410 protein-coding genes, 12 tRNA genes, 1 other RNA gene, 2 pseudogenes and 4 riboswitches (1 of these 429 cut by a window edge) are annotated in these 456,220 nt (G+C 62.8%); of the genes and pseudogenes, 218 read left to right on the top strand and 207 right to left on the bottom strand.

Annotated features, from left to right (window positions below):
- The 4 genes in view from mltB to KAK11_RS06555 are tightly spaced (at most 52 nt apart) and all read right to left on the bottom strand, a layout consistent with a single transcriptional unit that may run on beyond the window.
- Window positions 1–398 carry the beginning of a lytic murein transglycosylase B gene (mltB, locus tag KAK11_RS06570; protein WP_246498492.1) on the bottom strand. 670 nt of this gene lie to the left of the window's left edge, so only the first 398 of its 1,068 coding nucleotides appear in the window; its start codon is at window positions 396–398; the stop codon falls past the left edge of the window.
- Between the two features lie 52 nt (window positions 399–450).
- Window positions 451–2,493 (bottom strand): transglutaminase TgpA family protein, encoded by a 2,043-nt coding sequence (locus KAK11_RS06565; protein WP_210807451.1) that lies wholly within the window; start codon window positions 2,491–2,493, stop codon window positions 451–453.
- A complete protein-coding gene (locus KAK11_RS06560; protein WP_210807449.1) occupies window positions 2,490–3,449 on the bottom strand; it encodes a DUF58 domain-containing protein in 960 nt (319 codons plus the stop codon). Before KAK11_RS06560 ends, KAK11_RS06565 begins: the two co-directional genes overlap by 4 nt.
- On the bottom strand, window positions 3,449–4,375 hold the full coding sequence (locus KAK11_RS06555) for an AAA family ATPase (RefSeq protein WP_210807965.1): 927 nt from the start codon (window positions 4,373–4,375) through the stop codon (window positions 3,449–3,451). Before KAK11_RS06555 ends, KAK11_RS06560 begins: the two co-directional genes overlap by 1 nt.
- A gap of 63 nt (window positions 4,376–4,438) precedes the next feature.
- Here KAK11_RS06555 and KAK11_RS06550 point away from each other — a divergent pair, with 63 nt between their 5' ends.
- Together KAK11_RS06550 and KAK11_RS06545 are read left to right on the top strand one after the other, a co-directional pair.
- Window positions 4,439–5,374, top strand: a complete 936-nt coding sequence (locus KAK11_RS06550) for a histone deacetylase family protein (RefSeq protein ID WP_210807447.1) — start codon at window positions 4,439–4,441, stop codon at window positions 5,372–5,374.
- A 2-nt stretch (window positions 5,375–5,376) separates the two neighbouring features.
- Window positions 5,377–6,639, top strand: a complete 1,263-nt coding sequence (locus tag KAK11_RS06545) for a mechanosensitive ion channel family protein (RefSeq protein ID WP_210807445.1) — start codon at window positions 5,377–5,379, stop codon at window positions 6,637–6,639.
- A gap of 62 nt (window positions 6,640–6,701) precedes the next feature.
- Here KAK11_RS06545 and KAK11_RS06540 read toward each other — a convergent pair whose 3' ends face one another.
- Complete coding sequence (locus tag KAK11_RS06540) at window positions 6,702–8,225, bottom strand: fumarate hydratase (protein ID WP_210807442.1); 1,524 nt, start codon at window positions 8,223–8,225, stop codon at window positions 6,702–6,704.
- 72 nt (window positions 8,226–8,297) lie between these two features.
- Complete coding sequence (locus tag KAK11_RS06535; RefSeq protein WP_210807440.1) at window positions 8,298–8,906, bottom strand: YqhA family protein; 609 nt, start codon at window positions 8,904–8,906, stop codon at window positions 8,298–8,300.
- A 165-nt stretch (window positions 8,907–9,071) separates the two neighbouring features.
- On the opposite strand from KAK11_RS06535, the gene acs reads away from it, so the two are divergent.
- Entirely contained in the window at window positions 9,072–11,039 is a 1,968-nt protein-coding gene (acs, locus tag KAK11_RS06530) for an acetate--CoA ligase (RefSeq protein ID WP_210807438.1), read from the top strand.
- A 91-nt stretch (window positions 11,040–11,130) separates the two neighbouring features.
- Here the strand turns inward: acs and KAK11_RS06525 are convergent, their stop codons facing one another.
- A complete protein-coding gene (locus KAK11_RS06525) occupies window positions 11,131–11,427 on the bottom strand; it encodes a c-type cytochrome (RefSeq protein WP_210807436.1) in 297 nt (98 codons plus the stop codon).
- 117 nt (window positions 11,428–11,544) lie between these two features.
- Here KAK11_RS06525 and KAK11_RS06520 point away from each other — a divergent pair, with 117 nt between their 5' ends.
- On the top strand, window positions 11,545–11,823 hold the full coding sequence (locus tag KAK11_RS06520) for a TIGR04438 family Trp-rich protein (protein WP_210807434.1): 279 nt from the start codon (window positions 11,545–11,547) through the stop codon (window positions 11,821–11,823).
- A gap of 94 nt (window positions 11,824–11,917) precedes the next feature.
- On the opposite strand, the gene ilvD is transcribed toward KAK11_RS06520, so the two are convergent.
- Window positions 11,918–13,774, bottom strand: a complete 1,857-nt coding sequence (ilvD, locus tag KAK11_RS06515) for a dihydroxy-acid dehydratase (RefSeq protein WP_210807432.1) — start codon at window positions 13,772–13,774, stop codon at window positions 11,918–11,920.
- Window positions 13,775–13,887: 113 nt separating this feature from the next.
- Here ilvD and lgt point away from each other — a divergent pair, with 113 nt between their 5' ends.
- The 4 genes from lgt (at window position 13,888) to asd (ending at window position 16,469) form a co-directional block, all read left to right on the top strand.
- Window positions 13,888–14,706, top strand: coding sequence for a prolipoprotein diacylglyceryl transferase (gene lgt, locus KAK11_RS06510; protein WP_210807430.1), 819 nt, complete (start codon window positions 13,888–13,890; stop codon window positions 14,704–14,706).
- Entirely contained in the window at window positions 14,703–15,413 is a 711-nt protein-coding gene (gene dnaQ, locus KAK11_RS06505; protein ID WP_210807428.1) for a DNA polymerase III subunit epsilon, read from the top strand. The genes lgt and dnaQ overlap by 4 nt, the downstream gene beginning before the upstream one ends.
- Before the next feature lie 37 nt (window positions 15,414–15,450).
- Window positions 15,451–15,525, top strand: a tRNA-Val gene (locus KAK11_RS06500).
- 95 nt (window positions 15,526–15,620) lie between these two features.
- A complete protein-coding gene (asd, locus tag KAK11_RS06495; RefSeq protein WP_210807426.1) occupies window positions 15,621–16,469 on the top strand; it encodes an archaetidylserine decarboxylase in 849 nt (282 codons plus the stop codon).
- A gap of 137 nt (window positions 16,470–16,606) precedes the next feature.
- On the opposite strand, the gene KAK11_RS06490 is transcribed toward asd, so the two are convergent.
- The 4 genes from KAK11_RS06490 to KAK11_RS06475 form a co-directional block, all read right to left on the bottom strand.
- The gene (locus tag KAK11_RS06490) at window positions 16,607–17,374 is read right to left on the bottom strand and encodes a head GIN domain-containing protein (RefSeq protein WP_210807424.1); all 768 of its coding nucleotides are present in this window, start codon (window positions 17,372–17,374) and stop codon (window positions 16,607–16,609) included.
- 110 nt (window positions 17,375–17,484) lie between these two features.
- Window positions 17,485–18,249 (bottom strand): arginyltransferase, encoded by a 765-nt coding sequence (locus tag KAK11_RS06485; RefSeq protein WP_210807422.1) that lies wholly within the window; start codon window positions 18,247–18,249, stop codon window positions 17,485–17,487.
- 30 nt (window positions 18,250–18,279) lie between these two features.
- On the bottom strand, window positions 18,280–19,014 hold the full coding sequence (gene aat / locus KAK11_RS06480) for a leucyl/phenylalanyl-tRNA--protein transferase (protein ID WP_210807420.1): 735 nt from the start codon (window positions 19,012–19,014) through the stop codon (window positions 18,280–18,282).
- A 64-nt stretch (window positions 19,015–19,078) separates the two neighbouring features.
- Window positions 19,079–21,571, bottom strand: a complete 2,493-nt coding sequence (locus KAK11_RS06475; RefSeq protein WP_210807418.1) for a sodium-translocating pyrophosphatase — start codon at window positions 21,569–21,571, stop codon at window positions 19,079–19,081.
- 224 nt (window positions 21,572–21,795) lie between these two features.
- On the opposite strand from KAK11_RS06475, the gene ppa reads away from it, so the two are divergent.
- Window positions 21,796–22,332, top strand: coding sequence for an inorganic diphosphatase (gene ppa, locus KAK11_RS06470; RefSeq protein ID WP_210807416.1), 537 nt, complete (start codon window positions 21,796–21,798; stop codon window positions 22,330–22,332).
- 164 nt (window positions 22,333–22,496) lie between these two features.
- The gene (locus KAK11_RS06465) at window positions 22,497–25,226 is read left to right on the top strand and encodes a M16 family metallopeptidase (protein WP_210807414.1); all 2,730 of its coding nucleotides are present in this window, start codon (window positions 22,497–22,499) and stop codon (window positions 25,224–25,226) included.
- A gap of 37 nt (window positions 25,227–25,263) precedes the next feature.
- Here KAK11_RS06465 and KAK11_RS06460 read toward each other — a convergent pair whose 3' ends face one another.
- Window positions 25,264–26,448 carry a GNAT family N-acetyltransferase gene (locus KAK11_RS06460; RefSeq protein WP_210807412.1) on the bottom strand — a complete coding sequence of 395 codons (1,185 nt, stop codon included), beginning with the start codon at window positions 26,446–26,448 and terminating at the stop codon, window positions 25,264–25,266.
- Here KAK11_RS06460 and KAK11_RS06455 point away from each other — a divergent pair.
- Both KAK11_RS06455 and KAK11_RS06450 read left to right on the top strand, forming a co-directional pair.
- The gene (locus KAK11_RS06455) at window positions 26,447–28,156 is read left to right on the top strand and encodes an NAD+ synthase (protein ID WP_210807410.1); all 1,710 of its coding nucleotides are present in this window, start codon (window positions 26,447–26,449) and stop codon (window positions 28,154–28,156) included. The genes KAK11_RS06460 and KAK11_RS06455 overlap by 2 nt on opposite strands.
- 51 nt (window positions 28,157–28,207) lie before the next feature.
- A complete protein-coding gene (locus KAK11_RS06450; protein ID WP_210807408.1) occupies window positions 28,208–28,546 on the top strand; it encodes a P-II family nitrogen regulator in 339 nt (112 codons plus the stop codon).
- 64 nt (window positions 28,547–28,610) lie between these two features.
- Here KAK11_RS06450 and KAK11_RS06445 read toward each other — a convergent pair whose 3' ends face one another.
- Genes KAK11_RS06445 through KAK11_RS06420 form a run of 6 tightly spaced genes read right to left on the bottom strand, consistent with a single transcriptional unit; the run spans window position 28,611 to window position 32,021 of the window.
- Window positions 28,611–29,189 carry an LOG family protein gene (locus tag KAK11_RS06445; RefSeq protein WP_310737757.1) on the bottom strand — a complete coding sequence of 193 codons (579 nt, stop codon included), beginning with the start codon at window positions 29,187–29,189 and terminating at the stop codon, window positions 28,611–28,613.
- Between the two features lie 8 nt (window positions 29,190–29,197).
- On the bottom strand, window positions 29,198–29,578 hold the full coding sequence (locus tag KAK11_RS06440; protein WP_210807404.1) for a diacylglycerol kinase: 381 nt from the start codon (window positions 29,576–29,578) through the stop codon (window positions 29,198–29,200).
- A 32-nt stretch (window positions 29,579–29,610) separates the two neighbouring features.
- Window positions 29,611–30,171, bottom strand: a complete 561-nt coding sequence (locus KAK11_RS06435; RefSeq protein WP_210807402.1) for an RDD family protein — start codon at window positions 30,169–30,171, stop codon at window positions 29,611–29,613.
- Window positions 30,168–30,992 (bottom strand): DUF3106 domain-containing protein, encoded by an 825-nt coding sequence (locus tag KAK11_RS06430; protein ID WP_210807400.1) that lies wholly within the window; start codon window positions 30,990–30,992, stop codon window positions 30,168–30,170. The genes KAK11_RS06435 and KAK11_RS06430 overlap by 4 nt, the downstream gene beginning before the upstream one ends.
- The gene (locus KAK11_RS06425; RefSeq protein WP_310737756.1) at window positions 30,964–31,461 is read right to left on the bottom strand and encodes a DUF3619 family protein; all 498 of its coding nucleotides are present in this window, start codon (window positions 31,459–31,461) and stop codon (window positions 30,964–30,966) included. The genes KAK11_RS06430 and KAK11_RS06425 overlap by 29 nt, the downstream gene beginning before the upstream one ends.
- Window positions 31,458–32,021: an RNA polymerase sigma factor gene (locus KAK11_RS06420; protein ID WP_210807398.1), complete on the bottom strand. Its 564-nt coding sequence runs from the start codon at window positions 32,019–32,021 to the stop codon at window positions 31,458–31,460. The genes KAK11_RS06425 and KAK11_RS06420 overlap by 4 nt, the downstream gene beginning before the upstream one ends.
- 234 nt (window positions 32,022–32,255) lie before the next feature.
- Here KAK11_RS06420 and KAK11_RS06415 point away from each other — a divergent pair, with 234 nt between their 5' ends.
- The 5 genes from KAK11_RS06415 to KAK11_RS06395 all read left to right on the top strand — a co-directional run bounded on the left by KAK11_RS06415 (window position 32,256) and on the right by KAK11_RS06395 (window position 38,495).
- Window positions 32,256–34,043 (top strand): acetolactate synthase 3 catalytic subunit, encoded by a 1,788-nt coding sequence (locus KAK11_RS06415; RefSeq protein ID WP_210807396.1) that lies wholly within the window; start codon window positions 32,256–32,258, stop codon window positions 34,041–34,043.
- 167 nt (window positions 34,044–34,210) lie between these two features.
- Window positions 34,211–34,702 carry an acetolactate synthase small subunit gene (ilvN, locus tag KAK11_RS06410; protein WP_210807394.1) on the top strand — a complete coding sequence of 164 codons (492 nt, stop codon included), beginning with the start codon at window positions 34,211–34,213 and terminating at the stop codon, window positions 34,700–34,702.
- A gap of 62 nt (window positions 34,703–34,764) precedes the next feature.
- A complete protein-coding gene (ilvC, locus tag KAK11_RS06405; protein ID WP_210807392.1) occupies window positions 34,765–35,781 on the top strand; it encodes a ketol-acid reductoisomerase in 1,017 nt (338 codons plus the stop codon).
- A gap of 127 nt (window positions 35,782–35,908) precedes the next feature.
- Window positions 35,909–36,739 carry a CDP-diacylglycerol--serine O-phosphatidyltransferase gene (gene pssA, locus KAK11_RS06400; protein WP_210807390.1) on the top strand — a complete coding sequence of 277 codons (831 nt, stop codon included), beginning with the start codon at window positions 35,909–35,911 and terminating at the stop codon, window positions 36,737–36,739.
- A 214-nt stretch (window positions 36,740–36,953) separates the two neighbouring features.
- Window positions 36,954–38,495, top strand: a complete 1,542-nt coding sequence (locus tag KAK11_RS06395) for a 2-isopropylmalate synthase (RefSeq protein WP_210807388.1) — start codon at window positions 36,954–36,956, stop codon at window positions 38,493–38,495.
- A gap of 181 nt (window positions 38,496–38,676) precedes the next feature.
- Here KAK11_RS06395 and KAK11_RS22165 read toward each other — a convergent pair whose 3' ends face one another.
- Complete coding sequence (locus KAK11_RS22165) at window positions 38,677–38,970, bottom strand: hypothetical protein (RefSeq protein WP_310737765.1); 294 nt, start codon at window positions 38,968–38,970, stop codon at window positions 38,677–38,679.
- On the opposite strand from KAK11_RS22165, the gene pbpG reads away from it, so the two are divergent.
- Window positions 38,894–39,871 (top strand): D-alanyl-D-alanine endopeptidase, encoded by a 978-nt coding sequence (gene pbpG, locus KAK11_RS06390; RefSeq protein WP_310737755.1) that lies wholly within the window; start codon window positions 38,894–38,896, stop codon window positions 39,869–39,871. The two genes, KAK11_RS22165 and pbpG, sit on opposite strands and share 77 nt — an antisense overlap.
- Before the next feature lie 68 nt (window positions 39,872–39,939).
- Here the strand turns inward: pbpG and KAK11_RS06385 are convergent, their stop codons facing one another.
- The 4 genes from KAK11_RS06385 to hpnC all read right to left on the bottom strand — a co-directional run bounded on the left by KAK11_RS06385 (window position 39,940) and on the right by hpnC (window position 43,759).
- The gene (locus tag KAK11_RS06385; protein WP_210807384.1) at window positions 39,940–40,707 is read right to left on the bottom strand and encodes an IclR family transcriptional regulator; all 768 of its coding nucleotides are present in this window, start codon (window positions 40,705–40,707) and stop codon (window positions 39,940–39,942) included.
- 75 nt (window positions 40,708–40,782) lie between these two features.
- Window positions 40,783–42,075 (bottom strand): hydroxysqualene dehydroxylase HpnE, encoded by a 1,293-nt coding sequence (hpnE, locus tag KAK11_RS06380; RefSeq protein WP_210807382.1) that lies wholly within the window; start codon window positions 42,073–42,075, stop codon window positions 40,783–40,785.
- Window positions 42,075–42,923 carry a presqualene diphosphate synthase HpnD gene (hpnD, locus tag KAK11_RS06375; protein WP_210807380.1) on the bottom strand — a complete coding sequence of 283 codons (849 nt, stop codon included), beginning with the start codon at window positions 42,921–42,923 and terminating at the stop codon, window positions 42,075–42,077. Before hpnD ends, hpnE begins: the two co-directional genes overlap by 1 nt.
- Window positions 42,920–43,759 carry a squalene synthase HpnC gene (hpnC, locus tag KAK11_RS06370; RefSeq protein ID WP_210807378.1) on the bottom strand — a complete coding sequence of 280 codons (840 nt, stop codon included), beginning with the start codon at window positions 43,757–43,759 and terminating at the stop codon, window positions 42,920–42,922. Before hpnC ends, hpnD begins: the two co-directional genes overlap by 4 nt.
- A gap of 159 nt (window positions 43,760–43,918) precedes the next feature.
- Between hpnC and KAK11_RS06365 the strand changes: the two genes are divergently transcribed.
- The 11 genes from KAK11_RS06365 to KAK11_RS06315 all read left to right on the top strand — a co-directional run bounded on the left by KAK11_RS06365 (window position 43,919) and on the right by KAK11_RS06315 (window position 55,109).
- Window positions 43,919–45,028 carry an efflux RND transporter periplasmic adaptor subunit gene (locus KAK11_RS06365; protein WP_310737754.1) on the top strand — a complete coding sequence of 370 codons (1,110 nt, stop codon included), beginning with the start codon at window positions 43,919–43,921 and terminating at the stop codon, window positions 45,026–45,028.
- 22 nt (window positions 45,029–45,050) lie between these two features.
- The gene (locus KAK11_RS06360; RefSeq protein WP_210807377.1) at window positions 45,051–48,164 is read left to right on the top strand and encodes an efflux RND transporter permease subunit; all 3,114 of its coding nucleotides are present in this window, start codon (window positions 45,051–45,053) and stop codon (window positions 48,162–48,164) included.
- 191 nt (window positions 48,165–48,355) lie between these two features.
- A tRNA-Leu gene (locus tag KAK11_RS06355) sits at window positions 48,356–48,442 on the top strand.
- Between the two features lie 41 nt (window positions 48,443–48,483).
- On the top strand, window positions 48,484–49,791 hold the full coding sequence (gene tig / locus KAK11_RS06350) for a trigger factor (protein ID WP_210807375.1): 1,308 nt from the start codon (window positions 48,484–48,486) through the stop codon (window positions 49,789–49,791).
- Between the two features lie 172 nt (window positions 49,792–49,963).
- Complete coding sequence (gene clpP, locus KAK11_RS06345; RefSeq protein ID WP_210807373.1) at window positions 49,964–50,572, top strand: ATP-dependent Clp endopeptidase proteolytic subunit ClpP; 609 nt, start codon at window positions 49,964–49,966, stop codon at window positions 50,570–50,572.
- Between the two features lie 132 nt (window positions 50,573–50,704).
- A complete protein-coding gene (gene clpX / locus KAK11_RS06340) occupies window positions 50,705–51,973 on the top strand; it encodes an ATP-dependent Clp protease ATP-binding subunit ClpX (RefSeq protein WP_210807370.1) in 1,269 nt (422 codons plus the stop codon).
- Window positions 51,974–52,070: 97 nt separating this feature from the next.
- The gene (gene lon, locus KAK11_RS06335; RefSeq protein ID WP_210807368.1) at window positions 52,071–54,494 is read left to right on the top strand and encodes an endopeptidase La; all 2,424 of its coding nucleotides are present in this window, start codon (window positions 52,071–52,073) and stop codon (window positions 54,492–54,494) included.
- Window positions 54,495–54,610: 116 nt separating this feature from the next.
- A tRNA-Gly gene (locus tag KAK11_RS06330) sits at window positions 54,611–54,686 on the top strand.
- 67 nt (window positions 54,687–54,753) lie between these two features.
- Window positions 54,754–54,827: transfer RNA gene (locus tag KAK11_RS06325), tRNA-Cys, on the top strand.
- 5 nt (window positions 54,828–54,832) lie between these two features.
- A tRNA-Gly gene (locus tag KAK11_RS06320) sits at window positions 54,833–54,908 on the top strand.
- A gap of 112 nt (window positions 54,909–55,020) precedes the next feature.
- A tRNA-Leu gene (locus KAK11_RS06315) sits at window positions 55,021–55,109 on the top strand.
- A gap of 36 nt (window positions 55,110–55,145) precedes the next feature.
- On the opposite strand, the gene murI is transcribed toward KAK11_RS06315, so the two are convergent.
- Entirely contained in the window at window positions 55,146–55,973 is an 828-nt protein-coding gene (gene murI, locus KAK11_RS06310; RefSeq protein WP_210807366.1) for a glutamate racemase, read from the bottom strand.
- Between the two features lie 246 nt (window positions 55,974–56,219).
- Here murI and KAK11_RS06305 point away from each other — a divergent pair, with 246 nt between their 5' ends.
- The 4 genes from KAK11_RS06305 to KAK11_RS06290 all read left to right on the top strand — a co-directional run bounded on the left by KAK11_RS06305 (window position 56,220) and on the right by KAK11_RS06290 (window position 60,840).
- On the top strand, window positions 56,220–56,969 hold the full coding sequence (locus KAK11_RS06305; protein ID WP_210807364.1) for an electron transfer flavoprotein subunit beta/FixA family protein: 750 nt from the start codon (window positions 56,220–56,222) through the stop codon (window positions 56,967–56,969).
- A 2-nt stretch (window positions 56,970–56,971) separates the two neighbouring features.
- Window positions 56,972–57,901 (top strand): electron transfer flavoprotein subunit alpha/FixB family protein, encoded by a 930-nt coding sequence (locus KAK11_RS06300; RefSeq protein WP_210807362.1) that lies wholly within the window; start codon window positions 56,972–56,974, stop codon window positions 57,899–57,901.
- A gap of 198 nt (window positions 57,902–58,099) precedes the next feature.
- Window positions 58,100–59,890: an acyl-CoA dehydrogenase gene (locus KAK11_RS06295; protein ID WP_210807360.1), complete on the top strand. Its 1,791-nt coding sequence runs from the start codon at window positions 58,100–58,102 to the stop codon at window positions 59,888–59,890.
- Window positions 59,890–60,840, top strand: a complete 951-nt coding sequence (locus tag KAK11_RS06290) for an NAD(P)H-dependent flavin oxidoreductase (protein ID WP_210807358.1) — start codon at window positions 59,890–59,892, stop codon at window positions 60,838–60,840. The genes KAK11_RS06295 and KAK11_RS06290 overlap by 1 nt, the downstream gene beginning before the upstream one ends.
- A gap of 6 nt (window positions 60,841–60,846) precedes the next feature.
- Here the strand turns inward: KAK11_RS06290 and KAK11_RS06285 are convergent, their stop codons facing one another.
- Window positions 60,847–61,209, bottom strand: a complete 363-nt coding sequence (locus KAK11_RS06285) for a hypothetical protein (RefSeq protein ID WP_210807356.1) — start codon at window positions 61,207–61,209, stop codon at window positions 60,847–60,849.
- Between the two features lie 258 nt (window positions 61,210–61,467).
- Here KAK11_RS06285 and KAK11_RS06280 point away from each other — a divergent pair, with 258 nt between their 5' ends.
- The 4 genes from KAK11_RS06280 (at window position 61,468) to zapE (ending at window position 68,364) form a co-directional block, all read left to right on the top strand.
- Window positions 61,468–64,323 carry a 2-oxoglutarate dehydrogenase E1 component gene (locus tag KAK11_RS06280; protein WP_210807354.1) on the top strand — a complete coding sequence of 952 codons (2,856 nt, stop codon included), beginning with the start codon at window positions 61,468–61,470 and terminating at the stop codon, window positions 64,321–64,323.
- Window positions 64,324–64,433: 110 nt separating this feature from the next.
- Window positions 64,434–65,690, top strand: coding sequence for a 2-oxoglutarate dehydrogenase complex dihydrolipoyllysine-residue succinyltransferase (gene odhB / locus KAK11_RS06275; RefSeq protein WP_210807352.1), 1,257 nt, complete (start codon window positions 64,434–64,436; stop codon window positions 65,688–65,690).
- Between the two features lie 60 nt (window positions 65,691–65,750).
- Entirely contained in the window at window positions 65,751–67,178 is a 1,428-nt protein-coding gene (gene lpdA, locus KAK11_RS06270) for a dihydrolipoyl dehydrogenase (RefSeq protein WP_210807350.1), read from the top strand.
- 85 nt (window positions 67,179–67,263) lie between these two features.
- Window positions 67,264–68,364 (top strand): cell division protein ZapE, encoded by a 1,101-nt coding sequence (gene zapE, locus KAK11_RS06265; RefSeq protein ID WP_210807348.1) that lies wholly within the window; start codon window positions 67,264–67,266, stop codon window positions 68,362–68,364.
- Between the two features lie 40 nt (window positions 68,365–68,404).
- On the opposite strand, the gene KAK11_RS06260 is transcribed toward zapE, so the two are convergent.
- Window positions 68,405–69,181: a PP2C family protein-serine/threonine phosphatase gene (locus tag KAK11_RS06260; RefSeq protein ID WP_210807346.1), complete on the bottom strand. Its 777-nt coding sequence runs from the start codon at window positions 69,179–69,181 to the stop codon at window positions 68,405–68,407.
- A gap of 44 nt (window positions 69,182–69,225) precedes the next feature.
- Here KAK11_RS06260 and KAK11_RS06255 point away from each other — a divergent pair, with 44 nt between their 5' ends.
- Both KAK11_RS06255 and yoaA read left to right on the top strand, forming a co-directional pair.
- The gene (locus KAK11_RS06255) at window positions 69,226–69,429 is read left to right on the top strand and encodes a YdcH family protein (protein WP_210807344.1); all 204 of its coding nucleotides are present in this window, start codon (window positions 69,226–69,228) and stop codon (window positions 69,427–69,429) included.
- The gene (gene yoaA / locus KAK11_RS06250; RefSeq protein ID WP_210807342.1) at window positions 69,429–71,408 is read left to right on the top strand and encodes a DNA repair helicase YoaA; all 1,980 of its coding nucleotides are present in this window, start codon (window positions 69,429–69,431) and stop codon (window positions 71,406–71,408) included. The genes KAK11_RS06255 and yoaA overlap by 1 nt, the downstream gene beginning before the upstream one ends.
- Before the next feature lie 63 nt (window positions 71,409–71,471).
- Here yoaA and KAK11_RS06245 read toward each other — a convergent pair whose 3' ends face one another.
- Window positions 71,472–72,281 carry an outer membrane protein assembly factor BamD gene (locus tag KAK11_RS06245; protein WP_210807340.1) on the bottom strand — a complete coding sequence of 270 codons (810 nt, stop codon included), beginning with the start codon at window positions 72,279–72,281 and terminating at the stop codon, window positions 71,472–71,474.
- 68 nt (window positions 72,282–72,349) lie between these two features.
- Between KAK11_RS06245 and KAK11_RS06240 the strand changes: the two genes are divergently transcribed.
- From KAK11_RS06240 to KAK11_RS06145, 20 genes are all read left to right on the top strand, one after another.
- Entirely contained in the window at window positions 72,350–73,318 is a 969-nt protein-coding gene (locus KAK11_RS06240) for an RluA family pseudouridine synthase (protein WP_210807338.1), read from the top strand.
- A 292-nt stretch (window positions 73,319–73,610) separates the two neighbouring features.
- Window positions 73,611–74,414, top strand: coding sequence for an SMC-Scp complex subunit ScpB (gene scpB / locus KAK11_RS06235; RefSeq protein ID WP_210807336.1), 804 nt, complete (start codon window positions 73,611–73,613; stop codon window positions 74,412–74,414).
- Entirely contained in the window at window positions 74,404–76,455 is a 2,052-nt protein-coding gene (locus KAK11_RS06230; protein WP_210807334.1) for a pseudouridine synthase, read from the top strand. Before scpB ends, KAK11_RS06230 begins: the two co-directional genes overlap by 11 nt.
- 149 nt (window positions 76,456–76,604) lie before the next feature.
- A complete protein-coding gene (gene ndk, locus KAK11_RS06225; protein ID WP_210807332.1) occupies window positions 76,605–77,030 on the top strand; it encodes a nucleoside-diphosphate kinase in 426 nt (141 codons plus the stop codon).
- A 36-nt stretch (window positions 77,031–77,066) separates the two neighbouring features.
- Complete coding sequence (gene rlmN, locus KAK11_RS06220) at window positions 77,067–78,221, top strand: dual-specificity RNA methyltransferase RlmN (protein ID WP_210807959.1); 1,155 nt, start codon at window positions 77,067–77,069, stop codon at window positions 78,219–78,221.
- A 26-nt stretch (window positions 78,222–78,247) separates the two neighbouring features.
- Window positions 78,248–79,087, top strand: coding sequence for a type IV pilus biogenesis/stability protein PilW (gene pilW / locus KAK11_RS06215; protein ID WP_210807330.1), 840 nt, complete (start codon window positions 78,248–78,250; stop codon window positions 79,085–79,087).
- Window positions 79,080–80,018, top strand: a complete 939-nt coding sequence (locus KAK11_RS06210; RefSeq protein WP_210807328.1) for a helix-turn-helix domain-containing protein — start codon at window positions 79,080–79,082, stop codon at window positions 80,016–80,018. Before pilW ends, KAK11_RS06210 begins: the two co-directional genes overlap by 8 nt.
- A gap of 8 nt (window positions 80,019–80,026) precedes the next feature.
- Window positions 80,027–81,307 carry a flavodoxin-dependent (E)-4-hydroxy-3-methylbut-2-enyl-diphosphate synthase gene (ispG, locus tag KAK11_RS06205; protein ID WP_210807325.1) on the top strand — a complete coding sequence of 427 codons (1,281 nt, stop codon included), beginning with the start codon at window positions 80,027–80,029 and terminating at the stop codon, window positions 81,305–81,307.
- Between the two features lie 49 nt (window positions 81,308–81,356).
- A complete protein-coding gene (gene hisS / locus KAK11_RS06200; RefSeq protein WP_210807323.1) occupies window positions 81,357–82,676 on the top strand; it encodes a histidine--tRNA ligase in 1,320 nt (439 codons plus the stop codon).
- A gap of 72 nt (window positions 82,677–82,748) precedes the next feature.
- Window positions 82,749–83,414, top strand: coding sequence for a YfgM family protein (locus KAK11_RS06195; RefSeq protein WP_210807321.1), 666 nt, complete (start codon window positions 82,749–82,751; stop codon window positions 83,412–83,414).
- Complete coding sequence (bamB, locus tag KAK11_RS06190; RefSeq protein ID WP_210807319.1) at window positions 83,411–84,535, top strand: outer membrane protein assembly factor BamB; 1,125 nt, start codon at window positions 83,411–83,413, stop codon at window positions 84,533–84,535. Before KAK11_RS06195 ends, bamB begins: the two co-directional genes overlap by 4 nt.
- Before the next feature lie 19 nt (window positions 84,536–84,554).
- Complete coding sequence (der, locus tag KAK11_RS06185; protein ID WP_210807317.1) at window positions 84,555–85,886, top strand: ribosome biogenesis GTPase Der; 1,332 nt, start codon at window positions 84,555–84,557, stop codon at window positions 85,884–85,886.
- A gap of 87 nt (window positions 85,887–85,973) precedes the next feature.
- Window positions 85,974–86,216, top strand: a complete 243-nt coding sequence (hfq, locus tag KAK11_RS06180; protein ID WP_210807314.1) for an RNA chaperone Hfq — start codon at window positions 85,974–85,976, stop codon at window positions 86,214–86,216.
- A 64-nt stretch (window positions 86,217–86,280) separates the two neighbouring features.
- Window positions 86,281–87,495, top strand: a complete 1,215-nt coding sequence (gene hflX, locus KAK11_RS06175) for a GTPase HflX (RefSeq protein ID WP_210807957.1) — start codon at window positions 86,281–86,283, stop codon at window positions 87,493–87,495.
- 136 nt (window positions 87,496–87,631) lie between these two features.
- Complete coding sequence (hflK, locus tag KAK11_RS06170) at window positions 87,632–88,837, top strand: FtsH protease activity modulator HflK (RefSeq protein ID WP_210807313.1); 1,206 nt, start codon at window positions 87,632–87,634, stop codon at window positions 88,835–88,837.
- Window positions 88,838–88,864: 27 nt separating this feature from the next.
- Complete coding sequence (gene hflC / locus KAK11_RS06165) at window positions 88,865–89,767, top strand: protease modulator HflC (RefSeq protein ID WP_210807311.1); 903 nt, start codon at window positions 88,865–88,867, stop codon at window positions 89,765–89,767.
- Window positions 89,768–89,795: 28 nt separating this feature from the next.
- Complete coding sequence (locus tag KAK11_RS06160; RefSeq protein WP_375140666.1) at window positions 89,796–89,984, top strand: DUF2065 domain-containing protein; 189 nt, start codon at window positions 89,796–89,798, stop codon at window positions 89,982–89,984.
- Between the two features lie 94 nt (window positions 89,985–90,078).
- Window positions 90,079–91,242 (top strand): ATP phosphoribosyltransferase regulatory subunit, encoded by a 1,164-nt coding sequence (locus KAK11_RS06155; RefSeq protein ID WP_210807307.1) that lies wholly within the window; start codon window positions 90,079–90,081, stop codon window positions 91,240–91,242.
- A gap of 51 nt (window positions 91,243–91,293) precedes the next feature.
- A complete protein-coding gene (locus tag KAK11_RS06150; RefSeq protein WP_210807305.1) occupies window positions 91,294–92,694 on the top strand; it encodes an adenylosuccinate synthase in 1,401 nt (466 codons plus the stop codon).
- A 51-nt stretch (window positions 92,695–92,745) separates the two neighbouring features.
- Window positions 92,746–93,267, top strand: a complete 522-nt coding sequence (locus tag KAK11_RS06145; protein WP_210807303.1) for a phosphoribosyltransferase — start codon at window positions 92,746–92,748, stop codon at window positions 93,265–93,267.
- 221 nt (window positions 93,268–93,488) lie between these two features.
- Here KAK11_RS06145 and KAK11_RS06140 read toward each other — a convergent pair.
- Window positions 93,489–93,573, bottom strand: a tRNA-Leu gene (locus KAK11_RS06140).
- 106 nt (window positions 93,574–93,679) lie between these two features.
- Between KAK11_RS06140 and rnr the strand changes: the two genes are divergently transcribed.
- Window positions 93,680–95,929 (top strand): ribonuclease R, encoded by a 2,250-nt coding sequence (rnr, locus tag KAK11_RS06135; RefSeq protein ID WP_210807955.1) that lies wholly within the window; start codon window positions 93,680–93,682, stop codon window positions 95,927–95,929.
- Here the strand turns inward: rnr and KAK11_RS06130 are convergent.
- Both KAK11_RS06130 and KAK11_RS06125 read right to left on the bottom strand, forming a co-directional pair.
- Window positions 95,912–97,510, bottom strand: coding sequence for an NAD(P)H-hydrate dehydratase (locus KAK11_RS06130; protein WP_210807301.1), 1,599 nt, complete (start codon window positions 97,508–97,510; stop codon window positions 95,912–95,914). The genes rnr and KAK11_RS06130 overlap by 18 nt on opposite strands.
- 63 nt (window positions 97,511–97,573) lie before the next feature.
- Window positions 97,574–98,884 (bottom strand): FAD-dependent oxidoreductase, encoded by a 1,311-nt coding sequence (locus KAK11_RS06125; RefSeq protein WP_210807299.1) that lies wholly within the window; start codon window positions 98,882–98,884, stop codon window positions 97,574–97,576.
- Between the two features lie 530 nt (window positions 98,885–99,414).
- On the opposite strand from KAK11_RS06125, the gene rpsB reads away from it, so the two are divergent.
- The 16 genes from rpsB (at window position 99,415) to KAK11_RS06045 (ending at window position 114,533) form a co-directional block, all read left to right on the top strand.
- Complete coding sequence (gene rpsB, locus KAK11_RS06120) at window positions 99,415–100,161, top strand: 30S ribosomal protein S2 (protein WP_210807298.1); 747 nt, start codon at window positions 99,415–99,417, stop codon at window positions 100,159–100,161.
- A 131-nt stretch (window positions 100,162–100,292) separates the two neighbouring features.
- Window positions 100,293–101,189: a translation elongation factor Ts gene (tsf, locus tag KAK11_RS06115; protein WP_210807296.1), complete on the top strand. Its 897-nt coding sequence runs from the start codon at window positions 100,293–100,295 to the stop codon at window positions 101,187–101,189.
- Between the two features lie 93 nt (window positions 101,190–101,282).
- Complete coding sequence (pyrH, locus tag KAK11_RS06110) at window positions 101,283–101,993, top strand: UMP kinase (RefSeq protein ID WP_210807294.1); 711 nt, start codon at window positions 101,283–101,285, stop codon at window positions 101,991–101,993.
- Window positions 101,994–102,004: 11 nt separating this feature from the next.
- Window positions 102,005–102,568 carry a ribosome recycling factor gene (gene frr, locus KAK11_RS06105; RefSeq protein WP_210807292.1) on the top strand — a complete coding sequence of 188 codons (564 nt, stop codon included), beginning with the start codon at window positions 102,005–102,007 and terminating at the stop codon, window positions 102,566–102,568.
- A gap of 8 nt (window positions 102,569–102,576) precedes the next feature.
- Window positions 102,577–103,341: a polyprenyl diphosphate synthase gene (gene uppS, locus KAK11_RS06100; protein WP_210807290.1), complete on the top strand. Its 765-nt coding sequence runs from the start codon at window positions 102,577–102,579 to the stop codon at window positions 103,339–103,341.
- A gap of 14 nt (window positions 103,342–103,355) precedes the next feature.
- Window positions 103,356–104,204, top strand: a complete 849-nt coding sequence (locus KAK11_RS06095) for a phosphatidate cytidylyltransferase (protein WP_210807288.1) — start codon at window positions 103,356–103,358, stop codon at window positions 104,202–104,204.
- A 7-nt stretch (window positions 104,205–104,211) separates the two neighbouring features.
- Window positions 104,212–105,405, top strand: a complete 1,194-nt coding sequence (gene ispC / locus KAK11_RS06090) for a 1-deoxy-D-xylulose-5-phosphate reductoisomerase (RefSeq protein ID WP_210807286.1) — start codon at window positions 104,212–104,214, stop codon at window positions 105,403–105,405.
- A gap of 20 nt (window positions 105,406–105,425) precedes the next feature.
- A complete protein-coding gene (gene rseP, locus KAK11_RS06085; RefSeq protein WP_210807284.1) occupies window positions 105,426–106,808 on the top strand; it encodes an RIP metalloprotease RseP in 1,383 nt (460 codons plus the stop codon).
- A 13-nt stretch (window positions 106,809–106,821) separates the two neighbouring features.
- Entirely contained in the window at window positions 106,822–109,167 is a 2,346-nt protein-coding gene (gene bamA / locus KAK11_RS06080) for an outer membrane protein assembly factor BamA (protein ID WP_210807282.1), read from the top strand.
- A gap of 2 nt (window positions 109,168–109,169) precedes the next feature.
- Window positions 109,170–109,685, top strand: a complete 516-nt coding sequence (locus tag KAK11_RS06075) for an OmpH/Skp family outer membrane protein (protein WP_210807280.1) — start codon at window positions 109,170–109,172, stop codon at window positions 109,683–109,685.
- Between the two features lie 32 nt (window positions 109,686–109,717).
- The gene (lpxD, locus tag KAK11_RS06070; protein WP_210807952.1) at window positions 109,718–110,746 is read left to right on the top strand and encodes a UDP-3-O-(3-hydroxymyristoyl)glucosamine N-acyltransferase; all 1,029 of its coding nucleotides are present in this window, start codon (window positions 109,718–109,720) and stop codon (window positions 110,744–110,746) included.
- A gap of 2 nt (window positions 110,747–110,748) precedes the next feature.
- On the top strand, window positions 110,749–111,186 hold the full coding sequence (gene fabZ / locus KAK11_RS06065; RefSeq protein ID WP_210807953.1) for a 3-hydroxyacyl-ACP dehydratase FabZ: 438 nt from the start codon (window positions 110,749–110,751) through the stop codon (window positions 111,184–111,186).
- 22 nt (window positions 111,187–111,208) lie between these two features.
- Window positions 111,209–111,997, top strand: a complete 789-nt coding sequence (gene lpxA, locus KAK11_RS06060; RefSeq protein WP_210807278.1) for an acyl-ACP--UDP-N-acetylglucosamine O-acyltransferase — start codon at window positions 111,209–111,211, stop codon at window positions 111,995–111,997.
- A 7-nt stretch (window positions 111,998–112,004) separates the two neighbouring features.
- Window positions 112,005–113,153, top strand: coding sequence for a lipid-A-disaccharide synthase (lpxB, locus tag KAK11_RS06055; RefSeq protein WP_210807276.1), 1,149 nt, complete (start codon window positions 112,005–112,007; stop codon window positions 113,151–113,153).
- Window positions 113,122–113,760 (top strand): ribonuclease HII, encoded by a 639-nt coding sequence (gene rnhB / locus KAK11_RS06050; protein WP_210807273.1) that lies wholly within the window; start codon window positions 113,122–113,124, stop codon window positions 113,758–113,760. The genes lpxB and rnhB overlap by 32 nt, the downstream gene beginning before the upstream one ends.
- Window positions 113,757–114,533, top strand: coding sequence for a TrmH family RNA methyltransferase (locus KAK11_RS06045; RefSeq protein WP_210807267.1), 777 nt, complete (start codon window positions 113,757–113,759; stop codon window positions 114,531–114,533). Before rnhB ends, KAK11_RS06045 begins: the two co-directional genes overlap by 4 nt.
- Window positions 114,534–114,579: 46 nt before the next feature.
- On the opposite strand, the gene KAK11_RS06040 is transcribed toward KAK11_RS06045, so the two are convergent.
- Together KAK11_RS06040 and KAK11_RS06035 are read right to left on the bottom strand one after the other, a co-directional pair.
- On the bottom strand, window positions 114,580–116,463 hold the full coding sequence (locus KAK11_RS06040; protein ID WP_246498634.1) for a B12-binding domain-containing radical SAM protein: 1,884 nt from the start codon (window positions 116,461–116,463) through the stop codon (window positions 114,580–114,582).
- Window positions 116,464–116,593: 130 nt separating this feature from the next.
- On the bottom strand, window positions 116,594–117,580 hold the full coding sequence (locus KAK11_RS06035; RefSeq protein ID WP_210807265.1) for a Bug family tripartite tricarboxylate transporter substrate binding protein: 987 nt from the start codon (window positions 117,578–117,580) through the stop codon (window positions 116,594–116,596).
- A 165-nt stretch (window positions 117,581–117,745) separates the two neighbouring features.
- Here KAK11_RS06035 and KAK11_RS06030 point away from each other — a divergent pair, with 165 nt between their 5' ends.
- The 4 genes from KAK11_RS06030 to KAK11_RS06015 all read left to right on the top strand — a co-directional run bounded on the left by KAK11_RS06030 (window position 117,746) and on the right by KAK11_RS06015 (window position 122,004).
- Window positions 117,746–118,159: an MbcA/ParS/Xre antitoxin family protein gene (locus KAK11_RS06030; protein WP_210807263.1), complete on the top strand. Its 414-nt coding sequence runs from the start codon at window positions 117,746–117,748 to the stop codon at window positions 118,157–118,159.
- Window positions 118,156–118,860, top strand: a complete 705-nt coding sequence (locus KAK11_RS06025; protein ID WP_246498490.1) for an RES family NAD+ phosphorylase — start codon at window positions 118,156–118,158, stop codon at window positions 118,858–118,860. The genes KAK11_RS06030 and KAK11_RS06025 overlap by 4 nt, the downstream gene beginning before the upstream one ends.
- A gap of 54 nt (window positions 118,861–118,914) precedes the next feature.
- Window positions 118,915–121,161: a helicase-related protein gene (locus tag KAK11_RS06020; RefSeq protein ID WP_210807261.1), complete on the top strand. Its 2,247-nt coding sequence runs from the start codon at window positions 118,915–118,917 to the stop codon at window positions 121,159–121,161.
- A gap of 267 nt (window positions 121,162–121,428) precedes the next feature.
- Window positions 121,429–122,004 carry a TMEM165/GDT1 family protein gene (locus KAK11_RS06015; protein ID WP_210807259.1) on the top strand — a complete coding sequence of 192 codons (576 nt, stop codon included), beginning with the start codon at window positions 121,429–121,431 and terminating at the stop codon, window positions 122,002–122,004.
- A gap of 4 nt (window positions 122,005–122,008) precedes the next feature.
- Here the strand turns inward: KAK11_RS06015 and KAK11_RS06010 are convergent, their stop codons facing one another.
- On the bottom strand, window positions 122,009–122,584 hold the full coding sequence (locus tag KAK11_RS06010) for a DUF2242 domain-containing protein (protein ID WP_210807257.1): 576 nt from the start codon (window positions 122,582–122,584) through the stop codon (window positions 122,009–122,011).
- Window positions 122,585–122,880: 296 nt separating this feature from the next.
- Between KAK11_RS06010 and KAK11_RS06005 the strand changes: the two genes are divergently transcribed.
- Complete coding sequence (locus tag KAK11_RS06005) at window positions 122,881–123,231, top strand: META domain-containing protein (RefSeq protein ID WP_246498488.1); 351 nt, start codon at window positions 122,881–122,883, stop codon at window positions 123,229–123,231.
- 93 nt (window positions 123,232–123,324) lie between these two features.
- Here the strand turns inward: KAK11_RS06005 and KAK11_RS06000 are convergent, their stop codons facing one another.
- Complete coding sequence (locus KAK11_RS06000; RefSeq protein WP_210807253.1) at window positions 123,325–124,509, bottom strand: S1C family serine protease; 1,185 nt, start codon at window positions 124,507–124,509, stop codon at window positions 123,325–123,327.
- Window positions 124,510–124,607: 98 nt separating this feature from the next.
- The gene (locus KAK11_RS05995; protein ID WP_210807251.1) at window positions 124,608–125,132 is read right to left on the bottom strand and encodes an Lrp/AsnC family transcriptional regulator; all 525 of its coding nucleotides are present in this window, start codon (window positions 125,130–125,132) and stop codon (window positions 124,608–124,610) included.
- An 86-nt stretch (window positions 125,133–125,218) separates the two neighbouring features.
- On the opposite strand from KAK11_RS05995, the gene KAK11_RS05990 reads away from it, so the two are divergent.
- Window positions 125,219–128,845, top strand: coding sequence for an indolepyruvate ferredoxin oxidoreductase family protein (locus KAK11_RS05990; protein WP_210807249.1), 3,627 nt, complete (start codon window positions 125,219–125,221; stop codon window positions 128,843–128,845).
- Here KAK11_RS05990 and KAK11_RS05985 read toward each other — a convergent pair.
- Window positions 128,814–129,518: a 3'-5' exonuclease gene (locus KAK11_RS05985; protein WP_210807247.1), complete on the bottom strand. Its 705-nt coding sequence runs from the start codon at window positions 129,516–129,518 to the stop codon at window positions 128,814–128,816. The two genes, KAK11_RS05990 and KAK11_RS05985, sit on opposite strands and share 32 nt — an antisense overlap.
- A 70-nt stretch (window positions 129,519–129,588) precedes the next feature.
- Between KAK11_RS05985 and KAK11_RS05980 the strand changes: the two genes are divergently transcribed.
- Window positions 129,589–130,386, top strand: a complete 798-nt coding sequence (locus KAK11_RS05980; RefSeq protein WP_210807245.1) for a CsgG/HfaB family protein — start codon at window positions 129,589–129,591, stop codon at window positions 130,384–130,386.
- Between the two features lie 3 nt (window positions 130,387–130,389).
- Here the strand turns inward: KAK11_RS05980 and arsC are convergent, their stop codons facing one another.
- On the bottom strand, window positions 130,390–130,740 hold the full coding sequence (arsC, locus tag KAK11_RS05975; protein WP_210807243.1) for an arsenate reductase (glutaredoxin): 351 nt from the start codon (window positions 130,738–130,740) through the stop codon (window positions 130,390–130,392).
- Window positions 130,741–130,799: 59 nt separating this feature from the next.
- On the opposite strand from arsC, the gene KAK11_RS05970 reads away from it, so the two are divergent.
- The 8 genes from KAK11_RS05970 (at window position 130,800) to KAK11_RS05935 (ending at window position 139,861) form a co-directional block, all read left to right on the top strand.
- On the top strand, window positions 130,800–131,573 hold the full coding sequence (locus KAK11_RS05970) for a sulfite exporter TauE/SafE family protein (protein ID WP_210807233.1): 774 nt from the start codon (window positions 130,800–130,802) through the stop codon (window positions 131,571–131,573).
- Complete coding sequence (locus KAK11_RS05965) at window positions 131,570–132,544, top strand: 2-dehydropantoate 2-reductase (protein ID WP_210807231.1); 975 nt, start codon at window positions 131,570–131,572, stop codon at window positions 132,542–132,544. Before KAK11_RS05970 ends, KAK11_RS05965 begins: the two co-directional genes overlap by 4 nt.
- A 105-nt stretch (window positions 132,545–132,649) precedes the next feature.
- Window positions 132,650–132,890, top strand: a riboswitch (cobalamin riboswitch).
- Window positions 132,891–132,971: 81 nt separating this feature from the next.
- Window positions 132,972–134,900 (top strand): TonB-dependent receptor plug domain-containing protein, encoded by a 1,929-nt coding sequence (locus KAK11_RS05960; protein WP_210807229.1) that lies wholly within the window; start codon window positions 132,972–132,974, stop codon window positions 134,898–134,900.
- Window positions 134,901–135,013: 113 nt separating this feature from the next.
- Window positions 135,014–136,024 carry a FecCD family ABC transporter permease gene (locus KAK11_RS05955; RefSeq protein WP_210807227.1) on the top strand — a complete coding sequence of 337 codons (1,011 nt, stop codon included), beginning with the start codon at window positions 135,014–135,016 and terminating at the stop codon, window positions 136,022–136,024.
- 26 nt (window positions 136,025–136,050) lie between these two features.
- Window positions 136,051–136,824, top strand: a complete 774-nt coding sequence (locus tag KAK11_RS05950; protein ID WP_375140672.1) for an ABC transporter ATP-binding protein — start codon at window positions 136,051–136,053, stop codon at window positions 136,822–136,824.
- Window positions 136,825–136,831: 7 nt separating this feature from the next.
- Entirely contained in the window at window positions 136,832–137,440 is a 609-nt protein-coding gene (gene cobO, locus KAK11_RS05945; RefSeq protein WP_210807223.1) for a cob(I)yrinic acid a,c-diamide adenosyltransferase, read from the top strand.
- Between the two features lies 1 nt (window position 137,441).
- Complete coding sequence (locus KAK11_RS05940; RefSeq protein WP_210807221.1) at window positions 137,442–138,356, top strand: cobalamin-binding protein; 915 nt, start codon at window positions 137,442–137,444, stop codon at window positions 138,354–138,356.
- The gene (locus KAK11_RS05935; RefSeq protein WP_246498486.1) at window positions 138,353–139,861 is read left to right on the top strand and encodes a cobyric acid synthase; all 1,509 of its coding nucleotides are present in this window, start codon (window positions 138,353–138,355) and stop codon (window positions 139,859–139,861) included. Before KAK11_RS05940 ends, KAK11_RS05935 begins: the two co-directional genes overlap by 4 nt.
- A 3-nt stretch (window positions 139,862–139,864) precedes the next feature.
- On the opposite strand, the pseudogene KAK11_RS05930 reads toward KAK11_RS05935, so the two are convergent.
- A pseudogene (locus KAK11_RS05930) lies at window positions 139,865–140,029 on the bottom strand (GNAT family N-acetyltransferase); the annotation flags it as partial.
- Window positions 140,030–140,273: 244 nt separating this feature from the next.
- On the opposite strand from KAK11_RS05930, the gene KAK11_RS05925 reads away from it, so the two are divergent.
- Together KAK11_RS05925 and KAK11_RS22280 are read left to right on the top strand one after the other, a co-directional pair.
- Window positions 140,274–141,860, top strand: a complete 1,587-nt coding sequence (locus tag KAK11_RS05925; RefSeq protein WP_210807219.1) for an Lcl C-terminal domain-containing protein — start codon at window positions 140,274–140,276, stop codon at window positions 141,858–141,860.
- A gap of 81 nt (window positions 141,861–141,941) precedes the next feature.
- A complete protein-coding gene (locus KAK11_RS22280) occupies window positions 141,942–142,427 on the top strand; it encodes an Lcl C-terminal domain-containing protein (RefSeq protein WP_210807217.1) in 486 nt (161 codons plus the stop codon).
- A gap of 51 nt (window positions 142,428–142,478) precedes the next feature.
- Here the strand turns inward: KAK11_RS22280 and KAK11_RS05915 are convergent, their stop codons facing one another.
- From KAK11_RS05915 to KAK11_RS05885, 7 genes are all read right to left on the bottom strand, one after another.
- Window positions 142,479–143,870 carry an L-serine ammonia-lyase gene (locus tag KAK11_RS05915; RefSeq protein WP_210807215.1) on the bottom strand — a complete coding sequence of 464 codons (1,392 nt, stop codon included), beginning with the start codon at window positions 143,868–143,870 and terminating at the stop codon, window positions 142,479–142,481.
- Window positions 143,871–143,907: 37 nt separating this feature from the next.
- Window positions 143,908–145,182 (bottom strand): D-amino acid dehydrogenase, encoded by a 1,275-nt coding sequence (locus KAK11_RS05910; protein ID WP_210807213.1) that lies wholly within the window; start codon window positions 145,180–145,182, stop codon window positions 143,908–143,910.
- A gap of 161 nt (window positions 145,183–145,343) precedes the next feature.
- Window positions 145,344–145,438: riboswitch (glycine riboswitch) on the bottom strand.
- Between the two features lie 8 nt (window positions 145,439–145,446).
- Entirely contained in the window at window positions 145,447–148,344 is a 2,898-nt protein-coding gene (gene gcvP / locus KAK11_RS05905) for an aminomethyl-transferring glycine dehydrogenase (RefSeq protein WP_210807211.1), read from the bottom strand.
- A 40-nt stretch (window positions 148,345–148,384) separates the two neighbouring features.
- Entirely contained in the window at window positions 148,385–148,759 is a 375-nt protein-coding gene (gcvH, locus tag KAK11_RS05900) for a glycine cleavage system protein GcvH (RefSeq protein WP_210807209.1), read from the bottom strand.
- Window positions 148,760–148,968: 209 nt separating this feature from the next.
- Window positions 148,969–150,120 (bottom strand): glycine cleavage system aminomethyltransferase GcvT, encoded by a 1,152-nt coding sequence (gcvT, locus tag KAK11_RS05895; protein ID WP_210807206.1) that lies wholly within the window; start codon window positions 150,118–150,120, stop codon window positions 148,969–148,971.
- A 44-nt stretch (window positions 150,121–150,164) separates the two neighbouring features.
- Window positions 150,165–150,287: riboswitch (glycine riboswitch) on the bottom strand.
- 19 nt (window positions 150,288–150,306) lie between these two features.
- Window positions 150,307–150,404, bottom strand: a riboswitch (glycine riboswitch).
- Window positions 150,405–150,438: 34 nt separating this feature from the next.
- On the bottom strand, window positions 150,439–151,473 hold the full coding sequence (locus tag KAK11_RS05890; protein ID WP_210807204.1) for a M48 family metallopeptidase: 1,035 nt from the start codon (window positions 151,471–151,473) through the stop codon (window positions 150,439–150,441).
- A complete protein-coding gene (locus KAK11_RS05885; RefSeq protein WP_210807202.1) occupies window positions 151,473–152,714 on the bottom strand; it encodes a YjgN family protein in 1,242 nt (413 codons plus the stop codon). The genes KAK11_RS05890 and KAK11_RS05885 overlap by 1 nt, the downstream gene beginning before the upstream one ends.
- A gap of 142 nt (window positions 152,715–152,856) precedes the next feature.
- Here KAK11_RS05885 and KAK11_RS05880 point away from each other — a divergent pair, with 142 nt between their 5' ends.
- Window positions 152,857–153,639 (top strand): enoyl-CoA hydratase, encoded by a 783-nt coding sequence (locus tag KAK11_RS05880; RefSeq protein WP_210807200.1) that lies wholly within the window; start codon window positions 152,857–152,859, stop codon window positions 153,637–153,639.
- Between the two features lie 73 nt (window positions 153,640–153,712).
- Here the strand turns inward: KAK11_RS05880 and ffs are convergent.
- Window positions 153,713–153,809, bottom strand: an RNA gene (gene ffs, locus KAK11_RS05875) — signal recognition particle sRNA small type.
- A gap of 53 nt (window positions 153,810–153,862) precedes the next feature.
- Window positions 153,863–154,990: an AIR synthase-related protein gene (locus KAK11_RS05870; protein WP_210807198.1), complete on the bottom strand. Its 1,128-nt coding sequence runs from the start codon at window positions 154,988–154,990 to the stop codon at window positions 153,863–153,865.
- Window positions 154,991–155,056: 66 nt separating this feature from the next.
- On the opposite strand from KAK11_RS05870, the gene dnaX reads away from it, so the two are divergent.
- From dnaX to recR, 3 genes are all read left to right on the top strand, one after another.
- Window positions 155,057–157,096 (top strand): DNA polymerase III subunit gamma/tau, encoded by a 2,040-nt coding sequence (dnaX, locus tag KAK11_RS05865; RefSeq protein WP_210807196.1) that lies wholly within the window; start codon window positions 155,057–155,059, stop codon window positions 157,094–157,096.
- 71 nt (window positions 157,097–157,167) lie between these two features.
- Entirely contained in the window at window positions 157,168–157,494 is a 327-nt protein-coding gene (locus KAK11_RS05860) for a YbaB/EbfC family nucleoid-associated protein (RefSeq protein ID WP_210807194.1), read from the top strand.
- Between the two features lie 7 nt (window positions 157,495–157,501).
- Window positions 157,502–158,089, top strand: coding sequence for a recombination mediator RecR (recR, locus tag KAK11_RS05855; protein ID WP_210807192.1), 588 nt, complete (start codon window positions 157,502–157,504; stop codon window positions 158,087–158,089).
- Here recR and KAK11_RS05850 read toward each other — a convergent pair whose 3' ends face one another.
- Entirely contained in the window at window positions 158,090–159,796 is a 1,707-nt protein-coding gene (locus tag KAK11_RS05850) for a transglycosylase SLT domain-containing protein (protein ID WP_210807190.1), read from the bottom strand.
- Window positions 159,793–160,563: a hydroxyacylglutathione hydrolase gene (gloB, locus tag KAK11_RS05845; protein WP_210807188.1), complete on the bottom strand. Its 771-nt coding sequence runs from the start codon at window positions 160,561–160,563 to the stop codon at window positions 159,793–159,795. Before gloB ends, KAK11_RS05850 begins: the two co-directional genes overlap by 4 nt.
- Here gloB and KAK11_RS05840 point away from each other — a divergent pair.
- Genes KAK11_RS05840 through KAK11_RS05825 form a run of 4 tightly spaced genes read left to right on the top strand, consistent with a single transcriptional unit; the run spans window position 160,562 to window position 166,226 of the window.
- Entirely contained in the window at window positions 160,562–161,389 is an 828-nt protein-coding gene (locus KAK11_RS05840) for a class I SAM-dependent methyltransferase (RefSeq protein WP_210807186.1), read from the top strand. The two genes, gloB and KAK11_RS05840, sit on opposite strands and share 2 nt — an antisense overlap.
- Before the next feature lie 40 nt (window positions 161,390–161,429).
- Window positions 161,430–161,867, top strand: coding sequence for a ribonuclease HI (rnhA, locus tag KAK11_RS05835; protein WP_210807184.1), 438 nt, complete (start codon window positions 161,430–161,432; stop codon window positions 161,865–161,867).
- 53 nt (window positions 161,868–161,920) lie between these two features.
- Window positions 161,921–163,144, top strand: a complete 1,224-nt coding sequence (locus KAK11_RS05830) for an efflux RND transporter periplasmic adaptor subunit (RefSeq protein ID WP_310737752.1) — start codon at window positions 161,921–161,923, stop codon at window positions 163,142–163,144.
- Window positions 163,145–163,151: 7 nt separating this feature from the next.
- Window positions 163,152–166,226, top strand: a complete 3,075-nt coding sequence (locus tag KAK11_RS05825; protein ID WP_210807181.1) for an efflux RND transporter permease subunit — start codon at window positions 163,152–163,154, stop codon at window positions 166,224–166,226.
- Between the two features lie 28 nt (window positions 166,227–166,254).
- Here the strand turns inward: KAK11_RS05825 and moaA are convergent, their stop codons facing one another.
- The 5 genes from moaA to KAK11_RS05800 all read right to left on the bottom strand — a co-directional run bounded on the left by moaA (window position 166,255) and on the right by KAK11_RS05800 (window position 171,094).
- Complete coding sequence (moaA, locus tag KAK11_RS05820; RefSeq protein ID WP_210807179.1) at window positions 166,255–167,379, bottom strand: GTP 3',8-cyclase MoaA; 1,125 nt, start codon at window positions 167,377–167,379, stop codon at window positions 166,255–166,257.
- A 51-nt stretch (window positions 167,380–167,430) separates the two neighbouring features.
- Entirely contained in the window at window positions 167,431–168,030 is a 600-nt protein-coding gene (locus KAK11_RS05815) for a C40 family peptidase (RefSeq protein WP_310737751.1), read from the bottom strand.
- A 231-nt stretch (window positions 168,031–168,261) separates the two neighbouring features.
- Window positions 168,262–169,935 (bottom strand): PhoH family protein, encoded by a 1,674-nt coding sequence (locus tag KAK11_RS05810; protein ID WP_210807175.1) that lies wholly within the window; start codon window positions 169,933–169,935, stop codon window positions 168,262–168,264.
- A 186-nt stretch (window positions 169,936–170,121) separates the two neighbouring features.
- Complete coding sequence (locus tag KAK11_RS05805; RefSeq protein ID WP_210807173.1) at window positions 170,122–170,598, bottom strand: peroxiredoxin; 477 nt, start codon at window positions 170,596–170,598, stop codon at window positions 170,122–170,124.
- Window positions 170,599–170,719: 121 nt separating this feature from the next.
- Window positions 170,720–171,094 (bottom strand): Mth938-like domain-containing protein, encoded by a 375-nt coding sequence (locus KAK11_RS05800; protein ID WP_210807171.1) that lies wholly within the window; start codon window positions 171,092–171,094, stop codon window positions 170,720–170,722.
- Window positions 171,095–171,194: 100 nt separating this feature from the next.
- Between KAK11_RS05800 and KAK11_RS05795 the strand changes: the two genes are divergently transcribed.
- The 12 genes from KAK11_RS05795 to KAK11_RS05740 all read left to right on the top strand — a co-directional run bounded on the left by KAK11_RS05795 (window position 171,195) and on the right by KAK11_RS05740 (window position 184,310).
- Window positions 171,195–172,424 carry a pyridoxal phosphate-dependent aminotransferase gene (locus tag KAK11_RS05795; RefSeq protein ID WP_210807169.1) on the top strand — a complete coding sequence of 410 codons (1,230 nt, stop codon included), beginning with the start codon at window positions 171,195–171,197 and terminating at the stop codon, window positions 172,422–172,424.
- A gap of 58 nt (window positions 172,425–172,482) precedes the next feature.
- A complete protein-coding gene (locus KAK11_RS05790) occupies window positions 172,483–173,793 on the top strand; it encodes a homoserine dehydrogenase (protein WP_210807167.1) in 1,311 nt (436 codons plus the stop codon).
- A gap of 17 nt (window positions 173,794–173,810) precedes the next feature.
- Entirely contained in the window at window positions 173,811–175,223 is a 1,413-nt protein-coding gene (gene thrC, locus KAK11_RS05785) for a threonine synthase (RefSeq protein ID WP_210807165.1), read from the top strand.
- Between the two features lie 9 nt (window positions 175,224–175,232).
- Window positions 175,233–176,477 carry a molybdopterin molybdotransferase MoeA gene (locus tag KAK11_RS05780; protein WP_210807163.1) on the top strand — a complete coding sequence of 415 codons (1,245 nt, stop codon included), beginning with the start codon at window positions 175,233–175,235 and terminating at the stop codon, window positions 176,475–176,477.
- A 63-nt stretch (window positions 176,478–176,540) separates the two neighbouring features.
- Entirely contained in the window at window positions 176,541–176,930 is a 390-nt protein-coding gene (locus tag KAK11_RS05775; protein ID WP_210807161.1) for an MAPEG family protein, read from the top strand.
- Between the two features lie 10 nt (window positions 176,931–176,940).
- Entirely contained in the window at window positions 176,941–177,192 is a 252-nt protein-coding gene (locus KAK11_RS05770; RefSeq protein WP_210807159.1) for a MoaD/ThiS family protein, read from the top strand.
- Window positions 177,193–177,196: 4 nt separating this feature from the next.
- Window positions 177,197–177,679, top strand: a complete 483-nt coding sequence (locus tag KAK11_RS05765) for a molybdenum cofactor biosynthesis protein MoaE (protein WP_210807157.1) — start codon at window positions 177,197–177,199, stop codon at window positions 177,677–177,679.
- Window positions 177,666–178,055, top strand: coding sequence for a fluoride efflux transporter CrcB (crcB, locus tag KAK11_RS05760; protein ID WP_210807155.1), 390 nt, complete (start codon window positions 177,666–177,668; stop codon window positions 178,053–178,055). Before KAK11_RS05765 ends, crcB begins: the two co-directional genes overlap by 14 nt.
- A gap of 101 nt (window positions 178,056–178,156) precedes the next feature.
- On the top strand, window positions 178,157–178,639 hold the full coding sequence (locus KAK11_RS05755; protein ID WP_210807153.1) for a flavin reductase family protein: 483 nt from the start codon (window positions 178,157–178,159) through the stop codon (window positions 178,637–178,639).
- A gap of 144 nt (window positions 178,640–178,783) precedes the next feature.
- Complete coding sequence (gene clpB / locus KAK11_RS05750; protein WP_210807151.1) at window positions 178,784–181,384, top strand: ATP-dependent chaperone ClpB; 2,601 nt, start codon at window positions 178,784–178,786, stop codon at window positions 181,382–181,384.
- Between the two features lie 52 nt (window positions 181,385–181,436).
- A complete protein-coding gene (gene nadB, locus KAK11_RS05745) occupies window positions 181,437–183,143 on the top strand; it encodes an L-aspartate oxidase (RefSeq protein ID WP_210807149.1) in 1,707 nt (568 codons plus the stop codon).
- A 9-nt stretch (window positions 183,144–183,152) separates the two neighbouring features.
- Window positions 183,153–184,310 carry an HD-GYP domain-containing protein gene (locus tag KAK11_RS05740; RefSeq protein ID WP_210807147.1) on the top strand — a complete coding sequence of 386 codons (1,158 nt, stop codon included), beginning with the start codon at window positions 183,153–183,155 and terminating at the stop codon, window positions 184,308–184,310.
- Window positions 184,311–184,319: 9 nt separating this feature from the next.
- Here the strand turns inward: KAK11_RS05740 and KAK11_RS05735 are convergent, their stop codons facing one another.
- From KAK11_RS05735 to nadA, 3 genes are all read right to left on the bottom strand, one after another.
- Window positions 184,320–184,604, bottom strand: coding sequence for a late competence development ComFB family protein (locus tag KAK11_RS05735; protein WP_210807145.1), 285 nt, complete (start codon window positions 184,602–184,604; stop codon window positions 184,320–184,322).
- 138 nt (window positions 184,605–184,742) lie between these two features.
- Window positions 184,743–185,612 carry a carboxylating nicotinate-nucleotide diphosphorylase gene (gene nadC, locus KAK11_RS05730; RefSeq protein WP_210807143.1) on the bottom strand — a complete coding sequence of 290 codons (870 nt, stop codon included), beginning with the start codon at window positions 185,610–185,612 and terminating at the stop codon, window positions 184,743–184,745.
- Window positions 185,613–185,625: 13 nt separating this feature from the next.
- A complete protein-coding gene (nadA, locus tag KAK11_RS05725; protein WP_210807141.1) occupies window positions 185,626–186,741 on the bottom strand; it encodes a quinolinate synthase NadA in 1,116 nt (371 codons plus the stop codon).
- 86 nt (window positions 186,742–186,827) lie between these two features.
- On the opposite strand from nadA, the gene KAK11_RS05720 reads away from it, so the two are divergent.
- Complete coding sequence (locus tag KAK11_RS05720; RefSeq protein WP_210807139.1) at window positions 186,828–188,099, top strand: MFS transporter; 1,272 nt, start codon at window positions 186,828–186,830, stop codon at window positions 188,097–188,099.
- On the opposite strand, the gene yedA is transcribed toward KAK11_RS05720, so the two are convergent.
- Window positions 188,044–188,940 (bottom strand): drug/metabolite exporter YedA, encoded by an 897-nt coding sequence (gene yedA, locus KAK11_RS05715; RefSeq protein ID WP_210807137.1) that lies wholly within the window; start codon window positions 188,938–188,940, stop codon window positions 188,044–188,046. The two genes, KAK11_RS05720 and yedA, sit on opposite strands and share 56 nt — an antisense overlap.
- Window positions 188,941–189,130: 190 nt before the next feature.
- Between yedA and rraA the strand changes: the two genes are divergently transcribed.
- Both rraA and KAK11_RS05705 read left to right on the top strand, forming a co-directional pair.
- Window positions 189,131–189,625 carry a ribonuclease E activity regulator RraA gene (rraA, locus tag KAK11_RS05710; protein WP_210807135.1) on the top strand — a complete coding sequence of 165 codons (495 nt, stop codon included), beginning with the start codon at window positions 189,131–189,133 and terminating at the stop codon, window positions 189,623–189,625.
- Window positions 189,626–189,661: 36 nt separating this feature from the next.
- Window positions 189,662–189,738, top strand: a tRNA-Pro gene (locus tag KAK11_RS05705).
- A gap of 90 nt (window positions 189,739–189,828) precedes the next feature.
- Here the strand turns inward: KAK11_RS05705 and KAK11_RS05700 are convergent.
- Window positions 189,829–189,905 (bottom strand) — tRNA-Arg (locus KAK11_RS05700).
- Window positions 189,906–190,153: 248 nt separating this feature from the next.
- On the opposite strand from KAK11_RS05700, the gene KAK11_RS05695 reads away from it, so the two are divergent.
- Window positions 190,154–190,837, top strand: a complete 684-nt coding sequence (locus tag KAK11_RS05695; protein ID WP_210807133.1) for a hypothetical protein — start codon at window positions 190,154–190,156, stop codon at window positions 190,835–190,837.
- Here KAK11_RS05695 and KAK11_RS05690 read toward each other — a convergent pair.
- From KAK11_RS05690 to KAK11_RS05680, 3 genes are read right to left on the bottom strand one after another with little or no spacing between them, the layout of a single operon-like run.
- Window positions 190,825–192,042 (bottom strand): acyl-CoA dehydrogenase family protein, encoded by a 1,218-nt coding sequence (locus KAK11_RS05690; protein WP_210807131.1) that lies wholly within the window; start codon window positions 192,040–192,042, stop codon window positions 190,825–190,827. The two genes, KAK11_RS05695 and KAK11_RS05690, sit on opposite strands and share 13 nt — an antisense overlap.
- 34 nt (window positions 192,043–192,076) lie before the next feature.
- On the bottom strand, window positions 192,077–193,153 hold the full coding sequence (locus KAK11_RS05685; RefSeq protein WP_210807129.1) for a phosphotransferase family protein: 1,077 nt from the start codon (window positions 193,151–193,153) through the stop codon (window positions 192,077–192,079).
- Window positions 193,154–193,183: 30 nt separating this feature from the next.
- Complete coding sequence (locus KAK11_RS05680) at window positions 193,184–193,888, bottom strand: Crp/Fnr family transcriptional regulator (protein ID WP_210807127.1); 705 nt, start codon at window positions 193,886–193,888, stop codon at window positions 193,184–193,186.
- A gap of 249 nt (window positions 193,889–194,137) precedes the next feature.
- On the opposite strand from KAK11_RS05680, the gene KAK11_RS05675 reads away from it, so the two are divergent.
- Window positions 194,138–196,114: a type IV pilus assembly protein FimV gene (locus tag KAK11_RS05675; RefSeq protein ID WP_210807125.1), complete on the top strand. Its 1,977-nt coding sequence runs from the start codon at window positions 194,138–194,140 to the stop codon at window positions 196,112–196,114.
- Window positions 196,115–196,170: 56 nt separating this feature from the next.
- On the opposite strand, the gene KAK11_RS05670 is transcribed toward KAK11_RS05675, so the two are convergent.
- From KAK11_RS05670 to lptF, 5 genes are read right to left on the bottom strand one after another with little or no spacing between them, the layout of a single operon-like run.
- Window positions 196,171–197,331: a pyridoxal phosphate-dependent aminotransferase gene (locus KAK11_RS05670; RefSeq protein WP_210807123.1), complete on the bottom strand. Its 1,161-nt coding sequence runs from the start codon at window positions 197,329–197,331 to the stop codon at window positions 196,171–196,173.
- 29 nt (window positions 197,332–197,360) lie between these two features.
- A complete protein-coding gene (locus KAK11_RS05665; protein WP_210807121.1) occupies window positions 197,361–198,305 on the bottom strand; it encodes a CysB family HTH-type transcriptional regulator in 945 nt (314 codons plus the stop codon).
- Complete coding sequence (locus KAK11_RS05660; RefSeq protein WP_210807119.1) at window positions 198,302–198,691, bottom strand: sirohydrochlorin chelatase; 390 nt, start codon at window positions 198,689–198,691, stop codon at window positions 198,302–198,304. The genes KAK11_RS05665 and KAK11_RS05660 overlap by 4 nt, the downstream gene beginning before the upstream one ends.
- A gap of 7 nt (window positions 198,692–198,698) precedes the next feature.
- Complete coding sequence (gene lptG, locus KAK11_RS05655) at window positions 198,699–199,862, bottom strand: LPS export ABC transporter permease LptG (protein ID WP_210807117.1); 1,164 nt, start codon at window positions 199,860–199,862, stop codon at window positions 198,699–198,701.
- On the bottom strand, window positions 199,859–200,956 hold the full coding sequence (lptF, locus tag KAK11_RS05650) for an LPS export ABC transporter permease LptF (RefSeq protein ID WP_210807115.1): 1,098 nt from the start codon (window positions 200,954–200,956) through the stop codon (window positions 199,859–199,861). The genes lptG and lptF overlap by 4 nt, the downstream gene beginning before the upstream one ends.
- 30 nt (window positions 200,957–200,986) lie before the next feature.
- Between lptF and KAK11_RS05645 the strand changes: the two genes are divergently transcribed.
- The 3 genes from KAK11_RS05645 (at window position 200,987) to KAK11_RS05635 (ending at window position 204,310) form a co-directional block, all read left to right on the top strand.
- The gene (locus KAK11_RS05645; protein WP_210807113.1) at window positions 200,987–202,447 is read left to right on the top strand and encodes a leucyl aminopeptidase; all 1,461 of its coding nucleotides are present in this window, start codon (window positions 200,987–200,989) and stop codon (window positions 202,445–202,447) included.
- A gap of 15 nt (window positions 202,448–202,462) precedes the next feature.
- Window positions 202,463–202,888 (top strand): DNA polymerase III subunit chi, encoded by a 426-nt coding sequence (locus KAK11_RS05640; RefSeq protein WP_210807111.1) that lies wholly within the window; start codon window positions 202,463–202,465, stop codon window positions 202,886–202,888.
- Window positions 202,889–203,167: 279 nt separating this feature from the next.
- Window positions 203,168–204,310 carry a branched-chain amino acid ABC transporter substrate-binding protein gene (locus KAK11_RS05635; protein WP_210807109.1) on the top strand — a complete coding sequence of 381 codons (1,143 nt, stop codon included), beginning with the start codon at window positions 203,168–203,170 and terminating at the stop codon, window positions 204,308–204,310.
- Between the two features lie 132 nt (window positions 204,311–204,442).
- On the opposite strand, the gene adk is transcribed toward KAK11_RS05635, so the two are convergent.
- The 6 genes from adk to KAK11_RS05605 all read right to left on the bottom strand — a co-directional run bounded on the left by adk (window position 204,443) and on the right by KAK11_RS05605 (window position 208,340).
- On the bottom strand, window positions 204,443–205,096 hold the full coding sequence (adk, locus tag KAK11_RS05630) for an adenylate kinase (RefSeq protein ID WP_210807107.1): 654 nt from the start codon (window positions 205,094–205,096) through the stop codon (window positions 204,443–204,445).
- A gap of 139 nt (window positions 205,097–205,235) precedes the next feature.
- Window positions 205,236–205,997 (bottom strand): 3-deoxy-manno-octulosonate cytidylyltransferase, encoded by a 762-nt coding sequence (gene kdsB / locus KAK11_RS05625; protein ID WP_210807105.1) that lies wholly within the window; start codon window positions 205,995–205,997, stop codon window positions 205,236–205,238.
- Window positions 205,994–206,185 (bottom strand): Trm112 family protein, encoded by a 192-nt coding sequence (locus KAK11_RS05620; protein WP_210807942.1) that lies wholly within the window; start codon window positions 206,183–206,185, stop codon window positions 205,994–205,996. Before KAK11_RS05620 ends, kdsB begins: the two co-directional genes overlap by 4 nt.
- A 2-nt stretch (window positions 206,186–206,187) precedes the next feature.
- The gene (lpxK, locus tag KAK11_RS05615) at window positions 206,188–207,258 is read right to left on the bottom strand and encodes a tetraacyldisaccharide 4'-kinase (RefSeq protein ID WP_210807103.1); all 1,071 of its coding nucleotides are present in this window, start codon (window positions 207,256–207,258) and stop codon (window positions 206,188–206,190) included.
- Window positions 207,259–207,264: 6 nt separating this feature from the next.
- Window positions 207,265–207,693 (bottom strand): ExbD/TolR family protein, encoded by a 429-nt coding sequence (locus KAK11_RS05610; RefSeq protein ID WP_210807100.1) that lies wholly within the window; start codon window positions 207,691–207,693, stop codon window positions 207,265–207,267.
- Window positions 207,694–207,710: 17 nt separating this feature from the next.
- Window positions 207,711–208,340, bottom strand: a complete 630-nt coding sequence (locus KAK11_RS05605; RefSeq protein WP_210807099.1) for a MotA/TolQ/ExbB proton channel family protein — start codon at window positions 208,338–208,340, stop codon at window positions 207,711–207,713.
- Window positions 208,341–208,579: 239 nt separating this feature from the next.
- Between KAK11_RS05605 and xseA the strand changes: the two genes are divergently transcribed.
- The 4 genes from xseA (at window position 208,580) to KAK11_RS05585 (ending at window position 212,847) form a co-directional block, all read left to right on the top strand.
- Window positions 208,580–209,899 (top strand): exodeoxyribonuclease VII large subunit, encoded by a 1,320-nt coding sequence (gene xseA, locus KAK11_RS05600; RefSeq protein WP_210807940.1) that lies wholly within the window; start codon window positions 208,580–208,582, stop codon window positions 209,897–209,899.
- Between the two features lie 118 nt (window positions 209,900–210,017).
- Window positions 210,018–210,599 (top strand): superoxide dismutase, encoded by a 582-nt coding sequence (locus tag KAK11_RS05595; protein ID WP_210807097.1) that lies wholly within the window; start codon window positions 210,018–210,020, stop codon window positions 210,597–210,599.
- Between the two features lie 122 nt (window positions 210,600–210,721).
- Window positions 210,722–211,426 (top strand): response regulator, encoded by a 705-nt coding sequence (locus KAK11_RS05590; RefSeq protein WP_210807091.1) that lies wholly within the window; start codon window positions 210,722–210,724, stop codon window positions 211,424–211,426.
- Complete coding sequence (locus KAK11_RS05585; protein ID WP_210807089.1) at window positions 211,423–212,847, top strand: sensor histidine kinase; 1,425 nt, start codon at window positions 211,423–211,425, stop codon at window positions 212,845–212,847. The genes KAK11_RS05590 and KAK11_RS05585 overlap by 4 nt, the downstream gene beginning before the upstream one ends.
- A 16-nt stretch (window positions 212,848–212,863) precedes the next feature.
- On the opposite strand, the gene KAK11_RS05580 is transcribed toward KAK11_RS05585, so the two are convergent.
- Window positions 212,864–213,328 carry a DUF192 domain-containing protein gene (locus KAK11_RS05580; protein ID WP_210807938.1) on the bottom strand — a complete coding sequence of 155 codons (465 nt, stop codon included), beginning with the start codon at window positions 213,326–213,328 and terminating at the stop codon, window positions 212,864–212,866.
- A 67-nt stretch (window positions 213,329–213,395) separates the two neighbouring features.
- On the opposite strand from KAK11_RS05580, the gene KAK11_RS05575 reads away from it, so the two are divergent.
- From KAK11_RS05575 to KAK11_RS05540, 8 genes are all read left to right on the top strand, one after another.
- Entirely contained in the window at window positions 213,396–215,696 is a 2,301-nt protein-coding gene (locus tag KAK11_RS05575; RefSeq protein ID WP_210807087.1) for a heavy metal translocating P-type ATPase, read from the top strand.
- Window positions 215,696–215,860, top strand: a complete 165-nt coding sequence (ccoS, locus tag KAK11_RS05570; protein ID WP_210807085.1) for a cbb3-type cytochrome oxidase assembly protein CcoS — start codon at window positions 215,696–215,698, stop codon at window positions 215,858–215,860. The genes KAK11_RS05575 and ccoS overlap by 1 nt, the downstream gene beginning before the upstream one ends.
- 63 nt (window positions 215,861–215,923) lie before the next feature.
- On the top strand, window positions 215,924–217,366 hold the full coding sequence (ccoN, locus tag KAK11_RS05565) for a cytochrome-c oxidase, cbb3-type subunit I (protein ID WP_210807083.1): 1,443 nt from the start codon (window positions 215,924–215,926) through the stop codon (window positions 217,364–217,366).
- Window positions 217,367–217,388: 22 nt separating this feature from the next.
- Window positions 217,389–218,006 carry a cytochrome-c oxidase, cbb3-type subunit II gene (gene ccoO, locus KAK11_RS05560; RefSeq protein ID WP_210807081.1) on the top strand — a complete coding sequence of 206 codons (618 nt, stop codon included), beginning with the start codon at window positions 217,389–217,391 and terminating at the stop codon, window positions 218,004–218,006.
- 14 nt (window positions 218,007–218,020) lie between these two features.
- Window positions 218,021–218,197 (top strand): cbb3-type cytochrome oxidase subunit 3, encoded by a 177-nt coding sequence (locus KAK11_RS05555; protein WP_210807079.1) that lies wholly within the window; start codon window positions 218,021–218,023, stop codon window positions 218,195–218,197.
- 55 nt (window positions 218,198–218,252) lie between these two features.
- A complete protein-coding gene (ccoP, locus tag KAK11_RS05550) occupies window positions 218,253–219,167 on the top strand; it encodes a cytochrome-c oxidase, cbb3-type subunit III (RefSeq protein ID WP_210807077.1) in 915 nt (304 codons plus the stop codon).
- Window positions 219,168–219,182: 15 nt separating this feature from the next.
- Window positions 219,183–220,652 carry a cytochrome c oxidase accessory protein CcoG gene (ccoG, locus tag KAK11_RS05545; protein WP_210807075.1) on the top strand — a complete coding sequence of 490 codons (1,470 nt, stop codon included), beginning with the start codon at window positions 219,183–219,185 and terminating at the stop codon, window positions 220,650–220,652.
- 337 nt (window positions 220,653–220,989) lie between these two features.
- A complete protein-coding gene (locus KAK11_RS05540; protein ID WP_210807073.1) occupies window positions 220,990–221,280 on the top strand; it encodes a hypothetical protein in 291 nt (96 codons plus the stop codon).
- Window positions 221,281–221,330: 50 nt separating this feature from the next.
- Here KAK11_RS05540 and fnr read toward each other — a convergent pair whose 3' ends face one another.
- On the bottom strand, window positions 221,331–222,074 hold the full coding sequence (gene fnr, locus KAK11_RS05535; protein ID WP_210807071.1) for a fumarate/nitrate reduction transcriptional regulator Fnr: 744 nt from the start codon (window positions 222,072–222,074) through the stop codon (window positions 221,331–221,333).
- A gap of 159 nt (window positions 222,075–222,233) precedes the next feature.
- Here fnr and hemN point away from each other — a divergent pair, with 159 nt between their 5' ends.
- Together hemN and KAK11_RS05525 are read left to right on the top strand one after the other, a co-directional pair.
- The gene (hemN, locus tag KAK11_RS05530) at window positions 222,234–223,655 is read left to right on the top strand and encodes an oxygen-independent coproporphyrinogen III oxidase (protein WP_210807069.1); all 1,422 of its coding nucleotides are present in this window, start codon (window positions 222,234–222,236) and stop codon (window positions 223,653–223,655) included.
- A 2-nt stretch (window positions 223,656–223,657) separates the two neighbouring features.
- On the top strand, window positions 223,658–224,368 hold the full coding sequence (locus tag KAK11_RS05525) for a sulfite exporter TauE/SafE family protein (protein WP_210807067.1): 711 nt from the start codon (window positions 223,658–223,660) through the stop codon (window positions 224,366–224,368).
- A 181-nt stretch (window positions 224,369–224,549) separates the two neighbouring features.
- Here KAK11_RS05525 and KAK11_RS05520 read toward each other — a convergent pair whose 3' ends face one another.
- Complete coding sequence (locus KAK11_RS05520; protein WP_210807065.1) at window positions 224,550–224,810, bottom strand: cold-shock protein; 261 nt, start codon at window positions 224,808–224,810, stop codon at window positions 224,550–224,552.
- A gap of 217 nt (window positions 224,811–225,027) precedes the next feature.
- Between KAK11_RS05520 and clpS the strand changes: the two genes are divergently transcribed.
- Together clpS and clpA are read left to right on the top strand one after the other, a co-directional pair.
- Entirely contained in the window at window positions 225,028–225,384 is a 357-nt protein-coding gene (gene clpS, locus KAK11_RS05515; RefSeq protein ID WP_210807063.1) for an ATP-dependent Clp protease adapter ClpS, read from the top strand.
- Window positions 225,381–227,693: an ATP-dependent Clp protease ATP-binding subunit ClpA gene (gene clpA / locus KAK11_RS05510; RefSeq protein ID WP_210807061.1), complete on the top strand. Its 2,313-nt coding sequence runs from the start codon at window positions 225,381–225,383 to the stop codon at window positions 227,691–227,693. Before clpS ends, clpA begins: the two co-directional genes overlap by 4 nt.
- A 62-nt stretch (window positions 227,694–227,755) precedes the next feature.
- On the opposite strand, the gene KAK11_RS05505 is transcribed toward clpA, so the two are convergent.
- Genes KAK11_RS05505 through KAK11_RS05490 form a run of 4 tightly spaced genes read right to left on the bottom strand, consistent with a single transcriptional unit; the run spans window position 227,756 to window position 230,348 of the window.
- Window positions 227,756–228,532: a M90 family metallopeptidase gene (locus KAK11_RS05505; protein WP_210807059.1), complete on the bottom strand. Its 777-nt coding sequence runs from the start codon at window positions 228,530–228,532 to the stop codon at window positions 227,756–227,758.
- A complete protein-coding gene (locus KAK11_RS05500) occupies window positions 228,532–229,314 on the bottom strand; it encodes a UDP-2,3-diacylglucosamine diphosphatase (RefSeq protein ID WP_246498480.1) in 783 nt (260 codons plus the stop codon). Before KAK11_RS05500 ends, KAK11_RS05505 begins: the two co-directional genes overlap by 1 nt.
- Window positions 229,307–229,810, bottom strand: a complete 504-nt coding sequence (locus tag KAK11_RS05495; protein ID WP_210807057.1) for a peptidylprolyl isomerase — start codon at window positions 229,808–229,810, stop codon at window positions 229,307–229,309. Before KAK11_RS05495 ends, KAK11_RS05500 begins: the two co-directional genes overlap by 8 nt.
- Window positions 229,811–229,814: 4 nt before the next feature.
- On the bottom strand, window positions 229,815–230,348 hold the full coding sequence (locus KAK11_RS05490) for a peptidylprolyl isomerase (protein ID WP_210807934.1): 534 nt from the start codon (window positions 230,346–230,348) through the stop codon (window positions 229,815–229,817).
- Between the two features lie 225 nt (window positions 230,349–230,573).
- Here KAK11_RS05490 and cysS point away from each other — a divergent pair, with 225 nt between their 5' ends.
- The 7 genes from cysS (at window position 230,574) to aceA (ending at window position 238,797) form a co-directional block, all read left to right on the top strand.
- Window positions 230,574–231,947 carry a cysteine--tRNA ligase gene (cysS, locus tag KAK11_RS05485; RefSeq protein WP_210807055.1) on the top strand — a complete coding sequence of 458 codons (1,374 nt, stop codon included), beginning with the start codon at window positions 230,574–230,576 and terminating at the stop codon, window positions 231,945–231,947.
- A gap of 79 nt (window positions 231,948–232,026) precedes the next feature.
- Entirely contained in the window at window positions 232,027–232,617 is a 591-nt protein-coding gene (locus tag KAK11_RS05480) for a DNA-3-methyladenine glycosylase family protein (protein ID WP_210807932.1), read from the top strand.
- An 81-nt stretch (window positions 232,618–232,698) separates the two neighbouring features.
- Entirely contained in the window at window positions 232,699–233,670 is a 972-nt protein-coding gene (locus tag KAK11_RS05475; protein ID WP_210807053.1) for an acetyl-CoA carboxylase carboxyltransferase subunit alpha, read from the top strand.
- A 26-nt stretch (window positions 233,671–233,696) separates the two neighbouring features.
- Window positions 233,697–235,034 carry a tRNA lysidine(34) synthetase TilS gene (gene tilS, locus KAK11_RS05470; protein ID WP_210807050.1) on the top strand — a complete coding sequence of 446 codons (1,338 nt, stop codon included), beginning with the start codon at window positions 233,697–233,699 and terminating at the stop codon, window positions 235,032–235,034.
- 100 nt (window positions 235,035–235,134) lie between these two features.
- The gene (locus tag KAK11_RS05465) at window positions 235,135–236,424 is read left to right on the top strand and encodes an aspartate kinase (protein ID WP_210807048.1); all 1,290 of its coding nucleotides are present in this window, start codon (window positions 235,135–235,137) and stop codon (window positions 236,422–236,424) included.
- Window positions 236,425–236,450: 26 nt separating this feature from the next.
- Window positions 236,451–236,541: transfer RNA gene (locus KAK11_RS05460), tRNA-Ser, on the top strand.
- A gap of 957 nt (window positions 236,542–237,498) precedes the next feature.
- The gene (aceA, locus tag KAK11_RS05455; protein ID WP_210807046.1) at window positions 237,499–238,797 is read left to right on the top strand and encodes an isocitrate lyase; all 1,299 of its coding nucleotides are present in this window, start codon (window positions 237,499–237,501) and stop codon (window positions 238,795–238,797) included.
- A 149-nt stretch (window positions 238,798–238,946) separates the two neighbouring features.
- Here aceA and fabI read toward each other — a convergent pair whose 3' ends face one another.
- Window positions 238,947–239,732: an enoyl-ACP reductase FabI gene (gene fabI, locus KAK11_RS05450; protein ID WP_210807044.1), complete on the bottom strand. Its 786-nt coding sequence runs from the start codon at window positions 239,730–239,732 to the stop codon at window positions 238,947–238,949.
- A gap of 147 nt (window positions 239,733–239,879) precedes the next feature.
- Between fabI and rimP the strand changes: the two genes are divergently transcribed.
- The 10 genes from rimP (at window position 239,880) to dusA (ending at window position 252,330) form a co-directional block, all read left to right on the top strand.
- Window positions 239,880–240,434: a ribosome maturation factor RimP gene (rimP, locus tag KAK11_RS05445; protein ID WP_210807042.1), complete on the top strand. Its 555-nt coding sequence runs from the start codon at window positions 239,880–239,882 to the stop codon at window positions 240,432–240,434.
- Window positions 240,431–241,906 (top strand): transcription termination factor NusA, encoded by a 1,476-nt coding sequence (nusA, locus tag KAK11_RS05440; RefSeq protein WP_210807040.1) that lies wholly within the window; start codon window positions 240,431–240,433, stop codon window positions 241,904–241,906. Before rimP ends, nusA begins: the two co-directional genes overlap by 4 nt.
- Before the next feature lie 53 nt (window positions 241,907–241,959).
- Entirely contained in the window at window positions 241,960–244,875 is a 2,916-nt protein-coding gene (infB, locus tag KAK11_RS05435) for a translation initiation factor IF-2 (protein ID WP_210807038.1), read from the top strand.
- Between the two features lie 115 nt (window positions 244,876–244,990).
- The gene (gene rbfA / locus KAK11_RS05430; RefSeq protein ID WP_210807036.1) at window positions 244,991–245,353 is read left to right on the top strand and encodes a 30S ribosome-binding factor RbfA; all 363 of its coding nucleotides are present in this window, start codon (window positions 244,991–244,993) and stop codon (window positions 245,351–245,353) included.
- Window positions 245,354–245,427: 74 nt separating this feature from the next.
- Window positions 245,428–246,375 (top strand): tRNA pseudouridine(55) synthase TruB, encoded by a 948-nt coding sequence (gene truB / locus KAK11_RS05425; RefSeq protein WP_210807034.1) that lies wholly within the window; start codon window positions 245,428–245,430, stop codon window positions 246,373–246,375.
- Window positions 246,376–246,397: 22 nt separating this feature from the next.
- Window positions 246,398–248,227 (top strand): translational GTPase TypA, encoded by a 1,830-nt coding sequence (gene typA / locus KAK11_RS05420; protein ID WP_210807032.1) that lies wholly within the window; start codon window positions 246,398–246,400, stop codon window positions 248,225–248,227.
- Window positions 248,228–248,305: 78 nt separating this feature from the next.
- A complete protein-coding gene (locus KAK11_RS05415) occupies window positions 248,306–249,205 on the top strand; it encodes a DMT family transporter (RefSeq protein ID WP_310737748.1) in 900 nt (299 codons plus the stop codon).
- A 61-nt stretch (window positions 249,206–249,266) separates the two neighbouring features.
- Window positions 249,267–250,403 carry an enoyl-CoA hydratase/isomerase family protein gene (locus KAK11_RS05410; protein WP_210807030.1) on the top strand — a complete coding sequence of 379 codons (1,137 nt, stop codon included), beginning with the start codon at window positions 249,267–249,269 and terminating at the stop codon, window positions 250,401–250,403.
- An 81-nt stretch (window positions 250,404–250,484) separates the two neighbouring features.
- Window positions 250,485–251,339 (top strand): alpha/beta fold hydrolase, encoded by an 855-nt coding sequence (locus tag KAK11_RS05405; protein WP_210807028.1) that lies wholly within the window; start codon window positions 250,485–250,487, stop codon window positions 251,337–251,339.
- Window positions 251,340–251,346: 7 nt separating this feature from the next.
- Window positions 251,347–252,330, top strand: coding sequence for a tRNA dihydrouridine(20/20a) synthase DusA (gene dusA / locus KAK11_RS05400; RefSeq protein ID WP_310737747.1), 984 nt, complete (start codon window positions 251,347–251,349; stop codon window positions 252,328–252,330).
- Here the strand turns inward: dusA and ppsR are convergent.
- Window positions 252,324–253,148, bottom strand: coding sequence for a posphoenolpyruvate synthetase regulatory kinase/phosphorylase PpsR (gene ppsR / locus KAK11_RS05395; RefSeq protein ID WP_210807024.1), 825 nt, complete (start codon window positions 253,146–253,148; stop codon window positions 252,324–252,326). The two genes, dusA and ppsR, sit on opposite strands and share 7 nt — an antisense overlap.
- 226 nt (window positions 253,149–253,374) lie before the next feature.
- Here ppsR and ppsA point away from each other — a divergent pair, with 226 nt between their 5' ends.
- The 7 genes from ppsA (at window position 253,375) to KAK11_RS05360 (ending at window position 260,236) form a co-directional block, all read left to right on the top strand.
- On the top strand, window positions 253,375–255,774 hold the full coding sequence (gene ppsA / locus KAK11_RS05390) for a phosphoenolpyruvate synthase (RefSeq protein WP_210807022.1): 2,400 nt from the start codon (window positions 253,375–253,377) through the stop codon (window positions 255,772–255,774).
- 126 nt (window positions 255,775–255,900) lie between these two features.
- Window positions 255,901–256,269 carry a 30S ribosomal protein S6 gene (rpsF, locus tag KAK11_RS05385; RefSeq protein ID WP_210807019.1) on the top strand — a complete coding sequence of 123 codons (369 nt, stop codon included), beginning with the start codon at window positions 255,901–255,903 and terminating at the stop codon, window positions 256,267–256,269.
- Window positions 256,270–256,320: 51 nt separating this feature from the next.
- A complete protein-coding gene (priB, locus tag KAK11_RS05380) occupies window positions 256,321–256,602 on the top strand; it encodes a primosomal replication protein N (RefSeq protein ID WP_210807017.1) in 282 nt (93 codons plus the stop codon).
- Window positions 256,603–256,654: 52 nt separating this feature from the next.
- Window positions 256,655–256,939 (top strand): 30S ribosomal protein S18, encoded by a 285-nt coding sequence (rpsR, locus tag KAK11_RS05375; protein ID WP_210807015.1) that lies wholly within the window; start codon window positions 256,655–256,657, stop codon window positions 256,937–256,939.
- A gap of 13 nt (window positions 256,940–256,952) precedes the next feature.
- Entirely contained in the window at window positions 256,953–257,405 is a 453-nt protein-coding gene (gene rplI, locus KAK11_RS05370) for a 50S ribosomal protein L9 (RefSeq protein WP_210807013.1), read from the top strand.
- 175 nt (window positions 257,406–257,580) lie between these two features.
- A complete protein-coding gene (gene dnaB, locus KAK11_RS05365; protein ID WP_210807011.1) occupies window positions 257,581–258,999 on the top strand; it encodes a replicative DNA helicase in 1,419 nt (472 codons plus the stop codon).
- Window positions 259,000–259,135: 136 nt separating this feature from the next.
- A complete protein-coding gene (locus tag KAK11_RS05360; protein ID WP_210807928.1) occupies window positions 259,136–260,236 on the top strand; it encodes a PA0069 family radical SAM protein in 1,101 nt (366 codons plus the stop codon).
- 6 nt (window positions 260,237–260,242) lie between these two features.
- Here KAK11_RS05360 and KAK11_RS05355 read toward each other — a convergent pair whose 3' ends face one another.
- The 8 genes from KAK11_RS05355 to KAK11_RS05320 all read right to left on the bottom strand — a co-directional run bounded on the left by KAK11_RS05355 (window position 260,243) and on the right by KAK11_RS05320 (window position 269,247).
- Complete coding sequence (locus KAK11_RS05355; RefSeq protein WP_210807009.1) at window positions 260,243–260,854, bottom strand: sensor histidine kinase; 612 nt, start codon at window positions 260,852–260,854, stop codon at window positions 260,243–260,245.
- Window position 260,855: 1 nt separating this feature from the next.
- Window positions 260,856–262,496, bottom strand: coding sequence for a tetratricopeptide repeat protein (locus KAK11_RS05350; RefSeq protein ID WP_210807007.1), 1,641 nt, complete (start codon window positions 262,494–262,496; stop codon window positions 260,856–260,858).
- A gap of 213 nt (window positions 262,497–262,709) precedes the next feature.
- Complete coding sequence (gene dnaJ, locus KAK11_RS05345; RefSeq protein WP_210807005.1) at window positions 262,710–263,843, bottom strand: molecular chaperone DnaJ; 1,134 nt, start codon at window positions 263,841–263,843, stop codon at window positions 262,710–262,712.
- Window positions 263,844–263,995: 152 nt separating this feature from the next.
- The gene (dnaK, locus tag KAK11_RS05340) at window positions 263,996–265,933 is read right to left on the bottom strand and encodes a molecular chaperone DnaK (protein ID WP_210807003.1); all 1,938 of its coding nucleotides are present in this window, start codon (window positions 265,931–265,933) and stop codon (window positions 263,996–263,998) included.
- A gap of 99 nt (window positions 265,934–266,032) precedes the next feature.
- Window positions 266,033–266,578, bottom strand: coding sequence for a nucleotide exchange factor GrpE (gene grpE, locus KAK11_RS05335; protein ID WP_210807001.1), 546 nt, complete (start codon window positions 266,576–266,578; stop codon window positions 266,033–266,035).
- A gap of 117 nt (window positions 266,579–266,695) precedes the next feature.
- Window positions 266,696–267,118, bottom strand: a complete 423-nt coding sequence (locus KAK11_RS05330) for an Hsp15 family ribosome-associated heat shock protein (RefSeq protein WP_375140665.1) — start codon at window positions 267,116–267,118, stop codon at window positions 266,696–266,698.
- 15 nt (window positions 267,119–267,133) lie between these two features.
- Complete coding sequence (locus KAK11_RS05325; protein WP_210806999.1) at window positions 267,134–268,555, bottom strand: sensor histidine kinase; 1,422 nt, start codon at window positions 268,553–268,555, stop codon at window positions 267,134–267,136.
- A complete protein-coding gene (locus tag KAK11_RS05320) occupies window positions 268,552–269,247 on the bottom strand; it encodes a response regulator transcription factor (protein ID WP_210806997.1) in 696 nt (231 codons plus the stop codon). Before KAK11_RS05320 ends, KAK11_RS05325 begins: the two co-directional genes overlap by 4 nt.
- 130 nt (window positions 269,248–269,377) lie before the next feature.
- Here KAK11_RS05320 and KAK11_RS05315 point away from each other — a divergent pair, with 130 nt between their 5' ends.
- The 3 genes from KAK11_RS05315 (at window position 269,378) to KAK11_RS05305 (ending at window position 272,499) form a co-directional block, all read left to right on the top strand.
- Entirely contained in the window at window positions 269,378–270,337 is a 960-nt protein-coding gene (locus KAK11_RS05315) for a Bug family tripartite tricarboxylate transporter substrate binding protein (RefSeq protein WP_210806995.1), read from the top strand.
- A 134-nt stretch (window positions 270,338–270,471) separates the two neighbouring features.
- The gene (locus KAK11_RS05310) at window positions 270,472–271,002 is read left to right on the top strand and encodes a tripartite tricarboxylate transporter TctB family protein (protein WP_210806993.1); all 531 of its coding nucleotides are present in this window, start codon (window positions 270,472–270,474) and stop codon (window positions 271,000–271,002) included.
- Between the two features lie 18 nt (window positions 271,003–271,020).
- The gene (locus KAK11_RS05305) at window positions 271,021–272,499 is read left to right on the top strand and encodes a tripartite tricarboxylate transporter permease (RefSeq protein WP_210806991.1); all 1,479 of its coding nucleotides are present in this window, start codon (window positions 271,021–271,023) and stop codon (window positions 272,497–272,499) included.
- Between the two features lie 67 nt (window positions 272,500–272,566).
- Here the strand turns inward: KAK11_RS05305 and hemH are convergent, their stop codons facing one another.
- The 8 genes from hemH to argA form a co-directional block, all read right to left on the bottom strand.
- Complete coding sequence (gene hemH / locus KAK11_RS05300) at window positions 272,567–273,658, bottom strand: ferrochelatase (RefSeq protein ID WP_210806989.1); 1,092 nt, start codon at window positions 273,656–273,658, stop codon at window positions 272,567–272,569.
- A 34-nt stretch (window positions 273,659–273,692) separates the two neighbouring features.
- On the bottom strand, window positions 273,693–274,634 hold the full coding sequence (locus KAK11_RS05295; protein ID WP_210806987.1) for an adenylate/guanylate cyclase domain-containing protein: 942 nt from the start codon (window positions 274,632–274,634) through the stop codon (window positions 273,693–273,695).
- Window positions 274,635–274,711: 77 nt separating this feature from the next.
- A complete protein-coding gene (gene rpoD, locus KAK11_RS05290; protein ID WP_210806985.1) occupies window positions 274,712–276,937 on the bottom strand; it encodes an RNA polymerase sigma factor RpoD in 2,226 nt (741 codons plus the stop codon).
- 294 nt (window positions 276,938–277,231) lie between these two features.
- Complete coding sequence (dnaG, locus tag KAK11_RS05285; RefSeq protein WP_210806983.1) at window positions 277,232–279,115, bottom strand: DNA primase; 1,884 nt, start codon at window positions 279,113–279,115, stop codon at window positions 277,232–277,234.
- A 144-nt stretch (window positions 279,116–279,259) separates the two neighbouring features.
- Entirely contained in the window at window positions 279,260–279,565 is a 306-nt protein-coding gene (locus KAK11_RS05280) for an H-NS histone family protein (protein ID WP_210806981.1), read from the bottom strand.
- An 84-nt stretch (window positions 279,566–279,649) separates the two neighbouring features.
- Window positions 279,650–280,702 (bottom strand): extracellular solute-binding protein, encoded by a 1,053-nt coding sequence (locus tag KAK11_RS05275; RefSeq protein ID WP_210806979.1) that lies wholly within the window; start codon window positions 280,700–280,702, stop codon window positions 279,650–279,652.
- Between the two features lie 160 nt (window positions 280,703–280,862).
- A complete protein-coding gene (locus tag KAK11_RS05270; protein ID WP_210806977.1) occupies window positions 280,863–281,135 on the bottom strand; it encodes an oxidative damage protection protein in 273 nt (90 codons plus the stop codon).
- Window positions 281,136–281,179: 44 nt separating this feature from the next.
- Window positions 281,180–282,520 carry an amino-acid N-acetyltransferase gene (gene argA / locus KAK11_RS05265; protein WP_210806975.1) on the bottom strand — a complete coding sequence of 447 codons (1,341 nt, stop codon included), beginning with the start codon at window positions 282,518–282,520 and terminating at the stop codon, window positions 281,180–281,182.
- Between the two features lie 79 nt (window positions 282,521–282,599).
- On the opposite strand from argA, the gene hrpA reads away from it, so the two are divergent.
- On the top strand, window positions 282,600–286,622 hold the full coding sequence (gene hrpA, locus KAK11_RS05260; RefSeq protein ID WP_210806973.1) for an ATP-dependent RNA helicase HrpA: 4,023 nt from the start codon (window positions 282,600–282,602) through the stop codon (window positions 286,620–286,622).
- An 11-nt stretch (window positions 286,623–286,633) separates the two neighbouring features.
- Here hrpA and KAK11_RS05255 read toward each other — a convergent pair whose 3' ends face one another.
- The 3 genes from KAK11_RS05255 to mfd form a co-directional block, all read right to left on the bottom strand.
- Complete coding sequence (locus tag KAK11_RS05255; RefSeq protein WP_210806971.1) at window positions 286,634–287,515, bottom strand: hypothetical protein; 882 nt, start codon at window positions 287,513–287,515, stop codon at window positions 286,634–286,636.
- Window positions 287,516–287,724: 209 nt separating this feature from the next.
- Window positions 287,725–288,435, bottom strand: a complete 711-nt coding sequence (gene serB / locus KAK11_RS05250; RefSeq protein ID WP_210806969.1) for a phosphoserine phosphatase SerB — start codon at window positions 288,433–288,435, stop codon at window positions 287,725–287,727.
- 23 nt (window positions 288,436–288,458) lie between these two features.
- Window positions 288,459–291,932, bottom strand: coding sequence for a transcription-repair coupling factor (mfd, locus tag KAK11_RS05245; RefSeq protein WP_210806967.1), 3,474 nt, complete (start codon window positions 291,930–291,932; stop codon window positions 288,459–288,461).
- A gap of 86 nt (window positions 291,933–292,018) precedes the next feature.
- Here mfd and ispD point away from each other — a divergent pair, with 86 nt between their 5' ends.
- Together ispD and ispF are read left to right on the top strand one after the other, a co-directional pair.
- Window positions 292,019–293,113 (top strand): 2-C-methyl-D-erythritol 4-phosphate cytidylyltransferase, encoded by a 1,095-nt coding sequence (ispD, locus tag KAK11_RS05240; protein ID WP_210806965.1) that lies wholly within the window; start codon window positions 292,019–292,021, stop codon window positions 293,111–293,113.
- On the top strand, window positions 293,110–293,613 hold the full coding sequence (gene ispF / locus KAK11_RS05235) for a 2-C-methyl-D-erythritol 2,4-cyclodiphosphate synthase (protein ID WP_210806963.1): 504 nt from the start codon (window positions 293,110–293,112) through the stop codon (window positions 293,611–293,613). Before ispD ends, ispF begins: the two co-directional genes overlap by 4 nt.
- Here the strand turns inward: ispF and KAK11_RS05230 are convergent.
- The 3 genes from KAK11_RS05230 to ompR form a co-directional block, all read right to left on the bottom strand.
- On the bottom strand, window positions 293,607–294,332 hold the full coding sequence (locus KAK11_RS05230; protein WP_210806961.1) for a hypothetical protein: 726 nt from the start codon (window positions 294,330–294,332) through the stop codon (window positions 293,607–293,609). The two genes, ispF and KAK11_RS05230, sit on opposite strands and share 7 nt — an antisense overlap.
- Before the next feature lie 210 nt (window positions 294,333–294,542).
- Entirely contained in the window at window positions 294,543–295,916 is a 1,374-nt protein-coding gene (locus KAK11_RS05225; RefSeq protein WP_210807924.1) for a sensor histidine kinase family protein, read from the bottom strand.
- 41 nt (window positions 295,917–295,957) lie between these two features.
- Entirely contained in the window at window positions 295,958–296,692 is a 735-nt protein-coding gene (ompR, locus tag KAK11_RS05220) for an osmolarity response regulator transcription factor OmpR (protein ID WP_210806959.1), read from the bottom strand.
- Window positions 296,693–296,806: 114 nt separating this feature from the next.
- On the opposite strand from ompR, the pseudogene KAK11_RS05215 reads away from it, so the two are divergent.
- Window positions 296,807–297,583 (top strand): annotated as a pseudogene (locus KAK11_RS05215) (SIMPL domain-containing protein).
- A gap of 5 nt (window positions 297,584–297,588) precedes the next feature.
- Here the strand turns inward: KAK11_RS05215 and KAK11_RS05210 are convergent.
- Window positions 297,589–298,371, bottom strand: a complete 783-nt coding sequence (locus KAK11_RS05210; RefSeq protein ID WP_210806957.1) for a 3-hydroxybutyrate dehydrogenase — start codon at window positions 298,369–298,371, stop codon at window positions 297,589–297,591.
- Window positions 298,372–298,451: 80 nt separating this feature from the next.
- On the opposite strand from KAK11_RS05210, the gene KAK11_RS05205 reads away from it, so the two are divergent.
- From KAK11_RS05205 to KAK11_RS05185, 5 genes are all read left to right on the top strand, one after another.
- Entirely contained in the window at window positions 298,452–299,327 is an 876-nt protein-coding gene (locus KAK11_RS05205) for an alpha/beta fold hydrolase (RefSeq protein ID WP_210806955.1), read from the top strand.
- Between the two features lie 56 nt (window positions 299,328–299,383).
- Window positions 299,384–301,618 (top strand): RelA/SpoT family protein, encoded by a 2,235-nt coding sequence (locus KAK11_RS05200; protein WP_375140671.1) that lies wholly within the window; start codon window positions 299,384–299,386, stop codon window positions 301,616–301,618.
- A 132-nt stretch (window positions 301,619–301,750) separates the two neighbouring features.
- Entirely contained in the window at window positions 301,751–302,440 is a 690-nt protein-coding gene (locus KAK11_RS05195; protein ID WP_210806951.1) for a PEP-CTERM sorting domain-containing protein, read from the top strand.
- Between the two features lie 43 nt (window positions 302,441–302,483).
- Window positions 302,484–302,560, top strand: a tRNA-Val gene (locus tag KAK11_RS05190).
- Between the two features lie 152 nt (window positions 302,561–302,712).
- A complete protein-coding gene (locus KAK11_RS05185; protein ID WP_210806949.1) occupies window positions 302,713–303,093 on the top strand; it encodes a BLUF domain-containing protein in 381 nt (126 codons plus the stop codon).
- Here KAK11_RS05185 and KAK11_RS05180 read toward each other — a convergent pair.
- The 14 genes from KAK11_RS05180 to aptA form a co-directional block, all read right to left on the bottom strand.
- Complete coding sequence (locus KAK11_RS05180; RefSeq protein ID WP_210807922.1) at window positions 303,090–303,950, bottom strand: DMT family transporter; 861 nt, start codon at window positions 303,948–303,950, stop codon at window positions 303,090–303,092. The genes KAK11_RS05185 and KAK11_RS05180 overlap by 4 nt on opposite strands.
- 59 nt (window positions 303,951–304,009) lie before the next feature.
- Window positions 304,010–305,179 (bottom strand): ABC transporter substrate-binding protein, encoded by a 1,170-nt coding sequence (locus tag KAK11_RS05175; protein WP_210806947.1) that lies wholly within the window; start codon window positions 305,177–305,179, stop codon window positions 304,010–304,012.
- Window positions 305,163–306,542 (bottom strand): type III glutamate--ammonia ligase, encoded by a 1,380-nt coding sequence (gene glnT / locus KAK11_RS05170; protein WP_246498474.1) that lies wholly within the window; start codon window positions 306,540–306,542, stop codon window positions 305,163–305,165. The genes KAK11_RS05175 and glnT overlap by 17 nt, the downstream gene beginning before the upstream one ends.
- On the bottom strand, window positions 306,535–308,025 hold the full coding sequence (locus KAK11_RS05165; RefSeq protein WP_210806945.1) for an aldehyde dehydrogenase: 1,491 nt from the start codon (window positions 308,023–308,025) through the stop codon (window positions 306,535–306,537). The genes glnT and KAK11_RS05165 overlap by 8 nt, the downstream gene beginning before the upstream one ends.
- A gap of 87 nt (window positions 308,026–308,112) precedes the next feature.
- Entirely contained in the window at window positions 308,113–309,501 is a 1,389-nt protein-coding gene (locus KAK11_RS05160; protein WP_210806943.1) for a DUF3138 family protein, read from the bottom strand.
- Between the two features lie 47 nt (window positions 309,502–309,548).
- On the bottom strand, window positions 309,549–310,394 hold the full coding sequence (locus KAK11_RS05155) for an ABC transporter permease (protein ID WP_210806941.1): 846 nt from the start codon (window positions 310,392–310,394) through the stop codon (window positions 309,549–309,551).
- Window positions 310,394–311,329, bottom strand: coding sequence for an ABC transporter permease subunit (locus KAK11_RS05150; RefSeq protein ID WP_375140664.1), 936 nt, complete (start codon window positions 311,327–311,329; stop codon window positions 310,394–310,396). The genes KAK11_RS05155 and KAK11_RS05150 overlap by 1 nt, the downstream gene beginning before the upstream one ends.
- Window positions 311,330–311,339: 10 nt before the next feature.
- Entirely contained in the window at window positions 311,340–312,446 is a 1,107-nt protein-coding gene (locus KAK11_RS05145; protein ID WP_210806939.1) for an ABC transporter ATP-binding protein, read from the bottom strand.
- 10 nt (window positions 312,447–312,456) lie between these two features.
- Window positions 312,457–313,557 carry a polyamine ABC transporter substrate-binding protein gene (locus tag KAK11_RS05140; RefSeq protein WP_375140670.1) on the bottom strand — a complete coding sequence of 367 codons (1,101 nt, stop codon included), beginning with the start codon at window positions 313,555–313,557 and terminating at the stop codon, window positions 312,457–312,459.
- Window positions 313,558–313,722: 165 nt separating this feature from the next.
- Window positions 313,723–315,135, bottom strand: a complete 1,413-nt coding sequence (locus KAK11_RS05135) for an aspartate aminotransferase family protein (protein ID WP_210806937.1) — start codon at window positions 315,133–315,135, stop codon at window positions 313,723–313,725.
- A 42-nt stretch (window positions 315,136–315,177) separates the two neighbouring features.
- Window positions 315,178–316,545: a glutamine synthetase family protein gene (locus KAK11_RS05130; RefSeq protein ID WP_210806935.1), complete on the bottom strand. Its 1,368-nt coding sequence runs from the start codon at window positions 316,543–316,545 to the stop codon at window positions 315,178–315,180.
- Window positions 316,546–316,660: 115 nt separating this feature from the next.
- Window positions 316,661–317,428 (bottom strand): gamma-glutamyl-gamma-aminobutyrate hydrolase family protein, encoded by a 768-nt coding sequence (locus KAK11_RS05125; RefSeq protein ID WP_210806933.1) that lies wholly within the window; start codon window positions 317,426–317,428, stop codon window positions 316,661–316,663.
- 12 nt (window positions 317,429–317,440) lie between these two features.
- Window positions 317,441–318,736, bottom strand: a complete 1,296-nt coding sequence (locus KAK11_RS05120; protein WP_210806931.1) for an NAD(P)/FAD-dependent oxidoreductase — start codon at window positions 318,734–318,736, stop codon at window positions 317,441–317,443.
- Window positions 318,737–319,063: 327 nt separating this feature from the next.
- The gene (gene aptA, locus KAK11_RS05115; protein WP_210806929.1) at window positions 319,064–320,371 is read right to left on the bottom strand and encodes an omega-aminotransferase AptA; all 1,308 of its coding nucleotides are present in this window, start codon (window positions 320,369–320,371) and stop codon (window positions 319,064–319,066) included.
- A 169-nt stretch (window positions 320,372–320,540) separates the two neighbouring features.
- Here aptA and KAK11_RS05110 point away from each other — a divergent pair, with 169 nt between their 5' ends.
- Entirely contained in the window at window positions 320,541–321,020 is a 480-nt protein-coding gene (locus KAK11_RS05110) for an Lrp/AsnC family transcriptional regulator (RefSeq protein WP_210806927.1), read from the top strand.
- 18 nt (window positions 321,021–321,038) lie between these two features.
- Here KAK11_RS05110 and speB read toward each other — a convergent pair whose 3' ends face one another.
- Window positions 321,039–321,977: an agmatinase gene (speB, locus tag KAK11_RS05105; protein ID WP_210806925.1), complete on the bottom strand. Its 939-nt coding sequence runs from the start codon at window positions 321,975–321,977 to the stop codon at window positions 321,039–321,041.
- A gap of 493 nt (window positions 321,978–322,470) precedes the next feature.
- Between speB and KAK11_RS05100 the strand changes: the two genes are divergently transcribed.
- Window positions 322,471–322,704 carry a hypothetical protein gene (locus KAK11_RS05100; RefSeq protein WP_210806923.1) on the top strand — a complete coding sequence of 78 codons (234 nt, stop codon included), beginning with the start codon at window positions 322,471–322,473 and terminating at the stop codon, window positions 322,702–322,704.
- 25 nt (window positions 322,705–322,729) lie between these two features.
- Here the strand turns inward: KAK11_RS05100 and KAK11_RS05095 are convergent, their stop codons facing one another.
- From KAK11_RS05095 to mltG, 6 genes are read right to left on the bottom strand one after another with little or no spacing between them, the layout of a single operon-like run.
- On the bottom strand, window positions 322,730–323,386 hold the full coding sequence (locus KAK11_RS05095; protein ID WP_210806921.1) for an ankyrin repeat domain-containing protein: 657 nt from the start codon (window positions 323,384–323,386) through the stop codon (window positions 322,730–322,732).
- Complete coding sequence (locus KAK11_RS05090; protein ID WP_210806919.1) at window positions 323,383–324,186, bottom strand: TatD family hydrolase; 804 nt, start codon at window positions 324,184–324,186, stop codon at window positions 323,383–323,385. The genes KAK11_RS05095 and KAK11_RS05090 overlap by 4 nt, the downstream gene beginning before the upstream one ends.
- Window positions 324,187–324,188: 2 nt before the next feature.
- The gene (locus tag KAK11_RS05085) at window positions 324,189–324,575 is read right to left on the bottom strand and encodes a PilZ domain-containing protein (protein WP_210806917.1); all 387 of its coding nucleotides are present in this window, start codon (window positions 324,573–324,575) and stop codon (window positions 324,189–324,191) included.
- Window positions 324,572–325,633, bottom strand: coding sequence for a DNA polymerase III delta subunit-related protein (locus KAK11_RS05080; RefSeq protein ID WP_310737745.1), 1,062 nt, complete (start codon window positions 325,631–325,633; stop codon window positions 324,572–324,574). Before KAK11_RS05080 ends, KAK11_RS05085 begins: the two co-directional genes overlap by 4 nt.
- Window positions 325,630–326,259, bottom strand: a complete 630-nt coding sequence (gene tmk, locus KAK11_RS05075; protein WP_210806915.1) for a dTMP kinase — start codon at window positions 326,257–326,259, stop codon at window positions 325,630–325,632. The genes KAK11_RS05080 and tmk overlap by 4 nt, the downstream gene beginning before the upstream one ends.
- Window positions 326,259–327,254, bottom strand: a complete 996-nt coding sequence (mltG, locus tag KAK11_RS05070; protein WP_210806913.1) for an endolytic transglycosylase MltG — start codon at window positions 327,252–327,254, stop codon at window positions 326,259–326,261. The genes tmk and mltG overlap by 1 nt, the downstream gene beginning before the upstream one ends.
- 57 nt (window positions 327,255–327,311) lie before the next feature.
- Here mltG and ygfZ point away from each other — a divergent pair, with 57 nt between their 5' ends.
- Genes ygfZ through KAK11_RS05055 form a run of 3 tightly spaced genes read left to right on the top strand, consistent with a single transcriptional unit; the run spans window position 327,312 to window position 329,520 of the window.
- Window positions 327,312–328,241 carry a CAF17-like 4Fe-4S cluster assembly/insertion protein YgfZ gene (gene ygfZ / locus KAK11_RS05065; protein ID WP_210806911.1) on the top strand — a complete coding sequence of 310 codons (930 nt, stop codon included), beginning with the start codon at window positions 327,312–327,314 and terminating at the stop codon, window positions 328,239–328,241.
- A gap of 26 nt (window positions 328,242–328,267) precedes the next feature.
- Window positions 328,268–328,588, top strand: a complete 321-nt coding sequence (locus KAK11_RS05060; RefSeq protein WP_210806909.1) for a DUF4936 family protein — start codon at window positions 328,268–328,270, stop codon at window positions 328,586–328,588.
- Window positions 328,579–329,520, top strand: coding sequence for an NRDE family protein (locus tag KAK11_RS05055; RefSeq protein WP_210806907.1), 942 nt, complete (start codon window positions 328,579–328,581; stop codon window positions 329,518–329,520). Before KAK11_RS05060 ends, KAK11_RS05055 begins: the two co-directional genes overlap by 10 nt.
- A gap of 104 nt (window positions 329,521–329,624) precedes the next feature.
- Here KAK11_RS05055 and KAK11_RS05050 read toward each other — a convergent pair whose 3' ends face one another.
- Genes KAK11_RS05050 through KAK11_RS05040 form a run of 3 tightly spaced genes read right to left on the bottom strand, consistent with a single transcriptional unit; the run spans window position 329,625 to window position 333,697 of the window.
- Entirely contained in the window at window positions 329,625–330,494 is an 870-nt protein-coding gene (locus tag KAK11_RS05050; RefSeq protein ID WP_210806905.1) for a YbgC/FadM family acyl-CoA thioesterase, read from the bottom strand.
- Window positions 330,491–331,402 carry an alpha/beta hydrolase gene (locus KAK11_RS05045; RefSeq protein WP_210807912.1) on the bottom strand — a complete coding sequence of 304 codons (912 nt, stop codon included), beginning with the start codon at window positions 331,400–331,402 and terminating at the stop codon, window positions 330,491–330,493. Before KAK11_RS05045 ends, KAK11_RS05050 begins: the two co-directional genes overlap by 4 nt.
- 39 nt (window positions 331,403–331,441) lie before the next feature.
- Window positions 331,442–333,697: an arginine/lysine/ornithine decarboxylase gene (locus KAK11_RS05040; RefSeq protein WP_210806903.1), complete on the bottom strand. Its 2,256-nt coding sequence runs from the start codon at window positions 333,695–333,697 to the stop codon at window positions 331,442–331,444.
- A 175-nt stretch (window positions 333,698–333,872) separates the two neighbouring features.
- Between KAK11_RS05040 and KAK11_RS05035 the strand changes: the two genes are divergently transcribed.
- The 5 genes from KAK11_RS05035 (at window position 333,873) to KAK11_RS05015 (ending at window position 337,250) form a co-directional block, all read left to right on the top strand.
- A complete protein-coding gene (locus KAK11_RS05035) occupies window positions 333,873–334,316 on the top strand; it encodes an NfeD family protein (protein ID WP_210806901.1) in 444 nt (147 codons plus the stop codon).
- A gap of 33 nt (window positions 334,317–334,349) precedes the next feature.
- Window positions 334,350–335,273 (top strand): SPFH domain-containing protein, encoded by a 924-nt coding sequence (locus KAK11_RS05030; RefSeq protein WP_210806899.1) that lies wholly within the window; start codon window positions 334,350–334,352, stop codon window positions 335,271–335,273.
- Between the two features lie 44 nt (window positions 335,274–335,317).
- Window positions 335,318–335,407: transfer RNA gene (locus tag KAK11_RS05025), tRNA-Ser, on the top strand.
- A gap of 110 nt (window positions 335,408–335,517) precedes the next feature.
- Entirely contained in the window at window positions 335,518–336,276 is a 759-nt protein-coding gene (locus KAK11_RS05020) for a 3-hydroxyacyl-CoA dehydrogenase (RefSeq protein ID WP_210806897.1), read from the top strand.
- A 17-nt stretch (window positions 336,277–336,293) separates the two neighbouring features.
- A complete protein-coding gene (locus KAK11_RS05015; protein WP_210806895.1) occupies window positions 336,294–337,250 on the top strand; it encodes a class I SAM-dependent methyltransferase in 957 nt (318 codons plus the stop codon).
- Window positions 337,251–337,304: 54 nt separating this feature from the next.
- On the opposite strand, the gene KAK11_RS22160 is transcribed toward KAK11_RS05015, so the two are convergent.
- The 12 genes from KAK11_RS22160 to guaB all read right to left on the bottom strand — a co-directional run bounded on the left by KAK11_RS22160 (window position 337,305) and on the right by guaB (window position 355,515).
- On the bottom strand, window positions 337,305–338,600 hold the full coding sequence (locus tag KAK11_RS22160) for an aspartyl/asparaginyl beta-hydroxylase domain-containing protein (RefSeq protein WP_210806893.1): 1,296 nt from the start codon (window positions 338,598–338,600) through the stop codon (window positions 337,305–337,307).
- A gap of 93 nt (window positions 338,601–338,693) precedes the next feature.
- Window positions 338,694–341,195 carry a TonB-dependent receptor gene (locus tag KAK11_RS05005; RefSeq protein ID WP_210806891.1) on the bottom strand — a complete coding sequence of 834 codons (2,502 nt, stop codon included), beginning with the start codon at window positions 341,193–341,195 and terminating at the stop codon, window positions 338,694–338,696.
- Window positions 341,196–341,514: 319 nt separating this feature from the next.
- Window positions 341,515–343,353: an ABC transporter ATP-binding protein gene (locus KAK11_RS05000; protein ID WP_210806889.1), complete on the bottom strand. Its 1,839-nt coding sequence runs from the start codon at window positions 343,351–343,353 to the stop codon at window positions 341,515–341,517.
- A 49-nt stretch (window positions 343,354–343,402) separates the two neighbouring features.
- Window positions 343,403–344,851 (bottom strand): ABC transporter permease, encoded by a 1,449-nt coding sequence (locus KAK11_RS04995; protein WP_210806887.1) that lies wholly within the window; start codon window positions 344,849–344,851, stop codon window positions 343,403–343,405.
- A 34-nt stretch (window positions 344,852–344,885) separates the two neighbouring features.
- Window positions 344,886–345,869, bottom strand: coding sequence for an ABC transporter permease (locus tag KAK11_RS04990; protein ID WP_210806885.1), 984 nt, complete (start codon window positions 345,867–345,869; stop codon window positions 344,886–344,888).
- 18 nt (window positions 345,870–345,887) lie between these two features.
- Window positions 345,888–348,059, bottom strand: coding sequence for an ABC transporter substrate-binding protein (locus tag KAK11_RS04985; RefSeq protein ID WP_246498591.1), 2,172 nt, complete (start codon window positions 348,057–348,059; stop codon window positions 345,888–345,890).
- 341 nt (window positions 348,060–348,400) lie between these two features.
- The gene (locus KAK11_RS04980; protein ID WP_210806883.1) at window positions 348,401–349,297 is read right to left on the bottom strand and encodes an LD-carboxypeptidase; all 897 of its coding nucleotides are present in this window, start codon (window positions 349,295–349,297) and stop codon (window positions 348,401–348,403) included.
- Window positions 349,298–349,309: 12 nt separating this feature from the next.
- Window positions 349,310–349,945, bottom strand: a complete 636-nt coding sequence (tadA, locus tag KAK11_RS04975) for a tRNA adenosine(34) deaminase TadA (RefSeq protein ID WP_210806881.1) — start codon at window positions 349,943–349,945, stop codon at window positions 349,310–349,312.
- A complete protein-coding gene (locus KAK11_RS04970) occupies window positions 349,942–351,084 on the bottom strand; it encodes a J domain-containing protein (protein ID WP_210806879.1) in 1,143 nt (380 codons plus the stop codon). The genes tadA and KAK11_RS04970 overlap by 4 nt, the downstream gene beginning before the upstream one ends.
- A gap of 7 nt (window positions 351,085–351,091) precedes the next feature.
- Window positions 351,092–352,693, bottom strand: a complete 1,602-nt coding sequence (guaA, locus tag KAK11_RS04965) for a glutamine-hydrolyzing GMP synthase (protein ID WP_210806877.1) — start codon at window positions 352,691–352,693, stop codon at window positions 351,092–351,094.
- Between the two features lie 6 nt (window positions 352,694–352,699).
- On the bottom strand, window positions 352,700–353,971 hold the full coding sequence (locus KAK11_RS04960) for an MFS transporter (RefSeq protein WP_246498456.1): 1,272 nt from the start codon (window positions 353,969–353,971) through the stop codon (window positions 352,700–352,702).
- Between the two features lie 71 nt (window positions 353,972–354,042).
- Entirely contained in the window at window positions 354,043–355,515 is a 1,473-nt protein-coding gene (gene guaB / locus KAK11_RS04955) for an IMP dehydrogenase (protein WP_210806875.1), read from the bottom strand.
- A gap of 149 nt (window positions 355,516–355,664) precedes the next feature.
- Between guaB and KAK11_RS04950 the strand changes: the two genes are divergently transcribed.
- Window positions 355,665–356,171 (top strand): DUF4124 domain-containing protein, encoded by a 507-nt coding sequence (locus KAK11_RS04950; RefSeq protein ID WP_210806872.1) that lies wholly within the window; start codon window positions 355,665–355,667, stop codon window positions 356,169–356,171.
- Between the two features lie 4 nt (window positions 356,172–356,175).
- Here the strand turns inward: KAK11_RS04950 and KAK11_RS04945 are convergent, their stop codons facing one another.
- Both KAK11_RS04945 and KAK11_RS04940 read right to left on the bottom strand, forming a co-directional pair.
- Entirely contained in the window at window positions 356,176–356,484 is a 309-nt protein-coding gene (locus KAK11_RS04945) for an RnfH family protein (protein WP_210806870.1), read from the bottom strand.
- Complete coding sequence (locus KAK11_RS04940) at window positions 356,471–356,923, bottom strand: type II toxin-antitoxin system RatA family toxin (protein ID WP_210806868.1); 453 nt, start codon at window positions 356,921–356,923, stop codon at window positions 356,471–356,473. The genes KAK11_RS04945 and KAK11_RS04940 overlap by 14 nt, the downstream gene beginning before the upstream one ends.
- A gap of 42 nt (window positions 356,924–356,965) precedes the next feature.
- On the opposite strand from KAK11_RS04940, the gene smpB reads away from it, so the two are divergent.
- Complete coding sequence (smpB, locus tag KAK11_RS04935) at window positions 356,966–357,433, top strand: SsrA-binding protein SmpB (RefSeq protein ID WP_210806866.1); 468 nt, start codon at window positions 356,966–356,968, stop codon at window positions 357,431–357,433.
- Between the two features lie 3 nt (window positions 357,434–357,436).
- A complete protein-coding gene (gene pip, locus KAK11_RS04930) occupies window positions 357,437–358,408 on the top strand; it encodes a prolyl aminopeptidase (protein WP_210806864.1) in 972 nt (323 codons plus the stop codon).
- Between the two features lie 149 nt (window positions 358,409–358,557).
- On the opposite strand, the gene KAK11_RS04925 is transcribed toward pip, so the two are convergent.
- Window positions 358,558–359,760 (bottom strand): PLP-dependent transferase, encoded by a 1,203-nt coding sequence (locus KAK11_RS04925; RefSeq protein WP_210806863.1) that lies wholly within the window; start codon window positions 359,758–359,760, stop codon window positions 358,558–358,560.
- Between the two features lie 12 nt (window positions 359,761–359,772).
- Entirely contained in the window at window positions 359,773–361,158 is a 1,386-nt protein-coding gene (rimO, locus tag KAK11_RS04920) for a 30S ribosomal protein S12 methylthiotransferase RimO (RefSeq protein ID WP_210806861.1), read from the bottom strand.
- Window positions 361,159–361,170: 12 nt separating this feature from the next.
- Between rimO and KAK11_RS04915 the strand changes: the two genes are divergently transcribed.
- Window positions 361,171–362,790, top strand: coding sequence for a recombinase family protein (locus KAK11_RS04915; protein ID WP_210806859.1), 1,620 nt, complete (start codon window positions 361,171–361,173; stop codon window positions 362,788–362,790).
- Between the two features lie 268 nt (window positions 362,791–363,058).
- On the opposite strand, the gene KAK11_RS04910 is transcribed toward KAK11_RS04915, so the two are convergent.
- From KAK11_RS04910 to KAK11_RS04750, 33 genes are all read right to left on the bottom strand, one after another.
- A complete protein-coding gene (locus KAK11_RS04910) occupies window positions 363,059–363,352 on the bottom strand; it encodes a hypothetical protein (protein WP_210806857.1) in 294 nt (97 codons plus the stop codon).
- 99 nt (window positions 363,353–363,451) lie between these two features.
- The gene (locus KAK11_RS04905; protein ID WP_210806855.1) at window positions 363,452–363,796 is read right to left on the bottom strand and encodes a hypothetical protein; all 345 of its coding nucleotides are present in this window, start codon (window positions 363,794–363,796) and stop codon (window positions 363,452–363,454) included.
- Window positions 363,797–363,888: 92 nt separating this feature from the next.
- Complete coding sequence (locus tag KAK11_RS04900; protein ID WP_210806853.1) at window positions 363,889–364,677, bottom strand: DNA adenine methylase; 789 nt, start codon at window positions 364,675–364,677, stop codon at window positions 363,889–363,891.
- A 149-nt stretch (window positions 364,678–364,826) separates the two neighbouring features.
- Window positions 364,827–365,267, bottom strand: a complete 441-nt coding sequence (locus tag KAK11_RS04895; protein ID WP_210806851.1) for a lysozyme — start codon at window positions 365,265–365,267, stop codon at window positions 364,827–364,829.
- Complete coding sequence (locus tag KAK11_RS04890; RefSeq protein ID WP_210806840.1) at window positions 365,264–365,740, bottom strand: hypothetical protein; 477 nt, start codon at window positions 365,738–365,740, stop codon at window positions 365,264–365,266. The genes KAK11_RS04895 and KAK11_RS04890 overlap by 4 nt, the downstream gene beginning before the upstream one ends.
- A gap of 12 nt (window positions 365,741–365,752) precedes the next feature.
- Window positions 365,753–366,139: a hypothetical protein gene (locus KAK11_RS04885; RefSeq protein WP_210806838.1), complete on the bottom strand. Its 387-nt coding sequence runs from the start codon at window positions 366,137–366,139 to the stop codon at window positions 365,753–365,755.
- A gap of 72 nt (window positions 366,140–366,211) precedes the next feature.
- A complete protein-coding gene (locus tag KAK11_RS04880; RefSeq protein WP_210806836.1) occupies window positions 366,212–366,667 on the bottom strand; it encodes a phage tail assembly chaperone in 456 nt (151 codons plus the stop codon).
- On the bottom strand, window positions 366,664–371,127 hold the full coding sequence (locus KAK11_RS04875) for a phage tail protein (protein WP_210806835.1): 4,464 nt from the start codon (window positions 371,125–371,127) through the stop codon (window positions 366,664–366,666). Before KAK11_RS04875 ends, KAK11_RS04880 begins: the two co-directional genes overlap by 4 nt.
- Window positions 371,124–371,555, bottom strand: a complete 432-nt coding sequence (locus tag KAK11_RS04870; protein WP_210806833.1) for an NlpC/P60 family protein — start codon at window positions 371,553–371,555, stop codon at window positions 371,124–371,126. The genes KAK11_RS04875 and KAK11_RS04870 overlap by 4 nt, the downstream gene beginning before the upstream one ends.
- Window positions 371,552–372,409, bottom strand: a complete 858-nt coding sequence (locus tag KAK11_RS04865; RefSeq protein ID WP_210806831.1) for a phage/gene transfer agent baseplate hub protein — start codon at window positions 372,407–372,409, stop codon at window positions 371,552–371,554. The genes KAK11_RS04870 and KAK11_RS04865 overlap by 4 nt, the downstream gene beginning before the upstream one ends.
- Complete coding sequence (locus KAK11_RS04860; protein WP_210806829.1) at window positions 372,406–372,993, bottom strand: DUF2460 domain-containing protein; 588 nt, start codon at window positions 372,991–372,993, stop codon at window positions 372,406–372,408. The genes KAK11_RS04865 and KAK11_RS04860 overlap by 4 nt, the downstream gene beginning before the upstream one ends.
- Window positions 372,990–375,362: a phage tail tape measure protein gene (locus KAK11_RS04855; RefSeq protein WP_210806827.1), complete on the bottom strand. Its 2,373-nt coding sequence runs from the start codon at window positions 375,360–375,362 to the stop codon at window positions 372,990–372,992. The genes KAK11_RS04860 and KAK11_RS04855 overlap by 4 nt, the downstream gene beginning before the upstream one ends.
- Window positions 375,355–375,735 carry a hypothetical protein gene (locus tag KAK11_RS04850; RefSeq protein ID WP_210806825.1) on the bottom strand — a complete coding sequence of 127 codons (381 nt, stop codon included), beginning with the start codon at window positions 375,733–375,735 and terminating at the stop codon, window positions 375,355–375,357. The genes KAK11_RS04855 and KAK11_RS04850 overlap by 8 nt, the downstream gene beginning before the upstream one ends.
- Entirely contained in the window at window positions 375,666–375,983 is a 318-nt protein-coding gene (locus KAK11_RS04845; RefSeq protein WP_210806823.1) for a hypothetical protein, read from the bottom strand. The genes KAK11_RS04850 and KAK11_RS04845 overlap by 70 nt, the downstream gene beginning before the upstream one ends.
- A gap of 3 nt (window positions 375,984–375,986) precedes the next feature.
- Window positions 375,987–376,754: a hypothetical protein gene (locus KAK11_RS04840; protein ID WP_210806822.1), complete on the bottom strand. Its 768-nt coding sequence runs from the start codon at window positions 376,752–376,754 to the stop codon at window positions 375,987–375,989.
- 30 nt (window positions 376,755–376,784) lie between these two features.
- Window positions 376,785–377,207 (bottom strand): hypothetical protein, encoded by a 423-nt coding sequence (locus tag KAK11_RS04835; protein WP_210806820.1) that lies wholly within the window; start codon window positions 377,205–377,207, stop codon window positions 376,785–376,787.
- A gap of 3 nt (window positions 377,208–377,210) precedes the next feature.
- The gene (locus KAK11_RS04830) at window positions 377,211–377,396 is read right to left on the bottom strand and encodes a hypothetical protein (RefSeq protein ID WP_210806818.1); all 186 of its coding nucleotides are present in this window, start codon (window positions 377,394–377,396) and stop codon (window positions 377,211–377,213) included.
- 11 nt (window positions 377,397–377,407) lie between these two features.
- Window positions 377,408–377,695, bottom strand: a complete 288-nt coding sequence (locus KAK11_RS04825; RefSeq protein WP_210806816.1) for a head-tail joining protein — start codon at window positions 377,693–377,695, stop codon at window positions 377,408–377,410.
- A 5-nt stretch (window positions 377,696–377,700) separates the two neighbouring features.
- Window positions 377,701–378,057, bottom strand: coding sequence for a hypothetical protein (locus KAK11_RS04820; RefSeq protein WP_210806814.1), 357 nt, complete (start codon window positions 378,055–378,057; stop codon window positions 377,701–377,703).
- 69 nt (window positions 378,058–378,126) lie between these two features.
- The gene (locus tag KAK11_RS04815) at window positions 378,127–380,205 is read right to left on the bottom strand and encodes a phage major capsid protein (protein WP_210806812.1); all 2,079 of its coding nucleotides are present in this window, start codon (window positions 380,203–380,205) and stop codon (window positions 378,127–378,129) included.
- Between the two features lie 64 nt (window positions 380,206–380,269).
- Window positions 380,270–381,973 (bottom strand): SGNH/GDSL hydrolase family protein, encoded by a 1,704-nt coding sequence (locus KAK11_RS04810; protein ID WP_210806810.1) that lies wholly within the window; start codon window positions 381,971–381,973, stop codon window positions 380,270–380,272.
- Between the two features lie 15 nt (window positions 381,974–381,988).
- Window positions 381,989–383,131, bottom strand: coding sequence for a hypothetical protein (locus KAK11_RS04805; RefSeq protein ID WP_210806808.1), 1,143 nt, complete (start codon window positions 383,129–383,131; stop codon window positions 381,989–381,991).
- A 25-nt stretch (window positions 383,132–383,156) separates the two neighbouring features.
- Window positions 383,157–384,884 (bottom strand): phage portal protein, encoded by a 1,728-nt coding sequence (locus KAK11_RS04800; RefSeq protein WP_210806806.1) that lies wholly within the window; start codon window positions 384,882–384,884, stop codon window positions 383,157–383,159.
- On the bottom strand, window positions 384,884–385,468 hold the full coding sequence (locus KAK11_RS04795) for a hypothetical protein (RefSeq protein ID WP_210806804.1): 585 nt from the start codon (window positions 385,466–385,468) through the stop codon (window positions 384,884–384,886). The genes KAK11_RS04800 and KAK11_RS04795 overlap by 1 nt, the downstream gene beginning before the upstream one ends.
- A 6-nt stretch (window positions 385,469–385,474) precedes the next feature.
- The gene (locus tag KAK11_RS04790; protein ID WP_375140663.1) at window positions 385,475–387,544 is read right to left on the bottom strand and encodes a phage terminase large subunit family protein; all 2,070 of its coding nucleotides are present in this window, start codon (window positions 387,542–387,544) and stop codon (window positions 385,475–385,477) included.
- On the bottom strand, window positions 387,465–387,977 hold the full coding sequence (locus tag KAK11_RS04785) for a MarR family transcriptional regulator (protein ID WP_210806802.1): 513 nt from the start codon (window positions 387,975–387,977) through the stop codon (window positions 387,465–387,467). The genes KAK11_RS04790 and KAK11_RS04785 overlap by 80 nt, the downstream gene beginning before the upstream one ends.
- Window positions 387,978–388,181: 204 nt before the next feature.
- The gene (locus tag KAK11_RS04780; RefSeq protein WP_210806800.1) at window positions 388,182–388,784 is read right to left on the bottom strand and encodes a phage tail protein; all 603 of its coding nucleotides are present in this window, start codon (window positions 388,782–388,784) and stop codon (window positions 388,182–388,184) included.
- A gap of 117 nt (window positions 388,785–388,901) precedes the next feature.
- A complete protein-coding gene (locus tag KAK11_RS04775; RefSeq protein WP_210806798.1) occupies window positions 388,902–389,312 on the bottom strand; it encodes a hypothetical protein in 411 nt (136 codons plus the stop codon).
- Complete coding sequence (locus KAK11_RS04770; RefSeq protein ID WP_210806796.1) at window positions 389,299–389,607, bottom strand: hypothetical protein; 309 nt, start codon at window positions 389,605–389,607, stop codon at window positions 389,299–389,301. The genes KAK11_RS04775 and KAK11_RS04770 overlap by 14 nt, the downstream gene beginning before the upstream one ends.
- A gap of 277 nt (window positions 389,608–389,884) precedes the next feature.
- The gene (locus KAK11_RS22155; protein WP_210806794.1) at window positions 389,885–392,476 is read right to left on the bottom strand and encodes a VapE domain-containing protein; all 2,592 of its coding nucleotides are present in this window, start codon (window positions 392,474–392,476) and stop codon (window positions 389,885–389,887) included.
- A gap of 4 nt (window positions 392,477–392,480) precedes the next feature.
- Window positions 392,481–392,783, bottom strand: coding sequence for a hypothetical protein (locus KAK11_RS04760; RefSeq protein ID WP_210806792.1), 303 nt, complete (start codon window positions 392,781–392,783; stop codon window positions 392,481–392,483).
- On the bottom strand, window positions 392,783–393,148 hold the full coding sequence (locus KAK11_RS04755; protein ID WP_210806790.1) for an XRE family transcriptional regulator: 366 nt from the start codon (window positions 393,146–393,148) through the stop codon (window positions 392,783–392,785). The genes KAK11_RS04760 and KAK11_RS04755 overlap by 1 nt, the downstream gene beginning before the upstream one ends.
- An 82-nt stretch (window positions 393,149–393,230) precedes the next feature.
- On the bottom strand, window positions 393,231–393,515 hold the full coding sequence (locus tag KAK11_RS04750) for a transcriptional regulator (protein WP_210807903.1): 285 nt from the start codon (window positions 393,513–393,515) through the stop codon (window positions 393,231–393,233).
- Between the two features lie 74 nt (window positions 393,516–393,589).
- Between KAK11_RS04750 and KAK11_RS04745 the strand changes: the two genes are divergently transcribed.
- From KAK11_RS04745 to KAK11_RS04680, 14 genes are all read left to right on the top strand, one after another.
- Window positions 393,590–394,309 (top strand): hypothetical protein, encoded by a 720-nt coding sequence (locus tag KAK11_RS04745; RefSeq protein ID WP_210806788.1) that lies wholly within the window; start codon window positions 393,590–393,592, stop codon window positions 394,307–394,309.
- Between the two features lie 405 nt (window positions 394,310–394,714).
- Window positions 394,715–395,155 (top strand): hypothetical protein, encoded by a 441-nt coding sequence (locus KAK11_RS04740; protein ID WP_210806786.1) that lies wholly within the window; start codon window positions 394,715–394,717, stop codon window positions 395,153–395,155.
- 261 nt (window positions 395,156–395,416) lie between these two features.
- On the top strand, window positions 395,417–395,653 hold the full coding sequence (locus KAK11_RS04735; protein ID WP_210806784.1) for a hypothetical protein: 237 nt from the start codon (window positions 395,417–395,419) through the stop codon (window positions 395,651–395,653).
- Window positions 395,650–395,844: a hypothetical protein gene (locus KAK11_RS04730; RefSeq protein WP_210806782.1), complete on the top strand. Its 195-nt coding sequence runs from the start codon at window positions 395,650–395,652 to the stop codon at window positions 395,842–395,844. The genes KAK11_RS04735 and KAK11_RS04730 overlap by 4 nt, the downstream gene beginning before the upstream one ends.
- Window positions 395,841–396,227 carry a hypothetical protein gene (locus KAK11_RS04725; protein WP_210806780.1) on the top strand — a complete coding sequence of 129 codons (387 nt, stop codon included), beginning with the start codon at window positions 395,841–395,843 and terminating at the stop codon, window positions 396,225–396,227. The genes KAK11_RS04730 and KAK11_RS04725 overlap by 4 nt, the downstream gene beginning before the upstream one ends.
- Window positions 396,228–396,229: 2 nt before the next feature.
- Window positions 396,230–396,469: a hypothetical protein gene (locus KAK11_RS04720; protein ID WP_210806778.1), complete on the top strand. Its 240-nt coding sequence runs from the start codon at window positions 396,230–396,232 to the stop codon at window positions 396,467–396,469.
- Window positions 396,469–396,801: a hypothetical protein gene (locus KAK11_RS04715; RefSeq protein ID WP_210806776.1), complete on the top strand. Its 333-nt coding sequence runs from the start codon at window positions 396,469–396,471 to the stop codon at window positions 396,799–396,801. The genes KAK11_RS04720 and KAK11_RS04715 overlap by 1 nt, the downstream gene beginning before the upstream one ends.
- Window positions 396,801–397,160 (top strand): hypothetical protein, encoded by a 360-nt coding sequence (locus KAK11_RS04710; RefSeq protein ID WP_210806774.1) that lies wholly within the window; start codon window positions 396,801–396,803, stop codon window positions 397,158–397,160. Before KAK11_RS04715 ends, KAK11_RS04710 begins: the two co-directional genes overlap by 1 nt.
- Complete coding sequence (locus KAK11_RS04705; protein ID WP_210806772.1) at window positions 397,157–397,744, top strand: nucleoside/nucleotide kinase family protein; 588 nt, start codon at window positions 397,157–397,159, stop codon at window positions 397,742–397,744. The genes KAK11_RS04710 and KAK11_RS04705 overlap by 4 nt, the downstream gene beginning before the upstream one ends.
- Window positions 397,745–397,754: 10 nt before the next feature.
- Window positions 397,755–399,665, top strand: a complete 1,911-nt coding sequence (locus KAK11_RS04700) for a ParB/RepB/Spo0J family partition protein (protein WP_210806770.1) — start codon at window positions 397,755–397,757, stop codon at window positions 399,663–399,665.
- Between the two features lie 3 nt (window positions 399,666–399,668).
- Complete coding sequence (locus KAK11_RS04695) at window positions 399,669–400,202, top strand: hypothetical protein (protein ID WP_210806768.1); 534 nt, start codon at window positions 399,669–399,671, stop codon at window positions 400,200–400,202.
- Between the two features lie 499 nt (window positions 400,203–400,701).
- Complete coding sequence (locus tag KAK11_RS04690; RefSeq protein ID WP_210806766.1) at window positions 400,702–400,953, top strand: hypothetical protein; 252 nt, start codon at window positions 400,702–400,704, stop codon at window positions 400,951–400,953.
- A complete protein-coding gene (locus tag KAK11_RS04685; RefSeq protein ID WP_210806764.1) occupies window positions 400,950–401,177 on the top strand; it encodes a hypothetical protein in 228 nt (75 codons plus the stop codon). Before KAK11_RS04690 ends, KAK11_RS04685 begins: the two co-directional genes overlap by 4 nt.
- Before the next feature lie 40 nt (window positions 401,178–401,217).
- Window positions 401,218–401,445 (top strand): Acb2/Tad1 domain-containing protein, encoded by a 228-nt coding sequence (locus tag KAK11_RS04680; RefSeq protein ID WP_210806762.1) that lies wholly within the window; start codon window positions 401,218–401,220, stop codon window positions 401,443–401,445.
- Between the two features lie 226 nt (window positions 401,446–401,671).
- Here KAK11_RS04680 and phaR read toward each other — a convergent pair whose 3' ends face one another.
- Entirely contained in the window at window positions 401,672–402,259 is a 588-nt protein-coding gene (gene phaR, locus KAK11_RS04675; protein WP_210806760.1) for a polyhydroxyalkanoate synthesis repressor PhaR, read from the bottom strand.
- Window positions 402,260–402,368: 109 nt separating this feature from the next.
- Window positions 402,369–403,328: a ribosome biogenesis GTPase YlqF gene (gene ylqF, locus KAK11_RS04670; RefSeq protein WP_210806758.1), complete on the bottom strand. Its 960-nt coding sequence runs from the start codon at window positions 403,326–403,328 to the stop codon at window positions 402,369–402,371.
- A gap of 115 nt (window positions 403,329–403,443) precedes the next feature.
- On the opposite strand from ylqF, the gene gshA reads away from it, so the two are divergent.
- The gene (gshA, locus tag KAK11_RS04665; RefSeq protein ID WP_246498453.1) at window positions 403,444–404,985 is read left to right on the top strand and encodes a glutamate--cysteine ligase; all 1,542 of its coding nucleotides are present in this window, start codon (window positions 403,444–403,446) and stop codon (window positions 404,983–404,985) included.
- Between the two features lie 175 nt (window positions 404,986–405,160).
- A complete protein-coding gene (locus KAK11_RS04660; protein WP_210806754.1) occupies window positions 405,161–405,367 on the top strand; it encodes a DUF3563 family protein in 207 nt (68 codons plus the stop codon).
- Here the strand turns inward: KAK11_RS04660 and KAK11_RS04655 are convergent.
- From KAK11_RS04655 to KAK11_RS04585, 15 genes are all read right to left on the bottom strand, one after another.
- Complete coding sequence (locus KAK11_RS04655; protein ID WP_210806752.1) at window positions 405,356–407,854, bottom strand: putative bifunctional diguanylate cyclase/phosphodiesterase; 2,499 nt, start codon at window positions 407,852–407,854, stop codon at window positions 405,356–405,358. The genes KAK11_RS04660 and KAK11_RS04655 overlap by 12 nt on opposite strands.
- Window positions 407,855–407,939: 85 nt before the next feature.
- Window positions 407,940–408,689, bottom strand: a complete 750-nt coding sequence (locus KAK11_RS04650; RefSeq protein WP_210806750.1) for an ABC transporter ATP-binding protein — start codon at window positions 408,687–408,689, stop codon at window positions 407,940–407,942.
- 2 nt (window positions 408,690–408,691) lie between these two features.
- The gene (locus KAK11_RS04645; protein ID WP_210806748.1) at window positions 408,692–410,455 is read right to left on the bottom strand and encodes a branched-chain amino acid ABC transporter ATP-binding protein/permease; all 1,764 of its coding nucleotides are present in this window, start codon (window positions 410,453–410,455) and stop codon (window positions 408,692–408,694) included.
- Window positions 410,455–411,492 (bottom strand): branched-chain amino acid ABC transporter permease, encoded by a 1,038-nt coding sequence (locus KAK11_RS04640; RefSeq protein WP_210806746.1) that lies wholly within the window; start codon window positions 411,490–411,492, stop codon window positions 410,455–410,457. The genes KAK11_RS04645 and KAK11_RS04640 overlap by 1 nt, the downstream gene beginning before the upstream one ends.
- Before the next feature lie 35 nt (window positions 411,493–411,527).
- Window positions 411,528–413,570 (bottom strand): phenylacetic acid degradation bifunctional protein PaaZ, encoded by a 2,043-nt coding sequence (paaZ, locus tag KAK11_RS04635; RefSeq protein WP_210806744.1) that lies wholly within the window; start codon window positions 413,568–413,570, stop codon window positions 411,528–411,530.
- A gap of 39 nt (window positions 413,571–413,609) precedes the next feature.
- Window positions 413,610–414,824 carry a 3-oxoadipyl-CoA thiolase gene (gene pcaF / locus KAK11_RS04630; RefSeq protein ID WP_210806742.1) on the bottom strand — a complete coding sequence of 405 codons (1,215 nt, stop codon included), beginning with the start codon at window positions 414,822–414,824 and terminating at the stop codon, window positions 413,610–413,612.
- Window positions 414,825–414,963: 139 nt separating this feature from the next.
- The gene (gene paaE / locus KAK11_RS04625) at window positions 414,964–416,049 is read right to left on the bottom strand and encodes a 1,2-phenylacetyl-CoA epoxidase subunit PaaE (RefSeq protein ID WP_210806740.1); all 1,086 of its coding nucleotides are present in this window, start codon (window positions 416,047–416,049) and stop codon (window positions 414,964–414,966) included.
- Window positions 416,050–416,070: 21 nt separating this feature from the next.
- Window positions 416,071–416,610 carry a 1,2-phenylacetyl-CoA epoxidase subunit PaaD gene (gene paaD, locus KAK11_RS04620; RefSeq protein ID WP_210806738.1) on the bottom strand — a complete coding sequence of 180 codons (540 nt, stop codon included), beginning with the start codon at window positions 416,608–416,610 and terminating at the stop codon, window positions 416,071–416,073.
- Window positions 416,607–417,425: a 1,2-phenylacetyl-CoA epoxidase subunit PaaC gene (gene paaC / locus KAK11_RS04615; protein ID WP_210806736.1), complete on the bottom strand. Its 819-nt coding sequence runs from the start codon at window positions 417,423–417,425 to the stop codon at window positions 416,607–416,609. Before paaC ends, paaD begins: the two co-directional genes overlap by 4 nt.
- Before the next feature lie 11 nt (window positions 417,426–417,436).
- A complete protein-coding gene (paaB, locus tag KAK11_RS04610; protein WP_210806734.1) occupies window positions 417,437–417,733 on the bottom strand; it encodes a 1,2-phenylacetyl-CoA epoxidase subunit PaaB in 297 nt (98 codons plus the stop codon).
- A 29-nt stretch (window positions 417,734–417,762) separates the two neighbouring features.
- The gene (gene paaA / locus KAK11_RS04605; protein ID WP_210806732.1) at window positions 417,763–418,773 is read right to left on the bottom strand and encodes a 1,2-phenylacetyl-CoA epoxidase subunit PaaA; all 1,011 of its coding nucleotides are present in this window, start codon (window positions 418,771–418,773) and stop codon (window positions 417,763–417,765) included.
- Between the two features lie 226 nt (window positions 418,774–418,999).
- Window positions 419,000–421,924, bottom strand: a complete 2,925-nt coding sequence (locus tag KAK11_RS04600; protein WP_210806730.1) for a YncE family protein — start codon at window positions 421,922–421,924, stop codon at window positions 419,000–419,002.
- A gap of 30 nt (window positions 421,925–421,954) precedes the next feature.
- Window positions 421,955–422,563, bottom strand: a complete 609-nt coding sequence (locus KAK11_RS04595) for a hypothetical protein (protein ID WP_210806728.1) — start codon at window positions 422,561–422,563, stop codon at window positions 421,955–421,957.
- 193 nt (window positions 422,564–422,756) lie between these two features.
- On the bottom strand, window positions 422,757–425,213 hold the full coding sequence (locus tag KAK11_RS04590) for a methyl-accepting chemotaxis protein (protein ID WP_210806726.1): 2,457 nt from the start codon (window positions 425,211–425,213) through the stop codon (window positions 422,757–422,759).
- A gap of 59 nt (window positions 425,214–425,272) precedes the next feature.
- Window positions 425,273–427,216, bottom strand: coding sequence for a methyl-accepting chemotaxis protein (locus tag KAK11_RS04585; RefSeq protein ID WP_246498562.1), 1,944 nt, complete (start codon window positions 427,214–427,216; stop codon window positions 425,273–425,275).
- Between the two features lie 335 nt (window positions 427,217–427,551).
- Between KAK11_RS04585 and KAK11_RS04580 the strand changes: the two genes are divergently transcribed.
- From KAK11_RS04580 to KAK11_RS04530, 11 genes are all read left to right on the top strand, one after another.
- Entirely contained in the window at window positions 427,552–430,104 is a 2,553-nt protein-coding gene (locus tag KAK11_RS04580; RefSeq protein WP_210806722.1) for a methyl-accepting chemotaxis protein, read from the top strand.
- Between the two features lie 275 nt (window positions 430,105–430,379).
- Entirely contained in the window at window positions 430,380–431,513 is a 1,134-nt protein-coding gene (locus KAK11_RS04575) for a methyl-accepting chemotaxis protein (RefSeq protein WP_210806720.1), read from the top strand.
- A 128-nt stretch (window positions 431,514–431,641) separates the two neighbouring features.
- A complete protein-coding gene (locus KAK11_RS04570) occupies window positions 431,642–432,007 on the top strand; it encodes a response regulator (protein ID WP_210806718.1) in 366 nt (121 codons plus the stop codon).
- A gap of 18 nt (window positions 432,008–432,025) precedes the next feature.
- A complete protein-coding gene (locus KAK11_RS04565) occupies window positions 432,026–432,316 on the top strand; it encodes an STAS domain-containing protein (protein WP_210806716.1) in 291 nt (96 codons plus the stop codon).
- Window positions 432,313–434,562, top strand: a complete 2,250-nt coding sequence (locus KAK11_RS04560) for a chemotaxis protein CheA (RefSeq protein WP_246498451.1) — start codon at window positions 432,313–432,315, stop codon at window positions 434,560–434,562. The genes KAK11_RS04565 and KAK11_RS04560 overlap by 4 nt, the downstream gene beginning before the upstream one ends.
- 27 nt (window positions 434,563–434,589) lie before the next feature.
- Window positions 434,590–436,767 carry a methyl-accepting chemotaxis protein gene (locus KAK11_RS04555; RefSeq protein WP_210806713.1) on the top strand — a complete coding sequence of 726 codons (2,178 nt, stop codon included), beginning with the start codon at window positions 434,590–434,592 and terminating at the stop codon, window positions 436,765–436,767.
- A gap of 33 nt (window positions 436,768–436,800) precedes the next feature.
- Complete coding sequence (locus KAK11_RS04550; protein ID WP_210806711.1) at window positions 436,801–439,017, top strand: methyl-accepting chemotaxis protein; 2,217 nt, start codon at window positions 436,801–436,803, stop codon at window positions 439,015–439,017.
- A 16-nt stretch (window positions 439,018–439,033) separates the two neighbouring features.
- Complete coding sequence (locus KAK11_RS04545) at window positions 439,034–439,558, top strand: chemotaxis protein CheW (RefSeq protein WP_210806709.1); 525 nt, start codon at window positions 439,034–439,036, stop codon at window positions 439,556–439,558.
- An 18-nt stretch (window positions 439,559–439,576) separates the two neighbouring features.
- On the top strand, window positions 439,577–440,371 hold the full coding sequence (locus tag KAK11_RS04540; protein ID WP_210806707.1) for a CheR family methyltransferase: 795 nt from the start codon (window positions 439,577–439,579) through the stop codon (window positions 440,369–440,371).
- 19 nt (window positions 440,372–440,390) lie between these two features.
- On the top strand, window positions 440,391–440,873 hold the full coding sequence (locus tag KAK11_RS04535) for a chemotaxis protein CheD (protein ID WP_310737743.1): 483 nt from the start codon (window positions 440,391–440,393) through the stop codon (window positions 440,871–440,873).
- A 19-nt stretch (window positions 440,874–440,892) separates the two neighbouring features.
- Window positions 440,893–441,981, top strand: a complete 1,089-nt coding sequence (locus KAK11_RS04530) for a protein-glutamate methylesterase/protein-glutamine glutaminase (protein WP_246498449.1) — start codon at window positions 440,893–440,895, stop codon at window positions 441,979–441,981.
- Between the two features lie 30 nt (window positions 441,982–442,011).
- Here KAK11_RS04530 and aroC read toward each other — a convergent pair whose 3' ends face one another.
- Window positions 442,012–443,112, bottom strand: coding sequence for a chorismate synthase (gene aroC, locus KAK11_RS04525; protein ID WP_210806703.1), 1,101 nt, complete (start codon window positions 443,110–443,112; stop codon window positions 442,012–442,014).
- 198 nt (window positions 443,113–443,310) lie between these two features.
- Here aroC and KAK11_RS04520 point away from each other — a divergent pair, with 198 nt between their 5' ends.
- Entirely contained in the window at window positions 443,311–445,635 is a 2,325-nt protein-coding gene (locus KAK11_RS04520) for a putative bifunctional diguanylate cyclase/phosphodiesterase (protein WP_210806701.1), read from the top strand.
- Here KAK11_RS04520 and KAK11_RS04515 read toward each other — a convergent pair.
- Entirely contained in the window at window positions 445,602–446,075 is a 474-nt protein-coding gene (locus KAK11_RS04515) for a CBS domain-containing protein (RefSeq protein ID WP_210806699.1), read from the bottom strand. The two genes, KAK11_RS04520 and KAK11_RS04515, sit on opposite strands and share 34 nt — an antisense overlap.
- Before the next feature lie 92 nt (window positions 446,076–446,167).
- On the opposite strand from KAK11_RS04515, the gene KAK11_RS04510 reads away from it, so the two are divergent.
- Together KAK11_RS04510 and KAK11_RS04505 are read left to right on the top strand one after the other, a co-directional pair.
- Window positions 446,168–447,499 (top strand): O-acetylhomoserine aminocarboxypropyltransferase, encoded by a 1,332-nt coding sequence (locus KAK11_RS04510; RefSeq protein ID WP_210806697.1) that lies wholly within the window; start codon window positions 446,168–446,170, stop codon window positions 447,497–447,499.
- Window positions 447,496–448,296, top strand: coding sequence for an alpha/beta fold hydrolase (locus tag KAK11_RS04505; protein WP_210806695.1), 801 nt, complete (start codon window positions 447,496–447,498; stop codon window positions 448,294–448,296). The genes KAK11_RS04510 and KAK11_RS04505 overlap by 4 nt, the downstream gene beginning before the upstream one ends.
- Before the next feature lie 138 nt (window positions 448,297–448,434).
- On the opposite strand, the gene KAK11_RS04500 is transcribed toward KAK11_RS04505, so the two are convergent.
- From KAK11_RS04500 to KAK11_RS04485, 4 genes are read right to left on the bottom strand one after another with little or no spacing between them, the layout of a single operon-like run.
- Window positions 448,435–449,115 (bottom strand): phage tail protein, encoded by a 681-nt coding sequence (locus KAK11_RS04500; RefSeq protein ID WP_210806693.1) that lies wholly within the window; start codon window positions 449,113–449,115, stop codon window positions 448,435–448,437.
- Window positions 449,116–449,121: 6 nt separating this feature from the next.
- The gene (locus tag KAK11_RS04495; RefSeq protein WP_210806691.1) at window positions 449,122–449,685 is read right to left on the bottom strand and encodes a putative phage tail protein; all 564 of its coding nucleotides are present in this window, start codon (window positions 449,683–449,685) and stop codon (window positions 449,122–449,124) included.
- On the bottom strand, window positions 449,682–450,809 hold the full coding sequence (locus tag KAK11_RS04490) for a baseplate J/gp47 family protein (protein ID WP_210806689.1): 1,128 nt from the start codon (window positions 450,807–450,809) through the stop codon (window positions 449,682–449,684). Before KAK11_RS04490 ends, KAK11_RS04495 begins: the two co-directional genes overlap by 4 nt.
- Entirely contained in the window at window positions 450,806–451,378 is a 573-nt protein-coding gene (locus KAK11_RS04485) for a phage GP46 family protein (protein ID WP_210806687.1), read from the bottom strand. The genes KAK11_RS04490 and KAK11_RS04485 overlap by 4 nt, the downstream gene beginning before the upstream one ends.
- A 90-nt stretch (window positions 451,379–451,468) precedes the next feature.
- On the opposite strand from KAK11_RS04485, the gene KAK11_RS04480 reads away from it, so the two are divergent.
- The gene (locus KAK11_RS04480; protein ID WP_210806685.1) at window positions 451,469–452,206 is read left to right on the top strand and encodes a hypothetical protein; all 738 of its coding nucleotides are present in this window, start codon (window positions 451,469–451,471) and stop codon (window positions 452,204–452,206) included.
- 7 nt (window positions 452,207–452,213) lie between these two features.
- Here KAK11_RS04480 and KAK11_RS04475 read toward each other — a convergent pair whose 3' ends face one another.
- The 5 genes from KAK11_RS04475 to KAK11_RS04455 form a co-directional block, all read right to left on the bottom strand.
- Complete coding sequence (locus KAK11_RS04475) at window positions 452,214–452,756, bottom strand: phage baseplate assembly protein V (protein ID WP_210806683.1); 543 nt, start codon at window positions 452,754–452,756, stop codon at window positions 452,214–452,216.
- A complete protein-coding gene (locus KAK11_RS04470) occupies window positions 452,753–453,868 on the bottom strand; it encodes a phage baseplate assembly protein (protein WP_210806681.1) in 1,116 nt (371 codons plus the stop codon). Before KAK11_RS04470 ends, KAK11_RS04475 begins: the two co-directional genes overlap by 4 nt.
- 5 nt (window positions 453,869–453,873) lie before the next feature.
- Window positions 453,874–454,407 carry a Gp49 family protein gene (locus tag KAK11_RS04465; protein WP_210806679.1) on the bottom strand — a complete coding sequence of 178 codons (534 nt, stop codon included), beginning with the start codon at window positions 454,405–454,407 and terminating at the stop codon, window positions 453,874–453,876.
- A 26-nt stretch (window positions 454,408–454,433) separates the two neighbouring features.
- Entirely contained in the window at window positions 454,434–455,732 is a 1,299-nt protein-coding gene (locus KAK11_RS04460) for a DNA circularization protein (RefSeq protein ID WP_210806677.1), read from the bottom strand.
- On the bottom strand, window positions 455,732–456,220 hold a 489-nt coding region (locus tag KAK11_RS04455), incomplete at its 5' end, for a hypothetical protein (protein ID WP_375140662.1). The genes KAK11_RS04460 and KAK11_RS04455, both read right to left, overlap by 1 nt.

The following is a 456,220-nucleotide window of genomic DNA, read 5'->3' as shown; positions in this document are numbered from 1 at the left end:
ATGAAGGAGGCGGGCACGCCGTATCGGGCTTCGGCTTGGCGCAGGCTGTCTTCGTGCTGGGCCCACCAGCGCACGCCCTCGCGCACCCGCTGCGCGTCGACCATGCGAGCACGGTAGGCCTCCCAGTTCTTGGGCGCACCGGCGGGCGGGGGCATCACCAACTGGGCCACTCGGGGCAAATAGCGGGCCGCAGCCAGTTGCTTGACCGCCCAGTCCACGGGCAGTTGGTGGCGCTCCGTCACTTGCTGAGCAAACGCCACCACATCCTCGCGTTGGCCGTACTGGACCACGTCGGGCGCGTTGTCAGAGCGCGCGGCCGCCGCTGTTTTGCCCTTGCTGGGCGCGGCCGAGGCCGTCAGCGGGCCTGCCAATGCGGCGGTCAGGGTGAGCAGGGTCAAGACTGACCGGACGCAGAGCGATGGGAGTGAGGCGCAATCGGGCATGGCAGGATTATCTGGGCTGAGGCATTGCGCGCATGGCTTGCTTGAAGCCACGCCACCAGGCTGTGGTGTTGAGGCTGCGTTCATGGGCATTCTTGGGCGCATATCGCTGAGCGTGCAGGTCCAGCAAGGCTTGTATGGCGGCGTCGGCGGCGGCGCCACGTTGCTCGCGCAAGGCCACGGCCCAGGTGTGTGGGTCTTGTGCCGAAGTGGCCGGGACGCCCGCTGCTCTCAGTTCGGCCAATATCTTCTGAGTCAGTCGTTGCCAGGGCGCTTGGCGGCGGGATTCGCGCCACGCCCACAAGGCACCCAGCAGCCCGACCGTGGCGCCGATCAGGACGATCAAGCGCAGCAGAGAGACGGTGTCCACCTGACCCCAGCCCCATTGCTCTAACCATTGCTTTTGCTGGTCTCTGCCATAGCTCAGCACCCACACATTCCAGCGGTTGTCCAGGGTCTCGGCCCAGCGCTTAAGTGTCTGGCGCAAGCCGGGACTGACCGCATCAAAGGCCCCCAGCACCAGCCCCGGTGGCGCGCTCAGCGTTTGGCCCTGCAGCACACGCTCGGGGGCGACGGCTGCCGTGGGGTCCACCCGCAGCCAGCCGACCTCAGGCTGCCAGACTTCGGCCCAGGCGTGGGCATTGCTTTGGCGCACCACCTGCTGCCCGTCCTGCAGCAGCCTGTCCGCCCCTTGGTAGCCGGTGACGATGCGGGCGGGCACGCCCATGGCACGCATGATCACGACGAAGGAGGCCGCGTAATGCTCGCAAAAGCCAGCGCGGCGATCGAGCCAGAACTCATCCACCGCATCGCCTTTGTAGGTGCCGGGGTTCAAGGTGTAGATGAAGTTTTCTTGGCGAACATGCTGCAAAACGGCCTCCACCAACTGTGCCACGGCTGCCCCTTGCAGCGCAGGCTGGCTGCGCAGCTGCTGCGCCCAGGCGCGGCTGCGCGGGTGCTTGCCGGGCGGCAGGGCCGTCAGTCGGGCGCGGGCGTTGTCGCTCAGGCTGCGCACCGGATGCTGGGCCAAGGCCAGCCCGCTCAGACGCACGCGCTGCGTCAGCGGCGCGCTCAAGCTCCACTGCCCGGCGTTGTCTGGCCCCGCGGGCAAGGTGGCCAAAGGCGGGTTAGCCACGGGCTTGTCCACGGTGAACTCTGGCAGCGGCAGCCAGGAGATCTGCAGCGGCTCCAGCGTCATCTCGTAGCGCAAGGGCCGAGCCTCCAGCGCCTGCTCTGCCAGATCTGGCCGAGGCCGCCCTGGGCTGGCGCGCCAGCGCTCGCCGTCATAGTCGGTCAGCACCGGGCCCCGAAAGTACAGGCTGTTGGCCGGCTGTGGCGCGCCTGTAAACCGAATCCGCAGCGCGATGCTGTCATCCGTCGCCAGCTTGGCCACATCGCCCAGTTGCAATTGGTCGGACAGGCCGGTGCGGGCGCCATCAGAGGGCAATGCCCACAGCGGCCCCAGGCGCGGGAACAGCAGGAACAAGGCCACCATCACCGGCGCACCCCAGAGCGTGGCCTTGGCGGCCAAGCTGGCCGCTTGGCGGATGGGCGGCGTGCCGGCGGGCATGTGGGCCAAGGTCAGTGCTGTGAGCCAGCCCCAAACTGAGACTGTCATGCCCACGGCGGTGAGCAATGACTGCGAATTCAGGAAATTGGTCAGCACCAAGAAAAAGCCTAGGAAGAACACCACCAAGGCGTCACGGCGTGCCTTCAACTCCAGCGTTTTGGCGGCCATCAGCACCACCAGCAGGGTCACGCCGGCTTGTCGGCCCACCAAGGTGCGCTCGGACCAAAACGTCAAGGCCCCCGTCAGAAGCACCAAAGCGACCAGGCTCCAGCGGCCGGGCAGGGGGCGCTCGGTCCATGCCAAGCGCGCACGCCAAGCCAAGACGCCCAGGCTGACCAGCGAGACCCACAGGGGCAGCGTGGGCAGGTGGGGCGCCATGGTCCAGGCGATCAAGGCCAGCATGAACAGCGTGTCTCGCGCTTCTCGCGAGGGCGGTCGGGGCCAGCGCCAACGCAGGCCGGGCTTGGCGATACGCTCACTCATCGTGGCCGCCCCGCTTTGAACTGGGCCAAACGCTGCAGCGCCGCATGCTGGTGCGCCGTGCCTTGGGCCAGTGGCAACTCGTCAGCGCCCAAGCGCAAGCCCCATTGCAGGCCCTGGGCTTCAGCGGCCAACACCCAGGTGGCCAAGCGGCTGAGGCGCACCTCCGGGTCTGCTGCTTGGGTGTGGCTCCAGTCCAGCCACAGGCGCTGGGCCACGCGGCTGCTGCGGTCGCGGCTCACCAACTCGCCGGTGCGGGCCACCTTTTTCCAGGCCACTTGGCGCAGGGTATCGCCACGTTGCCAGGGGCGTATGCCTTCGACCTCGTCACGGCCCACCCGGCTTTGCGCCCCGTCGCCTTCTGGCGTGTCTGCCAGGCGCGGCAGAGGCGGCGGGGCCGCTTCCAGTGCTGGATAGATCCAGGCCTGGCCGGCCGGCCGCCAGAGGGACCAAGCTCTGAACAGGCCGAAGGGGAATCGGCATTCGACCTGCAGGGCGGGCAGGTCATGGTGGCCACGCTGGCGCGCCAGGGTGCTGAGCACCACGGCCGTGTCGCCCTCGGCCGCAATATCGACCCAGACCTTGGGCTCGCGGCCTTGCAGGCCAAAGCCCAAGCCAAAGCGCTGGCGGCCTGGGTTGTGAACGCTGATCTCCAAGCTCATGTCCTGGCCCACGTGGGTGGGCAAGGGCGGGCGCACCTGCAGGCTCAGACCGCGCAGGCTGGCATGGGTGATGTGCAGCGAGGCGGCCGCGCTGCCGGCCAGCAAAAACGTCAGCGCATAACCCAAGTTGAGCTGGTAGTTGATGGCGGCCACCAGCAGCAGCAGCAAGGTCAGCCCAAAAGCCCAGCCGGCGCGGGTGGGCAGGATGTAGACATTGCGCTGCGTCAGGGTGTGGACGGGCACCGGGCGCAGCCGCGCCAGCCACCAGTCGCGCCACCAAGCCTGGGGGCTGCGCATCAGGGCAGTCCCACGGCCTCAATCATGGCGCGCACCTGCTCGCGGCGCCCACGCCCTGCACCCGGCACGGGGTGCAAGCGGTGCACCAGGGCTTGGGGCAGCACCGATTGCAGGTCATGCGGGCTGATGTGGTCGCGCCCAGCCATCAAGGCGCGCGCCTTGCCCAGGCGCAGCACACCCAGCGCCGCCCGGGGCGACAAGCCTTCGGTGAACCACAGACCTGAGCGGGTCTCGGCGATCAAGGCTTGCAGATAGTCGATCAGCGCTTCCGAGGCATGGATGCCCCGCACCGCCTGCATCAGCGTCTTGAGCTCTTCGGGGCGAATCACAGGCCGTAGCTTGGCCAAGGTGTCTCGGCGGTCTTCCCCCTGCAGCAGCGCCCGCTCGGCCCTCTTGTCCGGGTAGCCCAGGCTGATGCACATGAGGAAGCGGTCCAGTTGGCTTTCTGGCAGCGGAAAGGTGCCCAACTGCTCGGTCGGGTTCTGGGTGGCGATGACGAAGAACGGCGAGGGCAGGGCGCGGGTGGCGCCGTCGGCGCTGACTTGCTGCTCCTCCATGGCTTCGAGCAGGGCGCTTTGGGTCTTGGGGCCGGCCCGGTTGATCTCGTCAGCGAGTAGCACTTGGGTGAACAAGGGCCCAGGATGGAATACAAAGGCCTCCTTAGCGCGCTCGAAGACGCTGACGCCAATCAGGTCACTGGGCAGCATGTCTGAGGTGAACTGCACGCGGGCAAACTGCAAGCCCAGCGATAAGGACAGGGCATGGGCAAGCGTGGTCTTACCGACACCGGGTATGTCCTCGATCAACAAGTGGCCACCAGCCAACAGACAGACCAAGCTGTCTTCCACCTGGGCGGCTTTGCCCACGATGATCGTGCTAATCTGATTCTTGAGGTCAGTCAAACGAGACTGAAGCTGAGCGTTCATCATTCAAGGACGATAACGCACTTCCAAAAGACACACAGGCCGGCGGACCCGGCCATTCTTGACATGACGACGGCATATTTCTCGCATCCTGACTGCCGCGCCCACGACATGGGCGCCGGACACCCCGAGTGCCCCCAACGCTTGGACGCCATCGAAGACCACCTTTTGGCCACTGGCCTGGACGTAGCGCTGACCCGCATGGACGCGCCGCTGGTGGCCCACAGCGACCTGATGCTGGCTCACACCGAGGGCTATCTGACCGAGTTGAACGAGTTCATGCAGCAGGCGGCCGAGACGGGAGAGCACCGCGCCCTGGACCCCGACACCACCGTCTGCCCGCACACCTGGCGTGCCGCCTTGCGTGCGGCAGGGGCCGCCGTAGCGGCCACCGACGCCGTGATTGACGGCCGGGCCGAGAACGCCTTTTGCGCCATCCGACCGCCCGGCCACCATGCCACACGTAACGAAACCATGGGGTTTTGCTTTTTCAACAATGTGGCGGTGGCCGCGCGGCATGCCTTGGATGTGCGGGGCCTGAGCCGCGTGGCCATCATCGACTTTGATGTGCACCACGGCAATGGCACCGAGGACATCGTGGCCGGCGATGAGCGCATCTTGATGGTCAGCTTTTTCCAAGACAAGCTCTACCCCTACAGTGGCGGCGTGCCCAAGGGCGAGAACATGCTGAACTTGCCCATCCCGCCCTACACGCGCGGGGCGGAGATTCGCGAGCTGATCGAGGCTAACTGGATGCCTCGCCTGAACGATTTCAAGCCGGAGATGATTTTCATCTCGGCCGGGTTTGATGCCCACCGCGAAGACGACTTGGGGCAGCTCGGGCTGGTGGAGGCCGACTACGAGTGGATCACCCGCCGCTTGGTGGACGTGGCGCGCACGCACAGCCAAAAGCGCATCGTGTCTTGCTTGGAGGGTGGCTATGCGCTGAGCGCACTGGGCCGCAGTGTGGCGGCGCACCTGCGTGCCCTGGCAGACGTTTGAGCATGGGTGAGCATTTCTTGCCAGGCGTGGACCTGGGTGCGGTGCTGGGCACTTTGCGCCAGCCGAGTGCGTGGATAGAGCTGGGCGTGGCCTTGAGCTGCCTGGGCCTGTCTTGGGTGGTGGTGCGGCTGATGCGGGGCGCTCAGGCGCCCGAGCGCTCGATCTGGTTTGGCCGCAAGATTGTGGATGGCGTGCTCTTTCCGGTGATGGCGCTGGTGTTGGCCTATGCGGCCAAGCGTTTGCTGATCGCCTTGGCCGTGCCGGTGGCGGTCTTCAAGATCGTGCTGCCGGTGCTGATCTCCTTTGCCATCATCCGGCTCTCGGTGCGGGTGCTGCATGCCGCCTTTCCAGAGTCGAAGTTGGTGAAAGTTGCCGAGCGCACCATCTCTTGGATCGCATGGCTGGCCATGGTGGCTTGGATCACCGGCATCTTGCCGTTGCTGCTGGAGGAGTTGGACCAGATCCACTGGAAGCTCGGTGGCAGCAATGTCTCCATGCGCACGCTGCTCGAAGGCGCGTTGTCGGCGGGCTTTGTCTTGGTGCTGGTGCTGTGGGTCTCCGCCGCGGTGGAAGACCGCTTGCTGCGCGGGGCCACCGGTGAGCAGCTCTCGCTGCGCAAAGTGGCCGCCAATGCGGTGCGCGCGGTGCTGGTGTTCTTGGGCTTGCTGCTGGCCTTGTCGGCCGTGGGCATCGATCTGACCGCGCTCTCCGTGCTGGGCGGTGCCATCGGTGTGGGCCTGGGCTTCGGGCTACAAAAGCTGGCGGCCAACTATGTGTCGGGCTTTGTGATCTTGGCCGAGCGCAGCTTGCGCATTGGTGACATGGTCAAGGTCGACAATTTTGAGGGCCGCATCACCGACATCGCCACCCGCTACACCGTGATTCGCGCCCTGAACGGCCGCGAGGCCATCGTGCCCAATGAGATGCTGATCACGCAGCGGGTCGAGAACTCCTCTTTGGCGGACCCTCGCGTGCTGGTCTCAACCCTGGTGCAGGTGGGCTATGGCACTGATCTGGACACCTGCATGCCCGCACTCATTGGGGTCGTGGCTAGCGTACCGCGGGTGATGAGTGAGCCCGGACCGGTGGTGCAGTTGTCCAACTTTGCGGCCGACGGCTTGGAGCTGACCATCAATTTCTGGATCTTGGACCCCGAGAACGGGCAGGGTGGCGTGCGCTCTGATGTGAACCTGGCGATCTGGAAGTACCTCAAGGCGCAAGGCATTGAAGTGCCATACCCACAGCGCGTGGTGCACCAAGCCTGAGGCTGCGGCGCAGATACAAAAATGCCCTGCAGTTGCAGGGCATTGTCTTGTCAGCGCAGGGCTTACGCCGTCACGACGGGGATCTTGCCGATCTTGGCTTGCCACTCCTTGGGGCCGGTGATGTGGGCGCTAGTGCCGCCGGCATCCACGGCCACGGTGACGGGCATGTCCACCACATCAAATTCGTAGATGGCCTCCATGCCCAGGTCCGCAAAGCCCACCACCTTGGCGGCCTTGATGGCCTTGGACACCAGGTAGGCGCTGCCACCCACCGCCATCAGGTAGGCGCTTTGGTTGTCCTTGATGGCGTCGATGGCGACCTGGCCACGCTCGGCCTTGCCCACCATCGCAATCAGGCCGGTTTTCTCCAGCATCATGCGGGTGAACTTGTCCATGCGGGTGGCGGTGGTGGGGCCCGCGGGGCCGACCACTTCCTCGCGCACCGGGTCCACGGGGCCGACGTAATAGATCACGCGGTTGGTAAAGTCCACCGGCAGGGTTTCGCCCTTGGCCAGCATGTCCTGAATGCGCTTGTGCGCGGCATCGCGGCCGGTCAGCATCTTGCCGTTGAGCAGCAGGGTATCGCCGGGCTTCCAACTGGCCACTTCGGCCTTGGTCAGGGCGTTCAGGTCCACGCGCTTGGACTTGTTGTAGTCCGGCGCCCAGTTCACATCGGGCCAGAGGTCCAGGCTGGGTGGGTCCATGAAGGCGGGGCCTGAGCCATCCAGCACAAAGTGGCCGTGGCGGGTGGCCGCGCAGTTGGGGATCATGGCGATGGGCTTGGAGGCCGCATGTGTGGGGAAGGTCTTGATCTTCACGTCCAGCACGGTGGTCAGGCCGCCCAAGCCTTGAGCACCAATGCCCAGGGCATTGACCTTTTCGTACAGCTCGATGCGCAGCTCTTCGAGCTTGTTCTGCGGGCCGCGGGCCAGCAGTTCATACATGTCAATGTCGTCCATCAAGGACTCTTTGGCCAGCAGGGCCGCCTTCTCGGCTGTACCGCCCACGCCAATGCCCAAGATGCCAGGCGGGCACCAGCCCGCACCCATGGTGGGCACGGTCTTCAGCACCCAGTCAACGATGTTGTCGCTGGGGTTGAGCATATAGACCTTGGATTTGTTCTCCGAGCCACCGCCCTTGGCCGCGACGATCACATCGACAGTGTTGCCGGGCACCACCTCCATGAACACCACGGCCGGGGTGTTGTCGCGGGTGTTCTTGCGCTCAAAGATGGGGTCAGAGAGCACCGAGGCGCGCAGCTTGTTGTCCGGGTTGTTATAGCCCTGACGCACGCCTTCGTTGACGGCGTCTTGGATGGAGCCTGTAAAGCCCTCCCACTTCACGTCCATGCCGATCTTCATGAAGACGTTGACGATGCCGGTGTCTTGGCAGATGGGGCGCTTGCCCTCTGCGCACATGCGGCTGTTGGTCAAGATTTGCGCAATGGCGTCTTTGGCGGCGGCACTTTCCTCGCGCTCATAAGCGCGGGCCAAGTGGGCGATGTAGTCGGCCGGGTGGTAGTAGCTGATGTACTGCAGGGCGGCGGCGACGGATTCGATCAGGTCGGCCTGGCGGATGATGGTCATGAATCGGGTCTCCGTGGAGGGGCTGGTTCGTGATCTTGGGCCAGCAGGCTTTCACCATGCTGGCGAAGACGTTCAATGCGAGTGCGCTTGTGGAGGGTGAAGCAGCCGGTCAGTGGCGGCAATGGCCAGCGCAGAGAGCAAGAAGACGACATGGATCACTGTCTGCGAAATCAGGACCCTGTCTTCGTAGGCGCCGGCATTGATGAAGGTCTTGAGCAAATGGATGGAGCTGATGCCAATGATGGCCGTGGCCAGCTTGACCTTCAACACCGAGGCGTTGACATGGTCCAGCCACTCGGGCTGGTCGGGATGTCCATCGAGGTTCATGCGCGACACAAAGGTCTCATAGCCACCCACGATCACCATGATCAGCAGGTTGGAAATCATCACCACATCGATCAAGCCCAGCACCACCAGCATGATGATGGTTTCGTTCAATCCGGACAGCACGGTACCGGCTTCGACTTTGTAGCCAATGCTGGTGACCAAGACCGAAAGCGCCTGCTTATCGCCAAATGCGGCCTCAATCAGGTGGGTGAGCTCCAGCCAAAAGTGGAAGACATATACGATCTGAGCAAGTATCAAGCCGATATACAGCGGCAATTGCAGCCAACGGCTCGCAAAAATGATCCTGGGCAGTGGCGGAAGTGGTTTGTGGGAGGTGGGGTGTTGTGGGTTCATATGAGTTTTTTGGGGCGCAGCGTCCGCAGCCATTTTAGGTGGCTTGCGGGGGATCAAGGCCGCCCGCCCAGGTGAGTAAGGCCTTCGTCAGACGCTGGCGACACATTAAGCACCGTACGCACCGCACGGGTGCCATGCATCAAACCAGCCTCCAGGAGACAACACATGAGCGACGATCTCAAGGTTTACAACCCCAATCCGGCAGCTGCGGCTGCGGCGCACATCAACGGCATGGCCGCCTACGAGGCCCTGTGCAAGGAAGCCGAAACGGACTATGAAGGGTTCTGGGGCCGTCTGGCCAAAGAATTGATCACCTGGAAGAAGCCTTTCACCAAGGTGCTCAACGAATCTGAAGCACCGTTTTTCAAGTGGTTTGAGGACGGCACGCTGAATGCCTCCTACAACTGCCTGGACCGCAATATCGAGCGCGGCTTGGGCGACAAGACCGCCATCATCTTTGAAGCCGACGGTGGCGAAGTCACCAAGGTCACCTACAAAGAACTGCTGGCCAAGACCTGCCAGATCGCCAATGGCCTGAAAGCCCAGGGCGTGAAGAAGGGTGACCGCGTGGTCATCTACATCGCCATGTCCATCGACGGCGTGGCCGCCATGCAGGCTTGCGCCCGTATCGGTGCGACCCACTCGGTGGTGTTCGGTGGCTTCTCCGCCCAGTCTCTGCGTGACCGCATTGAAGACACCGGCGCCAAGGCCATCATCACGGCCGACTGCCAAGTGCGCGGCGGCAAGCAATTGCCCCTGAAGGCCATCGTGGACGAAGCCCTGACCCTGGGCGGCTGCGACTCTATTCAAAAGGTGTTGGTGGTCAAGCGCGGCGACGTGGCTGTCACCATGAAGGACGGCCGCGATGTCTGGATGGCCGATGTGGTCAGCGGCCAGTCGACCGAGTGCGAGCCGGAGTGGGTGGAAGCCGAGCATCCGCTGTTCTTGCTCTACACCTCGGGCTCCACCGGCAAGCCCAAGGGCGTGCAGCACAGCACCGGCGGCTACTTGCTGCATGCAGCGCTGACCACCAAATGGACCTTCGATCTGAAGCAAGACGATGTGTTCTGGTGCACGGCCGACATCGGCTGGGTCACGGGCCACACCTACATCACCTATGGCCCGCTGGCCCTGGGTGGCACCGAGATCGTGTTTGAAGGCGTGCCCACCTACCCGGATGCTGGCCGCTTCTGGAAGATGATCCAAGACAATAAGGTCTCGATCTTCTACACCGCACCGACAGCGATCCGCTCCTTGATCAAGGCCGCTGAAGCCAACGATGCTGTGCATCCCAAGAGCTTCAACCTCAGCAGCCTGCGCATCTTGGGTTCGGTGGGCGAGCCCATCAACCCCGCTGCTTGGGAGTGGTACCACCAGCATGTGGGCGGCGGCCGCTGCCCCATCGTGGACACCTTCTGGCAGACCGAGACCGGCGGCCACATGATCACGCCGTTGCCCGGCGCCACGCCGCTGATCCCGGGCTCCTGCACGCTGCCCTTCCCGGGTATCCAGGCCGCCATCGTGGACGAAACCGGCAAGGACGTGCCTTGGGGTCAAGGTGGTATCTTGGTGGTCAAGCGTCCTTGGCCGTCCATGATCCGCACCATCTGGGGTGACCCAGAGCGCTTCAAGAAGTCCTACTACCCTGAAGACTTCAAGGGCAAGTACTACCTTGCTGGCGACGGCGCGATCCGTGACGAGAAGACCGGCTACTTCACCATCACCGGCCGTATTGACGACGTGCTGAACGTGTCGGGCCACCGCATGGGCACGATGGAAATCGAATCGGCTTTGGTGAGCTGCACCGAGCTGGTGGCAGAAGCCGCTGTGGTCGGCCGCCCAGACGACACCACCGGCGAGGCCATCTGCGCCTTCGTGGTGCTCAAGCGCAGCCGCCCCACCGGCGACGAAGCCAAGCAGATCGCCAAGATCTTGCGCGACCACGTGGGCAAGGAGATCGGCCCGATTGCCAAGCCCAAGGACATCCGCTTTGGTGACAACCTGCCCAAGACGCGCTCGGGCAAGATCATGCGCCGCCTGCTGCGCTCGATCGCCAAGGGTGAAGCGATCACCCAAGACACTTCGACCCTGGAAAACCCAGCCATCCTGGATCAATTGTCTGAAAACAATTGATTGAGGCAGCGCTGCAGCGCTGTGGCCCACCGTGAGGTGGGCCCATAAAAAAGCCCCGCGATTGCGGGGCTTTTTGCTGAGGGGCGTCAGATCACTTGACCGACAACACCCAAGTGGCCAATTGCTTGGCTTCGTCAGCAGTGACTTGGTTGGCGGGCATAGGGACTTGACCCCAAGCGCCCACGCCACCCTTTTGAATTTTTTCGGCCAGCATGGCCACGGCGTTCTTGTCCTTGGCGTACTTGGCAGCCACGTCCTTGTAGGCCGGGCCCACCAGCTTCTTGTCGACGGCATGGCAGGCCATGCAGTTCTTCTTGGCGGCCAGGTCGGCATTGGCAAACGCCGGAGAAACAGCGGTTACAACCAGCAAAGAGAGCAGTGCTTTCATCGGTATTTCTTCCTATAGGACGGGTTGGGGATGATTTACATTGGGACAACGGATTCTATTGAGTTCGGTTGACCCCTTGTTTGCGAATTGGCATTCATTGATCGGACATTTTTAGCCATGCTCTTCGTCGTTGCCGGTATCGCCTTTATCGCTATGCACTTCCTCGGTGTTGGCGCGCCAGCGCGCTGGAATTGGGAAGTGTTTGGTGACCTCTGGAAGTTCCTGAGCCCATTTTTGCTGGCGCTGGCGTGGTGGCACTGGAAGGACGCCACAGGGCGAACGGGCAAAGAGGAAATGGATCGAGATGCTGAGCGCAAGGCCGAACGGCATCGCAAGACCGTCGAGTCCTTGGGCTTGGGCAACCGGCGTGGTGATGCATCGACCAAGGACCGCTGAAGCATTCCGCAGCCATTGCGCTGGCCAGGGTCACAGCACATCAAAAAAAGGGAGCGTCTGCTCCCTTTTTTGCGTCGACAGGCGGCCGCGGTGCTCAGTCGAGCTGAGACAAATCTCGAACAGCGCCCTTGTCGGCGGACATGGCCAGCTTGGCATAGGCCTTGAGCGCGGCAGAGACTTTGCGCTGCCGTGGTTGCGCGGGCTTCCAGCCCTTGGCGTCTTGCTCGGCGCGGCGCTGTTGCAACTCTTCGTCGCTGAGCAGCACGTCAATGCGGCGCTGCGGGATGTCGATGCGAATGCGGTCGCCATTGCGCACCAAGCCAATGGCGCCACCGGCTGCGGCTTCGGGTGAGCAGTGGCCGATCGACAGGCCCGAGGTGCCGCCCGAGAAGCGTCCATCCGTCAATAAAGCGCAGGCTTTGCCCAGTCCCTTAGATTTAATGTAAGAGGTGGGGTAAAGCATTTCTTGCATGCCTGGACCGCCCTTGGGGCCTTCATAGCGCACTATGACCACATCACCGGCTTTCACCTGGTCGTTCAAGATGTTGGCAACGGCCTCGTCTTGAGATTCGGTCACATGGGCGGGGCCTTCAAACACCAGCAGGCTGTCATCGACGCCTGCGGTTTTGACCACACAGCCTTGCAAGGCGATGTTGCCGGTCAGCACCGCCAAGCCGCCTTCCTTGGAGAAGGCATTCTCGAAGGAGCGGATGCAGCCTTCTGCGCGGTCCAAGTCCAGGCTTGGCCAGCGTGAGGCTTGGCTGAAAGCCACTTGGGTGGGGATGCCAGCGGGGCCGGCCATGTAAAAGGTCTTGACCGCATCACTCGGCGCGCGAGCAACGTCCCACTGGTCCAGCGCGTCCTTCATGGTCTTGCTGTGGACGGTGGGCACATCGGTGTGCAGCTTGCCGGCTCGGTCGAGCTCACCGAGGATGGCCATGATGCCGCCGGCACGGTGCACGTCTTCAATGTGGTACTTGTTGGTGTTGGGGGCGACCTTACACAACTGCGGCACCACGCGCGAGAGTCGGTCAATGTCGGCCATGGTGAAGTCGATCTCGGCCTCTTGAGCAATGGCCAAGAGGTGCAAGATGGTGTTGGTGGAGCCGCCCATGGCGATGTCCAAGGTGATGGCGTTCTCAAAGGCCTTGAAGCCCATAGAGCGCGGCAGCACGCTGGCATCGTCCTGCTCGTAATAGCGCTGGCACAGCTCAACGGCCAGACGGCCGGCCTTCTTGAAGAGTTGCTCTCGGTCGGCGTGGGTGGCCACCACCGTGCCGTTGCCGGGCAGCGAAAGACCCAGAGCCTCTGTCAGGCAGTTCATGGAGTTGGCGGTGAACATGCCAGAGCAAGACCCGCAGGTGGGGCAAGCCGAGCGCTCGACCTCTGCCAAGTCGGCGTCACTGACCTTGCTGTCCGCCGCCATCACCATGGCGTCGATCAGGTCCAGCTTTTTGATCTCGATGGTCTGGGTCTGGGGGTTGGCCAGGCGCACCTTGCCCGCTTCCATGGGGCCGCCGGACACAAACACCGCAGGGATGTTCAAGCGCATGGCAGCCATCAACATGCCCGGGGTGATCTTGTCGCAATTGGAGATGCACACCAGCGCGTCGGCGCAGTGGGCATTGACCATGTACTCCACACTGTCCGCGATCAACTCGCGGCTGGGCAGTGAATACAACATGCCGTCGTGCCCCATGGCGATGCCATCGTCCACGGCAATGGTGTTGAACTCTTTGGCCACGCCGCCTGCGGCCTCAATCTCGCGGGCCACCAATTGGCCCAGGTCTTTGAGGTGCACATGGCCGGGCACGAACTGGGTAAAGGAATTGGCGATGGCGATGATGGGCTTGTCGAAGTCGCCATCCTTCATGCCGGTGGCGCGCCACAGAGAGCGGGCACCCGCCATATTGCGGCCAGCGGTGGAGGTTTTGGAGCGGTAGGCAGGCATGAGGCTTCCTGGGACTGAACAGTAGGACTGGGGTTTGTTGCCCTTGATTTTCGCCCATGCGTGATCGTTCTGCGAGGCAAAGGGACAACAGCCTGCGCTTATCATGCCGCCCCATGCTTATACACCCGCAATTCAACCCGGTCGCGCTGGATCTGACAGGCCTGGGCCTGCCGATCCAGGTGCACTGGTACGGCATCACCTATTTGGTCGCTTTTGGGCTGTTCCTGTGGCTCGCTAACCTGAGGGTGCGTCAGCCGTGGTATGCCAACGCGGGGTGGACGCGCCGCGATACCGAAGACCTGTTGTTCTTCGGTGTGATGGGCGTGGTGCTGGGGGGGCGGCTGGGCTATGTGCTGTTCTACAAGCCGGAGTACTACCTGCAACATCCACTGGAGGTGTTGGCGGTGTGGAAGGGCGGCATGGCGTTTCACGGTGGGCTGTTGGGCGTGGTGGTGGCCATGGCCTTGTTTGCCCACCTGCGCAAGCGCTCGTTTTGGCAAGTCACCGATTTGATCGCGCCGTGCGTCCCCACAGGTTTGGCAAGCGGCCGCGTTGGTAACTTCATCAATGGTGAGTTGTGGGGCCGGGCGGCGGACCCGTCCTTGCCTTGGGCCATGGTGTTTCCGCAAGCCCAAGATGGGGTGGCTAGGCACCCCTCGCAGGTCTACCAGTTCTTGCTGGAGGGCATGCTGTTGTTTGCGGTGCTGTGGTGGTTCGGCAAGAAGGAGAGGCCGCTCGGTCAAGTCTCGGCATTGTTCCTCTTGGGCTACGGGGCCACACGCTTTGTGGCCGAGTATTTCCGCGAGCCCGATGGCTTCTTGGGCCTGGGTGCCTTGGGCTTGAGCCGTGGCCAGTGGTTGTGTGTGCCGATGTTGGTGGCCGGGGCGGCCCTGTGGTGGTGGAGCGCGCGTCGCGCCAAGGTGCAGGCATGAGACAGATTTTTCTGGACACGGAGACGACAGGCCTGTCGCCCGAGAGTGGCGATAGGGTGATTGAGATCGGCTGCGTGGAGATGGTCAACCGCCGCTTGACCGGCCACAACCTGCACCTCTATCTGAACCCTGAGCGCAAGAACAGCGAAGACGCCGTGCGCATCCACGGCCTGACGGATGAGTTCTTGGCGGATAAGCCCGTCTTTGCGGCGGTGGCGGCCGAGTTCATGGCCTATATCGCAGGTGCCGATGTGGTGATCCACAACGCGGCCTTCGACGTGGGCTTCTTGAATGCGGAACTGCGCCGCGTTGGCGCCCCCCCCTTTGCGCAACAGGTGGCCAGCGTCACTGACAGCCTGCTGATGGCGCGCGAGATGTTCCCGGGCAAGGCGAACTCCTTGGACGCTTTGTGCAAGCGCCTGGAGGTGGATAACTCGAATCGTGCGTTGCACGGCGCCTTGCTGGACGCAGGCTTGCTGGCCGAGGTCTACATCCGCCTGACCCGGGGTCAAAAGACCTTGGTGATTGATGCCGGGGAGGAGTCGTCGGGTGGGCCGCAGCTCGAAGTCGCGGCCATCGACTTCAGTGCGTTCACCTTGCCGGTGCTGGATGCGAGCCCTGAAGAACAGGCTGCGCACGAGGCTGTTTTGAAGGATTTGGATAAATCGAGCGGCGGAAAGACACTGTGGCGAAATCTTGTGGCATAATCCAAGGCTTCCCGGAACGCAGCTTCCACTGAATACCGGGCGGTTAGCTCAGCGGTAGAGCACTGCCTTCACACGGCAGGGGTCGCAGGTTCGAACCCTGCACCGCCCACCAACACTAAAGCACCTCGCAGTTTCTGCCGGGTGCTTTTTTGTTGTCCCTGTCACGCGTCACTTGTCATTGCCTCTGAAGGCCTTTGAGGTTCAGTCATGAATGATCGTCTTGCCGTATTGCCTCAATACCTGCTGCCCAAGCAGGCGCTGACCGAATGGGCGGGCCGTTTTGCCTCGGTGCCAAGGGGGGCGTTGACCACCCGCGTGATTGAGCGCTTCATTCGCCGCTATGGCGTGAACATGGCCGAGGCCGCTCATCCCGAGCCCAGCCACTACAAGACCTTTAACGACTTCTTCACCCGCGAGTTGCGCACCGGGGCGCGCCCCTTGGCGCAGGCTGATTTGATTTGCCCGGTCGATGGGGCCATCAGCCAATTCGGTGCCGTGGTGGAGTCGCAGATTTTCCAGGCCAAAGGGCATCACTACAGTGCTGAAGCCTTGTTGGGAGGCGATGCGCAAGAGGCCGCCCGTTATGCGGACGGCCACTTTGCCACCATCTACCTGAGCCCCAAGGATTACCACCGCATTCACATGCCCTGCGACGGTGAACTGCGTCGCATGACCTATGTGCCGGGGGCGCTGTTTTCGGTGAACCCGACCACTGCCCGTGGTGTGCCAGGGCTGTTTGCACGCAACGAGCGGGTGGTCTGCTTGTTCGACGGACCGAAGGGGCCCTTCGTGCTGGTGTTGGTGGGCGCGACCATTGTGGGCAGCATGGCGACGGCCTGGCATGGCGTGGTCAACCCGCCGCGCTTGGGTGCCCTCAAGACCTGGGACTATGCGCCGGGTCAAGTGAGCTTGAAGCAGGGGGCGGAGATGGGGCGCTTCTTGTTGGGCTCGACCGTGGTCTTGTTGTTCCCGAAATCGGGCTTGGCCTTCAACACGGCTTGGGCGCCCACCGCGCCAGTGCGCATGGGCGAGGCCATGGGGCAGTTTCGCGGCTGACCGGCCTTGTGCCTGCTGCCTCATCTTGAGGCACTGCGTTCTTTCCCCTGTCATGACAAGCACTTGGCACATCGCCCAAGGGCTTGTCCACAGGCTTGTTCAGCGGCGGCGGGGACAAGCCCTTCCAGGTATGGCCATCACTTGAGGTGAATGTCGCCGCTGCCCACGATCTTGCGGCTGACTTTGGCGGGCTTGCCCCAAACCTGAACATCGCCAGAGCCCACGATGTTGACGTCAACAGACTCCGCCGCATGGACGCTCACGTCGCCGCTGCCCGCCAGGTTGACTCTGGCTTGGCGCGCTTGAAGCTTGCTCAACTCCACATCGCCTGAGCCCGCCACATGGGCATCGACTTGTTGGGCCGTACCGGTGGCATTGAGGTCTCCCGACCCCGCGAGGCTGGCCGTCAGACCACCGAGTTGGGCACCTTCAATGCGCATGTCACCGGAGCCAGAAACTGACGCACTGAAGCGATCCGCTTGCAGGCTGCGTATGTTCAGGTCGCCACTGCCACGCAACTCAGCGCCTTGAAGCTGCGCAAAGCTCACATGGACCACCATGGGCGATGTGGTGCGCCAACTGGCCTTGGGCTTGCTGCGCACCACCAGCGTGTCGCCGTCGACCACGGTTTCGATGTGGTCGACGAGGTTGTCGTCGGCCCGAACGCTCACCTGTGCCGCATTTGCTTGCTTGGCTTCAACGGTGAAAGAGCCCTCCAACCTCAGCTTGCTGAAGGCGCTGACACTGCGGTTCTGGTCGATGACCTTTCCTGAGCCCTTGATCAAGGTTCCACCGTTGTTGTACTCAATGGTCAGCGCATGTGCGGTCAGTGGCGGCAAAGCGGCGGCAGCGACAAGCGCCACAGCCAACAGCAGGGGCGACATGCGTGTTGATGAACGGGCCATGAGGGTCTCCTGAAAACAGTGATGAGATGCGGGCATCGTAGGCACCACTCACACGCATCGCAATGCAGAAGCGACGATCTGCATCCTGCCGCGACAAAGCGGCGCAAGAGTCAACCAGGCTGCAAGCGCTCGGCGTCGGTGTCGACCCAGCGGCCGTCGATCAGGCACTGATGCGGCTTGAAGCGGACCTTGTAGGCCATCTTGGGGCTGGGGGCGATCCAGTAGCCCAGGTAGACCTGCGGCAGCTTCATTTGGCGCGCCTGCTCGATCTGCCACAGCACGCCGTAAGTGCCCAAGCTGCCTGCGGCCTCGGGGTCATAGAAGGTGTAGACGGCTGAAAGGCCGTCGCTCAAGATGTCCACCACCGACACCATGCGCAGCACGCCTCGGCCGGTTTCTCCCTCCTTGAGCGGTTCACGAAACTCCACCAGGCGCGAGTTAACGCGGCTTTGCAGCAAGAACTGGGTGTACTGGTCGATGCTGTCCTGGTCCATGCCGCCGCCCGCGTGGCGGGCTGCTTGGTACTTCAGGTAGAGCTCGTAATGCTCTTGGTCGAATCCCAGACGTATGACCCGGGTCTTGAGGTGGGCATGTTGCACCCACGCCCGTCGCTGGGCCCGATTGGGTTTGAAGCGCTCGACGGGCAGGCGCATGGGGACGCAGGCGCGGCACTCGTCGCACAGAGGGCGGTAGGTGAACAATCCGCTGCGTCTGAACCCATTGGCCACCAGGGCAGAGTAGGCCTCCGCATGGATCAAATGCCCTGGTGTCGCCACTTGCGAGCGCGCCAAACGGCCCGCCAAGTAACTGCAGGGGTAGGGCGCCGTTGCATAGAACTGCAAGGTCGCGAAGGGCGCTTCTTTCGGATGGGTCACGGTGAGTGAAAAAGGCCGGCGGCCTGATCGTCACAAGCCCAAAGTCGTCCAGCAGTAAGGATCATAGGCCCAGGTTTGGGGCTGACGCACCCCCACAAGCGTGGACAAATGCCTCTCAAACTCAGCGCGTGGGATGGGCCTTGCCCCCATGGAGGCGAGATGCCCCGTGTTTTGCTGGCAGTCGATCAGAGGAATATTGCGCTGGCGGCAGAGTGCGACCAAGCCCGCCAGCGCGATCTTGGAGGCATCGGTACGATGCGCAAACATCGACTCTCCAAAGAACATTTGGCCCAGATTGAGGCCGTAGAGACCGCCGACCAATTCGCCGTTCACCCAAGTCTCCACGCTGTGCGCCACGCCATGCTGGTGCAGCTCGATATAGGCTTGCACCATCTCCGGCAAGATCCAAGTACCGTGCTGGCCATCTCTGGGCGTGGTGGCGCAGGCCTGTATGACCCGCTCAAAGGCGGTGTTGACGCGCACCTCGCAGCCTTGGGCGCGTAGGAACTTGGTCAAGGTCTTGCGCAGTGAGCGATGCAGCTTGAACTCGGCCACCGGCAAAACCATGCGAGGGTCTGGCGTCCACCACAGAATGGGCTGACCCTCGCTGTACCAAGGAAAGATGCCCTGGGTATAGGCCTTCACCAGCCGACCAACGCTGAGGTCGCCACCGGCGGCCAGCAACCCCGGCGCTTCGCTATCAGCACCCAAGGCCAATCGGGTGTCGGGAAAAGGACTGTGAGCTTCTAGCCAAGGGAGTTGCATGAGAGCGTGGCGCCAGAATGAAAAGGCCGACCCGAGGGTCGGCCCACGGTCGCGGAGGGCGAAGTCAGAGCAAGCGTACCTCAACGCGGCGAGCTTCGGCGTCGTTGCCTGCGTTGATCTGCTCGGGCTTCTTCATCTCGAAGCGATCCTCGGCAATGCCTGCGGCTTTCAGTGCGTCACGGACGGCCAAGGCGCGCTCTTTGGCCAACTCAGCGTTTTTGACCGGGTCTCCGGACGCATCATGAAAGCCGCTGATGCTGAGCTTGGCGGGGTTGATCTTGGCGGCCTCAGCGACTTTGCTGAGGGCGTCCTGTGCCCCCGCAGGCAGCGTGGCTGCACCGCTGGCGAAAAAGACCTTGGCTTCCGCGCTCGCGGCCTTGGGGTCGATGTTCACCTTGATCTGTATGCCGCCCTTGTCGCCACTCATCGCAGGAGCCTTGACCACCTCGGTCACCATCTCGGCCTTGCTGGCTGAGGCGGCGGGCGCATGCGTGGAGGCCACGGTCACGGGCAGCAGCGGCACGATCAGCAGGGCCACGATATTGATGATCTTGATCAGCGGGTTGACGGCCGGCCCAGCCGTGTCCTTGTAGGGGTCGCCCACCGTGTCGCCGGTGACTGCCGCCTTGTGGGTCTCACTGCCTTTGCCGCCGTGATGGCCGTCTTCAATGTACTTCTTGGCGTTATCCCAGGCGCCGCCACCCGTGCACATCGAGATCGCCACAAACAAGCCGGTGACGATGGTGCCCATGAGCAAGCCGCCGAGGGCTGCGGCACCCAGGGTCATGCCGACCACAATAGGCACCACCACGGGCAGCAAGGACGGCACCACCATTTCTTTGATGGCCGCAGTGGTCAACATGTCGACGGCCTTGCCATATTCAGGCTTGGCAGTGCCTTCCATGATCCCGGAGATCTCTTTGAACTGGCGGCGGACTTCCACCACCACCGAGCCCGCAGCGCGCCCGACCGCCTCCATGGCCATGGCACCGAACAGGTAGGGGATCAAGCCACCAATGAACAGGCCCACGATGACCTTGGGGTCGCTCAAGTCGAAGCTGACATGCATGCCTCGGCCTTCGAGTGAGTGGGTGTAGTCCGCAAACAGCACCAAGGCGGCCAACCCGGCTGAGCCAATCGCATACCCCTTGGTGACTGCCTTGGTGGTGTTGCCCACCGCATCCAGGGGGTCGGTGATGTCTCGCACGGACGCAGGCAACTCAGCCATCTCGGCAATGCCACCGGCGTTGTCGGTGATGGGGCCGTAGGCGTCCAGCGCCACCACGATGCCGGCCATGCTCAGCATGGAGGTGGCGGCGATGGCAATGCCGTACAGCCCTGCCAAACCATAGGAGGCCATGATGGCCATGCAGACAAAGATCACCGGCCAGGCCGTGGAGCGCATGGAGACGCCCAAGCCCGCAATGATGTTGGTGCCGTGGCCTGTGGTGGAAGCCTGCGCAATATGCTTGACGGGGCCGTACTGCGTGCCGGTGTAGTACTCGGTGATCCACACCAGGGCGGCCGTCAACACCAAGCCCACAGCGCAGGCGCCAAACAACTTCATGTGGGTGCCGCTGCCCAATGCGTCCGCCGGCATCACCGCTGCGGTCACGAAGTAGAAAGCGACCAGTGAAAGACCGCCTGCGACCGCCAAGCCCTTGTAGAGCGCCGGCATGACATTCTTCATGTCCGGCGTGGCCTTGACGACCGAGCAGCCAATGATGGAGGCGATGATGGACACCCCACCCAGCAGTAAGGGGTAAACCACCGCGGCCATGGGGGCTGACGCCACCATCAAGGCGCCCAAGGCCATGGTCGCAATCAAGGTCACGGCATAGGTCTCAAACAAGTCCGCCGCCATACCCGCGCAGTCACCGACGTTGTCGCCAACGTTGTCTGCAATCACGGCCGGGTTGCGGGGGTCGTCTTCAGGAATGCCAGCTTCCACCTTGCCAACCAGGTCGGCGCCCACATCCGCGCCCTTGGTGAAGATGCCACCGCCCAGCCGCGCAAAGATGGAGATGAGCGACGAGCCAAAGGCAAAGCCAAGCAAGGGTTTGAGGACGCTGGCCAGGGATTTGTCGGGGGTCAGGTTGCCATTGGAGGTGAGGAACAGAAAGAACAAGCCCACACCGAGCAGCCCCAATCCCACTACCAACATGCCGGTGATGGCGCCACCCTTGAAGGCGACATCCAGTGCGGGGCCGATGCCACGCGTGGCGGCTTGGGCGGTGCGGACATTGGCCCGGACCGACACATTCATGCCAATGAAGCCACAGGCCCCGGACAGCACTGCGCCCAGTGCAAAGCCGAAGGCGGTGGTGCCGCCGAGAAAAATGCCAATCGGGATCACCAACACGACGCCGACCAAGGCGATCGTCTTGTATTGCCGCGCCAGGTAGGCGGCGGCACCTTGCTGAATGGCTCCAGCAATCTCCTGCATTCGGGCATTGCCCGCATCTTGCCGCAGGATCCAACTGCGTTGAACAAATCCGTAAATGACGGCCAACAGGCCGCAAATCAGCGCTGCCCAGAGCGCTCCGTTCGTGGACATCAAGGTATCTCCTTCCGTTCGCACTATCGGTTTGTCATGCCTCGTTAACGGCAGGCCTTCGTAGGGTCAGTCGTTACGTGAACCCATCCTACGGGAGACTGGACGCGGGAGGCTTGGTGTTTTCCTGCGGATGTGGGCGCCAAGGTGCAGGTGTTCTGTCAGGGCAGGGCAAGGGCTTTACGTAGAATCCGGGTTTTCCCCTCAACCGACTCAACGAGATCCCCATGAGCCTGCAAAAAGTCCCCGCCGGTGCCAAGGCACCTGAGCAGTTCAACGTCATCATCGAAATCCCGATGAACGCCGATCCGATCAAGTACGAGGTGGACAAGGAAAGCGGCGCCCTGTTTGTGGATCGTTTCATGACCACAGCCATGCACTATCCCTGCAACTATGGCTACATCCCCGAGACGCTGTCGGACGACGGCGACCCCGTGGACGTGTTGGTGGTCACACCCTACGCATTGACCCCCGGTGTGGTGGTCACCTGCCGCCCCATCGGCGTGCTGAAGATGGAAGATGAAGCGGGCATGGACGCCAAGCTGCTGGCCGTGCCCATCACCAAGGTCTGCCCCATCTACTCGCACTGGGAAAAGCCTGAAGACATCAACCAGATGCGCCTGAAGGCTATCCAGCACTTCTTCGAGCACTACAAGGATCTGGAAGCCGGCAAGTGGGTCAAGGTCACAGGCTGGGAAGGCCCGGAGTCTGCCAAGAAGGAAATCGTTGACGGCCAAAAGAACTGGGCCGCGAAGCAAGCCTGACCGTCCCGGTCGTTTGGGTTATCGTTACGCGCACTGCAGCCCCACACAAGGTGGGATGCGGGCGCAGGCGGGCCCCAAGCACGTCCAGCGCCGCCCCTCGGGGCGGCGTTGTTGTTTCTGCGGGGCCTTGCGTGCGTCTTTTTCAAATCTGTGGAGAAGGAAACATGCGCCTCAAGGCCTCTTATGTGTTGATCAGCCTGGCCTTGCTCAGCCCGTCGCTGGTGCTGGCAGCCCCCGCGCCGGCCCCGCAAACGCTTGCTGCCGTTCGGTCGGTCGAAGGCATCACCGAATACCGCTTGCCCAACGGCTTGCAGGTTCTCTTGGTGCCGGATGACTCCAAACCCACCACCACGGTCAACCTGACCTACCGCGTCGGCTCCCGCCATGAGAACTATGGCGAGACCGGCATGGCGCACTTGCTGGAGCACTTGCTCTTCAAGGGCACGCCCAAGAACCCTCGGGTGTGGGGGGAGTTCACCCAGCGCGGCTTGCGAGCCAACGGCAGCACTTGGGTGGACAGAACCAATTACTTCGCCAGCTTCAATGCCAACGACGAAAACCTGCGTTGGTTCCTGAGCTGGCATGCGGATGCGATGGTGAACAGCTTCATTGCCAAGAAGGACCTCGACACCGAGATGACGGTGGTCCGCAATGAAATGGAGATGGGTGAAAACAGCCCGGATGGCGTGCTGTTCGAAAAGACCCTGGCCACCATGTACCAGTGGCACAACTACGGCAAAAGCACCATTGGCGCCCGTGCAGACGTGGAGAACGTGGACATCGCTAGGCTGCAGGCCTTTTACCGAACCTACTACCAGCCCGACAACGCGACGCTGATCGTCACCGGCAAGTTCGACCCTGCCAAGGTCATGGCCTGGATCAGGGCTGACTTTGGCCGCATCCCTGCCCCCAAGCGGGCCTTGCCGCGCCTCTACACCATGGAAGCCGTCCAGGACGGTGAGCGCAGTGTGACCCTGCGACGCCAAGGCGGGGTGCCCTTGTTGTTTGCGGCGTATCACATCCCGCCAGGTGCGCATCCTGATTTCGCCGCCATTGAAGTGCTGGGGCGTGCGCTGAGCGAAGCGCCAGCAGGCCGCCTTCACAAGCAATTGGTCGAGAAGAGCCAGGCCGCCTCGGTGTTCTCATTTGCCGCCGGTTTGGCAGACCCGGGGTTCATGATCTATGGCGCCCAATTGGCCCCTGGCCAATCTCCAGACGCGGCACGTGACAGCCTGCTGTCCACCTTGGAAGGCCTGGCTCAGCAGCCCCTCAGCGACGAGGAGGTTGAGCGTGCGAAGGCCCGATGGCTGAAGGATTGGGAGCTGCGCTTCTCCAACCCAGAAACCGTGGGGGTGGCCTTGTCGGAGGTGGTCGCCTTGGGCGATTGGCGTTTGTTCTTTTTGCAGCGTGATAGGGTCAAGGCTGTCACCACGGCCGACGTGAATCGCGTGGCCTTGGAGCGCCTGCTGCCGGCCAACCGCACCCTGGCCCAATACATCCCGACCGACAAGCCACAACGCGCGCCCAAGCCTGAGGCGGTGGATGTCGCTGCGCAGTTGAAAGACTTCAAGGGTGTGGCTCAGATTGCCAAGGCCGAAGTTTTTGAGGCCAGCCCGGCGAACATTGATGCCCGCACACGCCGCTTTGAACTCGCCCCTGGGCTCAAGGTGGCTTTGTTGCCCAAAGGTACGCGTGGCGATGTGGTGACCGCCAGCTTGACGCTGCGCCTGGGCGATGCGGACTCCCTCAAGGGGCAAGAGGCTGTGGCGGAAGTGCTGACCCAGATGCTGGACAAAGGCACGGCCAACCTGACACGCCAGCAGGTTCAAGACCGGCTGACAGCTTTGAAGGCAGAAGTGCAGTGGGGGGGCGGCGCGACCGAATGGGTGGCGCAGATCACCACGACACGGGAGCACCTGCCCGCGGTCATTGAACTGGTGGGCCAGATGGTGCGCCAGCCCTCTTTGCCGGCGGAGGCCTTGGACGAGATCCGTCGTCAAACCTTGTCGGCGATCGAAGCTCAGCGCAAAGAGCCCGAAGCCTTGGTGGCTGAGGCGCTGGGCCAGCACGGCAACACTTACCCGCGGGGTGACGTGCGTCACTTCCGCAATTTTGACCAGGCCACCGAAGACTTGAAGGCGGTGACCTTGGATCAACTGAAGGCCTTCCACCGCCAGTTCGCCGGGGCAGGGCGGGCGCAGTTTGCGGCCGTAGGGGCGATGGACGAGGCGGCGGTGCAAACGGCCTTGCGCAAAGCATTTGAAGGCTGGGGTGCGCCCACCGCCTACAAACGGGTCGAGCGCCCCCTGGTGGCGGTGGCGCCGCAGCGCTTCCAGATCGAGGCCCCGGACAAGCAAAACGCGACCTTGCTGGCCCAACTGGCCTTGCCCATCCGCGAGTTGGATGCCGACCATGCCGCGCTCTTGGTGGCCAACTTTGCCTTTGGCAGTGGCGGCAGCTCGCGCCTGTGGAAGCGCATTCGTGAGGCTGAGGGGCTGAGCTATGACGTGCGCAGTGGGATCCGCTGGGCCGCGCAAGATGCCAACAGCTTGTGGCAAGCCAGCGCGATTTTTGCGCCCCAGAACCGGGCCAAGGTCGAGGCTGCATTTGCCGAGGAATTGGCCCGTGCCAGCAAAGATGGCTTCACCACGGCCGAGGTCGAGGCTGCTCGCCAAGGCTTGCTGAACTATCGGCGCCTCTCACGCGCGCAAGACCCGGTCTTGGCGGGCACCTTGTCCAGCAATGAGTATTTGGGCCGAACCTTTGCGGCCAGCCAAACCCTGGAAGCTCAGATCGGCGCTGTCACGGCCGAGCAAGCCACAGCGGCTTGGCGCAAGTACATCAAGCCTCAAAGCTTGGTGTTGGCCGTGTCTGGCGATTTCAAGGGCAAGTGAGCGCGGAGAACGCAAAAGACCACGGGCTGAGGCTTGCTCAGTCCGTGCTGCTCCGCTTCAGGGGGCTGCGGTCGTTGAGCTCATCCAGGTAGTGGTCCATACCGCCACGCTCTCGCGCCAAAAAGTCCGCCACGGCTGACGCGAAAGCGGGGTGGGCCAACCAATGGGCTGAGCCCGTAGGGCTGGGCAACAGCCCGCGCGCGATCTTGTGCTCGCCTTGTGCACCGCCCTCAAAGCGCAGAAAGCCATTGGCGATGCACCAAGCCAAGGGCTGGTAGTAGCAGGCCTCAAAGTGCAGGCAACTGATGGCCTGGGTGCAGCCCCAATAGCGGCCCCAGGCCACGCGCTGCCGCCGATCAATTGCCAAGAGCGAGGTGGCGACGCGCTCACTGCCCAAGGTCGCCACAAACATCAGCCAATGCTCGGCTTGCGTGTCGGCCAGGGCCTGAAAGAAGGCTCGGGTCAGATAAGGCGAGCCGCCGTGCGCGGCATACGTGCGCTGATGGCATTCATAGAAAAAGTCCCAATCCGCTGCGCGGATCTCTCGACCTTCGCGAACCTCAAAGTGGACGCCGGCGTCACGGACTTTGCGGCGCTCTTGCTGAATCTTTTTGCGCTTGTCGCGTTGCAGGTCACTTAAGAACTCGTCAAAACTCAGCCAGGGTTGCTCGGGGCGGTTTTGCCAATGAAACTGCACACCGGTGCGCTCCATCCAACCTTGAGTGTGCAGGGCCTCGCGCTCAGCGTCCGTGGCAAACAAAAGGTGCACGGAGGACAACTCGGACTGTTGGGCCAGCGTGACCAGCGCTTGCCCCAAAACGGCTCGTGCCTCTGCGTCAGCCGCCAGCAGACGAGCGCCCGGGACGGGGGTGAACGGGCAGGCGACCAGCAGCTTGGGGTAGTACGCTAGGCCGTGGCGTTGATAGGCCTCGGCCCAAGCCCAGTCGAACACATATTCGCCCCAGGAATGGGCCTTCAAATAGGCCGGGGCGGCGGCGACGAGGCGCTGACCCTGGTGCACCGAGACGAACTGCGCCTGCCAGCCGGTGCGGGCCACCGCGCTGCCGGATTGCTCCAGGGCGAGCAAGTAGCGGTGCTGCATGAAGGGCGTCGGGTGGCTTTGCTGGGCGAGCAATTCGTCCCAGGCGTCGGCGGCCAGCCCGGCCGGGCTGTCATGCACCTCAATGTGATAATCACCCGCTCTCTTCAACGTGTCGGACATGTCAGCCCAGCCCCCATTTTTTGTTGCCCTGGCCCAAGTCAATGTGACCGTCGGCGACTTGCCCGGCAATGTGCGTTTGTTGGAAGAGGCAGCCCGCCAAGCCTATGCGCAAGGGGCTCGGTTGGTGGTCGCGCCTGAGCTGAGTCTGACGGGCTATCCGCCCGAGGACTTGCTGCTGCGACCCGCTTTCCTGGATGCGTGCGAAGCCGCCTTGCTGGGCCTGGCGCAGGCGCTCAAAGATCTCGATGGTTTGCATCTGGTCGTAGGACATCCGGCTCGCAGCCTGGGCCCAGATGTTAGGACGAAGTCGGTGGGCGCACCGAGGGGCTTCAATTCGGCCTCAGTGTTGGCGGGGGGGCTTGTTCTAGGGACCTATCACAAGCGTGAACTGCCCAACTACCAAGTGTTTGATGAGCGCCGCTACTTTGTGTCGGGCCGGGATGCGGGTGCCCAGGCGCTGGTGGTGACAGTGGCCGGTGCCAAAGTGGGCTTGCTGATTTGCGAAGACGCATGGTTTGATGAGCCCGCCGATGCTGCGGTGGCCGCGGGGGCAGAGATTCTGTGTGTGATCAACGCCTCGCCATTCCATCAAGACAAGCAGCAAGAGCGCGAGCAGCGCATGGCACAGACGGCCAAGCGTGTGGCGCGTCCGCTGCTCTATGCCCACATGGTGGGCGGGCAGGACGAGGTGGTGTTTGACGGGGCTTCGTTTGCCCTGGATGCGCAAGGGCAGGTGTGCGCGCGGGCGCCGAGCTTTGAGGCGGCACTGCTGCCGGTTCAGTTCACCTGGGCGGCGTCGGGCCTTTGGCAGCCCTCAGGCCCGGTGGCCGAGGTGCTGGGAGCTGAGGCCCAAATTTGGCAGGCCTTGGTGCTGGGGGTGCGCGACTACCTGGGCAAGAACGGCTTCCCTGGTGCCATCATCGGATTGTCCGGCGGGGTGGACTCCGCCTTGGTGCTGGCCATTGCGGTTGACGCCCTGGGCCCTGAGCGCGTGCGCTGCGTGATGATGCCTTCGGCCTATACCGCAGACATTTCCTGGATCGATTCGCGCGACATGGTGGCGCGCTTGGGGGTGCGCTACGACGAAGTGCCCATTTCCCCGATGGTGGCGGCCTTTGAGTCCGCTCTGGCGTCTGAGTTTGCCGGGTTGCCTGTCGACGCCACCGAAGAAAACATTCAGGCCCGTGTGCGGGGCACTTTGTTGATGGCGCTGTCGAACAAGTCGGGCCAGATTGTTTTGACCACCGGCAACAAGAGCGAGATGGCCACCGGCTACTGCACCTTGTACGGCGATATGGCCGGCGGTTTTGCCGTCATCAAGGACGTGGCCAAGACGATGGTGTATCGCCTCTGCGCCTGGAAGAACGCTCAAGCGACGCGGCGTGCCGATGGCAGTGTGGGCCCCGTGATCCCCGAGCGCATCCTGACCCGTGCACCGTCGGCGGAGTTGCGTCCGGACCAGAAGGACCAAGACAGCCTGCCGCCCTATGAGGTGCTGGATGCCATCTTGGAGCGCTACATGGAAGACAACCAAAGCGTTGCGGACATCATCGCCGCTGGGTTTGCGGCGGCGGATGTCGAGCGCGTCACGCGACTCATCAAGATCAACGAGTACAAGCGGCGTCAGGCGCCCATCGGGGTGCGCGTCACTCACCGCGGCTTTGGCCGCGATTGGCGCTACCCCATCACCTCGCGGTTCCGTGCTTAAATCGGGCATCCCTTCTGTTTACGCTTTCACTGTCCTTCCGGAGTTTCGTCAATGAAGCAGATCACCGCCATCATCAAACCCTTCAAGCTCGAAGAAGTGCGTGAGGCACTGGCCGATGTCGGCGTCTCGGGCCTGACTGTGACGGAGGTCAAAGGTTTTGGCCGTCAAAAAGGCCACACCGAGTTGTATCGGGGCGCGGAATACGTGGTGGACTTTCTGCCCAAGGTCAAGGTGGAAGTGGTCGTCAAGGACAGCGATGTGGATCGCTCCATTGAAGCCATTGTCAAAGCCGCCAAGACCGGCAAGATCGGTGACGGCAAGATCTTCGTGATGCCGGTGGAGCAAGTGGTTCGCATCCGCACTGGTGAGACCGACGAGTCGGCCGTCTGAAAACCTTCGCCGCCAGCACCAGCCCCTTGCGAGGGGCTTTTTTGCGCCTGTGCGCTTCAGGTCATCAGATCAGTTGGAAGCTGCCGGTGGAGGTGTGCATGGCGCCAGCCATGCGGTCCAGCAATGCATCGACGTCCCGCTCGACGCTCAGCATCGCGTGCTGGCTGGGGTCGGTGAAGCCCGCGGTTTCAGTCTGCGCCAGAAAGCTCAGCAAGCCATCGAAGAAGCCCTGAGCATTGAGCAAGCCGATGGGGTGCTGGTGATAGCCCAAATGGCGCCAGGTCCAGACCTCAAACAACTCTTCAAAAGTGCCGATGCCGCCGGGCAGGGCGACAAAGCCTTGCGAGAGTTCCGCCATGCGCTGTTTGCGCTGGTGCATGGTTTGCACCACCACCAGCTCACTCAAGCCTTGGTGGGCGACTTCCAGCGTGAGCAAACGTTCAGGAATGACGCCGACCACTTCCGCCCCGTTGGCGAGGGCTGCATCAGCCACCGCGCCCATCAGGCCGACATTGCCGCCGCCATACACCAGCCGCCAGCCGCGCGCGGCGATGGCTTCACCCATGAGGTGGGCCTGCTTGAGCCACTGCTCACCCACCCCAGGACGTGCGCCGCAATAGACGCACACCGAGGGGCGAGTCACGCTGCTGCTCACGCGCCGACCTTCATCCATAGGGCCGACAAGAACAGGCCCGCGCACAGCATGAGGGAGACGAAAACGGCGGCACTGGCAATGTCTTTGGCCCGGCCGGAAAGCTCATGGTGCTCGAAGCTGACGCGGTCGACCACGGCTTCAATGCCGCTGTTCAATAACTCGACGATCAAGACCAGGGCCACGCTGCTGATCAGCACGGCGCGTTGGGTCCAGTCTTGGCCCAACCACAGTGCCGCGGGAATCAAGACGATGGCGAGCCAAGTTTCTTGGCGGAAGGCGCTCTCGCCTTGGTAGGCCTTTTTCAGGCCCGACAAGGAGTAGCCGGTGGCACGAATGATGCGATCGAGGCCTGTACGGCCCTTGTGAGGATTGGTCATCGGGTGGCAAGTGCTGAAAAGGACGGCCAGGCTCAAGGCTTGCTGGGCCGCTGACGGGGCGGATGACGCCAAGTGACCAGGCGGGTGCCGCAAACCGCATCGTGCCAGAACTGACGTTGAGGGTGCAGGCGAGTCAGCAAGGCGTAGGTGACCACGCCGGCAAAGAGCGCACCGAAGAAGGCCGCACCACTGTGAAAGCCCAGGCTGCGCATGGAGACCAAGGCGGGCACAAACCACAACCAACTCAGCACGTAGCGCAGGCTGGCCCTCTGCCACGTCACAGCCCGGCCTTCCGTGTCCACCAAACGGATGTGCCAAGCCTTCATCGCTACCGTCTGCCCACCGTGGGTCCAGAACCATACAAAATAAAGGCCCAGCACCAAGAACAAGAAGACTTGGAACCCCAGTGCTCCCTGCAGGGCATGCTTCATCTGCGTGAGGCCTGCATAGATCAGCCCTGAGATCATGAGCACGCCAAACAACAAGACGCCTTCATACATGAAGGCCGAGAGACGACGACTCAAGGCGGGCGTATGCGCAGGACTACCGTCGGGGCCGGTCAGCCCGGCCACCGGATCTACAGGCGCGCTCACTGGGCTGAGGCGCCAGAGGCGGCGATAGCAGCGGTGGCCGTGGGCTGGATGGCCGCGCCTTGTGGGCCGCGTTGCGGCAACAAGGTCTTGCGGTCCACCATGCCAGGGTTGGCGGTGATCTTGGGCAAACCGGCTTGCTGGTGGGTGGGGCTGGCAGGGGGCTTGGTGATCAAGCTGGTGGTTGCGCCGGTGGAACTGCGGACCACGGTGGGCGCCACTGCCCGCGCAATGGGAGTGTTGGTGGGCGGTGCCACCACGACATTGGACTTCTGGACTTGAGCTGCCAGGGGCGCAGAGCGCACCGCTTGGTGGGGCGACTGGGCCTTTGCTTGCGTGGCGCCACTGGCCGCCGCAGCTGTGACGGCCGGCTTGGCGCGTGCCGCGAACTCAGCCTTTTTTTCGGGCGGAAGAGCCTGGTAGGCTTCCCACTGAGCTTGTCTTTGAGCCTCTGGCACTTGCTTGGTTTGCTGGAACACCAGACGCGCCTCGCTGCGCTGCTGCGGTGTCATCCGCGACCATTCACGCATGCGATCGCGCACGCGCTGCTGATTCTCTGGAGTCATCGAGGGAAATCGCGCCGCAATCTCCAGCCATTTCTGGCGTCTGTCGTCATTCATGCTGGCCCATTCGGGCCGCAAGGGCTGCAGAACTTGCTGCTGGCTGGGGGTCAGGCCGGCCCAATCGGGACTCGCTTGGGCCGTCAGTGGCGCTGCTGCCGCCGGCTGCGCCAAGGCGCCGCACAGCAGCAAACCTGCGCAAACGACCGCCCCACCGACGCTCTGGCGGCGAGCATTACTCAGTGACTTCGCTGATCTGAACATCTGAGGTCTCAACGGGCGGGGCCTTCAGGAATTCCAGGAATCCGGGGTCACGGTATGCATCTGGCGGCAGAGGGTCTGACAGCAAGGCACTGTCGACTTCGACTGCTGCTTGGATTTGGGCGGCTTCATGCCATTCATCGATGGCAAACATGCCAAGCAGCAACACCACCAAGGGCAGCACGAAACCCATACGTTGCAACCAACTGCTGCCAGTAGGCCCACCCCGTAGTGCCAAGCTGCCGCCCAGCGTCGAGATGCCTTGGGCGGCCTGTTCTTGCAGACGCCGAGCCCGGGCACGCGCGAGGGCTTGCTCGCGGGCAACACGCAGGCGCTCGTTGATCGCATGGTCGGTGCTGGCGCTGCGTTCGGTGAGCAGCGCTGCGATGCGAAGCCCGACTCTGGCCTCGACACCGTCGTGGCCGTCCAGTCTCGTGTGTCCTGACAGGGGAAGTGTTGGTTTGGTTTTCACAGCGTAATTCCCTTGGCTCGAAGTACTTTGGCCAGTGCTTGGACCGCCCGTGAGCAATGCGTCTTGACGCTGCCTTCGGAACAGCCCATCACCGTTGCAGTCTCCGCAACGTCCATTTCCTCCCAGTAACGCAGGAGGAAGGCTTCCCGTTGACGACCAGGCAAGCCTTGAACAGCCTCTTCGATTTTTAGCAATATTTGTTCCCGCCCGACCGTGTCAACTGCGCTTTCTGCGCCCAGCGTGCCCTCGGCGGCCAACATCTCCAGGAGATCAAAGTCGCCATCATCTCCGGCGCCTTCAAAATCGGACAGGTTTTGCATCACCGCATTGCGCACTTTTTGGCGCCTGAAGTGGTCCATCGTCGCATTCGACAGAATGCGCTGGAACACCAGAGGCAGCTCGGCGGCAGGGCGGTCGGCGTATTTTTCGGCCAGACGGATCATGGCATCCTGAACGATGTCCAGGGCTGCGTCCTCGTCACGCACGGCGAAAAACGTGCGCTTGAAAGCGCGCTTTTCGGTGCTCTTGAGGAAGTCCGTGAGTTCTTTGTCGGTGGCCAAGGCGAACAATTGCTCGGGTCAAGCCCGAAAAACCGGCGGATTATGTCACCCGAATTCGGGTAAGCACTGCAACAGTGCGATAATGCTGCTTCGCACAATTTGCGATCAGGGTCTCAATCCGTCCCGACCAAGGGACTAGGTAGTTGTTGACGCGCAGGTTCCGAGTCCGCCCCACAAGGGTGCGAGGAGGGGCACCGAAGGTTTTTCGTCAGAGAAATTCACAGAGGTTCGAAAATGGACATGTCTGCCGCGGATATGAAGCGTGCCGCTTCGGCACAGCCGCAAAATTCTTCCCCCGCCACCCCCGCTCAAGAGCCCAACGGCTCCCAAATCCTCGTTCGCTGCTTGCAAGCCGAAGGCGTCAAGTACATCTGGGGTTACCCAGGCGGATCGGTGCTCTACATCTACGACGCGCTGTACCAGCAAGAGTCGATTCAGCACGTATTGGTGCGCCATGAGCAGGCCGCGGTACATGCCGCTGACGGCTATGCGCGCGCGACGGGCGATGTTGGTGTTGCCTTGGTGACATCCGGTCCGGGTGTGACCAATGCTGTGACCGGCATTGCAACCGCCTACATGGATTCCATCCCGATGGTGATCATCACCGGGCAGGTTCCGACGCCGGCGATCGGCCTCGATGCTTTCCAAGAGTGCGACACGGTTGGCATCACGCGGCCCATCGTCAAACACAATTTCCTGGTCAAGGACGTTCGCGACCTGGCCATGACGCTCAAAAAGGCCTTCCACATTGCCCGCACGGGTCGCCCGGGCCCCGTGGTGGTGGACATTCCTAAGGATGTCTCGCTGAGCAAGACGCCTTTCCACTACCCAGAACAGGTGGAGATGCGCTCCTACAACCCCGTTAAGAAGGGGCATGGGGGCCAGATCCGCAAGGCCGTCCAATTGCTGCTGCAAGCGCGCCGCCCCTACATCTACACCGGTGGCGGTGTGATCTTGGGCAATGCCACGGCTGAGTTGCGCGAGCTGTGCGACTTGCTGGGCTACCCCGTCACCAACACGCTGATGGGCTTGGGCACAACACCCTCCAGCGACCCGAAGTTTTTGGGAATGTTGGGTATGCACGGCACCTACGAAGCCAATATGACCATGCAGCACTGCGATGTGCTCTTGGCCGTCGGCGCGCGTTTTGATGACCGTGTGATTGGCAACCCCAAGCACTTTGCGTCGGTGGAGCGCAAGATCGTCCATATCGACATCGACCCCTCGTCGATCTCCAAGCGCGTGAAGGTGGACATTCCCATCGTCGGCGACGTCAAGGACGTGCTGCAAGAACTGATCGCTCAGATCCGCGAAGCCCAAGCACGCCCCGACGCAGGGGTGCTGGCGCAGTGGTGGGGCCAGATCAACGAATGGCGTAAGCGCGAGTGCCTGGCTTACAAGCGCAGCCCTGACGTCATCAAGCCCCAGCAAGTCGTGGAAGCCCTGTGGGAGATGACGCGAGGCACCGACGCCTATGTCACCTCCGATGTCGGTCAACACCAGATGTGGGCGGCCCAGTATTACCGCTTTGAAGATCCGCGCCGCTGGATCAACTCCGGTGGCTTGGGCACCATGGGCGTGGGCTTGCCCTATGCCATGGGCATCAAACTGGCCAAGCCTGACGCAGATGTGTTCTGCATCACCGGTGAAGGCTCCATCCAGATGAACATCCAGGAGCTCTCGACCTGCCAGCAGTACAAAACGCCGGTCAAAGTGATTGCTCTGAACAATCGCTACTTGGGTATGGTGCGTCAGTGGCAGGAGTTGGATTACCAAGGCCGCTACTCGCACAGCTATATGGATGCGCTGCCCGACTTCGTCAAGCTGGCTGAGGCTTACGGCCACGTGGGCTTGAAGATCGAGAAGCCCTCAGAGATCGAGCCTGCACTGCGCGAAATGATCCGCCTGAAAGACCGCACCGTCTTCTTGGACGTGCGCACGGACCCGACCGAAAACGTCTGGCCCATGGTCAAGGCGGGTAAGGGCATCTCTGAGATGCTGTTGGGCTCTGAAGACCTCTGACGCCTGCAAGCGGCCGTGGGCATTCGAGCTTACCGGCTCGAAGGTCGTGCGGCAGCGGAGGGCGGCTGAACTTCAGACAAAGCGTTAGACATTCACTGAATCGGTGCGGTCAAAGCGCAGCAGTTACCGCTGCTGCGCTGAAGAGCCCCACCAGGAGTTGAAAACCCATGAAACACATCATTGCGGTGCTGCTCGAGAACGAGCCAGGTGCCCTGTCCCGCGTCGTGGCGCTGTTTTCTGCCCGCGGCTACAACATCGAAAGCCTGACGGTCGCCCCGACCGAAGATGCTTCGCTGTCGCGCATGACCATCGTCACCACCGGCTCGGACGAAGTGATCGAGCAGATCACCAAGCATCTGAACCGCTTGGTCGATGTGGTCAAAGTGGTCGACCTGACCGAAGGCCAGTTCACCGAGCGTGAACTCATGCTGATCAAGGTGCGTGCCGTCGGCAAGGAGCGCGAAGAGATGAAGCGCATGGCCGACATCTTCCGCGGTCGCATCATTGATGTGACCGAAAAGAGCTACACCATCGAACTGACCGGCGACGCTGGCAAGCTCGATGCCTTTATTGAAGGCATTGACCGCGCCGCCATCCTAGAAACCGTGCGCACCGGCTCCAGCGGGATCGGGCGCGGCGAGCGCATCTTGCGCGTCTGATTGCCGACTGGCGATCACCCTTTTTCCCATCCCGCCTGATTTCATTGCAAGAGAGAACCATCATGAAGGTTTATTACGACAAGGACGCCGACCTCTCCCTCATCAAGGGCAAGAACGTCGCCATCATTGGCTATGGCTCCCAAGGCCATGCACACGCTCAGAACTTGAACGACTCCGGCGTCAAGGTCACTGTGGCCCTGCGTAAGAGCGGTGCTTCGTGGGCCAAGGCCGAAGGCGCTGGCCTGAAGGTCGCCGAGATCGCTGATGCCGTGAAGGCTGCAGACGTGGTCATGATCTTGCTGCCGGACGAGCAGATTGCTGACGTCTACAAGAACGAGGTGGAGCCCAACATCAAGTCGGGTGCTTCCTTGGTCTTCGCCCATGGCTTCAATGTGCACTACGGCCAAGTCGTGCCCCGTGCAGACCTGGACGTCTGGATGGTCGCTCCCAAGGCGCCCGGCCACACTGTGCGCGGCACCTACCGCCAAGGTGGCGGCGTGCCCCACCTGATCGCCGTCTACCAAGACAAGTCTGGCAAGGCTCGTGACTTGGCGCTGTCCTACGCTGCCGCCAACGGTGGTGGCAAGGCTGGCATCATCGAGACCAACTTCCGCGAAGAGACTGAAACCGACTTGTTCGGCGAACAGGCTGTGCTGTGCGGTGGTACGGTCGAGCTGATCAAGGCGGGCTTCGAAACCTTGGTCGAGGCTGGTTATGCCCCCGAGATGGCCTACTTCGAGTGCCTGCATGAGCTGAAGCTCATCGTGGACTTGATCTATGAAGGCGGCATCGCCAACATGAACTACTCGATCTCTAACAACGCCGAGTATGGTGAGTACGTCACCGGCCCGCGCGTCGTCACCGCAGAGACCAAGAAGGCCATGCAGCAATGCCTGAAGGACATCCAGACGGGTGAGTACGCCAAGAGCTTCATCTTGGAGAACAAGGCCGGTGCGCCGACCCTGATCTCTCGTCGCCGTCTGACCGAAGAGCATCAGATTGAAGTCGTGGGCGAACAACTCCGCGCCATGATGCCTTGGATCAAGGCCAACAAGCTGGTCGATAAGTCCCGCAACTGATGTCGAGAGACTCAGCCTGGGCCCGTCTTCAGGCTGTTTCTTGCTGACCTCGAGGCCGCTCAAGAGCGGCCTTTTTCAATTTTGGGCTGAGGTATGCTCCACAGCTTGATCAACCCTGACATGGTTCATGAACAGTCCTGAACAAGTTCCTCAAGATGACGACGCTGAAGTGGTCGAGCCTGCTCGCCCACGTCGCAAAGGCATTTACGCCCTGCCGAATGCGGTGACTCTGGCCGCGCTGTTCGCGGGCTTTTATGCCATTGTGATGGCCATGAATGGCCGCTTCGAGCACGCTGCTGTGGCCGTGTTCTGTGCCATGGTGCTCGACAGCTTGGATGGGCGTGTGGCGCGCATGACCAATACGCAAAGTGCGTTTGGCGAGCAAATGGACAGCTTGTCGGACATGGTCAGCTTTGGTGCGGCCCCCGCCTTGATCGTTTATGAGTGGGCGCTGAAGGGGCAGGGCAAATGGGGGCTGATCCCCGCGTTTGTTTACTGCGCCTGCGCAGCCTTGCGCTTGGCGCGCTTCAACACCAACATCGGGGTGGTGGACAAGCGCTACTTTCAAGGCTTGCCCAGCCCTGCAGCCGCCGCCTTGGTGACGGGCTTCATTTGGGTCATGGACGACGCAGGCTTCAAGAACGTTTCCACCATGCCGGGCATGCCGTGGGTGGCAGCGGCCGTGGCGCTTTACGCTGGCCTGACCATGGTCACGAATGTGCCTTTTTACAGCTTCAAAGACGTTAGCTTCAAGAAGACGGTGCCCTTCATCGTCATCGTGGCGATTGCCTTGTTGATTGCACTGATCAACCTGCATGTACCCGGCATGTTGTTTGGGCTGTTCTGCGTCTATGGCGTCTCGGGGTATGTGGTGTATTTCATGCGCAAGGCCAAGGGCAAACCGGTGAGTGTCATCGCCACCTCCACGGATGAACCTGACGAGCGGGGGCTGCATTGAGGCGCTGCACTGAAACTTCGTGCTATATTCGAGCGATGAACTCGATCCAGATGGCCCGCTCTATTGCGCTATCGCTACCCCTAGCACGGCTGCGGGCACGTTGATCGATTTCGTCTGAACCTCACAGTTTTTCCGAATTCACGGCCCGCCAGCGCAACGCAGCGGGCCGTTTTCATTCGGGCTGCGTGCACATCGCCTAATCCTGGAGCTATCCATGAGTGACAAGCTGATCATTTTCGACACGACTTTGCGTGACGGCGAGCAATCGCCCGGCGCTTCCATGACCCGCGATGAAAAGCTGCGCATTGCCCGTCAACTGGAACGTCTGCGCGTGGACGTGATCGAAGCCGGCTTTGCAGCCTCTTCTAACGGGGATTTCGAGGCCGTCAAGACGATTGCCGATCACATCAAGGACTCCACCGTTTGCTCACTGGCGCGCGCCAATGACCGAGATATCTCCCGTGCCGCCGAGGCATTGGCTGGGGCCAACCGGGCTCGGATCCACACCTTCATCGCGACGAGCCCATTGCATATGGAGAAAAAGCTCCGCATGTCGCCAGACCAGGTGTTTGAGCAAGCCAAGCTGGCGGTGCGGTTTGCGCGCAATCTGTGCGGCGATATTGAGTTTTCGCCGGAGGATGGTTATCGCTCTGAGCCAGACTTTTTGTGCCGGGTCCTTGAGGCCGTGATTGCGGAAGGCGCTACCACCATCAATATCCCCGATACCGTGGGATACGCGATTCCTGAGTTGTACGGCGAGTTCATTCGCAATTTGCGTGAGCGCGTGCCCAATTCTGACAAGGCCATTTGGTCGGTTCATTGCCATAACGATTTGGGCATGGCTGTGGCGAATTCTTTGGCGGGTGTGAAGATTGGTGGCGCTCGCCAGATTGAATGCACCATTAACGGCCTGGGTGAGCGAGCCGGTAACTGCGCGCTGGAAGAAGTGGTGATGGCCATCCGTACCCGGCGGGATCATTTTGGCTTGGAGGTCGGTATTGACACCACCCAGATCATGCCGGCCTCACGCATGGTCAGTCAGACCACTGGCTTTGTGGTGCAGCCCAACAAGGCGGTCGTGGGCGCAAACGCCTTTGCGCACGCTTCGGGCATTCACCAGGACGGCGTCTTGAAGGCCCGCGACACCTACGAAATCATGCGAGCAGAAGATGTGGGCTGGGCAGCCAACAAGATCGTGCTGGGCAAGCTCTCTGGGCGCAATGCCTTCAAGCAGCGGCTGCAAGAGTTGGGCATTGAGTTGGAGTCTGAGGGCGAGATCAACGCGGCGTTCACCCGTTTCAAAGACCTCGCAGACCGCAAGAGCGAAATCTTTGATGAAGACATCATTGCGCTGGTCTCTGACGAGAGCGTGACCGCTGTCAAAGAACACTTCCGCTTGATCTCTTTGGCGCAACGCTCTGAAACCGGCGAGCGCCCACAAGCTTCTGTGACTCTGGCCATTGGTGACGCAGAGCATTCTGTGCACAGTGAGGGCAACGGCCCGGTCGATGCCAGCCTACGTGCCATTGAAAGCGTGGTTCAAAGTGGCGCTGAAATGCTGCTGTATTCGGTCAATGCCATCACGTCGGGCAGCACAGAATCACAGGGCGAGGTGACAGTGCGTCTTCAGCATGGCGGTCGTGTGGTCAACGGTGTCGGTGCCGACCCTGACATTGTGGTGGCCTCTGCGAAAGCCTATTTGTCGGCGCTGAATAAGTTGCACTCCAACACTGAGCGGGTCGCTGCACAGGGTTGAGTGCTTCTTATCCCTTGGCGACTCTTGTCGCCAAGGCTTGCGGCCTGCTCATCGAGCGTATTAGCACTTGAGGAAATTGACGCAAGTTTTTGATATTGCGTGTTTTTTTGGTTTCCAATAGACTCCACCCAACGCGCGCGACGCGCTCTGAGCGCCCCATAGCCATGCAGAAGTTCCTCTCTCACAGCATTGCAAGCTGCTTGCAGCCTCTTTTGGGGGCGGCTTGTGCTGTCGCGCTGACCCTGACCTTGGGCGTTTCCCCGGCAGAGGCCTCGACAAAGGGGAAGTCCTCGGCCAGTGCCAAGTCGGCCCCGTCAAAAGCTGCGGCAAACGCCAAGGCTTCCAAGTCGAGTAAATCCGCCAAGTCCGCCTCGGCCGGCAGCGGGTCTAAAGCTCGAGTGTCGTCAAGCCGCGCGGCTGCATCGCGCTCGGTGGTCTCCAGTCGCGGCAAGGGCAAGGCGGCAGTCGCAGCCAAGCGGTCAGTGGTGCGCTTGCCTGCTGAGCCGGCACGCCAGTCCTTTGGCCAGCTTTACGGCTTGCACGACACGCAGGATCCTTTGTCCTTGAAGTCCAGTGTGGCCTATGTGTTGGATCAAGACACCAATGAGGTCTTGATCAGCAAGAACTCGCAAGCAGTGCTCCCGATTGCCTCGATCACCAAGCTGATGACGGCGGTGGTGGTCAGTGAGTCTCAGCAGTCACTGCAAGAAGTACTGACCATTTCACAAGACGATGTCGACACCGAAAAGGGCAGTTCGTCCCGCTTGCAGGTTGGCAGTCAGCTGACCCGCGGCGAGATGCTCCACTTGGCGTTGATGTCATCCGAGAACCGGGCTGCGAATGCCTTGGGGCGCCACCATCCTGGCGGCCTGTCATCTTTCGTGGCGGCGATGAACAGCAAGGCGCGTCAATTGGGCATGCACGACACCCGCTATGTGGAGCCGACGGGCTTGTCCAGCCAGAATCAATCGAGCGCCCAAGATTTGGCCACCTTGGTGAAGGCCGCCTATAACTTTCCGCTGATCCGCGAGTTATCGACCTCGCCGGAATACCAAGTGAGCGTAGGCCAGCGCCAATTGAACTACCACACGACCAACCGCTTGGTGCTCAACCCCAACTGGGACATCGGATTGCAGAAGACGGGGTACATCAGTGAGGCCGGTCAATGCTTGGTGATGCAGGCGCAATTGGCCGGCAGAAAGCTGATCTTGGTGCTGCTTGATTCAGCGGGCAAGTATTCCCGGATTGGCGATGCCGAGCGGATTCGTCAGTGGCTGATGTCCTCGGATGTCGTCAGCATGGGGTCTTCGGGCCGTCGCCTGGGTGTGCTCAACACACCGGTTGGGGCCCCAGTGGTTCAAAGCGCAGTACGCTGACCTTCGCCGGATACCTTCCCCAGAAAAAAGCCAGATCAATGATCTGGCTTTTTTGTGCCCTGAGCGGCTTAGCCTCGAAAGCCCAAGGACTGAGAGATCTGACTGGCCGTGCCTTTGACTCGGTCCAGCCAGCTTTCTTCCAGTCTGTCAGCGGGCGCAGAGACTGAGAGACCGGCCACCAATTTGCCTTGGTCGTCAAAGATTCCGGCAGCCATGCAGCGGACGCCCAACTCCAACTCTTCATCGTCACGCGCGACAGCGTCGCGCCGCACGCGAGCCAACTCGCGCTCCAAGGCAGCCAGGTCGGTGAGGCTGTTTCGGGTGTGGCCAGCCAGCCCCGTGCGGGTGGCATAGGCCCGAACCCGCTGCGGGTCTTCGTGAGCCAAGAAGAGCTTGCCGACAGAGGTTAAATGCAAGGGCGCACGGCCACCCACAGCGCGCACCACCTGCATGCCGGAGCGCTCGCTGTAGGTCCGCTCGATGTACACAATTTCGTCGCCCTGCCGCACAGACAGATTGACGGGTTGGTGGGTGAGTTTGTGCAGCTCACGCATCGGGCCAATGGCGGCATCCCGGACATCCAGCCGCGCCTTGACCAAATTGCCCAACTCCAGCAAACGCATGCCCAAGCGGTACGCCCCCGCTTCGGGCCGGTCGACGAGGCGGCCGGCAGCCAGATCATTCAAGATGCGGTGGGCGGTAGAGGGATGTAGTCCCGTCTTTTCACTCAACTCTTTGAGCGGAACCGGGTCTTGATGCGTGGCCAGGACATCCAGCAGCGCAAAGGCTCTGGACAAGACTTGAATGCTGGGAGTCTGAGGGTCCTTTTTCGTCATGGGTCCATACCGCGTAGAAGGCCGCATTTTTGCATGGCGAAACGCATTTGCGCTATAGCAATTGGATCCTGGACCTCAAATCGCCCGATTCCTTTCAAAGCACGCTGCAGTGCTTCCTGCTCTCACCGCACCTTCCAGTGTGGCCGGATACGGCCCCTCGACGTAATCCCCTGCGGCGCGCAGTCCCGGTGCAATTTGCATCGCTGGCCGCTGCAGGCCTGGGCTGCAGACAAAGGTGGCGCGCTTGTCGGCACGGACCGCCACCACCTCGTAGTCGGAGGTCCGCTGGCCTGCACCCGGCATCATGGCCTGCAAGACCTGCTGGCGAACGGCCTGGCCGCAGGCCTCTAGGCCGTCGGCCAGGGCGGGGCCTGCCGCACTGACCACCAGGGTGAAGAGGTGAGCAGGCCCCCCCAATGCGCCCAAGTCAAAGCCAAACTGGGCGGGTGCCCCAGCTTGGCTTGGGAAGCTCAACATGGGGCAGGGCCACGCAGCCCCTTGAGCGCGTAGCCAGACCGTCACGATGGGTTCATGCTGCAGGCTGTCCGCAGACGCTGCCCAGGCGGGCGAAAGGTCTCCCACCAGCCTGGAGGCCTCGCGCGCAGGCGTCGCCAGGATGACTTGGTCAAACGACTGACCCTCTACCCGCCACCCGTCCAAGTCTTGCTTGAGCTGCCGCACCGTGTGGCCCGCATGAAGCTGAGCGCCATGGGCCTGCAGCCAGGCCCAGGCGCGCCCGGGCAGCAGGTCACTCAATGGTTGTCGAGGCAGCAGCAGGTCAGCAGAGCCCGTGGGGCCAAACAGGGCATCCCGCAGCACATTCAAAAAGACTTGACCGCTGGCCCGGGCGGCATCCGTGTTCAGCGCGGCGACACACAAGGGCTCAATCAGCGCTTGCATCAGGTCTGGCGGAGCCTCACGGCAAAGCTGGGCGACGCTCACCTCGCTGGCACAGCGAAAGCCGGAGAGGCGCCACCCCAGGGCCAGTCGCATCAGGCTCAAGCGGCTGCGCCAGGGCATGTCCGCCCATGCGATCACACCCCGCAAAAAAGCCAAGGTGGTCGGCCCGCTGGGCAGACAAAGCCCCTTGCCCGACGGGTCGATCAGGCGCAAGGGCATGCGATGCAGGGCGGCACTGGTGTCCACCCCCACGGTGTGCATCAGGGCCAGCGTCTGGCTGTAGGCGCCAATCAGAATGTGCTGGCCGTTGTCCAGCGGCAGATCGCCTTGGGGGAGGGTGCGGGCGCGCCCCCCTGGCCGGTGTGCGGCCTCAAAAACGGTGACACGGTGCCCGGCCTGAGTGGCGGAGACGGCGGCCGACAAGCCTGCCCAGCCCGCGCCCACCACGGCCACACGCAGCGGAGCCATCAGCGGCCGCGCCAATGCGTGCGCCAAGCGATCCACAGCTTGCGCAAGGGGGTCAGCGAGGTGCGCTGGTGCAGCACCTGAAAGCCTTGGCGCTCGATGTCGACCAGCAGGCTGCGGTAGATGTTGGCCATCATCAGCCCGGGCTTCTGGGCGTTGCGGTCTGCCTCGGGCAGCAGCGCGAACGCTTCGTCGTAGAGGCGATGCGCACGCTGGGCCTGAAAATTCATCAAGGCGAGGAAACGATCGCTGTAGCCCCAAGGCGCGCTGCGCTGCAGAATCTCGTGGGCCTTGACCTCAAACTGCTGTAACTCGCTGATGGGCAAATAAATGCGGCCCCGGCGCGCGTCGTCCCCCACATCGCGAATGATGTTGGTCAGTTGCATCGCCAATCCCAAGCGGTGCGCGTACTGGATGGTTTGCTCACTGGTGCGCCCGAAGATCGAGCAGGCCACCTCGCCCACCACGCCAGCCACCAAATGACAGTAGCGCTCCAAGCCCTCAAAGTCCAAGTACCGGGTTTGGTCCAGGTCCATTTGGCAGCCGTCAATGACGGCCATCAGGTGCTCCGGGCGGATGCCAAAGGCTGAACTGTGGGGCAGCAAGGCCTGCATCACCGGGTGGCTGGGCTGGCCCGCAAACGCGCTGGCCACTTCCTTGCGCCACCAGGCCAGCTTCACGGCCGCTACTTGAGGGTCACTGACCTCATCGACCACATCATCGACTTCTCGGCAAAACGCATAGAACGCGGTGATGGCGGCTCTGCGCTCGGTCGGCAAGAAAAGGAAGGCGTAGTAGAACGACGATCCACTGGCTGCAGCCTTTTGCTGCACGTACTCTTGCGGCGTCATTGGGCACGCATCCAAAGCGCGCGCCAGATGAGCACGGGGGCATCCCAGGCGGTCAGGCGCGGGCGGTGAGCAATGCAGTGGAAGTTCATGGCCTCGATTTTCTCAAGAATTCGTAAGCCCCCGAGCACGACCAGGCGCAGCTCCCACCCCGCACGACCAGGCAAGGTGTGGACCAGCGGCTGCCCTTGCAGCATCAGCGCCTTGGCCCACTGCACCAAATCGCGGGTCAGGGCTTGCGCCGCATCAGTGGCCACGCCGCTGGCGCACAGCGCGTTGAGGTCAGCCCGGCGCATCCCAAAGCGTTGCAAATCACTTTCCGCCACATAGTGGCGTCCACGCGGTAAGTCTCGGCTCAGGTCTTGCCAAAAGTTGATCAACTGCAGTGCACTACAGATGGCATCTGACTGCTGCAAGGCTTGGGCATGGCTGACACCGTAGAGATGCAGCAACAAGCGCCCCACAGGATTGGCCGAGCGGCTGCAATAGGCCAGCAGGGCGGCGCGGTCGGGGAAGGGGAGGTTGTAGGTATCTTGCTCGAACGCATCGAGCAGCGCCGCCAGCAGGTCCTGCGGCAATCCATGCTGGTGAATGGCCTCTCGCAAGGGGGCGAACACGGGCGCCCAGCGAGGGCTGACGGGTTGGCCGTCGTAAACGCAGCGCAAATCTCGCCGATAGGCCGCCAAGTCGGCGCGGCGAGATTCTGGGCTGGCCTCACCTTCGTCCGCGAGGTCGTCAGCCGTCCGCGCGAACCAATAAAGGGCCGTGATGGCAGGCCGCAGCGCAGGCGGGCAGAGCCAAGAGGCAACGGGAAAGTTTTCATAATGGTCGACGCTCACCGTGCCGATTGTCACAGCGTCCGGGACGCACCCCTGTTGGGCGTGTGGAATCGCAGACAGTGGCGTTGACCGTTGGGTTCAGGCCCACTATATTACTGACCAGTCAGTCATTAATTTAAAGTTGCTGAGCCCCGCAGCTCAGCAGAAAGAGGATTCACGGTGAAGATTCAGCACTTGGCAGGCCTTGTGGCCGTGCTCGCCTTGGGCCTGGTGGCCTGCTCGAAACCTGAGCCCGTGGTCGAGCCCATTCGGGCGGTCAGAACGACGGTGGTGGGGGGCGGAGACACACAGTCACGCCACGAGTTCGCCGCTGACATCCGCGCTCAGTCTGAGTCTCGTTTGAGTTTTCGGGTCGCAGGCAAGTTGCTCAGCCGCCCCGTGCAGTTGGGTGACAGCGTGCGGGCTGGGCAGGTGTTGGCCCAGTTGGACCCGCAGGACTTGAAGTTGGGCGCGGATGCGGCCAAAGCCGCCTTGACTGCGGCACAAACCCAATATGAACAGGCAGAAGCTGACGCACGCCGCTACCGCGAGCTGCGCGCACAAGGCTTTATTGGCGCGGCAGAGATGGACCGGCGCGAAGCAGCCGCCAAGTCGGCCAAAGCGCAATGGGACCAAGCGCGCGCGCAATCCAGTTTGCAGGGCAACCAAGCTCAATATGCCAGCCTCGTGGCCGACCGATCGGGCGTGGTGACGGCGGTGGATGCAGAACCCGGCCAGGTGCTGTCCGCCGGCACGCCAGTGGTTCGCGTGGCCTATGACGGGCCCAGGGACGCGGTGTTCGCGATCCCGGAGCATCAAGTCAATAGCTTGAAGGCCCTGCAAGGCAAGGCCGGCGCATTGACGGTGCAACTCTGGGGTGATGCAACCCCGCACAAGGCCACGCTGCGCGAGGTCTCTGCGGCGGCAGACGCGCAAACCCGCACCTTCCTCGCCAAGGCCGATGTCGGCGCCATGCCGGCCAAACTGGGGCAAACCGCCACCGTCACGGTGGCGCACAGCGCGCCCAGTGCCGCTCTGCGGCTGCCGCTGACGGCGGTGGCCCAAGCCAAGGGGCAGTCTGTGGTGTGGGTGCTGGACACCCCGGCGATGACCGTGAGGCAGCAACCCATCGTGGTGGCCACGGCTGATGGCAATGATGTGCTGGTGGCCTCGGGCTTGAAGGCCGGCGAGGTGGTGGTGACGGCGGGGGTTCATGTGCTGACGCCTGGCCAAAAGGTTCGCCTCTACAAAGACCCCGCTGCTGCTGCTGCATCCGCAGCGTCGCGTTGAGTCAGGCCGAAAGAGTTCACGCATGAGCCACAACCCTGACACAGGCGCGACGCGCTTCAATATTTCACGCTGGGCCCTGGAGCATGCTCCGCTGACGCGCTACCTGATGGTGGTGCTGATGATTTTGGGACTGGCGGCCTACTTCCAACTCGGTCAGGACGAGGACCCGCCGTTCACCTTCCGGGCGATGGTGGTGCAAGCGTTTTGGCCGGGTGCGACGGCACAGCAAATGGCCGAGCAAGTGACCGACAAGGTCGAGCGCACCTTGCAAGAGGTACCCAATGCCGACATTTTGCGCAGCTACACCAAGCCCGGTGAGTCGCTGACCATCATTCAGCTCAAGGACTCAGCTCCTGGCAAAGAGGTGAGCGAGGCTTGGTATCAAGCGCGCAAGCGTGTCAATGACATGCGCCACACCTTGCCGGCTGGGGTGATTGGCCCGGTCTTCAATGACGATTTCGGTGATGTCTATGGGTCCATCTACGCCTTGCGTGCCGATGGCTTTTCTCCCGAGGAACTCCGCGTCCATGCCGAGCGGGTCCGTTCCAGCTTGCTGAGGGTGACTGATGTTGCCAAGGTCGAGCTGTTTGGCGCCCAAGCCGAGAAGCTTTTCATCGAGATTTCTCAGAAGCGCCTGGCGCAGTTGGGCATAGACCTGAATCAGGTCATCGGCCAATTGGGTGCTCAAAACGCGGTGGAGGGGGCGGGTGTCTTGAATGCGGGCACCCAGAATCTTCAGGTTCGGGTGGGCGGCGCTTTGCAGAATGAGGACAGCCTGCGCCAACTGCCCATTCGGGTGGTGAACCCTGCCACCGGCCAAGCCACATCCCTGAAGCTGGGCGACATTGCTGAAATCAAGCGCGCCTATGTCGACCCGCCCAGCGTGATGGTGCGCCACCAAGGCGAGCAGGTCATTGCGCTGGGTGTCTCCATGGCCAAAGGCGGAGACATCATCCGCATGGGCAAGGCTTTGCAAGCCAAAACGGCAGAGATCAAAGCGCAATTGCCCGTGGGTATTGAGTTGAGCCAGATTCAAGACCAACCGCAGGCGGTCAGCCGCTCCGTCAATGAGTTTGTTGGCGTGTTGATCGAGGCCGTGGTGATTGTGTTGGCTGTCAGCTTTATCAGTCTCGGCTTGCACACCAAGCCGCTGCGCATCGACATTTGGCCCGGCATGGTGGTGGGCATCACCATTCCCTTGGTGCTGGCCATCACCTTTGTCACGATGTTCTATTGGGGCGTGGGCCTGCACAAGATTTCGCTGGGCTCGTTGATCATTGCCTTGGGCTTGTTGGTCGACGACGCCATCATTGCCGTAGAGATGATGGTGCGCAAAATGGAGGAGGGCTTTGATCGCAAGTCGGCCGCCACTTATGCGTATGAGGTCACCTCCATGCCTATGCTGACGGGCACGCTGATCACGGCGGCGGGCTTTTTGCCCATCGGCTTGGCCAAGTCCTCTGTGGGCGAATACACCTTTGCCATTTTTGCCGTGACCTCCGCTGCCTTGGTCATTTCATGGGTGGTGTCGGTGTACTTCGTCCCCTACCTCGGGGCTTGGCTGCTCAAGACCAAAAAGGCGCATGACGGCGAGGCGCATGAGCTGTTTGATACGCCGTTCTACAGCCGCTTCAGGGCGCTGGTGAACTGGTGCGTGGAGCACCGCTGGGCCACCATTGGCGCCACCTTGTTGGTCTTTGCGCTAGGCATCGTCGGCATGGGCAAGGTGCAGCAGCAGTTCTTCCCCGATTCGAGTCGTCCGGAGTTGCTGGTGGACTTGTGGTTGCCGGAAGGCTCCACCATTCAGGAGTCAGAGGCTCTGGCGCGGCGCTTTGAGCAGCGGGTGGCCAAAGAAGCGGGCATACAGAGCGTGACCGCCTGGGTGGGCAGCGGCGTGCCCCGCTTCTACCTGCCGCTGGACCAGGTTTTCCCGCAGGCCAACGTCAGCCAGTTCATCTTGCTGCCCACCAGCTTGGCCGAGCGCGAGGCCCTGCGCAAGCGCTTGCCCGAGGTCCTGGCCAGTGAGTTCCCCGAGGCGCGGGCGCGTCTGAAGCTCTTGCCTAACGGCCCTCCAGTGCCTTATCCGGTTCAGTTCCGTGTCGTGGGTCCGGACGTGCAATCGGTGCGGGAATGGGCCGACCAGGCCAAGGCCATTTTGCGCAACAACCCCAGCATGCGCGGTGTCAACGACAACTGGAACGAGTCGGTCAAGGTTTTGCGCCTGAACATCGACCAAGACAAGGCTCGCGCCTTGGGCGTGAGCAGCCAGAGCATTGCGCAGGCCTCGCGAGTCATGTTGTCCGGCAGTGTGATCGGGCAGTTCCGAGACGGCGACAAGCTGGTGGACATCGTGCTGCGCCAACCCAAAGAGGAGCGCGATGCCATCACCGACATTGCCAATGCCTACATTCCCACCACCAACGGCCGCTCGATCCCGTTGACCCAAATTGCCAAGATTGACTTCACCTGGGAGCCCGGTGTGCTGTGGCGCGAGGGGCGCAAGTATGCGGCCACGGTGCAGGGCGACGTCGTCGACGGCGTACAGGGCGCCACGGTGACGGCCCAAGTGTGGCCCGAACTTCAAAAGCTCAAGGCGCAAATGCCTGATGGCATGGACATCCAGATTGCCGGGGCTGTGGAAGAAAGCTCTAAGGGGCAAGGGTCCATTGCAGCGGGCGTGCCGGTCATGCTGTTCATCATGCTGACCTTGCTGATGCTGCAACTGCACAGCTTCTCACGCACGGTCTTGGTGATCTTGACGGCGCCCTTGGGCATCGCAGGGGTGGCAGGCGCCTTGCTGTTGCTGAATCGTCCGTTTGGCTTTGTCGCCTTGTTAGGCTTCATTGCTCTGGCTGGGATGATCATGCGCAACTCGGTCATCTTGATCGATCAGATTGAGCAGGGCAGGGCGCGCGGCGTGGCCACCTGGGACGCCATCGTCGAGGCCGCCGTACATCGATTCAGGCCGATCGTGCTGACGGCTGCCGCCGCGGTGCTCGCCATGATCCCGCTGTCGCGCAGCGTGTTTTGGGGGCCCATGGCGGTGGCCATCATGGGCGGCCTGATCGTGGCAACCGCCTTGACTTTGCTGGCGCTGCCCGCCATGTACGCGGCCTGGTTCAGGGTCAAGCGCTGAGATCTGAGCGCACATTCAAGGGGGCGGCGTGAAGAAAACGCCGCAAGCCCGATAGAATACGCGGTTTACCGGTTCGCCCGAAGGCGGCTGGCTGGGGCAAATCGGCCCGCCAGTTGCCCCGACCGACTGTTTCTGGGGTGCCGCACCGTCCGCTGAGCTTTGTGCAGAGCCAGCAGGAGGGGCGGCCTAATGCGCGGGTGGCGAAATTGGTAGACGCACCAGGTTTAGGTCCTGACGCCAGCAATGGTGTGGGGGTTCGAGTCCCCCCCCGCGCACCATCCCCTCTTATCTCCGCACACATCACAACAGAGTCCGCACCATGGCAGTGAACGTTGAAACTCTCGAAAAGCTGGAACGCCGCATCACCCTGACGCTGGCGGCCTCTGAGGTCAACTCCGAAGTTGAGTCCCGCCTCAAGAAGCTGGCCCGTACCGTCAAGGCTGACGGCTTCCGTCCGGGCAAAGTGCCGATGTCTGTCGTGGCCCAGCGCTACGGCTACTCGGTGCAGTACGAAGTGATGAACGACAAGCTCGGTCAAGCCTTCGCTGCAGCCGCCAATGAAGCCCAGCTGCGCGTGGCCGGGGTGCCCAATATCAACCAGAAGGACGAAGCGGCCGAAGGCACGATGGCCTTCGACGCGACTTTCGAGGTGTATCCCGAAGTCGCTCTGGGTGACCTGTCGACCGCTGAAGTCGAGCGTGTGACGGCTGAAGTTGACGACGCAGCCATCGACAAGACCGTTGAAATCCTGCGCAAGCAGCGCCGCACCTTTGCCCAGCGCCCCGCCGCTGAAGGCGCCCAAGCCGGTGATCGCGTGACCATCGACTTCGAAGGCAAGATCGACGGTGAGCCCTTCTCGGGTGGTAAGGCTGAAGCCTTCCAATTCCTGGTCGGTGAAGGCCAGATGCTGGAGCAGTTCGACCAAGCGGTGCGCGGCATGAAGGTGGGCGAGTCCAAGACCTTCCCGCTGAGCTTCCCCGCTGACTATCACGGTGCTGATGTGGCGGGTAAAGAAGCCGACTTCTTGGTCACCATGAAGAAGATCGAAGCCCAGAACCTGCCCGAAGTGAACGATGAGTTCGCCAAGTCCTTGGGCATTGCGGAGGGCTCGGTGTCGGGCCTGCGCGCGGACGTCAAGAAGAACCTGGAGCGCGAAGTGAAGTTCCGTGTTCAGGCGCGCAACAAGGCTGCCGTGATGGACGCCTTGGTCAAGGTGGCTGAGTTGGACTTGCCCAAGGCCTTGATCGCCTCGGAAACCGAGCGCTTGGTGGAAGGCGCCCGTGCTGACCTGAAGCAGCGCGGTGTGAAGGACGCAGAAAAGGCGCCGATCCCCGCAGAGATCTTCACGCCTCAAGCCGAGCGTCGCGTGCGCTTGGGCTTGGTCGTGGCTGAGTTGGTCAAGGTCAACAACCTGCAAGCCAAGCCAGAACAACTGCAAGCGCACATCGAAGAGATGGCGCAGAGCTACGAAAAGCCGGCTGACGTTGTGCGTTGGTACCTGTCGGACCGCAACCGCATGGCGGAGGTTGAGGCCGTGGTCATTGAGAACAACGTGGCTGAGTTCGTGTTGTCCAAGGCCAAGGTCACCGAAAAGGTGCTGCCTTTTGATGAATTGATGACTGCTTGATCAAGCGCGCGTCGGCTGAGGGGCACGCTGTGCTCCCCAGCGTTGAATGATCATCGCCCGACCGTCAGGTCGGGCGTTCTTTTTTGTGGATTCAAACTTGGTTTTGCAGCGACATAATGGTCGCGTGCCATCGCCTGACGATGGCTCTCAGCCCACATTGGGAAGGAACTTCATGAGCGCACTTGAAACGCAAGCTTTGGGCATGGTGCCCATGGTCATTGAACAGTCTGGCCGGGGTGAGCGGGCCTATGACATTTACTCGCGCCTGCTGCGCGAGCGCATCATTTTCTTGGTTGGCCCGGTCAATGACCAGAGCGCTAATCTGGTGGTGGCGCAGTTGTTGTTCTTGGAGAGCGAGAATCCCGACAAGGACATTTCGTTCTACATCAATTCGCCGGGCGGCAGTGTGAGCGCTGGGATGTCGATCTTCGACACCATGCAGTTCATCAAGCCGGATGTCTCGACCATGTGCATGGGCATGGCTGCCAGCATGGGGGCTTTCTTGCTGGCTGCGGGGGCCAAGGGCAAACGTTTCTCGCTGCCCAACTCCAAGATCATGATTCACCAGCCGTTGGGGGGCACGCAAGGCCAGGCCACGGACATTGAGATCCATGCCCGTGAGATCTTGAAGACTCGTGAGCAACTCAACCGCATCTTGGCTGAGCGCTCGGGCCAGCCCCTGGAAAAGATCCAAACCGACACCGAGCGCGACTACTACATGAGCGCCGAAGAGGCCAAGACCTACGGTTTGATCGACCAGGTTCTGGATAAGCGCGGCTGAGCTTGCGCCTGATGCGGGTTTGATGCGCCCAGCTTGGCCGCTAAAGGCCGGCTTTTCGGGGGGCAAAGACCCGCATCAATTGGTCTATCATTCATCCATCTTTCCTCCTGAACAGCCACGGCTCGCACATCCATGCCCGATAAGAAAGGCGCCTCTGGCGAAAAGGTCCTCCACTGCTCTTTTTGCGGAAAGAGCCAGCACGAGGTCAAGAAGCTCATCGCCGGGCCCTCGGTGTTCATCTGCGATGAATGCATAGAGCTCTGCAACGACATCATTCGGGATGAAGTTCCGGCAGAAGGCCCGGCTGGCAAGTCCAGCAAGTCTGATCTGCCCACGCCCACGGAAATCAAGGCCAGCCTGGACCAATACGTCATTGGCCAAGAGATGGCCAAGCGCATTCTGTCGGTCGCGGTCTACAACCACTACAAGCGCCTCAAGCACATGGGCGCCAGCAAAGACGAGATCGAGCTCTCCAAGAGCAATATCTTGCTGATCGGCCCGACGGGCTCGGGCAAGACGCTTTTGGCTCAGACCCTGGCGCGCTTGCTCAATGTGCCCTTTGTGATTGCCGACGCCACCACCCTGACCGAAGCCGGTTATGTGGGCGAGGACGTCGAAAACATCATCCAGAAGCTGCTGCAAAACTGCAACTACGATGTGGAACGCGCCCAGCGCGGCATCGTCTACATCGACGAAATCGACAAGATCACCCGCAAGTCTGAAAACCCGTCCATCACCCGAGACGTCTCGGGAGAAGGCGTGCAGCAAGCCCTGCTCAAGCTGGTGGAAGGCACGATGGCCAGCGTGCCCCCGCAAGGCGGGCGCAAGCACCCCAACCAAGACTTCCTGCAGATCGACACCACCAACATCTTGTTCATCTGCGGCGGCGCTTTTGACGGTCTGGAAAAGGTCATCCAGAACCGCACGGAAAAGTCTGGCATTGGTTTCGGTGCCACCGTGCACAGCAAGACCGAAAAGCGCGTCTCTGAAGTCTTCCGCAATGCGGAGCCCGAGGACTTGGTGCGCTTTGGCTTGATCCCGGAGTTGGTCGGCCGCTTGCCCGTCGTCGCGACACTGGGCGAGTTGACTGAGGAAGCTCTGGTGCAGATCTTGGTGGAGCCCAAGAACGCTTTGCTCAAGCAATATCAAAAGCTCTTCTCCATGGACGGGGTGGAACTGGAGATTCGCCCCTCGGCGCTGGCCGCCATTGCACGTCGGGCCTTGGCACGCAAGACCGGCGCGCGGGGGCTGCGGTCGATCATGGAAGGCGCCTTGATCGACACCATGTTTGATTTGCCCACGCTGGACGGTGTGGCCAAAGTGGTCGTCGATGAGCACATCATCGACGAAGGTGGTAAACCGCTGCTGGTCTACCACGAGCAATCCAAGGCGAGCGCCTGACCGCTGCCCAAACTCTGAAGTTGGTCAAAGTCATGCGGCCAACTCCTTGCAATTCGATGCTCGAGCCCCATGTGGGTTTGAGAAAGTGAGGCATTCCATGTCAGGACATCCCATCCTTCCCTCTGAACCCATCGCGCTGCCTTTGCTGCCTTTGCGCGACGTGGTGGTTTTCCCCCACATGGTCATTCCGCTGTTTGTGGGCCGTCCCAAGAGCATCAAAGCGCTTGAGGCAGCCATGGAAGCGGGCCGCCAAATCATGCTGGTGGCGCAAAAGGCTGCTGGCAAGGACGAGCCGCGCCCGGAAGACCTGTTCACCACCGGTTGCGTCTCCAGCATCTTGCAGATGCTCAAGCTGCCCGACGGTACCGTCAAGGTGCTGGTCGAAGGCGTGCAGCGCGCCAATGCGCAAAGCGTGACCGACGACGGCGAGCATTTCTCGTCCGTTGTTCTGCCGATTGCGCCTGCGGGTGAGCCCACCCCCGAGGTGGAGGCACTGCGCCGCGCGGTGACGCAGCAGTTTGACCAGTACGTCAAGCTCAACAAAAAGATCCCGCCGGAGATCTTGACCTCCATCGCTGGCATCGACGACCCGGGTCGTTTGGCCGACACCATCGCGGCGCATCTGCCCCTGAAGCTGGAGTCCAAGCAGGCTGTCCTGGACTTGGTGGATGTGGCGAAGCGGCTGGAGAAGCTGCTGGAGCAACTCGAACACGAAGTCGACATTCTCCAAGTCGAGAAGCGCATCCGTGGGCGTGTGAAGCGCCAGATGGAAAAGAGCCAGCGCGAGTACTACCTCAACGAGCAAGTCAAAGCCATCCAGAAGGAACTAGGCGATGGCGAAGAGGGCGCGGATCTCGAAGAGCTCGAAAAGAAGATCAAGGCTGCTCGCATGCCCAAAGAGGCACGCAAGAAGGCCGACGCTGAGCTGAAAAAGCTCAAGCTGATGTCGCCCATGTCGGCAGAGGCCACGGTGGTGCGCAACTACCTGGACACCCTCTTGAACCTGCCGTGGTCCAAGAAGTCCAAGATCAAGCACGACCTGGGCAATGCCGAGGATGTGCTGAACGAAGACCACTACGGCCTCGACAAGGTCAAAGAACGCATCCTCGAGTACCTCGCGGTGCAACAGCGCGTGGAGAAGGTCAAGGCGCCCATCTTGTGCTTGGTCGGCCCTCCTGGCGTGGGCAAGACCTCACTGGGCCAGTCCGTGGCACGTGCCACGGGCCGCAAGTTCGTTCGCATGGCTCTGGGTGGCGTGCGTGACGAAGCTGAGATCCGTGGCCATCGCCGCACCTACATCGGCTCCATGCCGGGCAAGGTGCTGCAAAGCTTGTCCAAGGTCGGTGTTCGCAACCCACTGTTCTTGCTCGACGAGATCGACAAGCTGGGCATGGACTTCCGGGGAGACCCGTCTTCGGCCTTGCTGGAGGTGCTGGACCCTGAGCAAAATCACACCTTTGGTGATCACTACGTGGAGGTCGATTTCGACCTCTCGGACGTGATGTTTGTCGCAACGTCTAACTCGATGAACATCCCGCCCGCCCTGCTGGACCGGATGGAAGTGATTCGTCTGTCGGGGTATACCGAAGACGAAAAGCTGCACATCGCGCAAAAGTATTTGTTGCCCAAGCAGGCGGCCAATAACGGCGTGAAGCCCGAAGAGATGGAAGTGGCGGAGTCCGCCATCCGCGGCATCATTCGCTACTACACCCGCGAGGCTGGCGTGCGCTCGCTGGAGCGCGAGGTCTCCAAGATCTGCCGCAAGGTGGTCAAGGGCATCCAGCTCAAGACCTACAGCGGCAAGGTGGTGGTGACGGACGAGAACCTGAACGACTTCCTGGGTGTGCGCAAGTACGACTTCGGCCGTGCCGAAAAAACCAACCAAGTCGGCCAGGTGGTGGGCTTGGCCTGGACGGAAGTGGGCGGCGATCTGCTGACCATTGAAGCCACCGCGATGCCGGGCAAGGGCAACATCATTCGCACCGGCTCGCTGGGCGATGTGATGAAGGAGTCGGTCGAGGCTGCCCGCACGGTGGTGCGCAGCCGCGCTCGCCGCTTGGGCATCAAGGACGAGCTCTTTGAGAAGCGCGACGTGCACATCCACGTGCCCGATGGCGCAACGCCCAAAGACGGCCCGAGTGCAGGTGCCGCCATGACCACGGCTTTTGTGTCGGCGCTCACGGGCATTCCGGTCAAGGCGCATGTGGCCATGACGGGCGAAATTACCTTGCGCGGCGAAGTCACGGCCATTGGCGGTTTGAAGGAAAAGCTTCTGGCGGCGGCCCGTGGCGGCATCAAGCTGGTGATGATTCCGGAAGACAACGTCAAGGACCTGCAAGACATCCCCGACAACGTCAAGAGCGAGTTGGAGATCGTGCCGGTGCGCTGGATCGACAAGGTCTTGGAAGTGGCGCTCGAAGCCATGCCTGTGGCCTTGCCTGACGAAGACCCGGCCGCCGTGAAGGCCGAGGCGCCGGCGGCGGCGCCTGTGGCGGGCACCACAGACGCGATCACGCACTGAGTGGGGTGCGCAAAAAATTCGGCGGTCTTGCGAGACCGCCGAATTTCTTCCTATAATGCAAAGCTTCACTGAACGCGGTGGCTCACCAAGCGTCACGCTCAAGTGTTCAGGGATACGCGGGAATAGCTCAGTTGGTAGAGCGCAACCTTGCCAAGGTTGAGGTCGCGAGTTCGAGCCTCGTTTCCCGCTCCAGGTTTGATTGTGGAAGCTTCTGCTTCCTTTTTTGTCGGTTCACCGGCAACGCTCTTTAGGTTTAGACGGCGCGATAGCAAAGCGGTTATGCCCCGGATTGCAAATCCGGTTAGTCCAGTTCGACTCTGGATCGCGCCTCCACCATTGCGGGAATAGCTCAGTTGGTAGAGCGCAACCTTGCCAAGGTTGAGGTCGCGAGTTCGAGCCTCGTTTCCCGCTCCAAACCCGAAAGGGGAAGCTTTACCAGCTTCCCCTTTTTCGTTAGCGCCGAGGATTGCCGTCTGCAGGCATTTCGATGGCGATAATGAGCGCAAGTCGCGATGAGTTCCATCCTGCCCGGATGGCGAAATAGGCAGACGCAGCAGACTTAAAATCTGCCGCCCATCACAGGGCGTACCGGTTCGATCCCGGTTCCGGGCACCACACCGACCCACATGCGGCCGGCTCACATTGCGCCCGCTAAATGCCGACGCGCTGAGCCTGCAGATCCCAGCCAAGGCGCTCGCGCGCGATTCTCTCCAGCACCTCTGTTTCTCCCGTCGACACCAAGGTGATGTGTCGGACCTGCGGTGCATCAGCATGCTGTAGACCTTGATCGGCCTGCGCTAACCCGTCATACAGGCGAGCAGCTTGTTGTGCGACGGCCTCTGCGGTGTCCAAGAGGGTCACACTCGGGCCGAGGCGCTCAGCAATGGCGTCGGCGACAAAAGGATAGTGTGTGCAGCCCAAGACCACCGTGTCGACGGCAGCTTTCTTCATCACGCTGCAATACTGATCCAAAAGGTCGGTCACAGCCGCCTGCTTGGCTTCGCCTTGCTCAATGGCCGCCGCCAGACCGGCACAAGCCACGGGCAGGACAAAGCAGTCGGTAGCGAAGCGTTGCACCAGTGATCGAAACCGCGGGCTTTGCAAGGTGCTGGTCGTGGCCATCACGCCGACGCGTTTGTTGAGGCTGCGCTGTGCGGCCGGTTTGACGCCGGGCTCAACGCCCACCAGCGGCAACTCGGGATGCTGTTGACGCATCGCCTCAATGGCCGCAGCAGTGGCGGTATTGCAAGCCACGACAATCAAGGCCGCGCCTTGCGAGAGCAAGTAGTTGGTGATGCGCAGCGAGCGGTCGACCACGTGCGAAACGTCCCGCTCTCCGTAGGGCGCATGGCCGCAGTCGGCCACATAGAGCAAGGGCGCCGTGGGGCACTTGGCCTGCAGGGCTCTGACCACCGACAGCCCGCCCACGCCGGAATCGAAAACGCCAATCAGTGGGGGGCTGTGCTCGGACTTGCTCATTGCGGCGGGCAGTCTACCTCCTGACCTTGCTGGGCTTGCGGGCTTGTGCAAACTGAGGCGCTGGCTCTAAAATAGCACGATCGTTCGATTTATCCTGCCGACACGGTGGCGCCACGCTAAATACGGGTCTTCCATGAGACCTCTCAAGCCACAGTGGCGCACCGCAGGGCGCTGGCTGCCACTAGAATCATCGGCAGTTTACGTAAACGTCAATTCAAACCACTGATCCGACAGGAGCAACGCGACATGAAGGTACTGGTAGCCGTCAAACGCGTCGTCGACTACAACGTGAAGGTTCGCGTGAAGTCTGACGGCACGGGGGTAGACATTGCCAACGTCAAGATGAGCATGAACCCCTTTGACGAAATTGCCGTCGAAGAAGCGGTTCGTCTCAAGGAAAAGGGCGCCGTCACCGAGGTGATCGCGGTTTCTTGCGGGGTCACGCAGTGCCAGGAAACCCTGCGCACAGCCATGGCCATCGGCGCCGACCGCGCCATCTTGGTCGAGACCGATGCTGAGTTGCAGCCGCTGGCCGTGGCCAAGCTGCTGAAGGCCTTGGTGGACAAGGAGCAGCCGGGCTTGGTGGTGCTGGGCAAGCAGGCCATTGATGATGACTGCAACCAGACGGGCCAAATGCTGGCAGCCTTGGCCGATTTGCCGCAAGCGACATTTGCGTCCAAGGTCGAGATCGTTGACGGCGGCGCCACGGTCACCCGTGAGGTGGACGGCGGCCTGGAAACCCTGAAGCTGAGCTTGCCGGCCGTGGTCACCACCGACCTGCGCCTCAATGAGCCGCGCTATGTGACGCTGCCCAACATCATGAAGGCCAAGAAGAAGCCGCTGGAAGTCATCAAGCCCGCTGATTTGGGCGTGGATGTGGCGCCCCGCATCAAGACCTTGAAGGTCAGCGAGCCGCCCAAGCGCGGCGCCGGCGTGAAGGTGGCCGACGTGGCCGCCCTGGTGTCCAAGCTCAAGAATGAAGCCAAGGTGATCTGACCATGACCATCCTCGTTATTGCTGAACACGACAACGCCAGCCTCAAGGGCGCGACCCTGAACACCGTCATGGCGGCCACCCAGTGTGGCGGCGATGTCCATGTACTGGTGGCTGGCCATAACGCCGGTGCGGCGGCGGCGGCCGCAGCCCAAGTGGCCGGCGTGGCCAAGGTGCTGCATGCGGATGCCGCGCATTTGGCGGACGGCTTGGCCGAGAACGTGGCCGCTCAAGTGCTGGCCATCGCTGCGTCTTACAGCCACATCTTGTTCCCCTCGACAGCCAGTGGCAAGAACGTGGCCCCCCGCGTGGCCGCCAAGCTGGACGTGGCTCAGATCAGCGACATCACCAAGGTGGTCAGCGCCGATACCTTTGAGCGCCCCATCTATGCGGGCAATGCCGTGGCGACGGTGCAGAGTGCCGATGCGGTCAAGGTCATCACGGTGCGTACCACCGGCTTTGATGCCGCAGGCCAGGGTGGCGCTGCCGCCGTCGAAACCGTGGCGGCTGTGGCTGCGCACGGCAAGGCCAGCTTTGTCGGCCGTGAAGTCACCAAGAGCGACCGCCCTGAGTTGACCGCCGCCAAGATCATTGTCTCGGGGGGGCGCGCCTTGGGCTCCAGCGAGAAGTTCAATGAAGTGCTGACGCCCCTGGCCGACAAGCTCGGTGCCGCCTTGGGTGCCAGCCGTGCGGCGGTGGATGCGGGCTATGCCCCCAACGACTGGCAGGTCGGCCAAACCGGCAAGATCGTGGCCCCCAGCCTCTACGTGGCTTGCGGCATCAGCGGTGCCATCCAGCACTTGGCCGGCATGAAGGACTCCAAGGTGATCGTGGCGATCAACAAGGACCCGGAAGCCCCGATCTTCAGCGTGGCGGATTACGGCCTGGAGGCCGACCTGTTCACCGCCGTGCCTGAACTCATCAGCCAGCTTTGATGCGCCTTTTGGGCTGGCTTGCTGCCGGCCCCTGAACTGACAAGGGCGCCTGAAGAGGGCGCCCTTTTTTTCTGATTTCGGACTGACGCAAAGCGGGCAGGGCTAGGCGCGAAGGCGCAGACAGTCCCCGGGTACGGCAAGCCGAAGTAACGACGCCATGCTTGTTTTGCGTCAGTCCATTGACTCTTGGAGATTCCCATGACCTACCGCGCCCCCGTCAAGGACATGCTGTTCGCGATGAAGGAATTGGCCAACATCGACGCTGTGGCTCAGTTGCCCGGCTTTGAAGATGCCGGCCTGGACACCGCTCAGGCGGTGCTTGAAGAATGCGCCAAGCTCAACGAAGACGTGGTGGCGCCGCTGAACTGGGAAGGCGACATCAACCCGTCCTTCTTCAAGGATGGCAAGGTCACTGCGACGCCGGGCTTCAAGGAGGCCTTTGACCAATACACCCAGGGGGGCTGGCAGGGCTTGCACCACCCGACCGACTTTGGTGGCCAAGGCCTGCCCAAGCTCATCCATGCGGCCTGCCAGGAGATGGTCAACGCGGCCAATATGAGCTTTGCACTGTGCCCGCTGCTGACCGATGGTGCGATCGAGGCCTTGCTGACGGCTGGCTCCGAAGAGCAAAAGGCTGCCTTCATCCCGAAGATGATCGACGGCACCTGGACCGGCACCATGAACCTGACCGAGCCCCAGGCCGGTTCCGACTTGGCGGCGGTGCGCACCCGCGCTGAACCCCAGCCCGATGGCACCTACAAGATCTTTGGCACCAAGATCTTCATCACCTGGGGTGAGCACGACATGGCCGAGAACCTCGTCCATCTGGTGCTGGCTCGCGTGGTGGGCGCACCCGAGGGCGTGAAGGGCATTTCGCTGTTCATCGTGCCCAAGTTCCTGGTCAATGCCGACGGCTCCTTGGGCGCGCGCAACGACGTGCATTGCGTCAGCATCGAGCACAAGATGGGCATCAAGGCCAGCCCCACTGCGGTGCTGCAGTACGGCGACAACGGCGGCGCCATCGGCTATTTGGTAGGCCAGGAGAACCGTGGCCTCGAATACATGTTCGTGATGATGAACGCCGCCCGCTATGGCGTCGGTATCCAAGGCTTGGCCATTGCCGACCGCGCTTACCAGCGCGCCGTGGCCTATGCGCGGGACCGCGTGCAGTCGCGCCCGGTCGACGGCTCGCTGCCGGCGGCCGCACCCATCATCCACCACCCTGACGTCCGTCGCATGCTGATGACCATGCGGGCCTTCACCGAAGGCTGCCGCGCCATGGCTTTGGTGGGCGGTGCGGCTTATGACGCCGCGCACCACCACCCGGACGCGGACGTGCGCAAGCAAAACCAGACCTTCTACGAGTTCCTGGTGCCGCTGATCAAGGGCTACAGCACCGAGATGAGCCTGGAGGTCACCTCGCTGGGGGTGCAGGTCCACGGTGGCATGGGCTTTATTGAAGAGACCGGTGCGGCGCAGCACTACCGTGACGCCAAGATTTTGACCATCTACGAGGGCACCACCGCCATTCAGGCCAATGACCTGATCGGCCGCAAAACGGCCCGTGACGGCGGGCAGGCGGCCAAAGCCATTGCTGGCCAGATCGAGGCCACCGAGCAGGCCTTGGCCGCCCGCAGCAGCGAGGCCGCGCAAGCCTTCGCAAAGCGGCTGGGTGCCGCCCGACGCGCCTTCATCGACGTGGTGGACTTTGTCGCCGGGCAGACCAAGGCCAGCCCCAACGCCGTGTTTGCGGGCAGCGTCAACTACCTGATGCTGGCGGGCAACCTGGTGGCGGGCTGGCAAATGGGCCGTGCGCTGCTGGTGGCTGAGGACCGCTTGGCTGAAGGTGAAGATGCCGCGTTCATGCAGGCCAAGATCACCACGGCGCGCTTCTATGGCGACCACATCTTGACCCGCGTGCCGGGCCTTCGCGACAGCATCGTCGAAGGCGCTGCGGGCGTGACCGACATGGCACTGGAGGCCTTCTGATGGCGCTGCCTACTGTCCTGGCAAATCTGCCGCTGCCCATCATTGGCTCGCCGCTGTTCATCATCTCCAACCCCAAGCTGGTGATTGCCCAGTGCAAGGCCGGGGTGGTGGGCTCCATGCCGGCGCTCAACGCGCGCCCGGCCTCACAGCTCGATGAATGGCTGGCTGAGATCACTGAAGCCTTGGCCGCCCACAATGCCGCCCACCCTGAGGCACCGGCTGCGCCTTTCGCGATCAACCAGATCGTGCACAAGAGCAATGACCGGCTGGAGCAGGACATGGCCTTGTGCGCCAAGTACAAGGTGCCGCTGGTCATCACCTCGCTGGGCGCACGCACCGATGTGAACGACGCGGTCCACGCCTGGGGCGGGGTGGTGATGCACGACATCATCAACAACGCCTTTGCCCACAAAGCCATTGAAAAGGGCGCCGATGGCCTCATCGCCGTGGCGGCGGGGGCCGGCGGGCATGCCGGCACCAAGAGCCCGTTTGCGTTGATTCAAGAGATTCGCCAATGGTTCGATGGCCCCTTGGCGCTGTCTGGCTCCATCGCCAGCGGCGGCGCCGTGTTGGCGGCGCAGGCCATGGGCGCAGACTTCGCCTACATCGGCTCGGCCTTCATTGCCACCGACGAAGCGCGGGCCGCCGAGGAGTACAAGCGCTGCATCGTGGAGAGCAACAGCGACGACATCGTCTACAGCAATCTCTTCACCGGTGTGCATGGCAATTACTTGAAGCCGTCCATCCGCGCGGCTGGGCTGGACCCGGACGCCTTGCCTGAGAGCGACCCTTCAAAGATGAACTTTGGCGGCGACGCCAAGAAGGCCTGGAAGGACATCTGGGGCTGTGGCCAAGGCATCGGTGCCATCCACAAGATTCAGCCTGCGGCTGACTTGGTGGCCCAACTCAAGCGCGAGTACCTGGCGGCGCGTGCGCGGCTGCTGGCTTGAGCCTCTTTAGCGCGGGGCTGGGCTGCCCACCAAAGTGGCGTCACAGCCCGACGCTGAGGAGATCCAGCGCCGCGCCCAGCGTGACACGCTGGCACGGGCCCAGAGGGGCAGCCAAGGCCATAGCCGCTGGGGCTGGCTCACCATGCCGCAGCGATAGAGGCTCAAGGCCGTGTCCCAGTGCAGGGCTCGGCAGCGGCCCTGGCGCCGCCCGCTGACCAAGATGCCCAAAGGGCAGGGCTCGGCCGCGCAACACACGCCGCAGCCATTACAGGGCTCACCCGGCGACGGCTGTGCGGGAGCCTCTTGCCGCAACAAGATGACACGGGCGGTAGGTGGGCGCGTGGCCTTGAGCGGTGGTTTCGAGCGCATGAACCCGGGATTTTTTGATCTGGCGCAGTTTTTTGTCAGGAAAGTAATAGGGTTCGGGGCCTGTAATACTGCTTACTAAAACGAGTTACAGCAGTGCTACAGTGCTGACTGTGACAAACAGGTCCTTCTGTGTCCCCTTGCTGGGTATTGAGACAAATCAGCAAGGCGGGTCGCGATCCGCCAACCGGTAGAGCCGGGCCGCGGAAGGTTGATCAACCCATCCACGCCCTGGAAACCGGGGTATAAGGTGAGCGAGAAATGATGCAGCAATACAGGTCGAACTCGTACCTGTTCGGAGGCAATGCGCCCTACGTCGAAGAGATGTACGAGGCCTACCTCGACAACCCGGGCTCCGTTCCCGACAACTGGCGCGCCTACTTTGACGCGCTTCAGAACGTTCCCGCGACCGATGGCACCGACAGCCGCGACGTGGCTCACGCCCCGGTGATCGAGTCCTTTGCGCAGCGCGCGAAGTCCAACGCCTTTGCCGTCAAAGCCAGCTCTGCCGATTTGGCCGTGGCTCGCAAGCAGGTGCATGTGCAGTCCCTGATTGCCGCTTACCGCTTCTTGGGCAACCGCTGGGCTGACCTCGACCCCCTCAAGCGCGCTGAGCGCCCCAAGATTCCTGAGCTCGATCCGGCGTTCTACGACCTGAGCGAGTCCGACATGGACATCTCCTTCTCGGCCGCCAACACCTATTTTGGTGGCGAGACCATGAGCTTGCGCCAGATCGTGCAGGCCCTGCGTGAAACCTATTGCGGCTCCATCGGCGCCGAGTTCATGCACGGCTCTGACCCGACCGAAAAGCGCTGGTGGCAAGAGCGCCTGGAGAGTGTTCGCTCCAAGCCCTCATTCAGTGCTGAAAAGCGCAAGCACATCCTCGACCGCCTGACCGCGGCCGAAGGCCTGGAGCGCTATCTGCACACCAAGTACGTGGGCCAGAAGCGCTTCTCCCTGGAAGGCGGCGAGAGCTTCATCGCCTCCATGGACGAGCTGATCCAGCGTGCAGGCGCTAATGGCGTGCAAGAAATCGTCATTGGCATGGCCCACCGTGGCCGCCTGAACGTGCTGGTCAACACCTTGGGCAAGATGCCGGCCGACCTGTTCGCCGAGTTCGAGCACAAGGGCGCCCATGACCTGCCCGCCGGTGACGTGAAGTACCACCAAGGCTTCTCCAGCGATGTGTCCACGGCAGGTGGCCCGGTGCACCTGAGCTTGGCCTTCAACCCCTCGCACCTGGAAATCGTCAACCCCGTGGTCGAAGGCAGCGTGCGCGCTCGCCAGGACCGCCGTGGCGACACCACTGGCGCCCAAGTGTTGCCGGTGCTGGTGCATGGTGACGCGGCCTTCGGCGGCCAAGGTGTGGTGCAAGAGACGCTGTGCATGGCGCAGACCCGCGGCTACCGCACGGGCGGCACGGTGCACATCGTCATTAACAACCAAATTGGTTTCACCACCAGCGACCCGCGCGATCTGCGCTCCACGCACTACTGCTCCGACGTCGTTAAGATGATCGAAGCCCCGGTGCTGCACGTCAACGGCGATGACGCTGAAGCCGTGGTCTGGGCCACCCAGTTGGCCATGGACTACCGCCAGCAGTTCAAGAAGGACGTGGTCGTTGACATCATTTGCTTCCGCAAACTGGGCCACAACGAGCAAGACACGCCCTCGCTGACCCAGCCGCTGATGTACAAGAAGATTGCCGCTCACCCCGGCACTCGCAAGGTGTACGCCGACAAGTTGGTCGCGCAAAACGCTTTGGCTGCGGACGAGCCCGACAACATGGTCAAGGCCTACCGCGCCGCCATGGACGAAGGCCGCCACACCGTGGACCCGGTGCTGACCAGCTTCAAGAGCAAGTACGCCACCGACTGGTCGCCCTACTTGGGCAAGAAGTGGACCGACAGCTGCGACACGGCGGTGCCGCTGGCCGAGTGGAAGCGCTTGGCTGAGCGTGTGACCACGCTGCCGGCCAACTTCACTGCGCACAACCTGGTGCAAAAGTTGATCGCTGACCGTGCGGCCATGGGCCGTGGCGAGATCAATGTGGACTGGGGCATGGGCGAGCACATGGCTTTTGCCTCCTTGGTGGCCTCGGGTTATGCCGTGCGCCTCTCGGGCGAAGACTGCGGCCGTGGCACCTTCACGCACCGCCACGCCGTCATCCATGACCAGAACCGCAGCAACTGGGATGAAGGCACTTACATCCCCCTGCAAAACGTGGCCGACAACCAGGCTCCGTTCGTGGTCATCGACTCGGTCCTGTCTGAAGAGGCGGTGCTGGGCTTCGAATACGGCTACGCCGCTGCTGAGCCCAACACGCTGACCATTTGGGAAGCCCAGTTCGGCGACTTTGCCAACGGCGCGCAGGTCGTGATCGACCAGTTCATCGCCTCGGGTGAAGTGAAGTGGGGCCGCTCCAACGGCCTGACCTTGATGCTGCCGCACGGCTATGAAGGCCAAGGCCCAGAGCACAGCTCGGCCCGCCTCGAGCGCTTCATGCAGCTGGCTGCTGACAACAATATGCAGATCGTGCAGCCGACCTCGGCCAGCCAGATCTTCCACGTGTTGCGTCGTCAGATGTTGCGCATGTTCCGCAAGCCCATGGTCATCATGACGCCCAAGAGCTTGTTGCGTGCCAAGGACGCGACGTCGCCGCTGAGCGATTTCACCAAGGGTGAGTTCAAGACCATCATCGGTGAGGTGGACGCCAGCATCCAGGCCGATAAGGTCAAGCGCGTGATCGTCTGCTCGGGCAAGGTCTATTACGACCTGGTCAAGAAGCGCGAAGAAAAGGGTGCCAGCGATGTCGCCATCGTGCGTGCAGAGCAGCTCTATCCCTTCCCGCACAAAGCCTTCGGCGCGGAGATGAAGAAGTACCCGAACGCGACCGATATCGTGTGGTGCCAGGATGAACCTCAGAACCAAGGTGCTTGGTTCTTCATCCAACACCAGATCCACGAGAACATGGTCGAAGGCCAAAAGCTGGGTTATGCCGGTCGTCCGGCCTCTGCCTCCCCGGCTTGCGGCTATGCCCACCTGCACCAAGAGCAGCAAAAGGCCTTGCTGGACCAGGCCTTCGCCAAGCTCAAGGGCTTCGTCCTCTCCAAGTAAGACCCAGGCGGGCGCCACTGGCGGCCGCCCTGTTGGGCACGGTGCTGTTGTGTTGAGCACCGCCCAGACAGGCGGCCCCAGGCGTCTCCTCACCGAATACGAGTCACATCATGGCAATTGTTGAAGTCAAAGTTCCCCAGCTCTCAGAGTCCGTGGCCGAAGCCACCTTGCTGCAGTGGAAGAAGAAGCCCGGCGACGCCGTGGCGGTCGATGAAATCCTCATCGAAGTGGAAACCGATAAGGTCGTCCTCGAAGTGCCCGCACCTGCGGCTGGCGTCTTGGTGGCCTTGGTCGTCGCCGACGGTGGCACCGTGGTGGCCGAGCAGTTGATCGCCCAAATCGACACCGAAGCCAAGGCTGGAGCAGCAGCCCCCGCCGCAGCTGCCGCGCCTGCTGCCGCCCCAGCCTCGGCCCCAGCAGCCTCCGCTGCTGCGGACAAGTCTGGCGTGGCCATGCCTGCTGCTGCCAAGCTGATGGCCGACAACGGCCTGGCCGCTGGCTCCGTGGCCGGCACGGGCAAAGATGGCCGTGTCACCAAGGGTGATGTCTTGGGCGCGGTGGCCGCTGGTGCCGCCAAGCCTGCTGCACCGGTCGCAGCCCCCGTGAACGCCGCGGTGGCCAAGCCTCTGCCGGCCGTGGCTGCACCTGCTGCGCAGAACCTGGGCGACCGCCCCGAGCAGCGCGTGCCGATGTCGCGCCTGCGCGCTCGCGTTGCGGAGCGTCTGGTGCAGTCGCAATCCACCAACGCCATCCTGACCACGTTCAACGAAGTGAACATGGCACCGGTGATGGAGATGCGCAAGAAGTTCCAGGACAAGTTCGAGAAGGAACACGGCGTCAAGCTGGGCTTCATGAGCTTCTTCGTCAAGGCCGCCGTGCATGCCTTGAAGAAGTACCCGGTGCTGAACGCCTCGGTCGATGGCAACGACATCGTCTACCACGGCTACTTCGACATCGGTATCGCCGTGGGTTCGCCCCGCGGCTTGGTGGTGCCCATCATCCGCAATGCGGACCAGCTCACCTTTGCAGAGATCGAAAAGAAGATCGCTGAATTTGGCCAGAAGGCCAAGGACGGCAAGCTGGGCATCGAAGAGCTGACCGGCGGTACCTTCTCCATCTCCAACGGTGGCACCTTCGGCTCCATGCTGTCGACCCCCATCATCAACCCGCCTCAGTCGGCCATCCTGGGCGTGCACGCCACCAAGGACCGTGCCGTCGTCGAGAACGGCCAAGTGGTGGTGCGCCCCATCAACTACCTGGCCATGTCTTATGACCACCGCATCATCGACGGTCGCGAAGCCGTGCTGGGCTTGGTGGCCATGAAGGAAGCGCTGGAAGACCCGGCCCGACTGTTGTTCGATATCTGATCGAACACTGCATCACAGCGCCCCTTCGGGGGCGCTTTGCCAAGACACACAGGATTCAATATGTCCAAGCAATTTGATGTCGTCGTCATCGGCGGCGGCCCCGGCGGCTACATCGCTGCCATTCGCGCAGCACAACTGGGCTTCAACACCGCCTGTATCGACGAGTGGAAGAACGCCGCCGGCGGCCCCGCCCCGGGCGGCACCTGCACCAATGTCGGCTGCATTCCCTCCAAGGCTTTGCTGCAGTCGTCCGAGCACTTTGAGCATGCCAACCACCACTTCGCAGACCACGGCATCTCGACCGGCAAGGTGAGCATGGATGTGGCCAAGATGGTGGCCCGCAAAGACAACGTCGTGAAGCAAAACAACGACGGCATCCTCTACCTGTTCAAGAAGAACAAGGTCAGCTTCTTCCACGGCCGTGGCTCTTTTGTCGCGGCCAAGGATGGCCTCTACGAGATCAAGGTCGCCGGCGCCGCTGAAGAAGTCATCAGCGCCAAGCACGTGATCGTCGCCACGGGCTCCAACGCGCGCCAACTGCCGGGTGCGGCCTTCGACGAAGAGAACATTCTCTCCAACGACGGCGCGCTGCGCATCGGTGCCGTGCCCAAGAAGTTGGGCGTGATCGGCTCCGGTGTGATCGGCCTGGAAATGGGCTCGGTCTGGCGCCGCCTGGGTGCTGAAGTGACGGTGCTCGAAGGCATGCCGGCCTTCCTCGCCGCTGTCGATGATGGCGTGGCCAAGGAAGCCCTCAAGCAGTTCACCAAGCAGGGCTTGAAGATCGAGCTGGGTGTGAAGATCGCTGAGGTCAAGTCTGGCAAGAAGGGTGTGACCGTGTCTTATGCCAACGCCAAGGGCGAAGCCCAGGAGCTGGCGGTGGACAAGCTGATCGTCTCGATTGGCCGCGTGCCCAACACCATTGGCCTGAACGTGGAAGCCGTGGGCCTGGCCCTGGACGAGCGCGGTGCCATTGTGGTGGACGGTGACTGCAAGACCAACCTGCCCAATGTCTGGGCGGTGGGTGATGTGGTGCGCGGCCCCATGCTGGCCCACAAGGCGGAAGAAGAAGGCGTGGCCGTGGCCGAGCGCATTGCGGGCCAACACGGGCATGTCAACTTCAACACCATTCCTTGGGTCATCTACACCAGCCCCGAGATCGCTTGGGTGGGCCGCACCGAGCAGCAGCTCAAGGCCGATGGCGTGGCCTACAAGGCCGGTCAATTCCCCTTCTTGGCCAATGGCCGGGCGCGGGCGCTGGGTGACACCACCGGCTTCGTCAAGATCTTGGCCGACGCCAAGAGCGACGAAATTCTGGGCGTGCACATCATCGGCCCCATGGCCTCCGAGCTGATCTCCGAAGCCGTGATGGCCATGGAGTTCAAGGCCTCGGCTGAAGACATCGCCCGTATCTGCCACGCGCACCCGTCGCTGTCGGAGTCGACCAAGGAAGCCGCTTTGGCCGTCGATAAGCGCACGCTGAACTTCTGATCGGCCTGCGTCGGACACCACAAGGGGCGGCTTTGGCTGCCCCTTCGTCGTTAAGGTCCATCACTTCCCAGTCGACAATCACCCCATGACCACCGTCACCGAGCTCTATCAGCAACTCCTTGATGAACGCGGCTACCGCAGTGACCCGGCGCAACTTCGTGCTGTAGCAGCGCTCCAGCGCTGCCAAGATGAGTGGGCCGCCTACAAGGCCCGGCGCGGCAATGCGATCACCAAAATGCTGGTGCGCCCGCCGATTCCGCGTGGCGTGTACATGTATGGTGGGGTAGGGCGGGGCAAGAGCTTTTTGATGGACGCGTTCTTTCAGGCGGTGCCCCTGACGCGCAAGACGCGGCTGCACTTTCATGAGTTCATGCGCGAGGTTCATCGCGAGCTGCAAGACCTCAAGGGCTTGCAGAACCCGCTGGATGAACTGGGCCAACGCATTGCCCGGCGCTTTCGCCTGATCTGCTTCGATGAGTTCCATGTGGCGGACGTGACCGACGCGATGATTCTTCATCGCTTGCTGGAGTCGCTGTTCAACCACCGCGTCTCCATCGTGACCACCTCCAACTTCCACCCCGATGGGCTCTACCCCAATGGGCTGCACCGCGACCGCATCCTGCCGGCTATTGAGCTGCTGAAGGACAAGCTTGAGGTCATCAATGTGGACAACGGCACCGACTATCGCCAGCGCACGCTGGAGCATGTCGAGCTGTATCACACACCCTTGGGGGACAAGGCAGACGCCGCCATGACGCAGGCCTTTGAAGAGCTGGCTGAAGCCAAAGAAGAGTCACCGCTGCTGCGCATTGAGCACCGCGAGCTGCGTGCCCGACGTCGCGCGGGCGGGGTGGTCTGGTTTGACTTTGACACCCTGTGCGGTGGCCCTCGCTCGCAAAATGACTATTTGGAGTTGGCCAGCCAGTTCCACACGCTGCTGCTGTCCAACGTCCCCATGATGCCAGTGCGCCTGGCCTCCGAGGCACGGCGCTTTACCTGGCTGGTGGATGTGCTCTACGACCGGCGCGTTAAGCTCATCATGTCGGCCGAGGTGCCACCAGAACAGCTCTACACCGAAGGGCCGATGTCGCATGAGTTCCCGCGTACGGTGTCGCGCTTGAATGAAATGCAGTCGGCGGAGTTTTTGGCGCTGGAGCGCCGCACCGTGGACACCAGCCTGACTTGAGCAGGGCTCTGGCCCGCGCAGCAGCTTTGGGCCCAGGCCCTCAGTGCCCCGGCGCCAGGGCTTCCACCCGCATGATGGCCATGCAGAGGTTGTCACCCGTGCCGCGTGCGCGCTGGCGGGCTTTGCTGATCAGCATCTCGCTGGCCTCGCGCGGGCTCAGGGCATTGGTGATGGCGCCCAGCTCTTTGGGGCTGAGGTAGTGCCACAGGCCGTCTGAGCAGGCCACCAGCGCGTCACCCACGGCCACATGTTCGATGGCCATGACTTCAACGGGCGGGTCTTGCTGCGTGCCCAAACAGCCCGTCAATAGATTGGACTGGGGGTGGGCGTTGGCTTGGGCTTCGGTGATCTTGCCTTCGTCGATCAGCCGCTGCACATAGGAATGATCGGTGGTGCGGCGCAGCATGTCAGCGCCACGGAAGTGGTAGACCCGTGAGTCCCCCGCATGCACGGTGTAGGCCGTGCGGTTGGGCAGGAGCATGAAAGCGGCAATGGTGCTGTGGGGCTCTTCGTCGGCGGTGATGGCGGTCAACTTGATCATCAAGTGCGCTTCCACCACCAATTGGCGCAGCATGGCCTCCGGGTTTTCGATGGACGGATTGAAACGGTCGAACACCTGTTTGGCCGTCATCACCACTTGGTCTGCCGCCGTTCTGCCGCCGCTCTTGCCGCCCATGCCGTCGGCCACCACGGCCAGCGCGCAGCCGGCAACCCGAGGGTGGGTGAAGATTTCCACCTGATCCTGCTGATACGCGCGGTCGCCCTTGTGCAGGCCTGTGGCGGCGGAAATTCGGAAACCATGGGGCGCGCTGTTCATGGTGCGCAATATAAACTGTCGCAGCCCTGCCCGCCGCCTTCTGCATGTCCAACAATTTACATTCTCCCCATCGACGATTGATCGAGTTGCGGATTGAACACGCTGATCTCGACAGCTTGATCGATCAAGCTGAACCCAAAGCGGCCCTGGACGAGCTGACTTTGCGCCGCCTCAAGAAGCGGCGCTTGGCCCTGAAAGACCAGATATCCCGGCTTGAGGCTTCTCTCGAGCCACCTGAGCCCGCCTGATGGGCAGCGCTTTGTCCGACGATTTGAGTGGCTTGGCCGAGGCGGTGGCGGCCGCGTTCTCCGCTTCCGGGCCGTTGGCGCGGGCGGACACGGGGTTTTCGGCCCGTTTGCCGCAATTGGAGATGGCCGAAGGCGTGTCCCAAGCCATTGAAGGCCGCAAGGCCCTGGTGGTCGAGGCCGGAACGGGCGTGGGTAAGACCTTTGCCTACTTGGTGCCTGTGCTGCTCTCTGGGCGGCGCGCTTTGGTCAGCACCGCCACCAAGAATCTGCAAGACCAGCTTTTCTTTCGGGATCTGCCGCGCCTGCGAGAGGCCTTGGCCTTGCCGGCCAGCATTGCCTTGCTCAAAGGGCGCGCCAGCTATTTGTGCCGCCACAGGCTGGGCCAAGCCAGGGAAGGGGCCCTGCTCAGCGACCGCATGGCAGTGCGGGCACTCGCCCGCATCGAGCAGTGGGGGCAGGCGACCAGCAGCGGGGACATGGGTGAGCTCGAAGGCCTGGATGAGCGCTCCGAGATCATCCCCTTGGTGACCTCCACCCGCGAAAACTGCCTGGGCAGCGAGTGCCCGGAGTATCACAACTGCCATGTGATGAAGGCCCGCCGCGAGGCCATGGCGGCGGACATCGTGGTGGTGAACCACCATCTGTTTTTTGCCGACCTGTCGCTCAAAGACAGTGGGGTGGCGGAACTGCTGCCTACCGTGGACATTGCGGTGTTTGACGAAGCCCACCAGATGGTCGAGGCTGGGGTTCAGTTCTTGGGCCAGAACTTGGGCACGGGGCAGGTCTTGGACTTCTCTCGGGACCTGCTCGCTGCCGGTCTGCAACATGCCCGCGGCATGGCGCCGTGGGCGGATTTGGCGGGCGCCTGCGACTTGGCCGCCCGCCAGTTGCGCCTCAGCGCCGCCGAAGGCGCCGGGGACGTGCGCGCCATCGTGAAGCGCCGCTGGGAAGAGGTGGTCGCCGATGGCGCGCTGCAAGCGCCTTTGGAGGAGTTGTCGGCGGCGCTCAAGCAAGTCGCCACCGTGCTGCAAGACCATTTGGGCGCAGCCCCCGACTTCACCCGCCTGCAGAGCCGCGCCATGGAGCTGGCTGCGCAAGCAGCGCGGTTCCAGATGCGCGCTGCGGATGACCGCGTCCGCTGGGTGGACCTGACACCCCACCAGGCGCGCCTGATCGAGTCGCCGTTGGACATCCGAGCCATGATGACGGAGCAGCGTGCCGCAGGCTCACGCGCCTGGGTGTTCACCTCGGCCACACTGGGCGATGACCCCGGCTTGAGCTGGTTTTGCGAAGCCGCGGGCCTGGAAGATGCCGACAAGCTGCGCCTGGGCAGCCCCTTTGACTACCCTGCGAATGCCAGGGTCTATGTGCCACCACGCTTTCCGGCGCCCAATGAGTCGGCTCATTTGGTGATGGTGGGTCGCGCGGCGGCACACTGTGCAGCGGCCTTGGGCGGCCGCACCTTTGTGCTGACCACCACGCTGCGCGCCTTGGGCATTGCCGCCGAGGCCATGAAGACCGAGTTGGCCAGCTTGGGGGTTGATCTGGAGCTATTGGTCCAAGGGCAAGCGCCCAAACGCACCTTGCTCTCGCGCTTTGCGCAGGGCCGCAGCGTGCTGCTGGGCTCGCACAGCTTCTGGGAAGGGATTGATGTGCCCGGCGATGCGCTGCAATGCGTCATCATCGACAAGCTGCCGTTTCCACCGCCCAACGATCCTTTGGTGGAAGCCAGGGTGCGGCACCTCAAAGCCCAAGGCCGGGATGCTTTCGCAGACTACTTTGTGGCCGAGGCCGCCATTGCCCTGAAGCAGGGGGCAGGGCGCTTGATTCGCACGGAATCCGACAAGGGCCTGCTGGTGATTTGCGACACTCGGCTGCTGCATGCACGCTATGGGGCTCGGCTGTTGCAAGCCTTGCCACCCATGGCGCCGTTGAAATCGGGCGAGCAGGCTTTGGCGTGGCTGCGTGAATTAGCGTAAGAACGCTGCCCCCAAGCAAAAGGGGGCATCAAGCCCCCGTCTTTGTCACAGCTCAGTGGCCGCTCACCACAGCTTCCACCAGGGCTTGCTGTCAGGTGATTTGCCTTCGGCCAGGAAGCCACTGTTGGGGAAATTCAGGCGCAGCAAGCGGTCGGCATCATCACGCAAGGGGGTGAGCCCCAGCTTGTCATAGGCCCGGATCATGATGAACAGAGCTTCTTCTGTGGCCGGAGTCTGCGGATAAGTGGTTAGCGCCTGCTGGGCCCGGTTGGCCGCGGCCACAAATGCGCCTTTGCGCAGGTAATAGCGGGCCACATGGACCTCGTACTCGGACAGCGCATTGACGATGAAGTCCATGCGGAGCTTGGCATCCGGTGTGTACTTGGACTCCGGAAATTGCTCAGCCAGTTGACGGAAGGACTGGTAGGCGTCTCGAGAGGCCTGTTGGTCGCGCTCAGAGAGTGTTTGACCGGACAAAAAGCCTAGGATCCCGAGGTTGTCATTGAAATTGACCAAGCCACGCAGATAAAGCGCATAGTCCAAGCCGGGGCTGGAGGGGTTGAGCTTGATGAAGCGATCGAGGGTCGAGAGCGCCTGCGCTTTCTCGCCAGCGCGCCAATAGACATAGGCCAAGTCGATTTGTGACTGTTGAGCCAACAGCGTGCCACCGGCCCGGCCTTCGACCCGCTCCAGCAACTTGGCGGCAGCATCCCAGGCGCCGGAAGCGATCTCATCCTTGGCGTCGGCATAGAGTTTCGCGGCCGAGCCTTGAATGTCACCGTCCTTGGGGCCACTGGCGCAAGCGCTCAGCACCAAGGCAAGCGCCACCACGGCAGAACGGGAGAACAGGCGAGAATGGGTCTTGTCGGTCATTGGACGGGCCGACGTTGGCAGATGACCACCAACGCTGCAGGCTGTACTGAAACTTGATGAATGATTATATGGGTGCCCCCCCAGGGCTTGTGAGCAGCTTTACCCCCGATGACACAGAAGGGCTCGACGCGCCTGAGCGCCGCATCCTATCGGTGGGGCTGGAGGAGCACGGCCTGCGCCTGGACAAGTTGCTGACTCAACTGGCGCCTGAGTTTTCCCGCAGTCATCTGCAGCATCTGATTCAAGCAGGTCATGTTCAGGTGAATGAGGTGGTGCAGCAGCAGACCTCGCGCAAGCTCAAAGCAGGCCAGCGGGTCCAGGTGGATCTGGTGCAGCCGGCTGAAAGCCAGGCCTTCACGCCGCAGGCCATGGACCTGAATGTCGTGTATGAAGATGAGCACCTTTTAGTGGTCAACAAGCCTGCGGGTTTGGTGGTTCACCCAGCGGCCGGCAACTGGTCGGGCACCTTGCTCAACGGTTTGTTGGCGCGAGACCCGGGGGCTGCGCGCCTGCCTCGGGCCGGCATCGTGCACCGACTGGACAAAGACACTTCGGGCCTGATGGTGGTGGCCCGCAGCTTGGAAGCCATGACCGCCCTGGTCCGTGCTTTGGCCGCGCGGGATGTTCACCGCCAATACATGGCTTTGGTGCAGGGGGATGTCGGTGCCCAGCCCTTTACGGTAGAGGCGCCCATCGGCCGTGACCCCCAGGTGCGCGTGCGGATGGCGGTGGTACCCAGCGGCAAAGAGGCCCGCACAGATGTACGCCCCCTGGCTTACCGCGACGGTGTTTCAGCGATCTGGTGCAAGTTGCACACAGGGCGCACGCATCAAATTCGGGTGCATTTGCAGCACCGAGGTCATCCTTTGGTGGCCGACGCGGTTTACGGCGGGCTCCCCGCGCTGGGGATGAGGCGCCAAGCGCTGCATGCGGCTGAGTTGGCCTTCGTTCACCCCTTGAGCGCTGAGTCACTCAGCTTCACCACCCCTGCACCTCAAGATTTAGCGCAGGCTTGGGCCAGTGTGGTGCCAGATTAACGAAATCAGTGCGGCGAGAGCCCGGGCTGTGGCTACAATAGCCGGGTACTTGATGGCGAATGGCAAGAGTCCATGCCCGACGGCCGCGCTGGTAACAGCGTTGCAACCTCCAAGAACCTGACGGGCTGCCGAATGCGGCGCCAAGAACGGTGTGATGGCAGGTCGGCCCCGAAGTGAAATGCCCCAGCGAGTTTTCTGGCGTCATGCAAAAGCCCTTGCGCTTTGCCCCAGAGCTTGAAGGCCTACCCCGAGTTGTTGCGGCCCCGTGGTGCCGCTCAGAGACACAGACCGGATGAATACACAGGATGCCAAGCGCGTTCTAGAGACGGCGCTCATCTGCGCCACACAGCCCATGCCGCTGCGCGAGCTGCGCGTGCTGTTCGCGGAGCAATTAGGCCCCGATACCTTGCGAACCCTGCTGGATGAATTGGCGCAGGAATGGGACGGTAAAGGCGTGGAATTGGTCAGCGTGGCCTCCGGCTGGCGCTTTCAAAGCCGCCCTGAAATGCGCGAATACCTGGACCGGCTGCACCCTGAAAAGCCGCCCAAGTATTCCCGTGCTGTGTTGGAAACTCTGGCCATCATTGCCTACCGTCAGCCCGTGACCCGGGGTGATATCGAAGATATCCGCGGTGTGGTGGTCTCCTCGCAAATCATCAAGCAACTCGAAGACCGCAACTGGATCGAGTGCATCGGGCACCGTGATGCGCCTGGGCGCCCTGGGCTCTACGCCACGACGCGCCAATTCCTCGATGACTTAGGCATTCCGAGCCTGGATCGTCTGCCCTTGCTGGACAGTGGCCCTTCCGCTGCCGTGTTGGCCAGTTTGGCCAGCGAGCAAGGCGAACTCTTGGAAGACCAGTCTGAGCTGGCGCTGGAAGCGCCATCGGCTGAAGCCCTGGACCCTGACTCAGTCGATGTTTCAGCACCGTCAGACCCGCCCGACGCCCCCCAAGAAGGCGCGGCGCAGCCAGCCCCAGAGGCTTTGGCCTCTGAGGAAGCCGTGGCCCAGACGCCCTCCGAATCCCACGAATCCCCCTCAGAGCCATCGAGCTCTGACGCTCCTCTTCCTCCTGAATCTCACCATGAACACTGATCTGCCCGACACCGACGCCTCCGCTGAGGACCACCGCCCGGCCGACACGGCCGTTTCTGGTGAGGCTGCGGCGGCGCCCAAGAAGCGGACCCGGACCCGTAAGCCAGCCCCAGAGGCCACCGAGGCGGTGGTGGACGCGGCTGCGGCATCCGAGCCCTCCGCGCCAGCCGATGAAGCGGCGGCCAAGCCAGCCCGGAAACCCAGGGTGCGCAAGCCCGTTGCCAAGGTTGCGGAAACTGAGGCCCCAGAGGGGGCCGATGCCCCCGCCGTGGTGGCCGCGCCTGAAGCAGGCCCCGTTGAAGTGCGCTCAGTGGCCTCTGAGGCCGAAGCGAGCGAGGGTGCTGCCCCTGCGCGCGCAGAGGGGGCTCGTGAAGAGCGCGCGCCCGTCGAGGGCGATGAAGAGCGCGGCGCCCGTAGCCGTAACCGTCGCCGTGGTCGTCGCGGCAGCGGTGGCCGGGGCCTCGAGGAAGGGCAGCGCGAGGCGCGCGAGGGTCAAGCCACAGCGTCGGCGCCCATGGCCGCTTTGCCGGTGGTCGACACCGGCGAGTTGTTCGCCAGCCTGTTGTCGGGTGAGTTTGACACCGAAGCGGAGCTGTCGGCCGAATTGAGTGAGCCCGCAGACGCGGCTGCACCCGGCGCATCAGCGGATGCTCCTGAGGCCGTGGCCGAAGAGGCGGCTGGCGACGATAAGCGCGTGCTGCTGCCCGACCCTGATGCACCCAAGCTGCACAAGGTGCTGGCTCAGTCCGGCATTGGGTCGCGCCGCGACATGGAACAAGCCATCCAAGACAACCGCGTCAAGGTCAATGGCGAAGTCGCCCACACTGGGATGCGCATCTCCTTTGGCGACCGTGTCACCTTGGATGACAAGCCCGTCAAAGTCCGCATCGCCCCCCCTCCAGCCCGCGTGATTGCGTATCACAAGCCTGTGGGTGAAGTGGTGACTTTGGATGACCCGCAGCAACGCCCGACCGTCTTCCGTAAGTTGCCGCGTTTGGCGCAAGGCAAATGGCAATCGGTGGGCCGCTTGGATATCAACACCGAAGGCTTGCTGCTCTTCACCACCTCGGGTGATCTGGCCAACCGCCTGATGCACCCGCGCTTTGGCGTGGAGCGCGAGTACGCTGTCCGCGTGCTGGGCACGTTGGAAAAAGAGGCCAAAGAAAAGCTGCTCAATGGCGTCAGCATTGAGGGCCAAGTCGCCAGCTTCAAGTCCATCGAAGATGGCGGTGGCGAAGGGGTGAACCGGTGGTACCGCGTCGTCATCACCGAAGGTCGCAACCGTGAAGTGCGCAAGCTCTTTGAGACGGTGGGCTTGGCGGTCAGCCGCCTCATCCGGGTGCGCTATGGCTGTGTGGTCTTGCCCCGTGGTCTCAAGCGCGGCGTGTGGGCTGATTTGAGCGAAAACGACGTCAAGGCACTCCGCACCATGACCGGCTCTGGCCAGCCACAGCCTCGCCATGACCGCGACGACAACCGCCGCGATCGGGGCGATCGAAATGACCGAGGCGATCGGGGTGCGCCGCGCCAAGAAGGCCGGCAAGACGCTAGGCAAGATGGCCGTCGCGAACCCCGCGACGGCGGTCGTCCTGATTCGCGTCAAGATCCACGCCGTGACGCCGGCAAACGTGGGCCGCGGCCGCCGCAAGGCCAAGGGGCGCCACGTTCCAATGACCGTGGCCCGAACCCTCAGCGCCGTCGCGGGGGGGGTGGGGACGAGCTGCCGCGCGACTTCCGTGAGCCTGGCGATCCTTCTCGCATCCCCAACCCGCTGCAGCAGACCTTTGACAAGCGTGCCATGCAGGGTCAACGCAGTGGCGGCCGCGATGTGGACTACGAGAACGGCCCCATCCCCAACCCGCTGCAGCAAACCTATGACAAGCGCTTTGTCCAGAGCCAGCGTCCGCAAGGCTCTCGGGGGGGCGGTAAGGGCGGCGGCGGCGCACCTCGCCAACCCGACCCGATGCAAACCTCGGTGGGCTACATCGGCGCAGATGCCTTTGTCCGCAAGATGCAGGGCCGGGGCGGACGCAGAAAGTAAGGCTGAAGTGGCCTCTAGAGCCACTTTGACCGCTGGTTATGCGGCTTAAATGCACACCGCATGGCTAAAATCAAGGGCTTTGTCCCTCTGCGCTGGGTGTTTCATGCCAGGCGCAGCGTGCTGAACTTCATTACCAACTGGATCACATCATGGCCATCGAACGTACCCTCTCCATCATCAAGCCCGATGCCGTCGCCAAGAACGTCATCGGCCAAATCTATGCTCGTTTTGAAGGCGCTGGCCTGAAGATCGCCGCTGCCAAGCTGGTGCACCTGTCGCGCGCTGAGGCTGAGCAGTTCTACGCTGTTCACAAGGCCCGTCCTTTCTTCAAGGACTTGGTGGACTTCATGGTCTCTGGCCCGGTCATGATCCAGTGCTTGGAAGGCGAAAACGCCATCGCCAAGAACCGCGAACTGATGGGTGCCACCGACCCGAAGAAGGCTGAGAAGGGCACCATCCGTGCGGACTTCGCTGACAGCATCGACGCCAACGCTGTGCACGGCTCTGACGCCGCTGAAACCGCTGCCGTTGAAATCGCCTTCTTCTTCCCGGGCATGAACGTCTACGCACGTTGATCACAGCCTAAGGTGGATCGCGTCGTGTCAGGCTCCGTGAGCAAAGTCAATCTGCTCAATTTCGATCTGGATGGCCTGACCGCGTATTGCGAGGGGCTGGGGGAGAAGCGTTTCCGCGCCACCCAGCTCTTCCGTTGGATCCACCAAAGAGGCGCCGCGGACTTCTCGGCGATGACTGATCTCGCCAAGTCCCTGCGCGACAAACTCACCGGGCTGGCCGAGATCCGGCCGCTGCCGGTGGTTTCTGAACATGTTTCTGCTGACGGCACCATCAAATGGTTGTTTGATGTGGGCGCCGGCAATGCGGTCGAGACGGTCTTCATCCCCGAAGACGACCGAGGGACCTTGTGTGTCTCCTCACAGGCTGGGTGTGCCGTCGGCTGCCGCTTCTGCTCGACCGGCCATCAAGGCTTTTCGCGCAACCTCACCACGGGTGAGATCCTCGCCCAGCTGTGGCAAGCTGAACACGTGTTGCGGCTGCGCCTGAAGACGCCGGCCGGAGAGCGTGTGATCACCAATGTGGTGATGATGGGCATGGGCGAGCCCCTGCAGAATTACGACGCCTTGGTGCCCGCTTTGCGCACCATGCTCGACGATCACGGTTACGGGCTCTCGCGCCGCCGAGTGACGGTGTCGACCTCCGGCGTGGTGCCCATGATGGACAGGCTACGCGTGGATTGCCCGGTGGCGCTGGCCGTGTCGCTGCATGCGCCGACGGACCCACTTCGCAACGAGCTGGTACCGCTGAATCGCAAGTACCCACTGGAAGAGTTGATGGCAGCGTGCCTGCGTTATTTGGACGCGGCGCCACGCGACTTCATCACCTTCGAGTACTGCATGCTCGACGGTGTCAATGACAGCCTTGTACAAGCTCGCGAGTTGCTGGCGCTGATTGATGGGCGCCGTGGGCCTCGCGTGCCTTGCAAGCTCAACCTGATTCCCTTCAATCCGTTCCCTGCGTCAGGCCTGACCTGCTCGCCCAAAGACAGCGTCACCGCCTTTGCCAAGGTCTTGCAAGATGCCGGTGTGGTGACCACCGTTCGCAAGACGCGCGGCGATGATATTGATGCCGCCTGTGGCCAGTTGGCCGGTGAGGTGCAGGACCGCACCCGCGCGGCAGAGCGCATGAAGCGCCTCCCTATTCCTGTGGTGGCTTTGGGCGCGGCAGTGCCCAGGCCTCACGAGCATTGACCCGCCCGCACTTGAAAGTGGATCGCATGACGACCTCTCGCTTCGCTGCTTCGGCTTTCTCGGTCTCCTTCACTCCATCCTTTTGGGGCAGGGCGCTGATGGCGCTGGGTTTGGCCGCCTTGCTGGCCGGCTGTGTGGGGGGCCCCACCCGCGAGCAACGCGAATCGCGAGCCAATGCCAGCCAGAACGAATTGGAGCGCCGCGCCCGTGTCCGCTTGGAGTTGGCTGCCGCCTACTTTGGCCGAGGCCAGAACGCGACGGCCTTGGACGAAGTCAAGCTGGCACTGACCACCGACCCGAATCTGGGCGAGGCCTATAACCTGCGCGGTCTGATCTACGCCAGCATGGATGAAGCGGCGCTGGCTGAGCAAAGTTTCAAACAGGCCTTGCAGTTGAACGCCCGCGACGCCGATGCCATGCACAACTTCGGCTGGTTTCTCTGCCAGCAGCGTCGATTTGCAGAGTCTGAGGTGCAGTTCAAGGCGGCGCTCGCACTACCCACTTATCGTGAGTCCCTTCGGACCATGATGGCCCAAGGCGTTTGCCAGGCTCGCGCCGGCCGGCTCGATTTGGCAGAGCGCACGCTGGGGCAGGCCTATGAATTGGACCCAGCCAATCCAGCGGTGGCCGTCAACCTCTCCGAAGTGCTCTACAAACGTGGGGACTACGAGCGCGCACGCTTCTACATTCGCCGTGTCAATGCTCAAGACAACCTAGCGAACGCTCAAACCCTGTGGCTGGCCTTGCGCATTGAGAACCGTCTGGGCCAGACCGCGCAGGTGCAGGCCTTGGGAGACCAAATTCGCCAGCGTTGGGCTGATTCTCCAGAAGCTAAGCTGCTCGCAAAGGGCCGTATCGATGAGTGAGCAAGCGCCACGGGACACCGAGCCCCAGACCTCTGCCGGCAGCATGATCCGGGCGGCTCGGCAGGCCCAGGGAATCCAGTTGGTCAGCCTCGCGGCCCAACTGAAGATTGCACCTCGTAAGTTAGAGGCTCTGGAGAATGACCAGCTGGAGGAGTTGCAAGGGCCGACCTTCGTGCGTGCGCTGGCCCAGGCCGCCTGCCGCGTGCTCAAAATGGACCCGGCCCCCGTGTTGGCGCGCCTGCCCCGTCATGAATCCAGCACCCTGGAACAGGTCTCCGGTGGCCTGAATGCGCCTTTCAAGGAGCGCGGGGGCAATCGCATTCTGGCGCAGTGGGTCTCGGACAATCGCTGGATCCTGCTCCTGGGTGCGGCATTGGTGCTGGGTGCCTTGGTGCTGTTTTGGGCGCCTCCCGGGTTTGGGCTCAACAGCTTGCGGGCCTCGGCCACTGCAGCCGTGGGCCAGGCGGCATCAGCAGGGCTGGCCACTGCCGAGCCTGCAGCTTCTGCGGTGAACGCGCCGGCTGCCGAGCCAACGCTTGCTGTGCCGCAGTCGGCCGTGGCGTCGGCGCCGGCAGCTTCTGCTGCGGTCCTGACGCCCTATGTTCCGCAGGCAGTCGCTTCTGGCATCACTTCGGCACCGCAAGCCCCTGGAGCAGCCTCAGGCCCAGTGCTGGCGTCGCTGCCCCAAGGCAGCAGTGTGACCATTCAGATCGCGGCCACTGAAGCGAGTTGGGTGGAGGTTCGGGATTCCCAAGGCAAAGTCGTGTTCTCTCGCCAACTGCAGGCCGGTGAAATCGCGGGGCTTGAAGGGGTTTTCCCCATGCGTGTCAAGATCGGCAACGCAGCGGGCACCACCTTGTCGGTGCGTGGCCAGGCCGTTGACCTCGGCCCCGTGACCCGTGACAACGTGGCCCGCCTCGAACTGAAGTGAATCGACCTATGACTGACGCCAGCTTTTTCACCGCCAACGACGAGCCGATCACGCCTGCAGCTCCAGCAGCGCGGCGCAGCCTGCAGGCTCAGGTGCGTTGGGGCAGCCGTTTGGTGACTGTGGGCGGCGATGCACCCGTTCGGGTGCAGTCCATGACCAACACCGACACCGTCGACGTCATTGAGACCGCCATCCAGGTCAAGGAGCTGGCGATTGCCGGCTCCGAGATGGTGCGCATCACCGTCAATACGCCCGAGGCTGCGGCCGCGGTGCCGCACATCCGTGATCAGCTCGACAAAATGGGCATTGACGTGCCGCTGGTGGGGGACTTCCACTACAACGGCCACCGATTGTTGACCGAGCATCCCGCCTGCGCTGAGGCGCTCTCCAAGTACCGCATCAACCCCGGCAATGTCGGTAAAGGCGATAAGGGCGACAAGCAGTTTGCTCAGATGATCGAAGCGGCTTGCCGATACGACAAAGCCGTGCGCATTGGCGTCAATTGGGGCAGCTTGGACCAAGAACTCTTGGCCGCGATGATGGACGCCAATTCGCGGCGCGCTGTGCCTTGGGATGCCAAGCCGGTCATGTACCAAGCGCTGATTGAATCTGCGCTGCAGTCAGCCGCAGATGCGCAGTCTTTGGGCCTGGCCGCGCAGCAGATCATCATCAGTTGCAAGGTCAGCGGTGTGCAGGACCTGATTTCGGTCTATCAGGGCTTGGCTGCGCGCTGCAACTACCCACTGCACCTGGGCCTGACCGAGGCTGGCATGGGCACCAAAGGCACGGTGGCCTCTGCCACGGCATTGGCGGTGTTGCTGCAACAAGGCATTGGCGACACCATCCGCGTCTCGCTCACGCCGCAGCCGGGTGAGGCCAGAACCCAAGAGGTCGTCGTGGCCCTGGAGATCCTGCAGTCCTTGGGGCTGCGCAGCTTCAATCCCAGTGTCACGGCTTGCCCGGGTTGCGGCAGAACCACCAGCACCACCTTCCAAGAGTTGGCCAAGCAAATTGACGACTTCTTGAGGGCACAGATGCCGGTGTGGCGGGGCAAGTACCCGGGCGTTGAGCAGATGAAAGTGGCCGTGATGGGCTGCATCGTCAACGGCCCCGGTGAGAGCAAGCACGCCGACATTGGCATCAGCCTGCCGGGCACCGGCGAAGCGCCCGCTGCCCCCGTCTTCATTGACGGTGCCAAGGCAGTCACGCTGCGCGGCGACAACATTGCCGCCGAGTTTCACGCCCTGGTTGAAACCTATATCGAAAAGCGCTACGGCGGCAATGCCTGAGCTTTGAATTTCGGCCCATCGACTGTCGATGGGTCCACCCAGCAGCACCATGACAGAGACAAAGAAACAAGCCCTTCAGGCTGTGAAGGGCATGAACGACATTCTTCCGCCCGAAGCCGCGCGCTGGGAGTGGCTGGAGGCCAAGATGCGCAGTGTTCTGCAACGCTACGGCTACCAGAACGTCCGCACGCCCATCGTGGAGCCGACAGCCTTGTTTGTGCGGGGTATTGGCGAGGTCACGGACATCGTCGAAAAGGAGATGTATGCCTTTGAGGACCGCGCCGACAAGCATGGCCAAGCCGAGCACTTGGCGCTGCGTCCGGAGATGACGGCTGGCGTGGTGCGCGCGATGATCGAGCACAGCTTTTTGCGCGACGGCGGGCGCCGCCTCTACTACTTTGGGCCGATGTTTCGTCGCGAGAAGCCGCAAAAAGGGCGCTACCGCCAGTTCCATCAAATGGGCATCGAGGCGCTCGGCTTTCAGGGCCCAGATGTCGACGCCGAAGTCATTCTGCTGGGCAGCCGCCTTCTGAAGGAGCTGGGTTTGGTGGCCGGCGAACATGTGCGCCTAGAGCTGAACTGCTTGGGTTCCCCGGCCGAGCGACAAGCGCACCGCGCAGCGTTGGTGGCCTACTTAGAGCAGCACAAAGACGTGCTGGACGAAGACAGCCAGCGCCGCATGTATACGAACCCCTTGCGTGTGTTGGACACCAAGAACCCGGCTCTGCAAGAGATGGCCAACGGCGCGCCTAAGCTGCTGGACTTTTTGGGGGAGGCCTCGCAGGCCCACTTCAACGGGGTGCGGGCGATCCTCGAAGCAGCGGGTGTGGCCTACACCATCAACCCGCGTTTGGTTCGGGGTTTGGACTATTACAACCTCACGGTGTTTGAGTGGGTCACGGAGCGGCTGGGGTCCCAAGGCACCGTGTGCGGTGGTGGCCGCTATGACGGACTGATTGAGCAACTGGGTGGCAAGCCCACCCCAGCCGTTGGCTTTGGAATGGGCATTGAGCGCATGTTGCTCTTGCTGGAGGAGGTCGGCGTGGCCCCAGCCGCGCCCGTGCCCGATGCCTATGCCGTCGTGCCCGATGCCTCGAGCCTGCCACGCGTGATGGCAGCCCTGGAACAACTGCGAGCTGCAGGGGTTTGCGTGCTGATGCATCCTGGCCAAAGCAGCATGAAGTCGCAGTTCAAAAAGGCTGATGCCAGCGGCGCGCGATATGCATTGGTATTTGGTGCGGACGAATTGGCGGCGGGGCAGGTGGCGGTCAAATCGCTGCGGGACGCTGCTGTCCCACAAACTTTACAGCCCTTAGACCAGGTCTCGGCATGGTCGGGTGCGCTGAAGCAGGCTGGCGGGGACGCATAATCCCGGCTTTGTCCCACACGCGCGTGTGGGGTCAGACATCAACCCACTCGCACAAACGCGAGCCCCGTACGCATGGCAACGAATCTCGATCTGCAGGAACAAGAACAGCTGGACGAACTCAAGGCGTTCTGGAACCAGTGGGGCAACCTCATCACCTGGACCTTGACCCTGGTGTTGGCCGGGTTTGCGGCCTGGAATGGCTGGAATTGGTGGCAAGGACAGCAAGGCGCCAAAGCGGCGCTGATGTTTGACGAGTTGGATCGCGCGGTTCAAGCCGGCGAGCCTGATAAGGCCGCCAAAGTGTTTGCCGACATGAAAGAGCGCTATGCCGGTGCGCTGGTGACCCAGCAAGCGGGCTTGCTGACGGCGCGCACACAGTTCGAAAAAGGTCAGGTCGATGCTGCTGTGACCTCTTTGAGCTGGGTGGCCGACAAGGGCAATGAGGAGCATGCCGCACTCGCCCGCCTGCACTTGGCCTCCGTCCATCTGGATAAAAAAGCCTATGACGAGGCCCTGAAGCAGTTGGATGGCGTCAAGTCCCCTGAATTCGAAGCCTTGAGCCAAGACCGTCGCGGCGATGTGCTCAAGGCCCAAGGCAAGACCGCAGAGGCCGTCACGGCCTGGCGCGCGGCCTGGGACAAACTGGATGAGACTGCGGAGTACCGCCGCATTGTGGAAGCCAAGTTGACCTCTGCCGGCGCTGCCCCTGCGGCGGCGGCTTCAGGAGCCAAACCATGACGATTGCACGACGGTCCGCTGTACTGCTGGGTGGGCTCGCGCTCGCTGTCTTGGCAGGGTGTGCTGGCAGCGACAAACCCAAGCCGACGCCGCTGGTGGAGTTGAGCCCCAAGATCGCGGGTCGCCAAGTGTGGTCCGCCAAGGTCAATGGGGTCGACTTCCCCCTGGGCATCAGCGTGCGTGCGGGCCGAGCCCACGTGGCCGGCAATGACGGCACGGTGATGGCCCTCGATGCTCAAACAGGCGCCCTGGTGTGGCAGGGTAATGCCGGCGCTCGCCTCTCGGCCGGTGTGGGCAGTGACGGTCGATTTGCCGCCGTCGTCACCCGCGACAACGAAGTCGTGGTGATGGAGGGGGGCAATGTGCTGTGGCGGGCCAGCGTGCCCGCACGCGTCGCCACCCCGCCCTTGGTGGCGGGCGAGCGCGTGTTTGTCGTGGGTGTGGACCGTGTGGTGCACGCCTTTGATGCCCTGGACGGTCGGCGCCTCTGGGTGCTGAAGCGCCCGGGCGACTCCCTGACCTTGTCGCAAGCCAGCGTGCTCACCGCCTACCGCGACACGTTGCTGGTAGGGCAGGGGCCGCGTCTGCTGGGTGTGGATCCGCTGAAGGGTTCAGTCCGCTGGGAGGTGGCCGTGACAACTCCTCGCGGTACCAACGAAGTGGAGCGTTTGGCCGATTTGGTCGGCCCGGCTGCAAGGGAGGGGAGCAATTTTTGCGTGCGTGCCTTCCAGGCGGCTGTCGGCTGTGTAGACGCCGAGCGCGGCGCTCTGCGCTGGAACCAAAACGGCGGTGGCATTGCGGCCGTGGCGGGCGACGCCGACTTCGTCTTCAGTGCCGATGGCAGCGACCGCATCACGGCCCGCAAGCGTTCGGGTGGGGAAGCCGCGTGGACGAATGAGGCCTTGCTGCATCGCGGCCTGTCTGCGCCCGCAGCCATGGGCAAGACTGTGGTCTTCGGGGATAGCGAGGGCTGGATGCATTTCTTGGCCCGCGATAGCGGCGAGATGGTGCTGCGCCTGCCCACCGACGGCTCACCCATTGTGGCCGCGCCGGCACTCTGGGATAACACGCTGATGGCCGTGACTCGCAACGGAGGCATTTACGCCTTCCGTCCGGAATGAATAACCTGGTTGATCTCGCTTGAAACCCGTCATCGCGCTGGTCGGACGCCCCAATGTGGGCAAGTCCACCCTTTTTAACCGTATGACCAAGAGCCGCGACGCCATCGTCGCGGACTATGCGGGTTTGACACGTGACCGTCACTATGGAGACGGCCGCTTGGGGCAGCGCGAGTTCATCGTGGTGGACACGGGTGGCTTTGAGCCGGACAGCACCACCGGCATCGTCAAGGAGATGGCCAAGCAGACCCGGCAAGCGGTGGCTGAGGCCGATGTAGTGATCTTTGTGACGGATGTCCGAACCGGCTTGTCGGGTCAAGATCAAGACATTGCGCGTTATCTGCGGCAGGCCAATAAGCGTGTGCTGCTGACCGTCAACAAGGCCGAAGGCATGGTGGACTCGCCTTTGCTGGCGGAGTTTCACGAGTTGGGTATGGGTGAGCCTCATCCCATCTCGGCCGCGCACGGGCAAGGCATTCGCAGCCTCCTGGAAGCGGCCCTGGCGGACTTCCCTGAAGACGACGAAGACGACGGCGGTGTGGACCCCGACGCACCCATCCGTTTGGCGGTCGCAGGCCGGCCCAATGTGGGCAAGTCCACCCTGATCAACACTTGGCTGGGTGAAGAGCGCTTGATCGCTTTTGACATGCCGGGCACCACGCGCGACGCGATCAAAGTGCCTTTGGAGCGCAATGGCCAACGCTTCGAGTTGATCGACACTGCGGGCTTGCGCCGCAAAGGCAAAGTCTTTGAGGCGATCGAGAAGTTCTCGGTCGTCAAGACACTTCAAGCCATTGCGGATGCCAATGTCGTGGTCTTGATGGTCGATGCCACCCAAGGTGTCAGTGACCAAGATGCTCACATTGCGGGCTATGTGCTCGACTCCGGCCGCGCCGTGGTGATTGCCATCAACAAGTGGGACGCCATCGACAGCTATCAGCGTCAGATGCTGGAGCGTTCCATCGAGCAGCGCTTGGCCTTCCTCAAGTTCGCGCCCATCGTGCATATCTCTGCGCTCAAACGCCAGGGTTTGGGGCCGCTGTGGCAAGCCATCATTGATGCCCATGCCTCGGCCAGCCGCAAAATGCCGACCCCGGTGTTGACTCGTCTGCTGCTGGAGGCCGTGCAACACTTGGCACCTAAGCGCTCAGGGGCCTTCCGGCCCAAAATGCGCTATGCCCACCAAGGGGGCATGAACCCGCCCATCATCGTCATCCACGGTAACTCGCTGGAGCACGTGGCGGACACCTACAAGCGCTACCTGGAAGGTCGCTTTCGCGAGCATTTCAAGCTGGTGGGCACGCCGTTACGCATCGAGTTCAAGAGCTCGCACAACCCATTTGTGGATGGTTGACCCTTTATCGATGACCTTGGTCGCTTGAAACCGAGCGGCCTGTGTTAACGTGAGATTTTCACACTCTCTTCCAACACGGAGCATATCGTGAGCAACAAAGGACAACTCCTGCAAGACCCGTTCCTCAACCTGCTGCGCAAGGAGCATGTCCCGGTGTCGATTTACCTCGTCAACGGCATCAAGCTTCAAGGGCACATCGAGTCTTTCGACCAATACGTCGTCCTGCTGCGCAACACCGTGACCCAAATGGTGTACAAGCACGCCATCTCTACCGTGGTGCCCGGCCGTGCCGTGAGCTTCCACACCGCTGAACCAGGCGACGCCCCCTGAGCGCCCCCCGCTCTCTCGTACGGACCGGGCTGAAGAGGCCTGCTGCATCTTGAGTGCCTCCTCCATGCAGGCCACGACGTCCGATGCCGACACCGCGAAAGCGGTGTTGGTCGGTGTCGATTTCGGCCCGGGTTCGTCTTTCGACCCCAGCCTTGATGAATTGGCCTTGTTGGCTGAGTCGGCAGGCGATGTGGCCGTCGCACGCATTACCGCTAAACGCAAGTCGCCCGATCCTGCGCTCTTTGTGGGCTCGGGCAAGGCAGACGAGATCAAGTTTTTGGTCCAGGCGCATGGCGCCCATGGTGTGATCTTCGATCAGGCCCTGAGCCCAGCGCAGCAGCGTAACTTGGAGCGCCACCTCGGCGTGCCCGTGGCGGACCGCACTGCATTGATCCTGGAGATCTTCGCGGCGCGGGCACAAAGCCATGAAGGTAAGCTGCAGGTCGAACTGGCGCGGCTCCAGTACCTTTCAACGCGTTTGGTCAGGCGCTGGAGCCACTTGGAGCGCCAGCGCGGTGGTGTGGGCCATCGTGGCGGCCCGGGCGAGGCTCAGATTGAGCTGGACCGGCGCATGATCGGCGACCGCATCAAGTCCGTCAAAGAGCGTCTGCACAAGGTCAAGCGGCAGCGCAACACCCAGCGACGTGCCCGCGAACGCAGTGGCACTTTCCGGGTGTCTATCGTCGGCTATACCAATGCCGGCAAATCCACCTTGTTCAACACCCTGGTCAAGGCCAAGGCTTATGCGGCTGACCAGCTTTTCGCGACCCTAGACACCACCACCCGTTCGCTTTATCTGGGCGAAGTGGGGCGTTCGGTGTCGCTGTCTGACACGGTCGGCTTCATTCGCGACTTGCCGCACAAGTTGGTTGAGGCCTTTCAAGCCACCTTGCAAGAGGCCTGTGATGCAGACTTACTCCTGCATGTCATGGACGCGTCGAGTCCCAACTTGCAAGAGCAGTGCGAGGAAGTCGATCGCGTGCTGGCTGAAATTGGTGCTCAAGATATTCCGCAACTCTGGGTTTGCAACAAGGTCGACCAACTCGATGAGACCCAGCGGCCTCGCCAAGCGGTGGACGAAGTAGACCGCGGTGCAGCGGGCCGGGTGACGCGGGTCTTTGTCAGCGCCCGTGATGGCCTCGGACTGGACGTTTTGCGTCAGCTGATTTCTGAGCATGTTGCGCGTTCGGCAGACTTGAATTCACAAGACACTGTCACCATCTTGCCTGATGGCAGCGCGGTAGAGTTTGACCCCTCGGCCCCTGCAGATCCGGCCTGATCAACCCTTTTTCAAAAGACCATCGGCATCACCTATGCGCGATTCCTCGACAACCACCCCCGGGACGGCACGCCTGCGTGCTTTGTCTCAAGCCTTGACCCGTGCTTTCCAGCGAGGCAGCCGTGCAGGGTGGCGGATGCTGAACAATGGCCGTCAAGACGGGCCTCCGGACTTGGATGAACTCTGGCGCGACTTCCGGCGCAAGCTCGGTGGCATCTTCGGTGGCGGCGGCGGTGGTGGCAGCCAACCTCCGGGTGGCGGCAGCCCCAATTTCGAGCCTGATATGAAGAGCGCAGGGGTCGGTGTCGGCCTCATCGCCGGTGTCGTGGCCCTGATCTGGGCCGGCAGTGGCGTGTTCATCGTGCAAGAAGGCGAGCAGTCGGTCATCACGACCTTTGGCAGTTACAGCCGCACGGTCGATGCGGGCTTGCAGTGGCGCTTGCCCTATCCCATTCAGCAGCACGAGACGGTCAAAGTCACCCAGTTGCGCTCGGTGGATGTGGGTCGGCAGTCCGTGGCGGCCTCGACGGGGCTGCGGGATTCGTCCATGCTGACCCAGGACGAGAACATCGTCGATATCCGCTTCACTGTCCAATACACCCTGAAGGACGCACGGGCCTTTTTGTTTGAAAACCGGGGCACCGACGACGCCGTGTCACAGGCCAGTGAGTCTGCGGTGCGTGAGATTGTGGGTCGCAGCAAAGTGGACTCCGTGCTCTACGAGCGCCGGGATGCCATTGCAGCTGACTTGGTCAAGTCGATCCAGGCGCAGCTCGACAAGCTGAATGCGGGTGTGACCATCAAGAACGTCAATCTGAAGAATGTGGAAGTGCCTGAGCAGGTTCAGGCGGCGTTTGACGATGCCTTCAAGGCCGGCGCTGATCGAGACCGCTACAAGAACGAAGGCCAGGCGTACGCCAGCGATGTGATACCTAAAGCGCAAGGTACAGCGGCACGCTTGGCCGAGGAGGCGCAGGGCTACAAGTCTCGCGTGGTGGCCCGTGCAGAGGGCGATGCGCAGCGCTTCTTGTCCGTGTATGCCGAATACCAAAAGGCGCCCGGTGTGATGCGCGACCGCCTCTACATCGACACCATGCGTGAGATCTACAACAACGTCACCAAGGTCATGGTGGACAGCCGCAGTGGTTCCAATCTCTTGTATCTGCCTCTGGACAAGATCATGCAGCAAGCCGGGCAGGGCAGCGTAGGCGGTGCCTCCGCTCCCACGGCGCCCACGGCACCTGTTGCCGCGCCAGCAGCCTCCGCAGAGCCCGCAGCGGCGGACCCGCGCGCCCGTGAAGGTCGCGAAGGCCTCCGCAGTCGCGACCGCGATAGCCGCTGATCCCCCCTGTTGCACACGAGTGACATCATGAATCGCATTGCAATGTTTGCCAGCGCGCTGTTGGCCCTGTTGATGTTGGCGGCTGCCACCCTGTTTGTGGTGGACCAGCGCCAGGTCGCGGTGGTGTATTCCCTGGGTGAAATCAAGGAAGTCATCACCGAGCCTGGCCTGAAGGTCAAGTTGCCTCCGCCCTTCCAAAACGTGGTGTTCCTGGATCGCCGCATCCAGACCCTGGACAGCCCTGAAACCCGTCCCATCTTCACCGCCGAGAAAAAGAGCTTGGTGATTGATTGGCTGGTGAAGTGGCGCATCAAAGAGCCACGTCAGTTCATCCGCAACAACGGTGCCGACATCCGCAATCTGGAGAACCGCCTGAGCCCGGTGGTGCAGGCGGCCTTCAACGAAGAAGTCACCAAGCGCACCGTGGGTGGCGTCTTGGCGACAGAGCGTGAAAAGGTCATGCAGGACGTCCAGGCCCGCCTCGCCGACGAAGCCAAGTCCTTCGGTATCGAGATTCTGGATGTCCGAATCAAGCGGGTCGACTTCGTGGCCAGCATCACCGAGTCTGTCTATCGCCGCATGGAGTCTGAGCGCAAGCAAGTGGCCAACGAGCTGCGCTCCAAAGGTCAAGCCGAGAGCGAAAAGATTCGCGCTGATGCAGACCGTCAGCGCGAAGTGATCGTGGCTGAAGCCTATCGCGATGCGCAAAAGGTCATGGGTGAGGGCGACGCGGAAGCCTCCGCCACTTATGCCGCCGCCTTTGGGCGTGACCCTCAGTTTGCGCAGTTCTACCGCAGCCTTGAGGCCTACCGTGCGACCTGGCGCAACAAGTCTGACGTGATGGTCGTGGAGCCCTCCAGCGACTTCTTCAAGGCCATGCGTGGTGCAGGTGGTGGTGGGGCGGCAGCCGCGCCAGCACCCAAGAAGTGACCCTGCGCCATAGCTCCAGGGGCGAGTGGTGAGTGAGACGCTCTGGAGCGCGCTGGCTCTTGTCTTGGTGTTCGAAGGCTTGATGCCCTTGTTGGCGCCTGGCGCATGGCGTGAAGCCTTTGAAAAGGCGCTGCGGCTGACCGACGGCCAGCTCCGTTTCTTCGGGCTGGCGTGTTTGCTGTTGGGCTTGAGCCTGCTGGCACTCTTGCAAAACTGACAAGGGGCTGGCAGCCTCAGTCCTTGCTGTGGCTTCGCCGCGGCACTCGCTCAGGGCACGAGTACAATGCCGGTTTTAACCCGGTCCAATTTTCATGTCCTCTGCTTGGCTGTTGCCGGAGTACATCGCCGATGTCTTGCCCTCTGAGGCGAGGCGAATCGAAGAGCTAAGGCGTCAATGGTTAGATCTGGCTCGAACCTATGGGTTTGAGTTGGTCATGCCTCCATTGCTGGAGCATCTGGAGTCCTTGCTCTCTGGCACAGGCCGGGAGTTGGATCTCAAGACCTTCAAGTTGGTGGATCAGCTGAGTGGCCGCACACTAGGCCTGCGCGCGGACACCACGCCGCAAGTGGCGCGCATCGATGCGCATTTGCTCAATCGCCAAGGAGTCACGCGGCTTTGCTACTGCGGCCCCGTTCTCCACACCAAGCCACAAGGCCCTCATGCGACGCGCGAGCCCCTTCAGTTTGGCGCCGAGATTTTTGGCCACGCGGGGCTTGAGGCAGACCTCGAAATTCAAGAGCTCGCCTTAGGTGGTCTGCAAGCTGCGGGCGCACAAGCGCTGACCATTGATCTGGGTGATGCCCGGATTGTGCGTGCCGTGTTGGCAGGCCTGCCACTTCCTGCAGAGGCTCTCACCGGTCTGGTATCAGCCTTGACCACCAAGGACCGGAGCTTGGTCAAAGAGCTCTCTGCGGCTTGCCCGCCCGGCACGCGTGACGCCTTGCTGGCCTTGTTGGACCTCTACGGCGGTGCCGAGGTGCTCGATGAGGCTGCACGGGTGCTGCCGGATCGACCGGCGCTGAAGGCGGCGCTGGCCGATTTGCGTTGGATCAGCGGCCATGTGGCGCAGGCCTACCCCGATGTGAGCCTCGGCTTCGATCTCTCCGACATGAGTGGCTATGCGTATTACAGCGGCGTACGCTTTGCGGTCTATGCGCAAGGGGCCGCCAATGCACTGGCGCGAGGTGGCCGCTATGACGAAGTCGGCGCCATTTTCGGTCGCAACCGCCCAGCGGTTGGCTTCAGCCTGGATCTGAAAAATCTGGTGGCCGCTGCTGCCGTGCCGCCCGCACGTGCGGCCATTACCGCACCCTGGGGCGAGGCCGCTGGCCTGCGCGCTGCCGTGCGCGAACTGCGTGCACGAGGCGAGACAGTGTTGTGCATCCTGCCGGGGCATGAGCACGAGGCCCAAGAATTCGACTGCGACCGCGAGTTGGTCGAGGTCAATGGTCAATGGTTGCTGCGTTCGCGCTAAGGCGAGCCGCCAGTTCTTCCGATAACTCTTTTCGTTCATCCCCTCCAAGCCATGCAACAAGGCCTTACTTCTGCTGCTCCTTCTACTCTGCGCGGCCGCAACGTCGTCGTCGTCGGCACCCAATGGGGTGACGAGGGCAAAGGCAAGTTGGTGGATTGGCTGACAGAGAGCGCCCAAGGCGTCGTCCGCTTCCAAGGCGGCCATAACGCGGGCCACACCCTGGTCATCAATGGCGTCAAGACGGCGCTGCATCTGATCCCCAGCGGCATCATGCGTCCCGGCGTCAAGTGCTACATCGGCAACGGCGTGGTCTTGTCGGCTGCCAAGTTGTTTGAGGAAATTGAAGGTCTCGAGAAAGCAGGTGTCGAGGTGCGTTCGCGCCTGCGCATCAGCGAAGCCTGTCCCTTGATCTTGCCCTTCCACGCGGCACTGGATGTGGCCCGCGAGGCAGCCCGTGAACAAGGTGGCACGGAGAAGATCGGCACCACCGGACGCGGCATTGGCCCGGCCTATGAAGACAAGATTGCACGTCGCGCTTTGCGCGTGCAAGACCTGCGCTACCCCGAACGCTTTGCCAACAAGCTCCGCGAACTGCTGGCTCTGCACAACCATGTGTTGACCAGCTTCCTGGGCTCGCGCAACTTCACCTTTGGCGATGCGCTCAAGCCCTACATCGTCAACGGCGAAGTCCAGTTCGACGCCGTCTACGACGAGGCCATGCGCCATGCCAAGCTACTGACACCCATGATGGCCGATGTCTCTTGCGAGCTGAATGAGGCGCACGCTGCAGGGGCCAACCTCTTGTTTGAAGGTGCTCAAGGCACCTTGCTGGATGTCGACCACGGCACCTACCCCTATGTGACCTCCAGCAATTGCGTGGCGGGCAATGCGGCCGCCGGTGCTGGCGTGGGCCCTGGCTTGTTGCACTATGTGCTGGGCATTACCAAAGCTTATTGCACCAGGGTGGGCGGCGGCCCATTCCCGACGGAGCTGGATTGGGAAGTGCCGGGTACCCCGGGCTACCACATGAGCACCGTCGGTGCTGAAAAGGGCGTGACCACCGGGCGCTCGCGCCGCTGCGGCTGGTTTGACGCAGCCCTGCTCAAGCGATCTGCCCAAGTCAATGGCTTGTCGGGCTTGTGCCTGACCAAGCTCGATGTGCTGGATGGCTTGAGCGAGTTGAAGCTCTGCGTGGGTTACACCCTGGATGGCGAAACCATCGACATTCTCCCCATGGGTGCTGACGAGATCTCGCGCTGTGTGCCTGTTTATGAAACCCTGCCAGGCTGGAGTGACAGCACCGTGGGCGTGACCCAGGTTGAGAAGCTGCCTGAAGCGGCTCGGCGCTATCTGAGCCGCATCGAGCAAGTCACGGGCGTGCCGATTCACGTGATTTCAACCAGCCCTGATCGCGATCACACCATCTTGTTGCATCATCCCTTCCAGGCCTGATCAACAAGCTTTTCCTCCTCATTTCATCCAACACCCACTGCTGGAGCCCCTATGCTCACTGACGACGGCAAGCATCTCTATGTCTCTTGGGACGAATACCACCTGTTGATCGAGCGCTTGGCGCTGAAGGTGCACGCCTCTGGCTGGGAGTTCGATCAGATTTTGTGCCTGGCCCGTGGTGGGATGCGCCCTGGAGATGTCTTGTCGCGTGTCTTTGACAAGCCGCTGGCCATCATGTCGACCAGCTCTTACAGGGCAGAGGCCGGTACCATTCAAGGTCGCTTGGACATGGCCAAGTACATCACCATGCCCAAGGGTGAGTTGGCGGGCCGCGTGCTGCTGGTGGACGACTTGGCCGATTCTGGCGTGACGCTCAAAGCGGTGGTGGAGCGCCTGCGTGGGGTGCCTTCAATCAGCGAGTTGCGTTCGGCCGTGATCTGGTCGAAGGCGGTATCCAGCTATACCCCGGACTACTACGTCGAAATGCTGGCCACCAGCCCTTGGATTCACCAGCCCTTTGAAGAGTATGACGACCTGCGTCCTGATGGCTTGGCCAAGAAGTTTGCTGTGTGAAACTCTTCGCGCTTGAGTGAGCCTACAAGACTTGAGCTTTATGTCGGCGCCTGCCGGTTTGGCCGTGTTTGCGGCGGGGCAGTGCATGGTGCCGAACGACAAAACGCCGTCACGAGACGGCGTTTTTTTTGGCGCGCTCAACCTGCTGGGCTACATGCCACGCAAAGAGACGGCGCAATGCAAAAGGGCCGACGTTTTCACGTCGGCCCTGTCACAATCTTTGGTGCCCAGGAGAGGACTCGAACCTCCACGGAGTTACCCGCTAGTACCTGAAACTAGTGCGTCTACCAATTCCGCCACCTGGGCTTTTTGTCTTGCAGCACATTTGTTTGATGTGCTGCTCAACGAAAGATAGGACTATATCATCAAAACAAAACACAGTGCAAGTGGGGCTGCAAAAAATTTGGCCTTGCTGAGCGAATTTGAAGGCGTGGTCATGGGCCACAGGGATGGCCACGGCTTCGTGAAGCGTGACGATGGTGAGCCAGACGTCTACGTGTCTCCAGACGAGATGCGCGCCGTGCTGCACAAAGATCTGGTGCGGGCTCGTATTGTTCGTTACGACCGCAAAGGCCGGCCCGAATGCCGCATCTTGGAGATCGTGGAGCGTCGCAAGACCCCCATCATTGGGCGATTGCTGCAAGAGAACGGGGTCTGGCTGGTGGCGCCTGAAGATCGACGTTACGGTCAAGACGTTCTCATTCCCAAGAATGCGATTGCCCAGGCACAAGCCGGGCAGGTGGTGGTGGTCGAGCTGACCGAGGCCCCGTCCATGCATTCTCAGCCCGTGGGTCGCGTCAAAGAAGTCTTGGGTGACATCGATGACCCGGGCATGGAGATCGAGATTGCGGTGCGTAAGTACGAGGTGCCGCACCTGTTTTCCAAGGAGACCCTGGCCCAAGCGGAGGCCCTGCCAGACCGAGTCCGTGCGGCGGATATGAAGCAGCGGGTGGACCTGCGCGATGTGCCGCTGGTGACCATCGATGGTGAGGACGCACGCGACTTTGACGACGCGGTCTATTGCGAACCCTACGCGGCCGGGCGTGGCCGCAATGCCGTCAAGGGCTGGCGCTTGCTGGTGGCGATTGCCGACGTGAGCCACTATGTCACCCCGGGCTCTGCCATTGACGATGACGCCGTTGAGCGCGCCACGTCGGTGTACTTTCCGCGCCGGGTCATTCCCATGCTGCCGGAAAAGCTTTCCAACGGCCTGTGTTCGCTCAACCCGGAGGTCGACCGCTTGACGCTGGTGTGCGACATGCTGGTGGATGAGACGGGGGAGGTCCAGGCCTATCAGTTCTATCCGGCGGTGATCTCCTCCCATGCTCGGCTGACCTACACCGAGGTCGCCGCCGCACTCGCTAACACGCGTGGGCCCGAGGCTGCCAAGCGCCAAGCCCTATTGCCGCATTTGCTGCATTTGCATGAGGTCTATCGGGCCTTGTTGAAGGCACGCGGGCGGCGCGGTGCGGTCGACTTCGATACTCCGGAGACCCAGATCATCTGTGATGACAACGGTCGCATTGAGCGCATCGTGCCGCGCCTGCGCAATGACGCTCATCGCCTGATCGAAGAGGCGATGTTGGCGGCCAACGTCTGTGCCGCAGAGTTCATCGCACAGGCTGAGCACCCGGGCCTCTATCGTGTTCACGAGGGGCCAACCCCCGAGAAGCGATTGACGCTGCAAAACTACCTCAAGGCCCTGGGGCTGGGCTTGAGTGTCAGCGACGATCCCAAGCCCGCGGAATTCCAGGCCATCGCGCAGGCGACCAAAGACAGGCCGGATCACCAACAAATCCACACCATGCTGCTGCGCTCCATGCAGCAGGCCATCTACACGCCGCTCAACAGCGGCCACTTTGGCTTGGCCTACTCGGCCTACACCCATTTCACCAGCCCCATTCGCCGCTACCCCGACCTCCTGGTCCACCGGGTCATCAAGGCCATCTTGCTGGGCAAACGCTATCGCTTGGAGTCTGGCGAGTTGGCCGCTGCGCCCAAAGGCAAAGCCCGCGCCGGTAAAGCGCAGGCCGCCGAGCTCAGCCATTGGGAGGCCGCTGGCTTGCAGTGCAGCACCCATGAGCGCCGCGCCGATGAGGCCTCACGAGATGTTGAGGCTTGGCTGAAGTGCCGCTACATGCGCGAGCGCTTGGGCGAGGAATTTGTCGGCACGGTCAGTGCGGTCACCAGCTTCGGCTTGTTCGTGACCCTCGAGAGCTTGTTCGTGGAGGGCTTGGTCCACATCACCGAGCTGGGCGGTGAGTACTACCGCTTTGATGAACTGCGGCAAGAGCTGCGCGGCGAACGCTCTGGCATGCGCTATGTCGTGGGCACCAAAGTGCGCGTTCAGGTCAGCCGGGTGGACTTGGACGGGCGCCGCATCGACTTCCGCTTGGTGCGGGAGGGCGAGGCCGAGCGTTTGCTCTCCAAGGGGCGCCCTGCTGCAGCAAGCGGCAAAAAGCCGAGCTCGGCGGTGGAATCACTGGCGGCGGTGGAGGACGCGGATCGAGCGATGAGGCGATCGACCAAAGCACTGGCCAAGGCTGGGCGCAGCAGCGGTAAACCCAGCGCCGCCAGCGCGTCGAGATCGTCATCACCGGCCAAGAAAGGTGGCCGCGATGCTAAAGGCGCGTCTAAGGCGGGTTCACGGGCGCGTCGCTGAGAGCGCGTCGACGGCCCGGGCCATTGCGTCGGGCAGTTGGCTCGCCAGCAAGGGCAGGGCAGATGAGCCGCGAGCGCTGGCTTCGTCGGCTAACTCTGCGGCACACCCATGCAGCCACACCACTGCAGCGGCCAAGTCGCTCAGATGTTCTGGCGCTGTGTCGGGCCGTTGAGACCACAGCCCGCCCAACCAGCCTGCGAGCACATCACCACTGCCGGGCGTGGACAGGCGCGCATTGCCACTGCAGTTGACCCAGGGCAGGTGGCCGACTTGCGCCACCACCGTGCCTGAGCCCTTGAGCACCACACAGGCCTGGGTTTGCGCTGCCAGGTGCTGGGCACTGTGCAGCCTTTGGTGCTGGATGTGTGCGGTGTCGCTGTGGGCCAATCGTGCGGCCTCCAAGGGGTGGGGCGTCAGGAGGGTGAGTTGTTGTCGCCCGGCGCGCTGCGACAGCGCCCGGCTCAAAGCGGGGTCAGCGCTGAGGGCGTTGAGTGCGTCGGCATCCAGCACCAAGCGCGGTGCACGCTGCAGCAACTCGGGGAGCACACGGGCCACCGCATTGCCGCCACCGCAACCGCACACCACGGTGGCGCGCTCCACAACGCCTGGGTTGAGCAGCTCGCTGATGCTCCGCCACATCAGCTCGGGGCGCGCGGCCCACTCGCGCTGGCCAGACAAGGGGGCCACCAACACGCGGCCGGCCCCGGCCTGAAGGGCTGCACTGGCCGCCAGCGTGGCCGCACCCTCCATGCCTGTGGCGCCACCCACCACCCAGACATCCCCAAAGCTGCCTTTGTGGCTTTGATGAGGGCGAGCAGCTTGAAGGCTGCGGGCGAGTGCGCGACTGGTCAGGCTGGCCGTGGCACCAGCGGCAGGCGGGAGCGGGTGGGCAGAAGTGGCTAGGCCATCGAACCAAATCTCTCCGCTGTGTTGCCGGCCGCTGTGGGTGAACAAGCCCGGCTTAAGGGTGAGCAGGCTCAGCGTGGCATGCGCCTCTATGGCTTGCGCACCGAGGAGCGTGCCGTGGTCACTGCACAGGCCGGTCGGCACATCGATGGCCAAGAGCAGGCCCTGCTTGCGCCACGCGTTGAGCGCAGCGATCCAGCCCCGCAGTCGCTCGTCAGGGGCCCGGTGGTGGCCCAAGCCCAGCAGCGCATCCACCACCACATCGGGTTTGACGTCCGTGGTATCGGGCCGGGGCAACAAGGCCACACCTTCCTGGATCTGAACGCCTGACTTGCAGGCCGATGCGAAAGCTGTCTGCGCATCAGGGGGCAGATCCTTGGCGTGGCCCCACAAAAAGGCGGTGACCTGACAGCCTGCCATGGCCCAATGGGCGGCGGCCGCCAGTCCGTCGCCGCCGTTGTGGCCCGGGCCGACGGCCACCCAGATGTGTCGAGCATGCGGCGCGAGGGCGCGCGTCCAGCGTGCCACAGCCAAACCGGCTCTCGCCATCAGGGTGTAGGGCGGGTGGGCTGCCAAGGCTTGAGCTTCCAGGGCACGCGAGGCGGCGGTGTCGTGCAGCCAAAGTGCCCCGGCAGGGGTCAGCTCCGAAAACGGCACCAGGCGCAGTGAGGGCATGAGGTGAGCGTTGACGCTGTCGATGAAAGTGCGGGTCTTCTGGGAGGGGGCCCCAGAACGCGGTCAGCGGAATCTATCCGTCGAGAACGCGGCGGCCTCCGGCCCCACACTGTGGCCCGAGATCTGGGCTGCCAGCATCTTGGCCCCGCCTAGGCCCAATGTCCAGCCCAAATTGCCGTGGCCCAGATTCAGCCAGATGCCCGGTTTGGCGCTGGGGCCAATCACCGGCAAGCTGTCCGGCAAGCAAGGTCTTGCGCCATGCCACTCTTGCGCCTTCGAGGTGCGAGCCACGCCTTCAAACCACAGGTCGAGCACGCGATAGAGGCGCTTGAGCTCGCGGGCCTCAGCGTGCTTGAGTTGGCCGCCGCGGCGCAGCCCGCCGCTGACGCGAATGCGATCGCCCAGACGGCTGATGGAGACCTGCTGGCCCAGGTCCACCAAAGCGGCGCGTGGGCCTGGGTCGGGCATGGCCTCGAACAGGGGCAGGGGGGCGGTCACGGAATGGCCATGAATGGGCAACAGGGGCAGATTCAGCCCCAGTGACTGCAACAGCTTGGGCGACCCCAGGCCGGTGCACAGCACCACCGCATCCGCTTTCAAGGTGTCGGTCGCCGCTTGGGAGGACTCTGCCGGCAATTCTTTGCCCAACTGCGGTGCTTGGCTTTCATCGCGCAGCAAGACGGTGAGCGGTGGGCCGCTTTGAACATCGACCACCGAATGCTCGAAGCGGAAGACGGCCCCCATGCGCTGAGCATCAGCCTTGAGCAAATGCGCCACCTGCCTGCTGTTGGCGACCGCATCGCCGGGCAAGTGCACGGCTGCTTGCAGCCCCGCCTTCGGGTTGAGGCCGGGCTCTATCTCTAGCGCTTCGTCCAGGGAGAGCCAGCGCGCCCCTTCGCCCGCTTCTGTCAGGCGGTCGCACACTGTTTTGGCGGTAGCGGCTTCGCGCTTGCTGCGCAGCAGCACCATGCAGCCTTGGCGCTGTTCGTGGCCAAGGTCCAGGCTCAGGCTCAAGCCCTGGAGCTCTTCCAGGGTTTGTAAAGCCAGCGCTCTGACATGCGGGCGTCGGGCCGATTCCAGGTGTGGCCTCTGGGCGAGCCAGGCTCGCCACCACCAGCCCATCATGCTGGGGTGGCGCAGGCTGCGGGCCAGGGTGTTGAGGGTCTGGCCTGCCCGGCTGCGTTGGGGCTCTAGCAAGGCGTCCGCGCCCCAGCCGGCGACCAATGCGGGTGAAAGCAGACCCGCATTCGCAAAGCTGCCCTCAGTGGCGACGCTGCCGCGGCGCTCGATCACGGTCACCTCATGCCCGGCGCGCGCCAGGGCATGCGCGCTCGCCACGCCGACAATACCGGCGCCAATCACTGCAATTCGCATGGCGTCAGTCTCTCAGAGGCTCTGCCGTCAAGCGCGCCAAAGGCGCCGCATTCGGGCGGTGAGGAGCCAGTGTGGCAACAAGGGGGGCGCTCAGGCAAGCAGCGACGGTTCGGAGGGGCACAGCGACACAAAGGCGCGCAGAGGCGCTTCACAAAAGGAGGGGGAGGGCGGCGTGGGCGTCGATCATAGGGGCTCGGGCGCCCATTTGCGGCAAGCCAGGGGGGGCTCTTTTGCTGAATTGTCGCCCCCGCGCCACCCTGCTGCCTTGCCTAGGCCGTCGAGGGGGCTCAAAGCAAGGGTGACTTACTGCTACAATCCGCAGGCTTTGCTGAATGAGCTTGACCTTTGTGAGGGTTAAGTGCTCGGCAAAGCAAACGGTGCAGCTTGGCGCTGGCGCTCTGGTGACAGAGCGAGTGCTTCAAGCGCATCCCACTCGCGAACCCGGCTCAAAAGGTGTTGTGTCGTGTGCTGGAACATCCAGCATGCACGCAATAAAGGCCGGCGTTCTAGACCTAACCTTCGGAGAAATTATGTCCGTTTCAATGCGTGAAATGCTGGAAGCCGGTGTCCACTTTGGCCACCAAACCCGCTTCTGGAACCCCAAGATGGCCCCGTACATCTACGGCCATCGCAACAAGATCCACATCATCAACTTGGAGAAGACTCTCCCCAAGTTTGAAGAAGCCCTGAAGTTCGTGCGCCAACTGTCGGCCAAGCGCGGCTCCATCCTGATGGTGGGCACCAAGCGTCAAGCTCGTGACTTCGTCGCCCTGGAAGCCCAGCGCGCTGGCATGCCTTATGTGGACCAGCGCTGGCTGGGCGGCATGCTGACCAACTTCAAGACGGTCAAGGGCTCCTTGAAGAAGCTCAAGGACATGCAAGCCCAGAAGGATGCCGGCGCTGAGCTGCGCATCAAGAAGGAAGCGCTGCTGTTCGATCGCGAGTTGGCCAAGCTGGAAAAAGACATCGGCGGCATCCAAGACATGGCTGCTCTGCCTGATGCGCTGTTCGTGATCGACGTCGGCTACCACAAGATCGCTGTGGCTGAAGCTCGCAAGCTGGGCATTCCCGTCATCGGCGTGGTCGACACCAACCACTCGCCCGAAGGCGTGGACTACATCATCCCTGGCAACGACGACTCGGCCAAGGCCGTTGCGCTGTACGCCAAGGCTGTCGCTGACGCCGTCCTCGAAGGCAAGGCTAACGCGACCACCGAGTTGGTCCAAGCTGTTGCCGCTGAAGGCGACGAGTTCGTTGAAGTCAACGAGCAAGCCTGAGCCTCGCGCGCTTGAGCGCCAGTGAACGAGGGGCTTTAAGGCCCCTTTTTCACAGCTTTGAGAAGTTCATTCATCAATCCGAGCTAGGCCGCCACAGTGTGGGGCAGGCTCGATAGAACCGGAGAATACACATGGCAGCGATTACCGCCAGCATGGTCGCAGAACTGCGCGCCAAGACCGACGCCCCGATGATGGAGTGCAAGAAAGCACTGACGGAAGCTGAGGGCGACATGGCCCGCGCTGAAGAAATCTTGCGCGTCAAGCTGGGCTCCAAGGCCGGCAAGGCTGCTTCGCGCGTGACGGCAGAAGGCGTGATCGCCGCTTCCGTGTCGGGCACCACCGGCGCCATGATCGAAGTCAACTGCGAAACCGACTTCGTCACCAAGAACGACTCCTTCCTGGCCTTCTCTAAGGCGCTGGCTGAATTGGTGGCTGCACACGGCCCGGCCGATGTGGCTGCGCTGTCGGCCCTGCCGTTGAGCCAAGACGGCTTCGGCCCCACCGTGGAAGACGTGCGCAAGGGCCTGATCGGCAAGATCGGCGAGAACATGTCCGTCCGTCGCTTCCAGCGTTGGACCAACGGCGGCAACTTGGCCAGCTATCTGCACGGCACCCGCATCGGCGTGGTGGTGGAATACACCGGCTCTGACGTGGCTGCCAAGGATGTGGCCATGCACGTGGCCGCGATGAAGCCTGTGTCGCTGTCGCAGTCTGACGTGCCGGCTGATCTGGTCGAGAAAGAGCGCAAGATTGCCGCTGAGAAGGCTGCTGAGTCCGGTAAGCCTGCCGACATCGTCGCCAAGATGGTCGACGGTGCCGTTCAGAAGTACCTGAAGGAAGTCTCTCTGTCCAACCAAGTGTTTGTGAAGGCCGCTGACGGCAAGCAAACCGTGGAGCAGATGCTCAAGGCTGCCAACACCACCGTCAAGGGTTTCACCCTGTACGTGGTGGGTGAAGGCATTGAGAAGAAGGTGGACGACTTCGCCGCTGAAGTGGCCGCTCAGGTCGCCGCTGCCAAGGGCCAATAAGCCCTCGCACTGTATGCGTTGGCACCTGCACACGGGGTGCCACGCGTACACTGCCATTGAACCGCCAGATCCCACTTCGCAAAGGTCCACCGCATGCCAGCGTACAAGCGCATCCTCCTGAAATTGTCCGGTGAAGCCCTGATGGGCGATGATGCCTACGGCATCAACCGAGCCACCATCGTCCGCATGGTGCGCGAAGTGCAGGAAGTGACTCAGCTGGGTTGTGAAGTGGCGGTGGTGATCGGTGGTGGCAACATTTTCCGTGGCGTGGCCGGTGGGTCGGTCGGCATGGACCGAGCCACAGCCGACTACATGGGCATGCTGGCCACGGTGATGAACTCCCTGGCCCTGGCAGACACCATGCGCCAAGAAGGCATGACGGCGCGCGTCATGTCGGCCATTGCCATTGACCAGGTGGTCGAGCCCTATGTGCGACCCAAGGCCTTGCAGTACCTCGAAGAGGGCAAGGTCGTGGTGTTTGCAGCCGGCACGGGCAACCCCTTCTTCACCACTGACACGGCGGCTGCGCTGCGCGGCGCTGAGATCGGTGCACAGGTGGTCTTGAAGGCCACCAAGGTGGACGGCGTCTACACGGCGGACCCCAAGAAGGACGCGGCCGCGACCCGCTACACCAACATCTCGTTTGATGAGGCCATTGCAAAGAACCTGCAGGTGCTGGATGCCACGGCCTTTGCCTTGTGCCGCGACCAAAAGTTGCCCATCAAGGTGTTCTCCATCTTCAAGCCCGGCGCGCTCAAGCGTGTGGTGATGGGCGAAGACGAAGGCACTTTGGTGCATGTCTGAGGAGCTGATGCATGACGACGATTGCTGACATCAAAAAGAACGCTGAAGCCAAGATGGCCAAGTCCATCGAAGCTTTCAAGAACGAGTTGCACAAGATCCGTACCGGCCGTGCCCACCCCGGCATCTTGGATCAAGTGCAGGTGGATTACTACGGCTCTTTGGTGCCCATCAGCCAAGTGGCTAACGTCAGCCTCATGGATGCGCGCACCATCAGTGTTCAGCCCTGGGAAAAGGGCATGGGCGCCAAGATTGAGAAGGCCATTCGCGAGTCCGACTTGGGCTTGAACCCCTCCGCCCAAGGTGACTTGCTGCGCGTGCCTATGCCCGCGCTGACCGAAGAGCGCCGCAAAGAGCTGACCAAAGTGGTCCGCAATGCGGGTGAAGACGCCAAAGTGGCCGTCCGCAACCTGCGCCGCGATGCCAACGAACAAGTCAAGAAGCTGGTCAAAGACAAGCTGGCCACGGAAGACGACGAGCGTCGCACCCATGACGACGTGCAAAAGCTGACCGATCGCGTGATCAGCGAGATCGACAGGCTGGTGGCAGGCAAGGAAGCCGAGATTCTGGCGGTCTGACGCCTGTGATGTCTTTCTTTTCTGGCAGCTCCACACCGGCTGCGCCCGCCTCTGCGGGCGCAGAGGTGCCGCGGCATGTGGCCATCGTGATGGACGGCAACGGCCGCTGGGCCCGCAAGCGCTTCATGCCGCGGGTCTTCGGTCACAAGGCCGGCATGGAAACGGTGATGAATGTCATCGCCGACTGCCAGCGCCGTGGCATCAGCTTCCTGACGCTCTACGCGTTTTCGTCTGAGAACTGGAAGCGCCCCGAAGAGGAAGTCTCGGGCCTGATGAACCTGGTGCTGGTGGGTGTCTCCAAGTACCTGATGCGCTTGGCCGAGCAAGGCGTGCGTATCAAGGTGATGGGTGAGCGCTCTGCGGTATCACCCAAGGTCCGCGAGGCCTGGAACGAGGCCGAGCGCGTCACGGCCAACAACACCGGCCTGACCTTGACGGTGGCCTTCAACTACGGTGGGCGCTGGGACGTGGTTCAGGCCTGCCGCCAAGCCATGGCTGATGGCTTGACGGCAGATCAGCTCACCGAAGAGGCGCTCTCTGCCCGCATGGCCCTGAGCCATGCCCCTGACCCCGATCTGTTCATCCGCACTGGCGGCGAGATTCGTATCAGCAACTTCTTGCTGTGGCAGATCGCTTACGCTGAGTTCCACTTCACAGATTGTCTCTGGCCCGATTTCGATGTGGCGGAGATGGACAAGGCCTTGGCGGCCTTTGCGCGCCGTGACCGGCGCTTTGGTGGCGTCAAAACCGAGGCTTCCGGGCCCGCGGTCTAACTTGGGTTCACCCCATGCTCTTGCCTAGAATTTTGACGGCGCTGGTGTTGCTGGCAGCGCTGCTGCCGGCGCTCATCACGGGCAATGCCATGCCCTTTTTGGCCATCACCTTGATCATGATTGCCGCCGCAGGCTGGGAGTGGGGGCGCCTGAACGGACTGACATTGGTGCCAGCCTTGGGCATTGGGGGTGTGGTCTTTTTGGCCTGCGTGATGCTGTGGGATACCGGGTGGGTCGGCCATGTGCCGGCTTGGCTCTGGTGGTTGACCACCGGCTGTTGGGTGCTCGGTGGGGCGCTGGCCCTCAAAGCGGGGCCGCAAGGCTGGCCGCGCCTGTCTCAGGCCTTGCGCCTGCTGTTGGGCACGTTCATTTTGGTGGTGGCTTGGCTGGCTTTGGCCAGTGCCAAGTTGCGCGGCCTCGATTTCATTTTGTCGGCGCTGTGCGTGGTCTGGATGGCGGATATCGCGGCTTACGCAGCCGGCCGCCTGTTTGGGCGCCGCAAGCTCGCGCCGGCAATCAGCCCTGGCAAGAGCTGGGAAGGTGTGATGGGTGGCGTGGCCGGTGTGTTGGTGCTGGCATGGGGCTGGCTCCATGTCGAGGCAGCCATTTTTGGCCAAACCACCAGCGTTTTTGCCGTGCTCTGGGGTCGCCTGGGTACAGTGGGCTTTTTGGTCTCCCTCATCTTCTTGTGCATGTTGAGTGTGATGGGAGACTTGGTGGAGTCCTTGGTCAAGCGCGCGGTGGGGGCCAAAGATTCCAGCGCCTTGTTGCCGGGGCACGGGGGTGTGCTGGATCGGGTGGACGCACTCTTGCCAGTTCTGCCTGCCGTGATGGCTTTGGCGTCTCTGGCCGCTGCTTCTTGAGGTGATGATGAGCCAACGGCAATCCCTGTGCATTTTGGGCTCAACAGGCTCGGTGGGCTCCAACACCCTAGACGTTGTTGCGCGTCACCCAGACCGCTACGAAGTCTTCGCCCTGACGGGGGCTCAGCGGGTGGATGAACTGGCTGCGCAATGCCTGCAGTGGCGCCCCCGTTTTGCCGCCATGGTGCAGCCGGATGCGGCGCTTGCCCTGGCGCAGCGCCTCAAGGCAGAAGGCTGCCCCACGGAGGTGTTGTCCGGCGCCCAGGCCTTGAATGATTTGGCGGCCCACCCGGAGGTGACCACTGTGATGGCGTCCATTGTGGGCGCCGCTGGTTTGGCCCCCTGCATCGCCGCGGCCCGGGCCGGCAAGCGCCTGCTGCTGGCCAACAAAGAAGCCTTGGTGGTGGGCGGTGCGCTGTTCATGCGGGCGGTCGAGGAAGGGGGCGCCACCTTGCTGCCCATCGACAGCGAGCACTCCGCCATCTTCCAGTGCCTGCCCGAAGATCGTCAGACTTGGCGGGCTCGCATCGACCACATTGTTCTCACTGCCTCGGGCGGCCCCTTCCGCCAACGTGATCCGGCCACCCTGGCGGACATCACACCCGAGCAGGCCTGTGCCCATCCCAACTGGGTGATGGGCCGCAAGATCTCGGTCGATTCCGCCACCATGATGAACAAGGCCTTGGAGGTCATTGAGGCGCGTTGGCTGTTTGGCCTCACGCCCGAGCAGATCAAGGTGGTGATTCATCCGCAGAGCATCATCCACTCCATGGTGGTCTGCAAAGACAACTCGGTGCTGGCGCAATTGGGCACGCCCGATATGCGCGTGCCCATTGCCTATGGCTTGTCCTTCCCGGAGCGCATCGAGTCTGGTGCCAGCGCTTTGGACTTCCTCAGCCTCAAGGCACTGACCTTTGAAGCGCCAGAGCGCTCGCGCTTCCCCGGCTTCTTTCTGGCCTGGGACGCGCTGCGTGGGCCTGAGGGCAGCACCACCGTCCTGAACGCCGCTAACGAAGAAGCGGTGGCCGCGTTCCTGGACCGCCAGATCCGTTTCGATGCCATTCACCGGGTCAATGCCGATGTGCTGGCCGCCGTGCTGCCCCAAGCCCAGGAGTCCCAAAGCATCGACGGTCTGCTGAGCCTAGATCAGCGTGCCCGTCAGGCGGCCAAGTCCTTGATGGCAACGCTGTCCAAACCCTGAGAGGCCGAAGTCTCTCCATCATGCTCAACAACTTTTTCTTCAGCACCTTCGGCTTCATCATCACGCTGGGCCTGCTGGTCATCGTGCATGAATGGGGCCACTACCAGGTGGCGCGCTGGTGTGGTGTGCGGGTGTTGCGCTTCTCGGTGGGCTTTGGCTCGGTGCTCTGGCGTCGGCAGCGCCACCCGGGCGCCACGGAGTTCACGCTGTCAGCACTCCCTTTGGGGGGCTATGTCCGCTTTCTAGACAGCCGGGAGGGCGTGGTCTTGCCCTCCGAGCGAGCCTTCACCTTCGATGCCAAGCCGTTGCGCCAGCGCGCGGCCATTGTGGCTGCGGGGCCGTTGCTGAACCTGCTCTTGGCCGTGTTGCTGTTCACGCTGGTGGCCTGGACCGGCAAGAAAGAGCCTGAAGCCGTGTTGGCCACACCGCCTGCGGCCAGCTTGGCGGCGCAGGCCGGGTTGAGGGCTGGAGACCGTGTGCTGGCCACGCGCAGCACCGAGGCGTCGGAGTGGCGTGATGTGATCAGCTTTGCGGATCTGTTCCAGTCTTTGGATCAAGCCGCCGGTCAAGGGCAGTCTTTACATCTCTTGGTGGGTAAAGAAGAGGGTCGCAAACGCCAAGAAGTGTTGCTGGAGTTGTCGCACTTGGGTGAAGGCGCACAGCTCGACCTGAAGACCATCACCCGTATAGGCTTGCGAGGCGGTTATGCCGAGCCTGTGATGGGCGAGGTCAAAGCCGGTGGTGCGGCCTCTGCGGCGGGTCTGCAGAAGGGCGATCGAGTGCTCTTGGTGGACGAGCAAGTGGTGCTGGATGCGGCCTGGCTGCGAGACCGCATTCGGGCTCATGTCGATGCGCCGGCCCCGATGCACTGGACCATTGAGCGTGCAGGTCAGCGCATGACACTGCAGGTGTCCCCCAAGGTCTCGACAGAGGGAGAGGCACGATTCGGCCGGGTCGAAGCGTTCATTGGCTCGCCCCCTCCGATGATCGAGGTGAGCTATGGCTTGATCGAGGGCTTGGAGCGCGGCGTCACGCGAACCATCGAGATGTCGACCTTCAGTCTGAAGATGCTGTGGCGCATGTTGACCGGTGAAGCATCGCTCAAGAACCTGAGCGGTCCGCTGTCCATTGCGGAAGGCGCGGGGCAATCGGTGCAGCGCGGGCTGTCAGATTACCTAGAGTTTCTGGCCCTTGTCAGTTTGAGTCTGGGTGTGTTGAACCTGCTGCCGCTGCCCATGCTCGATGGGGGGCACCTGATGTATTATCTTTTCGAAGGGCTGACCGGGCGACCGGTCTCCGATGTTTGGCTCAAGTGGCTGCAACGCGGTGGAGCGTTGGCCCTGTTGCTGATGATGACCATCGCCCTCTCCAACGACCTGGTGCGCCTTTTTGGCCTGCCCTGAACACACCCCTGTGATGCCCTCTTTCTTCAACCCGAATTCTTTGCGCCCCATTCCTGCCTTGGTGGCTTTGGTGTGCGCAGCCCAGGCCTTGCCTGCATTGGCTGCTGAGCCCTTTCAGATCCGGGATATCCGCATTGAAGGCCTGCAGCGCGGCGACCCTGGCAGCGTGTTTGGAGCCTTGCCCTTCCGCGTGGGCGATACCTACACCGACGACAAAGGGGCTGCTGCGCTGCGGGCCTTGTTTGCGACGGGCCTGTTCAAAGACGTTCGTCTGGACATCGATGACAAAGTCGTCGTCGTCGTCGTCGATGAGCGCTCCATCGTGGCGTCGGTCAACTTCGTCGGCTTGCGCGAGTTTGACAAAGACCAGTTGGTCAAAGCCCTGAAAGAAAATGGCGTGGGCGAAGGCCTGCCGTTTGACAAAGCGGTGGTGGACCGAGCTGAGCAAGAAATCAAGCGCCAATACCTCTCCAAGAGCTTGTATGGCGCGGAAGTCGTGACCACGGCCACACCGATCGAGCGTAACCGTGTCGACGTGACCTTCACCGTGGTCGAAGGCGATGTCGCCAAGATCAAGGAGATTCGAATCCTGGGGGCCAAGGCCTTTTCGGAGTCCACACTGCTGGGCGAATTGGACCTGACCGTCGGTGGGTGGCTGACTTGGTATACCAAGACTGATCGATACGCCCGCTCCAAGCTCAATGCTGACCTTGAAAAGCTGCGCTCCTACTATCTGAACCGCGGCTATTTGGAGTTTGATGTCAAGTCGACCCAGGTCACCATTTCGCCCGACAAGCAGGACATCAGCATCAACATCACCATCGATGAAGGCCAGCCTTACGTGGTGACTTCGGTGCGCCTGGAAGGGGACTATCTCGGGCGCGAGCAAGACTTCCGACAGCGCGTGCTGGTTCAGCCGGGTCAAGCCTATCGTGGTGACGACGTCACTGCCACACAACGGCAGTTCACGGACCATTACGGTACCTACGGCTATGCCTTTGCGCGGGTCGAGCCGCGTACCGAAATCGACCGCAAAACTGGCCAAGTCGCCGTTGTGCTGCAGGGTGTGCCGGGCCAGCGCGTCAACGTGCGGCGCATCAGCGTGGCGGGCAATACCGTGACGCGTGATGAAGTGATTCGCCGCGAGTTCCGCCAGTTGGAGTCTTCTTGGTATGACGGCGCCAAGATCAAGCTCTCGCGCGACCGTGTCGAGCGCCTGGGCTTTTTCAATGAGGTCACGGTCGACACCAACGAAGTCCCGGGCGCACCGGACCAAGTGGATCTGGCCTTCAACGTCACCGAGAAGGCCACTGGCAGCTTGTTGCTGGCCGCGGGCTACTCCCAAACCGACAAGCTGACCATCAGCGTCTCGGTCCAAAAAGAGAACATCTTTGGGTCGGGCAATCGTTTGGGGCTGGATGTCAACACGGGCAAGACCAGCCGCAATTTGGTGGTGAGCACCACCGATCCTTACTTCACCGATGACGGTGTCTCCCGCACGCTTGACCTCTACTACAAGACGTCTCGGCCCTTGAACAGTCTGGCTGAAGAGTTCCAGTTGGCCACTGCTGGCACGGCGATCCGTTTTGGTGTGCCGTTCACCGAGTACGACACGGTCTTCATGGGCATTGGCGCTGAGCAGAACATCATCGGCACGGCTTCGGGTCTGCCTCAGAGCTATGTCTTGCACCGCAACCAATACGGCAGCCATAGCCTGTCGATTCCCTTGACCGTCGGCTGGGCGCGTGACGAGCGAGACAATCCCATCACGCCAACGCGGGGCTCCTACAAGCGACTCAACTTGGACATGAGCTTGTTGGGTGATTTGCGCTATGCGCGCCTGAACGCACAGTACCAACAGTACATTGGCCTGCCCTGGAAGCTCACGTTGGGCCTCAACGGCGAAGTCGGTTTGGGTTACGGCATCATGGGTCGCAGTTACCCGACCTTCAAGAACTTCACCGGGGGCGGCTTGGGCTCCGTCCGTGTGTTCGAGCAAGGCTCCTTCGGCGGCGTGGACATCACGGGCGCCTATGACGGTGGCTCTCGCAAGCTGAATTTGAACGCCGAGCTTTACGTGCCTGTGCCCGGCAGCGGTAACGATAAGTCGCTACGCATTTTCGGCTTTGCCGATGCCGGCAACGTCTGGCGTACTCAAAACAATCTGGGTGCCCAAACTCTGAACAACGAAGAGCGCGGTCAAACCAATTCATTGAGTGATTTGCGCGCCTCAGCGGGTATTGGCTTGAGCTGGATCTCGCCCGTCGGGCCGCTCAAACTCAGCTACGGCACCCCATTGCGCTCGTTCAAGGGCGATAAAATTCAACGCTTCCAGTTTCAAATCGGATCGGCATTCTGACGATGAGCTCGCTTTTCAAAACTATCGCGCAGACCCTGGCCCTCACCGCGGCCCTGGGTGCCACTGGCACGGCGTCGGCGCAGGAACTGAAGATTGGCTATGTCAATGGCGAGCGCGTGCTGCGTGAAGCAGCACCTGCCAAGGCGGCTCAAGCCAAGCTCGAGGCCGAGTTCAAGAAGCGCGAAACCGAGCTGAACGACACCGGTAATCGCCTGCGTCAATCGATGGAGAAGCTTGAAAAAGAAGCGCCCACCATCTCCGAGGCCGAGCGGACTCGTCGCCAGCGTGAGTTGTCGGAACAGGAACGTGATTTCCAGCGCAAGCGCCGCGAACTGCTGGAAGACCTGAACCAGCGCAAGAGCGAAGAGTTGGCAGCCGTCAGCGAGCGCGCCAGCAAGGTCATCAAGCAGATTTTCGACCAAGAAAAATACGATCTCATCATCACCGAGGCCGCGTTCTTCAGCCCCCGCGTTGACATCACCAAGCGCGTGATCGACGCCCTGAACGCAGGCAAGTGAGCGGCCTCCCTCATGCTGCAGCCGGCGCGGCGGTGCACGCCTCTGTGGCCGATGTGGCTGCAGCTTTGGGCGGCGAGGTGCTGGGTGACCCCAGCTTGGGGCTGCATCGCATCGCGTCGTTGCACAGTGCTGACGCGCACAGCATCAGCTTTCTGGCGCAAAACAAGTTTTTGGCCCAGTTGCACGCCAGCCAGGCCGGTTGTGTCATCTTGCGGCCTGAGCATCGGGAACTGGCTCAGCAACGCGCTGCGGCCATCCTCACCCCCGATCCTTACCTCTACTACGCCCGATTGACGCAGTGGTGGGTGCAGCGCCAGCGCGCCCAGCAGCCTGCCGGCGTTCACCCTACGGCCCACATCGGGCAGGGCGTGCAGCTTCATCCGTCGGCCCGCATCGGTGCTTTTGTCGTCATTGAAGAGGGGGCCCACATCGGCGAAGGCGTCGTGATCGGCCCTCACACCGTGGTGGGTACCCGTGCTGTGCTGGGGGCGCACACCCGCCTCGCGGCGCGGGTCAGCTTCGGGGAGCACTGCCGTGTCGGCGCTCGCGGCATGATCCATAGCGGAGCCGTGATCGGTGCGGATGGTTTCGGCTTCGCACCCCAGGCCGGGGCTTGGACCCGCATTGAGCAATTGGGGGCCGTGCGTTTGGGCGACGATGTGGATATTGGCGCCAATACCTGCGTCGACCGAGGCGCCCTGGACGACACCGTCTTGGAAGATGGTGTCAAGCTCGACAACCTGATCCAAATCGCCCACAACGTCCATATTGGGGCCCACACCGCCATGGCTGGCTGTGTAGGGGTTGCGGGAAGTGCGCGAATTGGCAAACACTGCACCTTTGGCGGCGCAGCCATGATCTTGGGCCATCTCGAGATTGGCGACCATGTGCATATTTCGGCGGCCAGCGTGGTGATGAGTTCCATCATCAAGCCCGGGCAGTACAGCGGCGTCTTCCCAATCGACGACAATGGCGCTTGGGAGAAGAACGCGGCCACCTTGCGCCAATTGCACACGCTACGGGCTCGCCTGCGTGCTTTAGAGAAGAAATTCGCATCATGATCATGGATATCCACCAGATTCTCAAACGCCTTCCGCACCGTTACCCCATGCTCTTGGTGGACCGGGTGCGCGAGCTTGAAAAAAACGTTCGCATCCTGACGGTCAAGAACGTCACGATCAACGAGCCCTTCTTCAACGGCCATTTTCCGCATCGCCCTGTGATGCCGGGTGTGTTGATCCTCGAAGCCATGGCTCAGTCGGCGGCTTTGCTGTCCTTTGCTTCTGCTGAACTGGACCCGGGTGACGACACCGTGGTCTACTTTGCGGGCATCGACTCGGCGCGCTTCAAGCGACCTGTGGAGCCAGGTGATCAACTGCTGATCGAAGCCAGCATTGACCGCGTCAAAGGTGGCATCTACAAGTACAAGGCTCAAGCCACGGTGGACGGCGAGGTGGCGGCATCGGCTGAGCTGATGTGCACCATGCGCAAGATTGCCTGACCCACAGCCTTTGAGCCTGCCTATGGCCTTGATTCACCCAACGGCTGTTGTCGATGCCGCTGCTGAGCTGGACAGCTCGGTGCGTGTAGGCCCTTATGCCGTGATTGGCCCCCATGTGCGCATTGGTGCCGGCTCAGACATCGGCCCGCACTGTGTGGTCGGAGGCCGCACCACGATCGGCCAGCACAACCGCTTCTTCCAGTTCAGCTCGATTGGTGCGGTACCGCAAGACATGAGCTATGGTGGCGAGCCCACTGAGCTGGTGATTGGCGACCACAACACCGTCCGCGAGTTCTGCACTTTGAATTTGGGCACGCTCAAGGAAGAGGGCGTGACGCGCATTGGCTCACACAACTGGATCATGGCCTATGTCCATGTGGCCCATGATGTGCGCATCGGCGACCGCACGGTATTGGCCAATGGTGCAACCTTGGCCGGCCATGTGCATGTGGGTGATTGGGCCACTGTGGGCGGACTGACAGGCGTGCATCAGTTTGTGCACATCGGCGCTCACGCGATGATTGGTTTTCAGGGCCATGTCGCGCAAGATGTCCCGCCCTTCATGACGGTGGACGGCAACCCCTTGCAAGCCCGTGCCGTCAACATGACGGGCCTGAAGCGTCGCGGCTTCACCGATGAGCGTACCGCGGTCATTCGGCGCATGCACAAGCTGCTGTATCGCTCTTCTCTGCCGCTGGCCGAAGCCGTGGAGGCCATCGCTGCGCTCAAAGGCAGCGAGCCCAGCGCCGATGGCGACATTGCCGTGATGCTGGACTTTTTGGCCGGCGCCAAACGCGGCATCGTCCGCTGACTCGCCCATGACCCCCGCCCCACGTCTGGCGATGGTGGCCGGTGAGGCCTCTGGCGACCAATTGGCCAGCTTGCTGCTGGCAGGCTTGCACGAGCGCTGGCCCGGCACCCGGGCTGTGGGCATTGGCGGGCCGCAAATGTTGGCCCAAGGCTTTGAGGCTTGGTGGCCCAGCGACAAGCTCTCCGTCTTCGGCTTTGTCGACGCACTGCGCCATTACCGCGAGTTGGTCGGCATCCGCAACCAGTTGCGCGATAGGTTGCTGCAAGAGCGACCGGATGTCTTCATTGGCGTCGACGCGCCCGACTTCAACTTCGGCCTGGAGGCCCCCCTCAAGGCCGCCGGCATTCGCACGGTGCACTTTGTCTGCCCGTCCATCTGGGCTTGGCGCGGCGAACGCGTCAAGAAGCTGGCCGCCGCTGCGGATCATGTGCTGTGCCTCTACCCCTTTGAGCCAGCGCTCCTGGCCCAACACGGTGTGGCCGCTACTTTTGTGGGCCATCCGATGGCCGACAAAGTGCCGCTTGATGTGCCGCGGGCCGACGCCCGGCGGAGTTTGGCACTGGCCGAGGAAGACACCGTCGTCGCCTTGCTGCCGGGCAGCCGCCGCAGCGAGATCCGCCACATTGCACCCGCGCTGCTGCAGGCTGCGCTGCTGATGGCACAACGCCGCCCTGAATTACGTTTTGTGCTGCCCATCGCCCCAGGCTTGCGGACGATGGTGGAGCAAGCCGTGGTGGAGGCCGGGGCCAGCCACTTAAACCTGCAACTGGTGGACGGCCGCTCGCATGAAGTGCTGGCGGCTTGTGATGTGACGCTGATTGCCAGCGGCACCGCCACGCTGGAAGCCGCGCTGTACAAGCGGCCCATGGTCATCGTCTATCGCCTGGGGTGGCTGAACTGGCAGCTCATGCGGCGCATGGCCTACCAGCCCTGGTTTGGCCTGCCCAACATCTTGCTCAAAGACTTTGTCGTGCCCGAGTTCATTCAAGACGCTGCCGAGCCCCAGGCCATCGCGCAAGCGGGCTTGGCCTGGCTGGATGATGTGCCGCGGCAAGAGCGCTTGCAGCGACAATTCACGGATCTTCACCACAGTCTGCGGCAGGACACTTCCGCCCGCTCCAGCGATGCCCTCGCGACGCTCCTCCAAAAAGCCTGAGCAACTCACGTTGCACTTCTCCACTTCTGGCCTTCTGGCTGGCGTGGATGAGGCCGGCCGCGGCCCTCTGGCAGGCCCCGTGGTGGCTGCGGCCGTCATCCTGGACGACTTGCAGCCCATCAAGGGCCTCAAGGACTCCAAGGTGCTGACCGAGCGCAAGCGAGACGCCTTGTTTGACGAGATTCGCGGCAAAGCCCTGTGCTTTTGCATTGCTGAGGCCTCGGTGGAGGAGATCGACCGCCTCAACATCCTGCATGCCACGATGCTGGCGATGAAGCGCGCTGTCGAAGGACTGCGCTTGCTGCCTGCCAAAGTGCTGGTCGATGGCAACCGTCTGCCGGTGCTCAAGATTCCGGCCGAGGCCATCGTGAAGGGCGACGCCAAAGTGCAGGCCATCTCGGCCGCATCTATCTTGGCCAAGGTCCACCGTGACCGGCTGTGCCTGGACATGCACACCCAATGGCCGCACTACGGCTTTGCCACCCACAAGGGCTACCCCACGGCGCTTCACTTGCAGGCTTTGCGCGAACACGGCGCGTCGCCCGTGCACCGCCAGAGCTTTGGCCCGGTGCGCCAGGCCCTGAACCTCAAAGCGGCCGCGGCATGACGACGCATACCGAGCGCATCAGCTCCAAAGACAACCCCTTGCTGGTGCGCATTCGCAAGCTGGGGGCCGACTCCGCGGCCTATCGCAAGCAAGGGCAGGTCTGGTTGGAAGGTGACCATCTCATCAGTGCGGCGCTGCAGCGGGGCGTGGCACTGTCCGAGCTGGTGGTCGCCGAATCGGCCTGGGCTCAACGCGCGGATTGGCGCCGCTGGGCGGCTGACGTGCGGCGCGTTGTGGAAGTGCCTGATGCGCTGTTCGCGGGCTTGAGCACCTTGGACACCCCCGGCCGCATTGGCGCCCTGATGCCATTGCCGCCGACGCAGGCCTTGGCCCCGCAGGCCTTCACCGTGGTGCTGGATCGCCTGCAAGACGCCGGCAACGTCGGCAGCATTCTGCGCAGCGCCGCTGCCTTTGGTGTGCGCCAGGTGCTGGCCTTGAAGGGCACGGCGGCGCTGTGGTCGCCCAAAGTGGTGCGCGCCGGCATGGGGGCGCACTTTGCGATGCAGTTGATTGAAGGTCTCTCGGATGACGATCTGGCCACCCTTCAGGTCCCCTTGCTCGCCACCAGCTCGCACCAGGGCCTGGTGCTGGGCCAATCCCCGCTGCCCTGGCCTTGCGCTTGGGTGATGGGCCACGAAGGGCAGGGCGTCAGCGAGGCCCTGATGGCGCGCTGCAGCCACACGGTGCGCATTCCGCAGCCCGGTGGGGAAGAGTCGCTCAATGTGGCCGCAGCGGCGGCGATTTGCCTCTACAGCACCCAGGCGCCGGCCTGACCCTTTGACCGGTATCGCGGCGGCAAGGTGCTTGCCGTGCGCTTCTTCAATGCCGCCGCTCTCCAGCCTGCAACGCCTTGGCGATGCGATGCCGTGACACCGTGGGCTTGGGCACTTTGCCTTTGACTTGCTCAAACCAAGCCCGCACGTCTTCGTCCAGACCGATGCCGTGCATATAGTTGTAGAGCGCTTTCTTCAAGCCCTGGCCCAGTGCGTCGTGGTCGGTGCCGGTGGGGTCGATAAAGCCCACATCGTTCTTGGCAAAGGGAGATGGGGGCAGGGGCAGGAGTTCGACGCCGTAGTCTTGAGGGCGCAAGCCTACCGGCGAATGCACCGTGCAAGCAAAGCGGTGGAAGAAGCCGCTGTGGATGCAACCGTTCTCGAACAACTGCCGCACATACTCCAGCGCATCGACCGTGTCTTGCACGGTTTGGGTCGGGAAGCCATACATCAGGTAGGCATGCACCAAGATGCCGGCATCAGCCATGCCTTTGGTGACCCGCGCCACTTGCTCCACCGAGACGCCTTTCTTCATCAGTGCCAAGAGCCGGTCGGAGGCCACTTCTAAGCCGCCGCTCATCGCGATGCAGCCGCTCTCGGCCAGCAACTCGCTCAACTCGGGTGTAAAGGTCTTCTCGAAGCGGATATTGCCCCACCAAGAGATACGCAGGTCGCGCCGCAGCAGCTCCTGGGCCAAGGCCTTGAGGGATTTGGGCGGAGCCGCTTCATCCACAAAGTGAAAGCCGGTCTGGCCAGTTTCTTGGACGATGGCCTCGATGCGATCTGCCAGCACTTCGGCACTGGCTGCGTCGAAGCGCGAGATGTAGTCCAGACTCACGTCGCAAAAGCTGCATTTCTTCCAGTAGCAGCCGTGGGCCACGGTGAGCTTGTTCCAGCGTCCGTCACTCCAGAGCCGGTTCATGGGGTTGAGCATGTCCAGCAGCGAGAGATAACGGTTCAGCGGCAGGCCGTCCCAGGTGGGTGTGCCCACGTCGCTGAAAGCGATGTCGGCCTCGGGAAATTGGATCAGCTGCACCGCGCCGGCTTCGCGCACAAAGGTGCGCACCAGGCGCTCGCGAGAGCGCTTTCCTTGCAGGTGGGCAATCAGGGCCAACAGCGGGCGCTCGCCGGCGTCCAGCGTCACATAGTCCACAAAGTCGAACAGGCGTGCTTCGGTCAGCTCGCGCAGCTCGGTGTTCACAAAACCGCCGCCCAGTGCAATCGCCACGCCGGGGTGGTGGGCCTTGATGGTCTGTGCGATGCGCAGCGCCGCATAGAGCGCGCCAGGGAAAGGCACCGAGAGCAACACCAACTGTGGCTGATGCTTGGCCATCGTGTCCAGCGTGAGCCGGGCCAGGCTGCGGTCCAGCAGGTTGGGCTCGGCGGCCAGGGCGCGGGCGAGCGGCTCAAAAGTGGGTTGGCTGGTCGCCAGCTTCTCGGCATAGCGCACAAATTCAAAGCGTGCATCTACCGCGTCGCGCAGCACATCGGCCAGGTCATTCAGATAGAGCGTCGCCAAGTGGCGGGCGCGGTCCTGCAAGCCCAGCGCACCGAAAGCCCAGGCCAGCGGGTCGGCGCCGTCTTCGGCGAGATAGCCGTCTAGGCTGGCAAAACGTGCGCCTTCGGGCAGATAGCGCCGGGCATTGATGCGGTGGGCCAGCGTGGGGTCTGCGCCTTGCAAAAAGGCGATGGTGGGACCGATGGTGGCGCGGTAGTTGGAAAACTCCGCCAAGAACTGCTGCACCTGGGGGGTGTGCTTTTGAGGGGGCAACTGCTCGGCCGCGTCGCGCACCTGGTCCAAGCCTTCGGGGCTGAGCAAGGCCAGCACCAGGGCCAGCGCCAGGTCTTCTTGAACGGCGCTGATCCCTTGGCTGCGCAAAAAGCCGGTGAGGTAGGCGGTGGAGGGGTAAGGCGTGTTGAGCTGCGTCATCGGTGGGATGACAGACAACACTGTGAAGGCTGGGGTGTCTGTGGGCGGTGTGGCAACCACAGCAGGGGAGGGGGGCTTGAACGACTCGGGCATGGATGCGAGCGATTGTCCCATCCATGCCCTCAGCGGCTTACTGAGGGTTAAAGCCGCTGTTCTTGATGATGCGGGCCCACGCCGTGGTGTAGCCGCGTTCGCGTTGGCCCAATTGCTCGGGCGTCATGTGGCCGGGGGTCAGTCCCATGGCCAACATGCGGGCCCGCACCTCCCGCTTGTCCAGCACCTTGGCCATGGCGCTTGAGAAGCTATCAATGAAGGCGCGTGGTGTGCCGGTGGGGGCAAACACCCCGTAGTAGGGCACTTCTTCAAAGCCAGCGACGCCCAGCTCGGCGAAGGTGGGCACATCGGGCAGCACGCCTTGGCGGCTGGTGCCGGCTACGGCCACCACCTTGATTTTGCCGTTACGGTGGTTGTCGATGAAGTCGGGCACCGAGCCCACGCCGGCCGCAATCTGGTTACCCAGCATGTCGGCCATCATCGGGGCACTGCCGCGGTAGGGCACGGGCACCAGGTCCAGCGTGTTCTTTTGGCCCAAGACCTTGACCAAAAACTCCGGTGTGGAAGCCGGGGCCGGGATGCCCACCGCGCCCTTGCCTTGGCCCGCGCCGCGCAGCCAAGCCACATAGTCCTTGTAGTCCTTCACCGGCGTGCCGCCCGAGACGGCCAGGGCATTCACAAAACTGGCAAAGCCAGCCACCGGCACAAAGTCTTTTGCGGGCTCGTAGCCCGGTGTTTTGACCACCTGAGGCAGGATGGAGATGCTGTGGTCATGGGACAAAAACAGCGTCGTGCCATCAGGCGCTGCGGCCTTCAAGGCTTGCGCGGCCAACTGGCCACCCGCGCCGGCTTTGTTCTCCACGATGATGTTGGCCCCCAGTTCGTCCTTCAGGTGCTCGGCCAGCAAGCGGGCAATGGCATCGGTGCCGCCCCCAGCCGGGAAGCCCACCAAGAGCTTGATGGTCTTGCCGGACTGCGCCTGTGCGGCGCCCGCCAAGGTGGTGGCGGCCAAGGCCAGGCTGCCCAGCAGCAAACGACGGCGTGACGACTTCGTGGGGGACATCAAGAGCTCCTCATGCGTTTTGAAACATCGGTGCGAAGGATAGTGCCAATTCAGGGAGATGCGCACTCTTGGTGCATTTCTTCAATCGGTTTAATGGTGAACTAAAAGTTGAAAATAGTTCACTAGAGTACTAAACTGCGGTCAACCCCTTCACCGGCTACCGCCATGTCTACTTTGCTTGCTCACACCGCCCCTGTCGACGCTTTCGGCCGAGACACCGCCGCTCAAGCCTTGGCCGTGTTCTTTCGCATGGCGCAGGAGTGGGGCTTGCAGCCGGCCCAAGAGCAGGTCCTGCTGGGCGTGGGCCGCACCACCTTGTTTGCCTGGAAAGCGGGCAGGGTGCGCAGCGGGCTGGAGCCCGTGGTGCTGGAGCGTCTGAGTTACCTGTTCCGCATCTATGCCGCACTGGAGATCCTGCTGCCGGTGCCCGAACGCGCCAGGGCCTGGCTGCACAAGCCCAATGCCGCCCCTTTGTTCGGTGGACAGACCGCCCTGTCCAGGCTTTTGGGCGGTCAGGTGGGTGATCTGATGGTGGTGGCGCAATACCTGGACGCCCAGCGCGGTGGGGACTTCTCATGACGGTCTTGCCCGCCCAGCGTGCCCCGCGCGCCAAAGAGTTGGGTTGGAACCCCTGCTATCGGCTCATTCCCAGCCGCTTTCCGCCCACCAGCCTGTTTGATCGGGTGGCCCGGCCCCAAGAGTTGGACGCTGTCTTCGCCATCCAAGCCCTGACCAACCCGCGCCTGCGCGATGAGATCGGGCAAATCCATTTGGTGCCAGTGGCCGAGCGGGTCAGCGGCGATGGCTCCACCCCGGTGATGGCGGCGTTTTGCCACCTCAATCCGGAGGGGAGCCGCTTCTCGGACGGGACCTGGGGCGTTTACTACGGCGCGGAGAGCCTGGAGACGGCGGTGGCCGAAGTCAGCCACCACCGCAGCCGCTTTCTGGCCGCGACCCAAGAGCCTGCCCTGCAGGTCGACATGCGGGCCTATGGCGCACGCGTGGTGCAGCCCTTGCATGACCTGCGCGGCAAGGCTTGGCAATGCCTGCACCAGCCCGACGACTATGCCGCCCCCCAACAGTGGGCGCGCCGGCTTCGCGAGGCGCAGTCCTGGGGCGTGGCCTACCGCAGTGTGCGCCGCCCTGGCGGAGAGTGTGTGGCCGTGTTTCGGCCCCGTGCACTGGCCTTGCCCGTGGTGCAGTGCGCCCATGTGGCCTTGCACTGGGACGGCCAGCGCATGGCCAGTTGGTGCATCAAGTCGGACCCGCAAAGCCTCTGATCCGCTAAGCACCTATCATGACAAGGTTCAACTTGCCGCTTCTGCGGCCCATCCATGTCCGCTGAGTCCCCCCGCGCCGTTCGGCTGCCCAACGCGAGCCACCTGGCCCGTATCCCCGCTCACATCAGCCCCGAGGCGCTTGAGCGCATCCGCCAAGGCGCTTACAACCTGCCCCAGGTCGTCAAGCCCGCAGACCTGTTGCCCGATGACGCCGCCGAGGCTGAGCGCACGCTGGACGCGATGGGCTTGGTGCTGCTGCAAAAGGCCGTGGCCCACCAGCGCCCAAGCCGCTGGATCGCCCCCTCGCTGCTGGACGCGGCGCTGCGACACTTGGACGAGGTGGGCGTGGGCCGCGAAACCCGCGCCCTGATGCTCGAGCGCTCGGCCATCTTGGAGACCCAAGCCCTGAGCCGTCGTCTGGATGGCTGGGAGCGCCTCGTGCGCCAGCCTTTGCCGGTGCAGCATGCGGCCTGGACCCGCGTGGCCCATGCGCCGGCCGGGGCGGTCTCGGTGGCCTTTCGGGCCGCAGCGCTCGCGGACGCGGTGTGGACCTTTTTCCGCACCGGGGACCTGCGCGTCTTGCTGGCACAACTGGGCCCGGCACCCGACTACCCGGACGCAGCGGTGGTGGCCGCGCATGTGGATGCGCTAGTCGAGCGCGGTGCACAGCAAGACGCCAGCCAATTGCCCTCGCTTCTGGCCCGTTTGCAGGCCGAGTGCGCCCGACCCCAGGCGTTGGAAGGCCTGCTGGCCGCTTGCACCCGCGCGCAAGAGCGCTGGTCGCACCAGGTGGCCGAGCAGCACACGCTCAGCCGCCTGAACCAAGAGCTGGCGTTTCAGGGCTACCCGGACAGCTTTGAGCAAGCGCGCCGCCTGCAACGCAAAGTCACCTTGTTTGTCGGGCCGCCCAACAGCGGCAAGACCTATCACGCCTTTGAAAAGCTCGCAGGTGCCCTGGACGGCGCCTATTTGGCGCCGCTGCGCCTGCTGGCCTTGGAAGGGCGCGATCGTTTGGTGGCGCGCGGTGTACCGTGCTCGCTGCTGACCGGCGAAGAGCGTGTGCCCGTTGAAGGCGCGCGGGCCGTCTCCAGCACCATCGAGATGGTCAACACCCGCGACGTGATCGACGTGGCCGTCATCGACGAAGCGCAGATGATTTTTGACGCCTCGCGCGGCTGGGCCTGGACCCAAGCCATTGTGGGCGTGCCGGCGCGCGAGTTGATCATCATCTGTTCAGCCTATGCCGTGCCGGCCATCGAGAGCCTGTTGGGCCTGTGCGGTGAGGCGGTGCAAGTCCAGCACTTTGAGCGCAAGCAGCAAGTGCAATTGCTCAAGTCCCCTGTACCCATCGCAGCGCTGAAGAAGGGCGACGCGGTGGTGGCTTTCAGCCGGCGCGAAGTGCTGATGCTGCGCGACCAAATCGCCGCCAACGGCCACCCCGTCTCAGTGGTGTATGGCGCGCTGCCGCCTGAGGTGCGGCGCCGCGAGGCCGAGCGTTTTGCCAGCGGCGAATCGCACCTGTTGGTGGCCACCGATGCGATTGGCATGGGTTTGAACCTGCCGATCCGCCGCGTGCTGTTCTCCACGCTGACCAAGTTCGACGGCGTGGGCGACAGACCCCTGAATGAATCCGAGGTGCACCAGATCGCCGGCCGGGCCGGGCGCTTTGGTATCCATGAAGAAGGCTTTACCGGCGTGCTGCACGAGGCCGAGCCCACGGCGATGCGGGCCTTGAGAGACCTGCTGCCGCGCACGCCCCGCGCGCCGCGCAACTTCAAAGCCCCGGTGGCGCCCAACTGGTGGCATGTCAGCACCATCGCCAGCCGCTTGGGCAAGAACGGGCTGCATGAAGTGCTGACGGTGTTCATGGAGCAGTTGCGTTTGGATAACGCACACTTTCAGGTGGCTGAGCTGGAAGGCATGCTGGCTTTGGCCCAAGAGCTGGACACCCAAGCCGGTGGGCTAGAGCTGCGGCAGCGCTTCACCTATGCCCAGGCGCCGGTGGATACTCGCACCGACAACGCCGTTCAAACCTTTTTGGATTGGGCTTGGCAGCATGCCAAACATGGCAGCGTGGACGCGCCGCATTTCTTGGATGAGGTGGACGAACACAGCCGCCTCGACCGCATGGAGCAAAGCCTGCGGGCCTGCACGCTGTGGCTGTGGTTGGACCTGCGCTTCCCCGGCATTTATGGCCATCTGAACGAAGTGCTAGACCTGCGCAATCGTCTGAATGATGGCATTGAGCGCCACCTCAAAGGCAAGCGGCCGCTGTGGCAGGCGCGGGGCAGAAAGCGCTGAAGAGCCCGTGAGCTTGGGCCAGGGTAGAATCATCGCTTGTCTTTGGGGAGTAGCCGCCCTGGTCATGGCGCTGCAAGTGCATTGCGCGCATGTCAAACAGGGGCCCACGTCAACATACTTGAGCCAAGCCATCAGAGCGAAGTTCATGGCGTGAAGCTTGCAGCCATCCTGGCTGTACTGGCAAGACCTTTGACTGCAGCACACTCGGCCCGGCCGGAGAGTGCGCTGTGGTCATTGCGTTTGTCCGGCCCTTAGTGTTCTCACACCATGGAAGCATTCCTCTTCTCCACCGGTATCGTCGCCCTGGGCGAAATGGGTGACAAAACCCAGTTGCTGGCCCTGATGCTGGCTGCACGATTCCGCAAGCCTGCGCCCATCATCCTGGGCATTTTTGTCGCCACCGTGCTCAACCATGCCGCTGCGGGTGCGGTGGGCGGTTGGGTGGCGCAGGCCTTGGGGCCTAATGTGCTGCGCTGGGTCATCGGCCTGGGTTTCTTGGCCATGGCAGCCTGGATGCTGATCCCCGACAAACTCGACGAGGAAGAAACCAGCGGCACCCAGCGCTTCGGCGTCTTCGGCACCACCGTCGTAGCCTTCTTCCTGGCCGAGATGGGCGACAAAACCCAAATCGCCACCGTGGCCTTGGCTGCGCGCTACACGGGTGAGTTGGTGGCCGTGGTGATGGGCACCACCTTGGGCATGATGCTGGCCAATGTGCCTGCCGTGTTCTTGGGCGATGCCGTCGCGAAAAAGGTCTCCATGACCTTGGTGCACGCCATCGCTGCCGGCATTTTTGCGGTGCTGGGCATCCTCACCCTGCTGAACGTGGGGCGCCTGTTTTGATCGATCACTCGATCTGAGACTGCTCTCGCAGATAGCGCCCCATCAGCACAAAGAAGCGGTCATAAAAAGGGCCGGCCGGGATGGTCTCGCTGCCGACCTTGATGAGTGACTCTTCATTGGAGGACAGAGGGATGGACAGTGAACCGATGGCACTGACGCCCAGGCTGGCTGAGTTGGAACTCTTCTTGACCGTGTACCGGTCTTGAATGGCATTCACATAGGCCGTCGAGATCTGCCCAGCTCGGCCTTCGGGCAAGCACATCACGTTGAAGCTGATCTGCACGTGCACCGAGCCCTCAGGCTGAAAGTTCTTCGTGGCTTGCAGCGCGTCGGGCTTGGTCATGGCCAACACATAGCCTTGGCTGAGCAGCGCGCGGCGAGCGGCCTCGCAGGTGTTGGCCGCGGGGGCGTCAAACAGCCGAGAAAAGGTTTCGTCGGCTTGAAAGTTCTCGTTCTGATAGACCCGCGGTGGCTCCTTATGCGGCAGCGAGGGGCAGCCCCCGAGCAGCGCTGTGCCCAACAGCACCAGCGCGCAGCGAACGGCCCGAGGCAGCCCTGAAGAACGAGAAGTGGTCACCATGAAGTCAAAAGAGGCGTGATCCGTGCATTATCTACAGGTGAGGAGGGTTGGCGACACCTTGTCGCCTGTAGACCGCACGCGGTGGTGATACGTTGTGCATCGGTCACGAAAGGACAGATATGGACCGCTTGCAAGCTCACCGCGAACACCTTCAAGCCAGCCGCAAAAGGCTGTGGCATTTGGCCATTTGGCTCACTTTGGCGGGCACTGCAGCGCTTTGCATGGCGTCCCCTCAAGCGGCCCCGGGCTCTTCGGGTGTGACCGTTGCAGCGAGTGGCGCGAAGGAGCATCGCCCTTTGAGCGGCACCTACTGGAAGGTCATGGAGGTACGCGGCAGCAAAGTGCTGGTGTCGGATCGGAACCATGAGCCTCATCTGAACTTCGCCGCGAGCGAGAAGCAGGTCAGTGGGAGCGCCGGGTGTAACCGGCTGATGGGCAGCTTTGAGCACGCAGGCGCCTCGCTGAAGTTCGGGCCTCTGGCCAGCACGCGCATGGCCTGCTTGGACCCCGCCTTGGACAAGCAAGAGCAGCAAATCTTTACTCAACTTCAGCAGGTGAGGAGTCAGCATGTTGAGGGCGACGATTTGACCTTGTTGGATGCCAAGGGTGTGGTCGTGCTGAAGTTGAAGAGCGTGTTGCTGCGCTGAGAGGGGCACTCACCAGCGGCAGGAGCAAGCGCTGGTCGCCTGCGCTTCGCTGCGTATCACCATTCCAGCGTGGCAGCCCGCAAGGCGGTGTCTTCATCGGACCAAGTCGATCACCCGCACCTTGACCTTGCGTTCTCGCTCGCCTCGCCGCACGGTCAATTCAGCCTGGTTGTCGATGCCTGCTTTGTCCAGCTCCGCCACAAAGCCGGAAAGGCTGTCGACGGCGCGGCCATTGACCGCCACGATGATGTCGCCCAGCTCGCCGTTGCGGCGATTCAGGGGCACCAGGCCCGCGTCCGCTGCGGGTGAGCCGCGCTCCACCTCTGCCACCACAATGCCGCTCAGGCCAGCGCGAGCCACCAATTCAGGCCGCACCGGCGTGATGCCGATCCCCGGCAGGGGCGCGCGGCCCCGCGCAATCAGCGAGGGCACGATGCGGTTCACCAGGTCGGCCGGGATCGCAAAACCCACCCCGGCCGAACTACCTGAGTTGGAGCGAATGGCGGTGTTCACACCGACCAGCCGCCCCGCGCTGTCCAGCAGCGGCCCGCCCGAGTTGCCGGGGTTGATGGCTGCGTCGGTTTGGATCACACCCGAGACCTCGCGGTAGCGCGTGGTGGGCAGCTCTCGGTCCAGCGCACTCACAATGCCGTTGGTCAGCGTGCGTTGCAAGCCAAAAGGGTTGCCAATGGCATACACCGATTGGCCGATCCGCAGGTCTTTGCTTTGGCCCAAGGGCAGGGGGCGAATGTCTTTAGGGAAACGCGTCAACCGCACCACCGCCAAGTCGTACTCGGGTGAGCGGCCCACCAGCGTGGCCTCAATGGGCGCGCCGGCATCCAACTGCACAAACACCCGCCGCGCGCCATCCACCACATGGCTGTTGGTCACCACATGGCCCAGGTTGTCCCACACAAAGCCTGTGCCCGCCGACTGCTGCACCTCGGCCCGCATCCAGATGTCCGCCGTGACCACCTCGGTGGTGATGTAGGCCACCGAGGGCGAAGCCGTGGTGAACAAATCGACGACTTGCTGCTCGGCCGGCAGCAGCGGCCCGCGTGGCGTGACGCTGCGCGGCTGTCCGGCGGTGCCGTCGCGTGACAGCACGGGCCAGGCGAGCAGGCTGGCGGCGACGGTTGCAACGGCCAGCGTGCCCCCCCCCAGAACGCGCCAAGCACGCCCAGGCCTTCGCGGCAGAGCGCGGGGGTCTAAGCCCGCGCTGGTCGATGCGCTTGGGGGCAGTGAGCGAGCATCATCGGGCAGAGGTGTTGTGTCCATGGTCTAAGCGGTCAGACAGGGTGGCGGCGCCAGGGCATAGAGCTGGAAGTTGGGGTCAAGGGCGCAAACTTCAAGCAGTAGAACGCCGGGTCGGTGGGTCAACTCTTTCGCCGGCGTCCGCCTGGACTGGCACCTACCGGCCCCGTCACCGGGAGACGCACTTCCGACTTGATTTCCCGCAGCACGATGCTGCTGCGCACGTGGGTGACGCCAGGCAGCTTGAAGATGGTGTCGTGCAGCAGTTGTTCGTAGTGTTTGATGTCGCGCACCAGCACCGTCATGATGTAGTCGGCTTGGCCGGTGGTGGAGAGGCAGCGCACGATCTGCGGGCTGGCTGCCACGGCGTCTTCAAAGCGGCGCACCAGGGCTTCGGTGTGCTCGCTCAAGTTGGCCTCGACCACCACGGCCAGGTTGAGGCCCACCTTCTCGCGGTCCACCAAGGCGGTGTAGCCGGTGATGACGCCCGCAGCCTCCATGTCTTTGATGCGCTTCCAGCAGGGTGTGGCGGAGAGCCCCACGGCGTCGGAGATCTGCTGCACCGTTTGGCGGGAGTCGCGTTGCAGCTCAGCCAGAATTTTGAGGCTATAGCTGTCGAGAGTGAATTCAACTTCTGAATCGCTCATTTGGAGAACCATGTTCTTCAGAGTTGGGGTTTCACCAGTGTATTCAAGAATGAATTCCTCGGCGCATAGAACCACAATCCTGCGCCATGAGCAACACCACCTTGGCCGCTGCGCCCGCCACTCCCGCCGCCCCTGAGATCGTCCGCCCCGACTACCAACTCTCAGACAGCCTGTGGGCTGAGCGTGGCGCCATCTTCATGACGGGCACCCAGGCCTTGGTGCGCCTGTTGGTGATGCAGCGCCAGCGCGACGCCGCCCGGGGCTGGAACACGGCGGGCTTCATCAGCGGTTATCGGGGTTCACCCCTGGGCATGGTGGACCAGGCCATCTGGAAGGCTGGCAAGCGCTTTGAGGACGTGGGCCTGCGCTTCGTGCCCGCCATCAACGAAGAGCTGGGCGCGACCCAAGTGCTGGGCACGCAGCGGGTGGAGAGCGACCCCGAGCGCACCGTAGATGCCGTCTTTGGCATGTGGTACGGCAAAGGCCCGGGCGTGGACCGCGCGGGAGATGCCTTGAAGCATGGCAATGCCTATGGCTCCTCGCCCAAGGGCGGGGTGTTGGTGGTGGCGGGCGATGACCACGGCTGCGTGTCGTCCTCCATGCCGCACCAAAGCGACCAGGCCTTCATGGCTTGGAGCATGCCTGTGCTGCAGCCGGCTTGCGTGGCCGAGTACCTGGAGTTTGGGCTCTATGGCTACGAGCTCTCGCGCTACAGCGGGGCCTGGGTGGGCATGGCCGCGCTCTCCGAAGTGGTGGAGAGCGGCTCCACCGTGGACCTGGACGCGATCCAGGCCCGTATGGCCCACTGGGCTGATGCCGACACCGTGCGCGAGCGCACCGGCCACCACGCACCGGCCGATGGCCTGCATTACCGCTGGCCCGACTTTCCCTCGCTGAACATTGAGCGTCGCTTGGCCGACAAGCTGGCGGCCGTGGCCGCGTTTGCCAAAGTCAACAGCGTGGACCGCGAGGTCATCGCGAGCCCACAAGCCCAAGTCGGCATCATCACCTGCGGCAAGGCCCACTTCGATCTGATGGAGGTGCTGCGCCGTCTGGAGATCAGCCCCGAGATGCTGGCCGAAGCCGGCGTGCGCCTCTACAAAGTGGGCTTGGCCTATCCCTTGGAGACGACCCGCCTGCAAGCCTTTGTGCAGGGCTTGAGGGAGGTGCTGGTGATCGAAGAAAAGGGCGCGGTGGTCGAGACCCAACTGCGTGATCTGTTCTACAACGCGCCTGCTGCGCAGCGCCCGGTGATCGTCGGCAAGCGCGACGAAAGCGGTGTGCCTCTGATCTCGGCCTTGGGCGAGCTGCGCCCCTCGCGTCTGATCGAGATCGTGGCGCATTGGATTGAGCGTCACTTCCCGGGCAATGCCAGCTTGGGCAACCACCTGCAGCATGTGCGCGATTTCACCCCGCCCGAGCTGCTCTCCAATGCCGCGGACGCCGTCAAGCGCGTGCCTTACTTCTGCGCGGGCTGCCCGCACAACACCAGCACCAAGGTGCCCGAGGGCTCGTCGGCGCGTGCGGGCATCGGCTGCCACTTCATGGCCAATTGGATGGACCGCGACACGGCCGGGCTGATCCAGATGGGCGGGGAGGGCGTGGACTGGGTCTCGCACTCCATGTTCACCCGTGTGCCGCATGTCTTCCAAAACCTGGGCGACGGCACCTACTATCACTCCGGCTATTTGGCCATCCGCCAGGCGGTGGCGGCCAAGGCCACGTTGACCTACAAAATCTTGTTCAACGACGCAGTGGCCATGACGGGCGGCCAGCCGGTGGACGGCGTCATCAGCGTGGACGCCATCGCCCGCCAAGTCGAGAGTGAGGGCGTGAAGAAGGTGGTGGTGGTGTCGGACGACATCGCCAAGTACGACAGCCAGCGGGGGCGCTTCCCGGCGGACACAGAGTTCCATGACCGGGCCGAGCTGGACCGCCTGCAGCGCGAACTGCGCGAAGTGCCTGGCGTGACCGTACTGATCTACGAGCAAACCTGCGCGGCCGAGAAGCGCCGCCGGCGCAAGAAAAAGGAGATGGTCGACCCGCCCAAGCGCTTGTTCATCAACGACGCAGTCTGCGAAGGCTGCGGCGACTGCACCGTGCAAAGCAATTGCGTGGCCGTGCTGCCCCAAGAAACCGACATGGGCCGCAAGCGCAAGATCGACCAGACGGCGTGCAACAAAGATTACTCCTGCGCCAAGGGCTTTTGCCCCAGCTTTGTCGGTGTGACGGGCGGCACCTTGCGCCGCAAGGCGGGTGCGCTGGCGTCAGACAAAGCCGCCTTCTTGGCTCTGGTCGGCCAACTGCCCAAGCCCCGCACGCACACCTGGACGGGTCCCTACGATTTGTTGGTGACCGGCGTGGGCGGCACCGGCGTGGTGACGGTCGGGGCGGTCATCGCCATGGCCGCGCACTTAGAAGGCAAGTCGGCTTCGGTCCTCGACTTCATGGGCTTTGCGCAAAAGGGCGGCTCGGTGTTGTCGTTTGTGCGCTTGGCCGACCGGCCAGACCGCCTCAACCAAGTGCGCATCGACACCCAACAGGCCGATGCCATCTTGGCCTGCGACATCGTGGTGGGCGCATCGGCCGACGCACTGCAAACCGTGCGCCATGGCCGCACCCAGATCTTGGCCAATGTGCATGAGATCCCGGTGGCCGAGTCGCTGAAGAACCCCGACGCCAACCTGCGAGTGGCCCAGATGCTGGAGAAGATGCGCTTTGTGGCCGGGGCCGACCAGGTGAGCACCTTCGATGCCCAAACCCTGGCCGAAGAGTTTTTGGGCGACACCGTGACCGCCAATATCTTGGCCATGGGCTTGGCCTGGCAGCGCGGCTTGATTCCCTTGAGCCTGAATGCGCTGCAGCGGGCGATTGAGCTCAATGGCGTGGCCGTGGAGGCCAACAAGATGGCCTTTGCGCTGGGGCGGCTGGCCGCTGGCGACGGCCAGGCCTTGAATCAGCTGCGCGGCCATGCGACGGCGGCTCAGACCATCAACCTACAAAATGAGCCGCTGGAGGCATTGCTGGCCCGCGCCGAGGCGCACCTGAGCGCTTGGCAAGACGAGGCCTGGGCACAGCGCTTTGAGCGCAGCATCCAGGCCCTGGGCCAAGCCGAGCGCCAAGCGGTGCCGCAAGGCGATATGGCGCTGACGCGCGCCGCCGCCCAAAGCCTGCTCAAGCTGATGAGCTACAAGGACGAATACGAAGTCGCGCGGCTCTACACCGATGGCCAATTTGCCCGCGCACTGGCTGATCAGTTTGAAGGCGACCTGCGCTTGGAGTTCCACATGGCGCCGCCGCTGCTCTCTAAGCCTAAAGGCGGTGAGGCCCCACGCAAAGTGCGTCTCGGCCCTTGGCTGATGCCAGCTTTAAGCCTGCTGGCCAAGGCGCGCCGCCTGCGGGGCAGCATGTGGGACATCTTCGGCAAGACCGAAGAGCGGCGCATGGAGCGCAGCCTGATCACCGAGTTTGAGCAACGCTTGGTGGCCATGGCCCAAGACCTGACTGCGCAGAACCATGCGCTGGCCGTGCAAGTGGCGGCATTGCCTCAAAGCATGCGCGGCTTTGGCCATGTCAAGCTGGCCAATGTGGCGCTGGCGCGGGCGCGTGAGGCCGAGCTGCTGCACCGCTTCAACCCGCAGCGCTATCCGCGCCCGCAGGGGCCAGCCAAAGCGGGGCAGATCAAGGGCATTGAAGTGGTGGCTGCGAAATAAGGTCTGCAGCGGGCTCTAGCGCCAGCTTCGCCTGGCGCTTGGCCATGTGCTGCGCCACGCACTTCTCTAGGTGCGCCTTGTTGGCCTTTTGAAGCTCATTCAAAAGCGCATGGTCAGCCGCCAGGGGGCCCATGTGCTTGGCGAAGCGCTCAGTGATGTCGCGCTGTAGGCGGATCAGCAGTTGCGCCGTCACATCCGCATCCGACATGGCCCGGTGGGCCTGACCGTCGCGTTTCAGGCCGCACCACTCGCCCAAGGCGCTCAGTTTGTGGCTGGGAGCCTCGGGGTAGAGGCGGCGGCTCAGCAGCACGGTGCAGGCAAACTCATGGGCGGGGTCCGGCTCTAGCCCGGCGCGGGCACGCTCGGCCAGCCAAAAACCGCGGTCGAACGAGGCGTTGTGCGCCACTATCGGGATGCCGCGGGTGAAGCCGTCGAGCTCACGCATTACGTCCTCGGCCGGCGGGCCGGACTGCATCATGGCGTTGCTGATGCCGGTAAGCTGCTCGATGAAGGGCGGGATCCAGGCGTCCGTTTTCATCAGGCTCTGAAACCGGTCGACGATCTGGCCGTCGCGTACCAGCACGGCAGCAATCTCGGTGGCGCGGGCGCCCTGGGCGGGGCCCATGCCCGTGGTTTCAAAGTCAATGACGGCGATGGTGTCGGTGCGTGGCATCGCTGCATTTTCGCAGCGCCGCTGCCTGCTACAGTTTTGCGCAAGCCAAGCGCAACAACGGAAGGACGAGATGAGCGACAAAGCAGGCAAGCTGGGAGCCTGGATCAGCGTGTTGGGGCCGCTACTGCTGTTGGCTGCCTGCGGCAAAGGCGGGGTGGAGCTGGGCCAAGGCGGCTCGGTGGTGACGGGCTCGGGGGGCACGGCGGGCGCGCAAAACGCGGCCAAGGCCTTGCAGCGTTGCGAGTCGCCCGTGGCGGTGGTGGCGCTGGAGGAGAATCCCAGCGGCTATGTGGGCATCGGCCACAGTGGCCTGCCGGCGTCGCCGCTGCCCTTGGTGCGGGTGCTGATGCAGCAGAGCGGCTGCTTTCGCATCGTGGACCGCAATGCAGGCCTGAAGGCCACGGTGCGCGAGCAGGAGTTGAAAGACCGAGGCATCCTCAAGCCCGATGAAACCGTGCGCAAAGGCCTGGGCCTGATGGCCCAATACAGCGTGGTCCCAAGCCTGACCTTCTCTGAGCAAGATGCGGGGCGCCAGCTTGGCGGCATTTTGGCCAAGATTCCCGGCGTGGAAGGGTTGGCGGGTGCCGCCGAGCAGGTCAAGCTCAAAGAGGCTCAAGTGGTGCTCTTGCTCACGGATGTGGAATCCACCGAGCAGTTGGCGTCGGCCACGGGTTCAGCCCGCACCACCGACCTCGGCCTGGGCGGCTTGGCCGTCGGGGCGGGCGGGGGCTTGGGGGGATTGGGCTGGAGCAACACCAATGAGGGCAAAGTGATCGCCGCCGCATTCTTGGATGCGCATAACCAATTGGTGACCCAGTTGCGGACCTTGGCCGCCAAGCCCCTGCCGCCGCTGACACCTCTTCGCTGAGCCTCAGGGCAAGAGCTCGCGCACCAGCTCGGGCGGCCGGCACAGGCGAGTGCCCTTAGGCGTCACCACAATCGGGCGATTCAAGAGCACCGGGTGGGCATGAATGGCCGCGATCAGAGCGTCTTCGCTCAGGGTGGCGTCGCCCAGGTTCAGCTCGCTGTAGACGGCCTCTTTGCTGCGCATCAGCTCGCGCACGGGCAGGCCGCAGGCCTTCACCAGGGCCTTGAGCTCGTCCACCGACGGCGGGCTTTGCAGGTAATCAATGACTGTGGGGGTGAACCCAGCGTCTTGGATCAAGGCCAGCGCCCCGCGAGAGTTGCTGCAGCGCGCGTTGTGAAAGATGGTGATGTTCATGGGCGCCGATTTTCGCCCACGCACAGCGGCGAGAATGCACCCACCATGATGAGGACCACATGCTCGTTGACAGTTTGATCTTGGGCGCAGCGGCGCTGGGCGCTGGGGTGCTCAATGCCATGGCGGGCGGCGGCAGCTTTTTGACTTTTCCGGCGCTGGCCTTCACCGGAGTGCCGGTGATCGCCGCCAACGCCACCAGCGCGTTTGCAGTCAGCCCGGGCTACTTGGGCAGCGCCTTGGGTTTCAAGGCGGAGCTGGCAGCGCTGCCGCGTGCGCGCCTGCTGCAAGAAGGGCTGGTGTGTGCGGCGGGCGGCTTGGCCGGCGCAGCGCTGCTGCTGCTGACGCCGGCCAAGGTCTTCTCTGCCGTGGTGCCCTGGCTGTTGTTGTTCGCCACACTGCTGTTCGCGCTAGGCCCCAAGCTCTTGGCCCGGCGCCAGGCGCACTTGGCCGCCGCTCAAGCGCCAGCCTCTTCAGCGGGCTTGGCCCGCTGGCTGGGCCTGGGCGCTGTGGCGGTGTATGGCGGCTACTTCAACGGCGGGCTGGGTATCTTGCTGATGGCGCTCTACACGGTGACGGGGGAGCGCGACATCCACACCGCCAACGCCCTGAAGAACCTCAACTCCCTGGTGTTGTCGCTGCTGTCCGTGCTGGCCTTTGCCTGGGCGGGGGCCATTGCCTGGCCACAGGCCTTAGGCATGGCGGTGGTGGCGACTATCGGGGGCTATCTGGGCGCGCGCTGGGCCAAACGCATGGCGGTGGGGCAGGTGAGGGCGGTGGTCATTGCCACGGGCCTGATCATGTCCCTAGTGTTTTTCTGGAGGGCTTTTGCATGAAGATCTGCATTTATGGGGCCGGCGCCATCGGCGGGCTGATCGGCACGCGTTTGGCGGCCACGGGCCAGCACCAGCTCAGCGCAGTGGCGCGTGGGGCCACGTTGGCGGCCCTCCAGGAACACGGCTTTCGCGTGCAGTCGGCCAGCGGCTTGATCAGCGGGCCGGTGCAGGCCGCGCAAGACCCGGCGCAGTTGGGCCCGCAAGATGTGGTGGTGGTGGCGGTCAAAGGCGGCGCCTTGCCGGCCGTGGCCTTGAACATTGCGCCGCTCCTGGGGCCAGACACGCTGGTGCTGCCTGCCCTCAATGGCGTGCCTTGGTGGTTCGGTGAGAGCCTGCCCGCGCTGCGGGGCCTGGAGCTGCCCGCCATAGACCCCGGTGGCGCCCTGTCTGAAGCGATTGCCTTGAAGCATGTCCTGGGCTGCGTGGTGCACGCGTCAGCCTCTTGCCCAGAGCCAGGCTTGGTGCAGCACCGCTTGGGCCAAGGCTTGATCATTGGGGAGCCTTTGGGGGGCACTTCAGAGCGCTTGAGTGGCCTGGCCGCGGCGCTGCGCGGCGCGGGCTTTGAGGTGACGGAATCACCCCGCATCCAACAAGACGTTTGGTACAAGCTCTGGGGCAATATGACCATGAACCCGGTCTCGGCCCTGACAGGCACCACGACCGACCAGATCCTGGCCGACCCGCTGCTGCGCGAGTTTTGCAGCGCGGCCATGCGCGAAGCGGCCGCCATTGGCGAGCGCTTGGGCTGCCCCATTGCACAGTCGCCGGAAGATCGCCATGCCTTGACCCTGAAGCTGGGCGCGATCAAGACCTCCATGCTGCAAGACGTGGAGGCCGGACGCGGCATTGAGCTGGACGCCATCGTCACGGCCGTGCAGCAGCTAGGCCAAGTCTTGGGCGAACCCACGCCCTTCATCAATGCCTTGCTGGGCCTGACCCGCGTGTTTGCTCGGCAGCGCGGCTTGTACTGAAGTCTGAGGTCTTGGCATCACCTTGGCCTCGCTCACAGCGAGCGGCCATGCCCCGGTGCCCCTACCCTGAGGTGGCCAGCGTCAGCGCTTGGCAAGCCCCTGGGTGCTAACATTCACCTCGTTGGTGCCTGGCCTGCCCACTCGGGGCGGCTGGGGTAAACGGGAATCAGGAGGGTGCGTCTCACCGAGACAAACCTCACCTGAGCTGCCCCCGCAACGGTAAGCGGACGGAGCTGTTCTTTCAGCCCCCGCTCGTGCACACGGTCACTGCGCGCCTTTGGGCGGTGGGAAGACTGCACGGGTCGTCTCCGCCAGCCCGGATACCGGCCAACAGGGTGGCCCAGCTTGTTTGTTTGCATCAAGCCGGGCCGTTGACAGGCGCTTGCGGGGAAGCTTGCGCCTGGGTTTTGTCCTGTCTGGTTCTCCCATGTTGTCTTCTTCTTTGCGTCTGGCACGCCCGTCTATGGCTGCGCGCGTGGCCTTGCCCTGCGCACGAGTGTCTGCACTGTCTGTGTTGACCGTGGCCGCCCTGGCTGCTGCCACCACGGCCCAAGCCCAATCCAGCGCCAATCAACTCGACCAAGTGGTCGTCACCGCCACCCGCATGCCGCAGCGCTTGGGTGATGTGCTGGCCGATTTCACGGTCATCACGCGTGCCGAGATCGAGCGCCAAGCCTTTGGTGGCCTGGCCGACTTGCTGGTCAACGCCGGCTGCGTGGAGGTCTCGCGCACCGGCGGCCCCACCAGCACCACCTCGCTGTTTTTGCGCGGGGCGGACAACCGCCACACCGTGCTGTTGGTCGACGGCGTGCGCGTGGACAGCCAAGCCACGGGGGGCGCGGCTTGGAACACCATTCCCCTGGCACAGATTGAGCGCGTGGAAGTGCTCAAAGGCCCGGCCAGCGCGGTCTACGGCTCTGACGCCATTGGCGGCGTGATCCAAGTCTTTACCCGCCGCAGCGACGGTCCTTTGAGGGCTGATGTGGGCCTGGCCGCAGGCAGCCAAGGCACGGTCAAACTTGAGGCGGCCGTGCGCGGTGGCACCAAGACTTTTGACCATGCGGCCAGCCTCAGCGTGGAGCGCAGCAGTGGCTTCAATGCCACCAATGAGAAGAGCACCTTCTCGTATGTGCCGGACCGCGATGGCTACCGCCGCGCTAATGGCAGCCTGCGCTTGGGGGCGGAGGTCAGCAGCGGCCATCGCCTCTCCTTGGTGGCTTTGAAGAACCGCACTGATAGCCAGTACGACGGCTCGCGCAGCAAGCCCTTGGTCGACGACCATGCCATCACCAACACCACGGCAGCCCGCCTGGCCTGGGATGCGCAATGGAGCCGCGATCTGCGCACCGAGCTGAGCCTGGGTGAAGGCCGTGACGCCTACGAGACCACACCGTCGGTTTATCAAACTGAGACCCGCATTCGCAGCCTGGCCCTGAACGGCAGCTACCAACTGGGGGGCGGGCATCAGCTCAACGGCTTGGTGGAGCATCGTGAAAACCGGCTGGACAACGCCGGCCTGCGCGGCGGCCCCAGCAGCAGCGGCACTCAGACCGGTGTGGCTCTGGGCCACATCGCACGCTGGACACCTGCGCTGCAAACCCAGCTTCATGTGCGTGCCGATGACGACTCCGAGTTTGGTGTGGCCAACACCGGCACCGCCGCAGTCGGCTATGCAGTGAGCCCCAATCTGCGGCTGATGGGTTCGGTGGGCACGGCTTTTCGTGCACCCACCCTGTACCAACGCGGCTCGGTTTATGGGCCGGACCTGAGCAAGCCAGGAGTTGCCGCCCTGCAGCCCGAGCGTGGCCAAAACCTGGAGTTGGGCCTGCGCTTCAGCCAAGAGGCCTTGAGTGTGACGGCCACGGCCTATCGCAACCGCATCACCGAATTGATCGTGTTTGGTCAAGCCGGTGCCTGCAGCAGCGAATTCGGTTGCTATGAGAACGTAGCCCGCGCTCGCCTGCAAGGCCTGCATGTAGACGCCCAATACGGCTTGGGGGATTGGCAGTTGAGCGCCAGTGTCGACGCCCAGTCTCCCAAGGACGTGGACAGCGGCAAGTTGCTGGCTCGCCGCAGCAAGCTGTTTGGCACGCTGCGTGCCCAAACCAAGCTGGGCGCCTTCACCGTGGGGGGCGGCGTGCAGGCCTCGGGCCAGCGCTATGACAATGCCAGCAACACCACCCCGCTGGCCGGCTATGCCATCGTCAACCTGGATGCGCAATACGCGCTGCAGCGCGACCTGAAGCTGAGCCTCAACCTGGACAACGCCTTTAACCGCGTTTATCAGGTGGCCAATGGCTACAACACGGCACCGCGCTCGGTCATGTTAGGCCTGCGCTGGTCTCCTGCCCTGTGATTCCGTCCCCAAATCAACCGTGGCGTCGTTACGGCACCTTGTCGTGCCTCAGCACTGCCTGCGGCACCGCGCCTAGCCACAGCTGATTTGGAACCGGAATAGAGTCACCCTCCATGCACGCCAGCCCTCTGCGCCATGCCCTCACGCTGCTCAGCTTGAGCGGCGTGCTGCTGGCGGCTTTGTTGGTGTCGCTGGCCACGGGCAGTGTGGAGCTGCCCCTGGCGCACATCCCTGGCTGGCTTTTCAACCCGGACGGCAGCATGGAGGCCGATGTGCTGCACCGCCTGCGCCTGCCACGCGCCGGTGCGGCCATGGCCACCGGCGCCTTGCTGGCCTTGGCGGGGGCCTTGATGCAGGTCTTGCTGCGCAACCCACTGGCCGACCCTTATGTGCTGGGGCTTTCGGGCGGCGCAGCGCTGGGCGCCCTCAGCGCATTGGCCGTCGGAGCCAGCGTGCTCGTGGTGCACCTGGGCGCCTTTGCGGGGGCCTTGATCGTCATCGTCACGGTGTTTGGCCTGGCCCACCATGACCTGGGGCGGCTGGAGACCATCAGTAGCCAAGACCCGTCACCCCGCTTGCTGCTGACGGGGGTGATGATGTCCTCGCTGGCCATGGCAGGTGTCAGCCTGCTGCTGAGCTTGGCACCCAACGAGCGCCTGCGCGGCATGCTGTTTTGGATGATGGGTGACCTTTCAGGGGCCGATGTGCCAGGCTGGGTCCTTGCTGCACCACTTGCCTTGCTGTTGCTGCTGTGGCCCTTTGGGCGAGAGCTGAACCTCTTGCTGCGCGGCCCCGGCCCCGCCCAGATGCTGGGCGTTCCGGTGCGCCGCTTGCGCATCCTCATTTATGCCGTTGCCTCGGCCGCTGCGGCGTTGGCCGTGGCCACGGCTGGCAGCATCGGCTTTGTCGGCCTGGTGGTGCCCCATGCCCTGCGTTTGGTGCTGGGCAATGACCAGCGCTTGCTGCTGCCGGCCAGTGCCCTGGTGGGCGCCGCATTCTTGTTGGTGGCCGACACCTTGGCCCGCACGGTGGCGGCCCCGCTGCAGTTGCCGGTGGGCGTGATCACGGCGCTGGTCGGTGCACCGACCTTCATCGTGCTGCTGCGCAAAGGAGCCAGCCGATGAGCGCGCCGCTGCTGCGGGTAAGCAACCTGACGGTGGCGGTGCCCCCGGCGTCCAGGGCTACAGGCCTGCGCCCCCAACGCATGTTGGTGCAGGGCCTGAACCTGAGCGCTGAGCCGGGCCAGTTCTGGTGCTTGCTGGGCCCCAATGGCGCTGGCAAGACGCAGTTGCTGCACACCTTGGCCGGCGCCCGCCCGCCCACGGCCGGTGAGGTCCACCTGGGCGGCAAGCCCTTGGCAGACTGGCCCTTGGTCGAGCAAGCCTGCTGGCGGGGCCTCGTGCCCCAAGCTGTGCATGACGCCTTCAGCGCCTCGGTGCTGGAGGTGGTCTTGCAAGGGCGGCATCCGCATCTCTCGCGCTGGCAATGGGAAGGCGTCTCGGAGCACGCCATCGCCATGGCCGCGTTGGAGCGCGTGGGCCTGGGCGCCTTGGCCGAGCGCGATGTGACCACACTCTCCGGCGGTGAACGCCAGCGCGTGGCCCTGGCCACGGTGCTGACCCAAGACCCGCCCTTGCTGCTGCTGGACGAGCCGTTGGCCCATCTGGACTTGGCCCAGCAGCAGCGCATGCTGAGCTTGCTGTCCCAAGAGGTCACAGGGCGCCAACGCTGCGTTGTCATGTCGGTGCACGACCTGAGCCTAGCCCAGCGTGTCGCCACCCATGTATTGCTCATTCAAGGCAGCGGCCGAGTTCTGGCCGGGCCCGTGGCGGAGGTGATGACCGAACCCTTGCTGAGCGCTGCCTTTGGCCACCGTTTGACCCGCCTGGAGGCCCAAGGCCAAAGCTGGTGGTTACCGACCTAACTGAAACATGAGCCAAACCGAAGACGCCCAACGCCATCAAACCCTGATGGCCAAAACCAAAGCGGCGGTGGATGCCCGCATTGCGGCCGCGCAGACGGACTGCGGCGTGTTGCTGGTCATCACCGGCCCCGGCAAGGGCAAGAGCAGCTCTGGCTTTGGCATGGTGGCGCGGGCCTTGGGCCATGGCCTGAAGGTCGGCGTGGTGCAGTTCATCAAGGGATCGCGCGCCACGGGTGAAGAGAGCTTTTTCCGTCGCTTTCCGCAAGAGGTGAGTTATCACGTTTGTGGCGAGGGCTTTACCTGGGAAACCCAGAACCGCGAACGCGATGTTCAGAAGGCGCAAGAGGGCTGGGCCATTGCCCAGGGCTTGCTGCAGCGGGCTGATGTGGGCCTGGTGCTGCTGGATGAGCTGAACATCGTCCTCAACAAAGGCTACCTCGACACCGACGCCGTGCTGGCCGACTTGGCCGCGCGCCCGGCCATGCAGCATGTGGTCGTCACGGGCCGTGGGGCGCCCGACGCGCTGGTGGCCGCCGCCCACACGGTCAGCGAGGTGAGCGCGGTCAAACACGCTTTCAAACAAGGCATTCGGGCGCAGCCCGGCGTGGAGTTTTGAGATGGGCGTGAAGAAAGCTTTGCATTGGCTGCTGGGCGTGAGCGCGTGGGCCTTGGCTCAAGGGGTATTGGCGCAGGCGCCGGTGAGCACCACCGACGATGACGGCCGCATCGTCAGCCTGCCCCGGCCCGCCCAGCGCATCATCAGCTTTGCACCGCATGCCACGGAGCTGATCTTTGCGGCGGGCGGCGGCGCCCAACTGGTGGGCACCATGCGCTATAGCGACTACCCCGAGGCCGCCAAAGCTGTGCCCATCGTGGGCGACGCCCATGGGCTGGATTTGGAGCGCATTGCCAGCCTGCAGCCCGACCTGTTGGTCATCTGGCCTCACGGCAACTCGGCGGCGCAATTGGAACGTTTGCGCGCCTTGAAGCTGCCCATGTTCCACAGCGAGCCCCACAGCCTGGCGCAGATTGGCGACACCCTGCGCCGCCTGGGTGTGCTGATGGGCACCGCCAGCACCGCCACCAAGGCCGCGCAGGCCTATGAGGCCGAGCTGCTGGCTTTGCGCGCCCGCTACAGCCAGCGCCCGCCCGTGGCCGTGTTCTATCAAATCTGGCACCAGCCCTTGCTGACGGTGAATGACCAGCACGTGATCGGCGATGTGCTGCGCCTGTGCGGCGGCCGCAATGTGTTTGGCCAACAGCCCGTGCTGGTGCCGCAGGTGAGTGTGGAGGCCGTGCTGGCCGCCCTGCCGCAAGCCTTGGCCACCAGCACTGGCGAAGGCAAGCTGGACGAAGCGCTGGCCCCGTGGCGCCACTTCAAACACTTTGCGCCCCTGGCCAAGCAAGCCGTGATCGCGGTGCATGGCGACTACATCAGCCGCCACAGCCCGCGCATCCTGGTGGGCGCGCGGCGCATCTGTGAAGGCCTCGAGCTAGTTCGCCAAGGCCAGCCGGTGAAGCAAGCGCCATGACGAGCCGGGAACGCGCTCAGCGCCTGAAGGGCGCCTTGATGGTGCAAGGCTGTACCTCCGACGCCGGCAAAACCACCTTGGTTGCGGGCCTATGCCGGGTGCTGGCCCGCCAGGGCGTGCGGGTGGCGCCCTTCAAACCACAGAACATGGCGCTCAACAGCGCCGTCACCGCCGACGGCGGCGAGATCGGCCGCGCCCAAGCCCTGCAAGCCCAGGCCGCGCGCGTGGCCCCCACGGTGGACATGAACCCGGTGCTGATCAAGCCCAGCTCTGACACCGGGGCGCAAATCATCATTCACGGCCAGGCCCGCCATGAGATGGATGCGCGGGCTTATCACGAGTACAAGACGATTGCCTTCGAGGCTGTGCGAGAAAGCTGGCAACGCCTGCGCCGCGACTACGACGTGGTGCTGGTCGAAGGCGCGGGCAGCCCCGCTGAGGTGAACCTGCGCGACCGCGACATTGCCAATATGGGTTTTGCGCTGCCGCACCAAGTGCCGGTGCTGCTGGTGGCCGACATCGACCGCGGCGGGGTGTTTGCCCACCTCACCGGCACGCTCAACTGCCTGGCCCCAGAAGAGCAAGACCTGATCAAAGGCTTCGTCATCAACCGCTTTCGGGGCGATGTCTCACTGCTGATGCCCGGCGTGGATTGGCTGACCGAGCGCACCGGCAAGCCAACACTGGGCGTGCTGCGATATCTGATGGGCCTGCACTTGGATGCCGAAGATGCCATCGCCACCCAACGAACTGCCAGCGGCCAGGCCACGCACCTGCGCGTGGCCGTGCTGGTCTATCCCCGCATCAGCAACCACACCGACCTGGACGCGCTGCGCGCCAACCCGGCGCTGGCCGTGACCTGGGTCGGCCCCGGTCAGCCCATCCCGCCCTGCGACCTGCTGATCTTGCCGGGCAGCAAAAACGTGCAGGCCGACCTGCGCTGGCTGCGCGAGCAGGGCCACGAGGCGGCGATCCAGCGCCACTTGCGCTATGGCGGCAAGCTCTTAGGGGTGTGCGGCGGTTTCCAGATGCTGGGCCTAAGCCTCAGCGACCCCCACGGTTTGGAAGGCGGCGGCCACGCTGCGGGCCTGGGCCTGCTGGACATGCACACCACCTTGGCCGCTGAAAAGCAGCTCCGCCAAGTGCAGGGTCAACTCTGCGGTGTGTGGGCTGGCGAGGAGGCTCAACTCCAAGGTTATGAAATCCACCTCGGCGTCAGCGCCGGCCCCGCCTTGCAACAACCTTCAGCCGTGTTGCGTGACTCAGACGGCAGCCTGCGGCCCGACGGCGCTTGCTCAGCCGACGGCCAAGTTCTGGGCAGCTACGTTCACGGCCTGTTCGACGAGCCTGCTGCGCAAGCCGCACTGCTGCGCTGGGCCGGGTGGCAGGGGGCGCAAGCGGTGGATTTGAATGCGCTGCGCGAGGCGAGCTTGGAGCGGCTGGCGGATGAAGTGGAGGGGCAATTGGACCTGAAAGCGCTTGGCGCCTGGATTGAAGGCAACTGACAGTCAGCCCAGCTGAGCCACCGTCGCTAAAGGCAGGAACAGGCTCAGCGGCGAGTTGGGCAAGGCGATGAACCCGTGGTGCCAATAAAAGGCGGCTGCGGCATCGTCTTTGGCATCCACCAACAGGGCATAGGCGGCGATGTCGGATCGCAGGCATCGATGAAGGGCGCAATAGACGGAAGAACGGTACTCTGTTGGTGCGTGCGCGCAGCAATGATGCAGGCGCATCATGAGGCCATCCTTCGAGGCACGTCGCAAGAGTGTTTTTGCTGATGTTCGGCGGCGGGGACTTTGAATCCACAAATGATAGACTCGAATATATTTTGGTGTAAAGCTTGGTGTGGGAATGGTTTTTGACTAAGGCATCAAAGTGATGACTTAAGTGAAAAGTTATTAAAAAATTGGTGAATCGATGATCTGGGAAATCTGCTTTAAAGGCAATTTTGGTCTTGCCGTTGAAATTTCCGCCCGATGGCTTTTTGTAGGCCTTTTTATAGGTTTTTTGTCCGCTTGTGGGGGAGGAAGTGATATCGCGCCATCCACTCCAGTGGTTAATATTTCTGGTGTGAATTCTGACGTGGGTTGGATACCATCAGGCGGAGCCGTCAGCGATAGCGCCCCACAGTTGAGTGGAATACTTAGTTCAGAATTGAAGACTGGGGAGAGGCTGCAAATTTTCGATGGTGATATTCCACTTAGTCCTTTTGCTACGGTCGATGGCCTTCAATGGAAATTCATTCCATTCGTTCCACTGGCAGAGGGAGAGCATCGATTTAGCGCGGCAGTCGTTAATGATAAAGGCTTCGTGGGTGCGAGAGGGAATGTTTTTGTTATCAATGTAAACCTTCCGGATATAGTGCCGACGAGCGCAATACGCGCAGCGTCCACAGTTATTAGATACACGGATGTAAATTTGGCGGAAGGCGGGTTTGAAGTTATCCCTAAAGATGATAGTCGAGGGAGTTGTGAGCCACCATTGCGTGTTTTGCGCGATACTTTGGAGTTTCGCTGCACATTTTATATAATGGGTCGGCGTACTATTGAAATTCGTCAAGGTGGCGTATTGAAAGGTGCTGCTGAAATAACTATTGAAAGTAATGTCACCGAAGTCGTATGGTCATCGCCAACCACGGGTGGTTACGGTCAAAAATCAGTCCGAAACGGAGAGGCAGTTAGTCTTAAGGTCATTGGCTCAGGTTTGCTGTTGGATCCGCAATTAGATGTTGTAATTGAAAGCTGTAGTAATGTGGCTGAACAAGCTTCAGCATCGGACACGGAGCGCGTGTTTAGTTGCGAGGTCGAAGGAGTCGTCAGCAATGGTAATTTGGCAGCTGCGGTGATGAGCAGTCGCGATGGACAGGCTTTGATCCGTTGGCAAATGCCCGTAACCATTGATTTTCCGATTCCACCTCTTCTAACCGGTAAGCTGCCCCATACAGGAATAACTGGTGAGCAGTGCTTTAAGGCGGGTAGTGATGTGCTTGTCAGCTGTCGCAGTCCTGAGGCCATAGCTCTGTCGGGTGAGGGAAAACAAGACGGTATGCGTGGCGCAAATAATCCGTTGGGCTACAGCACTTTTGGCAGGTATGGAAAAGATGAGTGTGTTGTTGATAAAGTGACTGGTCTAATGTGGGAAGGTACTACAGGTAGTGGATTTAGATCAGTTGCCAACAGGTATAGTAATGTTGGGGATGGTCGCCTTGATGACGCAAGTAGTAAAGTTGCAGCAGTAAATGCCAGTGGATTGTGTGGATTTCATGACTGGCGTTTACCAACTATTGCGGAGCTTCATAATCTTGTTGACTTTAGCTTGGCTCAACCTGGTCCAGTTTTTAATCATGAGTGGTTTGGCCTTTCGCCGACAAGTTTTTGGGCTTCAACCGTTTTTGTTATGGATCTAGATATGGCTTGGACCTTGACCTATGAAGGTGTGCCGTATGCTAATCATCTAAAGAATGAAAAAATCGGTGCTGTTCGATTGGTTCGATCGGGTCAATAAAAAGAAGGAATTACTGGAGTAGCAAAGTGATGCTTTGCGAAGAATTTGAGATGATAATGATTATTTTGGATGATGTGAAGTATGAGTGATCTTTCAATTTGTCGAAGTGCACTGATTATATTTCTGCTGATTGGCAGTTGTGCGCACGCCAGTTGCCCGACCTGGCCAACAGAGCAACGATTTCAAGTAAATGGCGCAGAGGTTACGGATAAACAAACAGGACTAGTTTGGGCACGATGCAAAGTCGGGCATGAGTGGAATGGTCAGTCTTGCGTTGGTGGCGACCCAAAAATGACGCACGAAGAAGCACTTAAGTATGCTTCGGGTCTAAGCGGATGGCGCTTGCCGAATGTTAAGGAGCTGGCCAGTATTGCTGATCGTGGTTGTCCGGTTGAGGCGATTGATAAAGCTGCTTTTCCGGGCATTAGGGGTTATGAATTCTGGTCTTCTACGCCTAGCCTCGCTAGAAATGGGAGTGCATGGCGGGTCTCGTTTTGGTTTGGCGATGCTTCACCAGCTAACCGACGAGATCGCTATTACGTCCAATTGGTCCGCACCAATCCGTAACAGAATCACGGTGCTGCTAGGGCGAGGTGTGAACCCCAAAGGCGCCTGAGTTCAGCACTCCACAATATTCACCGCCAACCCCCCGCGCGCCGTTTCTTTGTACTTGGTCTTCATGTCCGCACCCGTGTCGCGCATGGTCTTGATGACTTTGTCGAGGCTGACGTGGTGGGTGCCGTCGCCGCGCAGGGCCATGCGGGCGGCGTTGATAGCTTTGACGGAGGCAATCGCATTGCGTTCGATGCAGGGAATCTGCACCAGGCCGCCGACGGGGTCGCAGGTCAGGCCCAGGTGGTGTTCCATGCCGATCTCGGCGGCATTTTCGACTTGCTCGGGCGTGCCGCCCAGCACGGCGGCCAGGGCACCGGCGGCCATGGAGCAGGCCACGCCCACTTCACCTTGGCAGCCGACTTCGGCGCCAGAGATGCTGGCGTTTTCTTTGTAGAGGATGCCAATGGCGGCGGCGGTGAGCAGGAAGTCCGCTACGCCTTGGTTGCTGGAACCAAAGACGAAGCGGCTGTAGTAATGCAGCACGGCGGGGATGATGCCTGCCGCGCCATTGGTGGGGGCGGTCACCACACGGCCACCGGCGGCGTTTTCTTCGTTCACGGCCAGGGCATAGAGGTTGACCCAGTCCATCACCTGCAGCGGGTCGCGCAGGGCTTGTTCGGGGTTGCTGGTGAGGCTGCGGTAGAGGCTGGGTGCGCGGCGCTTGACCTTGAAGCCGCCGGGCAGGATGCCTTCCGTCGCGCAGCCGCGGGTCACGCAGGCTTGCATCACCGTCCAGATGCGCATCAGGCCGGCGTCGATCTCTGCGTCGGTGCGCCAATGGCGCTCGTTAGCGCGCATCACCTGGGCGATGGACAGGCCTTCGCGCTGACACACTTGCAGCAGCTCATCGCCGCTTTTGAAGGGCAGGGGCAGCACGGTGGCGTCGGGGGCGATGACCTTTTGCTTGCTGCCATCGGCGGCCACTTCGTCGCTGACCACAAAGCCGCCGCCCACCGAGTAGTAGGTGCGGTTTTCCAGCTCGCTGCCTGCCGCGTCATAGGCCACCAGGCGCATGCCGTTGGCATGGAAGGGCAGGGTCTCGCGGCGCATGAAGAGCAGGTCTTCCGCCTCTTTGAAGGCCACGCGCTGGCTGCCCATCAGGGCCAGGTGGCCGCTGGATCGGATCTCTTCGAGCAGCGGCTCAATGCGCTCGACAGCCACTTGGTCGGGCTCCTCACCCAGCAGACCCAGCAGCACGGCCTTGTCGCTGCCGTGGCCTTTGCCGGTGGCGCCCAAAGAGCCATAGAGCCAGCAGCGCACACGGGCGACATTGCCGAGCTGCCCTGCGCTTTGCAGGCGCAGGCCAAACAGGCGGGCGGCGCGCATCGGGCCCACGGTGTGGGAGCTGGAAGGCCCGATGCCAATCTTGAACAAGTCAAAAACCGAAACCGCCATGTTTGTCTCTCCTGGATGTGTGGTGTGTGCGCGAGGTTCAGGCCAGCGCAGGCCGTGTGAGTGAGGGCCTGGCGTGCGCATCTTCCCACTGCGCCACATGCCCTGCCAACTGGTGGGCGGTGATGGCCGAGAGGGTCCAGCCCAAGTGGCCGTGGCCGGTGTTGTAGAACACATTGGGCATGCGGCCGGGGCCGACGCGGGGCAGCATGTCCGGCATCATGGGCCGCAGGCCGGCCCAGGGCTCCACGCGGCGGGTGCTGACGCCGGGGAAGCATTGGTTGACCCAGTCCACCAGGGGCTTGATGCGGTCGGCGCGGATGTCGCGGTTAAAGCCATTGAACTCTGCGGTGCCCGCCACGCGGAAGCGGTCAACGCCTAAGCGGCTGGTGACCAGCTTGGTCTCGTCGTCCAGCAGGCTGACTTGCGGTGCGGCCGCTTGGCTTTGCTCGTCACTCAACATCACGGTGATGGAGTAGCCCTTGACGGGGTAAACATTGAGGCGGTCGCCCAGTTGCGCCCCGATGGCGCGGCTGTGCACGCCGGCGCACACCACCACGGCGTCGCCGGTGACAACCTCGCCATTGGCCAAGGTCACGCGGGCGGTCTGGCCGTCGCTCGCCACGCGGCTCACCGCTTGGCCGGTGCGCAGGCTCACGCCATGCTTGGCGCAGGCGAGGCTCAGGCCATGGGTGTACTTGTGGATGTCACCGGTGCTGTCGCTCTCGGTGTAGAAGCCGCCGTAGTAATCACCGGCCAGCGTGGGCTCGATGGCACGCATTTCTTCAGGCGTCACGGCACGGCGGGGCAGGCCGCCTTCGGCCAGCAGCTTGCTGACGTTGGCCGCGTGCTCAAAACCCGCCTTGTCGCGGTAGATGTGCAAGATGCCTTGCTTCTTCAGGTCGAAGTCAATGCCTTCGGCCTCGGCCCAGCCGAACAGGTGCTCGCGCGCGGCGATGGCCAAGCGCGCGGTGGCGATGGTGTTCTCGCGGTACTTGGGAATGGCCGCTGCAAACTCAGCAAACCAAGAGAGCTTGTGCCAGCTGGGCTTGGGGTTGACCAGCAAGGGTGCGTCGGGCTTGAACATCCACTTCAAGCCCTTGAGCAAGGTGGACGGGTGGGTCCAGGTTTCGGCGTTGGAGGCCGAGAGCTGGCCGCCATTGGCATGGCTGGTTTCCATGCCGGCATAGCGGTGTTGTTCAATCAGGGTGACCTGATGGCCTTGGCGGGCCAAGGCATAGGCACTGGTGACGCCGGTGATGCCGCCACCGATAACGAGGATGTGGCGGGCAGAACGCGAAGCGATAGGGGACATGGTGTGCACCTCAAGAGCGTCAAACAAGAAGACCCACCATCACACCGTGTGATGGCGAGGCCCCCTCTGTTTGGACCCTGAGAGATTCACCCAAGCGTGGCGCTTCAGGCTTGCTCCTGCGGGGGGCCGGATGACGAGTTCCGGCCGCTCTTCAGAGTGCGGGTCACAGATCGGTCCTTTTGCCTGAGAGTTTCCGGGGCGGTTGCTCCTTCGGCGCCCACTCCTTTTCAGGGCGGGGCTCTCCCGATGTGCGACGACAGTGGATTATTCAGCAGCGGCCATAGGCACACAAGAGCAGAAGAGGTTGCGGTCGCCGTAAACGTTGTCCACACGCCCCACAGGGCTCCAGTACTTGGCTTGGCGCAGGCTGGCCACCGGGTAGGCGGCTTGCTCGCGGCTGTAAGCATGGGCCCAGTCAGCAGCCATCAGGCTGGCGGCGGTGTGGGGGGCGTTCTTCAGCGGGTTGTCTTCGCGCGGCCACTCACCGCGCTCGACCTTGGCGATCTCTTCGCGGATGGCGATCATGGCGTCGCAGAAGCGGTCCAGCTCGGCCTTGGGCTCGCTCTCGGTGGGCTCCACCATCAGCGTGCCGGCCACCGGGAAGCTCAGCGTGGGCGCATGGAAGCCATAGTCGATCAGGCGTTTGGCCACGTCTTCAGCGCCAATGCCGCTGCTGTCCTTCAGCGGGCGCAGGTCCAAGATGCACTCGTGTGCCACGCCACCGCCCTTGATGCCGCTGTGGCCGCCGCTGAAGTGGATGTCGTAATGGCCGCTGAGGCGGGCCGCCACATAGTTGGCGCTCAAGATCGCCACTTCGGTGGCGGCCTTCAGGCCTTCAGCACCCATCATGCGGATGTACATCCAGCTGATGGGCAGCACGGCGGCATTGCCGAGAGGCGCTGCACTCACCGCACCCACGCCGCCTTCACGCGGCTGGCCTGCGGCCACATGGCCGGGCAAGAAGGGCACCAAGTCTTGCACCACGCAGACGGGGCCCACACCGGGGCCGCCACCGCCGTGGGGGATGCAGAAGGTCTTGTGCAGGTTGAGGTGGCTCACATCGCCGCCAAACTCGCCAGGGGCGGCCAGGCCCACCAAGGCGTTCATATTGGCGCCGTCCACGTACACCCGGCCGCCAAAGCGGTGCACCATGGCGCACAGCTCTTTGACCCGCGGCTCAAACACGCCGTAGGTCGAGGGGTAGGTGATCATGATGGCGGCCAGCTTGTCGGCGTGCTGGGTGCACTTGGCTTCCAGGTCGTTCAGGTCCACGCTGCCATTGGCGTCGCACTTCACCACCACCACTTGCATGCCCACCATCTGAGCCGATGCCGGGTTGGTGCCGTGGGCGCTTTCGGGGATCAGGCAGACGGTGCGCTGGGCATCGCCGCGCGACAAATGCCAGCCGCGAATGGCCAGCAGGCCGGCATATTCACCTTGCGAGCCGGCATTGGGCTGCAGGCTGATGCCGGCATAGCCCGTGGCTTGGCACAGCCAGGCGGTGAGTTGCTCGTTGAGCAGGGCATAGCCCTTGAGCTGATCGGCTGGTGCAAAGGGGTGTACCGCCGCAAACTCCGGCCAGGTGATGGGGATCATCTCGCTGGTGGCGTTGAGCTTCATGGTGCAAGAGCCCAGCGGGATCATGCTGCGGTCCAGCGCCAAGTCTTTGTCAGAGAGGCTGCGGATGTAGCGCAGCATCTCGGTCTCAGAGTGGTGGCTGTTGAAGACCGGGTGCGTCAGGAAGGCGCTGCTGCGGCGCAGATGCGCGGGGATCAGGCTCTCGGTGTGTTGCTCAAACTCGGCCACGCGGGGCAGGGTGGCGCCGTCGGTGGCGAACCAGGCCCACAGGGCTTCCAGGTCGGCACGGGTGGTGGTTTCGTCCAGCGACACACTCAGGTGCGTGGCCGACAGACGTCGCAGGTTGGCCCCTGCAGCCAGCGCGCGGGCCAGCACACCGTCGGTGCGCTCGGCCGTCTCGACCGTCAGGGTGTCAAAGGCCACGGGTGTCACGACCTTCAGGCCCATCTGCTTGAAGCCTGCGGCCAAGATGGCGGTGTAGGCGGCTACGCGCTGGGCAATGCGGGTCAGGCCGGCCGGGCCATGGTAGACCGCGTACATGCTGGCCATCACGGCCAACAGCACCTGGGCGGTACAGATGTTGGAGGTAGCCTTCTCGCGGCGGATGTGCTGCTCGCGGGTTTGCAGAGCCAGGCGGTAGGCGGGGTTGCCATGGGCATCCACGCTCACGCCCACCAAGCGGCCGGGCAGCGAGCGCTTGTACTCATCGCGGCAGGCCATGTAGGCCGCATGCGGGCCACCGGCGCCCATGGGCACACCAAAGCGCTGGGTGTTGCCCAGCACGATGTCGGCGCCAAACTCACCCGGGGGCACCAGCAGGGTCAGGGCCAGCAAGTCGGCCGCGACGATGAAGGCGGCGCCCTTGGCATGCGCGGCTTCTACATGCTCCTTCAGGTCGTGCACCAAGCCGGTGGTGGAGGGGTACTGGCAGATGACGGCGAAGTAGTCGTTCTCGGCCATCAGTTGCGGCGCAAAGCCGACCTTGACCTCCAGGCCCAGCGGCTCGGCGCGGGTGCGGATGACCTCAATGGTCTGCGGGTGGCAGTCGCCCGCCACGATCAGGGTGTTGCTCTTGGACTTGACGCTGCGCTTGGCCAAGGTCATGGCCTCGGCGGCGGCCGTAGCTTCGTCCAGCATGCTGGCGTTGGCCATGGCCATGCCGGTCAAGTCGCAGATCATGGTCTGGAAGTTGACCAGGGCTTCCATGCGGCCCTGCGAGATCTCGGCTTGGTAGGGCGTGTAGGCCGTGTACCAAGCCGGGTTCTCCAGGATGTTGCGCAGGATGACGCCCGGCGTGTGCGTGCCGTAATAGCCCTGCCCAATGAAGCTCTTGAGCACTTTGTTCTGCGCGGCCACCGCCTTCAACTCGGCCAGCGCCTCGGCCTCGCCCACCGCAGCGGGCAGATCCATGGGTGCGGGGCGACGGATGGCTTCGGGGACGATGGTGCTGATCAGCGCCTCGCGCGAGGCTGCGCCGATGATGCTCAGCATCTGGGCTTCGTCATCAGCATAGGGGCCAATGTGGCGAGCCACGAATTCGTGGGCGGTCTCAAGCTGAGCCAAGGGCGACAGGGCAGTGGTCATGGCAGGGGCAGGGTCGATGACAGAAGCGATGAGGGGCGGATTACAGGGTCTTGAGCAGAGCGTCGTAGGCCGTGGCGTCCATCAGGCCGTCCAGCTCAGCAGGGCTGCTCAGCTTGACCTTGAAGAACCAGCCCGAGCCCAGCGGGTCGGTGTTGGCCAGGGCCGGGTCGTTGCGCAGGTCTTCATTGACCTCGACGACCTCGCCGGTCACCGGCATGTAGATGTCGGCAGCGGCCTTGACGGACTCGACCACGCCAGCGATCTCGCCCTTGTTGAAGGTCTTGCCGACTTCGGGCAGGTCCACAAACACCACATCACCCAGCGCGTCTTGCGCATGCACGGTGATGCCCACGACAGCAGCGTCGGCGTTGGCGGTGTTGATCCATTCGTGGTCGGCGGTGAACTTGACGGACATGGTGAGGCTCCGGGTGTGGGTGGAAAAAGTGAGGGCAATGCTAGATCAGGCGGGTTGCCACGGCCAGGCAAGCATGCCCGGCCGCTTCGCTAGGCGCGCGGATGTCCGCAGGGACATCCTCACGTCCGGGCTGTGCCACGGCCAGGCAAGCATGCCCGGCCGCTTCGCCAGGCGCGCGGATGTCCGCAGGGACATCCTCACGTCCGGGCTCAGCCACGGTAATAGCGGTTGGGGGTGAAGGGGGTGGCAGCCACGGTCATGGGCAGCTTCTTGCCGCGCACGTCGGCAAACACTTGGGTGCCGACGGCCGTGTGGCTGATGGGCAGGTAGGCCATCGCGACCGGGGTGTTGACCGTGGGGCCCAGCGTGCCGCTGGTGACCACGCCTAGCTCTTGGCCGTTGGCGTCCACAATCTTGGCGCCTTCGCGCACCGGGGCGCGCTCTGCGCCCACCAAGCCCACGCGTTTGCGGCTGGGGCCGGCGGCCAGTTGGGCGTCGATCACTGCGGCGCCGGGGTAGCCGCCCGCGCGGGCGCCACCGGCCCGGCGCACCTTCTGGATGGCCCAGGTCAGTGCGGCTTCCACCGGCGTGGTGGTGGTGGTGATGTCGTGGCCATAGAGGCACAGGCCCGCTTCCAGGCGCAGGGTGTCGCGGGCGCCCAGGCCTGCGGCTTTGACTTCGGGTTGGGCGAGCAGTTCACGGGCCAGCGCGATGGCTTGGCTCTCGTGAACGGAGATCTCGAAGCCGTCTTCGCCGGTGTAGCCCGAGCGGGTGATGAAGCAATCGGCACCGGCCACGGTGAAGCGGCCGCCGGTCATGAAGGTCAGGGCTTTGACGCCGGGGTTCAGGCGGGCCAGGGCGTCCACCGCCTTGGGGCCTTGCAGGGCCAGCAGGGCGCGCTCGGGCAAGGGGCGCACCACGCAGCGGCCGCCGATGTGGGCCTGCAGGTGGGCAATGTCTTGGGCTTTGCAGCCGGCGTTTACCACCACGAAGAGGTCACCAAAATCGCCCAGCGCGTCGGCGCCAGGGCGGGTGATCATCAGGTCGTCCAGCAGGCCGCCTTGTTCATTGGGGAAGAAGGCGTAACGCTGTTTGCCCGGGGCCAGGTCGATCACATCGACGGGCACCAGGGTTTCCAGGGCGGCGGCGGCATCGGCGCCGATCAGGCGCAACTGGCCCATGTGAGAGACGTCGAACAGCGCGGCCGACTCGCGGCATTGCTTGTGTTCGGCCATCAAGCCGCTGGGGTACTGCACGGGCATGGCATAGCCCGCGAAGGGCACCATGCGGGCGCCGAGTTCAAGGTGGAGGGCGTGCAGCGGGGTTTGCAGCAGCGCGTCAGCGGTGGGGGCAGCGGACATGTGGGACTCTCTCAAGGGGCATGACGAAACCGGTCTGGTACACGTTGGCCCCCCCTGTCCGCTTTACCTGAGAGATTGACAGCGCCGTGGATGACGGCCCCGCTTGCCCCTTCGGTGGACGCGATGCCCGGTGCTACCGGCTCGCGCCTCTCTCCAGTGAGGAACGGCTAGCCTGAGTTGGTGGCCAGCCGCTTGTCAGTCCTTTTGCCTGAGCGTTCGAGGTGTCCCTCTGCGCCTTCGGCGGCCCCAGTTGTTGACACGGGGCTCTCTCCTGACAAGCTGGCGATTGTATCGCTACAGCCTCAAGAGCGGCTCCCTCTACTTGGCGTTTTTGAAGAAATTCACGCGCTCTTCGTCGCTGGGGTGGCTGGACAAGGCGATGGGCAATTCAAGCCCCTCGCCGCCGGCTTGCTTCTTGCGCCAGGCCTCGATGCGCTCGAAAAACACCACCATGACTGAAGGAGAGATACCGGCCTTGCGCAGGATGTCCACCGACTCTTGGTCCGATTCGCGTTCGGCTTCGCGCGAATAAGCCTGCTCGGTCAGCACCGCAGGCACGGTGGCCAAGAGGCTGGAGACATCGCCCACCACCACGCTGATCAGCGAGGCCAACAAGCTGGTTTGCACCACCATGCGCAGGCCGTGGCGGTGGCGCACATGGCCGAGCTCATGGGCCAGCACGCCGGTGATGGCGTCGGGCTGGTCTTTGAGCAACTCGGCCAGTTCATCCGTCAGCACCATGTGCCCGCCGGGCAGGGCAAAGGCATTGGGCCCAAGGCCGGCTTTGTCGGCAGAGCGGAAGTGCAGCTCGTAGGCCGGGGCTTTGCCCTCGGGGTAAGCCGCCGCCACGGCCTTGGAAAAGCGCTGTCGAATGGCTTCTTGCTCGGCCGCAGGCAGGCTGCTGGGCTTGAGCATGGTGCGCTCAATGGACGACAAGGCGCTGGCCCCGAGATGGCGCTCGACACTCTCCGGCACCACCGCGACCACCGCTTGAGAGGCCCAAGGGATGCCCCAGACCCAGGTCGCCCCCACAAAGGCCAGGCAGGCCAAGCCTGCCAGCACGGCCGCCCGCCAGCTTTGCATCCACTTCACCACCCACGGCTCGCGGCGGCCACTGGCTTGCGCCCAGGCGTCCCACTCCGGGCCGTTCTCATGGCACAGCAAGCCACCACCCGGCAAGTAGCACAGCCGAGCGCCATAGCGTTGGCGCTCGGGCCAGCGCACCTGGGCGAGTGGGACACGGTGCTCTTGGCCTTCGCCTTCGATCACCAAGGTTTGGCCTTGCAGCTCGGCGGTGACCGGCCAAGCTTTGGGGCTCCGGCCGTCGTAGTAGGTGGTGTGGAGTCTTGGCATCAAAGGCCCATATCCATGCCGAAGAAGTCCCCGGCCGCGTCGCCCGAGGCGTCGTTCATGGCGCTGGCCTCGGCCACCCAGTCGTCCACCGAGCCGGTGACGGTGATGCTGACGGCTTCGAGCTTCAGGCGCGTCATCGCCACCACTGCAAAGGGGCGGTAGAGGCCCAGCGTGAGGGCCGTCAGGAACAGGTTCAAGGCCGTGCGCCCGGCCAGCGGCAGCAGGCGCAGGTCGCTGCCAAAGCGAATGTCGGCGCTCTGGGTATGGCCCCACACCAAGTTTTGCAGGCGCGATACCGCGTAAGGGCCGATCACAAAAAAGCTCGTCACATAAATGCCGATCACCAGCAAGCCCGTCATCGCCGCCAAAGCGGCCGACACCTTGCCCCCGCCTTCGCCACCAAAGAGGCCCGTGAGGGCAGCCATGCCCCCACCCACCAGAAGCACCACCGCGATCAGGCTGAAGGCGACCAAGCCCAGGAGCAGCGAAACGCCCAGCACCTTGAAGGCGAGCACATAGAACTGCCCCGTGCTTGCCGACAGTTGCGTGGTTTGGCCGGCATAGTGGTAGTGCTGATGCTGGTAGCGCTTGATGCGGGCCAGGGCCCACGGCAAGGCCAGCATGAACGCCAACATGCTCAGGCCCAACCAAAAGGACAGCCGCTCGCTCTGCGCCTCGGTCAAGGTGCTTTCCTCGCCGGGCGCACCGATGAACGAGCCCAAGCCCACCAGCACGACAGAGGGCAAAAAGGCCGGCAGCATGGCGCCATACGCCCCGCCCAATGTGCCTTTAAAGGCAAAGCGCACACCCCGCCAACTGGTGTTGGCCAGGCGGAACTGCATGGAGGCGCGCCACAGCGCAGGCCACACCAAGGCCAGCACCGCCACCGACACCAGTGCTGCCATGGGCGACACATTAGAGGCCACCGAGTAAACAATGGCCAAGGCCAGCATCATCAAATAGCCCCGAAACATCTTCCACGGGTCGCCATGAAAGCCCAAAGGCTGCCCGTCAATGACGGTGTTGGCCTGAAAGTAGGCCAAGCGGCGCGCCCGGGCAAAGGGCCAGTAAAGCGACGCCGTCACCACGATCAGCAACAGGTTGACGATCCAGATCCGGAAGTATTCGCTGCCGGAGCCTGTGAAGCGCACATCCAGGGCGCGCGGCTCACGGTCTTGGGCCAGTTGCGTGGGCGCGAAGGCCGTGTTGTCCCAGCCAAACTGGGGTTCTCTCTGCTGCATCACTGCTCCTCGGTCTTCGCGCTCCCCGCGCTCATATGGTTTGAATCAAGCGCTGTACCGCGCCCCAGGGATTCTAGGAGGCGTGACGGCTGCGCCTGCGTGGTGAAATCCAGTGATCCCTAAGACCCACAGTGGAGCACCGATGACAAGCACCGACACCGTATTGGTTCAGCGCAGCGACGACGACCGGGGCGTGGTGACCCTGACCCTGCAGCGACCCGAGGCCTTCAACTCGCTGAGTGAGGCCATGCTGGCCGAGCTCCAGGCGCACCTAGATGCGCTGAAGGCCGACACCCAGGTGCGCGTGGTGGTGCTGGCCGCCGCAGGCAAAGCCTTTTGTGCCGGCCACGACTTGCGCGAAATGCGCGCCGAGCCCAGCGCAGATTACTACCGCAGCCTGTTTGGCCAATGCGCCAAGGTGATGATGAGCATCCAGCGCCTGCCCGTGCCGGTGGTGGCCAAAGTGCAAGGCATTGCCACCGCAGCGGGCTGCCAACTGGTGGCTCAGTGCGACCTGGCCGTGGCGGCCGAGCACTGCCGCTTTGCCGTCAGCGGCGTCAACCTGGGCCTGTTCTGCTCCACCCCGGCCGTGGCGCTCTCGCGCAATATGGGCCGCAAACAAGCCTTCGAGATGCTGGTCACCGGCGACTTCATCTCAGCCGCCGAAGCCCAGCGCCGCGGCTTGGTCAACCGTGTGGTGCCCGCTGAAGAGCTGGACGCCGAAGTCGCCAAACTGGTGGACAGCATCGTCGCCAAACCGCGCGAGGCCGTGGCCCTGGGCAAAGCCTTGTTCTACCGCCAACTGGAAAGCGGCATGGATGCGGCCTATGTGGACGCTGGCCAAACTATGGCCTGCAACATGATGGAGCCTACCGCGCTGGAGGGGGTGCAGGCGTTTATTGAGAAGCGGAAGCCGAATTGGTGAGCGCCGGCGGCCCAAGGCGTCTTGGGTCTGTACCAACGAAAAAGCCAGTCACAGTGGACTGGCTTTTGACGAGGGTGACGAGCCTGATCTCGGCACTGGTTGCAACGGTTAGGGCTGCTTGGTTCCCCACCTGACCCGGTTGGCCGCGCTTCCATGCGAGGAGGCCCGTCAGGGCGGATTGTAGGTGACGGCCCGGGGTGCCCCAGGTCGCACCTACAAAAAATCAGCGCAGGGCGAGGTCGTCTTCGCCGAAGGTGACGTTGATCGGCTCAATGACGACTTGCTTGGGGCCTGCTTCCACGCGGCCGGCCACCCAGGCGGGCACACCGGCGTCGCGGGCAATCTGGGCGGTGCGCTCGGCGTCTTCGGCCTTCACAAACAGCGCAAAGCCTGCGCCCATGTTCAGGGTGGAATAGGCCTCGCGGTCGTCTTGTTGGGCGTGTTGCTGGATGAACTTCAGCACCGGCGTGACGGGCGGCACGGTGTGGATGCGGTAGGTCATCTTGCTGGGGTGGCGCAGCAGCTTGCGCCAGCCGTGGCCGGTGATGTTGGCGCTGTAGTGCACCGTCACACCGGCCTTGGCCAGGGCTTCTGTCACCGGGCTGTAGAGCACGGTGGGGGCCAACAGCGCTTCGCCATAGCTCAGGCCAGGCTCGACCTCGGTCAGATAGCCTTGGGGCAGGCGCTCGGTCAGCTTGCGGGCCAGGCTCAGGCCATTGGCATGGATGCCGCTGGAGGCCAAGAGCACGATGGCATCGCCCGGGGCCAGCTCGTCACCCACCGAGAGGCGGCTCTTGGGGCTGATGATGCCGGTGCAGGAGGCGGCCAAGTCAATGCGGCCACTCTCCACAATGCCCGCCAAGGCCGGGGTCTCGCCGCCGCCCCAGGCCACGCCGCAGACGTCGCAGGCTTTCTTCCAGCCCTCGACCAAGGCTTGGGCGCGTTGGGCGTCGCCAAACCAGTCGCTGCCGCCGGCGGCCCAATAGGCTTGCACCACCAAGGGCGTGGCGCCCACGGTGATCAGGTCGTTCACCGCCATGGCGATGGTGTCTTGGGCAATGCCGGCGTAGAAGCTTTTGCCGGTCAAGGCTTTCATCTCGTCGGCCACCAGGGTTTTGGTGCCCAGGCATTCGACGATGCTGGCCAAATAGAAGGGGCCGACGTCGACCACATAGGCCGACTCGCCGCGCGAGGCCTGCACTTCGGTGAAGCCGTGGGCGGCCACATTGACGGCGGTGGCGGCGGCGGCGCGCTGGGCGGCCACCTTGAGTGGGTCGATCAGGTCGTAATTGACACCGGCTTGCTCGTAGCTGAGCGTGGCGCCGGTACTGGGGGGGACGGATGCATTCATGGCGCGGGATTATCCGTCACCCGCAGCGGCAGGTTTGGTGATTTGCGGCCCGTAGAATGCGGCGCCATGAGTTACGTCGTTCTGGCGCGCAAATACCGGCCTCACAGCTTTGCCGACATGGTGGGGCAAGACCACGTCGTCAGGGCGCTGACCCACGCCTTGGAGCAGCAGCGCCTGCACCATGCCTACCTCTTTACTGGGACGCGAGGCATTGGCAAGACCACGGTGTCACGCATTCTGGCCAAGAGCCTGAACTGCACCGGGCCGGACGGGCAGGGCGGCATCACCGCCACGCCCTGCGGCGTGTGCACGGCCTGCCGCGAGATCGACGCCGACCGCTACATCGACTACACCGAGATGGATGCGGCCTCCAACCGCAGCATCGACGAGATTCGCGAGTTGATCGAGCGTGCGGCCTATAAGCCCTCGGTGGGCCGCTTCAAGGTCTTCATGATCGACGAGGCGCACCAGCTCACCAAGGACGCCTTCAATGCCTTGCTCAAGACGCTGGAAGAGCCGCCCGAGTACCTGAAGTTCGTGCTGGCCACCACCGACCCTGAAAAGATGCTGCCCACGGTGCTGAGCCGTTGCCTGCAGTTCAATTTGCGGCCCATGGCGCCGCAAACGGTGGTGGAGTATCTGGGCCGAGTGCTGACGGCCGAAGGCGTGCCGGCCGATGCCGGTGCTCTGCGCTTGCTGGGCCGCGCGGCGCGGGGCTCGATGCGCGATGCGCTGTCGCTGAGCGATCAAGCCATTGCCTATGGCGGCGGCAAGCTGGAAGAAGCTGGTGTGCGCGCCATGCTGGGCAGCGTAGATAGGCGCCACGCCGAGCGCTTGATCCAAGCGCTGGCGGAGCGCAACGGCCGTGGTGTGCTGGAGCAGTGCGATGCGCTACGGGGCCAAGGCTTGTCGGCCAGTGGCACGCTGGAAGAAATGGCGCGCTTGCTGCAGCAAATGGCGGTAGAGCAAATGGTGCCCGGTGCTTTGGACGCCACCGACCCCGACACCGAGGCCGCACGCCGCTTGGGCAGCGTGTTGGCGCCGGACGAAACCCAGTTGCTCTACAGCATTTGCCTGCAGGGCCGGGCCGAGCTGAGCTTGGCGCCGGATGAGTACGCAGGCTTGGTGATGGTGCTGCTGCGCTTCATGGCGTTTCCGCCGCAGGAGGGTGGCGCGTCTGGCCCTGGCCCGGCGGGGGTGGGTGGCGGCGCGGGTCATGGCTCAGCGGCTTCACCTGGCGCAGGGGTGGCATCGGCGGCGTCGTCCGCTGCGGTGGCGGCTGCGGTACCCGCGCGCCCCGCCATGGCGAGTCCTGTCACCGCCCCCGTGGCGGCTCCGGCGCCTCCCGCGCCAAGCCCAGCTCCGGTGGCCGGTCCAAGGCCTGCGGCGGCGGCGGTCGCGGCTGCCGTGCCTGTGCAAGCTGCACCGATGGCGCCGAGGGGGGCCGCACCTGTCGCCGCACCCGAGCCCCGCCCGAGTGGCGCCGATGAAGCGCCGCCTCCCTGGATGGACGATGTGCCGCCCTGGATGGACGAGGCGCCCTCGGAGGCTGAAGCAGCAAGCTCCGCCCGGCCCGCTGCGTCGATGGACAGGGATGAGCCCCCCATGTGGGATGAGCCCGAGCCCGCTGCGGCGCCTGCGCCCGAGGCTGCTGCCCCGGCCATGGTGATCCCGGTGGTCAAGCACACCGCTTTGGGTGAGCGCTGGGCGGCGGTGGTGGCCCAGATGACGGCCGCAGGCTTGATCGCGGCACTGGCGCGTGAGCTGGCCCAGCAAGCCGAGTTGGTGGCCGTAGAGCCTGCGGGCACTGAAGAAATTTGGCGCCTCAAGGTGGAGCGTGAATCCCTGCGCACGGCGCCCTTGCAAGACAAGCTCCAAGCGGCGCTGCGCAGCACGCTCAAAGCGGAAGGCGGCGCGCCGCTGGCCCGGCTGGAGCTGGTGGCCGGCGTGGCCGAAGACTCGCCCGCACGCCGCGAGGCCGAGCGCCAAGCCTTGCGGCAACAAGCGGCCGATGTCGCCATCCGCACCGACCCTTTGGTCTCGGGCGTGTTGGCACAGTTCAGCACGGCCCGCATTGTCAGTGGCTCGATCAGGCCACTTCACTGAACACCCGCGCGCCCGCCCGTCTTGAGGCGGCGGGCCGCATCTCCAATTCATTGCACTGAAAGGCACACATCATGATGAAGGGTCAATTGGCCGGTTTGATGAAGCAGGCGCAAGCCATGCAAGACAACCTGCGCAAGGCACAAGAAGAGCTGGCGACCGTGGAGGTCGAGGGCCAATCTGGCGCGGGCTTGGTCAAGGTCTTGATGACCTGCAAGAACGACGTGAAGCGCGTCACCATTGACCCGTCTTTGCTGGCCGATGACAAGGACATGCTGGAAGACTTGGTGGCTGCGGCCTTCAACGACGCGGTGCGCCGCGCTGAAGCCGTGAGCCAAGAGCGCATGGGCAAGCTGACGGCGGGCCTGCCGCTGCCCCCCGGCATGAAGATGCCGTTCTGAGCGAACGGTGAGCACAGGCTCTCTAGAGGCCCTGATCCAGGCTTTGCGGCGCTTGCCCGGCGTGGGCGTGAAGTCCGCCCAGCGCATGGCCTTTCATCTGCTGCAGCACGACCGTGCCGGTGCGCAAGAGCTGGCACGGGCCTTGGCGCACGCCACCGAAGCGGTGAAGCACTGCCGAAGCTGCCACACCTTCACCGAGCATGATCTCTGTGAAGTCTGCGCCGACCCGGCCCGCGATGCCTCGGTGCTGTGCGTGGTGGAGACGCCGGCCGACCAAGCTGCGCTGGAGCGCAGCGGCAGCTATCACGGCCTGTATTACGTGTTGATGGGCCGCATCAGCCCGCTGGACGGTGTGGGCGCCTCCGCCATTGGCGCCCGCGCCTTGTTGGAGCGCGCGGCCGATGGCGGCGTGCAAGAAGTGATCTTGGCCACCAGCTTTACCGCAGAAGGTGAGGCGACGGCCCATGTGCTGAGTGAAGGCCTGAAGTCGCTGGGCGTGCGCGTGACGCGCTTGGCCCGTGGCGTGCCTGCGGGCAGTGAGCTGGAGTATGTGGACCTCTCCACCATCGCGCATGCGATGGTGGATCGGCGCTGATCAGCGTTTGGTGGTGGTGTTGGGGCGGGCGGCCACGCGCACGGGCTTGGCGGCCTGGCGCGTCGGCGCTGCCTTGGCGGTCGCGCGGCCTGCAGGCTTGGCGGCCACAGCGCGGCCCGTTGATTTGGCCGCCACAGCGCGCCCGCGAGCCGGCGCTTGAGGCACGTACACGACGATGGTGCTGCCCGCCTTGAACTGCCCGCCAGGCGAGACCTTGTTCCATTGCGCCACTTGCGCCGGCGTAGTCTTGTAGCGCCGCGCAACCGAGGCCACAGACTCCCCCTTCTTGCCCGCGCGCAAGGTGACTTTGCGCAGGGGCGGCAGGTCGGGAGCCAGGGCAATGGTGGCGTTGTCGGCCAGGTGCTCGGAGACATCAGCCGTCTTGTGGCTGCTGCGCGGCACCAGCAAGGTGGAGCCTGAACGCACCAGCATCTTGGGCGGAATGCGGTTGATCTCGCGCAACTCGCTCTCGCTCATGCCGACCTGCTTGGCGGCGTCTGCCGTGCGCATGGTGCGAGGGGCAACCCAGGCCGTCCAGGTGGCCAATTGGCCGCGATGCGCGCGCAAGTTGCTCACGAAGCGGCTGGCGTTGTCGTAGGGCAGCAGCACCTGCTCGGTCCCGGCGGCCAGGATCACTGGCTTGTTCATCTGCGGATTGAGTTGCTTGAACTCCTCAAGGGACACCCCCGCCAGTTTGGCGGCGAGGTCCACGTCGATGTCCCGCTCGATCGGCACGCTCAAGAAGTAGGGGTGATTTTGCAGTTCGGGCAGGCGCAGACCAAAGGCTTCCGGGCGCGCCACGATGTTCTTCACGGCCTGCAGCTTGGGCACATAGTTGCGGGTTTCATCGGGCATGCTCAGGCTGGCGTAGTCCGTGGGCAGGCCGGCCTTTTGGTTCTTGGAGATGGCGCGCAGCACATTGCCTTGACCCCAGTTGTAGGCGGCCAAAGCCAGTTGCCAGTCACCATTAAAGAGCTTGTTGAGCCGGTCCAGGTAGTCCAGCGCGGCGCGGGTAGAGGCCAACACGTCTCGCCGGTCATCCCGGAAGATGTTCTGCTTCAGGGCATAGTCTTTACCGGTGGAAGGGATGAACTGCCACATGCCTGAGGCTTTGGCGGTGGACATGGCTTGTGGGTTGAAGGCGCTCTCGATGAAGGGCAGGAGGGCCAACTCTGACGGCATGTTGCGCTTGTTGATCTCTTCCATCACATGAAAGAGATAACGGCCGCCACGGTCCGTCATGCGACGCACATAGTCCGGTTTGCCGGCATAGAACTGCTCGTGGCGGCGCACCAAGTCGCCCTCCAGATCTGGCATCGCAAAGCCTGCGCGCACGCGGCCCCACAGGTCTGCATGAGCGTCGGCGTCCTGCAGGTTGATGGGTTTGTCGGGGTTCAGAGGATCAATGGGCTTGGCCTCGATCACCTCGGTCGCAGGGGCGACGGGCGCGGCCTGAACGGGGGCACTCAGCGGCACGCTGGCCACTGGCGGCTCGGGCGGCGGGAGTTGCGCATCCAGCAGCATGTTGGCGCCAGGTGCCTTGGCAACGACCCGCGGGTTGTCGGCCACGGCGGACGACATCTTGGGCGCCCCGAAAGGGTTGCTGGGCAGCGAGGAGCACGCACCGAGCAGCGCGCTGGTGGCCAGCGTGAGGACGGACAGGGTGAGGCGTTGGGCGCTGCTGGGGCGGTGGAGGTGAGAGCTCATCGAAAATTGTTTTTCCAGAGTCGCAGCGCGGCAAAGACATCGACCTCAGCGGCACTGCCGGCACCTTGAGAGAGGGCCGCATGCCGCGGGCCGGGGAGGGCGCAGCGCAAAAAGGGGTTGATCAGCCGCTCAAGGCCGATGGAAGACGGTAGGGTGAATTCGCCACGCTCGCGCACGGCCGTGCAATGGTCAACGTAACGCAGCAGGTCTTGGTTGTCAGGCTCGACAGCCACGGCAAATCGCAGATTGGACAAAGTGTACTCATGGGCGCAGCAGACCCGCGTCTCCGCAGGTAAAGCCGCCAATGCCATCAGCGATTGGTGCATTTGTGCCGCGGTGCCTTCAAACAAACGCCCGCAGCCGCCCGAGAACAGGGTGTCTCCGCAGAACAGCAGCGGCGCTTGCCCCGCAGGCTGGCCCCAAAACGCGATGTGGCCGGCGGTGTGGCCGGGAACACCCAGCACCTCGAAGCGCAGGCCGCGCCACTCCAGCGATTGCCCGGCCGACAGGGGGGTGAAGGGCTGCGGAATGGACTCACGAGCCGGCCCCCAAACAGGGCCTTGCAGCACGCTGCGCAGGGCTTCTATACCCCCAGTGTGATCGCCATGATGATGGGTCACTAGAATGCCACTCAGCACCAGTTGCCACTCGGTGAGTGCGGCGAGCACAGGCGCCGAATCCCCCGGATCAACCACCAAGGCTTGAGAGCCATCGTGCAGCATCCAGATGAGGTTGTCCGAGAAGGCGGGCAGTGCGACCAGATTCATGACGCGAGAAGACTCGATTATAGAGTTGGGCCAATGGCTCACCACGCCCGCCGGGCAGTACTTGCTGCGGTGGGAGCAAGACCGTCTGGACCATGCGGTGGCCGACATATTTGGCTTCCATGCCTTGCAGGTTGGCCTGCCTGAAATGGACGGTTTGCGGGCCAACCGCATGCCGCACCGCTGGGTGGCCACCGACGAATTGGTCGTGCCCGAGTTGCTGCCCGTGCCTGAGCCGTCGGACAGCCTGATCAGCACGCAAGCGCTGCCTATGCTGTCCACCTTGCATTGTGACCCGGAGGCGCTGCCCTTTCCCGAGCAGTCGCTGGATTTGGTGCTGCTGCCGCACACGCTGGAGCGCGCGGTCGACCCCCACTTGGCGTTGGCCGAAGTGGCCCGCGTGCTCAGGCCCGAAGGCCGGGTCGTGATCGTGGGGCTCAATCCCACCAGTGCCTGGGCCCTGCGTCAGCGAGCAGGTCGCATGCGGCAGGGCATGGGTTTGAAACGATCCCCGCTGTTTTTGCCGCCCGAAGGCGAGTTCATTGGATACTGGCGAGCCCGCGATTGGCTGCGCCTGCTCGGCTTTGAGATCGAGCACGGGCAATTTGGTTGCTGGCGTCTGCCCGTACAGTCGCCCACTTGGCTGCAGCGCTTGGCCTGGATGGACCGCTTGGGCGAGCATTGGTGGCCGGTGCTGGGCGCCAGCTACATCATGGTGGCGGTCAAGCGAGTCCCCGGCATGCGCTTGGTGGGCTTGAAGCGGCGTGCGCTCAAGGGTCAGCGCGCAGCAGCACCCGCCGTGGCAGGGCGGCGGGCGTTGAAAGAATGAAGCAGCGGCCTCATGGGCTGCACACAGCAGAAGAGCAACGATGAGTGATGTGACGATCTACACCGATGGTGCCTGCAAGGGCAACCCTGGCCCCGGCGGCTGGGGCGCTTGGCTCAGCTCAGGCGGGCACGAGAAAGAGCTGTGGGGGGGCGAGCGTCAGACCACCAACAACCGCATGGAGCTGACCGCCGTGATCGAATCATTGGCATCGCTGAAGCGGCGCTGCACGGTGGCGATCTACACCGACAGCGAGTACGTGCGCAACGGCATCACCACCTGGATCCACAACTGGAAGAAGCGCGGCTGGCGCACGGCGGACAACAAGCCCGTCAAGAACGCCGAGCTGTGGCAACGGCTGGACGAACTGGCGGCGCAGCACACCGTGGCTTGGCATTGGGTCAAGGGCCATGCGGGTGACCCGGGCAATGAGCGCGCGGATGCGCTGGCGAATCGCGGCGTGGCTGAAGTGCAGCGCTGAGAACGCACTCAACATCTTCACTGTCAACATCAGACGAAAGAAGCAGGTCTGTCGTGAGCACATGGCACAAGGTTATCGCAGTGGTGGGTTTGGTCAGCGTGGCCGCTGGCGGCTGGTGGATGTCCCAGCGCATGGGGTCATCGGGGGCGCCCGCAACTGCCTCTGCTGCAGCCAGCGGCCCTGCCAAGCCCGGTGCGGGCGGTCCTGGGCGCGGCCCAGGCGGGCCGGCTGCCGTCGAAGTGGCTAAGGTGGAGATCGCCCCCTTGGAGGATGCCGTCACCGCGGTGGGCACCTTGCGTGCGGTGCGCAGCGTGATGCTGCGCTCTGAGGTCGCCGGCCGCGTCAAAGCCCTGGGTTTTGTGCCGGGCCAAGCCGTGAAGGCCGGCCAGGTGATGGTGCAACTGGACGACGCCCTGCAGCAGGCGCAGTGGCAGCAGGCTGAGGCGCAAGCCCAGATTGCCCGCACCAATTTGCAACGCAGCCGCGAGCTGCTGGCGCAAAACTTTGTCAGCCAAAGTGCGGTCGATCAAAACGCCGCCGCGCTGCAAGTGGCCCAAGCTCAAGTGGCGGTGGCGCGCGCCCAAGTCGACCGAATGCGGGTGGTTGCGCCCTTTAGCGGTGTGGCTGGCCTGAGCAATCTGGGCGTGGGCGACCACATCAAGGACGGCGTGGACCTGCTCAATGTGGACGACACCAGCCAAGTGTGGGCGGATTTCCGCGTGCCTGAGGCCATCAGCCATCGCCTGAAGATCGGCCTGCCGGTGGAGTTGAGTCTTGATGGTTTGGCTGGCCAAAGCTGGACGGCGCAGTTGCAGGCCATTGACTCTCAGGTGGACACCGCCGCTCGCTCGGTGCAGGTGCGGGCCAAGCTGGACAACCCCAAAGGCTTGTTCAAAGGTGGCATGTTTGCTCGCGTCAAGCTGGTGCTGGACAAACGCAGCCAAGTGCTGCTGGTGCCTGAGGAGGCCTTGGTGCCGGTGGGCGGCAAGCAAGTGATCTTCAAGCTGGTGCAAGAAGGCGAGCAAGCCCAAGCGCAGCGCATGGAGGCCAAGGTGGGTGCGCGCATTCCTGGCAAGGTGGAAATCTTGGAGGGCTTGAGCGCTGGTGACCAAGTCATCACGGCCGGCCAAGCGCGCTTGCAGCGGGGCGACAAACAGCCGGTGCGGGTGGTGGACTTGGCCAAACTGGGGCGTGGCCCTCAGTCAGGCAAACCGGCAGCCGCTGCGGCCTCGGGTGCCTCGGCGGCTGCGGCACGAGCCTCTGGTGCATCACGCTGAGCGCGCCATGAAGCTCTCTGACGTTTCCATTCGCCGTCCGGTCTTCGCGACCGTGATGTCCCTGCTGCTGGTGCTGGTGGGCCTGGTGTCCTACGACAAGCTGCCCTTGCGCGAGTACCCGCGCATCGACGAGCCGGTGGTGACCGTCTCCACACGCTTGGTGGGTGCCTCCAGCGAGGTGATTGAGTCCCAGGTGACCAAGCCCTTGGAAGACTCCATCGCAGGCATCGACGGGGTCGACATCCTGACCTCGATCTCCCGCTCTGAGCAAAGCCAGATCACGGTGCGCTTCAAGCTGAACAAGGACCCGGACGACGGTGCCGCCGAGGTGCGCGACCGCGTGGCGCGGGCGCGCGGCAAGCTGCCCTCCACGGTGCTGGAGCCGGTGATTGCCAAGGTCGAGGCCGATGCCCAGCCGACCTTGTGGCTGGCCTTCACCAGCGAGACTTTGTCGGCGCTGGAGGTGACGGATTTGGTCAACCGGGTGGTTCGGCCACGGCTGCAAACCGTGCCGGGTGTGGCCGATGTGCAGATCAACGGCGACCGCCAGTTTGCGATGCGGGTCTGGCTGGATGCAGACCGCCTGGCAGCGCACGGTTTGACGGTGCAAGAGGTGGAGGATGCGCTGCGGCGCCAGAACCTGGAAGTGCCCGCCGGGCGCATCGAGAGCCAGTTGCGTGAGTTCAGTGTGACGGCGCGCACCGACCTCAACACTGTGCAGCAGTTCAAGCGCGTGGTGCTGAAGTCGCAAAACAATTTCTCCGTGCACCTGGAAGATGTGGCGCGCATCGAAGAAGCAGCGGTCAGCGAACGTTCGCGCGTGCGCTTGAACGGCGTGTCTTCAGTGGGCTTGGGCGTGATCCGCCAAGCCACGGCCAACCCGCTGGATGTGTCGCAAGGCGTGCGGGACCTGCTGCCGCGAATTCAGCAAGACCTGCCCAAGTCGGTGACGGTGCAGCAGGCCAACGACAACTCCATCTTCATCGACCGCTCCATCAAGGCCGTCTACAAGACGGTGGTGGAGGCGGTGGTCTTGGTGGCGCTGATCGTGTTTGCCTTTTTGCGCACCCTGCGGGCTTCGATCATTCCGCTGGTCACCATCCCCATCAGCCTGATCGGCAGCTTTGCGCTGATGGCCTTGGCCGGCTTTACCGTCAACACCCTCACGCTGCTGGCCTTGGTTTTGGCCATCGGCTTGGTGGTGGACGACGCCATCGTGGTGCTGGAGAACATCTTCCGGCACATTGAAGAGGGTTTGGCACCGTTCCAGGCGGCCTTGAGGGGCGCGCGCGAGATCGGCTTTGCCGTGGTGGCCATGACGCTGACCTTGGCCGCCGTGTTCGCCCCTTTGGCCTTTGCTCCGGGCCGCATCGGCCGCCTGTTCACCGAGTTTGCCTTGACCCTGGCCGGGGCCGTGATCGTCTCGGGCTTTGTCGCGCTGACACTCACGCCGGTGCTGTGCAGCATGCTCTTGCGCCACAACCCCAAGCCTGGCTGGTTCGACCGCACGGTCGAGGGCCTGCTGCAAGGCTTGTCCAACGGCTATGCCAAGCTGCTGCAAGCCAGCTTGCGCCAGCGTTGGCTGGTGGTGGTGGTCATGTTGGCCAGCGCGGGCGGCGGCTATTGGTTGTTTGACCAGGCCAAGAGTGAGTTGGCTCCCGTCGAAGACCGGGGGGTGATCTTCTTGCCCATCACCGCACCTGATGGTGCGACCCTGCCTTACACCGCCCGTTATTTGGATGTGGTCGAGCGCATCGCGCAGGGCTACCCAGAGTTTGATCGGGTGTTTGTGTTTGCAGGCAATCCGTCGGTCACGCAAGGCGCGGCGTTTTTGCGCACCGTGGATTGGACGGAGCGCACGCGCAGCACCCAGGAGTTGGCGCGCTTGCTGCAGCCGCAAGTCTCCAGCTTGCCTGGCGTGACGGCCTTTCCCATCACGCCACCCAGCCTGGGCCAAGGCTTCAGAGCCCGGCCGGTGGAATTCCTGATCGTCACCAGCGACAGCTATGCCAACTTGGCCAGCGTGACGCAGCAGTTTTTGGTTGAGATGGCCAAGAACCCAGGCCTGCAGCAACCTGACAGCGACCTGCGGCTGAACAAACCGGAGGTGTTTGTGGAAGTGGACCGCGAACGCGCCGCCGATTTGGGGGTGAGCGTGGAGGCCATCGCGCGCACGGTGGAGACCATGCTGGGCGGCCGCAATGTGACCCGCTATAAGCGCGACGCGGATCAGTACGATGTGATCGTGCAGACCGTGCCCAGCGGGCGCAGCACACCCCAAGACATTGAGCGCTTGTTCGTGAAGGGCAGGGGCGATGCGATGGTGCCGCTGGCCTCATTGGTGACCGTGCGTGAAGCCGTCAGCCCGCGCGAGTTGAACCACTTCAACCAGCGGCGCTCCGTCACGCTCACGGCGTCTCTGGCCCCCGGATACTCGCTGGGCGAAGCCCTTGGCTTCATGGATGCGACGGCCGCCAAGCTCTTGAAGCCCGGCTACGCGACAGAGCTCAATGGTGTCTCGCGCGAGTTCAAGGCCTCTAGCGGCGCCTTGGGCCTGGTGTTTGTGCTGGCCCTGGCCTTCATTTTCTTGGTGCTGGCGGCGCAGTTTGAGAGCTTTGTCGATCCCCTGATCATTCTGCTGTCGGTGCCGCTGTCCATGGTGGGCGCCTTGGCCACACTGCAGTGGACGGGCGGGACGCTGAACGTCTATTCCCAGATTGGTTTGATCACGCTGGTGGGCTTGATCACCAAGCACGGCATCTTGATCGTGGAGTTCAGCAATCAGCTGCGGCAGCAGGGGCGCTCTGTGCACGATGCGGTGGTGGAAGCCGCCTCATTGCGGCTGCGGCCCATCTTGATGACCACCGGCGCCATGGTCTTGGGCGCGCTGCCTTTGGCCCTGGCCACCGGGGCTGGGGCCGAGAGCCGTCAGCAAATCGGCTGGGTGATTGTGGGTGGCATGTCGGTGGGCACCTTGCTGACCATCTTTGTGGTCCCCACGCTCTACACCCTGATGGCCCGCAAACGCGTGCCGGGCGAGAACACCGAGCCGGAGGTGGATGCGCCCATGGGCGCGCACTGAGTGCGCTGGGCGCGGACGGCGGCGGCCTTCAGCCGCCGATGTAGTGCATCTCCACCCGGCGGCCACCGGGTGAGGCGGGCAGGGCGCCAGCACCCCGCAGCTCCGAATAGCGGTCTTGGCGCTGGGCCCAGATCCCGGCCAAGGCGCGCTGCAAGTCTTCATCGGAGGCCCCGCCCCGCAGCAGGCCGCGCAGGTCATAGCCTTGTGAGGCAAACAAGCACAGATAGAGCTGCCCTTCGGTGGAGAGGCGGGCGCGGTTGCAGTCTCGGCAAAAAGCCTGGGTGACGCTGGAGATCAGGCCGATCTCGCCTTGGCCATCGAGATAGCGCCAGCGCTCGGCGGTCTCGCCGGTGGCCGTAGCCTGCACGGGCGCCAGAGGCCAATGTGCGTGAATGCGTTGCATCACCTGGGCTGAGGGCAGCACATCGTCCATGCGCCAGCCATTGGTTTCGCCCACGTCCATGAACTCGATGAAGCGCAGCACCACCGATGCGCCGTAGCGCTGTCTGAAGTAGCCCGCCATGGGCACGATCTCGTGGTCGTTGGTGCCGCGCTTGACCACCATGTTCACCTTGATCGGCCCCAAGCCCACGGCCACGGCCTCATCAATGCCGGCCAACACATCAGCCACGGGAAAGCCCACGTCATTCATGCGCTGAAAAATGGCGTCATCCAGCGCGTCGAGGCTGACGGTCAAACGCCTCAGTCCCGCATCCTTCAGCATCTGGGCCTTGCGTTTGAGCAATGAGCCATTGGTGGTCAGTGTGATGTCCAGGGGCTCGCCATCTGGGGTGCGCAGCTCGGCCAGCATGGCGATCAGCACTTCGAGGTTCTTGCGCAAGAGCGGCTCACCACCTGTGAGGCGGAGCTTGGTGACCCCCAGGCGCACAAACTGGGCAGCCATGCGCGTAATCTCCTCGAAGCTCAGCAAGGAGGCATGCGGCAAAAAGGTGTAGTGCTTGTCAAAGACCTCTTTAGGCATGCAGTAGCTGCAGCGGAAGTTGCAGCGGTCGGTCACCGAAATGCGCAAGTCACGCAAGGGCCGGCCCAAGGCATCGGCCAGCAGTCCGCCCACTGGCAGCGAGGTCGCAGGAGTGATGGGCAGGCTCGTGGCCTGGCGCTCATCGGAGATCAGTATGACTTTTTCGCCCATGCCCGAATTGTGCTGCACGGTGCAGGCACCCAAGCCTGCGGCCTTGAGGGATTAAGGCGTTGTGGTGGCGGGGACCACACCCCGGGGTAACTCGGCTTGCATCTGCGGCGCACGGCGTGCTCCGTTAAAGCGCTGCACCCAATAGGCCTGCCGCATGTCTTCGACACGCACCGAAGAGCCCGTCCGAGGCGAGTGGATGAACTTGCCGTCGCCCACGTAAATGCCGACGTGGGAGAACGCTCGGCGCATGGTGTTGAAGAACACCAAATCACCAGGCTTGAGGTTTTCCATCTCAATGCGCAGCAGACCGGCCGAATTCGCCTGCTCATCCGCCCGTCGCGGCAGCACCAAGCCAATGCTGTTTTCAAACACATGGCGGGTGAAACCTGAGCAATCAAACCCCGTGTCCGCGGAGTTGCCGCCCCGCTGGTAGCGCACGCCGATGAAATTCATCGCGGTCATCACCATGTCCGAAGCGGTGTCGCGCACCTGCCGCACGATCTCGGGCGAGCGACCTGCTTCGATCAAGCCCCGCTCTTCGAGCAAGCGCATGACTGGATCCACCACCGTCGACGAGGCTGCCGCCGCAGGGGCCGCAGGCAGCCCTTCAGGGGCGGCATACACCCCGGCTGCATGCAAGCTGGCCAGCACGGTCAAGAGTCTTAAAGCCCCAGAAAGGGGCCGGGAAGGGGGACACAAGCGTCGAATCACCGCAGCAGGATAGGGGGGGAGGCAGGGTCTGTCAACCTGAAAATCCATTAAATTCAAGGACTTGGCATTGACATCGATGTGCCGGTGGTGATGCGCCACAGTGAGCGGAATTGTTCACGCCCACCCTGCCTGGATGTCGCGAGGGCGCCAAGACAGGGCCGAAGCGCAGCCTCACAGCACCTCGGAGGCGTAATCGGCCAGCCTGGAGCGCTCGCCGCGGGCCAAGGTGACATGGCCTGAATGGGGCCAGCCCTTGAAGCGGTCGACGGCATAGGTGAGGCCGGAACTACCTTCGGTCAAATAGGGCGTGTCGATCTGCGCCAGGTTGCCCAGGCAGACGATCTTGGTGCCGGGGCCTGCGCGGGTGATCAGCGTCTTCATTTGCTTGGGGGTCAAGTTCTGGGCTTCGTCGATCAGCACAAACTTGTTCAAAAAGGTCCGCCCCCGCATGAAGTTCAAACTCTTGATCTTGATCTTGCTGCGCACCAAGTCATTGGTGGCAGCGCGACCCCATTCGCCGGAGCTGCTGTCGCTCTTGGCCAGCACCTCGAGGTTGTCATCCAAGGCGCCCATCCATGGGCCCATCTTTTCTTCTTCATTGCCGGGCAGAAAGCCGATGTCCTCACCCACGGGCACCGTCACGCGGGTGACGATGATCTCGCTGTAGCGGCGGTCTTCCATCACTTGCGCCAAACCGGCCGCCAGCGTCATCAAGGTTTTGCCGGTGCCTGCGGTACCGGTCAGCGTGATGAAGTCGCACTCGGGGTCCATCAGCAAGTTGAGCGCAAAGTTTTGCTCGCGATTGCGAGCCGTCACGCCCCAAACGGCATTCTTGGCATGGATGTACTCGCGCAAGGTCTTGAGCACGGCGGTTTTGCCTGTGATCTCGGTCACGCGTGCATACAAAGGCGCTTCGTCAGCTGACTCCAGGTAGACGAACTGGTTGATCATCAAGGCGGGCACCAGCGGCCCGCTGATGCGGTAGTAGGTGTAGCCCGCTTGGCTCCAGCTCTCCACGCCTTTGCCATGCTTGTCCCAAAAGTCGGCCGGCAAGGCCATGACGCCGGTGTAGAGCAGGTCGCCGTCTTCCAGCGTCTTGTCGTTGAAATAGTCTTCTGCCGCCAGGCCCAAGGCTCTTGCCTTGATGCGCATATTGATGTCTTTGGACACCAGCACCACTTCGCGGCCCGGATGCTGTTCACGCAGGGCTTGCACCACACCCAGGATCTGGTTGTCGGCTTTGCCTTGCGGCAGGCCGGCGGGCAGCTTGAACTCGACAAAGGTGGTCTGGAAGAACAGCTTGCCGCCGGCATCTTTGTGGCCGGTCTTGGCCAGTGGTATGCCCGCTGAAGGGTCGGTGCCGCTGTCGGCGGCCAAGGCATCAAGCTCGCGGCTGACTTGACGCACATTGCGCGAGACCTCACTCATGCCTTTTTTGTGCCCATCCAGCTCTTCGAGCGTGATCATGGGCAAGTAGACATCGTGTTCGTCAAAGCGGAACAGCGACATGGGGTCGTGCATCAGCACATTGGTGTCCAGCACAAACAGTTTGGCGGGGCCACTCGAGCGGATCTTGCGCGGCTTGGGCTGTGCCGCCGGCCGCAAAGGAGAAGCGCTGACGGCCTTGACGGGCAGGCTGGTTGCGCCTTGAGCGGGCTGCGATCGCGCCGCAGTGGCGGCAGTGGGCGGTGTCGCAGCCAGCGGTGCTGGCATTTCAGGCACATCGCGGCTGGTCGGTGTGGGCGCTTTGCGGGTCGACTTGGGGGCCTTGGGCTTGAGCTGAGCTTCAAAGGCAGAGGCGGGCAGAGTGGCGGCTTTGGAGGCAGGTGCTTTGGGCAGAGGCATGTGCGTACAGCAGTCGGTAAAGACAATCAGCCACAAAAAAGCCGCGCAGGGAACTGGGCGGCTCTGGTGTGGGAGGAAGGCGCGATGCACTTGGGCATGGACCCATTATGCACACCTGATGTGGCACTTCCGCCGAGACATGAAAAAGCCGACCCGAGGTCGGCTTTGAACGGGCGCTAGAGGGGCTCAGGCCGTGGCCTTGAGGTCTTGGGCGGCCTTCAGGACTTCATCCACGTGGCCCGCCACCTTGATGCCACGCCATTCAGCGCGCAGCACGCCTTTGGCATCAATCAGGAAGGTGGAGCGTTCAATGCCTTTGACCTTCTTGCCGTACATGATCTTGTTCTTGACCACGCCGAACATGTGGCAGAGCTTTTCTTCGGTGTCTGCAATCAGCTCGAAAGGCAGCTCAAGGTTTTGCTTGAACTTGTCGTGCGAGGCCATGTTGTCTCGCGACACACCAAACACCACGGCACCGGCCTTCACAAACTCTTTGTGCTGGTCACGGAACTGCATGGCTTCCGTCGTGCAACCCGGGGTATTGTCCTTGGGGTAGAAATACAGCACTACCGTCTTGCCATGGAATGCTTGGGGTGTGAACTTCACACCACCAGTCGCCTGGGCTTCGATTTCCGGAAGAGATTTATTCAGCGCTGGCGTCATGAGGGTCGTGTCTTAGGCTGTCGCCCCGAAGAGGCATCACCGAGTATTATAGGCGGTTACCGACAGGCCTCCCGAAGCGGCAGGCTGTCTGGGGCGTTCTGAGCCGTCTCTTTTTAGGGGGTCAGGTTTCCAGGATGAAGGCGCCGACCACGCGCCGCCCCTCGTTGACCAACACGTTATAGGTGCGACAAGCCGCCGCCGTGTCCATGGTCTCAAAGCCGATTCGTGCCTCGATCAGCGCACGGTAGAGGCTGGGCGAGATGAACTGCAAGCGTTCGCCGCTGCCAAAGATCACCACTTCGGGCTTCCAGGCCAAGACGGCATCAAAGGCCCCTTCGCGCAGGTCTTGAGCCGTGTTGAAGGGCCAAGCCTGAGCTTCGCCAACCCAGGGCACCAACAGGCTGTGGGTGAAGGGCGTTTGATGCACAAAGATGCGGCCGGCCTCCAGGCGTCCGATGGCATTGACGCCATCCAGGTGATCGGGTTGGAATTTCACGAACGCTCCTGCGGCCAGCCTCGGTTGAACAGGTTAAATTATAGGTTTTTGCGCCGCAGCATTTTGCGGCACCCCAGGTGTCCTTGAGAGGGAGCAGGTTTTGAAACCGATCGCGAAGTCCAGCAAGCTGGCCAATGTGGGTTACGACATCCGTGGCCCCGTGCTGGACAAAGCCCGCCAGATGGAGGATGAAGGTCATAAGATCATCAAGCTCAACATCGGCAATGTGGCGGCGTTTGGCCTGATGCCGCCCGACGAGATCATGCAAGACATGATCCGCAACCTCAGTACTTCGGTGGCGGCAGGCTACACCGATTCCAAGGGCTTGTTTGCGCCCCGCAAGGCGGTGGTGCACTACTGCCAAGAAAAGCGCATTCAAGGCGTCACCGTTGACGACGTTTACCTGGGCAACGGCGCGTCTGAGTTGATCGCCATGAGCATGAACGCGCTGCTCGATGGCGGCGATGAGGTGCTGATTCCCTCGCCGGACTACCCGCTCTACACCGCCGTGGTGTCACTGTCTGGCGGCACGCCAGTGCACTACCGCTGCAATGAAGAGAGCGGCTGGATGCCGGACCTGGACGATATGCGCGCCAAGGTGACCTCGCGCACCAAAGCCATCGTCTTGATCAACCCCAATAACCCCACCGGTGCGCTCTACCCCGAGTCTGTGTTGCAGGGCATTGTGGAGATTGCTCGGCAAAACCAATTGATCGTCTTTGCCGACGAGATTTACGACAAGACGCTGTACGACGGCGAGACGCACACCAGCATCGCCTCCTTGGCCGACGATGTCTTGTTTTTGACCTTCAACGGCCTGTCCAAGAACTATCGCGCCTGCGGCTATCGCGCGGGTTGGATGGTGGTGTCCGGCAACAAGAAGCGCGCCAAGGACTACATCGAGGGGCTCAACATGCTGGCCTCGATGCGCTTGTGTGCCAACACGCCGGGGCAAATGGCCATCCAAACCGCTTTGGGCGGCTACCAGAGCATCAAAGACTTGGTGGCGCCGGGTGGGCGTTTGTGCAAGCAGCGTGACTTGGCCTATGAGCTGCTCACCGCCATCCCGGGTGTGTCTGTGGTCAAGCCCAAGGCGGCGCTCTATATGTTCCCGCGCTTGGATCCCAAGCTCTACCCCATTGAGGATGACCAGCAGTTTGCCTATGAATTGCTGGCCGAAGAAAAGGTGTTGATCGTGCAAGGCACGGGCTTTAACTGGCCCTCGCCGGACCACTTCCGCATTGTTTTCTTGCCCAATGCGGACGACCTGACCGATGCCATCGGCCGGATTGCCCGCTTCTTAGAGAGCTACCGCAAGCAACACGCCTAAGGCGTGCCGTGTGAGCCTCTCTTTTTGATTTTGTTTTGTGTTTTGCGAGTGATGTGACATGAACCCCATCCAGGTTGGCCTTTTGGGCATCGGTACGGTTGGCTCGGGCACCTTCAAGGTGCTGCAGCGCAATCAACAAGAAATTCTGCGCCGTGCCGGCCGGGGGATTGAAGTCACCATGGTGGCCGATCTCGACGTCGAGCGCGCCAAGAGCATCGTGGGCGATGCCGCCAAGGTGGTGGGCGATGCTCGCGAGATCATTGCCAACCCCAACATCGACATCGTCGTCGAGTTGATCGGCGGCTATGGCATTGCCAAGACCTTGGTGCTGGAGGCGATTGCCGCTGGCAAGCATGTGGTCACCGCCAACAAGGCCTTGCTGGCCGTGCATGGCAGCGAGATTTTTGCCGCGGCCCGCGCCAAGGGCGTGGTCGTGGCCTTTGAGGCTGCAGTGGCCGGTGGCATTCCCATCATCAAGGCGCTGCGCGAGGGCCTGACGGCCAACCGCATCGAGTGGATCGCCGGCATCATCAACGGCACCACCAACTTCATCTTGTCCGAGATGCGCGACAAGGGCCTGGACTTTGATGTGGTGCTCAAGGAAGCCCAGCGCTTGGGCTATGCCGAAGCCGACCCGACCTTCGACATCGAAGGGGTGGATGCCGCCCACAAAGCCACCATCATGAGCGCCATCGCCTTTGGCGTGCCGGTGCAGTTCAACAAGGCTCATGTAGAAGGCATCACCAAGCTGTCGGCCACCGACATTCGCTATGCCGAGCAACTAGGCTATCGCATCAAGCTCTTGGGGATCACCAAGCGCCGCGACAGCGGGATCGAGCTGCGCGTGCACCCGACCTTGGTGCCGGCCAAGCGCCTGATCGCCAATGTCGAAGGGGCGATGAATGCGGTGGTGGTGCAGGGCGACGCCGTAGGCACCACGCTGTACTACGGCAAGGGTGCGGGCTCTGAGCCCACCGCCTCGGCCGTGGTGGCTGATCTGGTGGACATCACCCGCTTGGCCTCGGCCGACCCGGACCATCGCGTGCCCCATTTGGCCTTCCAGCCTGATGCTCTGGCCGACACCCCGATCTTGCCGATCGAGCAGGTGCAAACGGCGTTCTATCTGCGCTTGACAGTGGCTGACGAAGCCGGCGTGCTGTCGGGCATCACCACCATCTTGGCTGAGAACGGCATCTCCATCGACGCGGTGCTGCAGCGCGAAAGCAAAGACGGTGAGAAGCAGACCGACCTGATCATCCTGACCCACGACACCATCGAAGGTCAGATGCGCACCGCCTTGGCCCGCATGCAAGCGCTGACCACTGTGCTGGCCCCCATTGTGGCCATCCGCAAGGAGGAGCTGGCCTGAGGGCCTGGCGCGCACGCATGAAGTACATCAGCACCCGCGGCGACCAAACACAGCGCCGCTTTTGCGAGATCCTGCTCGAGGGCTTGGCGCCCGACGGCGGGCTGTATCTGCCGGTCAGCTACCCCCAAGTGGACGCAACCACCTTGGCCCGCTGGCGCGGTCTGAGCTATGCCGATCTGGCCTTCGAGATTCTGTCGCTCTACATCGACGACATCCCGGCGGCGGACCTGAAGGCCTTGGTGCACAAGACCTACACTGCGGCCGTGTTTGGCAGCGAGCAGATCGTGCCGGTGCGTCGCCTGGGCGACTCCGGCGTGCTGATCGAGGCGCTCTCCAATGGCCCGACCTTGGCCTTCAAGGACATGGCCATGCAGTTGCTGGGCCACCTCTTCGAGTACGAACTGGCGCGGCGTGGCGAGCAGTTGAACATCTTGGGGGCCACCAGTGGTGACACCGGCAGCGCGGCCGAGTACGCCATGCGCGGCAAGCAGGGCGTGCGCGTCTTCATGCTCAGCCCGAATGGCCGCATGAGCCCCTTCCAGCAGGCACAGATGTTCAGCCTGCGAGATGCGAACATCCACAACTTGGCGGTGGAAGGCGTCTTCGACGACGCTCAGGACATCGTCAAGGCGGTCTCCAACGACCTCGCCTTCAAGCGCCAGTACAAGATCGGCACCGTCAACTCCATCAACTGGGCCCGCTTGCTGGCTCAGGTGGTGTACTACTTTGCGGGTTACTTTCAGACCACGCAGAGCAACGCGGAGCAGGTCAGCTTCACCGTGCCCTCGGGTAACTTCGGCAACGTCTGTGCCGGCCATGTGGCCCGCATGATGGGCCTGCCCATTGCCAAGTTGGTGGTGGCCACCAACGAGAACGATGTGCTCGACGAGTTCTTCCGCACGGGCACCTACCGCGTGCGCGGCAGTGCCGAGACGCACGAGACCTCCAGCCCGTCGATGGACATCTCCAAGGCCAGCAACTTTGAGCGCTTTGTGTTCGACTTGCTGGGCCGCGACGGCGCGCGCACGGCAGCGCTGTTTGGCCCAACGCTGGCAAAGCAAGGCGCCTTTAGCCTGACGGCCGAAGAAACCGCGGCCATTGCGGGCTATGGTTTCCAGTCTGGGCGCAGCACCCACGCGGACCGTCTGGCCACCATCCGCAGCACCTATGAGCGCTTTGGCGACATGGTGGACACTCACACGGCCGACGGTGTGAAGGTGGCCTTCGAGCGGGTTGAGGCCGGCGTGCCGATGATCGTGTTCGAGACAGCCTTGCCGGCCAAGTTTGCTGCCACCATTCAAGAGGCCTTAGGGCGCGAGCCGACCCGTCCAGCGGGCTTGGAGGGCATCGAAGCCCTGCCCAAGCGCTTCACGGTGGTGCCACCACAGGCTGACGTGATCAAGCAATACATTCGCACGCATTGCGATTGAGGCTCCGAGATGCGCGCACCGCTGCTGGATTTTGACGAGGTCCTCGCCCGCTTGGGCGAGGTGGCACAGCAACACCGCTTGAGTGAGGTGGAGACGGTCTCCACGTTCTCGGCCCTGGGCCGGGTTTTGGCTGCGCCAGTCACCTCCGGCCTGGATGTGCCGCCTGAGGACAACACCTCGATGGACGGCTACGCGATGCGCGTGGCAGACGTGCCCACCGTGGGCACGGTGCTGCCCATCAGCCAACGCATCCCGGCTGGCGTGGTGGGCCAGCCCTTGCAGCCGGGCACGGCAGCACGCATCTTCACCGGCGCGCAGGTGCCGCCGGGTGCCGATGCGGTGGTCATGCAAGAGCAGTGCGAGGCCCTGGACGTTGACGGTTCCGCACAGGTCAAAGTGGGCGTCGTCCCGGCCCTGGGCCAATGGATTCGCCGGCGCGGCGAGGACGTGTCCCACGGCCAAGTCGTCCTTTCCGCAGGCCAGCGCCTGACGCCGCAGGCCTTGGGGCTGGCAGCCTCCGTGGGCGCAGCCAGCTTGAGCGTGGTGCGTCGCCCGCGGGTGGCTTTGTTCTCCACCGGTGATGAATTGGTGATGCCCGGTGAGCCGCTCAAACCAGGCGCCATCTACAACTCCAACCGCTTCACCCTGCGCGGCCTGCTGGAAGCTGCAGGCTGTGAGGTGACGGACCTGGGCATCGTGCCAGACCGGCTCGATGCCACCCGCGATGTCCTGCGCCAAGCAGCGGCTCAGCATGACTTGATCTTGACCTCTGGCGGTGTCTCGGTGGGCGAAGAAGACCATTTGCGGCCTGCCGCCCAAGCAGAGGGCCGCATCGACCTGTGGCAGATGGCCATCAAGCCGGGCAAGCCGCTGGCGGTGGGCGCCATCCGGCGTGCCACGGGCGCGGGCGAGGCCTTGCTGATGGGCCTGCCCGGCAATCCGGTCTCCAGCTTTGTGACCTTTGTGCTGGCTGTGGCACCGCTGCTGCGCGGCCTACAAGGTGCGCCATGCCGCTTACCGGCCAGCCTGCTGGTCAGGGCCGACTTTGCCTGGGCCAAGCCGGACAAGCGCCGGGAGTTCTTGCGCGTGCGCCTCAACGCGCAAGGCGGGGTGGAACTGTTCCCGAACCAAAGCTCGGGCGTGCTGACCTCGGCCGTGTGGGCGGACGGCTTGGTCGATAACCCTGGCGGGCAGGCCATCGCAGCCGGTGATACCGTGCGCTTCTTGCCGCTGGGTTTGCTGACGGCGGGATGATTCGGCCACGAGCTTGTGGCTCAGCCTCGGTGGAGGCGGTGGTGATGACAAAAGGAGCCTTTGATGGCATGGGTTGAAGCTGTGATGTTGCTGGCCGTGGCCCAGTACTTGGCCTTTGGCATGTTGGTGGGCCGCGCGCGTGGCAAATACGGCGTCAAGGCGCCGGCGACCAGCGGCGACGAAATGTTTGAGCGCTTCTACCGCGTGCAGATGAACACGCTGGAGTTGCTGCCGGTGCTCTTGCCCAGCCTCTGGCTGGCGGCCAAATACTGGACACCTGAGTGGGTCGCCGGTGCGGGCTTGGTTTACCTGCTGGGGCGGCTGCTCTACCTCAAGGCCTACATCACGGACCCGCCCAGCCGGGGCTTGGGCTTTATGCTGAGTTACGTGCCCATCATGGGCCTTTTGCTGGCAGGCCTGGTCGGGGCTGTGCGAGCCACCCAAGTTGCTTGAGCAAGACGCCATGCAGGTTCGACTGAAGTTTTTTGCCTCCCTGCGTGAGGCCCTGGGTGCGGAGGGCAGTCTGGACCTGCCCGAGGGCAGCACGGTGGCTCAGGCGCGCGATGCACTGCTGGCCCGTGGTGAGCCCTATGCGCAAGCCTTGGCGCGGGGCCGCGCCCTACGGGCAGCGCGCAATCAAACCGCGTGCTCTGAGGCCGAGCCCTTGGAAAACGGCGATGAGTTGGCCTTCTTCCCTCCGGTGACAGGGGGTTGACGCCATGCAGCCACGCGTCTCCATCCAAACCGAAGACTTCGACCTCAGCGGCGAAGTGGCGGCCCTGCGCGCGGCGGACCCTGCCGTGGGCGCCGTGTGTACCTTCCTGGGCACGGTGCGGGACCGCAACGACGGCCAAGGCATCAGCGTGATGGAGCTGGAGCACTACCCCCGTATGACGGAGAAATCCATCGAGGCGATGATTGATGAAGCGCTCAAGCGCTTCGACATTCGTGCCGCGCGGGTCATTCACCGCGTGGGTGTGCTGCAGCCGCTGGATCAGATTGTCTTGGTGGCGGTCAGCTCGGCTCATCGCGGCCAGTCCTTCCAGGCCTGTGAGTTCTTGATGGATTACCTCAAGACCCAAGCCCCGTTCTGGAAGAAAGAAACCCTGGCCGATGGCAGCGCCCGTTGGGTCGATGCCCGCGTCAGTGACGACGCGGCGCTGGCGCGCTGGGGCATTGCCGCCCCCAATGCTGGTGTCTGACACCCTGCGCTGGGGCGCCATGGTGGCCCTGGGCGGCGCGCTGGGCGCGGTGCTGCGCTGGCGCGTGGGCCTGTGGCTCAACCCCTTGGCGCTGCCCTTTGCGGCAGGCACGCTGGCCGTGAACGTGGTCGGCGGGCTGCTGATTGGCCTGAGCCTGGTGTGGTTTGAGCAGCATCCGAACGAGTCGCTGCGCTTGCTGCTGGTCACCGGCGGCCTGGGGGGCTTGACCACCTTTTCGACGTTTTCGGCTGAATCGCTGGGGCTGCTTTTGCGGGGGGATGCGGGGCTGGCCTTGCTGCACAGCTTGGCGCATGTGCTGGGCGCCTTGCTGGCCGTGGCCGCGGGGTGGTGGCTGGGGCGCCAGTGCTGGGTCTGACGCTCCGCCCGCGCCCCTGCGACTTTTTCCCAGGCCTTGCTTCACGGTCTTTCAGGCTGGCCGACATAGAGCGGCTGGCTTGGCACTAACATTCACCTCCCATGCCCATTGATCCCGCCGCGCTGCGCAGCGCATTCGGTCGCTTTGCCACCGGCGTCACCATCGTCACCTGCCTGGACCCCAAGGGCCAGCGCGTGGGCCTGACCGTCAACTCCTTCAGTTCGCTCTCGCTGGACCCTGCGTTGGTCTTGTGGTCACTGCGGGTCAGCAGTCAAGCATTGCCGGCCTTTGTCGAGGCCGGGCATTTCGCCGTCAATGTCTTGGCCGAGACGCAAATGCCGCTGTCGCGCCGCTTTGCCAGCCCCATGCCCGACCGCTTTGCGGAAGGTGAATGGTCGGCCGGGGAGGGGGGCTCACCGGTGTTGGCCCATGCCGCAGCCGTGTTCGAGTGCGCGACGGAGCAACGCATCACCGTCGGTGACCATGAACTCTTTGTGGGCCGCGTGCTGCGCTTGCAAGAGCATGATGTACCGCCGCTGGTCTTCCAGGCCGGTCACTACCGGCATCTTGGGCGGGTACTCTGATCCCTTGCCCATCCTTGGCTAGAGCTGGTCGTTCTGGGCTCGGCGAGTTTGCGCTGCATCAAGCCTGAGTGTGGTTTGACGCCCACCAGGGCTTGAAAAGCAGACGCCTGCGCCTAATCTCGGACGCATTGGAGGACATTCACCATGCGTCTCGACAAGCTCACTACCGCCTTTCAACAAGCGCTTTCTGAGGCTCAAAGCCTCGCTGTGGCGCGCGACAACCCCTACATCGAACCCAGCCACGTCTTGGCTGCCATGTTGGCCCAGCCCGACGGCCCCAAGGCCTTGCTGGACCGCGCAGGCGCCAACACCGCCGCCTTGAAGACGGCCATGGAGACGGCCATCGGTGCTTTGCCCAGCGTGCAAGGCGGCGGCGCCGTGCAGGCCGGCCGAGATCTGGTGCAACTGTTGCAACAGGCGGACAAAGAAGCGGGCCAGCGGGGCGACCAATTCATTGCCAGCGAGATGTTTTTGCTGGCCTTGGCAGATGCCAAGACCGACATCGCTGCCGTGGTGCGTGGCCACGGCCTGACCCGCAAGGCTTTGGAAGCCGCCATCACCGCGGTGCGCGGCGGGCAAACCGTGGACTCGGCCGAGGCTGAAGGCCAGCGCGAAGCGCTTAAAAAGTACACACTGGACCTGACCGAGCGCGCGCGCCAGGGCAAGCTCGACCCGGTGATTGGGCGGGATGATGAAATCCGCCGCGCCATCCAGGTGCTGCAGCGCCGCAGCAAGAACAACCCGGTGCTGATTGGCGAGCCCGGTGTGGGCAAGACCGCCATTGTCGAAGGCTTGGCTCAGCGTATCGTCAACGGCGAGGTGCCGGACACCCTGCGCAACAAGCGCGTGCTGGTGCTGGACATGGCGGGCCTGCTGGCCGGTGCCAAGTACCGGGGCGAGTTTGAAGAGCGGCTCAAGGCCGTGCTCAAAGAGGTGGCCCTGGACGAAGGCCGCATCATTCTCTTCATCGACGAGCTGCACACCATGGTGGGCGCGGGCAAGGGCGAAGGTGCGATGGACGCCGGCAATATGCTCAAGCCGGCCTTGGCCCGAGGCGAGCTGCATTGCATTGGCGCCACCACCTTGGACGAATACCGCAAATACGTGGAGAAAGACGCTGCACTGGAGCGCCGCTTCCAGAAGGTGCTGGTGGGCGAGCCGACGGTGGAGGCCACCATTGCCATTTTGCGCGGCCTGCAAGAGAAGTACGAGGTGCACCACGGCGTCGAGATCACCGACCCGGCCATCGTGGCGGCCGCCGAGTTGAGCCACCGCTACATCACCGACCGCTTCTTGCCCGACAAAGCCATTGACCTGATCGATGAGGCCGCGGCCAAGATCAAGATCGAGATCGACTCCAAGCCGGAGGTGATGGACAAGCTGGATCGGCGGCTGATACAGCTCAAGATCGAGCGCGAAGCCGTGCGGCGCGAGAAGGACGAGGCCTCCCAAAAGCGCCTGGGCCTGATCGAAGAAGAGATCGTCAAGCTGGACCGCGAGTACGCTGACCTGGAAGAGATCTGGAAGGCCGAAAAGGCCACCGCGCAGGGCTCGGCTCAGGTCAAAGAAGAGATCGACCGCATCCGCTTCCAGATCGAAGAGTGGAAGCGCAAGGGCGACTTCAACAAGGTGGCCGAGCTGCAATACGGCAAGCTGCCCGAGCTGGAGAAAAAGCTCAAGGAAGCGCAGGCCAAAGAGTCTGGCAAAGCCGCAGGCGCCAAAGAGGGCCAGCGCCCGCAACTGCTGCGCACCCTGGTGGGCGCCGAAGAGATTGCTGAAGTGGTGGCGCGTGCCACGGGCATTCCCGTCTCCAAGCTGCTGCAGGGCGAGCGCGACAAGCTGCTGAAGATGGAGGGCAAGCTGCACGAGCGCGTGGTGGGCCAAGAAGAGGCCATCGTGGCCGTGGCCGACGCCATTCGGCGCTCGCGCGCCGGTCTGTCAGACCCGAACCGCCCCTTGGGCAGCTTCTTGTTCCTCGGCCCCACGGGCGTGGGCAAGACCGAGCTGTGCAAGGCCTTGGCCGGCTTTTTGTTCGACAGCGAGGAGCATCTCATCCGCGTCGACATGAGCGAGTTCATGGAGAAGCACAGCGTCAGCCGCTTGATCGGTGCGCCTCCGGGCTATGTGGGCTATGACGAGGGCGGCACCTTGACGGAAGCCGTGCGCCGCAAGCCCTACAGCGTGATCTTGCTGGACGAGGTCGAGAAGGCCCACCCGGATGTCTTCAATGTGCTGCTGCAAGTGCTGGACGATGGCCGCTTGACCGATGGCCAAGGCCGAACCGTAGACTTCAAAAACACGGTGATCGTGATGACCAGCAATCTGGGCTCACAGATGATCATGCAGATGTCGGGCCAGCCGACCTCCGTGATCCGTGAGGCGGTGTGGGGCGAGGTCAAGCAGCACTTCCGCCCTGAGTTCCTTAACCGTATTGATGAGACCGTGGTCTTCCACGCGCTGGATGAAGCCAACATCCAGGAGATCGCCAAGATTCAGTTGAAGATTTTGGAGTCGCGCCTGGCCAAGATGGACATGGGCTTGGATGTCTCGCCGGAAGCTTTGGCGGAAATTGCCAAGGTGGGCTTTGACCCGGTGTTTGGTGCCCGTCCGCTCAAGCGTGCCATCCAGCAGCGCATCGAGAACCCGGTGGCGCGCCTGGTGCTGGAAGGCCGCTTTGGCCCCAAGGATGTGGTGCCCATCACCGTGTTGGACGGCGAGTTCAACTTCGGGCGTATCGTGCACTGAGGGCGCCCCTACAATCCGCGCACTTCACACGCACCGCAGACCGAAGGAGCGCATGACTTCTACACCCGGCCCTGAGGCCACGAACACGCCCCCACCGCGCAACAGCGCCGCCCCGTCGTCGGGCGCCCTTGAGGCTGCGGGGGCATTGCCGGTGGTCATCGTCGGCGCGGGTTTGGCAGGCCTCACGGTGGCCTTGCATTTGGCCTCACAAGGGCAGCGGGTGGAAGTGCTGGCCAAGCGCAACCTGGGCGAAGGCGCGACGGCCTGGGCTCAGGGCGGTATCGTGGGCGTGTTGGGCTCGGACGACAGCGTCGAGTCTCATGTCCGCGACACCCAAGACGCGGGTGCCGGCCTGGTGGACGAGCAAACCGCTCGATTCATTGCAGAGAACAGTGCACAGGCCGTGGGCTGGTTGGTGGACCAAGGCGTGCCGTTTTCGCCGGACCCGGACGGCCCCTTGGGCCTGCACCTGACTCGCGAAGGCGGCCATGCCGTGCGGCGTATCGCCCATGCGGCGGATGCCACGGGCAAAGCCATCCACGACGCGCTCTTGGCCAAAGCCCAAGCCCACCCTTTGGTGACGCTGCGGGAGCGCTGGATGGCGGTGGACCTGATCACCTCACGCCATGTGGGCCAGCCTGAAGAAGGCCCGCGCTGCTATGGCGTCTACGCCTTGGACATTGGCGCCCAGCGGGTCGAGACCTTGCCCGCGCGTGCAGTGGTCTTGGCCACGGGGGGGGTGGGCAAGGTCTATCGCTACACCAGCAACCCCGAAACCGCCACCGGGGACGGCATCGCCATGGCTTGGCGGGCCGGCTGTCGGGTGGCGAATATGGAGTTCATCCAGTTCCACCCCACCTGCCTGTATCACCCCCAAGAGCGCAGCTTTCTGATCACCGAAGCCCTGCGCGGGGAGGGCGCGGTGCTGCGCCTTCCCGAGGGCTTGCCCGGCGGCGTGGGCGGCTCACGCTTCATGCCGGCGCATGATGAACGAGCTGAGCTGGCACCGCGGGACATCGTGGCCCGCGCGATTGACTTTGAGATGAAGCGCCACGGCGTGGACCATGTGTGGCTGGACGCCACGCACCTGGGCGAAGCCTTTTTGAAGGAGCATTTCCCCACCATCCATGCGCGCTGCCTGAGCTTGGGTCTAGACATTGCAAAGCAGCCCATCCCCGTGGTGCCGGCGGCTCATTACACCTGCGGGGGCGTGGTGACGGACTTGTCCGGCCGCACCGATTTGCCCGGCCTGTTTGCGGTGGGCGAGGCGACTTACACCGGCCTGCATGGCGCCAACCGCCTGGCCAGCAACTCCTTGCTGGAGTGTGTGGTCATTGGCCGCACCTGCGCTGATGGCATTTTGAACACCCCCGTGGCCGCGACGGCAGCGGTGCCTTCGTGGGACGAAAGCTTGGTGGAAGATGCCGATGAGCAAGTGGTGATTGCCCACAACTGGGACGAGCTGCGCCTCTTGATGTGGAACTATGTCGGCATCGTGCGGACCACGCGGCGGCTGGAGCGGGCCTTGCACCGTATTCAGCTGCTCAAGGGTGAGATCGACGACTACTACGCCAACTTCCGCGTGACACGCGACTTGCTGGAGTTGCGCAACTTGGTGGTTTGCGCCGAGCTCATCGTGCGCTCGGGCCTGCTGCGCCACGAGAGCCGTGGCCTGCATTTCAGCCGCGACTTCCCGCACACGCTGCCGGTGAGCTTTCCCACCGTCTTGACGCGCGAAGCGCGCAGCCTGCCGCGCTGAGGAGCCTGGATGACTGAGGTTCAACGCACACCGCTGGCCTCTGTCAAGGACTTGATCCTGCTCGGCGAGGCGCTGCCCTTCGATGTGATGGACGAGTTTGACCGCTTGCTCTTGGCCGCGGGGCAGCGCATCGTCAGCGATACCCAGTTGGACATGCTGCTGGCCCGCGGGGCTTGGGCGCATACCCACGAGGTGCAGGCCCTCAAAGACCGCTACAAGGACCAAGCGCCTGCGCGCGCGGCTGTGCTGCGCAAGGAGTCGATTTTCGACCTGTGGGAGAAGAAAGTCTGGGAGCTTGACGCCGTCCTGCGCAAGGTGCTGGCCGGCCAGTCCTGCGCCGCTGACATCAATGCGTTGGCGTTGCGTCTGGCGCAGCTGATCAGCCGGGACACCGATGTCGCGCTGTTCATGACGATTCGGCAGAACGAGCCACGCTTCGCGCTGTATGCGCTCTTGCATGCCCTGCACACCGCCACCATCGGGATGGTGCTGTCTCGGCAATTGGGCTGGCCCATTGGCCAGACGGCCAGCTTGCTCTGTGCCTCTTTGACGATGAACGTCTCCACCCTGGAGTTGCAGGCGCGCATGGCGCAGCAGCAAGACCCACCCAGCAGCAAGCAGATCGACCAGATCCGCGCCCATCCGCAGGCCTCTGAGCAGCTTTTGCGCAGCGCCGGTGTGCAAGACGAGGCCTGGCTGCTGGCGGTGCGTGAGCACCATGAACGGCCCGATGGAACGGGCTATCCGTCGGGGCTGACCGCGATCAGCGAGCTGGCGCATGCGCTGCGCGTGACGGATGTTTTCACCGCCAAGATCAGCCCTCGGGCGTTTCGTCCGGCCATGAACCTACAGGCAGCGGCCAAGCAGCTTTTTCAAGACGAGCGCGGCGGGCCCATGGCGGCGGGCTTGATCAAGGCATTGGGCTTGTATCCGCCGGGTGACTTGGTGGATTTGAAGAGCGGTGAGGTGGGGGTGGTGGTGCGGCGTGGCCCCAGTGCCACCACGCCCAAGGTCGCCACCTTGACCAATCGGCAAGGCAAACCGGTGGTCGAGACCCATGTGCGCGACACCAGTGAGCCGGAGTTTGCGGTGCTGGGGCCCCACACCGAACGGCAAGGGCTGACGCGCGTGATGCCAGAGCGGGTCTACGGCTATATCTTTGCCTGAGGACGAGCCTCAGGTGCGTGCCCGCATGGCATTGCGCGCTTGGACAAAGCCGAAAGCAAACTCCACGGCTTCCAGCACGCTGCGCTCGGACTCGGTGCGTTCGTGCTCGGTCTGGTAGAAGGCCAAATCCACCTCGTGCCGGATGTAGCGCGGGGGCAGGCGGTTCAGGGCCACGCAGGCGATGTCAGCCAGGGCATTCGCGTCGCTGCTGAGGTGCGGGAAGTGCTTGGCGTGATCCGAAACGGCGTTGAATACAGCCTTCTCGAACCAGTTGTGGATAGAGTCGATGTCCATGACGCGCACGCCAGCCTGCGGCCAGCCCTTTCGCTGCTGAGATTCTCAGAGTCTGCCCGCCCAGAGCTTGCGCTGCAAACGACAGAAAGCCCGCTTCAGGCGGGCTTTTCTGCTCATTGGGGCGTCTGGCGGCGGTCTCTAGCCCAGCGGCCCTAGAACGCGCATCGAGTAGTCTGTTGCCAGCACGTCTTTGGTCAGCTTGCCAATCGAGATGCGGTCAACACCCGTGGCCGCGATATGGTGCAAGCCTTCGAGGCTGATGCCGCCCGAGGCCTCCAGCAAGGCGCGCCCCGCATTCAGCGCGACGGCCTCGCGCATTTGGCTGAGCTTGAAGTTATCCAGCAAGACACTGGTGGCGCCAGCGTCCAGCGCTTCTTGCAGCTGAGCCAAGCTTTCGACTTCAATCTGAATGTCCACGCCGGCGTTCAGCGCAGCCGCATTGGCCAGCACAGCTGCAATGCCACCGGCCGCGGCGATGTGGTTTTCTTTGATCAAGATGCCATGCCACAGGGCCAAGCGTTGGTTGCGCCCGCCACCGACGCGCACCGCGTATTTCTGGGCTTGGCGCAAGCCCGGCAAGGTCTTGCGGGTGTCCAGCACCACACAGCCGCGCGGGTTGGGCGAGGCCCCTTCAATGGCCTGCACATGACGCCGTGTGACGGTGGCCGTGGCGGAGAGCAATTGCAGGAAGTTCAGGGCAGGGCGCTCGGCGGACAAGAGCGCACGCGCCTGGGCCTCAATCTGGCAGACCGGCGTGTTGGCGGCCATGTCTGCTCCTTCCTCATGGAACCAGCGGACCTGGGCCTTGGGGTCTAAGGCCAGCATGCAGGCGTCAAACCAGTCACGGCCGCACAGCACAGCGGCCTCTCGGACCACCACGCGGGCTTGAACGCGCTGGTCTTGCGGCACCAAGAGGCTGGTCCAGTCGGCTTGGCCAATGTCCTCCATCAAGGCGTCTCGCACATTGCGCGAACGCGCCTGTTCCAGGGTTTCGTTGTGGTCGAACATAGTGTCTTTCGTGTCAGGCGGCACCGATACCGCGCACCATGCCTTGCACCTTGGGCGCGAGGGCAGAGGGATTGGCTTTCACAAAATCGAGCATGCGTGTGATGCAGGCCTGGGCTTGTCGGCCGAGGCTGGCCTCCACCTGAATCTCACCGTGGCCATGCTCCAAGCAGTCCACCACGCCTTGCAGGCCATTCATCGCCATCCAAGGGCAATGGGCGCAGCTCTTGCAGGAGGCGGCATTGCCCGCCGTGGGCGCTTCGATCAGCACCTTGCCTGGTGCGAGCTGGCGCATGCGGTGCATGATGAGGTTGTCGGTGGCGACGATGTATTCGCGGGCTGGGCCGTTGACCACCGCATTCAACATCTGCGAGGTGGAGCCCACCACATCCGCCAAGGCCACCACGCTCTCAGGGGACTCTGGGTGCACCAAGACCATCGCCTCAGGGTGTTGGGCCTTCAGCAGTTCCAGTTCGGTGCCCTTGAACTCGTCGTGGACGATGCAGGCGCCATTCCACAGCAGCATGTCGGCGCCGGTTTCTTGCTGGACATAGCGGCCCAGGTGGCGGTCCGGCGCCCACAGCACTTTCTGGCCGCTGTCCTTGAGGTGTTTGACGATGGCCAAGGCGCAGGAGCTGGTCACCATCCAGTCGGCCCGGGCCTTCACCGCCGCGCTGGTGTTGGCGTAGACCACGACTTGGCGGTCTGGGTGGGCATCGCAAAAGGCGGCGAAGTCGTCGGGCGGGCAGCCCAGGTCCAGCGAGCAGGTGGCGTCCAGGTCCGGCATCAGCACCCGCTTCTCGGGCGAGAGGATCTTGGCGGACTCACCCATGAAGCGCACACCGGCCACCACCAAGGTTTGAGCCGCGTGGTCCCGCCCAAAGCGGGCCATCTCCAGAGAGTCGGCGACGATGCCACCGGTGGCCAAGGCCAAGTCCTGCAGATCGCCGTCCACGTAGTAGTGCGCCACCAACACGGCATTGCGCGATTCAAGCAAGGCGCGCGCCTTGGCGATCAACTCGGTCTTCTGCGCGCCACTCAGGGCAGGCGGTACTTTGGCCCAGGCCTGCACGGTGCAACTGCTGCCCGTGGCATCTTGCCGGGTGTACTCGTAGCTGGTGGAAGTGCTCATGTCAGGGGCCGCCGCGGCGGCCACAAATGTCCGGGGCGGCAATGGTAGCGGATGGCGGGCCGCGCTGGCGCCCGCTCGGCCTTACCATGTCAGCCATGGCTAGCTCAATCGCACTCACCAGCAGCGCTCATCAAGACTGGCGAACCATTGCCCTGGTGGGCTTGGCGCATGGCACCTCGCATTTCTTTCACATGCTCCTGCCGCCGCTGTTCCCCATGCTGATCTCGGAGTTTGGGTTCAGCTATGCCCAACTCGGTTTGCTGGTCACCACATTTTTCGTCATCTCAGGGCTGGGCCAGGCCTTAGCCGGTTTTGTGGTGGACAAGGTCGGTGCCCGACCGGTGCTCTATGGGGCCATGGTGTGCTTTGCCTTGGCGGCTGCGGCGGCGGCGTCGGCCCAAGGCTTTGGCGGCTTGATGCTGGCCGCAGCCTTGGCGGGCCTGGGCAATGCGCCGTTCCACCCCGCTGACTTCACCATTTTGAACAAGCGGGTCTCGCCCGCACGCTTGGGCCATGCGTTTTCGGTGCACGGCATCTCCGGTAACTTGGGCTGGGCGGCCGCCCCTTTGTTCTTGACGGGGCTCTATGCGGCCAGCGGCTCGTGGCGCATGGCCGCGGGCTGTGCAGGCCTGTGGGCGGTGCTGGTGCTGGCGGTGCTGGTGTGGCAAGCCGCTGCGCTGGACGACACGTTGGCCGCTGAGCCCAGCAAGCCCGCCTCAGCAGGGCCGCAGGAGCACAGCCTGGCCTTTTTGCGCCTGCCCTCGGTGTGGCTGTGCTTTTCCTTCTTTTTCTGGACGACCTGCTCGCTGTCGGCCATCCAAAGTTTTGCCAGCCCAGCCTTGCAAAGCCTGTATGGCCTGCCCTTGACGGCCACCTCGATGGTGGTGACGGGCTATATGGTCTGCGGTGCCTTGGGCATGGTCTTGGGCGGCTTCTTGGCGGGCAAGGCGCTGCATTTGGAGCGCTTGATCGCCGCCTGCCTGATGGGCACGGCCTGCCTGCTGCTCTTGGTGGGCAGCGGCGTGGTGCCCGCGGCCTGGGCCGTGGCGCTGACGGCCTTGGCCGGCTTGGGCACGGGCTTGGCCGGCCCGTCGCGCGATATGTTGATCAAGCGCGCGGCACCGCCGGGGGCGACGGGCCGGGTCTATGGCACGGTGTACTCGGGCCTGGACATTGGCTTTGCCTTGGCGGCCCCGGTGTTCGGCGCCTTGCTCGATGGCGGCAGCCCCCGCGGCGTGTTGTGGGGTGCCGCTGCAGCCCTGTTGGCCGGGGTGGCCTCGGCCGCCTTGGTGGGCCGGCATGTCAGGGTGAGCGCCGCCCAGCCACCAACAGCACCACGCCCAGCAGCACCACGCTGACGGCGGCCCATTCAAAGCCGGTGACGACCTCTCCGCCTAGGCTGACGCCCAGCAGCATCGCAATCACCGGGTTCACAAAGCTGTAGCTGCTGGCCAAGCCTGCCGACGCCCGTGCCAGCAGCACCATGTAGGCATTGAAGGCGATCAAGGAGCCGAAGATCACGAGATAGGCCCAAGCCGCCAAGGCCTTGGGCTCGGGCGGCCATTGAGCCTTTTCGCCGGCCATGGCTGCCAGCACCATCAGCACCGCACCACCACACAACATTTCAGAGGCAAAGCCCATCGCACCGGGGGCCAGCGGAAAATTGCGCTGGCTCAGCACGCTGCCCACTGACCAGGTGACGCAAGCGACGGTGATGGCGATCAAGCCGGGTATGGAGGCTTGAAACCCTGAGCCCTGGGTCAGCATCAAGACGCCCACCAAGCCCACGGCAATGCCAGCGCCCTCCATCGCGCCGGTCTTGATGCCGTAGCAGCGGTTGAGTGCGGCGATCATCAAGGGAATGACGGCAATGAAGGCGACCACCAGACCCGAGCCCACTGTCTCCTCGGCCACGCCGGTGCCCCCCATGCCGCCACCCAGCATCAGCCCGCCGATCACCACAGCGTTGCGCCACTCGACAGCCGTGGGCCAAGGGGCGCCGCGCCACTTCATCCAAGCCATGAGCAGGACGCCTGCAGTGATGAAGCGGCTGCCCATTTGCAGAAAAGGGGGGAAGCTCACGAGGGCGAACTTGATCGCCAGATAGGTGGAGCCCCAGATCAGCCAAGTGGCAGCCAAGCAGGCGATGATGAGGGGGCTGAGCGTGGGGTGACCACTGGCTTGTTCCTGGGATGTCATGCGGGCATGTTAGGGCAACGCTGAAGAACTCCCCCGCTGCGCGGGCATCAGTGGGAGCTTGATCAGCGTTGCCTTGGCCAGCAAATCAGGCTGAGTTGCCTGGGGCCTGCGGCCATTGCCGGACTGTCAATTTGTTGTGGGGCATCTGCGCTAGGCTTGGGCTGACCCGCATTCAAGGACTATGAGACTCATGAACACACTTTCGTCGTCGACTTGCGATTTGTGCGACACCTACAAAAGCGATTCCTCCGGCAGTTTTCGCGTCCTGCCACCCTGGTTCACCGATTACGGTGGCGTTGTTCGATTTGAGGGCGAGATCTCCACGGTGCGCTGCCTCGAAGACAACTCGCGCGTCAAAGAGGCCGTGCAATCACCGGGCCTGGGGCGCGTGCTGGTGGTGGATGGCGGGAGCTCTTTGCGCCGCTCGCTGATCGGTGGCAACCTGGCGGCGGACGCCGCCAAGAACGGCTGGGCCGGCGTGGTGGTGATCGGGGCGGTGCGCGACAAGGCGGAGTTGGCGCAATGCGCGATCGGCCTGCGTGCGATGGGCTTGATCCCCATGCCCACAGACCGCCAAAACCAAGGCCAGCGTGATGTGCCGGTGCAGTGTGGTGAGGTTTGGATTCGCCCCGGCGAATGGCTGGTGGCGGATGAAGATGGCATTGTTGTGATGCCCGCGCGCTGAAACAGCGATTTCTCAGGCTAGAATGCGCAGCTTAGTCGGGGCGTAGCGCAGCCTGGTAGCGCATCTGCTTTGGGAGCAGAGGGTCGCGAGTTCGAATCCCGCCGCCCCGACCATTCTCTTCAGGCTTTCTCGAAAGCCCAAAAAAGCGCCTTCATATCGAAGGCGCTTTTTTTTCGCGGCGGCACTGCTACAGGCCTGCGTTGTGGCCTGCCCGGAGGGACTCGAACCCCCGACCTGCTGCTTAGAAGGCAGCTGCTCTATCCAGTTGAGCTACGGGCAGTGAAGGGCGCGATTCTAGTGTCTCTCGTCCCGAAAAGGACGGGCCAATGGGTCAGAGGCCACAGCCTGAGCTTTTGCCGCGTTACCAATGGCTTCAAATAATCCTTTTGGTCTTTGGCGCAGATGCCGATAAGCCATCAAGCGCACCTGGGATGAGGTGCATGAACCCATGAGTTTCGCAGCGCATTGCCGCTTGCCTGAAGGTGACACTTGCAGACTTCACGCTCCTCCAACGGGGTTGACTCCAGCATGATGAGCCTGCTTGGCCATTGGTTTGGGAACGATGCCAGCGCCGCGTCAGCGGCGCTGCGCAAACGGTGTGCAGCGCGCGGCTGGACCTTGAAACGAAATCGGGACGGCGAAGGCTTTGTGATCGAGCCTGGTGGCCGCAGCCCTTGGCGCCTGGAGTGGGGCGTTTCTCAGCGCAGCTACTTGTCTGGCCATGAGTTGCGCCTGCGCGCCATGGTGGGCATCGACCCGCAAACTTTCGCAGTGCTCATGCCCGCTGGCTTAATGGCTCAACTGGAGCAGCAGGTCTTTGCGCAGTCGACCCAAGGCGTCAAAACCCAGTTGGATGAACACCTGCCAGAAGAGATGCGATGGCTGGCCATGGGCCACCACTTGAGTCCCAGACGCTTGGGAGCTCTGGGCGGGCCTTTTGAAGCCGTGGGCAATGTGCCAGGCTGGATGGGGGATTGGTTGGCTGAGCCCTTTGCCTCTCGCTTGCTGGCCTTCGCAGGCGTGCCTGAAGGGCTGCGGGAGGGCTGGCCCAACACCCCAGCGATGGCGCTGATGGTCAAGCGTGGTGAGTTGGTCTGGCGGGTGCAAATGGACACGCCATGCCCCGACCGCCTGGAAGCCGCGGTCGCCGTGTTTGAGTCGGCATGGCAGCAGGCCATGCCGTTCTCAGAGAGCCAGCCTCAGGCGCTGTAGCGGCCCAACTCCATTTTGGCAATCGCATTGCGGTGGACCTCGTCGGGGCCATCGGCAAAGCGCAAGGTGCGCGCCAAGGTGTAGTAGTAGGGCAGTGGCACATCCTGGCTCAGGCCGGCCGCGCCGTGCACCTGAATCGCCCAGTCAATGACCTGGCAGGCCATTTGGGGCGCCACCACCTTGATCATCGCGATCTCCGCCTTGGCGCTCTTGTTGCCGGCCACGTCCATCATCCAGGCGGCCTTCAAGGTCAGCAAGCGGGCTTGGTCGATCATGCAGCGGGCTTCGGCAATGCGCTCTTGGGTCACGGTTTGCTGGGCGACCGTCTTGCCAAATGCCGTGCGCGACACCGCGCGCTTGCACATCAACTCCAGTGAGCGCTCGGCCAGTCCGATCAGCCGCATGCAATGGTGGATGCGGCCAGGCCCCAGGCGGCCCTGAGCAATCTCAAAGCCCCGACCTTCGCCCAGCAAAAGATTGCTGGCGGGGACACGGACATTCTGGAAGTCAATCTCCATGTGGCCATGGGGCGCGTCGTCGTAGCCCATCACGCTCAAGGGACGCAGCACTTTCAAGCCCGGGCTGTCCATGGGCACCAAGATCATGGACTGCTGGGAATGCCGCGGTGCCGTCGGGTCGGTCTTGCCCATGAAAATCAGGACTTTGCAGCGCGGGTCGCCAGCGCCGCTGGTCCACCACTTGCGGCCATTGATGACGTACTCGTCGCCGTCACGCTCGATGCGCGCCTCGATATTGGTCGCGTCGGACGAGGCCACAGCGGGCTCGGTCATGGCGAAGCCGCTGCGGATTTCGCCGCGCAGTAATGGCGCCAGCCACTCGGCTTTGTGGGCCTCACTGCCGTAGCGCACCAAGACCTCCATATTGCCGGTGTCGGGCGCCGAGCAATTGAAGACCTCGCTGGCCCAAGGCACGCGGCCCATGATTTCAGCCTGGGGAGCGTACTCTTGGTTGGTCAGACCGGCGCCCAGCTCACTCTCAGGCAAGAACAGATTCCACAGCCCCGCCGCACGCGCTTTGGGCTTCAGGTCTTCAATGACTTGCAGAGGGGACCAGCGCTTGCCGGCTTGGGTGTTGGCCTCCAGTTCAGCCCAGTAACGGGCCTCGTTGGGGTAAATGTGCTCATCCATAAAGGCTCGCACAGCGGCCTGAAGTTCCTGCGTGCGGGGGGAGTAGCCGAAGTCCATGCGAGGTCCTTGGGGTTGAGGGGTGAAGTGGAAGTCAAAATTTCTGGGCAAAGCCCCATGCCAAATCGGCTAGGGCAGGCGCCGCGGCGCCGGTGGCGCGGGCTTGAGCGCTGGCCGCTGTGCCCGCTTCGACTCGCTTGGCAATGCCTTGGGCAATGGCGGCGATGCGGAACAGGTTGTAGGCCAAATAGAAGTTCCAGTCGGCCATCAGGCTGTCGACATTGCCCCAGCCGGTTCGCTCGGCATAACGCTCAACGTAAGCCCTCTCCGTTGGGATGCCTTGCGCCATGAAGTCCAGGCCGGCCATGCCTCTGAAGGTGCCCGGCGGGATGTGCCAAGCCATGCAGTGGTAGCTGAAGTCAGCCAGGGGGTGGCCTAGGGTGGAGAGCTCCCAGTCCAAAACCGCCAATACACGCGGCTCAGTCGGGTGGAAAATCAGGTTATCGAGACGATAGTCGCCGTGGACGATGGCGACGCGCGATTCGTCCTTGGCGCTGGCCGGCAGGTGTTCAGGCAGCCAGGTCAAGAGCTTGTCCATCGCCGGATTGGGGCCCGTGACCGAGGCTAGGTACTGCTTGCTCCAGCGACCAATCTGTCGCTCGAAGTAGCTACCCGGTTTGCCATAGCTGGCCAGTCCTGCAGCCGCCCAGTCCACACTGTGCAGTGCGGCGATCACCCGGTTCATGTCGTCGTAGAGAGCGCTGCGCTCCGCCACGCTGTGACTCGGCAGGGAAGGGTCCCAGAACACTCTGCCTTCGACAAACTCCATCACATAAAAGGTACGGCCGATGACAGACTCGTCCTCGCAAAGCACATGCATTTGCGCCACGGGTACGGCAGACTGGCGCAAGGCCTGCATCACCCGAAACTCCCGCTCAATGGCGTGTGCCGACGGCAGCAGCTTGGCGACCGGCCCCGGCTTGGCCCGCATGACATAGGCTTTGGACGGCGTGACCAACTTAAAGGTGGGGTTCGATTGACCGCCCTTGAATTGCTCTACGCTGACCGGGCCCGCAAAGCCAGGCAGATGGGCACTCAGCCAATGCTCGAGTGCGATGAGGTCGAACTGGTGTGCCTCAGCGACGGGGCGCGTGCCGATGTACTGATCCATGATTTCCTCCTGCCGGAGGAATCCGGCTGATTACTTTTCGGCGGCCGCCAGCAATTTGTCGCGCGACAGAACCACCAAGCGAGTGGGCTCGACCCTGAGGACGCCATCGCGCTCCAATTCCTTGAGTTCCTGGTTCACGCGTTGTCGCGACGCTCCAAGCAACTGGGCCAGGTCCTCTTGAGCCAATTGCAAGCCGATCCGAATCTCTTCGCCTTGGGCAATGCCGTAACTCTTGGCCAGCAATAGCAATTGTTTGGCCAGTCTGGCGCGAAGTGGTTTGGTGTTCAGGTCTTCGATCAGATTGAACATCAGTCGCAGACGGCGACAGTTCAAACGCAAGAGCGCCTCGTACAACTCGATATGCTGGGCCAGCAATTCCTTGAAATCTGGTTTTCTGATCACGAGCAAGGTGGTTGGACCATGTGCGGATGCGTCGTGAGTTCGGGGCAGGCCATCGAACAGGGCGATATCGCCAAACCACGTACCCGGCTCGACGTAGGTCAAGGCAACTTGCTTGCCGGCCAAGGAGACCGAGCTGACTCGAACGGCACCCTTGGCTACACCGATCCAGTCCTCTGCCGGCTGCCCGCGTGCGGCGAGGCTGGTGCCATCCGGCAAGCGACGCACATAAGCCCGAGCCAGGATGGCTGCTTGCAGACCTTGTGAGAGCGAGGAGAACCATGCGCCGGAATCAATGTTATGTCTTTCGTCGATTGTAAGAATGGGGGGTGTCATGGCTTGTCCCTGACGCGACAAGCGCGGCACAGAGTACTGAGGGATTTCGAGGGGTTGGGTGGCGCGAGTGGGGCTTGTGGGGTGGAAATCCGCAGATCCTTCACCTGCAAATTCCCATTCTGGCGAGATCATCGCAGCTCGCCCTTGATTTTTACATCAGGGCCGTTTTCCCCCTACATACAGGGATCATCATGTAAACATTCGTGATAGAGTGAACCGTATTAATTAGGTCAAACTACGCCTCACGGGATGTCTAAACGAGCAATCGAGCAAGTTATTTGCTGCACACTGGTCTGTACCGCTTTTGGTGCACAGGCCGTGGGTTTTGGCAGAACCACACCGTCAGCAGTGCTGGGGCAGCCTCTGAATGTGCTGATTCCCTTGCGGACTGAGCCGGGTGAAGTACTGACTGCGCAATGTTTGTCGGCCGATGTCATTGCCGGCGAAAACACGCTGCCAGCCAGTCAAGTCAAAGTCGCCCTGGTCCAGGGGAGTTCTGACCTGGATTGGATTGCACGCATCTCGACGACCTCCCCGATTGAAGAGCCCGTGATTGAATTGGCCGTGAGCGTAGGCTGTGAGCGTCGCTTCATGCGCAGGTTTACCGCGCTGGCTGATCCGCCCTCAGTTTCTCCTCGCAGTATCCCGGCCAATATGGGCATCACCGCTCCGGTGATGATGGCGTCTGGTGTTTCCAGTAACGACCTGGCGCCCGTCCCGCGTGCACCCAAGCGCGCGCGCAGCGTCGTGGATCGCCCAGCCAGAAGTGATGCGTCTGTCAGCACGGCCGAAGCGGCCAAGCCGAGTCGCTCTGAGCGCCGCCAAGAAGCACGGGCCAAGAAGGCCACCAAGACCAAATCGGGCGCCCCGGCTGCCGAAATCACCCTGGCCGGAAACCCGCCGCAGCCTGCTGCGGTGCCGCCCGTCGCGCGGGCGGCTGTGGCTGCGCCCAGTGATGCGCAAATGGCGCGTTTGCTGCTGGATGTGGGTTCGGGCCCGCGTTTGCGCATGGACATTGAAGAGCCGCTGATGCGCGCACCGGGTGGCGAAGTGATGTCCGCCGCATCGGGTGCCATGCTGGGCGATGCGATGGGTGATGATCTGCGACGTTTGCAGACACTCGAAAAGACACTGGCGGACCTCAAGCGAGAGCGACAAGCCTCCGTCGATGCATCTAACAGTTTGCGTTCGCGTTTGGCCGAAGCCGAGTCCCAAAGCCGTCTGTTGCCGTGGTTGGCTGGCCTGCTGCTGCTGGTTGGCGGGGTGGCGCTTTGGCTCGCCATGCGCATGCGCAAGCAGGGGCAGAGCAAAGAGGCTGGGTCCGGTGTTCAGTGGTGGGCGTCTGGGCAAGCTCAAGACAGCCGTGGGCCTGTGCCGGAGCCCAGAATATCTGGCCACGATGACTTTGCGTCCTCGGCGGAGCAGCGGCACAGCGCGACCAAATCGGGCGATGCCTCGGTGTGGGAGCCGCCAGCGTCTGATGAGTCGGCCATGGAGCGAACAGTCGCTCAAGCACCGTCCTTCGCAACGGCCTCTTCTAGCGGGTCCTTCGTGGATGGTGCTGCGGCCGTGCCCCGTGAAGTGTCTGTTGAAGAGCTGCTCGATTTGGAGCAGCAAGCCGACTTCTTCATCGCGCTGGGTCAGGAAGACGCCGCGGTCGACCTCTTGATGACGCATTTGCGTGGTACGGGGGGATTGAGCCCCTTGCCCTACACCAAGCTGCTGGAGATCTACAAGCGCCAGGGCGACCCCAACGCCTACGAGCGCATTCGCGCCCGATTCAACCGCCGCTTTAATGTCTATGCGCCTGATTGGGAAGCCGGACCCTTGCAAGGCCGTGCATTGGAGGACTACGGTGACGCAGTGATCCACCTGCAGGCTGTGTGGGCTTCGCCCCTTGATGCCATGGCAGTCTTGGAAGCGATGCTCTTCCGCAAAGATGATGCGCAAGACATGTTCGACTTGCCTGCCTACAAAGATGTGCTGCTGCTCTACTCGCTGGCGCGCGATTTGTGGCAGCAAGGTGGGGGCAATGCCGCACCTGAGGTCGATGTTTTGCTGCCGCTTGGCGATGCGGTCGTCTCAGGCCCGGTTGAGTTGGATGATGCGGCCTCGCCGGGCGGCTTTCAGCTCACGTCTTTTGAGTTCCCGGCGGCCCGGGATGGTGCTCAGTTGACCGACGCTCCGAATACCGGAGCGGGGCGCTTATCGATCGAGCGTCCTTGACGGTTCAGTCCAGCAGACGCTGACTCCTGGAAGGCACGACCCCGGTCGTGCCTTTTTCATGGGCGCAGGGTTTTCAGGCGCTGCAGTGCGTTGTCGAGTGTGGCGGTCTGTTTGGCAAAGCAAAACCGAATCCGTTGTTGCGTTGGCGGTTCGGCATAGAACGCAGACAGTGGAATGGCTGCCACGCCGACCTCAGTGGTCAGCCAGCGGCAAAACTCAGCGTCAGAGGATCGGCTGATCGCGTCGTACTCCGCACACACAAAATAAGTGCCTTCGCAGGGCAGCAGTCGCAGCGGTGTTTGGGCCAAGCCCGCGCAGAAATGATCACGTTTGGCCTGGTAGAAGGCTGACAGGCTCTCGTGATGATGAGGCTCAGCCATGAAGGCCGCCAAGCCATATTGCATGGGCGTGTTCACAGTGAACACGTTGAACTGATGGACCTTGCGAAACTCGGCCGTGAGGGCCGCAGGGGCCACCACGTAGCCGACCTTCCAGCCCGTGACATGGTAGGTCTTGCCAAAGCTTGAAATCATCAAGCTCTTCGGTGCGAGCTCAGGGTGCCGCCAAACGCCACTGTGAGCTCGGTCGTCAAACACCATGTGCTCGTACACCTCGTCTGAGATCACCCAGGCAGCGCTGCCGCGCAGGCATTCCGCCAGCGCATTCCACTCGGCCGACTCCCAAACCACACCCGTTGGGTTGTGCGGAGAGTTAACGATGACCACTCGGGTCTTGGCCGTCAGCGCGGCTCGCAAGCGATCAAAGTCAGGGCGGAAGGTCAAAGGGTCTAGCCCGACGCGGACGATCTTGCCGCCCGCCAATTCGATGGCTGGGCCATAGCTGTCGTAGCAAGGCTCCAGTACGATGACTTCATCTCCAGGATGAACCAGCGCCAGCAGGGCCGTCAGGATCGCTTGGGTGGCGCCCGCGGTGATGGTGATCTCGGTGTCGGGGTCGGCCGATCTTCCGTGTTGGCGGGCCAGCTTTTCAGCAATGCGTTGACGCAGCAGCGGCACGCCTTGCATGGGCGGATATTGGTTGTGTCCAGCACGCATGGCCTCATGGACCGCGTCGATCAAGGCGGGTTCGCACGCAAAGTCAGGAAACCCTTGTCCCAAGTTCACGGCTTTGTGCTGAAATGCCAAGGCCGACATCACGCTGAAGATGGTGGTGCCCACATGCGGCAAACGTGATTGGGGTGCGGATGGTGCGGTCATGGGTGCAAGAGCGAGGGTGGAGCCAGACATCAGAGCGAGTAATCATCGCCATGGCCGAGCATCGCGCGCTCGATCAGGCTGCGGCTGAGGCGATCGGAGATCAATTCGGCCAAGGTCAGGACATAGCTGCGCAAATAGGCGCCCTTGCGAAACGCCACTCGCGAGGTATTGCTGCCAAACAAATGACCGGCCGGTTTGCTGATCAAGTCCCCGCCCGCGGGTTCGTGTCGCATGGACATTTCGGCCACGATGCCCACGCCCAAACCCGCCCGCACGTAAGTCTTGATCACATCGGAGTCGATAGCTTCCAAGGCGATGTTGGTGGAGAGTCTGCGCTGCGCAAAAGCTTGATCGATGCGACTCCGGCCGGTGAACGACGGGTGATAGGAGATGAGCGGCTCAGCCGCGAGTTGCTCGAGGCTCAGTCGTTCTACCGCTGCAAGCGGGTGCTCCAAGGGCAGCACCACCACATGCTGCCATTCATAGCAGGGCAGGGTGACAAGGTCCTCGAAGTCGGCCAGAGACTCCGTGGCCAAGCCGATGTCCGCGGTGTCGTCCAAGAGCATGCGCGCTACTTGCTCAGGCGTGCCTTGATGCAGGCTGACCTGCACCTTCGGGAAGCGCTTGCGCAGTTGCGTGATGGGCTCGGGCAACACATAGCGCGCCTGCGTGTGGGTCGCTGCGATGCTGAGCCGACCGCTGTCTTGCTTGGAGAACTCCTCACCGATGCGCTTGAGATTGGCGATCTCCCGCATGATCACGTCCACGGATCGCAGCACGTCTTGCCCGGGCTCCGTCACCCTGGTTAAGCGCTTGCCATGGCGGACAAAGATGTCGATGCCCAGTTCTTCCTCAAGCTCCAAGATGGCTTTGGAGATGCCGGGCTGCGACGTGAACAACGCTTTGGCGGTTTCGGTCAGGTTCAGGTTCCGTCGGACGGCCTCTTGGACGAATCGAAACTGATGCAGGTTCATGCGGCCAGATCTCCTTGTGGGCTGGAAACGATCTGCAGCGCAAGCTGCGCCAACGCTTGAACCACAAGGTCGGACTCGCCAGCAGCTGCCCGCAAAGTCCAGACCACCTCAGGAAAGCGGGTGGCCAATTCCTCCACGCGCTCCGGCAGGTCTTTGCGTACATGGCCGCCTGCGCCCAAGAACAAAGGCAGCACATCGACGCGCTGGCAGCCTTGCTCAACCAGCCCTTGGCCACATTGCGCCAAGTCAGGGCTCATGAACTCCAAAAACGCGAGTTCGACTACCACATCAGGACGTGCGGCGCGCACGCTCTGTGCCACCCTCTCAAAGGGCTCGGCCCACTGCGACAAGCGTGCGCCATGCGCGAACAGAATAATGCCTTGCATGAGGATCTCAGCGGTAACGAACCAGCCACACAAACGCGGCCATGGACAGAGCCAGATAAAGCAGGCTGGGGGCCAAGGCCGCCAGCCAAGGCGTCCAATCTCGCAGCAAGCTGAGGTGGCCCACGACATTGTTCAGCAGCACAAAGCTGATGCCCAGCATGATGCCGCCAAACACCTTGAGGCTGATGCCACCAGAGCGGGCATGCAAGTAGGCAAAGGGCAGGGCCAAGGCCAGCATCACAATGCACGCAAAGGGGTAGAGCACCCGTTTCCAGAACTGCAGCTCATAGCGTTGCGCCGTCTGCTCTTGCTCGTTCAGGTGCTGGGTGTAGCGCCACAACTCGGGTGTCGACATGCTGTCAATGGGTGAGACGGCCGCTGAGACCAAGCGTTCATCCAGGCTGGTGTGCCACGCCAATTCGAGCACCTTGCGTTGCTGCAAGGCCATGCTGGCATCGGCAGGCCAATCGGAGACCACCGCCGCTGTCAGGTGCCAAACGGACCCGTCGGCCGTGGGTTTCACCAAGGCCGTGGGTGCCTCGATACGACGCAACAAATGGCCTCGCTCGTCGTGTTCAAAGATGCGGATCTGGCTCAGTTTGCCAGCGCCGTCGGTGCCACGCACATTGATGGACACATTGCGCTCACCGAGCGCTGCGAGACCTTGACCTGTAGGGCTTGACCCAGCACCTGCCGGCGCGCTCATGGCGGGGCGGTGTTCCTTCAGCCACGCGCCCGCACCGCCCAAGTCATTCGCGCCACGCAACCTGGCCTTCAGCGCACTGGCCTGGCGATCGCCATAAGGCGCGACATACTCACCGATCACAAACGTGAGGGCCGCCATGATCAAGCCCAAGCTCAGCAACAGGGACAAAGCTCTCCAAGGCCCTAAACCACCGGTTCTCAAAATGGTGAACTCGGACGACTCCGCGAGCCGCGCCATGGCGTAGATGGTGCCGATCAAGACGGTGATGGGGAACAGCTCATAAAAGCGCACGGGCTGTTTCAGCAAGGCGCCTGCGACGGCGGCCCAAATGGGGTAGCCGCGCTTGCTGACGTCCTCCAACTCACCCAAAAAATCGGTGAAGAAAAACAGCGACAAAAAGGCCACAGACACAAACATCACCGACCAGAGGACGTCGCGCCAGATCAAGCGGCGTACCGTCCTCATGCCGCTCTCCTTGGGCTCAGCCAGTCCCGCCAGGTTTGCACCGATCCACGGTCACGCCAGACGATCAACAAAACGGCCAACAGCAGCGCCGGGCCATGCACCGCCACCAGCGCTGCGCCCATGGACAGGCGTTGTGAGGCCACCCAGGCCTGGCTCAGATTGACCAAGTTGTAATACACCACGAAGCCCAGCAAGGCGAACATCAGGTTCCAGTTGCTGGCCCGCCGGGGATTGGTGGCAGCAGTGGCAATGCCCAGTAGCAGCAGATTTGCCGCAGCCAAGACCAAGCCCAGGCGCCATGTCAATTCGCCCTGGTTCGCTGCGCTGGGCTGGCGAAGGAGATCGAGCGTGGGTGTGGCTTTGGGGGGCGGTTTGTCCAGTGTGGCGGCGCTGTCGAGGTCCACCGTCATGGCGAATCGCTCGAAAGTCATGCGGGAGAAGGTCTGACTGGCGGTGTTCTGTTCGTTGCGCTGGCCGGTTTCCAGGATGAGGCGGCGCTCGCCTTGCTCGCTGATGAGCCGTCCCGAACGTGCCGTGGTCACCGCTTCCCGCGCCTCTTGCTTGTCCAGCAAGAACACGTGCTGAGCCCCGCCCACGTCACCGGCTCGCTCGACAAAGAAAACGCGATTGCCATCAGCAGAGGATTGAAACGAGCCTGGAGAAACCCGCAGCAAGTCGGACCTCTGTTGATAGCGGGTTTTCATCTCAGCAATCTGGGCGTTGGCCCAGGGCCAGATGACGGACACCAGCAGCAAGGTGGCTGCGATGACCGGCCATCCCGCACGCAGCACCGGGCGAGCGAATCGCGACAAAGGGATACCGCTGGAAAACCAGATGGCCATTTCGCTGTCGCGATACATGCGGCCCAAGGTCACCACAATGGCCACAAAAATGGACAGCGTCAGCATGGTGGGCAATTGCCCGACCGCCAAGAAGCCCAAGGCCAGGACGACATCTTTGGGCGCGACGGAGCCACGCGCTGCTTCCCCCAAGGTGCGGATCAGCATCATCGTCAGCACGATGGTGAGGATCACCACCAATGTGGCGCCAAATGTGCGGGCTATCTCTCTGCGGACACTCGAATCGAATAACATCAAAAATTCATTTTCATTCCGAGTCGGATTATGAACTTCCAAGCTTTGGTGACGCCGGCCGAGGGCCTCAGTGCCCTTTCTGCAGACACTTTACTCATCGTGCTACCCGCCGATGGCGGTGAAGTGGGCGACAAGGTGATTGATCAGGCCCTGCAATCGGCCCTTAAACAGGGGGATTTCGAGCGCAAGGCGGGTCGAACGCTCTATCTTCATGGATTGTCGGGCGTGAAGGCCCAACGCATTGTGCTGGTTGGTGCGCGCGATGGCAGCGCCAAGTCGGTGAAAGCTGCCATTGGGCAGGGTGTCGCGGCGCTGAAAGGGCGGGCAGTCAAGCACTTGGCCGTCTGTTTGGGCGGCGTGGTGGAAAGTGGCCATGCAGAAAGCGTCGTGCTGGCGATGGAGCAGGCGGCCTATCACTACAGCCACACCAAGCCCAGTGCGGAGGCGCCCCAACTGCCGGCCAAGGTGTCTTTGGTGGCCGGCAAGAATGACTTGGCCGCCGCCAAGTCCGGCTTGACGCGCGGCCAAGCCATCGCTGCCGGTGTGTCCTTGGCGAAGGAAACGGCCAACCGTCCCGGTAACTTCTGCACGCCGACCTATCTGGGCGAAGAAGCTAAGCGCATTGGCAAGGAACACGGCATGACCGTGAAGGTGCTGGACCGCAAGGCCGTCGAGAAAATCGGCATGGGCTCCTTCTTGTCGGTGGCACAAGGCTCGGATGAGCCTCTGCGCTTCATCATCATGGAATACACGGGCGCGGCCGCCAAAGCAGCGCCGATTGTGTTGGTCGGCAAGGGCATCACCTTCGACACCGGGGGCATCTCACTGAAGCCCGGTGCCGAGATGGACGAGATGAAGTACGACATGGGCGGTGCCGCATCCGTCCTGGGCACGATGCGCGCGATTGGTGAGCTCAAGCCCAAGATCAATGTCGTGGCGCTGATCCCTGCGTGCGAAAACATGCCCAGTGGCCGCGCGACCAAGCCCGGTGATGTCGTCACCAGCTTGTCGGGTCAGACCATTGAGATCCTGAACACCGACGCCGAAGGCCGCCTGATCCTGTGCGACGCACTGACCTATGCTGAGCGTTACAAGCCTGCTGCGGTGGTGGACGTGGCGACCTTGACTGGCGCCTGCGTGATCGCACTGGGTGCTCACCATGCGGGACTCTACGCCTCTGACGACCAGTTGGGCGAAGACCTCCTGGCGGCCTCGCGGACGGCCCAAGATCCGTGCTGGCGCATGCCCTTGGACGAAGAGTACGACGAAGGCCTGAAGAGCAACTTTGCAGACATGGCCAATATTGCGGGCCGGGCGGGGGGCTCCATCACGGCGGCCAAGTTCCTGCAGCGATTCACGCGCAAGTACGCCTGGGCCCACCTGGACATTGCCGGCGTGGCCTGGAAGGGCGGCGCCCAAAAGGGTGCGACCGGTCGCCCCGTCGGCTTGCTGACTCACTTTGTGCTGGCCCGCGCCGGCTACAAGGGCTGAGCCTAGGCCGTCAATATGGCGAGTGTGGTCTTCATCACCGGCATCCCGGACGTTTTGACGTATGCCGCTCGGCTTCTTCGCAAGAAGGTGCAAGAGGGAGACACTCTCGCTGTGTTTGGGCCTGCACCCCTGCTGAACCGCCTGGATCAGCGGCTCTGGGAAGAGCCGGTGGGGGAGTTCACGCCCCACATCAGGCACCGGCCGGGTGCGGAACTCCCTGTTGGGGGGCAACGCACCCGCATTTGGTTGCTGGATGCGCCCGAGCCACGCCTGTCTTGGACCAGTGCGGTCAACTTGGGCGCTGACCCCGAGTTCTTGCTGGGCTTCGACCGCGTGGCTGAATTGGTGGGCCAAGACCCCGAAGAGGCTCAGGCGGGACGTGCGCGTTGGCGTCAGTACGCAGCGCACGGCTGGGAAGTGCTTCATCACCCTCGTTCTTGACCGAAGGGTCATCCGAAACCGGACGGCGCGCGTTGGGGCTGGACTGCTGAGGCAAGTTCTTCGAGCTTGACTCAGGCAGCGTTCTCTGACGCTTGGCCCGAATTGTGCTGATGCGCTCAGCGGCAGGCAGACGGTGCATTTCATTGGGGCAAGCCCCAATCCCAAGAGGCATTTACTTTGCGGGGAAGTGGCTTGTTTTGGAGTATCGTCTCGCCCGTTGAGTACAACCGACTGTTTGGACATTACGTCTCAACTTACCCCTTTTGGAGGTTCGAACCTATGCAAGTCAAATTGAATGTGATCGTCGCTGCCGCAGCGGCCCTGTTGGCCGGCTCGCTCCAGGCTCAGGAGTTGGTGGTCAAGATCGGTCACGTTGGTCCTACCAGCGGTGGCATTGCCCACTTGGGTAAGGACAATGAGAACGGCGCCCGTATGGCCATTGACGAACTGAACGCCAAGGGCGTGATGATCGGTGGCAAGAAGGCCAAGTTCGAATTGCTGGCTGAAGATGATGCAGGTGATCCTAAGCAAGGCACCGCAGCGGCTCAAAAGCTGGTCGACTCCAAGGTCGCTGGTGTGGTGGGCCACCTGAACTCGGGTACCTCCATCCCCGCTTCCAAGGTCTATAGCGACGCGGGCATCCCCCAGGTGTCGCCCTCGGCCACCAACCCCAAGTTCACCCGTCAAGGCTACAAGACCACTTTCCGTGTGGTGGCTGACGACGTGCATCTGGGCGGTACCCTGGGCCGTTACGCCGTCGAGCAATTGAAGGGCAAGACCATTGCCGTCATCGACGACCGCACCGCTTATGGCCAAGGCGTGGCGGATGAGTTCGAAAAGGGTGTCAAGTCCAAGGGTGGCAAGATCGCCAAGCGCGAATTCACCAACGACAAGGCCACGGACTTCACCGCGATCCTGACCTCCATCAAGGCCACCAAGCCTGACGTCGTGTTCTACGGCGGCATGGACGCTGTGGCCGGCCCGATGATTCGCCAAATGAAGCAGCTCGGCATCAATGCCAAGTTCATGGGCGGCGACGGCATCTGCTCGGGCGAGTTGCCTAAGCTGGCTGCAGGCGCCATGGCCGACGGTCAGGTGGTGTGTGCTGAGGCCGGTGGCGTCGAAGGCGCTCAGAAGGCTGGCATGGAGAAGTTCAAGGCTGACTTCAAGAAGAAGTTCAACGCCGATGTGCAGATCTATGCACCGTACGTCTATGACGCTACCAATGTGTTGGTGGCTGCCATGGTCAAGGCAGGTTCTGCTGATCCCGCCAAGTACCTGCCTGTGTTGGCCAAGACCACCGACTACAAGGGTGTGACGGGCAACATCACCTTTGACGAAAAGGGTGACATCAAGAACGGCGCGCTGACCATGTTCACCTACAAGGGTGACAAGCGCGAGCAGATCGCTGTGGTTCGCTGATCCAGCGCCACTGCATCTGCAGCCAAAGCCACCTTCGGGTGGCTTTTTTCATGGGCGCTTCACGCAGAGATGGGCCGCAGGACCATGAAAAAAGGCGCCGGAGCGCCTTGTTGAGCCGTGGGCGGTCGTGACTCAGCCCAGGGCGTCGAGCGCGCGAGCGGTGATTTCTTCGACGGTGCCCAAGCCCAGGATCTTGCGATAACGAGGGGCTTGCGCATCACCTGTGGCGGCCCAGGTGCTGTAGTAGTCCACCAGCGGGCGGGTCTGAGCTTGATAGACATCCAAGCGCTTGCGCACGGTGGATTCTTGGTCATCATCACGCTGGATCAGCGCTTCGCCAGTCACATCGTCTTTGCCTTCCACCTTGGGCGGATTGAATTTGACGTGGTAGGTGCGGCCTGAGGCCACATGCACGCGGCGACCGCTCATGCGCTCAATGATGGCCTCATTCGGCACATCGATTTCCAACACCAAGTCCAGCTTCACGCCAGCCGCCTTCATCGCGTCGGCTTGGGGGATCGTGCGTGGAAAGCCATCAAACAAGAAGCCATTGGCGCAGTCAGCCTGAGCGATGCGCTCCTTGACCAAACCGATGATGATGTCATCGCTCACCAGGCCGCCCGCATCCATGATCTTCTTCGCGGCCAGACCCATTTCGGTGCCAGCCTTGACGGCCGCACGGAGCATGTCACCCGTGGAGATTTGAGGGATGCCGTATTTTTGGCAGATGAAGTTCGCTTGGGTACCTTTGCCGGCGCCGGGGGCACCCAACAGAATCAGACGCATGGTTTGCCTCGTAGATATAAATTCTTGCCAGCCGCTTGAGCAGCCCGCCCAGATGGCTACCTCTGTGCACAGACATGCCAAAGGGCGATAGGCTCAGCATAGCATGGGCAGGCCTGCGCCAAGCTGACGCCGATGTGCATCATGCGGCCGCAAATACGGCGCGAACGCGTGCCAGGTCTTCGGGGGTGTCGACACCCGCGGCCGGTGCCGTGTCTGTCACATGCACCGCGACGCGCTCCCCCTGCCACATAAAGCGCAGTTGCTCCAAGCTTTCCGTCAGCTCTAACGGTGCAGCAGGCCATGTGGGGAAACGCTTGAGGGTACCCACACGGTAGGCATAGAGGCCAATGTGGCGCAGGGCGGCGTGTTGGGGGGGCAACTGTGCGACACCGGCCTGACTGCCATCGCGCCACCAGGGTATGGCCGCACGGCTGAAGTAAAGCGCGCGTTGCTGCGCGTCCAACACCACTTTGACGACATTGGGGTTGTTCAATTCCTCTGCCGAGCCGATGGGGTGAGCCGCTGTCGCCACCGCACAATCTGGGCGCTGCAGCAGCAGGTCTGCGCAGGCTCGCACCAGCGCAGGGTCGATCAGAGGCTCATCCCCTTGCACATTGACCACAATGTCTTGGTCGCCCAGGTTCAAAGCGTGACAGGCCTCCGCGAGGCGATCGCTGCCGCTGAGGTGGTCTGCACGGGTCATCAATGCCGGGACGCCATGCTCTCGGCAGGCGTCTGCAATGCGGGTGTGGTCGGTGGCCACGACGACTTGGTCCGCACCCACCTTGGCGACCCGCTGCGCCACACGCACCACCATGGGCAGACCGCCGATGTCGGCCAAAGGCTTGTCCGGCAATCGGCTGGAGGCCATGCGCGCAGGGATCAGGACGGTAAAGCTCACAGCTCTTCCTCAGCGGGGAGTTGCCGCGCTTCGCCTTCGAGCATGACCGGGATGCCGTCGCGCACCGGGAAGCCCAGGCGGTCGGCAGGGCAAATCAATTCATGCGGTCGGCCGTCTTGATCGCGCTGCAGCGTGAGAGGGCCTTTGCAAAGAGGGCAGACCAAAATGCCAAGCAGGCGGGTGTCCAAAGTCATGGTGCGATGTGGGGGTAAAGAGTGCGCAGGTGCGCGTTCAAGGCCTGCGTCACGGCCGGGGGCAAGGCGAAGTCTAGCCCGACCACCCAGATCTTGGCATCCAGCGCGGGGTCCGGCTTCAGCTTGACCGCATCCTTCTCTGTCACCAGCACCAGCGCCGCGTCTGAGGGCCAGGGGCGGGTGAGCATTGGTGCGTGATCGGGCAGCGGCATGCGCTCGAGTTGAAATCCTGCGGCAGTCAACATGCTGAAGAATCGTTCAGGCTCAGCCAGGCCCGCGGCCGCCAGAGCCGGCGAGGCTTGAGAACGCTGTTTCAGCATGTCGAGCGTTTCAAGTGAAAAAGCCTGTCCGGCACGCCAGGCTTCCAAGCCAACAGCGCCAGCGAGACGGCGTTCGGCCAGTCCGCCGGGCAGCGCAGTGCTCGGGGCCGGGGCGTTGTACACCACCCAGGTATGCGCGGGCAGACGCACTGGCATGCGCTCTCGGAGAGGGCCCGCAGGCAAGGTCCAGCCGTTGCCTGCGCCGCGTTGGTCGAACACCACGATCTGCCCATCTCGGGCCAAACTCAGGTGCTGCAGGCCGTCATCGGCGACGATGAGGTTGATGTCTGGGTGGCGTGCCATTAGCTCTGCGGCGGCCTGCGCTCGGCGGCGGCCCACGGCCACCGGCACACCGGTTTGGCGAAAAATCAACAAGGGCTCGTCGCCCACTGCATCGGGTGTGCTGCTGGGGGTGATCATCGCGACATGGTCGCCATCACGCCCATAGCCGCGGGAGACCACGCCGGGCGTCCAGCCCATGGCTTGAAGGCTGCGGACCAGAGCCATCGTGGTCGGCGTTTTGCCCGCTCCGCCCACGATGTAATTTCCCACGACCACCACGGGAATGGGCAAGCGAACCTGGCGCCACATCCCGCAGCGATAGCCTCGGCGTCGGAGGGACATCAGCCCACTGTAGAGCAGGGCCAAGGGGCTCAAGCACCATTGCCACACCCCAGGCCGCGCCTGCCACCAACTGCGCTCCAGGCGCCTCGCCACGCTGTCGGGCTGCATGTGTGGCGGCGCCATGAGAGCTCAGGGCGCTGAGCTACCTTGGCCCACTTGAGCGGCGAAGGTGATGCGCGCTAAGCCGACACGGCGGGCAGCATCCAAGACATTGACCACGGATTGGTGGGCAGCATTGGCATCCGCACTGATGATCACCACAGGGTCTTTGCGCTCACTGGCAGCTTGGCGCAGTGCAAGTGCCAAGATCTCCACACTCCGACCCTCGACGGCCTGCTTATCGATCGACGCGCGGCCGTCCGCCGCGACCGAGACGATGATCTCCGCCGGGCGCTCGCGCGTGGCATCGGCATTGGCCACGGGCAGCGTGACTTGCAGCTCTGTGAAACGTGAATACGTGGTCGAGAGCATCAGAAAGATCAAGATGACCAGCAGCACGTCGATGAACGGGATCAGATTGATCTCGGGTTCATCTTCAGAGGACTGTCGAAACTTCATGGCTGGCTTGGCCCATCTCAAAGGTGGCGCAGAGGGGAGCGCACCAAGTGGTGCAACAGTCTTTCCGCACCTTGCTCCATCTCGTGCAGGTAGCCATTGACTTGACCCTTGAAATAGCGGTGACACATCAGCGCAGGAATGGCCACCATCAGGCCAAACGCTGTGTTGTAGAGCGCTATGGAGATGCCGTGAGCCAGTTGAGCGGGATTGCCGCCGCTGCCTGGCGCTTGGGCGCCGAAGATCTCAATCATGCCGATCACTGTGCCGAGCAAGCCCAGCAAGGGCGCGGCAGAGGCGATCGTGGCCAGAGCATTCAAATAGCGGTTGAGCTCATGCGCGGCTGCGCTGCCGGCGTGCTCGAAGGCTTGGCGCAGGACGGGCTCTGGTGTGCGAGAGTCGAGAGCCGCTACTTTCAGACCAGAGGCCAGAACCCGACCCTGTATTGAGTTGCGGGCCAGCTTGTCTAGCATGTCGGCGCTGGGCAGGCCTTGCCGGGTCACGCCGATGACTTCTTCCACCAAGCCCTTGGGAGCGACTCGGACACGGCGCAGCGAGACGACACGCTCAAGAATCAATGCCAAGGCGGCAACCGAACACAAAATAAGCGGCCAAATGGGCCAGCCAGCGGCTTGTATGATCGACAGCAAGGGGTCCTCTGGGCGCAGCCCGACGAAAACGACCCACGATTATGGACTGAACAACCCTGTAGAACCGGGTCAGGGCGGCCCGTTTCGCTTTGATGCACGATAGATCCACAGTGCTTGTGGAAAACTTTGTGGGCAAGGGCTGGAACAAACCGCCAAGCCCTCGCCAATACAGGCCTTGCTCTAGGTTGCCTGTTTTTTGTGCAGATGGAATAACTGGGTTTTCGAGGAATGTAAGCATGATGGCCAACAGCCGTGATGAGCTCGCACAGAATGGGCGCTCCGCGCCAGGTGCTTTGGCTTGGAGTGTTTCAGCGCTGCTCTTGGCGGTTTCTGATGCACTCTCGGCCCGCTTTGGCAGCGTGACGGTCCGCGGCGAACTCAGCGGTTTCACCCGCGCCGCCAGCGGGCACTGTTACTTCACCCTCAAGGACAGTTCAGGAGCCGGGGCTGGCCTGCGGTGCGCCATGTTCCGGCGCTCTGCGGCGTTGCTGGATTTCGCGCCGCAAGACGGGCAGCAGGTCGAAATCCGGGGTCGACTCTCGGTGTACGAGGCCCGCGGTGAGCTGCAAATGGTCGCCGAGCACATGCGGCGCTTGGGTGCAGGCTCACTCTATGAAGAATTCCTCAGGCTCAAAGCGCGCCTGGAGGCACAGGGCTTGTTCGACCCAGGCCGAAAGCGGCCGCTGCCGCGCTTTCCTCACGCCGTGGGTTTGATCACCTCGGCCAGCGGCGCGGCCTTGCATGATGTGTTGACCACCTTAGCTCGGCGAGCGCCGCATGTGCGGCTTGTTCTCTACCCCAGCCTGGTCCAAGGTGTTGAAGCACCGGCTGCGCTGTGCCAAGCCCTGCACTTGGCCAATCAACGCGCCGAGGTTGAGGTGTTGTTGCTTTGCCGAGGCGGTGGCTCGCTGGAAGATCTTTGGGCCTTTAACGACGAGCGGGTGGTCAGGGCTGTGGCTGCGTCCGCCTTGCCTTTGCTGTGTGGCGTGGGGCATGAGACCGACCTGACTCTGGCCGACCTGGCGGCGGACCTGCGTGCGCCGACGCCCACCGCCGCGGCGGAGTTGGTAGCGCCAGCTCGGGATGCGCAATGGCAATCACTGCAGCAGTGCGCTGCTCGGCTGCAGGCGGCGGTGCACCGGCGGCTGGACCGTTGTGCTCAAGACATTGACCTGCGCGCTTTGCGCTTGCAACAACCGGGACAGCGCTTGAGGCTACAGCAGGCGGGCTTGGCAGCCCTGCAAGCACGCCTGGCCCAGGGTGCGATGCATCAACTGCGGCAAGCCCGTGCGACCCTGCAGCAGCGGCGAGAGAGCCTCACCCCCGCCAGCGCGCTGGTCTTGGAGCGCGAGGCCAATGGCCTGCAGATATTGCGCTCCCGGCTTGACGCCCTCAATCCCCAGCGCGTGTTGGCGCGTGGCTATGCCTGGGTGGAAGGCCAAGATGGCAAAGCACTGACCTCGGCGGCAGGGTTAAGGGCAGGGGACTCATTGACAGCCGTTTGGGCAGATGGACGCGCGAGCATGACCGTGGATGCGGTCCACCGTGATCGACCTTGACACGGCGTCTCGGCTTGCCCCTCAGCTCAGCGGGGCGTCCAAGCCATGCCTACAATGCGCCCAGACACCACCGCTGCAGGTGACCGCACCTGCACTTTGACCCACGAGAGGACACTGAATGACGCACACCTTGCCCCCGCTGCCCTTTGGCCTGGATGACTTGGCACCCCACATGAGCCGCGAGACCTTGGAATACCACCATGGCAAGCATCACAACGCTTATGTGACCAATTTGAACAACCTGATTCCAGGGACAGAGTTTGAGAACGCCTCGCTGGAGGACATCGTTCGCAAGTCATCGGGTGGCGTCTACAACAATGCCGCTCAGATCTGGAATCACACCTTCTTCTGGAACTGCTTGAAGGCTGGTGGCGGCGGTGAGCCCACCGGTGCTTTGGCCGCGGCCATCAATGCCAAGTGGGGTTCTTACGCCGCCTTCAAGGAAGCCTTCACCAAGAGTGCTGTGGGCAACTTTGGCTCCGCCTGGACATGGCTGGTCAAGAAGGCCGACGGCAGCGTGGACATCGTGAACATGGGCGCTGCCGGCACGCCCTTGACCACCGGCGACAAGGCCTTGTTGACGATTGATGTGTGGGAGCACGCTTACTACATCGATCACCGCAATCTGCGCCCACGTTTTGTGGAGACCTTCTTTGCGAACTTGGTGAACTGGTCGTTTGCCGAGGCTAATTTCGCCTGAATCTCCGGCGATTGAACGCCGTGTGGCTGGAGGCCACCTGGGGTCAACCTGACCTCAGGTGGCCTTTATGCTTTGGTAACCTCGGGTCTGGAGTTGAGACGTTCGTGGGACAAGGTTGATTTATGCGCATCCTGCTGGTTGAAGACGATCCTGCGCTGAGCATGGGTGTGACGCGAGGCCTGAGCCAGGAAGGCTGGCAGGTTGACGGGCTGAGTGATGGCGAGCAAGCCATGTCCGCGGGGCTCCTGGGCCACTACGATCTGTGCATTCTTGATTTAGGCTTACCGCGCCGGGACGGCATGGAAGTGCTGCGCCATTGGCGCTCCAAGGGTGCGCGCATGCCGGTCCTGCTGCTGACGGCACGAGATGAATTGCGCGATCGGGTCCAAGGCCTGGATGCGGGCGCCGATGACTATCTGGTCAAGCCATTTGATTTGCCGGAATTGCTGGCCCGCATCCGGGCGCTGAAGCGACGCAGCGAAGGTCGCATCGAGGAATGCCTGGTATTGGGTGAGTTGCGCCTGGATGTCGCACACCGGGAACTCCTCCACCACGGCGAGCGCGTGGCCTTGAGCCCACGGGAGCTGGCTTTGACCGAGATGCTGATGCAAAAAGGCGGCCGCGTCGTCTCCAAGGAGTCCATCGTCACCAAGTTATCGAGCTGGGAGGCAGACTTCAGCGAGAACTCTGTGGAGGTCTACGTCCATCGCCTTCGAAAGCGATTTGCCGACTTGGGCGTGGTCATTCGCACCGTACGCGGTTTTGGCTACGTCATGGAGACGGCTGATACGGCACCTACCGGCGACGGGCAGCCTGAGGCATCGTGAGGGCCCCAGTGCACGGCGCCAGTGTCCGCAGTCAACTGCTGTGGCCACTGCTGTGGGTCTGGGTGCTGGGCTTGGCGGCGGCTGTCTTGGGGGCTTATTGGCTGGCTCGCAACAGCGCAAACTCTGCCTTTGACCGAGGATTGCAAGACGAGGCCACAGCATTGGCCGCCAAGGTCACGTGGTCGGATCGGGGGCCTTTGCTGGACTTGAGCCGGCAGACCATGGAGCTGCTGACCTGGGACGGCGAGGATCGCAACGGGTTCGTGATGGTCGATGCAGATGGCAACGCTCTAGCCGGGGACGCCACCGTGCCGATCCCACCGGCCAGCGTTCGCCGCAGCAGTTTCGCGCAGCCCTTGCTCTTCGATGCGAGCTTTGACGGTGAGCCGGTGCGCGGGGTGGTGTTTTCGGTGACCTCTCCCATGCTGGACCGCGCCGTGGCGGTCGTGGTGGTGGAGACGACAAGGCGCCGTACCGAGTTGATGCGGGACATCCAACTCTCCATCGTGCTGCCGGCGCTGGGATTGGGCTTGGTCAGTCTGCTGCTGATCAACTGGGGTATCCGCCGAGGACTGCAGGCCCTGAAGGATGTGGCGCAAGAAGTGTCACGACGGGACGCTCAAGATTGGCGGCCTTTGTCATTGACGCAGGTTCCCAAAGAGGCGGTGCCCCTGATTGAGCGCATCAACACCTTGCTGGTGGACATGGAGCAGTCGAGTTTGTTGCAGCGCCGCTTTGTGGCCGATGCAGCGCATCAATTGCGCACGCCGGTGGCGGGCATTCGCGTGTTGTCACAGGCACTGAGCCAAGAGTTGGCCGTTGCCTTGCCGCCGGCCGGGCAAGCGGCACCAGAGTGGCAAGCGTTGCTGGTGCAACTGGGGCATTCCACAGACCATTTGTCGCGTCTGATTGGCCAATTGCTGAGCCTGGCGCGCTCAGAGACGGCGCTGTCTGTCGATGCGGAACAGGAAACCCTCGACCTGGTGCCCTTGGTCCGCGAGTCCGCTGAGCCCATGGTCCTGAGGAGTTTGAGGGAAGGGCGCAGCATTGTGCTTGAGGCACCCGATCAACCGGTTTTTGCCAGGGCCCACGCACTTTGGCTGGGCGAGGTGGTCGTCAACTTGCTGGATAACGCTTTGCGCTACGGCGGCGAACACATTGCCGTTCGCATCGCGGCCAGCCCCGGTGGGGGAGGCACCATCACGGTGGAGGATGACGGGCCAGGTGTAACGGCAGACCAGCTTCCGAGGCTGTTTGAGCCGTTCTGGCGCGGCGAGCGGGCTGACTTGCGCAACGACAGTGGCACGGGCTTGGGCTTGGCCATTGCCCGTGAGATCGTCCTGAGGCTGGGGGGGCAACTGCATGCCAGCAGCCGCCCCGAGGTCGACGGGATGCGCTTTGTGATTGAGCTGGCGGCTTGACTCGCTATCAGCCCGTTCAGCGGAACAGCGGGCCTTTGAGCTTAAACCCGGCCTTGATGCCACGCTTGGCGAACCAACCTTGGTTCATTTCCAGCACAAAGCGAACGGGCTTGGTGGAGCAGTGCGAGGTTTCGGTTTGCGGCTGCATGTCTTCGATGTTGACGATCGTGCCGTCATCCGCCACAAAAGCAGTCGATAACGGTAAGTAGGTGTTTCGCATCCAGAAGCACTGCGTGGCGGGCTCGTCGAATACAAAAACCATGCCCTCGTGGGTGGCCATCTGCTTGCGGAACATCAGACCGATCTCGCGCTCACGCGGCGTCTTTGCCACCTCCGCAACGATGTTATGCATGCCCGCCTGGAGGTTCACTTTGGCCTCTAAGCGCTGCGCTTGGCCTTGAGCCTGAGCGAAAAGCGCCGTGAAGACCAATGTTGCCGGCACCAAAATGGTGCGAAACAGTTGTTTCTTGATCAATGTCATGTCGTAAACCCGAAGATGCGGATAGATTGCCGAACGTTTCGCCGCACTTGACGGGCGACACACTCGCATGACCGCCACTGTAGCCGCCTCCCACCCCCATGCTCTGGATGTGCTTGACGACCCCGTCGAGCAGCAGCGCTTTACCCGTTGGGTTGAGCGTGCCGATGGCTCGCGTGTGGCGGATTCTGCATTCGCATTGTCTGGCATGGTCTGTGCCGCCTGCGCGGGACAGATCGAAGCCGCATTGCACCAGGTAGATGGTGTGCTGGAAGCGCGGGTCAGTGCCTCAGCCCATTCGGCACAGGTCCGCTGGGACCCGGCCCGGACCGCGCCGTCGGCGTTGGTCTTAGCGGTTCGAGGTGCCGGCTACGACGCGGTGCCGGATACCGCAGCCTCTGCGCGCGAGTTGCGTCGCAATGAGCGCCGAAAGGCACTGTGGCGCCTGTTCGTGGCCAGTTTTTGCGCCATGCAGGTCATGATGTTCGCGACGCCCAGCTATGTGGCCGAAGGCGCTGAGCTGGCGGATGACATGCGGCAGCTGCTTAACTGGGGGAGTTGGCTGGTGTCCTTGCCAGTCATGCTCTTCTCCGCCGGCCCTTTTTTGCGCGGCGCCTGGCACAGCCTCAAGAATCGCAAGATCGGCATGGACGTGCCCGTCAGCCTCGGCATTGTGGTGACCTTTGTGGCCAGCAGTGGCGCCACGTTTTCACCCGGCGGCGTGTTTGGCCACGAGGTTTATTTTGATTCGCTCACCATGTTTGTGAGCTTTCTGCTGGGTGGTCGCTTTGTGGAGCTGATGGCACGCCATCGCGCAGCTGAGTCCTTGGAAGCTGCATTGGCGGCCATGCCGGAGTCGGCTTGCCGGCTGCTGGAGGATGGCTCGGAAGAGCAGGTCAGCCTTCATCGCTTGCGGCCGGGTGATCGCGTCCGTGTCGCGATGGGCGCTGCCTTCCCAGCGGACGGCCATCTTGAAGTGGGGGCGACCGAGGCGGATGAGTCTGTGCTCACGGGTGAGTCCAGGCCGCTGCCCAAGCGGGTGGGGGATGACTTGGTCGGGGGCAGCGTCAACCTTGCCAGCCCGGTGATCATGCGTGTTGAACGTGTCGGTGCAGAGACTCGCTTCGAGGCCATTGTGGCCATGATGCGCGACGCGCTGACGCAGCGCCCTGCCATGGCACGCTGGGCAGACGCATGGGCCGGGCCGTTCCTTTGGGTGGTGTTGGTTTTGGCCGCTGGGGCGGCGGCGGTGTGGTCGGTGATTGACCCTTCGCGTGCCGTTTGGGTAGCGGTCGCGGTGTTGATCGTCACATGCCCTTGCGCCTTGTCTCTGGCGGCACCGGCGGCCATCGTCGCAGCCGCCGGCCATTTGGCGCGCCGTGGCGTGATGGTCCAAAGGCTTGATGCGCTCGAGGCAATGTCCAGGCTCGACCGATTGTTCCTCGACAAGACGGGTACGTTGACAGAGGACAAGCCGAGCCGTGGCGCTGTGTTTGTGGCGGCTGATGGCTCTATCGAGCACCTCGGGCCTCTGGCCAGTGCCTTGGCCAAATGGTCGTCTCATCCGTTGTCGAAAGCTTTGGCGGAAGACTCGGCCTGGTCTGGACAGGCTGCTGCCGTGGTTTGGCGTGATGTGGCAGAAGTTGCGGGCCAAGGCCTGCAAGCATCCGATGAGCACGATCATGCTTGGCGCCTAGGTTCCTTCTCCTGGGTGGCCCCAGGTGCGGCGCGGCCCGGTTGGGCCCAAGCGCACGATGGGTTGGAAGTATGGTTGGGGCGAGAGCTGCAGGGCACTTGGCAGGCCCTGGCCTGCATCACCTATGACGAGCAAATGCGGCCCGACGCTGCAGCCGCGGTGGCTGCCTTGCAGCATGCAGGTATCGCCTTGACCCTGTTGAGCGGCGATCGCCCTGAGCGCGCCCACAGGCTCTCGCAGCAATTGGGCATCGCCGATGTGGTGGCGGCCGCAAGGCCCGAGGACAAAGTGGCGGCGGTGGCCTCTGCGCAGGCCAAAGGCGAGCGGGTCGGCATGCTGGGCGATGGCGTCAACGATGCGCCTGTGCTGGCGCTGGCCGATGTGTCGTTGGCGATGGGGCAGGGGGCTTTGGTCTCGCGTGTCCATGCCGATGCGGTGGTGGTTTCAAACCGCTTGTCTGATGTTGTGTGGGCGTATCGTCTCTCGCACAAGGCTGTGCGCATCGTTCGGCAAAACCTGATCTGGGCGGCCACCTACAACATGGTCTGCATCCCCTTGGCGCTGATGGGCTACCTCCCCCCGTGGGCCGCAGGATTGGGCATGGCTTTGAGCTCTCTGGCCGTGATAGGAAATGCGCTGAGGCTGTCCTATACCCCATTGAGCAAGGCGGCCTGATGGACATTCTGTTTTTACTCATCCCTTTATCTGCCGTATTGATCCTCGCGATCATCGGCGTGTTCGGCTGGGCGCTGAATAAGGGGCAGTTTGACGATTTGGAGCGAGAAGGTGAGCGAATCCTGCAACAGGAGCCGCCTTCGGTTGACGCCGATCAAGCGTGACGTCAGTCAATTCCAAAACAATCTGGTTAGCGTTAGGAAATCTCTTGGAGAAGGAGGCCTTTAATGGCAAGCAGTTCAACACCGGTTCAACAACCGGTCTATTACGACACCGTGGTCCGGCTGTTTTCAGTCGCTGCGGTGGTCTACGGCATCGTCGGGATGCTGGTGGGTGTCATCATTGCAGCACAACTGGCTTGGCCAGAGCTTAACTTTGGCATTCCCTACCTCACCTACGGCCGTCTGCGCCCACTGCACACCAATGCAGTGATTTTTGCGTTCGGTGGCTGCGTGTTGTTCGCCACCAGCTATCACGTCGTTCAGCGCACATGCCAGACGCGCTTGTTCGCACCGGGCTTGGCCATGTTCACCTTCCTCGGGTGGAATCTGGTCATTCTGTTGGCGGTCATTACCCTGCCTTTGGGCATGACCTCCGGCAAAGAATACGCGGAGTTGGAATGGCCCATTGACTTGCTGATTGCGGTCGTTTGGGTGTCCTACGCCGTGGTCTTTTTCGGCACGGTGGGTACGCGCAAGATCCGCCACATTTATGTGGCCAACTGGTTCTTCGGCGCCTTCATCCTGACCGTCGCCCTGCTGCACATCGTCAACAGTGCCGCCATCCCCGTCTCGCTGACCAAGAGCTACTCGGCCTATGCCGGTGTTCAAGATGCGATGGTGCAATGGTGGTATGGCCACAATGCCGTGGGCTTCTTCCTGACGGCTGGTTTCTTGGGCATCATGTATTACTACATCCCCAAGCAAGCCGAGCGCCCGGTGTACTCCTATCGCCTGTCGATCGTGCACTTCTGGGCGTTGATCTTCACCTACATGTGGGCGGGTCCTCACCACCTGCACTACACCGCCTTGCCGGACTGGACGCAATCGGTGGGCATGATCTTCTCGCTGGTGCTTTTGGCGCCAAGCTGGGGCGGCATGATCAACGGCATCATGACCTTGTCGGGCGCATGGCACAAGCTGCGTGACGATCCGATCTTGAAGTTCCTGATCGTCTCGCTGTCCTTCTATGGCATGTCGACCTTCGAAGGCCCGATGATGTCCATCAAGACGGTGAACGCCCTGTCGCACTACACCGACTGGACCGTGGGCCACGTGCACTCGGGCGCTCTGGGTTGGGTGGGCATGGTGTCGATTGGTGCGCTCTATCACCTGATCCCACGCATGTTTGGTCGCAAGGCCATGTTCAGCACTCGTGCCATCGAACTGCACTTCTGGCTGGCCACCATCGGCATCGTGCTCTATATCGCTGCGATGTGGATCGCCGGTGTGATGCAGGGTCTGATGTGGCGTGCGGTCAATCCGGATGGAACGCTGGTCTACAGCTTTGTTGAAAGCGTCAAGGCGACCTATCCGTTCTATGTGATCCGCGTCTTGGGTGGTGTGTTGTACCTGACCGGCATGCTCATCATGCTGTGGAACGTCATCCAGACCATCCGTAACGGCAAGGCCGCGCCCGTCGCTGTGCCGGCTGTCCTGGCGCACGCCTGAGTCAAGAAGAAGGAGTAGCTCCATGGCTCAACACAAAGATACCGGTCACCAGAAGATTGAAACCAATAACTTCTTGATGATCGTCCTGATTTTGATCACGGTGGCCTTTGGTGGCCTGGTCGAAATCGTTCCTCTGTTCTTCCAGCGCTCTACCACGCAAGCCGTGGAAGGTCTCAAGCCCTACACGCCGCTGCAGTTGGCGGGTCGCGACATCTACATTCGCGAGGGCTGCTATGGCTGCCATTCGCAGATGGTGCGTCCTTTCCGCGCTGAGACTCTGCGTTACGGCCCGCACTCGGTCGCTGGTGAGTTCGTCTATGACCACCCCTTCCAGTGGGGTTCGAAGCGCACAGGTCCTGACCTGCATCGCGTCGGCGGTCGCTACAGCGACGAGTGGCACCGCGTTCACCTGAACAACCCGCGCGACGTGGTGCCGGAGTCCAATATGCCGGCTTACCCCTGGCTGCTGACGAACACCGTGAACCCTGGCGACATGGCTCCGAAGCTGAAGGCACTGCGCGCGATTGGCGTGCCGTACTCCGACGAGGAGATCGCGAAGGCTGGTGATGATGTCAAGGGCAAGACCGAAATGGATGCCGTCATTGCTTACCTGCAGGTGCTGGGCACCGCTCGCAAGTAATCAGGAGTGACGCCATGGAATTCGATGTCAACACAGCCCGCAGCATCGTCACGGTAGTGTCGTTTGCGCTTTTCGTTGGCCTGATGGTTTGGGTGTATCGCGGACATCGCAAGTCAGCCTTTGATGAAGCGGCCCAACTGCCCTTCGCGGCGGACGATGACTTCCCTGGCGACAAGTCCAACAGTCAATGATGCAAGAAGTGCAGGGGTCTCTCTCGAGAGCCCTGCACTTGCACAGGAGTGAATCATGAGTGATTTCTTTAGCAACGGCTGGTCGCTGTATGTGGCCGGTATCGTGATCGGCGGTCTGCTTTTCTGTTTGGCGATGCTGATCATCGCCAGCAAGCGAACCGTGATGGCCAATGACAACACAACAGGCCATGTCTGGGATGAAGACCTGAAAGAGATGAACAACCCGCTGCCACGCTGGTGGATGGGTTTGTTCGTGATCACGGTGGTCTTTGCCGGCGTGTATTTGGCGATCTATCCAGGCCTCGGTTCCAACGCAGGCACACTGAAGTGGAGCGCTGTGGGCCAGTTGGAAGCTGAGCAGGCCAAAGCCCGTCAGGCCATGGAGTCGGTTTACGCTGAGTTTGCCAACAAGACGCCAGAACAACTGGGCAAGGATGCCAAGGCCATGGCCATTGGTGAACGCCTGTTCGTCAACAACTGCGCTCAGTGCCACGGTGCCGATGCACGCGGCAGCAAGTCCTTCCCCAATCTGGCAGACGCCGATTGGTTGGGTGGCTCGGGTGCAGAGTACATCCACAAGACGATCGCAGAAGGCCGCACCGGTGTGATGCCTCCGATGGGCGCAGCCGTCGGGTCTGCCGACGATGTCAAGAACGTGGCTAACTATGTGTTGAGCTTGTCCAACAGCCCCCATAACTCGGTGGCCGCTCAATTGGGCAAAGCCAAGTTTGGGGCCTGTGCGGCTTGCCACGGTGCGACGGGTGCGGGCAACCCTGCATTGGGCGCGCCCAACCTCACCGATAAGGTGTGGCTGCACGGTTGGGGCGAAGCCGCGATCATCAAGATGATCAATGAAGGCAAAACCAATGTGATGCCGGCACAAGGTGCTCGCTTCACGCCAGAACAGATGAAGGTCTTGACCGCCTATGTTCTGAATTTGTCCCAGCGCACGGCCCCTGCTGCGCAGTAAGCTAAATTAGTCTGCATGAGCGATCAGTCAACCTCTCCCTCACCGAACAATGCGGCGGTGCAAGCCCCAGACGAAGACAGTGTGGGGGCGGTTGTCTCGCTCTATCAAAAGCAGAAAAAGATCTACACCCGGGCCGTCAGCGGTTGGTTTTCGACTTGGCGCTGGGCTTTGGTGTGGATCACGCAGGTCGTTTTCTACGGTCTGCCGTGGCTGACCTGGAATGAACGCCAAGCCGTTCTTTTTGACCTTGTTTCCAGGCGCTTCTATATCTTCGGTCTGGTCCTCTATCCGCAGGACCTGATCTACCTCTCTGCACTGCTGATGATTTCAGCCTACGGGCTGTTTTTGTTCACGGCAGTGGCCGGCCGCCTGTGGTGTGGCTATGCCTGTCCCCAAACGGTCTACACCGAAATCTTCATGTGGTTTGAGCACCGCATCGAAGGTGATCGGGCGGAGCGGATGCGGCGCGATGCAGGCCCCTGGACCTTGGAGCGTTTCTGGCGCAAGTCCGCAACGCAGGCGGTCTGGGTGCTGTTTGCGCTTTGGACAGGCTTCACCTTTGTCGGCTATTTCACGCCGATCAAGGTCTTGGCTGCGCAAGCGATGTCCCTGGGATTTGGCCCCTGGGAGTGGTTCTGGATTCTCTTTTACTCGTTTGCCACCTATGGCAATGCAGGCTATATGCGAGAGCAGGTCTGCAAGTACATGTGTCCGTATGCACGCTTTCAAAGCGTCATGTTCGACAAAGACACCTTGATCATCAGCTACGACGAGGCTCGGGGCGAGCCGCGTGGTTCGCGGTCGAAAAAGGCTGATCCCGCGTCGCTGGGCTTAGGCTCTTGCATTGATTGCGGGCTTTGTGTGCAGGTTTGTCCCACCGGGATTGATATCCGCAAGGGCCTGCAATACGAGTGCATTGGTTGTGCGGCCTGTATCGATGTGTGCGACGGCATCATGGACAAAATGGGCTATGCACCCGGGCTTGTTCGCTATGCCACGCAAAACGGCTTGACGAATAAGTTCGACCGCAAGCAGATGATTCAGCGCATCTTGCGGCCTCGTGTGTTGGTCTATACAGCGATCTTGTTGGTGATCTGCACCTTGTTCGCGGTCAGCTTGTTCACCCGAGCGCCATTCCGCGTTGATGTGGTGCGTGATCGTTCGACCCTGGCGCGGATTGTCGAGGACGGCAAAGTCGAAAACGTCTACCGCCTGCAGATCATGAATGCCGCAGAGAAAGCGCAAAGCTATCGGATCAAGGTAACCGGCATTGACGGCATCACCGTGCCCTCCAATGCGGTGGTGGAGGTTCAGGCTGCCGAAGCGAGATGGGTCACCGTCGGGGCGCAGATCCCGTTTGAGGCCGGCCAGCAAGTGGGGCCTGGCGCCCACGTGATTCACTTCGAGGTGGAGCGTCAATCGTCCGACGCCTCCGAAGCGCCGGTGAAGATTCAGGAAAAGTCTACGTTCATGGTGCCGCGCTGAGTGGCGGCGCTTTAGGAGTCCAACAATGTCCTCAGAGATTACCCCGGTTGTGCCCAAGGGCAATGAGAGTGAAAGTCAGCAACCATGGTGGCGTTATCGCATGGTTTGGTTGGTGATTGGCGGTCCTTTGGCCGTGGTCATTGCCAGCATTGCGACCGCTGTGGTGGCCATCCGTGGTGCAGACCCGGTTCTGACGCCAGCGGAGATGGCCGCGGGGTCCAAGCCGTCTACAGCGGGTGCATTGGCGCCTGCGGTCCAAGCTCGGAACCACGCAGCCACGCCAAAACCCTGACGTCAGCAGCCCTGTGCCTGACCTCTTTACTGAAAGCCTAGCGTCATGAGCACCCCCACGACTTTCACTGTTCGGGCTTTGTGCATTCTTTGGCCTTCGTTCTTGATGGCCGGTGTGCTTGAGATGCTGGTGTTTTCAGTGGTGGACCCCAGCAGCTTGCAGTGGTTTGGCGGGGCACCCGTGGAATGGTCGGCCAGCGCTGTCTACACAGTCGCATTTTTCGTGTTTTGGGCGGTGATCTCCACCGCAGGTGCGCTGACCCAAATGCTGGTCACCACGCCCTCTGAAGGCGACCACACGCCTGTGCGCCGAAGTGCGCCGCGCTGGCCGAGTTGAGGCGCATTCGGCCCTGAGTCCGCGGACGGGCTCAAGGCGCCACCGTGGCCTCAACAGGTGGAGCCTGCTCCATTGATCAATTGCTGCAGCCCTTCTTGATTCAAGATCCGAATCTGACGCTGCTTCACCTCAAGCAGACCTTCATCCTGGAACTTAGAAAAGGTTCTGCTGACGGTTTCCAACTTCAATCCCAAGTAACTGCCGATCTCTTCGCGAGTCATGCGAAGAATGAGCGAGGACGAAGAGAATCCACGTGCCTGTAGGCGTTGAGTGAGATTGAGCAAAAACGCTGCCAAGCGCTCTTCAGCACGCATGCTGCCCAGCAACAGCATCACGCCATGATCCCGCACAATCTCCCGGCTCATGATTTTGTGGAACTGATGCTGCAGGTCGGTGAATTCGCGCGATAGTGTTTCGAGCTGGTTGTATTGAATGACGCAGACCTGGGAGTCTTCGAGGGCAACAGCATCGCAAGAGTGGCGATCGGCGCTGATCCCATCGAGGCCCAAGAGCTCGCCGGCCATCTGGAACCCCGTGACTTGATCCCGTCCGTCCTCTGAAGACACACAAGTTTTGAAAAAGCCGGTTCGAACAGCATAGAGCGATTCAAAGGCGTCGCCGGCTCGAAACAATGTGTCGCCGCGCGCCACGCTCCGACGGGTGGAGACGAGGGCGTCAAGCCGTTCCAGATCTGGCCGATCCAGTCCAACGGGGAGGCAGAGCTCCCGTAAGTTGCAGCTTGAACAGGCGACTTTGAACGCGTCCGTCTTCAGGGGAGTTGATGCTTCGGTCATGCTGAGGATTATGGCGCTGACGGCTCATTCCTCAGAATGCAGCCTTGATTGCGATGGGGAGTTTGGGTCTTGAGCCAAGGCCGAATTCTTTCGGGCCACTTGCGATTGAGCCTTGAGGCAGATCAAGCCCTCAGCGTAGTGTTTTGGCACGATGGCGAAATGGAATCCATCGTCACGGATCGCGGCGCCGACGCCGACACCCAACTGCCCGTCAACCTGCTGCGTCGGTTTGATGTTCCCGGCCCGCGCTACACCTCCTATCCCACGGCTGATCGCTTCGTTGAGGCGTTTGGCGAGGCTGATTACTTGCAGGCCTTGCAGCAGCGCGCCCAGGGGGCCACCGTTGGAGGTCGCAAGCCCTTGTCGGTCTATGTGCACATTCCGTTCTGCGAATCGGTGTGCTACTACTGCGCCTGCAACAAGGTGATCACCAAGCATCACGAGCGCGGGGCTGAGTACATCGAAGCGCTGGAGTCTGAAATTGAACTCCATCGGCAAGCGCTGGATGAGCACCCGCTGGTTTCGCAATTGCATTTTGGGGGGGGCTCTCCCACTTTTCTCAGTGACGAGGAATTGCGCCGCGTGATGGCCTCGCTGGGGGCAGCTTTCCGCTTAGCGCCCGGCGCCGAAGTGTCGATTGAGGTTGATCCTCGGACCGCCAATGTCGAGCGATTGGCCGCACTCAGAAGCATGGGTTTCAATCGGATCAGCTTCGGGGTACAGGACCTGGATCCCGACGTCCAAAAAGCGGTTCATCGGGTGCAGTCGTTTGAGAGCATCCAGACGCTGATGGTCGAGGCTCGGGCTTTGGGTTTTGAGTCCATCAATGTTGATTTGATCTATGGCTTGCCCCTGCAGACCCCAGAAGGGTTTGCAAAGACCATTGCACGGATTGGCGATCTGCGGCCAGACCGCATTGCGCTTTATGCGTATGCCCATTTGCCCAGCCGATTCAAGCCCCAGCGGCGGATTGATGCTGGGCAATTGCCGCCTCCTGAGAACCGCGTTGCGATGTTGCAGGGGGCCATCTCGGGCTTCTTGGCACAAGGCTATGTCTACATCGGCATGGATCACTTTGCATTGCCTGAAGACAGCTTGGCCGCCGCCAAGCGTCAAGGGCGCCTGCATCGCAACTTTCAGGGCTACAGCACCCACGCAGACTGCGACCTGATTGGGCTGGGCGTGTCGTCCATCGGGAGGATGGGGGCTACGTACAGTCAGAACGCGAAGACGCTGCCAGAGTATTACGATGCGGTTCGGCAAGGCCGCTTCCCTGTTGTGCGAGGACTGGCGCTCACTCGGGATGATCTGCTGCGTCGGGCCGTCATCATGGCCTTGATGTGTCAGGGGCGCTTGGAGTACGAGTCTGTGGAATTGGCGCACTTGATCAAAGTGCCTGAGTACTTCAAATCAGAGTTGGCACAGCTCACACCCTTTATTGAGATGGGCTTGGTGCTGATGGAGCCCGGCGCTGTGCAAATCACAGCCCAAGGGTGGTTCTTCGTGCGCGCCATCGCCATGCTTTTTGACAAGCATTTGCAGGCGGACCGCGTTCGGGAGAAGTTTTCGCGCATCATTTAGGGGTGACAGTCACTCTCATCCTCAGCGCCCTGTTCATGGGCTTGGCCGGCTCGCTTCACTGTGTGGTGATGTGCGGCCCAGCCAGTGCAGCCGTGGTGCAGGCCTGCGGCGCAGGGCGGCCTTCGGTATGGGGTGGCTTCCATCTTGGCCGGGTGGCTGGCTATGCAGCCGCAGGGGCGGTGGCCGCGGGCAGTGTGGCCCTGCTGGCGCAGCTCAGCCAATGGAGCCCGGCGCTGCGCCCTTTGTGGACCTTGGCGCACATGGCGGGTTTGGGCTTAGGGCTTTGGCTGCTGTGGCGGGGTGAGCAACCCACCTGGCTGGACCGATCGGGACGGTCGGGCTCAGAAGGCCTGCAGGGTCATGCGCCGGGTTGGAAGCCGGTCGTGGGGCCGCTCAAGGCCGGTGCGGCTGGTTTGGTCTGGTTTGCCTGGCCTTGCGGGCTGCTGCAGTCAGCGTTGCTGGTCGCTGCGCTGGCCAACGGGCCAGCGGGCGGCGGGGCCGTCATGGCGGCGTTTGCCCTGGGGTCTTCACCGGCGCTCGGCTTAGGCCCCCATCTTTGGCGCAAGCTCGCCTCAGGTCATCCTCACGGCGATTTCGGAGTGCGTCTGCAGCGTGGCCTGACCCGATTCGCTGGAGCACTTTTGGCGGGTTCTTCCGCTTGGGCGCTGGGTCATGGCCTGTGGGCTCAGATTTGGGCCTTCTGCGTATCGTGATGCGGCAAAAGCTCGCCGCAGACGCTCAACCGAAAAGCACAAAGCGCAAGCCGCACCCTCAGCCTGATGGCTTGGCCAAGCGCCTGAAGCCCTCGCCCAGCACGGCCATGAGAAGGGAGATGCCGCAGCGCTAGACGGCTTGGTGCGCGACGGCGGCGCTGTCTACCGGCCGGGGCATCCTTCAACCAGGCTCTGCGGCTGAGGTCTCGACGGTGGTTTCTTGGGTGGCATCGCTGGGCTCTGGCCGAATGTTCTGTGCCAGGCGGCCCTTGGGACCATCGACCAGTTCGTAGCGAACTTTGGAGCCTTGCTTGAGGGTCCGAAAACCCTCCATCTGAATGGCGGAAAAATGAGCGAAAACATCACTCCCGCCTCCATCTGGCTCGATGAAACCAAACCCCTTGGCGTCATTGAACCATTTGACGATACCGACAGCGTCCATAAATTTTCCTCCTTGTGCCTTTTAGGCTTATGCAGTGCATTGTCTTGGTGTCCACCAATGCCTGTCAATCGCCGCAAGGCTTCATGCCGCTCCATTTCTCGGTAATGCACCGAAAAGAGGGAGGGCGCTGGTGTTTTTCAGCAATAGAGCACAGGGCTGGTAAGGGGACGATGTGATGGTGCCCATCTGCTTCTAGCCGAATGGCTATACTCGTTTCATGCCGTCAAATCCCCCCTCTCAACCCCCGACGCCGCCGTCCGCACCCCGGCCGGACGATGGTCAAGGGTCGGTCGTGGCGGAGCGCAAGGCCGCCCGTACCAAACCCCCGCGCATGTACCAAGTGGTCATGCTGAATGATGATTTCACCCCGATGGAGTTCGTGGTGATGGTGTTGCAGGAATACTTTAGGCTCGATCTCGACGCTGCAACCCAGATCATGTTGAAGATTCACCACGACGGTCGAGGCGTGTGTGGAGTATTTACCAAGGATGTTGCAGCAACGAAAGTCGAGCTGGTGCTCGCGGCTGCAAGACGATCCGGACACCCGCTTCAATGCATTATGGAGGCCGCATGATTGCCCAAGAACTTGAAGTCAGCCTGCACATGGCGTTTGTCGAGGCACGCCAGCAGCGACATGAGTTCATCACGGTGGAGCACTTGCTGCTTGCCTTGCTGGACAACCCCTCCGCCGCAGAGGTGCTGAGGGCGTGTGCTGCCAATATTGAAGAATTGCGCAAGAGTTTGGTGGCCTTCATCCGCGAGAACACGCCCACCGTGGGTGGCGCCGAAGAGGTCGATACCCAACCAACATTGGGCTTCCAGCGCGTCATCCAGCGGGCCATCATGCATGTGCAAAGCACGGGTGGCGGCAAGAAGGAAGTGACCGGTGCTAATGTCTTGGTGGCCATCTTTGGGGAGAAAGACTCCCACGCCGTCTATTACCTGCATCAACAGGGTGTGACGCGCCTGGATGTGGTGAACTTCATTGCGCATGGCATCAAGAAGTCCGACCCGCCTGAGCCCGCCAAAGGCAACCCTGAAGGTGGGAATTCTCCGGAGGCCGAAAAGGACGACGGTGGAGAAGGCAAGGGTTCGCCCTTGGAGCAGTTCACTGCCAACCTGAACCAGATGGCCAAAGACGGCAAGATCGACCCGCTGATTGGCCGCGAGCATGAGGTGGAGCGAGTCATCCAAGTGCTGTGCCGTCGTCGCAAGAACAACCCACTGTTGGTGGGTGAGGCTGGCGTGGGCAAAACCGCAATTGCTGAAGGCTTGGCCTGGCGCATCACCGAAGGCGACGTGCCCGAGGTTTTGGCCGATGCCACGGTGTACGCACTGGACATGGGCGCATTGCTGGCCGGCACCAAGTATCGGGGCGACTTTGAGCAGCGCCTCAAGGGCGTGCTCAAGCAACTTAAAGAGAGCCCCAAGTCGATTCTCTTCATTGACGAAATCCACACCCTGATCGGTGCGGGTGCGGCGTCGGGTGGCACCCTGGATGCCTCCAACCTCCTGAAGCCAGCGCTGTCCAGCGGTGCGATGAAGTGCTTGGGCGCGACCACCTTCCAAGAGTATCGCGGCATCTTCGAGAAAGACGCTGCTTTGTCCCGCCGCTTCCAGAAGGTGGATGTGGTTGAGCCTTCAGTCGAGCAAACGGTGGAGATCCTCAAGGGCTTGAAGTCCCGCTTTGAAGAGCACCACAGCGTCAAGTACGCCTTGGGCGCGCTGCAGGCGGCGGCGGAGTTGTCGGCCAAGTACATCAATGATCGTCACTTGCCTGACAAGGCCATTGACGTCATTGACGAGGCCGGCGCGGCACAGCGCATCCTGCCCAAAAGCAAACAAAAGAAGACCATCACCAAGGCCGAGGTCGAGGAGATTGTGGCCAAGATTGCCCGCATTCCGCCGGCCAGTGTCTCGGCGGATGACCGCGGCAAGCTCAAGAGCTTGGAGCGTGATCTCAAGAGCGTGGTGTTCGGGCAAGACCCGGCGGTCGATGCCCTGGCTGCTGCCATCAAGATGGCTCGGTCGGGCCTGGGCAAGGCCGACAAGCCCATTGGCGCCTTCCTGTTCAGCGGCCCCACAGGCGTTGGCAAAACCGAAGTGGCCAAGCAGCTTGCTTACATCTTGGGCATCGAGCTGATCCGCTTTGACATGTCCGAGTACATGGAGCGCCACGCGGTCAGCCGCCTCATTGGTGCGCCTCCGGGCTATGTCGGTTTTGATCAAGGTGGCCTGATGACCGAGGCCATCACCAAGAAGCCGCATTGCGTGCTGCTCTTGGATGAGATCGAGAAGGCGCACCCCGATGTCTTCAATGTGCTGCTGCAGGTCATGGACCACGGCACCTTGACCGACAACAACGGGCGCAAGGCCGACTTCCGCAATGTGATCATCATCATGACCACCAATGCGGGCGCGGAGACCATGCAGAAGTCCACCATCGGTTTCACCACCCGGCGTGAGCAGGGCGATGAGATGGGAGACATCAAGCGTTTGTTCACCCCCGAATTCCGCAACCGCCTGGACACCATCGTCAACTTCCGGGCGCTGGATGAAGAGGTGATCTTGCGCGTGGTCGACAAGTTCTTGCTGCAATTGGAGCAACAACTCGCCGAGAAGAAGGTGGAGGTCACCTTCTCTGATGCCTTGCGCAAGCACCTGGGCAAGCGTGGCTTTGACCCTCTGATGGGTGCACGCCCGATGCAGCGGCTGATTCAAGACACCATTCGACGCGCCCTGGCCGATGAACTGCTCTTTGGCCGCTTGGTCGATGGCGGTCGCTTGAGCGTTGATGTCGATGCCGACGGCAACACCACCCTGGATATTCAGCCCTCGGGCAAGAGCGGCGACAAGCCCAAGGCCGAAGCTGCTGCCGTGTGACGCCGGCCTGACCCGCTGTCATCAGAAGGCTCCTTCGGGAGCCTTTTGCTTTTTTGTCTCGCTCAGCTTCTCACTGCAGGGTCTTGTTGAAAGTAGCCTGCCAAAAGGGCATAGAGCTCCGCTTGCTCTTGCTTGAGCGCCTGACCCTGCACAAAAAAGGCCTCACAGGCCACCGCAAAGAACTCGTCGATGGCCTCGGCGCCATAGGCGTCTACCACCGAGGGCAGACCGCTGTCCAGTCGATCTTGAAAGGCCTCAAACGCTTGTTGCAGAGCGGCCTGCCACGCCGAGTGGGCCTGCGCAGACGGTAGCGGCGGGGTGCCATCCGCCCAGCCTTTGCGCAGGTCCAGCACGTGGGCAAATTCATGGATGACCACGTTGTAGGCCGCGTCGCCGTTGTCGCTCAGCCATAAGGCATCGTGCCAGGACAGCATCACCGGCCCACCGTCCATGGCCTCTCCCGACAGCGGCTCCTCCCACTCGTGCACGACCCCGTCGTCGTCCATCCATTCTCGGGTGGCCACCACCTCATCAGGGTGCACCACAATGCCCACAAAGCTGTCATACAGCTCCAGGCTGAGGTTTAGCAGCGGCAGGCAAGCCTGCGCGGCGATCGCGACGGCCATTTCATCGGTCACCTGGAGGCCTTGGGCCCCGCTAAACTGTTTTTGGGCCAGGAACTGCGCCACCAGGGTCTTGAGCTTTTCCTTCTCAGGTGGGCTCAGACGGGCCAGAAAAGGGTAGTAGCCCAGCACCATGGCCCAGAGGGGCTCGGGTGGCGTGTGACGGGCCTGCACCCTTGCTTGGTGCCAGGTGCGTAGGCGCTGCCACCAAGGCATCAGCAAGCGCTCGGCGGCAGCCTGTGCCAGCCGGCCTGGCTCCAGCGCAGCACTTCGCAACGCGGCGTGCCGTGCCCGTCCAGGTCCCAATCGCTCAGCACATGGCGCAGCAGGCCTGAGCCCCAGCCTTGGGTGCCGGGCTTGTGGGTATGGCCGTGCACCAGGACGTTGCAGTTCGCGGCTGCCAAGTGCTGACCCGCCATCTCCAGGTCGACATCGGCATGGCTGTGATTGGGGTCTTGCTGGTGCGCCTGGCTGGCCGCCCTCAGCCCTTGGGCGATGGCCAACCGTTCAGCCAAAGGCTTGGCCAAGAAAGCGGATTGCCACGCACTGTGCCGCACTTGGGCGCGGAACTGTTGGTAGGCGGTGTCGGCCACGCACCAGGCGTCGCCGTGCGCCAGCAAGGCCTGGCCCAGCGGGCTGCGCAATACGCAGGGATCGGGCAGGTCTTGAGCACCCGTGGCTTCGAAAAAGGCGGGGCCCAACAGAAAGTCTCGGTTGCCACGCATCACCAGCAGCGGGCGCTGCTGAGCGAACGCTCGCAGTGCAAGGGCGCATTCCGCTTCGAAGGGCTGGCTCAAGACGTCATCGCCGACCCAGGCCTCAAACACATCGCCCAGCAACACCAATGCTTGCGCTTGGGTGCTGCCAAGGCAGGCCAAGAATGCCGCCAGGGTGCGCGGCATGTCGGGGCTGAGGTGCAGGTCTGAGACGACATCGATCACCTCGGCCTGCACCCAGACGCTCGCCACTTCAGGCAGCGCGCCTTGAGATTCAGACAATCTCGACGGCCTTTTCGATCACGATGGCTTCAAGGGGCACATCGCCGTGACCGTTCTTATTGCCCGTGCGGACTTTTTCAATGGCATCGACCACCTCGGTGCCGGCCACCACCCTGCCGAAGACGGCATAACCCCAGCCGCTGGAGGATTCAGAGCTGAAGTTCAGGAAGTCATTTTTCTTGGTGTTGATGAAGAACTGCGCCGAGGCCGAATGAGGCGCGCTGGTGCGGGCCATGGCGATGGTGTACTTGTCGTTCTTCAGGCCGTTATTGGCTTCGTTTTGGATGGTGGCATCCGTGGGCTTTTGGCTCATGTCGGCCGTCATGCCACCGCCTTGGATCATGAAGTTCTTGATCACGCGGTGGAAGATGGTGCCGTCGTAATGGCCCTTGTTCACATAGCTCAAAAAGTTCGCCACGGTCAGCGGGGCTTTTTGCTCGTCCAATTCCAGGCGGATCACGCCTTGGTTGGTGGTCAACTCTACAGTTTTGGTCATGGTGTCACGGCTCGATGATCGAGGCCTTTTTGATGAGAATGGGTTCAGCGGGCACGTTTTGGTGCGGGCCCTTGGTTGTGGTGGCAACGACCTTGATCTTGTCGACCACCTCCATGCCTTCAACGACCTTGCCAAACACGGCATAGCCTTCACCGTCGCGGGCGTTGGCTTGGTCCAAGAAGGGGTTGTCGCGCACGTTCACAAAGAACTGCGCCGTGGCTGAATTCGGGTTGGCTGTGCGCGCCATGGCGAGGCTGCCGCGCACATTGGTCAGGCCGTTACGGCTTTCCAGCGGAATGGGCGCGCGGGTCGGCTTTTCCTTCATGTCCGCTGTCATGCCTCCGCCTTGGATCATGAAGTTATCGATGACCCGATGGAAGATGGTGCCGTTGTAGTGGCCGGCCTTCACGTACTGCACAAAGTTGTCCACCGTCTTGGGCGCTTTCTCCTTGTCCAACTGGATGACGATGTCACCCGCGCTGGTGCTGAGCTGAACTTTCTGCGCCCAGGCGGCGCCGAGGCTGGCGAGCGTGAGCATGGCACCCACGATGGTTGCGCGGGCAAAGCGGGGCAGGGCAGGGGTCTGGGTCACGGTGGAAGTCTCCTTCGCTATACTGCCTTGATTCTATCGAGCCGCGCCGAGCCTCCGCACAACAGGCCGATGAGAGACCGGACTCGATAACCCCAGACCTTGCTTTCTGCCCTGTATGCGCTCCTTTTGAGCCATGCCAGGGCGGCCATTGCACTTTTGACCCTGCTGCCGATGAGCTTGCGCATCTTCAATTCGCTGACCCGTCAGGTCGAGCCCTTCACGCCCATTGAGCCCGGCCATGTCCGCATGTACGTCTGCGGCATGACGATCTACGACCTCTGCCACATGGGCCATGCAAGGATGATGATGGCCTTCGACGTGGTGTATCGCTGGCTGAAGGCCAGCGGCTACCGTGTCACCTATGTGCGCAATATCACCGACATCGACGACAAGATCATTCGCCGAGCCGTGGAGCGCGGCATCACCTTGCGCGCATTGACGGACGAGATGATCGACGCGCTGCATCAGGACATTGGCGCCATCGGCGTCAGCAGGCCCGACCACGAGCCTCGCGCGACGGACTACGTGCCGCAAATGATCAGCCTCATTCAGACCCTGGAGGGCAAGGGCTTGGCCTACCGAGCCGCCAGCGGTGACGTCAACTATGCGGTCCGTAAGTTCCCGGGCTACGGCAAGCTGTCGGGCAAGTCTTTGGACGACCTGCGAGCCGGTGAGCGCGTGGCAGTGGAAGGCAGCAAAGAAGACCCGCTGGACTTCGTGCTCTGGAAGGCGGCTAAGCCCGAGGAGCCCGCCGATGCCAAGTACGACGGTGTGTATGGCATGGGCCGTCCAGGCTGGCACATTGAGTGCTCGGCCATGAGCTGCGCGCTGCTGGGTGAGCACTTTGACATTCACGGCGGTGGCATGGACCTGCAGTTCCCCCACCACGAGAACGAGATTGCACAGAGCGAAGGTGCGCTGGGTAAGCCCTTCGTGAACGTCTGGATGCACAACGGCTTCTTGAACGTTGACAACGAGAAGATGTCCAAATCTTTGGGCAACTTCTTCACCATCCGTGACGTGCTGAAGGACTATGACGGCGAGACGCTGCGCTTCTTCATGCTGCGCACGCACTACCGCAGCCCCTTTAATTTCAGCGATGCGCACCTGAATGACGCCCGCAGCGCGCTGCGGCGGCTCTACACTGCCTTGCAATCGGCGCCCCAGGCAAGCTCAGCCTTGGATTGGGATCATCCCGCGGCCGCGGCCTTCCGCGCCGCCATGGACGATGACTTCAACGCGCCAGCGGCGCTGGCTGTGTTGTTCGACTTGGCCAGCGAGGTCAACAAGACGGGGTCCGGGGAGAGTGCTGCTTTGCTCAAGCAGTTGGGTGCCACGCTGGGTATCCTTCAGCAAGACCCCGCGGAGTTCTTGAAGGCGGGGGCCGGCATGGATGCCGCAGCCATCGACGCCTTGATCGCCCAGCGGCAAGCGGCCAAGGCGGCGCGCAACTTTGCTGAGGCGGACCGTATTCGAGAGGAGTTGGTGGCGGCTGGCATTCAGCTCAAAGACTCGCCTCAAGGCACGACTTGGGTGAAGGCCTGACGTGACGGCATCCAGTGCAGGCGACTTGTCGCCAGAGTTTGTCACGCCCTCTTATTGGGACGAGGCTTGCAAGCATCTGATGAAACGCGATCGGGTGATGAAGAAGCTCATCCCGCAATTCGGTGAGGCGCGGCTGCAAAGCCGCGGCGATGCTTTCACCACGTTGGCGCGCTCTATCGTGGGCCAGCAGATTTCGGTCAAGGCCGCGCAGTCGGTCTGGGAGAAGTTCGCGGCGGTGGTCGCCGATGCTGAGCACCGCATCCATCCCGAGCGGGTGCTGGGCCTCGATACACCCGCTCTGCGGGCCGTGGGCCTGTCGGTGCGTAAGTCAGAGTATTTGTCAGACTTGGCTCGCCACTTTGCGCAGGAGCAGGTTCACGTCGGGCAATGGGATGCCATGGACGATGAAGCCATCATCGAGGAGTTGGTCGCCATCCGCGGCATCGGCCGCTGGACGGCCGAAATGTTCCTGATTTTTCACCTGATGCGCCCCAACGTGCTGCCGCTCGACGACCTGGGCCTTCTCAAGGGCATCAGCGTCAACTACTTCAGTGAGGAGCCTGTCTCACGGGCGGAAGCCCGAGAATTGGGCGAGGGCTGGGCGCCATACCGCTCTGTGGCGACCTGGTACCTCTGGCGCAGCCTAGATCCAGTCCCTGTCAACTACTGACCGACGCTGCTGGGTCTGTGGATTCCCCGAATTCGCTGGCACACTGTAAACCTGTGAAAATACCGGAAAGGTATGGATCGCATGAGCAAACGACATTTCCTCGAATTTGAGCAACCGATCGCCGAACTCGAATCGAAGATCGAAGAACTCCGCTATGTGCAGAACGAGTCCGCGGTGGACATCTCAGAAGAGATTGACCGCTTGGACAAAAAGAGCCTGCAACTCACCAAAGACATCTACACCAGCCTCACGCCTTGGCAGGTGACCCAGATTGCTCGCCATCCCCAGCGCCCCTACACGCTGGACTATGTGAACGAGATCTTCACCGAGTTTCAAGAGTTGCACGGTGACCGCTCGTTCGCAGACGACCTCTCCATCGTGGGCGGATTGGCGCGGTTTAACGGCCAAGCCTGTATGGTGATTGGCCAGCAAAAGGGCCGCGACACCAAGGAGCGTGCTGCCCGAAACTTCGGTATGCCGCGCCCTGAGGGTTATCGCAAGGCTCTGCGTCTGATGAAACTGGCCGAAAAGTTCGGTTTGCCGGTGTTCACCTTTGTCGACACACCGGGGGCTTACCCAGGCATTGGCGCTGAAGAGCGTGGTCAGTCAGAAGCCATTGGGCGCAACATCTTTGAGATGGCGCAGCTCGAAGTGCCCATCATCACCACCATCATCGGCGAGGGCGGCTCAGGCGGTGCACTGGCCATCAGTGTGGCGGATCAGGTGCTGATGCTGCAGTTCTCGGTCTACTCTGTCATTTCGCCGGAAGGCTGTGCCTCTATTTTGTGGAAGACCGCAGAGCGAGCCTCTGACGCCGCCGAAGCCCTGGGCATCACCGCGCACCGCTTGAAGGCCTTGGGCTTGGTGGACAAGATCGTCAATGAGCCGGTGGGCGGCGCGCACCGTGACATCCCGGCCATGGCCACGCAATTGAAGCGTGGCTTGGTGGATGCCTTGCGTCAGGTGGCGGACCTGTCCACTGAAGACTTGCTCCAGCGCCGCTATGACCGCCTGAAGAGCTACGGCCGCTTCACCGATACCACGGCGCGCTGAGCGCTGTGGTGCCTGCGCGGCACACTATGCCCGCTCAGAGAGCTGTGGTGGCTGTGGCTACCAGCGGCGGCCGAGATTCCACTGCACTGCTGCATGCCGTGAGCCGGCAGGCCCGCGCGGCAGGCCTCAAAGTGTTGGCCTTGCATGTGCACCATGGCCTGCAGCCCGGTGCTGATCAATGGCTTGCCCATGTTCAGGCGCAATGCCAACGATGGGTTCGGCAAGGCTGGCCCCTCAGCTTCGCGTTTGAACGCCTGAAGACTCAGCCGAGCCCCGGAGAGAGCATTGAGGCCTGGGCGCGTCGAGAGCGCTATGCGGCGCTCACGCGCATGGCCAGCGCGCATGGGGCCCGCCATGTCCTCTTGGCGCACCACCGCGGTGACCAAGCTGAGACCGTGCTTTTGCAGGCACTGCGCGGAGCCGGGCCGGCGGGACTGGCGGCCATGCCCCAGGCCGCAGAGCGTGACGGCGTGATTTGGCTCAGGCCCTGGCTGTCCCAGCCCCGGAGCGCCATCGAAGCCTATGTCCAACGCTGGCGCCTGAGCTACATCGATGATGACAGCAATCAGGATCCTCGGTTTGATCGCAACCGTCTACGTCTTGAGGTCTTGCCGGCGCTGACTCGGCATTTCCCGCGCGCCGAACAGGCCTTGTCCGATGTGGCTCAGCACGCGGCCGCCGCCGACGCCTTCATTCGAGAGTCGGCGGAGCTTTTGCTCAAGCCTATGCTTTCTCCGCGCGGCCTCAATGCAGAGGCTTGGTGTGAGTGCTCTTCTGCGCAGCGGTTTTGGGTTCTGCGGCACTGGCTGACTCAGATGCTCCATGGTGGTGTCAGCTGCACATTGCTTGAGCGGGTTACCCAAGAGGGCGCTCGCTTGAAGCAGGCCCGCTGGCCCTTGGCCTTCGGACAAGAGCTCCGTCTTTATCGGGGGCAGTTTTCGGTTGAGACGGTGCAAGCCCCCGTCGTGTCTGCATCAACGACGTCGGACGAATTGGTCGTGTGGCCCAGCGCTGTCCAAGCGGGTGCGCTGCACCTGCCTGCGTGGCGGGGCACCTTGCGCTGGACCGTGGCCATGCAGCAGGGTGTCCGCCCGGCCATGCTGCGCGGCGCTACCCTGGCGGCTCGCGTGGGCCGCGAGCAGTTTCAATTAGGCCCCGGACGACCGGCGCGGTCCCTGAAAAAGCAGTTTCAGGCGCTGGGCGTCCCGCAGTGGGCGCGATCAGGCCCCTTAGTCTGGCAAGGCGATCAACTGCTGTTTGTGCCGGGATTGGGCATGGACGCCCGCTACCAGGCCCCGGTGGGTGAGCCGCAGTTGGTGTTGCATTGGCACCCCGATTCAGTCGATGTGCCCTCGATTGACTGAAAATTTGCTGCATTGCAACAGTTAGAATAGGGGGTTGTGGACGACTGCGGCGCTGCTGCGGTGCGTCACTTCCCGCGAAAGCAGTCATTTCCGCAAATCCATGGCATTGATCGTTCACAAATACGGCGGCACGTCGATGGGCTCTCCCGAGCGCATCCGCAATGTCGCAAAGCGCGTCGCCAAGTGGCACCGTGCAGGGCACCAGATGGTCGTCGTTCCGTCGGCCATGAGTGGTGAAACCAACCGATTGCTGGGCTTGGCCAGAGAGGTCTCCCCAGCCGCACAAACGCCCCAAATGCTGCGTGAGCTGGACATGATTGCCAGCACGGGTGAGCAAGTCTCGGTGGGGTTGTTGGCCTTGGCTTTGCAAGCTGAAGGGATTGACGCCGTCAGTTATGCGGGCTGGCAGGTTCCCGTTCGCACGGACGCCTCCTACACCAAGGCCCGCATCGAGAGCATTGATGACCAGCGAGTTCGCGCCGATTTGAGCGCTGGCAAAGTGGTGGTCATCACTGGCTTCCAAGGCATGGATGACGCTCAGAACATCACCACCCTTGGGCGTGGCGGCTCGGATACTTCGGCGGTGGCCATCGCCGCAGCCATGAAGGCTGCAGAGTGCCTGATCTATACCGATGTGGATGGCGTCTACACCACCGACCCGCGCATCGTCCCAGAAGCCAAGCGCCTTCACACCATTTGTTTCGAAGAAATGCTGGAGATGGCGAGCCTCGGCTCCAAGGTGCTGCAGATCCGCTCGGTGGAGTTTGCGGGCAAGTACCGCGTCCCGCTTCGCGTGCTGTCGAGCTTCACCCCCTGGGACATCAACATCGACGAAGAAGCCAAGTCGGGCACCCTGATCACTTTCGAGGAAGACGAGAACATGGAACAAGCCGTTGTATCGGGCATTGCGTTCAACCGTGACGAAGCCAAGGTCACTGTGATGGGGGTTCCTGATAAACCCGGTATCGCCTCGCAAATCTTGGGCGCTGTGGCCGACGCCAATATTGACGTGGATGTGATCATCCAGAACGTTTCGAATGACGGTAAGACCGATTTCTCGTTCACTGTGCATCGTAACGACTATCAGCGCACTCTGGATTTGCTCAAGACCCAGGTGCAGCCGGCCACCAATGCCGCACAGGTGGTGGGTGACAACAAGATCTGCAAGGTCTCCATCGTGGGCATTGGCATGCGCAGCCATGTGGGCGTGGCCTCCAAGATGTTCCGCTCGCTGAGCGAAGAGGGCATCAATATCCAGATGATCTCCACCAGCGAGATCAAGACTTCTGTCGTGATTGACGAGAAGTACATGGAGTTGGCGGTGCGTGCGCTGCACAAAGCATTTGATCTTGATGATCCAAATGCTGCAGGCGCAAAAATCGGCTCCTAATTCAGGTTAGAATTCGAGCTTAGGTTGGAGACGTGACCGAGTGGCCGAAGGTGCTCCCCTGCTAAGGGAGTATGCGCCAAAAGCGCATCGAGGGTTCGAATCCCTCCGTCTCCGCCAACCCATAGAAAAGGGGCCCCAATCGGGGCCCCTTTTTCATATCCTCAGGTGGTGCTAACGCTCTAGCACCCGATAGTCCCTCAGCCTTGCGATTTCCTCCGCGATGGGCGGGGCAAAGCCACTGCGAGTGCCGCGACGGTCAATCAGCAAGTCCTCCAACACGTTCAGGCAGTCTGCCCGCTGAGCCCAGTGTGCGGCAATGCGATTCAGCACCCGCGGAAATGAAGCCAACAAGTGCTTTGGACGAATGGGTTCTGGCAACTTGGCAAACCAAAGCAGCGCGTCTGCTGTGGGTGACACGTCCTCTGGCGAGGCCTCGTGGCGACGGTCTTCCCAGTTCTGTGCAAGCGGCGGTGCTGCAGGCGGGGTGGTTGGCGCAGCGACTGCACTTCTGGGTGTTGCCCAGGCGTTGCGGGCACTGTCGAAATCCACCACCTCGAACTCAATGGGGGACAACTCTCGAAGCGGGCGATTCACCAAGCCAGCGTGGAATCTATTGATCACTGAAAACCTCCTAGCCCGGTCGAGCACTTGTGGTGCTGGCTGGGCGCTGTTGTATCGAACGAGCCACTATAGGTGGGCGCCTGCGGCACAAGGGCATTCTTTTGTAACGGTTCTCAAAGGGTTGTGTCGGGGCTGTGGTAATTGGTGCGACGTTCAGAGCCGTACCTAATGCCGTGATGTGCGGCCCTGATGATCAACTTCTGCCGATGAATAAAATTCCTCATGGTAAGGCGGCGTCTTGCAATATGAAACTTGGCCGTGCTGCGATGCAGCAAAATTTTTCATAGTGAAAGCCGTACTCTTGCATTGTGGAAACTGATAGCTAAGTCATTGATTTTCAATGATTCAAAGATATGTCTTATATAAGACATAAGTCTTTCCATCGGGCAGCACTCGGCGTACGCTATGCCTCAGTTTCATCGCTTGTTTCCATTGACCTGCAAGGAGCCTCTCATGACTGCACAGACCCGCGAACAGCAAATCGCCGCCCTCGAAAAAGACTGGGCCGAGAACCCCCGTTGGAAGGGCATCACCCGTGGCTATACCGCCGCTGACGTGGTGCGCCTGCGTGGCTCGCTGAAGATTGAACACACCCTGGCCCAGCGTGGCGCCGAAAAGCTGTGGAACTTGGTCAACACCGAGCCCTTCATCAATGCGCTGGGTGCTTTGACTGGCAACCAAGCCATGCAGCAAGTCAAGGCTGGCTTGAAGGCCATTTACTTGTCGGGCTGGCAAGTGGCGGGTGACGCCAACAGCAACGGCGAGATGTACCCTGACCAGTCCCTGTACTCTGTGGACTCGGTGCCAAAGGTCGTCAAGAAGATCAACGCGACCTTCAAGCGCGCTGACGAGATTCAGTGGTCCGAAGGCAAGAACGACACCGATTTCTTCGCGCCCATCGTGGCTGACGCTGAAGCCGGCTTCGGCGGCGTGCTGAACGCATTTGAGCTGATGAAGGCCATGATTGAAGCGGGTGCAGCTGGCGTCCACTTCGAAGACCAATTGGCTGCTGCCAAGAAGTGTGGCCACATGGGTGGCAAGGTGTTGGTGCCGACCCGCGAAGCTGTGGCCAAGTTGGTGGCGGCTCGTTTGGCTGCTGACGTGATGGGCACGCCCACCGTGCTGTTGGCTCGTACCGACGCTGAAGCGGGCGACTTGGTTACCAGCGACATCGACGACAACGACAAGCCTTTCTGCACGGGCGAGCGCACCGTGGAAGGTTTCTACCGCACCAAGAACGGCCTGGATCAAGCCATCAGCCGTGGCTTGGCTTACGCCCCCTACGCCGACATGATCTGGTGCGAAACCGGCAAGCCTGACCTGGCCTTTGCCAAGGCTTTCGCTGACGCCATCCACGCCAAGTTCCCCGGCAAGCTGCTGGCTTACAACTGCTCGCCTTCCTTCAACTGGAAGAAGAACCTGGACGATGCCACCATCGCCAAGTTCCAGCGCGAGTTGGGCGCCATGGGTTACAAGTTCCAGTTCATCACCTTGGCCGGCTTCCACAGCCTGAACTACTCGATGTTCAACCTGGCCTACGGCTACGCTCGCAACAACATGAGCGCCTTCGTGGAGCTGCAAGAAGCCGAATTCGCTGCTGCAGAGCGCGGCTTCACCGCTGTGAAGCACCAGCGCGAAGTGGGTACGGGTTACTTCGACTCCGTCACCACGACCATCGAGCGCGAAGCTTCAACGGCCGCTTTGAAGGGCTCGACCGAAGACGAACAGTTCTTCGACAAGAAGCACGGCTGATCTTTCTGAGTGCGCGCGCCGGCTCCGTGAGTCTGCGCGTGCACCAGGAGGTGAGGAGATGAGCCCGCCTGCAACGCGGGAACAAAAAAGCCCCGAGCGTGCTCGGGGCTTTTTCTTTGTGCGGCTGCGGCAGCCGCAGGTTCAGAGGCTCAGGATTCCAGTGCGGCCATCGCGACTTGGCTGAATCCACCGTCCACGTACATGATCTCAGCGCTCACCCCGCTGGCCAAGTCGGACAGCAAGAAGGCGGCAGCATTGCCGACGTCGTCGATGGTGATGGAGCGACGAATGGGTGCTGCAGCCGCAAACTCGCCCAACAGCTTGCCAAAGTCTTTGATGCCTGATGCTGCCAAAGTCTTGATCGGACCCGCAGAGATGCCATTGACCCGCACACCCTTGGCGCCCAAGCTTTGCGCCAAGAAACGCACGCCAGCTTCCAAGGAGGCCTTGGCCAGACCCATGGTGTTGTAATTTGGCACGTACTTCACGGCGCCCAAATAGCTCAGGGTCAGCAGCGAAGCGCCGGGGCGCAGCATATTGACTGACGCTTTGGCCATGGCCGGAAAGCTATAGGACGAGATGTCGTGGGCGATCCGGAAGTTCTCGCGCGTCAGGCCATCCAAGAAGTCCCCGGCAATGGCTTCACGCGGTGCAAATGCGATCGCGTGGACAAAGCCATCAAACTGATCCCAGTGCTCACCCAACTGGGCAAACATGCGCTCGATCTGCGCATCGTCCGACACGTCGCACTCAAAAACGAGTTTGGAGCCAAACTCTGCAGCGGTGTCGGTGATCCGGTCTTTGAAGCGCTCACCTTGGTAGCTGAAAGCCAACTCGGCACCTTCGCGGTGACAAGCCTTGGCAATGCCATAGGCGATAGAGCGGTTGTTCAGCACGCCTGTGATCAAGAGGCGCTTACCAGCGAGAAATCCCATGCCATCTCCAGATTCTGTTGATTCAAGCAGGATTCTCGCACGCCATCTTGCTGGAGGCCATGCCACGGGCTACAATCAGCGCTTCGCTAGAATTCCATTACTTGGGCGGATTCATCCAGCCCATTTTTTTTGCGCGACCCGTTTTTAATGAGTTTGAATCAAACCGTCGAGAGGACGGTCACCGGATTGAGCTACGAGCTCGTGGACATCGAACGTGCCGCGGGCGGGTTGCTGCGCGTCACTATCGACCGCATCCCTGGCACTGTTTACCCCACTGGCGGCCAAGAGTTCGTGATCGTTGAAGATTGCGAAGTGGTCACCCGTCAACTCCAGTACGTGCTGGAAGTGGAGGGCGCTGATTACGCTCGCTTGGAAGTGTCTTCGCCTGGTTTGGACCGGCCGCTGAAGACCCCGGAGCACTATGCGCGCTTCTTGGGCGAGTTGGTGCAAATCACGCTCAAGCTGCCCTTCCAGGGGCGCAAGAAGTATCAAGGCCAATTGCAGGCCGCTGAGTCTGGCGAGGGCTGGACGCTGCATTTCAACGATGGCAAGGCCGACCAGGTGCTGAATTTCGCCTTTGACGAAGTTCGTGAAGCACGGCTGGTGCCTGTGCTCGATTTCAAGGGGCGCCGTGGCAAGGGCGCTCCCGCTGCTGAAGACACAGCGGCTGGCAACCAAGATGACGGAGGTCAAGAAGAATGAACCGCGAAATGCTCATGTTGGTGGATGCGATCTCGCGCGAAAAGAGCGTTGATCGCGATGTGGTGTTCGCAGCCGTTGAATCGGCGCTGGCTTCTGCGACCAAGAAGCTGCATGGCGGCGAGGTAGATATCCGTGTCGCCATCGACCGGGATACTGGCGAGTATGAAACCTTCCGTCGCTGGCATGTGGTGCCGGACGAAGCGGGTTTGCAGATTCCTGATGCGGAAATTCTGCTGTTTGAAGCCAAAGAGCAGATTCCCGATATCGAGGTGGACGACCACATCGAAGAGGGCATGGAGTCCGTGCCTATCGGCCGCATTGGCGCGCAAGCGGCCAAGCAGGTCATCTTGCAAAAGATCCGGGACGCCGAGCGCGAGCAGTTGCTCAACGACTTCCTCTCGCGCGGCGAGAAGATTTTCGTGGGCACCGTCAAGCGCTTGGACAAGGGTGATGTCATTGTCGAGTCTGGCCGCATTGAGGGCCGCCTCAAGCGCAGCGAGATGATCTCTAAAGAGAACCTGCGCTCAGGCGACCGCGTGCGTGCCTTCATCGCCGGCATCGACACCGCTGCGCGCGGCCCTCAGATCATGCTCTCGCGCTCAGCGCCGGGCTTCATGGTCGAGTTGTTTGCGCAAGAGGTGCCTGAGATCGAGCAGGGTCTGCTGGAGATCAAGAGCTGCGCCCGCGACAGCGGCTCCCGCGCCAAGATCGCTGTGATTTCGCACGACAAGCGTGTTGACCCCATCGGCACCTGCGTTGGCGTGCGCGGCTCGCGCGTCACGGCGGTGACCAATGAGCTCGCGGGCGAGCGCGTGGACATTGTGTTGTGGTCTGAGGACCCCGCACAGTTTGTGATTGGTGCCTTGGCACCGGCCAATGTTCAGTCCATCGTGGTCGATGAAGAAAAGCATGCCATGGATGTGGTGGTGGACGAGGAAAACCTCGCCATCGCGATTGGCCGTGGTGGTCAGAACGTGCGCCTGGCGTCCGAGCTGACGGGCTGGCGCATCAACATCATGACGGCTGAAGAGTCCGCCGCCAAGCAAGCCGAAGAGTCGGGCTCAATCCGCAAGCTCTTCGTCGACAAGCTGGATGTGGATGCTGAGGTTGCCGATCTGCTGATCGACGAAGGCTTCACCAGCTTGGAAGAAGTGGCTTACGTTCCCCTGCAGGAGATGCTGGAGATCGAAGGCTTTGATGAAGACACGGTCACGGAGCTGCGCAACCGCGCCAAGGATGCCCTGCTGACCATGGAAATCGCCCGTGAAGAAAAGGTCGATGAAGTCTCGCAGGACCTGCGCGACCTCGAAGGCCTGAATCACGATGTGATTGGCAAACTGGCCGATGGCGGGATTCACACCCGCGACGATCTGGCTGATTTGGCAGTCGATGAACTGGTCGAGATGACCGGCGTGGATGAGGCACAAGCCAAGGCCCTCATCATGAAGGCGCGTGAGCACTGGTTCAACTGAACACGGCCCCTCGCACACCACGCACACGGCATCAAGATCAAGGAAATTAAAGCATGGCAGTGACCACCGTCGCTCAACTGGCAACGGAGCTGAATCGCCCCGCTGCAACACTGCTGGAACAGTTGCAGTCGGCCGGCGTCGCCAAGAGTTCGCCGGACGATTCGCTGACTGAATCGGACAAAGAACGCCTTTTGGACTACCTCCGCACCTCGCATGGCACCACAGGCGGCGATCGTAAGAAGATCACCCTGACCCGCAAGTCCACCAGCGAGATCAAGCAGGCTGACGCCAGCGGCAAGGCGCGCACCATCCAGGTCGAAGTGCGCAAGAAGCGCGTTTTCGTCAAGCGCGATGACGCGCCGGCTGGCGCCGAGATGGAGCACGAGTCTGACGAGCCTCAGGTTGACGAAGCCGAGTTGGCCCGTCGCGAAGAAGAGGCCCGTCAACAAGCCGAACAAATCCGTCGCCAAGAAGAAGAGCTGGCTGAAAAGCGCCGTTTGCGTGAAGAGCGCGAAGAGCAAGAACGCCGTGACCGCGAAGCCGCCGAAAAGGCAGCCGCAGAAGCCGCTGCCGCCAAGGCAGCGGCTGAAGCCGCGGCCGCCGAAGCGGCTGCGGCGCTGGCCAAGGCTGCGGCCGCGGCCGCCAAGAAGGCGCCTGCGGATGCGGCTGCGCCCGCTCCAGCACCTGTGCCTGCACCGGCGCCAGCCCCTGTGGCGGAGCCGCCCAAGGAGGCCCCAAAACCCGTGCTGCGCGTGGTGAAGGCCGGCGAGAGCGAGGCCGAAGAGCAGAAGCGTGCGGCTGACCTGGAGCGTCGCCGCAAGGCTGCCGAGGCAGAGGCTTCGGCCATTCGCGACATGATGGCTCGCAAGAGCAAGGTCATGGTCGCCAAGAAGCCCGAAGAGCCCAAGCCCGTCGAGCCCAAGGAAGGCATCAAGGGCACCATTCACAAGGCCAAGCCTGTGGCAGGCGCACCTGCGCCGGTTGCGGCGCCTGGCGCCCCGGCCAAGCCTGGCGACAAGAAGTCGGTCAAGTCCGAGAAGTTGTCGTCCAGCTGGGCCGATGAAGCCAAGAAGCGGGGCGGCCCCACGCCCACCAAGGGTGGCCGCACCGACGCCAACGCTGGCCGCGCCGGCTGGAAGGCCCCGCGAGGCGGCCGTCGTGGTGATTCACGCGATCAGCAGAACTCCAACTTCCAAGCACCGACCGAACCGGTGGTGCAAGAAGTGCACGTGCCAGAAACCATCTCGGTGGCTGATCTGGCCCACAAGATGGCGGTCAAGGCCAGCGAGGTCATCAAGCAATTGATGAAGCTGGGCCAGATGGTCACCATCAACCAGCAGTTGGACCAAGAAACCGCGATGATCGTCGTGGAAGAAATGGGCCACAAGGCGCTGGCCGCCAAGCTGGACGACCCCGAAGCCTTCTCGGAAGAGGAGCAAGCCGCGGCCTCTGGCGAAGCGCTGGCCCGCGCACCTGTGGTGACCGTGATGGGCCACGTGGACCACGGCAAGACCTCGCTGCTGGATTACATCCGTCGCAGCCGTGTGGCCGCTGGCGAGGCCGGTGGCATTACGCAGCACATTGGTGCCTACCACGTGGAAACGCCACGCGGCATGATCACCTTCTTGGACACCCCGGGTCACGCGGCCTTCACGGCCATGCGTGCTCGTGGCGCCAAGGCGACCGACATCGTTATTCTGGTGGTGGCGGCCGACGACGGCGTGATGCCACAGACCAAGGAAGCGATCCACCATGCCAAGGCGGCGGGCGTGCCCATCGTCGTGGCCATGACCAAGATTGACAAGCCCGACTCGAACCCTGAGCGCGTCAAGAGCGAATTGGTGGCCGAAGAGGTCGTGCCTGAAGACTTCGGTGGTGACTCACCCTTCGTGGGCGTGTCCTCCAAGACGGGCCAAGGCATTGACGATCTGCTGGAGCAGGTGCTGTTGCAGGCCGAAGTGCTGGAGTTGAAGGCGCCGGTGGAAGCCATGGCCAAGGGCATCGTGATTGAAGCGCGCCTGGACAAGGGCCGTGGCCCGGTCGCCAGCGTGCTGATCCAGTCCGGTACTTTGAAGCGTGGCGATGTGATCTTGGCAGGCTCCAGCTTCGGCCGCGTGCGCGCCATGCTGGACGAAGACGGCAAGAACATTGCTGAAGCAGGCCCCTCCATTCCGGTGGAGATCCAAGGTTTGACCGAAGTGCCGCAGGCTGGCGACGACTTCATGGTTCTGTCTGACGAACGTCGTGCGCGTGAAATCGCCACCTTCCGTCAAGGCAAGTACCGCGAAGTGACGCTGAACAAGCGCCAAGCCGCCAAGCTGGAAAACATGTTCGAGAACATGGGCCAGGGTGCTGCTCAGGCCTTGCCTTTGATCATCAAGGCCGATGTGCAGGGTTCGCAAGAAGCGCTGGCCTCGTCCTTGCTCAAGCTCTCGACCGAAGAAGTCAAGGTGCAGATCGTTCACGCAGCGGTCGGTGGCATCAGCGAGTCGGACGTCAACTTGGCGATCGCCTCCAAGGCCATCATCATCGGCTTCAACACCCGTGCCGATGCTCAGGCTCGTAAGCTGGCGGAGCATGCTGGCATTGACCTGCGCTACTACAACATCATCTACGACGCTGTGGATGAGGTGAAGGCAGCGATGGGCGGCATGTTGGCGCCGGAGCAGAAGGAAGAAGTCATCGGTATGGCCGAGATCCGGACGGTGTTTGTCGCCTCCAAGATCGGCACGGTGGCAGGTTGCATGATCACCAACGGTATGGTGACCCGCAACGCACGCTTCCGCCTGCTGCGCGACAACGTGGTGATCTACACCGGCGAAGTCGATTCGGTGAAGCGCTTGAAAGACGACGTGCGCGAAGTCAAGGAAGGCTTCGAGTGCGGTATCAAACTCAAGAACTACAACGACATCTCCGAGGGCGATCAACTCGAGTTCTTCGAAGTCAAGGAAGTGGCACGGACCCTCTAAGGCGCCAGGCTGCACCCTCCGGGAAACCCCGCCGTGCTTGGCGGGGTTTTTTGCTTGAGTTGGCAGCCCCTTGTTTTGGCAAGGTTGGAAGGCCCAGACGTTCTGGAAACTTGTTATGCGACATAAACGCAATATCCCCAACCGCAGCTTTCGGGTGGCGGACCAGATCCAGCGCGATGTGGCTGAGCTCGTGCGCGACTTGAAAGATCCGCGCATTGGCATGGCCACCATCAATGCGGTCGAAGTCACGCCGGACTATGCCCACGCGACGGTGTTTTTCTCCTTGCTGATCGGTGATCCCATCGAGTCAGAGACTGCCCTGAATGAGGCGGCGGGCTTTGTGCGCAACGGCTTGTTCAAGCGCTTGGCCATTCACACCGTGCCCACTCTGCATTTCAAGTTCGACAAAACCATTGAACGCGCTGCTGACCTCAGCGCCTTGATCCACAAAGCCAACGCGACCCGCGCCAAGGACTGAGTTCATGGTCGTGCAGCGTCCGGACCCGAACGCTGCCCCTGAACTGGCCTTGTCTTGCTGTGCTCCCATCGTTCATGAAGCCCAACACGTCCCATCGTCCCAGAGTGCCCCGCCGCGCGGTGCACGGCGTGCTGCTGCTCGATAAACCGGTGGGCTTGTCCAGCAACGACGCGCTTCAAAAGGTCAAACGGCTGTTTCGTGCCGAGAAAGCGGGCCACACCGGCACGCTGGACCCCATGGCCTCCGGCCTGCTGCCGCTGTGCTTTGGTGCCGCCACCAAGTTCTCTCAGGTGAGCTTGGATGCCGACAAGGCCTATGTCGCCACCGTCCAACTCGGCCAGCGCCGGGTGGGCGGCGACATGGAAGGTGATGTCATTGACGAGCGGCCTGTGCGCGCCGCGGCCGAAGACATCGAAGCGGCATGCCTGCGCTTTGTGGGGCCGATCTCCCAAGTGCCGCCCATGCACTCGGCCCTGAAGAAGGACGGCAAGCCGTTGTACGAATACGCCAGGCAAGGTTTAGAGGTGGAGCGTGCCGCGCGTCAAGTGACCATTCACGAGATTGCCATCAACAGCTGGCAAGCTGAGGCGAATGTGTTGAGTCTGACTGTTCGCTGCAGCAAGGGCACTTACATCCGCACGCTGGCTGAAGACCTGGGTGAAGCCCTGGGCTGCGGGGCGCACTTGGCGGGCTTGCGCCGCATTGGCAGCGGGCCTTTGACCGTTGCAGAGGCCGTCACGCTTGAGACCCTGGCCGATTGGACCGAAGAACAACGCGATGCCCACCTGAGGCCACCGGATGCGCTGGTGGCCGATTGGCCGGCCGTTCGCCTGGCCGCCGAAGAGGCGGGACGATTCATTTCTGGTTTGCGCCGCCGCGTGGCGCAGCCGGATGCGCCGGCCGTGCGCGTTTACGGCCCCGAACCCACTGCCTTTTTGGGCAGTGCTCACATCACTGCCGGCGAGTTGATCGCCGATCGCCTGCTCAGTCCGACTGAGGTCCAGGCGCTGCTGACCCTTTGATTTTTTCCTTCGAGAGCCGCTCATGAGCCGACAGATTCGCAACATCGCCATCATTGCCCACGTGGACCACGGCAAAACCACGCTGGTGGACCAACTGCTGCGCCAAAGCGGCACTTTCGCTGACCACGAGAAAGTCATCGACTGCGTGATGGACAGCAATGCCATCGAAAAAGAACGCGGCATCACCATCTTGGCCAAGAACTGCGCGGTGAGCTGGGAAGGCACCCACATCAACATCGTGGACACCCCGGGCCACGCGGACTTCGGTGGTGAAGTCGAGCGCGCCTTGTCCATGGTCGACGGCGTGGTCTTGCTGATTGACGCGCAAGAAGGCCCGATGCCGCAAACCCGCTTCGTGACCAAAAAGGCCTTGGCCTTGGGCCTGAAGCCCATCGTCGTGGTCAACAAGGTGGACAAGCCGGGTGCCAAGCCTGATGCCGTCATCAACGCCGCGTTCGATCTGTTCGACAAGCTCGGCGCCACCGACGAGCAGTTGGACTTCCCCGTTGTGTATGCCTCGGGCATCAACGGTTGGACCTCGCTGGAAGAGGGCGCTCCGGGTGAGAAGTGGGGCCCCGACATGTCCGCGCTGTTCAACACCGTGCTCAAGCATGTGCCGCCCAACGCGGGCGATGCTGATGCGCCGCTGCAGCTGCAAATCTCCTCGCTGGACTACTCCACCTTCGTGGGTCGCATCGGCGTGGGCCGCATCAGCACGGGCACCATCAAGCCGGCGATGGACGTGGTGGTGATGGAAGGGCCGGACGGCAAGGCCGTCAAGGGACGCATTAACCAAGTTCTGAAGTTCCATGGCCTGGATCGCGTGCAAGTCACCGAAGCCGGCCCGGGCGACATCGTGCTGATCAACGGCATTGAGGACATCGGCATTGGCGTGACCGTGACCGACCCGGCCAACCCACAGCCGCTGCCCATGCTGAAGGTGGACGAGCCCACCCTGACCATGAACTTCTGCGTGAACACCAGCCCGCTGGCCGGCCGTGAAGGCAAGTTCGTGACCAGCCGCCAAATCTGGGATCGCCTGCAAAAAGAGCTGCAGCACAACGTGGCCTTGCGCGTCAAAGAAACCGGGGAAGACGGCATTTTTGAAGTCTCTGGTCGGGGCGAATTGCACCTGACCATCTTGCTGGAAAACATGCGCCGCGAAGGCTATGAGCTGGCCGTCTCCAAGCCGCGCGTGGTGTTCCAAGAGATCAACGGCGAGAAGTGCGAGCCGATTGAAATGGTCACGGCTGACGTGGAAGAAACCCACCAAGGCGGCGTGATGCAAGCTCTGGGTGAGCGCAAGGGCGAACTGGTGAACATGGAGCCGGACGGCCGTGGCCGCGTGCGCCTGGAGTACCGCATCCCTGCGCGGGGCCTGATTGGCTTCTCCAATGAGTTCTTGAACCTGACCCGCGGCTCGGGCCTGATCAGCAACATTTTTGACGGCTATGAGCCTTACAAGGGCGAGATCGCCAGCCGCAAGAACGGCGTGCTGATCAGCATGGACGCTGGCGAAATCTTCACCTACGCGCTGGGCAAGTTGGACGACCGGGGTCGCATGTTCGTGAAGGCTGGCGACCCGGTGTACGAAGGCATGATCGTCGGTATTCACAGCCGTGACAACGACCTGGTCGTCAACGCGACCCGCACCAAGCAGCTGACCAACTTCCGCGTCTCGGGCAAGGAAGACGCCGTCAAGATCACGCCGCCCATTGACCTGACCTTGGAGTACGGTGTCGAGTTCATCGAGGACGACGAATTGGTCGAGATCACACCGAAGTCGGTGCGTCTGCGCAAGCGCCACCTCTCCGAGCATGACCGTAAGCGCGCTTCGCGCGCCGAAGGCTGATCGCCGCTTGGTGATCCTTTCAAAGCGGCCCACCAGGGTCGCTTTTTCTTGGTCGATACGCTTTCTGAGGCTGAAGTCGTGAGTCATGCCCGCGCCACACTCACCATGTTGCTGGTGACCTTTCTCTGGAGCATCGCCGGGGTGGTCACACGCCATCTGGAGGCCGCAGCGGCATTTGAGGTGACCTTCTGGCGCAGCGCCAGCAATGCCGTCGCGCTGGTGTTCCTGCTGGCTTGGCTGCAGGGCCCGGGGGCGCTGTGGCGCGGCTTGCGGCGCGGCGGGGCGGTGCTGTGGGCTTCCGGCCTGTGCTGGACGGTCATGTTCACTGCCTTCATGGTGGCGCTGACCATGACCACGGTGGCTCACGTGCTCATCACCATGGCCTTGGCCCCTTTGTTCACCGCCTTGATGGCCCGTGGCTGGCTGGAGCAGCGTTTGCCCGCACGCACCTGGTGGGCGATTGGCATTGCCGGCTTAGGCATCACCGGCATGTTTGCCAACGAGGTCTTGAATGGCCGTGCGCAAGACCTGTGGGGCATGGCGGTGGCCTTGACGGTGCCGGTGGCCGGCGCAGCGATGTGGACCTTGCTGCAGCACCACGCTGGGCCGAGGCCTGCAGAGCAGGGCGGTGATGCGCCCGCCGACATGAGCACGGCGATTTTGCTGGGTGCGGTGGCCTCTGCGCTATTGACGCTGCCACTGGCCTGGCCGCTCAAGGCCTCCGCTCACGACATTGGCCTGCTGGCTTTTCTGGGCGTGGCCCAACTGGCCATCCCTTGTGTCTTGGCCGTCAAGGCGGGCAAGGTGCTGAAGGCCCCTGAGGCCGCTTTGCTGGGTTTGCTGGAGGTCATCATGGGTGTGGCCTGGACCTGGCTGGGCGCCAGCGAGGCCCCCAGCCTGCCGGTCTTGTTGGGGGGCGCACTGGTCTTGCTGGCCTTGGCCAGCAATGAGGTGTTGGCCCTGCGTTCTGGGCGCTGAAGTGCTGATGGAGCGGTGCAGGCGCTCTACACTGAGCGCTTCATAGGCTTCGTTTCAGATCATGACGATTTCTTCTTTGACGCCCGGACTGTGCTCACAAGGTGCAGTATGGGTTGAGCAAACCGGGCCGGTGGGCGTGCTGACGCTCAACCGCCCACAGGCTTTGAACGCTTTGTCGCTGGACATGATCCGCGACATCACGGCCGCCTTGAGCCACTGGCAGGCCTGCCCGAACACCGGGGTCGTGGTCTTGCAAGCGGCCTCTAGGCCCGGAAAGGCCCCCGCCTTTTGCGCGGGCGGTGACATCCGCTTCTTTCACCAAGCGGCCCTGGCCGGAGACCCGCGGCTGGAGGACTTCTTCACCGAGGAATACGCGCTCAATCACCTGATCCATGGCTATGCCAAGCCGCTGGTCGCGCTGATGGACGGCATATGCATGGGCGGGGGCATGGGCATCAGCCAAGGGGCCGCCCTTCGGGTCGTGACTTCGGCCAGCAAGCTGGCCATGCCGGAGACTCATATTGGGCTGTTCCCCGACGTCGGCGGCGGTTGGTTCTTGGCGCGCTGCCCCGGTGCGTTGGGAGAGTACCTGGCCTTGACCGGCCATGTGCTGCAGGGGGCTGAAGCCTTGGCGGCCACCTTGGCAGATGTGGAGCTGCCCGCTGACGCGCTGCCTCACGTGGCGACCGTGTTGGCGGAGGTCTCAGCGCCCCCCGGCACGGCTGCTTTTGGAGAGGCTGCGTTGCAGGCCGTGCGCAAGCTGGCATTGCCGCGTGCAGCGGCGCTGCTGGACAGCCACCGCGCCGCCATCGATCACCACTTCAGCCAGCCCGATGTGGCGGCCATCATCGCCTCTCTCAAGGCTGATGGCTCGGAATGGGCCCAAAAGACGGTGGAGGTTTTGAGCCATCGCTCGCCCTTGATGATGGCGGTGTCGCTGGAGCAAGTCAGGCGGGCTCGCCAGATGAGCCTGGCCGACGACCTGCGCATGGAGCGCGACATGGTGCGGCATTGCTTCCACCTGAGGCCGGGCGCCGCCAGCGAGACGGTGGAGGGCATTCGTGCCTTGGCGGTCGACAAAGACCACGCCCCGCGCTGGAACCCGGCGAGCTTGGCCGAGGTGACCCCCGAGATGGTGCAGGCCTTCTTCCAGAGCCCGTGGCCTGCCTGGGCGCATCCGCTGCGGCATTTGGTTTAGGGCTATGCCCCCAGAGAAGGGGGGAGGTGGGCGCTTAAGATGAATGGGTGAGCCTCCAGCTTGCACTGTCTTCAAGAACGCATGCCCTCTCCACCCCAGTCGCCCCCTGCCAAGCCCGCTCAGCGGCGACCGCGCCGCCAGCCTTTGTCCGCTGCCTCCGCACCAGTCTCCACAGAGGCGCCCTCGGTCACCTCGCCCCCCGGCTGGTGGCAACTGGCCCTGGAGGCCAGGGCGCCCTGGGAGTTCGCAGCACTGCTGGCAGCCACGCCTTGGCTGCGTCGCCTGCCTAAGGGCGACGGCCACCCGGTGATCGTGCTGCCTGGCTTGGGTGTGGCGGACTTCAGCACGGTGGCACTGCGTCAGTTTCTGTGCGACCAAGGCTATGACGCGCACCCTTGGCATCAGGGCTTCAACTTTGGGCCTCGCCAAGGGGTGTTGTCCGCCTGTCTAGACCAGTTGAAGGCCTTGCACTACGCCAGTGGTCAGGCCGTCAGCTTGGTAGGCTGGAGCTTGGGCGGCATTTACGCCCGTGAACTCGCCAAGGAGGCGCCGGACCATGTGCGATGTGTGGTGACCCTGGGCTCACCGTTCACCGGCCATCCGCAGGGTACGAATGCCTGGAGACTGTTTGAGTGGGTCAGCGGCTTGGATGCCCACGACGAGGACATGCTGGCCCAGATTCGCGGCACGCCGCCCGTGCCCACCACCAGCATCTATTCGCGGACGGACGGCGTGGTGGCTTGGCCGTGCAGCCTGAACCCCGAAGGCCCGCAGACCGAGAACATTGAAGTACCAGCCAGCCACATCGGCATGGTGCTGAACCCGCTGTCTTTGTATGCGGTGGCCGACCGCCTGGCGCAGCCGCCCGGAGCCTGGCAGCCCTTTGAGATCACCCCCGCGCGGCGTTGGTTCTTCAAACGAGGCGCCCCGCGATAATGCGCGGGTGACTGAACCGATTTCCCCTTCGCCCTGGCGCCTGAGTGTGGCGCCCATGCTGGACTGGACCGACAAGCATTGCCGGACCTTCCACCGCAAGATCACCCGCCATACCCGGCTCTACACCGAGATGGTGAACAGTGGCGCGATCCTGCACGGCGACCAAGAGCGCCATTTGGCCTTCAATGCGGACGAGCACCCGGTGGCGCTGCAATTGGGCGGCAGCGACCCGGCGGACTTGGGCGCCTGCGCCAGAGTGGCCGAACGCTTTGGCTATGACGAGGTCAACCTGAACTGCGGCTGCCCCTCAGAGCGAGTGCAAAAAGGTGCGTTTGGCGCCTGCCTGATGGCCGAGGCGCCCCTGGTGGCGGATGGCGTGAAGGCCATGCGCGATGCTTGCAGCTTGCCGGTGACCGTGAAGCACCGCATCGGCATCGACCGCATCGAGCGCTATGAGTTTGTGCGCGACTTTGTGGGCACGGTGGCCGACGCCGGCTGCGAGGTGTTCATCGTCCATGCCCGCAACGCCTGGCTGCAGGGCTTGAGCCCCAAAGAGAACCGCGACATCCCGCCGCTGCGCTATGAGCTGGTGTATCAACTCAAGCGCGAGTTCCCGCACCTCACCATCGTCATCAATGGCGGCATCAAAACCAATGCCGAGATCGAGACCCACTTGCAGCATGTGGACGGTGTGATGGTGGGACGCGAGGCCTATCACAACCCTTGGCTGATGCACGATTGGGACCAGCGCTTCTGGGGTGAGACGGAGCCCAGCGCCCTGACGCGCGAGGCCGTGGAGGCCGAGATGGTGGCTTACATGGCCCAGCAGATGCAAACCGCTGCCGTGCCCTGGGCGCATATGGCGCGCCACATGCTGGGGCTGCGCCATGGGCTCGCGGGCGCGCGCCGCTGGCGCCAAGTTTGGAGCGACCACAAACTCAAGGCTTTGAGCCCGCTGGAAGTCAGCCGCCTTGCGGCCCAAGCTCAGTAGGTGAGGCGGTCCGGGCGAATGTCGCGCAAGATGGTGGTCGCGATTTCCTCGATGGATTTGTGCGTGGATGAGAGCCAATCGATCTGGTGGCGCTTCATCATGGTTTCGGCCTCAGCCACTTCATAGCGGCAGTTTTCAAACGCGGCATACTTGCTGCCAGGGCGGCGCTCATTACGGATCTGGCTCAGCCGGTCCGGGTCGATCGTCAGCCCAAAGCATTTTTTCTTGTGAGGCGCCAAGGCTGATGGCAACTGGCCCCGCTCGAAGTCTTCAGGGATCAGCGGATAGTTGGCGGCCTTGATGCCATGCTGCATGGCCAAGTACAGCGACGTGGGCGTCTTGCCACAGCGGCTGACGCCGACCAAGATCACATCGGCAGCTTCCAGGTTTCGGGCCGACTGGCCGTCATCATGGGCCAAGGAAAAGTTGATGGCCTCGATGCGTTCGTTGTATTCCTGGCTTTTGGCCGCATCCGAGAAGCGTCCGACCCGGTGGTTGGACTTGATGCCAAACTCGACCTCGAGTGGCTCCACAAATGCGCCGAACATGTCCATCATCAGGCATTGGCACTCGGCGCTGGTCAGGATGTCGCGCACGTCGTCGCGGGCCAAGGTGATGAAGACCACGGGCTTGACACCTTCGGCGGCGGCCGTGGCATTGATCTCACCTTGCACGGTGAGTGCCTTCTCCACCGTGTCGATGAAGGGCCGGCGAATGTGCCGACGCTTGCCTGGAAACTGGGCCAGGATGGAGTTGCCAAAGGTCTCGGCAGTGATGCCGGTGCCGTCAGAGATAAAGAACACGGTGCGATTGGGCATAGCGATCCAGTTTCAGCGAAGTTTCAGTGATGATAGGCAATCCGTCCGTAGAATCCGGGTCAATTCGCATCCTTTAGCGTCGGTCCGGCACGAAAGTGCTGGTGGCGACCCCGGTGCACCCGCTTTCCCGCTGCCTCCAACAACAGCAACCCAGTGCGGCGGCTAGGCTGTGCCCGGCCAGACTCCAGGATGGCGACAAAGTTTTTTTGTCATCAAGGAGCTTTCTATGTCCCACACAGCAACGGCGACCGCCCTGGTCGCACCGTTCGAACAACTGCGCATGACTGACGTCGAGGTGGTTGGCGGTAAAAACGCCAGCCTCGGCGAGATGATCAGCCAACTGGCCGCTACTGGCGTGCGGGTGCCCGGTGGCTTTGCCACCACGGCCCATGCCTTCCGCGAGTTTTTGAAGCACGGCGGATTGACTGAAAAGATCAATGCCCGCTTGGCCGCCCTCAACACTGACGATGTGCGCGCCCTGGCGGAGGCCGGCGCCGAGATCCGCCAATGGGTGGTGGATGCACCATTTCCGGCAGATTTCGAGGCTGCCGTGCGCGCCGAGTTTGCCCGCGTCAGTGGCGATACGCCCAACATCACCTGGGCCGTGCGGTCCTCGGCCACGGCCGAAGACTTGCCCGATGCTTCGTTTGCGGGCCAGCAAGAAACCTTCTTGAATGTGCAAGGCATCGACGATGTGCTGCACAAGATGAAAGAAGTGTTTGCCTCGCTCTACAACGATCGCGCCATCAGCTACCGCGTGCACAAGGGCTTTGCCCACGCCGATGTGGCGCTGTCGGCGGGTGTTCAGCGCATGGTGCGCTCCGACGTTGGCGCGGCGGGTGTGATGTTCACCATCGACACCGAGTCGGGCTTCAAGGACGTGGTCTTCATCACCTCCAGCTACGGCCTGGGCGAGACCGTGGTGCAAGGTGCTGTCAACCCTGACGAGTTCTATGTGCACAAGCCCATGCTCGAAGCAGGCAAGCAAGCGCTGATCCGTCGCTCGCTGGGCTCCAAGCTGATTCGCATGGAGTTTGCGTCGCCCGAAGAGAAGGCCGAGTCCGGCAAGCTGGTGCGCACGGTGGACACGCCGCCTGAGCTGCGCAACCGCTACTCGCTGAACGATGCCGATGTCACCGAGCTGGCCCGCTATGCCTTGATCATCGAGAAGCATTACGGCCGCCCGATGGACATCGAGTGGGGCAAGGACGGTGTGGACGGCAAGCTCTACATCCTGCAAGCCCGGCCCGAGACCGTGCGCAGCCAAGCGGCAGGTCAGGTCGAGCTGCGTTACAAGCTCAAGGGCCAAGGCACGCTGCTGACCGAAGGCCGTGCCATCGGCCAAAAGATCGGCACTGGCCCCGTGCGCCTGGTCACCTCCATCGCTGAGATGGAGCGTGTGCAGCCCGGCGATGTGCTGGTCACCGACATGACCGACCCCAACTGGGAGCCGGTGATGAAGCGCGCCAGCGCCATCGTCACCAACCGCGGGGGTCGCACCTGCCACGCCGCCATCATCGCGCGCGAGCTGGGCATTCCGGCCGTGGTGGGCTGTGGCGACGCCACCGAGCACCTGACCGACGGCGCTCTGGTGACCGTGGCTTGCTCTGAGGGCGACACCGGCTACGTCTTCGACGGCCTGCTGGAGACCGAAGTGACCGAGGTCAACCAAGGCGAGCTGCCTTACTGCCCGGTCAAGATCATGATGAACGTGGGCAACCCCCAACTGGCCTTCAACTTCTCGCAAATGCCCAATTCCGGCATTGGCCTGGCCCGCTTGGAGTTCATCATCAACAACAACATCGGCGTCCACCCCAAGGCCATCTTGGACTACCCGAATGTGGATCCTGACCTGAAGAAGGCGGTCGAGTCGGTGGCCCGGGGCCATGCCAGCCCGCGCGCGTTCTATGTCGACAAGCTCGCCGAAGGGGTGGCCACCATCGCCGCAGCCTTCTGGCCCAAGCCGGTCATCGTGCGCTTGTCGGATTTCAAGTCCAACGAGTACAAAAAGCTCATCGGCGGCAGCCGCTATGAGCCCGATGAAGAAAACCCCATGCTGGGCTTCCGTGGGGCTTCGCGTTACATCAGCGGCGAGTTCTCTGACGCTTTTGGCATGGAGTGCGAGGCGCTCAAGCGCGTGCGCAACGACATGGGCCTGACCAACGTCGAGATCATGGTGCCGTTCGTTCGCACGGTCAGCCAAGCCCAGCGCGTTGAGCAGTTGCTGGCCGGGCGTGGCCTGAAGCGCGGCCAAGACGGCCTGCGCCTGATCATGATGTGCGAAGTGCCGAGCAACGCCATCTTGGCCGATCAGTTTCTGGAGTACTTCGATGGCATGTCCATCGGCTCCAATGACCTGACCCAGCTGACCCTGGGCCTGGACCGCGACTCGGGCCTGGAGCAGTTGGCCGACGACTTCGACGAGCGTGACCCGGCGGTCAAGGCGCTGATCTCCCGCGCCATCGCAGCCTGCCGTGCGACGGGTAAGTACGTGGGCATCTGCGGCCAAGGCCCCAGTGACCATCCCGACTTTGCGGATTGGCTGGCGGCCGAGGGCATTGTGTCCATCTCGCTGAACCCGGACTCGGTGATCGAGACCTGGAAGCGCTTGGCGGAACGACGCTAAGCAGTTCCAAAGCCTTCTGCTATACTAGAGGGCTTTCCCCCTTGCTGTACCGGTCAGTCGACGCGACCGGGCGGCTTCCCTTTTGGGCACATTTTGAAGTGCCTAAGGAATTCACAAGGAGACTTCATGCGTCACTATGAGATCGTTCTGCTGATCCATCCGGATCAAAGCGAACAGGTTCCAGCCATGCTGGAGCGTTACAAGACCCTGGTGATCAACGGCGGCGGCAAGGTCCATCGCGTTGAAGACTGGGGCCGTCGTCAACTGGCCTATCTGATCCAGAAGCTCGCCAAGGCGCACTACCTGTGCCTGAACATCGAGTGCTCTAAGGAAGTGCTGGCTGAGTTGGAAACCGGCTTCCGCTTCAATGACGCCGTGCTGCGTCATCTGACTGTCAAGCTCGAAAAGGCCGAGACCGGTCCTTCGGTCATGATGAAGTCGGTTGAGAAGGACGAGGCCCGCAAGGCCGCGGCCGCCACTCAAGAAGCTGCCTGACGAATCCAGTGAGTCTTCAAGCCACGCTGTTGCGGCCCCATTGAACGATTTATGAACCGATGGGTTCTTGCCGCAGAAGTGATTGAACGTAGCGCGATGCGCTACACCCCTGCCGGAGTCCCGGCCTTGGACCTCAAGCTGAAAGCTGAGTCCACGGTGATGGAAGACGGTCAGCCCCGCAAAGTCTCTTTGGAGGTCAAAGCGGTGGCGATTGGGGAGATCACCCGCAGTGTGAATGCGCTGGTGTTGGGAGAGCCGGTTCAATGCGCCGGATTCCTCACCACCTCACGCAATGGCAAAGGTCTGGTGTATCACCTGACTGAGCTGGCTTGATGAACTGCTGAGCTGTTCAACATCTGGATAGACATTTACAGAGGTCACTCGTATGCCCCCGCCAAAGTCAAGATTTTCCAAGGACCGTCGTCCTAAGCGCAACCAGCAATCGCTGTTGTTCCGCCGCAAGAAGTTCTGCCGCTTCACTGTCACTGGTGTCGAATCCATCGACTACAAGGACGTGGACCTGCTGCGTGACTTCATCGGTGAAAACGGCAAGATCACGCCGGCTCGCCTGACCGGCACGCGCGCCTTCTTCCAACGTCAGCTGACCACCGCCATCAAGCGCTCGCGCTACCTGGCGATGCTGCCGTACTCCGATCAACACAAGGTCTGAGGAGCTTCACACCATGCAAATCATTCTGCTGGAAAAAGTGGCCAACCTCGGCAACCTCGGTGATGTTGTCAAGGTCAAGGACGGCTACGCCCGTAACTTCCTGATTCCGACCAAGCGCGCTCGTCGTGCCACGGAAGTCGCGATCAAGGAATTCGAAGCACGTCGCGCTGAGTTGGAGCGTCTGGCCGCTGAAAAGCTGGCCGCTGCTCAAGCCGTGGGCGAGAAGCTGGGCGGCTATGGCGTCACCATCAGCCAGAAGGCTGGCGTGGACGGCCGTCTGTTCGGCTCGGTCACCAACCACGACATCGCTGAAGCGCTGGTCAAGGCTGGTTTCCAAATCGCCAAGGCTCAAGTGCGTATGCCCAACGGCCCCCTGAAGGCTGTGGGCGAGTACACCGTTCAAGTCGCTGCACACACCGATGTGGTGGTGGACGTGAACGTCAAGGTGGTTGGCGACGCCGACTGAGTCTCGCCTCGCGGGTCTTCACCCGCGGCTGACACCTCCGAAAGGGCTGGTCTTGGACCGGCCCTTTTTTCATTTCCGCCCCTGCTTTGTTGGGCTGAGCTTTGCACAGACTTCCCCAAGGATTTCCACAGCCTTGTCCACAAGCGCTGGGGCAGGGCCCACGTATCATTCCTTCATGACCACGATTTTTGATTCCCACGACCCGCGCACCGGCCCCAAAGACGAGGAGGTGGCGCGCCTGCGGGTACCGCCGCACTCCATCGAGGCCGAGCAAAGTGTCTTGGGCGGCCTGCTGCTGGACAACGGCGCGTGGGATAGGGCGTCTGATGTTTTGAGTGAGGGCGACTTCTATCGCTTCGAGCACAAGCTGATCTTCAGCGCGATCGGCAGCATGATCAATGCCTCCAAACCGGCCGACGTGATCACCGTGTTTGAGCAACTGCAGACCTTGGGTAAGGCTGAGGAGTGCGGGGGGCTGGCTTACTTGAATGCGCTGGCACAGAGCGTACCCAGTGCCGCTAATTTACGCCGTTACGCCGAGATCGTGCGAGAGCGCGCCATTCTGCGCAAGCTGATCACCGCCAGCGACGAGATCGCGACCCAGGCCTTCAACCCACAGGGCCGGCAAGTCGCGCAGATCCTGGACGAGGCCGAAGGCAAGATCTTCAAGATTGGCGAAGAAGGCCAGCGCACCAAGCAAGGCTTCCAGAGCATGGACACCTTGGTGATGCAGTTGATCGACCGCGTGACCGAGTTGGCTGAGAACGGTGCCGAAGACGTGACCGGCGTGCGCACGGGCTTTTACGACCTCGACAAGATGACCGCCGGCCTGCAAGGCGGCGACCTCATCATCTTGGCGGCTCGGCCGTCCATGGGCAAGACAGCTTTTGCGCTCAATATTGCCGAGAACGTGGCCGTGGCCGAAGGCTTGCCTGTGGTGGTGTTCTCGATGGAAATGGGCGCCTCACAATTGGCTCTGCGTATGGTGGGTTCGCTGGGTCGGATTGACCAATCGGGCTTGCGCACGGGCCGCTTGAAGGATGACGACTGGGGCCGCTTGACCGAGGCCGTGGACAAGCTCTCCAAGGCCTCCGTCTTCATTGACGAGACGCCCGCTCTGAACCCTGCTGAGTTGCGCGCCCGAGCCCGCCGCCAAGCCCGCCAGTGCGGCAAGCTGGGCCTGATCGTGATTGACTACCTGCAGCTGATGAGCGGCTCGGGCAGCAGCGCCGGTGAAAACCGCGCGACCGAGATTTCTGAAATCTCGCGGGGCCTGAAAGCCCTGGCCAAGGAATTGAACTGCCCGGTCATTGCACTCTCACAGTTGAACCGAAGCGTGGAAACCCGGCCCGACAAGCGGCCCATGATGAGTGACCTGCGCGAGTCTGGCGCCATTGAGCAGGACGCCGACGTCATCATGTTCATCTACCGCGATGACTACTACAACCGCGAGAACTCCAAGGTGCCAGGCACCGCCGAGATCATCATCGGCAAGCAGCGTAACGGCCCTGTGGGCTCATTGCATCTGGCCTTCTTGAAGCCCTTGACCAAGTTTGACAACCTGGCACCGGGCACGCAGTTCGACGAGTATTGAGGCCACTGCTCAGCGCCTCAGCGTCAAGGGGGCTTGCATCGCAACGAATACTGTATAAAACTACAGTATGCCTGTTGTTCAAGCCCCTACCCGCGCACTCGGCGCCGCGCCGGATGCCGCCTCGCCCCTGGTGTTCATGCCCGGCCCGCAAGCTCGCAAGGGCAGGGGCACGACCTGGGCCTTACAACACCGCTTCAGCCAAGACGAGCGCCAAGTCTTTGACGATGGCTGGGGCGGCCTAGATCAACGGGCGCAGACTGAGACACTGCCGCCTCAAACTCGGATCATTGAAGAGCAGGTCAAGAGCATTCTGTCGGGCAATGATTCGCCCGACATCAGCTTTGACCTCTCGATCAACCCGTACCGAGGCTGTGAGCATGGTTGCATCTATTGCTATGCGCGGCCGACGCACAGCTATCTGAATCTCTCGCCTGGCTTGGACTTTGAGACGCGCATCATCGCCAAAGTCAATGCGGCCGAGCGGCTGCGAGAGGCCTTGTCCTCCCGGGGCTATGAACCTTTGGCCCTGAACATTGGCTCGGCGACGGACGCCTACCAACCGGCCGAACGCAAGTTGCGCATCACCCGCCAAGTCCTGGAAGTCTTGAGCGAGGCGCAGCACCCGTTTTCCATCATCACCAAATCAGCGGGCGTGGAGCGCGACATCGATGTGATCGCCCCCATGGCAGCGCGCCAGATGTCGGCGGTGTATGTCTCCATCACCACCTTGGACGATAGCCTCGCGCGAGTGCTGGAGCCTCGCGCGGCGTCGCCGAGGCGGCGCCTGGAGACGATTCGGCGGCTGGCCGAGGCGGGCATTCCGGTGGGGGTGAGTGTGTCTCCGGTGATCCCCTTTCTGAATGAGCCCGAGCTTGAACGCATCCTGGAGGCTGCTGCGGCAGCAGGGGCTCGGCGGGCCTTTTCCATCGTGCTCAGGCTGCCTTGGGAGGTCAACCCGCTGTTCCAGCAATGGCTGGAGCAGCATTTCCCCCAGCGAGCTGCCCGCATCATGGCGCGGGTGCGGGACATGCGGGGTGGCAAAGACAATGACGCGGCGTTCGGCGCTCGGATGACAGGGCAGGGGGTGTGGGCGGATCTACTGCGCCAGCGCTTCCACAAAGCGACGGCAAAGTTGGGGCTCAACACCGAACGCTTTGCCCTGGATTTCAGCCAGTTCAGGCCGCCCGCCAGAGCGCAACTGGGCCAGTGCGGTGGTGTTCAGCGGAGTCTGTTCTGAATGAACTCAAGCCAAACCCAGCTCAAACCGTGCTCCGCCTTCGGGCCTGCGCGCCAAGGTGGCGAAGCCGCGTCGCCCCTTGAGGTCGTGGGCCGTGGCCACAGCTTGGCACAGCGCGGTGCCCAATCCGGTGGACTGCGGGTCGTCCCGGTCGGGCGGCTGTGGGCCGGGCCCGTCGTCGTCGATCACGAACACCAGCATGCCGTCACGGCCGTGGGCGGAGAGGCGGATGGCACTGCGGGCATAGCGCTGTGCGTTGTGCAGCGCGGCCTCTAATGCCAGGCGCACCAGACGTCGGTCGAAGTACCAGTAAGGGGGGGCTTGGTCGGCCTCGCCAGCCTGCAGTGTTAAGGGTGCCAGCAGCGGGCCTTGCTCTTTGCAGATGAGGCGGATCAGGTCCTGGGGTGACTCGTCGGCGCTATGAGCCCGCATGGTGCCATCCACGCCGTAAAGGGCGAGAAACTGGACAAAGCGCTGCCGTAACTCCACACAGTGCTTGTAAGTCGCGCCGCCCACGGCTTCGCCATGGGTGTGTTGCAGCGCCAGCAATTCCGCTTCCAGAGCGCCCAAGCCGTTTTTCAGGTCATGGACGATCAGCGCTGCCAGCGCGGGACCCATGTCAGGCGGTGGCCGGTGCGGCCAGGGTGCTGAGGGTTTCGCGGTAGTAGCGCTGCATCTGGGTGACGCGGTCGTTGGCCGGCAGCAGCTTTTCTAATCGCGTCAGGTAGAGGCGCACACGCTCAACCACCGTGTCATTGAGCTCACGCTTCAAGCGCAGCGACAAGCAGTTCATCTGCGCCGCTTGCAAGAGCACACCGGTGTTCTCCGGGTATTCACGCAGCGCGGCCTCAATGGCTTCAAGGGCTTCATCAATCTTGCTGTCACGGAACAGCTTCTTGGCATCCGTCACGCGCTTTTGCAGGCCAGCCGCAGCGGCCTCAATCACTTGCTGGATCTTGTCGTCATGGCCGGTGTCCCGAAGGGCATTGCCGATCATCTGTTTGACGCGTGTGTTTTCATGGTCTGCGCTGATGGCGCGCTCCATCAGTTTCAGGCCTTCAGCTTCGTTGCCGCTCATCAACTCGGCTTTGGCCAAAGCCACGGTGCCAAAGTCAGCTTTGGCCTTGCGCAGCGTTTCGCGGGCCTTGACCAAGAGCTTGGCGGCTGCTTCTGGCTGCCCCGACTTCACATGCGCCTGAACCTTGATGGCCAGCGAGACGCTTTCATACTGAGGATCGTGCTTGGGCTTGGTGTTCACGTCGTCCAAGATGGCGACTGCACCCGCCGCATCGCCGGTATCCACCAGCGTTTGGGCCAGCAACAGCGTGTCCTGTGAGGATGCCGTCATCGAGCCGCGAGTGGCTTTGGCCACTTTTTGCAGGCATTCCTTGGCCGTTGCCAAGTCCCCGTTGCGGTAGGCTGCTTCGCCCACCAGTCGCTGACGCCGGCTGGAGGGCACCACCGTCGCTGCATCTTTCAGGGCCCACAGGGCGCCGTCGGCGTCGCCTTGGGCTTCCAGCGATTCGGCAATCACGTCGTAGGCGGCGACGTTCTTCTCGCCTTCCGGGGAAGCAATGATGTCCGAGGCCAGTTGGCGAGCTTCATCAAACTGACCGCCAGCCTTGTGGGCGCGGGCCAAGCCCAACTGGGCCCAAACCAAGTTCGGACGCTCGTCTAAGGCAGTTCGATAGACCGCTTTGGCGTCTTCATGGCGGCCGAGTTGCAGCAGGGTCTGTCCTTTGATCTGCAGGACCGACATGGTCCAGCGGTCTTTCTTGGCCAGCAGCTTGTCGCACTCGCTCACCGCGCCGACGAGATCGTCCTTGGCCAAACGCTGATTGACGGCCAAGAGGGCCTGGCGTTTCTCCAGGGCAGCCTTCAGACGATCCTCGATGTCGCTCGCGGTGATGGGCTTGAGGAGATAGGCATCGGGGCGATGCTCGGTGGCCGACGCGACAGATGCATAGCCGCTCTCCGCCGTGATCATGAAGAACAGGCAGTCTGCCGGCAGCAGGCCCTTGTCCCGCATATGCTCGAACATCTGCTGCCCATCTGTCTTGTTGTTCAGGTTGAAATCGCACAACACCAAGTTGGGGGCTTTGGCGCGGATCAGGCGCAAGGCATCTTCGGCATTTGAGGCTTGCTCCACCTTGGTGATACCCAGCATGGTCAACTGCCCACGCAAGGTGGTCTGCTGCACGGCCATGTCGTCAATGATCAAAGCTTGCAGATGGGAATAGGGCGTTTGGATCGTAGCCATTGCGATATGTTCTCCGGCATGCGCCTCGCCCTCAAGGATTAAGGGCTCAGGGCACTCCAGACGGGTCATACGGCACCCGAGAGGAGCATGATCGTTGCTTTCGGCATGTGTTGAAAAGACTTGAGTCAGGCAGGGTCTTACGCGCTGCAAACTCGCCCAAGACGCAACAAACCCACCGCTGAGGGTGGGTTTGAAGGGTTTTGGCAGACCAGATTACTTGAACAGGTCCTTGACCCGATCGGTCCAGCTCTTGGCGGTGGGGGAATGCTTGTCGCCTCCCTTTTTGAGTGATTCATCCAGCTCTTTGAGCAGCTTGCGCTGGTGCTCGGTGAGCTTGATGGGGATCTCGATCGTCACATGGCAATACAGGTCCCCGGGGTAGGACGAGCGGATGCCCTTGATACCCTTGCCCCGTAGGCGGAAGGTTTTGCCATGCTGGGTGCCTTCGGGGAGTTCGATCTCCACCTTGCCGGCCAGCGTCGGCACTTCAATGGTGCCACCCAGCGAGGCGGTGACCACCGAGATGGGCACGGTGCAGTGCAGATCGTCACCATCACGCTCGAAGATATCGTGCTGCTTGATGCGGATCTCAATATAGAGGTCGCCAGCAGGCCCGCCATTCGTGCCCGGCTCGCCATTGCCCGCCGAGCGAATGCGCATGCCTTCGTTGATACCGGCCGGGATTTTGACTTCCAGCGTCTTCTGCTTTTTGATGCGGCCCGCGCCATTGCAACTGGTGCAGGGCTCGGGAATGATCTTGCCGGTGCCTTGGCAGTGCGGGCAGGTCTGCTGCACACTGAAAAAGCCTTGGCGCATGTGCACGGTGCCTGAGCCATTGCAGGTGGTGCAGGTCTTGGCCTTGGTGCCGGGCTTGGCGCCTGTGCCGCCGCAGGTGTCGCAGTTCTCCCAACTGGGGATGCGAATCTGCGTGTCTTTGCCATTGGCCGCTTCTTCCAGCGTGATCTCCATGGCATAGCTCAGGTCGTTGCCCCGATAGACCTGCTGGCCACCGCCGCCGCGCCTGCCGCCGCCACCAAAGATATCGCCAAAGATGTCCCCAAAGGCATCGGCAAAGCCGCCCATGCCCTCGCCACCCCGGAAGCCCCCGGCGTTGGGGTCGACCCCGGCATGGCCATGTTGGTCATAAGCGGCACGCTTTTGGGCATCCGAGAGCATCTCGTAGGCCTCTTTGGCCTCCTTGAACTTCTCTTCGGCCGCCTTGGCACCGTCACCCTGGTTTCGGTCAGGGTGGTACTTCATCGCCAGCTTGCGATAAGACTTTTTGATCTCTTCTTCCGAGGCGTTTTTGGGCACCCCGAGTACGTCGTAATAGTCGCGCTTTGGCATGAAAGCTCACTCGCTGAGTAGTTGCTCCAAACCCGGAAAACGGGGCTTGGGGAAGCGAAATCGCCGCGTTGAGGCGGGGAGCAGTCAAGACTGCTTCGCATCGAACGCGGCGTTCAATCAAGAAGGTCTCTCAACCCTCTTGAAGGCCTGCATCACTTCTTGACTTCCTTGAAGTCGGCGTCGACAACGTTGTCGTCATCCGGCTTGGCATTGGCTTCCGCGCCCGGCTGAGCACCCGCCGCAGCGCCGGCTGCCGCCTGAGCCGCTTGCTGCTCGGCATAGACCTTCTCGCCCAGCTTCTGGCTGGCCGTCATCAGGGCTTCGGTCTTGGCGTCGATCACGGCCTTGTCTTCGCTGTTCAGGGCTTCTTCGGCCTCTTTGAGCGCGGCTTCGATCTTGGCCTTTTCGTCGGCGTCCAGCTTGTCGCCATGCTCGGTCATGCTCTTCTTGACCGAGTGGATCATGCCGTCGGCTTGGTTGCGGGCCTGCACCAATTCCAGCTTCTTCTTGTCCTCTGCCGCATTGGCTTCGGCGTCCTTCACCATCTTCTCGATCTCGGCTTCCGACAAGCCCGAGTTCGCCTTGATGGTGATCTTGTTTTCCTTGCCGGTAGCCTTGTCCTTGGCGCCGACGTGCAAGATGCCGTTGGCGTCAATGTCGAAGCTCACTTCGATCTGCGGCATGCCGCGCGGGGCGGGGGCAATGCCTTCCAGGTTGAACTCGCCCAGGCTCTTGTTGCCCGAGGCCATTTCACGCTCACCTTGATAAACCTTGATGGTCACGGCCGGCTGGTTGTCGTCGGCTGTCGAGAACACTTGGCTGAACTTGGTCGGGATGGTCGTGTTCTTCTTGATCATCTTGGTCATCACGCCGCCCAGGGTCTCAATGCCCAGAGACAGCGGGGTGACGTCCAGCAGCAGCACGTCCTTGCGGTCGCCGCCCAGCACCTGGCCTTGAATCGCCGCACCCACGGCCACGGCTTCGTCGGGGTTGACGTCCTTGCGCGGCTCCTTGCCGAAGAACTCCTTGACCTTCTCTTGGACCTTGGGCATGCGGGTCATGCCACCGACCAGGATCACGTCGTCAATGTCGCTGACCTTGACGCCCGCATCCTTGATGGCGGTGGAGCACGGGGCGATGGTGCGCTCGATCAGCTCTTCCACCAAGGCTTCGAGCTTGGCGCGGCTGAGCTTGATGTTCAGGTGCTTGGGGCCGGTGGCATCGGCCGTGATGTAAGGCAGGTTGACATCGGTGGCGGCCGACGAGGACAGCTCGATCTTGGCCTTCTCGGCGGCTTCCTTCAGACGCTGCAGAGCCAGCACGTCCTTGGTCAGGTCCACGCCTTGTTCTTTCTTGAACTCGGCAATGATGTAGTCAATGATGCGCTGGTCGAAGTCTTCACCGCCCAGGAAGGTGTCCCCGTTGGTGGACAACACCTCGAACTGCATTTCGCCGTCCACATCGGCGATTTCGATGATGGAGACGTCGAAAGTGCCGCCGCCCAGGTCATAAACAGCGATCTTGCGGTCACCCTTGCCGTGCTTGTCCAGGCCGAAGGCCAGGGCCGCCGCGGTGGGCTCATTGATGATGCGCTTGACGTCCAGGCCGGCAATGCGGCCAGCGTCCTTGGTGGCTTGGCGTTGTGCGTCGTTGAAGTAGGCGGGCACCGTGATCACGGCCTCGGTCACTTCTTCGCCCAGGTAGTCCTCGGCGGTCTTCTTCATCTTACGCAGCACTTCCGCGCTGATCTGGGGCGGGGCCAGCTTCTTGCCGCGCACTTCGATCCAGGCGTCGCCGTTGTCCGCCGCTGCAATGGTGTAGGGCATCAGGTCGATGTCCTTTTGCACTTCCTTCTCGGTGAACTTGCGGCCGATCAGGCGCTTGGCAGCGTAGACGGTGTTCTTGGGGTTGGTGACGGCTTGGCGCTTGGCCGAGGCGCCGACCAGGATTTCGCCGTCTTCTTGGTAGGCGATGATGGACGGCGTGGTGCGCGCGCCCTCAGCGTTCTCAATCACCTTGGTGGTGTTGCCTTCCATGATGGCCACGCACGAGTTGGTGGTGCCGAGGTCAATACCGATGATTTTTCCCATGATGTGTGCTCCGAGAGAGAAGTTCGTGTTGATTCGAATGTGGGGTGAATCCGCAGGGTTTCAAGGGGTTTTGGCCCCAAAAAGCGCAGGATTCAGGCCTTATTTGGGGGCGGCCACGGTGACCAAGGCCGGGCGCAGCACGCGGTCGGCGATCAAGTAACCCTTTTGCAGCACGGCCACGACGGTGTTGGCGTCTTGCTCGGCCGGGACCATGCTGATGGCTTGGTGCTGGTGCGGGTCAAAGCGAGTGGCCACGGGCGGGTTGATCTCCTGGACCTTGTTGCGCTCCAGCGCCTGGGCCAATTGGCGCAGGGTGGCATGCACGCCTTCCAACACCTTGTCGACAGGGGCGTCGGGCATGGCGATGGCGGCCTCGAGGCTGTCACGCACGGGCAACATGGCTTCGGCAAAGGACTCCACCGCGTACTTGCGAGCCTTGCTCACTTCTTCCTCAGAGCGGCGGCGGATGTTCTCGCCTTCTGCCTTGGCCCGCAGGTAGGCGTCGGACATCTCGGCCAAGCGGGCTTCCAGTTCCACCACACGTTGCTCGGGGCTGGCTTGCTGCGGCGCGGCGGCTTCAGGTGCGGCGGTGTGCTCGGCGGTCTCTGAGGTGTTCTGCTGGGCTGCGGGGTCGTTGGAAGTCATGGTGTCAGGGCAAGGGTTTGACAGGAATCCCAGGCAATTGGGGCCACTGCCCACAATTTCAAGAGGGGATTGGAGATTTTGTAGTTCGCGGCGGCAGGTGTGCCGCAGCGGGGGGCCTCAAGAGTCAGCCGAGGCGCTCCAGCGTTGCCATTGGGCCAGGTCGCGTCGGTCCCGTTTGGTGGGCCGGCCATGCTCAATGGCTTGGGCGGGCTCCACGCCTTGGCGACGTTGCTCTGTGGCCTGGGCCTGGCGGGCCAGGCTCTCGGCGGTTTCTTGATAGAGCTGGCGGGCGACGGGGGCTGGTCCGCGCAACTCGCTCAAACCCATCACTTGCACTTCGCGGGCGGGCTGGCCGGGCTCACGCAGGGTGATCAAGTCTCCTTCGCGCAAGTCGCGAGAGGCCTTGGCCGGCTGGCCATTGACATCCACGCGATGTTTGCCGATGGCCTCGACAGCCAGGCTGCGAGTCTTGAAAAATCGGGCGGCCCAGAGCCATTTATCGAGCCGAACCGGATGGGTCACAAGTTTTGGAGCGTCCACGTCGGGGATTGTCGCTCAGGTCTTGGCCAAGGGCAGACGCACCACGGCGTCCAAGCCTTGGATACGGCCCTGCACGTCGCGGTTGTTCAACTCAATCTGCCCGCCCAGCGAGAGCACGATGTCATGGCAGATGGCCAAGCCCAGCCCCGAGCCGCTGCGGCTGCTGCCGGCAGCAAAGGGCTGAAACAGCCGCGCGCGCTGCTCTGGCGGCAAGCCGGGGCCGCTGTCGGCAATGGTCAGGGCTGCGTGGCGTTGGTCGGCCACCAAGGTCACGCTCAGGCGCCCGCCTGGCGGGCAGTGCTTGATGGCGTTGTGCAGCAGGTTGCGAGTCAGCTCGCGCAAGGCCCATTCGTGGCTTTGGATAGGCGCAGCTTGGCTGTTGTTCAGTTCAAAGTCGAGCTCGCTCTCGGCAATCAGGGCCGACAGGTCCAGGGCCACATCGCGTGTGATGTCGGCCCAATCTTGCAGCGGCGCATCGCCTTGTTGCTTGAGCTGCTCCACTTTGGCCAGCGCCAGCATTTGATTGGCCAGTGTCGTGGCTCGGTCCACGGTTTGATTGATCTCGGCCAGCGCCAGCATGGGGTCGAGGTCGCCGCGTCGGGCCGACTGCACCTGGGCTTTGAGCACCGCCAGCGGCGTACGCAATTGGTGCGAGGTGTCTCGGACAAATCGCTTTTGGGTTTCTAGCAGGTCGCGCAGCCTGGACATCAGCTGATTGGTGGCAGCCACCAGCGGCTCGATCTCTTTGGGCGCGAGGGCGCTGTCCAGAGGCGTCAGATCGCCTTCCGCGCGTGAGCGCAGTGTTTGGCTCAAGGTTCGGACGGGCAGGGTGGCGCGGTGCACCACCCACACCACCACGCCCGCAATCAGCAGGATCAAAGCGGCTTGGCGCCAGAGCGTGCCCATCAGCAGGCTGCGGGCCAGGGTCTGGCGCAGCTCCAGGGTTTCGGCCACCTGCACCGTGGCCATGCCTTGGCCACCCTGCCACACCACAGGTTGCAGCAAGACGGCGACACGGACTCGGCTGCCTTGGTACTCATCGTCATAAAAGTCGACCAGCGCTGCATAAGGGCCCTTTTGGGGCAGGCTGCCGCGCCAGGGCTTGAGGTCTTCAAAGCCGGACACCATCTCACCCTGAAAGCCATTGACTCGGTAATACAAGCGACTGCGGTTGTCGGCCTCAAAGGGCTCCAGCGCGGAGTACAGCAGTTCGGAGTTCAAGGTCACGACACCCTTCACCTCACGCGTCTCCAGTTGGTCACCGATGGACTTAGCGGTGGCCAGCAAGGTGCGGTCATAAGCGGTGTCAGCCGCGCGCAGGGCTTGCTCGTAAAGGGCGGCGGTGTTCACCACAATCACCACCAACACGGGCAATAAGATGCCCACCATCAAGCGGTCCCTCAGCGACAGGCGCTGCCAAAGCTTGGCCAAGCTCATGCGTTGGCTCGCAGCAGATAGCCCAGGCCGCGCAGTGTCACCAACTGCACTTGGGTCCCCGCAAGGCGCTTACGTAGCCTGTAGGCGACAACCTCAATGGCTTCGGGCTGCACATCCCGCTCGCCCGGAAACACAGCGCTGAACAAACGCTCCTTGGCCACCGCATGGCCCGGGCGCTGCAGCAGGGCCCGCAGCAGCGCCAATTCGCGCGGCGGCATCTCCAGCGGCTGACCATGGTGGTACGCCGCACCACTCTCTGCATCGCAGCTCAAACCCATGAATGCCATGGGCGCGGTGCTACTGGGGGAGGCCGGGCTCGACCCGATGGCACCCGCCGCACGGCGAGCCAAAGCACGCATGCGGGCTTCTAATTCATCCAAGTCAAAGGGTTTGGGAAGGTAGTCATCCGCCCCGGTGTTGAGGCCCACGATGCGGTCGCCGATCGTGCCGCGCGCGGTGACGATCAACACAGGGGTCTTCAAGCCTTGTGCGCGGGCTTGGCTCAACACCATCAGGCCGTCTTGGCCGGGCAGGCTGAGGTCGAGCAGCACGACATCGGGCAGGCTGGCTTGCCAACGGTCCAGCGCGCGCAAGCCGTCTGAGCACACGGTGACGCGCATGCCACGCCGCTCCAGCGTGCGCTGCAAGGTGGCTTGCAGTGCCGTGTCATCTTCGATGAGCAGTACCTTCATAGCCCGGAGCTTATCCGCTCAAGCGGGCCTGTCACTCAACCGGGATAACCCCAGCCTTCACGACAGCCGTTTGACAGCCTGCGTCGTCACCATCACAGTTCTTCTCCCTATTGTTCAAGGAGCCTCACGCATGCGTCGCGATACCTTCCTCAAGTCTCTGGCCGCCATGGCCGCTGCCGGTGCCTTGCCACTGAGCGCTAATGCCGCAGCCAACCTGAAGATGATGATTCCTGCCAACCCCGGTGGTGGCTGGGATAGCACAGGCCGCGCCCTGGGCAAGGCTTTGCAAGACGCTGGCGTCGCGTCGGCGGTCTCTTATGAGAACAAGGGCGGTGCTGCGGGTGCCTTGGGCCTGGCGCAGTTTGTGAACGCCAGCAAGGGCGACCCCAATGCGCTGATGGTGATGGGCGCCGTGATGCTGGGCGGCATCATCACTGGCAAGCCGCCGGTGTCGCTGACTCAAGCCACCCCGATTGCTCGCATCACTAGCGAGTACAACGTGTTCGTGCTGCCTGCCAACTCGCCCTTCAAGACCATGAAGGACGTGGTCGATGCCATGAAGAAGGACCCCGGCAGCGTGAAGTGGGGTGGCGGTTCGCGCGGCTCTACCGAGCACATTGCTGCGGCCATGATCGCCCGTGAAGCGGGCGTGGACGCCTCCAAGATCAACTACGTGCCCTTCCGTGGGGGTGGCGAAGCGACTGCGGCCATTTTGGGTGGCAACGTCACGGTCGGCGGCAGCGGCTACAGCGAGTTTGCGCAGTACATCGAGAGCGGCAAGATGAAGGGCATCGCGGTGACCTCGGCGGCTCGCCTCAAGGGCATCAACATCCCAACGCTCAAGGAGCAGGGCATCAATGTCGAGATTGGCAACTGGCGCGGTGTCTATGCAGCGCCCGGCATCACGCCTGAGCAGCGCAAAGCCCTGACGGACATGGTGCTGGCTGCCATGAAGTCGAAGTCTTGGGCCGAGTCGCTCGAAAAGAACGCCTGGACACCGGCTGTCCTGACCGGCCCGGCGTTTGACGAGTTCGTTGATCGTGAGTTTGCGTCGCTGCGCGCCATCATGGTCAAGTCCGGAATGATCTGATCGACTGCAGACGCAGAGCTCGCTGGGCCGCTTCGGCCCCATGGTTTCCGCGTCTAAGGTCTGCAGGCCGGTGTGACCCACCGGCCTGTTTCTTTCAAGACCCATCCAGGGGCAAGAGTGTGAGGAGACGCGCGATGAGTGAATCGCCTACGACAAACAATAAGCAAGCCGCTTTGCATCAGACCTTGGTCGGTGTGGGTGTGCTGGTGCTGGCAGCACTGTTGGCTTATGGCGCCATGAGTATTTCGTCCGAAGCGGGTTATGCGGGGGTCGGGCCCAATTTCCTTCCCTGGGTGGTTGCCGGAGCTCTTGCCCTGTGCGGCGTCTTGCTCATCGTGGAGGCTCAGCGTGGCAGCCAACCCGCAGTGCTGGAAGCGCCCTCAGGTGCCGAGCGCGGCGACTGGCGCGCCCTGGCTTGGATGGCCGCAGGCCTTCTGGCCAATGCAGCCCTCATCACCACCATCGGGTTCGTATTGAGCTGTGCGCTGTGCTTTGTGTTGGCCGTTCGCGGCCTGCGTCTCTCTGAAGGGCGGCCGGGCGGTTCGGTGAAGGACACCCTGCGCGATGCCGGCATCGGCTTGGCCTTGTCTGCGCCGGTGTTTTGGCTGTTCACCAAGGTCTTGGCCATCAGCCTGCCGGGGCTGACCAGCACCGGCTGGATCTAAACCTTCAAGGAGAACACGATGGAAGTTTGGGACCAACTCCTTCAGGGTTTCGCCACAGCGGGCACCCCCATCAACCTGATGTGGGCCTTTATTGGGTGCGCCATTGGCACTGCCATTGGCGTGTTGCCGGGCTTAGGCCCGGCGGTGACGGTGGCCATGCTGCTGCCGATCACCTCGCAGGTGGAACCCACCGCCTCGATGATTTTCTTCGCCGGCATCTATTACGGCGCGATGTACGGTGGCTCCACCACGTCGATTTTGCTGAACACACCGGGCGAAACCGGCACCATGGTGACCGCGCTTGAAGGCTTCAAGATGGCCAAGAGCGGCCGGGCCGGTGCGGCCTTGGCCACATCGGCCATTGGCTCCTTTGTGGCGGGCACCATCGCGACGGTGTTGGTGACCCTGTGTGCGCCCATCTTGGCGGATTTTGCGGTCAAGCTCGGCCCGCCTGAGTACTTCGGCTTGATGCTCTTGGCCTTCACCACCGTCAGCGCGGTGTTGGGCGGCAGCGCGCTGCGTGGTCTCACGGCGCTGTTCGTGGGCCTGGCGATCGGCCTGGTCGGCATCGACCAGATCACCGCGACGGTGCGCTACACCGGCGGCATCCCGGAGTTCATGGATGGCATCGAGGTCGTGTTGATCGCTGTGGGCTTGTTCGCCGTGGGTGAGGCTCTCTACAACGTGCTGTATGAGGGGCGCAGTGAAGCCTCTTTGAACCGCACAGGGCGCGTGCACATGACCAAGTCCGAGTGGCGCCGTTCTTGGCCCGCGTGGTTGCGTGGCACAGCCATCGGTTTCCCCTTTGGCACCTTGCCGGTGGGCGGCTCTGAGATTCCGACCTTCTTGAGCTACGCCACTGAAAGAAAGCTGAGCCAGCACAAGGAAGAGTTTGGCACTGTGGGGGCGATTGAAGGCGTGGCCGGGCCTGAAGCAGCGAACAACTCCGCGGTGACGGCCACATTGGTGCCCTTGCTGACCTTGGGCATCCCGACCTCGGTGACCGCCGCCATCTTGCTGTCGGCCTTGCAGAACTACGGCTTGCAAACCGGGCCGCAGCTGATGACCACCTCATCGACCCTGGTCTGGGCGCTGATTGCCTCGCTCTACATCGGCAACGTCATGCTGCTGGTGTTAAACCTGCCTTTGGTGGGCCTCTGGGTCAAGCTGCTCAAGATCCCTCGCAGCTACTTGTATGCGGGCATCATGGTGTTCGCGACGGTCGGTGTTTACGGCATGCGTCAAAGCGCGTTTGACCTGTTCCTGATGTTTGGTGTGGGCGTGTTGGGGGTGCTGATGCGCCGCTTCAGCTTCCCCACCGCACCCGTGATCGTGGGCATGATCTTGGGCCCGATGGCTGAGGCACAGATGCGTAATGCACTGTCCATCGGCGAGGGCAAATGGAGCGTCTTCATTGAGCGCCCCATGTCCTTGACCATCTTGCTCATCGTCTTGGCGGTGCTCGTCGTGCCCAAGCTGATGCGCCGCCGGGCCTGACCGGGTTCCGCACCAACGAAAACGCCGGGTTGAGCCCGGCGTTTTTTTTCAGCCAACAGTGGCAGAGTCAGCGCGCAGCGCCCATGTCGCGCGCACGCGCCGCGCTCGCCTTGCCGTCGGCGTCGTTGGGGGCTTGTGTGGTGGGCCATCCCGCCAATTGCTCCGTGGCGATCTGAACCAGCGCACTGATGCCGGCATGGTCAGCATTCAAGCAAGGGATGTAATGGAATTGCTTGCCACCCGCCTGCAGGAACGCCTCCTTGCCTTCCATCTGAATCTCTTCCAGCGTTTCTAAGCAATCGGCCACAAAGCCTGGGCAGATCACATCCACCCGTTCGTGGCCTTGGGCGGGGAGGGCCTTGAGCGTGGGCTCCGTGGACGGCTCCAGCCATTTGGCCTTGCCAAATCGGCTCTGGAAGGTGACGCGATACTGGTCTTTGCTCAGCTCCAGGGCCTCAGCCAGCAGGCGTGCTGTCTTGTGGCATTGGCAGTGGTAAGGGTCGCCCAGGTGCAGCGTGCGCTCGGGCATGCCGTGAAAGCTCATCACCAGCATGCGGCTGGGGCCTTCCACTTTCCAGTGCGCCCGCACGGAAGCGGCCAAGGCCTCGATGTAGGCGGGGTGGTCGTGATATTCGGCCACCAAACGCAAGGCCGGCACGCGCCGGACCTTTTGAACCCAGCTTGACACCGCGTCAAACGTGCTGGCGGTGGTGGCTCCGGAATACTGCGGGTAGGCGGGCAAGACCAAGATTTTGTCGGCACCTTGGGCCCGCAGCGCATCGAGGGCACTGGCGATAGAAGGCTGTCCATAACGCATGGCGGGCAGCACGGTGACTGAATGCCCGCGCTCACCTAAATAGCCTTGCAAGAGCTTGGCTTGGCGCGTCGTCCAAACAGCCAGCGGTGAGCCGTCCGGCGTCCAGACACTGGCGTATTTGGCGGCAGACTTGGCAGGCCGCACCCGCAAGATGATGCCGTGCAGGATCACCTTCCAGACCAGGGCAGGGATCTCCACCACGCGTGGGTCGCTCAAAAACTCGCCCAGATAGCGACGCAAGGCTGCTGGCGTTGGCGCATCTGGGGTGCCCAAATTGGCCCACACCACGCCGATGCGCGGGGCTTGACCATGGGTAAAGGGCGGCTCAGGTTGAAAGCGCATTTGGGCACACGGTCAAGAGAGGAGGGCAGAGCCCTCAAACAAGCTTCATCGGCTGAGTGTCCAGGCTGGACAGCACCGCGAACTGAACCAGGGGCACATCAGGGTCGTTGGGCGACCCGCCCAGTCCCAATTCGCCATTGCCATGCAGCGTGCAGGTGCCACGACGCAGGCTCAGCACTTCTTCATCACCCGCAAAGCGCACGTAAGAGCCGTTGATGCTGAGGTCGGTCAATTGCAGCGCGCCACCCATCAGGTCGATCCGGGCGTGCGAACGCGACACACGGGCATCGTCGATCTTCAGGGTGGCCTGGCTGCCGCGACCCAACACCACCGGCCAGCGCCCCCGCGAGAACACAAAGGCGTTGTCGCGCCAGACCAGTTGCAGCCCCTGCGGCTCACTCATTTCGGCCGGTGCTTCCATTTGGGTGACCGCCGTGTCGACGCCGCGGCGGGCCAGCAAGTACACATCCACCGGCTCGGCACGGCCGCGCAAATGGACTTTGTCCAGGTGCCGGAAGCGGGAGCGCACTTCCCAGGTCAGCTCTTCATGAACCTCGCGGGTAACCAAGCATTCGTTGTCCCCCGCGTGGTCGAGCAGACGCGCAGCAACATTCACGGCGTCACCAAAGCAGTCGCCACCGACTTCCACCACCTCACCGGCTGCGATGGCGATCTGCAATTGCAGATCGGCCACTTGCTCGGGCGGCAAACCCACGGCTTGCTGGGCTTGTCTGTCCAATTCAGCTTGCATCTGCACGGCCGCAGCCACGGCCGACACCGCACCCGGAAACACGGCCATCAGGCCGTCACCCAGGGTTTTGATGAGTTGCCCGCCGGTGACGGGCACGCGCCGCGACAGGCCGTTGATGGCTTGTGTGACCACCGAGGTGGCCGACGCATTGCCCATGCTTTCATAGAGCGCAGTGCTGCCTCGCAGGTCTGCGAAGAGCACGGTGCGGCGCTTGATGATGGCCATGCCTGGGCGTCAACGAAGATGCAATTCGACCGCCGAGCAGAGGCGCTGAACCATGCTCGGGTGGTGTGGCTGCGTGGTCAGACGTTGTCCAGATAAGTACGGAGCTTGTCCGAGCGGCTGGGGTGCTTGAGCTTACGGATGGCCTTGGCTTCAATCTGGCGGATCCGCTCGCGGGTCACGTCAAATTGCTTGCCGACCTCTTCCAGCGTGTGGTCGGTGGACATCTCAATGCCGAAGCGCATGCGCAACACCTTGGCTTCACGCGGAGTGAGGCTGTCAAGGATGTCCTTCACCACATCGCGCAGACCCGCTTGCATCGCCGCCTCAATAGGCGCGGTGTTGTTGGAGTCTTCGATGAAGTCGCCCAGGTGGCTGTCATCGTCGTCGCCGATGGGCGTTTCCATGGAGATCGGCTCTTTGGCGATCTTCATGATCTTGCGCACCTTGTCTTCAGGCATCTCCATCTTCTCGGCCAGCGTCGGCGCATCCGGCTCGAAGCCGAACTCCTGCAAGTGCTGGCGCGACAGACGGTTCATCTTGTTGATGGTCTCGATCATGTGCACCGGAATACGGATGGTGCGAGCCTGGTCCGCGATGGAGCGCGTGATGGCCTGACGAATCCACCACGTGGCATAGGTCGAGAACTTATAGCCGCGACGGTATTCGAACTTGTCGACCGCCTTCATCAAACCGATATTGCCTTCTTGGATCAAGTCCAGGAACTGCAGCCCCCGGTTGGTGTACTTCTTGGCGATGGAGATGACCAGGCGCAAGTTGGCCTCGATCATTTCCTTCTTAGCGTCACGCGAGGCCTTTTCGCCCTCGTTCATGCGCTTGTTGATGTCCTTCAAGTCCACCAGCGGCACGACCGCACGCGCTTGCAGGTCGATCAGCTTTTGCTGCAGCTCCTGCACCGCCGGCAGGTTGCGGCTCAGCACGGCGCTGTAGGGCTTGGCGGCGGCGATTTCCTTCTCGGCCCACTTCACATTCATGGCGTTGGCCGGGAAGGACTTGATGAAGTAGTCCTGCGGCATGCCGCACTTGTCGACCACGATCTTGCGGATCTCACGCTCGTAACGACGAATATCGTCCACCTGCGAGCGAAGGATGTCGCACAGGCGCTCAATGGTCTTGACGGTGAAGCGAATGGTCATCAGGTCATCGGTGATGGCCTGCTGTGCCTTGTTGTAGGTCGGCGACTTGTAGCCGTCCTTCTCGAAGGCCTTGTGCATCTTCTCGAAGTGCGTACGCAGCGAGCTGAACTTCTGCAGGGCTTGAGACTTCAGCTCTTCGAGCTTCTTGGTCAGGGCCTTGGAGCCGCCGTTGCCGTCGTCGTCGTCTTCTTCGTCGAACTCGTCAAAGTCTTCTTCGGCCACATAGTCATCGGCCTCATCGGCGGCGACAAAGCCATCGACCACTTCCGAGATCTGGGACTCGCCCGACTCGATCTTGGCCGCCATCGTGAGGATCTCATTGATGGTGGTCGGCGAGGCGGAGATGGCCTGCATCATGGCTTGCAAGCCGCCTTCAATGCGCTTGGCGATTTCAATTTCGCCTTCACGGGTCAGCAGCTCGACCGTGCCCATTTCGCGCATGTACATGCGAACGGGGTCGGTGGTGCGGCCAAACTCAGAGTCCACCGTGGACAGTGCTGCTTCAGCAGCTTCTTCGGCTTCTTCTTCCGTGGCCGTCGAGGTGGCACCGCCAGCGATCAGCAGGGTGGCCGCATCAGGCGCCTGCTCATAGACCGCGATCCCCATGTCATTGAGCATGGAGATGATGGCCTCAAGAATCTCTTCATTGACCAGCTTTTCAGGCAGGTGGTCGTTGATTTCTTGGTGGGTCAAGTAGCCGCGCGTCTTACCCATCTTGATGAGGGTCTTCAGCTCTTGGCGGCGCTTGGCCACTTCTTCTTCGGTCAGGGCGGTTTCGTCCAGTCCGAATTCACGCATCAGTGCGCGCTCTTTGGCGCGGCTGACCTTCATGCGCAGGGGCTTGGCCTTGGGCTTGTCTTCGCCCTCCTCAACGCCCTCAGCGGCCTCGGCTTCCACTTCGCCCTCGATCTCGGCTTCGATGTCCGAGAGGTCGTCTTCAAGCTCATCCGCCTTGGGCTTGGCTGCAGCCTCTGCCTTGGGTTTACGACCGCGCTTGGCCTTGCCCTCTTCGGCGTCGCTGGCCTTGGCGGCCTTAGCCGCTTTGGGGGCAGCAGCAGCCTTGGTCTTGGACTTCTTGGTGTCCTCGGCGTCCACGGCTGCATCTGCAGTCTTGGTGGCCTTGGGCGAAGCGGTCTTCTTGGCGGTCATTCAGGTCCTCGATCAATCAAACTGGCAGCAGCTCAGGCGTGCACAGGGCAACACCAACTGTTCTGGCAGCACTTGTGGTGCTGCCCAGGCTAGGGGCGCAGAAGTCACAAGCAGCTCAATGCGATGGCATCGCTGCGGAGGGGTATTGGCAAGTTGGCGTGAACATTCAAGAATGCAATCCTTGCGGGGATGTTGGCCTTGGGTAACCCGTGTCGCGGGCGGCCGGTGTCCGGAGGTGTTGCTGTCACTCTTGCCATGTGTCGGTGAGAGGATTATACCTCTCAGCCTCGTTTTCTACTCGCCTCGCACCAGCATTCCGCCCTGTCGCGCGCGCACGGCTCGCCACTCTGTATCGACCTCACGGAACTCCTGTAAAGCCTGGGGGTCGGTGGCAGCCTTGGCCAGCAGGGCTTGCTTTCGCGCCTCGAGGGCTTTGACCAGCAGCATGTCCACCGCGCTGCGCAGGTCTTCAAAGGTGGCGTCTGGGTCGGCGTCACCATCTGCCAGCGTGCGAACGTCTGGGGCCAGGCTTTCGTCCGAGGCCAAGGCTTCGCGCAGTACCGCCCAAGGCCTGCCGCCATGCTCGGTCATTTCGCGCTCCAACCAAGCGATGGCCGGGCCATGGGGGCTGGGCAGACCATGCAGCAGGTCGTGCTCCAACGCCGAGAGCTGCAGCCACCATTGCGAGTTGCCATAAAGCATCTGGACGATGCGGTCTTCCGGCTTCTTGGGGGCCAGCCTGCCGCGGGTGGTGGTGGTCTGCGGCCCAAAGCTGGCCTGTGGCCCGCGGCGCTTGTAGCGCTCAAAGGTGCGCGCCGGCGTGCCGTCATCGGCTGGGTCGGCGGCTCGGTAAGGCGTGCCGGAGGACACCGGGCCTTGGGCCGCCCAGAGCTTGCCCAACTCCTCGGAGGGCAGACCACCCAAGCGTGCCAACTCGCTCAACATCTGCAGCCTTAAGGTCCCTTCGGGCAGTTGCTGCCAAAGTGGCCGCGCCTGAGCCAACATGCGCGAGCGACCTTCGGCACTTTGGAGGTCGCAATCGGCGCTGGCATGCTCGATAAGCTGGCGCGAGAGCGGTACCGCATCACGCACGCAAGCCTCAAACCCTATTGCGCCATGTGCGCGGATATAGCTGTCTGGGTCATGCTCCGGCGGGAGAAACAAGAATTTGAAACTGCGTGTGTCCGTCGCGTGGGGGAGGGCGGCTTCTAGTGCGCGGCCCGCGGCGCGGCGGCCGGCGGCATCTCCGTCAAAACTAAAGACGACTTGCTCGGTAAATCGGAGGAGTTTGTGGACATGGTCGGCGGTGCAGGCCGTGCCCAAAGTCGCCACGGCGTTGGGAAAGCCCAACTGAGCCAATGCCACAACGTCCATATAGCCCTCGGTCACGAGGGCATATTCCTTTTCTCGCAGGCCGGTGCGGGCTTCAAACAAGCCATAAAGCTCACGTCCCTTGACGAAGACGGGCGTCTCGGGAGAGTTCAGGTATTTGGGCTCGCCCTTGTCGAGTACACGCCCGCCAAAGCCAATCGTTTCGCCCTTGACATTGCGAATCGGAAACATGATCCGATCCCGAAAACGGTCGTATCGCTTTTGCTCAGGGCCTTCGTCGCCCTGGGTAATTACCAGCCCTGACTCCACCAGCAAGGGGTCGTCATACTTTGGAAATGCACTCGCCAGTGCGCGCCACCCTTCTGGGGAATACCCGAGTCCAAACCGGGCAGCGATTTCCCCAGTTAAGCCCCGTTGCTTGAGGTAGGCCACGGCTCGGGCTGAGCCCTTGAGCTGCTTTCTGTAATGGTCCGCTGCTTTCTCCAGCACACCGGATAAGGTGGATTGCTTTTCCCGCTGCTCTTGCGCCCGCGCCCGGTCTGCCGCCGAGGTTTCGTCTTCCGGGACTTGCAAGCCTGCCGACCGTGCCAAATCGTGCACAGCTTCGACAAACGTCATCCCGTGATGCTCGGTCAGAAACCGTATCGCATCCCCATGCACGCCACAGCCGAAGCAGTGGTAGGTCTGTCGCGACGGGCTGACGATGAAGCTGGGGGATTTCTCGCCGTGAAAGGGGCACAAGCCCTTGTAGTTGATGCCGGCCTTTTTCAGCGTCACCTGGCGCCCGACGATGTCCACCACGTCAGTTCGCGCCAAAAGTTCTTGCAAAAAGCCAGAAGGGATCACAACTTAGCCGGAAGAAAAACCAAAAAACAAAGGGCAGCCGAAGCTGCCCCGTGGGATCAGCACTCAGGCGAGGGCGCCTGAATACTGTGGATTCTCGCCGATCAGCCGCCCTGGCGGGGCGCCTTCAGCAAGAACGCATGACGCTCAGATGGCGAAGTCGGAAAGCGATTTGCCCGAAGCCAGTGCGGCTTGCAGCCACTTTGGCTTCAAGCCGCGGCCCGTCCAGCTTTGGCCGGAAGCAGGGTCGCGATACTTGGCCGCCACTTTGCGGGTAGTTTCAGGCTTTGCAGCACCAGGAGCACGGCCGGCCAAATCCGCTGCGGTGAGGCCATATTCAGACATCAGCGCTTTGACTTTAGCGATAGCGTCCGACTTGGCGGCACGCTGGGCCTCGGCGATACGACGATCAAGTTCAGCCTTCTGGGCCAACAGTTCTTGGATGCTCGACATTGAAATTTCTCCTGCAAACCCCAAACAGGGTGCGCCATCATAAACCAAGTCTTGAGCGTCGCAATAGTTTTGGTGTTTCAGGGATTATTTGTAGCCCACCCGGTCCAACATCTGTTGCACTTTGACCTGATTCATTCCGATGACCGACGCCGGTGTGGTTTCAGTCTTGAATGCGCCAAAGGAATCGAGTGCTGGGTTGGTGATCTTCACTGTCTTGACGACCGGCCACTCATTGTTTCCGTCTGCAAAATAAGCTTGCGCACTGTCTGAGGCCAGATACTCCAAAAATTTCACAGCTGCGTCGCGATTCTGGGCATAACGGGCCACTGCACCCCCTGCAATGTTCATATGGGTGCCGGCTCCTGATTGATCAGGCATCAGGTAACCAATTTTCTCGACGGCATCGCGGTCTTCGCTCTTGTTGGAGCGCAACATGCGGGCCAGGTAATAGCTGTTGACCAGCGCGACGCCGCATTCTCCAGAGGCGGTGGCTTTGATTTGGTCGGTATCGCCGCCCTTCGGTGTACGGGCCATATTGGCCACCAAGCCTTTCAGCCAGTTTTCGGTGGCTGGTGCGCCCAGCCGTTCAGTCATTGCGCCGAACAAGGACAGGTTGTAGGGGTGAGACCCCGATCGTGTGCAAAGTTTGCCCTGTAGTTTCGGGTTCGCGAGTTTTTCGTAAGTATCAACGTCCGACTTGCTGACCATCTGCTTGTTGTAGATGACCATGCGTGCGCGGGTTGAAAACCCAAACCAGGGCGAGCCTTGGCCGCTGTCTTTGCCGCGCAACTGAGCGGGGACTTTGGCCTCCAATACGGGGCTGCGTATGCCTTGGAAGAGGCCATCGACCTCCGCCCGCCACAGGCGCGAGGCGTCGACCAAAAGCACAACATCTGCGGGCGACGACGTTCCTTCACTTTTGAGCCGAGCAAGGATGCCCGCATCGTCGGCGTCTACGCGTTGGATACGGATGCCGGTTTGCTTGGTGAAGTTGGCATAGAGCGCCTCGTCGGTTTGGTAGTGGCGCGCGGAATAGAGGTTCAAGACCTTGTTGTCAGCCGCTTGGGCAGCGCTGGCCAATAGCCCAGCACAGGTCAGCGACAGCACGCAACGCAAGGAGAGGGACAAAGCACGCATGGGGAACTCCGGGACCATCAAAGTGATGGCCCGAAGTTTACATGCAAACGCGAATGATTCGCAATTGCTTTAAATCAAGCGAATGTCAGTGTGGGCTTGAAGCCCAGAACGAAAAGGGTGGCACGCAGCCACCCTGACCTCGAGACCTCGGGCCCTGCGCTCAAGCGCTGGGCGGCACATAGCCAGTGGGCTGGTCCGCCCCGCCGCCAAAGAGGTATTGCTCCATTTGACGGGCCAGATACTGGCGGGCGCGCGCATCTGCCAAGTTCAGGCGATTCTCATTGACCAGCATGGTTTGATGCTTCTTCCATTGCTCAAACGCCTCCTTGCTGATGTTCTCCCAAATGCGCTTGCCCAGCTCGCCGGGGTAGGGCGCAAAGTCCAGACCTTCGGCTTCTTTTTTGAGATAGGTGCATTGAATCATTCGCGCCATGAGGCATCACTCCAGTGAAAAACAAAGGGTTCTGTCAGAACCCATCAAGACAGTCGTTTGACCAGCACTTGCGAGCGCCGATCCCAGTTGTATTTGCGTTTGCGGGCGTCGGGCAGCCAGTCTGGATCGACGACCGTGAAACCCCGCTTGATGAACCAATGCATCGTGCGTGTCGTCAGCACAAAAATACTGTCCAGACCCATCGCACGTGCGCGCTGCTCCACGCGTTTCAGGATTTTGTCGCCATCGCCTTGACCTTGCACCTGTGGGGACACCGTCAGTGCGGCCATCTCCGCGGTGCGGGCCTCTGGGTAAGGGTACAGCGCCGCACAGCCGAAGATGACGCCGTCGTGCTCGATCACGGTGTAGCCGTCAATGTCGCGCTCGATCTCGGTGCGGTCGCGTTTCACCAAGGTGCCATCGCGCTCGAAAGGCTCGATCAACTGCAAGATGCCGCCCACATCATCAGACGTGGCCTCACGCAGGCTTTCCAGCTTTTCGTCCACCACCATGGTGCCGATGCCGTCGTGGGTGAAGACCTCCAACAAGACCGCGCCATCGGTGGCGAAGGGCAGGATGTGAGAGCGCTCTACGCCGGCTCGGCAGGCCGCGACGCAGTGCTGGAGGTAAAACGAAGGGTCTGTCGGCAAGCTGGCCGGAGGCATGGTGGCCAAGAGCCTCTCCGCATCCGCCAGCGCCAGCTCGGTGTCAATGGGGCTTTCGGGGTCGTCTGGCGTCTCACGAATGCCCCCGGTTTCGGTCAAGAACAAAAGCTTGTCTGCCTGCAGGGCGGCTGCGGTGGCCACCGCCACATCTTCCATCGACAAGTTAAAGGCCTCACCCGTGGGCGAGAAGCCGAAGGGCGAGAGCAACACAATCGCACCAATGTCCATGGCGCGCCGGATGGCGCCGGCATCGACCTTGCGCACCACGCCGCTGGAGAGAAAGTCCACGCCGTCGACGATGCCCACCGGGCGTGCCGTCAGAAAATTGCCCGAGATGACCCGCACCGTCGAGTTAGCCATCGGCGTGTTGGGCAAGCCTTGGGAAAACGCGGCCTCAATCTCGAAGCGCAACTGCCCGGCCGCTTCTTGGGCGCAGTCCAAGGCCACGCTGTCGGTGATGCGCCGCCCTTGGGCAAATTTGGAAACCTGGCCCTTGGCCTGCAGTTGTTCGTCCACCTGCGGCCGAAAGCCATGGACCAGCACCAGGCGCACCCCCATCGCATGCAAGATGGCCAAATCTTGAACAAACAGGTTCAGCCGCCCCGCCGCAATCAGCTCGCCCGTCATCCCGACCACAAAGGTCTTGCCGCGATAGGCATGGATATAGGGCGCCACGGCGCGAAACCAAGGCACGAAGGTGTGAGGAAAGACGAGGTCCATAGTTGCGGAGGATTGTGCCGCAGGCGCAGCGCCCAGCGCCGGCCTCAGTAGCGAATGCAGCGACGATAATCGCGCCCCTGTGACTGAACCTACCGCCCCCAAGCCCCCGCGCTCTGAAGCGCCCACGCGCCGCGAACCTCGACCCTCGGCTCAGCCCGCCGGGCCGCAGGGGCGCGCGCCACGGCCCTCTGCGCCCCGCCAGCGGCCCGCTCCCAACCCGGTGCCACCCATCAGCTTTCCGGAGTCGCTGCCGGTGTCCTCCCGGCGTGACGACATCGCGAAGGCACTGGCCGAGCATCAAGTGGTCATTGTTTGCGGTGAAACCGGCTCCGGCAAAACCACGCAATTGCCCAAATTGGCCTTGGCCTTGGGCCGAGGCTGGGGGGCGGGCGGGCAAGGCCTGATTGGCCACACCCAGCCCCGGCGGATTGCCGCGAGCTCTGTGGCCAAGCGCATTGCGGAAGAGTTGAACACGCCGCTGGGCGAGGTCGTGGGCTTCAAGGTGCGCTTCCAGGACCGGCTGCAACCGGGCGCCAGCGTCAAGCTGATGACCGACGGCATTTTGTTGGCCGAAACCCAGACCGACCCGCTGCTCAAGGCCTATGACACCTTGATCATCGACGAGGCCCATGAGCGCAGCCTGAACATCGATTTTCTGCTGGGCTATCTGCGCCAGATCCTGCCGCGCCGGCCGGACCTGAAGATCATCGTCACCTCGGCCACCATTGATGCTGACCGCTTTGCCCGGCACTTTGAGTCGGCCAAGGGGCCTGCGCCGGTGCTGATGGTCAGTGGCCGTACTTTTCCGGTCGAGCAGCGCTATCGCAGCTTTGAAGAGAGCAAAGAGTTTGACTTGGACGACGCCATCGCCGACGCCGTCGATGAACTCTGGCGCGAAGGCCCCGGCGACATCTTGGTGTTCCTGCCCGGCGAGCGCGAGATCCGAGAGGCGGCGGACCACCTGCGCAAGCACCTGGCCCAGCAGCACCGCCACGGGCCGCAGCCCGAGATCCTGCCGCTGTTTGCGCGGCTCTCTCAAGCCGAGCAAGACCGCGTGTTCCAGGCCGGCAATGGCCGGCGCATTGTGCTGGCCACCAATGTGGCCGAAACCTCGTTGACGGTGCCGGGCATCCGCTATGTGATTGACGCTGGTCTGGCCCGCGTCAAGCGCTACAGCTACCGCAACAAGGTCGAGCAGCTCCAGATCGAGCCCATCAGCCAGGCCGCCGCCAACCAGCGGGCCGGCCGCTGCGGCCGGGTGAGCAACGGCATTTGCATCCGGCTCTATGACGAGAAGGACTTCGCCGCGCGGCCGCGCTTCACCGACCCAGAGATCCTGCGCTCATCTCTCGCCGGGGTGATCCTGCGCATGAAGGCCTTAGGCTTAGGGCAGGTGGAAGACTTCCCCTTCCTGGAAGCCCCGCCCAGAAAAGCCATTGCTGACGGCTATGCGCTCTTGGGCGAGCTGGGCGCGGTGGACGACGACAACGCGCTCACACCCATTGGCAAAGAGCTGTCGCGCCTGCCGCTGGACCCTCGCGTGGGCCGCATGATTTTGGAAGCGCGCGACCGGCAAAGCCTCAGCGAAGTCTTGATCATCGCCTCGGCACTCACCGGCCAAGATGTGCGCGATAGGCCCTTGGAGGCCCAGCAAGCCGCGGATGAGAAGCACAAGAAGTTCGACGACGAGCGCTCAGAGTTCATGGGTTATCTCAAGCTCTGGCACTGGATTGAAGAGGGCCGGGGCCAGCACGGCCATGCGGCGCAAGCCCAGGCCGGCCAGAAGGTGGACAGCCACAAGCTCTCCAACCGCCAGCAAGAGCAGCGCCTGCGCGACAGCTTTGTCAGCCCGCGCCGAGTGCGTGAGTGGCGCGACATCTATTCGCAGCTCCACACCGTGGTGGCCGAGCACGGCTGGCGCTTGAACCAAAGCCCGGCCACCTACGAGCAAGTGCACCTGGCCATGTTGGCCGGATTGCTGGGCAATATCGGCTGCAAGTCGGACGACGAAGACTGGTACTTGGGCGCACGCGGCATCAAGTTCTGGCGCCACCCCGGCGCTCACCTGAGCAAAAAGCCGGGCCGCTGGCTGGTAGCCGCCGAGTTGGTGGACACCACGCGGCTGTTTGGCCGGGGGCTCGCGGCCATTGAGCCGCAATGGATCCCGCAGATCGCCGGGCATTTGCTCAAGACGCAGTTGCTGGAGCCGCACTGGGAGAAAAAGGCCGCCGAGGTCATTGCGCTCGAGCGGGCCACGCTCTACGGCATCGTCATCTACAGCAACCGGCGGGTGAACTTTGGCCGAGTGGATGCCCGCGCGGCCCGCGACATCTTCATCCGCGAAGCTTTGGTCAATGGCGAGTGGGAGAGCAAGCTGCCCTTCCTGGCCCATAACCGCAAGATGATGGCCCAGGTCGAAGAACTGGAGCACAAGTCGCGCCGCCAAGACGTCTTGGTGGACGACGAGCTGATCTACGCCTATTACGACCAGCACCTGCCCGCCGATGTGGTCAGTGGCGCCACCATGGAGCGCTGGTACCGTGAAGCCAGCAAAGCCACACCGAAGCTGCTGCACCTGAGCCGCGAAGAGCTGATGCGGCATGAGGCCGCCGGCGTCACAAGCGCCGCCTTCCCGCGCACCTTGCGCCTGGGTGGCGTGGACTGCGGCGTCAGCTATCTGCATGAGCCGGGTGACGCCAAGGACGGCGTCACCGTGACCGTGCCCATCTATGCGCTCAACCAGGTCAGCGAGGAGCGCTGCGACTGGCTGGTGCCCGGCATGTTGGAAGCCAAGGTCTTGGCGCTGGTCAAGAGCCTGCACCAAAAGCCCAGAGCTCGCTTGGTGCCGCTGCCCGAGTTCGTGGCCGAGTTCTGCACCACGGCCCCGTTTGCCCAAGGCAACTTGATCGACGTGCTGCTCAAGGCCGTGCGCGAGCGCACTCAAGTGGCCGTGCAGCGCAATGACTTCAAGCAAGAACAGTTGCCGATGCACTTGCTGATGAACTTCCGGGTGGTGGATGAGCATGGCCGCCAATTGGGGCTGGGCCGCCAGCTCAGCAGCCTGAAGGCGGAGCTTGGCGGCCTGGCGCGGTCAGCCTTCCAGGCCTTGGCGGCTTTGAAGCTGGGCAGCCCCGCCGCTGCACCGGCAGCCGCCACACCGCCCGCAGCAGCGGCTGCGGCCCCCGCCGCGGGCCGAGGCGTGGTGGCCGTGGTCAAGGCGCCGGCACCTGCGCCAGCGCCGGACGCAGCGGCGACGCGCTACACCGCCTGGACTTTTGGAGAACTGCCCGAGCTGATGGAGATCCGCAAAGGCGGCCAAACCTTGATCGGTTTTCCGGCACTGATCGATCAAGGGGCGCATGTCGAGATCGAGGTGTTTGACGAGCCCGAGGTCGCTGCCCGCAAGCACCGCGCAGGCCTGCGCCGTCTTGTCGCATTGCAAATCAAAGAGCCGCTGAAGTACCTAGAGAAAAACATCCCGGGCCTGACGCAAATGGGCGTGGCCTATATGCAGATGGGCGGCACCGTGGATGAACTGCGTGAGCAGATCATTGATGTGGCGCTGGAGCGGGCGTTTTTGCTGGAGCCGCTGCCGCAAGACCAATTCAGCTTTGCCAAGCGGGTGGAAGAGGGCCGCACCCGGCTCAACCTGATCGCGCAAGAAGTGGCTCGATTGGCCGCTGCGGTGTTGGTGGAATATGCCGCTGCCGCCCGCAAGCTCAAGGACAGCCGCCCGCCCAAAGAGGTGGCCGACGACATCCAAGCGCAACTGCAGCGCCTCTGCCCCAAGCGCTTCTTGGCGCTGGCGCCTTACGGCCAATTGCAGCACTTTGCGCGCTATCTCAAGGGCGTGGTGATGCGCCTGGACAAGCTGCGCAGCGACCCCGCACGGGATGCCCAGCGCCTGGCTGAGCTGCGCCCCCTGGAGCAGCGCTGGCTGCGCCGCTTGGCTGAGCTCAAAGGCACCAGTGACAGCCGTCTGGACGACTTCCGCTGGCAGATGGAAGAGCTGCGCATCAGCCTGTTTGCGCAAGAGCTGCGTACGCCGCAGCCGGTGTCGGTGAAGCGGCTGGAGAAGGTCTGGGCTCAGCTCAGCAGCTGAAGCGCCTGGCCTCAGGCGGCCGAGCTGCGCTTGGACGCCCCTTCTGGGTGCAGCGCACTCGGTGGCCACACCGCGGGCTGGGGGATCAACCAGTGCATTCCGTTGCGGCACAGCGCTGTGCCGATGAAGCCACTGAGCCGCGCCATCAGCGGGCTCCAGGGTACAAAGGCCACGCCCTCGGCCCGGTCCAACACACCGGCGGCCGGCGCGGGCCAGCCCGCCAAGGGTTGGTCGTCCTCGTCCAGCGGCAGTGCAAAGCGCTGGGGGCCGACCCGGATGAGCCGTGCTCTGAGGCGGTCAAGGGGCAAGCTGGCCGGAGCTACAGGCGAGAGGCTCTCCGGCGGCGCGAACTCCCGCGCCCACAGCGCCAGCGGGCGGGTGCCTTCGGGCAACAAGGTCAGCGCCAGGGCTGCTGCCAGCGCATGCTCATCCAGGCGCGAGGCCAACAGCCGTTCCAAGACGGTGCGCGTGGCCTGCACCGCAGCGGCCGAAAGCGCGGGCTCGGTCAGCAGCATCTCTTGGGCCTGCCACATGCGGGCGATCCATTCATCTTGCTGGGGGGTGGCATCCCGCCGGGGAGCGGCCAGCAGCAGGCGCACCACGGCTTGCACATCCGTCACCGGGGTGCTGGCCGCCAGCGTCAAGTTCACGCCTTCTTCTGGCGCAGCCAAGATGCCGCCGGTCCAGCCTTCGTCTTGCAGGCACAGCACCGGAGGGAAGCGCCTGCGGCGTGATTGGTGCCATTGGCGCAAGGTGACTAGGCGTTGCTCGTGGGGGCTCAGGCCCGCCATCACGATCAGCGCCGGTGCTTCGTGCAGATTCTCAGGGGCCCAAGCCCGGCACGAGCGGGGCGGTGGGTCACTGCGCACCACCGTCCACGGGGGCGACGACAAAACCCTTTGCCAAACCGCACCAAGGGGGGAGGGGGGAGTCACAAGAAGGATGCAGGTCATGGCCAACGCGGCATGGCCAGCCACCTTGCATCACCAAACTGCGCCGTAAAGCAGGGGCTGGCGGCTGCCTAAGGGGAGTTAGTAGCGCCACCCCCGTTATCGGCCACCCCTGCGCAGGCTTGAGCGCCCGGCTGTTGCCGGGTGTTTGCTTAGCGCAGCACCGTCAAGGCCCGGTCCATGCCCCCGGCTTCAATGGAGAGCATGGCTTCTTCGCGCACGGCGGGCTTGCCGTGATAGCCAATCGACAGCCCCGCCACACTCATCATGGGCAGGTCATTGGCGCCGTCACCCACGGCAATGGCCTGCTCGGGCGAGATGCCCATCAGCTCGCAGACCTCCAGCACCACGCGGCGCTTCTCGGCACCGTCCACAATGTCGCCCCAGGGCCGGTCCACCATGCGGCCGGTCAGATGCCCGTCTTCCACCTCCAGCACATTGCTGCGGGCAAAGTCCAGGCCCAGGCGTTGGCGCACCCGGTCTGAGAAAAAGGTGAAGCCGCCCGAGACCAACAAGGTTTTCAAGCCCGCCGATTGGCAAGCCTGCACAAAGGCCTCCACGCCGGGGTTCAGCTCCAAGTGGTCCGCATACACGGCCTCCAGGGCGGTCAGAGGCACGCCTTTGAGCAAGGCCACACGGCGGCGCAGGCTGTCTTTGTAGTCAGTGATCTCGCCGCGCATTGCGGCCTCGGTGATGGCTGAGACCTCAGCCTTGCGCCCTGCAGCCGCGGCAATCTCATCCACGCACTCGATGTTGATCAGCGTGGAGTCCATGTCAAAGGCCACCAACTTGAAGTCGGAGAGGCGCAGCGGTGGGGTCAGGCCACGGATGAAAAGGCCGGGTTCGATTTCTTGGGCGTTCATGGTCAAAGGTGTGTGCGGCGCCATCAGCGTGGCGTGGTGGGTTGCCCCAAAGAGCGCAGGATGTCGCGCATGAAGTCAGCACGCGCGCGGGGCTCGGCGATCTCGCGCTCGATGCGCAACTTGTCGTTGCCTGCCAGTTTGACGTGGCGGTTTTTTTGCACCAGCTCGATGATGCGCATGGCGTCGATCGGCGGGTTGGGTTTGAAGGTGATGCTCATCAGGCGCGGCCCGGCGTCGATCTTCATCACGCCATAGGGCTTGGCCTGGATGCGCAGGCGGTGGGTGTCGAACAGGGTTTGGCCCTGGGGCGGCAGCTTGCCAAAGCGGTCGGTGATTTCTTCGAGCAGCAGCTCCAGGTGCTCCGGCCGCTCGGCGCTGGCCAGCTTTTTGTAGAGCGAGAGCCGGGTGTGCACGTCGCCGCAATAGGCGTCGGGCAGCAGGGCGGGGCTGTGCAGGTTGATCTCGGTGGTGGCGCCAAATACGGCGCTGTGGGGGCTGAGCAGGTCGGGCTCTTCGCCCTTTTTGAGCGCGCGCACAGCTTCGCTCAACATCTCGTTATAGAGCTGGAAGCCCACTTCCATCATATTGCCGCTCTGGTGGTCGCCCAGCACCTCGCCGGCACCGCGAATCTCCAGGTCGTGCATGGCCAGATAAAAGCCCGAGCCCAGCTCTTCCATCTCTTGAATGGCGGTGAGGCGCTGGCTGGCCTGCTTTGTCAGGCCTTCCACATCAGGCACCAGCAGGTAAGCATAGGCCTGGTGGTGGCTGCGGCCCACGCGACCGCGCAATTGGTGCAACTGGGCCAGGCCGAATTTGTCCGCCCGCGCAATGATGATGGTGTTGGCGCTGGGCACATCAATGCCCGTCTCGATGATGGTGGAGCACAGCAGCAGGTTGTGGCGCTGGCCGGTGAACTCCCGCATCACGCGCTCCAGCTCGCGCTCGGGCATTTGGCCGTGGGCCACCGCAATGCGGGCCTCGGGCACCAGCTCTTGCAGCTTCTGGCGCCGGTTCTCGATGGTCTCAACCTCGTTGTGCAAGAAGTACACCTGACCACCGCGCTTGAGCTCCCGCAAGATGGCTTCGCGGATGGTGCCCGTGCCCTCGTTGCGCACAAAGGTCTTGATGGCCAAGCGGCGCTGCGGCGCGGTGGCAATCACGCTCAGGTCGCGCAGACCTTCCAGCGCCATGCCCAAGGTGCGGGGGATGGGGGTGGCGGTGAGTGTCAGCACATCGACCTCAGCGCGCATGGCCTTGATGGCCTCTTTATGGCGCACACCAAAGCGGTGTTCTTCGTCGATGACGAGCAGGCCCAAGCGCTTGAATTTCACGTCCTTTGACAAGAGCTTGTGCGTGCCCACCACGATGTCGATGGTGCCGGCCTCCATGCCCTCCAACGCGGCCTTGACCTCTTTGGGCGTGCGAAAGCGGCTCAGCTCGGCCACTTTGACGGGCCACTTGCCAAAGCGGTCGACGATGGTTTGGTAGTGCTGCTCGGCCAGCAACGTGGTGGGCGCCAACAGCGCCACCTGCTTGCCGCCGTGCACCGCCACAAAGGCAGCGCGCAGCGCCACCTCGGTTTTGCCAAAGCCCACATCACCACACACCAGCCGGTCCATGGGCTTGGGCGAGATCATGTCTTGGATGACGGCATGGATGGCGGCACGCTGGTCTGCCGTTTCTTCAAAGCCGAAGCTCGCGGCAAAGGCTTCGTAGTCGTGCGGCGAGAAGCGGTGACTCAAGCCCTCGCGTGCGGCACGCAATGCATAAAGGTTGAGCAGCTCGGCCGCCGTGTCCCGCACCTGCTCGGCGGCTTTGCGCCGCGCCTTCTCCCACTGGCCTGAGCCCAGGCGGTGCAGCGGGGCTTCGTCGGCACTGACGCCGGTGTAGCGGCTGATCAGGTGCAACTGGCTGACCGGCACGTAGAGCGTGGCGTCGTCCGCGTAGGTGAGGTGCAAGAACTCGCTGGTGCCGTCCGTGCCGCCGCTCAGGTCAATGTGCACCAAGCCTTGGTAGCGGCCAATGCCGTGGGCAGAGTGCACCACCGGGTCGCCCACCTTCAGCTCGGAGAGGTCTTTGATCAGCGCATCGACATTGCTGGTCTGCTCTTGCTTGCGGCGGCGGCGGGCCGTGGGTGCGGTGGCGAACAGCTCGGTCTCGGTGATGAACTGCAGCGAGCGGGCGGGATTGGCCGCAGGCTCGTGCCAATGAAAACCGGCGGCCAGCGGTGCCGCAGCAATGGCCACCTTCTCGTCACCCGCATCAAACTCGGCCAGCGTGTCCACGCTCGGGATGCTGATGCCGTGGTCGCGCAACAACTCCAGCAGGCTCTCGCGGCGGCCGTCGCTCTCTGCCAGCAGCAGCACGCGATGCGGCGTCTCGCGCAGGTGCTTTTCCAGCGTGGCCAGGGGTTCGGTGGCGCCCCGGTCGGTGGAGATGTCGGGCAGCGGACGGGCCCAGTCGACGGCCTCGTTGCCGCGCAGGGCCAAGGCGGCGTGCTCGTTGCAGCGGGCAAAAAACTCTTCGACCCGCAGGTAGATGGACTCGGGCGGCAAGATGGGCCGCTCGGGGTCGTGCTGCAAAAAGCGGTGGCGTTCGCGCGTGTCGGTCCAAAAACGCTGCAGGGCGTCGTCGACCTCGCCATGCAGCACCAAGTGAGTGTGCTCGTGGTTGCCGATGTACTCAAAGATGCTGGCTGGCTCGTCAAAGAACAGCGGCAGGTAGTACTCAATGCCGGCCGTCGCAATGCCCTGGGCCATGTCTTTGTATATGCGCGAGCGGGTCGGGTCGCCCTCCATCTGTTCGCGCCAGCGCTGCCTAAAGCGCGTGCGCGCCGCGTCGTCCATGGGGAACTCGCGCCCCGGTAGCAACTGCACCGCAGGCACCGGGTAGAGGCTGCGCTGGGTGTCAGGGTCAAAGGTGCGGATGGAGTCGATCTCGTTGTCGAACAGGTCCACCCGGTAGGGCACGTTGGAGCCCATGGGAAAGAGGTCAATCAGCCCGCCGCGCACGGCATATTCACCGGGCGAGACGACCTGGCTCACATGGCTGTAGCCGGCCAGCGTCAATTGGCTCTTCAGCGCCGCTTCGTCTAGCTTGGCTTTCTGCTTGAACTGAAAGGTGGTGCCGGCCAAGAAGCTGGGCGGTGCCAGTCTTGTGAGTGCGGTGGTCGCAGGCAGGAGCACGACATCCACTTCGCGCTGATGAATCCGCCACAGCGTGGCCAGCCGCTCCGAGATCAGGTCTTGGTGCGGGCTGAAGGTGTCGTAGGGCAGGGTCTCCCAATCGGGGAACACGGCCACCCGCAGGCCCGGTGCAAAGAACGGCAGCTCTTCGGCCAGGCGCTGGGCGTCAGCGGGCTCGGCCGTCATCACCACCAAGGTGCGCTGCTCGGCCACCCGCGCCTGGGCCATCTGAGCCAGCATCAGCGCGTCGCTCGAGCCAATGGGGCGGGGCAGGGTGAAACGTTTGCCAGGGGCGATGACAGGCAGTTGCATGAAAAGCGTGAGGCAGAAATGACAACACGCCCCCGGCCAGAGTGCAGGGGGCGCATCAAAGAGAGGGATTCTAGAATCCCCGACCTATGACCACCTATTCCGTCGGGGCCTCTCCCCGTTGTTTCGCGCTGGTGCCCTGTGCAGGCACCGGCAGCCGTGCGGGCAGCTTAGGCCCCAAACAGTATCAGCCCGTGGGCGACCAGCCGCTGGTGGCCCACACTTTGCAAGCCTTGGCCAAAGTCCCGCGCATCGCTGCCACCTTGGTGGTGCTGGCGCCCGACGACATCCAATTTGAGGAGGACCTACCCGGCGGCGAGACCGAGCGCCTGTGGCTGGCCAAAGCGGGTGGCGCCACCCGGGCTGAAACGGTGGCCAATGGCCTGAACGAGCTGCGCGCGCGCGGTGCCCAGCCCCAAGACTGGGTGTTGGTGCACGATGCCGCCCGTTGCCTCATCCGCCCTGAGTGGGTGGAGCGGCTGATCGACGCCTGCTGGGACGACGAAGTCGGCGGCCTGCTGGCTCTGCCGCTGGCCGACACCTTGAAGGCCCAGGAGCCCGGATCATTGCCCGGCACCGAGCGCATCACCAGCACCTTGGACCGCACCGGCAAGTGGGCAGCGCAGACGCCCCAAATGTTCCGCCTGGGGCTCCTGGCCCCGGCGCTGGCCTTTGCGGGCGAAACGGTGACCGACGAAGCCAGCGCGGTAGAGCGCCTGGGCCATGCGCCTAAGCTCGTGCGCGGCGACTACGAAAACTTCAAAGTCACCTGGCCGGGCGACTTTGCGCTGGCCGAGCGCCTGCTTGCCAGCCAACAGCGCGGCCCCGAGGTGCGCGCCTTTGTGCCGGCCAAAGACTTTGCCCAATCCCAGCGCTTTTATGCCGACCTGGGCTTCACCCGAGAGTTTGCCCATGGCGACATCGCCGGCTTCCGCTGGGGCCAAACGGCCTTCTTGCTGCAAAACTTCTTCGAGCCCCAACACGCCCACAACTTCGTGATGCACCTGATGGTGGACGACCTCCACGCCTTCCACGCCCAGCTCTTGCGCAAAGGCATCGCCGCGCAATACGGCGTGAAGATCAGCGAGCCCGAACAACGCCCCTGGGGCCTGCTGGACATGACCCTGCACGACCCCAGCGGGGTGTTGTGGCGGGTGGCGCAGCGGATGGAGACCTCGGCATGAACATGATCCCATTTCGCATCGGCGAAGGCTGGGACACCCATGCCCTCGTCCCTGGCCGTCCCTTGGTCTTGGGCGGCATCACCATCCCCCACAGCCATGGGCTGCTGGGCCACTCGGACGCCGACGCGCTGTTGCATGCCATCACCGACGCCGTGCTGGGCGGCGCGGGCCTGGGCGATATTGGCCGGCACTTTCCGGACTCGGCGGTGGAGTTCAAAGGCGCGGATTCCGCCGTGTTGTTGGCCGAGGCCCTGCGCCGGGTGCGTGCTGCCGGCTGGCAGGTGGGCAATGTGGACTGCACCATCGTGGCCCAGGCGCCCAAGATGGCGCCGCACATTGCGGCCATGCGGGCGCGCATTGCCGAGGTGCTGGGGGTAGACCCCGCCCAGGTGAATGTGAAGGCCAAGACGGCCGAAAAGATGGGGCCGGTGGGCGAGGGCAGGGCGATCGAGACGCGGGCGGTGTGCCTCTTGGTTCGGCACCACGCTGAAGCTCAGTAGTCGCCGCTCCAGGAGGCTGGGTCCATGGTCAGTGTGGCGGCCCATGCGGCGGCCACATCTTGGTGGGCTACGCTCAAGGTTCGGTCGATCCAAACGGCGCTGTGGGGCCGCTTGGCGTGGACGGTGGCCACAACATGGCCATCGATCTGCAACTCCATGGCATGGACGTTTAACTGCAGAGGGCTTCCGTTGGGCCAGGTCCCCACACTCAGCTTGAAGAGACGGTCGCGCATGGTCCAGACCTCGCCTTGCGGGCCTGTGAGCAGGCCTCGCACTGCACCCGCCTGAGGGCCGGTCTCGCTGGATTGCCACACCATGTTCCAAGCCTGGGTGTCATTCGCGGGCTGAAGGGTCGCGTGAGCGATCCATTCCTTGTCGCTGATCACACCGAAAAAGCGCTTGATGGATTCCGAGGCGCGAGGCGGCAGGTCTTCGACGGGGAGGCCCAGCACCCGGAGGTCGGCATTGCGAAAGGCCGTGGTGCGCGACTCCAGCTTGACGCGCATCAGGGGCGTGTCGTCCCGCGACAACTGAAAGTTTGTCTTGGTGGCGGTGTTCTTGGTGGTCCCCACCGGGCTCTCACCCCCGTTGGTGCGCGTGAAGGTGTAGGCCTTGTCTCGCTCAGCCGAGTAAGCGCCAAACCGCATTTTCTTGTGCGGCAACCAACGGTCACCTGCCACCGGCAAAGGGTCGGACTGATCGGCGGGCCGTGCATCCATCTCTGGCTTGCTTGGCGGGCTGCCCTCTGCGGCTTGCGCAAGGGCGCTCAGGCTATACAGACTCAAGGTCATCGCAGCGACAAGGGCTGCGGCAGCGCGGGGAAACCTTAGGCTTTGGTACTTCATGGCCTCTTTACCGGTGGTTGGTGCCACCACTGTAGAGATCGGCTGTGAAGCAATGCCGACGCCTTGGTAAAGAACTACGGTGCTTCAGTCCGCCCGCTTGAGCCGGATATGCGCCACCAAGCCGGTGTCGCGCGCATTGGCCAAAGCCAAGTCGCCGCCGATGCGCTGCAGTGCTTTTTTGACAATGGCCAAGCCCAGGCCGGCGCCGGTGGCCGCCGTGCGGGCGGCGTCACCCCGGAAGAAAGGCGTGGTGAGTTGGTCCAGCTTTTCTGGGGCCACGCCTTGGCCGTAGTCCCGCACGGTGATGATCACCGTGTCGCCGGCCTGCACATGGCTGACTTTGACGCGGGCAATGCCAGTCTCGGGCGTGCGGCCATAGCGGCGGGCGTTTTCAAAGAGGTTGGAGAAGATGCGAGCCAACTCGGTCTCGTCGCCTTGCACCATCAGCGCGGGCGGCAGCTTCAGGCTGATGCGGATCTGCGTGGTGTCGCGGAAGGCCGAGGCCTCGCGCTCGATGACGGGCACCAGGTCGACCTTGAAAATGCGGGTTTCGTCCGGCCGCGCATAGTCCATGAACTTGTCGATGATGGCGTCGAGCTGGTCGATGTCTTGCGCCATATTGCGGCGCGCTTCTTCGTCGTAGACGCTGATCTCGGCCTCTAGGCGCAGCCGGGCCAGGGGCGTGCGCAGGTCATGGCTGATGCCGGCCAGCATCACGGCGCGCTCTTGCTCCACCTTGGCCAGCTCGCGGGCCATGCGGTTAAAGCCCATGTTGACGGTGCGAATCTCGCTGGTCAGCGTGGTTTCGTCCAGGTGTGATTCAAACTCACCCTCGCGGATACGGCTGGCCGCAAAAGAGAGTTCTTGCAGCGGCCGGTTGATCAAGCGCGCAATGGCCACTGAGCCAAGGATGGTGGCGGTGAAGGCAATGCCCACCCAGATCAGCCAGGTGTCGATCTGCATTTGCTGGTGCAGGCGCGAGGCATCGGCTTGCAGCCAGTAGGGCGAGCGCTCGATGTCAAAGCCAATCCAGAGGCCGGGCTTGCCGTTGACGCTGCTGGCGATGACCACCTCTTTGCCCAGGCGGGTGCGCAGGTCCGCGGCCACGAGGCGGGTGAAGCGGTCGGTCTCGAAGGGTTCCCACTGGTCGGTGGGGCCGCGCGGGCGCAGGCTGACGCCTTCTTGCTCGCTCATGGTCTTCACGGCCGCGACGCGGTTGATGGCGTCGGCATAGCGCAGCGCAGCGCTCGACAAATTCACCAGGCTGGCAATTTGCTGCGCGGCTTGCACGGCGCGAGGCTCAAACTCCAATTGCCGCAGCGTTTGCACCCATGCAGCAATACCGCCGCCCAGCAAGATGGCCAGCAAAAAGAAGGTCCGCCAGAAGAGGTTGAGCGCAAAAGGCGTCCGGGTGGACGCCTTGCTGCGCGAAGCACTCTTCTTGGGCTTAGGCTTCAGGTCGAGGCGGGTGGTGGGCGGCCCGCCGCCCGTGCTGGGGTTCAAGCGTTGTCACCGGGCACAAACACATAACCCACGCCCCAGACCGTCTGGATGTAGCGCGGGTTGGACGGGTCAGGCTCCAGCATCTTGCGCAGGCGCGAGATTTGCACGTCGAGCGAGCGATCAAAGGGCTCAAATTCGCGGCCGCGGGCCAACTGCGCCAGCTTGTCACGCGAGAGCGGCTGGCGAGGGTGGCGCACCAGGGCCTTGAGCATGGAGAACTCGCCGGTGGTCAGCGTGATCTGCTCGCCATTGCGCGTCAGGCGGCGCAGCGAGAGGTCAAACTCAAAGGGGCCAAAGGTGACGATCTGCGGGTCTTTGGCCGGGGCGCCGGGTGCCTCAGGGGCCGGCCGGCGGCGCAGCACCGCATGGATGCGGGCCAGCAGCTCACGCGGGTTAAAGGGCTTGGGCAGGTAGTCATCGGCGCCCACTTCCAGGCCGACGATGCGGTCCACATCTTCGACCTTGGCTGTCAGCATGATGATGGGCGTGGTGTCGGCCGCGGCGCGCAGGCGGCGGCAGATGGACAGGCCGTCTTCGCCAGGCAGCATCAAGTCCAAGACGATGAGGTCAATGGTCTCGCGCGTCAGCAGCCGGTTCAAGGCCTTGGCGTCTTCCGCCAACAGGACTTCAAATCCCTCTTGGGTGAGGTAGCGGCGCAGCAGGTCGCGGATACGGGCGTCATCGTCGACCACGACGATGCGGTCTTGGCGGGCATTGCTGTTGGCGTTCATCCCAACTCCTGAATTTGTAACAGCCGCCATTCTGGCCCTTTGCATCGGTGTTTTTGGGCTGAATGCGCTCTGTTACAAATCAATTCACAAGGTAAAAACCCTAGTGGGCGGGGTATGCCAGGTCATCGCAAGGCGGCCTTGCCGCGTTGCGCCACCATGACTACCTCTTCTTCATCTTTAAGAACCCGCCGGGCTGCCAGCCTGCTGGGTGGTGCTTTGTCGGTGTTGTTGGCGTCCGGGGCCAGTGCCCAGGCCGTGGCGCCCCAGCCGCAAGGCGTGTTGAACCTCAGCGCCACCGCCACGGTGGAGGTGCCCAAAGACTGGATGACGCTGGTGCTGTCTGTCTCCAAAGAGGGCGCAGACGCCAATGCCGTGCAAAACCAGCTCAAGCTGGCGGTGGACAGCGCGCTGCAAGAAGCCCGCAAGCAGGCCAAGCCAGGGCAGGTCGAAGTGCAGACGGGCGCGTTCTCGATCTTCCCGCGCTACAACAACAAGGGCGTGATCAACGGCTGGCAGGGCAGCACGGAGGTGCAGATCCAAGGCCGGGACATGGCCACCATTGGCCAGCTCACCGGCAAGATCGCTACGATGACGATTGCCAACGTCAACTACAGCGTGTCGCGCGAAACGCGCGAAAAGATGGAAGCGGAAGTCACCGCACAGGCCATCTCACGCTTCAGGTCGCAAGCAGAGTGGCAAGCCAAGGCGTTTGGCTATAGCGGCTAGAGCCTGCGCGAGGTCTCGGTGGCCTACGATGCGCCGGAGGGAGCGCATCCCATGCCCATGGCCGCCATGAAGATGGCCATGGCCGATGCAGCCCCTGCCATGCCGGTCGAAGCTGGCAAGGGCAGCATCAGCGCCACCGTCACCGGCAGCGTTCAACTGAAATAAGGCAGTTACTGCGCGACCCAGCCGCCATCCATATTGATGGCGGTGCCGCGCAGGTTGTTGGCGGCGGGCGAGCACATGAAGACGGCCATGGCGGCCAGCTCTTCCGGCGTGGTGAACTGCTGCGAAGGCTCTTTCTCGGCCAGCAAGCGACGCTTGGCCTCTTCGTTGCTCACGCCGTCGGCTTGGGCGCGGGCATCCACCTGCTTTTGTACCAGCGGGGTCAGCACCCAGCCCGGGCAAATGGCGTTGACGGTGACGGGCGTGGTGGCCGTCTCCAAGGCCACGGCCTTGGTGAAGCCGATGATGCCGTGCTTGGAGGCCACATAGGCCGACTTGTTGGCCGAGGCCACCAAGCCGTGCACCGAGGCCACATTGATGATGCGGCCCCAGCCGCGTGCCTTCATGCCGGGCAGGGCCAGGCGCGTGGTGTGGAAGGCCGAGCTCAAGTTGATGGCGATGATGGCGTCCCACTTTTCAGCGGGGAAGTCGTCCACCGGCGCCACATGCTGGATGCCGGCGTTGTTGACCAAGATGTCCAGTGCACCAAACTCGGCCTCGCAGGCACGCACCATGGCCTCGATCTCTGCGGGCTTGGTCATGTCCGCACCGTGGTAGCTGACTCGCACGCCGTGGGCTTGCCCCGCTTGGCTGACCTCGGCCTTGGCGGCTTCAATATCGCCAAAACCATTGAGCATGACGTGGGCGCCTTGTTCGGCCAAGGCACGGGCCATACCGAGGCCAATGCCACTGGTGGAGCCAGTGACCAGCGCGGTTTTTCCTTTGAGCATGCGGAAATCTCCTGAAGGGGTTGCTACAGTGATTATCCGCACAGCTTGCTTTAAGGACGCTTGCAGGCGCCCCAATCCCTATGAACGCACCCCTCCAGCCCCGCCAACGCCATGTGCAATGCTTGAATGCGCGGGGCTTGCACCGCATGGCTTACACCGAATGGGGTGACCCGGCTAACGACAAAGTGTTGGTCTGTGTCCACGGTTTGTCACGCCAAGGCAGAGACTTTGACGTGTTGGCCCAGGCCATGAGTGGGGAGTACCGGGTGGTCTGCCCCGATGTGGTGGGCCGCGGCCACTCGGATTGGCTGCCCGACCCCATGGGCTATGCCATCCCCGCTTATGTGGCCGACATGGTCACCTTGCTGGCCCGCTTGGATGCCCAGACCGTGCACTGGGTGGGCACCTCCATGGGCGGGCTGATTGGCTTGGGCGTGGCTTCGCTGCCGAACTCGCCCATTCAGAAGCTGGTGCTCAATGACGTGGGCCCCCGCATTGAGGCCCAGGCCTTGAGCCGCATCGGCCAGTACCTGGGCCTGCCTGTGCGCTGGAAGACCGAAGACCAAGCGGCCGATGAGCTGTGGGTCATCTCCCAAGGCTTTGGCCCGCACAGCCGTGAGCAATGGATGGCACTGACCCGTCCGCAGTTAAGGCCCGAAGGCGATGGCTTCAAGCCGCATTACGACCCCGCCATCGCCTTGCCCTTCAAGGCCATCACGCCAGAGTTGGCGGCACAGGGGGAAGCCATGCTGTGGTACAGCTACGAGCAACTGCGCTGTCCAACCTTGCTGATTCGCGGCGGTCAATCAGACCTTTTGACCGCGGACACCGCGCTCGCCATGACGCAGCGTGGCCCCAAGGCCGAGCTGGTGGTATTCGATGAAGCCGGTCATGCGCCCACCCTGGTGCAGCCGCATCAAGTGGCGGCTGTGAGGGAGTTTTTGCTGAGGCCATGAAGAGCGACGGACATTCCAGCAGCCCGGCAGCGCCCATCGTCGCGCTGGCCGGGGAGATGCTGCGCCCAGACGGGCGGCCCGCCCACGCCAGCAACGCGGCGGCCGCCGATGCAGCGGCCCGCGCGGCGTTGGAGGAAGGCCAAGCTGCCTTGCTGCGGGCCCAGCAGTTTGCCGAGCCACTGCTGACGGGCCAGCAGTTGGACACGGGCGAAGACGCCTTTGCACATGCCAGCGCAGTGGCGGATATCTTGCGCACCATCGGCGGGGCGCCCAGCCTGCAAGCCGCAGCCTACTTGGTGTACGCGGGCGACTTTTTGCAGCGCCCGGAAGACGTGATCGACAAAGCCTTCGGGCCGTCCTATGCCAGCCTGGTGACGCTGACCCGCAAGCTGGTGCAGATTCAACGCGCCGCACGCGAGGCGCAGGTCGATGAAGAGCTGCAAGCCCAGCAGACCGAGCGCGTGCGCAAGATGCTGCTGGCGTTTTCGCGCGATTTGCGTGTGGTGCTGCTGCGCTTGGCCTCGCGTCTGCAGACGCTGCGCTGGTACGCCGCCACCCGCCAGCCTTGCCCCAACAGCCTGGCCGATGAGACCAGCCGGGTGTTCTCGCCGCTGGCCAATCGCCTGGGCATTTGGCAGATCAAGTGGGAAATGGAAGACCTGGCCTTCCGCTTCCAGCACCCTGACGAATACAAGCGCATTGCCAAGCTGCTGGCCGAGAAACGCGTGGAGCGCGAAGCCAGCGTGGAGGCCGTGCGCAAGCAGTTGGCCGCAGATTTACAGGCCCACGGCGTGCCTGCGGTGGTGCACGGGCGGCCCAAGCACCTCTACAGCATCTGGAAAAAGATGCAGGGCAAGCGCTTGGACTTTGAGCGCGTGATGGACGTGCGCGCCCTGCGCGTGGTGGTGGCTGATGTACCCGCCTGCTATGCCGCGCTGTCCCGGGTGCATGAGCGCTACCAGACCGTCGAGGGCGAGTTTGATGACTATATTGCCCGGCCCAAGCCCAATGGCTACCGCTCTTTGCACACGGTGGTTCGAGGGGATGACGGGCGCGCCATTGAGGTGCAGATCCGCACCCACGAAATGCACGAGCACGCTGAGTATGGCGTGGCCGCCCACTGGGCTTACAAGGAAGCGGGCGCCAAGGGTTATGCGGGCGTCAGCGCTGCCGGCGACTATGAAGGACGCTTGAGCGAAGCTCGCAAGGCGGTATTGCGGCAGTTGCTGGCCTGGGAGCGAGACTTTTCGGGCCAGGCCGTGTCTGCCGAAGGGGCGGCGCTGGACGACCGCATTTATGTCTTCACGCCCCAAGCCACGGTGATCGAGCTGCCGGCGGGAGCAACGCCCATTGACTTTGCCTATGCGCTGCATACCGACCTGGGCCATCGGTGCCGAGGGGGCAAGGTCGATGGCGTGATGGTGCCGCTATCCACACCTCTGGCGAACGGGCAAACGGTGGAGGTGGTCACCGTCAAAGAAGGCGGCCCCTCCTTGGATTGGCTGAACCCAGAACTGGGCTTTTTAAAGAGCCCCAGGGCGCGCGCCAAGGTCCGCGCATGGTTTAACGCTCAAGCCCAGGCCAGCACCATCGCCAAGGGCCGGGAGCTGGTGGAAAAGCTCCTGCAACGCGAGGGGCGCACGGCGCTGAAACTCGACGATTTGGCGAGCCAGTTGGGCTTTAAGGATGCCCAGGCCTTGTTCGAGGTGGTCGGCAAGGACGAGTACTCGCTGCGCAACATCGAGCAGTTGCTGCGGCCTCCGGAGCCTGTGGCGCCCGACGATGAGGTGCCACTGTTCCGCCGCAAGCCCGGCGCATCCAGCCGAGCGCCCGGTGGCGTGTTGGTGGTGGGCGTGGAGAGCCTGCTGACCAATTTGGCCAAGTGCTGCAGGCCTGCGCCGCCAGATGCCATTGGGGGTTTTGTGACGCGCGGCCAGGGCGTGGCCGTGCACCGTGCGGATTGCACCAACTTCAGGCACATGGCTCAACGGCTGCCAGAGCGCGTGTTGCCCGTGGCCTGGGGCAGTGAGTTGGCCCGCAGCGAGGCCATGTATCCCGTGGATGTTGCGGTGGAGGCCGCAGACCGACAGGGGCTGCTGCGCGACATCACGGAAGTCTTCGCCAAGGACAAGACCAATGTCGTGGGTGTCCACACGCAAACGGTGCGTGATGCCAACGGTCAAACCGCTTGGATGACCTTTACCGTGGAAGTGGCGGATGTGGCTCGCTTGGCGCAAGTCCTGGCACAAGTGAGGCGTGTCGCAGGGGTGAGACACGTCAAGCGGAAATAGTTCACGCCAGTGAGATTGCGCCTCATTGTTAACAACTTGTATCTTTAGTCGTGGTTTAATCGAGTCACCTTAGTGTTCTGATGTTGGTCGTTAATTGCCAACATTTGCGCGTTTTGTAGTTGGGGGAACACCTTGAACACACGTCCTATTTTCGCTTTGGCCCTGCTTGCAAGCGCTGCATGCGCGCAGGCCCAGTCGACCCAAGAGCCCACCAATCTGCTTGAAGATGGCAGCTTTGAGCTCGCCAATCAGGCCGCAGGGACTTGGGGCTTTTATCAGGGCAGCCAAGCCACCGGCTGGTATGCCGTCGGCGACAACTCCTTGATTGAGTTGCGCAACAACTTGGTCGGCACCGCCCAAAACGGCAGTAGCTTTGCCGAGCTGGATTCTCAGAACGGGAATTCCACGATGACGCAAGACTTTTCGACCGTGGCAGGACAAACCTATTACCTGTCCTTCTACTACTCAAGTCGCCCCGCGTCGGATGTCTACAACGGCTCCTGCTGCTCGGTGGTGCCTGCCGAGAGCAACGGACTGAGCTTCAACGTGGGTTCGGGCTGGACGGCTGCGCCTGCGCTGCCTGCCAACCAGACTTATGACAATGTCTGGAACTACTTCACCACCAGCTTTGTGGCGGCCAGCGCCACCACGACGCTGAGTTTCATGGCGACCGGCCTGAGCGATACCTTTGGTACATCGCTCGACAATGTCAAAGTGTGGACGGACACGCCGCCCGTGCCGGAACCCGCAACCCTGGCTTTGATGGTGGCCGGCTTGGCGGCCATTGGCGCGCGAGTTCGTCGCCAACAAAAATCTTCATGATTTGCGATAAACCCTAAAAAGTCGCTATACTGAGAGGCTCAGCAGGCGCGTAGCTCAGTTGGTTAGAGCACCACCTTGACATGGTGGGGGTCGTTGGTTCGAATCCAATCGCGCCTACCAAAATTCTGCTGTTGCCGAACCCCTGGTTTCTGTGATGAAACCAGGGGTTTTTTGCTTGGGGGCTGCCGCGTCAGTCTGGGTTCAATTTGCGCGCGTAGCATGCGCGACGTTTTGAATTCATGGCGGTAGAGCATCAGCGCTACTGAGAGACCGTGCTGGAACGTCTGCTGTACCGTAGCCAAGCCACCCACAAGTTGGGGTCGCTGCACCTGTTCACCCTGTTGGCCCGAGCCCGCGAGCGCAATCTTCGCCTGGGCATCACCGGCCATTTGCTCTATCTGGATGAGAGATTCGTCCAGTGCATTGAGGGGCCCCCGTCGTCCATAGAAACTCTGTGGCAGCGCCTGCAAGTGGATGACCGGCACTTCAACCTGGAGCTTTTGGCGCGTGGCCCCTTGGAGGCGCGGCGCTTTCCAGACTGGACCATGGCATTTTCAAGCTATGCGTCCTTCCGCCGCTTTTCGCTGCCCGGGTTCTTTCCCATAGATGAGCAGGGCATGAACGAGTTCACTGAGCGTTGCGTGCGCACTTAGGCCTCGCTGGGCCACGTGGCCAACAGCAGCCCCAGCAAGGCCAGACCCAAGGCCAAGCCTTGCATCAGTCCCAGCGGTTCGGACAGAAAAAACACGCCAACCGCGCACGCCGAGACGGGCAGCAACACGCTGAAGACGCCTGCGCGCTGGGCGGGTACTTTTTGCAGGCCTATCATCCAGAGCCAAACAGTCACCACGCTGGCGGCCAAGGCGTAGAACAACAGCAGCCCCCATGAGGGCAGTGCCACGGTGCTGAAGTCAAATTGGCTGGCTTGCCACAGGCCCAAGGGCGTCACCAAAGCCAAGCCCCAGAGATTGATGAGTGCGCTGATGCGTTTGGGAGAGACCTGGGCCGTCAGGCGCTTGCCGATCACCACATAGCAAGCCTCGCAAAACACCGCGCCCAGCAGCAAGACATGGCCCCAGAGTGGGCCGATGCTGGATGTTGACGGGTGCTCTGGGGCAGCACTGGGGCGCGCCAGCGCCAGCAAGCTCATGCCGCACACCGCCAAGGCAATGCCGGCCAGCACCATAGGGCGAATGCGCTCACCCAAGAAGAGCCAAGAGAGCAGGGCGACCATGGCAGGAATGCCCGCCATCATCACCCCCGCAGACACCGCAGACGTGGCGGCAACGCCGTAAAGCATGCAGATGGAAAACAGGAAGTTGCCCAGAAAGCTCTCCAGAAACAGCAAGCCTTTTTCTTTGGGGCCCAAGGGCGGCTCTTGGGTGGTGCGGCGTAACCAGCCGCTCATGGCCACCGCGGCAATTCCAAACCGAAGCCAAGCCAGCAGAAAGATCGGAAAGATGGCCACCAGCACTTTGGACAGACCCACATAGCTGCCCACCAGCGCCATGCTCAGTGAGAGTGCGCCATAGGACAGCCAGGGCACGGCTGGCGAGTGGATGGCTTGTTTCAATGTCGCGCCCTGCCGGATTGGTCGTATACGGTCAGGCTGACGTGCTGAGCCAACTGCCGGCGGGCCGGGTCCCACTTCAAGGCGAAGCCGCCCATGTCCCATGTTCCCAAGGACTCCAGCGCGGCCAAGAATTGCTCGCGCGTGCCATTGCGCGGCATGCGCCGCAGCGCTTCCAAGATGGTCTGCCCCACCATCCAACCTTCCAAGGAGGCGTGTTCGGGCTTGGCGTCGGCGGCTTTGAGGCGCTGCAGATAGGACGCCACCACGGGTCTGGACGCGTCCGTGGGTGAGGGGACGACCTGGGTCAGAGAGAGCCCGGCCGCGTCGCTGCCCAACTGCGCGGCGAGTGCCCCCGAGCCGCTCAGGCTGGTGCCGTAGCAGCCGCCCCTGAAGCCTGATTTGCGCAGCGCGCGCCACACGGCTCCTGTGCTGCCATAGGCTGCCAAACTGACGACCACTTGTGGCTTGGCCTCGAGCAGTTGCTTGGCGGCCGGCGCAATGTCGTTCTGCCCCAGCGCAGACTCGCCCGTGGAGTTGCGTGCCACCTTGGCCAAGGTCACCGGTGCGGGCAGCTTGGCGGCTTGCAAGACTTGCTGCAAGGCCAGCAGGCCGGCCTCGCCGTCGGCATCGGTTTGCTGCAGCACGGCCATTCGGTCCCAGCCCATGGTGCTGAGGGTGCGGACGATCAGCGCCAATTCAGCCGCTTGTCCGGCACGCCAGGTGATCAAGGCGCGCGGCGGTGCTTGGCGCAGAAACTCGGCTCCACACAAGGGCGCAATCATGGGCACGCCCGCTTTGAGCGCCAAGGGCAGGCTGCGCCGGACTGACTCTGCGCCAACATAGCCGACCAACGCAAACACCGCTTCCGCACCGATCAGGTCTTGGGTGTTGGCGGCGGCCATGTCGGCCTCATAGGCATCGTCCAAGCTGATCAGCTCGATGCTGCGGCCTTGCACGCCACCGCTGGCATTGGCCAGATTAAAGGCCATCTGCAAGCCGCGCTGGTACTCAATGCCCAGGTGTTGCGCCGCCCCGGAAATAGGCACTGACTGGCCCAGGCGAATGACATCCTTGGGAGGAGCAGCCCAGGTCTGCTTCGTCGCCGAAGCGGCCGTCAGGCCCAGCATGCCTTGCAGGACTCGACGTCGATCAGAACGTGGCCGCATAGCGCTGCAACTCCCAGGCGCTGATGTGTCGGGCATAGCTCAACCATTCGGCGCGCTTGAGGCGGGGCAACTCTTGGCTCAAGGTGTCCCCCAAAGCGGCGAGGATCACCGGGTCGGCTTCCAAGGCGCTGATGGCTTCGTCGAGAGACTGAGGCAGCACCTCAATGGCGCGCAGGGCAATCTCCGACAAACTCAGGTTGAACAAGTCATCCGTGCAGGCCGGGCCGGGGTCGAGTTGTCGGTCCACGCCATCCAAGCCTGCCGCGATCAGTGCCGCCGTGGCCAAGTAGGGGTTGGCTGAAGCATCGGGCAAGCGCCACTCAAAGCGGCCGGGCAGGGTGCGAACCACCGCCGTGCGGTTATTCGGCCCGTGGGCCACATAGGCGGGCGCCCAGGTGGTGCCTGACAAAGACTCGCCCACCACCAAACGCTTGTAGCTGTTGACCGTGGGCGCAGCCAGCACGCACAAGGCGGCCGAGTGGGCCATCACACCCGCAATGAACTGCCGCCCCAGCGCAGAGAGGTGATGGCCCTTCTGGGCCTGGGACTCCGTCGGCGAGAACAAGCCTTGGCCTTGCGCATCCCAGAGCGAGACATGAAAGTGCAAGCCGCTGCCCGGTTGGTTCGCAAAGGGCTTGGGCATCATCGAGAACACGGCCCCGTGGCGCTCTGCCACTGCGTGGGCAGCCAGCTTGAAGCACATCAGCTTGTCGGCGCTGGCCAAGCATTCGTCGAAGGCGAAGTTCACCTCGTACTGGCCGTGGGCGTCTTCGTGGTCCAGTTGGAACACGTCCAACCCCATCGCGCTCAAGGCCTGGTGCAACTCGTGCAGCAGCGGCGCTTGGCGGGGCAGAGACTTCAAGTCGTAGGAGGGCTTGTCGAGCCGATCGGCATCATCAAAGGGCAGCCACTGGCCGTCCTTGTGCTTGAGTAGGAAGAACTCGGGCTCAATCCCTGTTTTCAGCGCCCAGCCCCGCTCGGCCAAGCGGGCCGTGGCCCGGCGCAAGACTTGGCGCGGGCACGCCTCAAAGGGCTGACCATCGACATAGCCGTTGCCTGTGGCCAAGGCATAGCCCGGCTGCCAGGGCATGGGCCGAATCGCATCCAAGCTGACGGGCCGTGCGTAGTACTCCGCACGCGCCCCGATGCGCGGCAAAGCTGTGCCCCAAATGGAGGGCCCGGCAAAGCCAGCGCCGGTGCGCACCAGCTCACCCAGATAGCTCAAGGGCACATACTTGCCCTTGGCCACGCCATGCACGTCGGTGAACTGCACGAGCAGGGTGTGCACACCCTGCTGTTCAAGCCGAACCTGGGTGCTGGCGATCTCGGCGGGGCTGGGTGAGAAGTCGGCGGACTCAGTCAAGGCGGATCCAGGTGGTTTTGAGTTCGGTGTACTTGTCAAAGGCGTGCAGCGACTTATCACGGCCGTTACCGCTTTGCTTGTAGCCCCCAAACGGCACGGTGATGTCGTCTTCGTCGTACTGGTTCACGTGCACCGTGCCTGCACGCAGAGCACGTGCGACACGGTGAGCGCGGTTCAGGCCGTCGCTCCAAACGCTGGCTTGCAGGCCGTAGCTGGAGTTGTTGGCCAGGGCGATGGCTTCTTCTTCCGTCTTGAACGTCAGGATGCTCATGACCGGGCCAAAGATTTCTTCGCGGGCGATCTTCATGCCATTGCTGACCCCGGCAAACACGGTGGGCTCCACGTAGTAACCACCGGTTTGAGCCAAGGCTTGCTGGCCGCCAGCGACACAACGCGCACCTTCTGCCGAGCCCGCATCGATGTAGCCCAAGACTGTGCGCATCTGGGTTTCGTCCACCAAAGCGCCCAGCACGGTGCCCGTGTCCAGCGGGTTGCCCGGCGCATAGCTCGGTGCTTCGGCGGCCACCAGAGCGGTGAACTCCTCGGCCACACGCTCATGCACCAAGACGCGGGAAGGCGCGTTGCAGCTCTCGCCCTGGTTGAAGAACATGCTGCCGGCCACGGTCTTGGCGGCGCGCTCCAGGTCTTTGAAGTCGTCAAACACCAGGAAGGCCGACTTGCCACCTAGCTCGTTGTAGACGCGCTTTAGGTTGGAGCGTCCTGCGTAATCCAACATGCGCCGCCCGACGCGGGTGGAGCCGGTGAAGCCAATCGCATCCACGTCCATGTGCAGGGCCAAGGCTTCGCCGGCTTCGTGGCCAAAGCCTGGCACCACGTTAAACACGCCCGGCGGGATGCCTGCTTCCACCGCCAGCTCCGCCAAGCGGCAAGCCGTGTAAGGGCTCTTCTCACTGGGCTTGAGCACCACCGAGTTGCCCGCAGCCAGGGCCGGGCCCAGCTTCCAGGCCGCCATGATCATGGGGTAGTTCCAGGGCACGATGGCCCCGATGACGCCCATGGCTTCGCGGGTGATGAGCGCCAAGGCCGAGTCGGGCGTGGGCGCGATCTCATCGTAGATTTTGTCCACCGCTTCGGCATACCAGGCGATGCAGCGGGCGGTCGAGGGCACGTCCACCGACAGCGAGTACTGGATGGGCTTGCCCATGTCCAGGGTCTCCAGCAGCGCCAACTCCTCTTTGGCGCCGAGGATCTTGTCGGCAAAACGTTGCAGGATTTTTTTGCGCACGGCAGGCGCCTTGCCGGCCCAGCGGCGGTCGTCAAAGGCAGCGCGGGCTGCACGCACGGCGGCATCCACATCGGCCGCTTGACCGCGCGCCACAGCGCCCAGCAAGCGGTTGTCGATGGGCGAGCGCTTCTCAAAGGTTTGGCCATCCACGGCCGCCACGCGTTGGCCGTCGATCACCGCACGGCCGTCGGGGCGCAGGTCGGCGGCACGGGCCGCCCAGGAGTTGCTCTGGGGCATAGACACCTCTTGATGAAGACAAAAAAATGGCCGCGACGGAGCAGCGCGGCCATCGGTGGAGGCGGCAGCCCTCAGGCTGCCGGGTCCTTAGAACGCGACGACGACGGACGCACCCAGCAGATGGTTGGTCTTGCTGTAGCTGCCGTCCTTGACGTTTTCAAATACGGCTTGGTTGGCGCGGTCCAAGCGGTACTCCAGCTTCAGCGTGGTGCTGGTGTCGAACAGGTAAGACAGGCCCATGCTCAGCGCCATGCGGTTGGCACCCTTGCTGGGGTCTGCTTGGACCCAGTTACCCTCCGCATCGCGAGACCAGCCTGGGCCGATGCCGTTGCGACTGTCCGACGCCGTGAAGCCCAGCAAGCCGCCGCCGTTCTTGGCATTGTTCAGGTAATCCAGCCGTGCAATGCCTTCGAAGCGCGGCGTGAACTTGTAGGCGGCCAAACCGGACAGGCCCCACCATTGCGAGTCTTGAAGGCCACCGTCGGCATTGGCGGAAATGGCCGCATTCTTCTGGCGACCAAAGCTGGCTTGGCCCTGAATCGTCCAGTCGCCACGAATGAAGTAGCCGTCGACTTCGAAGAGGTCAACGCGGCTTTCGCCCTGGGGCACGACATTGCCATCAACGTCCAGGATGTTCTCGCTGAAGTTGGCTGCATTGCCGTGCACACCCGCAAAGCCAAAGCCATTGAACTCACCCTTGGAGTAGTCGACGCGGTAGGCCAACATCGGCTGGCGCATGCCAGCATCCTTCTTGGACTTGTTCATGTTGCCGACCATGAACTTGGTGATCCATTTGCCATTGGTCACATCCATGCCGATGCCGGTGTAGGCGGTGGGCAAGGTGAAGTCGAACAGCAGGTTGTGGGTGATCAGCTTGTTCTGCGTGGCTGGCAGGTACTCATAGCCTGACCAGTCTGGCAACTGGCCCGCAATCAAGCGGGTCTGCAAGTCGGTCAGGGGAATCGAGACACTGGCTTCTTGAACGATGGAGTCACCATCAAACACCGAGCCCACGCCGCGGTTGGGCGACAGGGTCAGGCGCCACTTCACGCCAGAGTCGGTTTCCTTTTGGAAGTCGATAACGGCCGCACCGAAGTAGGAGTTGTCGTAGTTGTAGCCATCATCACCCACCTTGTTCAGGAATTGGGCGCCCATGCGGTTCTGGGCCTTGTTGTAGATGAAGGCCGGGTCCATGTAGCCGCTGACCTTCAAGTTCTTGAAGCCCAGCATCTCGCGGGAGTCCTCCAAGGCCTCGGTCTTGTTGGCAATCCGGTTGAATTCGGCGGCTTGCTCTGGCGTCATGCCCCATTGCGGCTTCGGGGCTTCGGCAGGCGCCGCCTGCAGCTTTTTCTCCAGCTCATTGACACGCGCCTTGAGCGCTTGCAGCTCTTTGAGCAAAGCCTCGTTGGATTGAGCTGCCGCAGGGAAAGCGGCTGCCAGGGCCACGGTCAAGAGGGTGGGACTCAATAGCTTCATTGTCATGTCCTTCAGTGGCTAGAAAAAGTGAATGGGGTGAGTGTCTGTCAGTTGCGGTAGGCCGCGGCCATCTCTTGTTGGCGTCGTCGCTCAGCTCTGGCAATCATGTAGCTGGCGACGATGACGCCGATGGAAACAATCAGCACGATCAGCGTCGCCACGGCATTCACACTGGGGTTCAGGCCCAGCCTGGCGCGCGAGAAGATGACCAGCGGCATGGTGGTGGAGCCTGGGCCCGACAAAAAGGCCGAGAGCACCACGTCGTCCAGCGACAAAGTGAAGGTCAGCAGCCAGGCCGACATCATGGCCTGCGCAATCATCGGCAGGGTCACCAGCATGAAGACTTGCGAAGGCTTGGCGCCCAGATCCATGGCGGCCTCTTCAAGCTGAGGGTTCAGCTCTTGCAGGCGGGCCTGCACCACGACGGTGGCATAGGCCATGCCCAGCAGCAAATGACCCATCCAGATGGTGAGCACACCGCGCTCGGGGAAGCCCAAGGCACGCTGCACCGACACCAGCATCAGCAGCAGCGACAAGCCGACGACGACTTCCGGCATCACCAAGGGGGCGCTGACCATGCCTGAAAACGCTGTCCGGCCCCAAAAGCGCTTGTACTTCACCAGAACGAATGCAGCGAAAGTCCCCAGGACCACCGAACCGCATGCAGTGAAGAAGGCAATCTTCAGCGACAACCACAGCCCAGCCTGCATTTCAGTGTCGTGCAGCAGAGCGGCATACCACTTCAGGGTGAAGCCGCGCCACTCATTGGGCAGTGGCGAATCGTTGAAAGAGTAGACGATCAGCGCAATGATGGGCAAATAGAGGAAGACATAGCCTGCGGCCAGCCAGCCCTTGCCGAAATTGCGATTGAATGCAGGAGACAGTCGCAACATCAGCGGGACTCCTGGGCTTCAGCCTGATATTTATTGAACAGCGCCAGTGGCACGATGATCAGCAGAATCATGACGACCGCCAGGCTGGAGGCCATGGGCCAATCGTTGTTGGAGAAGAACTCATCCCAGACGACCCGGCCGATCATCAAGGTCTCAGGCCCGCCCAAGAGCTCAGGGATCACGAACTCGCCCACGCACGGGATGAACACCAACATGGAGCCAGCAATGATGCCGGCTTTAGAGAGCGGCACCGTGATCTTCCAGAAGGCTGTCCAGGGCGTGGCGCCCAGGTCAGCCGCTGCCTCCAGCAGGCGCAAATCCATCTTGGCCAGGTTGGAGTAGAGCGGCAGGATCATGAAGGGCAGGTAGGTGTAGGTCATGCCCAGCACCAGCGAAAACGGCGTATGCATGAGCTTGCCTGGCGCAGGAATAGCGCCCACCGCATAAAGCAGCTGATCCAGGCCCAAGGTGGTGATGACCTCCGCCGCCCAGCCGCCTTCGGACAGCAAGCCCTTCCAGGCGTAGACGCGCAGCAAAAAGGACGTCCAGAACGGCAGCATCACCAGCATCAAGAGTGCCGGCTGTGCACTGGGCTTGGCGCGGGCCATGAAATAGGAAAACGGATAGCCGATGGCCAAGCACAGCACCGTGGTGGCCGCAGCGTACTTGACGCTGGCCAAGTAGGTCTTGAGATAGAGATCGTCTTCGGTGATGAAGACATAGTTGCCCAGCTTCAAGGTCAGCGCCAGCAGGCCGTCCTTGTAGGTGATCAGGTCCTTGAAGACCACAGTCTCCATCTCGGAGACGCTGATCTTGGCCAAGATCAGGAAAGGCAGCAAGAAGAACAGCAGCAACCACCCATAAGGCACCGCAATGACCGCGGTGCGCCCGGGGTTGCGCGTCAGGCGCTGGAGGAAGTGGGGCATGAGGTGCATGAAGGCCGCCTTAGCTGGTCAGCACCACATGGGCGGCATCAGACCAATGCGCCCAGACTTGGTCGCCCCAGGTCAGCTCGTCATCACGGTGACGCTCGGTGTTGGCCATGCTGACCTTGAGCATCTGGCCGCTGGCCAGCTTGACGTGAAAGACCGTGAAGCTGCCGAAATAGGACATTTCTTCAATCGTGCCGGGTGCTGCGTTGTACTCGCTCTCAGGCTTATCCCGAGTCACGGCGATCTTTTCAGGCCGCAACGCTACCGTGACCGGCATGCCTTGGGTGCCGGTGATGCCGTGGCCGACATAGTGCTTGCAATCTGCGCAATCAATGATGACGTGGTCGGGCTCGTCCACCGAAACGCTGCCGTCCATCAAGTTGACGTTGCCAATGAAATCAGCCACGAAGCGGGTCTGCGGGGTTTCGTAGATGTCAGAGGGTGAGCCCACTTGCAGGAAGCGGCCTTCGCTCATGATGGCGATGCGCGAGGCCATGGTCATGGCTTCTTCTTGGTCGTGGGTCACCATCACGCAGGTCACGCCCACTTGCTCGATGATGTTCACCAGCTCAATCTGGGTTTGCTCTCGCAGCTTTTTGTCCAAGGCGCCCAAGGGCTCGTCCAAGAGCAGCAACTGTGGCTGCTTGGCCAAGCTGCGCGCCAAGGCCACGCGCTGCTGCTGGCCGCCAGAGAGTTGGTGCGGCTTGCGCTTGGCAAATTTACCCAATTGCACCAGCTTGAGCATGGCCTCCACCCGTGACGCCACTTCGTCACGCCCCAGGCCATCGCGCTGCAGGCCAAACGCAATGTTGTCCCAGACTGTGAGGTGTGGGAACAGCGCGTAGGACTGGAACATCATGTTCAGGGGCCGCTCGTAGGGCGGCAAGCCCGCCAAGTCTTGGCCATTGAGGATGATGCGTCCCGAGGTCGGCGTCTCGAAGCCCGCCAGCATGCGCAACAGCGTGGTCTTGCCGCACCCAGACGAGCCCAGGAGCGCGAAGATCTCGCCCTTGGCAATGTCCAGGTTGACGTTGTTGACGGCTTTGTAGCCGCCGAAGTCCTTCACCACATCGACGATGCGGAGAAAGGCGCTGTCAGCAGTGCTGGCGGTAGGGCTCATACGTGGTGTCTCACAGACCTGTCTTGAACGAGGTGTAGGTGCGCGTCATCAGGCGGCGCAAGTCGTTGTTCAACGAGTCCGGCGGCACCATCTTCTTCATGTCTGCATCGCTCAAGAACACGGTGGGGTTGTTGGCCACCTCAGGCTTGATGAACTTCTTGGAGTCCTTCACCGGGTTGGCGTAGAACACCTTGTTGGTCAGTGCTGCGTGGTTCTCAGGCTTCAGGATGAAGTTGATGAACTTATGGGCATTACCGGGGCGCGGAGCGTCGGCGGGGATGACCATCACGTCAAAGAACAGCAGGCCACCGGTCTTGGGGATCAAGGCCTCGATCTTTTGACCCGTCTTGCCATCAATGGCGCGCTGGCGGGCGATGTTGATGTCGCCTGACCAACCCAAGGCCAAACAAATGGAGCCATTGGCCATGTCATTGATGTAGCCCGAAGAGCTGAACAGGGTCACGCTGGGGCGCACCGACTTGAGCAGCGCCGAGGCAGCGTTGTAGTCGGACGGGTTCTTGCTGAAGGAGGGCTTGCCCAAATAGTGCAGGGCGGCTGGCACCACTTCAGTGGCGGAGTCCAAGAAGGAGACACCGCAGGACTTCATCTTTGAGATGTACTCCGGCTTGAAGACCAGGTCCCAAACGTTTTCTGGCATGGGCGTGCTGCCGAGTGCCGCCTTGACCTTGTCGACGTTGATGCCCACCGTGGTGTAGCCCCACAGCCAATCCACCATGTAGTCGTTGTTGGGGTCCATCCGCGCCAGTTGGGCCTGAATGGCGGGGTCAACGTTCTTCAGATTGGGAATCAGCGACTTGTCGAGCTTGCGCAGCAAGCCGCCGTCCATCTGCAGCTTGGCCCAGTTGGACGAGGGCACGACGATGTCGTAACCCGTCTTGCCGGCCACCAACTTGGCGTGAACGATTTCGTTGTTGTCGAAGTTGTCGTAGCGAACCTTGATGCCGGTTTCTTTTTCAAAGTTCTTCAGAGTGTCTTCGGCGATGTAGTCCGACCAGTTGTACACATTGAGGACTTTTTCTTCCTCTTGGGCCTGGGCGCTGGCGCCCACAAAGCCCAGGGCCGCAAGGGCGATGGACAGGACGGAACGCATAGGACTTGCTTTCATGCTCATGAAACCTCCAGAAAACACGGATGGAGAAAAGGGGTTGGAAGAGAAATCACTCAACGCCAGAGTCTAGGTGGTGGACGACGACACCGGCATCGGGAGAAGCCATCAAAGCATGCAATCCTTGTGCCCGCTCCGGTGTCATGTCACTCATAGCCAGCCGTTCTTCTGGGCGTCGGCCAAGGTCAAGTCCAAGCAGCGGCGGATCAGGACCATCATCTCGTCGATCTGGGCACGGGTGATGACCAGTGGGGGTGCGATGATCATGCGGTCGCCCACCGCGCGCATGATCAAGCCATTCCCAAAGCAGTGACCGCGGCAGACCATGCCCACTTCCAAATCAGAAGGGAAGGCCTGGTGCTTAGCTTTGTCCTTGACCAGCAAGACCGCGCCCATCAGGCCGCAGGTTTGCGTCTCGCCCACCAAGGGGTGGTCATTGAGGCTCGCGAACTGTTGGGCCAAGTAGGGGCCGACGTCGTCGTGCACATGCTCGACCAGCTTTTGCTGTTGGATCAGGCGGATGTTGGCCAAGGCCACGGCGCAGGCCACGGGGTGGCCGGAGTAGGTGAAGCCGTGGTTGAACTCGCCGCCTTGCTCGATCAGCACCTTAGCCATGCGCTCGCCCACCATCACGCCGCCCAAGGGGATGTAGCCGGAGGTCACGCCCTTGGCAAATGTCATCAGGTCGGGCTTGGTGCCCATGGTCTCGCAGCCGAACCATTGGCCGGTGCGGCCAAAGCCACAAATGACTTCGTCGGAGACCAGCAAGATGCCGTACTTGTCGCAGATGCGCTGGATCTCTGGCCAATAGGTTGCTGGGGGAACGATCACGCCACCCGCACCTTGCACGGGCTCGCCAATGAAGGCCGCCACCTTCTCAGGCCCGATGGACAAGATGCGCTCTTCCAGCCAAGAGGCCGCCACCTTGCCGAACTCATCGCGGCTCATGCCCGCGCCGTTTTCCCACCAATAGGGTTGGTCGATGTGGGTGATGTTGGGAATGGGCAGGCCGCCTTGGGCATGCATGCCGCTCATCCCACCCAACGAGGCACCTGCCATGGTCGAGCCGTGATAACCGTTGTGGCGGCTGATGATGACTTGGCGCTCGGGCTGACCCAGGATATCCCAGTAGCGGCGCACCATGCGCACCACCGTGTCATTGCCCTCGGAGCCAGAGCCCGTGAAGAACACATGCTTGAACTGGGGGGGCGTGACCTTGGAGAGCAACTCCGCCAACTCAATGGCTGGGGGCGTCGAGGTCTGGAAGAAGGCGTTGTAGAAGGGCAGCTCCTTCATTTGGCGCGTCGCGGCGTCGACCAAGCTGGCTTGGCCATAGCCGACGTTGACGCACCACAGACCACTCATGGCGTCGAGGATCTTGTGGCCATCGCTGTCCCACAAATAGATGTTGTCAGCCTTGGTGATGATGCGCGAGCCCTTCTTGGCCAGCCCGGCAAAGTCGGTGAAAGGGTGCAAAAAGTGCTCGGCGTCGGCCTGCTGCCATTCACGCGTGCTGCGCTGGCTAGCAACGGCCGGGGCTTGAAGAACGATGTTGTTGTGCATGGTGTGTCAGTCCTGTCTGGTGTCTTGAAGGCTGGGCGCAGCTCAAACGTGTAGCAAGAGGTGCTCACGCTCCCAAGGCGAAATCACCTTCATGAATTCGGCGTATTCGATCTCTTTGACTTCGGTATAGACCGTCACAAAGCTTTCACCCAAGACGGAGGCCAAGTCCTTCTCATCACGCAGTTGCTGCAAGGCTTCACCCAAGCTGCGCGGCAGTTGGTAGTCGCCCAAATAGGCGTCACCCTTGCACTCTGCGCTGGGTTGAATCTTGTTTTTGATGCCCAAATAACCGCAGGCTAAGGTGGCGGCTAAAGCCACATAGGGGTTGGCATCGGCGCCGATCACACGGTTCTCAATGCGCCGCGCGGACGGTGAGGCCACAGGCGAGCGGATGCCGACCGTGCGGTTGTCCGTGCCCCATTGGATGTTGATGGGCGCAGCCGTGTGGCGGGCCAAGCGGCGATAGCTGTTCACATACGGGGCGAACAGGGCCATGGCGGCCGGGATGTACTTTTGCAAGCCGCCGATGTACCAATAAAACTCCTGGCTCGGGCTGCCGTCTTCGTTGCTGAAGATGTTCTTGCCCGTCAGCTTGTTGACCACGCTTTGGTGGATGTGCATGGCGCTGCCCGGCTCACCGGCGATCGGCTTGGCCATGAAAGTGGCAAACATGTCATGGCGCAGCGCCGCCTCACGCACGGTGCGCTTGAAGAAAAAGACCTCGTCGGCCAAGCCCAGCGGGTGGGCGTGGAAGAAGTTGATCTCCATCTGTCCGGCACCGATTTCGTGAATCAAGGTGTCGACGTTCAACTCCATCTTGTTGCAGTAGTCGTAAACGTCTTCGAACAGCGGATCGAACTCGTTGACGGCGTCGATGGAGTAGGCCTGACGTGAAGTCTCCGCCCGGCCGCTGCGGCCAATGGGCGGCTTGAGCGGCATATCGGGATCGGTGTTGCGAGCCACCAAATAGAACTCCAGCTCAGGCGCCACCACAGGGTCCCAGCCTTCGGCATCAAAGAGGTCGCAGACTCGACGCAAGACGGAGCGCGGCGCAAAGCTCACCAGCTTGCCCTCGCGGTCATAGCAGTCGTGAATGACCTGTGCGGTCGGGTCTGTAGCCCACGGCACCAAGCGCACGGTCGCCGGGTCCGGCCGCAAGTGCATGTCGTGGTCCGTCGGGCTGATGACGTCGTAGTACGGGCCCTCTTCAGGGAACTCGCCGGTCACCCCCATGGCGACCACGGCCTCGGGCAGGCGCATGCCGCGGTCTTCGGTGAACTTTTCGCGGGGCAAGATCTTGCCGCGAGCCACGCCGGTCAAGTCGGGGACGAGGCATTCAATTTCGGTGACCCGATGTTGGTCGAGCCACTGCTCTAGTTCATGAAACGTGAAATCTGCTTTGCTGGCCATAGTGGCACCTGTTTGCGGTTCAGTGCGCGTGGATTGCCGCTGCGTTTGCAGCGCCGGGCCACGCGAGCCCCGGGGGAGGTGAGGGCCTCGGTGAAGAGGCGAGGGGAGGTCTCACCTACGGATACGCGCCACGGTGTCCCTCGCGCCAGCGCCGGCAGGCCTGGCCAAAGGCCGTCAGCATGGCCATGGACTGAGGGTTCTGGGCCGCTTGCCACTCGGGGTGCCACTGCAGGCACAGCGTAAAGCCCGCGCTGCCTTCGACGGAGAACGCTTCAATCACACCGTCCGGTGCGCGTGCTTCAACCCGCAAGCCGGGCGCCAGTGTTTTGACCGCCTGGCCATGAACGGAGTTCACGGTAAAGGGGGACTCGCCAACGATGTCGGCGAGCACGCCGCCAGGCTCCACAGACACGCTGTGCGAGGGGCCATATTGCACGGCCGCCGGCGCGCCGTCGGGGGCGCGGTGGTCGGCATGACCCTCGTGTTCATGCACGGCCTGGTAGAGCGAGCCGCCCAGCGCCACGTTGGTCTCTTGGGTGCCACGGCAGATGGTCAGCAAGGGGAGGCCTCGCGCCACGGCTTCACGAATCAGCGGCAGCGTCCAGGCATCGCGCTGCGGGTCCAGTGGCAGGCTCGTGTCGTGAACCTCTTCGCCAAAGTGGCTGGGGTGAACGTTGGAGGGCGAGCCTGTCAAAAAGACGCCGTCGGCCATCTGCAGCCATTGCTCCAACTCATCGGCCTCAGCCCACGGCACGACGACTGGCAGCGCGCCGGCCAGTCGCACCGCGTCGAGGTACTTCTTGCCTACGATTTGGAAGGGGTGCTCGCCCAACTGCCGGCTGCAGGCGGGCACCAAGACGAGAGGTTTGGAGGGGGTGCTCATGCTGAATAGGCCTTAACCCAAAATGTCCCGCAGGCGGTACCAAGCCATGCCCAGCACCAACGCGGGGGTACGCAGCCAACGGCCGCCGGGGAAGGGGTGATGTTTGAGGCGGGCAAAGATATCGAAGCGGCTGGCGTCGCCGTGCATGGCTTCAGCCACCAAGCGCCCGGCCAATCCAGTCAAGGCCAAGCCATGTCCGGAAAAGCCTTGCAGGTAGTAAACGTTGTCAGCCAAGCGACCAAAATCCGGCGCGCGGTTCATGGTGATATCCACAAAGCCACCCCAAGCGAACTCGGCCTTCACGCCTTGCAGTTGCGGAAAGGTCTGCGCCATGCGCTGTCGCATGTTCTCTGACAAATTGGGTGGGGTGACCGTGCTGTAGCTCACCCGCCCGCCGTAAAGCATGCGGTTGTCGTTGGTGGTGCGGAAATAGTCCAGCACAAAATTGGTATCGCACACCGCCGAGCGGCTCGGGATCAGGCTGCTGGCCAAGGCTTCTGACAAAGGCTCGGAGCAGACGATGTAGGTGCCCACCGGCATGATGCGCGCTTCCAGGTGGCTGGAGAGGCCTTGCAGATACACATTGCCTGCCAAGAGCACCTGCTTGGCGCGAACTTCTCCTTGCGCCGTGCAGACGCGCGCCATCGGCCCCGTCTGCAGACTGGTCACCGCCGAGTGCTCAAAGATGCGCACGCCAGCTTGGGCGGCTGCGCGCGCCAAGCCTAAAGCGTACTTCAGAGGATGCAAATGACCGGAGTGGGGGTCATGCAGGCCGCTGTGATAGCGCGGGCTGGCGATCCAGGATGAGACTTCTTGCGGGCCAATGCGGGTGAACTCCGCACCATAGACCTCGGCCATGCGGTCAGCCCAGCGGGCCAGGTCTGCGCCTTTGCGCGCCGTCGTGGCCAAACCCAGGTAGCCGTCGCGCCAGTCGCAGTCAATGTGGTGTTCGGCCATGCGCTCGCGCAACAAGGCCAGCGCCTCCAGCGTCATCTGCCAGACTTTGCGCGCATCGTCCAAGCCCAGTTGCGACTCGATCTCGGATTGGTCGCACGCTAAGCCGTGGATGGCTTGACCGCCATTGCGCCCACTGGCGCCCCAACCCACTTCACGAGCCTCCAACAGCACCACCGAGTGGCCCTTGCGGGCCAGGTCGATTGCGGCAGACAGGCCTGCCAGACCACCGCCCACCACCGCGACATCGCACTCCAGAGCGCCCTCCAGCGGGCTGTAGGCCGCATCGCGCGAGGCGGTGGCCGCGTAGTAGGAATGACGCGCAAGATCCTGATCGATGCTGAGGAAACTCATATGGTCAGCGCTAGGGCCTGTTAACACTACGGCAAGGTTCGCGAAGCGGCGGATTGGGGAGCCCATCTAGGCGCGATGCGCGGCCCGCACTCATGTGCGGGCAAGCGTTGCAACGACGAGGGGCACCCCAATCCGCCGCTTCCCTTCGGGTTGTGACCAAAAAGGGCGCATGCGGCGTTGCAAATCCTCGCCGGGCGGAAAGCCCGGCTGCGTTTTGCGCCTTGCCTGCGTCCTTTTTGACTCACAACGCGTCCCCTCGCCGTAGTGTTAACAAGCCCTAGGCAGGCCCTTTGTGGTTGGTGATGCAGTTCAGTCAATGAGCAAGGATCAGGCCACGCGCTGCAGGGCTTGGCGCAGCGTGGCCACGATTTGGTCAATGTGCTCGGTTTGGATGATCAGCGGCGGGGAGAGGGCAATCGTGTCGCCGGTGGTGCGGATCAGCAAACCTTCCTTGAAGCAATCCAGGAACACGTCGTAGGCGCGCAGTGCAGGCGCACCTGGGCGAGAGGCCAGCTCGATGCCGCCCACCAGCCCGATATTGCGGATGTCGATGACGTTGGGGCAGTCGCGCAGGGTGTGAAGCTTCTCGGCAAAGGTGGCTTCAAGGGTTGCGGCACGTGTCAGCAGGCCATCGTCAGCATAGGTTTCCAGCGTAGCCAAGCCTGCAGCGCAGGCCAGCGGATGGGCAGAGTAGGTGTAGCCGTGCGCGAACTCGATCAGGTGCTCGGGCCCCGCCATGAAGGTGTCGTAAATGCTTTGTTTGGCGATCACCGCGCCCATGGGCACGGTCCCGTTGGTCAGCCCCTTGGCGCAGGTGATGAGATCCGGCGTCACGCCGAAGCGCTGGGCCCCAAAGGCCGAGCCTGTGCGGCCAAAGCCGGTGATGACCTCGTCGAAAATCAGCAAGATACCGTGGCGGTCGCAGATCTCGCGCAGGCGCTGCAGATAGCCTTGGGGGGGAATCAAGACGCCCGTCGAGCCCGCCACAGGCTCCACAATGACGGCGGCAATGGTGGAGGCGTCATGCAGGGCACACAGGCGCTCCAGGTCATCCGCCAGTTCGGCACCGTGCGCGGGCTGGCCTTGGCTGAAGGCATTACGCGCCGGGTCATGGGTGTGGCGAATATGGTCCACACCACTCAACATGGTGCCGAACATTTTGCGGTTGCCCACCATGCCACCCACGGACATTCCGCCAAAGTTGACGCCGTGGTAGCCGCGCTCACGCCCGATCAAGCGGGTGCGATGGCCCTCGCCACGCGCGCGGTGATAGGCCAGTGCAATCTTTAAGGCCGTCTCGACAGACTCCGAACCGGAGTTGGTGAAAAAGACCTTGTTCAAGCCTTCTGGTGCCAGCTTGGCCACAGCTTCGGCCAACTCGAAGGCTTTGGGGTGAGCCATTTGGAACGGCGGCGCGAAGTCCATTTCCGCCGCTTGCTCGGTGATGGCCTGCACAATCTTGGGGCGCGCATGCCCCGCATTCACGCACCACAAGCCGGCCACCCCATCCAAGACTTGGCGACCCTCGGGTGTCCAGTAATGCATGCCCTCGGCTTTGGCCAACAGGCGGGGTTGCTTCTTGAACTGGCGGTTGGCCGTGAAAGGCATCCAATAAGCGTCAAGCGAAGCAGTCATCGGGCGTTCTCATCCGTCTTTGTGGCGCGGCTCAAAGGGCAGGGCTCGCGGCCTGTGTGAATGGGTGTTAGTCTAGCCAAGGCATCGCGCAATGTGCTTGCGCGATGCCCAGGGGTCAACCCGCGAAAACACAATAATATTCGAATGATCGTGAGACAATCGCAACATTATGCGAAGTAGCTCAAATTTCCCGCAATTGGATGCGACCGATCGACTGATCTTGGGTGAGCTTCAAATCGACGGCAAGCTCTCCAATGTCGAGCTTGCAGCCAGGGTACATCTCTCGCCCTCCGCGTGTTTGCGGCGCGTCAAGCGGCTGGAAGAGGAGGGCGTCATCGCCCACTATGCGGCCTTGCTCAACCCCAAGGCGGTGGGCCAGCATGGCACCAGCTTCACCATCATCAACCTAGAGACCATGAGCACCGCGCTCTTGGAGGCTTTTGAGCAGGCGATTCGCGACCAGCCGCAGATCTTGGATTGCTACTACGTGGCGGGCGCCAACGACTACTTGATCCGCTTCAGCTATCGAGATGCGGAAGACTTGGAGCGCTTTCACACCGAGGTGCTGATGCGCCTGCCCGGTGTGGAACGCAGCAATTCCATGCTGGTGCTGCGCACCGTCAAGAAGACCACGGCCTTGCCGCTCTAGGCGGCAGACCATGAGGCTTTAGCCGCGTGGGTGTGACGCCTGGCGTTTGACCTGGCCGCAGAGATAAGTCCAGACAAACTGGGCCGCCACGGCGCTGGTGAGCTCGGCATGGTCATAAGCCGGCGCCACTTCCACGCAGTCCATGCCCACAAACTTGAGGTCAGCCAGTTCCTCCAGGATGCTGAACACTTGGTTGCTGCTCATGCCGCCGGGCTCCGGTGTGCCGGTGCCCGGCGCGAACGCCGGGTCCAGACAATCAATGTCCAGGCTCAGGTAGAGCGGCGGGTGGCCAAACTCCGCCAAGCGATGACGAATACGCTGCAGCAAGGGCGCCAGTTGAGCCGGGCTTTCTAGGCCGCGTAAATCACGGGCGGTAAAGATCTGCCCGCCTTGGTCTTTGACGTACTCGCGGGCTTCCCGCACGCCGGCGGAGCGGATGCCGAACTGGGTGAAGCATTCCTTGACCACCAGGCCTTCCTGGATCGCTTCATAGACCCAGGTGCCATGGCCGCTGGGCTCGCCAAAGTGGTCTTCCCAGGTGTCGCAGTGGGCGTCGAAGTGGATGACCGCCAAGGGTTGTCCCAAGTGGGCTTTGTAGGCGCGCAAGAGCGGCAAGGTGATGGAGTGGTCGCCACCCAGCCATGCCATGTGGTGCTGGCGGATCAGTGCTTCCACCTGCGGCATCATCGCGGCCCGCATGCCTTCCAGGCTGGTGTTGGGCAATGCCAGGTCACCGGCATCGCAGAGTTGTCCCTCTAGGTCCACATCAAAGTGCGGGTGCGTGCCGTCACACAGCATGTGGCTGGCCTCACGGATGGCGCGAGGGCCCATGCGGGCACCTGGCCGGTTGGTGACGCAACCGTCCCAGGCCACGCCGGCCACGGCAAACGGCAGCGCACCGCTGGCCACTGGGCTGCGCAAAAAAGTGCTTTGAGACAGAAAGGCAAAGTTCGACATGAGCGCTGAGTGTTCAAGGACTACGGCCACATCCTAGTCGATCAAACCGCGGTGAGGTGATGCGCAGCAACCCGAACACCGGCCATTCAGCCAGACGAGGTTGAGGCGCTTAGGCGGCTTTGTCAGCACGATGGCCGGAGGCTGTCTGACGGATTTGGAGTGAGCGCGTTGCCCCGAACACTTCGAATCGAGTGCTCTTGTTCATTTGACATAATATACATTGTCGTAAGTTCTTACATCGAAGAACAAAGCTGCCTGCAAGCCACTTCCAAGCGGCTGAAAGGACTCTGTGGCCCCATTTTGGCGCATAACACGACGCCGACGAGCGGCTGCTGGACGTCAGCGAGTACCTTGGGCCACCGAGTCCACTCCGACAGCCCTGTCAGAACTTATCCGACAGGCGCTTTGTCCACGGGCCGACTACGGAATCTGTGGGGCCGAGCCTAGAGTTCACCCCATGGACCGGAACCCCTGGTCCGCTGGAGAAAACACCATGCGTTCAGCCCAAGTTCGTCCCAACCCCTTCATGATGATGACCAACCCTGAAGTCATTCTTCGGGCGGTGGAACACTCCGAGCGCCTGAGCGGCCTGCAGCGTCGCATTTGCCGTCCGCTGGACAAGCCCCTGATCCCCAAGGTCCGTGCATTGGACTTGGCAGACTACGACTCGGCCATCGACGATGAGCCCGAGTTGGACTTGGCCCTGGACGACGACACCGACGACTGAATGTCGCTGGATCGAGGCGCCAGGGCTATCTAGCCTTCGCTGCAGCGGCTGCCAGCGCTTTGGCCAAGCCATCGCGTCCCACGCGCTTGGCGAAATCTGAAGCCGAGAGATTTTGCTCATTGAGCAACTGCGCATCAGCTCCCCGGCGCAGCAGCAGTTGGGTGCCATCTTCGCTGCCATAGCGCGCCGCCATCATCAGTGGCGTGCTGCCGTTGGGTGAACGGGCGTTGATGTCAGCCCCCTTGTCCAACAGCAAGGCAAGCGGCTCTACAGCCGTCTGGCTGGCTGCGTAATGCAAAGGGGTCCAGCCTTCTTGGTTGATCTGCGCACCGCGCTCCATCAAGCGCTTCATGGCGCTCAGGTTGCCGCGAATCGCAGCCATCATCAGCGGCGTCTCGCCCGCGCTGTTGCGCAAATTCACGTTGAGCGCAGGCTGATCGATCAAGACCTCGACCACTTTGGGCGAGTCATCGCGAAACGCCTTATGGATGGCCGGCAAGCCGTCTTCGGCCCGCGAGTTGGGGTCAATGCCTTGCGCGATCAACTTGCGCACGACATCGGGCAAGTCCAAGTTGATGGCTCGAAAAAAATCAACCAAAGCATCGGCGGAGGCCTGACCGGCCAGCCCCATCAACACGGTGGCCGCCAGCAAACGGCGGCGCTGAGTCCCAAATTGGCTCATGTGGGGGTGCTCTCCAAAGCAGGAACGCTCACTCTGAACAGGTGCTCAAAGTTGAGCCGGGTGGCTTCGCCAATGGCTTCTGGGCTCAGGCCCTTTTCTTGGGCCAAGGCCTTGGCCACGAAAGGCACCAGAGCCGGCGTGTTGGTTTTGCCCCGGTGGGGCATGGGCGCGAGATAGGGGCTGTCGGTCTCGATCAAGCAGCGCTCCAAGGGCACCATGCGGGCCACTGCGCGCATGTCTTCGGCATTGCGAAAGCTCAGAATGCCGGAGAACGAGATGTGAAAACCCAAGTCCATGGCCGCTTGGGCGACCTCCAGGGTCTCAGTGAAGCAATGGAACACGCCACGTACCTGACCGCCGCCCTCTTCTCTCAGCACCCGCAAAGTGTCTTCACCGGCGCTGCGGGTGTGGATGATCAGCGGTAAGTCGGACTCTCGCGCTGCGCGAATGTGAACCCGGAAGCGCTCTCGCTGCCACTCCATGTCAGCCACCGTTCGGGTACCCAGGCGGTAGTAATCCAGGCCGGTCTCGCCAATGGCGATGACCTTGTCAGACTGAGCAGCCTGAACCAGATCAGCCACGCTGGGCTCGATGGCGCCTTCGGTGTCGGGGTGCACGCCGACACTGGCCCAGAGCCAAGGCTCTGAGCTCGTCAAAGCGTGAATCGCCTCGAACTCTTCCATGTGGGTGCAGACGCACAGCGCGCCCGCGACCTGAGCGGCCCGCATGTCAGTACGAATCTGCGGCCACTGCGCCACCAGCTCCGGAAAACTGAGGTGGCAGTGAGAATCAACGTACATGCTCAGAGCGTCTGCGTGGGTTTGGAGGACGACAGGGCCGTGCCCAAGATCTCTTCGATCCGGACCTTCAGCACCTTGGTCTTGTCGTCATTGGGAAAGCGCACTCCGACACCTTGGGTGCGGCCACCTGGCGTGTTGGGCGGCGTGATCCAGCCGACCTTGCCGGCCACCGGGTAGCGTTGGGTGTCGCCGGGCAGGGTCAGAAGCAAGTAGATATCGTCGCCCAATTGGTACTCGCGCACCGAGGGCACGAACAAGCCGCCCTCGGAAAACAAGGGCACATAAGCCGCATACAGCGCCCCCTTTTCACGAAACACCAGCTGAATGACGCTAGGGCGCGTGGTGCTGGCGGCAGGTGCAGGGGTTGATCGGGGTTCAATGTCGCTCATAACGGAAGTGTAGCGAGCCCGGGGCGTGCTGCCGCCCTCCCCGGCCCCATGGCTTTGCGGGCAAATGTGGCATGCGCCTGCGCCACGAGGGCCTCCAGCAACAAGGGCGCATTCCAAGGGTGCTCATCATGGCGGGCCGCTTTGAGCAACGCCGCTTGCCAAGCGTTGAGTCGGACCCAGTTGGCCGGCATGGGGACACTGCCCGGCGGGAAGTATTGCGGCGGCGCGCCGGCCAGCACGGCCATCGCATCGTGGCACAACTGCTGCAACAGCCGCACGGCCACCGGCAGGTTCAGGCCGGCCAGCGCACTGGCGTCGCCGGCCGCCACCCGGGCCGGGATGGCATGCCAGGCGGCCGCGGGCAAGCCAGCCTCTAGCAATGCCAAGGCAGCTTGGGGCTCGCCGCCTGCGGCCCGCAGCAAGGTCTCCGGCTCGTCGACACCCTTGGCCTTCAGCCATGCCAAGGCGGCATCTGGTGTGGGCAGGGGCACGGCCGCGCGTTGGCAGCGGCTGCGGATGGTGGGCAAAAGCCGTTCAGGGTCTTCCACGCACAGCAAGATGCGCATGCCCGGTGCCGGCTCTTCCAGAGTTTTGAGCAAGGCATTGGCAGCCACCACATTCATGGCGTCGGCCGGATACAGCACCAGCATCTTGCCGCGGCCACGGGCCGAGCTGGAGTGCGCCCAGGCAATGGCTTGGCGAATGGCCTCGACCCGAATCTCACGGCTGGGCTTGCGCTTGCTTTTGGATTCACCGTCGCTGACGTCAGACTCGCCCTCTTCAGCACCGCCGCCCCAGCGCAAGGCTTGCTGATGAGTTTCAGGCATCAGCACCTTCAAGTCGCCGTGGCTGCCGGCCAGAGACAGGTGGCATGAAGGGCACTGGTCACAGGGCCCGGGTGGCTGCTCACACAACCAAGCCTGGGCCAGCCTGAAAGCCAAACTCAGCAAGCCTGATTGGCCACGGCCGTGGAGGATCAAGGCATGGCCCCGCGCGCCATCACGCAACTGCGCCAGGGGCTCGGCCAGCCAGGGCAAGTCCTTCTCGTTCAAGATCACAGCAAGCCCCCTCGCGGCTGCAAGGGCTGCACCAGGGCCAGCACCGCAGCGCGCACGGCCTCTAGGCTTTGGCCGCTGTCGATGCAACGCACCCGGCCGGGGTCGGCGGCGCGGCGCGCCTCGTAGCCTGAGCGCACACGCTCAAAAAACGCCAAGTCCTCCGCTTCCAGCCGGTCTGCTGCACGCGCTGCAGCGCGGCGCTGTGCAGCCACGGCCGGTGGCACATCGAACCACAGCGTCATGTCGGGCTGGCGGCCTTGTTGCACCCAAGCCTCCAACTGGCTCAAGACTGCTAAATCAAAGCCACGACCCGCTCCCTGGTAGGCAAAAGTGGCGTCGGTGAAGCGGTCACACAAGACCGTGCAGCCCCGCTGCAGCGCGGGCTCGATCACGGTGGCGAGGTGGTCTCGGCGTGCGGCAAAGACCAAGAGCGCCTCGGTCAGCGCGTCCATGGGGCGGTGCAAAAACAACTCGCGCAGGGCTTCGGCCAAGGGCGTGCCACCGGGCTCGCGGCTCATCACCACCTCGTGGCCTTGCTCGCGCAGGGCTTGGGCGGCGGCTTCAATGTGCGAGGACTTGCCTGCCCCATCAATGCCTTCGAATGTGATGAATAGTCCGTGCGCCATCAAGGGGTGCCGCCTCGCTGAAATTGGTTGACCGCTCGATTATGGTCGGCCAAGGTCTCGCTGAAGACGCTGGAGCCATCCCCCCGGGCCACAAAGTACAGCGCCCGCGTGCTTTGAGGCATGGCCACGGCCCGCAGAGCCGCCAAACTGGTCAGCGCGATCGGGGTGGGCGGCAAGCCACGGCGGGTGTAGGTGTTCCAGGGCGTGTCGGCGCTCAAGTCGGCACGCCGCAGATTGCCGTCAAACTCAGCGCCCATGCCATAGATCACGGTAGGGTCCGACTGCAAAGGCATGCCGATGCGCAGCCGGTTCGCAAAAACGCCCGCAATCAGGCCACGGTCTGCGGGCAGGCCGGTTTCTTTCTCGACCACCGAGGCCAGAACCAGCATCTCTTGAGGCGTTTTCAGGGGCAGGTCAGGCTGCCGCTGGGCCCAGACTGCGTCAAGCTGCCGGCTCATGGCTGCTTTGGCTCGCTTCAAGACCGTCATGTCGCTGACGCCCCGGCTGTACGCATAGGTGTCGGGAAAGAGCCAGCCATCGACGCGATCCCCTTCCACCCCCAGCAGTGCCGCCACTTGAGCATCGTCCAAGACGGCGATGGTGGATTTCAAATGGGGGGCTTTGGCCAGGTGTTCCCGCACTTGCCTGAAGGTCCAGCCCTCAATCAAGCGCACAGACTCCAAGGTTTGCTCACCCTTGACCATGCGCTCCAGCAAGGTCCTTGGGGTGACCCCAGGCTCCACCTCGTAGCTGCCGGCTTGAATGCGCCGGGCTTGGCCGGAGGCTCGGAACCATGCATAGAGCAGATCGGGTGAACTTTGCACCCCAGCCTGTACCCACAGTCGGGCCACTTCTTGCGGCGAGGTGCCAGGCTCAATGGAGACCTCTACCCGCGGCGCCCCCAAGCTAAGCGGCTGGTGCAACCACCAAGCGGCGGCCCCCACCAAGGCGGCCATCAGTGCCAGGGCGGCGGCCCCGTATCGCCAAAGCTTCATCACGGATTCCCAGACCCTTCAGGCTTCACAGACATGGGGCGCGATGATAATCGCCCCATGTCATTTCAAGCCTCTGCCCCCTTCCCTGCCGCACCGCAAGCTGCCGGTGCAGTGCTTTTGCCCAATTGGGGCGTGATCCGCGCCACGGGCGACGATGCTGCGGACTTTTTGCATGGCCAACTCACGGCAGACATCAAGGGTCTGGCGGAAGGTCAAGCCCGGCTGGCCGGTTTTTGCTCAGCCAAGGGCCGGCTGACCGCCAGCTTTGTGGTCTGGCGCAGTGGGGCTGACCTGCTGCTGGCCTGCAGCGCAGACTTGCTAGCGCCGACGCTGAAACGTTTGTCGATGTTTGTCTTGCGCGCCAAGTGCAAGCTCAGCGACGCCAGTGCCGAGCTGGCGGTGTTCGGCTTGCTGGGGCCTGTGGTGCCCACGCAGGCGCCATGGACGGTCCATGCGGCAGAAGGCGGCCAAGTCGTTCACCTGCCACCTGCCTTGGGGCTGATGCGCGCGCTGTGGGTGGGTGCAGGCGCACCGCCGGCGAGCACGCCTGCCTTGGCGGCCGATGTTTGGGCTTATCTCGAGGTGGCCAGCGGTGTGGCCCGCATCACCGCTGCTACGGTGGATCAATTTGTGCCGCAGATGGTCAATTTCGAGCTTGTGGGCGGCGTGAACTTCAAGAAGGGCTGCTATCCCGGACAGGAGGTCGTGGCGCGCAGCCAGTATCGGGGCACCCTCAAGCGCCGGGCCTTTTTGGTCGAAACCAGCAGTCCTTGTGTGCCTGGCCAGGAGATCTTTCACAGCCAAGACCCCGAGCAACCAGCCGGCATGGTCGTGTTGGCGGCATCGCTGGCCGCAGGCGCGCACCTTGCCCTGGTCGAGTTGAAATTGGCGGCCCTGGAGAGCGGCAGCCTGAGCGTCGGAAATGCCGGTGTGAATGGGCTGCGCTTGCAGCGCTTGCCCTACGACATCCCCACAGAATCTCCCTGAAGTGCGCGGGTCCAGGGCCTGTTTCGATGCATATTTCACAGCAGTGGTTCATCTACTACCGCATTCGTGCCGATGATCAGGCACCGGTCATTCATGCAGTGCGCGCTTTTCAGGCGCTGCTGTGCGAGCGCTGGCCTGGGCTGAGGGCTCAGGTCTTGAGGCGGACTGACCTGCAGAACGAGATGCTGACGCTGATGGAAACCTACGACTTAAGCCTAGACCCTGCCGCCGCAGGCCTCGACGCTGGCATGAGCCGCTTGCGAGGCGAGATTGATCAAGCCGCTACAGCTTTGACACCTTGGTTGCAAAGCGCGCGCCACACCGAGGAGTTTGTGCCATGTGTCTAGCCGTTTTGGCGCTGGATGAAAGCCGCCGCTTCCCGCTGGTGATTGCCGCCAACCGCGACGAGTTTTTCAATCGCCCTGCCGCCCGCTTGGGCTGGTGGAACCCCGCAGGGGATGCGCCGGCGATCCTGTCTGGCCGCGACCAAAAGGCCGGTGGCACCTGGATGGGACTCACGGCCCAAGGTCGTATGGCCCTGGTCACCAACGTTCGCAAGCCTGGTGCGCAAGATCCCAATGCGCCGTCGCGGGGGGAGCTAGTGCCTCGTTGGCTGCGGGGGGACATGCGGCCTGATCTGTACTGGCCCAAGGTGGCGCTGACAGGCTATCAGCCCTTCAATTTGATTGCAGCGGATTTCCGCCGCGGTGATTGTTTTTACGCCAGCAGCGAAGCCGCCTGCCCGACACGCCTGGAGCGCGGCATTTTTGGCCTGAGCAACGGCGCATTGGATGAACCCTGGCCCAAGGTGACCCGCTTGAAAAACAAGCTGCGCCAGAGCTTGGACGAAGCCTATGACACCGAATCCTTGGCGCGCATGCTGTTTGAAGCGCTGAGCGACAAAACCGTACCGGCTGACAGCAAATTGCCATCGACCGGTGTGTCGATGGACGTGGAGCGCATGCTCTCGCCGGCCTTCATCCGCTCCCCCGACCTGAGTTACGGCACCCGCTGCTCCACACTCATCATCACGGAGCGGGTGAACAAGCGCTTGGTCACACAGGTTTTCGAGCGCACCTTCACGGCCGGGCCGGGCTTAGCCTTGCTTCGCCGCACCGAGATCAAGCAGTGGCCTCCGAAGTATGAGACCGATGACTCCGCCGAACAGGTGTTGAGTGAAATCGGGCCAGTGGCGGATGGTGACTTGGCGGAGGACGCCGGCCAGCCCACCAAAAAGCGTCGGGTGCGCAGCCTGCTGCGGCCGAGCCACAAGCTCTGAGCGGGGCCCGCACGGGCCGGCCTGGCCAGAACGCGCCGGGCCGCGCCATGTCGCTTGGCACCCCTTATCGGGAGAGACGGGCAAAGCCTGTTGCTAGGCTGCGCTCAAAGCCGCTTTGTCATTTCGAGGTGTTCGATGCCCGCCTCAGTGAAAGGTTCGCCTTGAGCTTGGTAGCCCGCCTTGAGATAAAAACCCACCGCGCTGGCTTGGGCATGCAGCATGACGCTGTGGTCGCCGCGCTGAGCCGCTGCCCGCTCCAGGGCATTCAGCACCCTCAAACCCACACCTGAGCCGCGCAAACCGCGGGCCACGGCCATTCGCCCGATACGCCCCTGTCCGGCCTGCGCTGGCAACAGCCGACCGGCCGCCAAGGCCAAGCCAAGGCGGTTGTGGGCGACGGCATGCACCGCCGCCTCATCGGCAGCGTCACAGGCCAATGCTGCGGGTATGCCTTGTTCGATCACAAATACTTGCTGGCGCAACGCGGCAGCGGCTTCGGCGTGCTGCGCCCAACTCCCCGTCTTGACGCACACCATGTCTTCGCCGGCCTCAAAGGCCGCAAAAGCCTGCCGCAGTGCATCGGGGACGGGCAGTGACTGGCGTTGATGAGCGCTGGCTGATGCGTAGACGTAGATCAACTGCCCACTGACCAAGAGGCGCCGGTCACGGAAGATGCCGGCCTTGAAGCGCACCGAGCTGTTGCCGACGTGCTCGCAGGCCAAGCCAATCTCCAGCAAGTCATCCAACTCGGCGGGAGCGTGGTACTCCAGCTCGGCCTTTTTGACGAACAACTCCCCGTTCAAGGCACTGAAAGTGGCTTCGTAGGGCAAGGCCAAGGCGCGCCAATAGCCTGCCATGGCCGTGTCCAGGTACATCAGGTAGTGGCCGTTGAAGACGATCTTCTGCAAGTCCACTTCAACCCAGCGGACGCGCAGACGCTCCACATATCGAAACCCGGGGAGACGATCACTCATGCGAAAGCCTTTCTCATGGCAGCACCTGCCAAAGCCTGTGCCGTCTCAGCCTCTTTGATGAAACGGCCCATCTTGATGAAATCGTGCGTCAGGCCGCGAAAAATTTCTAACTCCACGGCCACGCCAGCGCTGCGCAGTTTGTCGGCGTAGGCCACCCCTTCGTCCGCCAAGGGGTCACACTCTGCGAGGATCACCGTGGCTGGCGCCACGCCTTCCAGATCAGCGGCCTCTAACGGCGCGAAGCGCCAATCCTGCCGTTGGTGCTTGGTGACATAGTGGTTAAAGAACCAGTCAATGCCGGCGGCATCCAACAAGAAGCCGTTGGCGAACAAATGGCGGGACGGGAAGTCCCCGTGGGCGCTGGTGCCGGGCGTCAGCAAGAGCTGCAGGGCCAGCGGCAAGCCCGCGTCGCGCGCCAAGATGGCGCACACTGCGCTCAAGGTGCCCCCTGCGCTGTCACCCCCGACGCCCAAGCGACGGCCATCCAAGCCTAGGCCCGCGGCGCCCTCTGCACTCAGCCAGCGTAGCGCAGCAAATGAGTCTTCCACAGCGGTAGGAAAAGGATGCTCGGGAGCTAGCCGGTAGTCCAGAGACACCACCGCTGCCCCGCTGCGCAGGGCCAATTGGCGGCAGAGGCTGTCGTGGGTTTCCAGCCCACCGATCACAAAACCACCACCGTGCAGGTAGAGCAGGATCGGCAAACACTCCTGGGACGGGGCATAGAGCCGGGCCGCCAAGGCCGTGCCATCGTCTGCTCGAATCTCCAGATCTTGAACACGAGCCAGCGGCGCGCGTGGCAGGTCCAGCACTTCCGCACCTTGGGCATAGGCCTTGCGCGCGGCCTCAGGCGTCATGGTGTGGAACGGTGGTCGGCCCGCCAAGCGAATGCGGTCCAGCAGGCCGGACATGCGCGGGGTGAGCAGATGCGTACCCATGACGGCTGCAGCTTACTGGCCCACGCAATCGACGTAGTAACGCTTCTCGCCTGCCACCTCTTCGGTCACCAAGCCATGCACGTCAGCGCCGAAGCCGGGGAATGCGGCGTTGAATTCGCGCGTGAAGCGCAGGTAGTCCACGATGCGCTTGTTGAAGCGCTCACCCGGGATGACCAGCGGGATGCCCGGTGGGTAGGGAGTCAGCAAAGCCGTGGTCACGCGGCCTTCGAGTTGGTCGATCTCCACACGCTCCGTCTTGCGATGGGCAATGGCCGCATAGGCGTCGCTGGGCTTCATCGCAGGCTCAAGGTCGGAGAGGTAGACCTCTGTGGTCAGACGCGCGATATCGCCCTTGGCATAGGCCTCGTGCACGCTTTGGCAGAGGTCCTTCAGGCCCATGCGCTCATAGCGCGGGAAGGCGGCCGAGAACTCGGGCAGGATGCGCCACAGCGGCTGGTTGCGGTCGTAGTCGTCCTTGAACTGCTGCAAGGCGGTGAGCAAGGTGTTCCAGCGGCCCTTGGTGATGCCGATGGTGAACATGATGAAGAAGGAATAGAGACCGGTCTTCTCGACCACCACACCGTGCTCAGCCAGATACTTGGTGACGATGGACGCCGGAATGCCATGCTGAGAGAACTTCCCCGTCACATCCAAGCCCGGGGTGATGATGGTGGACTTGATCGGGTCCAACATATTGAAGCCGTCGGCCAGGCCGCCAAAGCCGTGCCAAGCCTCATCGGCCTGCAAGATCCATTCTTCCGATTTGCCGATGTCTTCTTGAGTCAGGTGGTCGGGCCCCCAGACCTGGAACCACCAGTCCTGACCATATTCTTCGTCCACTTTGCGCATGGCGCGGCGGAAGTCCAGGGCCTCACGAATGCTCTCCTCGACCAAGGCCGTGCCGCCTGGGGGCTCCATCATGGCTGCAGCCACATCGCACGAGGCAATGATGGCGTACTGCGGCGAGGTGGAGGTGTGCATCAGGTAGGCCTCGTTGAACAAATGCTTGTCCAGCTTGACCGTTTGGGAATCTTGCACCAGCACTTGCGAGGCTTGGCTGATGCCCGCCAAAAGCTTGTGCGTGGACTGGGTGGCATAGACCATGGCCTGCGTTGGGCGTGGGCGGTTCTTACCCATGGCGTGGAAGTTGCCGTAGAAACGGTGGAAGGCCGCGTGCGGCAACCAGGCCTCGTCAAAGTGCAAGGTGTCCACCCAGCCATCGAGCTTGGCCTTGATGGTTTCAGTGTTGTAGAGCACGCCGTCGTAGGTGCTTTGGGTCACCGTCAAGATTTTGGGGCGCACGGCAGCGGCATCCACATGCTGGAGCAGCGGGTGCTTGGCGATCTTCGCCTGGATCGACTCGCGTGAGAACTCGCTCTCTGGGATGGGGCCGATGATGCCGTAATGGTTGCGCGTGGGGGTCAAGAACACCGGCACCGCGCCCGTCATGATGATGCTGTGCAGGATAGATTTATGACAATTGCGGTCCACCAAGACCACATCGCCCGGCGCCACAGTGTGGTGCCACACCATCTTGTTGGAGGTCGAGGTGCCGTTGGTGACGAAGAAGCAGTGGTCGGCATTGAAGATGCGCGCGGCGTTCTTTTCACTGGCGGCCACCGGCCCAGTGTGGTCCAGCAACTGGCCCAACTCCTCCACCGCATTGCACACGTCGGCGCGCAGCATGTTCTCGCCAAAGAACTGATGGAACATGCGCCCGATAGGGCTCTTCAAGAAGGCCACGCCGCCCGAGTGCCCAGGGCAGTGCCAGGAGTAAGAGCCGTCTTGGGCGTAGTGCATCAAGGCCCGGAAGAACGGAGGCGCCAAGCCATCGACGTAGCTCTTAGCTTCTCGGATGATGTGACGCGCCACGAACTCGGGCGTGTCTTCAAACATGTGAATGAAGCCGTGCAACTCCCGCAGGATGTCGTTAGGAATGTGCTGGCTGGTGCGCGTCTCACCGTAGAGGTAGATCGGAATGTCCGCATTGCGGAAGCGAATCTCGGTGATGAAGTTGCGCAGGTTCAGCACCGCCGGGTCCAACTCGGGGCCTGGGGTGAACTCTTCATCGTCGATGGACAAGATGAAGGCGCTGGCGCGGCTTTGCTGCTGCGCAAACTGCGACAGGTCGCCATAACTGGTCACGCCCAGAACCTCGAAGCCCTCTTTCTCCATGGCATCGGCCAGGGCGCGAATCCCGAGGCCAGAGGTGTTCTCGGAGCGGAAGTCCTCGTCGATGATGACGATAGGAAAGTTGAAACGCTGCATGGCGGCTCTATGGGTCAGAGAAAAAGGGCGGGGCGAAAAGCGCGAAGTGTAGGGCCGAATAAGGGTTTCCATGCGTGCCCTGCCCCGCCGTGAATGTAGTGGGGCTTGTGGCGTGGTTTTCTCGCAAAGGCTGAGCAAGCCCTACACTGGCTGTCACAACTTTGAAAGGGACGGTATGGCGTGGAGTGCCGCAACCCTGTGGTGGGCTGCCGCAGGCCTTTTGGTGCTGGCTGAGCTGGCCACTGGCACCTTCTATTTGCTGATGTTGGCCTTGGGGCTGGTGGGGGCCGCCTTGGCCGCGCACGCAGGGCTAGGCTTGTCAGCACAGCTTTTGGTGGCAGCTTTGGTCGGCGGTGGCGCCGTGCTGGCCTGGCGCCAGCGCAAACTGAGCACAGCCACCACCTTGGACCCGAGCACCAACCCAGACCTGCAGCAAGATCTGGGTGGCCGTGTCGTCGTGAGCCAGTGGTCAGAGGATGGCCGCTGCAGTGTCAGCTATCGGGGGGCAACCTGGGCCGCGCGGGTGGCAGATGGCTCAGACGCGCACAGCGGGCCGCATCGGATCGTGGCCGTCGAAGGCAATGTGCTGGTCTTGGCGCCCGCTTCCGACCACGCTTGAATCATGTTCAATCGCTTCAAAGACTAAGGCACCATGGAACTCATCGCACTCATCCTCTTGGCCATCGCCGCGTTTTTTGTGATTCGCGCCGTGAAAGTCGTTCCTCACCAAAACGCCTGGGTGGTAGAGCGTCTCGGCAAGTACAACACCACGCTGGCACCTGGATTGAGCTTTTTGGTGCCGTTCATCGACAAGGTGGCCTACAAACATTCGCTCAAAGAAATTCCGCTGGATGTGCCCAGCCAGATCTGTATCACCAAGGACAACACGCAACTGCAGGTCGACGGCATCTTGTACTTTCAGGTGACTGACCCGATGCGGGCCAGCTATGGCTCCAGCAATTATGAAATCGCCATCACGCAACTGGCCCAGACCACCTTGCGCAGCATCATCGGCCGCATGGAGCTGGACAAGACCTTTGAAGAGCGAGAAGTCATCAATGCGCAGGTGGTCTCAGCTCTCGACGAAGCTGCCTTGAACTGGGGCGTGAAGGTGTTGCGCTATGAGATCAAGGATCTGACGCCACCCGCTGAGATTCTGCGCTCCATGCAGCAGCAGATCACGGCCGAGCGCGAGAAGCGCGCTTTGATCGCGGCCTCTGAAGGCCGCAAGCAAGAGCAAATCAACATCGCCACGGGGGAGCGCGAGTCTTCCATCGCTCGCTCAGAAGGCGAGAAACAGGCCGAGATCAACAAGGCCGAAGGTCAAGCGGCGGCAATTGCCACAGTGGCCGATGCCACCGCTGCCGCCATCCGCGTCATTGCCGCAGCCATTCAGCAGCCCGGCGGTGAGCAAGCCGTGCAGTTGAAGGTGGCGGAAAAGGCGGTTGAGGCCTATGCGCAGCTGGCCCAGAAAAACAACACCATGATCGTCCCGGGCAACATGACCGAGGTGGCGGCCTTGGTGGGCAGTGCGATGACATTGATGCGATCGACAAATTCTGCAACTCAGAAGTGAGAGGCATCAAGAAAGCAGGCTAGAATCCAAGGCTTCACCCATCAGGAGGGGTGGATGAGCGGTTTAAGTCGCACGCCTGGAAAGCGTGTGTGGGTTAATCCCCACCGCGGGTTCGAATCCCGCCCCCTCCGCCAGTCTGCTAAGGCCTCGCAAGCGTCATCGTTTGCGAGGCCTTTTGCTTGGGGCCTGCCTGTTGCACAATTGACGTTTACGTCAACGTCAACTCGACGCATCAGGAGACTTCATGGACATCGCAGGCAAGGTATTTATTGTGACGGGCGGCGCCTCGGGCTTGGGTGAAGGCACGGCACGCATGCTGGCTGCTCACGGCGGCAAAGTGGTGATTGCCGACCTCCAAGAGGAAAAGGGCCGCGCCTTGGCCGCAGAGCTGGGTGGCGCCTTTGTGCGTTGCGATGTCAGCCAAGAAGCCGATGGCCGGGCTGTGGTGGCCCAGGCGCTGAGCATGGGCAAGCTGATGGGCTTGGTGAACTGCGCCGGCATCGCGCCCGCCGTCAAGACCGTGGGCAAAGACGGTGCGCATTCACTGGACGTGTTCGCCAAAGTCATCACGGTGAACTTGGTCGGCTCTTTCAACATGATCCGCTTGGCCGCTGAAGCCATGTGCAAGAACGAGCCCGAAGCCACTGGTGAGCGCGGCGTGATGATCAGCACCGCCAGCGTGGCCGCCTATGACGGCCAGATCGGGCAAGCGGCCTATGCCGCCTCCAAAGGCGGCGTGGTGGGCATGACTTTGCCCATCGCGCGAGACCTCGCCCGCAACGGCATCCGCAACATGACCATCGCCCCCGGCATCTTTGGCACGCCAATGCTGTTTGGCATGCCTCAAGAAGTGCAAGACGCGCTGGCCGCAAGCGTCCCCTTCCCTTCCCGCTTGGGCAAGCCTGAGGACTACGCCAAGCTGGTCCACCAAATCGTCACCAACGACATGCTCAATGGTGAGGTGATTCGGTTGGATGGAGCGATCAGGTTGGCGCCGCGATGATTGATCAGAGCCCTGACATGAATGACGCAGAAAAGGCCGGCGCCTGGCAGCGGCTCTGGGCCACTGGTGCCGAAGATTCCTTCGGTCAATCCATGGGGGAACCACCTGCAAGTGCGCACTGGACGCGATGGTTTGCTGACCTGCCGCAAGGTGCCTCCGTGTTGGACTTGGCCTGCGGCAGTGGAGCCTTGCTGCGTCGTTTCTTGGCCTCCAATCAAGATGCTCAGGCACATTGTCATGGCGTAGACCTCGTCCCGGAGAGCCCGACCTGGCTGGGCACTTTGCGGCCAGCTCAACGCGATCGTGTTGATTTCACAGGCTCGGTCTCCGTCACGCGACTTCCGTTCGACGATGCTTGCTTCGATGCTGTCGTGAGTCAATTCGGCATCGAGTATGCAGACCTGTCGTTAGCAATCCCCGAGGCTGTGAGAGTATTGCGACCCAGTGGGCGCTTGGGTTTGCTCATGCACCACCAAGCGTCGCGGCCGGTTGCCTTAGCCCGTGTGGAATTGGAGCATGCAGCATGGCTTCAGAATTCCGGCTGGCTCAGGGCTGCATTCCAGATGTGCACTGCAATGGCCTTAACCAGCCATATCGCAGGCCGCCAAGAACTGAATTCAAGTCCTGATTGGGCTAGGGTCCGCTATGACTATGATTCGTTGACCCGCCAAGTGCAATCCCGGGCGGCCGCCTCAAGCTGCCCAGACTTGCTATGGGACGCTCAGAACTGGATGACGCAGGCCTTCAGGGTGTCGGCGACAGAGGGGGCTGCGGCGGGACAGCGCGCTGCTCAAAAGGTTGCTGAATTGATCTCCGACACGGCACTGCGCTTGAATGACATGCTGTCTCATGCGCTGGACGCGGCAGACATTGAAAGGCTTGTACAGCTTATCCAAGATTTGGGGCGCACTGATGTTTCGATCTCCACCATAGAGGATCGAGGTCACCTTTTGGGCTGGTGGATACAGCAATAAGCAGCCATCGGACGGAAGCAGCCTGTCGTGAAGGGAGCAGCTACGGCGATGACGCTAATACTCGCTCTCAAAATCTGAGATTGACTCTACCAAGCGCGTGATTGCAGATTTTTCCAAGTTTGTGAGATGAGGGTTCCAGCAGTCCATCAACAAAATGATGCGTGTTGAGTTCGACCGGTTCCATGCTTCGTGCTGAAAAGTATCGTCAAACATCATTAACTGCCCTTCTTTCCATGCGTGAGCTCCTGCGTCAATGACGTTGAGCGCACAGTCCTGCGGCACAAGCAAAGGAAGATGCAGCACCAAACGGCTATTGGTGACGCCATAGTGTGGTTTGATGTGCGACCCAGGGGCGAGCACGGAAAAGCAGACTTCTGGCGCCTGGGACTTGATGCGACACAGTTCAATGCTGTCAAGCAAGGCACTGGTCTTGGGACAACGAAGGTGATTGGCGTCAAAGCGACGGCCCCGGCGATAGAAAAAGAAAGCATCCCACGAAGGCTTGTCCCCCTCACCTCCTACATAGGCGGAGCGGTCTGCCCCGGGCCCAAACGTCAGGAAACTCTCGAATACACCTTCCTTATTCAGTAAAGCGATGGCTTCTTCCTGAATGTCAGGGAAGGCGGCAGCCAGTTGTTCGGCCCAAGGTTGCAAGTAAGGATCGTGATAGGGTGAATCCGGCAAGCCGGGAATATAAAGAAACTTAGGTCTCTGGCGGAAGTCTTGCGGCCCATCCTGGCTCTCACCCAGATAGTTGGTCAGTGCGCGATCAACTCGCTTCAAGCCGTCCGAACCATATTCACGACGCAAGTCAGAGAGTTGGTCGAGCAACCACTGTCGTTTGCCATGCTGGAGTTCATCCATGGCTGAAAGCACCATGGGCAGTAACTCGGGCTCAGTGCTTTGTTCATTGAGCCAGCGGCCTTGGCGCTGGGCTTGATCAATGGCCCGAAACCAGGCTTTCAACGCTTTAAGCTGTTGTCCTCTGCGCTGTTCGATGTGACCCAGCAATAGCCATGAATCCGGTGCAAGTCGTTGTGTTGTTCCCCAGTACGCCAGTAACTTGCCGCTAGCGGAATCGAAATCCCCCGAATTGGCAAGCGCTAAACATTGGCGGAACAAGAGACCTTCATCGCCATCGGATGCCAGAAACGCCTTCCCCCAATACTCGGCCGCACGGACATGGTCTTCTCGGTCGGTGGAACATTGTGCAACCACCACCAAGGCAGGAATGCAGCTGCTTTCACGCTCCAGCAATTTGAGGCAACTTAACTCGGCTTGGAGGACCTGCCCTGTGGCCATCATGGATTGGACCTCAGCCAACTGACGGTGCACTTCTGTTGATGACACTTGGGATTCCTTGCTCAGAGTTACTCAAAAAAAAGGAGGCCTATCGGCCTCCTTTGTGGAGAGTCCCGCAATGGGACCCTGATTCAGTTCAGCTTAGAACTTGTAGCTGAAACGAACATAAGGCGTACGGCCGTAGGAGTCGTACAGATAGTAGTTGAACGGACGACCATCGTAAGGAATCAGAGCCGGGTACTTGTCGGCCAGATTGATCACGCCAACAGTCAGCTTGCCACCCTTCAGCGGGGTGTTCCAGTTGACTTGAACGTCATGGGTCGTGTAGGCGCCGACGTAATCACTGTCCGCATCACTGCCGTGCGATCCAATGAAATTGACAACCCAGTTCACATCAAAGGCGCCGTAGTTCCAGGTGTTCGCCAGAGTCGCGCGATCCTTGGGGAATCCGTTAAGGCCCGCCAATTGATCGCCGTCGTTCTTACGGTTCAGGACATGGCTATAGCTGAAGTCATGCTTCAGGCTGCCCCAGCCGGAAATCTTATAAGAGGCCAACAGCTTCACGTCGATGCCATCAACGTCATCCGTGCCTTCGTTGGCATAGCCGCTGTTGACACGAATGATAGAGCCGTCGATCGGTGAGCGTACCACGCCCAAACCAGGAGGAATTGCACGTGGGTCAGAGCCGTTGCTACGGTTGATCAAGTCTTGCGCACCGATCTGGCCGATGACGTTTTTGATCTTGATGTTCCAATAATCGGCGGTGACATTCAACCAATCGGTTGCGTCCCATGAACCACCGAAGCTGAATTGCTTCGAGGTTTCAGACTTCAAAGAAGAGTTCGCAATCGTGTAGGTGTCCACTTGCACCAACTGATTGGCCGCGCAAGGCACACCACCAGCGAACACCTGACAAGTCACTGGGTCACTCACCGACTCGGCCGAGAACGTTTCTTTGGCGTTCAGGATGTTCAACGAAGGCGCTCGGAAGCCAGTGCCTGCAGAGGCGCGCAGCTTCATCCCCTTCATCGGAGCGAAAGCCACCGACATCTTGGGAGCGAAGTCATTGCCGTAGTCGGAGTACTTCTCGAACCGACCCGCCAGGCTGACATCCAAGCCCTTGATCACAGGCATGATCAGCTCAGCAGTGGCTGAGCCTACTTTGCGTGAACCGAACGAAGAGTTACCCGCGGAGCCTTCAATCACACCAGCTTCAGACAGTGAGTCGTAGATGTCGGCGAACTCTTCTTTGCGCAGCTCAGCACCCAAAGCCAGCATGGCGGCACCGCCAGGCAGCTTGAACACTTCGGTCGATGCGTTAGCAAAGAACTCAGTTTGCTTAAAGATAGCGTCACGGCCGACGGTGGCGGTCATGCCCTTCAACACTTCTTCAGGAGCACCGAACGGGTCCTTGATGTTGTAGCTGCCGTCGTTGATGTACTGCTCAGCGATCGGGCGAACAATGTACCCGCGGCCAATTTCGTTGTACTTTGACTCAGTGCGGCGAGCGCCTGCATCAATGTCGAATCCGAACGCGCTTCCGCGAACCCCCATCAACACGTCATAAACGTTGTTGTCAGTGAAGGTGTCACGATTACCAGCCGCCGCGAAGCGGTGACGCAGCTGGACTTCACTGGTGCCTCCGGTCGGGTTGTTAGGGCTATCCTTGGCGATAGTCACAGTGGCCGGCACGGGGGCGTAACGGCCAAAGCTCTCCACGCGGGATACCCAAGTGTTCAGGTAGCCTTCCCAATCATCTGCAATCTTGTAGTGACCCTTGGCAAAAAATGCCGAGTTGCTGATCTGCGCTTCGTTGGCTGCAACCAAATTGAAGTCATAGGCGCAAAGTGTGCCGGACTTGTAGAAGCCGCCGCTGTTGCAAGCGAAGCCAGGAACAGCCAAGAAACCGCTGGTGGGGACACCGGCGTCGTTGATGGTGCGGTAGTTGTTACCGAAGCTAGACACGCCTTGCGTTACGCCCCAAGGCTGGTCACGCGTGAACATCATGCCGCGAGAAGAACGGCTGGCACCTGCTGTGATGCCGCCCTTTTCACCTTGCAAGCCGATGGTGGCCTGGAATTCTTTCTTATCGCCGCCCTTGACCACAGGGTCAGCAGCACCGGCCATCAATTCGATGCCAGTGAAGTCCTTGCGCGTAACGATGTTGACCACACCGGCCATTGCGTCAGAGCCGTACACGGCGGATGCGCCGTCGGTCAGCACTTCAATGCGCTCAACCATGGCCATGGGGATGGAGTTCATGTCCACCGCGCTGCCCACAAAAGGCGCCTTGGGCAGACGACGACCATCCAGCAGAATCAAAGTGCGATCGGCACCAAGGCCACGCAAGTTCAGCGCTGCGTACGCCTGGGCGGACGAACCCGACTGAGGACGGAAATTGCCTGCTGCGGCAAAGCTGATGTTGCGAACAAACTCAGCGACGGATGTCGCGCCACTGCCTTGCAGCTGTTCGCGCGTGATCACTGTCACCGGCAGAGCGCCTTCAGAGTCAGCACGCTTGATGCGCGAGCCGGTCACTTCCACGCGCTCGGTGTTCTGAGCGTGCGCGGGCATGCTGGTCAGTGCAACGGTGCCACTAAAGGCCACGAGCAAGCTGGTGCAAAGTTTGGTGCGTTGGAACATATGGAATCCGCTCCTGAGAAACAAAGAGGTTGATTGATAAACCCAGCTTTGCAGCAATCCTTGTGCCAACCTTGTGGAGCTGGGCGAGGCTCGTCTGCAAAAACTTGATGGAATTCTGCTCGATCCTGACCCCCGCTTTGCGTGAGGGAAACCCTGTTGTTACATAGGAGCAACAACGCATTCTTGGGGGGTGTTTTTGATCGCCAGCAACCGTTTCGCAAATCGTGTGCCGCAACACCACGGAAGCGCCTAAAACCGCCCTGGCGCGGAATCGTTTATAGCCGCGCCGGCACTACACCGAAGCCTAGCAGCCCCAAGATCAAGCGTAAGTCACCAATCGGGGGACAGAGGCGATGAGCTTTCGTGTGTAGTCCTCGCGAGGTGAGCCCAAGACTTGCTCGCTGGTACCCTGCTCCACGACTTTCCCGGCCCGCATCACAGCGACATCGTGCGCGATGTACTCCACCACACCAATATTGTGGGTAATGAATAAGTAGGAGACGCCCAGCTCTGATTGCAAATCACGCAGCAAATTCAGAATTTGCGCCTGCACCGAAACATCTAAGGCTGATGTTGGTTCGTCGCACACGATGAGTTTGGGATTCACGGCCAAGGCGCGGGCAATCGCAATTCGCTGCCGCTGCCCTCCCGAAAACTCATGGGGGTATCTATCGAGGGCGTCCAGGCGCAGCCCAACCTGATCAGCCAGTTGCTCAATGCGTTGTCGCCGACCGGACGCGTCCACATCGGGCAGCAGGGCTGCCATCCCCTCTTCCAACACTTCTGCGACGCGCATCCGAGGGTTCAGCGATGCAAAGGGATCTTGAAAGATGATTTGAATCTGGCGGCGTGCGGCCAACAGCTCTGCACCCGTCATGTCAAACAGGTTGCGCCCACCGAGCAGCGCTTGCCCACCGATGTTGGCTTGCCCACGCAGCAGTTGCACGATGGCTTTGCCGCTGGTTGTCTTGCCGCAGCCCGACTCGCCCACCAAGGCCAAGGTACGGCCAGCCGGCACATCAAATGAGACGCCATCAACCGCATTGAAGTGGCCGACCGTGCGATGCAACAGACCCTTCTTGATGGGGAAACGAACGCTCAGATTTTGGACCTGAAGCAAGGCTTGGCTAGATCGTTCAGGGGTGGCCTTGATGTTTTGAATGTTTGGGACTGAGTCCACGGCCTTGGCCGGCAGGGCCTGCGGAGCATGCAGCCAACACCGCACTGCACGGCCGGTGGTGCCTTGCACCCACAGTTCAGGCACATTGTTTTGACATTGGCTTTGTGCCTGCTCGCAACGCGGCGCAAATCGGCAGCCGGTAAAGGTCTGGGTCAGAGGAGGCACTGTGCCAGGAATGGCGGCCAGCATTTCAGAGCGGCGTGCCGCGTCGGGCAGCGCCTTGAGCAAGGCCTTGGCATAAGGGTGTTTGGGGGCGCTGAAGAACTCCTTGGCGGAAGCCACTTCAATGATTTGGCCCGCATACATCAGCGCCACGCGGTGTGCCATGCCCGACACGACCGCCAAATCGTGGGTGATCAAGAGCAAACCCAGGCCATGTTCGGCTTGCAACTGCTTCAGCAAATCCAAGACCTGCGCCTGGATGGTCACATCCAGCGCCGTAGTCGGCTCGTCCGCCACGATGTAGTCGGGCTCAGCCGCCAAGGTCATGGCAATCATGACGCGTTGCTTTTGCCCACCACTCATGCGGAAGGGGTAGTCATCGATACGCCGCTCAGGCTCAGGGATGCCCACCTTGCGCAGCCAATCGATGGCCTTGGCACGCGCGGCCTCTCCACGCAATTCCGTGTGGGTCTCGATGGCCTCGCGCATCTGGTCGCCAATGCGCATGACGGGATTCAGGCTGGTGGAGGGTTCCTGGAAGATCATGCCGATGCGCCCGCCACGGATAGAGCGCATCTCCGTCTCTGGCAAGGCCAGCACATCCTGGGTATCGACTCGAATCTCGCCGGCGACGATGTGGCCGTTCTCTGGCAGCAGGCGCATCAGCGCCAAGGCCGTCATGCTTTTGCCGCAGCCTGACTCGCCCACCAGCGCAAACGTTTCGCCGCGCTGCAGCGTCAGGTTCATTCCGTCGATGGCCTTGACGATGCCGCTCTCGGCATCCAACTCGACCTTCAGTTCAGTCACTTCAAGCATGGTGTGTCCTTGTTCACGGCATCTTGTGGATGCGCTGGTCCTCGGGCCGTTAAGCGGGCTTCTTTTTAAAGCCCACGACGCGGGCGCGGAAAGTTCTGGCGCGGGGGTCAAAGGCGTCGCGCACACCGTCGGCAAACAAGTTGGCGGCCAGCACCAGGGTCACCATGAACACAAAGGCTGCTGCGAATGGCCACCAGACCAAGGGGTCGCGACTCATCTCGTTGCGAGCCAAATTAATCATGCCGCCAAAGCTGCTGGTGGAGGAGTCCACCCCCACACCCACCAAGGCCAGCACGGCCTCATACAGGATCAGCGCAGAAAACTCCAAGACCGTGACGATCAACATCAGGTGGGCCACATTGGGGAAGATGTGCCGCACCATGATGTGAGTGTTGGTGACACCAAAGGCACTGGCGGCCTGTACGTAGTCCAGCTCACGCAGCTTCAGGGTCTCCGCGCGCAAGAGCCGGCACAGCCCAGCCCAGCCTGTCAGGCCCAGCACGGCACACAGCAAAAAGAGCTTCAAGTCCGCGCGCTCCACCCCAGTCTCGAACAACTCCGGATGCTTGTCCAAGAAGACTTGCACCATCAGCACGCACGCTGCAATCAGCAAGATATTGGGGATCGAGGACAGCACGGTGTAGATGTACTGAATGAGCTCATCGACCCAGCCTTTAAAGTAGCCCGCCATGATGCCCAGCACCACAGCCAAGGGCAGCGTAGCGAGGGTGGACAAAGCGCCAATCACGAACGCCGTGCGAATGCTCTTCAGGGTCTGCAGCAAGACATCATTGCCTGTGATGTCGGTCCCGAACACATGGTAGTGGCCCATCAGCCCGGCAATGGAGCCAGCGACGACACCCAGCACCAGCAAGGTGATGTAGGCGACATGCCATGGCACTTTGGTTTCTTGGCGTCGAATGGCGGCCCATGCGTGGCTTGCACTTTGCTGCATCGCTCGCCCAATCAGGAGAGTCAACGCAGCACACAGCGCTACCGCCACCAGAACACCGAACGCAGCTCCCGTGAGGCCCCGTGTCAGCACATCGCCCAGCCATTGAGACTCAGGATCGGTCAGGTGGGCGCCGCCATGCTGCAAGCGCGGTGCCACCCGTGTGACCACGCCGTTCACATCCACCGACTCTTTGGTGAAGCTCACGGTGGACAGCGGCCGGGAGTACGTGGCCTCGCGGGTTTCAATCAAGCGTGCAAGTGCCACGTCCAACAAGGAATGGACTCGCGTGTCGTAGTCCACCTGGCCCGCGGCAGCGCCGGCCGAGGGCGGGAGTACCTTGCGGAAGTGAATGCTGTCCGCCACTGTGATCAACAGGCAGACGCCCAGCAACACCGAGGAAGCCAGCGCCGGGCCATTGCGAAACACCTTGCCCCAGTTCGCAGCAAGGTTGGGTTGGCGCAGCACAGAGAGGGTGTAGATGATCAAGCCCAGGACGAGTGCCCAGATGGCCATGTCCGTCCACAAGAAAACAATTTTCGGCATCATGAAGCTCCGATGCTAAACATGCTGATGGCGGTCACGCCAAGCGGACGCGAGGGTCCACCCAGGTGTAGGCCATGTCAATCAGCACATAGGTGGCGATGTAGAGCAGCGAGCCCACGAACACCATGGTGCGCACAATGGCGAAGTCTTGTTTGCTGATGGCTTCAATGACATAGGCGCCCAGGCCTGGAATACCGAAGAAGCTCTCGAACACCAAGCTGCCCATGAACACGTAAGGCAGATAGCCGCCGGCGCTGGTGATGATGGGAATCAGCGCATTGCGCAAGACGTGGCGGAACATCACGATGCGCTCGGACAAGCCTTTGGCGCGTGCGGTGCGCACATAGTCTTTGTTGATTTCCTCCAAGAACATGGCGCGATACAAGCGCGCTTCAGCGCCCAGCCGCGCAATCGCCGACAGGATCACCGGCAGCACCAAAAAGCGCACCAAGTCCAAGCTCTGCACATAGCCCGAGATGGGCACCAACTTGAGCACTCGCGAGAACAGGAACTGACCCACGATGATGTAGAACAAGCTGGAGATGGACAGCATCAGCACGCAGAGAATCACCCCCCATAAATCCAGCTTGGTGTTGCGGAACATCACCAGCAACAGGGCAAAGGCCGTGCTGGCAATGACTTGCAACAAGAAAATGGGGATGGCTAACTGCATGCTGACCCACATGCGGGTGGAAACTTCATGGCCGATGTCGCCCGAGCTCTCGCTGTCGGGGCGGCCAAAGTCCAGCTTGAACAAAGAGACCGAGCGTTCCCAGAAGATGGTCTCGGTCAGTTGCTCACTGCCCTGCTTGGACTCGTTCCAATACAAGGGCTTGTCATAGCCCCGCTCGGTCTTCCATTTCTCAATCAGCTCTTGCGTGACCCGCTTGCCGCCAATGTTCAGGCGCGCCATGTCATCAGGCGTGTTGACGGTGAAGAAGAGAAAGAAGGTGGCCAGGTTGACACCCAGCAGAATCAGCACGCCGTAAAGTGCACGACGGATGGTGTAGGAGATCATGGTGTGTGCTCTTTCAACTCAGGCCAGGATTTCGCCACGCGCATTCATGCGCTCTCTGCGCCGCAGACTGTTGCGGGCCACCCAATAAGCCCCGCCGATCACCAGCACCAACAAGGCCATGGGCCAGAGCACCGGGTTGTTCCATTCGCGCAGGCTCTTGACCCGTTGCTCAACGTCAAGCTTGAGATAGCGACTGGGGTCGCGCACCAAAATGGCCGACTTCGAATTCTTGACCCAGCTTTGCACGGCCGCTGAGGCATACGGGAAGTAGCCGAAGCTCCACGCCGCGTCCTCTTGGACGATGCGGGTCATCTTGTCGATCACCGCTTGCTTCTCGGGGCCATCATTCAAAGACTTCAGTTGACTGAAGAGCTTGTCGAACTCCGGGTTCTGGTAGTTGCCCGTGTTCTCGCCGTCGGAGATGCTCTTGGAGTTGGGGCCATAGAGCAGGAACATGAAGTTCTCGGCATCCGGGTAGTCGGCATTCCAGCCCAACCAGAAGATCTGATGCTTGCCCTTGCGCACCTTGTCTTGGAACTGGTTGTTGTCCGTGGCCCGCACTTCCATCTGGATGCCCAGCTTGGCGAACTGCTTGACCACCCAATCGATCTGCGGCTTGCGCTCAGGGGTGGGCGGGTAATAGACATCGTAGTTAAGGACCAGCGGCTTGCCGCTCTTGGCATCACGCCCTTCGGGATAGCCCGCTTCCACCATCAGCTTCTTCGCTTCCTCGATGGGGCGGCGCTTGTAGGCGCCATCGACCCAGGTGTGGGTGATCGGGTTGACGCCTTCGGCCGTGCCTTCACGCGAGCCTGGAATGCCTTGCGGCAAGGGGCTCATAGCCGGGACGCCCGCATACTTCGGGAAGATCTTGGAGTACTCCTCCCAATCGATGGCGATGGAGATGGCTTGACGAAGTTTCCGGTTGCGCTGCTTGGCTTCAGGCGTGTCACCGTGGCCGATCACAGGGTCCAGGAAGTTGAAGCCAATGAAATAGCTGTTGACGTCCGGCGCCTTCGGGAAGTTGAAGCCTTTCTTCATATAGGCTTCCCTGACATCCTCAGAGTCATCGGCCTCAGCCAAATAGGGAATGCCGGTATCCGTGCGCTCAAAGACTTCCATGTCATAGAAGCCGTCGCGGAACTTGTTGCGCTGCGGCGTGGCCTCACGCTCCACGACCGCGACGATGCCGTCAATAAACGGCGTCTTCTTGCCGCAGTCGTCCAGCAAGCCGCGCTCCTTGTCACCCGGCATGCCTTCGCAGGGGTAAGGCTCGCCGCGGTAATGAGGGTTGCGCTTCATCACGATGCGGCGGTCCTTGATGTACTCCGTCATCATGAAGGGGCCGGTGCCTACGGGCCAGGTGTCCAGGCTCAGGCCTGTTGAGGCCATCCCAGGCTGCGCATAAAACGCATCAGCCTCCCATGGCACGGGCGCCAAGAAGGTCATCTGCATCCAGTACTTCCACTGCGGATACTTGCCCTTGATGCGGATGCGCAGCAGGTGCTTCTCAGGGGCCGATGCGCCCGCCAGAGGCCAGCGGCGGAAGTCCAAGAAAGGCCGATCTTGACTGGCTGGGTCCAGCCCTTCGCGCAGTTTGGCGTCTTCCTTTTTGATCAGCTCGCCATACTCTTTCAGGCCCACCACGTACTCTGAGAAGATGCCCGCGATAGGCGTGGTGATGCGAGTCGTGGTGTGGCGCTTGAGCGCGTACACAAAGTCTTCCGCCACCAGCTCGCGCGTCCCCGTTTTTGCAAAGTCCCAAGGGCTGCGTTTGTCTCCCAACTCACCCGGCTTCATGGCGTGGTAGAGATACTGGCCTTGGGCATCTTGCGCAAAGGCAGGATGCGGTGCGTACAAGATGCCCTTCTTGATGGGCACGTCGTAAACGCTCTCGGCCACTTGCTCGGCCGGTGCATCGGCCGCCAGCGGCTGGCCGTTCTTGTCTAGATAAGTCGGCTCCACCACCTTCTCGGCGGACTTTGGCACCAACTCGAAAGGGCGCTTGAGGTAGTGGTAGCCATAAGGGGGCTCATAGACCTGATAGGTCACCAAGGTCTCGTTGTTCCAGTAGGACGCCGTGGGGTCCAAATGGCGCGGGGTGTTCTCGATGATCGCTGTGTGGATCATGTTGGATTCCGCCGCGCCCTTGGGCCAGGGGCTGTTATCGCACCCTGCCAAGGTGGCCATCACCGACAGCCCGAGCAGCCCCAAGACCTTGGAGCGGCTCAGACTCCACGCGGCGCTGCCCCACGTCCCCAATACGCCTGCGCTCAGCGCAAACCCCATGTGACCACCCATGCGGAAGTCCCCCAATATGTGTGCTGGCCCAAAGGTGCGGATCACGCGGCCAGCCTGTGCGTAAAAACAAAACCGCCTGCACCCGACACCCCGCTTGTAGCAGGCGCCGGATGAGGCGTGTTGAGCAGATTTTATGCGGGGAGCCGCCGCCTCAGCCTTAGGGTTTTCGCAAGGCTAGCCGAGACTCCAGGCACGAGTTCTTCGGTGAAGTTACCGAATGGGCGAAGAATTCACCATCCCACGAATGCATCGCGGCCTTCGACCACCAACTGCACTTTGCGCCCAAAAGGCATGGTGACTTTGGTGGGCACATGGCCAAAGGGAAGGCCCGTGAGCACGGGCGTGGCGCAGACGCTGCGCAGGTGGGCCAGCATGGCCTTGATGGTGTAGCCGCGGTCCAGCGGGCTGGGCTTGTAATCCGAAATTCGCCCAATCAGCACCGCCTTCTGGGCATGCAGCACACCCGCTTGGTGCAGTTGCAGCAACATGCGCTCGACCCGGTAGGGGTGCTCGTTCACATCCTCCAGAAACAAGAGCCCGCCCTTGACCTTGGGCCAATGCGGTGTGCCCAGCAGTGAGCACAGCACCGTCAAATTGCCCCCCCACAGCACCCCTTGCACAGACAGGCCATCAAAGCCCGCCTCGGTCTTGAAGCCGACGGCTTCCAACTCCCCGCTCATGGCTTCCATGAAGCAGTCCGGTGTGACTTCGTCCAGCGTCTCGCGCCCAAAGTCGTCCACCGCATGTGGGCCGCACCAACTGGGCGTCTTGGTGTGGGCCAGCATGCCCATCTGCAAGGCCGTCAGGTCGCTGTAGCCCACCCAACGTGTACCCTGCTCCACGCTCCTGGCCAACAGCGGCCAGTCGATCGCATCCAACAAACGGGTCAGGCCATAGCCGCCGCGGCTGGCCAAGGCCACGCTGGGGGCGGCAGCCGCCACGCGGTGGATGGCAGCCAGGCGTTGCTCGTCGCTGCCGCCAAAACGCTGATGTTTGGCCGACGCAGTCTCATCGACCTGAACCTCAAAGCCACAGGCTTTCAGTCGCTTCGCGGCCAGCTTCAGGCCCGCACTCGTGGGCAGCACGCCGGAGGGGGTGTAGATGGTAAGCGTTTGGGGGGTGCTCATGGGGCAGACCTTTCAAGGCGATCGCGTGTCGTCGTCCGGCAGCAGCTCTTGGGCGTCGCCGGTCGGGATGGTGTCACTGTCGGTGTCGTGCTGCGGTTTGTGAGGGGCCCCAGCGTCCGGTACGGCTTGCCGCTGGGCCTGTTGCTGCGCCTTTTGCTGGGCGCGGCGTTCCGCGAAAAAGTCTCGCAGCACTTGGCCGCAGGCCTCGGCCATCACGCCACCTTGGAGCTGGGTGTGGTGATTCAACTGCGCGATGTCGAACACATTGATCACCGACCCCGCCGCACCAGTTTTGGGATCGAACGCGCCAAAAACGACGCGCTTGAAGCGCGCATGCAGCAAGGCCATGGCGCACATGGCACAGGGCTCCAGCGTGACGAAAAGCTCGCAATCGGGCAGGCGATAGTTTTCGACCAACTGCGCCGCATGTCGCAAGGCCACCAACTCCGCGTGGGCGGTGGGGTCGTGCGTGGTGATGGGCCGGTTGTAGCCGGTGGCCAAGACTTGGCCCTGGCGCATGATGACAGCGCCGACCGGCACCTCGCCCACCAACCAAGCGTTATGGGCTTGGTCCAGCGCCAGGCGCATGCCTTGCTCGAGGCTGGGGTCGGCTGCGAGGGCGTGGGTCTGCGGGAGAATCAAGCTCATGCTGCCCCCTGACGCCAACGCTTCAGGGTCTGCTTGCGGCTCACAGGGTCCAGCAGCGCTTGGGCATCGGCCTGGGCTTGCTCCAGCCAAGCTTGGAGGGCTGCTTGCTCTTGTGCCAAGTGCGGCCAAGCCATCTCGGGCTGCCACTGGCGCAAGGGCTTGCGAGCGGGCATATAGGCCTCAAAGGGTGCCATCAGGGTTTTGAGCTCCGCCTGCAGCGAGGTCACCTGCTCCTTCAAAACGGCGTTATAGGACGCCAGCCGCTCGTCGGCCAAGGCCCCCACACCGCCTTCGGTCGCCGCCCACTCGAGCTGCAATTGCAGCAGCGTCAACAGGTCTTTGGCGTCGTTGGCCTGGTTGACCTTTTGCATCAGCGCATGGCGACGAGCGCGGTCCGCCTCGTCGCTGGCGCGGTCCGGATGCAAGGCGCTGGCCAGCTTGCGGTAGATCTCGCGCAAAGACTGGCTGACGGCCTGCGCCGCCTCAGGCGCAGCGCTGGCGCCGCCCTCCCCTTTGGGCTGCTGCCGGGCTTGGCGTTTAGCTTGCCGTTTGGCCTCTCGGGCCGCCCACAAGGCCTCTTCTTGGGCAAACTGAGCCTGAGCTTGGCTGCGCAAATGGTCCATGGTCGCGGTCAGCGCTTCTTCAGGCGAGCTGTGCTCGTGGGCGTTCACCTGCACACCAAACACCTCTTCAAGGTGAGCGAGGTCATGCAGGGCTTCGAGGCGCCGCTCCTCGGCCCAAGGCCGGTGGGCCCAGCGGTCGTGCACCGCAATCAAGGCCTCGTCATCCGGGTCCTCGTTCAAGAGGGCGAACAGACGCTGCTCCAAAGCATCCGTCAGACGGCGTTGCTCTGCAGGCTTCAACGCCGCGCCCGCAGCGTTTTGCAGCAGTTGGTCGATGGTTAGTACCAGGCGGCGCTCTGCTTCTTGCGCCTGTTGTGCCAAGGGCATCAACACGCCCAAGCGTTCCCGCTGCAAACGCAGATCGGCCGCCTGCCATTGCTCGACCCGCGCCCTCAAGCCCTGAACCTGGGCCAACAGGCGGTTGAAGCGCGCCTGCTCGTCGCTGAGCGATGCGGCATCGCCTTGCACGCCTTCCAGCGGCAAGAGGGCGGAGGCGTCGCTGCTCAAGGCGGTCAACGCAGCCTCACTCCCACTCGATGGTGGCTGGCGGCTTGCTGGAGACATCGTAGGTCACGCGGTTGATGCCGCGCACTTCGTTGATGATGCGCCCCGACACCTTCTTGAGCAGGCTGTAGGGCAGCTCGGCCCAGTCGGCGGTCATGAAGTCGCTGGTTTGCACGGCTCGCAGCGCCACCACATAGTCATAGGTTCGGCCGTCGCCCATCACACCCACACTCTTGACGGGCAAGAACACGGTGAAGGCCTGGCTGGTCAGGTCATACCAGCTCTTGCCTGACGCATCTCTGGCCGCGCGAAGCTCTTCGATGAAGATGGCGTCAGCGCGTTGCAGCAGCTTCACATACTCGGGCTTGATCTCACCCAAGATGCGCACGCCCAGGCCTGGGCCCGGGAAAGGATGGCGGTAGACCATGTCCGCCGGCAGGCCCAAGGCCACGCCCAACTCTCGCACTTCGTCTTTGAACAGCTCGCGCAGCGGCTCCAGCAGCTTCAAGCCCAACTGCTCAGGCAGGCCACCGACGTTGTGATGGCTCTTGATCGTGGTGGCTTTTTTGGTCTTGGTGCCACCGCTCTCCACCACGTCCGGGTAGATGGTGCCCTGCGCCAAGAAGGTGGCCCCCTTGTGGCCACCCGTGCCGGCTTTCAGCTTGTCGGCTTCGGCCTTGAAGACATCGACAAACAGGCCGCCGATGATCTTGCGTTTCTTCTCTGGGTCGGTCACACCGGCCAGGGCGCCGAGGAAGAGCTCGCTGGCGTCCACACGGATGACCTTGGCATGAAGTCTTCCTGAGAACATGTCCATCACCATATCGCCTTCGTTCAGGCGCAGCAGGCCGTGGTCGACAAACACACAGGTGAGCTGGTCGCCAATGGCGCGGTGGATCAAGGCCGCAGCGACCGAGGAGTCGACCCCGCCGGACAAGCCGAGAATGACTTCCTCGTCGCCGACTTGCTCGCGGATCTTGGCCACGGCTTCTTCGATGTAGTTGCCCATGATCCAGTCGCCCGAGCAGCCCGCGATCTCCCGAACAAAGCGCGTCAGCATGGCCTGGCCTTGCACGGTGTGGGTCACCTCAGGGTGGAACTGCACCGCGTAGTAGCCCTTGTCTTCGTGGGCCATGCCGGCAATGGGGCAGCTCGGTGTGCTGGCCATCAGCTTGAAGCCGGGCGGCAGCGAGGCCACCTTGTCGCCATGGCTCATCCAGACCTTGAGCATGCCATAGCCCTCGGGCGTGGCGAAGTCCTGAATGTCCTTCAGCAGACGGGTATGGCCATGGGCCCGCACTTCGGCATAGCCAAACTCGCGGTGGTCGCTCCATTCCACGCTGCCACCCAACTGCACCGCCATGGTTTGCATGCCATAGCAAATGCCCAGCACCGGCACGCCCAGGTCCCACACGGCCTGCGGTGCGCGCAGTTGGTGGTCTTCATAGGTACTGGCATGGCTGCCTGAGAGGATGATGCCCTTGGGCGCAAAGCTGCGGATGAAGTCATCCGACACATCGTTCGGATGGATTTCGCAATACACATGGGCCTCGCGCACCCGGCGCGCAATCAGCTGAGTGACCTGTGAGCCGAAATCGAGGATCAGGATCTTGTCATGCATGGCGTGTTAGCGCAGTGTGGCGCTGGCTGAAGTGTCTGAAAAACGGAGCTGGCGGCGCAGATGCAGCCACACCAGCAGCGCAGCCGTGGCCTGCAAGGCCGCGCAGAGGTAATACGGAGCGCCGATGCGCCAGTCGCCCTTGGGCAAGTGACCGACCCACACCAGCAGGGAGGGGCCCACCAGCGGCGCAATGGCCGCCATCAAGCTGTTGACGGCGGCCACCGCACCCATGGTCTGGCCCTGGCTGCTGGCGTCGGCCGCGTTGGAGATCAGGCTTTGCATCGACGATTGCGCGGCAAAGCCCAGCACATTGAAGCCGATCACGGCATACATCATCCAGCCTTCAGGCGCCAAGCCCCAGGCTAGAAAGCAGCAGGCCGAGGACACCAAGCCCCAGACGGCCAAACGTGGCACGCCAAAGTACGCCGTCAAGCGGCCCATCAGCCCTCCTTGGACGATCACCGACATCAAGCCCACGGCAAACAAAGACAGGCCGTTCTCCAGCGGCCCCCAGCCGAACTTCATCTGGGTGTACAGCACCCAAGTCGTGTGCAAGGTGAACTGCGCAAGGCCCGACAGGGCCAGGATGGCCACCAGTGGCCCCAGGCCCTGCAGTGCATTGAGGGCCTTGAAGGCGGAGAGTGGCGAGGCTTTGGACCAGTTGAAGGCGCTACGCTTGTCGGCGGGCAAGGACTCCGGCAGCACAAAGTAGCCGTAGAGCCCATTCACCACAGCCAACGCGCCTGCCACGAAAAACGGCAGGTGAATGTCGATGGCGCCCAACAAGCCACCCAAGACCGGCCCCAACATAAAGCCCAGGCCGAACATGGCCCCGAGCAGACCAAAGTTTTTGGCACGGTCTTCAGGGCTGGAGATGTCTGCCGCATAGGCATTGGCCACAGCCGCATTGGCTTGCATGGCACCGCTCAGCACGCGCACTGCAATGAGCATCCACAGCGCAGTGGCCAGAGCCGTGGTGAAGAAGCTGATGGCCAAGCCCGTCATGCCGATCAAGAGCACGGGCCTGCGTCCAAAGCGGTCGGACAGTGCCCCCAGCAGCGGCGAGCACACAAAGTTGGCCGCCCCAAAGGCCAGGGTGACCAAACGGTAGGCCTCGGCCTGCTCGGTTTGGTTGCTGGTGAAAGAGCCCACCAAAGCCGGCAAGACCGGAATGATGAGCCCAATGGCCACCATGTCCAGCAGCACGGTGAGCATGATGAAGCGCATGGCCGCGGGCCGCGAGGCTGGCGGGCGCACATCAGTGGGGGCGGTATCCATGAGGGCTCAGGTGTTGCAGGAAAAACTGCGCCCGGTCAGGGACCGGGCGCATCAGGTGATGGAGGTCGTCCTCACTCCATCCGGTAGTTCGGCGCTTCCTTGGTGATCTGCACATCGTGGACATGGCTTTCGCGAATGCCCGCGGCGGTGATCTCCACGAACTCTGCCTTGTTGCGCATGTCGTCAATGGTGGCGCAACCGCAATAGCCCATCGAAGCCCGCAAGCCACCGGCCATCTGATAGACGATGGAGATCATCGAGCCCTTGTAGGGCACGCGACCTTCAATGCCTTCCGGCACCAGCTTGTCGTTGTTGGGGTTGCTGGACTCGTCGTTCTCCTGGAAGTAACGGTCTGCCGAGCCGTCCTTCATGGCGCCGATGGAGCCCATACCGCGATAGCCCTTGTAGCTGCGGCCTTGGTAGAGGAAGACCTCGCCCGGGGACTCTTCAGTGCCGGCAAACATGCCGCCCATCATCACCGTGCTGGCACCTGCGGCAATGGCTTTGGCAATGTCGCCGGAGTAGCGGATGCCACCGTCAGCAATCAGGGGCACGCCGGTGCCAGCCAAAGCGGTGGCCACGTTGTCGATGGCGGTGATTTGGGGCACGCCCACACCGGCCACGATACGGGTGGTGCAGATGGAGCCGGGGCCAATGCCGACCTTGACGCCGTCCGCACCCGCCTCCACCAGGGCCAAGGCCGCTGCGCCGGTGGCGATATTGCCGCCGATCACGTCCACCTGCGGGAAGTTCTTCTTGACCCAGCGCACGCGCTCGATCACACCGGCTGAGTGACCGTGCGCCGTGTCCACGACCAAGGCGTCCACGCCCGCCCGCACCAGCAGCTCGACCCGCTCTTCCGTGCCCTCACCCACACCCACCGCTGCGCCCACACGCAGCTTGCCTTGGGCATCGCGCGCGGCATTGGGGAAGCTGGTTTGCTTGGTGATGTCCTTGACGGTGAACAAGCCGCGCAACTCATCGTTGCTGTTGAGCACCAGCACGCGCTCGAGCTTGTGCTTGTGCATCAGGGACTTGGCTTCTTCCAGCGAAGCGCCTTCTTTGACCGTGACCAAGCGCTCGCGCGGCGTCATGATCTCTTTGACGGGCGCATCCAGGCGGGTTTCAAAGCGCAGATCGCGCCCGGTGATGATGCCCACCACGCGGCCGTTCTCGACGACTGGGAAGCCCGAAATGCCATGGGCTCGGCTCAGCTCCATCACGTCCCGAACACGGGCGCCCGGGGCGATCGTGATGGGGTCCTTCAACAGGCCGGACTCATAGCGCTTGACCCGCGCCACCTCGGCCGCCTGTTGCTTGGGCGTGAGGTTTTTGTGCACGATGCCGATGCCGCCTTCTTGGGCGATGGCAATCGCCAAGCGAGCCTCCGTCACCGTGTCCATGGCCGCAGAGACCAAAGGCAGGTTCAGGGTGATGTTGCGGGACAAACGGGTTGCCAGCGAGGTGTCTCGGGGCAGAACCTGGGAATACGCTGGCACCAACAACACGTCGTCGAAGGTCAGCGCTTTGCCGAGTAGGCGCATGGGGAAAACTCCAGTCGCAAAAGTCGATTATACGGAGGTCTGCGAGAGTCCCCACTGGGCGGCCTGTGCGTGAATTCCGTCGTCGCGGCTTCTGCTTGGGCCGTCTACACTCCGTCTCCATCTCCGTTTGCGTCAAAACGCGCTCTGCCATGAACCTCTACCGCGCTGCTGGCTTGGGCTTGATCGCCCTGACTCTGACCGTGGCCGTCCAGGCACAAAACATTTGGAAGTGGCGAGATGCCGATGGCCGAGTGCAGGTCAGCGACAGGCCTCCCGCAGCGTCCGTGCCTGACAGCGCCATCATTCAGCGCCCTGCCGGCGCCAATGCGCAGCGTCCACTGCCCAGCGTGGCTGCGACGCCCGCCGCGGCGGCCTCCGGGGCTCAGCGCGGCGAGACTGAGCTGGATGCCAAGAAGCGCAAGTTGGCGGCTGAGAAGATCGCCGCAGACCAAGTCGCCCAGCAGGCCGCAAAGGAGAAGCAAGCCGCGCAAAAGGCCGACACCTGCCGCCGCGCCCGCAATGATCTGGCCGCCGTCGACGGCGGCATGCGCATTGCCCGCGCCAATGAAAAGGGCGAGCGTGAGTTCTTGGACGATAACGGCCGCGCCGCAGAAGCCCAGCGCCTGCGCCAACTGGTGGCCGACAACTGCCAGTGAGGCCTCAGCCAGCTTTTTGCTTGCGATAGCGCTGACGCCGCGCCTCTTTGGGGTCCACCTTGAGGGGGCGGTAAACCTCTACCCGGTCATCCTGGCGCAGCACGGTATCCAGGGGCTTGAGTTTCATCCACACCCCAACGGCCAAGTGCTCATCCAGCGCCAAGCCATGTTTGGCCAGCACGCCACTGGCCTCCACCGCTTGCGCCACCGTGCTGCCGGCGGGCAGCTGAAGGGCCACCTCCTCGACCTCGCGCGGCTGGGGGCTGAAGCACACCAGCACGTCGATCAAAGGCCCTTGCTCAGCGTGCGCCATAGACCTGCTCCGCACGCGTGACGAAAGAGTCGACAAAAGTGTTGGCGACCTTGTCGAACACAGGGCTCAAGACCACCTCCAGGGGGCGGCTGGAAAAGGCATAGCGCAAGTCAAACTCGATGCGGCAGGCTTCGGCCTCCCCGCCGGGCCGGCCCAAGGGCACAAACTGCCAAGCGCCCTCCAAGAGCGAGAACGGGCCATCCACCAAATTGACTTTGACCAAGCTGTCTTTGAGGTGGGTGTTGCGGGTGGTGAAGGCATGGCGCACCCCGGCATAGGCCAGATGAATGCGGGCCGTCATGCCGGACTCATCTTCACTCAGCACTTCGCCGCGCTCGCACCAGGGCAGGAACTGCGGATAGGTGGGCACATCCGTCACCAAGCGGTACATCTCGGCGGGCGAGTACCAAAGCAGAACAGACTTTTTGACTTGCTTCATACAATGGCCGGATTCTAGGTTGCCCTTTGGCCAACATTGCCCATGTCTGCACTCATCGCTGAAAACCGCCGCGCCCGATTCGAATACCACATCGAAGAACAATTCGAGGCCGGCGTGGTGCTGCAGGGCTGGGAGGTCAAGGCCATCCGGGCCGGCCAAGTGCAACTGACCGATGGTTATGTGCACATCCGCAATGGCGAGCTCTACATGATCGGCTGCCGCATCAACGCGCTGCGCTCGGCCTCCACGCATGTCCACCCCGAGGCCGACCGCACCAAAAAGCTGCTGATGAGCAAGGACCAAATCCGACGCCTCACCGGCAAAATCGAGCAGCGCGGCTTCACACTGGTGCCGCTCAACTTGCACTTTAAGGGTGGCTTGATCAAGGCGGACATTGCGCTGGCCAAGGGCAAGGACAAAGCTGACAAGCGCGAAACCATCAAAGAGCGCGAGTGGGAGCGAGAGAAAGGCCGCTTGATGCGCCACGCCATCTCATCGAACAAGGAGTGAGGCATGACGGTCGATGACGTGCTGTACCCGCCGCTGGAGCCCTATCGCAGCGGCCGCTTGGCGGTCGATGCTGTCCACACTTTGTATTGGGAGGCCTGCGGCAACCCGGCAGGCATTCCGGTCATCTTTTTGCATGGCGGGCCGGGTGCGGGCATCTCGCCCAAAAGCCGCCGCTTTTTCAACCCCGCCCACTATCACATCATCCTTTTCGACCAGCGGGGTTCGGGCCAGTCCACGCCCCTGGGTGAGACCGAGGCCAACACCACGCCCTTGCTCATCGAGGACATCGAGCGCCTGCGCGCCTTGATGGGGATTGAGCAGTGGCTGGTGTTTGGCGGCTCCTGGGGCTCGACCCTGTCGCTGGCCTATGCCCAGGCCCACCCAGAGCGCTGCTTGGGGCTGGTGCTGCGCGGCATCTGGCTGGTCAGCGACGAAGAAATCGACTGGTGGTTGTATGGCCTGCGCCAGTTCTTCCCGCGGGAGTGGGAAGCTTTTGCGGGCCATGTGAACCCTGAAGAACGGCAGGACTTGCTGGGGGCTTACCGGCGCCGCATGGCCAGCCCGGATCGGGCCGTGGCGGTGGCCGCCGCACAGGCCTGGAGCCGCTATGAGGGCTCCTGCCTGGAGTTGATCCCCCAAGCCAGCACCGTGGATGCCTTTGGTAGCGAAGCCGTGGCCTTGGGTGTCGGGCGCTTGGAAGCCCATTACTTTGCGCATAAGGCCTTCTTGAGGCCGCAGCAGTTGCTGGAGGATGTGCCGCGCATCGCCCACCTGCCCGGCTTCATCGTGCATGGTCGCTACGACGTGATCTGCCCTGTTCGCTATGCCCATGCCCTGCACGACGCCTGGCCCGGCTCGGTGCTGCAGGTCGTTCCCGACGCCGGGCATTCGTCTTACGAGGTAGGCATTGCCAAGCGGCTGGTCGCCGCTTGTGACGCCTACGCCGCCAGCGGCAATTTCAGCGCCATGCGTTAAGGCGACGCTGAAGAGTCGCTCGCAGCGCGTGCTCCCTCGACTTCGGGCGGTCTGCTGCGTTGAAAATGCTCGCGATACCCTCAGGAATCGCTGCGCTTTTCGCCTTGCACCCCATCCCGAATCGAGGGGCACGCATCTGCGCAGACTCCTCAGAGTCGCCTAAGACCTTTTTCCAGGTCGGCGATCAAATCGTCCACCGACTCCAGCCCAATGCACAGTCGCACCAGCACGCCCTCATAAGGCGTGCTGAGCTTGCGCATCCCCTTGGCTTGATACGGCACGGCCAGGCTCACCGGCCCGCCCCAACTCCAGCCGATGCGAAAGCATTGCAGCCCGTCCACAAAGGCATCCACCCGCTCGGGTGCGAGGCTGGGGTCCATCTCCAGGGTGACCAGGCCCGCAGCGGCCTTACACAGCCGCGCCCAATGCGCGTGGCCGGGCGAGCTGGGCAAGGCCGGGTGCAGTACTCGCCTGACCCCGCCCTGCCCTTGCGCCCAGGCCGCGATGCGGCGTGCGGCGGCGTCTTGGGTGGCATAACGTAAGCTCAAGCTGGGCATGGCCCGCAGCACCATCTCCACATCGTTGGCCCCCACGCCCAAGCCTAAGCGGCTGTGCGTCCAAGCCAAGCGCTCATACAAGGCGGTGTCGCGGCAGGCGATGGAGCCCATCAGCACATCGCCCCCGCCGGAGGGGTACTTGGTCAGCGCGTGCACCGTGAGGTCCACGCCGACCAACTTGCCATCTTCGCCACGCATCTCAAAGGGGTTGAAGGCCAGCCCCGCGCCCCAGGTGTTGTCCAGCGCAATCACGGCCTGCGGCGCCTTGGCGCGAATGCGGGCGATCAGGCCGGTGAGGTCCGGAAACTCCAGCGTCACCGAGCCCGGCGCTTCCAGCCACACCAGCTTGACCTCTGGGGTCAGCGCGGCGGCTAGCGAGTCCACATCCATCGCGTCATACACCGCATGCCCAATGCCCCAACGCGCCAATTCATGGCGCGTGAAATCGCGGTTGGGGAAGTAGACGTTGTCCGGGAACAGCACCGTGTCGCCCTGGCTCAGCAAGGCCATGTCCACCACGGTGATGACCGACAAGCCGCTGGGCGCCAGCAGCACATGCATGGCGTGTTCCAAGGTGGCCAGCCGCGCTTCCAGCGTGAAGGTGGTCGGCGTGCCATGCAGCCCATAGGTGTAGGCCGACTTGTCCACCCACTGCCGGGCGCGCAGGTCCGCCACGGTCGGGAAGTACACCGTCGAGCCCTTGTAGACCGGCACGACCGGCGACTCAAAGCCCTCAGGGGCGGTGTAGGGGTGATGAATTTGCGTGGTGGCCGGATGGGAGGGGTCGTGGCTCATGGCGTTAATCTCTCAAACGGCTTCGCCCAGCAAATCATGCCCATCCACGCCGACAATGCGCACCTTGGCAAACTCGCCCACGCGCAACTGCGTGGAGGCCTTGGCCGGTGGGCCGACGCGAACGGTGCCATCAATCTCAGGCGCATCGGCATAGCTGCGGCCGATGCCGCCTTTGCGGCCCAGCGCCGGGGCGCTGTCCATCAGCACTTGCATGACTTGGCCCACGCGGCGCTGCAGGCGGGCCACCGAGATGGCTTCGGCCTCAGCCATAAAGCGGGCACGGCGCTCTTCACGCACGGCATCAGGCAAGGCGCCGGGCAGCTCGTTTGCGGTGGCGCCTTGCACCGGGGAGTAGGCAAAACAGCCAGCACGGTCGATCTGCGCCTCATGCAGGAAGTCGAGCAGGGTTTGGAACTCGTCTTCCGTCTCGCCGGGGAAGCCCGCGATGAAGGTGGAGCGCACGACCAGCTCCGGGCAGATCTCGCGCCAGCGCAGGATGCGCTCCAGGTTGCGCTCGGCGCTGGCCGGGCGCTTCATGCGCTTGAGCACATCGGGGTGGGCATGCTGGAAAGGCACGTCCAAATAAGGCAGCACCAGGCCGGAGGCCATCAGCGGCAGCACTTCGTCCACATGCGGATAAGGGTAGACATAGTGCAGGCGCACCCAGGCCCCATGGGCGCGGGCCAGCTCACCCAGCTTTTCCACCAAGTCCAGCATGCGGGTCTTGACGGGCGCACCGTTCCAGAAGCCGGTGCGGTACTTGACATCCACACCGTAGGCCGAGGTGTCTTGGCTCACCACCAGCAGTTCTTTGACACCGCCTTCGAACAAAGCTTTGGCTTCGTTCAGCACATCGCCCACCGGGCGCGAGACCAAGTCACCGCGCATGCTGGGGATGATGCAGAACGTGCAGCGGTGGTTGCAGCCCTCGGAGATCTTCAGGTAGGCATAGTGCTTGGGGGTGAGCTTGATGCCGGCCCCATTGACCCAATTGGGCACCAAGTCAACAAAAGGGTCGTGGGGCTTGGGCACATGCTGATGCACTGCGTCCATCACCTCTTGGGTGGCGTGCGGGCCGGTCACCGCCAAGACTTTGGGGTGAACTTCCCGCACCAGGTTGCCACCGTCTTGGCCCTGCTTGGCGCCCAAGCAGCCCGTCACGATGACCTTGCCGTTCTCGGCCAAGGCCTCGCCGATGGCGTCCAGGCTCTCCTTGACGGCGTCGTCAATGAAGCCACAGGTGTTGACGATGACCAGGTCAGCGCCCTGGTAGCTCTTGCTGGTTTGATAGCCCTCGGCCGAGAGCTGGGTCAGGATCAGCTCAGAGTCGGTGAGCGCCTTGGGGCACCCTAGCGATACCATACCTATACTCGGGATCTTTGGCGATGTAGCGGTCATGAAGGGGGCGGTGTGACGGGGTTGGTTTACAGCTATCTGCGGTTCTCAGATCCGCGCCAGGCGACGGGTCATTCTGCTGAGCGGCAGATGCAGTATGCGGCTCGATGGGCCGAGGAGCATGGGCTGAGGCTGGATGAGTCGCTCTCGCTCCGGGATGAGGGTCTGTCTGCATATCACCAGCACCACGTTAAATCGGGGGCGCTGGGGGCGTTTTTGGCGGCTGTCGAAGGGGGAAGAATCCCGCCGGGGTCGGTGCTTGTTGTGGAAGGCCTGGACCGACTGTCTCGGGCCGAGCCCATTCAGGCACAGGCCCAGCTCGCGCAGATTGTAAATGCCGGGATCACGGTGGTCACGGCAAGCGACGGCCGCGCGTACAGCAGGGAGCACCTGAAGGCGAACCCGATGGATCTGGTGTACTCGCTGCTTGTGATGATTCGGGCTCATGAGGAGTCTGACACCAAGAGCAAGCGGGTGCTGGCCAGCATTCGGCGGCAGTGCCAGGGCTGGATGGCCGGGACGTACCGGGGTCTGATTCGCAACGGCAAAGACCCGCTATGGGTGCGCCTGGTCGACGGCAAGTGGGAGCTGGTGCCGGAGCGCGTCGAGGCCGTGAAGATGGGGCTTGACTTGTACCGGCGCGGCTACAGCGCAACCCGGATCGTAAATGAGCTGCAGCGGCACAAGCTCTCGCTGACTGAGCGAGGGCCACAGGCCCTGCAGATTTACCGGCTGATCAAGCAGCGAGCCTTGCTGGGCGAGAAGGAGCTGGTGGTCGACGGGGAGACGTTCAACCTGGCGGGCTACTACCCTGCCCTGCTCTCCGCAGCGGATTGGAGTGAGCTGCAAGGCCTGGCGGCCGGACGCGGGCGGCGGCACGCAAAGGGGGCGGTGCCGCACATCATCACCGGCATGAGGATCACGCTGTGCGGCTACTGCGGCCGGGCCATGGTTGGCCAGAACATTGGCACCCGGAATCGGCGCGAGGACGGCGGCATCCACGACGGCCACAGACGCCTGCACTGCACCAGCTATTCCCATGCCGGTGGGTGCCCTGTGCCAGGGTCTTGCTCGGTGGCTCCCATCGAGCGGGCTTTGATGATGTATTGCTCGGACATCCTGAACCTGCAGGCGCTGTATGGTGGCGACCGAAGCGCGGCACCAAGAGCCAAGCTGGCCAGCGCGCGCGAGCGCCTGGCGGACATCTCCGCCAAGCTGGGCAGGCTGATGGACGCGATGCTTGCCGCCGCCGAGGACGGTGGAGCCCCTGCAGCGTTTGTGAAGAGGGCGCGCGAGCTGGAGGCCGAGCAAGCCGCCTGCCAGGCCGAGATTGAGGCCTCGGAGCGCGAGCTGGCTGCCGCAGCTCGGACGAACCTGGCGGGCGCTGATGAGGTGTGGCGGCGGCTGGCTGAGGGCGTGGAGGCCCAGGACACCGATGCGCGCCTGCAGGCCCGGCAGCTTGTGGCGGACACTTTTGAGCGCATCGTGATCTACCGGGCCGGGGTGCGGCCAAAGCAAACTCCGAAGGGCACCATGGATGTGATGCTGCTGGCCAAAGGGGGGACGGCTCGCATGCTACGCATAGACAGCGCTGGCAAGCTGCTGGCCTTCGATGACGTCTCTGGGTTCGACTGATGGCAAGCACTATGGCGTCGATCATGGGGGGTGGCAGGCCATGCCGACACTGCCGCTACTTTGACGGCCCTGCATGGGGCGGCCCCGCCGCGCTGTGCAAGCACCCGATGTGTCCGCGCGTGCGGTCACGGCCGGAAGAAGGCTGCAGCAGTTGGGAGCGGGAGCCAGGCTCGGATGACGACATCCAAGACCAGGCGCCGCCCGACGACGCATAACGTCCACAAAGCAAAAGAGGCCCCGAAGGGCCTCTTAGTTTATGCGGCGGTGATTAGGCTGCCAGGGCGACGTAGCGCGCGTAGTCGGAGCCCTCGGGGTTGATGTACATCGTGGCCCGGTCGGGGGCTTCCAGGGCCACGCAGCGGGCTGCGCCGCCCTCTATGCCGCCCTTGCCTGCCAGCCAAGGGCGGGTGGCGAGGAGGCTGCGGCCGATGGCGTCATACTCGGCGGCGGTGATCTGGCGGGTCTCGATCACCAGGGCCGGGCGGCTGTCGCCCTTTTCGCCCCGGACATCGTCCAGGTTGGCGGGCTTGCGGACAAATTTCAGGGGCTGGGTGGTTTGCATGTCGGTCTCCGGTTGCGATGGCACCAGTACCGCTCTGTGCGGCCGCACAGTCAACGCCGGCGGCGAGTGCCAGACTGGTGTTGTCTGACACTCGGCGCTTTAGGCTGCCTGGCTGGCGAGCTGGACCACAAAGCCGGTCAAGTAGGGCATGCCTGCCGGGATGCCGTAATGCTTGGCAGTGCGGCGGTCGATCTTCCAGGCCATCCACTGTGCGGTGGTGGCGTCGATGGCCGCTTGCAGGCTTGCGCCGTTGTTGATGCGGTCGTTGACACCGTCGGCGAAGTGGCGGCCGTGGCGGCTGTCGAGGAAGTCGCGGACGTCTTCGAGGCGCTCGTCACAGGCCTTGGCAATGGCCTCGCAGGCCAGCGGCCAGGCGGCGTCGGCCTGGTGGCCCATGGTGCCCCAAAAGCCCCAGGCGGTGTTTGCGGTGGTGGTGTTGGTCATGTCGGTCTCCGGTGTTGATGGCACCAGTACCGCTCTGTGCCGCCGCGCAGTCAAGCGCGGCGGCTGAGTGGCCGAGTGCAGACGTCTGGCACTCAGAACAAGCTGGCAGGGTCGGCCGCTTGATCCCAGCTCCAGATGACCAGCTCCTTACGGTCGGCCCCCTTGGCACCGCCGCCGACGGTGTAGGTGATGTCCAGCGTCTCCATGTGGAAGCCCTTGAACACCTCCCGAATGGCCGGGTGGTCGTTGATGCTGACCATGGCCTTGCCCTTCAAGTTGCGCAGCACCTCGGCCATGGCCACGTACTCGCTGAAGGGGAAGTCGACGCCGTAGCCCTCGGTCTCCCAGTAGGGCGGGTCGAGGTAGAAGAAGCTGTGGGGCCGGTCGTACTGCTCCATGCAGCTTCGCCAGTGCCGCCGCTCGATGTAGGTGCTGGCCAGGCGCAAGTGGGCGGCGCTAAGCTGCTCTTCAATGCGCAGCAGGTTGATGGCAGGGGCCGTGGTGGCGGTGCCCCATGTCTGGCCTTGCACCTTTCCACCAAAGCACTGGTGCTGCAGGTAGAAGAAACGGGCCGCGCGCTGGATGTCGGTCAGCGTCTCGGGCGGGGTGTCTTGCGTCCACTTGAAGATCTCGCGGGAGCTGAGCGCCCACTTGAACTGGCGGACGAACTCTTCCAGGTGCGACTTGACGACTCGGTAGAGGTTGACCAGGTCGCCGTTGATGTCGTTGATGACCTCGACTTCGGCCGGTGGCCGCAGGAAATAGAGGGCTGCGCCACCGGCGAAGACCTCGACATAGCACTTGTGTGCGGGGAAACGGGGGATCAGCAGATCTGCAAGACGGCGCTTGCCGCCGATCCAAGGAACGATAGGTTGGGCCATGGTGAGTTTCCAGGTGTTGATACACTCGCCCCGCCTCCCGGGAGGTGGCAGGGCCTTGGTCGTCTCACAGGCTAGGACTGTGGGGGGATGGCCACCGCCGGTGTTACCGCACCGTCGGTGGTCGCCCTGTTTTTACGCAGGGGGTTGGTTTAGCCCGCAAGGGCTTGTCTGATGAGGCGGATCTCCGCCAGGCGGCGCAGCACAAGGCCAGGCAGCACGCGGCCACCGCCCCTGACCCACTTGGCCAGCTCGTCGCACACCGACTCCCACTCGCCCGCGAGCACTCGGCGGCGGAGGGTGCTGCCCTTGAGCCGGGTGAGGCCCAAGTTGTAGGCAAAGTCGGCGATGGCAGCTAGGCGCAGGCCGATGAGGCCGGGGCAGAGCTTGAGGGTGCCGACGACGAACTTGCGGGCGTCGGCCCGCATGCGGTCTGTGGCTTGCTGCAGCGTCCACACGGTGCCCGGCCCGATGTCTGGGCCGGTGCTGCCAAAGCCACACGTCCAGACGCCTGCAGGGCAGAGATAAGCCCGGTACCGCAGCCCCTCAAAGTGCCGGATGAGCTGGTACAGCTCCGGCGGGGTGGGCGTCATAGCCGCCCCCGGCGCAGGCTGCGGTCGACAAACCAGAAGCTGAAGATGCTGGCGATGACCATGCGGTCGAACTCGGTGACCAGGGCGTCTTGCACCTGGGCCAAGGTCGGGGTGCCCATGCACAGCAGGACGATGGTCACCACTTTGTAGGCGGTGTAAAGCACCATGCACCACCAGTAGGTGAGCACTGGCCGAACGCTCTGATTGATAGCGTCGATGAGTGGGACGCCGGTCATCTGTCCCTGGCCTTTGAGCGCTTCAGCCAGCGCGGCCAGCTCGGCTGAGTCGGTGGCCATTGCGCCTTGGGCGTGGACAAGGTCGATCTGCTGGTCCGCGCGAGCTTTGTCGATCTCGAGCTGCAGGGTGGTCATGCGCAGCTCGTGGGCTTGGTCTTGCTTGGCCGTGAAGAGCTTCATGACCTCGGGCGCGAGGCGCAACAAGCCACCGAAGATGAGACTGAGGAGTTCAAACATGGTGAGGGCCTTTCAGGTCTTGGGTGGCAGTTGCCCGCCGTGTGTGAGCGCGTAGTACGCGAGATAGAGGAAGCCCGCAGCGGGGCCGAGGAAAGCGAAGAAGCGGGCCAGAGCCATGCCCGCCTTGCCGATGAAGGCCAGCACCTTGAAGCCGACGCGGCCCATCTCGAGCAGGTCGCGAACTTCGGTGGTGACCGTGGTGTTTGCAGACAGCTCGCGCTGCATTTCGTCCATGCGCTCTGAGCCTTTGTCCAGCCGCTCATCAATGCGGCTGATGCAGTCGGCCAAGTACTCCAGGGCGTCGGCGTCTGCGCCCAGGGTGCGGACGGTGTGGACGTGGGCGGCGCGGCGCTCGGGGCCGTCGTATCGGGGCGGTGTGGGGGCGTCTTTCGCGGGCATGCGGGCTCCAAAAGAAAAGGCCCGTACAGATGTCTGCACGGGCCGGGTTTTGTGGTTATGGGGGTGAGATGGTCAGGCGGGTGGTGCTGGCCAGGCGACGAATGAGGGGAAGCCTTGCTGCAGAGTGATGTCTCGCAGTGCCTGGCGGTAGGTTTGCCATGGCATCGGCACGGTTGCCCCCTGCTCTGCTGCCCTTGTGACAACCCAGTCGCATGCGGCCAGCAGCTCGGCGCGACGGGCACAAACAGCCTGGGCCTGTGCGGCTGGCGTAGCGTGTGGCTCCCACCGCCACTCTGGCTCGCTCCAGCGCCAAGTCACCATGTCAGTGTCTGGGGGCGGCGGAGGTCGGTACTCGACCAACACCGGCTCCGGCCCCGACGTGTCGAGCCGCCATCGTGTGGCGTCCACCTGGCCTAGCCACGCGGCTTCGCCTTCGGGTAGCGGGCCGAGCGTCTCCAGAGAGGGGCCGATGTAGCTGCGGCCGGTGAAGACGCCAGTGGCGATGACGTAGATGCTCCAGATCTTCATCGTTTGATCTCCGTGATACGCAGCACCGATGCGGTGATGGTGTAGTTGTTGCTGAGGTTCGCGCGCGCAAAGCTCATGGTCAGAGACCATGGCCCTGCGCCGTACTGGTTGATCGTCAGGCTGTGGGTGAATGACACTTTGGCCCCTGACTGCAGACCAGCCGGGATGGGAATCTTTGGCTGAAGATCTCCATTCCCCTCGCCATTGCCGCTGTACGCGAAGAAGCAGCTGATGGTGTCGGCTACCGATACAGCATTCAGCCCAATAGTGCAGGTGAACGTGATCTCGGCAAGACCTGGGACCGTGAGGTTCAGGGAGGGTCCATTGGGTGAATAGAAGTTGCCGGGCGAGAACGCCAGGCTGTCCACCTTTGCGACTTGAATTCCTGTCGCAGCACCGGGCACTAGGTTGGCTGTGTCAGCCTGGTTGAGGCCAGACAGCGCCCCCCCCGGCACCGGCTTGACCACGGTGGCCGACACATTGAGCGCGCCACCGGTGTCCAGGGAGATCGTCCAGCCGGTCTCCCAGGTCGCGCGGGCCGTGTTGTTGTACCCGGTCATGACGTCTTTGATGCGCACAACCGGGTAGTCCCAGGTGCCGCTCCCTGCGCCGATCCAGATGCAGCAGTACGAGCCGTCGTGGCCGAAGTAAACCGGCCTAACCTTATCCGGGTTGCCCACGGCACGAGCATAGGCGTTGTACCAAGCAGGCGTGCCGCTGTAGGTGTAGCCGCCGACCTCATATGTCACGCTGGCGTCGGTCGCGTACTCGTAGACCTCGACATAGAGGCGGAGCATCGTGTTCGTCCAGCTCTGGGGCAGCTTGACTTTGATGGCTCCACCGGCAGCATAGGTGGGGAAGTTGGCGTAACCGGCGCTGGGGGCGCGGATGATGGCGTCGGTGTTGTTGAGCACCTGATAGTCGGTGAGTGAGACGCCCGAGCTGTCCTTCAAATTGCTGCCGAGCTGGGCTCCGACCGTGGCGTTGTCTTGCGGCTTGCCCGCCCCGCTGACGCTGGACCAGACGGCCAGCGTGCCCGCTACGGCCGAGATCTTGTTTAGCAAGGCTTGGCGCGCATCGTAGAGCTGGACCCAATAGAGGCGGAAGCTGGCCCCGTTGATGGGGGTGTCTGTCGATGTGTCGTTGTACGCGGGCGAGAGGCCACTCAAGTAGTTGTTGAGTGCGTCGTGAGCGGTGATGTAGGCATCACGCTCACTGACGATGCCGTAAGCATTCGCTTGGCCAAGAATGCCTCCACGCTCTGCAGAGACGGCGAGCCAGTCTTGCACCACCTGTGGCTTTTCACCCTTGCTCAAGACGCTGTCGCTGCTGATAGCAGTGAGCGCGGCAGTGGCCGAGTTTGCTGTGGCCTGTGCGGCGCTGGCGGCGCTGGCGGCTGCGGCGGCTGCACTGGCTGCTGCGTTGATGCTGGGCACCAGCGCGTCGTTCAGCACAGCGCCTGGCTCGAAGTAGTCGCGCAGGCTGGGCTCGGTGCCGTCGACCACGTTCACGCAGGGGCGGCCGAACATTTGCTCAGCGCCGGTGCTAGCGTAGTACTGGTAGGCGCGATGGCTGTCCACGCCTGCGGGGGCGTGGTTCCAATTGAGCCCCGCCTGAACCTTCAGCCCGGTCTTGCAGTCCCAGATGCCTGCGGAGTCATGGCTGTTGCCCGTCGAGCCATAGGGGTACACATAGCCCACAAACAAGTACCAGCGGTCCGTGGGGATGTTGGCCATGGACGCGAAGTAAGGGTTGCCGTTCAGGGTCGTGGTGTTGATGTCGCAAACGTTGGCCACACCCCAATAGCTGGTGCCTGTGCCACCGATGCGCCGGATGGGCAGCACAAAGCGGTAGGCTTTGGTGGGGTCGAGAGGGACGGCAAAGGGTGCGCCGTTCCAGCCGCCACCGTTCTGCCCATCCCCGGTGGACTCTTGGCAGTACCAGAAGACGTCGGGGCCACCCTTTGGGCCAGCGGCCAGGACGTTGACGGGGTCGCCCACCACCGGAGAGCAAGTCAACAGCGCATTGGACTCGCCGTTGGTTGACCAAGCAATAGACCCGCCCTTGCGCCAGAAGTCCAAGTTGATCAGGTTGTTGCGGATCTGATCGTCGGAAGGACGCCCACCCACCGCAGACCAGTCGGCCCGTGTGGAGGCGACGGCGTCCATCTTGTTGAGCAAGTTTTGGCGGGCCGTGTACATCGCTGCCCACTTGGTGCGGAAGGTGGTGCCGTCGATGTTGGTGCTGCCGCTGACATCGCTCCAGGCGGTGGGCGTTGTCAGGGTGGCGAGGTAGGTTGTCAGGGCTGTGAAGGCGGTGGTGTAGGCGTCCTTCTCGGTCGTGATGCCCAAGGCCACGGCCTGGGCGGTGATGCCTGCTTGTTCGTTGACCGCGCGGACGTGCTCCAGCAGGATGGGTGGCTTTTCGCCAGCGGTGAGGACGTTGTCGGAAGCGGCGCTATCTACCCCAGCCAACGCAGCGGCACCGGCGTTGCCATAGACCCGGCTGCCGGTGATGGTGTAGAGGTACTCGGTGACATCGGCCAAGCCCTCTTCCCCGCCGCCGTAGACGTTGGTCGAGGTGAGCTTGATGGAGATGGTCTTGCCGATGTAGGCCAGGTCGATGGCCCCGCTCTTGACGATGCTGGCATCCACGCGCACGAACTTGGCCCCGGCGTTGTGAGCGCTGGGGGTGGTGCCGTAGAGGCCTCGGGCCGAGCCGGTGAGGCTGTAGGCCTGTGCACCTGTGAGGTTGGCACCCTCGTAGGCGAAGAACTCCTCGGTGGTGCCGGTGCGCACGAAGCAAAGCGTGGCGCGGGCGGCCACGTCGTCTGCCGTGCCGCTGGTGAGCTGGCCTTTGTGCAGTTGCACGGCCAGCGCGCCGGAGGCTGTGGCGGCAGCGCTGAGCGAGCCATAGCGGCTGCCACCTACGATGCTGCCGACTTGGCGGTAGTTGTCGCCGTCCAGGCTGACCCACACGTTGCAGCCGCCCCAGTTGGGGCCGAGGCCGGTGGCGGCAATGCACAGCTCCAGGCCGTTGACGGTGAGCGCACCTGGGGCTTCAAAGACCACAGGAGCCAAGCACGGGCCAGGGGAGATGTTGAAGTTCTGGGCGTAGCCGCTGCCGGACTCGGACGGGTAGAGCGTGGCGCTGGCTGCGCCCAGGGGGAAGTCCTCGGCAGTGATGACGAAGTTGCCCTCTTCCGTTTCGGCGATGTTGGTGATGCGTACGGGCGTCTGCACAAGGTCCAGCTCGGGCTCGGTCAGGGTGACCAAGTCCATGGGCTCCAGCAGGTCAAAGCGCGGGCCGATGGTGAACTCGTACTCGGCCGGGATGTAGAGCGAGCGCTGCACCAAGAGCTGGGCAACGGTGTTGACCACGGCAGGGTCGCACAGCCACTCGGCCTGGATGGGTTCGTCCATGCGCAGGCCGTTGACATCGATGTCGGCCCCGTCCCGGTGGCCGCCGACATCGAGGTTGTAGGCGTTGGCGCGGTTGCGGTACTGGATGCGCACCGCATTGAACAGGTCTGCAGGCGGCTTGAGGCGCTTGCGGACTGGTGCTTCCAGGTCGAGGAAGTCGTCGGGCTGCAGGTCGTACACCGGCGTGACGTTGGCGGTGTAGGTGGCACCGTTGCCGGTGAGGTCGGTGTCGCCGTAGGGGATGAACTTGAGCACGCCCTCGGACAGCACCGGAGCGGTGTTGGTGAGCTGGGTCAGCTTTTTGATGATGTCGGCGGCCGGGGCTTGCTCGGTGAACGCAGGGGACATGAGCAGGCCCGCAGCACGGCAGTAGGTGGACCAGCGCGAGACGTCCAGGCGAGCGGGGTCCAGCCGCGCGCCGTAGCGCTTGTTGGTGAGCAGGTCGAAGGCGACGTCGGCGGGGTCGGCGTCGGGCACGGTGGGTGAGACGCTGTAGGACAGCTTGCCTTTGACGACGAAGCCGTGGTTCTCGACATTGGCGCTGTTGCCCAGCTCGTAAGCCTCGCCGTAAACGCGGGCGATGCCGGAGTAAGACAGGGCCTCGGACCCGGCTGCCCCGGTGGCATTGCCAGCGGAGTCTTTGGGCACGTAGGTCTGCAGGAAGGGCCACACGGGCGCACCAATGGCACCCGACGAGAAGCTCAGCCCCATCTGGGCGAGCGCAGAGGCGGCACCGTTGACGAAGCGAGACTTGCCCCGAAAGGCTTCGGTGACCTCAGCCACTTCGCCCTCGCACAGGCCCATGATGACGGCCGCGCGGTAGGTGAAGGTGGTGGTCTCGGAGGTGGTGCCACCGCCCTTGCCCGCCTCTTGAGTGGAGACGTGAGGGATAGCCTCAAAAGCCCCGTACCACAGCAGGTTGGGCTTGACGCGGGCCAGGCCGTAGACGACGGGGATGGTGACGCCCTGCGATGAGGACTGGATCTGCATCGCAGACAGGCGGTCTTCGCTTTGGGAGATGGTGCCGTTGCCGCTCATTTGAGTGTCCAGGAAAGGAAGGGTCTGCCGCAGAGCGGCTCTTCATGGGGGGCGGTGACGATGACGCCCCGGCGGATGTAGCTGTGCAGGAGCAGGCCGTCGTCGATGACGATGGCCCCATGGGCATAGCAGCGGCCGTACTTGTAGACACGGATGTCGCCGGGCTGCTCTGGCGTGCCCTCGGGCAGCGGGTTGCAGTAGCGCTGCACCCACTGGAGGTAGACCTCTTCACTGCGGTGGATGTGCCACTGTGGCGAGTACTCGCCGGGGTCGATATGGCCGACGACGCCCGAGGCCTCGAATACGGCGCAGAGGATCTGGCCGCAGTCCACACCTACGCCCTTGACGCGCGCGCGGTGGTGATACGGGGTGCCGCGCCAGGACATGGCCTCTGCGACCACAGCGCGGCGCTGGGCTGGCGTGATCATGTGATGGTCTCCGCGACTGGGATAAGGGGCGTGCCACGGAAGCGATTCAGGTTGAAATACCGGCCGCCACAAGTGGCGCGGGTGCCGTCGCAGCCTGGGGCGATGGTGAAAGCGTCACCCGCGCCAGGCGTGATGGGCAGCGGCGCGATCATGCGCAAAGCCCCGCCAGCCAAGTGCTGCTTAACGGTGCGCGACACCCCGGCGTTTGGGCCACTGGTAAAGGTGAGCGTGCCCATGCTGAAGTGCCCCGCCGCCTGGGGCAGTGAGGTACTAAAGAATGAGCGCGACGGAGCCTGCGCGCCGGTGACAGACGCAGCCGCTTGGTGGGCGGCGCGGGAGATGCCGCAGGCGTCGTCGTACAGGCCGTTGAGGCAGCCCGGCTGATAGACGTTGGCAGGGACCATGGCGTCGAGCAGCTCGGCGTCGGAGCGGACGACGACGCGCACAGTGCCGCCGCCCAAGCCTGCATCGCTGACCCGACCGGAGAACACGTGCACCAGCCCCACCACATCCCCCCATCCGGGGGGGGTGTAGGCACGCTGGACGGTGAGGCGCGCACCGCTGAAGCCACCGCCAGACACAAAGGCTGCAAAGGGCTTGCCGTTGATGAGGCTGAAGTCGGTGGGGGTGAAGGTGACCTCCATCTCGTCGACCTCGATACCGACGCTCAGCTCGGTGCGGCTGCGCTTGAGCAGGGGACCGAGGGTCCACGTCTCTGCCCCGAAGGTGAGAGGCTGGTCGTGGTCGGCGTAGCGCAGTGTCAGGCCACCCTTGAGGGCGATGGTGTAGACGTCTGCACGCTCGAACTTGCCGCTGTTGATGAGCGCGGTGAGGGCTGGTGAGGCGGTCTTCATGTGCGGTCTGTGATGAACTCCATGCTCTTCAGCTCAAAGAGCTGGCGCATGAACTCGTTAAGCTCAAGCTGGTCTTGCAGGAAGCGGACGCGCCAGAAGTAGCGGCCCGTCCACGTGAGTGCAGCGCCTGCAGCGGGGGCTGTAGCAAAGGTCAGCAGGCCGTTGACAAGGGAGAAGCTGGTCTGCTGTGCGCCGTTGATGAACACCGTAGGCACGCCGTCAAGCTCAAAGACCGGCTCGGTATAGCCGCCATAGGCCCGCACCAACTGCCAGGCTTTGCGGGTGCCGTCGCCCTGGCCAAAGGCTTGGGCGGTGACTTGGCGGTCGTTGGGGTCTTCGTAGAGCCAGCTTTCAGCGCTGCCGCCGTGGCTGTTGAAGAAGCCCACAAGCTGCTGCAGCTCAGCCAAGGCAGCGTTGGCGCGCAGGACCTCATACGACAGCCGGTAGGACCACTTGGGGTAGGACCAGCGCCTAAAGCGAGCCTCGCGGCCCGTGACGGCAGTGTGGATGCGGGTGTTCCACGTGGGCCTGCGTGTGACGTTCCACGACAGGCCCGGCAGCGCGGGCAAGATGCGGTTGCTCATTTGAAGGCGAAGTTGCGGTTCATGGACTGCATGACGCGGGCGAGGTCCTTCTTGTGGGCAATGAAGAAGTCGCCCGCCCCCATGCCATGGAATACGACCGGGGCTTGGTTGCTGTTGGCCTGAGCGAAGTTGCTGTCAGCCAGTTGGCGGATGACGTCTGCGTGCTTGGCAGGCAGCACCATCTCCTTTTCGTGGAGCTGGGTCAGCGGGTTGACGTTGGCCGGGATGTCATAGCCACCCTCGGCCGACGAGACCCGCCCTGCCAGGGCTGCCACGCCTGCAAACGCGGCACCAGCAGCGATAGGGGCCAGGACGGGGCCAACGTATGGAATGCCGACGATGGCCTTCCAGGCGCTGGCCATTGCCTCCCAGGCGCTGGTCATGATGTTCTTGACGGCCGTGGCAGCCCAGAGCGCCACGCTCTTGGCTGCGGCCCAGCCCTCCATCACCAAGCGCTGGGCGGTGCCGCTGGCGGTGGCGGCCGTCTTGCCCTGCTCACCCAAGATCCACTGTGCGACCTGGCGCTTGATGACGCCAGCGCCCCAGGCTGCCAGCTCAGCGCCGACGGCCTTTTGAGCATTGCGCCACCTGAAGGTGCCGTTCATCATGCTCTCGACGCCCTTGTCCCAGAGCGACTCGATGCGCTGAGTGGCATCGCCCCAGATGCGCTTTTGCTCGGCCGCTGCAGCTTGGGCTTGCTGGCCTTTGATCTGCGCCATACGGAGCTGGTGCTGCTGCTCCAGGCCCTCGATCTGGGCGTTGATCTGGGCGATCTGGACTGGGTCGCGCAGGGGGTCGAGGCTGGCCCGCTGTGACTGAAGGTAAGCCAAGCGGATCTGCTGGCGGCGGGCCTCGAACTGGGCCTCTTGCTCCAGCAGAGTCTCTTGGGTGATCTCCTCGGCCGCAGCGCGCTGGCGTGCCCGCTCGGCTTCCATCTCGACTTTTGCCAGCTCGCGCTGCTGCCAGGTGTCGAGCGAGATCTGGTCGAGCTGCTGTGCGACCTGGGCAGACTCTTGCAGGACGCGCAGGCGGGCCTCTTCGACCTTTTTGGTGACAGCGATCTTGTCTTGCTGTTTGAGCGTGCTGCTGGCCAGGATGTCTTGCCAGAACTTCAGCTCGGCTTCTTTGGACATGCCGCGGATGGCGTCCATTTCGGCAGCAGCGGTGCGGGCCTGTGCGAGCTGTTGCTCGTAGACGGGCATGTCCGAGCTGGGTGCTTTGTCCTTCTCCTTCTTGCCGTCGCCCTCCTTCATCGTGCGCTTGCCGCTGACACCAGCCACGGTGTTGGCTTTGGTGCCACCCCAGATGAGGGCTTGGTCTTGCTTGAAGGTCTCGCCCGCCTCGCGCCAGGCCTCCTTTGTGGCATCGACCACATTGGAGATACCCTGGATCACACGCTGGCCGTTTTGCTCCCAGATGTCGGCGGCGGCTTTAAAGTCGCCCCGGAAGACGGCGGCGAGCAGCTCGGAGAGGCCCCCGAGGTAATCCATCATCGTGTTGATGGTCTCGAAGACCACCGCCGCGAGGGTCTTTACAGACGCCTGCACGATGCGGAAAGCGCCGACCAGGCCATCGAGCGCGGTGCGAAAGATCATGATGGCGGTCGGCCCAAGGCGAGCAAAGTACTCAGCCAGGTCGGTGAAGATGGGCTTGACGCCGTCGCCGACCACTTTCATCACGCCGGTAAGCACATCGCCGACGTCGTTCATCGCGGCCTTGTACTTTTTGTTGGCTTCGACGCCCTCTTGGCTGACTGCCAGGCCCAGCTCGATGTTCTTTTCGCGGGCGGCGTCGATGACATCGTTGTTCAGCTTTTGGAGCTGCAGGACATCATCCACACCCTTGCCGAAAAGGGTCATGGCGGCAGTGGTTTGATCAAGGCCGGGCTTGTACTCTCCGACCACGGCCAAGGCCTCACGGAAGAGTTCGTTGCTGTCGCGCAGGTCGCCGTTGCTATCCCGCGTTTGCAGACCCATGGCCTTGAGGCCGTCTTCGTTGGTCTTGATCTGTTTGGCGAACTTTTGAAAGGCGCTGATGTAGGTGTCGCTGTCGCTGTAAACGTCACCCAGGGCGGTGTTGAGCGTAGCGGCTTCATCGACCGTGAGGGCCAATGCACGGCTCAGCTTGTTGGCCTCGCCGGTGAGCTTGGAGCTTTCGTCGATGGCAGCCTTGAACGCTGCGCCACCGGCAAGGATGCCGGTGACGGCCATGAGCGGTGTCATCAGCGCTTTAAAGGTGTTGCCCACCGCGCCAATGTGGCTCTGCATTTGCGTGCTAGAGCTGCTGAGCACTGAGGCGCAGCGCTCAAAGGTCTGCACGAAGTTGGAGCCGTCCGCCGTGATGTCGTAGTTGACTTGCTTGTCACTCATGTTCAGGTGCTTTCGGTTCGATATCGGCGAGTGCGGCGAGCCAGGCGCTGTCGTCTACCTTGGGGGCGTTCTCACGAGTTGGCATGGCCGAGAGCAAGGGTTGAACTTGCTCTTGCGTGGCCGACTGGCTGACCTGTGGTGGCTTGTAGCCAAGGTAGGCTGCGACAAGCGTGTGAACGGGTGGGCACTGTTCCCACTCTTGGGTGAGGGCTCGGAGGCGGTGCAGGTCGAGCTGCTGCTCGGCGACGTCCCACGTCCAGCCCAAGCGGGCTATGACGTGGGCGAAGATGCCGTCCCAGTCGATCAGCTCGATGGGCTGCCCGCCTCCGGCGCTTCCCCCGGCGATGACTCCGGGATGCTGACGCCAAAGCATGCCGAGAAGACCCGCTGCACGTTCTCCATGTCCACCAGCTCTTCAATGCGCTCGCGGGTGATCGACGGGTCCAGCCGCTTCGCGCTGGCGTGAGCCAGGGAGACGGTCAGCTCGATGAATTCGACCGGGTCGCTGATGAGCCCGTCGCGGGCTCGGGCGATCTGGTCTTTGTTGTCGCGCAGGGCTGCAGCGAGCAGCGGGGCCAGCAGCAGCAGGCCCGCCGAGAGTTGGAGGCGAATGGTCTTCACGGCTTACTCCGCAGTGATGATGTAGCCGATGTTGCCCAGCGGGTCGGCGAAGCAACTGAAGTCAAAACCGACTTGGGAGAAGTCGTCTTGCTTGGGGTCGAAGCTGAGCTTGCTGGACACGCAGTTCGGGAAGCGCCAGTTCATTTGCTTGCCACCAAACTTGACGGCCAAATCCACGCCAAAAGTCGGCACGTCGCCCATGGCTTGGGTGACCAGCGCGATCTTTTTGCTGTTGGCTGCTGTGGCCGTGTAGGTGTAGTTGATGAACACCGTCTTGCCCGAGCTGGCTGTGTTGAAGGTGTACACACCCACAGCCGAGACCGAGTACTGCCCGGCAGCTGGTGCCGAGGCGACACGCACCAGAGGCATGCCGGTGTCATCCAGCACACCGAGGTCGCGGTCGAAGGTGCCGGACTGCGGAGGGACGACTGTTACCTGGAAGGGTGTAGCAGGAACCACGCGGCCGTCGAGGTCGTTGTACACACCGGTCAGAGTGCCGGCAGTCATGGTGCCGCCGAAGAAGAGGTCGTTGAAGACGCGGCCAGCGATGCGGGCGTACTTGGCCTTGAAGTCGAACTTCATCTTGCCGCCGCCGATGGCGACAGGCATGTTGTTTTGGCCGTACAGCATTTTGATGTCACGCGAGATGTCGATTCCCACGTCTTGAAGCTCGCCGAACTTGACGGGCGTGGGCAGGGCGATGGTGGCACCGGTCGCGTCGGAGGTGGCGGCAGCGAACATGCTGCCCGTGCCAAAGGTGTACTGGGACATGTGGATTCCTCAGGGTGTGGTGGGGGGGCTTTAGGTGAGGAGCCAAGCACGGCTGATGTAGGTGACCTGGTAGGTCATCTGCATCACGCCTGCGGTGGCATCGGCATCGTCGGCGTCGGGCTCGATGGCGATCAGGCGGACATCGGTGGCCAGCTCGCGCAGGGGTTCATCCAGGACCACCAGGGGCTGCACTTGCTCGATGAGTTGCTCGGCAAGTTCGTCCCAAGGGTCGCCCCGGACAATGGCGCTGACGCGCACAAGCAGCTCGTGGCGGTCGCTCTCGTTACCCATGCGGCTGCTGCTCTCAGGCCCAAGGGTGACAGCCAGGCAGGCCGACTCTTGGCGGCTGATTGCGGTGCGCCGGGAGCGAAAGACGCGGTCTGCCGCTACGGTGTTGCCAGCAGCGAGCAAGGCCACGATGCGCGCCACGATGGCAGTGCGGCGGGTGGCCACGGCTTAGGCCTTCGGCTTAGCGTCGGGGGCTGGCAGGATGACGGTCTCTTGAGCGTCGGGCAGGGGCTCGACTTTCCCGAGGTGGGCCTGGGCGGCCAGGTCGTCCAGCTCGATGGTGTCGCCTTCTTGAAGGTAGCTGCCATCGGGCTGTTTAAAGCTATGGCCGGGGAGGATTCTGAATTGGGGCATGGTGGCTCCGGTCAGGTTTTGGTGAGTTCGACTTGACTGAAAACCCCGTCGTCGACCTGCCGCAACTCGCGAGCCCTGTAGCCCAGGCTGTTGACCGTGATGGCTGTGCCTTCTCGGACATTGGCTGTGGCGAGGTCTGAGGTGGCGGCGGTGAGCAGGTACTGCGTGCTCATGACTGCGACGTCGCCGATGGACAGCGACTCATCGGGCCTGTCGAGCAGGCCCAAGAAGGCGTGGCCGTTGGCGATGCAGGGCACGCCGAAGTCGGCCAGGAAGACGGCGGGGGATTCGTCAAACATGGCGCTTAGCCGCCTTTGCCGCCTTCGGGGGCGGCGGGTGCGGGCGTCTGCACAGCAGCTTTGGCAGCGGCATCGGCAGCGCCTTGGGCGTATGCAGCAGACACGATGGCTTGCAGTTGCTCGGCGGTGATGCCGCTGCCTGCCTGAGCAGGGGGACTGACCGGGGCCACCTTGGCTTGCGCGAAGGCCTTAGCTTCTTTGTCAACAGGCTCCAGCCTGTGGAGATGCTTGGTGGCCGTGGCTTCGTCGAAGTCGACTTGGTCGTCTTCGTAGTAGCTGTTGGTCTGCTCTTGGCGCTTGCCGCCGACTTCAACAATGCGGGTGTCGTGAACGACCATGCCTGCACGGACGATGAATTTCATGGTGGACTCCAATTGATGGTGAGGACGCCTGGCCGAAGGACCAGCCAGGCGCGAACGGGTAGCCGTGGCTTAGAAGCCCGGCGTCAGTGCGTCGGACATGACGGAGAAGCTGGCACCGTGACGGACGCCGACGTCAGCCGTCTGAATGGCGCGAATGACCACGTCGCCCGACTTGAACAGCGTGCTGTCGTACGGGTTGATGGCGATCTCCAGCGCGCCCCACTCGGCAATCAGCAGCTCCAGCCAGTTGCCAAAGATCAGCTCGGAGCAGATGCCGTTGGCGGTGCCCTTGGTCAGGTTCGAGCGCATCTGGTTAGAGATGGCGTAGGGGTGGCCCTTGATCTTGTCGGGGCTGTTGTTGGTGAGGCCACCTTGCGGGTCCCACAGGTACTGACCGGTGGTGCTCTTCAGCGTGCTGAGGTAGCCCTGCGCCTTGGCGTTCATGGCAAAGCCCATGTTGCTTTGCGGCGCGTTGGCAACCTTAGGCGCTGCGATCATCTGGATCAGGTGATCGAAGGTCAGGTTCGCACCGTTAGCGCCGCCGATGACCGAGGCCACACCAGACTGGTTGGTGATGCCCAGCGGCTGGCCACCAGTGCCAGTGCCGATGAGCGCAGCCAGGTCAAGCCCCAGAGCGAGCTGAGCGACGAGGTCGGCGCGGGCGATCATCTCGATAGCGGGGGTGCTTTGCAGCATCATCAGGCGGCTGATGACGCCCCAGCTCGTGATGTTCTTTGGGCTCAGCGAGACCTTATCGAAAGTGGCCTCGCTCTCGGTGCCAGGCGTCAGCTCACCCACCCAAGAGGTGGCGGCGGCCGTGATCTGGCGGGGAATGTCCACCTTGCCCACCAGGCCGGTCAGGAAGCGCGCGCCCAGGGTCGGGGTGACCATGACGTTGCGCAGGACCTCGATCCAGTTGTCGGACATCAGGGTGGTGCCCACCAGTGCGCCGCCGGTGTTGGCTGCGCCCACAGCAAAGGGGGCTCGCTGAGCCAGCTTGCTGCCGCCTGCGGCCTGCACCCAGGCGCGGGCGTGGGCCTCGTCTGGCGCAAACGGCAAGTCAGTCGGCACGAAGAAGCCGGTGGCCGCATCGCGCTGCATTTGCTTTGCAATCTCTTCAGAGACTTCGCGCTCGAAGCCCGCTTCTTTCCAGTCGTTCTTGTGAATGGCACGAATGGCGTTGACAAGGCTGTAGCGCTTGCGCTCTTGCGTGGACATGTCCACCCGAGCGCCCACGGGCTTGGTGGTGTTCTCTTTGTCCAGCGCGTCCATGAACGCGGAGCGAGCAGCCTCCAAGCTGCTGCCGCCCTCGATGTGCAGATCGGCCAGCTCGGGCTTGCCCCAGCGTTCGCCCAGCTTGCGGATGCCTGCCTGGCGCGCGATTTCGTCGCGGCGCAGTTGGGCGGGGTCGTGTGCAGCGGGAGCTGCAGGCGCGGCAGGTACGGTGCCGCCACCGGTGGAGCCTTCGCCCACCTTGTCCATCAGTCGAGCGTGTTTGCGCTTCATTTCAGTTTCCTCTTCAGAAGGTTGATCGGCGGCTGCCGAGGGCTGCGTGCGTGCCTGTGTGACCACATGCACGCGCGTTTGGGTGAGCTGCTCTTCAGCACTGCGGCCGACACCCACAGAAGGGTCGGCAGCGATGGTGAGCAGCGAGATCTCGAAGGCTTCCCACTGGCGAGCCGTGTAGACGTCGTCAGGGCTGTAGCGGTCGGGGTCTGCGGCCTCGCAGATGTAGTCGCGGGCCAGGTACATGAAGGAGACGTTGCGCAGGACGCCGTCGGCCACTTGGTTCATGGCCCAGGTGCCGCGCTCGTCTTTGCCGAAGCGGACGATTGCGTGTCCTTTGCGGTCATCGCCGATCCAGGCACGCTCGATGACGCCGAGTACGTCGCTGGGGTCGTGGTTCCAGAGGAGATTGCCGCCGTCGTTCAAGCGGCGCAGGTCTGCCGCGCCGGGGTCGTGCGAGAGGATCTCTTTGCCGAACCAGCGGTCGACTGGCGTCTCGCTGCTGAAGCTCAGCTCGACTGTGCGGGCGTCTGTATTGACGGCCACCACTTTGACCGAAATGGTGGCTTCGCGCTTTTGGGGCACGGCCGCTTCGCCATCAAGCAAGCGGCGGCCTGCCTCGGGGGCATTGGGATTGGGCATGGGGGCTCCAAAGAAAAAGCCGCCGGTGTTGCCACGGGCGGCTTGGGGTGATGGCGCTTACTGCTTATGCGCTGGCGAAGGGGCTAGGTCTGGATGTTGGCCTGCCGATCTTGACAACGACTTTGTTGCCAGCCGTGCCGCGAACACCGACGTTGATCGCAAAGACCCACGAAGCGGCTGTGGGCGCGGCCGTCAGACGTGCTGGCGGGAAGAGGCAGGGGTTGCAGACCATGGCGGCTTTGAGTGGGGGCTCGTTGCTGACGCCGTGTTCCGTCCGGGTCTCTTCAGTGATGCGCCCAGATTGCCCGGCGACCGTGGCTTGAATGTAGTGCTGGTATCCGGTGACTTCTAGGCCCGCGTCCGGCGTGATGGACAGCACACAGCCGAAGTCATAGTCCCCTGCGGAAAGGTTGCGCCAAAACTCAAAGCCTGCCGGGCCGGTCATGGTGATCTGGAAGCTCTGGTTGTTGCCGCCAGGTGTAAAGGTGAAGACTTGGTCGTACCCGAAGCCGTCTGACCGGGCCTCAAGAGAGCAGGCCAGCACCGCTGCCGACCCACCGACCACGATGTTGGTGATCGCAGCATCGACGGTGCCAGTGGCCTTGGCATTTAGCGTTGACGCCGTGGTGCCGGTGGCCAGCCAAAAGCCGTCCATGGCCTGCTGATTCAAAGGCTCGCTGCGCTTGCAGTCCGTCACGCTGGCAATGAGCCGACTGATGGGCGATGCAAACAGTGGCTGCAGCGTGGCCCAGGCCTGCGCTGCGACCAGGTCTTTGCCGACTCGGTTCATGTGCACACCGTCACCGATGAACAGCTCGGGCTTGCCGAGCCCTGTGGCCGGGTTGATCGTGGCGGCGAACTCGTCGACCAGCAGGAGGCCTGGAACCTCAGCTCGCAGTGACTCAAGCGCCGCCATGATCTTGCGGCCGTTGGCCTGCTGCACCGTCGTCATGTTGGCGGTGGCGGGCGGGAGGCGCACGCAGTAGAGCAAGCCTGCCTTGCTGATCTTGCGGGCGATGGTGGTGATGTTGGCGATGGTGACAGCGGGGTCCACACCACCCAGCAAGTCGTTCCCAATGCCGCCTGCACCGATGATCATGCGCACCCCTGGCGTTGCAATCGCATCATCGACTTGGGCCAGCTTGGCCGTGGTCTGCTCTCCGCCGACAGCAAAGGTCGCGACGATGCGCAGCGCACCGTTTGACAGGGCCACCAGCCTGCGCACCCAGCTTGGCTGCGCGTAGGCAGAGCGGATATGCAGATCCATGACGCCGGTGCCGTCGGGCCAGCCGGGCAGCGGCATGGTCAGCACGGTGGCGCTGACGCGGGTCACGCGAGCGCTGGCGCGTCGGGCCTGAAATGCCGTGGCGGGGGCGTCTTTGTTGAGGCTGACAGGTGCGCCGGTCTGCAGGAGGTGGTCGCCTTCAAGCGATGTCCAGGTGCCGACCTGGTTGGAAACGACCAACGTGCCTTCGAGGTTTGCAAAGCAGTGCTGATCGTCAGAGCTGCCGAGAATGGCAGCGTCGATCTGACCCCAGCGTGGCGTCATCTTGCTCATGATGACGGTGCCGTCTGGACCGACGAGGTCGCCGTCGAGCGTCTGCAGCACAGCGCCTAGAACGCGGTTGTTATCGACCCCAGCAGGTGAGAGCTTCTCACTGTGCTGCGCCGCCGTGGCTTCGTCCAACTCGATGGTCTGACCGCCCTGCAGCAGGGTGCCGTCCGGCAGACGGAAGCTGTAGCCGCCGTTGATGGTGTAGGTGGGCATGAAAGACTCCAGGCCTTAAAGCGCTTTGTAGCCACAAGCGTTGAAGCTGACCGCTGCTCCGGCGGTGAGGCAGGCGGCATTGAACGCAGTGTTGACAGCCGCAGCGCGCAAGGGCGAGCAAAGTGAGATAACCGCTGGGACCGGCATGTTCGCCGGAGCAAACCCTTTCCAGACCACAGCCGAAGCGTCTTTGATGACTACAAAAGTGGCCGTCGCGCCGGTGTTTTGGTAGCTGAAGTCGGTGACGTAGTTGCGGTAAGACGCCGTGGCGGCCGCAATCACGAGGTCTGCTGTGGTGCTCATGTCACCTGTGGCCTGCCACCGCGCCTCTGGCACAGCTCCCGCCTGCACCACCAGAGCTGCGCCACTGGTCATCGTCGCTCTGGCACCATCGCCAGCAACGAGGGTGGCGGGGCCTAGAGCCGTGCGGACGATGCCGCCAACGATTACCGGCGACTGAGTATTGGCTGAGTCTTCGGCTGTTGCACCGGTCACAGGTTGAGTGGCTGATGCTTGAGCAGCAGGGATTGGCTCCGTGGCGTAAGTGGCCCGCTGGATGAGATACGTGGCCACACCTGAGGTATGGGCTGTGGCGCGGACCCGAACCCAAGCCAAACCGTTGACCGACAACTCCCAGCCGTAGGTTGGGGTTGCCGTCAATGTCCCTGTCGCGGTCTCCACGGTGTTGGCATTGCTGCGCACCGCTTGAACGGTGAACCAAGCACCGTCGGTGCCATCGGTGCTGTTGAGAGAGCCCTCAAACACAGCCGCATGCCCGACCAGCACCGAAGCAACCATGTGAATCATGACGTTGCTGGTGCGGTCTACTTTTGCGGCCAGCACACCACCCAGGCTAGAGATATCGCCCGTGATCAACGGGTATCCCGCTGGTTGGGAGGCAACTTTCAGCCGTCCGACCTCGTCCAGCTTGAGAACGGTGTAGTCGCCATTGTTGGCGGTTGGCGCGTCGGTGTCTGAGCGGACCGCGAGCATGAGGAGACCCTGCTCGCCTGTCGTGTGCGGGGTGTCTTCCGCATAAACACAGGACCGCAGCACAACAGCCTGGGCCTCGGATGGCGGAACGCTGTCGCCTGTCAGGGGCGGAATCTCTACGGTGCGGATGTTGCCATCGCCGTCTTTAACTTGAAAACTGGTCATTGTGTTGTCCGTTCAAATGAGCTTGCTACTCTTCAACGGCGGCGGGCTTCTTTGCACCCTCTTCGCCCTCGCCGCCGGGCTTGTCGTCTTCGTCGGGCTCGCCGGGCTTGGCCGCGCCCTGCCCCGCTTGTGCAGACGCCTGCGATGAGCCTTTGTCTGTGAGCTGGGAAGGGTCGGTATCAAGCACCAGGCCGTATTGCTTGGCGAGCTTCAGCTCGTCGGCGCGGCGCTGGAAGTGTTCTTCCAGGTCTTCGCCCTGCTCGGCCAAAACATCGGTGAGCGTGGTGAAGCCGCTGCGCACGTCGCTCTTGGCGGCTGCGCCCTCCTTGGCGGGGTCTACCCACTTCCAGCCACGCGGAGCCCAGCGGACGGCCTCGTAAATGTGCGGCTGGGTTTCGTAGGCCGGGAGGTTGAGTTCGCCACCCAAGACGGCCATTTCCAGCCAGGCGGCAAAGACGGGCTCGCAAAGGGTCTCGATCAGCCAGTCTTGCAGGACGCGCCAGAGTTCCCGGTCTTCCAGCAGTGAGAGGCGGCTGGAGCTGTAGTTGCTCTGGCTGTAGTCGCGGCTCAGACTTTCGTAGCTGACGCCAATGCCTGCGGCCACGCTGCGCAGCATGAAGCGCATGAACGGGTCAAGCGCTGCATTGGGGCGCGACGGGTTGAAGCCGGTGAAGGTCTCGCCTGGGCCGAGATCCATGATGATCCCAGGCTCCATGTCGGTGACGCGTTCGCCGTCAACGATGTCGTCTGCGCCGCCGTCGTCGTCTTCGCCGGGCATGTCCAGCTCGGGGCGCTGGCGGAAGCCCATGATGGCGGCGCTGGCACGGGCCGCGACGATCTCGGCCTCCTCGTAGCCGCCCATGTGCCGCAGCTTGACGAGGGTGGCGTGCATCCAGGGCACACCACGAGTTTGGTACGGCCGGTCGAGCAGGCAGACGTGAATGATCTCGTCAGCCGGGACGCGGATGTAGTTGCTGGTGGGGACCGTGGCGCTGGCCAGGTTGTCGCCAGGGTGCCGAGGGTAGAGCCAGTAGGCGACGGGGCGCTGCCACTCGTCAACTTCGACGCCCATGCGGATCTCGTTGCCATTGACTCCGGTGCGGCCGTTCCAGGTGTCGACGATCTGGTCGGCTTCGATTATCTCCAGTGCGAGGGCTACACGGCTATCACCAAAGCGCTTGCGCACCAAGCGCACTAGGCACTCGCCAGACTCGAAGACGGTCTGGATGATGACTTGCTGCAGCCGCGCCCAGCTCAGCTTGCCAGCGGTGTGGCAGCGCTTGGCTTTGATCCAGTGACGCCATGAGGCCTCAATGGCGGTGTTGATCTTGTCGTCGTACTGGTCGCCACGGCGCTTTTTAACGAGGGACTGGAGGCGGATGCCCCGGCCCACGACGTTGATCATGACGGTACGCTTGGCGTTCTTGGCGTACTCGTTGTCACGGCAGAGCTGGCGGCTGCGGTTGCGCAGGGGCCGCAGGCTGGTGATCAGCTCGCTGTCGGCGCTGGTGCCGTTGGCGATCCAGTCGGCGGTGGTGCGGCCGAAGGCTGCGCCACCGTATTGGCGGCGGCTTGGTGCGCGTGCAGACGCCTGCGCTGCCTGGGCCACGCGGCTGTGTTTGATGTGCTCGGGGCCATGGGCCAAGCGCCAGTTTTGCAGGGTGGCAGCGCCGGGGATGGCGATGCGAGCCTGGGCTTGTGCCCAGGTGGCAGCGCCACGGCCTGCGTTGGGGGTGCGAATGGTGGTGGTCATCAAGTGAACCTCACGCCTAAGCGGCCGGGGTTGCCGAGGCCGTTGGCGGCGGCGCTGGCTTTGCGCTCGCGAGCGACGATGCGCAGGCAGCGTTCTTCGATTTCGACCAGGGCGGACATGGGCTCTTTCTTGAGCGACCGCTGGCCGATGGTGTACTCGACAGTTGCACCGCCGCTGATGCGCCGGGAGATCTCGGCGCGCACGGCGGCGAGGTCTTGCTCGGCTTTGCTGCGGCCGTCGAAAATGCCGTTGGTGGGCAAGCCCGCAATGTTGGGGGTGACTTTGAGGGTGCCGCCGCCGGCTGTGACGCGCTCTTGGCCCTTTGTGGCCACCGCCTGCCAGTACCAGACATTGGGCGTTGCGGTCGCATTGAGCGCAGCGCTTTGGTCCGCAGTGATGGTGACCTTCCAGCCACCACCGTCTGCCACGCCGTTGATGTCCACATTGCCTGACTGGACGGGGCCGCGCAGGCTGTAGGTGAGGACATAGTCGGGGCTGGCGATAAGGCCACCCGCCGCGCTGGTGAAGGCGCGGTCAAGCCACCAGACGGTGTCTCCGGCAGCAATGATGGGTGGGATGTTCATGGTCTGTTAGTAGCCGTTGACGAAGCCGCCTCTCCGCTTTGCCGTCCTACCCGGCCGTGCCTTCTTGGACACGGCCGGGGGCGACGCTTCGGCGGGAGGTGTAGGGGTGCGGGGTTGCTGTGGCTCGGGGCGAGGAGTGGCACCCTCTGCCACAGCAGGCGGCTTTTCAGCCCCGCTGCCGCTTTGCTCTGGCACCGCGACCGACTGCGGTGCTTCGAGTTCGTTGTCGTCTTGTGGATCTGCCTCGGGCAAGTCTTCAGCGATGAGAGACCGCTGGCGGAGCCGGTTCTCCAGCGCCGCCCAGTGGCCCTCCAGCATCAAGTGGGTCTTGAGGCTGCGGGCGGCATGGAGGGCGTAGACCTCGCAGTCGAGCGCTTCGTTGCGTTGCCCGCCTTTCTTCTGCCAGGTCTTGCGGGCTCGGTTGGCCTTGCTTGGCGCTTTGACTTCGGCTGTGAGCTGATCCCAGTAGTCGGGCCGGACGCCTTCGTACCAGTGCATGCAGCCCGCACCGGCTTTGAGCTTGACCCGCGTTTCGAGGATCAAGTCCTTGGCACGGTGGGTGCCGACGATGTAGTTCTGCAGACCGAACTTGGCAGGCTTCTGGCGCTTGCCGGTGTCTGCCATGCGGGGCGTGCTGAAGATCTCCTTCTTGTCGTTGCCTTGTTCGCTCGCGCCCTTGATGGCCATGAAGCCTTTGTGGCGGCGCTTGCGGACGTAGGCGTTGACGATCTCGGTGCGGTTGCCGTCTGAGCCGTCGATGGAGAAGGCCGAGACGCGCAGCGTGGCACCGCTGGCGTGCCGGTATTCACGGTCGGCCAGGGCGTCGAGGTCTTTGAATGCGCCCTCGCCAGGGATGAGGGTGGAGCCGTACAGCTCGCCCCAGTACACGAGCCAGGACTCTTCGCCACGGCCCCAGGCCCGGATGACGACAGCCAGGCGGTCGTGCTGAACGTCCACGCCCATGGTGAGCAGCAGGCCACCTTGAGGGACGGTGAACTCGGCGTAGGTCTCGGCGCGAATCTTCAGGTCGGAGCCGTCGGGGACGTCAGTCACGTAGGCGTATGGCAGGCCCTCGGTGTTGTTGCGGAAGCTGCGGATCTTGGTGTCATCGCCCTGGCTGAGTGCGTGCACTGCGGTCAGGTACTTGCGCACCAGGTGCACCAGGCGGGAGCCGGGGAACGGGCTGTACAGCTCATTGATATAGAAGCCCGCCACGCCGTTGAAGGGCGCGGTGGCCTTCCAGCCGTGGCCTTGGGATTCAGCCTGGCGGACGGCCCGGTTCTTCTCAGCGTCAGTCCACAGCGAGCCGCAGTGCGGGCAGCAGTAACGGGCAGTCTCAGGGTTGGCGCGACCGAACACTTCATGGTCAACCGTGGCCGTGTCATCCCACTTGACGTTGTCCCAGGACAGCACCTGCGGCTCTTCGCAGTGGGGGCAGGCCACGTAGAACTTGCGGCGGTCGCTGGCGTCATAGGCGGCAGCGATGCGGCTGATCCCTTCAATCGTGGGCGTCCCACCAAAGATCATCTTGCGGCGGGCGTAGCTTTTTGTGCGCTCCCGCAGGATGGTGATCGTGTCGCCCTGATCCTTGACGTTCTCGTTCGCGTCGTCGGGCTCCTCCACGCAGACCACCGGGGCTGGCGTCGTCTTGACCGAGCTGGGGCTGTTGGAGCTGACGAACTTCAGGAAGCCGCCGGGGAATCCCTTGAACTGCCAGCGGTTGTCTTTGTCGCGCCGGGAGTGGACCGGGATCTTGTCGGCCAGGGTCGGCGTGCACTCGACCATGGGCTCGAACTTCTCGCTGTTGAACTCCTTCGCTGCACCCTCTTTGGGGAACATGATGATGATCGGGCACGGGGCTACATCGATCCGCCGCCCGATGTAGTTGAGCAGCACGCCGTCAGTCCACGCCACCTGGGCCGACTTCTGGCAGGCCACTTCAGAGATGGACGGATCGTCCAGCGCAGCGTGCATGCCGCGCACCCACGGGGTGAGGTCAGGGTTGTAGCGCCCCGGCTTGGCCGTCGCCTTGGGGCTCAGCATGCGGCGCTGGACCGCCCATTCCGTCGTCGTCATCTGCGGGGTCGGGGCGACCGTCTTCCGCAGGCGAGCCAACAGGGCCTCCACCGCCTTCGCCGTGTCCAGAGAGGTGAGCGAGTGCATTGCGGGTGTGGGTGGAGATGACGTCTAGATCGACGTCGATGCCGTAGAGCAGATCCAGCTCCTCTTTGAGCTTGTCGTCGCGGGCCTCAAGTTCAGCTTTGAAAGCCATGTACTGCCGGTGCAGCGCGGGTTCGAGCTGCGTAACGTTCACGAGCTGCCCAGTCTTCTCGGCCAGAGTCAGCAGCTTGAGCTGGCGGTCGACTTGCTCAGTCAGGGCGCGCTCGCGGGCGAGGTCCATACCATCGGCCGAGCGGTGCCCAGCCGCCACCCCACGCAAGTGCGTCAGGTAGGCCAGCCGAATGGCATCGAGGCTGGAGGTCTTCCAGTCGATACCGAGCGGGGCCATCTGTTGACTCACAGCGGGCTGACTGATGCCGAGGTGATCGGCGATTTCTTGCTGAGTCGGCATGGTGTGGGGGGGCAACTTATAACCCCCCTACCTCCCTCGGATGTAGAGGAAATCGGCGGTCATCGTGCCCGCTGGGTCAGGGGTGGGGGAAGGACCCGCGACAGGGGGGTGGGGGTGGGGGCACTGCGCAGGCGTCTGCACTTAGCGACCTCGACCCTTCACGCGCTTGGCAAGCCATGAGTGTTCGTGCTCAAGGATCGCAGGGAACTTGTCTTGCAGCACCTGGGTTAGTGCTGCCTGCACTGCCTGATTGGACATACCGTCTACCACCGATGGGCCGTACAGCTCACGGATGGGGAGCTGGTGCCAGCCTCCCCGCGTGTTGTTCACCTTGCGGTGCTTTTGGGCCTTACGCTCGTCGTGGACAAACACGCCCGTGTGCCCGCCTGGCATGGTGGCAATGAATGCACCAGGGACCAGCTTGCGGCCCTCTTTGACCGAGACTGTCACGCCTTTGCTTGTCTGCCTGGCTGCGAACTCGACCAATGGGATGGGCCTGCCCTTTGCAATCAGCGAGGCCTTGAGATTGCCAGGTGTAGCGCGCTCGATCTTGATCGCTGCCTTGATACGGCCAATCTTGATCTTGTACCCGCCTACATCACGGATAGCGCGTGAGCCTGCAACCTTGCCTTGTGCTGCCACCTTGTTCAGTGCGCGCATCGTGGCCGTGGCCCTCATCTCTTGCGCTGCCGCCCTGAACTCCATGGCGAACAGACCGGCGTTAGTTTTGAGGCTGATGTCCATGGCGCACAAATGAAAAAGCCCGGCAGGAGTGGGGATCTGCCGGGCCAGCGGTTGAAAGGTCACACCAATCAACAGCCTGCCTGAAATGTACCGAAAAACTATATTCCGTAAAACTCCTCATTTGGGCCTCGCGGCGGCTTGCATGGCCTCGACCGTGGCCCGTTGCTGCCGCTGTTGAGCGTGCAGCTCTGCCACCCAGCGCTGGATGCTTAGGTGAGCCTTGCTGATCCTCGCATGCACTGTCACCTCAGCACAGCAAAGCCGCTGCGCTTGGCGCTTGACAGACCCACCACGCAGATAGACCTCTTCCACGGTGGCCCGCAGCTCGCCTGCCAGAGCCATGACGGCCCGGTGCGTCTCTTCGGCCTCGATGTCGTTCGTCGGCACGCGGCACTCATCTTCGGCCGTTGAGTGGATGCCTTCGCTTGCCATGTCGACGCTTGCAAAGCCCAGGCCACCCACAGTCATGCCCAAACGCCAGCGCGCCCAGTTGTGCAGGCGACGGTCGATGTCTTCAATTCGTGCCATGCGGGCCGTCCTTGGGGGCAAGCATGTAGAGGAAGACCTGGGTGGCAAAGGTCTCGGAGAAGGCCAGCACCAGCAGGCCAGCATCGACCGAAGGAGGCGTGCCCACCGACACCGAGCCTTGGCGCGCAAAGAACCACCCAGGCTCACCCTCCAAGACGCCCATACGCCAGCACTCCGCCACCCACTTCGCGCCATACAGCTCGCGCTTCTCTTGAATGAGCGCCCCCAGGCCCGGCATCAAAGGCACCAGCACCTGATATTGCTTTGGGTCGATGTTCAATCTCTTCTTGTCCATATGTCCATGACCTCTCTATTGATTCACTACACCTGAACCGCTCACCCGCGCGGGCCTGAGCGCACCCGCCCCCGCCCGCCCTCGCTTTGTGATGGACACTTGACCGTAGGACGTAGCTCCGCCCTGAGACCCTTCTCCACTGTTTAGTGGAACCATGAGCACTCACTGCAAAGTCACGGACACACGGACAAGATCCAAGCGCGCTTGGTCGCGGGGGCCTTACATAAGCTCAGCCTGGCTGCCGCTGACCTTTTCCGTGGCGCCCCACGCTCGCTGGTCAGAACGGGCAGTCATCGTCGGCCCTCTCGATTGATGCACCTGCGTTTTGGTGCTGTTGATCTGTGGCCCCCGAGCGAGCCGCTGGCGCGCTCGATGGACGTTTGTAGACGCGGGGACGCTTGCCATCAATGCCAGCCTTGGTGGCCCGGCCTTCGACCCAGCCGAGGCGGCGCAGTGCCGCTGCAGCTTGCTTCTCATGGAAGCGGCCGGGGCCGAGCTTCTCCAGGCCAATGCCGACGCGGCCCAGCAGCTCGACCAAGCTGATCTCGTTCACCAGCGAGCCGTTTTCTCGGCCATGACCGACCTTTTGGTCTTCGTCGTACAGGTAGGTGACGATGGCCGTCTCGATGGCGTTCTCCACAGCGCGCGCGCTTTGCTGTGGCTCGAACAGCTCCAGCTCTTCATCGGGAAGCGGGTGCATGCGCTCGCCTGCATCAAAGCGGGCCTTGGCCTCAGCAAAGAGCTGGTCGCGGTTTTCCTCGACCCAGTCGATGTCGATCACCCGGCTGACGCGCACCGGCCAGAAGCGGCGGTTGCCCGTCGGGTCTGTCAGGTAGTGGTCTTCATTGGTGGTGCCACCGAAGACGATCTGGCGCGGGTAGTCGCGCGCACGGCGGTCGAAGCTGGCCCGGAAGTAGTCCGCACTGGAGGCGATAAAGCTCTTGATGCGGGTCACCTCAGCCTTGCCAAAGCTGTCCAGCTCGCCAAACTCATAAAGCCAGCGGCCCTGGAGTTGCTGGTAGCTGTCTTTGTCGCCCAGCACCAGGCCCGTGTCTGCAAAGTAGTCGCCAGCCAGCACCTTGAGCAGCGTGGACTTACGCCGCCCCTGCGGGCCTTCCAAGATCAGCATGTAGTCGAACTTGACGCCCGGCTGCATGACGCGGGCGACCATGCCCTGCAGGAACCATGTGCCAGCCCTGGCGAGATAGCGGGCCAATTGCTTATCGACCTCGACGCTTGGGTCAATGCAGGCCCGGCGCAACCAGCCCCTCAGGCGCGGCACACCATCCCACTGCAGGCCGTCCAGGTAAGCGCGGACAGGGTGATACGAGTGCGAGCTGGCCACCATGCGCACCGCTTCCTCCAGCGTGCCGCGCGGCATAGAAGGCAGCCAATGCTTGCGCACCAGCCACTCACCCATCTTCAGCTCATCGACCTCTTTCCAGGTGCCCGAGCCGGTGCCCCAGGGGGCCTCGCGGGTCTTGACGATGTCGTTGGTGAACTCGTTGAAGGCGATCACTCCATGAGCCTCTGGGATGCCCTTCACGCCGTCTTCGGTAACGCCATCGAGCGCAAAAACCACGTTCTCACGCACCGCCTTAATGGCCAGCTTGTCCGTCTTGAGCAAGTAGCGGCGCCACGCCCTGTCCTCATCATCCTGGCTCGCGCCAGCGGGAGCATCGCGCACGGCCTCTTTGGCGCGCACGGCCTCGTCGGCAGGCACAAACTTGACGGCCTTGCGCAGGATCTGGTTGCGCACCAGCTCGGCGTCCCAGCCCTCGGCAATGGCGTCGGCCACATCCCAGCCGTCTGCCATCGCCCCAGGGGCGGGGATGGGCACCATGTAGCATGTGCAGCCGTACTCAGCCGTCAGCAGCGTGGCAATGCCCACCATGGTGGACATACCGGGCTGTCTGTGCTCGGGCAGCAGCGGCTTCGTGGCAGGGTCAATGCCCGCTTGGCGCTCCTCGGCTGTCAGCTTCACCCGCTTGGCGTCACAGTCGGGCCACAGATACACCGTGCGGCCCATCAGCAGGCTCCAGCGCGCCTTGTCCCAGGCTTTGCCACCGCCAGGCCAGCTCACCCAGTCAAAGTCGCCCGGCAGCAGTGTGAAGCCCGCCATCGCGCACTTCTCGCCCTCCACCAGTGCGACAGGAAAGTCGGCCAAAGGGCTCAGCACCGTGGCAGGCACATAAAGGGGGCGCGGTGCCTCCCATTGCTTGTTTACCCACTTCTGGGTGCCGCGTGGGTCTGTCAGGTCTTCGCACCAGGTCAGCGGCATCACATCCTTGCCACCGTCGCTGGTGCGGTACCGCACGACATAGCCGTACAGCTCACCATCGAGCTTGTATTCCCAGTGCGCCTCCAGGTCTTCGGGCTTGCGGTGCCAGTGCTTGAAGTCGGCAGGCGGCGCGAAGGCAGGCACCGGCACCACCGGGCGCCACTCACTCTTGGGGCGGCTTTGGCTGGAGGGCTTGACCTTTGGCGACCCTCCACCCCCTTCATCCTGCTGCGCGCGCGGCGCTGCTGATCGGGCCTGTGCGGGCGTCTGCACTGGTGCTGGCGTCTCACGCCAGCCCATGCTTTCCATGATCTCGCGAGCAGCTTGCACCTGGGTCAGATTGTGCTTAGCCGCATACAGCGAGATCAGGTCATTGCCCTTATCGCCAGTGGCGAAGTCCCCCCATTTGCCAGCGTTCTTCCCACTGATGCAAACGGACAAGCTACCACCCTCACCACCGTTCAGGTCAGCGCAGGCATATTCATTGGCGACCTTCTTGCCACCAGGGAGCCAACTAGAGACAAACTCCAGCGCTCGACTCAACAAGGTCTGGTTGAGACCTACGAAGTCAATCGGTTGATACGCCACCGCGTCAGCCCCTCCACCCACGCACCACACCATCCAGGGCAGCGGTGCTGCTGGTGGCGAAGTTGGATTGGCGCTTGGGGGCCGGGGCGTAGAGCTTCATCCAGCGGCGGGAGTGGGCGCGCTTGGTGCTGCCGATGACCTCCAGGTCACCGGCGCGGGCCATGTTCTCGACAGTGCGGCGGGCAGCCAGGGAGCCCACCTGTGCTGCTGCGGCCAGGTCGCGCCATGTGACGCCGTCGACCTCTTGGGCCAAGCGCTCTGCGGCGCTGGCCAGGGCTTGGCGGATCTCGCCTGCGGGGCGGGGCATTACGCGGCCCTCCGTTGGGCTTGCATCTCTTCAAGCAAGGTGACTTGGGCTTGGTGAGCAAGCCACTGGCTGATGACTGCATTGCCAAGTACTCGCTCTACCGCTGCAACGTGGCGGGCGGGCAGCTCGCGCCGGGCCTCGTGGACGCTGAAGTAATCGGTGACGTGGCTGTAATAGAGCCCGCAGACCTCGGCCAACTGGCGCTTTGTGAGCCGCCGGTTTGACCGAAGCTTCCACGCCAAGCGGCAGGCATGACGAAAGCCACCCAGGCGGTCGATGACCACGGGCGGCACAAATAGGCGTTGAGCCTGGACCACCCCCCCCATTAGGGGGAGTGGCGATTGCTTGTCATTGAATAAATTCATGGGTCCCCACCCTGTTACCTGTTGAGTTACCAGTTGCCCGGCGGGCCAAATGAAGGGCATGAAGTCATGCCCTTTAGCCCCCTCAGTCAGTTGGTCGACTACCGCAGCCGTCATCCCCTTGCGTCCCCGGTTCGGGGGCACCAGGGCTATGCAGCAGCTCGGGCCACACGCGATGCCAGTCATGCGGCCTCATGTGCCATCTCATGACCGCAAAGCCGGTGGCTCGCTCAATGGGCGCACAGTGCTCAGCCGGTATGGGGCGCTTGCCCCTCGCCAGTTGAGAGAGAAAAGACGTGCTAAGGCCAGCAGCCTTGGCGACAGCCCTGCCTCGCCCACGCTCACCATTGAGGTAGTCAATCAAGCTCATGGCGGAATGATAAAGCATTGCTTTAGTCAAAAACAAGCATTGGATGATTGATTACTCATGCCAAAGAATTAGCAATGCTTTACAACCAAGACCCCAGCGACACCGAGACGGTCAAAAATTGGCTGGTGCGCGTCCTTGAAGAGGGCAAATCGAGGGGCAAGACTGCCGCCGGGCTTGCTGAGCACTGCGCAACGTCCCCCCAGGCCGTGTCAGGCTGGAAAAAGACGGGGCGGATCACAAAGACCAATCTGGCGAAGGCCGCTGCCTACTTCGGCGAAGGGCCGAGCTTTAGCGGTGCGCCGCCGTTGACGGCCAAAGAAGAGGCCTCGGACTGGCCTTTCCCCGGAATATCGCGGACGAGGTTTCAGGCACTGTCAACCGAGCAGCGCTTGGAGATTCAGGGTGTTGTCCGCGACAGGATTGAACGCTTTGAAGAAGGCCGGGCCCAGCCCATGCAGTCGGAGGCCCCCAACGCAGAAGCGGAGCGCATCGCACTCAACCTGCAGGCGGTTCCACTTGATCGATTGCGCCAAATTGGCGTTGGGATTGATTACTTGCTGGAGTACGGTGCTTGGCCGAGCGTCACCCCGCTGCCAACTCCGACATACGTGCGTGTACCCACTGGCGCTCCAACAACCAGTCGCGGCACGCCGGACCATCAGCCAAGAAAACGCGCGCCGTCCGAGCCACCAACGGTGAAGCGCAGTGCGAAGCGAAAAGCCGAAACCGCTGGATCTGGTGACCTGCGACTACAGCCAAAGGGCACCAAGGGCCGAGATAGGCCGGGCGGCTAAGGGCCTGCGCTAGTGCCAAGTCCTCCATCACAAGCAACGCACCAGAGAAGTCAAGCAGCACACCCAGGTAGACAGGCGGCGGCTTCATCAGCCAGCCCACCTCTGCCATTAACTTGCTCAATGACTTGTGATGAACGGTGCCATGGAACTGAACCACCAGCGTTTTGCCATCGCCCTCCGCTGTGGCTGTGCACGTGCGTTCATGAACCCAATAGCCAGCTTCACTCATGGCAGAAATCTTCGTCACGTTTGCTTTCGATTTAAGTGAGTAGACTCCTGTTTGCTGCCCCAGAGCAGTAATCGCGCAATACTTCACAGGAGGAGTCAATGGCTCTCATCACATGCAAAGAATGCACTCATAGCGTTAGCAGCACAGCAAAGGCATGCCCGTCATGCGGGTCACCCGTGCCCAAGAAGACTAGTCTGCTTACCTGGGTGGTGGCACTCATCATCGTGGCCGCAACCGCAGGAGCGATCTCCAACGCCCAACGCGAGAAGGCACCACCAGACCCGGCAGAGACCGCCCGCAACGCAGTTATTGGTGCGAACCAAAACGCCGCCATTCGTGCCGCTCAACTGCTGAAGGCAAGCATGAAAGACCCGTCTTCATTTGAGCTGAAGTCGTTGGTTGTCAAAGACGACGGGAGCAGCTGCTACACGATCAGAGCCAAAAATGCATTCAATGCATCGATTGAGTCGGCTGCCGTGTTGATCCCAGGGAAGACACCCCAGCTACTACTTGAGGAGCGTGATTCCAACCGCTTCGTCAAAGCCTGGAATGAGCGCTGCACAAAGGCTGGCGGAGAGGACATTACAGGGCTCGCCGCGAGGCTGATTTCCCGCTGAGACTAAGTTGACGGGCCGCCACAGCGGCTCTTTTTTTTGAACCACATATAAAGCATTGCTTGACACCAAAGAAAAGCATTGCTTAAATGCGCCCGTCGCGTCCAGACGCCTGCACATCGCGGGGAACGCGACAGGAGCGCAATCATGTGTCGGAGCTTTAGTCACGAGACCAGGCCTCAATTGACGCCGAGCCAGAGCGTTGAGGTCTACACGTACACGCCAAATCCAACAGCGCCGTACGCAATGCATGGCGAGGTTCGCTTGGCGATCGGAACCACCGACGGCCACTTCCGGACCTCGTCCACGCTGACCCCCGCTGAAGCGCGCGAGTTGGGCGAGCGCCTGCTCAGAGCGGCCGAACAAGCTGAAACCGACCTCGCATCGCAGCCTTGGGCCGGTAGCAGCTATCGAGCGCTTGCAAATGACATGGCTGAGGTGACGTTCAGCCCCGCCGCGCTTCCCCGCACTTCCATCGAGCACGTCGGGAACGCGGCATGAGCGCCCCCCGCATCCCCCGCTGGCCCACCACCGGCCCTACACCCCACACGTGGCACGACTCGAACGCTGCCAACAGCGACATGTGGGAGATCGAGCGCAAGAACCCCCGGCTGTCGCTGCTGGTCTATGCGCTGGCCATCGTGCTGGTTTTGGCCGGTTCAGCGATCTGGCCCTGGGGGTTCGCGTCATGAGCATGTCCACCGCCATGACGCTCGGCCTGCATCTCTTCACTGCCCACGTGGGCGGGGATGCCGCCGCCGAGCACCTGCAGCCGGTGAACCCCGGCATCTATTTCCGGGCCGAGAGCGGGGCCACTGTGGGCGCCTACCGCAACAGCTATGGCCGGGCCAGTGCTTATGCGGGCATGACCTGGCAGACCAGCGATGGCCGCTTCGCGCTGACGGTGGGCGGGGTGACGGGATACCCCGCCGCCAAAGTGTTGCCTGTCGTCTCGCCATCCGTGCGCTTGCCCCTGGGTGATGACGGCTACGCCCTGCGCGTGGCCTATCTGCCCAAAGCGCCCTGCGTGGGCACCGCCCACGGCCTGCACATAGCCCTTGAGCGGAGGTTTTGACGATGAGCAGCTACTTCCCGCCCTACTCCTTGAACGGAGTCAGCGAGCGCGCCTGTGCGTTTTGCTTCCACGGCCGGGCCAATGGCCTGCAGTGCAACAACGGTGCAGTGAACGCGACGCACTGCCACTGCCCCGAGGTGGGCAGCAGGCCCATGCCTGTGGCCCAGGCCCGAGCAGACACCGGCCCCTGCGGCCGGGAGGCGCGGCACCTTGTGTTTCAAGCTTTGCAGCAGGTGGCGTGATGGCTCGATACGCAGCTATCACCACAGCCCAGCAGACAGCAGCGCTGACGCATCTGATCGGGTCCGGCCAGCTCAAGCACTGTAAGGGCATGACGCTGGAGATGGTCCTGCAGATGCCACTGGCAGCCCGCATCGTCAACCTGCACGCGCTGCTGATCGCCCAGGGCAAGCACCCCAGGCTGAGCCCCAAGGCCGCGCCCTGCTGGGGCTTTCCGGCTGGGCCACCGCCCATCACCCAGCCCCGGCCCGCGCGGCCACCCGCACCACGCCCCAAGCGCTACTTTGACGCCCGCAGCGCCGCTGCAGGAGACCTTGACCAGGAGGACGATTGATGACCACGACGAACCGAGACACCATCATCCACCAGCACGGCCCGCACGCTGTGCTGGCCGACAGCCAGCCCATCACCATGGCCGATGGCACCGTGACCACGCTGCACCGCGTGGCCCGCAATGGCCAACTGGCCCCGCTGCTGCGCGCCCTGGTGCTGCCGCACGCGATTGCCGTGTTTGACCTGCGCGCACTGATCGGCACGCCACCGCCATCCATCGTCATGGACGGGCCTTGGATTGCCGCGTCGATTGACCGCAAGTTCAGCGGCGCTGCAGCAGTGCAGACGGCTGTATCCACCAACCTGAGCGATGTGTGGGGCAACCCCACTTGGGTGCCGATGCGGAGGATTGCGGCATGACTAAGCCTTGCGTATTGATTGGCCTGTCAGGCAAATCCGGCAGCGGCAAAGGCACCGTGGCCGACCACCTGTGCAACAACCTCGGATTCCAGCGCCACGCCTTTGCCGAGCCCCTGCACGACATGCTGACGGCACTGCTCACCAGTGCGAACATCGACTATGCCCACCTGTTTGAGCGCGACCTCAAAAGGCAGCCCATCCCGACGCTCGACGTGAGCGCGCTGGCGATGATGGAAACCTTGGGCAAAGAGTGGGGCCGACGCCTGCACCCTGATTTTTGGGTACGCCACGCGGCGCGGGTCCTAGGCCTGGACGGCGAAGAGGCCGCGCCCATCCATGACCGCATCGTTCTGACTGATGTTCGCTTTGAGAACGAGGCCCGCTTTGTCCGCCGACTGGGCGGTCACATCATCCGCGTCGAGCGCGATAGACCTGATGCGAGATACCACATCAGTGAGCGCGACTACATCGAGCCCGATATCACGCTCGACAACAGCGGCCCGCTTGAGCTACTGCCTTCCATGCTGGCCTGCACTCTCTCCACCCTCGCAGTCCGCCATGCGGGCTACTGGACCACCCGCTGAGCGAATCACCATGAGCCAAACCCCACAAATCCGCGTCGACCACATCCACGAGTCGCCTTTCAACCCCCGCCGCGTCTTTAACGAAACACGACTTCAAGAACTGGCCACCGACATCAAGCAGCTCGGCGTGCTTCAGCCGGTGCTGGTGCGCCCCCGCATCCCCGAGCTGTTCCATGGCATTGACGACGAAAACGCAGTGGCGGGATATGAGCTGGTCTTTGGCCACCGCCGGTACCGCGCGGCCGTGCTGGCAGGCCTGGAGACCATGCCAGCCATGGTGCAGAGCCTGACGGATGAGCAGGTCAAGCGCATGCAGCTCTCTGAGAACCTGCAGCGGGACGACGTCCACCCGATTGAAGAGGCCGAGGGCTTCCAGGCGCTGATGGCCGAGCACGGCCTGAGTGCCGATGACCTGGTCGCCGAGACCGGCAAGAGCCGCAGCTACATCTACGGCCGCTTGAAGTTGCTGCAGGCCTGCAAAGAAGTGCGCGACGCCTGCTTAGCCGGAGAGATCGGCAGCGAGACCGCCCTTCTGGTGGCCCGCATCCCGACAGAGAAGCTGCAGGGCAAGGCCCTGGCGCGCATCAAAGCAAAGAACATGGACATGGGCGACGGCGGCAAGAAGAGCTATCGCGACATCCAATGGCTACTGCGCGAGGAGTTCACGCTCAACCTGACGGCTAAGGATTGCATCTTCCCGTTTGCTGACCCGGACTTGTTGCCCAGTGCAGGCGCCTGCACGACATGCCCCAAGCGCACCGAGAACGCACCAGAGTATCAAGACATGGTGCAGGACTCAGCGCGTCGCTGGGGTGGTGTAGTGAAGGGAGACGCTTGGCTGTGCACCGACCCCGACTGCTACCAAGCCAAGAAGACCGCCCACCTGAAGGCAGAGGCCCAAAAGCTGGCCGCAAAGGGGGAGGTGGTGATCGAGGGCAACAAGGCTCGCGCCGCAGTCAGCGCCCGAGGCGTGGTCACCGGCGCATACGTGGCGCTGGCCGATGTGAAGGCTGAGCTGGCTAAGGCCAAACAGGAAGCCGCCAAGCAGGCCACCAGCGCGCCCACCGTGGTGACAATTCAAGACCCCCGCACCGGGAAGCTGTTTAAAGCTGTGAAGGAAGCCGAGCTGATCGGGTTGGGTGTGCGCCAAGCCACCCCCAAGCAGCAGCGCGAGCATGACGACTGGAAGGCCCGGCAGGCGCGCGACGCGGCGGAGCGCCAGAAGAAGGAGGAAAAGGCCGAGCGATTGACCGAGGCCCAATATGAGCTACTGCTGCGCACGCGGGCCGTGATGCACACCCAGCCGCGCGATCACATCGACCTGGCTATGGTTTGCCACGCGGCACTGTGCGGAGTCGGCCATTGGGACAAAGGCACGCTGACAAAGCTTTGGGGCCATGACGACTACACCGACTTGCAGAAATCGGTCGGCAGCATGCCCGTTCAAGACCTCACCAAGCTGCTGATGGATTGCGCCCTGGTCAAGCACGTGCGAGCTAACCCTTGGACCAATGAGCAGCCCACCGAACTGCTGAGCGCCGCAAAGCGCTACGGCGTGCCCATCGAGACGCCCAAACCCTCCGAACCCCTTCCCCCCGCTGCGCGCGCGCTGGATAAGGGGGCGGCTAAAGCAAATCCCCGAGCTGTGGCCTACCGCTGCCCCGACTCCGGCCAAGCATGGAGTGGCCGGGGCCTGAAGCCGAAGTGGTTGCAAGTGGCGCTGGCAAATGGCAAGACCCTGGCCGACTTCGCGGTGCAAAAAACCGACGGCCCCGCTGCGCTGGCGCCGGTAGGGGCCGACGGCGACGGGCAAGCCGCCGCCCAAGGGAATACAGATCCAGTGCTCGGCTCCGCCGAGCAAGGGCTGATTGAAGGCACCGACGCCCAGGGCGTCGATGCCGGTGCTACTGCGGAGGCATGAGAGATGGCCCGCGCACGTAGCAGCACAGGAACCGTCGCCGTGCCTCGGCTGCTGAGGGGGCTGGTGGCGCGGGCCAAAACCGAGGTCCCACGGCACACGGGACCACGGTTGGCGCGCGATCAGCGCACGCGACTGGGCTTGGTAAACACCGCCAACATCGAGCTACTAGCCCAGGGTGGAAGTGACCCAGGCGTAATGATGCAGTGGGCTGAAGGTCTGCTGCTGTGGCATTACGTATCGATCCGGCTGGGATGCGGCGAGGTCGAGATGGAAGAGCAGCTCACGCTGGCTACAGCAATCCTGCAGCGCTTCGGGGTCACGGGCCACGTCTCATTGACGAAGGAGGAACTGAGTCTGGCCAAGCTCGGCGTTCAAGTGTGCGATGCACTAGTGGACGAGACATCGCTGGCTCTGGCCGAGGACGCGGCGCTCTGGGCAGAGACTCAGATTCAAGGAATCTGGGCGAGGGCCAGTCTGGGGGTTCAGCCCGACTTTAGCCGCGATGCGATTAGGCCGTACTGCGAGGAATCAGCATGATCGGCCGCAAGCACAGACTGCGCCTTGGCTGGACATGCTGCAGCACCTGCCGCACCACCCACAGCAGCAAGATGACGGCCCGGCTGCATTGGCTGTGGCTGCAGTGCGTTGCGACAGTGCGCCTACTGGCGACCCCCGCAGGCAAAGATCTCTTGGCACCGAGCGCGGTGGCTTGCGTCGGGTGCGCCGAGCCACAGCAGGCCGTGGCGGATGGGCAAGACATGGCTGTGTGCTCGGTGTGCGAGAGCGTGTACTTGAGTAAGCGCGTGGCGGAAAACATGGTGAAGGCGCGCAAGCCACACATCAGGCCACGCAGGTCTGTCGGCCGTCACCGGTCTTGGGTGTGCGCCACCGTTGATGGCCATGCAGGCTACGGCCTCTCACCAGCTTCAGCGTATGGCGCTTGGCTGGCCATTAGAGACCAGCCTCGGCCAACGGGCAAAGACGCTAGGCGGATCAAGATCCGTGTCGTCACCACAAATCAAACCAAGGAGCCAGCATGATCGGCACACAACCCATTGGCGGCATCGACGGTGTCGTCATCAGCGCGGTCGCGCACGAGGGGCTTGTCGTCACTGTGGACGGCCGCCCTGCCCGGCTCGCCATCGTGGCCGAGGATGGCCAGCTCATTGCGGCCGGTGACCAGGTCGCACGCGAGGCCGAGGCCGTCGCTGTCAACAGCTACCGCAGCCTCTTGCAGGGCAAGGGATTCCTGCGCGTGGTGAGCAACCCCATCGAGGTGGGCCGGTGACCCGATGCGACTGCCTGAACGACTGCGGAGATGACCCGCTGCTGCAAGGTGGCGGCGTCACGCCGTGCGAACACCGAAAGAAGCGCCTGCAGGGCACTGAGTTCGTCAGCCTCGCCAGGTCCACCACCAACCCCAGCGAAGTGGTGGTCACGCTGAGCAAGGCACCCACCGAGCGCAACATGCAAGAGCTGTCCAGGCGCCTGCAAAACCTTCGCGGCATATAGCCGCTTAACCGGGCAACCAGCCCATAACCAAGAGAAAGCTATGGAAACCTTCGTCCAACCCAAAATCACGGGCTATCGCCAGCTCAACGAAACCGAAGCCGCGCTGATGAACGAAATCAAAGCCGAGGGCGTGAAGCTCGGCGAGCTGGTGGCTAGACTGCGAGCGACAGATGGCCTGGACCAACGCTGGGTGAGCATCGGCGCGACTGACCTGCAGACTGGCCTGATGGCCCTGACGCGCGGCGTTGCTCAGCCGACCACCTTCTGACCTCCCAATCCGACCCTGCGAAGCCCGCCTCGGCGGGCTTTTTTGCGCCCTCTCGGACGGTTTCTATCGGCTATCCTTCGCGCAGCCCAATGAGACAAAACCGATGGTCGGTGTGCGGCTAGCGTCAGCGCTGGCCGTCGTGTGAGATGTGGTCATGGGGCGCGATTGTCGCAAACCTCGCCCGACAACGCGCGCCTAAGGGCGCCCAAGGGCAGCCCGCCCAGACTCAGCTCTTGGGCGGCACGCCTGGAAAGCCCGGAAAGCCCGGGAACACGCCACCGGCTTGCTTTTGCACCTGGTCTTGCATCTGCACGAACAAATTCTTGGATTGCTCCAAGTAATTGCCCATCAAGGCCTGCATCACGGGGGCTTGGCCGCTCATGAACTGAGTCCACATTTCAGGCGTGAAGGCCTTGGGATCCACCATGCCGCGCGTCTGCTCGGCCAGGCGGGCCTGCATGTCCACAAAGGTCTGCAGGTTCTTCTCCAGGTAGGAGCCCATCATGCCCTGCATGGCATGACCGTAGTAACGAATGATCTGAGCCAGCATCTGCGAGGAGAACATGGGCATGCCGCCGGTCTCCTCTTCCAAGATGATTTGCAGCAAGATGCTGCGCGTCAGGTCTTCGCCGGTCTTGGCATCACGCACCTCAAAGGCCAAGCCTTCAAGCACCATCTGCTTGACGTCCGCCAGGGTGATGTAGCTGCTGGCCGCCGTGTCGTAAAGCCTCCGGTTGGGGTACTTTTTGAGGACACGCACGCCCTCTGGCGTGGGGGTGGCGGCTTCGGCAGGTGCCCGGCGGGTAGAAGGCATGCAGCAGGACTCCTGATGGGAAAAGCTGAGATAACAACACACGAGCGGGATGCGCTCGCGAGTCGATTCTACGGAACAACAAACCCCGGGCAGACCCGGATTTGCACTGTCAGGGTGCATCGTCACCGTCGGGCGGCAAGATCACGGGTGCACGGCCCGCTTTGCCGGCTTTGATGGCCGCTTTGCGGGCTTCGCGCTTGGCGTCCGCCACGGTGGCTCGAGCCGCCCACGCCGCTAACTCCTCGGGTGTCTCCAGTGTGATTCGTCCCAATTCTGTGGCTCTGAAGTCGTTGAGCACAATCTCCGCTGCTTTTTGCAGGTTGATGCGCCCGCCCGCCATCACGGCGCCCCGTTTGCGGCCGACCGCTGACAGCACCTCATCGTCTGGCAAGGCCTCCAGACCACTCAGGCCGTAGCGTTGCGCCACGGCCTGGGGGTAATGCCGCCGCAGGGTGGCCAACAGCCCCAAGGCCACCTCTTCTTCATCAAAGGCATTGCGCCCCACAGCGCCACTGGCGGCCAGATGCAGGCCGCTTTCTTCGACATTGATGCGCGGCCAGAGCATGCCCGGTGTGTCGTAGAGGATCACATCCGACGCCAACTGCAGCGGCTGTTCATTCTTGGTGATACCGGGCTCGTCCCCGGTCTTGGCAGCCTTCTTGCCCATCAAGGTATTGATCAAGGTGGACTTGCCCACATTGGGGATGCCGCAGATCAGCACCCGCAAGGGCTTGGCCATGCCACCCCGGTTGGGCGCGAGCAAGCGGCACTCATCCACCAGGCGACGGGCTGGCGCTTTCATGCTGGCGTCCAGGCCGATAGCGCGTGTCCCCGACTGGGCGTTGAAGTGCGCCAGCCACACCTCCGTCATGGCGGGGTCCGCCAGGTCTTGCTTGTTCAAAATCTTTAGCGCAGGCTTGCCTTGGGCCAACTGCGCCAACAAGGGGTTGCTGCTGGAGCCGGGCAAGCGGGCGTCCAGCATCTCGATGACCACGTGGATGGTCTTGATGCGTTCTTCCAGCGCTTTGCGCGTGGCGTGCATGTGGCCGGGAAACCATTGAATGGCCATGAGCGTGTCAGTCAGGTGGAGGCACAAAGGTGCCGATTGTCGCCGCCCAAGACCCGCGCCCTGCAAATGTCACGGAAATCGCGTCCAATGCAGGCTTCACCAAGGAGATGTGCCGTTGACTGACTTGCTCAAGCGCTTGAACGCCCTGCCCGCCCACCGTTTGCAAAGCCTGCAGCGCGGCGTCGAGAAGGAGAGTCTGCGCAGCCTGCCGGACGGCCAGTTGGCGATGACGCCCCACCCTTTGGCGCTAGGCTCGGCGCTGACACACCCGCACATCACCACTGATTTCTGCGAGTCGCAGATCGAGATGGTCACCGGTGTTCACCCCAGCGCCGAGGCCTGCAGCGCTGAGCTGACGGCGCTGCACCAGGTCGTCGCCCGGGCTTTGGCGGGCGAGGGTGAGGAACGCCTGTGGGTGTCGAGCATGCCCTGTCGCCTGCCTGAGCTGGACACTGACATTCCGCTGGGGCAGTACGGCCGCTCCAATATTGGGATGGCCAAGACCGTGTATCGGCGCGGCTTGGGCTATCGCTATGGCCGCCGCATGCAGACCATCTCGGGCATCCATTACAACTGGTCCCTGCCGGGCACCAGCAGCGACGAGTACTTTGCGCTGATCCGTAACTTCCGGCGTCACTCATTTTTGCTGTTGTGGCTGTTTGGTGCCTCACCGGCCGTCTGTAGCTGCTTCGTCAAGGGCCAAGCCCATGAGCTGCAAGCCTTAGGCGCCAACACCCTGCACATGCCTTATGGCACGTCCTTGCGCATGGGGCGCTTGGGCTACCAGAGTGATGCGCAGTCGACGCTGGCCGTGAGCTACAACGGCCTGGAAGGCTATGGCGCATCGCTGCAAGCGGCCATGACCCAGCCCTACCCAGCCTACGAGGCCATTGGGCTGCAGGGGCCGCAAGGCGTGTACCGGCAGCTCTCGACCACCTTGCTGCAGATCGAAAACGAGTTCTACGGCACCATCCGTCCCAAGCGCCCCATCCGCTCGGGGGAGCGCCCCTTGCACGCGCTGCGTGAGCGGGGCGTGGAGTATGTGGAAGTGCGTTGCATGGACTTGGACCCCTTTGAGGATGTCGGCATCGCCACCTCGACCATGCGCTTTCTGGATGTGTTCTTGATGCACTGCCTGTTGGCTGACAGCCCCCCTGACCATCCGGCCGAGATCGCCGCCTTGGGCCGCAACCAGCACCTGACCGCCGCACGCGGCCGCGAGCCCGGCCTGATGCTGGAACGTGAGGGCCAGCCGGTTGTGCTGACGGCCTGGGCGGCTGAGCTGCTCGAGGCCTGCATGCCCATCGCACGAGCGCTGGATGATGCGCAAGGGCTGGCCGATGCGCCCCATCAAGCAGCGGTGGCTGCGGCACAAGCGTCTTTGAGCGCTCCCCACACCCTGCCCTCGGCCCGGGTGCTGGAAGCCATCACCGCGCAGCATGGCGGCGAGTTCATGCCCTTTGTGGCCGAGCGCTCTGCCCAGGTTCAAACACGTTTGGAGTCGCTGGCTTGGCCTGTCGATGCAGCCCAGCATTGGGCAAGCCTTGCCGCCGACTCCTTGGCCGAACAGGCCCGCATCGAGAGCACCGAGCAGTGGCCGTTTGAGGCCTTCCGCCAGCACTACTTGGCGCCTGAACGGCTGCAGCCCACCCCATAACGGCCCGGTCAAAAGCCACATTTGGCCTGGGTTCATGCGTTTTCAGCATGGCACGCTGGGGGCACTAGGGTTTACACTGGTGATCAGGGTTTATACCTAAACCAGCGCGAAGCCACCCGTTTCGTCGCTGTTGTTTGCAGCGCAGGGTCACCCGCTGCCTGCTGGATCACACATCATGAACATCATCACTGCACTCATGGGCGCCACGCGTGTCGCCTTTTCTCGCCAAGCCCACCACACCACCTCGTCTGACGAGCGCTTTTTGGCCGCATCGGCCGATATGAGCGATCTGGAACGCCGCATGCGTCAACTCGATCGCCACCGCCAGCCGGTCGTCGCCAATCACTACTTGGCCATCTACCCAGCCGGCTCAGGCCGCTGAGCGGGCCGGGACGGCCAACAGCGCCGGAACCTGTTCCGCCTTCAGGGGCTTGCTCAGCAAGTAACCCTGCCCTCGCGGCACCCCCAGGCTGCGCAAGATCTGCAACTGCTGAGGCTGCTCAATGCCCTCGGCAATGACGGTCTTGCCCAGCGACTTGCCTAAGTTCATCACCGCCCGCACGATCTCGACGTTTTGCGGCAGGGCTTCCATACCCATCACAAACGAGCGGTCGATCTTCAGACTGTCCAGCGGCAAGGTGCTGAGATAGGCCAGTGAGGAATAGCCTGTTCCGAAATCGTCAATCGAGAAACGAATCCCGGCGTCTCGAAGGCCCTGCAGGTATCCCAGCGAGACCTCCAGGTCATTCATCAGCATGGTTTCGGTGATCTCCAAGGTCAGGTGGTGTGCCGGCAATCCGTGGCGGGTCAGGACCTGCTGCACGTGTTCCACCAGACCAGGGCGCGTCAAGTCATGGCTGGAAATGTTCACATGCATGTCCAAATGGCTCATGCTGGGCATCTCGTGCAGCCACTGGGCCAACTGAGCCACCGCGTGGTCAATGACCCAACGCGTCAGCGCCTCGATACGCCCCGACTCCTCAGCCAGGGCAATGAACACCGAGGGGCTGATGGGGCCGCGCTCGGGGTGCTCCCAGCGCGCCAAGGCTTCAAAGCCGCTCAAGCGATAAGGGTCCAGGTCAAAAATAGGCTGGAACACCACGCTCAACTGCCCAGCCCCAATGGCTTTGCGCAGATCGGCTTCAAGGGCCAGCTTGTCCGCGATGCGCTCGTGCATGGATTGGTCAAACACCACCACCCGTCCGCGCCCTGCGCCTTTGGCTTCATACATGGCCAGGTCTGCGTCGCGCAAGACTTCGTCGACCGTGCGGTAGCCCAGGTCACTGAAGGTGATGCCGATGCTGGCGCCCGGAATCAATTCCGTGCCATTGATGGACACGGGGCGGGTGAGCGCCTCCAACACGCGCTCGGCCAATCGCGTGCCCATCTCGATGCTGCTGACCGCGTTGAGCAAAATCGCGAACTCATCGCCGCCCAGACGAGCCACCAAATCGCTAGGCCGCACACAGCGCCGCAGGCGATGCGCCACCTCTCGCAGCAGCTCATTGCCCGCCAAATGCCCCAAGCTGTCGTTGACGATCTTGAAACGGTCAAGATCGAGAAACATCACGGCAAAGCGGATGTTTGCGTCGCTGCGGCTGCGTTCGACCGCCACGGTCAGGGCCGCACCAAAGCAATTGCGATTGGCGAGGTCCGTCAAGCTGTCGTGATAGGCAATGTGCTGCAAGCGGCTTTCGGCTTCGCGCTGCGAGGTGATGTCATGCAGCTGATAAATGCGGAAGGTGCCCAGATGGCCAGGGTCGTCAAACTGACTGCAATGCAACGTCACCCAAGGCTCATCACCGGTCGGTGTGATGCAGCGCAACTCAATGGAGAACGCTTGCTCTTCGCGCTGAGTGGCATCGCGTAAGGTGCGGCTGAAAAGGTCAACATCCCCATCGTGCAAAAAGGCACTGAAGGGATGCCCCAGCAGGCTCGCCTCGGTGGACTTGAGCAGCCGACACAGCGCCTTGTTGACCTGTACCACGTGCCCTTCTGGGTTCACGATGGCCATGCCCACGCCGGCATGCGTGAAGGAAGCCGTGAAGCGCAACTGGCCGAGTTCTGCTTCACGCTGCGCGTCCCGCAGTCGCACCTCCTGAGCCTGGTGCTCGGCCTCTTGACGCTCCAGCGAAACCCGCAGCAGCAGGATGATGGCGAACACCACCAAGACCGTCGTGACCAGCGCCGTCGGCCCGAATTGCAGCGTGTTCATGTGGGCAATGGCGGCTGCCATGGCCGAGCCCAAATAGATCGCGCCGAACCAACTGCACTGGTGCCACCACTGTCGCAGCGATACAGAGCGTCCTCGCTTGAGCGCCAACAGGGAGGTCAAAGGCAAGGTGGTGCAGACAAAGGGCAAGAAAGCCGCGATGCACAAGCCCACCATGGCAGCCACTTCGGGCCGCAGCCAAGGGGCCAGCAGCAGGCGGGTGTGCTCCAGCACCAAGCCCGCCGCCGCAAAGCCCACCAAGGCGGCCGCCGGTGTGCTCAGTCGGCTGCTGAGTCTTTGGGAGGTTCGGACAGCGGCGAAGGCCCCTTCCACGCCGGCGGCCAGCGCAGCGGCAGCGGGCCCATGACTGAGCAGCAGGTAAAACAGGAAGAAGTCAGAGACGGTGAACGAGGTCTTGCTACGCGGAATGCGAACTGGCACCCAAGAGGCCAGCACCGCCATCGCGGTCGCCAGCGCAATGGCGGCCCAGGGCAGCGTGGCACTTTGAGCCAAATGCAGCACGCTCCACAGGCCGACAGCAGCCCCACAGCCCACAATGCCCAGCCAAAGACGGATGGCGGGCGCGTTGTAGTCGTGAAGATGGCGTGCCGCAAAACGCGACCACCAATGGGTGGATGAGGTTTGTTGGAGTTGCACTGATGAAGAGCGCCGCCCCAGTAAGGCGAAGTGCGGCGGTCTTCAAGGATGTCGGATCTTTTGGCGTGCGCTTGAGGCTTCTGGATCAAGCGCGCTTGGCGCCCAGATAGGTCTCAATCACTCGGTGATCCGTGGCCAGGTCACTGGCCGGCCCTTCCAGGGCAATGGCGCCGGTCTCCAGCACATAGCCGTAGTCGGCCACCTCCAGGGCAGCGCGCGCGTTCTGCTCGATCAGCAAAATGCTCACGCCGGTGGCGCGGAGTTGGGTCACGGTGCGGAAGATCTCCCGCACCACCAGCGGCGCCAGGCCCAGGCTGGGCTCGTCCAGCATCAGCACCTTGGGGCGGCTCATCAGCGCGCGGCCCACGGCCAGCATCTGCCGCTCGCCGCCGGACAGGGTGCCGGCCAGTTGTGCACGGCGCTCTTTGAGCCGGGGGAACAGGGTGTAGACCTCCTCCAAGGTGCTGCGCCATTGCGGCACGCGCTGACGCATGGGCTTGAAGCCGCCCAAGACCAGGTTGTCTTCGACGGCCATGGTGGTGAAGAGCTCGCGCTTTTCAGGCACCAGGGCCAGGCCGGCCATCACCCGGTCTTCCAGACTGACCTGCGCCAGGTCTTGGCCGTCAAAGGAGATCACGCCACGCGAGGGCAGCACGCCCATGATGGCGTTCAAGGTGGTGGACTTGCCCGCGCCGTTGGGGCCGATCACCGTGACGACCGAGCCCTTGGGCAAATTGATGTTGAGGCCGGACAGCACCTCGGCCTTGCCATAGCCCGCATGCAGGCCTTCGATGCGCAAGAGAGGGGCCGCAGGGGTGGAAGAAGTTGCGCTCATCATCAATGCTCCGTGCCCAAGTAGGCCGCGCGAACCACGGGGCTGGCCTGCACTTCAGCGGGCGTGCCAGAGATCAGCTTGGTGCCAAATTCCATCACCGTGATGTGATCCACCAAGCCCATCACAAAGTCCATGTCGTGTTCCACCAGCAAGATGGACAGCCCTTCGCGCTTCAATTGCCTCAGCACCTCGGCCAAGGCTTGCTTCTCTTTGAGGCGAAGGCCGGCCGCGGGCTCGTCCAAGAGCAGCAAGGCGGGGTCCGTGGCCAGGGCGCGGGCAATCTCCATCAGGCGCTGCGGCCCCAAGGCCAGGTTGCCTGCCAGCTCATGCATCTTGTCGGCCATGCCAATGCGGGTGAGTTGGCGCTCGGCCTCCGCGAACAAGCGCTTCTCCTCAGCCCTATCTAAGCGCAGCATGGCGCGCGCGGTGCCGCTGCTGGAGCGCAGATAGCCGCCCAGGGCCACGTTCTCCAGCACCGTCATCTCGGGGATCATCTTCACGTGCTGGAAGGTGCGGCTCATGCCCTTGCGGGCAATCTCGCGGCTGCTCATGCCACCCACGTTCTGGCCCCGGAAGATCACCTCGCCCTTGGTCAGCGAGAGCACCCCCGACACCAAGTTGAAGGTGGTGGACTTGCCCGCGCCATTCGGCCCGATCAAGCCCATGATGTCGCCGGCGCGGATGGTGAAGCTCACATCGTTGACCGCCACCAAGCCGCCAAACTCCTTGCGCACCGCACGGGCCTCTAGCAGTGGCTCGCCCACCGCAGGCTTGCTGCGCGAGGGCAGCGCTTCGGCGCCTTCCCAATCGCGCACACGCGGTGGTTTAGGGAACCAACGCTGCACAAAGGTCCACAGGCCGTCGGGGGCGTACTTCAGCACCAACACCAAGATAACGCCAAAAACAATGGTTTCGAAGTTGCCACTGCCGCCCAGCAGCTTGGGCAGCAAGACTTGCAACTGATCTTCCAGCAGCTTGACCACGCCCGAGCCCAAGAAGGCACCCCAAACGTGGCCAATGCCGCCTAGGACCGCCATGAACAAGACCTCAATGCCCTTGTTCAAGCTGAAGGGTGAGGGGTTGACCGTGCGTTGGAAGTGCGCAAACAGCCAGCCCGACAAGGCCGCCAGCATGGCCGCCAGCACAAAGGCGATCATCTTGTAGCGGAAGGTCGAGATGCCCATGGCCTCGGCCATGGTCGTGCCGTTCTTGAGCGAGCGAATCGCGCGGCCGGGGCGGGAGTCCAGCAGATTGATCACCGCAATGGCCGAGGCCAGTGCGACCACCCAAATCAGCACATAAATGGCGCGTCCGCTGCCCAGGCTCATGTCGCCGATCATCAAGGGCGGCACGCCCAAAATGCCGTCGTACTTGCCCAAGAACTCCATATTGGCCATGCTGTAGTTCAGCGCCAAGCCCCAAGCAATCGTGGCCAAGGGCAGATAGTGGCCAGACATACGCAGCGTCAGCGCCCCCAAGACCACGGCCACCGCCACCGACAGACCCAAGCCCACAAACAGCGTGAGCCACGGCGAGATGCCCAGCGTGACGGACAAGTAGGCCGAGGTATAGGCCCCCACGCCCACAAACGCAGCTTGACCGAAAGAGGTCAGCCCGGCCACGCCCGTCAAGACCACCAGGCCCAGCGAGACGATGGCCGACAGCCCAATGTAGTTGAGCTGGGTGATCCAGAAATCAGGCACCGGCAAGGCCGGCAGCAGCAACATGGCCGCACAAAACAGCGGCAAGATCCATTGACGGCGCATCAGTGTTCCTCCCCATGAGGGTCACGCAGCGAGCGCCAGAGCAGCACGGGCAAGATGGATGCAAACACAATCACCTCTTTGAACGAACTGGCCCAGAACGACGCGAAGCTCTCCAGCAGGCCCACACCCAAGGCGCCCACCAAGGCCAAGGGATAGCTGGCCAAGCCAGCGACCACAGCGGCCACAAAGCCCTTGAGGCCGATCAGAAAGCCTGACTCATAAAAGATGGTGGTCGTCGGCCCAATCAAGAGGCCAGACAACACGCCCAAGAAGGCCGCCAGGGTGAAGGCCAAGCGCCCAGCACCGGTGGCCGAGATACCCATCAGTCGCGCCCCCAAGCGGTTCACCGCCGTGGCGCGCAAGGCCTTGCCCCAGAGGCTGCGCTCAAAGAACAGATAGAGCGCCAGGATCAAGGCACCGGAGGCGGCGAACATGATCAAGGCTTGCCCCGAGATCGCCAAGGCGCCCACATTGAAGCGCTCGTCCCAGAAGGAGGGATTGCGTGAGCCCTCAGCGCCGAAGAAGTACAGGCCCAAACCGGTGAGTGCGATGTGCACGCCGACCGACACAATCAGCAGCACCAGCACCGACGCATCCGCCAGCGACTCATACGCCACCCGGTAGATCAAGCCGCCCATGGGTGTGACGATGGCCAAGGTCATCAAGGCCTGGATGCTCAAGGGCAACTGCTGCGGCGCGGCCCAGGGCACCAGCACCGCCAGCGCGACCGGCAAGACCAAGGTCTTGACCACGCCCTTCACCACCTCGCCCGGCGCGCGCCCGCCACGCACCCCCGCCACCGCATCCATCACCGCCACCAGCACGGCCAGGGCCAGCAAGAACCAGACGGTATCGGGCGTCTTGCCGGTTTGCAGCACCGCCAAGGTCAAGGCGCCAAACGTGACGAACTCGCCTTGGGGGATGAAGATCACCCGGGTGACGGTGAACACCAGCACGGTGGCCAAGGCCAACAGGGCGTACACCGCGCCGTTGGTGACACCGTCCAGTGCCAGGATGCTTGCAATGGAAAAGTCCATGGTCAGGCCTTGCTCAAGCGGAGGTTCTAGCGCGCTTACACGCTGCGTTTAGACACCAGGGTCAGGATGTCGTAGCTGGCCACCAGCTCGCCATCCTGGTTCAGCACTTCGACGTCCCAAGCCACCACGCCCTGGCCGCGGCCCTTGTCATCGACCTTCATGCGGTCGATCTTGCGCTTGGCGGTCAAGCGGGCTTGAATGGTGTCGCCAATGGCCACAGGCTTGACGAAGCGCAGCGTGTCCAAGCCATAGTTGGCCAACACGGGGCCAGGCGCCGGGCTGACAAACAAGCCTGCAGCGGCCGACAACACAAAGTAGCCGTGCGCAATGCGCTGGCCAAACTGCGTGTCTTTGGCGGCGATCTCGTCAAAGTGCATGTAGAAATAGTCGCCGGAGATGCCTCCGAAGTTGACGATGTCGGCTTCACTCACCGTGCGTCGGTGGGTGGTCAAGCTCTCGCCAATCTGCAGGTCTTCAAAGCAGCGGCGGAAGGGGTGAACCTCGGTCTCGATGCGCGCGGCACCCCGCACAAACTCACCCGTCACGGCCGCCAGCATGGTGGGCGAGCCCTGCACCGCCGTGCGTTGCAGCAAATGCTTGACGGCGCGGATGCCGCCCAGCTCTTCGCCACCGCCCGCGCGCCCCGGGCCGCCATGCTTGAGCATGGGCAAGGGGCTGCCGTGGCCGGTGCTCTCCACCGCCGCTTCGCGGTCCAGCACCAAGATGCGGCCATGCAAAGCGGCCACCTCAGGCACCACCCGCGCCGCCACTTGGGGGTTGCGGGTCACCAGGCTGCCGACCAAGCTGCCTTGGCCGCGAGCCGCCAAGGCCAGGGCCTCCTCAATATCACTGTAGGGCATCAAGGTGGTGACCGGGCCAAAGGCTTCCACGTCGTGCACCGCTGTGGTCTCCAGTGGCTTGCGGGCCAGCAGCACGGTGGGGCCAAAGAAGGCGCCCGCCTCGGTGCCCTCGCCGCGTGGGCTGATGGGCTCGCCGCCAAACACGCACTCGGCACTTTGGCGCAGCAGCGCCACGCGCTCAGCCACATCGGCCTGTTGCGCGTGCGAGGCCAAGGCGCCCATGCGCACGCCCTCAATGGCCGGGTCGCCCACCACCACGCCGGCCAGTCGTTTGCTCAGGCGCTCAATCACCGCGTCCAGGTGTTGGGCCGGGACGATGCTGCGCCGAATGGCGGTGCACTTCTGCCCGGCCTTGACCGTCATTTCGCGGGCGACTTCTTTGACGAAGAGATCAAACTCTTCGTCGTCCGGGCTCACATCAGGCCCGAGGATGGCGCAGTTGAGCGAGTCGGCCTCGGCGTTGAAAGGGATGGAGTGGCGGATCACGTTCGGGTGCACGCGCAGTTTGGCCGCCGTGTCGGCCGAGCCGGTGAAGGTCACCACGTCCGAGCCCGTGAGGCGGTCCAGCAGGTCGCCGGTGCCGCCAATGATGAGCTGCAGTGCGCCCGGGGGCAGCAAACCGCTCTCGTTCATCATGCGCACCACGGCTTCAGTCAAATAGCTGGTGGCGGTGGCCGGCTTGCCAATGGTGGGCATGCCGGCCAAGAAGCTGGGCGCGAACTTTTCCAACAAGCCCCAAATGGGGAAGTTGAAGGCGTTGATGTGCACCACCACGCCCCGGCGCGGCACCAGGATATGGGTGCCAGCAAAGCCGCCTTTTTTTCCCAGCGGAACGGCGGGGCCTTCGTGCAGCACATTGCTGCTGGGCAGCTCGGCCGAACCCATGCTGGCGTAGGCAAACAGGGTGCCCGCGCCACCTTCGATGTCCACCCAACTGTCCGCCCGTGTGGCACCGGTGTGGGCCGAGATGGCATAGAGCTGCTCTTTGCGCTCCATGATGTACTTGGCCAGGGCCTTGAGGATTTGCGCTCGCTGCTGAAAGTTCAGGGCCAGCAAGGCGGGCAAGCCGGTTGTTCGGGCGAAGTGCAAGGCCTCGCCAAAGTCCAGCGCTTCCGCATGGGTCTGGGCCACGGCTTGGCCGTTGATGGCGCTGCGCAGGGTTTGGGCGGCTTGCGAGCCGACCCAGCGGCCGCCAATGAAACTCTGAAGAACGGTCATGGTGTGGAATGCCAAATTGAAGGGTTCAGACGCGCAAGATCAAGCGCGCTCGACGGCCAAGGCAATGCCCTGCCCCACGCCAATACACATGGTGGCCAAGGCGCGCTTGCCGCGGGTGCGCTCCAAGTGGCGCAGGGCCGTCAAGGCCAGGCGGGCGCCGGAGGCCCCCAGCGGATGACCCAGGGCAATGGCGCCGCCATTGGGGTTGACGCGGGCATCGTCGTCGGCCAAGCCCAACTGGCGCGTCACGGCCAGTCCTTGGGCGGCAAAGGCCTCGTTCAGCTCGATCACATCCACCGACTCCAGGCTCCAGCCCAAGCGCGCCAAGAGCTTTTGCGTGGCGGGTGCAGGGCCAATGCCCATGATGCGCGGCGGCACGCCGGCCACGGCCGAGCCCACCACGCGGCCCCGGGGCTTTAGCCCGTACTTGGCCACGGCCGCATCGGACGCCAAGAGCAAGGCCACCGAGCCGTCGTTCACGCCGCTGGCGTTGCCCGCCGTCACGGATCCATCCGGCTTGACCACGCCCTTGAGCTTGGCCAGTTGCTCCAGGGTCGTCTCGGGGCGCGGGTGTTCGTCGTGGCGCACCACCACCGGGTCGCCCTTGGCTTTTGGGATCGTGACGGGCTCAATCTCGCCGTCAAAGAAGCCAGCGGCCTGGGCTGCCGCCCAGCGCTGCTGAGAGCGGATGGCAAAAGCGTCTTGGTCGGCCCGAGCCACCCCGAAGTCTTGGGCCACGTTCTCTGCCGTTTCAGGCATGGAGTCGATGCCGTGTGCCGCCTTCATCTTGGGGTTCACAAAACGCCAGCCGATGGTGGTGTCTTCAATTTTGGCGCTGCGCGAAAAAGCGCTGTCGGCCTTGCCCATCACAAAAGGGGCACGGCTCATGCTCTCCACACCGCCGGCAATCAGCAGGTCAGCCTCGCCGGCCGCAATGGTGCGGGCAGCAAAGGCGATGGCATCCAGGCCCGACGCACACAAGCGGTTCAGCGTGACCCCCGGCACCTCCACCGGCAAGCCCGCCAACAAGGCCGCCATGCGGGCGACGTTGCGATTGTCTTCACCGGCTTGGTTGGCGCAGCCGTAGATCACATCGTCCACCGCGGCCCAATCCACCGAGGGCTGGCGTGCCATCAGGGCACGGATGGGGTGAGCGGCCAGGTCGTCGGCACGCACGCCCGAGAGGGCTCCGCCGTAGCGGCCGAAAGGGCTGCGGATGCCATCAACAATCCACGCATTGCGGCTCAAGCTCATGTCTGTCTCCTGGGTGTTGGGGCCGCTTCAAACGACCACCATACACAAGTGTTTGGTGCAGTATATTGCGCCACCCCGGAAATCGGGTGGCAGGATCATGCGGGTTTGCCCGAGGACTCGGGCAAACACTGGCGCGGCGTCAGCGCTCGTCGAACGACAAGATCAAGCGCTCGGTCAGCGGATGGGCTTGGCAAGTCAGCACAAAGCCAGCTTCGACCTCGGCCTTGTCCAGCGCAAAGTTGCGCTCCATGCGCACCTTGCCCTCCACCACCTTGGCCCGGCAGGTGCCGCACACGCCCGAGGTGCAGGAGAACGGCATCTCCAGCCCTGCGGCTGAGGCGCAATCCAGAATGCTGGGCTGCTCTTTGCGGAACTCGATCTCGCGCTTCAGGCCGTCACGGATGATGACCACCTTGGCATGTTCGGCATCCCCGGGCTGCGGTGCATGGACCACAGCGCCCGCAGCCTGCTCGCCACTGGGCGCCACGCCAAAGCGCTCGATGTGGATGCGCTCTTCGGGCACGCCCGCCGCGCGCAGTGCTGCTTCGGCCTCATCGTTCATCTGGAAGGGGCCGCAGATGTAGGCGTGCGAGATGCTGGCGGCGGGCACCAAGCTGCTCAAGAACTCACCCAGCTTGTCACGGTTCATCACGCCGTGGTTGATGGCCGCATCGGTGTGCTCATCCGAAAAAACATGGTGCAAGGTCAGGCGGGTCAGGTACTTGTTCTTCAAGTCCTCCAGCTCTTCCTTGAACATGGTCGAGGCCAGTGCGCGGTTGCCGTAGATCAGCGTGAACTCCGAGCGAGGCTCACGCGCCAGCACGGTCTTCATGATGGACAAGATGGGCGTGATGCCACTGCCGCCGGCAATGCCCACATGGCGGCGGCGCTCGTCGGGCTTCAGCGGCACATAGAAGCGGCCTTGCGGGGCCATGACCTGCACGGTGTCGCCCACCTTGAGCTGGGTGTTGATCCAATTGGAGAACACACCGCCGCGCACCTTGCGCACGCCCACGCGCAGTTGAGCATCGTCCACCCCCGCGCAGATCGAGTAGGAGCGGCGCAAATCCTGGCCGTCGATGGTGGCGCGCAAAGTCAGGTACTGGCCTTGGGTGAAGCCGAAAGTCTCACGCAGCTCGCTGGGGACTTCAAAGCTGACGACCACGGCTTCTTGGGTGTCGGGCTCGATGGAGAGCACCCGCAGAGGATGAAAGAGAACGCTCACAAGCAGACCTTCCGAGGTTTGTTAGATGGGTTTGAAATGTTCAAAGGGCTCGCGGCAGGCCAAGCATCGGTAGAGCGCCTTGCAGGCGGTGGAGCCAAAGGCCGAGAGCCGCTCGGTGCGCGGGCTGGCGCAGCGCGGGCAGGCCACCACAGGCTCGCCACCGCGCCCCAGCCAGCGCACGACCGCGCTGCTGTTGGCCGGCGGTGCTGCGCAAGCACCGGGCGGCGCGATGCCGTAGGCCAAGAGCTTGCGGCGCCCGTCTTCGCTGATCCAGTCGGTCGTCCAGGCGGGGTGTCTGCGGGTCACGGCGCGGGCCGGCCCCAGCCCAGCGGCGTCCACCGCCGCCAGCACCGATTGCTCAATCACTTCGGTGGCCGGGCAGCCGCTGTAGGTGGGCGTGAGCACCACTTCCAAGGCGCCGTCAGCCGCGATCTGCACCTCGCGCACAATGCCCAAATCGCAGACGGAGATGGCCGGCACCTCCGGGTCGGGCACCTCGGCCAACACCGCCCAGGCTTGGGCGATGCGGCCCTCTGACGGTGCCGCCTGCGCAGTGCTCACCACACGCCCCCGGGGTAGGCGCGCTGCAGGTATTGCATCTCGCTCAAGATAAAGCCCAGGTGTTCGCTGTGAATGCCATTGCGGCCCGTGGTGCGGAAGCTGGAGTCCGGCGGCGGCGTGAGCTTGGCCTCGGCCAGCAGCGAGCCCATCTGGCCCATGACCTCTTCTTTCAAGCTCGACCAAGCGGGGCCCAACTGAGCCTGCACGGCAAAGGCATCCACCTCATCGTCTTGGAACAGCTCGGGCAAATAACGCCACATTTCATTGAGTGCGGCCTGCATGCGGGCGGCCGAGTCTGCCGTGCCATCACCCAAGCGCACCACCCAGTCGGCGGCATGTTGCTGGTGATAGCGGGCTTCTTTGACGGCCTTGCCGGCGATGGCCACCAACTCGCTGTCGCTGGAGTCGGCCAGGCGCGACCACAATGCCAGCAACCAGGTCGACACCACGGCATTGCGCAGCACCGTGAAGGCAAAGTCGCCCGGCTGGGCGCCCGCGCGGTAGAAGGCATTGGGCAACTCCACCAGGGTGGGGTTGAGGTAGTCGCGCTCTTCACGCAAAAAGGCGAGCTGGTCTTCGTCCAGGGCCACGCCCTGGGTCTCGGCCGCACCCAACTGGCCCGCATGGGTGAACAAGGCGCGCGCCTGGCCCACCAAGTCCAGCGACATATTGGTCAGCGCGATGTCTTCTTCCAAGATGGGGGCGTGACCGCACCACTCAGAGAGCCGCTGAGCCAGGATCAAACAGGTGTCAGCAATGCGCAGCACATAGCGCACTTGGGGCGCGGTGCTGGGGCGAACAGAAGGCGTAGACATGGGCGCCGACCTCACATGTGATCCACTGCCTTGGGCAGTTGATAGAAGGTGGGGTGACGGTAGACCTTGTCTTCCATCGGGTCGAAGTACATGTCCTTGTCGCTGGGGTCGCTGGCCACGATCTGGTCCGAGCGCACGGCCCACACACTGGTGCCCTCTTGGCGGCGGGTGTAGACGTCGCGGGCCATTTGCAGGGCCATCTTGGCGTCAGGGGCGTGCAGGCTGCCGCAGTGCTTGTGGTCCAGGCCGGCCTTGCTGCGCACAAAGATTTCCCACAGGGGCCATTCGTTTTGAGTGCTATTGCTCATGGTGTTGTCCTTTTCTCTTGGGCCCAGCCTCAGGCCGCTTGGGCGGTGGGTTCTTGTTTGCGGGCGTGGGCCAAGGCCGCCTCACGCACCCAGGCGCCCTCTTCCCAGGCGCGCACACGCTTGTTCAAACGCTCGCGGTTGCAAGGGCCCTCGCCGCCCACCACGCGCCAGAACTCCGCCCAGTCGATGGCGCCAAAGTCCCAGTGGCCGCGGGCCTCGTTCCATTTCAGGTCCGGGTCCGGCAAGGTCACACCCAAGACTTGGGCTTGCTGCACGGTGGCGTCGATGAACTTCTGGCGCAGGTCGTCATTGGAGATGCGCTTGATGCCCCAGCGCATGCTTTGCGCGGTGTGGGTGCTCTCGGCATCGGGCGGGCCGAACATCATCAAGCAGGGCCACCACCAGCGGTTCACCGCGTCTTGCACCATGGCTTTTTGGGCCTCGGTGCCCTTCTCCATCATCACCAAGAGGCTGTCATAGCCTTGGCGTTGGTGGAAGCTCTCTTCGCGGCAGATGCGGATCATGGCCCGGGCGTATGGCGCGTAAGAGCAGCGGCAGATGGGCACCTGGTTCATGATGGCCGCGCCATCCACCAGCCAGCCAATGGTGCCGATGTCGGCCCAGTTCAGCGTGGGGTAGTTGAAGATGGAGCTGTACTTGGCCTTGCCGGTGTGCAGGGCGTCCAGCATCTGGTCGCGGCTCTGGCCCAAGGTTTCGGCGGCGGCGTAGAGGTAGAGGCCGTGGCCGCCTTCGTCTTGGATCTTGGCCAGCAAAATGGCCTTGCGCTTGAGCGTAGGCGCCCGCGTGACCCAGTTGCCCTCGGGCAGCATGCCCACGATCTCGCTGTGCGCGTGCTGGCTGATCTGGCGCAGCAAGGTCTTGCGATAGTGCTCCGGCATCCAGTCTTTGGCTTCGATGAAGTCGCCGGCGTCAATGCGCTCATCAAAGCGCTCTTGACGTTGCATCTCTTCGGCCGAACGCACGGGCTTGTTGCCGTCGCTGGCCTCTTTACCCATGGTGTCCATGGCTTGCGTGTACATAGGTCTCTCCCTTTCGTGGAAAGTCGCAGGGGTCCGGAATTAATTTACCGACCGGTCGGTTAATGTAATTCCAGGCCTTGCGTTGACGCAAGTCAAACACCGCTCGGGGAAACCCTAGTGGGGAGGAAAACCATGGCTGACACCCACCCACAGCCCCTTCGCATCCGCCTGAGGGACGAAAAAAGCCCCGTCCTCGCGGGGCTTTCAGAGGGGGCATTTGCCAGGTTCAGTGCCAAAGGGCTTTCGTCGTTGAAGCCTGAGGCAGCCCATCCCGCCAGCCACTCACCATGCTTTGAGCACGCACCACCACGGAAGGCTTGGCCAAGGCCAGACGGTTCTGAGCGGCCTTGGTGCTGTTGGCGGCCACTTGAGGGCGCACCACCTCACACACCCGGGTGCCAGCCGCGCCGCCAGGCTCGCCAAACGCCAGCACAGTGCAAGACACCGTGCCCTCTTGCACCGCGTAAGCCCACTGCGTGCCAGAACCAAAGCGCACCACCGCCTTGCCGCCGACCACGCATTGCCCGCCCTCCGCGCCACAAGAGGTGCGCGCCACGGGGGTGGTCGGATCGGCGGGGTTCAGGCCGCGGTCCACTTCTTCGGTGTCCAGAATGCCGTCTTGGTCGCGGTCCAGCCCCAAGCGGTACTCAGTGCCCTTGGCCACCAGAGTGAAGGTGATGGGAAGCCCCCCTGCGGCGTAGTCCTTCAGGCCTTGCAGCGAGATCACCTCGCCCAAACGGTCGGCTTGGAAGCTGCCATCGCTGCGCATCACCACACCGCGCGATGCACTGCCGACCATGGCTTTGGCGACCAAGGCCACATGCGCATTACCCTTGGCGATGCTGACCATCTGGTCGAGCAAGGCGCTGTCGGCCATGGGCAGGCTGCCCATGAGCGTCACTTGCCGCCCGACGCCCGCGTGCATGTCCTGCCTCTTCTCGCCACCGACCAGCGGGCCTTCAGGGCCTTCCAGGCTCATCAACTCAGCCAGCATGTCGTTCTGGGACTCAGCCGTGTTGGTGCGGGCGGCGCGGTCCACAGAGTCAGAGCCATCATGGAAGAAGCCTGTGCCGACCCATGAGCCGCCGGCATTCTTGGGCCAATAGCCCAAGCGCTTGTAAAAGCCCGCCAGAGAGGGCGCGACAAAGGACTGGCCCAACTCCAGGTTGGCCGCATCATTGCGCGAGCCACTGCGCAGGTGGCACTGCAGGCAGTTGTTGTTGCGGCTGTTCGTGCCGCGCAGTGCGTTCATCGACGCGCTTGTCACCGTGCGGCTGTCTGCGGCCGGCAGCGTCACGGTGCTGGGCCGCGTGTTGTTCAGCGCGCGATAGGGGTTGGGCGGCAAATGGAGCGTGTCCAAAAAAGCTTTGAACTTGGCCATGCCGGCCGCACTCGGGGCGGTGTCTAGGCCTTGCAGATTGACGAAGGTGCCGGAGAACGAGGCCAGGTCCGTCTTGTCGCCGCGCCAATGCAAGTTGCCGTGGCGGCCAATGTCTTGCAGGGTTTGGGTCAGCATCGGGCCCTTCATGGGCGTGACATTGACCATCTTGCCGCTGAACGCGCCGGTGAAGTTGTCGGCATCGCGCACCGCCGTGAAGCTGCCGCGCGGGTCGCCCAGGTCCCAGGCCAAGCGGTCGGTCTTACCGTCCACATGGCAGGAGGCACAAGAGGTGTGGCCGGTGCCCGAGCCCAACATCGTGTCGTACAAGAACGGACGCCCGGCCTTGATGACGGCCGGGGTGGGGTCGTGATAGGCCATGGTCTTGAGGACCTGGCGGGCGTTCAGATCCAGCACCGACACAGAACCACTGAACTTGTTGACCACATAGCCCACGCCCGCAGCGTCATTCAAGGCAATGCCCGTGGGCCCCTGCCCCACCGGAATGTGGCCCACGCGGTTGCCGCTGCTGTCCATGACCACCACATTGTTGGAGCCCATGCCGGTGATGAAGGCCTGGCTGCCGTCTTGGCGCCAGGCCATGCCGCGCGGGTCGCCAATGGACTGCGCCTTGAGCGCCGGGGCGACGCTGGCGCTGCGGTAGTCGAGGTGCGGGTTCAAGTCCGCGAACACCGGCGTGCCGCCCGGGTAAAAACCAGTGACCATCACCTTGATGAAGCGGCCGCGCAGATTGGGCTCATAGCGCACCTCGTTCAGCGCGTCGGTGCCCACCACCGTCACCATGCCACTGGGCGGGTGGATGGCCATGGCCATATTGATGTTCATCAGCCGCTGCTGGTAGCTCACTGCCAGCGAGCTGGTGTCGATCACGGCCACATCGTTGTCCGCCAAGTTCCAGCCGGCCACCCGGCCGCTGGCACTGGCCAAACCGCCGCTGACGAAGCTGGACCAATCGCGCTGGTTGTCGTCCAGCCAGGTGCCACTGGCGGACTTGCGCACAATCAGGCTCACCGGCACGGCGTTCGACGGGCTGGACAGCGGCGGGTTGAAGGCATTGCCCGCATTGGGGGGCGGGTTCTGGCCTTGGTAAGGGCCTTCGGTGCGCGACACCACATTGATGCTGTCGCCACTGCGGCCATTCAACACCGTCGTGCCATTGCCCGACTCAAAGATGGCCGCGTAGACCTTGGTGCCATCTGAGCTCACCGCCATCGCGCGCGGCTCTTCACCGGCAATCGCCACGCGCTGTGGCGCAGCAGCCAGGTTGTTCAGGTCAAACACCTCCACCACATTGGCATCCGCACACGACACAAAGGCCCGGCTGCCGGCAAACACCACGTCAGCAGGCTCGTTGCTGGTCTTCAGGGTGCGCACCACCGACAAGCCATACACATCGATGATGCTGATGCTGTCTGACAGTTGATTCACCACCCAGGCTTCCCCGGTGCCACGCAGGCGTACTGACACCGGCTCCAAGCCCACCGGAATGGCAGCCAGATGGCGCGGGTTGCGGGGGTCGCTGCTGTCGTAGACCTCGACGGTGTGGGCTGCCGTGTTGGCCACCAAAAGGCGCTTCATGTCGCTGGCCACATCCAATGGGTGGACATGGGCGGTTTCGAGGTTCACCGTTCCCTCGGTGGGACGGGTGTCCGACTGGCTGGCCAACGGCCAGACCACCGCGGCAACGGCCACCACCGCAAAGCCCAATGCTTGAGGCCAGCCCATGAGACGTGAGGTGAGCGACTTGATCATGGTTTTCTCGTTCTCTGCAAATTGCGGGGCTCAGGATTGGGCGGCACCGGCCAGGGTCGATCGGCCACCGACGGGAACCTGCCAGGTGTGGTATCGCGCGCCTGGCGTTTGTTGAGCGCGGGCGCGGATGTGCTGCCCATCGGCCAGGATTTGCGCCACATCCAACACAGCGCGCCGCTCAATCGGCAGGAGCCAGTTGACCTCTCCGCCATGCTCCAGCACCTTGATCGGCGCGTGCACAGCAAAACCTTGGGTTCGGGCCCAGCGGCCCAATGCCTGTGCGGCTGGCAAATCGACGGTTTGGACCGTGTGCAACGACACCTGGGGTTGATTCAAGCGCAACCCGTGGGCCGAGAGCGCCGCGAGCGACGCCGACACAAAGCCATGGCTTAACACGTCGTCCCGAGCCAAACCTTGTGCATCGGCGGCCTGAGCGGTAGTGCTGGAAGGCTGGGTCGAAGGGGCCGAAGCGCTCTTCAATGCTTGCCCAACGGGCGGCGGATGCCACAGGCCTGGCGTTGAGGCCGCAGCGGGCGCTGTCTGCGCCGCATGGGGGTTGCCCCAGAGGGGCGAATCAGGCGGAGTAGGCTGTGTCAGCGCCCACCAAGCGCTGGCGGCAGCCACAGCCAGAATGGCCAAGCTGACCCAAGCCAGAACATATCGATTGACGCTGTTGCCCACATCACACCCCGGGCGCCACGGCGGCACCTGCAAGGCGCAAGTGTATCAATTTGTATGAATTACGACACCGTTACGGGCGCTTTTCTGTGCAGGAGTGGGGCTAAAACGCCCCAAACTGCGGCCCAAGACTCCCCGCTCAGGCGCAGATCTTTCAAACCGTCTCTGCGGTGTGGCGCTCGGCAGCGCTTGATGCAGGGGTTTGACCCGCACACACATCGGCCTGATCGCAGCTGGCACACAGCGCCTCGGCTTGAGCCGGCGTCAGAGGCTCCGTCAGGTCCGCACAAGGCGCATCCACGGACTCTTCCGCGGCATTGCGCACCACCGAGCAGCCCATGAAGCCGCCGCCAGCCAGACCCACGATATAGGCTGACTTGGCCACCGGCACCATGGTGTTGGCATCCAATTGACGGTAATCGACCCAGCCTTCACGCTCTGGCGTGCTCAAGATGGCAAAGGCCTTTTGCAAGAAGTCTTCCACCATGTCGATGGAGCCATTGGGGAACTCGTAGATGTTGCGACCCACCCATTGCGGCTTCACGCCATAGGCCAGGCACACGCCTTCATCGTCCCAGGCAAAGATGTACATGCCGCGGTCATGCCACGGGCCATGCTCTTCATTGAACTCATCGGCAGCGTTCTCCCAGCCCACAGCAGCCACCAAATCCCGGGCATGAAGCACCATGGCCTTGGCTTCATCGGCGCCGCCCTGGCGCAGCCTGACGGCCTTGACAGACTTGCTGAGGCTGCTCGCCTGACCCAACAAGGACGCAGCGGCAACCTCGCACCGCGCGACCGCAGCAGCACCTTCCTGCGTCAGGCCTTGCAGGGACAAAATCTCTGCCGAAACCTCTTCCAAACCCGCGCTCTGCTCGGCGCTGGCGTTGGTGATGAGTCGCAGCCGCCCCAAGGCCTGCTCCAGCCCGGTCTGCAATCCGATGAGGGAGCCCCCCACCGTTTGAACGTGGGTGGAGGTGACGTCCACCTGGCTGTTGGTGGTGTCAATCAGATCCCGCACCTCGGCGGCTGCCGCCACGCAGCGTTGCGCGAGCTGGCGGATCTCGGCAGCCACCACCGCAAAGCCTCGGCCACTCTCCCCGCTTTTGGCGGCTTCCACCGAGGCATTCAGGGCGACAAGATTGGTCTCAAAGGCAATGTCGTCAATCACGCCGTTGATCTCGGCGACTCGCTTGGCACTGGCCTGCAGGCAATCGATGGACTGGACTGCCGTCATCATGGCCATATTGCCGGCCGTCGCCTGCTCATGCAACGACTCCGTCAGCTCTGTGATCTGTTGAATCCCGTCCGCTGTGGTGGTCACTTGGCCCACCAAGTGCTCCATGACCTCGACCGATTGACGCAGGCTGTGGGCCTGGGCGTCGGTACGGCGCGCCAATGCAACCCCCTCCGATGCCACAGTCTGGCCGGCTTCGCCCAGCCGCGTCGCGCTGGTGCGGATGTCGGCCACCAGGGCAGACATATTGCGGCAGAGCAACTCCACCAGTTGACCCATGTGCGCCACCTCATCGCGCCCCCGAATCTCAACCGGGATAGAGAGGTTGCCCCGGGAGGCCAGCTCCAGGTCCTTGACCAAGGCCTTGGTGGAGCCCACGAAGCTGCGGAAGAACACCCAGGCAATGGTGCTTGAGAGCAGTACCGCCAGGACGACCAGCAGCGTGGAGACCAGTTGCATAAAGCCTTCTTGCTGGACACGGGCCTCCAGCAGGCCGCGCAACTCACGCAGCAACTCTGCATGCAAAAGCTCTACGGCGTGAAGCGCACGACCGCCAGCCGCCGCGACCTCTTTGGGGTCTGCCGCATGGGTCTCGCCCGAGACCGCAGCGCGGGCGAGTTGCGCCGACTCATCCACCTGACGATAGCTGTCGGGCCACTGTCCGGGCAGCTCGCCGCCGCTGCGCCTGAGCGCCTCTAAGCGACCACGCACATGGAGCAGATGCTCGCGGGTGTGTTGAAGCAAGGCGAGAGCCCGTTCACGGTCGGCGGGGCTGGCTTCGGTGGTGCTCAGCACGCCCAGCGTGGCCGCTGTGGAGCGACCCGAGGACTCCAGCAGCACAAGCAGTCTCTCCACCAGCATGTCCATCAAAAAGTAAGACTGCGCATCTGGGTCAAACAGCAAACCCGCCCGCTCCGCCACCCTCAAATTGAAGTCTTTGAGGCTTGCTGCAGCTCTGCTGTGAGAGGCCTCAAACTGCTGCCTCGCCATGGACTGCGGATCCTGCGTCAGGCGGGCGACCGGCTGCAAGGCCAAGTCCACCTCTTTGCTGAGATCAGCCAGCTCACCATTCGCCACGGCGGCCCGCAGCGCCTGCGCGCTCTGGGTCAGCGCCTTGGCGTGCACGTCCACGGCCACCGGTGCCGCAGCGTTGGGATCACGCGCGGCTGCGGCCGCCACCGCCCCACGCAGGCGCTCGACATGAGTGGCGACATCAGCCACCCGCTCCACCACGGCCAGCCCCTGCAACTCCTTGCGAGAAAACTCAATCAGGCGCTGATGTTGTTGCCACTCAAGGACCAACAGCAACAGCAGCGGCAGCACCATGGCCACCACCAAGGCGCCAACCTTGTGAGAGAGCGGACGATTCCGCATCCCCTCAAAGGCATATCTCAGGACGGCTTTAATCAATGGCATGACGGGAACCGCAAGGCTTAGGTGAAGACGAAGTGTTGGATGGAGCGCTTGAGGTTGTCGCCGTGGTTGCGCAAGTCTGCGGAGGCATGCGCGAGTTGCTCGACCATGCGCGCATTGCCATCTGCGGATCCTTCAACATCTCGGGTGATCCCCACCACCTCTTGCGACTGATCACGACCTGTACGAGTCAGGCTGACGATGTCGCTGACGATGGAGCTGACCTCGCTGATGCGCTCGTCGGTGCCGCGCACAGAGGCATCAACCCGATCGCTCAGCAGGGCCCCTTGCTCAATTTCATTGATCGAGGCATTCACGATGTCGTGAATTTTGCGGGCCGCATCTTCGCTGCGCCGCGCCAGATCGCGCACTTCGGCGGCCACCACCGCAAAGCCCTTGCCGGCGGCGCCCGCACGGGCGGCCTCGACCGAAGCATTCAAGGACAACAAGCGGGTCTGATGTGCCACCACTTCCACCAAGGTGATGACGCGGGCAATGTCACGGCTGTTCTGGCGCAGGCCCGTCATGCACTCTTGCAGCTCGCCCATGGCAATCCTGCTGCGTCGAGCGTCCGAGCGCACATCTCGCATGTGCTCAGCGATGCGCTCCACCTCCACATCACAGCGGTTCATGGCGTCCATGAACACCCTGGCACGTTCGCCGACATCACCAATGGCTTGACGGATTTCGGCGGTGCGTCCGGTGAGCCCTGCATTCCCGTTGGCCACCTCACGCGAGGCATGGGAGACAGCAGCCACGCCTTGAGTGACGGCCTCGAACAAGGTATTCATGCGCCTCACGGATGCGGCCAGCGAGGTCATCGCCTCGCCCACCTCGTCGGTGCCACGCGCTTCGGGGCGCTCGCTCAGATCGCCTTCAGCCACCGCCGCGACACGGCTGCACAGCTCTTTCAGGCCGCCGCCCACGACCTTGTTCATGCAGACCATCAGATACATGGCCAGCGTCAAACCCAACAGGACAGTGCCAAGGCCGATCTTCATCTCCTGCTCTAGCTGGGCACTCAGCAGCGCGATGCGCGCTTGGCTCTGGCCACCGACGCCGTGCAGAAGGCCCTCCGCCAACTTCATGGCGGCTTCTGTCTTCACGCGGAAGGCCGCCGCATCAACGCCCGCCGCCACCTGCAGGTCCGCTGCAGTGTCTTGTTGGATGCCGGCCTTGACGATGGCATTGATCATGGATCGGACGGCACCGAGACTGTCGTACAGGGTCTGCACCTGGTCACGCCCGACCAAGCCCGCTGCAACCGCCATCTCTGCATCCCTTTCAAGCTGGCCAGTCTCGAGGTCCAGCATGGCAGAGAGTTGCAGCAAGCGGTGAACATTGCTCAGGGTCTTGGGCTTGCTCTGAAAGACTTGTGTCGAGGCCCCGATACTCAGATGCAGGTGTCTGATCAAGGACGGCAAGGTCTCCAGGCCGGCATGCAACAAGGCGGTCAGCTCGGGGTCGCCCAGCGAGTCGAAATCTGCTTGCCGCAGCATGCGCATGCGCAGGGCTTCGAGCCGCTTCATGTAGATGTCCATGGCGCGATGCGCTAAGGGGTTGTAGCCGCCCGGCTTGGCACTTGCCGCCAAGAGCTTCAGGGCGGCAACCCGCTGCTCGCCCAACAGGGTGATCTGCCCGCCCAAGCCCTGCTCAATGGTGCCTTGGGCCTGGATCTGCGATTGCAGCGTCTCAAAGATGCGTTGTTCCGCGGCCAAGAGTTGAGTGAATGACTCGGACTGATCGTCCATCACCGCGCGCTTGAAGGCAACGCGCTCCAAGTCCTGCGCCGCGTCTTGGGCTTGATGCAAGGACACGACCAAGCTCAGCCCGTTTTGCGCTCGGGCGATGTCGTGGGCTTGGTGCAAGTGTGCGACCCAGTCGTGATAGAGCATGACGGCCAAGGGCATGACCAGGGTCAGCACGATCAAGAGCGACTTGGCTCTGAATCTCAGCCCCTGCATCAAGCGCACGCCAGGCGTCCAAACGCCGTGGTATCGAACACGGCCAAGGGTTTGCCGCAGGGCAGCCACTCTCGCGTTGCCACGCAGGAATTCGCGGAATCTTTGGGCCCATATCCTGAACATCAGGTCGCTCTCGGTAATAGGACACACCGCTCCACCACAGGAACGGATTCAGGCAGATCCTAGGGGGGTACTCCCCTGAGCGATGCGCGAAGAACACCTTGAATTCCGGCCTGATCCGAAGACTGAGCCCGAAGCGCTCGCTACAGACTCTCGGCTTGCATCCGAAATACCCGGAGCGGATTACTCCCAACCTCTTTCGAATGGTCCATCCCATGAACATTCTCAGAAGCATCAAGCTTTGGCAAAAATTCGGTGTGCTGGGCGCACTGGGTGCGATTGCCTGTGCCATTCCCACGGCGCATATCCTGAAGGAGCAGCACGGTCAGCAGGCCTCTGCCGAGGCCGAAGACCTGGGCTTGGACCCCTTGAGAACCGCTTTTGTGCTGCAGCGTCATTTGCAGGCTCACCGCGGCCATACCTCCTTGGCGTTGGCCGGCCAAGCGGATGCAGACACTGAACGCAAGGCCTTGGCCCAAAAGGCCAACGAAGCCCTGGCCAGCCTGGAAGGCCAAGCCAAAGAGCGGGATTACGCCAAGACACTCACCGCCATTGCGGACACCCGAACCGCCTGGGGCAAGCTGATCGCCGCCGCAGACTCAAAAGGACATTCCGCGCAGGAGAGCCTGGAGGCTCACGCCGAAGTGCTGGGCAAGCTGTTGTTGGTGATGGAACGTGTAGCGGATGAGTCTGGCCTGATTCTGGACCCCAAGCCTGAGACCTACTACGCGATCACGGCGTTCACCAGCCTACTGCCGCGTGCCAGCGAAGGGGCTGCGCAAATCCGCGTCAGAGGCAGCCAAGTGCTTGCTTCGGGCCAAGCGCCGACGGGCTCCGAGAAGGCTGAAATGCTGGCGCAGCTCAGAGCCGTGCAGCAAGAGCGCGATCGATCCATCAGCCAACTGCAAAAGGCCGCTGCGGCCGACTCGGGCATGCAGGACGCACTGGCGGCGGCCCAGAAGACGGCCGTGGCGCAATCGGACCAATTCTTTGCGCTGGTCGCTCAGCAATTCAGTGAGTCTGGCCCCCGGATGTCCTCGGGTGATTTCTATCGCGCCGCTGCAGCCAGCAACGACAGCATGCTCAAGCTGACGGAGGTCGCCATTGAGGCGGTTGAGACTCAGTTGCATGACCGAATCTCCGACTTAGAGCGCCAACGGCTCATGATTGTCGTCGGCCTGACCGTGCTGGCTCTGGGCTTCTTGGCGACGGCCTTGGCCATCATCCGCTCTGTGACTCGCCCCTTGAACATGGCCATCGCAGCCGCCGATGCCGTGGCGTCGGGAGACTTGGGGCACGTGATCAGCGATAAGGGCAGCGACGAGGCGGGTCAATTGCTCAAGCGCTTCGGACAGATGCAACAGATGCTCAAGGAGCGCAACGAACGTGAGAGTGCTGCAGCCGCCGAGAACTCACGCGTCAAGCAGGCCTTGGACTCTTGCACCACGAACGTGATGATCGCCGACGCGGACTCGAACATCATCTACATGAACCAGTCGGTCACCGACATGCTCGGCCAAAACGAGATGGAACTGCGCAAGGCCCTGCCCGGCTTCGAGGTGCGCAAGGTCATTGGCCAGAGCTTTGACAATTTCCACCGCAACCCGGCGCATCAGCGCAGCCTGCTGAGCAACCTCAAGAACACCCACAAGGTGCAGATCAAGGTGGCCAATCTGCACTTCGCGCTGATCGCTAACCCGATTTTCGATGATCAAGGCCTGCGCATCGGCACGGTCGTGGAGTGGAAAGACCGCACCGCAGAAGTGGCTGCTGAGGCAGAGATTTCCGGCATGGTCAAGGGGGCCACCGAGGGCGACTTCGCCACCCGGCTGAGTGTGGAAGGTAAAGAGCCTTTCTTTGCCACCTTGGGTCGCTCCTTCAATGACTTGATGGACACGGTCAGCAAGACGATTGTGGAAGTGCGCTCGGCTGCAGACCAGCTGACCTCGGCCTCTTCGCAAGTCTCGTCGACCTCCCAGTCGCTGTCGCAGTCGGCCTCTGAGCAGGCCGCCAGCCTGGAAGAAACCACGGCCTCGCTGCAAGAGATGGCGTCTTCAGTCAAGCAGAACTCCGAGAACGCCTCGGTCACCGACAGCATGGCCTCCAAGGCCGCCAAGGAAGCCGAAGAAGGCGGCGACGCTGTGGCCCGCACCGCCGAGGCCATGAAGTCCATCGCCACCAAGATCTCCATCATTGATGACATTGCCTACCAAACCAACCTGCTAGCCCTGAACGCCGCCATTGAAGCGGCCCGCGCAGGCGAGCACGGCAAGGGCTTTGCCGTGGTGGCGGCCGAAGTGCGCAAGCTGGCCGAGCGCAGCCAAGTGGCGGCTCAGGAGATTGGCGAGCTGGCCAGCACCTCGGTCAATCTGGCGGAGAAGGCTGGCAATCTGCTGAGCAATATGGTGCCGTCGATCAACAAGACATCGGACTTGGTGCAAGAGATCTCTGCGGCGTCGAGCGAACAGGCCAGCGGTGTGTCGCAGATCACCTCGGCCATGGACCATCTGAACACCGCCACCCAGCAGAACGCTTCCGCTGCAGAGCAGCTCTCGGCCACCGCCGAAGAGCTGTCAGCCCAAGCCAGCCAGTTGCAGGAACTGATGGCCTTCTTCCAGGTGGCCGAGGATGGCGCCGCACACCGCCCCGGCAGCCGCTCGACGCCCAAGGCAGCGCCGGTGCGGGCCGCTGCCAAATCGCGCACCGCAAGGTCTCTGCCCACCGCGGCCGACGAATCGGTGGACGAAGATGCCTTCGCCCCGTTCTAAGCCGCTGACACCCTGCACGAGGGCGCTGGCCGTGAGTCAATGCACAAAGAGTGCCTTGATTGGCCGCTTGATCGGACGAACACGGTGGACGGCAACGCTACACACTGGCCCTGAACGTCCGAATACACCACAGGGCCCCTCCATCGGCCCTGGCATGCGCCACGCGTGTGGGCACTGAGTCACCAAGGAAATCCGAGTCGGAGCACCCGCTAATGGTTCAATTTTCACCTGCTCCCAAGCCTTCTGACGCCGAGTCAACGCTGCGCATTCACAGCATGCGCGTTCTGGCGTTCGGTGCCCTGGGGGTCATGGCTGTGGCCGTGGGGAGTGCTGTTCACTCCTTGGGCAACGGCTATACCCTTGCCGCATCCCTGGTCATGGGTGGGGCTGGTGTCGGCTTGGCCTGGCGCGTGCTGAACCAGCGCCAAGCAGCCGAGGCCGCAGCGCAAGCGGACGACCCCAAGGCCCCGGTGAGCGCCGCGGCCACCCCCGCCAACAACCTGGCCCGCCAAATCGTGCCCATCTGGCGCCGCAATGTGGACACCGCTCGCCTGCATGCCGAGCAAAGCATGACGGCCTTGCTGGAGAGCTTTGGCTCGGTGTCTGCCGAGCTGGATCAGGCCTTGAGCGTCAGCGGCAGTGACCTGTCCATGGACTCGCAATCGCTGGATACCTTGCTGCAGCGCCACGGCCCGGACGTAGAGCGTCTGTTGCAAAGCACGCGCCAAATCGCCTTGGTCAAGAACACCATGATGGCCGGCGTCACCGAGCTGGCCACCAGCCTGGACGAGATGCTGAGGCTGAGCAAAGAGATTCAAATCATCAGCCGGGCCACCCGGCTCTTGGCCTTGAACGCCTCGGTCGAGGCGGCTCGAGCCTCGGGCGCAGGTGCGTCGGCCTCGGGCTTTGCAGTGGTTGCCCAAGAGGTGCGCAACCTAGCAAATCAGTCTCGACAGGCCGGAGCTGCCCTGGGCAAGCACCTGGCAGACATGCAAGAGCGCGTGCGCTTGATCCGCCAGCAAGGCTCCCACCTCAACACGTCCGACGACGAGTTGGTGCTGCAGGCCGAACAGAACGCTCGCCATTTGGTGGGCGGCCTGCTGGCCAGTATTTCTGATGTCTCCCGCGCCCAGCGCACCTTGCGCGAAGCCGGTACCCAGGTGCAATCCGAGATGGAGCGCATCCTCGTCAGCCTGCAGTCCCAGGACCGCATGAGCCAGATGCTGGTCTCCGTCACCGACGACATGACGCGCTTGCAAGACTGGTTGGAAGGCGGTGAGGACGAAGCGGCCAGCTCCATCCCTCGTTGGCTGGACCGCTTGGAGGCCAGCTACACCATGGAAGACCTGCGCTCCTCCCATCACGAGACCGCCCAAGTCAACAAGGCCTCTTCGGTGGAGTTCTTCTGACATGAGAGCCCGCACGCCCTGGCAACACCCACCGGCAGGACCACCATGAAGCGCCCACATGAGGGCGTCAGGCGCCCACCCTACCCGACCGATTTCAGGATGAATTACTTTTTCTCAGGAGAGATGCAATGAGCAAGACCATCATGGTGGTGGACGATTCCGGTAGCTTTAGAACAGTGGTGAAGCTGGCTTTGCAGAAGGCCGGCTACACCGTGGTTGAGGCTTGCGATGGCAAAGATGCTGTGGGCAAACTCAATGGCCAAAAGCTGAACCTGATCGTCTGCGACGTGAACATGCCGCAAATGGATGGTCTGACCTTCTTGCGCCATCTCAAGACCACCACGGCGTACAAGTTCACGCCCGTCATCATGCTGACCACCGAGTCCCAAGAGGCCAAGAAGGCCGAGGGCAAGGCGGCTGGTGCGCGCGCGTGGATCACCAAGCCCTTCCAGCCCTCACAGCTCGTCGATGCGGTGAACCGCCTCTGCGTCTGACCTCGCGAGCACAGCGCCATGAGCACCGTCACGCTGCAGGGTGAACTGAGCATCGGCTACGCCGCGCAACAGCGCGAGCAATTGCTGGCGGCTTGGCCCACAAGTGAGTCCGACTGCACGTTGGATTTGTCCGCCATTGAGGCCTGCGACAGCAGTGGCGTGCAACTGCTGATTGCGGCTCAAAAGTCCGCCGCCCAGCGCGGCGGTCAATGTGTGATCTCCGCCGCCTCAGACGCGGTTCGCCAAGCCTTGCAGAGCTACGGCATGACGAGCCTGCTGGACGGCGCAAGCCAGGAGCGTGCCTCATGATGCATGACGACGAAGAGATATTGGCCGTTGCCCGGGCAGGCTTCCTGGACGAGGCCTCGGACATGCTGCGGCAGTTCGAGCAGGCTCTGCTGATCATGGAGGAAGACCCCACCGACGCAGAGAATCTCAACGCAGCGTTTCGGGCTGCACACACGATCAAGGGCACCGCCGGGCTGTTTGGCTTTGACGCTGTTGTTCACTTCACGCATGAGGCGGAGACGCTGCTGGAGTGTCTGCGCTCTGGCCAACTGGCCGTCAATGAACATTTGACCGCCCTGCTGCTCCGCAGCCGCGACCAGATGGAGGCACTGCTGGAGGAAGTCCGCAGTGGCGAGAGCGACCCTGAAGTGGCCGCGGTGAGTCACTCTTTGGGGGCTGAGCTGCGAGCCGCCATGACGGCCACTTCCGCGCCTGCGGCCCCAAGCGCTCCGAGTGCCGCCCCCTCCGAGGCCGCGGAGGTGACCACGGCAGCTCAAGGACCGGGCTATTGGCACATCTCCCTGCGATTCGGGCTGGACGCGCTGCGCAACGGCCTCGACCCACTGGCCTTCATTCGCTATCTGGACTCTTTGGGTGCGGTCAAGCACATGCACTTGGTCCAAGCGCTGATCCCCCCCTTGGAGGGCATGGATCCAGAGAACTGCTACGTTGGTGTTGAGGTGGCCTTCGAGAGCAGCGCCTCTCAGCAAGCGATTGAACAGGTTTTTGACTTCTGCCATGACGACTGCGATGTGGCCGTCTTGGCGCCCAATGCTGACGCCGCGAGCCGCCAAGCCCTGCTAGAGCGCCGCGCGGAAGACAGCGAAGCCCGCGAGGCTTTGTCTAGCTTGTGGGACCGCATGGGTTTGGTTGCGCCGGCCGAAGCTGACCTGTTGCCTGAGCCCGAGCTGACGCCCGCACCTGCGCCCACCCCCATCGCTGCGGCGGCCGCCCCCGAGCCTGTGAGCGAAGCAGCACCTGCGGCGCACATCGCCGCTGCCGCGCCCTCTGCCAAAGCTGCGCCCAAAGAGCGCAAGAGCGAAGAGTCACGCTTCATTCGCGTCAGGGCCGACAAGCTCGACCGGCTGATCGACCTGATTGGTGAGTTGGTCATTGCCAGCTCGGGTGCGCAACTGGTGGCGCACACCGAGCAGTCTCCGTCCTTCATGGAGGCGGCCCAACGCATCAGCGATATCGTCGAAGAGGCCCGTGATGGTGCCCTGGGCTTGCGCATGGTGCCCATCGGAGACACTTTCGCCCGCTTCCACCGCGTCGTCAGAGACCTCAGCAAGCAGCTGGGCAAGGACATCGAATTGGTGATCACCGGCGGTGATACCGAGCTGGACAAGTCCATGGTCGAGACGATTGCCGACCCACTGATGCACCTGGTGCGCAACAGCCTGGACCACGGCATTGAACCGACAGAGCAGCGCATTGCGGTGGGCAAGTCAGCCCAGGGACGCTTGGCCTTCAATGCCTACCATGAGTCCGGCTCCATCGTGATCGAAGTCAGCGACGATGGCAAAGGGCTCGACCGTGACCGGATCTTGAAGAAGGCCATCGAACGCAATCTGATCCCGCATGACGCCGTGCTGGACGACGAAGCCATCTATCAGCTGATTTTCCTGCCTGGCTTCTCAACGGCAGAGGCCGTCACCAACGTCTCCGGACGTGGCGTCGGCATGGATGTAGTCAAGCGCAACATCGAATCGCTGCGGGGCCACATCCGCGTGGCCAGCCAGCCGGGACGGGGCGCAACGATGCAGATTCGTCTGCCGCTGACCCTGGCCATGATTGATGGCTTCCTGACGATGGTGGGCGATGTCCACTATGTCTTGCCCTTGTCGGTGGTGTCCGAGTGCATCGACGTGCCGCAGGAATGCTTGGCAGACCCTGATCGCGTGTGCGGGACATTCGACCTGCGTGGCGAAGTCTTGCCCTACCTGGACTTGGCGCGCTTCTATGGCGTGGAGCCTGGCCTGGCCCGCCGGCGCAGCCTGATTGTGGTGCGCGACGGTACGGTCCGCATCGGCCTGGTGGTCGACCGGCTCTTGGGCGAACACCAGACCGTCATCAAGCCGCTCGCCGGGATCTTCCGTCACATCAAGGCTTTGGCGGGAAGCACGATTCTGGGATCCGGCGCTGTGGCACTGGTGTTGGACATGCAAGGGGTGGTGCAAGCAGCCACTCGTCAAGACACGCGCCTAGCCCCTGGTCTAGGTCTCTATTCACAGCGCATTGGGTCCGACGACAAAGTCGCCGCCTGATCTTTCCCGTCAGTCTCTGGAGTCAACATGGCAACTCAATTTAACTTTGGCATGGGTCGCAAGCTTCAAGCCGTTGGCATCACCATCGCTGTGCTGATGGGCGGATTGGCGGCCTTCTCTTGGAACCGCTTGGACCAGGTGAAGCAGCTCAGCGCTGAAACCAAGAGTGAGCGCGTCCCGTTCTTGCAAGACATTGCGGACATTGAACTCAATGTCACACGCTCCTCACTCCAAGTTCGCCACGCCATGCTGGCTCGCAATGACAAAGAATTGCAGGCCACGCTGGAGGATATTGGCAGCAAGAAAAAGCATATTGATGAGGTGTTGGAGCGCATTGGCAAGCGCTCCACCGAAGCTTCTGAGCGCGAAAAGTTCGCGACCCTGAAAGCCTCGATGGCGTCCTTCTGGACCATTGCCGGTCAAAACGTCAGCTTGATCACCGCGGGTCAGAAGGATGCCGCCGTGGATGCGCTGATCGACAAGACCATTCCCGCACGCAACAAGGTGCTGGTGGCCTTGGCTGACAAGAAAAAGAGCTTGTCCGAAGCCTTGGACAGTGACCTGGCCGAGATCGACAAGCAGGCCGCCCAAATGAGCATGCTCATCACGGCCATGGTGGCCTTCTGCGCCACGGTGACACTGGTGGTCGCCTGGATGACAGCGATTGGCCTGCGCCGCCGTGTGGCGGTCGCGCAGCGTGTGGCGGAGCTGGTGCGGGACGGCGACCTGAGCACTGAGATCAAGGACGAACGCAGCGACGAGTTCTCGCCGCTGATGGCCAGCATGAAGCATATGCAATCGCAGCTTCGTCAGCGCACGGAGAGCACGGCCGCAGCCGCTGCCGAGAACGCACGCGTCAAGCAGGCCTTGGACTCCTGCTCCACGAACGTGATGATCGCCGACGCGGACTCGAACATCATCTACATGAACCAGTCGGTCACCGACATGCTCAGCCAAAACGAGATGGAGCTACGCAAGGCCCTGCCCGGCTTCGAGGTGCGCAAGATCATTGGCCAAAGCTTTGACAACTTCCACCGCAACCCGGCGCATCAGCGCAGCCTGCTGAGCAACCTCAAGAACACTCACAAGGTTCAGATCAAGGTAGCCAATCTGCACTTCTCGCTGATCGCCAACCCGATCTTCGATGAGCATGGTCTGCGCATCGGCACGGTCGTGGAATGGAAGGACCGCACCGGGGAAGTCGCGGCGGAGGCTGAACTCTCCAGCATGGTCAAGGGTGCTGCGGACGGTGACTTCGCCTCCCGCCTGTCCACCGAAGGCAAGGACCCCTTCTTTGCCACCTTGGGTCGACTGTTCAATGAGCTGGTTGAAACCGTCAGCAAGACCATTGTGGAAGTGCGCTCGGCTGCAGACCAGCTGACCTCGGCCTCTTCGCAAGTCTCGTCGACCTCCCAGTCGTTGTCGCAGTCGGCCTCTGAGCAGGCCGCCAGCCTGGAAGAAACCACGGCCTCGCTGCAAGAGATGGCGTCTTCAGTCAAGCAGAACTCCGAGAACGCCTCGGTCACCGACAGCATGGCCTCCAAGGCAGCCAAGGAAGCCGAAGAAGGCGGCGACGCTGTGGCCCGCACCGCCGAGGCCATGAAGTCCATCGCCACCAAGATCTCCATCATTGATGACATTGCCTACCAAACCAACCTGCTGGCCCTGAACGCCGCCATTGAAGCGGCCCGCGCAGGCGAGCACGGCAAGGGCTTTGCCGTGGTGGCGGCCGAAGTGCGCAAGCTGGCCGAGCGCAGCCAAGTGGCGGCTCAGGAGATTGGCGAGCTGGCCAGCACCTCGGTCAATCTGGCGGAGAAGGCTGGCAATCTGCTGAGCAATATGGTGCCGTCGATCAACAAGACATCGGACTTGGTGCAAGAGATCTCTGCGGCGTCGAGCGAACAGGCCAGCGGTGTGTCGCAGATCACCTCGGCCATGGACCATCTGAACACCGCCACCCAGCAGAACGCTTCGGCTGCAGAGCAGCTCTCCGCCACCGCAGAAGAGCTGTCAGCCCAGGCCAACCAGTTGCAAGAACTGATGGCCTTCTTCCAGGTGGCCGAGGATGGCGCCGCGCGGCGTCCTGGCCAGCGATCGGCGGCCAAAGCGGCCCCCACACGGTCGGCCGCCAAGTCTCGCCCCCAGCGAGCCCAGGCTGCGGCTGGTGATGAATCCGTCAACGAAGAGGCCTTCGCGCCCTTCTGAATTTCTCGATGAACGACTGAGGTATCGAAGATCATGCGCACGAATCTGCCCATCACCCAGCGGGAGTACATGCTGCGCGAGGGCTCTGCCATCGTGTCGCGTACCGACCTCAAGGGACGGATCACCTACGTCAACCCCGACTTCATCGAAGCCTCTGGCTTTGTGGAGTCGGAGCTGATTGGCCAACCGCACAATTTGGTCCGTCATCCCGACATGCCAGAGAGTGCGTTTGCCGACATGTGGACCACGCTCAAGGCGGGGCGGCCTTGGACCGGCATGGTCAAAAACCGCCGCAAGGATGGTGACCACTACTGGGTGGTGGCCAACGCAACGCCCGTGACCGAGGGCGACCAGGTGGTGGGCTATATGTCGGTGCGAACCGTACCCACGCGAGCCCAGGTGGAAGCCGCCGAAGCCTTGTACAAGCGCATTCGCGACGGGCAAGCCGGCACTTTGATCATTCGTGAGGGTTCGGCCGTCGATAACGGAGCCGTGGCCAAGCTGTTGGCCATCCCCGCGGCGGTCACTCACCAAGGCTTGGCCCTCAAGTTTGGCCTGCTGGGTGGCGGCCTGGTGGCGACGGCAGCGCTGAGCGCCGCCGCAGCCGCTGGGCAGTCCGTCATTGCGGCCGCAGCTGCTGCGGCCTGTGGGCTCGCCACACTGGGCGCAGGCGCAGCCATGGCTCGCCGCCTGACCAAGACCTTGGGCCAGGCCAAGCGCCATTTCGAAAACTTCGCACAAGCGCGCTTCGACGGCGTGGTGACCGCAGAAGGCCGAGATGAGCTGGCTGACATGATGTTGGCCCTCAAACGCGTCCAGATCCGCTTGGGCTTTGAGTTCTCAGACATCAAACGTCTGGCTGCAGAGTCTGGCCGTGTGCGTCAGGCGCTCGACACCTGCACGACCAACGTGATGATTGCCGACACGGACTCGACCATCATCTACATGAACCAGTCCGTCAAGGACATGCTCAGCCGCAATGAGGCCACGCTGCGCAAGGCCTTGCCGGGCTTTGAGGTCAAGCGCATTCTGGGGTCCAGCTTTGACAACTTCCACCGCAACCCCAGCCATCAGCGCAATCTATTGGGCAATCTGACAGGGGTGCACAAGGTCGAGATCAAAGTCGCAAGTCTCACCTTCCAATTGATTGCCACGCCGATCATTGACCCCAAAGGCCAGCGCCTGGGCACGGTCGTGGAATGGAAAGACCGCACGGCCGAACTGGCGGCAGAGCATGAGCTTTCAGGCATTGCCGAGGGCGCTTCTCAAGGCGACTTCTCCAAGCGTTTGGAGACGGAAGGCAAGGAGCCCTTCTTCGCGACCTTGGGCCGCGTGTTCAACGACTTGGTGGAGACCGTCAGTCGCACGATCGTGGAAGTGCGTGCTGCAGCCAATCAACTGAGCGCAGCATCGGGTCAGGTGTCTTCGACGTCACAGTCGCTCTCCCAATCGGCTTCCGAGCAGGCTGCCAGCGTGGAGCAAACCACCGCATCGCTTCAGCAAATGGCCTCCTCGGTGAACCAGAACGCCGAGAACGCCAGCACCACGGACCGCATGGCGGGCCAGGCGGCCCGAGAGGCGGCTGAAGGTGGACGCGCCGTGAGCAGCACCGTGGATGCGATGAAGTCCATCGCCACGAAGATCAGCATCATCGACGACATCGCCTACCAAACCAATTTGCTGGCCTTGAATGCAGCCATTGAGGCCGCCCGTGCAGGGGAACACGGCAAGGGCTTCGCGGTGGTGGCGGCCGAGGTGCGCAAACTCGCAGAACGCAGCCAGGTTGCCGCTCAAGAGATTGGCCAACTGGCCAGCTCCTCGGTCACCTTGGCCGAAAAGGCCGGCACCCTGCTCGGCGGCATGTTGCCCTCGATCAACAAGACCTCTGAGCTGGTGCAGGAGATTGCCGCAGCCTCTTCGGAGCAATCCGGTGGCGTGGCGCAAATCACCTCGGCCATGAACCATCTCAACACGGCCACTCAGCAAAACGCCTCGGCCTCGGAAGAGCTGTCCGCCACGGCTGAGGAGCTGGCGGCCCAAGCCACGCAACTGCAAGAGCTGATGGCCTTCTTCCGCCTGGCCGACGAAGAGGACGGTGAACTCTCTGCCACGGCAGCGCGTCCACAAGCGGCTTCCGCCAAAAAGTCCAGCCCGAAGCGCCGTGCGTCAGGCCCTGCCACGGCCAATCAGCGTGCCCGTCAGGAGGCGCAGGCTGAGACCGTTGACGAGGCCCACTTTGCTCCGTTTTAACTGAGACCGAACGACCATGCATGCCACCCTAGAACGTGAAGTCGATGCGCCTGCAGAGATGCGGCAGTACTTGCGCTTTGTTTTGGCCGACGCTGTGTTTGCCGTGCCCATTGACTCAGTGCGAGAGATTCTGGAACTCGGCCCCACCACGGCCCTGCCCATGATGCCCAGCTTTGTGCGAGGCGTGATGAACCTGCGCGGCGCGGTGGTGCCCGTCATCGACTTGGCCGCCCGCTACAACCTGCCGCCGACCATACCCGGCCGCCGCACCTGCATCGTGGTGGTTGAGGTGACGCCCAGCGGTGAACATGATGGCTCGCGCCAAGTTCTGGGCCTGCTGGTCGATGCGGTCCATGAGGTGCTGGAGGCGTCCACTGCCGACATGGAAGACCCACCAACCCTGGGCACGCGCATCTCGCCGCATTACATCGCGGGCATTACCCGGGCGCACGGCACCATGGTGCTGGTGCTGGACCTGCCGCGGTCTTTGGATGATGAGGAGCTTGCGCTGCTCATCGCCAAAGACACTGCTCATGCCTAAGGCAAAAAGGAGCCCAGCATGAGCCTGTCACAGGCCTCGTTTGACGCCGTCGCCGACCTCTTCCACAACATCTCTGGCATTCGCCTCACGCCGGCCAAGCGTCCGCTCGTGGAGGGCCGGCTTCAGAAGCTGGCCCAGGACAAGGGGGTGCGCAGCCTGGATGCCTATGTCTCCCAGTTGCTTGATGAGCAGGACCCTCAGGAGATTGTTCGGGTGGTGGACAAGCTGACCACCAACGAAACCTATTTCTTTCGCGAGCCGCAGCACTTTGAGTTCCTCGCGCAGGAACTGGCGCAGTACGACAAGCCAGAGCCCTTCCGCGTGTGGAGCGCTGCCAGCTCCTCCGGCGAAGAGGCCTACAGCATCGCCATGTTGCTGTCGGAAAAGCTGGGGCCGACAGGCTGGGAGGTGGTCGGGACGGACCTGTCTACCGCCATGGTCAGCTCGGCTCAAAGAGGCCTCTACAGCATGGAGCGCGCGCGCTTTGTGCCCAAGGAGTACTTGAAGCGCTACTGTCTGCGTGGCCAGGGTGAGCACAGCGGTCAGTTGCTCATCAGCAAGGCGCTCAAAGAAAACGTTCACTTCAGCAGTGCCAACCTGACCGAGAAGCTCCCGGACCTCGGTCGATTTGATGTCATCTTCCTTCGCAATGTGTTGATCTACTTTGATCCTCCGGGCAAGGAAGCCATTGTGCGAAGAGTCATCCAGCTTCTGAAACCCCATGGCTATCTCTTCACTGGTCACGCCGAATCGCTCAGCCATCTCGACCACGGTCTCAAAACCGTCCGCACAGCGGTCTACGAAAGAAGCTGAGAGCGGCATACACGGCTGGGTGCCGGCGACGCCGGGGCAAAGCCTGTTCCTGATGCCGGGCCAATGGCACTTTGGCAGCCGCGTGGCCAGCCTGCGCACGTTGCTGGGCTCCTGCGTGGCCGTCACGCTGTGGCACCCCGAGCGCCATTGGGGCGGGATGTGCCACTTTCTGCTGCCGCAGCGGCGCGAGCCGCAGCCCGGGCAAATGGACGGACGCTATGGCGACGAAGCCATTGAGCTGCTCGTCCAAAGCTTGAAGCGTGCCCGCACCCAACCCTCGGAATACATCGCCCACCTCTACGGCGGGGCCGACACCATGCCCGACCAAACGGGGGTCAAGCTGAATGTGGGTGAGCGCAATATTGAAATGGGCTGGACCTTGATCGACAAGTATGGCTTTCAGCTCGACGGTGTGGATGTGGGGGACCATGTGCCGCGCACGGTGACGCTCAAGCTGGAGTCGGGGGAAGTCCAGGTCAAGCGGGGTTCACGCCACGCCTAAATCAAAGGAGTAAAAAAACATGGCCATCAAGGTGATGATCATTGACGACTCGGCCGTCGTGCGCAAGCACCTGTCCGACTTGCTGACCGCGGGAGGGATTGATGTCGTGGCCACCGCCCAAGACCCGGTGTTCGCTTGGCCCAAACTCGACAGCGCCTGTCCTGACGTGATCGTCTTGGACGTTGAGATGCCGCGCATGGACGGCATCACCTTTCTGCGCAAGCTGATGTCAGAGCGGCCCACCCCCGTCGTCATGTGCTCTACGCTGACCGAGGCGGGGTGCGAAACCACCATGCAAGCTCTGGCCGCGGGCGCCGTGAGCTTCGTCACCAAGCCTCGCATGGGTTTGCGTGAGTTTTTGGGTGAGCGCTCGAATGGCTTGGTGGATGCCGTCAAGGCAGCGGCCAAAGCCAACCTCAAGGCCTTGCCGCGCTCTGCCCCGGCGCCGGCCGGCGGCAAGCCTGCGCCCAGGCCTTTCATTGCCCCCCCTACCGCCGTGGGGGCGATGGCTGAAACCACCGACCGCGTGGTGGTGATGGGCGTGTCGACCGGTGGTGTGCAGTCGACCGAGGTGGTGCTGCGCGCCCTGCCCCGCAATACGCCGGGCATCATGATCGTGCAGCACATGCCCGAGAAGTTCACCGCGTCCTATGCCTCTCGCCTGAACTCCTTGTGCGAGATTGATGTGGTGGAGGCCAAGGACGGCGACCGTGTCATTCCTGGGCGAGCGCTGATTGCGCCGGGCGGCAAGCACATGCGGCTGCGTCGCAGTGGTGCGCAGTACGTGGCAGAGGTCGTCGATGGCCCGTTGATCAACCACCACCGCCCCTCTGTGGACGTGCTGTTTCGCTCAGTCGCAGCCCAAGCCGGTCGCAACGCCATTGGCGTGATCATGACGGGAATGGGTGACGACGGCGCCCGTGGCCTCAAAGAAATGCATGATGCAGGCGCCGTCACAGCGGCCCAAGACGAGGCCAGCTGCGTGGTCTTTGGCATGCCCAAAGAGGCCATTCGCCTCGGCGGTGTGGATCACGTGCTACCGCTGAGCGATATTGCCAATTGGATCTTGCACACCGCGTCCCAACGCACCCCCGCCAAGAAAGCCTGAGGCCCGCAGGGCGCTTAGCCGCCTTGCCGATCAGCCCAAGCCTGCGGGAATGGCGGGCGTGAAGACTTCGACGTCCGCGCATTGCGCCCGATGCAGCATGGCATGGTCGATCAAGACCAGGGCCAGCATGGCCTCGACAATGGGCGTGGCCCGAATGCCAACACAAGGGTCGTGACGGCCAAAGGTTTCGACGGTCGCGGCTTGGCCTTGCAAGTCGATAGACCGCCGCGGCACCCGGATCGAACTGGTGGGCTTGATCGCCACATTGACGCGCAGGTCTTGTCCGGTCGAGATGCCGCCCAACACGCCACCTGACTGGTTGGACATGAAGCCTTCCAGGGTCAGCTCGTCGCCATGCTCGCTGCCCCGCTGCTGCACGGCTTTGAACCCCGCACCGATCTCGACGCCCTTGACGGCATTGATGCCCATCATGGCGTAGGCGATGTCTGCATCGAGCTTGTCAAACAAGGGGGCGCCCCAGCCCACCGGCAAGCCGGAGGCTTCGACATACAAACGCGCGCCCACTGAGTCACCCGACTTGCGCAGCGCATCCATGGCCGCTTCGAGTGCGTCAATGCCGTTGGCGGTTGCCGCGAAAAACGGGTTGTTATGGACCTCGCTCCAGTCCTCGATGGGGATCTCCACAGACCCCAATGCGGTCATGCAGCCCCGGATGGAGATGCCATGGCGCTCGCCCAGCCATTTGCGAGCCACCGCGCCGGCGGCCACCATGGGCGCGGTCAGACGGGCTGAGCTGCGGCCACCGCCGCGAGGGTCGCGGATGCCGTATTTGTGCCAGTAGGTGTAGTCGGCATGCCCAGGCCGAAAGGTCTGGACGATGTTGCCATAGTCTTTGCTGCGCTGGTCGGTGTTGCGGATCAGCAGGCAAATGGGCGCACCGGTGGTCTTGCCTTCGTAGACCCCGGACAGGATCTCGACTGAATCAGGCTCGTTGCGTTGGGTGACATGCCGGGACGTGCCTGGCCGGCGCCGATCCAGCTCCGGCTGAATGTCCGCCTCGGACAACTCTAAATTGGGTGGGCAGCCGTCAATCACGCAACCAATGGCAGGCCCGTGACTCTCCCCAAAGTTGGTGACGCGAAACAACTCGCCAAAAGTGCTGCCAGACATGATGGGGATGGGTGTGGACGTCACCGTCCAAGGAATTGAAACAAGCGTTTGATTCTATCGGTCCACGCTGATGGCCGCGAGTTACCCGTCCTTTCAGGGTTCATTTCGCCGAATGCACCGAAGTGTCAATATGTCACAGTCTGGGCATCCTGGTGTGGTGTTTGGAGGTTGCACCAGAGATCCAACACGATGCCCAAGATGCACGATTTGTTTCACTGCTCAAGGCGGGGCCGCCCGGCAGCCACCAGCGCATGGCTGGCGGGCTGGTTGGCTTGCCCCCATGCCCTGGCTGCCACACCGATGGCTGCCCAGCAGGGGCTGCCTTGGACAACCATCCTCTTGCTCATGGCCGCCGCGGGCGGCGTGGGCGCTTGGCTCAGCCGCGGCCGCCGTGACCCTGCGGCGCAGCATCTCAGCGATCTCGCCCCTGAGCCGTTTGCGAGTTTGCCCATGGCGCAGGCCGCCCCCACCATGCTGGACCAAAGCAGCCAGATGTTTGGCTGGGTCGATGGCGATGGCATCGTCTTGCACATGAACCGCACCGGCCTTTTGTGGCTGCAATCCGAAGACCTGCTTCAAGCCCAAATGCAAGCCATCTGGACATTGCCGGGCCTCGCGTCAGGTGAGCAAGCGGACGCCTTAAAGGCCGCCATCGATGTCGCTCGTGGCGGCCAGGCTAAGCGCATTGAGCTCAAGCTGGCCCCTCCTCAGCAAGACCCCAGGTACGTCGAGATCCACCTCCGAGCAGTCAACTGTGGCTCAACATCCACCAGCCCCTGTGTGCTGATCGAAGGCCGTGATGTGACATTGCGGCGCCAAACCGAAGACAAGCTGATGCTGGCTGCCACAGTGTTCGAGCAAGCCCGCGAGGGCATCATGATCACGGATGCCAAGGGTGAAATCCTCTCGATCAATCAAGCCTTCAGCGACATCACAGGCTACAGCCCAGAGGATGCTCAAGGGCAGTATCCGGGCCTGCTCACCCAGGCCCTAGAACGTCCGCAGGTGCACCGCCGCATCCGAAGTGCCCTGGAGCGCAAAGGCCATTGGCAAGGCGAGCTTCGCAGCCTGCGCCGCAATGGCGAGGTCTTCACGGCCTGGGTGTCGTTGACACGCCGCCTGAGTGCAGACGGCCAGCCCACGCACCTGATCGGCATCATCAACGACATCACGCGCTCGCGCGAGGCCGAGCTCAAACTGCACCGACAAGCGCACTATGACCCGTTGACCGACTTGCCCAACCGCCGCCTGTTTGAGCAAAGGCTGCAGCTCGCCATGCAAAAGCGCGGCCGAGACGCGGAACCGGTGAGCGTCTTGTTCATGGACTTGAACCAGTTCCGCGACATCAACGACAACTTTGGCCACCGGACGGGCGACGCCGTGTTGGTGGAGATGGCTCACCGCCTGCGTGAAGACCTCCGCGAGGCTGATGTGGTGGCCCGGCTGGGTGGCGATGAGTTCGCTGTCTGCTTACCCGGTGCGCATGCCCAGGCAGCCCACCAAGTGGCGCTGAAGTTGCAGGAGCGCCTGGCGCAGCCGTGCATGATCGACAGCCATGAGCTGAGCCTCACCGCCTCGGTGGGCATTGCCATCTTCCCGGACGACGGGGACAGTGTCGAGCTGATCACCCGCAATGCCGAAACCGCGATGTATCGGGCCAAGCAGGAGGGGCGCGCGTCCACCTGCTTCTTCACGGAGGGCATGCAGCCGCGCTCTGTGCGGCACCTGCAACTGGAAGCGCACCTGCGCCGGGCCATAGAGCGAGACGAGTTGCTGCTGCACTACCAACCGCAGCTCGACACCGCGACGGGCCGTGTGGTGGGCCTAGAGGCTCTGGTGCGCTGGCGCCACCCCGAACTGGGCATGGTCTCGCCCGGCGAGTTCATTCCGCTGGCCGAACATAACGGTCAGATTGTGGCCATCGGTGAATGGGTGATGCGCACCGCCGCCCAGCAAATGAAGTCGTGGATGAATCAGGGCTTGCCGCCCTTGGTGATGGCGGTTAACTTGTCCGCAGTGCAGTTTCGGGACCCCACGCTGCCCGAGCGCGTGCAAGCCATCTTGAACGAAACCGGCTTGCCGGCGTGCAACCTGGAGTTGGAGTTGACCGAGAGCGTGGCGACTGGGAACCCGACCGCCGCCATCGTGATGATGGACAGGCTCCATGCCCTTGGTTTGCGCCTGTCCATTGACGATTTCGGGACTGGCTACTCGTCGCTCAACTACCTCAAGCGCTTCCGCATCGACACGCTGAAGATCGACCAGTCCTTTGTGCGCGATATCCACAGCGACCCGGATGACCGCGCCATCGTTCAAGCCATCATTCAGATGGCCCATGCCCTGAACTTGACGACGATTGCCGAAGGCGTGGAGACCGACGAGCAGGCGGACTTCCTACGCGCCAATGGCTGCGACATGTTGCAGGGCTATCGCTTCTGCCGCCCCATTGAGCCCCAAGCCGCCCTGCTGTGGCTGCAGGAGCGTACAGCTCAACCGCCCTTGGCTTCCGCGGCAGCGGCTTGACTGTCTTCGGCAGGCCAGTCGCGGATGTAGGCCTTGAGCATGCGGTTTTCGAAGTCCTGCGCATCCACCACGGTCTTGGCCACGTCGTAGAACGAAATCACCCCCATCAGCGTCCGCTCGTCCATGACGGGCATGTAGCGCGCGTGCCGGCCCAGCATCATGCGCCGGACCTCGTCAATCTCAGTTTCGGGGCTGCAGGTCAGCGGTGCGGGGTCCATGACCGAACGAACCGAGGCCGTCCCCACTTGGCCGCCACTGCGAACGATGGCGGTCAAGACCTCGCGAAAGGTCAGCATCCCGGCCAGACTGCCTTTGTCCATCACCACCAGTGAGCCGATGTCCTTCTCGGCCATCACCGTGACCGCTGTGGCCAAAGGCTCATCAGGGCTGAGGGTGTAGAGGGTATTGCCTTTGACACGCAGGATGTCGCTGACTTTCATGGGGTCTCCTTCGCAGCGGATGGTTCGTGGGAATCTTACTGGTGGGCAACATAGCACACAATCCCGACCGCTCCCCTACACAGGAAGACCCTATGCCCGGATATCAAGACCCTGGGTTCGACACCCTCGCCCTGCATGCTGGTGCCGCGCCAGACCCTGCGACGGGCGCGCGCGCCACGCCCATTCACCTCAGCACCTCTTTTGTGTTTGAGTCCAGCGAGCATGCCGCCTCGTTGTTCAACCTGGAGCGAGCTGGGCATGTCTACAGCCGTATCTCCAACCCCACCACCGCCGTTTTTGAGGAACGCATGGCGGCCTTGGAAGGGGGTGTGGGGGCCATCGCCACCGCCAGCGGCCAAGCGGCACTGGCCTTGGCCGTCACTACCTTGGCGGGCGCGGGCAGCCACATCGTGGCCAGCTCGGCGCTTTATGGGGGCTCGCACAACTTGCTGCACTACACCTTGCGGCGCTTAGGGATTGAGACCACCTTTGTGCGCCCTGGCGACCTGGCCGCTTGGCGCAACGCCATTCGCCCCAACACCGTGATGCTGTTTGGTGAAACCGTTGGCAACCCGGGTGGCGATGTGCTGGACATCCCGTCCATCAGTGCCATCGCTCATGCGGCGGGCTTGCCCCTGCTGGTGGACGCCACCTTCACCCCGCCTTGCTTGCTCAAGCCCTTTGAGCACGGCGCAGACCTGCTCTTCCATTCGGCCACCAAGTTCTTGAGCGGCCACGGCACCGTCATCGGCGGCGTGCTGGTGGATTCGGGCCGCTTCGATTGGGACGCAGCCCACGCCAAGCACGGCCTGTTTGCCAGCCTGTGCGAGCCTTATGCGGGCTTTCATGACATGGTGTTCAAGGAGGAAAGTACCGTGGGTGCCTTCTTGCTGCGCGCCCGCCGCGAAGGCCTGCGGGACTTTGGCGCCTGCATGAGCCCGCACACGGCCTGGCTCATCTTGCAAGGCATAGAGACTCTGCCGCTGCGCATGCAGCGCCATGTGGAGAACACCCGCGCCGTGCTGCGCTTCCTCAGCCAGCATGCCATGGTTGAGCGAGTCCACCACCCCGAGGTGGACGGCCACCCGAGCCAAGCGCTGGCGGCTAAGCTGCTGCCCAAGGGCGCCAGTTCGGTGTTCAGTTTTGACCTCAAAGGCACACGCGAGCAAGGCGTGGCCTTTGTCGAGAGCCTGAAGATTTTTTCGCACCTGGCCAATGTGGGCGATTGCCGCTCCTTGGTGATCCACCCCGCCTCGACCACTCACTTCCGCATGGACAACGCGGCGCTGGCGCAAGCCGGCATCGCGCCCGGCACCATTCGTTTGTCGATTGGTTTAGAAGACCCGGCCGACCTGCTGGACGACCTGAAGCGCGCGCTCAAGGCGGCCGAGCGCGCTGCCCCTGCTACCGGAGATCGCCCATGAAGCTGACTGTTCAAGGCCATGAGGCCTATGCCTACACCGGCGGCAAACCCTTTGACCCGGCCCTGCCCTGCGTGGTCTTCATTCACGGCGCCTTGCATGACCACAGTGTCTGGAACCTGTTAGCGCGCTGGTACGCCCACCATGGCTGGGCCGTGCTGGCCGTCGATCAGCCGGGGCATGGTCGCTCGGGCGGGCCGCTGCTGCCCAGCGTCGAAGCCATTGCCGACTGGTGCCTGGCACTGCTGGATGCCGCAGGCGTGCGACAGGCCGCTTGGGTCGGCCACAGCATGGGATCACTGATCGCACTGGCTGCAGCAGGCCGGGCGCCTGAGCGGGCCAGCCATTTGGTGCTGATGGGCTCGGCTTTCCCCATGAAGGTTTCGGACGCCCTGCTGACCCTGGCCCGAGACACCCCGGAGGCAGGCATGGACCTGGTCAATGCGCTGTCGATCTCAACGCAGGCTTCCAAGCCTTCCTACCCGGGGCCAGGCTTCTGGCTGCATGGAGGCAACCGCCGACTCATGTCCAGCGTGATGGCCTCCAAGCCGGGTAGTGAGGTGTTTGTGCACGACTTCGATCTGTGCAATCGCTACGACGGCGGCTTGCAAGCTGCAGCGGCCGTGCGCTGCAAAAGCCATGTGATCGCCGGGCAGGCCGACCAAATGACCCCTCCAAAGGCGGTCAAGGCGCTGGCTCAGGCGCTCAACGCCGCGGTCACGCTGCTGCCCTGCGGTCACGGGCTGATGCACGAGTGTCCAGAGCAGACCTTGGCCGCTCTGCGCGCGTCGTTGGTGTGAGGACGTGGGGCAATTGCCCCACTTTTCAGGACACTGGGTGGGGTAAATGGCCCAAGTTCCCAGGGTCGGGGAGTTTTGAAGTAGCGCGCCGTTTAATTTGATCCAGGGGAACGTTTGATCTGAACCAGCATTTTCGGCTCAGGTCTTGATCATGTAGAGCAGCGCCACGTTTCGGGGCCGGGTTTCGGTGTTGGTGCTGGCCAGGGCCTTGGAGTTGGTGTGCAGGGCGTTGGTGCCGTTGTTTTCCCCGACGACATCGGGGCCGGTCACCACCAAGGGGCCGGGGTCGCCGTTGTCGCGGTCGCTCCCCTGAACCTGAAGCTGGTGGGTGTGGGGGCCGACCTGCTCCGCCTGGGCTGAACCAAGAGCCCGCCCGGTGTCTATACCGCGCCCGGAGTCCAAGCCTCGGATGAACTCCCCACGCAGATCAGGAACGCGGAACTCGGTGGCGGGGTCTCCAGCCAGCTTAAAGACGTCGCCAATGGCGCTGTAAAGGTCCGGGAAAGAGGCTTTAAGCACGCTTTGGCCGTTGGCCACCAGCCAGCCCTCGGGCACTGACAAGCGCGCCATAGGGGCCACGGTGCCGGGGGGCACGCCCATCTTACGGACGGCCTGCAGCAGCTTTTGGTAGGTGGAGGGCACGTTGGGGTCGAACTGTGCGCCCTCGATGCCTGCCGCTTTGACCACCTCCATCAGGCTCCAGACCACCATGTTGAAGTCTTTGGCCGTGCTGGCGGTAGGCACCGGGAGAGTGTCCTGGGCCATGCGCTGGCCCGTGCCGGGGTGGGTGACGTAGGCGCTGGCTTGGGTGTAGTCCATGGCTCTTTACAGGGTGATGGTGATCCGAAAGCGGGCGGGGATGTAGTCCTCCAGCGCGCAGGCGATGACGGCGGCGTCGAGCGGGGCGGTGCCGGTGACGCCTGAGACGCCCACGTGCAAGACGCCGCTGGCCCCAAAGCGGGCGCCGAAGCGCTCGCGGCCGAAGCGGAAGGGCTGGGTGTAGGTAACTGTGGCGGTGTAGCCCATGTCGGCCAGCAGAGCGGCCAGGGCGCCGGGGGCGGCGGGGCTGCTGTCGGCATAGGCCCCGGTGGGGCCGCGCAGGCGGGCTAAAAGGCGGTCACGCCGGTCTTCATAGGGCTGGGTGGCGCCGTAGCACTTGTCGGGCAGGCCGCAGGCGTATTCCCACTCCTCCAGGCGGCTGGTGGTCTTGTGGGGCAGCCACTGCTCAAACGCCAGTTGCGCCCAGGCGTGGTGCTCGGCAAAAGCGCTGGCCAGGCCGCGCAGCACGCGCATGAGGGTGGATGACTCAGCCCTTGGCCAGGCCCAGCCGGTGGGCAGCAGCGCGGCTAGGGCCTGGGTAAAGCGCTCGACGGTGGGCGTGGTGCTCATACGAACGTCACGCTGCCCAGCACCAGCAGCTCGTTATAGGCCGCCGTGGTGAAGAAAGCCCCGCTGGTGATGGTGGGGCTGATGACCTGGTGGTTGTACTCGCCCAGCACGGTGGCGATGGCCTCCACCAGGTGGCTGTGGGGGATCGAGCTGCCGGGCACGGCCTCGCGGAAGAAGAGGTCTTGAAGCGCGGCCGTCACATCGGCGCGCAGCGCGGGGGTGTCGGGGCTGATCGTAAGGCTGACGTTGACCACCACGGGCGCGGGGATGATGACAAACAGCTCGTCAGGCGGGCCGCGCAGTGGGTCGCGGATATACGCATAGACGGCGTCGCGCTGGCCGCTGGTGGGCAGGCCGGGGCTGGCGTTGGCGTCGGCCATGATGATGACGCCCGCCGTGGTGGGGCCGCCGGGGTTGCGCACGCCCCAGGCGCGGGTGATGCCGGGCACCTCCAGCGCCCAGCGGGCATAGTCTGCGGGGCTGCCGCCCATGGGCTGGGCGCTCAGGCGCTGGCGCAGGCGGTAGATGGCCTGGTCGTCGCTCTCGGCGTTGGAGCCGCCTGCAATGCCTCCGGCGGCCACCGTGAAGCCGGTATTGATGCCGGGCACGGGGCTAACCAGGTTAAGCACCGCGCCCTCTGCCGCCAGCGCCTCTGTACCGGGCACCAGGGCCACCACCGTGGCTTGCACCGCACCGGCCACCACCGTAGCGTCTGCGCTGACCTTGTACTTTTGCCCCGTGGCGCCTTGCAGCAGGGTGTTGGCGGGCAGCACTGTGCCGGTGACACCCGAGCCCAGCACTAGGCCGGTGGCGGCGCTTGCGGGCTTGCGGGTGAGGCCGTAGGTCGCCAGCCAGGCGTCGAGAAACTCCCCGCTGCTGCGGGTGGGGATGGCTTGACGGGCGACAAAGTCCCTTAAGTAGCGATAGGCCCCGTGCAGCCCGGCGCCCAGCACAAAGGCCAGCGCGGCCACGTTGGAGCGGGCCAGCTCCAGGTCGCGCGGGGTCAGTGCGGCCGGGTCTGCGGCCTGCGCGGCGCTGGCCAGGCTCTGCTGCAACAGGCGGGCGGCGTTGGCCGTGGCGTCGGCCACGGTGGGGATGGGCACATTGATCTGCGGTGCGGTCATAGCTCTGCCCAGCGAGTGATTGAGGTGCCCCACAGCACGTCATAGACGGGGGACGGGTTGTTGGCTTGGTAAACGGCGGCGCGAATGGCCAGACGGTCGCCCCGCTCGCCCGCCCACTCGGCGGTCACATCCACCCGGCTGGCGATGCCGTCGCGCACCAGCCAGGCCAGGGCCTCGCGGGCGGCAAACTGGGCTTGCTCCAGCTTGCCCGCAATCACCTTGCCGCTGTAGAGCAGCCACAGGGCCGAGCCCCAGGCCTCGCCCGTGGTGCTAACGAACTCCTCGCCCACCCAGCCCCGGCGCTCGGTGTTGCCGGGGGCCAGGGCATCGTCGCGGCCAGCGCGGCGGTCGGTAAACAGGCTGATGACGACTGCCGTGGCCAGCGTGTCTTCCAGCTCCATGGCATACGTGGCCAGCACCTCCACACCAGGGGTGGGCGGCGTGGCCAGCACGGTAGTGAACGGGTAGCCCCGGGCCGGTGCGGGCTGTGCCAGGCGCCAGTCAAACGGCACCGTCAGCGCGGGCGTGCCAAGGGACGCGGGCTGTAGGCGGGTGGCAATGTCGAACATGCGCCCATCATCGCGACGGGGGGCAGAATGAGCCCTGTGAAGCGGTTCACACCGCCCCCACCATCAAACTAAACAGCGCGAGAAGCGACTATGAAAGATGAAAACTTGCCAAGTGGCAAATGGCTGGCCTTTGGCATTGCTGTGGCCGTCGCGGCGGCACTAGCGGCTATGGCTTACGCCTATTGGTACGGAATATGTGACCAGGAGAGGTGTGGCCAGTTTGGCGACTTTCTTGGAGGAGTTCTGAACCCCGTCATCGGCGCTGTGACTCTTGGCGCCCTTGCATGGACAGTAAAGACGCAAAACGAAACCTTGCGACTGACCCGACAGGCCTTGTTGCTTGCGGAATCCGAGGCGCGACAGCGGGCGGAGGAAAGCGCCAAGACAGAAAAGGCGCACCAGGATGAAAGGGACAAAGCCAAGGCGCTGGACACCTTCGAAATGACCCTACGTAGGACTGAAGACTTGCTTGACCGCCCGGTCTTGCCCTGGGACGCGCCGGAGAAAGAGCGGCGGTTTTCCATCCTTCAAGCGCTTGACGGAGCGGCCCCAGACGGGTGCCTCTTGTGGTGGCGCTCCTACGCCGTTGGCAGCCGCGATGAGCGAGCCAAGTTATACGCTGCCAGGATCTCTCAACAGGTGGGGACACTTACACTCGCGGCCGTAGCCGCCCGGCCCTTCCTCTCTTCAGTTTACTGGCTGGAGATTCGCTCGCGCCTGAAACTGCTGCTTTCGCTGGTGGACGAACTTCAGTTAGCCCCGAGGGAAGAGGTTTTATTGTTGGCCAATGAACTCGGGATAGATGACCTGGTGCTGAATCGTAGGTAAGCGCCCGTCAAACCGGCGGCCCTGATTGATCATTGCCAATATCAACACCGCCGTGCTTGTGCTGGTGCATCTCCTTGCCCTGCACTTTCAGGCTTACCCCGGCCTCAATGGTGGGCGCGGTCAGCTTGGCGCTGGCCTGTAGCTCGGGCGTCGTGAAGGCCGCCCCGCCGGTGGCGGCCACGTCGAGCTGGGCGGTGTTGATCGCCACGCGGTTGGCGGCATTGATCACCAGCTCGTCGCAATCCACCTGCACCAGCTTGCCCGCCTTCAGCGTCACGCGGTGGCCTTCTTTGTGCCACACGCTCACCTCGTACTCGGCCAGCTGGGGGCGCTCGGCCAGGCGGTCCATGCGCAGCACGATTGTGTGGCCGCCGGCATTGATGACCAGGCCTTGGCCTTCCACGGGGTTTGCGGCAAAGCCATAGTCTTGGAAGCGCTCGGCGTCGTCTTTGGCGTCGTCGTCCAGGGCTTCGGCGCGGGCCTTTTGCACCTGTCCCTCGGTCAGGGTGCGCAGGCGGGCGCGGCGGATGATGTTCTCAAACCAGCTCATGAGCGTGCCCCGTCGCTGGGGCCTGTGTCGTGGTTCGTGGTGTTGCCCTTGTTACCCCAGTTGCGGCGCACGGGCTTGCTCTTCAGGGGCACGCTGTCGTAGGCCTCCACGGGGCGCACCACCAGCTCGGTGACATCGCCGTTTTGCAGGCTGCAGGTTTGGCGCACGCTGGTGATGAGCCACTCGTCACCGGCCAGGCCTGCCACGTCGTCATAGATGGCCACGCGCTCGTTCAACGGCCAGGCCTCGCCCTCAAACGTCCAGCCTTCTAGGGTGTAGGCCAAGCCCATGCTGTGGCCGCGCCGCACGCGGGCGGTGTGGTCTGCCAGGGCCTGCAGCTCGGCCTGGGTGGTGTTGCCCTGGGCGTTGATGATGAGCGGGCTATAGCGCTGCATCTCAGTGTCGAAGGCCCGGGCCTTGAGGCCCCGCGCCTGCTCAAAGCTGGCCACGGTGTGGCTTTGGCCGTAGACGATGTACTCGCTGTGGCGCTGCTCGTCCGTGCCGATGTCGCGCATCTCGATCACGTTCCAGCCGCGCCGGATGGTGCCCTTAAAGCGCTTGGTGCCCGCCTTGGCCAGCACCACGCGCCCGGCTGCGTCACGGCTCAGGATGACGCCGCGCAGCTTGGCAGCGCGGGCCAGGGCGTCTAGGGCCGTCTCGCCGTGGGCGAGCTTGAAGTCCACCACCGGGGCGCCGATGTCGGCCTCCACCATCAGCTCCAGGCCGAAGGGGGCCAGGATGTCGCGGCAGATGCGGTCTAGGCCCACATTGCGCCACTGGCCACCCGCGTGGATGGCGCTGGCACGAATGAGGTCGCCCGTGCGGTCGCGCCCCATGACGACCACGCCACAGTCCCGCGCGTTGTAGAAGGCCTGGGCGGCCAGCACATAGCCCGTGCACACCAGCGTGCTGCCGATCTCTACCCGCACCAGGTCTTGCCGCTTGATCGGCGGCACAAAGCCCGCGGGCAGGCTGATGGGCACGCTGAAGGTGGCGCTGATGCTTTCAAGGTCCCGCGAGACTTCGCTTTGCAGCCAGCCCACATAGGCCTGCCCGTTCACGCTGAGCGTGATCTGGGCGGCGTCGCGGGTGTAGCGCTCGGGGCCGGCCATGGGGCTTACTCGGTGGCGGTGGCTTCAAGGGCTTGGAGGGCGGCCTCCATCATCGCGCGGTCAGCGGAGGGCGCGCCCACGACCGACAAGCCAAAGCGTAGGCCCTGAAGCTGCGCTTTGGTCGAAGCGCCGACAAGGGCCGCCAGTGCGGCTCTCAAGCTGGCCGCATGATCGGGTTTGTCGCCCGCCGCGAGCTTGCTGCGCAGTTCATAGCCCATCAGAGGCCACACCTTATTGATCGCGTTCTGGCGGGCGATCTTGCGGCCCATTTCGGCGTCGAAGTTCTCGGGGCTGGCGCAAGCGCTCTCGCCTGTCACGGTGAAGCCGTTGCGCAGGACCAAGACGCAAAAGGTCAGCAGAGCAAGCGGCGCTGGGCACTTCACCTCAGCCTTTTGCTTAAAGGAGTCTCCCGTCACGCCGTCGTCCGCTGTGAAGTAGTGCTCGCTGGCAATGTTCGCCTCAATGTCCGCAGGCGTGATGCGAGGTGCGGTCAGGCCCTTGGCTTGAATCTCTTTTTCGATGGCTTGGTCGGTGCTCATGTTGGCTTTCTCTTCAGGGTTGCGGCTCACTCGTGCCGGATGATCCGCAACTCGCGCCCGGGGGGCGCAAGTAGCGGGTGTTCGATGTGCGGGTTCATGGCCAGGATTTCGTCGGCCCACTGGGCGGTGCCGAAGAGGCGGTGGCTGATGACGAGCGCGGGCTCCCACACGCCGGGGGTGTAGGTGCTCAGGCGCACCAGGTCGCGGCTGCGGGCTTGCAGGTCTGCCAGGGCGGCGGTGTGCATGGCTGCAATCGCCTCGGGCAGGTGCGTGGTGGGCTGGGCGCTGGTGGGGGCCTCGGTGCTGGCGGTTTGCGCCAGGCGCAGGCATTGGGTGTGGATGGTGGCGCGCAGGGCCAGGGCCTCGTCGTAGTTGGCCAGCTCGGCCTGGGCGGCGGCTTCAATCCACGCGGCCGTGGCCAGGGTTTGCAGCAAGCCATCACTCGCGGCTTGCAGGGCGGCTTGCTGCCGCTTGGCGCTGGTGGCCACTTGCAGCGGGGCGCCCTGGCCAGCGCCATACATGGCCAAGCCAGCGCTGATGGTGCTCACCTCAAAGGCGCGCACGGGCACGGCGGTGCCCAGGTCAAAAGCCCACGCAAAGGCGCTTTGAAAGGCCCTTGCTGTGGCTGTTGTCATCTCGCTGGGCAGCTCAAACAGCGTGGCGATGTTGGCGGCCAGTTGGCGGGGTGTGGCCACCAGGCTCTCTAGCCCGCCGCGCAGGGCTTGCATGGATGCGATCTGGCTGCTGTTGAAGGCGCCGAGCTGGGCGCTCACTGCGGCCAGGCGGCTGTAGGTGGGCTCCAGCGTGGCGCGCAGGCGCTCCACCGCGTTGGCGGCCACCCAGCCGGGGGCGCCGGCCAGGCTCCAGCTCGCAGCAAAGGCCTCTTGCGCGGCCTGCTTGCCCGCTTGCGCGGCGGTGGTGGCTTGGGTGCGGGTGTTGGGGCCTTGGGTGGGGTAGCGGCGGGCCTCGGCGCGGATGAAGGTGAGGTCAAAGCGGCACACGCCGCCCTCGGCCGTGGGCGCCTCGCGTGTGGTGAAGCGGCCCGCCACGTAGACGAGCATGCGCCCGGCTGTGGGGTGCACCAGCTCGCCTTGGCCGCTGAGCACTTGGCGCAGGGCGTCGCGCTGCTCGATGTAGTCCTCGCCGATCACGTAGGCGCTGAGCTTGATCTCCTCTGCCGCCTCGCCCATACGGAAGACGGTGGGCAAGTCTTGGAAGGGGTACTCGCGCAGCACCACGTTGTCTCCGGCCAGGTGCTCGATGGTGTCTACCTGGAAGGGCACGCCCCGAAAGGAGGCGGGCCGCAGTTGATCCAGCCACGCCATTACTTGTAGCTCCCTGGGTTGGTGTTGCCGGGGTTGATCTTGACCAGGCTCATGGGCTGGGTGACTTGGGTGGTGGCGGTGACGCGGTCATCCGTCACCCGCACGGCCACGTCCAGCTTGCCGGTGCCCAGCGAGAGGCCGCCGCCAGCGCCCAGGCTGGTGATGTCTTGCGGCAGGCCGATAGAGCCCAGGTAGGCGCCACGGGCTGCGCGCTCGCGCATGGTGGGGGTGGTTTGCCCCAGGCGGCGGCGGGCGTCTTCAGTGAGCACCACGCCCTTGCCCATGCTGTCGCGGTTGGCGGCGTTGTACCAATCGTCCAGGGCGCTGTAGAGGCGTGTGCCCTGCCAGCCTGCGAAGAGGGCGGCACCGGCTACGCCAAAGCGGGCAAAGCGCGCCCCGCTGGCCACGGCGGCCCCGGCGCCGGCGGCGCTCGCCCCAGCGGCACCAGCGCCCGCGCCGGCTGCGGCGCCGGCCGCCGCTGCGGCCCC

The sequence above is a fragment of the Ideonella paludis genome (assembly GCF_018069865.1).
Taxonomy (GTDB): Bacteria; Pseudomonadota; Gammaproteobacteria; order Burkholderiales; family Burkholderiaceae_C; genus Ideonella; species Ideonella paludis.
Note: the sequence above shows the minus strand (reverse complement) of the source record. Positions and strands in the feature narration are given on the sequence as shown.

Bases quoted from the DNA above. Each gene is read 5' to 3' on its own strand.
- paaA (WP_210806732.1), bottom strand. From the start codon at position 418,773: ATGTACACGCAAGCCATGGACACCATGGGTAAAGAGGCCAGCGACGGC.
- lpxA (WP_210807278.1), top strand. From the start codon at position 111,209: ATGGCCTTGATTCACCCAACGGCTGTTGTCGATGCCGCTGCTGAGCTG.
- KAK11_RS06025 (WP_246498490.1), top strand. From the start codon at position 118,156: ATGACGGTCTTGCCCGCCCAGCGTGCCCCGCGCGCCAAAGAGTTGGGT.
- KAK11_RS04940 (WP_210806868.1), bottom strand. From the start codon at position 356,923: ATGAAGCAAGTCAAAAAGTCTGTTCTGCTTTGGTACTCGCCCGCCGAG.
- clpP (WP_210807373.1), top strand. From the start codon at position 49,964: ATGAGCGCACTTGAAACGCAAGCTTTGGGCATGGTGCCCATGGTCATT.
- aat (WP_210807420.1), bottom strand. From the start codon at position 19,014: ATGCAACTCCCTTGGCTAGAAGCTCACAGTCCTTTTCCCGACACCCGA.
- KAK11_RS05270 (WP_210806977.1), bottom strand. From the start codon at position 281,135: ATGGCGCGAATGATTCAATGCACCTATCTCAAAAAAGAAGCCGAAGGT.
- KAK11_RS05030 (WP_210806899.1), top strand. From the start codon at position 334,350: ATGGAACTCATCGCACTCATCCTCTTGGCCATCGCCGCGTTTTTTGTG.
- speB (WP_210806925.1), bottom strand. From the start codon at position 321,977: ATGTCGAACTTTGCCTTTCTGTCTCAAAGCACTTTTTTGCGCAGCCCA.
- KAK11_RS06075 (WP_210807280.1), top strand. From the start codon at position 109,170: ATGAGCTCGCTTTTCAAAACTATCGCGCAGACCCTGGCCCTCACCGCG.
- KAK11_RS04550 (WP_210806711.1), top strand. From the start codon at position 436,801: ATGCGCACGAATCTGCCCATCACCCAGCGGGAGTACATGCTGCGCGAG.
- KAK11_RS06260 (WP_210807346.1), bottom strand. From the start codon at position 69,181: ATGAACAGCGCGCCCCATGGTTTCCGAATTTCCGCCGCCACAGGCCTG.
- KAK11_RS04750 (WP_210807903.1), bottom strand. From the start codon at position 393,515: ATGAGCTTGATTGACTACCTCAATGGTGAGCGTGGGCGAGGCAGGGCT.
- tsf (WP_210807296.1), top strand. From the start codon at position 100,293: ATGGCAGCGATTACCGCCAGCATGGTCGCAGAACTGCGCGCCAAGACC.
- KAK11_RS05165 (WP_210806945.1), bottom strand. From the start codon at position 308,025: ATGCCCCAGAGCAACTCCTGGGCGGCCCGTGCCGCCGACCTGCGCCCC.
- KAK11_RS05755 (WP_210807153.1), top strand. From the start codon at position 178,157: ATGCCCATTGATCCCGCCGCGCTGCGCAGCGCATTCGGTCGCTTTGCC.
- KAK11_RS04805 (WP_210806808.1), bottom strand. From the start codon at position 383,131: ATGACCAGTTTTCAAGTTAAAGACGGCGATGGCAACATCCGCACCGTA.
- KAK11_RS06545 (WP_210807445.1), top strand. From the start codon at position 5,377: ATGGGTGAGCATTTCTTGCCAGGCGTGGACCTGGGTGCGGTGCTGGGC.
- KAK11_RS04945 (WP_210806870.1), bottom strand. From the start codon at position 356,484: ATGGCGCACGCTGAGCAAGGGCCTTTGATCGACGTGCTGGTGTGCTTC.
- ppsA (WP_210807022.1), top strand. From the start codon at position 253,375: ATGTCCCACACAGCAACGGCGACCGCCCTGGTCGCACCGTTCGAACAA.
- KAK11_RS06450 (WP_210807408.1), top strand. From the start codon at position 28,208: ATGAAGCAGATCACCGCCATCATCAAACCCTTCAAGCTCGAAGAAGTG.
- KAK11_RS04790 (WP_375140663.1), bottom strand. From the start codon at position 387,544: ATGACGACGACGGAATGGGCGGTCCAGCGCCGCATGCTGAGCCCCAAG.
- KAK11_RS05595 (WP_210807097.1), top strand. From the start codon at position 210,018: ATGACGCACACCTTGCCCCCGCTGCCCTTTGGCCTGGATGACTTGGCA.
- KAK11_RS06155 (WP_210807307.1), top strand. From the start codon at position 90,079: ATGTCCTCTGCTTGGCTGTTGCCGGAGTACATCGCCGATGTCTTGCCC.
- KAK11_RS05925 (WP_210807219.1), top strand. From the start codon at position 140,274: ATGATCTGGGAAATCTGCTTTAAAGGCAATTTTGGTCTTGCCGTTGAA.
- KAK11_RS04725 (WP_210806780.1), top strand. From the start codon at position 395,841: ATGAGCATGTCCACCGCCATGACGCTCGGCCTGCATCTCTTCACTGCC.
- KAK11_RS04570 (WP_210806718.1), top strand. From the start codon at position 431,642: ATGAGCAAGACCATCATGGTGGTGGACGATTCCGGTAGCTTTAGAACA.
- nadC (WP_210807143.1), bottom strand. From the start codon at position 185,612: ATGTTCGACCACAACGAAACCCTGGAACAGGCGCGTTCGCGCAATGTG.
- arsC (WP_210807243.1), bottom strand. From the start codon at position 130,740: ATGAACATCACCATCTTTCACAACGCGCGCTGCAGCAACTCTCGCGGG.
- ccoS (WP_210807085.1), top strand. From the start codon at position 215,696: ATGGACATTCTGTTTTTACTCATCCCTTTATCTGCCGTATTGATCCTC.
- KAK11_RS04510 (WP_210806697.1), top strand. From the start codon at position 446,168: ATGCCCGGATATCAAGACCCTGGGTTCGACACCCTCGCCCTGCATGCT.
- KAK11_RS05090 (WP_210806919.1), bottom strand. From the start codon at position 324,186: ATGTACGTTGATTCTCACTGCCACCTCAGTTTTCCGGAGCTGGTGGCG.
- typA (WP_210807032.1), top strand. From the start codon at position 246,398: ATGAGCCGACAGATTCGCAACATCGCCATCATTGCCCACGTGGACCAC.
- paaB (WP_210806734.1), bottom strand. From the start codon at position 417,733: ATGAGCAATAGCACTCAAAACGAATGGCCCCTGTGGGAAATCTTTGTG.
- smpB (WP_210806866.1), top strand. From the start codon at position 356,966: ATGTCTGCACTCATCGCTGAAAACCGCCGCGCCCGATTCGAATACCAC.
- KAK11_RS05890 (WP_210807204.1), bottom strand. From the start codon at position 151,473: ATGCCAAGACTCCACACCACCTACTACGACGGCCGGAGCCCCAAAGCT.
- ispF (WP_210806963.1), top strand. From the start codon at position 293,110: ATGAACATGATCCCATTTCGCATCGGCGAAGGCTGGGACACCCATGCC.
- phaR (WP_210806760.1), bottom strand. From the start codon at position 402,259: ATGCCTTCTACCCGCCGGGCACCTGCCGAAGCCGCCACCCCCACGCCA.
- aroC (WP_210806703.1), bottom strand. From the start codon at position 443,112: ATGTCTGGCAGCACTTTTGGCGAGTTGTTTCGCGTCACCAACTTTGGG.
- KAK11_RS04745 (WP_210806788.1), top strand. From the start codon at position 393,590: ATGCTTTACAACCAAGACCCCAGCGACACCGAGACGGTCAAAAATTGG.
- KAK11_RS05660 (WP_210807119.1), bottom strand. From the start codon at position 198,691: ATGCAAGGCATTATTCTGTTCGCGCATGGCGCACGCTTGTCGCAGTGG.
- KAK11_RS04545 (WP_210806709.1), top strand. From the start codon at position 439,034: ATGCATGCCACCCTAGAACGTGAAGTCGATGCGCCTGCAGAGATGCGG.
- tmk (WP_210806915.1), bottom strand. From the start codon at position 326,259: ATGGCGCACGGACTATTCATCACATTCGAAGGCATTGATGGGGCAGGC.
- KAK11_RS04830 (WP_210806818.1), bottom strand. From the start codon at position 377,396: ATGCCCCAATTCAGAATCCTCCCCGGCCATAGCTTTAAACAGCCCGAT.
- KAK11_RS05880 (WP_210807200.1), top strand. From the start codon at position 152,857: ATGACAAGCACCGACACCGTATTGGTTCAGCGCAGCGACGACGACCGG.
- KAK11_RS05210 (WP_210806957.1), bottom strand. From the start codon at position 298,371: ATGCTCAAAGGAAAAACCGCGCTGGTCACTGGCTCCACCAGTGGCATT.
- nusA (WP_210807040.1), top strand. From the start codon at position 240,431: ATGAACCGCGAAATGCTCATGTTGGTGGATGCGATCTCGCGCGAAAAG.
- gcvP (WP_210807211.1), bottom strand. From the start codon at position 148,344: ATGACCACTGCCCTGTCGCCCTTGGCTCAGCTTGAGACCGCCCACGAA.
- lptF (WP_210807115.1), bottom strand. From the start codon at position 200,956: ATGTTATTCGATTCGAGTGTCCGCAGAGAGATAGCCCGCACATTTGGC.
- KAK11_RS06145 (WP_210807303.1), top strand. From the start codon at position 92,746: ATGCTCACTGACGACGGCAAGCATCTCTATGTCTCTTGGGACGAATAC.
- KAK11_RS06460 (WP_210807412.1), bottom strand. From the start codon at position 26,448: ATGTCCGACACGTTGAAGAGAGCGGGTGATTATCACATTGAGGTGCAT.
- KAK11_RS05520 (WP_210807065.1), bottom strand. From the start codon at position 224,810: ATGGACGCTGTCGGTATCGTCAAATGGTTCAATGACGCCAAGGGGTTT.
- KAK11_RS06360 (WP_210807377.1), top strand. From the start codon at position 45,051: ATGAGCCACAACCCTGACACAGGCGCGACGCGCTTCAATATTTCACGC.
- KAK11_RS04880 (WP_210806836.1), bottom strand. From the start codon at position 366,667: ATGAAGATCTGGAGCATCTACGTCATCGCCACTGGCGTCTTCACCGGC.
- KAK11_RS05120 (WP_210806931.1), bottom strand. From the start codon at position 318,736: ATGAGTTTCCTCAGCATCGATCAGGATCTTGCGCGTCATTCCTACTAC.
- KAK11_RS05490 (WP_210807934.1), bottom strand. From the start codon at position 230,348: ATGCTCACGCTCGCCAGCCTCGGCGCCGCCTGGGCGCAGAAAGTTCAG.
- bamB (WP_210807319.1), top strand. From the start codon at position 83,411: ATGACGATTGCACGACGGTCCGCTGTACTGCTGGGTGGGCTCGCGCTC.
- KAK11_RS04755 (WP_210806790.1), bottom strand. From the start codon at position 393,148: ATGAATTTATTCAATGACAAGCAATCGCCACTCCCCCTAATGGGGGGG.
- KAK11_RS04695 (WP_210806768.1), top strand. From the start codon at position 399,669: ATGGCCCGCGCACGTAGCAGCACAGGAACCGTCGCCGTGCCTCGGCTG.
- KAK11_RS05695 (WP_210807133.1), top strand. From the start codon at position 190,154: ATGATGAGCCTGCTTGGCCATTGGTTTGGGAACGATGCCAGCGCCGCG.
- tadA (WP_210806881.1), bottom strand. From the start codon at position 349,945: ATGAGCTTGATTCTCCCGCAGACCCACGCCCTCGCAGCCGACCCCAGC.
- KAK11_RS04925 (WP_210806863.1), bottom strand. From the start codon at position 359,760: ATGAGCCACGACCCCTCCCATCCGGCCACCACGCAAATTCATCACCCC.
- yoaA (WP_210807342.1), top strand. From the start codon at position 69,429: ATGGGCAGCGCTTTGTCCGACGATTTGAGTGGCTTGGCCGAGGCGGTG.
- rseP (WP_210807284.1), top strand. From the start codon at position 105,426: ATGCTCAACAACTTTTTCTTCAGCACCTTCGGCTTCATCATCACGCTG.
- KAK11_RS04885 (WP_210806838.1), bottom strand. From the start codon at position 366,139: ATGCCCGCGAAAGACGCCCCCACACCGCCCCGATACGACGGCCCCGAG.
- ndk (WP_210807332.1), top strand. From the start codon at position 76,605: ATGGCCATCGAACGTACCCTCTCCATCATCAAGCCCGATGCCGTCGCC.
- moaA (WP_210807179.1), bottom strand. From the start codon at position 167,379: ATGGGCGAAAAAGTCATACTGATCTCCGATGAGCGCCAGGCCACGAGC.
- KAK11_RS05990 (WP_210807249.1), top strand. From the start codon at position 125,219: ATGAGCAACACCACCTTGGCCGCTGCGCCCGCCACTCCCGCCGCCCCT.
- KAK11_RS04640 (WP_210806746.1), bottom strand. From the start codon at position 411,492: ATGGACTTTTCCATTGCAAGCATCCTGGCACTGGACGGTGTCACCAAC.
- KAK11_RS05180 (WP_210807922.1), bottom strand. From the start codon at position 303,950: ATGGCGCTGGTGGGCAGCTATGTGGGTCTGTCCAAAGTGCTGGTGGCC.
- hpnE (WP_210807382.1), bottom strand. From the start codon at position 42,075: ATGGCTCCGCTGCGTGTGGCCGTGGTGGGCGCGGGCTGGGCAGGCTTG.
- KAK11_RS05960 (WP_210807229.1), top strand. From the start codon at position 132,972: ATGTTGTCTTCTTCTTTGCGTCTGGCACGCCCGTCTATGGCTGCGCGC.
- KAK11_RS06555 (WP_210807965.1), bottom strand. From the start codon at position 4,375: ATGAACGCTCAGCTTCAGTCTCGTTTGACTGACCTCAAGAATCAGATT.
- KAK11_RS04980 (WP_210806883.1), bottom strand. From the start codon at position 349,297: ATGAGCACCCCCCAAACGCTTACCATCTACACCCCCTCCGGCGTGCTG.
- KAK11_RS05690 (WP_210807131.1), bottom strand. From the start codon at position 192,042: ATGGACTTCGGCTACTCCCCCCGCACGCAGGAACTTCAGGCCGCTGTG.
- adk (WP_210807107.1), bottom strand. From the start codon at position 205,096: ATGCGTCTGATTCTGTTGGGTGCCCCCGGCGCCGGCAAAGGTACCCAA.
- KAK11_RS06030 (WP_210807263.1), top strand. From the start codon at position 117,746: ATGTCTACTTTGCTTGCTCACACCGCCCCTGTCGACGCTTTCGGCCGA.
- KAK11_RS06385 (WP_210807384.1), bottom strand. From the start codon at position 40,707: ATGACGAAAAAGGACCCTCAGACTCCCAGCATTCAAGTCTTGTCCAGA.
- fabZ (WP_210807953.1), top strand. From the start codon at position 110,749: ATGGATATCCACCAGATTCTCAAACGCCTTCCGCACCGTTACCCCATG.
- KAK11_RS06430 (WP_210807400.1), bottom strand. From the start codon at position 30,992: ATGTTCAGATCAGCGAAGTCACTGAGTAATGCTCGCCGCCAGAGCGTC.
- hflX (WP_210807957.1), top strand. From the start codon at position 86,281: ATGCAGGCCACGACGTCCGATGCCGACACCGCGAAAGCGGTGTTGGTC.
- KAK11_RS04710 (WP_210806774.1), top strand. From the start codon at position 396,801: ATGACCACGACGAACCGAGACACCATCATCCACCAGCACGGCCCGCAC.
- KAK11_RS05005 (WP_210806891.1), bottom strand. From the start codon at position 341,195: ATGTTCCAACGCACCAAACTTTGCACCAGCTTGCTCGTGGCCTTTAGT.
- KAK11_RS06520 (WP_210807434.1), top strand. From the start codon at position 11,545: ATGCTCTTCGTCGTTGCCGGTATCGCCTTTATCGCTATGCACTTCCTC.
- ccoP (WP_210807077.1), top strand. From the start codon at position 218,253: ATGAGTGATTTCTTTAGCAACGGCTGGTCGCTGTATGTGGCCGGTATC.
- KAK11_RS06490 (WP_210807424.1), bottom strand. From the start codon at position 17,374: ATGGCCCGTTCATCAACACGCATGTCGCCCCTGCTGTTGGCTGTGGCG.
- KAK11_RS06230 (WP_210807334.1), top strand. From the start codon at position 74,404: ATGAACACTGATCTGCCCGACACCGACGCCTCCGCTGAGGACCACCGC.
- KAK11_RS04690 (WP_210806766.1), top strand. From the start codon at position 400,702: ATGATCGGCACACAACCCATTGGCGGCATCGACGGTGTCGTCATCAGC.
- KAK11_RS06560 (WP_210807449.1), bottom strand. From the start codon at position 3,449: ATGCGCAGCCCCCAGGCTTGGTGGCGCGACTGGTGGCTGGCGCGGCTG.
- tilS (WP_210807050.1), top strand. From the start codon at position 233,697: ATGCCCGCTCAGAGAGCTGTGGTGGCTGTGGCTACCAGCGGCGGCCGA.
- lon (WP_210807368.1), top strand. From the start codon at position 52,071: ATGTCAGGACATCCCATCCTTCCCTCTGAACCCATCGCGCTGCCTTTG.
- KAK11_RS06475 (WP_210807418.1), bottom strand. From the start codon at position 21,571: ATGTCCACGAACGGAGCGCTCTGGGCAGCGCTGATTTGCGGCCTGTTG.
- gcvT (WP_210807206.1), bottom strand. From the start codon at position 150,120: ATGTCCGCTGCCCCCACCGCTGACGCGCTGCTGCAAACCCCGCTGCAC.
- KAK11_RS05320 (WP_210806997.1), bottom strand. From the start codon at position 269,247: ATGAAGGTACTGCTCATCGAAGATGACACGGCACTGCAAGCCACCTTG.
- KAK11_RS06015 (WP_210807259.1), top strand. From the start codon at position 121,429: ATGGAAGCATTCCTCTTCTCCACCGGTATCGTCGCCCTGGGCGAAATG.
- KAK11_RS05140 (WP_375140670.1), bottom strand. From the start codon at position 313,557: ATGCGTTCCGTCCTGTCCATCGCCCTTGCGGCCCTGGGCTTTGTGGGC.
- KAK11_RS06550 (WP_210807447.1), top strand. From the start codon at position 4,439: ATGACGACGGCATATTTCTCGCATCCTGACTGCCGCGCCCACGACATG.
- KAK11_RS04680 (WP_210806762.1), top strand. From the start codon at position 401,218: ATGGAAACCTTCGTCCAACCCAAAATCACGGGCTATCGCCAGCTCAAC.
- ccoN (WP_210807083.1), top strand. From the start codon at position 215,924: ATGGCAAGCAGTTCAACACCGGTTCAACAACCGGTCTATTACGACACC.
- KAK11_RS04810 (WP_210806810.1), bottom strand. From the start codon at position 381,973: ATGCCCACCTACACCATCAACGGCGGCTACAGCTTCCGTCTGCCGGAC.
- KAK11_RS06565 (WP_210807451.1), bottom strand. From the start codon at position 2,493: ATGAGTGAGCGTATCGCCAAGCCCGGCCTGCGTTGGCGCTGGCCCCGA.
- KAK11_RS04795 (WP_210806804.1), bottom strand. From the start codon at position 385,468: ATGAACATCCCACCCATCATTGCTGCCGGAGACACCGTCTGGTGGCTT.
- KAK11_RS05840 (WP_210807186.1), top strand. From the start codon at position 160,562: ATGACGCGAGAAGACTCGATTATAGAGTTGGGCCAATGGCTCACCACG.
- KAK11_RS05355 (WP_210807009.1), bottom strand. From the start codon at position 260,854: ATGGGTCCCGCGCTGGCAGCGCTGATCGTCCATGACCTGAAAAACGGC.
- dnaQ (WP_210807428.1), top strand. From the start codon at position 14,703: ATGAGACAGATTTTTCTGGACACGGAGACGACAGGCCTGTCGCCCGAG.
- pyrH (WP_210807294.1), top strand. From the start codon at position 101,283: ATGCCAGCGTACAAGCGCATCCTCCTGAAATTGTCCGGTGAAGCCCTG.
- KAK11_RS04700 (WP_210806770.1), top strand. From the start codon at position 397,755: ATGAGCCAAACCCCACAAATCCGCGTCGACCACATCCACGAGTCGCCT.
- KAK11_RS05740 (WP_210807147.1), top strand. From the start codon at position 183,153: ATGACTGAGGTTCAACGCACACCGCTGGCCTCTGTCAAGGACTTGATC.
- KAK11_RS05160 (WP_210806943.1), bottom strand. From the start codon at position 309,501: ATGAAGCTATTGAGTCCCACCCTCTTGACCGTGGCCCTGGCAGCCGCT.
- KAK11_RS05130 (WP_210806935.1), bottom strand. From the start codon at position 316,545: ATGGCCAGCAAAGCAGATTTCACGTTTCATGAACTAGAGCAGTGGCTC.
- KAK11_RS05095 (WP_210806921.1), bottom strand. From the start codon at position 323,386: ATGAGCCAATTTGGGACTCAGCGCCGCCGTTTGCTGGCGGCCACCGTG.
- KAK11_RS04645 (WP_210806748.1), bottom strand. From the start codon at position 410,455: ATGCGCCGTCAATGGATCTTGCCGCTGTTTTGTGCGGCCATGTTGCTG.
- KAK11_RS06300 (WP_210807362.1), top strand. From the start codon at position 56,972: ATGACCATCCTCGTTATTGCTGAACACGACAACGCCAGCCTCAAGGGC.
- KAK11_RS04590 (WP_210806726.1), bottom strand. From the start codon at position 425,213: ATGCGGAATCGTCCGCTCTCTCACAAGGTTGGCGCCTTGGTGGTGGCC.
- KAK11_RS04560 (WP_246498451.1), top strand. From the start codon at position 432,313: ATGATGCATGACGACGAAGAGATATTGGCCGTTGCCCGGGCAGGCTTC.
- frr (WP_210807292.1), top strand. From the start codon at position 102,005: ATGACGACGATTGCTGACATCAAAAAGAACGCTGAAGCCAAGATGGCC.
- KAK11_RS05850 (WP_210807190.1), bottom strand. From the start codon at position 159,796: ATGAGCTCTCACCTCCACCGCCCCAGCAGCGCCCAACGCCTCACCCTG.
- KAK11_RS06245 (WP_210807340.1), bottom strand. From the start codon at position 72,281: ATGACCGACAAGACCCATTCTCGCCTGTTCTCCCGTTCTGCCGTGGTG.
- KAK11_RS06440 (WP_210807404.1), bottom strand. From the start codon at position 29,578: ATGACCAATCCTCACAAGGGCCGTACAGGCCTCGATCGCATCATTCGT.
- lpdA (WP_210807350.1), top strand. From the start codon at position 65,751: ATGTCCAAGCAATTTGATGTCGTCGTCATCGGCGGCGGCCCCGGCGGC.
- KAK11_RS06540 (WP_210807442.1), bottom strand. From the start codon at position 8,225: ATGACCATCATCCGCCAGGCCGACCTGATCGAATCCGTCGCCGCCGCC.
- KAK11_RS06035 (WP_210807265.1), bottom strand. From the start codon at position 117,580: ATGTCCCCCACGAAGTCGTCACGCCGTCGTTTGCTGCTGGGCAGCCTG.
- rraA (WP_210807135.1), top strand. From the start codon at position 189,131: ATGAACACACTTTCGTCGTCGACTTGCGATTTGTGCGACACCTACAAA.
- KAK11_RS05985 (WP_210807247.1), bottom strand. From the start codon at position 129,518: ATGCCACGCACCGACACCATCGCCGTCATTGACTTTGAAACCACGGGC.
- KAK11_RS05000 (WP_210806889.1), bottom strand. From the start codon at position 343,353: ATGCTTGAAGTGACTGAACTGAAGGTCGAGTTGGATGCCGAGAGCGGC.
- KAK11_RS22280 (WP_210807217.1), top strand. From the start codon at position 141,942: ATGAGTGATCTTTCAATTTGTCGAAGTGCACTGATTATATTTCTGCTG.
- KAK11_RS05955 (WP_210807227.1), top strand. From the start codon at position 135,014: ATGCACGCCAGCCCTCTGCGCCATGCCCTCACGCTGCTCAGCTTGAGC.
- KAK11_RS06415 (WP_210807396.1), top strand. From the start codon at position 32,256: ATGGACATGTCTGCCGCGGATATGAAGCGTGCCGCTTCGGCACAGCCG.
- rpsF (WP_210807019.1), top strand. From the start codon at position 255,901: ATGCGTCACTATGAGATCGTTCTGCTGATCCATCCGGATCAAAGCGAA.
- clpA (WP_210807061.1), top strand. From the start codon at position 225,381: ATGATTGCCCAAGAACTTGAAGTCAGCCTGCACATGGCGTTTGTCGAG.
- pcaF (WP_210806742.1), bottom strand. From the start codon at position 414,824: ATGAGCTTGAGCCGCAATGCGTGGATTGTTGATGGCATCCGCAGCCCT.
- nadB (WP_210807149.1), top strand. From the start codon at position 181,437: ATGACTTCTACACCCGGCCCTGAGGCCACGAACACGCCCCCACCGCGC.
- fnr (WP_210807071.1), bottom strand. From the start codon at position 222,074: ATGACCGAAGCATCAACTCCCCTGAAGACGGACGCGTTCAAAGTCGCC.
- KAK11_RS06295 (WP_210807360.1), top strand. From the start codon at position 58,100: ATGACCTACCGCGCCCCCGTCAAGGACATGCTGTTCGCGATGAAGGAA.
- KAK11_RS05680 (WP_210807127.1), bottom strand. From the start codon at position 193,888: ATGACACCCCCCATTCTTACAATCGACGAAAGACATAACATTGATTCC.
- gloB (WP_210807188.1), bottom strand. From the start codon at position 160,563: ATGAATCTGGTCGCACTGCCCGCCTTCTCGGACAACCTCATCTGGATG.
- KAK11_RS04465 (WP_210806679.1), bottom strand. From the start codon at position 454,407: ATGAGCACCGACCAAGCCATCGAAAAAGAGATTCAAGCCAAGGGCCTG.
- KAK11_RS04995 (WP_210806887.1), bottom strand. From the start codon at position 344,851: ATGCCGAAAATTGTTTTCTTGTGGACGGACATGGCCATCTGGGCACTC.
- crcB (WP_210807155.1), top strand. From the start codon at position 177,666: ATGCTGGTGTCTGACACCCTGCGCTGGGGCGCCATGGTGGCCCTGGGC.
- KAK11_RS05360 (WP_210807928.1), top strand. From the start codon at position 259,136: ATGCCCGGCCCGCAAGCTCGCAAGGGCAGGGGCACGACCTGGGCCTTA.
- KAK11_RS05640 (WP_210807111.1), top strand. From the start codon at position 202,463: ATGGCGAGTGTGGTCTTCATCACCGGCATCCCGGACGTTTTGACGTAT.
- asd (WP_210807426.1), top strand. From the start codon at position 15,621: ATGAATGATCGTCTTGCCGTATTGCCTCAATACCTGCTGCCCAAGCAG.
- KAK11_RS04480 (WP_210806685.1), top strand. From the start codon at position 451,469: ATGAAAGATGAAAACTTGCCAAGTGGCAAATGGCTGGCCTTTGGCATT.
- KAK11_RS05980 (WP_210807245.1), top strand. From the start codon at position 129,589: ATGAGCGACAAAGCAGGCAAGCTGGGAGCCTGGATCAGCGTGTTGGGG.
- KAK11_RS04470 (WP_210806681.1), bottom strand. From the start codon at position 453,868: ATGGCCGGCCCCGAGCGCTACACCCGCGACGCCGCCCAGATCACGCTC.
- ppa (WP_210807416.1), top strand. From the start codon at position 21,796: ATGAGCCTGCAAAAAGTCCCCGCCGGTGCCAAGGCACCTGAGCAGTTC.
- KAK11_RS05230 (WP_210806961.1), bottom strand. From the start codon at position 294,332: ATGGATGCACGGCCCGCCGATCAGTCCGACCCTTTGCCGGTGGCAGGT.
- KAK11_RS04990 (WP_210806885.1), bottom strand. From the start codon at position 345,869: ATGATCTCCTACACCATCCGTCGTGCACTTTACGGCGTGCTGATTCTG.
- KAK11_RS06305 (WP_210807364.1), top strand. From the start codon at position 56,220: ATGAAGGTACTGGTAGCCGTCAAACGCGTCGTCGACTACAACGTGAAG.
- hpnD (WP_210807380.1), bottom strand. From the start codon at position 42,923: ATGACGCCGCAAGAGTACGTGCAGCAAAAGGCTGCAGCCAGTGGATCG.
- KAK11_RS06010 (WP_210807257.1), bottom strand. From the start codon at position 122,584: ATGGTGACCACTTCTCGTTCTTCAGGGCTGCCTCGGGCCGTTCGCTGC.
- KAK11_RS05635 (WP_210807109.1), top strand. From the start codon at position 203,168: ATGCAAGTCAAATTGAATGTGATCGTCGCTGCCGCAGCGGCCCTGTTG.
- KAK11_RS04530 (WP_246498449.1), top strand. From the start codon at position 440,893: ATGGCCATCAAGGTGATGATCATTGACGACTCGGCCGTCGTGCGCAAG.
- KAK11_RS05125 (WP_210806933.1), bottom strand. From the start codon at position 317,428: ATGAGCACCCCCTCCAAACCTCTCGTCTTGGTGCCCGCCTGCAGCCGG.
- murI (WP_210807366.1), bottom strand. From the start codon at position 55,973: ATGAGCAAGTCCGAGCACAGCCCCCCACTGATTGGCGTTTTCGATTCC.
- KAK11_RS04785 (WP_210806802.1), bottom strand. From the start codon at position 387,977: ATGGCCCCGCTCGGTATCGACTGGAAGACCTCCAGCCTCGATGCCATT.
- guaA (WP_210806877.1), bottom strand. From the start codon at position 352,693: ATGCATGACAAGATCCTGATCCTCGATTTCGGCTCACAGGTCACTCAG.
- KAK11_RS04800 (WP_210806806.1), bottom strand. From the start codon at position 384,884: ATGACCACCACCATTCGCACCCCCAACGCAGGCCGTGGCGCTGCCACC.
- KAK11_RS05885 (WP_210807202.1), bottom strand. From the start codon at position 152,714: ATGCAGCAGAGAGAACCCCAGTTTGGCTGGGACAACACGGCCTTCGCG.
- hemH (WP_210806989.1), bottom strand. From the start codon at position 273,658: ATGCGCTTTCAACCTGAGCCGCCCTTTACCCATGGTCAAGCCCCGCGC.
- ccoO (WP_210807081.1), top strand. From the start codon at position 217,389: ATGGCTCAACACAAAGATACCGGTCACCAGAAGATTGAAACCAATAAC.
- KAK11_RS04660 (WP_210806754.1), top strand. From the start codon at position 405,161: ATGAACATCATCACTGCACTCATGGGCGCCACGCGTGTCGCCTTTTCT.
- KAK11_RS05325 (WP_210806999.1), bottom strand. From the start codon at position 268,555: ATGAGCTTGGCCAAGCTTTGGCAGCGCCTGTCGCTGAGGGACCGCTTG.
- KAK11_RS06000 (WP_210807253.1), bottom strand. From the start codon at position 124,509: ATGGACACAACACCTCTGCCCGATGATGCTCGCTCACTGCCCCCAAGC.
- KAK11_RS06280 (WP_210807354.1), top strand. From the start codon at position 61,468: ATGATGCAGCAATACAGGTCGAACTCGTACCTGTTCGGAGGCAATGCG.
- KAK11_RS05145 (WP_210806939.1), bottom strand. From the start codon at position 312,446: ATGAGCCCTACCGCCAGCACTGCTGACAGCGCCTTTCTCCGCATCGTC.
- lgt (WP_210807430.1), top strand. From the start codon at position 13,888: ATGCTTATACACCCGCAATTCAACCCGGTCGCGCTGGATCTGACAGGC.
- tig (WP_210807375.1), top strand. From the start codon at position 48,484: ATGGCAGTGAACGTTGAAACTCTCGAAAAGCTGGAACGCCGCATCACC.
- KAK11_RS05200 (WP_375140671.1), top strand. From the start codon at position 299,384: ATGCTGCGCCCAGACGGGCGGCCCGCCCACGCCAGCAACGCGGCGGCC.
- pssA (WP_210807390.1), top strand. From the start codon at position 35,909: ATGAACAGTCCTGAACAAGTTCCTCAAGATGACGACGCTGAAGTGGTC.
- ygfZ (WP_210806911.1), top strand. From the start codon at position 327,312: ATGTCATTTCAAGCCTCTGCCCCCTTCCCTGCCGCACCGCAAGCTGCC.
- KAK11_RS05350 (WP_210807007.1), bottom strand. From the start codon at position 262,496: ATGGCTACGATCCAAACGCCCTATTCCCATCTGCAAGCTTTGATCATT.
- KAK11_RS05805 (WP_210807173.1), bottom strand. From the start codon at position 170,598: ATGACGCCAGCGCTGAATAAATCTCTTCCGGAAATCGAAGCCCAGGCG.
- KAK11_RS05860 (WP_210807194.1), top strand. From the start codon at position 157,168: ATGATGAAGGGTCAATTGGCCGGTTTGATGAAGCAGGCGCAAGCCATG.
- odhB (WP_210807352.1), top strand. From the start codon at position 64,434: ATGGCAATTGTTGAAGTCAAAGTTCCCCAGCTCTCAGAGTCCGTGGCC.
- KAK11_RS04650 (WP_210806750.1), bottom strand. From the start codon at position 408,689: ATGAGCGCAACTTCTTCCACCCCTGCGGCCCCTCTCTTGCGCATCGAA.
- KAK11_RS06535 (WP_210807440.1), bottom strand. From the start codon at position 8,906: ATGAACCCACAACACCCCACCTCCCACAAACCACTTCCGCCACTGCCC.
- KAK11_RS05135 (WP_210806937.1), bottom strand. From the start codon at position 315,135: ATGCACAACAACATCGTTCTTCAAGCCCCGGCCGTTGCTAGCCAGCGC.
- aptA (WP_210806929.1), bottom strand. From the start codon at position 320,371: ATGACTGCTTCGCTTGACGCTTATTGGATGCCTTTCACGGCCAACCGC.
- KAK11_RS05295 (WP_210806987.1), bottom strand. From the start codon at position 274,634: ATGGCCATCATCAAGCGCCGCACCGTGCTCTTCGCAGACCTGCGAGGC.
- KAK11_RS05775 (WP_210807161.1), top strand. From the start codon at position 176,541: ATGGCATGGGTTGAAGCTGTGATGTTGCTGGCCGTGGCCCAGTACTTG.
- KAK11_RS05540 (WP_210807073.1), top strand. From the start codon at position 220,990: ATGAGCACCCCCACGACTTTCACTGTTCGGGCTTTGTGCATTCTTTGG.
- KAK11_RS06150 (WP_210807305.1), top strand. From the start codon at position 91,294: ATGCAACAAGGCCTTACTTCTGCTGCTCCTTCTACTCTGCGCGGCCGC.
- KAK11_RS05020 (WP_210806897.1), top strand. From the start codon at position 335,518: ATGGACATCGCAGGCAAGGTATTTATTGTGACGGGCGGCGCCTCGGGC.
- KAK11_RS04825 (WP_210806816.1), bottom strand. From the start codon at position 377,695: ATGTTTGACGAATCCCCCGCCGTCTTCCTGGCCGACTTCGGCGTGCCC.
- KAK11_RS05060 (WP_210806909.1), top strand. From the start codon at position 328,268: ATGCATATTTCACAGCAGTGGTTCATCTACTACCGCATTCGTGCCGAT.
- KAK11_RS04870 (WP_210806833.1), bottom strand. From the start codon at position 371,555: ATGATCACGCCAGCCCAGCGCCGCGCTGTGGTCGCAGAGGCCATGTCC.
- KAK11_RS05040 (WP_210806903.1), bottom strand. From the start codon at position 333,697: ATGCAGCGTTTCAACTTTCCTATCGTCATCATCGACGAGGACTTCCGC.
- cobO (WP_210807223.1), top strand. From the start codon at position 136,832: ATGAGCCAAACCGAAGACGCCCAACGCCATCAAACCCTGATGGCCAAA.
- KAK11_RS04490 (WP_210806689.1), bottom strand. From the start codon at position 450,809: ATGACCGCACCGCAGATCAATGTGCCCATCCCCACCGTGGCCGACGCC.
- KAK11_RS05790 (WP_210807167.1), top strand. From the start codon at position 172,483: ATGAACCCCATCCAGGTTGGCCTTTTGGGCATCGGTACGGTTGGCTCG.
- hemN (WP_210807069.1), top strand. From the start codon at position 222,234: ATGGAATCCATCGTCACGGATCGCGGCGCCGACGCCGACACCCAACTG.
- KAK11_RS06045 (WP_210807267.1), top strand. From the start codon at position 113,757: ATGACGACGCATACCGAGCGCATCAGCTCCAAAGACAACCCCTTGCTG.
- KAK11_RS05590 (WP_210807091.1), top strand. From the start codon at position 210,722: ATGCGCATCCTGCTGGTTGAAGACGATCCTGCGCTGAGCATGGGTGTG.
- KAK11_RS05150 (WP_375140664.1), bottom strand. From the start codon at position 311,329: ATGCACCTCATGCCCCACTTCCTCCAGCGCCTGACGCGCAACCCCGGG.
- KAK11_RS04815 (WP_210806812.1), bottom strand. From the start codon at position 380,205: ATGCCCAATCCCAATGCCCCCGAGGCAGGCCGCCGCTTGCTTGATGGC.
- rpoD (WP_210806985.1), bottom strand. From the start codon at position 276,937: ATGACCGCCAAGAAGACCGCTTCGCCCAAGGCCACCAAGACTGCAGAT.
- KAK11_RS05495 (WP_210807057.1), bottom strand. From the start codon at position 229,810: ATGACCAAAACTGTAGAGTTGACCACCAACCAAGGCGTGATCCGCCTG.
- KAK11_RS05480 (WP_210807932.1), top strand. From the start codon at position 232,027: ATGAAACGCGATCGGGTGATGAAGAAGCTCATCCCGCAATTCGGTGAG.
- KAK11_RS04775 (WP_210806798.1), bottom strand. From the start codon at position 389,312: ATGGCACGAATTGAAGACATCGACCGTCGCCTGCACAACTGGGCGCGC.
- rpsB (WP_210807298.1), top strand. From the start codon at position 99,415: ATGTCCGTTTCAATGCGTGAAATGCTGGAAGCCGGTGTCCACTTTGGC.
- KAK11_RS04875 (WP_210806835.1), bottom strand. From the start codon at position 371,127: ATGAGCGGCAACGGCACCATCTCCCAAAGCGAAGACCGCCTGTCTGCG.
- clpS (WP_210807063.1), top strand. From the start codon at position 225,028: ATGCCGTCAAATCCCCCCTCTCAACCCCCGACGCCGCCGTCCGCACCC.
- ispD (WP_210806965.1), top strand. From the start codon at position 292,019: ATGACCACCTATTCCGTCGGGGCCTCTCCCCGTTGTTTCGCGCTGGTG.
- bamA (WP_210807282.1), top strand. From the start codon at position 106,822: ATGCCCTCTTTCTTCAACCCGAATTCTTTGCGCCCCATTCCTGCCTTG.
- KAK11_RS05720 (WP_210807139.1), top strand. From the start codon at position 186,828: ATGTCAGCCATGGCTAGCTCAATCGCACTCACCAGCAGCGCTCATCAA.
- KAK11_RS06395 (WP_210807388.1), top strand. From the start codon at position 36,954: ATGAGTGACAAGCTGATCATTTTCGACACGACTTTGCGTGACGGCGAG.
- KAK11_RS04515 (WP_210806699.1), bottom strand. From the start codon at position 446,075: ATGAAAGTCAGCGACATCCTGCGTGTCAAAGGCAATACCCTCTACACC.
- grpE (WP_210807001.1), bottom strand. From the start codon at position 266,578: ATGACTTCCAACGACCCCGCAGCCCAGCAGAACACCTCAGAGACCGCC.
- KAK11_RS05475 (WP_210807053.1), top strand. From the start codon at position 232,699: ATGAGCAAACGACATTTCCTCGAATTTGAGCAACCGATCGCCGAACTC.
- clpB (WP_210807151.1), top strand. From the start codon at position 178,784: ATGCGTCTCGACAAGCTCACTACCGCCTTTCAACAAGCGCTTTCTGAG.
- gcvH (WP_210807209.1), bottom strand. From the start codon at position 148,759: ATGTCCGTCAAGTTCACCGCCGACCACGAATGGATCAACACCGCCAAC.
- rimO (WP_210806861.1), bottom strand. From the start codon at position 361,158: ATGACCGCTACATCGCCAAAGATCCCGAGTATAGGTATGGTATCGCTA.
- KAK11_RS06130 (WP_210807301.1), bottom strand. From the start codon at position 97,510: ATGCCCTCACTGCGCCTGGTGCCGTTTTCGGAGCTGACCCCTGCCGGG.
- KAK11_RS04520 (WP_210806701.1), top strand. From the start codon at position 443,311: ATGCACGATTTGTTTCACTGCTCAAGGCGGGGCCGCCCGGCAGCCACC.
- KAK11_RS04910 (WP_210806857.1), bottom strand. From the start codon at position 363,352: ATGCAAACCACCCAGCCCCTGAAATTTGTCCGCAAGCCCGCCAACCTG.
- KAK11_RS05965 (WP_210807231.1), top strand. From the start codon at position 131,570: ATGAAGATCTGCATTTATGGGGCCGGCGCCATCGGCGGGCTGATCGGC.
- mltG (WP_210806913.1), bottom strand. From the start codon at position 327,254: ATGAAGCTTTGGCGATACGGGGCCGCCGCCCTGGCACTGATGGCCGCC.
- rplI (WP_210807013.1), top strand. From the start codon at position 256,953: ATGCAAATCATTCTGCTGGAAAAAGTGGCCAACCTCGGCAACCTCGGT.
- yedA (WP_210807137.1), bottom strand. From the start codon at position 188,940: ATGACATCCCAGGAACAAGCCAGTGGTCACCCCACGCTCAGCCCCCTC.
- ylqF (WP_210806758.1), bottom strand. From the start codon at position 403,328: ATGGCCATTCAATGGTTTCCCGGCCACATGCACGCCACGCGCAAAGCG.
- KAK11_RS05670 (WP_210807123.1), bottom strand. From the start codon at position 197,331: ATGACCGCACCATCCGCACCCCAATCACGTTTGCCGCATGTGGGCACC.
- KAK11_RS06240 (WP_210807338.1), top strand. From the start codon at position 72,350: ATGGGTGCCCCCCCAGGGCTTGTGAGCAGCTTTACCCCCGATGACACA.
- KAK11_RS05915 (WP_210807215.1), bottom strand. From the start codon at position 143,870: ATGGCGGTTTCGGTTTTTGACTTGTTCAAGATTGGCATCGGGCCTTCC.
- KAK11_RS04475 (WP_210806683.1), bottom strand. From the start codon at position 452,756: ATGAGCTGGTTTGAGAACATCATCCGCCGCGCCCGCCTGCGCACCCTG.
- KAK11_RS04460 (WP_210806677.1), bottom strand. From the start codon at position 455,732: ATGGCGTGGCTGGATCAACTGCGGCCCGCCTCCTTTCGGGGCGTGCCC.
- KAK11_RS04890 (WP_210806840.1), bottom strand. From the start codon at position 365,740: ATGTTTGAACTCCTCAGTCTCATCTTCGGTGGCTTGTTGCGCCTCGCG.
- KAK11_RS05275 (WP_210806979.1), bottom strand. From the start codon at position 280,702: ATGCGTGCTTTGTCCCTCTCCTTGCGTTGCGTGCTGTCGCTGACCTGT.
- KAK11_RS05610 (WP_210807100.1), bottom strand. From the start codon at position 207,693: ATGAAGTTTCGACAGTCCTCTGAAGATGAACCCGAGATCAATCTGATC.
- KAK11_RS05280 (WP_210806981.1), bottom strand. From the start codon at position 279,565: ATGTCGAGCATCCAAGAACTGTTGGCCCAGAAGGCTGAACTTGATCGT.
- lpxB (WP_210807276.1), top strand. From the start codon at position 112,005: ATGACCCCCGCCCCACGTCTGGCGATGGTGGCCGGTGAGGCCTCTGGC.
- dnaK (WP_210807003.1), bottom strand. From the start codon at position 265,933: ATGGGAAAAATCATCGGTATTGACCTCGGCACCACCAACTCGTGCGTG.
- KAK11_RS06285 (WP_210807356.1), bottom strand. From the start codon at position 61,209: ATGCGCTCGAAACCACCGCTCAAGGCCACGCGCCCACCTACCGCCCGT.
- KAK11_RS04770 (WP_210806796.1), bottom strand. From the start codon at position 389,607: ATGGACAAGAAGAGATTGAACATCGACCCAAAGCAATATCAGGTGCTG.
- paaC (WP_210806736.1), bottom strand. From the start codon at position 417,425: ATGTCTACGCCTTCTGTTCGCCCCAGCACCGCGCCCCAAGTGCGCTAT.
- rimP (WP_210807042.1), top strand. From the start codon at position 239,880: ATGAGTTTGAATCAAACCGTCGAGAGGACGGTCACCGGATTGAGCTAC.
- KAK11_RS04600 (WP_210806730.1), bottom strand. From the start codon at position 421,924: ATGATCAAGTCGCTCACCTCACGTCTCATGGGCTGGCCTCAAGCATTG.
- KAK11_RS04495 (WP_210806691.1), bottom strand. From the start codon at position 449,685: ATGAGCACCACGCCCACCGTCGAGCGCTTTACCCAGGCCCTAGCCGCG.
- KAK11_RS04960 (WP_246498456.1), bottom strand. From the start codon at position 353,971: ATGGATACCGCCCCCACTGATGTGCGCCCGCCAGCCTCGCGGCCCGCG.
- KAK11_RS04585 (WP_246498562.1), bottom strand. From the start codon at position 427,216: ATGCAGGGGCTGAGATTCAGAGCCAAGTCGCTCTTGATCGTGCTGACC.
- KAK11_RS05870 (WP_210807198.1), bottom strand. From the start codon at position 154,990: ATGAATGCATCCGTCCCCCCCAGTACCGGCGCCACGCTCAGCTACGAG.
- ilvD (WP_210807432.1), bottom strand. From the start codon at position 13,774: ATGCCTGCCTACCGCTCCAAAACCTCCACCGCTGGCCGCAATATGGCG.
- KAK11_RS05305 (WP_210806991.1), top strand. From the start codon at position 271,021: ATGGAAGTTTGGGACCAACTCCTTCAGGGTTTCGCCACAGCGGGCACC.
- KAK11_RS04555 (WP_210806713.1), top strand. From the start codon at position 434,590: ATGGCAACTCAATTTAACTTTGGCATGGGTCGCAAGCTTCAAGCCGTT.
- KAK11_RS04500 (WP_210806693.1), bottom strand. From the start codon at position 449,115: ATGGACTACACCCAAGCCAGCGCCTACGTCACCCACCCCGGCACGGGC.
- KAK11_RS04895 (WP_210806851.1), bottom strand. From the start codon at position 365,267: ATGACGCCCACCCCGCCGGAGCTGTACCAGCTCATCCGGCACTTTGAG.
- xseA (WP_210807940.1), top strand. From the start codon at position 208,580: ATGGCCAACAGCCGTGATGAGCTCGCACAGAATGGGCGCTCCGCGCCA.
- KAK11_RS05410 (WP_210807030.1), top strand. From the start codon at position 249,267: ATGACGATTTCTTCTTTGACGCCCGGACTGTGCTCACAAGGTGCAGTA.
- KAK11_RS06255 (WP_210807344.1), top strand. From the start codon at position 69,226: ATGTCCAACAATTTACATTCTCCCCATCGACGATTGATCGAGTTGCGG.
- KAK11_RS05555 (WP_210807079.1), top strand. From the start codon at position 218,021: ATGGAATTCGATGTCAACACAGCCCGCAGCATCGTCACGGTAGTGTCG.
- KAK11_RS05085 (WP_210806917.1), bottom strand. From the start codon at position 324,575: ATGAGCGACATTGAACCCCGATCAACCCCTGCACCTGCCGCCAGCACC.
- infB (WP_210807038.1), top strand. From the start codon at position 241,960: ATGGCAGTGACCACCGTCGCTCAACTGGCAACGGAGCTGAATCGCCCC.
- ilvC (WP_210807392.1), top strand. From the start codon at position 34,765: ATGAAGGTTTATTACGACAAGGACGCCGACCTCTCCCTCATCAAGGGC.
- KAK11_RS04780 (WP_210806800.1), bottom strand. From the start codon at position 388,784: ATGGACATCAGCCTCAAAACTAACGCCGGTCTGTTCGCCATGGAGTTC.
- KAK11_RS05315 (WP_210806995.1), top strand. From the start codon at position 269,378: ATGCGTCGCGATACCTTCCTCAAGTCTCTGGCCGCCATGGCCGCTGCC.
- KAK11_RS05645 (WP_210807113.1), top strand. From the start codon at position 200,987: ATGAACTTCCAAGCTTTGGTGACGCCGGCCGAGGGCCTCAGTGCCCTT.
- pip (WP_210806864.1), top strand. From the start codon at position 357,437: ATGACGGTCGATGACGTGCTGTACCCGCCGCTGGAGCCCTATCGCAGC.
- KAK11_RS04985 (WP_246498591.1), bottom strand. From the start codon at position 348,059: ATGGCCACCTTGGCAGGGTGCGATAACAGCCCCTGGCCCAAGGGCGCG.
- uppS (WP_210807290.1), top strand. From the start codon at position 102,577: ATGTCTTTCTTTTCTGGCAGCTCCACACCGGCTGCGCCCGCCTCTGCG.
- priB (WP_210807017.1), top strand. From the start codon at position 256,321: ATGAACCGATGGGTTCTTGCCGCAGAAGTGATTGAACGTAGCGCGATG.
- dnaJ (WP_210807005.1), bottom strand. From the start codon at position 263,843: ATGCCAAAGCGCGACTATTACGACGTACTCGGGGTGCCCAAAAACGCC.
- KAK11_RS05045 (WP_210807912.1), bottom strand. From the start codon at position 331,402: ATGTCCGGCCTGCTGGACCGCATTCGCTTGGCGGGCCGACCACCGTTC.
- fabI (WP_210807044.1), bottom strand. From the start codon at position 239,732: ATGGGATTTCTCGCTGGTAAGCGCCTCTTGATCACAGGCGTGCTGAAC.
- KAK11_RS06525 (WP_210807436.1), bottom strand. From the start codon at position 11,427: ATGAAAGCACTGCTCTCTTTGCTGGTTGTAACCGCTGTTTCTCCGGCG.
- KAK11_RS04850 (WP_210806825.1), bottom strand. From the start codon at position 375,735: ATGCTTTGGCGTCAGCATCCCGGAGTCATCGCCGGGGGAAGCGCCGGA.
- KAK11_RS06040 (WP_246498634.1), bottom strand. From the start codon at position 116,463: ATGACGCAGCTCAACACGCCTTACCCCTCCACCGCCTACCTCACCGGC.
- paaZ (WP_210806744.1), bottom strand. From the start codon at position 413,570: ATGACCGTTCTTCAGAGTTTCATTGGCGGCCGCTGGGTCGGCTCGCAA.
- KAK11_RS05825 (WP_210807181.1), top strand. From the start codon at position 163,152: ATGAAGCTCTCTGACGTTTCCATTCGCCGTCCGGTCTTCGCGACCGTG.
- KAK11_RS05575 (WP_210807087.1), top strand. From the start codon at position 213,396: ATGACCGCCACTGTAGCCGCCTCCCACCCCCATGCTCTGGATGTGCTT.
- KAK11_RS05175 (WP_210806947.1), bottom strand. From the start codon at position 305,179: ATGCGGCCACGTTCTGATCGACGTCGAGTCCTGCAAGGCATGCTGGGC.
- hflC (WP_210807311.1), top strand. From the start codon at position 88,865: ATGAATCGCATTGCAATGTTTGCCAGCGCGCTGTTGGCCCTGTTGATG.
- KAK11_RS04865 (WP_210806831.1), bottom strand. From the start codon at position 372,409: ATGAAGACCGCCTCACCAGCCCTCACCGCGCTCATCAACAGCGGCAAG.
- clpX (WP_210807370.1), top strand. From the start codon at position 50,705: ATGCCCGATAAGAAAGGCGCCTCTGGCGAAAAGGTCCTCCACTGCTCT.
- mfd (WP_210806967.1), bottom strand. From the start codon at position 291,932: ATGCAACTGCCTGTCATCGCCCCTGGCAAACGTTTCACCCTGCCCCGC.
- KAK11_RS06210 (WP_210807328.1), top strand. From the start codon at position 79,080: ATGAGTGAGCAAGCGCCACGGGACACCGAGCCCCAGACCTCTGCCGGC.
- ppsR (WP_210807024.1), bottom strand. From the start codon at position 253,148: ATGCCCAATCGCACCGTGTTCTTTATCTCTGACGGCACCGGCATCACT.
- KAK11_RS04580 (WP_210806722.1), top strand. From the start codon at position 427,552: ATGAACATTCTCAGAAGCATCAAGCTTTGGCAAAAATTCGGTGTGCTG.
- KAK11_RS05050 (WP_210806905.1), bottom strand. From the start codon at position 330,494: ATGAGTGATCGTCTCCCCGGGTTTCGATATGTGGAGCGTCTGCGCGTC.
- lpxK (WP_210807103.1), bottom strand. From the start codon at position 207,258: ATGGCGCCGCCACACATGCAGCCCGACAGCGTGGCGAGGCGCCTGGAG.
- KAK11_RS05665 (WP_210807121.1), bottom strand. From the start codon at position 198,305: ATGAACCTGCATCAGTTTCGATTCGTCCAAGAGGCCGTCCGACGGAAC.
- KAK11_RS04540 (WP_210806707.1), top strand. From the start codon at position 439,577: ATGAGCCTGTCACAGGCCTCGTTTGACGCCGTCGCCGACCTCTTCCAC.
- KAK11_RS05910 (WP_210807213.1), bottom strand. From the start codon at position 145,182: ATGTCCCCTATCGCTTCGCGTTCTGCCCGCCACATCCTCGTTATCGGT.
- dnaX (WP_210807196.1), top strand. From the start codon at position 155,057: ATGAGTTACGTCGTTCTGGCGCGCAAATACCGGCCTCACAGCTTTGCC.
- rpsR (WP_210807015.1), top strand. From the start codon at position 256,655: ATGCCCCCGCCAAAGTCAAGATTTTCCAAGGACCGTCGTCCTAAGCGC.
- KAK11_RS05110 (WP_210806927.1), top strand. From the start codon at position 320,541: ATGCGAAGTAGCTCAAATTTCCCGCAATTGGATGCGACCGATCGACTG.
- ompR (WP_210806959.1), bottom strand. From the start codon at position 296,692: ATGAACGCCAACAGCAATGCCCGCCAAGACCGCATCGTCGTGGTCGAC.
- KAK11_RS04900 (WP_210806853.1), bottom strand. From the start codon at position 364,677: ATGGCCCAACCTATCGTTCCTTGGATCGGCGGCAAGCGCCGTCTTGCA.
- KAK11_RS05940 (WP_210807221.1), top strand. From the start codon at position 137,442: ATGGGCGTGAAGAAAGCTTTGCATTGGCTGCTGGGCGTGAGCGCGTGG.
- dnaB (WP_210807011.1), top strand. From the start codon at position 257,581: ATGACCACGATTTTTGATTCCCACGACCCGCGCACCGGCCCCAAAGAC.
- KAK11_RS05155 (WP_210806941.1), bottom strand. From the start codon at position 310,394: ATGTTGCGACTGTCTCCTGCATTCAATCGCAATTTCGGCAAGGGCTGG.
- ccoG (WP_210807075.1), top strand. From the start codon at position 219,183: ATGAGCGATCAGTCAACCTCTCCCTCACCGAACAATGCGGCGGTGCAA.
- KAK11_RS04855 (WP_210806827.1), bottom strand. From the start codon at position 375,362: ATGAGTGACAAGCAAGTCAACTACGACATCACGGCGGACGGCTCCAAC.
- KAK11_RS06195 (WP_210807321.1), top strand. From the start codon at position 82,749: ATGGCAACGAATCTCGATCTGCAGGAACAAGAACAGCTGGACGAACTC.
- KAK11_RS05770 (WP_210807159.1), top strand. From the start codon at position 176,941: ATGCAGGTTCGACTGAAGTTTTTTGCCTCCCTGCGTGAGGCCCTGGGT.
- KAK11_RS04575 (WP_210806720.1), top strand. From the start codon at position 430,380: ATGCGCGTTCTGGCGTTCGGTGCCCTGGGGGTCATGGCTGTGGCCGTG.
- hflK (WP_210807313.1), top strand. From the start codon at position 87,632: ATGCTGAACAATGGCCGTCAAGACGGGCCTCCGGACTTGGATGAACTC.
- KAK11_RS05505 (WP_210807059.1), bottom strand. From the start codon at position 228,532: ATGCCTTGGTGGCAGCGCCTACGCACCTGGCACCAAGCAAGGGTGCAG.
- KAK11_RS06290 (WP_210807358.1), top strand. From the start codon at position 59,890: ATGGCGCTGCCTACTGTCCTGGCAAATCTGCCGCTGCCCATCATTGGC.
- serB (WP_210806969.1), bottom strand. From the start codon at position 288,435: ATGAACGCCCAAGAAATCGAACCCGGCCTTTTCATCCGTGGCCTGACC.
- hisS (WP_210807323.1), top strand. From the start codon at position 81,357: ATGACAGAGACAAAGAAACAAGCCCTTCAGGCTGTGAAGGGCATGAAC.
- KAK11_RS04950 (WP_210806872.1), top strand. From the start codon at position 355,665: ATGAACCTCTACCGCGCTGCTGGCTTGGGCTTGATCGCCCTGACTCTG.
- KAK11_RS05685 (WP_210807129.1), bottom strand. From the start codon at position 193,153: ATGGATCAGTACATCGGCACGCGCCCCGTCGCTGAGGCACACCAGTTC.
- KAK11_RS04820 (WP_210806814.1), bottom strand. From the start codon at position 378,057: ATGAAATTCATCGTCCGTGCAGGCATGGTCGTTCACGACACCCGCATT.
- KAK11_RS05580 (WP_210807938.1), bottom strand. From the start codon at position 213,328: ATGACATTGATCAAGAAACAACTGTTTCGCACCATTTTGGTGCCGGCA.
- ilvN (WP_210807394.1), top strand. From the start codon at position 34,211: ATGAAACACATCATTGCGGTGCTGCTCGAGAACGAGCCAGGTGCCCTG.
- KAK11_RS05035 (WP_210806901.1), top strand. From the start codon at position 333,873: ATGGCGTGGAGTGCCGCAACCCTGTGGTGGGCTGCCGCAGGCCTTTTG.
- rnhB (WP_210807273.1), top strand. From the start codon at position 113,122: ATGCCCTCGCGACGCTCCTCCAAAAAGCCTGAGCAACTCACGTTGCAC.
- KAK11_RS05970 (WP_210807233.1), top strand. From the start codon at position 130,800: ATGCTCGTTGACAGTTTGATCTTGGGCGCAGCGGCGCTGGGCGCTGGG.
- KAK11_RS05780 (WP_210807163.1), top strand. From the start codon at position 175,233: ATGCGCGCACCGCTGCTGGATTTTGACGAGGTCCTCGCCCGCTTGGGC.
- KAK11_RS05675 (WP_210807125.1), top strand. From the start codon at position 194,138: ATGTCTAAACGAGCAATCGAGCAAGTTATTTGCTGCACACTGGTCTGT.
- KAK11_RS04860 (WP_210806829.1), bottom strand. From the start codon at position 372,993: ATGAGCAACCGCATCTTGCCCGCGCTGCCGGGCCTGTCGTGGAACGTC.
- lptG (WP_210807117.1), bottom strand. From the start codon at position 199,862: ATGAGGACGGTACGCCGCTTGATCTGGCGCGACGTCCTCTGGTCGGTG.
- KAK11_RS05205 (WP_210806955.1), top strand. From the start codon at position 298,452: ATGAACGCACCCCTCCAGCCCCGCCAACGCCATGTGCAATGCTTGAAT.
- cysS (WP_210807055.1), top strand. From the start codon at position 230,574: ATGAGCTTGCGCATCTTCAATTCGCTGACCCGTCAGGTCGAGCCCTTC.
- thrC (WP_210807165.1), top strand. From the start codon at position 173,811: ATGAAGTACATCAGCACCCGCGGCGACCAAACACAGCGCCGCTTTTGC.
- aceA (WP_210807046.1), top strand. From the start codon at position 237,499: ATGACTGCACAGACCCGCGAACAGCAAATCGCCGCCCTCGAAAAAGAC.
- KAK11_RS05810 (WP_210807175.1), bottom strand. From the start codon at position 169,935: ATGCCTCTGCCCAAAGCACCTGCCTCCAAAGCCGCCACTCTGCCCGCC.
- rnhA (WP_210807184.1), top strand. From the start codon at position 161,430: ATGAGTGATGTGACGATCTACACCGATGGTGCCTGCAAGGGCAACCCT.
- KAK11_RS04715 (WP_210806776.1), top strand. From the start codon at position 396,469: ATGGCTCGATACGCAGCTATCACCACAGCCCAGCAGACAGCAGCGCTG.
- KAK11_RS04905 (WP_210806855.1), bottom strand. From the start codon at position 363,796: ATGACCAACACCACCACCGCAAACACCGCCTGGGGCTTTTGGGGCACC.
- ispG (WP_210807325.1), top strand. From the start codon at position 80,027: ATGACTGACGCCAGCTTTTTCACCGCCAACGACGAGCCGATCACGCCT.
- truB (WP_210807034.1), top strand. From the start codon at position 245,428: ATGAAGCCCAACACGTCCCATCGTCCCAGAGTGCCCCGCCGCGCGGTG.
- nadA (WP_210807141.1), bottom strand. From the start codon at position 186,741: ATGAGCACTTCCACCAGCTACGAGTACACCCGGCAAGATGCCACGGGC.
- KAK11_RS05935 (WP_246498486.1), top strand. From the start codon at position 138,353: ATGACGAGCCGGGAACGCGCTCAGCGCCTGAAGGGCGCCTTGATGGTG.
- KAK11_RS04705 (WP_210806772.1), top strand. From the start codon at position 397,157: ATGACTAAGCCTTGCGTATTGATTGGCCTGTCAGGCAAATCCGGCAGC.
- KAK11_RS05310 (WP_210806993.1), top strand. From the start codon at position 270,472: ATGAGTGAATCGCCTACGACAAACAATAAGCAAGCCGCTTTGCATCAG.
- pilW (WP_210807330.1), top strand. From the start codon at position 78,248: ATGACGACCTCTCGCTTCGCTGCTTCGGCTTTCTCGGTCTCCTTCACT.
- KAK11_RS04760 (WP_210806792.1), bottom strand. From the start codon at position 392,783: ATGCCCCGCCCCGCAGGCGAGATCCGCCAAGCCCTGGCCAGCGCCGCA.
- KAK11_RS05765 (WP_210807157.1), top strand. From the start codon at position 177,197: ATGCAGCCACGCGTCTCCATCCAAACCGAAGACTTCGACCTCAGCGGC.
- rbfA (WP_210807036.1), top strand. From the start codon at position 244,991: ATGCGACATAAACGCAATATCCCCAACCGCAGCTTTCGGGTGGCGGAC.
- KAK11_RS05465 (WP_210807048.1), top strand. From the start codon at position 235,135: ATGGCATTGATCGTTCACAAATACGGCGGCACGTCGATGGGCTCTCCC.
- KAK11_RS06465 (WP_210807414.1), top strand. From the start codon at position 22,497: ATGCGCCTCAAGGCCTCTTATGTGTTGATCAGCCTGGCCTTGCTCAGC.
- KAK11_RS05735 (WP_210807145.1), bottom strand. From the start codon at position 184,604: ATGGACATCGACTCTATCCACAACTGGTTCGAGAAGGCTGTATTCAAC.
- guaB (WP_210806875.1), bottom strand. From the start codon at position 355,515: ATGCGCCTACTCGGCAAAGCGCTGACCTTCGACGACGTGTTGTTGGTG.
- KAK11_RS05015 (WP_210806895.1), top strand. From the start codon at position 336,294: ATGAATGACGCAGAAAAGGCCGGCGCCTGGCAGCGGCTCTGGGCCACT.
- KAK11_RS04505 (WP_210806695.1), top strand. From the start codon at position 447,496: ATGAAGCTGACTGTTCAAGGCCATGAGGCCTATGCCTACACCGGCGGC.
- KAK11_RS05405 (WP_210807028.1), top strand. From the start codon at position 250,485: ATGCCCTCTCCACCCCAGTCGCCCCCTGCCAAGCCCGCTCAGCGGCGA.
- KAK11_RS06455 (WP_210807410.1), top strand. From the start codon at position 26,447: ATGTCAGCCCAGCCCCCATTTTTTGTTGCCCTGGCCCAAGTCAATGTG.
- KAK11_RS04840 (WP_210806822.1), bottom strand. From the start codon at position 376,754: ATGTCCCAGTACACCTTTGGCACGGGCAGCATGTTCGCTGCCGCCACC.
- KAK11_RS05995 (WP_210807251.1), bottom strand. From the start codon at position 125,132: ATGAGCGATTCAGAAGTTGAATTCACTCTCGACAGCTATAGCCTCAAA.
- argA (WP_210806975.1), bottom strand. From the start codon at position 282,520: ATGGACCTCGTCTTTCCTCACACCTTCGTGCCTTGGTTTCGCGCCGTG.
- KAK11_RS05055 (WP_210806907.1), top strand. From the start codon at position 328,579: ATGTGTCTAGCCGTTTTGGCGCTGGATGAAAGCCGCCGCTTCCCGCTG.
- KAK11_RS06125 (WP_210807299.1), bottom strand. From the start codon at position 98,884: ATGCGAATTGCAGTGATTGGCGCCGGTATTGTCGGCGTGGCGAGCGCG.
- KAK11_RS04485 (WP_210806687.1), bottom strand. From the start codon at position 451,378: ATGTTCGACATTGCCACCCGCCTACAGCCCGCGTCCCTTGGCACGCCC.
- KAK11_RS04730 (WP_210806782.1), top strand. From the start codon at position 395,650: ATGAGCGCCCCCCGCATCCCCCGCTGGCCCACCACCGGCCCTACACCC.
- ispC (WP_210807286.1), top strand. From the start codon at position 104,212: ATGAGCCAACGGCAATCCCTGTGCATTTTGGGCTCAACAGGCTCGGTG.
- KAK11_RS06095 (WP_210807288.1), top strand. From the start codon at position 103,356: ATGCTCTTGCCTAGAATTTTGACGGCGCTGGTGTTGCTGGCAGCGCTG.
- KAK11_RS04565 (WP_210806716.1), top strand. From the start codon at position 432,026: ATGAGCACCGTCACGCTGCAGGGTGAACTGAGCATCGGCTACGCCGCG.
- KAK11_RS06020 (WP_210807261.1), top strand. From the start codon at position 118,915: ATGTCCGCTGAGTCCCCCCGCGCCGTTCGGCTGCCCAACGCGAGCCAC.
- acs (WP_210807438.1), top strand. From the start codon at position 9,072: ATGAGCGACGATCTCAAGGTTTACAACCCCAATCCGGCAGCTGCGGCT.
- scpB (WP_210807336.1), top strand. From the start codon at position 73,611: ATGAATACACAGGATGCCAAGCGCGTTCTAGAGACGGCGCTCATCTGC.
- zapE (WP_210807348.1), top strand. From the start codon at position 67,264: ATGACCACCGTCACCGAGCTCTATCAGCAACTCCTTGATGAACGCGGC.
- KAK11_RS04720 (WP_210806778.1), top strand. From the start codon at position 396,230: ATGAGCAGCTACTTCCCGCCCTACTCCTTGAACGGAGTCAGCGAGCGC.
- KAK11_RS05100 (WP_210806923.1), top strand. From the start codon at position 322,471: ATGCGTTCAGCCCAAGTTCGTCCCAACCCCTTCATGATGATGACCAAC.